The sequence below is a fragment of the Thalassotalea euphylliae genome (genome assembly GCF_042682785.1).
GTDB classification, from domain to species: Bacteria; Pseudomonadota; Gammaproteobacteria; order Enterobacterales; family Alteromonadaceae; genus Thalassotalea_F; species Thalassotalea_F euphylliae.
Genome location: NZ_JBHUIB010000012.1, coordinates 113,835 through 575,207, shown reverse-complemented (window position 1 = coordinate 575,207; position 461,373 = coordinate 113,835). Strand labels below are relative to the sequence as shown.

Sequence of the window (461,373 nt, the reverse complement as noted above, 5' to 3'; positions counted from 1 at the left end):
TAAATTAGGTAACGTCGGGGTTTGTATTGTACTAGCGATTGCTTGTTGCAAAGAGCGTAAGCCTTGTTCCAATCCAATAAGCATGGCTTTTTCAACAGATAATGATGCACTCAGTGATACCTGTTCAATGTCTCGGTTGTCTAGAGAATCAGAAAAAGTTTGGCTTTCTTGGGTACTTTCATCCTCTTCGACTAATCCTTGCTGCCAAAGTTTGTAGCCTCTTGCCGCTTTACTCTCTGTACCCGCAGTCACATTAAAGCGATCAATTAACAATTCTGCCAAGGTAAAAATAGCGTCACGCTCACCTTTTACCAGTTCAAGCTCTATTTCATTGATATCAAGAGTCTGACCTTGCGATTCAATTTTACCGTGGTCATATGCTACCTCTATTTCAGAGTCACCAATAATCACTTGCCAGCATTCGCGAGTGAAGTTGGTACTAAACACAGATACTAACTCTTTTTGTAAGTCCTCGACACTGGCATTTTCCGGCCAGATTTCACTGGGAAATAAAGACAATGTAGGAAATGTATCATCGATTTCTACATTGTACTCTGGACGTTGATGCAATCCACCAATCGTGGTGCCGGCTGTTTTTATGGTTTGTTCTGTGTAATCACCAACACGACGGACTCTAAGACCCATATCAAATGATCTCAACGAGCGTGCTTGCGTGTCGAAATAGGTATTAGATAAATGGCGAGTGGTATGGGTATGCAGTAACTGTTTGTCAGTTAATAACGCGGTAAATCTATCAGCGACGTCCAAGTCGGCAACTAGATATTTAAGCTCTATTTCAGTAGACATTTGATGTCGCAGGTTAACGATTACCCGGACCTAATTAGAAACCAGAAAAACAGATTACAAAAGCCAATTTTAACAAGCAAGTTATTTTACAATTTAAATAGTCATCAACCAGTTAATTTTCCTGATGTGCTATTGCACCTAACGCCACAAAGCCCTAATATCGGAAACATAAATTCTAATTATGTTTTCAATTGGTTATCTCATGAGGAAATTAGCGCACTTATTGGCGTTAGCGTTAGCAAGCATTTCTATTCAAGCTGGCGCGCAGGAAGCTGAAGCTAACTTCGACGACGGTTTTATCTCAGATGAATTATTCATATACATGCATGCGGGTGCTGGTACCAATTACCGAATTGTTGGCAGTATTACGGCAGGTACACAGGTAAAACTCACTGGCGAAGCACGCAACGAATACACACAAATAATTGACGACAAAGACCGCACAGCTTGGGTTGAAAGCAAATTTGTATCAACAAAGCCAGGTTTACGTCATGTCGTCGCTGAATTGAATGGTCAATTAGCGACAACGAATGAACGTGAATCTTCACTGCAAAGCCAAATCAGTACATCTAACAATGAGTTAGCAAATGCTAATGCAAACGTTGAGCGGTTAAGTAATGAACTTGCAACGCTGAAAAAAGATCTCGCTTCTGCAGAAGCTAAAGTGGCAAGTCATGACATGGATATCAAAAAAGAATGGTTCTTTAATGGTGCCATTGTAATGTGTATAGGTATTTTGTTAGGCATTTTATTACCTAAATTAGGTGGTCGTAAAAAGTCGTCAATGGACAGTTGGACCTAAACGTTATTACCCCAGAAAGCCCTGCTATTGCAGGGCTTTTTTATATCTATAGCGCATTAAAGCTGTGCTATCATTCAATTTTTCGAATTACCTGTTAATCACACTATGCATATTATTTTTGACGTTTTACACCTTTACTACTTGCCTCAATACTTGCCTGTTTATAAAGAATTAAAGCGCCAAAACGGTTCAGCGAGTTTCGTGTTTTATCATGACATTCATGATCAGGTCATTAAGGGAATTATTGAAGCAGAGAACTTGGATGCTATATGGGTAGACAATCAGCAGCAAGCAACTGAATATTATTTAGAGCAAAAAGCAGATTGGGTTTTCTTTGCCAATTCCTATCCACACCTAGACCAAGTGCATACTGTGAGCAAATCCGTACAGCTTGGTCATGGTATAGGCCCAAAGGCAAGTTACTACACTAAGTCTGATACACCAACCACTGTGCGGTTTGTTGAGGGCGCATATCGCACCGCAAGGTTCAATGACATGTATCCGAATGACACTTTTGTTGATGTGGGTTTTTGTAAGCTTGACCCGATTATCAACCAAGAAGGAGCAGGCTTCGACCTAAGTTCACTTGGTCTAGATCCCAGCAAGCCAACCATCGTATATGCGCCAACGTTTTATCCTAGTAGTATCGAGCGCTTTCCAAAACACTGGCCAACAGAGTTTGCTGAGTACAATATACTAATAAAACCTCATTACTTTTCTGTAGCTAAAGAAAAGTATCGCAAACAGCAGCAATTATTAACGCATTGGGCGAACTACGAAAACGTCTACCTAGCTAAAGTAGAAGACTATTCACTTGTTCCTTTTTTAGCATCAGCCGACTTGCTAATCAGTGATGCATCATCAGCGCTATTCGAATTTGCTGCACTGAATAAACCGGTTATATGGTGTGACTTTTTAAAGCTTAGATGGAGTTACCGAGGTCCTCTTAGCTATCGCTTTAAAAAGCGCATGGATCAAGATTATGGTGAATATGCCGATATTGCTGCCCACGCAAAATCATACAAACATTTAAAGCAGCTCGTTGATAGTCATTATCAAAATCCGGCACAGCTAGAGTCCGTTCGTTTAGCGTTTACTGAGAAATTGGCTGGCAAACTTGATGGCAAAGCAAGTAAGCGCATTGTTGAGTATCTACTCAGCCATTGATCGCTATGTTACACTTGCCGAAAAAGCGGTGCCTACCGTCAATCACGTCATTTTCAAAAGGTAAATCATGAAAAAAATTGGTTACACAACTGGTGTGTTCGATATGTTTCACATTGGTCATTTAAACGTTTTAAAACGCGCGAAACTTGAATGTGATTACTTAATCGTAGGCGTAACCAGCGACGAATTGTCGATGAAGGCAAAAAACAAGCAACCTATTATTCCATTTGCAGAACGTATGGAAATAGTCGAAGCAATCAAGTTTGTCGACGAAGTCGTTCCTCAAACAAGTTACGATAAAATGGAAGCTTGGAACAATCTCAAGTTTGACCGAATGTTTGTCGGTGACGATTGGAAAGGCACAGAAAAGTGGAACAAGATAGAAGAAGAGTTTGGTAAAGTTGGTGTCGAGATCCTCTACTTCCCATATACCACACATACTTCAAGCACAATATTACGTAAAGCCCTTGGCGATTTAGTGAAATAAACAAGGACAGTTATGACACGCGTATTGCATAGACTGAAGCCTGCAGTTTTTGCTACTTCTTTACTGGCTAGCACCTCTGCTTTAGGCGAACCTTGGGTAGATACCAGTGATATTTTCTTACGAGAGAGCATTCAGCATTTGGCTGATTTACATGTTATCACGACGCCCACCACAACATTTCCCTTAATGTGGAATGATATTGCTAGAGATCTTCGTAAGGCAAAAACGCATTTACTTGATGACGAGGCGCTAAGTGCATTTGCTTATGTAAATCAGCAATTGCGTATGGCTAAAAAAGGCTATAAACGTATAGAGTTAAACGTCGCTAACGAAGATGCGCGATTTACCAGTTTTGGCGATCCGTATCGTGACGCAAGCAATATACAAATGCACACGAGTTTTATGACCGAGCATTTTGCTGCTAAGTTTTCGCCTCGTTTTAACGCCTCACCTAGTGACGGCGACAAAGTCACTTATGATGGCAGTTATATTGCAGCTTACTTGGGTAATTGGGTTGCGTCATTTGGGATGCAAGATCGCTGGTGGGGGCCAGGTTGGGACACAAGTTTAAGCTTAACCAATAACGCCCGCCCTATGCCAGCACTCGCATTGTCGCGTAAATCAGCGGAACCTATGACTATTCCGTTTACCTCGCATGACATTCCATGGACAGTTACCACCTTTATGGGGGTAATGGATGATGACCGTGTTGTCGAAGATACACTGCTGTGGGGCTTTAGACTTAACTTTAAACCCGCACCAAACTGGGAAATAGGTCTCACACGTTTAGCACAGTGGGCAGGTGATGGCCGTCCAAAGGGGCTTGATACATTTTGGGATGTGCTAGCTGGTTTAGATAACTGTGGTGGTGTTGGCCCTTCAGAAGAAGAGTGTGCTGACGGTGAAGAACCCGGTAACCAAATGGCTGGCTATGATATTCGTTATTCGACGTCCCTTTTCAATCATCCTTTATCGCTATATTTTACGTCGTTTGCGGAAGATGGCGATAGCAAAGGTGGCTTAAGTATTCTCGGTGAGGAGCGCTACCAAGGTGGAATTGATACAAGGGCTAACTTCCTCGACCGCCATTGGCGCTTATTTGTTGAATGGACAGATACGTATGCAACCTGCAGAGATGGTGGCAATGGTGATGGTACCTCCTCAATCGGGGACTGCTATTACGAGCATCATATCTATAAAACGGGTATGCGATATAACGGCAGAACAATTGGCAGTTTGTATGAGAATGATGCGACTAGTGTAGTATTCGGCGCTATTTCGCAAGTGCAAAATAACCTAGCTTTCGAAACCAAGTTCCGCTGGTTACAACTTAATAAAGACAACAGTGACAAAGCACCAGAAGATCCACTGATTGGTAACACGTTGACGCCAATCGCGGAAAACATGCTAATGTTGTCAGGCAAAATACAATATAGTTATCAGCGTTGGCGCTATACGTTTGGCGGTAGTATTAGCGAATCAACTTTTGACAATGATATAGACGATGACACCGATATGACATTGTTTGTGAATATTGAGTACAACCTGTGATAACCGCGAGGTATCAAGCAGATTAAAAAACGAGGTTATAGCCTCGTTTTTTATGACCAGAATTTCCAATATCCTAAACTTTTCCTCATTTTCATTTCTCTAATGAAATTAAGCGGTTTAGATTTTACGGGGTTGTTCACCCCTGATAGCCTCTCATCAACCGCAGCAAGAACGCGATGCGCGGACTTTCCGTCTGTGTAAGGATGCGTTTGCTCACGGAAATATTCGATATTTTGCATCAATTCGTCTGGCTTAGATAATGCCGTTTCGATGTGTGCTTCAAGCTCACTAGGCACATCAAAATCAATCAAATAATTTTTGGAATTCGAGTTCTTAAAGGTAACAACCGGTTTAGATAGCAATAAGAACATCAACAGCACAGAAGAAGTGTCACATACCATCACGTCGGCTTTCTGAAGCAATGGCAATACATTATCTGTCTCGACAAACGTTAAGTGTTCGCTTTGAATACTTTTATATTGTTCAACAATAGCTTTTTCCATTTTGGGGTGAAACTGAACTAACCAATTCCATCTACCACTAGCGCTTAACTGCTTAACTTGCTCAAATAAGTGTGGAGCACAGGTCAATTGTTTCGAAAAAGTCGAACACAACAAAATAGTCGGTTTAGCCTGTTCCGTAGGGACGAAGTCATAGAGCGGATCAATGGCTGGCCAGCCAGTTTCTGCCACACTAAAAAATTTGTGTTCATCGGCAAGCGATTGAAAAGGCCCGGTCGTATTGGGTCCTTGAGTACAATACATATCAAAGCAGCCGCGAATATTAAAATGTCCTCGGCTATCTGAACGTTTTTCAACGTTAAATCCATGAAATACAGCGACTTTTAGGCCAGGGAGAAAACTGGGCACTAAGTTTCCTGGTACAAAAATGGCATCCGGCTGATAATTAAAAATGTCATCCACGGTTGCCAATCGCAGCTCATTCTCGTCAAAATAAGACATATTGACATCGTTGCCTTTGACGAACCATTTCACTTCATCACCGCGCGCTAATATAGCGGCCTGCAAAGGCCTCAGAATAGCGAAAGAATAGTTTTGGGATATGTATAAAAGAAACTTTTTAGCTGGCATATCAATATTTTGTCAGGATGAAGGTGTATTTACAAAGTGGTGATTGTAATCCATTTGACATATTTTCGTCACATAGCAAGAATGGGTATTACGTTTTATTGATTAACTTTTCGACAAATCAATGAAAAATATTGTGTTTATCTGTCTTCGCTGTTGTTAAGGATAATTATGCGATTACTCAATACATCATTCTCACGTTATTATGCGCCATTCGTATTCCTAAACTTTTTGTTTGCGTTACTCATTGCTAACCGTTATTACCAAGCTCACGATGGCAGCGATACTATTTTAGGGAAATCTTTTGCCTTTATCTATTCTCTAGGCCATTTAGGATTACTGGTCGCCGTTGTAGCCACAGTAGTATGGTGGCTAGCTAAAACAACCCATGATACGTCTAAAAAGTGGTGGATAAGTTTTACCCTATTTGGCCTAAGCAGCGCCCTTCTGCTAACAGATACCTTTGTCTATCAGCAATATAGATTTCATTTGAATGGCATGGTCGTCGAATTCTTTTTCGCTGGCGGAGATGAGGTTATCTCATTTCCGCTGATGATGTGGTTGAAAATAATAACTGTTATTGCAGCCCTCATCGCCATACAAGCGATATTCCTAAAATTAGCATCATTAAATCCCTTCAATGGGTTACGAAAAGCCAATCTCGCCAAAGCTATGATTGTTTCGTTGTTATCTGGGCATGCGTTATTTGCTTATGCTGACGCCACATTTGAAAGCGATGTAACACTGCAACGCAGCTATTTACCTTTGTCTTTCCCTACCACGGCAAAATCATTTTTCGCCAAAATTGGGGTGTTAGATATTGAAGCGGCAAAAATGCAACAAAAATTGGCGGGTAAGAAGCGCAGTAAGGGGGTGAATTACCCGTTATCTCCTCTTAATTTCCAAGAGGTTGCAGAAAGACCGGACATCATCATGATAGTGGTCGATTCCTGGCGTGCAGATATGATGACTCCTGAAGTAACACCAAACGTTTCACATTTTGCTGAGCACAGCAGTAACTTCACAAATCACTTTAGCGGCAGTAATAACACACGTCATGGGATGTTCTCTTTACTTTATGGCATACCGGGTAATTACTGGGATGTGATGCTTGAAAATCAAAAAGGCCCGGCATTAATTCAAGCGCTCAACCATAGAGGCTATCAATCGCAAATATTCTCCAGCGCAAAGCTGACAATGCCGGAGTTTGATCTGACCTTGTATCGGGATATCAAAAACCTGCGGTTAACATCAGACGGTGATACCCCCTGGCAACGCGATAAAGATGCTATCAATGACTTCAAAATCTGGTATCAAAGTACCAACAATAGACAGCCTAAATTTAGCCTTATCATGCTTGATGCTGCGCATGGATTCTCACTGCCAGATGATTATGAAAAGCCCTTTTCGCCGACTCTAGAAGAGCCAGACTTTATGGCTCTGGATGATGATTATGACGCGACTCCGTTCCTAAACTTGTATAAAAACGCCCTTCATTTCAATGACATGCTAATTGGTGAAGCATTAGCAGAAATTGAACCTTATTTGGACAACACTATCGTTATTATTACAGGTGATCATGGCAAAGAATTTAATGAAAATGGTCTGGGCTTTTGGGGGCATAATAGCAATTACTCTTGGCATCAAACCGCTGTTCCAATGGTTGTGTATTGGCCCGATAAAGCTCCCCAAAAAGCTCAGTATGTCACCTCGCATTTCGACGTTGTACCGACACTAATGACAAAGGTATTGGGCTGTGACAGCTCAATGCAAGAATACAGCATTGGCCATTCTATGTTTTCAAATGGTGTCGAAGATCGCCCTATTCTGCTTGGTCGCAACCATTACTATGCGATAAAAACCGGCGATACCCTGTATGAAATTGATCGTTGGGGGAACTTCCAAGTACGTGATGGTAACTACAAAGCCATCAGCGATGCAGAGTTAAATAAAAAACTACTCAATGGTGTGTTGTCTGATATGGTGAAATTTTCTAAGTAAGGTCAGTTAGTTATTAATTAACCAAAATTAACCGTTGACTTTGTTCCTAGCAATACGCTACTAATAGTGGCAGACAAATTAATCGGACTTTTTTCTGTGTTGAACGCAACAGTAACAATTATTATTAACCTCCTCCTCGCCTTAACTGCGCGCGGACGGTTTGTTGTTGCTTCTTGAATTAGTTAATAACAGAGAATAACCGAAGAACCCGCGCTAATTACGCGGGTTTTTTTATGCCTGCATTTTTAGCTTAGTGGATAACCATAGGACAAGAATGATGGACAACAAGGTAATCATTTTCGACACGACATTACGAGATGGCGAGCAAGCATTAACAGCAAGCTTATCGGTTCATGAGAAGCTACAAATTGCTTTAGCGATTGAACGTCTTGGTGTTGATATTATTGAAGCAGGCTTTCCTGTATCGTCGCCAGGCGATTTCAATTCAGTGCAAACGATAGCGCAACATGTCAAAAATTCAGTTGTTTGTGGTTTGTCTCGTGCCGTTGAAGCAGATATTAAAGCATGTGCTGATGCTCTTTCAGTTGCTAATCAATTTCGCATACACACGTTTATTTCTACCTCTGATGTCCACGTACAACAAAAACTTCGTAAAGACTTTAATGATGTAGAGGCAATGGCAATACATGCCGTTAAATACGCTCGACAATTTACGGATGATGTTGAGTTTTCTTGTGAAGATGCTGGCCGCACACCCATCGATAATTTATGTCGAATGGTAGAACAAGCCATCAAAGCGGGCGCTACCACCGTCAATATCCCAGATACCGTTGGATATACCTTGCCACATGAATTCGGCGGTATCATTGATACACTTTTTAATCGTGTACCGAATATAGACCAAGCTCGAATTTCAGTGCATTGTCACAACGACTTAGGGCTAGCCGTGGCAAATTCTATTGCAGCAGTGCAAGCTGGTGCTCGCCAAATAGAATGCACCGTCAATGGTATTGGTGAACGCGCTGGAAATGCGTCATTGGAAGAAGTGGCAATGATCATGAAAACGCGTGCTGATATTTTAGGTGTGCAAACAGGTATTCAACATCAAGAAATTGCCAAAACCTCTAAATTGGTTAGTCACTTATGCAACATGCCTGTACAACCCAATAAGGCAATCGTTGGTAGCAACGCGTTCAGCCATTCTTCAGGCATCCACCAAGATGGTATGTTGAAGGCCTCAAACACATACGAAATCATGACCCCCGAAAGCGTCGGCATCAGTAAAACCAAATTAAACCTTACCTCACGCAGTGGCAGGCACGTGATTAAACACCGTATGGAAAGCCTAGGTTATCAAGAAAGTGATTACGACTTAGACACCTTATACCAAGACTTCTTAAAGCTTGCCGATAAAAAAGGGCAAGTATTTGATGATGATTTAGAAGCCTTGTTATTCAACATTCAACAACAAGACACAAAAGACTATTACCGCATCGAAGAGTTGCACGTCCAATCTGGTAGCAGCGACTTTGCGACGGCGGGTGTAAAACTAGCCATCGGCGAGGAAGTTCAGGTGCAATCAGCAACAGGCAACGGCCCTGTCGACGCTTTGTATAGAGCGATTAAGGAATGTGTTGCTGTTGATATTGAAGTCGCTGACTATAAAATTTCAAATAAAGGTGAAGGTGAAGACGGTTTAGGCGTGGCTAACTTAGTGGTGAACTGGAAAGACCGAAAATTTCACGGTTACGGTATTGCCACCGACGTTATTGAAGCATCAGGCCAAGCATTGGTTTCAGCATTAAATGCCATCGAACGTGCGCAAAAAATTCAATCTATCCGCGAGCAGCGCTCAGCAAAACAAATTATAAATTCATAAGGAAAAACATGTCATCTATAGCAATATTGGCCGGCGACGGCATTGGCCCAGAAGTGATGCAGGAAGCAAAAAAAGTGCTTGCTGCCGTGGCCGATAAATTTAGCTTTACCATTGATATGCAAGATTACGACGTTGGTGGCTGTGCCATCGACAACCATGGTCATGCGCTGCCTAAATCAACTCTGGAAGGCTGTGAACAGAGTGACGCCATTCTATTTGGCTCTGTCGGTGGCCCTAAATGGGAGAATTTGCCACCAACAGAGCAACCAGAGCGATGCGCATTATTGGGTTTACGCGGGCATTTTGATTTGTTTTGTAATATGCGTCCGGCGACCCTACAACCTGCACTAGCCGAGTTGTCGACGCTTCGCAGCGATATCGCAGCACCAGGATTTGATGTCTTAGTCATTCGAGAATTAACCGGTGATATTTACTTTGGACAACCCAAAGGGCGAAAAGGCGACGGTGAGGAAGAAACAGGCTTTGACACCATGTTGTATTCTCGCCGGGAGATCCGCCGCATCTCACATTTAGCGTTTCAAGCGGCACGTAAAAGAAACAACAAAGTGACATCAGTGGACAAAGCAAATGTATTGGCGACGAGTATTTTGTGGCGAGAAGTCGTGAATGAAGTCGCTAAAGAGTACGCTGATGTAGAGCTAGAACATCTTTATGTCGACAATGCAGCGATGCAATTAGTGCGTGACCCAAATCAATTCGACGTTATGTTATGCCCAAACCTTTTTGGTGACATTTTGTCAGACATTTGCGCAATGATCACCGGCTCTATGGGTATGTTGCCGTCTGCGAGCCTAAATGAATCTGGCTTCGGTATGTATGAACCTGCTGGCGGTAGCGCCCCAGATATCGCAGGTAAAGGCATTGCTAACCCCATTGCACAAATCTTGTCAGCAGCCTTAATGCTTCGCTACAGCTTGAATCAAGACGGCGCTGCAAACGCTATTGAAAAAGCTGTGGCGCGGGCACTCGATGATAACATGCTAACTGCCGATTTAATGCCCGCAGATAAAAAAGCAGAAGCCAAAACCACTAGTGAAGTCGGCGATTATATCTGCCAGCAAATAAAGGAAGCATAACCCATGGCAACTACCTTATATGAGAAGTTATGGCAAAGCCATTTAGTTGAAAATACCCCAGGTGAAACGCCTTTGTTGTACGTCGATCGACACTTAATTCACGAAGTGACATCTCCGCAGGCATTCGCCAATTTAAAATTTCATAATCGCCCGGTACGCCGTCCAGACAAAACGATTGCCACCATGGATCATAATATTTCAACACGCTCGGTGGCTATTGATGCAGCAGGTGATGCGGCAGCGAATCAGTTGCGTACGCTTGAGAAAAACTGTGAAGAATTTGGTATCAAATTATTTGGTATGGGACATAAAAACCAAGGTATTGTCCATGTCATGGGGCCAGAGCTTGGCATCACACAACCGGGTCAGGTGATTGTGTGTGGTGATTCACATACTGCTACGCATGGTGCGTTTGGCGCACTAGCTTTCGGTATTGGTACTTCTGAAGTAGAGCACGTACTTGCTTCACAGACCTTACGCCAAACAAAAGCGAAAACGATGCGTATCGAAGTAAAAGGCAACGTTGGCGTGGGTATCAGCGCCAAAGATATTATCTTGGCTATTATTGGCAAAACCGGGAGCGCAGGTGCAACAGGTTATGTAGTCGAATATTGCGGTGATGCAATACAGGCACTGTCAATGGAAGAACGCATGACCATCTGTAATATGAGCATTGAATTTGGCGCTAAAGCGGGTTTAATCGCCCCCGATGAAACCACATTTGAGTATATTCAGCATAAAGAATACGCACCCAAATTGGATGAATGGGAAGCAGCTGTTGCTTACTGGAAAACATTAAAAACTGACGAAGGCGCTACGTTTGATACTGAACTTGTCCTTGAAGGAAAAGATATCAAAGCGCAAGTGACGTGGGGCACTACACCAGGACAAGTCACTTCAATTGACGCCACTGTACCCGCGCCAGAGGATTTTACAGATCCGGTAGAAAAAGACTCTTGTGTGAAAGCGTTAAATTATATGGGTCTAACTGCAGGGACGAAAATCACTGATATACCAGTAAACAAAGTGTTTATCGGCTCCTGCACCAACTCTCGCATAGAAGATTTGCGTGCCGCGGCTAAAGTCGTTAGTCAATTTGCAGAACAAGGTCAAAAAGTGTCTGCAAATGTTGACGCGATTGTGGTGCCGGGCTCTTACCGTGTGCGTGAGCAAGCTGAGCAAGAAGGCTTAGCCAAAGTATTCACTGAAGCAGGATTTGAGTGGCGCCTGCCAGGTTGTTCAATGTGTTTAGGTATGAATGACGATAGGTTGGAAGAAGGTGATCGCTGTGCCTCAACCTCGAATCGAAACTTTGAGGGTAGACAGGGCCGAGGTAGCCGAACCCACTTAGTCAGCCCTGAAATGGCAGCTGCGGCAGCAATTGCTGGTCACTTTGTAGATTTAAATGCGAATAACTAGGAGCAACGCATGGATAAATTCACCACACATACAGGTTTAGTTGCCCCATTAGACATCGCTAATGTAGACACCGACCAAATTATTCCTAAGCAATTTTTGCAAAAAACAGAACGTGTAGGTTTTGGGCAGCATGCCTTTCATGACTGGCGATATATAGATGCGGAAGGTAAGAATCCAAATCCAGACTTCATTTTAAATGCTCCCCAATATCAAGGTGCGAGTATACTATTAACGCGGGAGAACTTTGGCTGTGGTTCTAGTCGCGAACATGCACCGTGGGCATTACAAGAATATGGTTTTAAAGCGATTATAGCACCAAGCTTTGCTGACATATTTTACGCAAACTGCATCAACATTGGCATTGTACCGGTAAAACTCACCCACGACGAAATAAATGAACTGTTCGACCAATGCGGACAGACGACAAAGTCGTTGACGGTTGATTTACTTAATAATAAAGTCAGCGACGGCGACAGATGCTACACTTTTTCATTAGATGAATTTCATCAATATTGTTTAGAAAACGGTGTAGACAGCGTCGGCTGGACACTTAAAAAAATAGATGTCATCGAGGCATATGAGGCAAAACTAGCTAATTGGCAGTAAAGCCCTACTCGCTTGGCATCGGCTATGACAGGGCTAATGATGCCAAGCGAATTACAAGATAACGGTTACCAAGAAATTACCATCGATCTGTTACGTCCAGGCATGTACGTAAAATCGATTTCCTATCAAGACAAAGGATTTATCCTCAAATCCGAAGGTTACGTACTGAGCTTAGCTAAAGTAATGCAGCTAAAAGAGGCTGGTATAAAAAAAGTAATTGTCGATCCCTCTCGTCAAAAGGCCGTAGATAATATCGACAAAGTGATGCCAAATATTAGCTCTAGCCCGTTGTCTAAATTAAATCGTGTTGGCCGCCAAAAAGTTGTATCGCTAGATGACGAGCTAAACAAAGCAAAGTCACTGTACGGCAACGCTAAAGAATTACAAAGTAAGATTTTAACCAATATAAATGCTGATAGAAGCTTACACGCTGAAGAAGTGCGCGAGACTACAGACGCTATGGTGGATTCTATATTCAGAAACCAAGATGCGTTGACGTGTTTATCTCGGCTTCGCTCTAAAAGTAACTATTTAATGGAGCACTCGCTAAATTGCTCTATTTTGATGGCCGTTTTCGCTAAACACCTAAAGTTTGATCGCGATGTTATCGAACAACTGACACTAGGTGCATTTATGCACGACATTGGCAAAGTGTTTATTCCTGATGATATTCTAAATAAACCAGGTCCGCTCACCGACAAACAGCAAAGTATTGTCCGAACCCATGTGGCACTTGGCGCTAAAATTTTAGAAGACACGCCACATATCTCGCACATTACAATGAAAGTGATTTTAGAGCACCACGAACGTATCGACGGCAGTGGCTACCCAAGAGGTTTAAAGGGTAATGACATCAGTAAATACGGACGCATGATGGCAATTATCGATAGTTATGATGCGATGACATCTGATCGCTGTTATCAAGATGCTATCGACCCTGTTGCAGCCTTTAAAACCTTGGTTCAAGAATCTGCTACCGCTTACGACGAAGAATTAGTCGAAAAGTTTATCCAATGTTTAGGTGCATATCCGGTAGGTACTTTAGTCCAGCTTAACAGCGGCAAAATTGGCTTAGTAAGTGAACGCAACAAAACAAAACCAACCCACCCTATCGTTAAAGTTTTCTACAATGCCCGTCTCAATCAAGCTATACCGATTGAGGATATTGATTTGAGTAAGTCGAAATACCGTGACCAAGTAGACAAATGTATTCGCCCAGAAGAATTTAACATTAGTTTACTTAACTTTTTCAAAACGGCATTTGTCAGCTAATTTGCTTGCTGGCAAATAGTAGCTGGTATCACTTACCAGCTACTCAATGCGGGCAAAGAAAACTGCGCGCCATCCATTTCCAGGATCACAAGATCCGGCAATATTTGCGCAAGTGTAATACCGTTTGCAACGATATCTCCTTCGTAGCGCTCACGACCATTTACTCTCACCCACCCATTTCCATCGGTCGCATAAATGTGCACTTCAAACTGCATCGCTGGTACACGATTTTGAATATGCGAAGGCATATCAAGTAAAGAGGGCACTGGCTGCTCTGGCTCAGGCTCCACGTAATCACTATCGGCAATTTGATCGGTTTCTTCTATCGCATCCTGTAACCTATTCAATAAGTCATTCGAGTTACTTTCCAATTGTGACGCATCAAACGTCACCGAGTTTTGAGGTTGCGCCGTTGCTGCCTGTCGCTCGGTTGGCTGTTGAGCGGCTTCGTGACTTAAGATTTGTCTAGGTTTTTCTGCGTCATTTTTTCGCGCACCAGCAGACTGTTGGGGCCGCAATGAATGGGTTGTTGATTGCGGTAAATGACCAACCACCAGCTGTTCAGGCTGGCTATTATCTGCCGGAGAAGCGCTATCAATTTGTTGTTTAGGTTCTGCTGTAGGCTCAGCCTGCACACTAGCCTTTGTCAATTCACTATTGCTTGGAGGCAGCGCAGAGCCAACATATTGAGTTTCCTCATTTGCTTTGCCTTCTGCGCTTTGAGAGACGGAAACCACTGGCGATTGAACCTCTTCAGTAGCGTTGACCTTCGCAGTATTGACTAACACTTCTTGAGTATTCTGTTGGCTGCCGAACCAAAATGCTACCCCTGCGATGACCACTAGATTAGCTGCGACACTGGCGCCTATAAGTGCTCTGCTGCGCCACCAAGGTTGAAGGTGATATTCACTACCTAACGCTTGCTCTGAGGCTTCTATCACTGTTTTTCTTGTCACCAGTGCGTCATTCTTGCCGTAAGCATTGGCAAGTGCGCGATCACACAGCAAATTAATCAAACGTGGGATGCCTTTCGATATTTTATGAATCGTAGAAATAGCGTTAGGCTTGAATAGCGGACGATGACAATCCACAACAGCCAATCGGTGTTTTATGTACTCAGCTACCTCATTGCGGGTTAATGGCAACAAGTGGTAACGCGCAGTGATACGTTGCGCCAATTGACGCAAGTCACGTCGCTGCAGCAATTGCTGCAACTCAGGCTGCCCAATTAACACGACTTGCAATAACTTACGCGTATTCGTTTCAAGGTTTGTAAGTAACCGAAGTTGCTCCAACACTTCTGGCTGCAAGTGCTGAGCTTCATCAATAATCAACAGGGTATTGCGATCTTGCTCCTGGTTAGTTAACAGCTTTTGCTGAATTTTGTCGGTCAAATACTTTAACGTGACGCCCGCTTTTTTATAGCGAACGCCTAACTCATCGCAGATAGTCGCCAGCAGCTCTAAGCACGACAGCGTGGGGTTTAGAATGAATGCAACGTCGGTATTCTCTGGCAGTTGTTCAAGCAACCTGCGACTTAGCGTCGTTTTCCCGGTTCCTACTTCCCCTGTCAACAGAACAAATCCGCCTGTATCACCAAGTCCGTAGGTTAAGTGCGCGAGCGCCTCCTTATGACGATCACCTAAAAATAAAAAATCAGGGTTAGGCGCAATTGAAAAAGGTATATCCCCTAAACCAAAAAATCCTGTGTACATTATGTAAAATAGCTGCGCTGAATTATAAGTATCGACGCTCAAACTACTAGCTCTCAATTCATATGTCAAAGCACAAACTAAAAGAGTCCCACGCTCAGAGCACTGCAGTTTTGAACTGTGTTACACTGCCTCCATTAAGTTGAACAAACATCTTCATATAAAGCAGTAACCGCCACGCTATGAAAAACGACACCATGCCTATTGACCTAAGTTCGCTCTCTGTATTCCTTGTTGGCGGTGCAGTGCGCGACACCCTGCTCAATCACCCTGTTGTGGAAAGAGATTACTTAGTGGTTGGCTCAACACCCGAGCAAATGAAGCGCTTAGGTTTCACTCAAGTCGGTAAAGATTTCCCTGTATTTCTGCACCCACAAACGAAGGAAGAATATGCTCTGGCAAGAACAGAGCGAAAGAAAGGTAAAGGTTATACGGGTTTCGAATGTTACGCAGAACCTGACGTGACCATTGAACAAGACTTAATGCGTAGAGACTTAACCGTGAATGCGATGGCACAATCGCACCACGGCGATATTATTGATCCTTATGGTGGTAAAGAAGACCTAAAGGCCAAAGTATTACGCCACGTTTCTCCTGCGTTTGAAGAAGATCCTCTTCGCGTTTTACGCGTTGCGCGCTTTGCCGCTCGTTATACGCAATACGGGTTTACCGTAGCGAATGAAACTAAAGCATTGATGGAGAAAATTGCGCTAAGCGGTGAGCTCAGTGCTTTGTCAGCAGAAAGAATTTGGAAGGAATTTGAAAGAGCGATTAGCGAACCTAATCCAGAAGTGTTTATTACTTTACTACATGAAACCAAAGCACTCACCGCTATTATTTCGGCAATATCTACTTCCGTCATTAACATTCAAGAGGTAACCAGTGCATTGGTTCGTGTCGCTCAATTAACGAAAGATGCAGATATCCGATTTGCTGTATTTGTAAATCAGCTGATTGATAGTACTGCCCCAAATGATCAAGAGTCCGCACTGAATGCTATATTGTCGCAGCTAAAAGTGCCTAATGCGCCTAAATTGCTGACACAAAAAACGTGGCAACTCCACGAGCAAATAGTTAATTTACCATCACAATCGCCCCGAGAATCGCTGACTTTCTTTGAGCAAGCAGATATCTATCGAAAACCAGAGCTACTAGACAACATTATACTCGCAACCCGTGGCCTTAATGGTGACTGTCTACCATCCGAGTTAGTGAATTCCCTAAAAAATACGGCGCATTTATTAAGAGACGTCGTAGCGACTGAATATGTAAAACAAGGGGTAAAGGGTAAGGCAATTAAAGAAGCTATGGATCGTGAGCGCGTAAAGATTATCGCGTCTCAAATAAACGCTATGTAAGCGCTATAATTACTCTGACAAGGAGATAAAGATGGTAGCACATGGGGATTTCTCAGTGATAGTAGAGGGCAATATTGTCCACACCTACCCTGTTGGAGGCTTCAATAAAGAAGGCATTGAGTCAATTCGCGCAGCTATCGTTGATGCTATACCAAATACAAACAATTGGATTTTATTTGAACATCCCAAAGACCAAGCGGGTCTGACTCCTGATGCAGCTCAGGCGATTGGAGAATCCTATTTAGAATTTGAAAAGCAAGGTTGCCAAGAAATAAGGTTGGAAGTGTGCAGTACTTGGCGCGCTATTATTACCCGCCAACTTTCGTCAAAACTCGATATTCCTCTTACATTCATCTAATAGGAATTTATCTTCATAAAAAAGCCCAGCAATTGCTGGGCTTTTTCGGGAGTAATGACAGATTAGAAGTTGTACGTTAACTTCGCGTAGTAGAATCCGCCGTTATAGTCGAAAGGACCACTTTCGTAGTACTTAGCACCTAATACGCCGTAAGATTCTGATGGAAGTTTCTGAGCTTCTTCATCGAAGATGTTGTTAGCACCCACAGATAGCGTGAACATGTCGTTGATGAAGTAACTAACTTCAGCATCGATAGTTACCGCAGCATCCGCTGTTTCATTCCAACAACCGTCTAAACAATCATCATCAGCATGTACCGCAAAGTACTCACCGAAGTAGTTCATGCGAACAAAGCCACTAAACTCTTCCCAGCTTTGGTTAACAGTGAATGTTGCACGGTGGTCTGGCATACCATCTTCTAAGCGTTTAACTTTACCTTCTGATGTTGTTTCAGGATTGAACTTGTCTACTTCAGTGTCGTTAAAGTTATACGCTAGTGCGAACTGCGTATCACCGCCCATCAACTGCATCGAGTAGTTTGCAACAATATCAACACCAGTTGTCGTCGTGTCAAAGTCATTTGCGAAGTACGTCACTGCTGAGATTAACTCTGGGTTTTGTACACCTAAATCACGCAGCTCGTCATAGTCTTCTGGGTTAACAGAAATTTGGCTAGATTGTGCGATACGGTCTGTCACTTCAATGCTATATGCATCGATAGTTAAGAAGAAATCACCGCTGCTGTATACGATACCCGCTGCATATGATTCTGACTCTTCAGGCTCTAGCTCTTGACCGCCGTAGAACGCTGATAATGGATCAGTTGGTGGCGCAAGGAAACTTTGAATTAGCTCACCATTTACAAGCGATGTCGCTGTATTTACTACGTTTGCCTGACCAACAGTTGGCGCACGGAAACCTGTCGATGTTGAACCACGAACTGACCACTCATCATTAATTGAGTATTGCGCTGTTAGTTTGTAGTTAGTTGTATCACCGAATGTATTAAAGTCTTCCCAACGAAGCGCTGCACCTAACATGAAGTCTTCTGTTAGGTAAGCTTCAACGTCAACATAGGCAGCCCAGTTACGGCGGTCATTACGACCTTGTGTTTCAGGACCAAAGCCTTTGAAACCATGAGAACCAATGTTGAAACCTTGGTCAGCGTAATCGCCCGCTTTCCATGACGCTTCTTCACCTGCAATAATCTCGAAGCTCTCTTCACGGAATTCAACACCTGTTGCTACGTTAAGAGGTTCATCTAGACCATCTACTTCAACCGCTTTCACTAAATCAAAGTTGAAGGTTTTCTCTAACTGGATGTATTTACCCGTTTCGAAATCTGTCGGTGTATCTAAACCTAAAGACGGGTTAAGCGTGTTCTTTAAGAAGAATTCTGATTCGTTACGACCAACAGAGCCACTTAAATCAAAATACCAATCCGCTAAGATGCCCGACTTGATATCACCTTTAACACCCATTGTTAATGACGTATCAGTGATGTTACCACCAAATTGAGGTGTGTAACCGCCAGGGAAGATTTGGTTCATTGAGAAACAGTTTGGATCAGCTACCATATCTTGGTAAGCCTGAGTATCCAAAACGTTTGGTACGTTTGCCGGTACAACGGCACATGTGCGCTCCGCGCCTTCCGTTGCTTGTGCAACATCACCTACTAATAGTGTTTCACCACCATCAATTGAGTATACGTTACCGCGGTTATGAGGGTTACGATAGTAGAAACCACCCGTAACATCACGCTCTGAGTAGTTACCAAACGTATAGAATTCTTTATCATCGCCCAGATCTAACTTGATATTACCAAATAAAGTAATGTCATCATCAATTTCAGGGTTACCCCAAATTTGGGCAGGATCTTGGATAGAGGTATTGCCAGCTTCAAATAAAGCTTGCGCATCTGGACGCTGAACAGAGCGGCTAGTAGCGTCAGCTTGTTTGTATTGGAAGCTTAAGTTTAATGAACCGTCATCTGTAAACGGCATACCGATGTTGCCATCAACAGTGGTTGTTGTGCCGTCACCTTCATAGAACTCGCCATGCTTCACTGAAAGTGAGCCGCCGTCCGCTTCATCTTTCAATACAAAGTTCATTACACCAGCGATAGCATCTGAACCGTATTGTGCAGCAGCACCGTCACGTAACACTTCAACTTGTTTAAGTGCAACGCTTGGAATAACGGAGATATCTGGGCCTTGCGCACCATCATTCACACCACCACCTTGGAAGGCGATTACTGAAGCACGATGACGACGCTTGCCATTTAATAGAATCAACGTAGAGTCAGATGACAAACCACGTAAGTTTACTGGACGAATTAACGTTGCAGCATCAGAAATAGGCTGTGCACGCACATTAAATGATGGAACAGTGCTTACCAACTGATCAAGCATATCACTTGAACCAGACTTACCTAGTTCATCACCACCAACGATATCAACAGGAACCGCAGAGTCTGCGATTGAACGAGGTGCAGCACGCGAACCTACTACAACAATCTTTTCAACTTCTTCAAGTGAAGCATCTTCGAATGCAAAGGCAGGAGCTGTACCAAGTGCAGAACCCACAGCAAGGGCGAGTGCACCAGCACGGAATTTAGTAGACATGTTATTTCCTTCCCAATGTTTATAATTATATTTTTTTAATAATATTTATTGTTTTGCTTAGTTTACGTAGATGTCTGAGCGACAGCACAAAACGACTAAGGTCAATTATTTATAAAACAGCTACTGGGTGTTTACAAGACTGTGACAAGTGAATTTTTTCTATTTATCCACCAAAGTTCGTACTAAACACAACGAAATAGTGACAACCCATTTAGACAATTCAAACCCTGTCAATTGATGAAAAGCTAATCAATACGTGCATTTCAGCCGTATAGTCAAACTCAAATAATGCGAAAAACTTCGTATTAAATATGTTGTAAAAAAAAATGAATTTGACTGTAAAAAAATCGGTCATTTTGTAAACAATTTTGAACTTTCGTCGAGTCTGTATGTCTTGTTTGGCGCAGTTAACACAACGTTAACAATGTGAATAAACACTTACAATTCAATAGGTGTGACGTATTCCTCGTGTTAGCTTTGCGTTATTTCTCCATACCAATTTCTTGATTTTTTCTTATACTTATTAAAGATACATTGTGTCTATTTCAATCAATGTGCATTTTGTGCAGGGTAGCTAAGAATAAAAAATAGGACTCACATTACATTCGAAGTGTAAATGGGAGTTAATATGTGGAAAATATACATTTTATTGGCTATCGCAATGGCTGTGGTAAGCCTGCCTGCTCATTCAGATAAGCTAGCGCTGAGCACGTGCGAATACATTGCAGCTGACGATAAAAAACGACTGAGAAGCCTCTTAAAGCAGAATAGAATGAAGATAAAAACACTACATAAAATGGTGTTTTGCAACAATCAAACAATTCTATTATTTGCAGATACCCGCCAAGCAAAAGATGTTGGGGAGCTTATTATCAAAAAGCTCCCCAAGAAAGTTGTTGCTGAAGCGCTACCGTCACTTACCTCTGAGCAGTTAATTGCAGCAGCGAACAACAGAATAAACTGAACTTTAGTCGATTAAAGACGAACGAAAGTAAGCAGCTTGGAATGGTGCAAGCATAAGCTCACTGCCTGTTAGCTTCGCAACGTCGAAGCCAGGTACGTTAAGTGCCTCAAGTTTGAGGTTGTGCGCAATATGGTATTGCTGCGTCTCTGTTGAGAAGTTAAATGCAGCTAACGTCGCTTGACCTTCGTACGTTCGCACAAATACTAGCAGTTCATCACTCGCTTCTAAGAACTCAATATCACCGTAACGTAATGTAGGTTGCTCTTTTCGCCACGCTAAAAATGCACGATAGTGATTCAACATCGAGTCGCTATCATTTTCTTGCGTTGAAACTGCCTGGTTAATGTGTGGCTCTACGACAGGCAACCAAGTGCTATCTGCGGCAGAAAATCCGCCTTTCGCAGCTTCGTTTGTCCAAGGCATTGGTGTACGACAGCCATCACGGCCTTTAAAGTTTGGCCAGAACGTAATGCCATACGGATCTTGCAATAACTCAAATGGAATATCAGCTTCAACAAGGCCTAGCTCTTCACCTTGGTAACTGCAAACACTACCTCGCAGTGATGACAACATCGCATTGAACATCTTCACTTGCGCTGGATTAGCTTTAGTTTTGTCAACTTTGTTCCAACGCGTTGCAACACGCTGTACGTCATGGTTACCAATTGCCCAACATGGCCAGCCATCAGATAAGTTTGCTTCAAGCTCTTCTATGGTTTGGCGAATGTACTTAGGTGAACTGTCTTCTGTTAACAATTCGAAGCTGTATGCCATGTGTAAACGCTTATTGCCTTTCGTGTACTGCGCCATCGTCAGTAGTGAGTCTTCTGAAGAAATTTCACCAAGGGTAACAACACCCGGGTACTTGTCCATCAACGCGCGAATATCTTCCATAAAGCTAACGTTTTCTGGCTGGGTGTTGTTGAAGTAATGGTACTGGTAAGCGTAGGGGTTATCTTCGCTAAAGCCACGGCCTTTACGCTCATTCTCAGGTTTCGCCGGGTTGTCGCGTAACTGAGCATCATGGAAACAGAAGTTAATGGCATCTAAGCGGAACCCATCAACTCCCTTTTTCAGCCAGTACTCAACATTGTCTAACACATGTTGACGCACTTCTGGATTGTGGAAGTTAAGATCAGGTTGTTCTGTTAAAAAGTTGTGCAAATAGTACTGCTGACGACGTGGCTCCCACTGCCATGCAACACCACCAAAAATTGATAACCAATTATTCGGTGGCGAACCATCTGGCTTCGCATCGGCCCATACATACCAGTCAGCTTTTGGATTCGTTCTACTAGACTTGCTTTCAATAAACCACTCATGTTGGTCTGAGGTATGACTCAATACTTGGTCGATGACTACCTTGATATCTTTTTGCTTGGCTTCTGCCATTAGATCATCAAAATCATCCATGGTACCGAACATAGGATCAACATCACGATAGTCACTGATGTCGTACCCAAAATCTTTCATCGGTGACTTGAAGAATGGAGAAATCCAAATAGCGTCAACACCTAAGCTTTTTATGTAAGGTAATTTCTGGATGATACCGCGTAAATCACCAATGCCATCATTATTGGCATCCATAAAACTACGTGGATAAATTTGGTAAATGACGGCACCGCGCCACCAAGGTTGTTCTAGCATGTAAAATCCGAGTGCGCTTTACTCATTTTTCGAACTGCATTCCCCCCGAAAAATAGGCCGCGCTTTAGTTTAGTTATAGTTAGCGTCAGGATAAGTAGAGCGCCTATTTTCTGCAACCAACCTGCATACGTATGCATGCCTATCCTATTGATTTATCTGTCATGCATACGTATGTAGTTTATTGCTCTGCAATCAAGTTCAGCATAATTTTGTATAAATCCGACACTATACGTTTTAAAAAGATGTCAAATTTCTCTGTCATACTCAGGCTGAGAGATCATTAACAAGGCACCTACATTCAAAAAGAATCGACTATGGCTACATCAACAATTACTGCAAATGCATTGCGCGAACGCATTGAGCACCATCTACAATTCACGTTAGATGGCGCATCGCCAAAAGAAAACAAACAAGCCTATTGGCGAGCAACATGTTCAGCCATTAATGACTTGGTTGTTGCTAAGCTCAGTAGTACACAGCAGCGCCAACAAAAGGCGGCAAGTAGACAAGTAAACTACCTTTCTTTGGAATACTTGATGGGTCGCATGTTGTCGAACAATATGCATAACCTTGGCTTATACGACGTTACTGAAGAAGCCTTAAAAAGTTTTGATATTGAACTGAGTGATTTGTTTGAACAAGGTGCTGATTTGGCATTGGGTAATGGTGGTTTAGGTCGTCTCGCTGCATGTTTTCTCGATTCGCTTGCCACGCTCGACTACCCTGCAACGGGCTACGGTATTCATTATCAGCACGGTTTATTCAAACAAAGTTTTAAGCAAGGGCGCCAGGTTGAAGAGCCAGATTTGTGGCGTGAATTCGGCAGCCCTTGGGAGATCTGCCGTCCAGAGTCTAGCCAAATTATTCCGCTCTATGGTCATGTCGACCACCAAACGCAAGCAGACGGTACGGTTAAATCTGTTTGGCAGCCAGGTCTAGAGTTCAAAGGCGTGCCGTGGGATATTCCAATTGTTGGTTACAACTCTGATACCGTCAACGTATTGCGTTTGTGGGAAAGCCGCTCAGTGGGTGCATTTAATTGGGAGCTTTTCAATCGTGGTGATTACTTGTCATCTCATCAAGACAAAGTGTACGCTGAAACGGTGTCGAAAGTGCTTTACCCTAATGACGAACATGATGCTGGTAAAGAGTTGCGTTTCATCCAACAATACTTTTTCTGCGCATGTTCTATTAAAGATATTATCGCCCGCCATCAAGCAAGTAATGGCGTTGATTGGCAAGCCTTTGCAAAAGACACTGCCATCCAACTTAACGACACTCACCCAACAATTGCTATTTTGGAATTACAGCGCACGTTAATCGACGAATATCAAATGTCTTGGAGTGATGCGTGGACATTGTGCCGTCAAGTATTTTCTTACACTAATCACACGCTTCTTCCTGAAGCATTGGAGAAGTGGTCAGTCAAAATGTTTGAGCGTGTGCTGCCTCGCCACCTAGAGATTCTTTATCGTATCAATGAAGAATTCCTCAACAAAGAAGTGAATGCCAAATGGCCTCATGACTTCCAAATGCGTGCAAAACTATCTCTGATCGAAGAAGGTTCAGAGCGCATGGTACGCATGGCTCATCTTTGTGTCGTTGCGGCCCATAAAGTGAATGGTGTAGCGGAAATACATTCAAAACTAGTAAAACAAGATTTGTTCCCTGAATTTCACGCGCTTTGGCCTGAAAAGCTCACCAACGTTACAAACGGTATTACACCGCGCCGTTGGCTAAAAGCGTGTAACCCAGAACTGTCCTCGCTTATTTCTCAGCATGTAAAAGAAGACTGGGCTAAAGATTTAGACAGTTTAAGCCAACTTGCTAATTTAGCCGAAGATGCGGACTTCCAGAAAGCATTCATGGCAATTAAGCGCAACAACAAAGTCAAACTTGCTGACGAAATATTAAAACTAACAGGTGTCACCGTAAGCCCTGACGCTATCTTTGATATTCAAATAAAGCGACTTCACGAATACAAGCGCCAGCATTTAAATTTTTTACACATACTTGCCTTGTATAGCCGCCTGCTTGAAAACCCTGACTTAGAGATGCATCCACGTGTTTTCATTTTTGGCGCTAAGGCTGCACCGGGTTACCACTTAGCAAAAGAGATCATCTATGCAACGAATAAAGTGGCAGAGAAAATCAATAATGACCCGCGCATCAAAGACAAGCTTAAAGTAGTATTTTTACCAAACTATCGTGTCAGCCTTGCAGAGAAAATCATCCCCGCTGCTGATGTGTCAGAGCAAATTTCGACCGCTGGTAAAGAAGCATCAGGAACAGGCAACATGAAACTTGCCTTAAACGGCGCGGTAACTATTGGTACGTTAGACGGTGCCAATATTGAAATTGCCGAAGAAGTCGGTGACGACAACATCTTTATTTTTGGCAATACTGTTGAACAGGTTAAAGCGATAAAATCAAAAGGCTATAACCCATACGATTTTTATGAAACGAACAAGGAATTAACCAAAATTATTGATTGGTTAGATAGTGACTTCTTTACCCCGGGTCAACCATACGAGTTGTCAGCTATCAAACATAGCTTGCTTGATGGCGGTGACCCTTACCTCGTGCTGGCTGACTTCCAGTCATATTCGGATGCACATCAAGCATTAGATGTTGCCTATCGCCACCCTGAACGTTGGGCAAAAATGGCGATACTCAATACGGCACTCATGGGTAAGTTTAACTCTGACCGCTCAATAGAAGACTACGTCAACAACATTTGGCAATTAACGCCTTGTAAAGCGTAATCTCCCGACCCTCTAGCTACCGTGTACTAGAGGGTTTGCTGTTTTAATGAGGACAATAAATGACTGCACAGACATTAAGTAAAGGACATACAGAAGATATTCTTTCCGCTCAATTGAGTCAGCCTTATCACGTGTTGGGTCAACACCAATGCAACGAAACAGGGTTTATCACTTTTACCACCTTTGCACCTGATGCCGACAGTGTAGAAGTTATTGAAACAGCCTCAGGGAAGTCAATTGCTAGCCTCACGCGAAAAAATAAAGCTGGCATCTTTCATAAGAAATTGCGCCGTAAAAATGCTTTCGATTATCAATATAGAATAACACGTGGCAATGCGTCACAGGTGGTTGAAGATCCATACCGTTTCGCTCCTACGCTTAGCGATTTAGACATTCATCTGCTTGCAGAAGGAAACCACTTGCACCCTTATAACGTGATGGGTGCGCAGTTAACAGAGCAAAATGGTGTCAAAGGGGTATCATTTTCAGTGTGGGCGCCAAATGCCCGTTCAGTTTCTGTTATTGGTGACTTCAATCAATGGGATGGCCGCTGCCACCCCTTACAAAACATCAATTTCAGTGGGTACTGGAATGTGTTTTTACCGGGTATAAAAGCAGGCACTCTGTATAAATTTGAATTAAAAGATGCTCATGGGCATGTCTTACCGCACAAAGCAGATCCTTATGGTGCACAAGCGCAATTTCGTCCTGAAACAGCGTCCATCGTTACCGCTAGCAAAAGCTTTAAATGGCAAGATAAAGAATGGTTAGCAAAGCGTGAAGCAAGAAATGCGAGAAATGCTGCGATATCAATATATGAAGTGCATTTGGGATCATGGAGGCGCGATGAAAGTGGAGATTATCTCAATTACCGAGTAATTGCCGACCAACTTGTCCCATATGTTCTTGAAATGGGCTTCAGCCATGTGCAATTGATGCCTGTTAGCGAATTCCCATTTGACGGCTCTTGGGGCTATCAACCGGTTGGTTTGTTTGCACCGACATCACGTTTTGGCAATGCTGATGACTTTAAATACTTTGTTGACTTGTGTCATCAGCATGACATTGGTGTGCTAATCGACTGGGTACCTGGTCATTTTCCCGTTGACGGCCATGGTTTAAGTCAATTTGATGGCACTCATCTGTTTGAGCACGCAGATCCGCGTCAAGGTTATCACCCTGACTGGAATACCCTCATTTATAACTACGGCCGTACTGAAGTCGCTAACTTTCTGAGAGCCAGTGCATTGCATTGGCTAGACCGTTTCCATGTTGATGGCATTCGCGTTGACGCTGTTGCTTCGATGTTATATCTCGATTACAGCCGCAACGAAGGTGAATGGATCCCAAACAAACATGGCGGGCGAGAGAATTTAGAAGCGGTTGAGTTCTTACAACGGTTCAACCAAGAACTTTACCGTGAATATCCTGGCACCTTCTCAGTAGCCGAAGAGTCAACTTCATGGCCAGGCGTTTCAAAACCAACCGACATGGGTGGTTTAGGCTTTGGCTACAAATGGAATATGGGCTGGATGAATGACTCGCTCGAGTATATGAAGCGCGAACCTATCCATCGTAAATATCATCACAATGAATTGAGTTTTGGACTTGTCTACGCATTTGATGAGAACTTTATTCTTCCACTCAGCCATGACGAAGTTGTGCACGGGAAAGGCTCTATACTCGCACGCATGCCTGGTGACGCGTGGCAACAGTTCGCTAATTTACGCGCATACTATGGCTTTATGTGGACGCATCCGGGTAAAAAATTGTTGTTCATGGGCAGTGAATTTGCCCAAGGAAGAGAGTGGAATCATGACGCTGAGCTCGATTGGCATCAACTCGATATCAACTGGCATGCAGGCGTGCACCAGCTCGTCAAAGATTTGAATAAACTGTACAGCAACACACCATCGCTATATCAGAAAGATTGCGAACACGATGGTTTTACCTGGCTAGACCATGAGAATGCAGACCAATCTGTTTACTCCTATGTGCGTTCTGGCGACAACAGTGAACCGCCCGCGATCGTGATATGTAACTTCACGCCAGATACTCATACTAACTTTGTTATTGGCGCACCAGTGCCCGGAAAATACAACGAAGTATTAAATACCGACGCTGAAGTCTATGGAGGCTCTAATATCGGTAATCCTGACGGTGTTTATACATCAGATATGCCGTGGCAAGGGCAGCAACACAGTTTGTCAATTACCGTACCACCACTTAGTACGACCGTATTTATTTTGGAGCAATAACTCATGAACGCTCCCATGCAAACACATTATACAATACAGACAGGGCGCTCTTTTCCACTGGGCGCCACACCGCGCGACGACGGTGTAAATTTCGCGTTGTTTTCTGCGAATGCTGAAAAAGTTGAGCTGTGTATTTTTGACGCGAGTGGAGAACATGAAATACAGCGAATAGAGCTGCCAGAATTTTCCGATGAGGTATGGCATGGCTTTATTCCTGAGTTACCGGTAGGTACATTATACGGATATCGTGTTCATGGTCCGTTTGAACCACATAATGGCCACCGATTTAATCCTCATAAACTGCTTATTGACCCTTACGCTAAAAAGTTAGCCGGTAGCTTTAAGCACCATAAAAGCCATTACAGCTACGACAAGAAATCTCTTCAACAAGATTTAACGTTTGATATTCAAGATAATGCCAAACGCTTACCCAAAGGCGTTGTCGTCAAGCCACTAGCAAAGTGCGAGACACATCCCAGAGTCAAGCGTCGTAACACCCTTGTTTACGAAATGCATGTCAAAGGCTTTACCAAACTGAACAAAGCCATTGATAAAAAAATTCGAGGCACCTTCAGAGCACTGTCAGATAAAAACGTTATCAATTACCTCACCGAGCTTGGTATCACTTCTATAGAGCTTTTACCCGTGCATAGCTTCATCGACGAACCTTTTGTAGATGAAAAAGGATTAAGCAATTACTGGGGATACAACAGCTATAACTTTTTCGTCCCTCAACAGCGTTATCTAGCGTCAGGGGATGATGTTGAATTTAGAGATATGGTGGAAACGTTTCACCAAGCTGGTATCGAGGTTATTCTTGATGTGGTATACAACCATACGGCCGAAGGTAACGAACTTGGCCCAACAATTTGTTACCGCGGTATAGACAATGCCAGCTACTATCGCCTTAGAGAAGACGACAAACGTTTTTATGAAAACTATTCAGGTTGTGGCAATACTCTTAACATCGACCATCCGCGCGTTTTACAGCTAGTCACTGACAGCTTACGTTACTGGGTTGAACATATGGGTGTCGACGGTTTTAGATTCGATTTAGCCCCTATTCTAGGTCGTAACAAAAGCCACTTTTGTAAAGACAACCACTTTTTCTCAGCACTTCGCCAAGATCCAGTTTTATCAGGCGTAAAACTAATAGCAGAACCTTGGGATATTGGCCCTAACGGCTACCAATTGGGACGTTTCCCAAATCAATGGCTAGAATGGAATGATCGATTTCGTGACACCGTGCGTCGCTTCTGGCGAGGAGACAAAGGCATGTCTCCAGAATTTGCGAGACGCCTTCATGGCTCAGCTGACTTATTCGAGCAACGCAGCCGCCGCCCAAGTTCTAGTGTTAATTTGATTACCGCACATGACGGGTTCAACTTGCATGATCTAGTCACCTACGAAGAACGCCACAACGAGGCCAATGGTGAAGATAATCGTGACGGCCATGGCACTAACTTTAGCTGTAACTTTGGTGTCGAAGGTGAAACCGATAACTTGGCGGTCAACCAAAAACGTACTCAGCAAAAACGTAATTTATTAGCCACCTTGTTCATCTCTCAAGGCACTCCGATGTTGCTTGCTGGAGATGAGATTGGCCACAGCCAATCAGGTAACAACAACGCATACTGCCAAGACAATAAAATTACGTGGCTCGATTGGCAAAATCAAGACAGCGAATTGCTTGAATTCGTTCAGCAGTTATCGGCACTTCGTAAAGAACACCCATTGCTCAACCGAACCAATTATCAACACGGTAACGAGTTTTGCTCGACAACAGGACTGCCTGATATTAGTTGGCTAAATTGTCATGGCCAAGTCATGCAGGAGCACGATTGGCACAACCGAGATATCAAATGTTTTGCTATGCTGCTTGCTGATACGCAGCCTGACACGCCCAGTGAATGGATTCATGAACACGTTGATGATGCCTTGCTCGTTGTATTTAACGCGCATAGCCGCATTATCAATTACCACTTGCCTGAGCTTGATGGCTGTTGGCAAGTCCTCATCAATACTGCCGAACACAGGCAGGACAATACACCTATAAGAATAAATCAGCCCTCTGTTGAACTATCTGCTCACAGTTTATTGCTGCTGAGCTACACACATTCAACAACTGCGACAAATAAAGAGACTATCTAATGACCAATCTTATTGAACAACTTGCCGACTTGGTTGGTTTTCACCAAAGCTACACTGATGCGTTTGGTAACCAAGTATTCGCCAAGGACGAGGCGCGCAAATCGCTACTCCAAGCGATGGGATATGACACGGAAGATCAGCAAGCACTTACCAGCAGTATTACTGATTTACGTGAGCAGTCTTGGCGTAACATTCTTCCACATTCACATATCGTGAAATCAGAAGAAGCAACGCACTCACTGATCATTAGTATCAAGTCAGATATCGCCGACACGTTTAATTGGGTTATAACGACAGAAACTGGTACAACGTTAAATGGTAGCCAACACATCAATGAATTGGCGCATGTTGAGTACGCTAAATTTGAGACCAATGGCCACGTAGAACAATACAATAAATTTACGTTTGTACTGCCCACTATTGAAGAAGGCTATCATCAATTAAGCATTACACATGGCGATATTATCGACCAATGCCATTTAATTGTTGCACCAAAAACTTGCTACAGCCCACAAGAAGCGGCAAGTTTTAAAATGTGGGGTTATGCAGCACAACTTTATTCGCTAAAAAGTGAAAACAATTGGGGACTGGGCGACTTTGGCGATCTAACGTCATTGGTTAAATCTACAGCAGCTCAGGGAGCATCAGCCATAGGCCTGAATCCATTGCACCCTCTTTATCAAAACAACCCTGCACACTGCAGCCCATATTCTCCAACCAGCCGTTGTTATCTTAATACGCTATATATTGACGTTACCAAGGTTGAGAACTTTTCACGCTGTGAAGCTGCGCAGAAAATTGTTAACAGTAAAGCATTTCAAACGAAATTGGCTGCGGCAAAAGTGAGTGAAAAAATTGATTATGTTGCCGCTGCTGAACTCAAATTTGAAGTGTTAGACACCTTATTCAATGACTTCCAAGCGAATGGTCACCACAAAGCCTTTTCTGCATACAAAAAAGCACAAGGCGACGCATTGTTGCGTCATGCAACATTTGAAGCATTATATGAACATTTCCGTAAACAAGACTTTCACGCGTTTGGGTGGAGTAAATGGCCAATCGCATATCAACAACCAAACAGTGACGAAGTAAAACAGTTCCAGCAAGAGAATGCGGGTCGTATTGACTATTTTGCTTACCTTCAATGGATAGCACACGAACAGTTAATGCAAGCAAAGCAAACAGCTAAAGATAACGACATGCCTGTAGGGCTTTATCTAGATTTAGCGGTCGGCTGCGACGGCTCAGGCGTTGACGTCTGGTCAGATAAAGACGTTTATGTGGCTGGCGCTTCCGTGGGCGCACCACCTGATTTACTCAATACCTTGGGACAAGATTGGGGTCTTACGCCAATCAACCCTGTCGCCTTGCAAGCAAAAGGTTATCAACCATTAGTGCGTGCGCTACGCAGCAATATGCAATATGCAGGAGCCCTTCGAATTGATCATATTCTCGGGTTAATGCGCCAATATTGGGTAGCGCCTGGCATGAAAGCCAATGAAGGTATATTTATTACCTACCCACTTGAAGATATTTTGCGCATCATTGCACTTGAATCGCGACGTGCTCAATGTGTCGTTATCGGAGAAGACTTAGGCACGGTCCCTGAAGGCTTCGGCGATATTATGCAAGCTGCAGGTTTACTCAGCTATAAAGTACTTTACTTTGAAACATGGGAATCAGGGCTTTTCATGCGCCCCGAAATGTATCCCGAACTTTCAATGGTGACAGTATCCACTCATGACCTTCCAACCCTCACCGGTTGGTGGACAGGAAGAGATCTAGAGTGGCGCCAAAACTTAAACCTATACCCGAATGAAGAGATGGGCGTCAGCGATCGCGAGGGGAGAATACAAGATCGTACAAATTTAATTGCTGCGCTTGAGGACATGCAAGTCATGGATATGAGCAAGGCCCCAAGCCAATCGCCTGCAGAAATGAACCGTGAGCTCACACTGGCAGTACAAAAATACCTTGCTGCAGCGCCAAGCCGTATTCAACTGATCCCTATGGAAGATGCGCTAGAGATCCAAGAGCAAGTCAATATTCCCGGCACAGTTGATGAGCATCCAAACTGGCGCCAAAAACTGCCAGTTTCAATTGAAGCTTTTACAAAGCAAGCCTCTGTAGTTGAACTAGCAGAAGCGATGAAAATATTCCGTCCAAAAGGTTAATGAATAACGGTTAACGCCGTAATAGAGAAAAATAATGACAACAATTTCGAAAACACTTTTAGCAACCGCCGTAGCACTTGCCTTATCAGCTTGCGGCAATGATAAAGCGCCGATAGATACATCAAATGACACACAAGCTTCAACAGTCGCTGAAAAAGCAAAGCAAACAAGTGTCCAGTTAGCGCCTTATAACCAACGCCATATTCAAGACGAAGTGTTGTACTTTGTGCTACCAGATCGTTTCCACAATGGAGATGCTGACAATGACAATGGCTCTAAAGCTATCGCTATTTCACAAGGCGGCTTTGATCCAACGAAAGAAGGCCATTATCACGGTGGCGACGTTAAAGGTTTAACCGAAAAAATTCCTTACCTAAAAGAAATGGGAATAACCTCTATTTGGTTAACCCCTATTCTGCGTAACCAGGCTGTTCAAGGCGATATCACTGGCTATCATGGCTATTGGGTATTAGACTTCACGGAAATTGACCCACACTTGGGTACTAATGCTGACTTAAAAACCTTTATTGACACCGCCCACGCGCAAAACATGAAGGTGTTTTTCGACATTATCACCAATCATACGGCTGACGTTATTCGTTATAAGGAATGTCATGGCGAAGGCGAACTTACCTTCTCCGACGGTGAGCAAATGTGTGCATACAAATCACTCGCTCAAGTGGCTGCTGGTGACAAATATACTCCGTTTGTTCCGAAAGGCATGGAAAACGTAAAAGTGCCGGCATGGTTAAATGACCCGAAGTATTACCATAACCAAGGTGATTCAACCTTTGAGGGAGAAAACTCGGTATATGGTGACTTTTTTGGTTTAGACGATGTCAACACGGATGATCCAGAAGTTGTCGCAGGCATGACAGAAATCTTTAAAGACATCATTACGCAATTCAAACCAGACGGCTTTAGAATTGACACAGTGAAACACGTCAATATTGAGTTCTGGCAAGAATTCTCTCCTGCGTTAATAGAGCATGCTAAACAAGAAGGTATCGAGAATTTCTTTATGTTTGGTGAAGTTTACGACGGTAATCCTGACGTATTAAGCAAGTACACTACCGAGGGGAAGGTACCTTCAGTACTTGATTTCGGCTTTGCTTTTGCTGTGAAAAACGTCATTGCAGACCAAAAAGGTACACAAGAGCTTGCTAATTTATTTGCACAAGATGGCAAATATAAAGATGAAGACAGCGACGTAAATCAGCTACTCAACTTTGTCGGTAACCACGATGTTGGACGTTTAGCTTGGGCATTGCGTGAAAGCGAGCATAACTACAGCCAGGAAGAAATGCTAAGCCGCGTAACACTAGCTCATAGCATGATGTACTTCTTGCGAGGTGTGCCTGTCGTTTATTATGGTAGCGAACAAGGTTTCGTGGGTGATGGCGGTAACCATAACTCTCGTCAAGATATGATGCCGTCTAAAGTGGCAAGCTACAACGACGACGTTCTGCTTGGTACCGATAAAACCACAGCAGATGACAACTTCGATACGAGTCACCCAATTTACCAGTCACTTAAGCTTTTTGCTGAAATTTACCAATCAAATGAAGTGCTTCGCTACGGTCAGCAAGCAGTCGTTTTTGCAGAAGACAAGCCGGGCTTGTTAGTTGCTACACGCACACTCGAGTCAGGTGAACAATATCTTATTGCCTACAACACAAGTAGTGATATGGCACATGGCGAATTTGCACTACAAGGTAATGTTAACGAGGTGGTTTATGATTCAGGTCAGTCACTCATTGATAGTACTGATGGACAAGCGACATTGGCAATGTCACCACTAAGTGTTGCTATCTACAAAATCACAAACTAAGTAACACTGTTGACACTAAACAGCTGGATCAAAAAAGGGAGCAACTGCTCCCTTTTTTAATTTTATCCAATACTGTCAATGACTAGAAAGCGAAGTGGATGCTCGCTGTTAACACATCAGCATCGTCATACTGTTCAAATGAGAATTCCATTGTAGATGTGTCTGACACGTTGAAACCCGCACCTACACCGTAACCAAATTCCCAATCATCATCTGACTCTGAAAAACCACCATAAGATGCTTTAAGTTTTGCATTCGCGTAGCTAGGCATAGCGAACACAAAAAATTGTTCGTTTACGTCATACTGACCTTTAACCGAAAGAGAGATAAAGCGTTCAAGTTCTACATCCACGCCATAGACTTCATCATCGCTGATACCAGTACCTAAACGAAACTCAGGTACTACAGAGAATTTTGTGCCGTCAACGTTATGATGGTATGCCGCTGAACCATAAATTGCGCCAAGAGAAATATCTGCATCACCGTCATCAGAGAAGTTAGCGTATCCACCGCCAAGTGACCAATTTGCAGATGCCGTAAATGGGAGAGAAAGTGCTAAAAGAGCTGCTGCACTTTTTTTGAACATAGTAAATTTCCTTATAGTAAATAACCACCTATGTGATGGCGGCGCGCATTCTCACAGATTACATTGTCACTTACAAGGTTTGCTTTTGTTACAAATTCTTAACGCTTACCCTTTTAGCGTTATTTGCCATTTAATTGTTTGTTGAAATTCGCTAGGCTTTTAACACCCTATTTTCAAAGGCCACCTTATGAACCTTCCCCAACTATCAGACGCTACGCTTTCTTTTGAAAACCAAATCGCATGCCTGACATTCAATAGACATGACGTGCGTAACGCATTAACTGGCACAGCTTTGATCGACGATATTGTCGACACTGTTTCATGGGTAAATCGTACCAGTAATGTTGCAGTGTTAATTGTTACCGGTGCAGGCAGTGCTTTTTCTGCTGGCGGGAATATAAAAGATATGGCCGAGCAACGTAATGATTTTGCAGGAACCCCACAAGAACTGACTGAACGTTATAAACAAGGTATTCAACGTATCCCACTTGCTATGGAATCGCTTGAAGTTCCCGCGATTGCAGCCATCAATGGACCAGCTATTGGCGCGGGGTTTGATTTGGCCAATATGTGTGACTTTCGCATCGCTTCGACTGCCGCTACCTTTGGTGAAACCTTTATCAACTTAGGTTTAATACCTGGTGACGGTGGTGCTTGGTTTATGCAGAGACTTATCGGCTATCAAAAGGCTGCTGAGCTCACTTTTACCGGCAAAATAATTACCGCTCAGCAAGCACAAGAATATGGGCTTTTACATTCCTTGGCCGCCCCAGAAGAGCTCATGGATAATGCAGTGTCGTTGGCAAGTGAGATAGCAAGTAAACCAACGCAGACAATTCGCATGACAAAGCGCTTGATGAAGCTTGCTCAACGGACAGAACTCAAAGACTTTTTAGAGACATGTGCGACATATCAGGGGCTTTGCCACCATGATCCTGAGCACATCAATGCCGTGGAGGCAATGCTCTCTAAAATGCAGCGTTAAGATGCGTTGATTGAGAATAAACGCGCCTTTACGGGCGTTTATTCTCTTTGACTTGAGTCCATACCAGCGCGGAAATCGCTAAAGATATAGCGCTAATATGGAAAACCAATCCTTTGTCTTCCACTTTGCTAATGAATAAACCAACGCCTAGGCTAACCAACAATTGAGGCAATACCACAGAGAGATTAAACAACCCCATGTATAACCCCATGTGAGACTGGTCAACTTTTTCAGACATAATAGCAAACGGTAAGCTGATAATGGCTGACCAGCCAATGCCCAGCATAGCCATTAGTAAATATAGCGACATTTTGCTTTCGCCCCAAAACACCACAGCAAAATAACCTATCGCCATAGATGCCATGCAATAGGTATGTACTTTAACTCGCCCCACACGTTTAGCCATAGGTTCAAGAACAATGGCAGGTAACCCAGCAGCAACAGCACTCAGTATTAAGAAGCTCATTGCTATTATTTTACCTAGCTCGTCATCACTAATGTTTGGCATTTTGTCTTGCAAGAAGGCAAAGATAAAAACAAACATCGTCTGCACACCTATCCAACTAAAGGAATGAGCAGCTAGTACCTTAGAAAATCCGGTTTGATTGGTTGGCTCGCCCTCTTGTTCTTTTGCAAGCACTGTTTGTACGACTAATATCAATGTGATAATCGCAGCGAGTAATTCGGCCCAATAGTGATCGGTTTTAATACCCGACAACTGCAAACCTAACGCATAAACATCGTAAATCAAAAAGCCCCACAGTGGCTTTATATTGTTTAAGATATCAACTAAGCCGAACACAGAAGATTGTGATGTTTGCTCACTTAATTGACGCGGCTCAGTAACAAAAAATGGCGGGATAAGTGACAAGAGTAGCACTAAGCCTGCACCAAAATAAATCAGCACATAATTACCCCAAACGGCGCCTATTGCATAAGCCAGCACGCCAAAAGAACCAGATACCGTTTGCATCCAGGTGTAACCCTTTGTGCGTTCGTCGCCTTCCGGTGTAACGTCTGCAATAATCGCGCGGGTTGGGTTAAAGCTCACATTGATTGATAGATCGAGTGTTAATGCTACTGCAATAGCAACCCCCAACAGTCCAGTAATGCCTAAACTCGACGACACGATATCAATATTCGGCAGAGCCAATAACATCAAGCCAGCCAAAATGCCGCCAATGAGTATGAAAGGCCTACGCCTTCCTTGCCAAAACCAAACCTTATCACTTATCAAACCGACGATGACTTGACCTAAAATACCGGCTATTGGCCCTGCTGCCCAAACAAGTCCCACTTCATGAATATCAAGCCCGTACTGGGTGGTTAAAATCCAACTTAATGCAGATATTTGAACAGAGAGCGCAAACCCCATTGCCGTTGCAGGCAAGCTCAATAGAATGTAAAAACGCTTTGCCAAGCGCTCTTGCATAGCAAACATAGACACTCACTTAATTATTATTTTTTGTTGTAATGATGTGCTGCTGAGCAGCTATGTTTGACGTTACGTTGTTCAATGAATAGCCACAACGAAGTGCATACGTATTCAACAACTAGGTGCGCTAAAACGCAGTGACAGACGTATTTGCTTACAAAGTAAACACACTGAAACTGGAAAATTCAAGGTGTTTGCTCGAAAAAAAACACTTTTACACTATGCTTAGCGTGTGAGGGGGGAGCATGAGTTCATGAGCAGCGTAGGTAGCTCCTATGCATCCTATGAAAAACAGTTCAAACGAGAGCTGTACAAACTGGCATTTATTGTCAGCGCGCTGCTGTGCGCGATATATTTTTTTCGTAATATCGAACGTGGTGACACGTTAGATGCTGTCTCCAATGCAACTGTTGTTATCCTCTCAATTCTTGGCTTGGTATACATGCGCCATTCGGACAACATCGGTCGCATTCATTATGTCCCTGCGTTTAATTATATGGTGCTGTTTATTGGCTCGTTTGCGGGTTCGCCTTCCTCTCCCGACGCTGCCAGCCTGTTCTGGTGTCTATTATTTCTACCATGCTTGGTGCTTACGTTAGGACACATAAAGTCGCTACCCTATATTCTATTGATTCAAGCGTTTACCTATTTTAGCTTTTTTATGAGTGAGCCGACTTGGATGTATGTTGAGTACAGTAGCGACGAGAAACAAACCTATATGGTCACGTCGACCATTTTGCTCATACTGGTTTGGTTTTCAGAATACGTGAGGTTCAAACTATCTCGAGGTTTGTATTTTGAGAACATAGAAAAGAAAAGAATGAAATACCTATCAAGCCATGACGAATTAACAGGTCTGTTTAACCGTCGCGGCTTTAAAGAGCAAATTGAGAGCAAACGCTTTTTCAATAAACGCAATGTCGACCAAACCGCGATCATCTTGATAGATATCGATGATTTCAAGCATATTAATGACACACATGGGCATAGCTTTGGTGATATCGTGCTCAAGAATATAGCTCGCCTACAACTAGCCACTGTGCGCAGCACCGATACAGTTGTACGTTGGGGCGGAGAAGAATTTCTTATATTATTGTCAAATGTCGAAGCAGCTCAGGTAAAGCGTATCGCTGAAAATATCAGAAAGAATATCGAGAAAACCCCTGTCGCGAATGAAGAAATCGCGATAAACATTACAGTTAGTATCGGTATTGCATTTTCTCGCGAGGTTTCGAGTATTGAGGAGCTGGTAGAGCTAGCCGATAACAGACTATATGCCGCTAAGGGGCATGGAAAAAATTGTATTTTTGCTGAATGTTCCCCAGGTTAATAACCTCAAACATCTAAACAGCCGAGCGGCATAAATAGTAAACGTTCACTAACGTCTTATCATCGATAAGTTGTCTTCATGGCTACTAAAGTTCAAGCTACAGCCGTGTACAAACTGTTCAACGTTTTGTTCAAGATACAAATCTCCTTTTCCCGGCTGATTAGGATGTAACGGGGGAAATGCACCATATCCCGCTAATAAGCAATGCCAAGAAACCGCGTCGAAATGACTAGCAATATTTTGCCGGTTTATCTCTGCCTCTACATCTTCGCGGCTATACCAGGCATGTAAAATTTGCTTTAGCGAATCCGATAGCTGCACGTTATCTCGGTTAGCGCGCCAATACTCGCTGTCATTGCGTGTATTTAACTTATAATGCGCCACAATATAGTCGCGAACACGTTCAAAGCGCTCTACCATTTCTTGGTTGTAGCTGTCCCTTTGCTTTGCAGTGAAATTACCCTGTTCAAATTTGTGCATAAAGAGTTCGATACTTACCTGCACTAGATGAAGCGCCGTAGCTTCGAGTGGCTCAATAAACCCTTGTGAAAGACCGAGTGCCAGACAGTTATGAGCCCAGTGCTGCTCTAACGATCCTACCTTCATTTTCAGATGGCGTGCAAGCTCGTCACTATCCAGTGCGCCTAGATGTTTCCTAAACTCATGTTCGGCTTCATCCGGTGATATGAAATCACTGCTATACACATAGCCATTGCCAAAACGCTCCGTCAAGGGAATTTTCCAACACCAGCCAGCATTCATCGCTGTAGATGTAGTCTCTACGGGTAAGCGTCCATTTACGGGGGTTGGCATCACCACTGCCGAGTCATTAAATAAATTCTCTTTATAAGGTTTAAAACCTACACCCAAGGTTTTTTGGATGAGTAATGCAGCAAAACCTGTGCAATCGACAAAGATATCACCAGCAATGTGTTCCCCATCATCAGTCACTAACGATGCAATATCACCGTTGTCAGATTTTTTCACATCAGCAATGTGGGCTAGTCGATAGTTTACTCCTCGTTGTTGGGCGAGCTCCCCGAGAAACTCCCCCAACAAACCAGAGTTAAAATGATAGCCGTACTCGATTTTAAAGGGAAAGTTAGCAGGCGTCTTCGGCCCCATATTCTGATTGGCTAGTAGGCCATTTAAAAGAAAACGCTCAGGTGATACTTCGGTATCTAAGCCCATTCGTCTAGTGCGCGCATTAACCATAAACGCACGCTTGGTAAACGAATCAACTTGTGTAGGAAAAGGATGACTGTAGCTATCAATACCAGACGATGGTGACCAACCTTTAAAGCGTATATTAAGCTTATAAGTTGCGTGACAACGCGGCATCCATTCATGCTCTTCTACATCAATGATTTCGAAGAAGCGTTTGAGGCTAGGTGTAGAGCCTTCGCCTACCCCAATAATGCCAACATCAGGAGATTCAACCAGCGTAATTTCAACACCTTTATCTGCCCAACGTTTAACAAATAAATTGGCCGCCATCCAGCCAGCAGTGCCGCCACCTAAGATTACAATACGTAAGGGTTGCCTTGCCATCATCACTACATTTTACACATATTGGCTATAAACTCGTCGTGCGTAGGCAATTTAGCAACGGGCTCATCTTTGATTTGTTTAATTCTATTTAACGTATCTCTAATGTGTTGCTCTGTCATACTGTTTGCCAGCGGGTGGTAATCTTGAGGCACAATTCCCTGCCCAAGCATCACTTGCAACCATGAGCTTTCCAAGAATAGGTCATTTTGATCTCTAAACAAACGTCCATTACGTTTAAAAATATCTATTTTATGGCGCAAAGTTTCAGGAATATCCATATTACGCATATCACGCCAAAAACGGCTATCATCGCGCTCAGTGACATGATAATGCAGAATCAAAAAGTCACGTATTTGTTCAAATTCAACTTTTGATTGTTTGTTGTATTCGTTGACAATATCCTCAGTAATCCCCTGATGTGGGAACAGATGTGCCAAACGTACAACCGCTGATTGAATCAAATGAATACTGGTTGACTCTAGCGGCTCTAAAAAGCCACTTGAAAGTCCAACAGCAATAACATTTTTATTCCACTGTTTGTAGCGACGGCCTGTTTGGAATCGAATCAATTTAGGATCAGCCAAAGGTTTAGTATCAAGGTTCGACAGCAAAATGTTTGTTGCTTCATCTTCCGAATAGTGAGCGCTTGAATAAACTAATCCATTACCATTGCGATGTTGCAAAGGAATACGCCACTGCCACCCCGCAGAGTGCGCTATTGAGCGCGTGTAGGGAGCGGTATGCTCGTGTCGCTCTGAAGGTACTGCAATCGCACGATCGCATTGAAGCCATTGACTCCAATCCTCATACCCCGTGCGCAGTTTTTCCTGAATAAGCAGCCCTCTGAAGCCCGAACAATCCAGGAACAAGTCTCCCTGTACTGATTGGCCATCCTTGAGCTTTAAGCTAACAATATTCCCTGTGTCTGGACATTGTTCGACATGTTCAACCATACCTTCAGTTCGCACAACACCCATTTTCTCGCTGTATTTACGTAAAAACTTGGCGTATAAACCAGCATCAAAATGATACGCGTAAGGCATATCAATAATGGGGTCTTTGGCATTAATTTTGGCGAACTTTCCAGCTTCAGCACACAGGTAGTTTAAGTCGTACTCCCAAAGGCGACTATCATCTTCCAACTCACCAACGCGTTTAAGCAAATGGTGAAAATGGCAAAACGCCATACTTTTTCCGGCGGCACCAAAGGTATGGTAGTAATGATGGCCTTGTTGTTTCCAATTTTCGAACTTTATCGCTAACTTGATTGTAGCTTTGGTTTCTCTGAGGAACTCAGCTTCATTTAACCCTAAGACATTATTCAGCAATTGAATAGGCGGGATAGTGGCTTCGCCCACACCTACCGTGCCAATAGCTTCAGACTCAACAAGCTCTATGTCGATAGCTTCGCCTAATAACTTCTTTGTCAATGCGGCCGAAATCCAACCGGCAGTACCACCGCCCAGAATAACTACTTTTTTAATAGGGTTTTGCATGATAGATACATCTACTACTTATTTTACGGGAAGACTGACAACTTAATGAAAAGTCGCACAATGTATTCATTTTAAAATAGCCTAACTAAGGTTAGCACGCTAAGCCACTTTAAAATAAAAAGCCTGCTAAACATCACATTTAGCAGGCTTTGTAAGGACTAGACTAAACCATTAGAAACGGTAGTTTAAACCTAAAATGAAGTTACGACCGAATGACTGGTAACGGTTAACCAAACGAGGGTCCGTTAAATCAATTTCAATATCGTCTTCATCAGTTAAGTTTTGGCCTTGAAGCGTGATACGTAAGCCTTTTAATGACTCAATACCTGACTCATCAAAGTCATAACCAATCTGAGCATCCCAAAGCTCTAGGCCTTCACGACCAATTTCTTGAAGCGCTAAGCTTGTACCGCGAGTTTCTGTGACATATTCATCACGCTTAGTACCTGAAACACGGATTTCCCAACCGTTGTTTTCGTAGTATGCCGTAAGAGAGTATGATTCATCAGAAAGACCCGGAATTTCACCTTCAGCTACACCAGCCTCAACGTTTTCTTCAAGTTCACCGTCTAAGAACGTAGCACTTGCAACTAGACCGAAGCCATCTAACGCATCCGCAACGAAACGAAGAGGTAAGCTAGCTTGGAACTCATAACCACGAACAAACCCTTCGAAGCCATCTAAGTTAGAGTCAACGAAACCTTGCAGTGTTGCAGGTGCGTTACCTTCAGAGTCTTGGTGTAAGCTTGGAATGTACACTGGTGAGAAGTCAGTTAATACAGACGTGCTACGGTGCCAGTTTTTGATGTCTTTGTAGAAGAATGTAGCAGCGAAGTAACCGTCATCTGCGTAGTAATTCTCATAAGATAAGTCAAACTGGTTTGCTTCATATGGCTCTAGTTCAGGGTTACCTGCTGAACCACTCCAAGGACCGTTTTGCGGGTCAGGGTTTTGAATTTGGTTATCGTTGTATGCAAACGTAGCACGCGCATTTGGACGTAGGTCATCCATGCGAGGACGGCTAATTACTTTTGATAAACCAGTACGTACGAATTGATTCTCTGCCACTTCGAAGTTCAAGTTCAATGTTGGTAGAATATCGTCGTAGTCTGCGCCACCGCTTACAGGTGTAGCTTCAACAAAGCCGTCTGCGTTTTCAACAGTTGAGAAGCCTGAAGACTTTTGCTCAACGTCAACATATTGAAGGCCAATGTTACCTGTCATCATGATGTCGCCAAATTCAGCATCAAGATCAACTTTAACGAATAACGTTGTTTGCTCTTCTTCAACTTTGTATGTGTCACCTAAGCGGTCAGTTTGTACTAATGAAGCAGGCGTTGCCGTGTAGTAACCGTCACGGTACAAACCAATACTGTCGTACGCTAGAACGCCATCAATACCGATGAAGCCTAAATCAGCTACACCAAGAACGCCAGGGATAGGTCCATCACCAGGGTACGTAGGTGCAGTTAGGTAGTCACCTTCGTTAATTTTTTCTTTTTCACGGTCAGAGTAAGCAACACCAACAGTTAGACCGCTAACCATGCCGTACTCTAGTACACCGTTTACTTCGAAACGGAATGCATCTAATGTTTCTTCAAATTCTGGGCGGTTAATGAAACCATCTTGTGCGTCACCACCAATTACTGGAGCACCCCAAGCCTGTGGGCCAGCTAAGCGGATAAGGCTTTCGTCAGTGTAATCAACACCTGGCAGTGTCGGATGATCTGAGTAGAAAACGCCTGAAGACGTCGATTCCCATGAACGTGCCGCTGTAGGACGACCGTCAATACCTGCGCGGCCAACACCTGAGTAGCTCTCTACGTCAATGATGTCTTTTTCAACTTCACCTGTTGAAAGGTCTGCAACTAGCGTCCAATCATCATTTAATGCGTATTCAATGTTTAAACCAAACGTCGTTAATTCTGCTTCTTGGCTTAAGCCGTCGTTACGCACTACTGAATGGAAACCATCCCAGTAACCAGAAGTCACAAAACCATTGTCTACGTTTGTTTCTGTGTAGTTTACGCCACCCCAAACTGGGCCACCTTCTTCAAGACCACGTTTTACGTCATTCTCTTCGAAGTCGATGTATAAAGCGTCTAGCTGAATTTTTAAGTCATCCGTTGGAGCCCACTCTACAACAGCAGCAATTGAATCACGCTCTAACATTGCAGAACGAACAAATGAATCGTGACCACCTAGGATTTTGTTACCTTCTGGTGTATCAGCGTAACCCCAAGCACGGAACTGCTCTTCCTGGCGAGGTGTCTCTTGAGATGCCAACACGAGTGCAAAACCTAGCGTGTCGTCTAGGAATTTGTCTACATAGTTAAACGATAAACGGTGACCATCGTTATCGAAGTCAGGGTTAGCTGCTTCTTTGTCGTTTTCTTCGTAACTTGCATTGAACGTTAGCACGCGCTCGTTGGTATTAAGCGGGCTAATGGTTTGCATATCGATTGTACCACCAATACCTTGGTTCAAAAGACCTGCTTCAGGTGTTTTGTAAACAACGATATTTGAAACGATTTCTGTTGGGTATAAGTCAAACTCTACACCACGGTTGTCACCCATACCGAGAAGTTCACGACCGTTTAATGAAGTCGCTACGAAGTTTTCGTTAAAACCACGAACTGAAAGGCCACTGGTACGGCCGTTACGACGCTCACCTGTAACACCTGGTAAACGTGCTAAAGATTCAGCTACTGAAGTATCAGGTAATTTACCAATATCTTCTGCAGAGATAACTTCAACGATTGAGTTTTCACTCATTTTGATTGCTTGAGCACGTTGTAATGAACCACGAATACCACGTACTTCAATCACTTCAACTTCTTGCTCTGCTGCTTGTTCTTCAGCCGCCTGCGCGAGCATTGGCGCCCCAACCGTCATAAGACCGGTAGAAAGCATAGCAAGAGTCATTTTGCTTGGCTTAAAATTTAACATGTAGGTTTCTCCCCCGTTTCATCCCTGTTGTTTTAATTGTATTCAGCATCCTAGCTGATTCGATGACTTTGTTATCGATATTTATAGGTCCACCAAATTTGGCGGATAACCTAATATAAGTTGGTCAATTTTCTAAAAACATATATTGCATACGTATTCATGCATTGCTGAAAATCACACAGAAATTATGGCCTTAGTGTTTGTTGCTATTTTCAACAGCAAGAATTTTGGGAATAACTGACAGTAAAATTTGCCGTACTCAATCCCCCCCGTTTTTAACGTATAGTCCAAAAACCTTTAATTACATAAGGATAACGATTGATTACAAATCAATTTTAAAAGAAAGAAGTTTGTTTAACTGTCACTACTTTGTTACGCCACAAACTGATGAATGCTCAAGATTGAATCAGATTTTGAATACGTATGCATAATCACACCGTCGTCACATTCACTGCAGAGTCTACGATTGTTGGTGTAAATTACCGACAATAAAAAAGGCGCAATATTTGCGCCCTTCCTGGTCGTTTTCAACTCTATTCCAGCTCAACCATCAATCAAAAATAGTTTATTTAGAAACCAGCAGTTACTTGATTAACAAGCGCTTGCTACCAGCGGCATAGTCAAATTTAACATGCAACTGTTGATTTTCAGTGTCCCAAAATGCAGCTTGCGTTGCTAGGTCAAGTGCTTGTTCACTAGCAACAACCGGAATATCGCGAGCATCAAAAGAAACTAACGTCGGCATTAAAGGCCAATTGTGAATACTGAGCGTTATTTCTCGGGTTTTAGGCATACCTGCATAACCCTTACCTTGACTATTGAATGCTATTCCTAGCCCGTTATCACTATTTTCTGCGGTAAAGGTAACCTTTTGATAATGCTGTGAGGATAGAGATTGTGCGCTGATGCCGTCGTCATCATAGAACATACCCTGTGAGCCTTTTACGGTGGCATCGAAGTAATAATGAAGCGCCAGTTTCTCTGTGTTGTAGTGCTTCTCGTTAGTAGGCGTATTTACCATAGGTATAAAGCTGCCAGCTCTCACCAAAACAGGAATTGTTTCGAGCGAAACAGGGATATCTAACTGCTGACCCCCTTGAATTTTTTCGCCTGTCCAATAATCAAACCATACGCCATTTGGTACATTGACGTTGACCGCTCGCACGCCCGGTTCAATAACAGGAGTTACCAAAAACGCATCACCCCATAAGTAACTATTTTTTTCATCGATATACGAAATGTTGCTTTCATCTTCAAACATCAAGGGGCGCATCAACGGCATACCAGAAACCGCATTTTGATATGCCAAACTGTAGGTATATGGCATCAAACGATATCTTAGCTTGATAAACTCTCGAACAATATCTTTAGTTTTGCTGTCATGAAATACAGGCTCTGGTGCAATTTGTTCTTGTGCATGCGGGCGATAGACTGGTTGGAACACGCCATACTGCAACCAGCGGGTATACATTTCGGCATCGAATTGTTCACCACCGGCAAAACCACCTAAGTCAGAATGAGTATAAGCTAAACCAAATAAACTCATCTGAAGGCTAAGTTCTACTTGTGGCTCAAGCCCCCCCCAAGAGCGACTGACGTCACCGGTCCAAGGAATTAAGCCATAGCGCTGGCTACCCAAGAAGCCAGAACGCATCATGATCATTGGGCGCTTAGTTGGTTGAAGTGAAACACTCTCCTGGTAAACCATTTCTGCCCATTTGTGGCCGTAGACATTATGAATAGCATCACCACGAACCATAGTGCCATCATCCAAACGATGGAGAATGTCGTCAGGTTGTACTTCTGGTTCACCTAAATCACCCCACCAACCTGTTACACCTTGCTCATCCAATCGCTGGTATGCCTCAGCAAACCAAGAGCGACCATCTTCATTAAAGACATCGACCAAGCCAGTATTGCCAAAGTAGAAATCAAAACGATACGGCTCACCTGACTCATTTAAGGCAATTGCCTTGCTATCAACCGCTTCTTGCCAGCGTTTTGACGTAGACAGGATAAACGGCTCAGTGATCACCACGGTATTCACACCTTTACCCTGCAAATCAGCAATCATCTTCTCTGGCTCAGGGAATGCCTCTCTGTCCCAAGCAAGGTTACCCATATGTCCTTGGATGTCTTTACCAAACCAATACAGATCAAGGACAAGTGCATCAAGCGGCATGTCCTCTTGTTCGAAGCGTTCAACAACATCATACACTTCTTGTTGATTGCGATAACCGAAACGTGAAGCAAAGTTGCCTAATGCCCAACGCGGTGGCATAGATTGCTTCCCCGTCAAACCAACATAGTTTTCAATCAAATCTGGGTAACTATTGCCAGCTACAACAATATAGCTTGCTCGACCACTTACCGCGGAAAACGACAGCGTATTATTATTTTGGCTATCTAAGTCCATTTCACCCGTAGCAGAGTTGTCGAAAAGTAACATGTACTTTTTCGACGACATTATCGCCGGTAAGCCGTAATACATTTGTGTTGAGTCAGTGGTGTAGCCGTAATGCGCTTTGTTATATAACGGAAATTTATGCCCTCGGCGATCCATACCTTTAATACGCTGGCCACCACCGAGTAACTTCTCTTGTGGATCAATAGCAAAAGTAAAGCCGAGACCTGTTTCCGTGTCGTTAAAGCCACTTTGCAGAATAAGCAGCTCATTTGCTTTTTCAAAACGAACACTCAGACTTTGCTTGTCGACAACAGCTGTCAACTCACCCGAGCTGAAGCGAAGAGTTTTTTCAGAATCAGACACTGTTGCAACCGAGGAAGCAGCATCAGGGGCAATAGCATAGGAAGGTAATTGTTTGTGATACCGGCTGTCATAGACAACTTCGATTGCATCTCCTTTGTATGCTGACAACGTAAAGGTTTCTTCATCGCCAACAATGGTAAGAGTATTTGAGGTAGCACTATGGCTCACATAGCCAGCTACAGCATAAAAACAAAAACACCAAAGTAGTATGATGCCGACAACTTGATTACGCATGACGTTTCCTGCCTGTTTGATCGTTATTATTTGGGCGCCATTGTAGGAATATCACCTGCGGTTTGCGACAGCTTTAACCATTCTGTTACGCCTTGATGACCTGAATACGTATGCAGGCGCTGTCTTTGGATCGAAGAACTTTTACCATTATAAGCAACTACAATAACAACGGCTTTGCCAGTGCTTTCTTTCAAAAGTATGGCACAGACGACTGGGGAATTTTCGGAAAACATCATGCGACACAGAAAAAAAACCATAGCAAAAACGACGCTACTTTCTTTACCCTTAGTGCTTTTAGCTGCAGCCTGCCAACCTGTTACTGACAACCACGCTAGCAACAAAATTATTGCTGGCGCACCTATTGAAATCGCTGAACAACATTCCGATTTTAGTGCGCACTGGCTAACACAACAGACACTATTATTAGCTAACGCTGACAGTGACAAATCCTATCGGCTAGCGGTTAATGCTGGCGATGAACAGCAAAGTATTGCTCTTAACCCACAAGAGATGCCTAGCTGGATACTAAAAAAACATCCTCATTTAAAAGATTTTTCAGCATTTAGTGTAGATATAGGAAAAGACACCGCTAAAGCATGGCTAAAGCATGCACTATACGTATACGATTCGAGCAACCAGCAGCCAAAACCAGTGGCCTATGTGCAAACAGGTGAAGTGCTAGACGACCTATATACAAAAGGGGAAAACGACGCCGATGAAATCACTGAATTTGGCGCGGTAGTTAAGGCTAATCAAGTATCTATTAAGCTTTGGGCGCCAACTGCCCAATCAGTCTCTGTAAAGCTTTTTAATCAAGACAAAACACCTTATAAAATACCTGCCGTTGAAATGATATTTGACGAAAGTTCAGGTACTTGGGCGGCCGAACTTGAGAAAGATACGGAAGGGTTGTTTTATCAATACGATATAACCGTTTACCATCCAGCAACAGGCAAAGTGGAAAACATCGTTACTACCGATCCATATTCTTTGAGCCTGTCTACAAACAGCGTTCATACACAAATTATTGACCTTAATAGTGACTATGCAACGCCAGCTGGCTGGGCCGCGCAACAAGAACCAACATTGAACGCACCAGAAGATGCCATTCTATACGAAGTTCATGTTCGCGACTTCAGCGCTACAGATAAACAACTTTCTGATGAAGCTCATCGAGGCAAATACAAAGCGTTTACAGAAAAAAGCTCTGACGCCATGAATCACGTTGCCGATTTAAAAGCAGCTGGCTTGAACCACATTCATTTGTTGCCTGTATTTGATATCGGTACAGTTAACGAAGCGCCAGGCCAAGCATTCGATTTACAATCGACTGTCGGCGACATTTGCGCAAAAGTGCCTACCGTTAGCGTATGCACTCAAGAATTAGATAATAACCTAAAGTTATTGCAAGTATTAGAAAGCTTCGAACCGATGAGCGGTGATGCACAAGCATTGGTTACTGAATTAAAAACCTTCGATAAATATAATTGGGGTTACGATCCATTCCACTACACAGTGCCAGAAGGCAGCTACGCGATAAACCCTGACGGTACAGCACGCATTATTGAATTTAAAGAAATGGTGCAACACCTTCACAATTTAGGCTTTCGCGTCATCATGGACGTGGTGTACAACCACACTCACAAAGCACGATTGGAAGAAACAGCAGTACTCGATAAAATCGTACCCAATTACTACCAGCGCCTTCACCCACTTACTGGTGATATTGAGCAGTCTACATGTTGCGACAACACAGCAACGGAACGCGTAATGATGGAAAAACTGATGATAGATTCATTGGTGGTATGGGCGCGTGACTACAAAATTGATGGCTTCCGCTTTGACTTGATGGGCCACCAACCAAAAGCTGCCATGCTAAAAGCAAGAGAAGCAGTTCGTGCCGTTGATCCTGATACCTACTTTTATGGTGAGGGTTGGAACTTTGGTGAAGTTGCGAACAATCAACAATTTGTGCAAGCAACACAGCTAGAGCTTGGTGGTACTGAAATAGGTACATTTACTGACCGCTTGCGTGACGCTGTACGTGGTCCAGGCATCAGCGTTCAAGGTGATGATATTCGTCGTAATCAAGGTATTGGTAATGGCTTAAAAGTGCACCCGAATGAATTAAATGACGGCAATGAAGCAAATGCCCCCGACTATCGCCTATTAATGGATCAGCTTCGTGTAGGCTTGGCTGCAAACTTAGCGGATTTTCCATTACAAGATCGCAATGATAAACAAGTAACAGGTAAAGACGTGCCATACGGTGATCAACCTGCAGGCTACGCACAAGATCCAGCAGACACCGTTAATTATGTTTCTAAGCACGACAACCAAACGCTGTGGGATAACAATCAATACCGCAATGCGATAGATTTAACTAAAGCAGAGCGTATTCGTTTACACAACCAGAGTTTGTCTTACGCAATACTTGCGCAAGGTATTCCGTTCTTACATATGGGTTCTGAGTTGCTGCGCTCGAAATCATACCTGCGCGACAGCTATGACTACAGCGACTGGTTCAACCGTGTTGACTTTGCCAAGCAACAAAACTACTACCACGTGGGACTACCGCCAGCCGAAAAAGACAAAGCGAATTGGCCACTTGTTTCTTACTTAATTGATAAGAATGAAGGCAGAGACATGCCAAATAGTGCGGATATCAAGCAAGCGGCTAAAGTATTTGCTGATTTCTTAGCAGTGCGTACTAGCACCAAACTGCTACGCATGACTGAAGAGACACAAATAATTGATAAATTGCGTTTCTTGAACACCGGTTCATCGCAACAAGATGGCTTAATTGTGATGCACATTGATGACAGCAAAGGAAAAACTATTTCTGACGATTACCAGCAAGTCATTGTATTCTTTAACAGTGCACCTAACGAAAAATCATTCACGGTCAACGGCGCTAGTGGTTTTATATTGCACCCTAAACAGCGCGAGGGTGCTGATGATGTAGTCAAGCAAAGCCAGTTCCAAAGTGGTCGCTTTACTATTCCAGCGTTTACCACAGCGGTATTCGTAAAGTAGTCATATTTGAAAGGGCTAACTATGTTAAGCAATATTTTTAGAAAAACGGCTGTTATCTCGATTGGCGCACTCGCTATTCTGTGTGTAAGTACCAGTGCGAAAGCAGCCTCTACAAACTACAAAATTGAACATTTAGAGCCTACCTCATGGTGGGTTGACATGAATAATAAGTCGCTTCAATTGCTGGTTCACGGTAACAAGATAAGTGATTTAACCCCACGTATTCAATCGGACAAGGTGATTTTGAAAAAGTCGAACAAGGTCGACAATCCCAATTACCTTTTCCTCGATATTGTGATTCGAGACAACGTCCAGCCTCATCGACTCAATATTGAATTTTTACAGGGTGATGAGGTTGTCCTCACACACCCCTACCAACTCAAGGCAAGAAATAAAAACCCAGCGGCTGAAATCAGTTACAGCGCCAAAGACGTTATTTATCTGATTACTCCTGATCGTTTTGCCAATGGCAACCCAAAAAACGATCAGGTGCCGCAATTGCTTGAAGGTAAAAGCCGCCAAAAGCCTGGTGGACGTCATGGCGGTGACATACAAGGTATTATTGATCGCCTCAACTACATCGAAGATATGGGATACACCCAAATTTGGTTAAACCCTGTAGTGGAAAATAACCAGGAGACCTATTCATATCACGGCTATTCTGCGACAGATTTCTACAACATCGACGCACGTTTTGGTGACAACGCCCTGTATAAAAAGCTATCTGACGAGGCGCAAAAGCGTGGAATTGGGCTTATTATTGACGTGGTGTTAAACCACAGTGGCTCTGGGCATTGGTGGCACAACGATTTACCGACGAACGATTGGTACAACAATCAAGGCAACGACTATATTGGCACAAACCATAAGCGTGAAGCGCTTCATGATCCATATGCGGTCGATAGTGATAAGCAACAATTCAGCGATGGTTGGTTCGTACCAACAATGCCTGACTTGAATCAACGTAACCCCTACATGGCTAATTACCTGATTCAAAATACTCTTTGGTGGATAGAATACGCGAATTTATCAGGTATCCGTGTTGATACCTACTCTTACCCAGATAAAGCGTTTTTGACAAAGTGGACTCAGCGCGTAACCGATGAATACCCTAACATTAACATCGTGGGCGAAGAATGGTCGACCAACCCAGCCATTGTCGCTTATTGGCAAAAAGGTGCTAAAACCCATGATAATTATGTGTCTTACTTGCCTAGTGTCATGGATTTCCCTTTGCAAGACTTACTTGTGCAAAGCCTCAATAATGATGAGTCTTGGAATACGGGTCTTAACCAGCTATACCAAGTATTAGCTAACGACTTCTTGTACGCAGCGCCTGAAAACCTTGTCATTTTCCCAGATAATCATGACATGAGCCGTATCTTCACCCAGTTAAACGAAGACTATGATTTATTCAAAATGGCCATGACTTATCTCATGACAACTCGCGGTATTCCTCAGATTTTTTATGGCACGGAAATATTGATGAGTAATCCTAGCACAACAGACCATGGTGTTATTCGCACAGACTTTCCCGGTGGTTGGCCTGGTGATAAAGTCAGCGCATTTACAGGTAAAGGGTTGACGAATCAACAAAAAGCCGCTCAGCAGTTTATGCAGAAATTGCTTAATTGGCGGAAAAATGCGCCAACCATTCATACCGGAGAATTACGACATTATGCACCCGAAAACGGCGTTTACGTCTATTTCCGTTTTGACAAGTTCACTAAGTATATGGTGGTAATTAACAAAAATACCGAAGATACGGAGTTAGATATGTCTAAATATAATGCGATGCTGGGCAAAGCTAAGTCTCTTATTCCAGTACTAAATAAAAAACCTGTGAAACTTGAATCAACGATGGTAATGCCAGCTAAAACAGCAACCATTTTTCAGGTGCTTTAATGTATTAAGCTATAGGGCGTTAACATTATTGGCACTATCTGAGTCAATCTAAATAGAAACAAAAAAGGCCAGCTATGCTGGCCTTTTTCTTGAGAATTATTTGCTTATTTTTTTAAGAGGAAATAAATCAACTCTTTGTACTGCCCCATACTTGTTATACGGCTAGTCAACGGTTTATAACGGCCATTGACGACAAGTAAAGGCATTCCCTTTTCACCGGCGTTTCTGACTTGCTCCGTCAACTTTTGCATTTCTTCAAGTTGCATATCCATCGTAAAACTATTGAATGTGCTATCAAACATAAACTCACTGCCGCCCAATGAAATAAACAAGTTGCGAATATCATCAACGGACGTGAAATCTTGTTTTTTCTGCTGAATACGTTCAAAGATAGCTTTAATCACCTTATCTTTCATACGCATCTTTTCTGCGGTTAACACGGCCTTCGTTAGCAGGTTTTCAATTTCTGGGTTTGCTCCTGTCACGCCACTTACATGGTTCTTGATGAACTTGGCGCGTCGAGGCATGCCTTTTTCCAAATCTTGCATAAAGCTTTCTTGGCTGAGGCACTGCGCGCAATAAAACGAGAAGTACTCTCGAATTTCCTTTTGCTTTGCTTTTGGTGTATCGAGCACACGATAATGTTTACCCTCGATAAACTCCTGGGCATGGGTTGGGAAATGAAGAAAAGTTACTACAAGTGCAAGTAAAAACAGCTTTAACGGCATGTTTAAATCCTTTTATCCTAAAACTACAGGAACATCAGCATTTTTCGTGCCTACCTTTTTATATTTTATGTCAAAAAACTGATAGATCAAACGAAAAACGTGTATTTTTTACACACTTATGTGAAAAACAGGTTAACCAGTGACCGCTAAAAAGCCAAAATACTAGGCTTGAATAACACGATTTCTGCCTGCTGACTTTGCTTGATAAAGCGCGCTATCAGCCCTTGCTATTGCCTGATCTAAGTTTTCATCTAGCGCACATTCAACAACACCAGCACTCATCGACAAAGGCATTGAAATATTGCCCTGATTTAGCGTTAAGGTTGCGACATTTTTATTAATTCTATCGGCAATTTCCATCGCTTGTTGCTTGCTGGTATTCGGTAAAAGGACAAGAAACTCTTCCCCACCTATTCGGCCAAAAACATCAAATTTTCTTAGTGTTTGCTTCGTTTTTTCAACCACCATTTTAAGGGCGTTATCGCCAGCGTCATGCCCAAGAGTGTCATTTACTTTCTTAAAATGATCGATATCGAACAAAATCGCAGAAATTGGACTGTCTTGATTCCCCTGCTCAGCCATAAGCTGTTCACCAATCTCAAAGCAATAGCGGCGATTAGCAATACCAGTCAAATAATCCGTTTGAGCGCGATGTCGAAACGCTCGCCTTGTTTTTACAAGATAACTAATAAACAACAGTGCGCCGGCAAGCACAGCGATAACCAACGACAGCGTCAGATAAATGACTTGGTTTTGGCTTTTTTGCTCTGAGAGCATTAATCGATTAATTTCTAGAGCTTGTTGAAGGACTTGATTATCAAGCGCCAGTAAGTTCTGAGAATTTACTAGCATTGCCGCTTCGTTCGAGGTTCTAATAAAATAACGATAACGATTCTTTTGACTATCAAGCGTCGTCAGTAGTGTCACAAAGCTAGCATCAACACTGCCTGCATAAAACTGTTTTATCGCCAATGCTGATTTGTGAATAAAATCACTCTCAGGAAACGCCTCTTGATAGATTTCAAACCAAGATTTAGCTTGCTCATGCTGCCCTAAAATAAAAAATGCATGTACTAATCGCTCATAGGAATATCGCACAAAATACGTTTCACTCGTTGAGCCTTTTCTAGCGAGGGTCTCCAAATAGGCGGCCTGTGCTTCTTTATATTTACCTTGGTCAAAAGCCACTTTGGCACGATTAAAATAGGCAAAAAAAGCAAAATCTTTAAACTCAACATGCGCTTCTGCCATGTTGAACAAATTATCGACATGTTGCTGAGCACGCTCTACATCCATAAGCTGTAACGATATAGTGACCATGGTATGTTGCATGTTGAACATATCTGCATAGTCATCTATCGTGGCCCAATTATTGTAAGCTTTTTCAGCAAATTCATAAGCTTTATCAAACAACTGATTATTCAAATACAAGTCAGTTGAAGCATTATAAATCATCGAATAGAGGTTTTTATCGACATTGTCTCGTGTTGCTATATCGACCGCTTCATCAAGTAGCGCTAAACCACGTCTGAGCTGTTCCGGCTCACTTCTGAAACAAAAGGCATTTTGTACCAATATTTTTATTAACAGCTCGCTTTCGTGCGGTAACTGTCGAATCAGACGAAGCGCCTCCGTTCTGTCACCACAATAATCAACAGGATCAAAAGTTTTCAGGTACTGCATATATGATCGTTCAATGTATGCCAGAGGAAGCTCAACACTCAGTGGTAGCTTGTACTGATTGAAAAGCGCTATCGCGCGAGTGAATGAATCATATGCTGCATCAACTTTACTGGCTTGATCTTGCGTCATACCCAATAAATGCCAAAACTTAACTTGTTCAAGTGGCGAGAATTGTTGAATCTGGCTTTGTTGACTAAGTAAAAAACTGAGCTTTTCCGGCGCTTTTTCAATACCATTTGCTTGTCGCTCGAGCTCAACAAAGCCCGTTGCCTTGGCCGTTATCGACAACATTAACACACACACTAAGGCGACAACTCTGAACATCTTTCACCAACATAAACACAACAATACACAACAAGTATAACGCGTTGCTTATCACAATTCCTAAACGCATTGTCTGCTAATGCCCTTTTCCATCATCAACATCAATATATCAGTTGAATACGTATGCAGATTTAATGCTTTATTGCTGAGGCATTTGTAAGCTTGGTGTCAATAAAAAGAAAAAGGGATACATCATGCACAGGCAATTCACCTATCTCCTAACCGGGCTGGCGTTAACGTCGATTTCTTTTAGTCATCATGTCATCGCCAAATCTATTGAATTGAAATCTCCAGACGGCCACTTGGTACTTACGGTAAGCGATAACCAACACCCTAGTTACCAGCTATCTTTTATGGGAAACCCCGTAATTGCCACGTCATCGTTAGGGATGGCATTTAAGCAATCTGCGCCGTTTGATAGCAGTTTCACTATCTCCAAAGTGGAAAAAAATGCACACCAATCGACATGGCAACTACCTTGGGGTGAGCGACTCAATGTTGAAGATCATCACAATGAAGTTGCTATTGAGTTTTCCTCTGAGCGTGACCTAGCCAATACGTATACGGTACGATTTCGCCTGTTTGACGATGGCTTAGGATTCCGTTACGAAGTCCCTAAACAGCCAGGACTAACAAATGATATAGAGATCACTAGCGAAAATACTCAGTTCAATATTGCCCATGCTGAGCAGGCAACAGCTTGGTGGATTCCATCTCGCGGTTGGAATCGCTATGAATATGTATACAACACCACGACATTCAACGGCATTGACCGAGTGCATACACCTTTTACGTTTAAAAATAATAACGGTGTACATGTCAGTATTCATGAGGCCGCACTAGTCGACTATGCATCAATGACACTAAACCAAGGGCGCTTTGGTCAATTCGAAGCCGATCTGACGCCTTGGTCTGATGGCAGTAAAGTCAAAACCACCGGCGGTTTTAAAACACCATGGCGAACCATACAAGTCGCCGCTAACGCCGTTGGCTTACTTAATTCAGATTTGATTCTAAACTTAAATGAACCCAACAAACTTGGCGATGTATCCTGGGTAGAGCCAGGAAAGTACGTCGGCATTTGGTGGGGTATGCACATCAATGAAAACACTTGGGGAAGCGGCGAAAAGCATGGCGCAACAACAAGTGAAACAATGCGATATATGGATTTCGCAGCAAAATACGGCTTTTCAGGTGTGTTAGTCGAAGGCTGGAACACGGGTTGGGATGGCAGCTGGTTCCACAATGGTGATGTATTCAGTTTTACCAAAGCTTATGATGATTTTGATTTACCCAAAGTTGCAGCTTATGGTTTAGAAAAAGGTGTTCGCTTGGTAGGTCATCATGAAACTTCAGGCAGCGTTACTAATTATCGTAATCAAATGACGGACGCTTATGATTTGTATGAACAGCATGGTGTCCGGCAAATTAAAACCGGTTACGTTGCAGATGGTGGCGATATCAAGCGTATTGATGACCAAGGCATCGTACGCTTTGAGTGGCATGACGGACAGTTCATGGTAAATGAGTACTTACATTCAATTACTGAAGCAGCAAAACGTAAAATCAGCATCAATACGCATGAACCTATAAAGGCTACGGGGTTGCGTCGCACCTATCCTAACTGGATTTCTCGTGAAGGTGCTCGCGGCCAAGAGTTCAATGCTTGGGGCAACCCACCTAACCCGCCAGAGCATACTGCCATATTGCCGTATACACGCATGCTGGGCGGCCCAATGGACTTCACCCCTGGCATATTTGATATGAGCTTTAATGGTCTTGGCGATACAACAAACCGTCCACAAACCACCCTTGCAAAGCAACTCGCACTTTATGTTGTACTCTACAGCCCTATTCAAATGGCAGCAGATCTACCGCGTAACTATGAAGCAAACTTACCTGCTTTCCAGTTTATTCGTGATGTACCAACTGATTGGCAAGAGAGTATCGCTTTAGCGGGCGAAGTCGGAGACTTTGTCGTTTTCGCACGCAAGGAGCGTAACGGAGAAGATTGGTACTTAGGCGCGTTAACTGATGAGCAAGCGCGTAACATCGATATTGCACTGGATTTCTTATCGCCAGAAAAACGATATGAGGCACAAATTTATCGCGATGGCGAAAAAGCGGAATGGAAAAATAATCCCTATGACATTGCAATTGAGCAGAAAAATGTAACAGCTAAAGATACACTTACGCTCAGCTTAGCAACAAGCGGTGGCACCGCTATTCGCTTCAAAGCACTAGACTAGTATACCCTCACGCCAATAAGCTGCGTCACACCTTGTGACGCAGCACTGCGCTGACCAGTCATTACTTTGTAACACCTCCAAATTATTTGTAGTTATACTGGTCTCGAGCCGATAGACTCTCACCCATAAATGTAATTAAAGGTTAACGATATACAAAGGATTGTTACGCAGTAGAGGTAACAATATGCAAGTTCGCACCTATTCCAGTGGTAATCAGCAGGTCACGCTAGGCCTTTCAGGGTCACTTCTTTTTTCTGACTACGAAGCTTTCACCGACTGTTATAAATATATTGATAATGCTAAATCAGCACACGTAGATTTGAGTCAAATTGACGATATTGATGTGTCTGGCATTGCCATGTTATTGCTGTTAAAAGAGTTCGCTACAGAGCACAGATGCCAGATAACGTTTAACAATGCGCATTCGGAAGAAGTCAGGCGGCTTTTTGATATTGCGGGCCTTGGTAAGCAGCTTAATTTAAGCTACGGTTTGAAACACTAATCAAATTGCCAATCAAGCTTCAGTCCAATGGTGCGCCCCATGATAGGTGGCGCATCTTCATCAGCTGTACTGAACTCATCTGCATCAGCGAGGTTTTCGCCGTAAAGGCTTAAACGAATGCTGTCAGTTATCAGCTTGGAAATACTTGCCTGCCATAATAAGTAACCCTCGCGTTTTATCTCGCTTGCTCCAATGTCTGTTTGTTCGAAGCGATAATCAAGACGATTATTGACCGTAAAGTCTTGCCAATCATAATGTGTCGACCACCCTAATGTTGGTGGCATAAGGTCATCAAGCGTATCACCATTTTCGTTTTCACCTTGCTGATACTGGCCTGTAAATGTCATCGACAGGTTATTGTGAAGGTGCCAAAGTGCGCTAATTTCCACACCATAAATATCAGCCTTATCGAGGTTTCGATAACTTCGAGTATCTTCGTCAATACTATAACGCTCGATATAATCATCGACCCGATAACCGTATAAAGATGCATTTAGCGTGGCGACGGGCGATAGTGGCAGCTGCCAATTCACTTGCAAACCAATACTTCTTTCAGGTGTTAACTCTGGATTGCCAAGGGTTGTACCACGTGGTGTTTCACCATCGAAAAATAACTCTGACAACGTTGGAAACCTAAATCCAGACGCTAATTCTAGCTGCAAGGTTTGTTGATTTGAAAAACTGCCCAACGCACTGATACTGCCATTGATTTGGTTTTCACTTTGCGTTTGGTTATTGGTTAACTGCTTTTGTTTAATATAGTCATACCTGATACCTGCATTAAACTGCCAATTGTTTACATACCAGTATTTTTCAGAAAACAATGCAATATTATCTTGTTGACCATCAACCAGCGTTTTAGCAAAGTTTAACTCGCCAGCCAACGATAACTCTCGCTCCTTGATATCAACGCCGCGGCGTGAAAGGACATCGACGCCTATTCTCAAATCCTCTGTATAAGGTGAAACGTTGATGATAGCGTTGCCACCAATAGTGTGGCTTTGGTATTGAGTAATGTTTTGACGATTGTCGACGCGAATTGTGTCGGTATCCCAATTTTGATAGTGATGATAAAACTGTACTTGCCATGCATTAGGGTCAAGTAATGTCACCTGCATGACACTATGATTGTCTTCGGGATAGGTCACAATGCGGTCGTCAGGATATTGGCTAGAACTCTTGCCAACATTGTTGCCTAAGCTTGGTAACCAACTGAAATCGACGACAACATCAGGCGTTCTTTGTTGATATTTGACAAGCCCTGACAATTGCTCAAAAGCAGTATTTAATGGGGCATCATTTCCAGACTTTGCCTTGTCAGCATGTTGATACGCTAAACCTAGCTGAAAACCTCGTAACTCATCTTCTCCTCCATAAAAACCCGCTATTTGCGTGCGATTATCGTTATCCTGAGTCGAAACACCAATGGCTTTAGCGCCAATATCTTTTGATACAAGGTTGATAACACCGCCCATTGCCTCGGAACCATACAAGGTCGCGCTTGGGCCTGTTTGCACATCAATACGTTCGATAAAAAATGCATTAATAAATGACGCTGAATTTCCCGCTCGCCTATCGGTAATAATGGGGACACCATCAACCTCAGTTCGAATACGTGCGCGACTAAATCCGCGAATGGAGTAGCTTTGAAACAAGCCACCTTGACCATTTAAGCTGATACTTGGACTTTGGGATAACCAATCGGCTACAGTAGGTTTCACCGTAGAAGGCAGTGAAAGTTCAAGCGCACTGATATTACGATCAATAACTTGATTACTTAGTAGGGTACTGTGCTTTGCACGCACTTCGACGACTTCAATGTCCGCTTCGCCATAAACGATAGGAGTGAAAAAAAGACTAAAAACAAAGGCGAAAGACGTGCGAGAAATCATACCCTAGTGTGGCCAATTCTCATTTGAAATTGAATGTGGCGGCATTTTAGCGAAAAGACGATAAAGCCACCAGCAAGGTTGGCGCTTTTTAACGCAGTTACTATGCATTTAGTCGTGTTCTGTACGAACCATTGTAAGCTTATGCAGATAATTCCGAATGACTAAAGTTCAACAATGCATCTAACCCTTCGGCGAAACTTTGCTGTCCTAGACCTAATCGAAAGAAGTTTCCCTTTACTCCAAATAAAGATAGCGGCAATAACATCACGCCTGTTTGTCCGGTAAACCTTGGAGCCCATGTATCGATAGACTCTCGTGCCAGACATTCAACAACCGATAAAAAGCCAGCCGCCGGTTGCCACCACTGAAACAGGTCGTTGTTTTCTATAAATTCAGCAAACACCTGTTGATTCCGGTGACATATCCGGAGATTTTCAGCAACAATGGATTCACCGTTATCGAATGCAATAAGCGCTAGCGTTTCGTCAACTGCTGAAGTACAAATACTGCTTTGACACTTAAACGCGACTAAGCGTTCAATGAGCTGTAAATAGCGAGTTACAGCCCACCCAATTCTCACGCCCCCCAACCCGAATGCTTTAGACATCACTGATATTACGATAGACTTTTCATAGTCGAGATAGGCATGACTGGTTATCCGTTTATTATCTGTCACAGTTTGGGTCACATCATCACTCAATAAAAAGCAGTCAAACTGTTTTGCAATATCAACCAATTGCCGTTGTTGTTCGGGTGACAGGAGATGACCTGTCGGGTTATGTGGCGCGTTTACGACGATCAATTTGGTGTTGCAATTCACCAACGCACACAACTCTTTGATATTTACTTGCCAATCAGTTTCTGGCGTCAGTGTATATGGTTTTAACGTAGCACCACATTCTGAAACCATTGCGGTCAATGAAGGGTAATTAGGCGTACAAACCACCACTTCATCACCTGGTTGAAGTATTGAAGAATAAACGCCTTTTAATGCCTCTTGTGCACCAGAAAACGTCACCACATGCTCAGCACTCAACTGACTTTGGTGATGATTTGCTTGCTGATGAAAGTGAGATATATGCTCTCGTAATTTGGAATCCCCTTGCACAGACGCATAGTCAAGCGGTTGCTCTGAAAGTGCTTTGTAGTGATTATTATGGTCCATAGCTATCAAGTTGGACAGGCTAATTGCCTGTCCACATGAATGGCTGAGATTACACCAAATTTTAGTGTTGAATTGGCGAGTATATCGAATATGTGGTGGTATGTTATCAGCCACGATGGCGCCAAATACTGATGTGCTTGTTACTCACTTTGAAATTGCGCTTAGTGGTTGCAACGACTTGAGGCAATTCTGTTTCTTCGAGTAATTCAAAAGTATTGGCTAACAATAAGTTTACTCCATCAAAACCAAATACGTTTTCACCATTAACTTTAATCCCCCCCAGCCACTTTTCTTTCATTGCCACTTCATTGTTAAACTGATAATCCGAAGCAAGCACAAGTAGCCCTGATTTGTTGATGCGAGAGGTGGCCTCTTTCATAAATTCTTTGGGGTCGTAACATTTCTCCAGTACCTGCTGAGCGATAACCACATCATAACCGTTGAAAACCGCTTTTAGATTACTCGCATCGCCCTGACTAAAGGCAATGTTGTCAGCAGACGTTATGCCTAAATCTGACAACGAGACTTCATGGTAGTCAACAATATCGCCCTCATTGATGGTTTCAAAGCGCACTTTCTCACCCGTTTGCAATTGAACGCCGTGTTGAATATATCGTGCTGAAAAATCAACACCATCGACGTGCAAAAATAAAGGAGATAACTCAAAGCTGGTTCGGCCTACACAACAGCCTAAATCAAGCAACTTCGTCTTTTTCGCATCGTATTTTGACAACCAGTGTTTTACTTTTTCTGCTAACGCCACTTGATAGTTTTTAAAACCTAACGCCCCTTTCCCGTAATGAGAGGATAACTGCTGACAGACATCAGTGTTGTTCTCAAATTTGTTCACAGGAATGATCGGTAAGTCTTCGTTTTGCGCTTCAACATAACGAAAGCCAGCGTGCTGGAAAAAATGGCGTCGAAACGCATATCTTGAACTTTTGATCGCTTCATTACCCGTTGAAATCCAAGAACCACCTTTAATCAGGTTATGCTTGCCATCAAACGTAGGGGTAGAGAAATCATCGTACAGAGGATGTACTTCAAATCCTTCAAATGCATCGATAGGTGACTCAGTCCATTGCCAAACGTTACCCACAATGTCGAAAAAGCCATTGGTTTCAAAACGATCAACAGGACAACTCGACGCATAGTACTCAAGGTTCGTGTTGCCTGGTGCCTCACTCCAATTGACAAGATCAACGTCAATGAAGTCTCGCATCGCATACCATTCCGGTTCAGTTGGTAGTCGAACAACATTGCCCGTTTGCGCAGCTTTCCAATTGCAAAAAGCTTTAGCCTCTAAATAATTGACTTCAACCGGCCAGTTTAACGGCAATGGCATTTGGTCAAGCAAATTGCGTTGATAATATTGGCCGCCATCTTCAACCCAAAAGCGCGGCATTTTCGCCTGCTTATAACCGAGCCACTTTTGCCCTTCTTCTGTCCAATAACTCGGCGTTTGATAACCTCCAGCTTCAACAAAACTGAGGAATTCTTGGTTAGAGACTAAATATTGGCTTGCTTTAAATGCGGGTAACGAAATAGTCGCCTGGCCATATTCATTATCCCAGCCATAAGTGCGGTCAGTCGCTTGCTTACCAAGTGACATATCTCTCCCTTCAACAGCCAACACCTGGTTAATAGGTGCGGTGCCACTGTCACTACAACTTTTCCAATGCTCGTTTGGCGTTAAGTCGGATAAAGGCAACATGCGCATGATAACAGAGGATGTTTCTAGGTGAATGCGCTCATGCTCACTGCCCATTAATATGATCCAGGCCAGCGAATCTTGTTCTATCGGCAACGGCAAATACATGTCGTCGATAAGTTTGCAAATCAACGCTGACACTTGTTGACGATACTCTCGTACTTCATCAACACTCGGCCAATCATAATGCTCGCTATTGAGATCATCCCAGCTCATTTCATCCACGCCAACGGCACAAATCGCTTCCAGTTTTTCGTTGATACGGTGATTGATGAACTTTCCTAACATCAGTTTGTTGATGTAAAACGTTGCCGTGTGGCCATAATAAAAAATAAGCGGATGACGAAGCGGCTCTGGCCGTTTGTAAAACGCGTCATCGTTGTTAATCAGTGAAAATAAAGATTCGTAAGTGTTCCAGCTATTGAGGAAATACGCTTTTAACTCTGCGCGTTTTGCTGTGGCATCCTCGCCCGTCAGCAACGGCGTTTTTAGTTGGGGTTGGGTCATGTTCATCATTATGCTATCCCGCAGTTACCAGAGCAGCAGCGCTACTCGGTTGATAAGTCGTTAATATACTACGCTTTAGTTGGGTGCCTAGGTCACTCGGCGCCGATGTCGACGAGTATTGATTTAGCCAGGTGATTGTTTTCTCTATGCGTGCGCTAAACCATGTTTCACGTGCAAACAAGGAGTAGGCGCTTTCACCCATACTGTCGTGGTACATGTTTGTTGGAAGCGTTTCTACGCGCTCCGCTACAGATAAGATCTCTTCGCTTTTATCAGCACAAAATATTTCCAATGCATCAATAACATTCGCTAGAGTGAAAGCCACATTGATGAAAGGATCATACGCTAAACTTGCTGCGCCGAGCCGGTGCTCTACACGCGCAGTCTCCTGCCAATTTTGCTCACTCAATAATGCTTGTTGATTGATATCCTCAAGCAGCACTTTCACGCCCATAGGCTGATTATGTTTGCCCTGTTCCTTGTACAGCGCAATGCTTCCTTGATGTCCGCCTGATATATCAATAGGGGAACACAACTCCTGTGCTAAGCCATACTTGGTTTTAAGCGCCAGTCGCTCATACGCTTCTTCTTCAGGCAGATAAAGTAGGCAACACGATAAGCTAGTATTCATTAAGCAACGTTGAAGTAACTCACCAAACGCCTGCTGTGGTATTAGGTTTTTACCGTTTCTGAATACACTGACATTTACTTGAATAGCATTGGGGATATGCACAGCGCGTGAATGGTGAGTAAAGATACTTCGGCTGCCCATTGCCATTTGACCATCATCGCCAGACCAAACTACCGGTTTAATCAGGGTTTTACTCACCCCTTGTCGGGCGAATAAATTAGGCAAAAGTTTTAAGGCGAGTGATAAAAATTCTGCTTCTTGAAGAGGCGTTTGACCAGCAAATTCTGAGACATATTCCCACTGGTTATGCCAATATTCATCGACTAACTTGGCAGCAATTTTTCGTTGCTTGAATTGTCGGTTGATAAAATCGAAGTGTTTTGCTGATAAACGTTGGCCGTTCTCTAGCTGACAACAGCCTTCTAACTCAAAATGCACAGCAGGACAAAAACCAAGCGCGGCAATATGCTGTTGAAAGGCGACAATGGCTTGTCTAGCGAGTTCTGACGTCCGGTTCATGATGTAATTGTTGCATTCTCAAGATGGCATGTTTACGAGCAAACGGTGTATCTAGATTGCAAAGACCTTAAAAAAGGTAAACTAGTTTCAGGTTAACAACAACCTGTCACAAATAAAATAATCAAATCAATCCGTATTATGGATTATCATCAAACACTACAACTTTATTTTTGCCTTGTTGTTTAGCTAGGTAAAGCGCTTGATCAGATTGCAAATACATTGCCGACCTATCTACTGCGGCTTCACCATATGTGCTCACACCAACACTGATAGTAATCGTAACCTGCTCACCAAGCTCTGTAGTAAACAAACTGCTACTGACAGCCTCTTTTAGGCGCTCTGCGATCACTAACGCTTGTTCGACATCGGCTCTTGGCAAAATACACAAAAATTCCTCACCGCCAATACGACCAACCACATCACCGCCACGTAACGTTTGCTGCGCAACTTGCGACACTCGGCAAATAACCTCATCACCAAACGGGTGGCCGTATAAGTCATTAACACGTTTAAAGTCATCAATATCAAACAGAAGTATCGATAAATCACCCTGTTTTGACTCATTATTCGAGGTGATTCGATCTAAATAGTCAAAAATATAACGACGGTTGTATATGCCTGATAATGGGTCGGTAATTGATAGCGCCAATATTTTCTGTTTACTACGATATTGCATGAACGCGAATACCGTAATGATTGCTGATAGCAGCACAGCACCAACGGCAAAGTAAACTTGCAAGCGATTTGACGAGGCTTGCTCAGAAAGTTGAAGCTGCTGCACTTTGTTTCGCTGCTGCAGTAATGACATCTCTATATTTTGTCGCTCAATCTCCATTGCAGCACGAACGCGGATTAACTGTTGCGTAGAATTGTCTATTAAATGCTCCATATGAGCGGTGTAATATTGATTAATGGTATGAAACGCCACTTCATATTCGCCTCTTCCAGCATGAAGCAAACCGCGCAGCTTTAAGTTTTCTAATGTCCACTTTGTACCTGTGAGTTCAGGCATTGTCGCAAATATGCCTTCCGCCGCTTCAATATTCGCTTCAGCCTCTGCAAACTTACCTTCCTTGATTAAACAGTTTGCCTTTCTTTTATACAACTCCGCGTCATAATCTACCTGACCATTCAACGTCAGCGCTTTGTCTATCACCGGAATGGCCTTTTCGCAGTCTCCTTTTTCCGCATAAGTCATGCCTAAACCATAAGCACCAAAATAGCTAATTTCTTTGTTCGGCGTGTAGCTAATGCGGTTCAGGTATAAATTAAATTTTTCAGCGGCTAAGTCGTACTTTTTCCAATAGCGAAATGTCGAGGCTAGGCCATATATCGCTTCAGCAACATAAGGTTTGTAACCTAGTCGCTCATACGTGTCGAGAGCCTTAGTGTAATACTCTATCGACTTCTCATACTCCATCATATAGCCATAAACCGCGCCATAGGTTTCGTTAATCACCGCAATAAGAAAATTATCATTAAGCGCATAGGCTTCAACATAAGCTTCTTGAAGGTCTGCTAAAGACGTTTCATAAAGTTGCGTCAGCGAACGGGTGTAACCCAGTTCATGCTTGGCCTGCGTATACACAATATTAAGATTTGCTTCTTTAGCCTGCACCATCGCAAGTTCAGTCAGACTGACAGACTTGGAAAACTCACCTCTTCGCTGCGCGGCTATGCCCGCATACATGTTAAATGACGCTTGAATTTCAATATCGGTATCTGGCGTTATGAGCTTTTGGGCAAAGTCTACCGTTTGATCAAATTTTTTGTGAAAGTACAGAAGATTCTCAGCATGTGCTTTGCGGTATAAAAGCCAAAGATAGGCATCTTCAGACAGTTGTTCTTTATTTTTTTCAATTTGAAGAAGTTGCAGATAAACAGGGTGAGGGTTGCGGTTCACGTCATTGGCGATCGATTTAAAATGTTCAACCGTGTATGAATTGGACAACACTGCATGGCTGCAGATCAGCAAAACAAAACTAACAAAAATCCTCAACAACACAGAAGGTAACATCCTTGAACGCAATATACGCTGCTACTGTATCATAATTAAGCATGGATATTCAGCAGTCTAGTCGATTTAAATTCCTATATTATTTAATGTTATTGCGTCAAAACATAAAGCTTGCAAAGGTTTCTTAAATCGTAGTGTTTGAAAATACTGTCACACTTTATTGCCGTCGTTGATGGCACTTTTTTCTATAGTAAAAGTCACCATATCACCTACCAAAAACAAAAAAACGATGCCCAATCGCAAGAGGTGTTATTTCTGACTACACTTCAACTAGGCGCAAATTATGCAACGCATTAATTTGCTCGTATTTGTTGCTGTAACTTCTTCGTCATAATGGCGGTATTACGTTAATTCGACCAAATCTGGTGCACCAGCCAAACGCACAATGCACTTTTTTTGCGCAATTCATCGTTTTGTCATGTCTATCGCTTTGAATGACTTAGCTTTTACTTCTCTGTGTCGATAGGCAATTTGCCTCGTTGTTTCGAACACTGTGTTCATATACCCCATGGAGGACCTATGCCGACCTACGCCAATCGTTATATCAGTAATTTAACTCGTGATACTTATGCCTTAATTCTTGCTGGCGGAAGAGGCTCACGCTTGCACGAACTCACGGATTGGCGCGCAAAGCCCGCCACATTTTTTGGCGGAAAATTCCGAATTATCGACTTTCCTCTTTCAAACTGTATTAACTCTGGTATCCGACGTGTTGGTATCGCCACCCAGTACAAGTCACATTCACTCATTCGACACGTCAACCGTGCTTGGGGACATTTCAAAAAAGAGCTTGGTGAGTCTGTTGAAATTTTACCAGCATCACAGCGAAATGGTGATGGTTGGTATGCAGGTACAGCCGATGCGGTATACCAGAATATGGATATTATCCGCCATGAATTGCCCAAATACGTCATGATCTTATCGGGTGATCATGTATATCGTATGGATTATGGCGCATTGCTCGCTCAGCACGTTGAAAGTAATGCAGATATGACCGTTTGTTGTATTGAAGTGCCTTCCGAAGAAGCTGCGGGTCAGTTTGGTGTCATGACCGTCAATGATGAAAACAAAGTCGTCAGATTTGACGAAAAGCCTAAAAATCCGTCTTCGGTTCCTGGTAAGCCGGGGATGACGCTAGCGTCTATGGGTAACTATGTGTTTAATACCGAGTTCTTGTTTGAACAGCTCGAAATTGAAAACAAAGTTGAAGGCTCAAGCCAAGACTTCGGACACGATATCATTCCACGTATTATCGAAAAGCATAACGTGTATGCTTATCCGTTTGCCGATCCAGCAGAAAATCATCACCCCTACTGGCGCGATGTTGGTACGTTGGACTCTTTCTGGCAAGCAAACATCGAATTGATAGAGCCTGAGCCGAAACTGGATGTTTACGATGAAAACTGGCCAATTTGGACCTACCAAGAACAGACTGCACCTGCAAAATTTGTTTTTGACCAAGATATCCGACGGGGCATTGCCATTGACTCTTGTGTTGCTGGAGGTTGTATTGTGTCGGGTTCAACCGTCAAACGCTCTATGTTATTTTCTAAAGTACGCATTCACTCTTTTTGTCTTATAGACGAAGCCGTTATTTTACCTGGTGCTGTCATCAATCGCGGTGCTGTGATTAAAAAGGCAATTATTGACCGAAGCGTAGAAATTCCAGAAGGCCTCGAAGTCGGTGTAAATCACGAGCACGACAAACAAAATGGTTTTAGGGTAACGAAAAAAGGCGTGGTCCTAGTCACCCGCGAGATGATCGCGAACTATCTTGCTAAAACCATGGCTAAAAATGCAATTAAGGAAGTCAGCCTTGGCTAATATTTTATTTGTTGCCGCCGAAAACGATGCATTACCCAATGGCAAAGTTGGCGGCATCGCCGATGTCGTTCGCGATGTTCCCCAATTTTTAGCAACACAACAACAAGGCGTAGACGTTATTACGCCAAGTTATGGTTTCCACTCCACACAGCCTTATGCTGAACATGTAGGTAGTGTTTCAGTTTCATTTAGAGGAAAACCCGAACAATTAGACCTTTACCGATTGGCTATTAGCACGAGTAATGAACATGTCCAACAATGGGTATTGGAGCACCCTTACTTCGCAGCAAATGGCGCAGGAACTATCTATTATGATGACGGCCCTAATCGGCCATTCGCTTCAGACGCCAATAAATTCGCTTTGTTCTGTATTGGTGTGGCAGAGCTAGTAACTCACCACTGGTTTGAGCGCATCGATATTTTACATTTACACGATTGGCACGCTGCACTCGTGCCGGTGCTTGCTCACTTTGCTCCACAATACCATCCGCTTATACAGAAGCAGATTGTCTACACAATTCATAACCTAGCGCTTCAGGGGATCCGGCCACTACATGGCGACGAGTCCTCTTTAGGCGCATGGTTTCCCGAACTTCCGCTGGAGCAAGACACTGTTATAGATCCTCGATACCGGAACTGTATTAACCCAACACGCGCAGCCATCAACTTAGCAAATAAAGTGCATGCAGTATCGCCAACCTATGCAACAGAAATTGTTAAACCTTCTGACGCGGCCGCAGGCTTTATTGGCGGTGAAGGTTTAGAGCTTGACCTGCAGAAAGCTGAAGCCGAAGGACGACTCGTGGGTATTTTGAACGGCACTCAATATCAAGAGACCGTAAAATGGGGAGATTATGTGACTGCAGCACTTTCAGCGTTAAAGAAATGGCATAAAAGCGCCACGGCGTCCTCAGCTGAAGAGGTAGCACATCAACTTGCTACCGACAGACTATTGCAATGGAAGCAACAGTCAACCTCAATGGAGTCTAATAAACCGCCAAATGAAACACTCGTCACCAGTATCGGCCGTTTAACGTCTCAAAAAGTCGCTCTATTAGTGACAGAGGTCGATGGTGAAATAGCCATTAATAAACTTTTGGATGTGCTCGCTAACTACAATAGTAAGTTAGTCATTCTGGGCTCAGGCGATAAAACGCTGGCGCAAACAATGTCAGCAACTATGGCTGAAAAAGAGAATTTTCTTTTTTTGAATGGTTACGATACAGCACTTTCAGACGCCATTTACAGTGCCGGCGATTTGTTTTTAATGCCGAGCTCTTTTGAGCCCTGTGGCATTAGTCAGTTATTGGCATTGCAGGCAGGTCAGCCATGTTTTGTGCACGGAGTGGGCGGATTAAATGACACTATCGTCGACAATAAAACCGGTTTTATTTTTTACGGTAATTCGCCACAAGAGCAAGTCAGGAATATGCTCACACGATTTGAGGAGGCGCTTGCTTTCAAACGTCATTCACCCGAGCAATGGCTTAACATGGTTGAGAGCGCCAAATCAGCTCGATTTGAATGGCCAGAGGTTATAAAAGAGTACAGAGAAAAGCTCTACGGCTAGCCAAACGCAACGGCCAGTTCAAACATTGGGACTTGCAATTAAGACAACAAGCCAATAGCGTTTATTTGAATGAAAAATTTGCGGGGTAGCTATGGTATCCATCGAAGTCACCTTTTGATAACGGTACACTTTGAACTTTTCCTATCGCGTATACCATGGACAAATGAAAGTAAAAGTTTGGTAAGGCAAAACTCATCACATACTCACTTTGCGGTAGCGCTATATCTTCAAATCCTGCCCTATCTGAAATCGACAAAGAATCGTCGAATTGGTGCACGTTAGGTAGGGCCAAAAGTGCGTTGATTGTTACCTCTAATATCGCCTGAGTTTCAGCAATGGTATTTTGTTGCTCGACGAGTACTACAGGCCTATTCACCAATGGGTAATACATTCTTTTGGCAAAGTTGTTCACCACCGCCGCATGGGCGCCAAAAGGCAGCATATCATCCGCAAGTTTTGCAGCTAAAATGCTGTCATCACAAAGTCCCAGCATATGATTCAACTGCTTTAAATAGCGAATAAGCATAGGTTTTAGGTGACGGGCTAACATATCATTCATGCATGGCTCCTTGTTCAACATTTTCCATTAGTCATTACCCTATGTTTACGCAAAAAAGCAGGCAAACGCCTGCTTTACAATCAACAAGGGTATTGACGCGACATAGGGTTATTCTTCTGGCTCGCCTATCTTATCCTGTGTGCGCAATTCAAAGTCACTTGCATCATGACGTTCGTGCAATTGCTCATGCGGCTCACCCCAACCACGGTTAACCATTTTTCCGCGTTTTACTGCAGGCCTTGCTGCGATTTGATCAGCCCAACGAATAACATTTTTATACGACGCGACGTCTAAGAACTCTGCGGCTTCATATAAACCACCCTGCACCAAAACACCGTACCAGGGCCAGATAGCCATGTCTGCAATGGTGTAGTCGTCACCACACATAAACTCATTTTCAGCTAAATGTTTATCTAACAAGTCGAGTTGACGCTTAACTTCCATCGCAAAACGATTTATTGGGTACTCAAATTTTTCTGGTGCATAAGCATAAAAATGACCAAATCCACCGCCTAGGAAAGGGCCACTGCCCATTTGCCAAAACAACCAAGACATACATTGCGCTCGCGCACTTGGTTCTGTTGGTAAAAATTTGCCAAACTTTTCAGCCAGATAAACCAAGATAGCGCCAGATTCAAAAATCGGTGTGCCATTGTTAACGCTAGTGTCTAGCAACGCAGGAATTTTAGAGTTTGGGTTAACACCAACGAAACCAGAACTGAACTGCTCTCCTTCCATGATATTGACCATGTAAGCATCATATTCAGCGTCTGTAACACCCGTTTCGAGCAGTTCTTCTAGCATCACGGTAACCTTGACGCCATTGGGCGTTGCTAGCGAATACAGCTGCAGTGGATGCTTGCCTCGGGGTAGCTCTTTTTCATGTGTTGCACCTGAAATAGGACGATTGATGTTCGCGAATTTTCCTCCGCTTTCACTATCCCAAGTCCAAACTTTGGGTGGCTGATAACCTGAATCCGACATGTAATCACTCCTGCAAATAGCTCAATTAACGTGACAAATATGGAACTAGATTACGAACTTGGCAAAAAAATTTCATCTCCAGTTAATAAATTCGTTCAAAATTCACTGTTAAGCTGATTCCTGAGGTTCAGCGATAACAAGGTAACGTTGGTCGGCATCTTGACTGATAGCATCGAAAGGGTAGCAAGTAATCAACACTAGCAACTGCTGATGACCAATAAAACCAAGCGCATCATCGGCAGAAACGATTTTCGTATCAACAATCGTAAAATCTCGTTGATAGTTGTGATTACTCTCAACACCTATCGCTTGGCCAACCTCTAGACGCGAAATAAAGTTGAAGTGACTATCTCGGTGGCCAGACACAACAAACGGCTGCTCTTTCATTACTTGATTGAATGGCGCAATTGCACCTACCGAAAACGCAAGTGTTGTCGGATCGCCTCCATTGAGCACAATGATTTCTTTATCAATGTCGGCGAATGTTAACTTTGCAATGGCTTCAGTATCGGCCCAAGGCCATGGTTTAATGGATTCACCTGTTTCTCGAAGGTGGTGCCAGCTGGATAAAATGAGCTGTGCCGAAAGCCACGCTTTACTGGGCAGATACAGTGCCTGTAAGCAAATAACAGCAGCTACGATTATCCCACTCACCATGGCCAAGTTAGTGATACGGTTCATGACGGACTTATCCAACATTCTCATGTCGACTATCACCTTTTTTCGCTGCCCACTGGTAACAAGCCAACATCAAACAGAACAGCACTATTCCAATCAAAAACTGTTGCTGCCACCCCAATGCCGTTTTAGGCATTGCCGCTAACATCATCTCATTCACTTCTGACGCTTTACTGGCTTGCTGTTGCTGCAGCGTAGTTGGCGTTTGCTCGATAGCTAAAAAACGGGTGTAAGGCGATAAGATTTGATGGGCAATGGATGTGCGGATAACCGATTGTTTTACTTGCTCGCGCGGTGCTCCGACAATAAGGCTGTCCAGTAAACTGGCTATTTTACGTCGCGCCCAAATAGTTGAAACACCGTTTGCTTGCTGTGTGTTATCAACAGTCATTTGCTGATACCACGGCTCATTTTTTGTATCTCCCATCAACTGAATACTTGTAATAGGCAGATTTGATTTGATAGCTACATCCACCGCCTGTCCTTGATACAAATCAGGTAATATTGCCGGAAAAACCTCCGCTTGCTGATGGATTTTCTGATCCAGAACAATACGTAAATTCTTGACCGCTGGAGAAGCCATTTTTCGCATCAATGATGAGACTTGTTTGCTTATGTCTTGTTGCTGACGAATAAACACATACTGACCTCGCCCAAACTGCGCCGCCTTTTTCATAAAGTAGCCATTGGGCGCTGCACCAATGCCGACAGTGAAAATGCACTGCCCCGTATCACTTTGTTCAATAAGTTGCATCAGCTGGGTTTCATTGCCGACGGCACCATCCGTGATAAATACAATCTGTCGCAATAGTTCGCTGGTTTGCTCTGCAGCTACAGGCATAGCAAGAGCCTGGCTAAGTGGTTTTATCATTTCAGTACCACCATCCGCTCGCAGTTGCCGAATAAAAGCCCTAGCTTCTGTTAGGCTTGAAGCACTCACCACTTGCGACGCTTGAAACAGAACCTGCGTATCGCTTGCAAATGCAATAATGTTAAAGCTGTCTTGTTCAGTAAGCTCGGCAAGCGCATTTAACAAACTAGATTTTGCTTGTTTGATAGATGCGCCTTGCATGGAGCCGGACGTATCAATAATGAAGTTGATATCTCGTGCAAAAACAGTATTTTCATCTCTTCTCGGCGGCACAATAGTTAACGTTGTGAAATAACCATTGTCTAGATGCTCGCTCGCAGCACTTACTTGCGGCATATGGGAGTCAAACGGCTGCCAACTAATATGCACATCTCTTTTTTCTCTATTCTTTTTTTGCTTAACAGCAATAAGGTATTTGCTATCACCACCATTGTTGGCTACATCGATATGATGAGAGCGGCTACCTACCCGCTGAATTGGAATACCTGCATGCAAATGAACATTCACTTGTGGCGCAATACCAGCGTTATCGTCAGGAATGAATTCTGGTAAGTCGTTAATGGCCGAGCGTTCGCCTTGTGGTTGCTTAGGCTGGTAGCGTTTGGTGATGGCTTGCGGTAACACCAACTGAAACTCATTATCACGATAGGACACATCGAGTAAAAATCGAATAGTGACATTGACCTTTGCTTGCCCAGGGATGTTCGCAATGCGATTCGAAAATAGATTTGGCCGATGTTGCGTCACCATGCTGGCTTTCTTCCCCTGCTTTTTCGCTCGAACGTATGCACGTTCAGCTGCTTTAGCTTCCATAATTTGCCCTTTAATGACTCTGTCACCTATGGTGACTTCCATAAAATTTACAGCGGCATTTTCGGGTAAAGGAAATTGATATGTTCCTTCAAGCGCGGTTAAGTGTGGATTAGTAAATGCTTGCTTCACTTCAACATGCGCCAGTAAACCATGAATGCTCACACGAGTTTCTGTACTCAGTGGTAACACTGATTGAAGCGCCTTATTTGGATGGTTGAAACGCAGCATGGGTAATGCAATAAGTGGGTTGTCTGTAATTGCCAGTGAACCGGGCAAGCGCTGATTATTTCTTTCATTCACACCAACACTCGTCGATGCCTGCGCGACAATCGGAATGACTGCCGCAGCAATACCTACAAGTATGACAATAAATGCAATCGTGGCTCTTTTGCGCCAGCGCCGTTTTTTATCTCGGCGGTAGTAATATGACGATTGTGGGACAAATAAATCAGGTTTGGTTTTAAATAGGCTCACGCTGTGCTCCAGTTTCCTTGCGATGAGACTATTTCAGCAAAGGAAAAAGGAGTGTGACGGGCAAGATTAAGGCAATGTAGCGATCAAATGTGGCAATAAAATGGCACGCAGACAAAGTCCCCAGTTTATGCGCTGTAGCCTGCCTCTTTGACCCTATCCGCATATGTGCGAGAGACCGGCACAACCAGTGCATTTGATAAGACTAATTGCAATTTACGGCCATCTTTTTCGACCTTTACGATAGCGTCTTTTGCAACCCACCACGAACGATGTGTTTGTAATCCTGGAAAATTTGATAATGCAGACAATGCGTCTTTAAAGCGCATCAAAATCATATGATGCCCTTGGTCGGTATAAACCTTCAGGTAATGATCTGACATCTCTAAACACAGTAATTGACCACGTTTATCCAACGGGAGCTGGTGCATAAAATCTTGGAAGGCTTGGTCAACAAGTTGTTGCGTTGATTGCTGTGTCGTTTCTAACGCCTGCTTTGACTCTTCCAATGCTAAGGACTGCTGGTCGATATGATCACGCACCATAGTAATAATAGTGATCACGCCGCCAATCAAAAGTGTTTTGGGAAACACCTCACCAAATGATGCCATCAAATGGATATCAACCCGAAAAAACAACCAGGTAATTAGAGGAACTGCGAAACTCATAAGAGCGCTCGCGACAAAAGCACCAATAGCTACTCGGTGCCACTGCCGCTTAACATAAGGTGAAAGTGTTGATTCAATAATAGCGATTGTTGGCGCATAAATTCCATAGCCAACAAGGCAAGTCAGCACCCAATAACTCACCGACAGTAATGATGATATTTGGTCCATCCCAAATGGCGCTAGAAAACCTAAAACAACACCAACAATCGTCACTAAAACGACATTCTTAATCCGTTCTTTGACTTTCAGAATTTCGCTAATTGTTTGTTTTTTATTGTCAATTTCACGATTCGCCAATGGGCACGCATCCTTTTTTGTTTCATTTACGAAGTTTTGTGACAACTTCACGAAGTCTTAGTTGTCTGTCGTCAGATGCACATTCTATCTTGAGTTCAACACAAGGCAAACATGCCAATTAACAAATTAAACGAACATTGAGGAGAGACACTATGTCTATTACAAAACCTTCACTTATCACACTATTAACAGCTATCACTTTTGCAGGTCACGCTAATGCCAAGCAGATAGATTTTCATATTCAAGGCATACAAGTTTCGCAAGACAACAGTGTTAACGGAAAAATTTATATCCAACTATTCAAAGGTGAAGACGGTTATAAAAACAATAAGCCAGAAGCAGCAACAATTGTGGCGCCAAAAGAAAGTGAGGCAATAGTCAGTTTCAATAATTTGGAAGCTGGTGAATACGCTATTCGCTTCTTTCATGATCAAAACGACAACGGCGAACTGGAGACCAACCTGTTCGGTTTGCCGACCGAAGGATACGGTTTTTCCAATAATGCCCGTCCAAATTTTGGTCCAGTAATCTATGAGCAAATAAAGTTTACGTTAGATGAAAGCCAAACGTCAGTCACCAATCAAACAAACGTTATTTACTAAGCGGAGTTATTGTTATGCAACGTCGTGATTTTGTAAAAAGCCTAGCTGCTATGGGAATAACAAGTGCCTTACCTATGTCTGCGCTCGCACAATTAGGTAATTCCACTGCCGTTAATGTCAAAACGCTATTCAACCAAGCGCTCGCAAAGGACCCAGCATATATTGGTTTTGCTAATGTCGAGGGTGATTTTGCTCCTAAGAAACTCGCCATAGAAGGCAAGATACCGACCGACTTAAAAGGTATGTTCGTCAGAAATGGCCCTGCAAAACATGAGCGAGGCGATCAGCGTTATCGTCATCTGTTTGAAGGTGACGGCATGGTGCAGCAATTTCAGATTGCGGACGGCAACATTGTGCATCAAGGGAAGTTCTTACAAACCCCCAAATTTGTGCAAGAAGAAAAAGCAGGTCGTTTTTTATTTTCAGGACCCGATACAAGAATTAAGGGTAGCTTAGGGGTTTCTAATGCCGACCAAGTCAATGTAGCGAATACTAATATTATTCCTGTTAATGGTGATTTATGGGCGTTATGGGAAGGTGGTTCAGCGACAGAAATAGATGCTGAATCATTAGCGTATAAACGCCAAGTCAATTTAGGTGAAGGCACATCCTTTGGCAATCAGTTAAAAAATCTTCCTTTTTCAGCACACCCCAAAATTGATCCTAATGGCGATATTTGGAACTTCGGTGCAAATTCGAGCGGTCATATTATTGTTTACCACCTTTCTCCAAAAGGTCGATTGAAAAACATGCGACTCGTGCCAAGTAACTACAAAGGTGGGATGTTACATGACTTTTTAATCACAAAAGATTACGTGCTTATTGTGCTCCCTTCTCTCATTCGTCACCGTCACAAACAAGGACTGTTCAATAGCATAGGTATGGATAACAAACTGCCTATGCAAGTGCTTGTATTGGATAAAAATACGTTAGAAGTTGCGAAGCAATATGAGTTACCACCTGGCTTTGTTTTTCACTTCGGCAATGCGTGGCAGGATAAGCAAAAAAACATTCACTTTGATGCGAGCCTTTACAGCGATGTTGGTGTTTTGCACGAACTGTCTGATGTGATGTTAGGCAAGAAAGTCAAACACCGAACGAACGCTTATACAACGTGGTTTACCTTACATAATAACGGTCAAGTCTCACAACACACTTTCCCGGAAATTAGTGAGTTTCCGCGTGTGTGCAATCACTTGACGGGTATACAGAATCGTTTCTTGTTTCATTTGTCATGCAAAGAACATAGCCTTTGGAGCGATAGCGTCGTGGCAAGAGATTTACAGCGTGATACCACCAGCCAATTTGAATATGGGTCGGATTATCTCGTTGAAGAACATATTCCCATTTGTCCAACGGGAAAAGAAGGCAAAGGCTATTTGATTGGCACTGCACTGCATGTACCTACAAAACGTACGTGCTTGAATATTTTCAACATGACGAATGTTGCTGATGGCCCGATTGCCAGAGCTTGGTTGCCTTATCATTTGCCACTAGGTTTTCATGGCAATTTTATATCTGCCTGATACATCAGGTGCTGCTCACATCTGGATAAAATAATGTTCGGCCTGATGTGGCAGCGGCATAGAGCACACGAGAACCAGCGCTCAAAACAGGGCTTTGACCTGCTCCATTTGCTGTTGAAAGTTCAAACTTTGTTGGTGTGAGACAATTGGAGATTCCAGTTTGCCTGCAAGTATGTCCTCACCTGCTGCTTGTGCTTCAAAGTTAAGACCTATTGATTGCCGGTTATCTTCAAAGCGTTCAATCTCTTGCTCACCTTCGAACAGCGAGCAGCTATTGGCGCGCCAAAAGTCATGGATGGCGATATAACCCTTATCGCCAATAACATAGCCATAATTATTGAGCTTGCATTGAAATGAGGTCGCTAACGTTGCTTTGACATCATCACTCTTGCCTAGCATTAACACATCATTATCAACGCCATTAGGCGCAAGTTCTGCATTCACGTACTCAAATTGAATAGGCGCCTTGAGAAACAAGTTAGCAAAGGCGATGGGGTATATCCCCATATCGAGTAAACAACCACCCGCTAAACTTTTATTATAAACACGTGTATTGGGGTCATAGGCCATGGGGTAGCCAAAGTCCGCTTTGATATGCTTAATCTCTCCTATTCGCCCCTCATCAATCCATTGCTTTGCTTTTTGAATAGCGGGAAGAAAATACGTCCACATCGCTTCAAGTAAATAAACACCCTGCTCTTTCGCAAGTAAAGACAAAGCTTTCATCTCTGACGAGCCAACGGTAATAGGCTTCTCGCAGACCACATGCTTACCAGCTAACATTGCCGCTTTTGCTTGCTCGAAATGGAACGTATGAGGCGTGCCGATATAGACAATGTCGATACCTGAATCGTTAAAAAGCTGCTGATAACTGCCATATGCACGCTCAATGGAATATTTATCTGCAAATGCCTTAGCATCATCAAGGTTTCTCGCAGCCACCGCTTTTACTGTGCCATTGCTTACATATTCCATATCTGCAGCAAATTGCTGACAAATACGGCCAGCACTAATTATTCCCCAATTCAACATAATTTATTTCATGCCGCCAGTTGATAACTCATCGTTTGTCATACATATAAGATATTGATAATTAATGAAACCGACAAGGCAAATAATCTGCTATTGGCGGTTACTATTGATATCAGAGAAGGGAAACTTTCTACCACTTATTACATGGAGATAATATGGACATCGAATTACTAGAAAATCCTGATCAGTCATTAATCGACTTTTTGGATAAGAAAATTGCAGAATACAATTGGCAACACTGGGAAGTGAGCGAGCGCTTGCCTCTTGCTGTGCAAATAAAAAATGACCAAGGTGATGTTATCGCTGGCGCCGCCGCGCGCAGTTTCGGCGACTGGTTACTGCTCGATACCCTGTGGGTGTCTGATGAACTTAGAGGCCAAAACATTGGTTCTCAAATTCTAGAGAAAGTTGAGCAAGCAGGAAGAGAGCGAGGCTGTAAACGCTGCCTGCTAGATACACTTAATTTTCAAGCGATGCCTTTCTATCAAAAATATGGCTATGTGACTCAATGGGTGCAAGAAGGTTACCCAAAAAAAGGCTGCAAATATTTTATGGTCAAAGAGCTGTAACTGGCGCTGATATATACATCGTCATTCTCAATATAGTGCGGTATTAACAAACTTTGTATATCTGACTAATGTAAGTGAATATTTTTTGTTTGTGTACATTAATAAAAGCTGTCATTTAACTGATATACATTGACCACACCAGCAATTCACATGATTGGATGCATAGAATGAACATAGCTGAGCTGTTCACCTCATTAACACCAGTATTAGCCATTATGCTTTTCTTGGTGATTATGCGTCTGCCAGCAACTAAAGCCATGCCTTTATCACTGCTGTTAACAGTGATATCGAGCGCTTTTATCTGGAAAATATCATTCAGCCATATCGCTGCATCGGTATTGCAGGGACTAGTGATAGCTACAGGCATACTGATCATTGTCTTTGGCGCTATCACATTGCTCAATACTTTGAAGGCATCAGGTGCCATTAGCGTTATTCGCGCTGGTTTCACCAATATTAATGACGACCGACGCATTCAAGCCATTATTGTTGCGTGGTTGTTTGGCTCTTTTCTGGAGGGGGCGTCTGGGTTCGGTACGCCTGCTGCCATATGTGCCCCCTTGCTTGTCGCGCTAGGTTTTCCGCCACTCGCCGCGGTAGTTGTGGCACTCATTGCAGATAGTGCCGCCGTTTCATTTGGCGCTGTAGGTACGCCTGTTGTCGTGGGTTTAGGCCAAGGGCTCAACTCGATAACAGAGTCAGGTATTCAAGCAATCGCTGTAAAAGCTGTAACTATTGACCTCATCGCTGCTAGCTTTTTGCCCTTGGTTATTGTTTGTATCATGACTTCACAATTTGGTATTGGAGCTCAACGGTCGATAAAAGCAGGGCTTGCTATTTGGCCCTTTGCGCTGCTTGCTGGCTTTTCTTTTACCTTACCAGCGTACGCCGTAGCTGTACTACTTGGGCCTGAGTTTCCGTCTATTTTTGGCGGCCTCATTGGATTGGCTATTTGCATTGTTGCCGCGCAGAAAAAGTGGTTAACCCCAAAACAACGGTGGGATTTTCAGGAGGCAGATACCCCAGCTTTTCACCAACCGGCGGATGCTAGCACTCGCTTGCTGAATCTTTATTCTGCTTGGCTCCCGTATGTTTTGGTTGCCTTACTATTAGTGCTAACACGACTCGACTATTTACCGCTGAAAAACGCTTTGCTCTCTGTCAATTTTATTTGGCAAGATATTCTAGCTTCAGATCTATCTGCCAACCTACAGCCCTTGTATATTCCTGGTACTCTGTTTTTGCTCGTTGCCCTCATCACTGTATTTCTTCACCGTATCCCTAAAAATAAAGCCATCACCGTTTGGAAGAGCTCAGCCGCCTCATTGTTGCCAACGGTTATTGCTTTGGCAGCATCGGTACCCATGGTGCGAATTTTTCTCAACTCTGATGTTAATACAAGTGGCTTGCCAGCAATGCCTGTCGCACTGGCTGAACTTGCCGCCACCCATTTAGCCAACGCTTGGATATTTGTAGCCCCTTTTGTTGGCGCGCTAGGCTCTTTCATTGCAGGGTCAGCAACGTTTTCTAATATGATGTTCGCGCAGTTTCAGTGGAATACAGCAACACAAGCAGGACTTGATGCACAATCTATTCTTGCATTACAAATGATTGGCGCGAATGCTGGTAACATGATTTGTGTCGTTAACGTCGTAGCTGCCGCATCGGTTGTCGGTTTAGTGGGTAAAGAAGGGCAAATCATTCGCCTAACGCTACCAGCTATGCTCTACTACTGCATAAGTGCCGCGTTAGTTAGTTTACTGCTGTTAAGTTGAGTTACATGAAACCATCTTTTGTCGCATTACTCATCATTTCACTTACCGCCCTTATTTTTGGTTTCTATCGCACCACCGAGTGGTTATCACCCAAAGTCACCTTAAAAAACCAAGGGACAAGTGTCATAGAGAGCGCTAAAGTCTATTTGCCCAGTAATACTTTATCTTTTGATCGTATCGGTGCCGGTGAATCTATAACGATTTTACGCTCAAGCAATCAGGCTGACGGAAGTTACCGGTATATCATATCGTTGAGCAATGGCGAAACCTTGATAGGCAACTGCGGCTATGTGACAAACAGTGAATTTGCTATTACTCAACAAATAGTCGTGTTACCCGATAATAAAGTAGCGTGTTTTTATATTCCGTAATATTCGGACACTAAAATAAAGTTCAACGTTTACAATTCAGCCTTTTTATAGATATATTGATGGTTTACAGATTTAATCGTAAGTTATTAAAAAGTCGTCAATTCGCAGATAATGTGAGTTGTTAGGAAGACCATGTACATTGAAGTTTTTCGCCCTAAACAGTCTTATGACGTTGCCAAAGAGTACACGCTCTTTGCTGACGGTCAAAAAGTGGCTGTTATTAAAAGTGGGGAAAAACAGCTAATCCACATTCCAGAGAAAACGCAAACCCTACAAGCTCGATTAAATTGGCGAACCAGCGCAAAGCTTAACCCCGACGACTTATTGTTTAATCAGATCACCATTCGAAATTCATTCGCTGACCACTTCTTTAAATCTCTTTTTTTACCACTCTACTATGTCACGATTGGTCGAAGTCGTTATTTGAAAATAGAACAAGGTATTTAATCACGCTCGATTGTGGCAAGGATAATGATACATAGTTCAAGGATGAAAGATGATAGAAACAAGATATGTTGAATTAGACTGGCTAAGAGTTGTTTTAATTTTCGCTGTTTTTCTTCATCATTGTTTTATGCCCTTTAATGGAGATGGCTGGCATATCATGAATGCAGAGTCGAGTAAGTTGCTCGATGACATCATGGTTTACTTCGAGCAGGTTCGCTTACAAACTTTGTTTTTCATTGCTGGTGTCGGCAGTGCTTTGTTACTTCGAAAGCAATCATGGAAAGGTTTTTTATCCGCGAAATTAAAACGGCTTTTCATTCCTTTTGTTGTCGCAATGATGATCATCGTGCCACCGCAACATTATTTTGAGCACATTGCGCAATATACATCGCTTATTGATGCCTACTCTCAGCGACTATTGGCCTTTAGTCCTAACCATCTTTGGTTTATCGAGTTTTTACTGGTATTCATGCTACTAGCACCAGTGATAAACACATTGTTCAGTAGTAAATTGTGTAGTCAGTTACAATCATCACTGACTCGGCTGAGCAGCTATAAACACGGTTTGTTTTTATTGGTGGTTCTACTGGTTATTGTTCGATGCGTGACCAAGTGGATTAACGCCTCTTACGACAATAGTCTCGGTAACATTTCACAAGTCAGTTACTTTCTTTTTTTCTTTCTTGCAGGTATGTGGCTTATCCGAAACAAAGCTGCTTGGCTTGCTTTAGCAATGCATCGAAGAACAAATTTATATTGGTTATTGGTCGCAACCGTTATTTTTTATGGATTTTATATTCCTGATTACAGTCCTTACCTATCACTACCGATTAGACGACAAATATGGGTTGCTGTCGGCTGTTTAGTTTCATGGAGCGCGCTGCTCGTGATGTTGGGCTACGGACAAGCGTATTTATCGCATTCCCCCAAATGGTTAAGGAAAACTAACGAGCTAATTTACCCTTTCTACATTGTCCATCAAACCGTTATTGTTGCCTTTGCCTTTTACATCGTAAAGTGGCAAAGCTCTATTTTCCTCAAAGCGATGTGTTTAACGATAGCTTCAATGTTCGTATGTATGGCGCTTTGTCTTGCGATTGGCAAGGGTAATTGGGTGATACGAGTCATGTTTGGGTTAAAAACACAAAAAACAGTGGACGCTAAACCTAGTTTCACATAACCATTTTGTGATATTGTTACACTCCAATTTCGAAGTAAGAATTATTTGTAATTATGGAAAGAATTCAGGGGCTGATGGATAAATCGGCTATTTGTCTGTCTTTTGCTTGTGTTATTCATTGTTTGTTAGTGCCGTTTGCACTTGTTGTTCCTGCGCTAGCGTCTTTGCCAATCATGGGTGAAGAATTTCATTTAATGCTTCTGGCAGCAGTATTACCTGTTAGCATTATAGCGTTGAGTTTAGGCTTCAAAAAGCACAAGCAATGGCGAGTTATCACGCATAGCATCATCGGTTTTGTTATTTTGTTACTTGCAGCAACAATAGGCCACGATATTTTGGGTGAAACTGGTGAAAAGATTGCAACTATTATCGGTGCATTGTTTGTCTCATACAGCCACGTAAATAACTACAAGCTATGCTGTGTAAAAAAGACCTGTCAAACATCTACTAGCTAAACAACAATAAAGCTAAAGCTTGAACACATTGATTTAAAATAGCAAAACTAGTCAATGTGTTCACTCCCTCCATAAGTAGTCCTAGAATACTTTTCTGTTCCTTAAAGTTTGTTCATTACTCTAGCGTGCAAACTTGTCTTTATTATTATTTCCTTCAATACTTTATAAAATCTGATACTTGTCCATCAGCAAATGATTTAACACCTTGTTTCAAGAGTGTTTTTTAAACAATTCTAGTTGCATCAATAGTTCAGTTAGGTCATAGTGGAATTGTATAGTCATTCTCAATACACATTGAAAAATGAACACCAGAGGGATTTCCCCATGAACTTTAACGCGAGTTTATACGGCCCAACGTTGTTGTTATTTATGTTGTTTATGGGCGCCTTTAGCTATTATCTTGGACGTAAAAAGTCTGAAAACCCATTATTGACAATGGTGGTTGGTACCGCTCTCTCGATGATACCGCCTGTTGGGTTAATTTTTATCGCTATTTTAGCGAATCGTGACGACATCGATGTCGAAGAAAGTATACGTGAGTAAACAGTCTTAACGGAATAATAAGAATAAGGAAATCAATTGACTGCTCTGACACTGCTCATCATCATAAAAATCGTGGTCACCATCATTGCTGTGTCCATCCCCTTCTTGTTTGTTCCACACCATAAACTTGAGAAACTTAGCGGTTTTGAAACCAATAACCCTCTCATATTCAGGCTTTATGGCATTGCTATAACATCGTTATTACTTGGTTATGGTTCTGGGATCATATCAGCCGAACAAGGTATATTCCCGACGGGTATTGTCGTGATGGGGATATTGTCTAACTGTGGCGCAGCGTTTGTTATTTTTTTGTATGAAACGACTTTTCTTAATCGTGTGCTAGGTGGGATATTTCTGAGCATAGGTCTGGTGCTATCCGCGGCATTTGTAAAGCAAGTTTGGTGGATAACAACCGTCATCTAACTCATACAGTAAATATCCCATTAAAAAATACATCCATTGTTTACCGTTCACAGTAATGCATATTACTGCCTAGTCAAACGTCTCTATAGTGAAGACTCTAAAACGCGTATATCACAAGTACTGGTAAGTTAGGCTAATTTAGCTACAATAAGCCTGAGTTAATCTTGTTGTCACTCATTCTTTTCTTGAAACGTAAAGGATTGAAAGATGAATAAGGCAAAATTAGAGCGCGCTAAGTACAAAGTAGAAAACCCTGAGAATTTTATTACTCATAGCATGTTCATTGCGGGCGGTATCGCTATAGGTGTTACCTTTGGCTCAAGTATCAATAACCTCTCCATGGGCATTGCCCTCGGCTTGGCTGTCGGCGCAATCGCAGGTGGAATAGTCACTGCAATTCGACGGCTCTACGGTAAACGACTCTACAGTAAATAGTATCGATATTTCCCAATAAGTAAGTTAGTGTGTGGGCTTCCGTAGCCTATACATATAGCTTATGAATTTAAATCAAGTCACCTTGCCCGTTAATGATATGAGTGCCGCTTGCACCTTTTATTTAACGCTGGGCTTTACGCAAATTGTAGATACTTCCCATTACGCACGGTTTCACTGCCCAGAAGGTGATAGCACCTTTTCTTTGTCGTTAACAGATGATGCCAACGAACATGGTGTAGTTGTGTATTTTGAAACAGAGCATCTCGATGATTGGGTGAATACTTTAATAGCGAGAGGAATTGAAATCACACAAATGCCAAAGGACGAGAGCTACCTTTGGCGAGAGGCCATTGTTCATGACCCAAGCGGCAATAAGCTAAAGCTGTATTATGCAGGTGACAATAGAGTAAACCCACCATGGCGAGTAACCATTAACCATGATGACAGCTGATGACGTTATTTCAAGCTTAGAGGCGCTGGGCGATTCTGATATCGCCAAGCATTCAATGCGTTTCTTTAAAACAGGTAAGGGAGAATATGGCGAAGGAGATCGCTTTATCGGTATTCGTGTTCCGGTTATTAGAAAACAGATAAAGCTATACAAAACCCTGCCGCTTGACCAAGTCTCACAGCTTTTAAAACATGATATTCATGAAATTCGGTTGTTCGCCTTGTTACTACTTGTTGCTCGATTCAAACCCAAAAGAAGTCTGGAGCGAGAGCAGATCTATGAAATTTACTTAACGCATTTAGGTTACATTAATAACTGGGACTTGGTTGACAGTTCTTGTCACGTTATCGTTGGCGAATACCTAGCAGATAAAGACAGAACACTACTTTATCAATGGGCAAAGCACGACAACCTTTGGTACCGGCGAATAGCAATCATCTCAACGTTGCACTTTATCAAATTAAATGACTTTAGTGATACCTTGGCAATATCGACTGAACTTCTGAAGGATAAGGAAGATTTAATACACAAAGCCACTGGCTGGATGTTAAGAGAGGTCGGTAATAGAAACCAAGAAACATTACTCGACTATTTGGATAAGCACTATACGATAATGCCCAGAACAATGTTGCGCTATGCCATCGAGAAGTTGACAGCACAGCAACGGCAACACTTCCTTCGAAGATAATCGTTAACCTCGAAGGCAGCGATCCTTAACACTAGTTTTCTAATTGTAATTTTTTCAACAGCTTATAGCTTATTCGCATACTAAAAGGCTCTTCAGGAGTGGTTAAGTAGAAGGGAAAGCTATCAACATTTGGACTATTTGGATAAAACTGTGGCTCCATACAAATACCACTTGAGCTTTCAAACTTACCCGACAAAAATTTACCTGTATAAATTTGGAGCCCTGGGTAACCGCTGGATACATGGAGTTGCAGCTTTTTATCAGGACTTATTAATATCGCCTGCGCATCACCATTTTTCTGACGCACAACAAAGTTATGATCTAAGTCTGTACTGCCGACCTCTCCTGATAATGTCATTGGCTGGCGAAAGTCCATTTTTGAACCCTCAACCGGTATGACTTCACCGGTAGGAATATTTGCTGTATCAACTTCGGTATAGTTATCGGCGAATACTTGCAACATATGACCTACAGCTGAATTATCTATACCAGCGAGATTAAAATACGGGTGGGTTGTTGGGCCAATTACCGTTGGTTTGTCTGTTGTCACTTTAATGTCGATATCAAGTGAGCTGTCGTTGTTCAAATGATATGTCACCCAAAAATGCATATTACCTGGATAGCCATTAAAGCCGTCTGGCAATTCACACTTTAACGTAAGTACTTGCTCTTCTTGAGCAACGATTTCCCAATACATATCACTGACACTGTCCGCACCGCCATGTAAGTGATGCTTTCCCTCATTGGCTTGCAACGAAAACTTTTGATCATCGATAGTAAAAGCAGCATCACCAATACGATTAGCATAAGGTCCAACAATAGCGCCATGATAGAATGGGTCATTCTGATAATCGCTTAGATTGGAATAACCTAAAATGATATTGCGTGTTTCGTTATCCAGTTCAGTATGCCACTGGAGTAACCTAGCACCATAATTAGAGATACAAACTTCGTCACCAGAGGCGTTACAAAGTACAAAGGATCGTAAATCCATACTAAATTCCAACAAATTCCTGTGGTTTATAAACCACTTATCGCAGAAGTAAATATACAATACTTCATCACTTTTGCATTAGACTCTCGCTCAATGCTATCAAAGTCAAGCTTATTTAATGGCTAGCTACGTCCGCATATACTGCTTTATTTCGTCATTGACACTTTCCTTCCTTTACGCTTTGCACTAAGTTCAAAAGAAGGTCTGGTTGAAACGTAAGTGAAAGAATATACATACGTATTCAATTTGGCAGTGCACCTAATATTAGCGGTAAGGTAAAGAAATATAGCGGTTTTTTGCGAACGCTACGTCTATATATTAATAAGCAATAATAATAACTATTTTCGGGGGAAGGTTTGACTCATCCAGATTCAAATTCAGCAGTGCAGGAAAACATGTTGTTTATCGTGCTCATCAGTTGTGTTGCCACCATTGGCGGCTTTTTGTTTGGCTTTGACAGCGGAGTTATTAATGGCACAGTAGATGGCCTGGTTACAGCATTTAATTCTGATGATATTGGTACAGGTTTCAATGTTGCCAGTATGTTATTGGGTTGCGCCGTCGGAGCTTTTTTTGCTGGACGTTTAGCTGATAAGTATGGACGAAAATCACTGCTGATCGTTACCGCAGTATTTTTCATTATCAGTGCATGGGGATCTGGCATTGCAAGTACGTCGACTAGCTTCGTCATGTTTCGCATCATTGGCGGTATCGCAGTGGGTGCAGCATCAGTTTTAGCCCCTGCCTACATCAGTGAAATAGCGCCTGCTCGACTGCGCGGCACACTGACCACCATTCAGCAAATAGCGATCATATCTGGGCTCTTCATCGCATTTGTCAGCAATTATTGGATAGCTAGTGTCGCAGGAGCGTCTACCGCAGAATTTTGGTTAGGATTCGAAGCATGGCGATGGATGTTCTGGATGGAACTCATTCCGGCGACCTTATTCTTTATTTTATTATTTTTTATTCCTGAAAGTCCTCGTTATCTGGTGATATCACAACAACAAGAAAAGGCAACGAATGTGTTGGCTAGATTGTACGGCAAAGAAGATGCTTCAAGACGATTTCAGGCAATAGATTCGTCACTTGCTAAAGATCATCACCAACCTAAATTAAGCGATCTGCTAGAGAGTGAATCAGGTAAAGTTAGACCTATTGTCTGGGTTGGTATAGGCCTCGCAACCTTTCAACAACTCGTAGGTATCAATGTCGTTTTCTATTACGGTGCAGTACTCTGGCAAGCGGTTGGCTTCTCAGAAGCAGATGCGCTGTTGATTAATATTATAAGTGGCGCAGTAAGTATAGCTGCTTGCGCTATTACTATGTATTTCATAGATAAAATAGGTCGAAAACCATTTTTAATGATTGGTTCGATTGGCATGGCGCTATCGCTATTAGGGTTAGTAAGCGCTTTTGCAAATGCTGGCACAGATACTGACGGCACCCTTACACTCGGAAGCATGGGAACATTTGCATTGATTGCAGCAAACGTTTATGTGTTCTTCTTTAACATGTCATGGGGCCCTGTGATGTGGGTCATGCTAGGAGAGATGTTCCCTAATCAGCTTAGAGGGTCTGGGTTAGCCATTGCAGGGCTCGCACAATGGCTATCTAACTTTGCCATTACCATGACCTTCCCAATGATGTTGGCTAGCGCAGGCTTGGCTGCAGCCTACGGCTTCTATACCTTATGCGCTTTTATATCTGTAGCGTTTGTCGCCAAAGCGGTATACGAAACCAAAGGCAAAGAATTAGAACAAATGGAAGGGTAAATAACAGTAAAATAATAAAAAGGCACCCTAGAGGTGCCTTTTTCTCAACATGATGTTAGGAACGTTTTCTTGTGAAGAACAACAAACTTGTTAACAGTAAAACAACCGTTGGGGGAGAAGGTATTTCGACGCCTCCAATGATACGCCCGTCTGGTAACCTAACCACAAAACCAATATCTGCAAAAGACGCTAGTGTCGTGTTAGTGATGTAATTTGGAATATCCAAAAAGCCAGTCATTAAGTCTCCTGCACCGCCTAGCCAATCTTCATCCCAGTGGCCATTAGCAGTACCTGGCCCTCCATCTAGCTCAACGGGAACAAAATTCGCAAAAGGGTCAAATTCTTCACGATACATTTCCAGACCGTATTGGCCGGTATACTGGCCAGAACCATTGTTATACACATCTTGATATCCTGGGAAAAATTCACCGATGGTCCAAAGCGTACCAAAGCCTATAACATGGGCCATTTCATGAAGAATAACATCATCAAATGCGCCAATATTTTCTAACGCCTGTGCATCGGCAGAATCAAATTCCATAATACCATCAGTGGCATAAAGATAATTAGTGCCAAGTACACCATTCGTTGGACCTGCTTGACCTAAAATACCGCCAGGGCCATCAATATTGGGTGCTGACGCATCAATAACCAAGTTAACGTCGATATCGTCTTGCGTGCCGATAAGAAAACTTTCCCAAGTAGCAATAGCTGAATCGAAAATGGCGACTTGACTAGCCGTTAAGCCAGCCCCATTAACGATTGATATGTTAAACATACCAGCAAACGCTGTAGAAGAGGTTGCAAGCGAAATAGCCGCTACTGCTGCAATTTTCCGTATTAATTTCATACTTACTCCGTCAATGTACTACTGTTAAATTTATGTAAAAATTAAAGCAAGTTTAGTACCGAGAAGTTTAAACAAACATTTACAACAAGTTAGATAAATTGAAATGACTCAACTAATGATCATTGTAAATACAATCGACACTAAAACGCTTTGATTTGACAATAACATTTGTCATATTCTGCTGCTATTTAACAGGCTGTAACCCTTTTTCCCTATTATCAAGAGCGTCTTCCAATTCAAAGCCACCATCGCGCCACGCCTTAGCGTCGGCTGGTGTGAACTTCTCAGCCGCCCAAGCCATTGCATCTTCCAAGTTGAAGTTAACATCACGCCAACTTGCGGCTTGCTCTGGCTTAAAATTAGCACCCGACCATGCCAAAATAGATTTTTGCTCAGTAAAGCCATTGGTAAGCCATTCCTGAACCTGTGGGTGCGATAAGCCAGCTTTAACATATGCCCCCACTTGTTCGACCGTCACGCCCATATCCTTCCAGGCGGCAATTTCTGACTCAGACATGCCTTTCCAGCTCGGTGCACTGGCACATGCTGCCAACATTACACTAAACGCAATAATTCCTAGTTTTTTCATACCCTTTCCTTATTTTTCTTACCTAAAAATAAGTGTAGTAAGCTTATGAAATATTGCGTAAATAATTAGCAAACTTATTACGTTTGAAAACTAAATTACATTACTCCCAAAACACGCTAACACTGAAAAAAGAAAGGCGCTTGAGCGCTTTCGAAAGAAAGTGAACTCAAGCGCCATAAAGCCATGTATATGGCTTACGTCACAACGTTTACGCAGCCTTTTTTATAGGCTCCTGTGCAGCTATCACAGGCGCTAGTCCTTTTGGCTTGCGCTCTGCCCACTGATGAATACCACCGGCTAAGAAAATAGCCAACAACCACCAGAATGCCGTGTAATCAGTTTCTACTGGATCGGTTTGCGCTTGCTCTTCCAACTTTTGGCCACTGACCTGTTGAGTTGCTTGTGCCGTCTGCGGGTTGGTCGGTTGTGCAAGTGCTTCAGCTAATGCTCGGGAAAGAGGTGCTAAACCAAAGCCTGCTGCCGTTGCATCCATGTACTCATTGAATTTTTCATTGTCTGTGGCAACGTCAAATTCAGCAGCAATTTCTGTGTAGGTTTCGACCATTTTTTTCAAGGTTTCTTGGTCAGCTTGCCAATACCCTTTGCGTACGGCTTCAATCATACGTTCTAGAATTTGCGCTAAGCTTTCCGGATTGGCCTGTTCGAAGAATTCACGCATGTCCATTTGGTACTTGTCTTCTACGTATACTTCAAAAAATTCTTGCCACTGGTCATCACGTATTGCTTCAGGCGTCATCACTTCCCAGCCCCACATGTTGTTCATGCGGTCTAAGATAGCAGTTGCACCTGCATAGCCAGAATCTTGCATCGCTTTTATCCATCGAGGATGGAAGTAACGGCTGCGCATTTCTTGGTTAACAAACTCATCTAATGTCTGTGTTTTCAGCTGATCTTTCTTACGTAAATTCGATACGTACATTTCAGGCGTTTCGCCATCCAAATGACGCACCGCTAAACCAATACCACCAAAATACTGAAACGGGTCATCATTGGTCATTAATGCGTAAAGATTGGTTGAACGAGAGAAAATAACGCCATCTGTGCCAGACAATACTTTGTTGTATAGCCCTTCTCCTTCACCAAAAACATCACCCACGTTTTCAGACCAACGTTTTTCGTCATGACCAAACGCATAACCCATACGATCTAGATAAAGATTTGCCAATTTATCATCGGTTTCCCATGTGTCAGACGCTAACGAACTAGCTGCTAAACCGGTACCGTAGTTCCCCGTTTCGTTAGAGAAAATACGAATAGAGGATAAGTAATCAGCGTCTTCTTCTGTTTTACCTTGCTCAAGTAATTCAGTACGAAGTGCATTAGCATGGCGATAAACAAAGTTATTTTCTTCCTTCATCTTCGCTACTTTATCAATCGCCTTCGCCATCCATAACATGACATTTGGGAAAGCATCACGATATAAACCCGTCGCTGAAATTACCACATCAATGCGTGGACGCTTCAATTCACTCATCGGAATGACTTCTGTATCCACCACATTTCCTTGACGATTCCACTTTGGCTTTAAGCCAAGCGCGTGAAGAATTTGTGCTTCAAGTGCCCCTTGATGACGCATCGTCTCAAGCGACCACAACGAGAACGCCAGTTTTTCAGGGTACTTGCCGTGCTTTTGAACGTACGCATCAATGGTTTGGTTCATCAAAGTAACACCCGCTTCATAGGCTTCCTTTGACGGTACTTTCGCTGGGTTAAAGCCAATTAAATTGCGACCTGTAGGCGCAGCTTGTGGATTACGGATAGGGTCACCACCATAACTCACAGGAATATAGTTACCTTCCAACGCAGACAATAAATTTGTGATCTCTGCAATGCCTTGGAAGTTATCCCAATACTCTTGTGCCAATGCTAAATCAGCCGTTAATTGTTCGTCTAACTCGCTCACTATTTCAGGTGTTTGTATAAATGCATCTAATAATTGGTAGCCTTCAAGCGCTTCCAAATTACGGACGTTACGCTCATCAAACTGCTCTGCTTCGTTAAGTGACATGCCATTTTCTTGCTCAAAAATAGCAGCTCGTTTAGTGAAATCATCACCCAGCATTTGCAACATCGTTGTATATAGGTGTGCATCTTTCGGCAACTGACCAAAAGTATGGATACCTAATGGCTGACTCATTTGTGCCAGCGCATTTAAGTGATCTTGTACTTTGGCAATTTGATTATCAAAATCTTGCTCAAATGTCGCTTTCTCCACTTTATTAGGACCAGAAGACAAGTCATTTAACATGTTTAATCTTTCTGACATGTTAATAATTTCAGCCTTGGTATTGGCTTTTGTTTGCCCTTCTTCAAGCATCATGTAGTTAGCTATTTTTTCATTGAGTTCAGCGACTTCGGTATAAAGACCTGCTTTCGCGAAACCTGGTGTTAAATGGCTAATCATCGTAGCGCGGCCGCGACGTTTTGCCTGCATTGCCTCGCCGACGTTATCGATAATGTAAGGATAGAAAACAGGTTTATTGCCAATCGCCAAGCTTGGCGCATCATAGACTGACAGCCCGCGTTCTTTACCCGTTAACCACTCTTGAGAACCATGCGTACCCAAATGAATGTAAGCGTCGGTGCCAAAGGTTTCACGGGCAAACAAGTATATTGCTAAGTAGCTGTGATTAATCACTGTTTTTGTTGAGTGATAAAGCGAAGAGTGCTCTTTAGCAGTTTCACCACGCACACCTTGCGGTAGAACAATCATATTGCCCAAATTCATGCGTGGAATAACAAATGCCTTAATCTGTTCACCGTTTACAGTCGTATCTCGTAACATCCCACTCTGTTCAGGTGTCCCCCAACGCTCAACAATAGGAGTTTTCACGCTATCAGGTAACGCGTTGAACCACGTAGTGTAAGTTTCAAGCGGCATGTATTCAGCCAAATCCTGCTCAATAAGCGCTTCCGCATCTTCGCCGCGATAGTATGGGCGCAATAGCTTACCCGCTGATTCAATTAAATACGCAGCGTCTTTAACATCGATGCTGTATCCCTGCGCTTTCATCGCTTGTGCGATTTGTTCGATGGATCTAGGTACATCTAAAAATGCCGCGCCAATATTCTTTTCACCTGGAGGATAATTCCAAATAAATGTCGCTATTTTTTTATCGCTATTTGCAATGTGTGCTAGATTCGCATGGTTATACGCACGTTCCACTAAAGCATTTAATTGATAGTCGATAACGACTTTAGCACCTTTGTCATTGGCAGCGATTATTGTTGGATCGGCGCTCCCCGTATCTTCAGGCATAACCAAGAAGAACGGTGTTAATGAAGGTGATATACCCGCGTTATCTGCTTCAAATTCCGCTTGAGTCCCTTCGGTGTAGTTCAGTGCATGAAGCACTGGTACACCTAGCTTCTCAAATTCTCCACGACGTTTTTCAACGTAGTGAAGTGAGCGGTAGTTGATCAGTAAGTCAACGCGGACGCGCTCTTGACCTGAAGCTCCATTTGGAGTTAAGTCGCTAGTCATCAACAGGTCAGTATAGTTGAGCGCTTCATCATTCCCTTCGAAAAAGAAACCAAACGCCTTAGCACCTTTTTGCTCTAGGCCTTTGATCATGGCATCTACTATTTGCTGTTGTTCGTAGTCAACAACACTTCGGTGAATACCAATGGCAATAACGGGTTGGTTAGCTTGTGGTGACAAGAAGGCGAAAAACGCTTCTTCATCACTGGTCACTTGTGTTTCAAACGCGTCACTCGACGCTAAGTCATAGTGATATAGGCCGACATTCGGTACTTCAACAGGGCTTTTAGCGATGTCATTGGTCAAGCCAAATACATCATTTGATAAATACACCATCAAATTTCGATAGTTAATACGACCCGCATTTTTGTAGTAGCTACCGACTGCTTGACGCTGCTTATCAGATAGTCCCTGATTCATTTTGTCATTCGACAAATCACCAAGAGACACAACCGGCACATTAGGAAATTCTGATAAATGACCTTGGTATTTAGCAAACATAAACTTAGATAACGCAGGGTTTATACCATCTAGCAGAATTAAATCAGCATTAGCCCAGTCGGCTTTTATGTCCTCTTCTGACTTTCCTTTTGTCGAATAGCTGACTAGATCAAATGGCTGATCTTTTGCCATTTCTAGTAATAAATCACCCTTAGGTTTTGATGCGTGCGACGACATCATCAATAACACTTGAGGCTTATCAGCTGCACTAGCAATGTTTGCAATGGTTAACATCATTAATAAGGCAACTACCATAAAGGCCAGCAAGATATATTTTGTAAATGACGCACTCAATACGAATTTATATTTGTAATCGCCGTACATTACTGTTGTTCCTTTCCGCTTTGAGAGGCATTAGCTTTCGCTTCATCACCTTCTGGCACATAGACAAAACTGCCATCTGCCATTTTATAAGCCACACCAGCGCGCATGCCTTCTCCGGAACCAATATCGCCGGTCGACTTATACTGTTTAATTTCTTTACCTTTCTTAACGATCATTTCCATATTCGGCTTGCCCGCATTTTTAATCACGGTTACATCATCGCTAGAGAATACGTTGAGTGGGTTTTGCGCCAGCGCGATAAGCAATGCCGCAATAATCACAAGAAATACATCAACTAAATTTACCGCACTAACAATTGGGTTTAGTTCTTCATCTTCATCAAGAAATCGCATTAGCCTTCGCCCTTGATTTTACGAATATTGATGAGTTCGTTAGCGCACCAACGCTTTTTCACAGATGCAGGCCAGAAAGTCAGTGAGGCTATAACAAGGCCCCAGATTACCGCGGCAAATGCGATGATTAAGTTTTCACTTATCCCTTGAATGTTACCGTCTGCTAACGCTTGCAGTGCAGGTCCCATAGGGATCATAGTGGCAATAAGACCCAACATCGGCGAAATACGCGTTACAATTCGCAGGTTTTCTAGTTGTTTGAGTGCAACCACTTCAAGTTCATCTTCACTTGCTGTTGGGTTTCTCACGAAATAGTTATGTATAGGGTATCCAGCTACCCAATCGCCTCGTTGTTCCTTAACTTGTTTTACGTAACTAACAGCGTTTTTCTTGCGCACAATCCACTGCGAAGCAAAGCGCCCTAATGCATAAACGGCATAGATAAGTAATGCCACGATAGTAAGAATGACAGGCGCCATAAGCAGTTCTGAGACTTGCGCCATTAACGATTCGATTGATTGAATATTCATTGTTATTAGATACCTCATAATTCCAAGCGAGCAGAATGTTATCTTACCGACCAAATTAATTCAAATAATAATTATTCTCATTTGTGTTTACTTTTAGTTTTTTACGTGTATTCTAAAAAGCGATTAGAAAATGCCAAGAGCAATCTTGGCGATTGAAGCCCGAGTGATACCGAAAAGGCAGTTGTATGTTTTAGGCGAACTATCCCCCTAGCTAGCCCAAAACATTTGCCTTGAGGTATCTTTTTTTAAGATGTAGGAAAAAGAATAATATGTTTAAGCCAACACCCAAGGTGCTAGCTTGTGCGGTAGCAACCGCGTTAACCTCACCACTTTCATTTGCAGACGACATAGCACCTGAAGCCACAGCGCAAGACATGGAGACAATTGTCGTGAGTGGTTCACGTAGTGAGAAAGCCCTTAAAGATGTTGCAGGAAGCATTTCAGTCATAGGTCAAGAAGAGATTGAAAAACAAGTGGTTACAGACATGAGCCAGTTGTTTAAATACGACCCTAGCGTACAAGTCACAGGTAAAGTTGGCCAAGCGCAAAACTTTAATGTACGTGGCATGGGTGGCGACCGAGTGCTTATCATTAAAGATGGTATGCGCATGAATGAAGGTTACGGTGCTGATGGTTTAAACGATATTGTAGGCCGTGGATTTATCGACACGGATACATTAAAACAAGTTGAAGTCGCCAAAGGAGCAGCTTCTTCTTTATACGGTTCAGACGCGTTAGGCGGCATTATTGTTTTCACAACTAAAGATGCGTCTGACTACTTAGCTGATGGTGATACCGTAGGTGGCCGTTTAAAAGCTGGCTATAGCGACATTGACAGCCAATACAACATTGGTGGCACATTAGCTGTCCAGCAAGGTGATTTTGAACATTTACTCAACGCAACGTTGCGTGATGGTGAAGAAGAACAAAACTACCAAGAGAGTGAAGAACCATTCACGATTGAGTCTTACTCAATCTTATACAAAGGTAAATACAACCTTTCTGATACCGATTACGTGAGCTTAACCGTTGACCTTTGGGAACAAGAAAACAAAGGTGACACCGCAAACGGCCTATTGGCTTACTTCCGTGGCTTAGAACCATTTGGCTATGTTGTTGATACGGAAAATTCAAAAACGGAAAAAACAACAGAGTCGTTTAAGTTGAGCTATCACGGCGAGAGTAACAATGGTTTTTATGACCGAATTAACTTGAACTTATACTCAAACACCAATGAGCAAATTGACAAAGAGTATGCGCTTTTAGATATCAATGCGCCGATGTTTGGTGTTATTGAAATGCGCGATATGTTCAAAAACTCAAGCTATGAACAAGAGACGATTGGTTTCTTGTCTAACGCGACACTTAAACTGAATAACATGCACACGCTTGGTTATGGTTTAGATATCGAAGAGTCAGAATCGAAGCGTCATGAATTTAAATTATATGAAGTAGAAGGCACACCTAAGCCTGGCTACCCTGAAGAAACGGACAAGTTCCCTAAAACTGAAACCTTTAGAGCAGGCTTGTTCATCAATGACGAAATTAGCATGATGGACGGTCAGTTACTAGTGACACCTGGTGTTCGCTTTGACATGTACGAAATGGATCCAAACGGCGCATTAAAGACGGATGGTACGGCGTTTAAAAAGTTTGATGAAAATCATACGTCTTTCAATCTTGGTGCACTTTATAAAGTGAATGATATGTTCAATGTATTTGCGCAATACGGTCAAGGCTTTAAAGTGCCTGCGTATGATTTAGCGTATATCGAACATTACAACCAAGCGACTTCTGAGTACATCTATGAAATCGTACCAAGTGACGACTTAGACCCAGAAGAAAGCGACACGTTTGAAATTGGTTTACGTGGTCATGTAGGCGATTTTGCTTTAAGTGCAGCTATTTACTACAGCGAGTACGAAAACTTCTTAACGACTGAGCTAATCAGCAGCGAAAGAGTGACCGATGAGAATGGTAACTTCTTATACCAGCACGATACATTCCAATACCAAAACTTGGAATCTGTGACGATTAAAGGTGCTGAGTTTGGCGCTACCTACTACCTCAATAATGAAATTTCATTATTTGCAAATGCATCATACCAAGACGGTGAAAACGATGAGACAGGTGACTACATCACCACAATTTCACCTTTATCAGGTATCGCGGGGATGAGTTACTCAGGCGAAATGTTTACGACTGAGCTTATTGTTAACTGGGCTGACAGAATGGATAAGGTCAACGAAGGCAACAAAGAAGTGGCAGGCTACGGTTCAGTTGACTGGTTATTGAACTATGACGTTACTAACGATATTACCGTGAACCTGTCTGTGACTAACTTGTTTGACAAAGAGTACGTAAGGTACTCAAGTGCTGCTGGTCATGCTGAAGATGATTCGTTTGAACATCTTGCAGAGTCTGGCCGCTCGTTTGCAGCGGGTGTGCAGGTAGCTTTCTAAAGGAATTTATACAGTTCCAAGCAGCTCACCATAGGGTGGCGACACGTGTGCCCTCATCGTCGTCGCCCTTTGGCTGAGCACCTTGCTTACTGTAAGTAATACCAATTGATATAAATATTTAACCAGCTCAGAGCTACTTCAGGAAAGTTAGAACAAAGCAAATTGATGCCGTTGTAGTTATTCTCCAACCAAGAAATTTGTGAAGTTATCACTTTCCTGACGAGCTCCCGAGGACGATTTTAAAAGACTCATATACAGCGTTATTGATTTTGACAAGGGAGTAACCCTTATCTGCAATTAATGCCTTGCCTATGAGTCTTTTAAATATCGCTGAGTGATAAAATATATAATTCAATTGGTATAAGAGTTTGTTTTCACAAATGCTCTCTGTGGAAACATACGGATACCCCAAGCTTGACCCAGTAAGGGGTATCACACTTTGACGGCGTGTAAATGGACTGGTGTTAGTTAAAATTTGCTCTCTTTTTTAAATGACATTGCTGTAGTCCCAGAACCTCGCAAAACCCTTTTGCCCACTCTTTTAGAGTGGGCTTTTTTATGCCTACTGGAAATTTCACCTCAGTGGTTTGAATGCAATCAAGCCTCTCTGACTTAATGTGTTTTTACGTATACCTGAATATCATCAATGCGCTGTGACTGCTCTGAAAACGCGACCAGATAAGAAAAACCATTACTTTCCACAGTTATTTGATTTTGCATGCGCGCTTTTACGTACTGATTAGGTATTTCTCTTTTAGGTTGACCCAAATATAGGCATTGGGTGCATTTAGGTTTACTGTGACGAGATTTACTCGACTCAAGCGTATATCGCAACATTCCATCCCGTAAGAAATCGACAATTAAATTGTCGCCATACACCCAGGTATCTTTGGTATCAGACTTTTGAATAGATAGCGTAGGCAATCCCAAAGCCGCAATCACATCAGCTTTGTGTAAGCCTGGCTTGCTTTCCAGTATACCTTGCTTCAGATCGAGGAAAGTTGCCTTATTTTTGGCTTTCGCAATCGTTGTCCAATCAAAATTCTTTTCACCTTTGATAAATACTGAAACACCGTCAAGCGTATAACTATTTACATTGTCGTGAAGGCCACTTTTGCGGATAAAGCTGAGCTGAGTGGTTTTCGTCTGGCTTTGCAGCGTCAGTTTATCGTTACGCAATTTCGGCGCCTTTAAGTTAAGTGATTCAGCGACTCGGGGTAGCGATTGCTCTAGCCGAATATCACCATTGATGGTTAATGACATTTCATCATATTCATCATGGTAAGGAATGCGGTTACTCAAATGAGGAGAAAGTAAGAATGTCGCTCGTTGAAAACCAACGACTTTATTGTTGTTGATAACAAACAACTGTTTACGACCATAAAAAAAGGCTTGTTTGGTTTTATCGATACTGACGATCGCAGATGGGTCACCTAACTGCTTCAATAGCTGCGCTTTAGAAATCCCTAATGGCATGCCCAAAACGTTGCCATTTACCTGGATATTTTCACTCAACAAACCTTCAGCTTTTGTTGTTTGCTGCGCCTGATCGACTTTTAGCATGTCGAACGCTATCTGGGTGCTAAATTTTTTGCCATGGTTTCTTGCACCATGCTGATTGTATTTAACGATACGATCATTAGGTTCGTTAATTTTTATGCCGTCGTCATCACACAATTTTATGGCTTCAGCACGCATGATATGCTTTTCTGCATCAACAGCGCGCCCTTTACCAAGTTTAAGTCGTTGCTTACTGCCTTTATATTCGACGATAGCAATGGCATCAGCACCTAACTTTTCCGCCCTTTGTTTTGCTTGTTCAGCCGCTTGTTCTGGCGTTCCTTTCGCTCCTTTAAAGCTGACATGACGCTTATATAGCATGGTTTCGTTATAGTTTTTGTCACCCTCGACAATACCGCTTCGGCCACTGACCATACCTAAGACTTTATATTCACAGTCGGGGTAGTATTTAAGAACAATTAAATCACTTTGTGGCGTAGCATCTTCTGTTGTAGAAGCGCAGCCAACAACAAGCAGTATGGATAATGTGGTAGCGAGTACTTTTAACGTCACAATAGTCCCTTATTATTATTTTGTTACATATTAAGCTACCCAAGAATCGGCGAGTATTCAACCACCACTAATCCTTCAATACCCGCCATTCATCATTCTTATAAAGTAATTCGCTGCATTTTATCGACAAATGCTTTAGCAAATCGTGCTGCCGACTTTTCATCCATATTGAAGTATAGAGAGGGCTCAATAAGCTCAGCTTCCATCAAAGCAAAGGAGTCTTGATACCTTACCAAGTCAACACGAGCGTAGAGTGGCATCGAGTCAATCGCTTCTAGCGACGCTTTAGCACAGCGCAATAATTCTGACTCAGGCTCGACGGATAGCAACTGACCACCATGCTCTTCTTGAACGCGAAAATCGTCTTTTTTAGGTGTTTTCAAAATAGCGTGGCTATAGTGTCCATCGAAATAGAACATAGAGAATTCCCCCTCCTCTATCACACTGTGCACAAACGGTTGCACCATGAAGTTACGTGTAGCGAACGCTTTCTCCATATCGGCTAATTTTGACTTATAGTTCGTTTTAGTGACCCAGAAGGTATTATCTGCATTCGCACTAATTCTCGGCTTGAATACAATTTGGTCAACACCTAAATCACTGAAGAACGTAGATATTTCATTCGCATCAAAAGACTCTCTCCAAATGGTGGGAACAATAGCGACTCCACTGTCTTCTAACTCTTTTAAATAAAGTTTATCGATATTCCAACGAACAATATCTATCGAATTTTCTAAATGGGCACTCGAGTTATCAATGTCTTCAAGCACCGTCATGAATGCGTCAGCATCATCTTGATAATCCCAAGGGGAGCGAATAACAACTGCATCATATTGATCCCAATTAACGTTAGGCTCCCGCCAAGACACCATTTCCATTTGCCAGCCCAGTTCTGCTAGCGGCTTTTCTAATAAGTCATCATATGCCTCAAAGTCGTCAAGGCTATCCATGGTTAATATTGCACAACGCTTCATGATTATTCCCAGATTATATTTTTTCTGAGTTTACGAGAATTTACGTAGCAACGGTAGCCACAAAATATATTTTATACACAGATTTATTCGTTTTTTGACAATACAGCGGATTTGTTATTTAGTAAGATAATTTCATTACTATGCTGTAGTTAATACGCTCTATTTATGCTCAAAGTAGACGAGTCTGTTCTTAAAGATATAGGCAGAGGATTTACTGTTCCTGCCCAACCCACCTTATTGCTAGCGTTGCAAGAAAAGGTTAGTGAGCCTGATCCTGATTTAGATGAGATTGCCGCTTTAATAGCGCAAGATGTTTCGGTCAGTGCGAAAATATTAAAGACGATTAATAGCCCAATGTACGGCTTAGCGCGCAGTATCGCTGATATTCCTAAGTCAGTGAAATACATTGGTATGAATGGCATTGTGACACTAGTAACAAGCAGTTTAATTCGCAGTAGCATCAGCCAAAAAGACTGCAGTATTGCACTAGAAGGTTTTTGGGATAATGCGACCAATATAGCGAATGCAGCCGTCTACATCGGCCAAAAGTTGAGACGTCGCGTCGCAAAAGAAAAGCTATTTACGTTAGGTTTATTTCATGACTGCGGCATACCTGTCATGGCAATGAAATACAAAGATTATCAAGAGACTCTTGACCATGCAGATAAAACGCCCAGTGAGCCATTACCTGATATTGAAGAAAGCGTTTATCAGGTTAATCACGCAACGATTGGGTATTATGTCGCAACCTCTTGGCGATTGCCGGTAGATATCTGCCAACTAATATTGCGTCACCACGATCGTGACTTTCTCGAGAAACTCGATGGTTCGGAAGAACAAACCTTATTTGCTATTTTGAAAATGGCCGAAAACATTGTACATGAGCACAAGTACTTTCGACCTTCATCGGACTGGGCATATGTCCAAGACAGCGTATTTACTGCACTAGACTGCGATGAGTATGACTTTCAAGATATTATGGAAGACCTTAACGAGAATATTGCATAAACCGCGCTAACGGCTTTTGCGATACACGCGCGGTTGCTGCTTGGCTTTTACCCGCAGATAAGCGATAGCAAACACAATAGATATACCAGCAAGTACCAAAATACCAATCAAATAAAGACGGTTTATTTCATGTTGATAGGTAAGTTGCTTTCTCGCTTTTTCAGCATTTAACCTAATCACTTCATTGTTTAACTTTGCTACACCAAGTACTTTAGCGGCTTGTTGCTGTTTTTGATATCGCTCATTAACAACGGCGATGTATCTATTCTGCACTTCGCTCGCTTTCTCCCAAGCTTTTTCGTTAACCAACCACATCGCAATAAATTCAAGCGTTACAGGGCGTGACATAGACGGTATATCAATATTCGCCAATGTCTCTTCATAGTGTCGCTTTGCACATTCAATTTTATTTAAGCGCAAACAAGCGATGCCTTGTAAAGAGGCTAACTTTTGCTGGAAAGAAGAAGAGTCTTGAGGAAACAAAGTGTTCGTCCGTTCACTCAACGCCATAACCTGCTCATAGTCACCTGCCTGAAAGGCATGGTGCATTTTTGCGTACGATAGTAAAAACGTTTCCCACACGCTGTTTTTGTCAGTCAACCGTTGTTCAAACTTTGCGATATGTTGATTCGCTATATTTAATTCGCCACTTTCTAGGTAGGCATCAATCATGTTGTAGAGGGTGACAAAGTAATCGTCAGCCTTCATTGCCTCACTAATTAATAGTGCCTGTTCCAATGCCTCTGCCGATAACTGATTTTGGTCTAACATGTAGTACACGTATGAAAGTTGGTTGTAGATGGTTAAGGCAATATAGTCATTTTCAAGTGCGGAAGCCTCTGCGCTTAACTCATACAAGCGCTCTAACGCATACGGCGTGTTGTCTGCATAGACATCACAAAACGAAAAATAGTTCAGCTCTGAGCGTATACGAAGTAAATCACTCGCGCTTTCATTTGCATGCACCATGGAGAGTTTAGCGATAGAACACGCATCAGGATGATCGGTGTTGTTCAGATTAATACTTTGCAAGATATAGGCATAAGACACGGTTTTCACTTCGAGACCTACCGGGTTTTGTAATAACGGTGCCATGATGCCGGCTGATTCTTGGTACTTGTCAGAACAGTGCAACTTAATGGCATTGACTAGCGCTTCATTGCTAGATTTGGGTGAAGAGAAAAGCGCTGGAAAATTCTTATCAGTCGTACTGCAAATGTGCGGATCTTCAACATCAACCTGTGCTGCGAATGCACGGATACTGAACAAAGATATCAACAGCATTAGGCATAGCGAATAAGTCGTTAAGGGCATATCAATTATTGTTTTATTTATTATGAAAAAAGCGGACTATTGTCCGCTTCAGGTTTACGCTTTCGGCTCTATGCGCTTTATGCCGCCGCCGTCTACGCCAACATAAAGGTAGCCATCTAGACCTTGCATAATACTGCGTACTCGACCAATGCCTTCAAACATTTTTGATTGACCCGTTACTTTGTCACCGTCAACATCCATTAAAACCAAGTAATGAAATTTAAGTGAACCTATCAGGAGTTTACCTTTCCATTCTGGGTACTTATCACTAGTCACAAACACCATACCAGATGGTGCAATAGACGGGTCCCAATACCAATCAGGCTGTTCCATCCCCGGCTTTTCGGTTAAATCAGTAATTGATGTGCCGCTGTAATTAACACCGTACGTGATAACAGGCCAACCATAGTTCACACCTTTCTTGATGATATTAATCTCATCACCACCACGAGGGCCATGTTCATGCGACCAAATTTTGCCTGTTTCAGGGTGCTTTGCCATTCCTTGCGGATTACGATGACCGTATGAATAAGTCGCAGGTCTCGTATTTTCTTGGCCCACAAACGGGTTATCTTTTGGCACACGACCATCATCGTGCAGACGATATACTTTACCACCATCAATAGATAAATCCTGCGGCTTCACATCACGTTCGCCACGATCGCCTATTGAAAAGAAGACATAGCCATTGTTATCAAAGGCGATACGGCTGCCGTAGTGGTGACGTTTTGTGGTGTTGTCGCTGCCTTTATAAAGCATCTCTGCATCTTTTAACGACACCTTTTCACCATCAAATTTGGCGCGATACAAAGCCGTGTTATTGCCTTCTCCTTCGCCTTCTGGGCTGCTCATTGTCATGTATAGCCAGCCATTTTTTCCGTAATCAGGGTGCAATACTATATCGAGCAAGCCACCCTGACCTCCCGCTACAACTGGTGGTAAACCTTGTACTGGTTGCTCAACCAACTTACCTTCGCGAATCAGACGTAATTCACCTTTTCTATCTGTCACCAAAATATCGCTATTAGGCAACTGAGTCATTCCCCATGGAACCTCAACACCTTTGACAATAGTACTGGCTGTGTATCGGTTACCACTCTCTGCCAAATCAATTTCTGGACCTTGAAAAGCAACACATGCTGATGAAAGCATCATAATGCTGGATGCTAAAGTGATGTGTTTTAGTTTACTTAACATACAAATATACCATTATTGTGTTTGTTCAACGTTGCTCTGCTTGAGCACGTCAAGTTGTTCGGATTCACGACGCTTAAACAAACTATGAATATCTTCCTTAATCATATAAAGCGCAGGAATTAAAAATAGTGTGATAACAGTCGCAAAGACAATACCAAAGCCCAAAGAAATGGCCATTGGAATGATAAATTGCGCTTGCAAACTGGTTTCGAAATACAACGGGAATATACCAAAAAATGTAGTCAGTGACGTCAGCAATATCGCCCTAAACCGTAATGTGCCCGCTTCAACAACGACATCTATCATTCGCTTACCACTGTCTTTTGCTTTGTTGATAAAGTCGACCAAAATCAAACTATCATTAACAACCACACCCGTCAGTGCAATAAAGCCGTAAATAGACATCATGTTGATGGTTTTACCCATGATGAAATGGCCAATAATGGCGCCGATAATACCGAATGGAATAACCGACATAATGACCAAAGGCTGTACATATGACTTAGTAGGTATCGCTATTAGCCCATAAATCAAAAATAAGGCGCCTAGTGCAGCGAAACCAAGTTGACGCATAAAGTCCGCTTGCTCTTTACTCGCTCCTTCAATACCGTATTCAACAGATGAAAAATCGGCCAAGATTTCTGGGATTGCTTTCTCATTCATTTCAGAAATAACCTTACGCGACTCTACTTTCTCACTATCGATGTCCGCCGAAATAGTGATGGACCGCTTTTGGTTAATGCGAGTGATGGTAGAGAAACCTTGTCCAATAGAAACATCAGCTACTTGATAGAATGGTACTTGCTCACCAGTGCGAGTGCGTATCCACATATCTTCTAGATCAGTTACAGATAATCTATCTTCCTTCGGGTAACGCACCATGACTTTTAGCTCATCACGCCCGCGTTGAATACGCTGCGCTTCTTCACCATAAAATGCTTGGCGTACTTGGCGCGCTAGGTCGCGTAGGGTCAAACCTAATACTTCAGCCTCAGGCTTAATGCTCAACTTAATTTCTTGCGAACCGCGGCTAAAGGAATTGCGGATGTCGTAAACGCCATCATACGCCTCTAGTTTCTCCATGATCTGCTCAGCGGCTGCTTCTAACTCAACATCATTTTTGCCTGTTAGCTGGAACTCCAATGCTGCACCGCCGCCAGCATTCGTACCAGCAAAGAATCGAAGCTCTTTAGTTCCTGGAATTTCGCCTATCTCATCACGCCACTGCTTTTCAATATCGTACGCATTGAGTTCTCGATGTTCAGGCTTAACAAGCTCCAATAAGAAACTCGCCTGAGTATTACCATTGGTGAATACCATCGAATGTTTGATGAATGATTTTCCGTCAATCTTATTCCGCTCAGCGACATCAAATGCGGCCTTTTGTATACGCTCAATCGCCTTGTTACGTTCGCTTACCGCACTGCCATCAACCAATTGCAAGTTACCTTGGATAAAATCACTCGGGACATTAGGGAAAACCTCAAGCTTTACAAAGGCACCGACGATCAGTCCAATTGATAGTAGGAAAATAGCAATAAAGGTGGCGATAGTGTTGTACCTTGCCACCAACGCTTTTTGAAGAAAGGGGCGATATACGTTTTGGATAACGTGCTCTAACCCATCTTTAAATCGCATTTGGAAGCGTTCAAAGGCATTAGCATTTTCTGCTGTTAGCGGCACGTATTTCATATGTGCTAAATGCGCAGGGAGGATCCATTTCGACTCGATTAGTGAAAAGATAAGACAGAAGATAACCACCAGCCCTATGGCTCTGAAAAATGCGGCAAAACTGACATCAATAAAAAGCAATGGAGCGAAGGCCGCCATCGTGGTCAACACCCCAAATGTTGCAGGCATCGCCACACGCATGGTGCCCTTAATGACATTATCAGTGGAATGCCCTGACTGTTGAATTTGTGTGTAGGCGCTCTCCCCTATCACTATGGCATCATCAACGACAATCCCAAGTACCATAATAAAGGCAAATAAACTCAATAGGTTAATAGATACTGACCATTCGCCCATTAGAGGCATGAGTAAGAAAGCCCCAAAGAAGCTAATAGGGATGCCCACCATCACCCAAAACGCGACTCGCAATCGCAAGAATAAAGTAAGCACTAAAAATACCAATGTCGCGCCCACAAGCATGTTGGAAATCATCATATCCAAACGTTCTTTTAGGTAATATGACGAGTCCCCCCAAGCAGTTAGTTTGGCTCCTTGCGGCAAGGTTTTATTTTTCTTTTCGACGTAGCTTTTTACCGCATCAGCAATCTCAATGTCATTTTGATCGCCTGTAGACTGCACCATGATGCTCGATGTATTCTCGCCATTAAATTTGGCAAAATCTTCTCGCTCTACAAAACCATCAACAATATTAGCCACATCAGACAGCACAAGACGTGTGCCATCTGGCGCTGTTCTCAGCACCAAATCACTATATTCTTTCCCCGTGTAGGCTTGACCCTCAACACGTAAAGCGATGTCACCACCAATGGTCTTAATGGTACCACCAGGCAAATCAATCGATGAATTACGTACAGCGGTCGTCACTTCATCAAAAGTAAGGCCATATTGCTGAAGCTTTTCTTCTGATATTTCGATACTAATTTCATAGTCTCGACTGCCCACCACCTCAGCACTATTGATACTAGGTAGCTGCATTAACTCATCGCGAATATCTTGCGCCATCACCTGTCTAGCGCGTCTATCCATATCACCACTGACAGACAACCAAATGACCTGACCTTTAAATTCTTGTTTGGTAACAATAGGCTTTTCAGCTTGCTCAGGAAATGTAGTAATGGCATCAACTTGTTGCTGCACTTCATCTAGCTTTTCAGGTAAAGAGTATCCCGATTGCAGTTCAACCGTGACTGTGCCCACACCCTCGCTTGCGCGTGAGACCATGCGCTTGATCCCTTCAATATTTTCCAGCGACTCTTCCACTTTCAGAATAACCGACTGTTCAACCTCTTCAGGAGCCGCCCCAAGGTGTGGCACCACTATTTGGATGCTGTTTGGGTTGAACTCAGGGAACATCTTTTTGTTCAATCCCTGGAAAGAGAAGAAACCTGCGATAAGTATGAACATCATCAACAGGTTGGCGGCGACACTATTGCGAGTAAACCACGCAATAATGCCGGTTAGCTCTTCTTTTGCCTGGTTCATTCGCCAGACTCCTCATTTTCTCCTGACGATTGGGTGTCAGCGGTTTGCTCATCTGAGACCTGTTCATCAACGTTTTGCTGTTCACCATTCACCCTAAGGCGCATACCAGCAACTGGCGTCGCTAAATTCGTCAAAACTAAACGTTTATCGTTATCCATATTTGACTGGGTGTAGACATACCCAACATCAGAGCGCAATACATCGATTTCTTCTATATGTAGTTTGTTGTCTGTATCTATTAAATACACTGTGTTAGCACCATGCACGGCACCTCTTGGAATGGCATATACGTCTGCTACTTTCTTGCCTGAAATCTTTGCATTAACGAAAGTTCCAATACGTATTTCGTCATGTTCATGCTCGGTAAGCACATTGTATGGGTCCACAACTTGTGCAACGACATAATGTACACGACTCGATGTATCAACCACGCCCTCATATCGAATAAGAGACGATGACCACTTTTTCAAACGTGAGTCTAATTGATAGTACAGCTCAACATTTGAGCCATTGTGGAGCTGATTAATACGCGGTAAATTTAGAAACGGCACATCACGTTGCTTGACCGGTAAACGCACTTCAGCATAATCAATGGCGAATGTTTGCGCCAATGAACTTCCAACAGTTACGTATTGGCCAATATCAACCATTTTTGCTTTCAACATTGCATCGTAAGGCGCAACAATACTGGTACGCGCTAACTTTCTCTGAGCTTCTGTCAAGTCCGCTTGCGCTGCGATTAAGTCAGCTTCCGCCTCACGTAGCTGTGGAATACGCAATGCTAATGTGGGGGCCTCTTCGATAGGCTGTCCCGTTAATAACCATTCTTCTTTGGCTTGATCAGATCGCGCTTTTTCTGAGATAAGCGCTGATTCAGCCGAGCCAAGTCTTGATTGGGCTTGTAACACCGCCACCTTGTACGTGTCATCGTCTATTTTGAGAAGCTCTTCGCCCTTCTTGAAAAAGCCACCCACGACAAACTTTTCAGATACGCTAGCCACCGACCCAGACACTTCGGTAATCAGTGTAGTTTCCGTCCGCGGCATCACCGAACCTTGGCTTGAAATCGAAAATTCGACATCTGTTGGCGTTAGATTTTGCACATCCACAAGTGGCGCGCGCGATGTTATTGGTTTCTTAGCAGGCTTTGGTGCCATCGCACCTAAGGCGCCCAAGACAACAATCGCTAAAAAGATAATAACTATCGGCGTAAGGACGTAACGCAAAGGTACCATGCGTCTGGCTTTTTTAGGAGTTGTTATTGCATCTGACATGTATCAATACCGAAGGAATAAAATAAAAGTTTTTCAAAATGTTATCTGTACGCGCCGCGCATTACAACGGTTCAATTGTTTGTAAATTTTGCCCAAGACAACAGTATCTGGCGAAAATCATCTAATCCACATGCACTAATGCAATTTTCATCTATGTGGAGCTCTTGTATAGCAAGCGCTTCAGGCAAATCGTCGGAACCGTTCAAGTGTGTATTCGGCTGAATATACGCATCGTTTTTGGTTAGCGTTACCGAGTATTCTTTGCCAGTGACCATGATTTCATGTTGATGCTCTGACTCTACTTTATCAATGGCCAATAACATCGCTGACAACATTTCAGAGTTGTGTCCCACTTCAACTTCTAGCCAAGGGCCAATCATTTGCTGTTCGAACGAAAATACAGCTTTTGCCTGTCCGGATGCGGGGTCGTGTCTAAATTCGTATTCCATATAAAACCTAAATACTTTTAAAAACAGTTGGCAGGTTCATTTACCTTCTTATTTCTCGATACAATAATGAGTAAGTATTTACTGCCATTACAGTTGATTAAGCACCTGCGATTGATAAGACTCAGTTTAGCAAAAAGTGACTATTTAACGAGTCAATCAGCCTATTTTGTTTCGCTTAATTGCTCGTTAATCCACGCTATTGCGCTCGCTGAGTCTAAGAAAAACTCATACTTAAGTCCTGCACCTCGATACACTTTCGCGAAGAGTGTTTCAGATATACTGGCGGACGTACATTCGCTCATATTAACAGCGACCGCTTTGGCTCTGCCTTGTTCAACAAACTTAGCATGCGCCTCGATGCTCGCTGGTGAAGCTATCGCGCTGCCGGACACATTAAGTACCACACCGTAGTTGTTAACGTCTACATGCTGCACAGCGAGTGCTAACTGCTGGTGTAACTCTGGGAAAAACTCATCGTTCCACGGACCGGCAGCATCAATCATAATCACATTGTCATCAACAATAATGTCAACGTTTCCATGTGCTTCATACGTGATGGTCAATCGAAAACTCCGTCTTTGTTTATGGCTGCAAGTCAGACTTGTGGTCCATAAAAGCCAGTACAAACTGCCTAAAAGCAATAACACGCTTTGGCGGTCGAATTAATTGAGGTTGTAGCAGGTATATGTCGAGTCCCTGCTGCCTATATTGAGTAAGGACTTCAACAAGCTTACCACGTTTAATATCTTCGCCAATAAAATAATCCGGTAGCTGTACCAGACCAAAGCCATCAATCGCATGCTGCTTCAGCGCATGGTTATCGTTCCCCTTTAGCCAACCGGTAATCTCAACCTGCTGCCCCGCCAATTGCCATGTGTGCTGCCCAAGCGTAGATAAACATTGATGCTCAGACAATTCACTTACGTTGGTTGGTATACCGTATTTAGATAAATACTGAGGAGCTGCGCAACACAAATACTCATAGCTGGTGATTTTTGTCGCTATCATATTTTCTGGTGGTTGCTTGGTTGCCCTAAACGCGAGGTCAAAATTATCTGCTGTAAGGTCATATCGGGTATAACTGCTATCGATATCAAAATGCACTTCGGGATATTCCTTCACAAAGGCTTGGCAAATAGCGGCAAGTATCGAAGAGGCAAACTGTTTAGGTGCGGTAATCCGCACTTTGCCAGAGACGTCTTCTTGCTCTGCTTGCGCATGTCGTTCAATAGCAAGCATTGCAGAATGAATATCTACCAGTTTGGTTGCGATATCTTCTCCGCTAGGGGTGAGCCTGACATGTCGAGTTGTACGAATCAGTAGTGGCGTACCCAAGTCTTGCTCAAGCTGTTTAATTTGTGCCGATAAGTAGCCTTTAGATATTCCCAGTTGGGTTGCAGCAACGCTGAAGTTTAAATGCTTAGCCACTTCACCAAACAACACTAACCGTTCTAATTTTTTATGTGCGCGTTCCACCCTAACAATCCCTAACAATTGTTTTTTATATAATACAATGTGTTTCGACTTTGTGGCTATGGAAAAGGTACGCTAACTTTTACAATGCTCTGTACATTGCCCCTTTAACACAATTGAGTTGACACTATGATTAACCAAACAATAACGAAGCACTTCCCACATGCAAGCAAGTTAGCATATGGCTGCATGGGACTTGGTGGTGGCTGGAACGACAACCCAGTATCTAAAGAAGATATCGTTCAAACACAATCCATTGTCGACACTTTGTTGGAAAATGGTGTTAACTACATTGATCACGCTGACATTTACACGTTTTCTAAAGCGGAACAGGTGTTTGGTCACGTCCTTGCTGCCAATCCGTCTTTGCGAGAGCAACTCATTATCCAGTCAAAGTGTGGTATTCGCTTTAAAGACGAACACGGACCTAAACGTTACGACTTTTCTGCGAACTGGATTACCTCATCTGTTGAAGGCATATTGTCTCGCCTGCAAATAGAACAACTTGATGTGTTGCAACTGCATCGCCCAGATCCCTTGATGAATATCCATGAAGTCGCAGAAGCTCTGGGTACATTACAACAACAGGGCAAAATAAAGCATGTTGGCGTGTCAAACATGAACCACTTTCAAATAGCACTACTTCAATCGGCGTTAGACACACCTATCGTTGCCAACCAAGTTGAAGTGAGTTTGAAACAGTTAGGCTGGATAGAGCACGGAATTTTAGCTGGAAACCCAAATGGCGACCATGGTAATTTCTGTGCTGGAACGCTTGAATATTGCCAACTTAACAATATTCAAATTCAAGCGTGGGGCGCACTGGCCCAAGGGTTGTTCTCTGGCCGCGACATTACCAATGAGTCAGCGTCAACGAAAGCAACAGCTCTGCTCGTTAAGCAGTTAGCTGAGCAGTACGACACAAATGAAGACGCTATTGTTCTGGCTTGGCTGATGCGCCACCCGGCTAATATCCAACCTGTTTTAGGCTCTACAAATCTTGAGCGCATCAAACGTGCTATAGCAGCAACTACTGTGCAAATGAGTCGTGAGCATTGGTATCAATTGTTCGAAACCTCCCGTGGCAGCGAATTACCTTAATAAGGATTATGTAAATGGAAAAAATAAGTCGAGAGGGCCAAATAGCCCTAATCACGGGTGGAGGTACAGGTATTGGTTTAGCCATCGCTGAACGCTTACACCAACTAGGTATGACGGTAGTACTCGCATCACGCAGAAAAACACTGCTTGATTCAGTGGTCGCTACTTTTAATAAGCAACGTGAAAACAGTGCATTCGCTATCGAGATGGATGTTCGACATAAATCCTCCATTGAAAGTGCGCTTGATGGCTTACCAGATAACTTCAACGCTATTGATGTCGTTATTAACAATGCTGGGCTAGGAGTTACAGACTTGCTCGTTGATTGTTCAGAGGATGACTGGGATTTGGTCATAGACACCACGCTTAAAGGCCCATTCTTAGTATCACAAGCGGTATTACCGCAGATGATAGCGCGCAAACAAGGCTTTATACTCAATATTTCATCACAAGCAGCTAAGCACGGATACCCTAACGCTGGGCCTTATTGCGCTGCAAAGTTTGGCTTAATGGGGTTTGCTAAAGCGCTCCAAGAAGAAGTAAGAGAGCACAATATTCAAGTACACAATCTCATGCCTGCGTTAACTCAGGTGCCTGCACCGCAAAGTGCTGATGAGATGACTCCAGGTTGGCTTCAGACGTCTGATCTGGCCGACGCAGCTGAATATGTGCTGACTCGACCTAGTCGCGTATTTTTAGACGATATAGGATTGATGGGGAGGTAAGTGTCATCACTTTATCGGAATACGCGCCTTTACATAGGCGCATATTATTCAAATAACACTTCTAACTTTAATCCCACCGGATCGTTGAAAAACAACTGTATCTTTCGCGTACCCGGCACGTGTTTCTCTACATATTCAATACTGAGCAAATTCAGTTTGGTTTTAAAATCATCAACATTGTTCATGTTAAACGCTATATGATCGAAATAACTCGACTGATTGATGGCCCCACGATTATCGTCTGTGGTTAAATGCAGTACTGCTTGATTGTCGTGATACAACCAATACCCCGCTCGTTGAAAAGTTGGTCGCTTGCCCACTTTCAAAGAAAACAGCTGACAATAGAATTCCTTTACTTGCTCAAGCTTAGCCATCGGGGCGCTGATATTAACATGATTGAACCGCATGACTGCTCCTTTGCAGAAAAGTTAGGTAGGATATAAACATAACCGGCGAACTATTAATAACTTATGCCAACGCTACTCTCAAGGCTAACAACGCTCGCACAGAAACTAGAGCCATTACGAATACCAACGCGCTGGTTAGGACTGGGGGCTTTGTTGTGTTTTGTCGGGGTAATGATGACAGCTCCCGATAAGCAAGTATTATTGTTCGTCTGTGCCGGTATCATGATATGGAGTTTACTGATCAGCTTTTTGATTGCAGGCTTTCAAACGATTCTGTCACCACCGGATTCCACCGCCAGTTTTTGGGTGCGTTTTACCTATAAATTGCGGTATGGGGTTCAAATCGTATTGAGCGGTCTGTTTATCATAGCTGTCATTGCCACAGTGATAATGACCGTCAGGCTGTTTAATTTTAGCAGTGTGGCCTAAAGCGACTGCCAACGTTATAAAACATTAAGATTCACGATAACCTTGGTTTTTTTTAAGTGAGTCGTTTACTTCTAGCCATGGCACTTTGCTGTCTAGGTAAATATGCGCATCAGGCTCAACTGGCTCAAGTTCATCGAAAGCAGCTAAGGCAATTTCAATTGTTTTGTTGTCACGATTAAAGGTCGATTCAAACAATATGCTTGAACCGCAATGCTTGCAGAACGATCGTATCGACCCGTTATCCGCTTTGTAATGCTTCAGTTCAGACTTACCGCTGTCCCAAGCTAAGTTTTCTAATCTCACTTCACCAAATGTAGAAAAAGCCGCACCATGAAATTTCCTGCACATTTTGCAGTGACAATGTCCAAGTAGAGGCTCAAATTTAGCCACCGAAAATCTGACTTTCCCACACAAACAGCTGCCTTTGTTCATTGCGCTCTCCTACCGTCCATAATGTCCATAATCGTTACTTTACGCTATCTGCTTGGGTGCATCAGCATTTTTTGTGTTGAGTTTTCCTTACTTGGATAGCAAAAAGGCGAGCACAATGCTCGCCTTTTTAGCATGAAGAAATGAACGACTTTTAAATACTGGTTACATCACCCGTTAAGCTATCATACTCGAAACCAAACGTTGGCTCTGCAACTAATACAAAGCGACAATTTTCACTGCCCAAATAGCTCGCTTGAAAATCAGCTGACGTATCTGATGCAATCGTTTGTGAGTTAACTTCCATCAAGGCATTCCACGTCGATAAACAGTCATTCACATTATTTAGCGTCAATGCGTCTGGTCCGCCGGTCACATAGCTTTGTGCCGGCCAACCTGCACTATTAAAGTCAATAACAATACTACCGCTGATCTCAATATCATCGCGCTGCGCTGCCGCTGTGGGTGACCCAATGGCTAGCCATTTCGCATGTGATAAATCAACGCCAGCTTTAAATGCCGCTTTCGTCGCTAATGTCGTTTTCTCATACGCGTCATCTTGCAAGTCTATAAACTTAGGTAAGGCGACTGCTGCCAAAATCCCCAAAATGACAATCACGACGACAAGTTCTATAAGGGTAAAACCTTTATTTTTCATCATACAACACCCTAAAACCGCTTCATCTCTCTATTATATACAAATTACACTCAAGACTAACCAGAACTTTTTGACAGACTTTGCCTACCCGCCCAAGCAATCCCTAATGCGATAAAAAACGGTGCAACGCGCTCTAACACGTCCCCAGGTGTATTTTCCATCCAATTGAAAGCCACCGTTAGGAAAAACCCCATTAAAATTGCCGCCAGTCGAAAACTCCCTTTTATCTGATAACCTGACAGTAATACAATCAGCACAGGTCCAAACGCAGACCCCAAGGCAGCCCATGCGAAGAGTACGCGTGAGAAAATTGCTTCTGGTGCAAATAGCGCGATGACCAGCGAGATAACACACATTCCCGCGACCGTAAGCCGAGACACCAACAATTGACGTGTTTGAGATGAGTTGGTGCTTAAATCATGAGACAGAGAAGATGCTGAAACAAGTAATTGACTATCTGCTGTAGACATTATTGCGGATAATACGGCCGCAATGAAAATACCGGCAATAACAGGGGGAAACAGCATTGATGTTACCCCGAATAACACTTGTTCGTTGTCTGATACTTCTGACAACAATACACGACCACAAAGTCCTAGAATAAGCATGCCGCCAATAACAATAATTGGCCAAGCAATTCCTATATATTTGCCGACACGCACTGCGTTGTCATCTTTGAGTGCCATAAAACGATTCACCACGTGCGGCTGACCACAATTGCCCAGTCCCACACCCAATAAGCCGATAACAAACCCTATCGCCGCAATGCCAGTATGTTCACCCGCTACCGTCAATTGATTACTTGCCAGTGTCTCAGGCAGCTGTTCAATCAAACTGCTGACCCCGCCAACAGCAATTAACGCAGCTATGGGTAAAATCAGTGACGTTGCGGCCATCAGTAGCCCCTGCAACGTGTCTGTTAAGCTTACTGCCCAGAAACCACCAAGTAAGGTATAAATCAGAATAATCACAGTGCCGAGAATTATTGCTTGGCTAGCATCAATAGCAAATGTCGTTGCGAACGTTCCACCAGCAGCCTGAAACTGTGCAGCAATATAAAAGGCGAAAGAGAACACAACAATAAACGTACAGGCGTAAATGATCGGTTTACGATACTGTCCGTGCCCTGCAATTAACGACGGTAGTGTTATCGCACCAGTTTCATTGCCTAACTTTCTGATACGCGGCGCTATCCACAACCAATTAAAAGTGTAGCCCAGTACGACTGCCGGAAATAGCCAAAGTGCCGGTAGTCCCATCGTAAATGCTGCACCACTTACTCCCAACAAACTCCAAGCAGACGAAGCACTGGCAGATGAACTTGTGGCAGCTACCCATGGACCTAGGGTTTTACCGCCAATAAAAAAATCTTCGCTGGTATTGGTGCGTTTACTGGCCCAAAAGCCAATAGCAATCAACACAATTTTGTAGACAACTAATGTTGCCAAAACAACTGATTCTCTTTCCATCGTTACACTACTACGTAAAAACTTTTCACAGCCTATCTAAATTGCTAACTAATTGAAACTCATATTAAAGCCAATGTGCTTGTGCATTTGGTGCCAACGTGCATTACAAATCGCAACAATTACTCTCCCGCGTTGCTGCTAAACTGATAGGTAGCGCAAACTTATATGCTGTTATGACGCAACTGGGATTATCGCCATGCAAATCACCAATACATCAGTAAACCAACTATCGAACACGCAGCAAGTTAAACAAAGCACCTTTGATACAGTGAAACAATCGCGTGATTTAAATATTTTGCAAGCACAAGCAAATCAAGGCAGTAGTGTGAAAGACAATCCGCAGCAGCTATTATTTAAAACCGCAATCAATGAAATTAACAAATTACTAGAACCTGAGTTAGGCGCTAATGCCGTGCAGTCAGCGTATGACCAAGGTATTGATTTTTCGCCAGAAGCGACAGCAGACAGAATAGTCGGTGGCACCACGGCCTTCTTCGATGCTTTTAGAGAACAAAACCCTGACCTAGATGACCAACAAGCCATTGACGAGTTTAATCGCGTTATTGGTGGAGGAATAGACCAAGGGTTTACGGAAGCAAGAGATATTCTTGATAGCCTCAATGTACTTGAAGGCAAAATTGCAGAGGACATTGATGCAACCTATAGCCTTGTTCAAGATGGGTTAAACGCTTTTAAAGAGAACTTTTTAGCAAATTTACCCATTCAAGATGACCAAGCGAGCGAAGTAACGAACCAAGTCGCAGAATAACGGCCGCGTGCGAGCAACAACAGGCGAACTAGTGCTTCGCCAGCGCAAGAATTCGCTCTGACGCTACGATAATAGGCTTATCGACCATTTTACCTTTGACGACGACAACGCCTGCATCATGTCCGTCGACAGCAGCCATAACACACTCTGCATAAGCGACTTGTTCAGCACTGGGCGTAAACCCTAAATGAATGGTTGCTACTTGATTGGGGTGAATAGCTGCCTTACCGGTGAATCCTAACGACTTAACCGCTTTGGTTTCTTCAAATAGACCATCCAAGTCTTTGAAATCAACATATGGCACATCAATCACATCGACCCCAGCTTTGGCTGCGGCGAGCACCAATTGACTGCGAGCGAACAGTAGTGGCTGAAAGCTAAAATCACATCTCAATTCCGCCGCCATATCAGCACCGCCAAACATTAGCGCGACAACTTTGTCTGCGCAGCTAGCAATATTATATGCCTGGTCCAGTCCCTCAATGGTTTCAATCAAACCAATCAATTTAGTTTGTGGAGAACACGCATGACATGCTGTTGTCATCTGCTCCATTGATTCACACTTTGCCAGCATGATATAGGCAGGACTGGCTTTTACCAATGCAGAGAGATCTTGCTGTCCCAGCCATGAATCTATTGTGTTAATTCGTACACAGACATTACGATTCACTTGAGTGATGTACTCAACAGTGGCTTGTCTTGCCATATCTTTATCTTCTGGCAAAACCGCATCTTCAAGATCAATACAGACTAAGTCTGCCCCAGCACCCACGGCTTTTTCAAAACGATCTGGCGCAGAGCCTGGAACAAACAATACTGACCTGAATAATTGACTCATAAATCTACTCAAACGGCTAAAAATCGAATACTCTAAACTCTAGTAAGTTCGCAAAAAGATGCAACAAAAAACCAATAAGTTTTTGATCATAGGATACTTATTTCGCATCTTTCGTTAGGGAAACATCATGCTTCAAGGTATTCACCACGCAGCTATTATTTGTAGCAACTATCAACGCGCCAAACATTTTTATAGCGAAATCCTGGGGTTGACGATTATTGATGAAAATTATCGTGCTGAGCGTAAGTCATATAAACTTGACCTAGCCTTACCTGATGGCAGCCAAATTGAATTGTTTTCTTTTCCAAATCGCCCCAAAAGACCAAGTTACCCAGAGGCGCAAGGTTTAAGACATTTAGCGTTTCGCGTAAAGAATTTGGACGAAGCCGTCAGTCGGTTAACAAGCCATAACATTGACGTTGAAGATATTCGCGTAGATGAGTACACCGGTAAGCGATTTACCTTTTTCGCAGATCCTGACGACTTGCCACTAGAGCTTTATGAAATAAAGGAATAACCACAATGACCGATGCAAAAATTAACTATTTAGAATTTCCTGCCAAAGATCTTGCCGCGATAAAAATGTTCTACCAAAAGGTCTTTAATTGGCAATTTACGGATTACGGTCCAGAGTACACAGCATTTTCAGGTGACACATTAGAGGGGGGTTTTTATCTTGCTGACGCGAAATCAAAAACCAGCAATGGTAGTGTGTTAGTCGTATTTTATAGTGCTGATTTGGAAGACACCCAACAAGCGATCGCCAATGCTGGAGGCAGTATCAGCAAAGAAACGTTTGAATTTCCGGGTGGAAGGCGCTTTCACTTTAACGACCCCTGCGGCAACGAACTCGCCGTATGGTCAGACAAATAAGAGATATAGCGATGACCGCCGTTACTATCAAAAAAATTGAGGCTTTATCGCCTTATCGAGCAGATCTTGAAACACTGCTAACCGACAGCATCGACAGTGGCGCATCAATTGGCTTTGTTGCACCACTTCAAGAACATGAAGTCCCCGAATACTGGAATGAAGTAGAACGAAAATTATCAGAACACTTCGTGTGCTTCGTTGCCTTAAAAGATAATAAAGCTGTAGGGTGCGTCAAACTGGAAACACCGACTAAAACCAACGGCAACCATCGTGCAGAAATTCAAAAGCTGATGGTGCACCGCAACCATCAAGGGCAAGGCATCGCCAAAGCTTTAATGATGAATGCAGAGAAGTTTGCCAAAGACAATGGCCTCAAGTTATTGGTGTTAGATACGCGATTAGGCGACGTCGCTTCAACACTCTATAGGCGACTAGACTATATAGAAGCCGGACAAATACCTATGTTCGCACGCAGCAGCAATGGCGATCTCGAGGCAACGGTATATTTTTACAAAGCGTTATAAATCGCCAAATGATCAATCAGAAAGGAGCTGTTACCGCAGCTCCTTTTTATCAAAGAATTCCTAAGCAATGATACTAGAAAAAGGCCTGTAACCCCGTTTGTGCGCGGCCAAGTATCAAGCCATGAATATCGAATGTGCCTTCATACGTATTCACTGTTTCAAGGTTAATCATGTGCCTGATAACATGGAACTCGTCTGCAATGCCGTTGCCACCGTGCATGTCTCGAGCCATACGGGCTATATCTAGTGCCTTTCCACAGTTATTACGTTTAACTAATGAAATCATAGTTGGCTCCCAAGCACCTGAATCAATGATTTGCCCAACCCTCAAAGAGCCCTGAAGGCCAAGCGTGATATCAGTTTGCATGTTGGCAAGCTTGGTCTGAAATAACTGTGTTTGCGCGAGTGGTTTACCGAACTGCTTTCTATCTAAGCCGTATTGTCTTGCTGCATGCCAGCAGTACTCCGCCGCACCTAGTGCCCCCCAAGAAATGCCATAACGTGCCATATTCAAGCAACTGAATGGCCCTTTTAAACCTCGAACCTCGGGAAACATGTTCTCTTGTGGTACGAACACATTGTCCATAACAATCTCACCCGTAATCGATGCTCTAAGTGACAGCTTTCCTTCAATTTTAGGTGCACTGAGGCCTTGCATGCCTTTTTCCAATACAAAGCCACATATAGCGTCATCTTCTGCTTCGTTTTTTGCCCAAACAACAAAGACATCAGCGATAGGTGAATTAGTAATCCACATTTTGCTACCCGTTAAACGGTAACCACCGTCTACTTTTTTTGCCCGAGTGATCATACTTGCTGGATCAGAGCCTGAACCAGGTTCAGTCAACCCAAAGCAGCCGATGTATTCGCCTGTGGCCAGTTTAGGTAAATACTTCTCTTTCTGTGCCTGTGTACCAAAAGCATTGATTGGATGCATAACCAGTGACGACTGAACACTCATCGCGCTGCGATAACCAGAATCTACACGCTCAACTTCGCGTGCTACTAAGCCATAGCTCACGTAGTTCACGCCAGAACAGCCAAAGCCTTTGATAGTCGCGCCAAGCAGGCCGACTTCACCAAATTTGCGCATGATGTTGGCGTCGAAACGCTCTTCCCGATTAGCCAGCAAAATGCCAGGCATTAATTCTTCCTGACAGAAGCTCTCAGCCATATCGCGAATCATTCGCTCATCTTCGGTCAACTGATTATTGAGCAATAAAATATCGTCCCAATTACTTAACACTGCATTTGCCATGGCGTTGTCCTCACCTAAAACTTGTCATATACCCATTATATTCTGCTACAAAGTACCTCAATTACCTAAATTGAATGATACTGTTGACGTTAAGCTCGATAACAAACAGTACGGAAAAGTGTCCAATAACAATAATAAGGTGGAATAAAGAAAATGGATTGGTTTGCACCACACGATGAATATTGTGAAAGGCTTTCTGCTGCATTTTGGGCAGAACCGCTCAACGCTGTGTCAAACTTCAGCTTTATTATTGCTGCCTATTTTGCCTATCGACTGATTAAGCAACATAAACAAGGCGGTTGGGATACCTATTGGTTAGCTACTTTATTATTTAGCATTGGTATTGGTAGCTTTTTGTATCACACCTTTGCCAACCTATGGAGCATGCTTGCTGATGTTATTCCTATTCTCATTTTTCAAATCAGCATTATTGGGCTCTATGGCGCAGCAATTGCGAGGCAAAAAAGTATAAATCCTTGGTTTGGGAGTGTTAGCTTTATTAGCGCATTCATAGTGCTCACTTGGGTATTCGCACAACTTCCTCCTGACACATTAAACGGCTCGATAGGCTACATGTCATCAATTATTAGCCTATTGGTACTGGGTATTTATCAATACAAAAATGTAAACCGAGAACAAAAGTCGCTGCTATACGCTGCTGGATTGTTCGCAGTGTCGCTTGTGTTCAGAACGTTTGATCATGCCATTTGCCAGAGTTTACCTATTGGAACTCATTATTTGTGGCATATCACTAATGGCTGTGTGCTATTTTTAGCCGTGAAGGGATATTTAGAACTTATCCGTGAGAAAAAACAACGTAGTTTGCACAGACACTAAAAAAAGGCTAACTTACTGACTTTAATAATAAATACAAGGAAGTTTAATGCTACAAATAGCTTTAGCATCTTTTTTAGTTTGGTGCTTTTTTAGAGTTAAAGAAAAAGACAGCGATTTCGATGGATTTAGTTCACTAACACTAGTTCTTGCGCCAGCAATATTGGTATTCATATCAGGTATTGCAATAGAAATGTTCGAACTGAGTGACACAATAAAAGGACTAACTTCAGTCTTTTACATTGTAATTCCTTTCATTGTATTGAAATTAATGGATGTATTTTCCACCAAGAAAAGTCTTATCTACTCATTTGTAGTGTTTGGCTTAGTCATGCTGAGCACACTCCCCTTCGCGGTTTTAGGGCAAATTGAAGCGTAAAAAAGGGGCATAAAGCCCCTTTCATTTATTGTCTCTTTGGATTATTTGGCCGCCATCAAAATATCTTTGACGATATCGAGTGTTAAATCACCCGTTTCAGATAAATGCGTAAGCCCCATTTTCTCCATGTTAGTCACAACATTCTCAATGCCAGTCTCATCAATACCGTAGTGAGATAGCTTGGTGACGATATCAAGCGAGTTAAAGAAGCTTTCCGTTTTATCAATGGCAGCGTCAATTTTTTCATCGTCAGTGCCATCAGTTAAATCCCAAACGCGTTCAGCAAATTGAACGAGCTTTGCGTGTTTATGCGACTTACGTGCTCGCAATAGGCTCGGCAAAATAATAGCTAATGTGCGACCGTGAGCGATATCAAACATGGCCGTAAGTTCATGGCCTATCATATGAGTTGCCCAGTCTTGCGGTACACCAACACCAATAATACCGTTTAATGCAGAGGTTGCAGACCACATAAAGTTTTTGCGAGCTTCTACATTGTCATTGTCTTGATACGTGACAGGTCCTTCCTCAATTAACGTTTTTAACAGTCCCTCTGAGAAGCGGTCTTGTACTTTAGCGTTAACTGGCTGCGTTAAGTATTGCTCAATAACATGAACAAAGGCGTCAGCAACACCATTAGCAATTTGCTCCTTTGGCAAGGTGAACGTGAAGTTTGGATCAAGCACCGAGAATTTCGGATACACCAGTGGTGAAGTAAACGGGTACTTTTGTTCGTTAAACGTAACGACACCGAAAGCATTCATTTCTGACCCTGTTGCAGGTAGAGTCGCAATACAACCCAGCGGAACAGCAGTTGTTGCAGGCACCGGTTCAAAGCCATGGAATAAAATGCTGCTATGGTCACTTTCAACGTTTGCAGCTAACGCAACAAACTTTGTTCCGTCCATGACAGAACCACCACCAACAGCTAACAAGAAATCGACGTTCTCAGCTTTCACTACGTCAACAGCTTTCATCAAGGTTTCAAATTTAGGGTTTGCTTCGATGCCACCAAACTCGAGTACGGTGCGTGCGCCCAGATTTGCTTTCACTTTATCTAGTGTTCCGTAGCGCTTAACGCTGCCACCGCCATATAACACCAGCACCTTCGCGTCTGAAGGTATTAAATTATCAAGTTCAGCTAGTCGGTCTTGCCCAAAAACAATATGAGTTGGATTGTAGTAATCAAAATTTTGCATAATGCGCCCTCTCAGTTAAGTGAGCACAGAATATCAACCCAACATTATTTTAGAATGGGCTTTTTCGTCAATTTCATGCCTAAAACTCTCACTAGAGAAAATATTGATCACACAAACATCAAGAATAAGTATAATCGACGGCATCAGCGAATGTGGTACTTAGAAATGATGAATACTCTTGTAGAAAATCTAACAGCACTTGCCTCTAATGAAGGTGTAAACAGCACACCTATCGAAGGTGTGCATATCTATAAAGCATCAACTTCTACAGGGCGTGTCCCTCTTTGTTACAGCCAAGGCATTATCATTGTTGCCCAAGGACAAAAACAAATTTTCTTCGATCAACAAACCTATCGTTATAACCCTGATAACTACCTTGTGTTAACCGTACCTTTGCCAGCAGAGTGTGAAACAACAGTAGAAGATGGCAAACCTTTGCTATCATTGATGATTGATCTCAACATGTCGATATTGAATGAGCTGGTTCGTGTGTTCGACGAACATGGCCTGACGTCAAATACCACTAGCGTACAAACGAAAGGTCTGTTCGTAAGTGAATGCAATGCATCGCTGTCATGCACAGTAGAGCGCCTATCCGCCAGCTTACGATCACCACTAGAATGCGACATTATTGGCAAAGGGCTGATACGAGAAATTTTTTATCATGTGCTAAGTGGTCCGCAAGCAAAACCGCTTTATGAACTTGTGTCACACAACACACACCTGTCGAAAATGGAACGCGTATTAAAGCATCTTCACAATAACTTTGAAGGCCAGTTAGATATTGAGCACTTAGCCAACATGGCCAACATGAGTAGTTCAACCTTTCATCGCAACTTTAAACAGGTGACAGCAACCTCTCCTATTCAATACGTCAAAAAAATACGCCTAACCCGAGCAAAAGAGCTATTGCAAGACCACGGCCTAAAAGTGAAACAAGCAGCTGCACGTGTTGGTTACGAAAGCCCGACGCAATTTAGTCGTGAGTTCACGCGCTATTTTGGACAAAGCCCAAGTGAGTGTGGTCGCCTCAGCCTGAGTTAATTAGCGGCGCACATTTGAAAATAGTAAACCTTTCAACCATAACTTAAGAGAAACTTAAGTTTGGAGTGGTTTTCATGATTCGTTTTCCTTTGCATTTTTCATATGTGTCTTTAGCAGCAATCGTCAGCGTTATGGCAGTTATTCTAATGTCTTCTTCAAGCATCGCTGCCGACAAACAAGTCGCACAATCCTTTGATGGCCTAGAACTGCGTATTGATGAGAAAAATAAAAAGGCGTATATCGATCCCGATGCTGACTTTGGCAACTATTCAAAATACATGCTGATGGACGTGGAGGTGCGATTTAGAAAAAACTGGCAGCGTGATAAAAATCGCAACGCGTCAACCTTGTCTTCGCGCGTAAGCGATGAAGATGTCATGAATATTAAAGCTGAAATGGCCGAACTGTTTAATCAAATATTCCAAGAAGAATTTACCAAAAGTAACTATGAATTAGTCGATAAAGTCAGTTCTGGCGTGCTATTGATTCGGCCTGCTATTGTCGACTTAGATGTTTACAATCCGGATCTAGATACGCCGGGTCGCAATAAAGCCTATTCAAAATCGACAGGCAGCGCCACGATATATATAGAGCTTTACGACGGTGTTAGTGGCGATATCCTAGCAAGAGTTGCCGAAAGCAAGAAGTTAGGTGATCGCCATTATTACAGGTGGGCAAATCGGGTGACCAACAGAGCAGATGCTAGCCGAGTGATGCGGAATTGGGCATCAAGATTAATCGAAGCGTTTGATCGGGCAAGAGAGAAATAGAATCAATGTCACCGAGTCGACTAAATCAGTCGGCTCACAATACTTGGTGATTTATCATCGCCGCATTGTTAATTTTATGTTTCGTCAATGTTAACATGCATAAGAATTAAGCATAAATATAATAATTACTCTCTTAGATGCTGCAGTTTTCCTATAAATCATTAATGATAGTGTTCGTAACACTACTCGCCTTTTTTCCTTACACGTCCACCATTGAGACAACGGGCGAACATAGCGTGTATGCGCACAGTGCTCTGCTTATTGTGCAGTTAATAGCTGCCGCTTTTGCATTTATTTCTGGCTTTAGCGTCGGTGCTCGGTCACTTCGCGTATTTTGGCAGTTTATCGGCTTTGCCATACTTGCAAGCACACTAAATAACATTGTCGGTTTGGCTACAGACTTTAACCATAGCCTTATTCTCAACGACTTTTTCTCGTTACTCAGTTACTTTTTTCTCATCCTTGCTATTGAAACAAACCCGCATTTAAGTGAAGTACCACTCGATCGCTATATTAATGGCCGTATTCCAGCCATATTCTTTGTTGTCACTTGTTTTTGCTATTTTATTCTTATCCCATTTGAGTATTCGAATGACTACTATGAGAGCCGCCTACCCTCTTCAATATTCCACGCAATAACCGCAAGCTTAATTTGCATTAGGCTGTTGGCGCAGTCGGTGTATTGCAAAAGCCGCAGCTGGTTAAAAGTTTATTTATCGCTAACAGTAGGAGCAGGCTGTTTACTTGTCGACAATGTGAATGAAGTCATGGCGCTTACGGGCAATTCTGTGGTCACCACGTATGTGCGATCGTTAGTGCATTTCCTTCCATTCATCGCCGTAGTGTTCGCCGCAACATTTTCCTTGAATCACACCATGCATGCCAGTCGCCGACAATACGTGCCCGCTGTTGAAGCATACGTATTTGTGCTTGTACTGGTGTCATTTGTTATTCACCTCGGTGGCATAGAACTAGATGCTAACTATATAGCACCAACAATGGCGCAGTCATTCACTATTATATTGTGGAGTATCGCCGCACTCTCTTTTGCCGTTGTTATTGCCTATAAAAAACACCAGTTGCAAAGCCATTTGAAAAGCCAAGCTAAAGCACTAAACAATGACATTGATGCACTCAATAAACGTAATGAAACGCTTAACTCAGCGTTAATTAACAGTGAAGAAAAAGCGATAGTTACCGCATCAAACAACGCGATATTAACCACGACAATAGAGGGTAAAATCCTTTCAGCAAACCCTGCTGCTGTACAAATATTTCAGTGTTTAGAGCAAGATTTAATTGATAAAAATGTTAACGAACTCTTTGCAGAAGACGACAAAATGCACCATTTTTTCGACTTCAAAAGTAATGTCTACAGTTTGCAGCGCAAAGACAGCGGCTTGTCTGTTGAGGGAACGGCAAAACGCAATAATGGCGAACGCTTTCCAGTGCAAGCAGAATTGCAATGGGCCGACAGAAATGAGCACCCTCTAGTGGTGATAACACTTATCAACCTGACCGCTCGTAAACTTGCCGAAAAACAAGCGCTCGACCTAAAAGACAAATTCATTGCCAATATTTCACATGAGTTTAGAACACCACTCACTATTATTAACGGCATTCTCGAGCGCTACTTAACAACTACCAGCGACGCTAAGCAACTTGACGAGTTGTCCACCGCAAAACGCAATGGCTTGCGCTTAGTTCGCATGGTTGAACAACTCTTAGAATTATCACGACTTGCAGATAACCCCAAGCTGTCGGTAGCTAGCTATCGCCTAAGTTCACTCATGGCAATGCCAGCTGACTCTTTTAGCAAATTAGCGCAACAGCACAAGCTTAAATTTGAATGCAAAATAGATGATGACCTCTGGTTAGAGTGCGACGCACAAGCGTTCGAAAAAATTCTGTTTAACCTACTCGCAAACGCGGTTAAGTATACGCCAGCAGGCGGCACAATTAAGGTGAATGCGACGCTAGATGGCGACTCTATTATTTTAGATATCATCGACAATGGCATTGGCATAGCATCGGAGGCGCAAAGTAAGATATTTGATCGCTTCCAGCGCGCGGATGACGAAAAAAATAAATCCGTATTTGGTGTCGGCATTGGCTTATCGCTGGTAAATGAACTTGTGAAGGCGCATCATTGGCGTATTAATTTAGTCAGTGAATACAACCATGGCAGTAAGTTCACACTGATCATCCCGCAAGCCCAGCCAAGCAAAGACACGTTAGAGCTACCTTCAGGCGTTTCAGAACAAGAAGTTTCCAGCTTGCTGGTTGACCAACATAAACAAAAACAAATTCAGCAGCAGCACTCTCAAAAGGTTGTCCTTGTTATTGAAGACAACGTCGATATGCAAAGCCATATCAAGCAAGTAATAGAACAACGACACCATTGCTTACTTGCGCTAAGCGGCGAACTTGGCTTGCAGCTTGCGCAAGAGTACCTGCCCGACCTTATTGTATGTGACATTATGCTGACCGGCATTGATGGCTTTGAGGTGTTAAAGCAACTAAAAGATAACGACTTAACGGCACATATTCCCGTCATTTTACTGACAGCGCGCTCTGATCTAGACAGCCGTTTAAAAGGCCTGAACTTGCACGCCGATGAATACCTCAGCAAACCATTTAATCAACAAGAGTTGCTTGTTCGCATTGATAACCTCATCGATTCAAGAAGCCAATTACAAGCTGCTTATTACCAATCATTTGTACAACAGCAACAAAGTGAAGCCACTGAACAACAAGTTGAAAACACATTAGAGAAGGCCACAAAAGAAGAAGCTACCCCGACGCTAAATGATAAGTTCTTGGAAAAGCTGACCACTATAGTTGCTAAGTACTACACCGACCCAGAACTGGATATCAATGTGATCGCAAAAGAGTTAGCGGTAAGTGAGCGCCAACTTCAGCGAAAGATAAAAGTATTATTGGGCACGACGCCAAACAACTTTATCCGCGAATTCCGTTTAACGAAAGCGGCAGAGTTGCTTAAAAGTGGTAGTCAAATTGGCCGTGTGGCTCTTGATGCAGGTTTCTCTTCACAAACTTATTTTGGCCGATGCTTTAAAGAAAAATATCACTGCACACCAAAACAGTATCAACAGGCTATTGTAAATGAGACAAATAGTTAATGCCTGAATCGTAAAAAGGTCAACTAGTCTATATAAAACTATCCTTAAACTAGGGGGCAGCTCAGTAAACTTTGTTAACGTTCTTATCGATAAAGTTTCATGGTTTTGTTTATAAAAAAATGATGGCAACACCCAAAGAACTCGATTATTTATTGCCAAGGTCGGCTGACTACTCATATATCCCGAGCGTCAGAAATGCTCCTCTCTGTAACTTTGATTTATTACGAAACATACAACAACCTATGTTTACAAAATCTATTAATTATTATGAAGTTTCAAATCGAGTTTGCGTGACGTAACTATCCCGGCCCATCCAAATAGTGGAATCATATTTATCAAAAAACTCTAAAAATCGCTTTTCTATGTTGCCTATTACGCGCTTGGGAGTTAGTGGAATTGTAAAAAGTTTTACACCTTCCAATGAATAGAACTCAAGTACATACGGTTTTGAGTACGTTCTGATGAGCAAGTGCTGCTCATCGCTCGTAAATCGCCCAATTCCCTTAGATACTGAGGCAATGACATCTTCTCTTCCGTTTAATATCTCACAGAACTCAGAAATATGACTATCCAATCCAAATAATTCACACCTATGGAACAGTAGCCTGCCATTGGCATAGGTAGCATGACAATCAACTGCACTAATATGTGTTGTTCTTTTCATTGTATAAACAAAGGGCTCATAACACGCCCCCCACATGTTTTTTTTCAACGTACAAAAATATTTTGTTTTAAAATAATGCGAGTTATCTTGAAGTGTAACTAGATATTCCTTTTTACTAACCTGAACCGCAGCACGATATGGCCCAGTCTTGCGATCGGCTTCATCACGAGGAAGTGAATCTTTCACTCTGGTAGTTTTGAAAGTTCTTTTACGAAGGTCAAATTCAACAAGCTCATAGTCGAACACACAACCAAACCCAACATCCGTTTTAAATAATGCCCCGCGGTAGTTGAAGCCACATTTATCCATTGGAGGTACTTCATAATCAAGTACTTCCACAGAACCTGAATTTAACAGTATGAACTTACCCAATTCACCTGATTTTACACCAAGAATTACACACATATCATTCGATAATGCTAGGCAACCATGTACTCCAAAAGGCAAGGTATATTGATGAATTATTTTTGATTTTATCTTTAACTCTTTCTTTTCCATTTTTACTAACTGTGCTTTACCACAATATGTTCTTTCAGTTCGCTTAATGTCTTGGCTTTCATCACCTCAATGTAATCAAAACGTTCTGGTTTTGGTGCCATTAAGCCGATCCAATCAATGCCTTGCTCAGTGCGAATAACGCTTAAGCCAAGCTCGATAAGCACACTTATTTGATCCCAGCCTAGAGATAGCGGCTGCTCAATATCAAAAGGATAATTTGAAAAGGCAATTTTGACATCGACCCCTTCAGAGAATATGCCTTCAACACGTTGTGACAATCGTGCCGCTAGTTCCGCTGCATTATTATCTTTTTCATAGCCAATAATGGCAAAAGCATCATCCGACCAACGCACCACTAAATCATCAATATTTCGACTGTATAACATGAGATCTGTTAAATTCACCAATTGGCCATCATTTACTGTTTCCATGTTGTCAATTTGTACCATTAGCACGTAAAGCCTCGGCAGCAAGCTTCGCTGAACGGGCAATAGATTATGGTGAATCTGGTTCATCAACTGGCTGGTTTGCTCAATATAAATATCAAGATAACGGCGACTTTTGACCCCCGTCACTTTGTCTATTATCGCGGATTTCTCCAGTTCTTGGTTTGCTTGCTCTAGCTCTAAATTTTTCTGCACATATTTTTGTGTTTTCTCTACCACTTGCTCTTTAAGCAATAGACGTTGTTGTTGCTCAACAACCAGCTTTCTATTTAAGAAGCGAGAGTAACTTAGCAGCATTAAGGCGAGTGCAAACACGTACAGTAAATATGCCCACCAGGTTTGCCATGGTGCAGGGTTTACAACCACCGATAGCGAATAACCAGGTTCGCTCCACACGTTATCACTATTCGCCGCAATGATTTGCAGCGTATATTTGCCAGCAGGTAAATTGGTATAAGTAGCCCTACGCAACTTGCCAGCATCAATCCATTCATCGTCAAAACCGAGTAGTCGATACTTATATTTAGTGGCGTCAGGATCGCTGTAGTTTAGTCCTACATATTCAAATGAGATCAATGGATCTTGATGGCCAAATTCGACTTGCCTAACCTTTGATATGTCACTTTCAAACTGCAATGCTTCATTCTGTTTATAGATGGCATTCAATCGGACTATTGGCGCAGGCTGGTCTGATAAGGTTTGTTCAGGGTTAATACTCGTGAACCCCTTCGCACTACCAAAATACAAGGTATTGTCAGAGCCTTTAAACACAGCGCCATGATTGAACTCCAAATCAGTTAAACCATGGCGGTTATCAAAGTGTTTAAACGAGCGCTGTTCAGGTAAATAGCGTGAAATACCGTTGTTAGCACTAAACCAAATGTTACCTTCATCATCTTGCGTGATACCGTAGACTGTCTGGTCTTTCAAGCCGTCTGAGATGGTAAGATGTTCGAAAACGAAATTGTTTTTCAAACGCTCGGCAGTTGTTAGAATATTTAAACCCGCTGCTTGGGTACCTACCCATAAATTCCCTGCTTTATCAAAGTGCATTATCCAAGCTATATCACTACTTAGTCCGCTGGTATTGCTGGGATCATGCCTAATATGCGTGAACTGTCCTGTAGCTGGGTTAAATTTATTAATACCGCCGCCATAGGTGGCTAACCACAAGTTACCTGATTCATCCTCAGTAATTTGTAATAAATGCTTTGTACTTGGTCCTTTTTCAGGTGTGTTCTCGTCAGGTAAGTAACGCGTAAACGTGCCATCTTCGTTTAGTTTATTAAGGCCATTATGGTAGGTACTCACCCAGATATTGCCCCAACTATCCCTATAGGTATCAGTGATGCTGTTTGCTGATATACTCAATGGGTTATTAGGATCGTGAAGGTGGTGCTTCAACGTTTTAGTTTGAATATCGTATTGATATAACCCTGAGGATCTAGTGCCAATCCACAGGATATTGTCATTGGCATATAGGCTACTAAACCTAACATTCGCTAATTTATCGTCCACTTTCAACGTTGTAACTTGTTGATTTAGCTTGTTAACAATGTAAATTTCACCGTCGTATGCGCTTACCAGTACATTGCCGTTTTCAAGTTCAGTAAATGACGTAATGAGACTGCTTGTAATTTGGGCATGGCGTTGGTTGTCATACTTTTTGAAAGTAGCAATGTGAGGATCCCAACGACTTACCCCTGAAAATGTGCCGACCCACACCATTTTGTTCGCGTCTTCAAATACGGTAAGTACAAAGTCATTAGTTAAACTATAGGGGTTTGTAACCGTATGATTAATTCGCATAAAAGGCTTTGCTGGTAGTTTAACAACAAGTCCCTTATCTGTAGCAATCCACAGGCGCTTTGAGCTGTCTTGATGAATCCACTCGATGGTGTTGCTTGGCAATGACGTGGAATCACCTTCTTCATACTGAAAATGGGTAAATTTAGTTGTTTGTGTGTCATATTTGATCAGCCCATTTTCGATGGTGCCTATCCAAATATTACCACTGCCGTCTTCAAACAAATTATTGATTAAAAGTGCCAGCTCATTGTCACTGGATAAAGCATTGAAATTTATTGTACGTAGAAAATTACCATCGGCATTAAATACTGAAATACCGCCGCCGTTGGTACCCACCCAAATTTCTCCTGTCTGCGTTTGCATCAGAGAATGAACAGTATCGTGGCTAAGTCCGTTTTCTTCAGATGCCTTAATATGTAAAACTTGCCATTTATCATTAACTTGAGACAGTAAATTAAGGCCTTGCTCGGTACCTATCCAAATATTACCTTTATCGTCCTCTAAAAGCGCATTTACATTATCGTCAGTTAACGCATAAGGTTCTGTAGATGTTGTGAAGTGATGAAAACCGTTTCGAGCGGTATTCATTAAATTTAAGCCACCTCCCCAAGTCGCTATCCATAAGCGCTGCCTACTGTCTATCATTATCCGACTGATAACATCAGATGACAGCGAATCGGGCTGCTCAATATTGTGCAAGTATGATTTTATTTCGTAGCCGTCATAGCGATGCAGCCCTTCCTGTGAGCCAAACCACATATAACCGCTTTCATCCTGTGCAATTGTTCGCACAGACTTATAAGACAGAGGGTTTTCTATTGGGAAATGTTTAAACGTATCGAAGGTGTCTGCGAGAAGCTGCGCAGCAAAAAACATCGAAAACAAGCAAGAAATTATTATTTTTTTTATCACTATTTACTCTCTTCAACCTCCTTTTACACGTTCTACCTAGCTTCCGTGAATATAACCTCTAAAGCAAGTAAAGGCGCCAAATTGGCGCCTTTAGCTAAACATGACAGGTTGGATTTATTGTTGTTCTACCCAGTTGTTCACTCGGATAGTTTCTGACGTCGACACTGCCACACTGTTTTTCCAGATGAAGCGATTTACGTCCACGTTGTTTTTCCAGATAAACCGGTCTACTTCAACGTTATTTTTCCAAATAAAGCGGTCTATTTCTAAGTTGTTTTTCCAAATAAAACGATCAACCGCTACATCTGAGTACCATTGATATCCCGTTTCTGGATCAACCACATTAGCCACATTCCAAATATAAGCGTCGCTTAGACCTTCAACATAGAAGTTACCGTCTTCATTGATATTCGCTGAACCAGAGTAATGCTCTTCGCCCGCTAAATCTTTTGCGATGTTCAAGCCTTGATTAGCACAGCCTGTAACCTTATTCGCCAACGTGCTGAATGCGTTTACCATACCTGCACCTTGTTGGAATACGCTGTATGCTAATGCGCCTTGTGCAGTAAGCGCTGGTTCAGCACCGGCAATTAAACGACATTTTACTTCGTCTGGTGTCAGGTTCGGTTCCTTTGTCAATAGCAGTGCCGCAACACCTGAAACCACTGCAGCTGCTTGAGAGGTACCTGACATTTCAAAGTATCGACCTCCGTCATGATATTCAGGGTGCTCTTGCACTATCTGTGTATCGAATGACATTAAACCTGAAAGGTGCCCCCCTGGTGCTACAATTTCAGGCTTTACAAACCCTTCATAGGTTGGGCCAGCAGCACTGAACGTGGCTAAGCGGTCGTCATCACCTTTCGTTATGGTGTAGTTATCAGACATTGCACCGACTGTAATAATGTACGGCACATTGCCAGGTACACCAATAGTCATAGGATCTGGGCCAGTGTTACCCGCAGACGCAACAATAACGAGACCTTCTTGCCACGCTTTCATTACAGCTTGGTTTAGGGGGTCATCCCAGTAATGAGAGCGAATAGTCGCACTAAACGACATGTTTAAAACACGAAGATTTATTTGGTCTTTTACTTGAACTGCCCAATCGATACCACGAATAACGTCAGCATATGTAGCCTTGCCTTCCGCATCAAACGCTTTGATACCAACAAGCGCGGCATTTGGTGCAACGCCATAAACATTACCGTACATATCTGTGTCACTATTACCCGCCACACTTGCGACATGAGTACCGTGGCCGCTCGCTTCGTCGTCGTAATTGCTGACCGTATTAGCAACTGCGTCGTAGGTACCCCATGCTTTATCTCGGCCAGCCATATCACGGTCTAAACCGGGTAATTGATCTAATCCAGTGTCTAGGAAGCCGATGGTCACGCCATCACCTAAGTTATAAATAAAGTGCACCAAGTCGGCATCTATTACATAAGGTACTGATGCAATTGGTTGGAAGCGTTTTTTACCAGCGCCCCATGTAGATGCCTTAACTTGGTAATTCTCACTCACTTTTACAGTGACATGTTTTTTCAACTGCTCTAGTTGAGCATCGGTCAGTTCTACAGCAATGGCGTTGATGATAGGTAACTGATGTGTTGGCTTTAAACCCATGGTGTCCAGCTGTTTCATCACAGCAGGTAGGTTTTTACTTGATAAAATATAGGATGTAATTTGTTCAGGCACTTTATGCGCCGCTTGAACAACACTTGCGAAGCTCAACGTACCGATAACAGAGACGGTAGCGAGCGCCTTACAGATGCTTTTAACGATGTTTTTCATTGTTCTTCCCTACTGTTTACCGCGTCAAACTCAAACAATGGGACGTAAAATTTGAATGGTAACTAAATTGAGCGATTTGCCACCTTATTAGTTAACATTTTTGTTACATATAAGCAACAATGAATCGTTTCCCAGTGCTCAGTGTGTATTGTCGCTGTTGGAATTTGAACGGGATGTCGACATAAAGCGTCATGCTCCTGCCCAATCATTACCTCTATGTTTTTTATTGTTTTCATTGTAGAGGTTGCCCTAACTATTCTTCTTCCTTAACTAAGCACCACCTCGTTTTATTTTACCGTAAAACGAGGTGCCACTGTGACGTCCATGTCAGGGCATGAGCGGATAATACCAAGCCACTTAAAACCCCCTAGCATTAACCCGACATTTTTTATCAAAAAAACGACACCTTAATATTTTTAACAATAATTACAGCAAGTTATACATTTACACTTGATTAACAATTAGTCGCGTTTTGTCGATAGGACGTCTGAAATGTACTAGAGAAAAGAGCGCTCAAAACTCATGCTGAAGGAGTTGTTATTCAACACATAAAAATAAAAAACAGGGTGCCAACGAGTACCCCAATATAACCTTCAGAGAGAAACATGTTATGAACAAAAAACAGTTTATGCTTAGCGGATTAGCAATGTCGATCATTGCAGCTTCTGGCTACGCAAACGCGACGGAAATTAAGGAAGTACCTGCTGCACTTAAATCAGCACAGCAACAACTAAGCAATGGTCAAGAAGACTTTGCTAAGTGGATGAATGAACAAAAGCAAAAGCGATTAGACAAGACAGATCGTCTAATTATCAAATATGCAAACAGCAAAGTTGATTTCCAAACAATGAACCAAGAGATGTCAAAGTCTATTGGTATCGAATTAAAGCACGTTAAGTCATTGATCAGCGGTGAACAAATCGTATCAATGGGTAAGGAGCGTGATATTAAAGAGATTGAATCAATTATCGGCCTTTTAAAAGGCAACAAGTCTATTGCTTCAGTAGAGCCAGATTACAAACGTTTTTTTATGGCTCAGAACTCTCCGTGGGGGATTGCGAACACTCAGTCAAACCTAGTGGACGACAATGATGCAGCAAACATGACTGTATGTATCATCGATTCTGGTTACCAACGTAACAACCCAGATTTGAACGCAAACAACGCTACTGGTACAAACAACTCTGGTACAGGGAACTGGTATCAAGCAGGCGGCTCACACGGTACACACGTTGCGGGTACAATTGCTGCAGTAAACAACAGTGAAGGTGTTGTTGGTGTTATGCCAAACACTAACGTTAACCTACACATTGTTAAAGTATTCAACGCTGAAGGCTGGGGTTACTCAGGTGACCTAGTAGACGCTGTTAACGTATGTGTTAACAACGGTGCGAATGTTGTGAACATGAGCTTAGGTGGTTCTGGTTCTACAAACAGCGAGCGAAACGCACTACAATCAGCTGCTGATGGTGGCGTACTTCTTATCGCTGCATCAGGTAACGATGGTGATAGCTCACTTTCTTACCCTGCTTCTTATGACTCAGTAATGGCGGTTGGTGCTGTTGACCAAAATGGCCAACACGCAGAATTTTCTCAGTTTACTTCACAAGTTGAAATCGCAGCGCCAGGTGAAGCTGTATTATCAACGGTAGCGGGTGACGGCCGTTTAGGCTACATCGGTATTGGTGGTACAACTTACGGCAATGACGAAGTTGTTCCACAAAGCCGTTACGTGCAAAGTGGCTCTAGCTTCTCAATCAGTAACATCAACGGTGCAGCCAGCGGCACATTAGCAGCTTGTGATATTTCTGGTAACTCATACAGCTGTTCTGGTGTTTCAGGCAACATCTGTTTAGCTGAGCGTAACGACAACCAAAAAGGTAGTAACTACCCTGAAATCAACCCAGCTAAAGCGTGTGCTGACGCAGGTGCGGCAGGTATCATTGTATACAGTAACTCAGATCGTCCTGGCCTTCAGAACCCGTTCTTAGTAGACGCTAACAGCGATATTACTGTACCTACAGTGTCTGTTAACCGCAGCTTAGGTCAAACACTTCGTTCACAGCTAGGTAGCAACGTTAGCCTGACAATCAATGCTAACCAAGACTACGCATACTACAACGGTACATCTATGGCAACGCCACACGTTGCTGGTGTAGCAGCATTAGCTTGGAGCAAAAACCCGAACTGTAGCGCAACTGAAGTTCGTAATGCTCTTAAAGCAACAGCTGTTGATTTAGAAACGGCGGGGCGTGACGACAAAACAGGTTACGGTTTAGTACAAGCGAAAGCTGCTTCTGACGCGCTAGCTAGCAGCTGTTCAGGTACGACAAATCCGCCTACAGGTAACACAGTACTAGAAAACGGCGTTGCTAAAACAAGCCTTTCAGCAAGCCAATCACAAGTATTGTCATTCACTATGGATGTTCCAGCGGGTGCAACTGACCTTAAGTTTGAAATGTCAGGTGGCTCAGGTGATGGTGACCTTTACGTAAGATTTGGCGCTGAACCTACTACGTCAACTTACGATTGTCGTCCTTACCTTAACGGCAACAATGAAACGTGTAACATTGCGACAGCGCAAGCAGGTACATACTATGTAGAAATCTCTGCATACGCAGCGTTCTCTGGTGTTAGCCTGACAGGTAGCTACACTGAAGGTTCTACAGGTGGTGGTGCAACAGGTGGTTCTGCTTCAGTAACAGACATCTCAGTATCTCGTCGTGAGTGGAAATACTACACAATTGATGTGCCAGCAGGTATGTCAACGCTAGACTTCCAGTTAAGCGGTGGTACAGGTGATGCTGATATGTATATCAAGCGTGGCTCACAACCTTCTAGCAACAGCTACGATTGTCGTCCTTACGAAACAGGTAACAACGAAACTTGTACTTTCAACAACCCTGCGGCTGACACGTGGCACATTGGTATCTACGGCTACCGCGCAGCAAGCGGCATGGCATTGAACGTAACGTACAACCCATAATCTGCTTTGTTAATTAAATAAGATACATTGATGCAAAAGGAGGCCAAATGGCCTCCTTTTTTATGCTTCATAACGCATCAAAATAGTGCAAAACATATTAAAATATTCGTTATATGCAAAAAATATCGTATACCATATATTTGTTTGCCTTTGACGGTGCTAAAAATGCCGTCGACTTCCTTTACACCCACAATGAAAGCGCTCACACAGAAAACACTTAACCATTGAATTATATGACAATTATTATTTAGGCCTACTATTTGCAAATATTTCAGTGTAAAATTTACTCAACACTGCGTTTTTTAATGATTAATAAATCAAATTCAATGATGAAAAAGTTGTCCATCATACTTATCACTGCACTTATTGCAGTTACACATTCCGTTAATGCAACGTCATTCGCCCTTAATGACTACAACCTAGTCACAATCGGTGATGTAAACTCATCGTCTCTTCATGTGCATGGGAACGCCTTTGTGGGGGGGAATTTAAACGCAGGTAATGCTGAGTTTGGCAACGATATCAATAATACAACAGCATTAGAGCTGGCCGGCGAGCTTCAACAAAACGTACGTATTCATGGCGGTAACAGCGCAGAAGTTAATGGTTCAGCGGTACAAGAAATCGACATGAATGGCGTAGCAACCGGTCGATACCTTGTAAATGGCAATGCAATTAGCAACGCAAGTAGCGTTACTCAAAACGCCCAGCTTTCAGCACAACAAGCCGCTATAAAAGCGTCTCTAGAATCAGCGTCTGCTCAGTTTGCTGCGATGGCAGATGTTAACACGCAAGATATTTCAGGAAACAAGTTACACGTAAACTCACTAGATTCAAACGGCTATGCGGTATTCCAACTGGGCGAAAAGGTTAACTCTGGTGACGCTGCTGATATTGGCAAAAACTCTTTCTTATTATCAAATAGCAATCAAGACTTGGAAATTGTGTATAACCTAAGCGCCAGTACACTCAATGAGCTAGGTGGCATTATTATCAATGTTCCAGGTACCGAAATCGACTTTTCTGAAAACAATAACAAAGTATCAGGCAACGGTTTCTTGAGCTCTCTTCAAGGTCGCGCGAACGTGCTATGGAATTTCTTTGAAGCGACCAGCATTACATTAAACGCAAACTTTTACGGCAACATTTTAGCGCCATTAGCTCAACTAACATCAAGTAGTGATATTGATGGCTCAGTTGCCGTATATGGGTTGAGCGCTCAACACAGCGGTCAAATCCATTTACCTACCTCTACTATACCTACACCGCCATCAACGGTGAGCATTCCAGAGCCATCTGTAGTCGCATTAATGCTATTGAGCCTACTGTTGCTCGTTAGACGACACAACGCTCATTAAATAAAACAAATTGTTAATAAAAAACGGGGTTCTAATGAACTCCGTTTTTTGTTGCCCTTCCGCAGAAACGTTATAGTTAAATAATTATCGCCACTTGCTTATGTCTATGTTTTCGATACCTCACGTTCTCATTGCTGTTTTGCTCCTTAGCTCTGTCACTTTTAGCCATACAGCTTTTAGTGACGACAGCACAAGTAATTACGAAAAAGCGCTGCAAAGCTTCCATGAAAAAGACTACGAAACATCGATTATTTATGTTCGAAATGCGTTGCAGCAAGACAATGAGAATTTACCTGCAAGAATTCTTTACGCCGAAATATTGTTAGTTCAAGGTAACAATAAACTTGCGGAAAAAGCACTTATCGAAGCGCAGACTGCAAATGCTGATCTAAGACTAATACAACCGCTATTCGCACAACTGTATTTAAACGAAAAAGAGTTCGATAAAGTACTGGTAATAACGCCTCCTAGCAATTCAGGAAAGGCCTATTTAAGCGATATATATACGTTTAAAGGCCACGCAAACTTAGGCAAAAAAGATTTTCAAGCAGCGAAAAAGGCCTACCAGCTCGCAATAGCACAAGCACCGAAAAACCTAAATGCGTATGTTGGCTTAGCAAAAGTCGCTGTAGAGCGAAAAGACTTTGAGGCAGCAGAACAATGGATAAGTAAGGCTTCGAGTATCAATCCAAATGATATGGACGTGCTTTTCAGTGCAGCTTTGGTATACAAGCTACAAAAGAAGAACGAACAAGCGATTACGTATACTGATAAGATTTTAGAAAGGCACCCTGAGCACTTAAACGCATTGCTTGTCAGAGCGGTTGTATATTCGGAGATGGGAGAACATGAAAAAGCCATTGATGACGTAGATACCATTATTGAAATAGTGCCTTTTGAGCCAGTCACCAATTACGTTAAAAGTATGTCGGCGCTTGCCATGAATGATATGGCGATGTACAACGAGAGTAACGAACAATTGGGCAACATAATTAGTGGCATATCGACTGAAATTATTGAAAAGCAACCGATATATCTATTCTTGGCGGGCCTTTCTACTTTTCAACAGGGCGCATACGAGCAAGCGAAAAAGCACTTAACCCGCTATCACAAGTATGTTCCAAAAGATGTTAACGGTCTCAAATTATTAGCGAAAACGCATATAGCTCTTGGTTCTTACGGCGAAGCCAAAGGCATATTGATCCAAGAGCACTTATACGGTGAACCAGACCTCGACATCATTTCCCTACTCGGCCGTATAGAGCTACTTAGTAATAACTTTGAACGTGCTGAGTACTACTTCAATCAAGCATTAACACTAGCTCCTAACTCTCTCCATCATGTTATTTCATTAGCCAAAGTTTATATGCTTCGAGGTAATCATTTTGACGCTGCAAAATTAGCCATTAAATACCAAGATAGCATTCAAAATAATGAACAAGGTGTCGAATTACTCTTTATCTTGGCGAAGTCTTTTCAAGAAATCAGGGAATACCCACAAGGGTTGCTTGCAGCGCAACGACTCGTGGCTTACGCGCCCAAAAACAGTTCCGCTCAACAGCAATATGCTACATTACTCGCTTTAAACGGGAAACTTGCTGAGGCTAAACACACATTCTTATTGGCTCACTCTTTAGATCAAAGCAACTTCTTGCCTGTCATTTCATTAGCCAGAATCGACATTGAAGAAAATAAGCCAGGGGATGCTGTTAGGAGGCTCAAGTCTCAACTCAGCCTTGGTGACAATAGTGCCCTATTTATCGAACTCGCCAATATATATCAACGCTATGGCGATTCGAAAAATGCCATTCTATATTTCGAAAAAGCACTAGAACACAACGCAAACAGCGTATTAGCAATTAAAGGGTTAAGCTATTTGTACGCCCGCCAAAAAGAGCTTAAAAAAGCGCTTGCTCTAGCTACTGACTTTCTCGACAGAAATAAAAATAATGAAGAAATACATAGGCTTGCAGCAGAGCTTTACGCGATGCAAAATCAGCGCACGCATGCAGTAAAGCATATGGAAACTGTCGTTAAACTCAGTGCAAATAAAGCGCCTCAGTTGTTCGAACTCGCAAAATTGCACTTGTCTTATGGTGGCACGGATATGGCGACAATGGCGCTTCAACGTGCAATATCTTGGCAAGATAATTATGTGCCTGCATACGAATTACTTATTTCCCTTTATAACGAGAGCAAAGCAGAAAAAGATTCTCTTAAGTATATTGAAAAACTTGCAAAGTTTGATGAGCAAAAACACTTGGTATTGCGCTTAAAAGGTGATTTATTTTGGATGCAAGACAAGCAAACCGAAGCACGTCAATCATTTGAACAGTCTTACCGCAGTAAACCAACAAAAGAGGCGGTTATTGGCCTCTACCGATTGAATAGAAAACAGGGCAAGCATCAAGAAAACATTGCGCTGCTCAATACTTGGCTTGCCGATCAACCCAATGATGTAACTATGTCAGCTATGATCGCTGAATCATACTATTTATTAGGCGAGCCAGATAACGCAATAGCGCACTATCAGTTACTCTTAAACAAGCAGCCTAACAATATTGTATTGCTCAATAATATTGCGCAAATCTTGCTGTCGACACAAAAGGTTGACCAAGCTTTCACATACGCAGATAAAGCATATTCCATAGCGAAAGAAAGCGTACCTGTTATCGATACTCGTGCTTGGGTAGCTTATCATCAAGAAGACTATGATCTCGCTTTACAATTACTGCGAAAGGCAAACTCCTTAGACTTTGAAAATGCAGAAATCAATTATCACCTTGCCGCAACGCTTGATAAACAAGGCAAACGAGAAGAAGCGCAAAGCTATCTTGAAAGCGCAGTAAGCAGTGACATGGAGTTTACGGACAAAGACAAAGCGCGAGCGCTATTGACGTCTTGGCAAGAATAACCGTTAAGATTAAAGCGACATACATCTTTAATTTTTTAAAATTTTGGTAGTTTTGACACACCTATGAATAGACGCACATTTATCACATCGCTATCCGTATTGGGTATCTCAGGTATAACAGGATACGGGGTTTGGCAATCTATCGACACCTATCAAAAGCCGCTTTCTTTCGCAGAGCTTAGAAAGACCCTGATGGTACTTGCACAACATCAGATTAACACTACAGGTGCATGGAACTTGGCACAGATCCTTACGCATTGCGCACAAAGTATAGAGATGTCGATTACTGGCTTTCCTGAACATAAATCTGCCGTATTCAAAAATACGCTAGGTGTATTAGCGTTTTCGGCGTTCGACGCAAAAGGCAGAATGCACCATGGTCTATCGGAACCTATTCCTGGGGCAGCCCCACTAGAGGCTAACGCCCCGCTAGGTACTGCATATAAGCGTTTAGATAATGCTATAAAAGCATTTGATACTTACCAAGGAAAACTTGCACCACACTTCGCCTATGGAGAGTTAAGTAAACAACAATATGAGCGTGCTCACGTCATGCACTTCAATAATCACCTAAGCGAAATCGTCACTACCGCTGTTTAGCGGCTCAAGCTTGGTGAACAAAGCTTAGTTATTCGAAAACTCAAACGCTATTTTGTTGCCTTGGCTAGCTTGCCCCTCGGCATACCGCCATTGCCTTAACGCTTTTCTCGACGCAATGTTAAAGCGGTTGTGGACGTCGGATTCGACGACTTTTACGTTGAGCACATTGCCTTTTTCATCGATATCAAACTCTAACATGACTGTCCCATTCACTCGTTCATATTTGTCACGCTTGGCAATATTAGGCATCACTTTATAAGTGGGTTGGTAAGATACTCTCGGGGAAGCTAACGTATCAAATATTAACTGTTCTCCCGATGTAACATCCATCACTATGTCCACACTAGCTTTAGGCGCTTGACCATTTTCTGGTCTTTCTAAGTTTATCTCGGGCAAGGTTTCGCTGTTTGGAATAGGTGGCAAAGATGCACTTTTCAAAGCCACTTTTGTTTCTTGTGTATCAATTTGATTATCAATTACGACGACAGGCGTATGAGCCGTCTGGCTCACTTGTGGTGCAGGTTTTTGGGACGCAAAATGTGTAATTATGGCAAAGACGCCGAAGGAACTGGCTCCACCGATAATTGGAATTAACAGGTACCGCGCGGCTTTGCTCAAGGCTAACTTTCTTGTGTCACTCTCACTGAGCTCAACCTCTGGCGCAATAACCGAAGATTTTCTTTCTTGGTAGAGCTTTGTTAATTCTTGATCGAATTTATCTTCTTTCATAGTTAGCTCATTAACTGTTTAAGTGCAGATTTAGCATAACGTAATCGACTTTTAATGGTTTCAAAGCTTTCGCCTGTTATCGTAGAGATTTCAACAACTGAAAAACCTTCTTGTTGAAAAATAAAAGCTTCCCGCTGTACAAAGCTCAATTGCTGGAGAGCCCAGTCAAACTTCGCCAATCGAGAGTCGGGGTCAAATGTCTTTTGGCTCATCTGTGGTGCTAAATCTTCATTGAACTCCTCAGTCCGTTGACGAGCTTGTCTCCTCAGTTCATCAATCAACGCATTCCTTGCCACCGAAAACAACCAAGATTTGACGATGATATTGTCAGGGAGAACCTGCAATTTCATAACTTTAAGCCAAACAGTCTGCACGATGTCTTCTGCAGTTTCCCTAGCTGACTGAGATAATAAGTAGTGAAACAAGTCTCTATGGTGACGGTTAACAAGTGCTTCAATATGTTTTTTATCACGCGTTTCAATATATAAACAAAGCAGCTGCTCACAGCTACTTTGCATTGATAACCACCCTTTAATCCTTGACGGTAACTTCAATAGATAATCCTAACCATTTTGATTCAAATTAAAGTCAAGCAACACAGTTAACCCTTGCTGCAAAATAGCCTTTCCATCAACGTACTTTGCTTTGTACTTCCAGCGCCTAAGTGCTTGCCTAGCCGCTTTATTAAATATGCGTTTAGGCTCTGCATCCAGAATTTCAATGTTCACCACTTCGCCTATCTCATTGATATCAAATTGTAATTGTACCCAGCCTTCAATACCATCCCTTGCGGCAGTAACTGGATACTTCGGATTTACCCGCACTATTGGCCGGGCGTCACCATCAGAGACGAATGTTGCAGGTGCACTAGCCATGCTGTCGTTTTTAATCTCTATCTTTCCAAGATTGATACCTGGCGTTGTTAGTGCCGCGGCCTCATCTATCACCTCATTTTGTATTCGTTCGGGCATTTTAGGTGGTGGCGGTGTTAACTTGGGCCTTACCATTTGATTAGGCTTAAGTTCATCCGGTGTTTGCGTGATAAACACTTGTGGCGTTTCTTCAGGCGGCACCCATTTCAATTCATCATTTGAAACCAATGCAGCCATAAAAAGAAATAAACAAAATGTCGCTAATGCGCCCAGTCCCATGGAACCTAATATTTTACTCATAGATAACCTCTTTATTGATATGTTGAGGTGTGATCACACGACTATTCGAATGTGTTTAACGCGCAATACCTAGGATTTTCATCGCGCTTATCTATAAGACGATTTACAAACTTAAAAAGGGTTAATAAATTTCAAATTATTTTAGGCATAAAAAAACCGAGCCTTTGCTCGGTTTTTTATGAAAGAATAAATGCGTGTGTTTACGGCATCATTTCTTCGTGGTCTGCACCTTCTTTTTCAACAACTTCAGGAATCAAGTCTTCTTTCGAAATACCTAATGCCAGCGCGATAGAAGAAGCAACATAAACCGACGAATACGTACCAACGAATACACCTAATAACAACGCAGTTGCGAAACCATGAATAAGTGCACCACCTTTAAAGAATAAGGCAGCAAGTACAAGTAACGTTGTAATTGACGTAATGAATGTACGGCTTAATGTTTGAGTCAAAGAAATGTTGATAATTTCCTCTGGACCACCTTCACGAATCTTACGGAAGTTCTCACGGATACGGTCAGATACAACAATGGTATCGTTGAGTGAATAACCAATAACCGCAAGTATCGCCGCTAGAACCGTTAGATCAAACTCTAATTGAAGTACAGAGAATAAACCTAAGGTTAACAACACGTCATGAAACAAAGCGAATACAGAGCCTAACGCGAAGCGCCATTCAAAACGAAATGCGACATAAACGAGGATACAGATAAGTGCCGTTAACATCGCTAAACCGCCTTGCTCTGTTAGCTCGTCACCGACACTTGCACCTACGAACTCAATTCGACGCATTTCAACGTGAACACCCATACCCTCTTTTAAAATATCGAGAATCTGGTTACCTAGCATTTCGGCTTTCACGCCAGGGCGTTCACCCATACGAATAACAACATCGCGACTGGTGCCAAATAGCTGAACAACAGCGTCATCAAAACCATTGGCATCAAGCACTTGACGCATTTTGGTTAGATCTGCTGGTTGGTCAAAGCCTACTTCAACTTTTACACCGCCAGTGAAATCTAAACCGAAGTTTAGTTTGTTTGTTGCTAGCGACGCGATAGCCGCAATCATCATAATAATACTGAACACCATGGCTATCTTGCGATAGCGCATGAAAGGGACAGTTTCATTTAACTTTAAAATTTGCATGTCTCTTTCACCTATATGCTCAATTTATCAAGGCGCTTACCGCCCCAAACTGCATTTACAACGGTACGCGTACCAACAATTGCTGTGAACATCGAAGTGATAATACCAATCGATAACGTAACAGCGAAACCTTTGATAGGGCCAGTACCTACAGCAAACAGTATAAACGCTGCGATTAACGTGGTGATGTTCGCATCAAGAATAGTCGAGAATGCAGCGTCGTAGCCTTGATGAATCGATTGTTGAACTGACTTACCACTACGTAACTCTTCACGAATACGTTCGAAAATCAGTACGTTAGCATCAACCGCCATACCAACTGTCAATACAATACCCGCCATGCCCGGTAGGGTAAGTGTTGCGCCAGGAATCATCGACATGACACCAACAATCAAGATTAAGTTGGCGCCTAATGCTAGGTTAGCTACAACACCAAAGGCGCGGTAGTAAATCATCATGAAAACAAACACTAAGGCGAAGCCACCCATAATTGCTTGGAAACCAAGCTTAATGTTTTCAGCACCTAGCGATGGGCCAACCGTACGCTCTTCAACAATTTGAATTGGCGCAATCAACGCACCAGCGCGAAGTAAAAGCGAAAGGTTATGCGCTTCAGCTTGGCTATCAATACCGGTAATACGGAAAGATTTACCTAGACGCGCTTGAATAGTCGCAACAGAGATAACTTCTTCCACTTTCTCGAAAATCATGTTGCCTTCAGCGTCTTTTCTATCCGTACCTTTGTACTCAATAAAAACAGTCGCCATTGGTTTACCAATGTTTGCTTTAGTGGCACTTGAAATTTTAGTACCGCCCGGCGAATCAAGCGAAATATTCACTTGTGGACGACTGTATTCATCAAAACCAGAACTTGAGTCAACGATATGATCACCAGTTAGCATGACACGCTTTTTCAGCAATGTTGGCGTACCGTTACGATCGTAAAGTAACTCAGAGCTAGCTGGCACACGTCCATCTAATGCCGCAGAGATATCACCTTCAGTATCCACTAAGCGGAATTCAATAGTTGCCGTCGCATTCAGGATTTCTTTCGCTTTAGCCGTATCTTGAACACCTGGTAATTCAATAACAATGTGTTTCTGACCTTGGCGTTGAACTAATGGCTCAGCAACACCTAATTCATTAACACGGTTACGAATAATAGTGATGTTTTGCTGAAGCGCATATTCACGAATTTCTTTTAGCTTCTCTTCAGTCATTGTTGCCGTTAACGTCAATTTGCTCTCATCTTCAGCAAATAGCAAATCACGATTTTGACGGCTTAAATAGTCTTCAGCAGCGCTTAAGTCTTCTGCGTTGCGGAAAATCACTTTGATCGCATCACCGTCTGCTTTTACGCTACGGTAACGAATTTTCTCACCACGAAGTTCGCTTCGGAAATCACCAACAAGTCCAGTTTGCGCTTTGTTAATAGCTTCCTTCATGTTCACTTCCATTAAGAAGCTCACACCACCACTTAAGTCCAAGCCAAGCTTCATTGGTGAACCACCAATGCCCGCTAACCAATCTGGCGTGGCAGGTGTTAAGTTCAGAGCAACAGAGTAATCACGACCATAGGTATCGTCTAGAATATCTTTGGCTTGCAGCTGGTTTTCAGTGTCGCGAAAACGAACAAGCACCTGACCTTCTTCAAGGGCTATGCTCATCACATCAATTTGGTTTTCTTCTAACTGAGATTTTATTTGATCGAGTGTTGAAGCATCTACTTCAACACCTCTGAGTCCAGATACCTGAACTGCTGGGTCTTCACCATAGAGGTTAGGTGAAGCATAAAGAGCACCAATGGCAACGACGAACATTACCAGCAGTGTTTTCCATAGAGGCGTTTTATTTAACACAACGGTTCCTTAACGAAAAAAGCCTCGATTAGAGGCTTTTCATTGTTCCTTTTGGCAATACAGCGCTGATTGCTGCTTTTTGCACAGTCACTTCAGTGCTCTCAGCAATACTGATCACAACGAAGTCTTTTTCATCTGATACTTTTGTGATTTTGCCAACTAGGCCACCTTGCGTAAGCACTTCATCACCTTTTGACAATGCTGACATCAGGTTTTTGTGCTCTTTTACGCGCTTAGCTTGTGGGCGGTAAATCATAAAATAAAATACCAAACCAAACACCGCCAGCATGATCAACATTTCCATGCCACCACCTTGTTGTGGTGCAGCTTGCGCAAATACAGTCGCTAAAGATAGACTCATAATTTCCTCTACTTCTATTCGTTATTTTTAAATTCTTATACCTGTTCACTGCCTTCAGCCAATGGCGGTACAGGCAAGCCTCGACGAGCGTAAAAATCTTCTACAAAGTCGTCCAATGTACCTGCCTCAATGGCGTCACGCAAACCTTTCATCAAACGTTGGTAATAACGTAAGTTATGAATGGTATTTAATTGCGAGCCCAAAATCTCGTTGCACTTATCTAAGTGATGTAAATATGCACGAGAATAGTTCTTACACGTGTAGCAATCACATTCAGCATCTAATGGGCTTGTATCCGTTTTGTTCTTCGCGTTTCGAATTTTTACCACGCCGTTTGTCACAAACAGGTGTCCGTTACGCGCGTTTCGTGTCGGCATCACGCAGTCAAACATGTCAATGCCGCGACGAACCCCTTCAACCAAATCTTCAGGTTTCCCTACTCCCATCAGATATCGGGGTTTATTTTCAGGGATCAAGGGGGTGGTATGATCTAATATGCGTACCATGTCTTCTTTCGGTTCGCCAACAGATAAGCCACCGATAGCATAACCATCAAATTCAATCGCTTTTAAGCCCGCAACAGACACTTCGCGTAAGTCTTCATACATACCACCTTGAACGATACCAAATAGTGCATTTGGGTTGTCGCCATGAGCATCTTTACTGCGCTGCGCCCAACGAAGCGACAGCTCCATCGACTCTTTTGCTTCAGTGTGGGTGGCTGGGTAAGGCGTACATTCATCAAAAATCATGACCACGTCAGAGCCCAATTTGCGTTGCACTTCCATTGAGCGCTCTGGTGTTAACATGATTTTTTCACCGTTTACTGGCGAGCTGAACTTTACGCCTTCTTCAGTGATTTTGCGCATTTTGCCTAGGCTAAACACTTGGAAGCCACCTGAGTCAGTTAAGATAGGCTTATCCCAGTTGATAAAGTCGTGCAGGTCGCCATGCTGTTCGATAATGTCGGTCCCTGGACGCAACATTAAGTGGAAAGTATTGCCTAAGATGATTTCCGCACCAATCTCTTCGATTTCGTTGGTTTTCATACCCTTCACCGTGCCGTAAGTGCCGACAGGCATAAAGGCTGGCGTTTCAACCGTACCACGGTCAAAGGTTAAACGGCCACGACGAGCTTTGCCGTCTTTACCTAATAATTCATATTTCATTTAATTTCTCCGCCCACTAGCTAAACAGGCTAGCGGCTAATTAGACCTAAGAAAATGTCTTAAGCTTACTGCAAATTGGGTTAACTTTTAGCGCTTCGCGTTAAAAACATGGCATCACCGTACGAGAAAAAGCGATACTTTTCTTCGACAGCGACTTTATAAGCATTCATCATATGGTCGTAGCCAGTAAAAGCACTAACCAACATAAGTAGTGTGGATTCTGACAGGTGAAAATTTGTAACCAAACAGTCAACTACCTTGAACTCGAAACCTGGCGTAATAAAAATATCGGTATCTTGATAAAACGGCGCAATAAGTTCGCCTTTGTCATTGGCTGCCTTTGCTGCGCTTTCTAAAGAACGCATCGACGTTGTGCCAACCGCAACAACTCGGCCACCTGCCGCTTTCGTTTGCTTTATTTGTTCAGCAACCTCTTCAGGCACCTCAACATACTCTGCATGCATGACATGATCTTTAATGTCATCTACTTTAACGGGCTGAAAAGTTCCTGCGCCGACATGCAAGGTAACAAAAGCAAGTTCAACACCTTTTGCTTTAATTTTTTCTAGTAACGCTTCGTCAAAATGAAGACCCGCCGTAGGTGCTGCCACCGCACCAGGCTTTTCATTGTAAACAGTTTGGTAGCGCTCTTTGTCAGAGTCTTCATCAGGGCGATCAATATACGGTGGCAATGGCATATGCCCTACACGTTCTAAAACGGTAAGTACGTTTTCATCACCGTGAACTTCAATTTCAAACAAGGCATCATGACGCCCTACCATGGTCGCTTTTACTTCGTTCTCGAGAAGTAACTCATTACCAGGCTTAGGCGCCTTACTTGCTCTTACGTGTGCCAGGAATCGTTTGTCGTCCAGTAAACGTTCGACCAACACTTCAATTTTTCCGCCCGTCGCTTTTTGACCAAACATACGAGCAGGAATAACACGCGTGTTATTAAAAACGAGCAAGTCGCCTGCATTTAATTTGTCTAGCACATCGATAAAGGTGCCATGTTCAATATTACCAGTATCACCGTCTACCGCCATTAAGCGACTCGCGGTGCGATCACTTTTTGGGTAACGAGCAATTAATTCTTCAGGTAATTCAAAAGCAAAATCAGAAACGCGCATTTTTACCAAGTTCAGCCTACAAAAAAACCGCGTAATTCTAGTGCCGAGACGGCGGAAATTCAAGCAACATCGCTATTTGTGATAGCAGTTATTCATCAAAAAACTAAAGACGTATCTCGATTATTGAATTATGCTCAAGAGATAGACTTAAAAGGTCATACCAGTTCAATGCAAAATTGGGTAGCAATATGAGTAATTTAGCCATCGCGATCGCCAAAACTATCATCAACGGTTTTGAACGCCACATCTTCTTATTCAAAGAAACCACACGTGCTGCAAAAACGCGCTTCGAACAAGCAGACTGGCACGCGGTGCAGGAAGCCTCAAAACAGCGAACCGACTTCTATGATTTACGAATCAAAGAGACACTAGCGACGCTTCGCCAAGATTTTGCTATTGAGAAACTCGACAAAACATTATGGCTTGCCGTTAAGCAGGAATATGTGGAACAGCTGCTTTACCACGATAAATCTGACTTGGCGGAGAGTTTTTACAACTCAATCTTCTGCAACCTGTTTGAACGCAAGTATTATCACAACGGTTTTATTTTCGTTGAGTCTTCGGAAGAGTGTTTAGAAAACTTGCGAATTAAGCAAATATACACCCGCTATGAGCCTGACGAAAAAGGCTTGTATGACACGATTTCAACAATACTGCAAAAGCCAGGGTTCGCTATTCCTTTTCAAGATTTAAAACGTGATATCAACACATTGATAGATCGATTTCTAAGGCAAGCCGATAAAACCCGTTACCCAGTAGCTACCTTAAAATTCGATATTCTTGATCATGTGTTTTATCGCAATAAGGGCGCATACATTATAGGGCGTGTTGTATCACCAGGTGGAGAGACGCCCTTTATCGTTGCATTGCTTAACGATGAGCAAGGACATTTGTATATCGACACCTTGCTTACCGATAAAGAGCACATGGCGGTAGTTTTTGGTTTTGCACGTGCATACTTCTTTGTTGACTGTCCCTACCTGCTGCCATTAATCAACTTCTTACAAGAATTAATGCCAAGTAAAACCAAAGCTGAGCTGTATTCTGCTGTTGGCTATCACAAACAAGGTAAAACACAGTTCTATCGCGACTTTTTGCACCATTTGGATGGGTCAGATGACAAGCTAATTTTAGCGCCCGGTATTAAAGGGATGGTGATGTCCGTGTTTACACTACCGTCTTACCCTTATGTATTCAAAATCATTAAGGACAAATTTGCACCTAGTAAGAAAATGACAAAGAAGGATGTTAAATCCAAGTATCGATTAGTTAAGTTACATGACCGAGTCGGTCGAATGGCAGATACAATGGAATATCGTGAAGTTGCCTTTCCTAAAGATAGATTTTCTGACGAACTACTCGCAGAGCTAGAGCAGGTTGCCCCTTCAATCATGCGCTACGAAAACGACCTTGTCGTTATCGAGCATATGTACATCGAACGCCGCATGACACCACTCAATTTATACCTTGCAGATGCCAATGAACAAGAGATTGACGCAGCTATGATGGGCTATGGCGCCGCTATTAAACAGCTTATTGCAGCGGATATTTTCCCTGGCGACATGCTACTCAAGAATTTTGGTGTAACGCGTCACGGTAGAGTTATTTTTTATGATTATGATGAAATTACTTACATGGACGAAGTGAACTTCCGCGTAAAGCCCCAGCCAAAAACTGAAGAGCAAATCTATGCTTCTGAACCCTGGTATACGGTAGAGCCAGGCGATATGTTCCCAGAAGAACTCGCCACATTTGCGTTAGCAAACCACAAATATCGCGCTGCTTTTATGAAGCACCATGCGGAATTATTAGAAGCCTCATATTGGCAACAGGCACAGAAAAACGTCGCCAATGGCATTATTGAAGATGTATTTCCATACCCATCGGACGTTCGTTTTTCATCACACAAATCCAACCGTTAATCACAGTTACCTTTTCCCTTACGGCATATACTTCTACCTTTAATAATAGCGTTTGAAACAAGGTAGAAGTATGCATCCATTATTGAAAACCCTGCTTGTGGTATCGCTGGTGTTTTCTTTTCAAACTGTGGCACAAACACAACTTCGTGTTGAAGCTTGTGAGAGTCAACGTTGCAAAGACTATTTCACTCACTTTAAAAAGAATGCAAAGCGCGGCAATGCTGATTCCATCGCAACGCTGGCAGAGTTTTACTATCACGGCTTTGGTACGCCCAAAAATTTAAAACAGGCACATTTGCACTATCGTAAGGCTGCAAGACTTGGTGTGGTTAGAGCACAGTACAAGTTGGGCTTGATGTATCTCAATGTAGAGCAATATAAAGACCTAGAGCAAGGTATCAAATACCTCAAGCGGGCTGCGTATAATGACCACATCAATGCGCCCTACATACTAGGTGCCATTTATTACAGCGAGCGATTTGGCGATCATGACAAACTTGAGGCCGACAAATGGCTAGCCAAGGCTTATGAGCGTGGCCATAAAGATATGCCAGATTTTATTGCGCATATACTGAGTTTTGAAGAGATTACCAAAAACCAGTTTCCCTATTTATATTCTGCAATAAGCAAGTACCCACTTACTACCACTAGTGACAATCGCCTCGTATGGCCAGAAGATGATGGCACTGAAGTCATTACTGTTAGTCCACCCAATATTGATGACTTACTGAAAGAACAAATGATCGCTTCACGAAAGCAAACCAAACATTTAGGAAGCCGCTTAGGTGGTAAAGATTGTCAAAGCGCAGTGGCTTGCAAAGCGTTAACTCAGGACCAGATGAAAGACCATATGGATATAACATCTGGCCCGATTACGACGAATGAAGGTGGTCGATGATTTTCCCTTAGTGTGTTGTGAGGTTTGCTCTGCCTTGTGTGGCAACTTGGCAGAGCACTTTTTTACGCTAGACACGCTGAAATAGGAAGAAAGAAAAGGAGCCGATGAGACAGTTATATAGAATTAAGTGTCTAATGCTGCAGTATTATGTGCGTTTTCCGTACATCTTTGTTGAAAAAATACGCGCTTGGCGTAAAATTTTAAATTAAGGGGTTTACCTGAGCTTTTGCTTGGGTATAATGCACCACCTCTGCAGGGGTATAGTTCCAATTGGTAGAACAGCGGTCTCCAAAACCGACGGTTGGGAGTTCGAATCTCTCTACCCCTGCCACTTTCTTCTTCTTTTGCTATTCAATGCTTTTCAAATTTGTCATCATAACCAAGGTTATTTCTAGTAATTAGTCATTTTATGATCAGCAAACCGGCTTTTGACCGACTTGATGCGATGGGCATTGACTTATACAGCCTGCGCAACGACTCGATGGAAAATCAGTCTCCACAAAGCTTTTTACCTATTGATAAAACGTCGGTTACAAACGCCGCTTTTTATCGAGATGTGTTACATGCACTGAATTTGACGAGTGCAGACTTATCTTTCAAAGAGCACGCTATCGAGCTTCCAACAGTCACTTGGCACTTTCACGCTGAGGAAACAATTATTCTCGATAAAGGCTTACTTGTTACCCCTGAAATTTCATCAATTATTGATAACACAGTGTTAAAAAGCCAACTTTGGCAATCGCTTCAAAAGATTTAGTCATGTCTATTAACTTTCACCCTATAGACGACAGTGTTGTCAGCGCATTAATGCCAATAGAAAATGCTTGCCACAGCCATCCTTGGAGTGAGAAAACCTTTCGTTCATGCATTGGTAAACGCTACTTTGGTGAGTTCGCCAAAACATCATTAGATATCGTTGGTTTTTATGTTGGGGAGTACCTGCTTGGCGAGGCTACATTGATGGATATTTGTGTGTCGCCAGAGCATCAAGGCAAGGGCTTGGGGAATGCCATCCTCGAGCAATTTCATCAGCAAGCAAAGCGGTTAGGGGCGAGCAAACTATGGCTAGAAGTGCGAGCCAGTAATACGCCGGCATTGATGCTCTATATCAATCACGGTTACCAAGAGATCAGCCGCAGAGCTGGCTATTACCCGAAAGAAACAGGCTACGAAGACGCTATTGTTATGTGTAAACAGTGCTAAAAATTTGTTAATCAAACGTTGTTTACAATTTACAACACAAGTTTACCTCACTTCTCTACTTTTAAACCTTTACTCCCGTCATAATTGCCTTACTTTGAAAAAGGCAGCGCATATTATGTTTAACCGACGCGATATACCCTTAGACACACAGCTAAACAATGAACAGTTAGCCAATATGCTGGTCGCGGAAGCTATCGAGCAATTACAACAGTTGACGCAACTATCGCAGGCAGACTGTGAAACGCTTGTAGAAAAACAATTTGCAAACAACAAAACGCATGGTGCTATTAAGCAACCTATTATTGAGCAGCGTGAAACAGACTTTATTTGCGGTCTTTTTAATTAACCCTTCCCAACCACTGTAGGCATGAGAGCAAATGCTCTCTCGCCTATATGTGAATTAAAATGTTATCAATTGTAATCCCTAATAGGGCTTGTCAAAACAAGCTGATAATATAATGACCAGCTGTAGTGAACACTGGTCTTTTTTGTGTTGCCCTTTTTTTCAAACCTCTCTCGTATTGTTGTTTTCGCGATTCTTGTGGCGCTGCCATTTCAGGCAGTTATTGCCGAAGATGCGGCACTTATCGAAACTGAGTCTTGGCACTTTTCTGTCGCCATAGGTGGCGGTTTAGTCTCGAATCCGGTTGTTGACGGTGACAATTTGCCGCTTATCGTTATTCCTAACCTTAGTTATTACGGCGACCAGTTTTTCTTCGACAATGGGCTTGTGGGTTACTCATTCATTCAAGCGCCAACAATTGAGGTAAGCATTGCCAGCAAAATCAATTCAACAGCTGCGTATTTCAAAGATTGGAATACCGAAAGCTGGCTTATCACCTCACTTATTCCCGTATCAGACGGCAGCAGTGGCAGTAACGTTAAGACATTGGCAGGAGCCATTGAAGATACAGGTGTTGATAAAATTTCATCTGAAGATATCCGAGATAGACGCTGGTCGCTTGATACAGGCATTCAAGTCAATTGGTTTGCCAGCGACAGTATTGACGTAATAGCTAATTACTATCTCGATACAACAGGCGTCCATCACGGCGAAAACGCACTCGTGGAGGTGACCAAACGTTTTGTGCTATCGAAAGAGGCGAGGCTTCAACTTGGTTTAGGGCTACATTGGCAAAGCGCACAACTAAGCAACTACTACTTTGGTATTCACCCTGAAGATGGCCACCCCCCTTCTGCACTTTACTTGCCTGGTGATACGCTAAATCAATTTATACAAGTCCAGCTAGCTCGTAAAATTAACGAAAACTGGCGGTTTATATTCACCAGCAAACTGCAGCGGTTAGACGAAAAATTAAAACGCAGTCCAATCGTCGAAGAATCCAAGCAATACTCCGTGTTTATGGGCGCCGTGTATGATTTTTGATTCAGTGTGGTTTTCCCTAAAAACCATTCTGAACCCTCGCCAAATGTGGCGAGGTTTTTCTGTATTTATATGCTGGCAAATCAGCATGACGGTACATGCACAGCAACCCAGTATTAACGCAAAACACTTTGCGTTAGAGCCAAACACTTGCATGAGCCAAGAACAAGACGCACCATGCCCTTTCACACTATCAGCACGTTGGGAACTAAACCAAAAAGCGGATGTTTGTTTGGTGCTTGGCGATGAGCAGTTATCATGCTGGTCACAACAAAAATCAAACTATTTTCAACGTCAAACGTTACTCACTAAAACCAGTGAATTACGTTTAGTTAACCAAGCAACAGGGGAAGTGATACACCGAGAATTGGTGACTATATTGTATAGCAACCCCAAGCGATTTCGCCGCCGGCTACGATCTCAGTGGAGTCTATTTTAATGACTAAAGTATTGCTTGTTGAAGACGATGAGCGTCTTGCCAACTTAGTACATAACTTTCTTGAACAACAAGGGTATGACATGACAACGGTACACCGAGGCGATGATGCTCTGGTGTATTTAAACGTTCATCAGCCTGAGTTGATTATCCTTGATATCAACCTGCCAGATACCGACGGCTTTACATTATGTGAACGCATTCGAGCAGATTATCAATGCCCAATACTATTTCTCACCGCTAAAGATGGTGATGAAGACCATTTGCGAGGTTTAGAGCTTGGCGCTGACGACTACTTAATTAAGCCGGTAGAGCCGAAAATATTGGCGGCACGGATAAAGTTGGTTCTTAAGCGACACGCTAAATTAGAAGCAGTCATGGACAATCTTGTGTTTGGTCAACTCACCATTAAAAAGTCATTGCGCAAAGTTACTTGGCTAGATAAGCCCATAGACATGACCAACCATGAATACGAGCTACTATTACTGCTTGCTGAACATGCTGGAAAGCCTGTCACTCGAGAGTACATTCACCAACAAATGATTGCCCGCGAATATGATGGTCTAGACAGAACAGTAGATGTTCGTGTATCAAGATTAAGACGAAAGTTTGGTGATGACTCATCAACACCTGAAAAAATAACAACCGTATGGGGTAAGGGCTATATGCTGATTCCTCATGCATGGGATCATTGATGAGCCGACTGTTTCTTACCTTATATTTCGTTGTTGCTATAGCCATACTACTCATTGGTTATAGTACGGAATGGCTATGGCGGTCGACACAAGAAACAAACGATAACGACATTCAAGAGTTAGCACAGCTCGCAATGGTTGTAGCTATGCATGCAAATTCGCCAAAAGATATTGAACAGTCGAAACTCGCTACTGGCCTGCCAATAAATATCATGTCGATAAACGCAATAGCGTTTTTACCAGAGCAACAGCGGCAACTCAGAAATCAAAAAGCGGTCATCACTTACGATCAACAAGACAACTTGTTTATCTATGCAATCAATGCGGAATCAAATCAATTAGTGCAAATAGGCCCTGTTTCAACGCAAATAGAACAACAAGTAAAAAATGTGTACTTGATAGCCTCTTACCTGTTTCTTGGTGGCGTTATTTTACTTTGGAGCTGGCCATTGTGGCGAGATTTGCTCAAACTAAGCGCACAAGCGAAACGCTTAGGTGAAGGTAAGTTTGATCGTCAGCCTGATGTGTCTCCGCATTCTGTTGTCTACCCTGTCAGTCAAGCATTCAGTCAAATGTCTACACGCATTGCACGCATGATTGAAGAACAAAAGCTAATGTTCAATGCTGTCAGTCACGATATTCGCACACCGCTCAGCCGCCTGAAATTTACCGCAGAAATGCTTGATGAGTCGCAACAACACATTAAAAAAGGTATGAATCAGGATATTAGTGAAATTGAAAGCTTGCTTGAAGACATATTAGGTTACGGCCGACTTGAAGCGAATCAGCAAACACTCGACTTAGTAGAAGTCGATTTTCATCAACTTTTAACGAACCTAGTCGCTCGAACAAACTTCAACAATACACTCAACATTACACTGTCTGTAGACGCTAATACGGTTGCTTTTTGTGATGGCCACCTCATTGAGAGAGCGCTGCAAAATATTGTTGTAAATGCCGTACGCTATCACCAACAGCACATTGATATCTCCTGTTCGTTAAATAAAGGCAAGATAATGATTCACGTTGACGATGATGGCGAAGGAATAGCCCCCAAAAACTGGGAAAAAGTGTTTCAACCCTTTCAGCGTTTAGACACGTCTAGGAATAAGGAAAAAGGTGGTTTTGGCTTGGGCTTAGCGATTGTAAAACGAATTATTGAACTACACCAAGGCAGCATAGACGTTAGCCAAGCGCCGATCGGAGGTGCGAGATTTACCATTACGTTGCCAATGCGCATAAAATCTTCTTGAGCAATAATATGTTACTTAATAAAAAACGCCGCATTAAGCGGCGTTGATTCTACATCATCTTTAATTAATGATTCACAACAGCTATCTGTTCAACTTGCTTAAACTTGCCTTTCGAGGCTTTGCCCAACAAGAAGTCCAGTTGTACTAAATTATTGGTGCTACCAGCAGTTGAGGTTTCATATTTCCATTGACGAAGGGCAATTTTCGCGCTCTTATCAAACACTTTCTTAGGGGTCGCTTTAATGACAGACACATTGGTCACATCACCGCTAGCCGTCACATCAAATTTTAATACTACGCTTCCCTCTACACCATCATCAGCAGCTTGCTTAGGGTAAAGTGGCTCGATACGTTTAACAGGCACAACGGTATCCGCTTTTACTAATTTTTCAGCGCTCCCTGCATAGCTCATTGCCGATAGCAACGACACTGCGCCAGCGAACAGCACGGTAGAAATTACTTTAGAACCCGCAGGTTTATTCTTGATCAGGTTGATTCTTTCAAACATCACGTGTTTATCTCCATATTCTTTAAAGGACAATTGGGCAAACCCTAATGGTGGAGCAGTCTCTGCAGCCACCACTAAGGCTTTGCCGTAGTTGATCCTGCTAGTGGTGTGTTTGCGCGCCAACACAACTTGATCACAGGAAAGTTCTTGGTCACGGCGAAAACGCGAGAACGCTAACCATGCCAAAGGGTGGAACCACATTACCGCCAGTAACACTAGCGCTATTGCATTCCATACCAAGTCACCACGACGGTAGTGACAAAGTTCATGTTCAAGGATCAACACTTGCTGCTCCTCGGAAAACAACTCATCAAAGTCAGTTGGGATTATGAGCTTAGGCTTCACAATGCCCACCAGCATAGGGCTGAAAAGCTCATCACTTTGATAAACCTTTAAACCTTTATCTCCAAGCACACTGTTCAGCGCTTTTGAATACTGGTTAACAGACTGCCAAGTAGATTGCGCCCGAATAAGCGCAATGTGCCGAATACTCCAGTAACCAAGCAGCGTTATTGCACCAACAGCCCAAGCATATTGAAGAATAGGAAGTACCCAACTCTGACTTTGCGGCGTATCAGCAAATGCTAAATATCGCTGAAAAGACTGTCCTTCATTCATTGCCGCAAACCAGTTAGGCAGCTCAATGGCGGGAACAATTAAGCTAGCAGGAACTATCAACCAACTTAAATAGAGCACTTGAGGACCCAAAGAACTCAGCCCATACTTGCGAATAACGAGCATAAGCATCACGCAAACAGTAAATGGTCCTATGACCAACTGTAGCCAATCAATCATGATCTTTTTCCCAGTCTTGTATAAGTTGTTTAAGAGAGTCGATGTCTTCTTTTTGCAACTGATTATGCTTCGCAAAACCTGCCACTAGTGGCGATACACGACCGCTGAATAGACGTTGAATAAGTGACTCACTCGCTTGCTCTTGGTACTTAGCTTGTTCAATAAGCGGAAAATACAAGTAGCGTCGTTGTTCTTTTTCAAACCCTATCGCCCCCTTTTTCACGAGACGATTGAGCAGAGTTTTAACCGTTTTTTCGTGCCATTCTCGCTCTTGATTTAACTGTTCAATAATGTCGTTCGCAGAAATTGGGTTCTTCTGCCAAAGCACACCAAGCACCTCTAGTTCCGCATTACTTATATCTGCCATCTTCCTGCCTTTACCGTCTGTTTTTGCTACTCACTTTATGTCTATTCTATACTTAGGTGCGCTCGCCATACTCAAATGTACACCCTTCTATGCCAGCATAACCCTCTAGTGGCTTTAGCGTATAAAGTTTAGCTTCGCCAAGTTGGTCTTGGGATACAGACTGGGCTACTTCAAAATACAGCCATCGACCTTTGTTTAAGGGTTTTAACTCAACATATGGATATGAACGCATTCGCCAGTGTCCCTGAGTGCCATAACTATACTTGTCATTCTTCACCGCTTTGCTGAAACGATAACGACCATCACGTGCTAAAGATAAGTTTATGTCACTGGCACAATGCTGACTTTTATAGGTCAACGCCAGGTCTTCCATATTCTTACCTGAATGTGGTTGAACATTTTCAGGCACTAAAAATAACCCTATCGTATCTTTCTGAAACCAATGGTTGCCCTCCTTTAGCGCTGATACATAGCCGATAGTCCAGTGTTGACTATTCATAAACGCTTCAAGGGCATGCACAGTGTCTTTTTGCGACACGAATGGCGAATAAATAATTGACGATTGGTTTACCATTTCAGGATAATTCAAACGATTCACTTCAACATGAAATTCTTGCTCTTCTAATTGCTGAACAACCTGCTTCTCAGTTTCATCATCTAAGTACTTTGCGTAAAGGTGAACAGTAGGTGAGCTGCATGCCGAAACGCACAACAGCATCAGCATTCCTATTGATTTTTTTCCAGCTTGCTTAAGCATTTCCTCAATCATAAACCGTTACCTAAACGCAGTGATTACACTTGTAATTTAAAACAAAGATTACACATGTAATCATAATTCACAAGTGTTTATTTTCTCTTCCGTAAAAATAATTTCTTATTTAGGTCAAATTTACGATGAAATTGCACAATTTATACTGTTTAGCTACTGCCCATGGAGACGTTTTTCGCTATAATATTGCGCTTTAATTTTTCCACTCTATCAATCACAGGGTCTTTTATGTCTGTACAACAGCAGGAAGTCGCAAAACGCCGTACCTTTGCGATTATTTCCCACCCGGATGCTGGTAAAACAACCATCACCGAAAAGGTACTTTTATTCGGACAAGCGTTACAAACTGCTGGTACCGTAAAAGGTAAAAAGTCAGGACAGCATGCTAAGTCTGACTGGATGGAGATGGAAAAAGACCGTGGTATCTCAATTACTACCTCTGTAATGCAATTCCCTTACGCGGATTGCCTGGTAAACCTACTTGATACTCCTGGTCACGAAGACTTCTCGGAAGATACTTACCGCACATTAACAGCGGTAGATTCATGTTTGATGGTTATCGACACCGCCAAAGGTGTAGAGGACCGCACCATCAAACTGATGGAAGTAACGCGTTTACGTGATACACCCATTATCACATTTATGAACAAGATGGACCGTGATACCCGTGACCCAATGGAAGTGATGGATGAGGTAGAAGACGTACTGAAAATAAAATGTGCGCCTATCACTTGGCCAATTGGCATGGGTAAAGAATTCAAAGGTGTTTACAACATCTTAAAAGACGAGACGATTCTTTACTCGACAGGTCAAGGCCATACCATTCAAGAAAAGCGTATTATCAAAGGATTAGACAATCCAGAGCTTGATGCTGAGATTGGTCCATTTGCAGAAGACTTACGTGAAGAGTTGGAACTTGTTGTTGGCGCTTCACATGAGTTTAACCTAGAAGAGTTTTTACGTGGTGAGTTAACACCGGTTTACTTCGGTACAGCATTAGGTAACTTCGGTGTAGATCATATGTTAGACGGCCTAACAGAATGGGCACCAACACCACAGCCTCGTGCAACCGATACACGTGATGTTGAAGCAACGGAAGAAAAATTCTCGGGTTTCGTATTTAAAATTCAAGCAAATATGGACCCTAAACACCGTGACCGTATCGCCTTTATGCGTATTGTGTCGGGTAAATACAGCAAGGGCATGAAGATGCGCCAAGTACGTATCGGTAAAGACGTAAAAATTGCCGATGCAGTAACCTTTATGGCGGGCGACCGAGCCAACGTGGAGGAAGCTTTTGCTGGTGACATTATTGGCTTGCATAACCACGGTAGTATTCAAATTGGTGATACCTTCACACAAAACGAAGAAATGAAGTTCAGCGGTATTCCTAACTTCGCGCCGGAAATGTTCCGTCGTATTCGCCTGCGTGATCCACTAAAAGCCAAGCAATTACAAAAGGGCCTTATTCAGCTGTCTGAAGAAGGTGCGGTACAAGTATTCCGTCCGCTAAACAACAATGACATGATTGTAGGTGCGGTAGGTGTTCTTCAGTTTGAAGTGGTAGTACAGCGCTTGAAAACTGAATACAACGTTGATGCGATTTATGAGCCGATTAGTGTAGCGACAGCTCGCTGGTGTACAGCAGAAGATGAACGTACGTTAGATCAGTTCCGCAAGAAAGCGGCAGATAACTTAGCGTTAGATGGCGGTGATAACCTCACTTACATTGCACCGACTATGGTGAATTTAAGTTTAGCGGAAGAGCGTCATCCGGATATTGTGTTCCACAAAACACGTGAACACTAAAATTTCTTCATAGGGAACGTTTTATCAGCATTGTCTGCAATTTTTATTTGTCACTTAGGTTACTAAGCTCCTACATAAAAAATTTTGACCGCTTTGCTAAAACGTCCCCTATTATGAAATTAGAAAACAACGTTTATTTTACAAGTTGATACGAAATAGCAAGTTAATAACTTAACATTTGAAATAATTCCTAGCTGTGGGATTCTCATTTCTCGCAGTTAGTTCAAACAAGAACAATGAAAACGCGCTCAGCATATAGGTATATGTGAGCACGATTGAAGCCGTAATTGTTTGAAATAACAATGAGAAAGAGACTCCCTTAGATGAATATTAAACAACTACTTTCGGAAAAAGTACTCGCTGCAATGGTCGCAGCAGGATTACCAGAAGACACTAACCCAGCGGTTAGCCAATCTACCAAGCCGCAGTTTGGCGATTATCAAGCGAACGGCGTCATGGGCGCTGCAAAAAAGCTAAAAACAAATCCTCGAGAGCTAGCAACGAAAGTAGTTGAGCACTTAGACCTAGATGGCATCGCTTCAAACATAGAATTAGCTGGTCCTGGCTTTATTAATATTCATTTAGATAATGCTTGGTTAGCGTCTCAACTCTCAGACGCGTCTGCAGATACGCATTTAGGTGTTACACAACGTGCTGAGCCACAAACCGTTGTTGTAGATTACTCTGCACCGAATCTTGCCAAAGAAATGCACGTTGGTCACTTACGCTCTACCATCATCGGTGACGCCGTTGTACGCGCATTAGAGTTTCGCGGCGACACAGTTATTCGCCAAAACCACATGGGTGACTGGGGTACACAATTCGGTATGTTGCTCGCGCATTTGAGTGACAAATTAGCTTCAGATGAGGTAGCTGAAACCGCATTAGCAGATTTAGAAGCATTTTACCGTGAAGCGAAAGTGCGTTTTGATGATGAAGACGGTTTCGCCGACCGTGCACGTGATTACGTGGTCAAGCTGCAAAGCGGTGATGCTGATTGCGGCAAACTTTGGCAACAATTTATCGACATCTCTATCGCTCACAGTGAAGAAATTTACGAAAAATTAAACGTGACGTTATCGCGTGATGACATTATGGGCGAGAGCGCGTACAACCCAGATCTACCGAAAGTGATCGATGAGTTGATAGCGAAAGAGATCGCCGTTGAAGATCAAGGCGCTAAAGTCGTTTTCATTCAAGAAATGGCAAATAAAGACGGCGAACCATCTGTTTTCATCGTACAAAAATCTGGTGGTGGTTACTTGTATGCGACAACTGATTTATCTGCTTGTCGCTACCGTAGTGGTGAACTCAATGCTGATCGCATTGTTATTTTTACCGATGCTCGTCAATCACTTCACTTTAAGCAAGTTGAAATTGTAGCCCGAAAAGCAGGTTTCTTACCTGAGAACGTAGCCTACGATCATTGCCCATTTGGCATGATGATGGGTGATGATGGCAAGCCATTCAAGACACGTACAGGCGGTACCATTAAACTTGCTGAATTGCTTGATGAGGCGGTTAGCCGTGCAACTGATGTCATTAAGGAAAAGAATCCAGATATTTCTGCTGACCAGTTAGCAGAAGTTGCTCGCAAGGTTGGTATTGGCGCAGTTAAATTTGCTGATTTATCAAAAAATCGCACTAGCGACTATATTTTTAATTGGAAAACCATGTTGAGCTTTGAGGGTGCTACTGCCCCTTACTTACAGTATGCATATTCACGCATTCAAAGTATCTTCCGCAAAGCTGGTGTTGATGCAGCTGCAACAGGTGCTCAAGCAGTTATAGAAGCACCACAAGAGAAAGCATTAGCATTAAAACTGCTTCAATTAGAAGAAGTGTTGGACGCGGTCATCGGCGAATGTACACCGAATTTACTTTGTAACTATCTATATGAACTTGCTAGCTTATATATGAGTTTTTACGAAGCTTGCCCTATTCTTAAAGAGGGTATTGAAGATAACGTTAAACAATCACGCTTAGCACTTTGTGCTGTTGTCGCGAAGTCCCTTAAACAAGGCTTAGACATCTTAGGCATCGAAGTGATGGAGCGTATGTAGTTTTTATTTGGATTTATGAAGCTATTTTACGTTGGTGAAAACACCAAAGAACAACAAACACTCACTAAAATGTTCGGCAATGGCAAGCATGAGCTTGCCTTTGCTAGCGACCATGATTCAGCTCTAGAGCAAATCAAGTCGTCAAAATGGAGTATTATCTTCATTAGCACGTCAGCTACAGGTATTGAACCTGAAGCGTTTGCAGAAGAAGTATCGACCTATTCTCCTACGTCCTTGAAAATACTATCAGTAGATGAGGATGATAAAGAGGAATACGGTAATGTTCATCACCAGCTCAAGCGCCCTATTCGCTCGCAAGAACTGGTTAACATTTTGGAAATGTATATCCCACAGCAACGTGCAATAACCAAAAAGCACATTGTTGATGCAGTACAAAATGTGAAAACGCTGCCTAGCCCACCTAAAGTTTACATGCAGTTAAATGCATTGCTGAAGCACGATACAACAGACTCAGACAAAATTGCAGAAATCGTAGGAAGAGATCCTGCACTTGTTGCCAAGGTAATGCAGTTTGTAAATAGCTCTGCCATGTCGAAAGGCCGTGAAGTAGAAACAATTTCTGATGCAATCACTAAGATGGGTGTAGATACTCTTTGTTGTATCGTCATGACGGCAGAAATGTTTTCTTATCAGCCTAGCATCGATGATTTTAATATCGAAAAAGAGCAACTTCACAGTTTATCAACGGCAAAGTTAGCCGCTTCTATGGTGAAACCAGAAATGAAGCAAAATGCGCTGCTTGCAGGCTTGCTTCACGATTTGGGTAAACTGGTACTTTATGAAATCAACCCAACTCAAACCAAGAAATTCTTCCAGAACCGTCTGGGGTCTGCAGACAATTCGAAACTAGAGCAGAAAATTTTTGCTACCGATCATTGCCACATTGGCGGCTATTTGCTTCACATGTGGGGCTTTCCTTATCCTGTTATTGAAGCGATTGTTTTACACCACAGTCCTGAAAAGTTGGTGAAAAAACCTTTCGATGTCGCGCATGCCGTGCATGTGGCAGATACGTTGATTCGAGAAAGAGAGTTAACACCAGCGTTTATTGAAGCGTTTAAATTAGAAGGTGTGCTCGATAAATTAGTGGCAAGAGCCGACAAGCTTAGACTCTAGTGATAGATGCGCTTCTTCACCGATACTCATTGCCATTTAGATTTTGAAGCGCTTTCACAAGACTTAAACGCTACGCTGAATCGAGCCGCAAAAAGCAATGTCACTACAATTGTAGTGCCTAGTATTGGCCCAACGAATTGGCAAGACGTATTAAATCTGCCTAGTAAGTATCAGGGTATTCAAATAATGCCTTGCTTGGGTTTACACCCTTGGTTTTTAGCAAATACATCACTGCAAACGTTAGAGCGTCTGCGAGCACTAATCATTGAAAATCTCAACAGACTGCCTGCGATAGGAGAAGCAGGAATAGACGGCAAAATTGCGGAAGAACAAGGTAACCTATCATGGCAAATAGAGGTATTTGAGTACCAACTCGCGCTTGCGAATGAGGTCAAAAAGCCCATTATTGTGCATCACCGAAAATCCCATCCGAAAATTGCCGAATCGTTTAAGCGTGTAAAGCCAGAATATGGAGGCGTCATTCACGCTTTCTCTGGTAGTTTTCAACAAGCAAAAACCTACTTGGACTTAGGCTTTAAAATCGGTATTGGTGGGACTATCACCTATGAACGAGCAGCGAAAACGATAAATACGGTAAAAAAATTGCCTCTAGAGTCGTTGGTGTTAGAAACCGATGCGCCAGCAATGCCTCTAAATGGCATGCAAGGCGCCCCAAATGAGCCACAATATATTAGCAAGGTGTTTGATGCCTTAGCTAATATAAGAGAAGAATCTAGGGCTGCGTTAGCTAACCAAATAGACGTAAATGCTAGGCAGCTTTTTTCGTCGCTACACGATAACCTTGACGGCTAAAACGACTTAACCCGCGCGTCAAAAAGAAGCCTGCACACCCCGCCATAATCAGCATGATACGCATTAATTCTTGCGTATTTGTATTCGCCGTTTGCAAGTCATTTTGCCAATACCCTTTATCAAGCGTCATGCGCAAATACCCGTAAAGTTTGTCGCCACGTAATTCTAAAACAAAGCTTTGCAATTCTTGACTTCGATCATCGGTATGTTCGTTAATGCCATACAAAGTATTCATTGAAAGACGCTCACCTGATTGATGAATAGTTTGTCCGGTTTCGTCATACAGAGTCACAGTATTGACAAACGCTGGCACTGATAGCTGAGCAACATGTTCACTGATCTGTGCTTTTTTACCATTTTCTAGCAACGCGAGTGTCGTAAGCGCAGCTTGCTCGATGTAGTTGTCACCTACTCGAGTTTGATGTTCTTCAATGAGCGAACTCTGTCTACCATGACTTTCAAGAATCAAATTCATGAGCACGACAATCAACACAATTGCGATAGCTAATTGCAGAATTTTATTATATATCGACGAAATTTTAGGGTATAACTGCACATCTGATTGTGTCATGACCAACCAAGCTTTTTAGATAACGACCTATTTCAATACAATATCGTAATTTCTATTCAGTTTGAATAATCAAAATATAGGAAATTCCGTGACTGCTAGTGCTTTACCTTTGACGTTCGACGTATCACTACAACAACCGCTTTCACAAGCGATTGAGGCTATTCAAGGCTCTCTGCCCGTTTCACTCTCTCTTGCCGATAATGTGTTTTCATTAGATGCAACATCTGCCAATAGTGCGAGTACGATTGAGCTCATCGTATTTTCAGATATCGAATTTCCTGTCCTAGCGAAAATTTTGAATCAATGTTTACTCACAGATGCGACAATCACAGCGGTTAACCATCGCAATGCGTTAACTAGCCTGCGTATGCTAGTGAATACGCCTGACTTAACACGTGCGCGCGAAAAGCTAGTTGAGATCACCCTCACCGAAGGCATCGAGGCCGCCCTAGTCCAGAATGCGCCTACACTCTCTACACCTGGCTTGCTCGTTATGGATATGGACTCAACCACAATTCAAATAGAATGTATTGATGAAATCGCCGCGCTAGCAGGCGTTGGTGAAAAAGTTGCCGAAGTTACTGAACTTGCCATGCAAGGAAAGCTAGATTTTTCTGAGAGCCTATATCAACGTGTGGGCACACTAGAAAATGCGCCAGAATCTATTCTGGCTGAAGTTGCTAAAGACATTCCTTTGATGCCGGGCCTGCAAGTGTTGATTGAAGAGCTGAAACAACATAACTGGAAAGTGGCTATCGCTTCTGGCGGCTTTACCTATTTTGCCGATCATCTGAAAGCACTGCTTGGTTTAGACGCAGCCGAAGCTAATGTGCTAGAGATTGTAGACGCAAAGCTAACAGGCAAGGTATTAGGTCGCGTTGTCGATGCGAATGTAAAAGCCGAGGTACTTCAGTCATTAGCCGAACAATACGCTATAGATAGCACTCAAACTGTTGCGATGGGAGATGGTGCGAATGACTTGGTTATGATGGCCGCTGCTCACATGGGCGTTGCTTACAAAGCCAAACCTTTAGTACTGGCAAAAGCTGACACCAGTATCAGTCACTCTGGCTTAGACCTTATGCTGCATTATTTGAAGTAAGAGACCGGTATTAAACCGACAATAATTGATGACGTAAGACCGTTTCTTGCGTCACATCAAAACACTGGATAACACCAGCTACACTCCATATATCTTGTTCGATTTGCTTACCCCGGTGAATCGCATAAGAACCTATGTAACTCAGTTCAGGGTTCAAATGGTCCATATCAGGCTCATCAGCACGGGACAGCTTCACTAATACACAATAAAAGCTTCCGCTTTTCAGTGCGTTAGATATAAACATCTTCTTTAGCTTGCTTGTTTGTAGCTCACTAGCAAGCTTGGTGGTCACCGCTTTATCGATAAGCTCAGAGTCATGCTTAATTGAGATATATAACGTATCGGTTATCGGTGCATCTGACGCCTGCAGTTTCTTCAGCGTAGAGCTCATTAAACTTGTTGCTTGCTGGTTATTCAGCAAAGGATACAAATTAAAATGATTGGGTCTATCACTTAGCGACCGCATTTGTGTCAACAACGGTAAATCAGGTGTGCTTCCACCTACCGACTCTATCTTGTAACGACTTCCGCTGGTTTGAACGAAAAGTGTTGGCACTTTCAGAACATGTGAATAAATCGAGCGCAATGCTTTCGCCAACCCTGGTGTCATATCTGCATATTCATCAGGCGTTAGCTTTTCTTTGTTTTTCTCTATCAACACTTTAAAGAATGCACGACCAATGTGTTGATGTTTTTCAACAAATACACGCAAATTTAGTACATTCTTTTTCTTGTTGATTCGCATCACTTCATACGGCAATGATTTTAAATCAAACGAAGACGTGATTTTTTGTAAATTAGGGAAGCTAATATTGACGATTTCCCCTTTACTTAACACAGCCGACTTATCCAGGTTTACTTTCAAACCAGACACAGAAAAATCTTGCGATACGCCTGTCCATTTCACACCTTCAGCTTCTACAACAACAGGCGTTTTATAAACAAAACGTGCTTCTTGACGGTGGTTGCGATAATTAATGCCTAAACTATCGACCACTATAGGTGTAGCTGAACGCTTGTGCCCTAGCGATTTCAGCTTTGCTTTATCAATATCTTTAAAGCTAAGTTGTGCATAGTCTGCATGCACTTTGTCATCGGTAATATCCAGTGCCGTGACGATATAAGGTAAGCGCGCAACGATAGCGTCGACTTCTTCGGAAGGTGGAAGATTCAAGTATTCATCTTTCTTCGGCAGTGTATTGGCCACCGTAAATGGGCTCAACGCATGTGCGCTATTGACTTCAAGAATTGATAACTCGGTCACGGCAAATGTATTCTTAGATGCAGCAAAACCAATGAACTGGCTCATAAATTCACGGTCTTGCGCTAGCTGTTTTTCATCCGCCGTGTAGAAAAAACTCTTCCCTTGGCTTTGATGGACAAAACTATAGACAGTTAATGGCTTGCCTAATTTCGCCGCTCTTATCAGGCGTTCGATTCGATCGGCATTGATCAAAAAGTGTAATGCTGAACGCTTTGTCTCATCCTGCCAATATTCGTATGTAGCTTGGTTGTTGTTCGACGTCAGCGCATATCGTGGTAACAATTCAGTACCTTGACGCTGGATAAAAACAGGCAACTCATTCGATTTAGGTAAAGTGAATTGTTCTAAACTGCGCGATTGAATCGCTTGAATGGTGTTATCCAAATTGATTTTATAGCGACGTTTATTGCCTTGGATATACCCTTGTAAAAAGGTTTTAAAGCCATCTTTTTCGACGGACATTAAGCGCTTAGCACCGATAAATTGACTATTTTCTTCAATGCTAATGTTGCATACTTCGTATTCAAAGCTGTTGTCTTTACCAAACTGAAACTCTTCGGTTAAACCTTTGAAAACAATTTTTAAAACATCGCCAACGGCTACTTTCTGTGTTTGATGGAAGCGAAACTTACAGCCACTAACACTGATATCTGAACTTGTCGCTTCTAGCGCTTCACCATTTGGCAACTCTACCTCGATAGCAATTGCGAAATTCATCCGCTCTTCACTACGGTTGTGGTAATGACCAAATGGGTAAAACTTTGCGGGATACTGCAATTTTTCTAGTATTTTAGGGCTATCAGAGGCACTTGGATTTGCCGCAGCTATCGTCGAAGACTTCTCTTTCTGGTAAATGACACGGAAATTATTTTCAGTATTATTAACGGCTTCATATACGCCAAAGGTATATCCACCGTATGCCGCCATATTTTCTTTAAATACTTTTTCTGCAATATCATCAATAAAGTGTACGCGATTATCATCTTCAAATGCCTTGCATTCGCCGTCAACATGACCACGTAAATCAATTAAACGCGTGCACGGTTGCGCCAACCGCTTCAATTCCATTTTGAGTAAGAAGCGATCAGTTTTAGCAATATTCTGCGTCGCGCTTTGAAAATTAGCTTCAAAGTCGCTTTGATTTACTTTCCCTCGGAAGCGTTCAATTATTTTTATATATTGAGAAAAATCTTTAGTCATTTACGCTCGGTTATCTATACAATGACGATATATTTAGGCCAAGTCAGCACAATACGCCGCGTCTAAACCACGTCGCCATTTCATCAAAAAGCGACCAGTTACGTGAATAAAAAGTTGATAACGCCAATTTTTAAACACTATCCACGTAAAAGCAATATCTATGCCCTTAAAGGACATTCATGGCTAAAAATAAAACCTCTTATGTATGCACTGAATGTGGTGCCGACTTTACCCGATGGCACGGACAATGCAGCGAATGTAAATCTTGGAACACGATTTCCGAATTCCGCCAAGCCAAACCATCTGCGGGCAGAGGCGGAGGGTTTTCTGGCTACGCTGGCGCTGTTAACGCCGAAGTGCAAACCTTAGACACCATTGATTTAACCGACCTCCCCCGTTTTTCATCGGGTTTTGCCGAGTTTGACCGCGTTCTTGGCGGCGGTATTGTTCCAGGAAGCGCAATATTAATTGGTGGTGAACCTGGTGCGGGTAAAAGTACATTGCTATTGCAAACCATGTGTCACCTCGCCAGCCAAATGCAAACCTTGTACATCACTGGTGAGGAATCTTTGCAGCAGGTTGCGATGAGAGCTAAACGACTTGGTCTGCAAACAGATCAGTTGAAGCTTTTATCAGAGACGAGTGTTGAAACTATCTGTCATATTGCCGAACGCGAAAAACCTAAAATCATGGTCATCGACTCTATCCAAGTCATGCACATGAGTGACGTGCAGTCTGCTCCGGGTAGTGTTTCTCAAGTGAGAGAAAGTGCAGCGTATTTAACGCGATTTGCCAAACAGCATCATGTCGCCATGATTTTGGTTGGTCATGTCACAAAAGACGGTAACTTAGCAGGGCCTAAAGTTTTAGAGCACTGTATCGACTGCTCTATCATGCTAGAAGGTTCTACTGATTCACGCTATCGCACATTGCGTGGCCATAAAAACCGATTTGGCGCCGTCAACGAGTTAGGCGTCTTCGGTATGACGGGAACTGGTTTGAAAGAAGTTAAAAACCCCTCTGCTATCTTTCTAAATCGTGGCGAAGAGCAAACGCCAGGCAGTGTCGTCATGGTGCTTTGGGAAGGCACTCGCCCACTTCTTGTTGAAATTCAAGCCCTAGTCGACCATTCAGCCCTTGGTAATCCTCGACGTGTAGCGGTGGGCGCAGAACAAAATAGATTAGCGATGTTGCTCGCGGTATTGCACCGTCACGGCGGTTTACAAATGAACGATCAAGACGTTTTCGTTAATGTCGTCGGTGGCGTTAAAGTTGCAGAAACCAGTATTGATTTGGCTTTGCTACTGGCGCTTGTATCTAGCTTTCGCGATAGAGCTTTACCGCAAGACCTTGTGGTATTTGGCGAAGTTGGTTTATCTGGAGAAATTCGTCCTGTACCAAGCGGCCAGGAACGTATTAATGAAGCAGCTAAACACGGTTTCAAACGTGCAATTGTGCCATACAACAATATGCCTAAGACGCCTATAGAGGGTATGGAAGTGATTGGTGTGAAAAAATTAAGCCAAGCACTAGATGCTATTTAGTAACAAATTTAGCGCTCTACCTGTATAAAAAATTTTGTTAGACTGCTGCGAGCTTTTACGCCACATAAAGGCGCAATATTCCCGCAGTTTAAGGGTTTTTAATGAACGTATTACTCAAGAAGTCAGCAACTTTGCTGGCTGTTGCATTAGCCACACTAAGTGTTAATGCCGAAAAACTTACCTTAGAGCGCATCAACAGCGCACCATCACTAACAGGTCAAGCGCCTAAGTCATTGTCTTTTTCTCCTGACGGTTCTCGTGTTACCTATTTGCAAGGTAAAACTGACGACATCTACCGTTACGATTTATGGGAATACAACATAGAGGCAGACGAGAATAGACTGCTAGTTGATTCAAACGATATTTTCGCAGGGCCAGAAACCTTATCGGATGAAGAAAAAGCACGCCGTGAACGCCAACGTGTCTATGGCACAGGTATTATGGAATATACCTTTTCAAATGATGGTACAGCACTACTCTTTCCCGTAAACGGTGATATCTACTATTACAACTTAGAAGATAAAACATCGAAACGCCTGACCGAAACGGAAGCCTTTGAAACTGATGTAAAGTTTTCTCCAAAAGGTAATTTCATTTCTTTTATCCGTAACCAGAATATTTACGTCATCGATATTAAGTCTGGTAAAGAACGCAGGCTGACTAAAGACGGAAAAGGCCCTATCAAAAACGGTATGTCTGAGTTTGTTGCTCAAGAAGAAATGGACCGAATGACGGGATATTGGTGGGCTCCGGACGAGAAAAACATCGCGTTTTTGCGTGTTGATGAATCGCCTGTGCAAATCGAAATTCGCAACGAAATCTATGCAGAAGATATTAAGCTAATTGAACAGCGTTATCCCGCCACAGGTACCAACAACGTAAACATTCAACTTGCCACGGTAGATGTTAAAGGAAAAAAGATACGCTTCATTGACACAGGTAAAGATACCGATATTTATATCCCACGAGTCAATTGGACCAATAATAGCCAAGTACTAACCTACCAATGGCAAAGTCGTGACCAGAAAAAACTAGAATTACGCAGTTATAACCTGCGTAACCGCCGTCAAAATGTACTGCTTACCGAAACATCTGATCACTGGATAAATTTGCATCACGATTTGTACTTCCTGAAAGACAATAGCTTTATCTGGGCATCAGAGCGTGATGGTTACAAACACCTGTATCATTTTAGCAGCAAAGGTAAATTAGAAGCTCAATTGACCAAAGGTCAATGGGTTGTTGACCAATTAGAAAGCGTTGATGAAGAAAATGGCTGGCTTTATTTTACGGGCCGTGCAGACACAGCGCTTGAACGTCATTTATATAAAGTGCCTCTAAAAGCGAAGTCACCGGAAAATGTAGCACGTGTGACTAAACGTAACGGTTTCCATAAAATAGTGTTTGCGGGTGACAACCAGTCCTATATTGATAACTACTCAAACATTTCGCAACCAAATCAAGTAAGCCTTCATAAAACTGACGGTGCTCGTATTACTTGGTTGTCAGAAAACGTGGTTAATGAAACACATCCACTAACGCCTTACATGGAAAATTGGTCGTTACCTCAATACGGCTCAATCCGTTCGGATGACGACACGACTAACCTGTACTATAAACTCTACAAACCGAAAGGAATGGAGCCAGGTAAACAGTACCCAGTTATTGTTAGCGTCTATGGTGGACCACACGCACAACGTGTGACTAACGCATGGAGCAAGAAAGAATACTTCACTCAGTATCTCGTGCAGCAAGGTTACATTGTTTTTCAATTGGATAATCGAGGCTCAAACTATCGAGGTACAGGCTTTGAATTTCCAATTTATGAAAAATTAGGTGATGTTGAAGTTACAGACCAAATCACAGGCGTGAAATACCTACACACGTTGCCATATGTGGACAAAGAACGTATTGGTGTATATGGGCACTCTTACGGTGGCTATATGGCGTTAATGTCTATGTTCAAAGCAGGTGATTACTTTAAAGCAGGTGTCTCTGGTGCGCCAGTAACCGATTGGATGCTATATGATACGCACTACACAGAGCGTTATTTAAATCACCCTAAAGCAAACGCGGAAGGCTATGAACAAAGCAGTGTATTCCCTTACATCGATGGTTTAAATGGTGCACTATTGGTATATCATGGAATGGCTGACGACAACGTATTGTTCACCAACACAACGAAGTTAATCAAAGCGATGCAAGATCAAAATAAAACGTTTGAATTGATGACTTACCCGGGCAGTAAGCACAGTATGCGCGGGAAGAAAGTTCAAGTTCACTTAGGTAATACTATCGTCAATTTCTTTGATCGCCACTTTAAATAAGGCGTTCATCACCTTCATCAAGAGCAAGCAATCGCTTGCTCTTTTTTTATCCCAAATAAAAATTGTATATTTTTTTGATTAGCGCATGACAAATGTAAAATTTTTCGTCAATATGAGTCGAAATCGGGGCGGTAATTAGAACCACAACAATAATAGTTGTATACCATCTCGTGTCTTCAATTGCAGTTAACCAGAGCAGGGAAAGCTTAGTTAATACAAATAGATACGGACACACCTCATGCAGTTGCAGACCGAAACTAAATTATAAATTCAGGGTGAAACATGAAAAATAGACCTTCCGTAGTGCGTAAGGTATTGCTCTATGTGTCCAGCATTATCTCTGCAATATCGATCATTGTTGCAGTCTCAGTAACCAGCGAACGTGCTGAAACCGTTGAAAGCTCAGTACTTCAAAATATCCGAATTTCTACGCAGCAAGCGTCAGACGGCATCCATGAGTTTTTCCGAGAACGCTCTCGTGTAGTAACGTCTTTGAAAGGCAATACATTTGTGAACGAGTGGTTCGAAGGATACACAGAACGTGGCTCCGATATTGATAGTGATCCCACGTATCAGCAACTTGTCCAATTCTTTAAAAATGAATCAGCGCATGATCCTTTGATCAAATCAGTTTTCTACGCGCCTAAAGCAACGCATGAATATTTCGATATCAATGGTCGCTACAACGATCCAAACTATTTCACAAGTAAACGTCCATGGTGGTATGAAGCTTTAGAGCGCGACCGCTTATTTATTACCAAGCCTGAAATCGACGCCAATGATGGTTCAATAGTGACGTCTATAAAAACCACTGTTTATGGTAAATCACAGCAGCTGCTTGGCGTCATGGGTATTGATATTTTGGCATCTGAAGTACGCAGTAAACTGATTGATACCATGAAGTTTCAGGGCTTAGGTTACGGTTTTTTGTATACCTCAGACGGTCAAATCATCTCATTTCCAGATAATCAAAACCGCATCGACATGAGCACGCTACCAAAGCTTACAGAAGTCGATAAGCAATTTTCTGATGCTGACGGTTTCACAGAGCTAATGGCTGCCACAGAAAAACAGAAAGAGACACTGACCCATGTTACATGGCAAGGTGAAGACTACCTTGTTTTTGTCACAAATATTGATGATGAGACGATGGAGTTGGATTGGCGTGTTGGCTTTATGGTGCCTCAACATGTTATTGATGATCCGGTGAACAGTGCTATCTGGGGCTCAACTATCATCGTCATATTAGTGATTCTGATCACAGCTGGCGTGACTGTTTATACTATCCAGAAGCTACTTACTAACCCTCTTAACCAAATCGTTGAAGCGATGAATGACATTGCGACAGGCGATGGTGATCTGACACAGCGTATTGACCTCGATCGAAATGATGAATTAGGCCAGCTAAGTGATGCCTTTAATCAATTCGTCTCGAACATTCAAGGTATCATCAAGCAAGCCAACCAAACTACAGAGAAAGTGCTAGGTGAATCAAACGATGTCAGTAAATTAGTGGGCGACTTTACCAACAATGTTTCAGAACAGAAAGGCTACATCGAGCAAATAGCAACGGCTGCAACAGAAATGACCCAAACCATTCACGGTATTTCTGACAACGCACAAACTGCCCTTGAATATGCCACGAAAGCGAACAATGAATCAGGAGAAGGCCAAGTACTTGCGCAAGAAGCAACAAGTTTGATGAACGAGTTAACGACTGATGTGTCAACGGCAGCCGACGTTGTTGAAGAGCTGCATCGGAACTCTCAATCAATTACCGCCATGTTGGAGGTCATCAAAGGTATTGCTGAGCAAACCAACTTGCTCGCACTTAATGCTGCGATTGAAGCGGCACGTGCCGGTGAACAGGGTCGCGGTTTCGCTGTTGTTGCTGACGAAGTAAGAACGTTAGCTAGTCGTACTCAAGACTCAACCGAAGAAATTGAAGAGATTATTGCTAAATTGCATACCTCTGCTTCACAAGCGGTAGAAGCAATGAATGTTGGCCGAGCTAAAACTGAGCAAGGGGTTGGCACTATTAACAAGGTGAGCGACAAATTAAACGAAATCACACAAGCTATTGCTTTAATTGAAGAGCAGTCCAATGAAACGGCATCGATGACACGCGAGCAGGCTTCTGCATCTGACGAGATTACCCGCCAAACCATTGCAGTCAATGAGTTGGCCGATATCACCGTAAACCAAACCGGTGAGATGGCAGCTAAGAGCAGTGAACAGCGTGAAATCACACAAGAGCTGAACGAGACGATCCGACAGTTTACTGTGTAATATTTAACGACTCTCAACATTACCTGGGGAGCAATAGCTCCCCCTGAAAGTAACAAAAAAACATGACAACATTGGAAAGTATCGCCGCTCTTTCAGGGATAATTGCTACAGTTTGGATTTCACTTGGGGTTTATGTTGCTGCAAAGTTCTATCCAAACTACAGCCATAGCCAGCAATTTTGTAGTGAGCTGGGGGCAACCGGTAGTCCCACTCAAAAACTGTCGCCGATGATCAATAACTATCCACTTGGGCTTATCTTCTGTCTATTTGGTTGGTTTTTAATGACATTGCAAGTGGCGGATGCGTGGATAGTACTATCGGGCATATTGATAATTATCCATGGTATTGGCACCTGGGTAGCTGGTTACTTTCCAATGGACCAAGATCCTTATACAAAGGTACCTAGCTTCAGTTGCAAGGTGCACTCTTGGGCAGGGTTTATCATGCTGCTCTCATTATTGACAGCACCACTATTGGTTGCCATGGGCAGCGATTCTATCGGCTTGCCCAGCTGGTTTGATTTAGTGTCAATATTTACGGTAGTCATAGCCGTGTATTATTTGTACAAAATGGCGAAATCTGTAAAACAAAAACGCCATGTTGGCACCTATCAGCGCATGTCATACTGGATAAAGCTGTTATGGTTAAGCACTCTATCTTTCTTGCTCTCCACACAGTATTTCAACGCCTAATACCCAGTCTGGTTGACCAGAAAACAACCACTTATATCCATTAGTCATACAATTTCATTATTTCTTTATATAACAATAGATTGAATCTTGTTATGCTGGTTCTGTTAACCATTAACGGAATAGTGAAGTGACGAGCGAACAACAAAAACAACAATTGCTCGAACAGGAACAAGCTTGGATCGCTAAGCGCCGTCCTGATCAATCTACAGAACAAGGCTTAACGGGTGTCGCGCTCTCCGGCGGTGGCATACGTTCGGCAACCTTCAATTTAGGTGTACTGCAGGCACTGGAAAAACATGATGTGCTTGAACACGTTGATATTACGTCATCTGTATCTGGTGGTGGTTATATGGCGTCTTGCCTCAGCTGGTTTAATCAAAAGCTAGACGGTCGATTCCCCTTTGGTACAGACCGCAAAGATCACGATAAGCTAGGTGGCGCAGTTTTAGCATGGCTGCGCTCGCATGCAAGTTTTCTGACGCCAGGCAACGGGATCACTAAACTATCATTAATGACCGCCATTCTGACCGGCACCTTCATAAATTTGGTTATCCTTATCCCAGCATTCGTGTGGTTATTTTTCCTTTCATCTATCCAGCTCGGTGAATGGTTATTGCCACTTCGCGAACAACCGATTTCAAACATTTTTGGTTTCGCCACCTTGTTTGGTTTTATCGGTTTCGGCCTTTGTATTCTCTTGATGTTTGCCACCGCCATATCTACTGGCGCTTGTGGTTTGAAAAAACGTACTACAGAATACCTCCGAAGTGCTGTAACGAAGACCGCAGGTATAACGTTAGGTTTCCTTATCGTTGGCCACTTGCCATGGCTACACGACGCCATCTACCAATTCACAGAAAAAGTGGTCCATAGCAGTATATCAGTCGCTATTGTTAGCGCCGTGCTTGCCTCAATGCTTATAAAACGAAGCAATCAGCAAGGAGAAGACGGCCCTTCACTGATCACAGGGCTTCTTGTTCGCGGGTTAATTTATGTCTTCTGCCTAAGCACCTTCACCATGACGTACCACCTTGCCACGCTTTGGCTAGAGCCTATGGTGTTATATGTGCCGGTTAGCTTTTACATTTGGACAGCACTGTCTGTCACGCTCGCTATTTGCTGCGATATCAACCTCATTTCCATGCATGGTTATTACCGCAACAGATTGCGCGATACCTTTATGCCAACCAGCATCCCAGATACTGAAAGTGATGACGAAATAATTATTGCGAAAGAGGGTTGGAAAGCATCTCAGCTGTGCTATTTGGCGGAATTTACTGCAGACAAAGGTCCCTATCACATTATCAACTGTAATTTGGAATTGATTGACTCGAAGCACCCTAGGTATAAAAGTCGATGTGGCGATAATTTCACATTTACACCAGTGATGGCGGGCTCATCAGCGACAGGTTATATTTCAACCGGTAACTACATGACCGGTAACACAGATCTTGCCAGCGTTACTGCAATCTCTGGCGCTGCGGTAGCAACAAATACCGCGTTGACACGAGGCCGTGGTTTAAACTTTGTCATGGCACTATTTAATTTGCGTCTAGGCTGTTGGTTGCCTAATCCTAAGACCGCACTTGCCCACACGGTAAAAAGGCCACTTTGGTACAACTGCATATTCAGAGATATGCTAGGTAAAGGCTTGGATGAAAACCAACCCTATATCCATTTGTCAGACGGCGGCCATTTCGAAAATTTAGGCGTATACGAACTGGTAAAACGCAAAGCAAAAGTGATCATTTCTATTGATGCCGGTGCTGATCCACTGTTTAAGTTTCATGACTTGGCGAAAATGACCGAGCTGATACGCGTCGACTTTGGTGCTAAATTAAAGCTCGATACATCGCCACTACTGCCTGGTAAAAATGGCATTAGTGCACAAGCTTATGTGGTCGGCGAACTTAGCTATGAAGACGGCACAACAGCTGAATTTCTCTATATTAAATCAGCCATGATTGCCGGTTTAAGCCCTGATGTGGTGGGCTATAAACATGAGAATCCAACATTCCCAGACCAAACGACGGCCGATCAATTTTTTGACGAATATCAGTTTGAAGCGTATCGCGAATTAGGTTTCCAAATTACGCACCAAATGCTGAAAGAACACCGAACAATAATAAAAAAACACTAGCAAAGGACTATTCATGCCATTAACTAAACAAGTTACCATTGCCGATTCACAGTTTTATCAAGGCGAATTCGAACTTATCACTGCCTCGCTCGAGTACCCTGAAGGTCCGGTATATCTGAAAGATGGCAGCATTTTACTTGTTGATATTAAAGCGCAAACATTGGTAAAAGTATCAGCCAGTGGCGAGTCAACCATTGTCGCGCATACTGGCGGTGGACCAAACGGTTTAGCCATTGGCCCAGACGGTCATGCCTATATCTGTAACTGCGGTGGCTTTACATGGATGCCAGTACCCATTCCCCCCAAAGAACAGGTCCTCAACATTGGCACAACCCAACCAGCGGATTACAAAGGCGGTTTAATTCAGAAAGTCGACTTAGCAACTGGCGACGTGACAACACTGTACACCGAAACCAGCAAAATTCGCCGTCTGGACATGGCGACAATGCAATGGACCGTTGAAGAGTCACCTACCCCGTTTGAACTCAAAGGCCCGGATGACATTGTATTTGATGAGCTAGGTAACTTCTGGTTTACCGATTGGGGCAAAAGCCGAGAGCTAGATAGAGATATTACCGGCATCTATTATGCCAAAGCAGATGGCAGCGAAATTACGCAAATGGTATTCCCATTGAATGCGCCAAACGGTATTGGCTTGTCGCCAGATGGCAAGCGATTGTACACGGTTGAAACCTACACGGGCCAAGTGCTTTACTGGGAGCTTTCTGCACCAGGAAAAATCAAGCCGAACCCTGCGTCAATTGACGGCACCTACCAACTTTACAAATTTGGCGGCCAAGCCATTTTTGATTCTATGGCCATCGATAGCGAAGGTAATTTACACATCGCAACTATGCTGCCATATGGCAATATGCCGATGTCAAATGGCGGTATCAGTGTCGTGTCGCCAGCAGGTGAATTACTCGAATATATTGAAGTACAGCGCCCAGATGGAAAATTTGCACCATTGCCTTCAAATATTTGCTTTGGTGGCGATGATTTAAAAACTGCATTTATCACACTGGGAGCTAGCGGAGCACTTGTGAAACTGCAAACCAAAGTCGCGGGCTTAAAGCTTGATTTCAACGCCTAATACAATTGGATAAGACTATGATTAGTTGGATTTTTACGAAAATAAAAGACGCCCTCTACTTCGTCTTTAGCGGCGAAATTATTCGTTGGTTCATCGACTTTCTGAAGAGCCTAACCGTTTTTAAAGTGCTCAAAGGATTGCTTATTGGTTTTATTGGCGTAGTGGTTATTGCCACTATTGGCTTATTTGCGCTCATCCATTACCCAGCGAGTCAAATTCCTCTTTATGAACCAACAGATAAAACGGTTTACCTAGACCAAGGTTGGGGACTCACTGAACAATCACCTGAACGCCAACTCTACTACTACACTGCGCAAGGGACCAGTTTAAAAGGTTTCGAATACGATTGGTTTAATCACTTAGAAATGCCTTGGGGTCGAGATCGTTTCGCAGATCCCAACCATATGAAAGCCTACGGTTTCATTGTTGATGATCAACCAACGAAAGCTAATCCACATCTATACCCGTTAGGCTTTACTAAGCATTACAGCACGATTAATGACGCACAATTACTCGACATTACTTGCTCAGCATGTCATAACGGCCAACTTAATTACAGCAAAGACGGTACACGATACGCTATTCGTATCGATGGCGGACAGGCAATGCATGCTTTCACCACCATGAAAGTTGGTCACTTTGTCCCCACACTCGTGGCGTCAATGGCAAGCACATATCTTAATCCGTTTAAATTCAACCGTTTTGCACGCAAGGTATTAGGCGACGAAGCGACCTCAGAAGCGAAAAGCGCCCTAAAAGAAAGCTTTGGCAACGTACTTTGGGCATTTGTAAAACAAGGGTACAACGACTCAAGTAAGCACCTTTATCCTGTAGAAGAAGGCTTTGGTCGCACAGATGCTCTCGCCCGTATCGGCAATACCGTATTCGGCGATAATTTAGCTGACGAAAACTACCACTTGGCGACAGGCCCTGTGAGTTATCCACCTGTGTGGAATATCTGGAAATTCGATTGGGTGCAGTACGGCGCCTCTGTTAAACAACCGATGGCACGCAACATGGGCGAAGCTTTAGGTGTCGGCGCGCACATTGCATTTGTTGATAACTACGGCCGTCCGCTTCCTATCGACCAGCGCTTTAATAGCTCTGTCCTTGCAGAGAATATTCACGATATTGAAACAACACTACAAGACCTAACGCCACCGCAATGGCCAGAAGAGTTGTTCGGCAAGGTTGATCAAGAAAAAGCCGCAAAAGGCAAAGTGTTGTTCCAGAAACACTGCCAGGGCTGTCATGGCCCACATCCCGCCAATGAGATGTTAAAAGCGATTGATATGCCGCTTAAAACCGCAGATGAACCAGTTTGGATAATGAAAACCCTTGGCATAGAAGAAATTGGTACTGACCCCAACACGGCATTTAACTTCGTCAACAATCGATTCAACCTGTCAAAAACAGGAATCACTAGTGATGAAATCATTGCTACGGTGCGTCCAATTCATGTACGCAACCTAAAACGCGTGACAGAACAAGCATTGAAAGATCCTGCTTTAGTTGCATTTTTGTCTCAGCCCAACCCACAAACCAGTCAATTGCACTATCAAACCGATTGGCTAGCGCAGAACCAAGACACATACAAAACACTGTCTAAAGTCTTCGGTAGCTGGGAAAGTCAGTACAGCGATATTACGAGCTTAGATGAAAAAATCGCTGAATATGGTGATGCTACAGTGCAGTCTGATATCAAAACAGCACTGGTCAGTGAGCAACTTAACAAGCTTGATAGTGTCATCAGCAGTTTAAACATTGAATCACTCACCGTTGGTGAAGCTCTTAACCTCGTCGGTATTATGATTCGTGAAAAACACTACAAAGACAAAAACTATACAGAAGCTCAACAAGCTTGTTTTGACGGTTTCGGTGCGCTTGATATGCCTCAACAGCCACTTGCTTATAAGGCTCGTCCTCTAGAAGGTATTTGGGCAACACCACCGTTTCTTCACAATGGGTCGGTGCCTAACATTTATCAATTGTTGTCACCTGTCAGTGAACGTGATGAAAAATTCTTTGTTGGTCGCCGTGAATACGACCCAGTAAGCTTAGGTTACGACACCACACCACTGTCAAAAAGTGGGTTCTGGTTCGACACCACTATAGACGGAAATTTAAATACAGGTCATGAATTCAGAGCAGGTTATGTTCCTTACAAGCCAGGTAACCCACCACAATATGGCGTTATTGGCCCTGAGCTTACCCCTGATGAACGTTGGCAATTAATTGAATATTTAAAGATTCACAAAGACAACGAAAAGCCATTGAAAAAACGCGATCCAGTTAATTGTTTAGCGCTAGCTAACACAGACTCATAAGGTAAGAAGTATATGAACACAACAGGAAAAGTCTTATTAGCTGGGGGCGCAGTCGTAGCGGTTGCCGTTTGTGCGAACTTTGTATCTGAGCAAGACGCCAGTAAATTCCATAATGGCATTTATGAGCCACCAGAAGAAAAAACCTACATAGCCGATATCATCTCTTCAGCGGTGACTATGGCTACCCGTAGCCATCAAAAAACTGCACCATCACCATATCGTCGCGATGTACACGCTAAGGCACATGGTTGCTTGAAAGCGACATTTACCGTGCCGGAGTTGGCAGACCCTAAGCTACGTTATGGCGTATTTAAGGAACCTCGTGAATATCAAGCATGGATTCGCTATTCAAGCGGAGACACTATGCCTCAGCCGGATTCAGTGCGCGATGCGCGAGGTATGGCAATAAAGTTAATGAACATTGACCAGCCAACATTGCTAACCGACCCGCAAGATGCTGGCAGCCAAGACTTCGTGATGATCAATAACGACGTATTCTTTATTCCTACGGTGAAAGAGTACAAAACCTTTATGCAAACACAGGCACAAGGCGACAAATTCGGTTATTTCTTCGATAACTTCAATTGGAACATCTTTAAGTGGCACTTCCGCCAGCTATATCTAGGCGCAGGTACATTAAAAGCAGCACCGGATAGTTTGTTAACCGAGCAGTATTTTAGTTTATCTGCTTATCGCCTAGGTCCTGAGCAGTTTATGAAATACTCGGCTAAGGCCTGTGATACAAACACCGCCGTTGAGGTCGATGACGATAACCCGAATTTCTTGCGCCAAGAGTTGGTCAAAAATGTGGGCAATAATGAAGCATGTTTTGATTTTATGGTGCAACTGCAAGACCCAACGAAGAACATGCCTGTGGAAGATACCACTGTGCGATGGAGCGAGTCTGACTCCCCCTTCATCAACGTTGCGCGAATCACTATTCCACAGCAAGAGTTCAGCACAGAAGTACAAAATAGCTTCTGTGAGAACTTGTCATTTACACCGTGGCACGGCACTCAAGACATTGAGCCTGTCGGTGGTATAAACCGTTTAAGAAAAGCGGTTTATGATGGTGTTTCTCGCTTCAGACACGGTAAGAACAAGGTCGAAAAACAAGAGCCTAAAGGTTGGTGTTTATCACTAAATGGTGAAGCTTGTCCTGCCGAGAGTAACGAAACAGTAACAACTTCCGCACTTTCAGAAGCAGCCGACTAGGCTGCTTTTCTGTAGAATATTGCGTATTCCTTTGATTAAGCAGTAAGGAACCCATTAGTGATTGAACACGGCAACTACACCGTAGAAATTGTTGACGACACCATGTTTGTCAATTTCGATGGTATGTTTAATTATCTAGCTTCTAAAAACTTGTGTGAACTCGCAGAAAAGAAAATCACAGATTTAAATGGCAACGGGTTTTATCTGCTAATAAACCTGACCAATTATGAGGGCAGTACGCCTGACGCCCACGAAGAGGGGAATAGACACGCCATATGGTTGGAAAAGCAAAACTGCCTAGGCAAAGCGATCGTCATTCAAGGAGAAGGCATGTTAGATATCATCAGGAGTCAGCAGGAATTTCTTAGCCAATCTAAAATACTCACCCAGGTATTTAAGTCGGAAGACGAAGCAAAATCTTGGTTATGTTCATTAAAACAATATGCGTAGTTCGAGAGAAACACCTGTGTTCACGGTTAATGCATTCACTGACCCATTCTGCTGATGTATTATCAAAGAAGATAAAAAATAGGCTTAGGTGGTCAATGTGACTTGTGAATATGACTCGAACAAGATAGTCAGGACGCCCATATTGATTGAGACTTGGGCAAGAAAAAATCACTTCAATTTCTATAAAAACTTTACCGATCCCAGCTTTAATATCTGTTTTTCAATGGAGATCACAAAAGCATACGAATATGCCAAAGACAACGAGATGTCGTTGTTTCTTGTATTAATGTTTCTCTCTAGCCAAGCTTGCAATAGTGTCGAAGCCTTTAAGACGCGCCTTGACACCGATAACCGACCTTACATTGTCAATCGCGTTGAACCCTCAGCTACTGTCGCGCAAGAAAATGGGCTTTTCAACTTCTGTAACATGGTGCACCATTGCCGCTTAAGCGATTTTATTGCAGCTAATAGTCAACTTGTAGATGCCGCAAAAGCAGAAGAGCCTTTAGCCAATGTTGACAATCGTGACTATCAAATTTTCTATTCCATAACCCCATGGTTAAGCTTTACGGGCTACAAACATGCCCATAGTGGATCAGGCTCAGATATTCCCAAAATCGTGTTTGGTAAAGTAGAAGAAGTAGATGGTAAAGTGACGATGCCAGTGTCAGTCGAATTGCATCATGCTATTGCTGATGCGATTGATATTGCGAAATACCAAGAAAGCTTTACAGAATACATGCAGTCATTAGCCTAGCCGCGGGCGTGAAATCAAAGCGCGCTAATTACCCTGCAATTTGCATGTTAACTGCATTGTAAAAGCTGCCATCGGCTTAACGTTTAGGCCGCTTTGACCTTGTTTCTACCGGCTTCTTTAGCCTCATAGAGCGCACCGTCTGCTCGTTTGATTAGCTCTGTCACTTCAATATCGTCAATGTGCTTCTCAGTGACGCCAAAACTCATGGTCACAGGTACCGTTGTACCTTGATATAGAAAGATATGTTTTTCGATGATTTTACGCAGGTTTTCGGCGGTTTCATTGGCCTGTGATGCGTTGCTCTCTGGTAATAACAACACAAATTCTTCACCGCCATAGCGCGCTAATTTATCACTTGCTCGACTATTCATATCAAGCAAGTTAGCTACTTGCTTGAGCACATAGTCACCACCTAGGTGCCCAACGTTATCATTAATTTTCTTAAAGTGATCGACGTCCATCAGCACCAAAGAAAGCTTGGTATTGTATCGATGGCTGTGGGTCATCATATCTTCCGCGACACTCATAAATGTGCGACGGTTGTCGATACCCGTCAAACCGTCCTTTGTTGCCATGGTGACTAATCGCGTTTGGTAACGGTGCATCAAACGGCTAAACCAAGACATCACGATAAAAATTTCAATCATGATGACAGTTACAGCGGAAATAAAGATTAGCTCTTCGGCTTTAGGTGAAATCTCAATGAGTGGCTCTACTTGATAATTCACGGTCGCAAAAAACAAACTGATAGCGACAAACATGATGGAATATTTTTCTCTCACATCTTCTTCGTCAAACAACACAAAAATGCCAGTAGGGATGATCAAATAGTAAAGGTGAAAATTAGAAGAAGGTGAGAATATTTGGGTGCTAAGTAGAAACACGTGCACCATTAAAGTCATAAAAAACCATAACTTCCCCAGCTTGAACAGCTGGAAATGAGACATTGCAAGCGTTGCCATGTACGCGCCAACAAACACAAAGTTCATTAGCATTAAGCCTGGCTGGTCTAATTCAAAATGGAAAAACAGCGCATAGCAGCATGCGATAATCGCAGTAAAGAAGCTAACCAGATTAGTAATTTTAATTTTTGAAACTTGGGTAGAGCTTTGGTTTTCTATCCCTAGATTGATGATAGCGCTGAACATGAATCGGTATTTGCTATTTTTTTAAGCTGATCATATAGCTACCGACGCCGAACAACAAGTAATCATTAGTTGTTGCCTTCTAAAACCTGTTAGCGAGTGTGTCGATGCTTGCTCTTTTAAGATCATTTTACCCTTCCCTGCGGATTCGTCTATAACGCTTTAATTCACTATAAACCATAAATGTGCAAAGAATATGCAATTAAGAAAATTGGGGAAAAGCCAATAAAAAGGAGGGAGCTTAATAGGTAAAACGTATTGTTTAACTGACAACCTCTTTAATAACTTTAGCAGGAACGCCACCGACAACGGTATTGGGCATCACGTCTTTGTTGACAACCGCGCCAGCAGCAACAACAGCGCCTTCACCAATAGTAACACCCTGAAGAACAATAACCCCTGCACCAATCCACGCGTTGTCTTGAATAATAATTTCTTTAGTAAATAGCCCTCGTCCCTTTCCTTTTTCAAAGGATAGATGGTGACTTGCCGATTCAAAGCACACCCTAGGCCCCACAAGCACATTGCTACCGATTCTGATCTCGCTGTCTTCACAGCCAAATCGAGTCTCACTATTAAAATAGGTATTGCTGCCAATGAATATTTTTTGTGTCGTATCAGCCCGAAGAGAAAGCGGCCCAGTGATGGTTGTCCCTTGCTCTATATTCAAACCCGCCGCTCTGTATAGTTTGGGCCTGATATGATTGAAATAGCCATAGCGAGGTAGAGCGTTCCCAATCATGATAAACAGGTGGTTATACAACACTTTAAATATCATTTGTGTTTTCCCCATCAACATTTATACAACAAGAGTAAAGCAACTTGATGAAGAGCTTTATCTCTAGATAAAGCTCTAACAATAGCGCTAAACTTTTCGGCTAATACGACGCTGAACAACTAGCGAAAATAAGCCCAGTAACATCAGTAAAAATACTGATGGGTTAGGCACCTCAACAGCATCAAACAACACGTTCCAAGTAAAAGAGTGTGACAAAGCTGTCGCCGGAGAATTTGCACTCGCGAAAAAAGGCGTAGAAATAAAGATAGAGCCTGATTCAGAGAACTCGATCGTCGGTGCATTGCTGCTAAAACGGCTGCTATTTAGTGAATCAAAGGTGACATCTAAAATAGACGTGTCAATGCCTGTGATTTCTAGTGCACTAAAAATGCCCGTAAAATTTCCCGCAGTAAAAGGTTTTGAGACAGTTAATGTAAACGCTGACTCGGTAAAATCTAAGCTGTATGTCATCCGTAAACTGTCAGTCCTAACAAACTCAACACCCTCGCCTACGACAGTTGTGCCACTGAGTAAATCAGACTGAAAAATGTTGTCGTAATGAACACTTATCTCGTCGTGAATAAATGTCGCCTTGGCTGTGCCTGTGCATGCAATCAGCAGCGCAATACCAAATAACTTCAGGGCTTTTAAGGTCATGCTTATCTTCCTTTTTCATGAAATATCAGGGATATCGTTCTATGATAAAAAAAGAATGTGCAAGAATTATGGAGTCTCTGACTGAAGATGACACCAGGCAGGCATTAGTGTCCCAAACGGAATAGCGAGGCGACAAGCGCTATTTAAACCACACCTTACCGCCAATAACTTTATAAGCCGGAGTGCCACGCACCAACGTATCTCGGGCAAAGACTTGCTCACACTTGGGGCACTGACATGGCACCGAGGTAAAGTCCTTAACAATACGTTCCTTAAAGCACTTTACTAGCGCGCCTTTACCGCCTTTTTTATATTGAAATAGCTGAGCATTGCATTTGCTGCAATAGATATCGACTGACTTTTCCGGAAGCTTTTTACGAGGTTTTGCCATGAGTTAGCTAGGTTTTAGTTTTTACCATTAATAACGGCAAGAATAATCAGCTCACCACTAATTAAGTAATTTGAGCCCGCCAAATCGGTGACTTTGATTAGCGCCCCGTCCTCAATGCTCTGTTCACCTTGTTCATCTTGAAGTATTAGCCCACTAGACAGGCTATAGACAAAGACAATATCTGCTTTTGGTAGAGCGAGTTTATTGCAGGATTTGGCAGTTATCACTTGCGTGTCGAACTTGTCAGCTCGCGTCATAATATTAAGGTCAATAATTTCACGCGTAGCGGGTTCATTGCCGTGCAGTTTGCCAAAGGTTTTATATCCACCGTCAAAGTTGGCGTAATCAAGTAATTGGGTAAGGTGGTCTTCTTGGCAATAGCCTTGGTTTAGTGCTGCATCTGCCATTTTATGAAGCAATGATATACCTTCACCTTTTATTAATACCAAATTGCGTTCAAGACCTGAGAAATCAGAGAATTCGCCGTCGTTGGCAACCGTTGCTTGGCTAATTCGCCAGTCAAAATTGTCAACCGTCCCCCCATCGCTAATTGCCATCTCGACCGTTTTTCCTAACCCATTTTTCCATGGAATGGTTTTAAATGAAGACGAAGAAATGATTTCTAACATAACAATAACGGCTCAGACAATATGGAAAACGGCGCCATTATAACCCAACGAACAGCTGAGGTTGCAGGTTATTCAAAAGAGGGGTTGTGTGATTGTTAATAGCGTTTTAGGCTCGGCAAAAGAATTCAGGAACCAACAAAACAGATAGCGACATTTAATCGGATTTTGCTAAGTATTTACCAATAAATTCAAGGAAAAGGTGCTCACATATACAGATATGTGAGCACCTTTGACAAAGAAGTTATCGAGTAAATAAGACGCAAAAAAAGTGATTAAAGGGTTAGTCTTCTAAATTTGGGGCCAACCATTTTTCTGCCGTATCTAAATCCCAACCTTTTCTATCTGCATAGTTCTGTACTTGGTCATGGTCAATTTTCGCCACGGCAAAATACTTAGAATCAGGATGGGCAAAATACCAACCACTTACCGCGGCACCTGGCCACATGGCATAACTTGAGGTTAGCTGCATACCTATATTTTCTTCAACATTGAGCAGCTTCCATAAGCTCCCTTTTTCGGTATGTTCAGGGCAAGCAGGGTAACCGGGTGCCGGTCGAATACCTTGGTATGACTCGCGTATTAGCGCTTCGTTATCAAAGTTCTCCTCTGGTGCATAACCCCAGTAATCTTTACGAATAAGCTCATGAAGATATTCCGCGCTCGCCTCTGCCAGCCTGTCGGCAACCGCCTTCATAAGAATACTGTTATACGTATCATTTTGTGCATCAAGCTCTGCGACTAATTCATCGCAACCAAACCCTGCAGATACCGCAAACGCGCCCATGTAATCATCGACACCACTATCAGCTGTTGCAATATAATCAGCTAGACATCTATTGAACTGCCCTTCCGGCTTCTTACCTTGCTGGCGCAGATGATGTGTCGTCATCAACAACTCTGATTTTGCTTCATCAGCGTATAAATGCACGTCATCCCCTTCACGCACAGCGGGGAATAAGCCGACAACGGCACTGGCCTTGAGCTTGCCGTTATTAATGACATCATCAAGCATAGCGTTGGCGTCATTAAACAATTTTGTCGCCTCTTCACCGATTAGCTCATGCTCAAGAATTTTCGGATACTTACCTGACAGCTGCCACGTCATGAAGAACGGTGTCCAGTCGATGTAGTTGCGCACCACATTCAAATCAATGTTTTCTAATACGGTTACGCCCAGTTTGTTTGGCTTGCTCGGCGTGTAGTTATCAAACGTTATCGGGCTTGGGTTAGCCTGCGCATCAGATAAGGATACTAAGGTCGAACGTGGGCCTTTTTTATTGTGGCGATCACGCACTTTCACGTATTCCGCTTTTTGTTTTGCGACAAAGTCATCTCGTAGCTCGTCCGATAACAGCGAACTCACAACAGATACACTGCGTGATGCATTCGGCACATACACTACGGGGTGCTCATACTGTGGCTCAATTTTCACTGCAGTGTGCGCTTTTGATGTTGTCGCACCACCTATAAGCAACGGTAAATCAAAACCTTGGCGTTGCATTTCTTTTGCCACGTGCACCATTTCATCAAGCGATGGTGTAATTAGCCCCGAAAGTCCAATCACATCAACATTTTCTGCTTTAGCGACACGCAAAATTTCTTCACACGACACCATAACCCCAAGGTCGATGATTTCATAGTTATTACACTGCAGCACAACACCAACAATATTCTTACCGATATCGTGGACGTCCCCTTTTACGGTAGCCAATAGCACCTTACCGTTTGAGGTCGCTTCTGTTTTTTCTTCTTCAATAAATGGCTGTAAATGGGCAACCGCTTGCTTCATTACACGTGCCGATTTCACCACTTGTGGCAAGAACATTTCGCCAGCACCAAACAGGTCTCCAACCACATTCATGCCGTCCATCAACGGCCCTTCAATAACATCGAGCGGTCTACTGGCTTCTAATCTCGCTTCTTCGGTGTCTTCAACAATAAATTCGTTAATACCTTTTACTAGCGCATGTTCTAATCGTTTTGTTACGGGTAACTCACGCCACGCTAAATCAGCTTTGTTTATGCCGCCACTGGCTTGTCCACGATATTCTTCGGCGATTTCTAGTAAACGCTCTGTCGCCCCGTCATCACTGTTCATGACCACGTCTTCAACGGCCACTTTTAGCTTTTCTGGTAAGTCAGAATAAATGGCTAATTGCCCTGCGTTAACAATACCCATGTCCATGCCATTTTTAATTGCATGGTAGAGAAATACTGCGTGGATGGCTTCGCGAACAGGATTATTGCCACGGAATGAGAATGACACGTTAGATACGCCACCAGACACCATTGCATAAGGTAGGTTGTCTTTGATGTCTTTTACCGCTTCAATAAAATCAACGCCGTAATTGTTGTGCTCATCAATACCAGTAGCAACAGCAAAAATGTTCGGGTCAAAAATAATGTCTTCAGCAGGGAAACCAATCTCATCAACAAGGATATGATAGGCGCGCTTACATATTTCGAACTTGCGCTCACGCGTATCCGCTTGGCCCACCTCGTCAAACGCCATCACGATAACAGCCGCACCGTAACGTCTCAGCAATTCAGCCTGCTCGCGGAAAATCGCTTCACCTTCTTTTAAGCTGATCGAGTTAACAATACCCTTACCTTGAATACACTGTAGGCCCGCTTCGAGAATGTCCCACTTACTTGAATCGAGCATAATCGGTACTTTGGCAATATCAGGTTCGCCAGCAATCAAATTCAAAAAGCGCACCATGGCTGCTTTTGATTCCAACATGCCTTCGTCCATGTTGATATCAATAATCTGTGCGCCATTTTCAACTTGCTGTAAGGCAACAGAAATCGCTTGGTCGTAGTTTTCTTCAGTAATGAGGCGGCGGAAAATAGCAGAGCCTGTGACATTAGTGCGCTCACCGACATTTACAAACAACGACTCTTTCTCGATAGTCAGCGGCTCTAAACCCGATAGACGACATGCAATTGGGCGCGCTTCTACTTTGCGTGGCGAAACATCTGCCACTGCCTCAGCCATAGCTTTGATATGCTCAGGCGTGGTACCACAACAGCCACCAATAATGTTTAAGAAGCCTGATGTTGCCCACTCACGCATATGAACCACCATATCGTCAGCGTTCAAGTCGTATTCACCAAATGCGTTTGGCAGACCGGCATTAGGGTGAGCAGATACAGCAAAGTCTGAAATGCGGCTTAGCTCTTCAACGTATTGACGTAATTCGTCTGGACCTAACGCACAGTTAAGACCCATAGAAATAGGCTTTGCATGACGAAGTGAGTTGTAGAAAGCTTCCGTTGTTTGACCTGACAGTGTGCGGCCTGACGCATCGGTAATGGTGCCAGAAATCATTATTGGCAGCTTTAATCCACGATCGGCAAATACGGTTTCTACTGCAAAAATCGCGGCTTTGGCATTTAACGTGTCGAAAATGGTTTCTATCAAAATGATGTCAGAGCCGCCATCAATCAACGCATTAGTTGATTCTTTATAGGCATCGACAAGTTCATTAAACGTAATGTTTCGAAACGCCGGATCATTCACATCAGGTGAAATAGAACATGTACGGTTAGTTGGCCCTAACACACCTGCAACAAAACGCCATTTGTCAGGTGTTTTCTGGTTGTACTCATCCGCCGCTTGACGCGCTAGCTTTGCCGCTTCTAAATTAATTTCCGCGCTTAACGCCTGCATGTCGTAATCAGCCATGGCAATCGTGGTGGCGTTAAATGTGTTGGTTTCCAGAATATCCGCGCCCGCTTCTAAATACTGGCGGTGTATATCTAAAATGGCGTCCGGCTGGGTCAATACCAATAAATCGTTATTTCCCTGAATATCACAGTGCCAATCTTTGAAGCGCTCACCACGGAAATCAGCTTCGCCAAATTTACGATCCTGAATCATGGTTCCCATCGCACCATCTAATACGAGAATGCGGTCATCAAGGGCTTGTTGAAGTTGTTGGAACGATGCTAACTGCTGCACGTTACTCTCCTGTGATTGATGTCTGAATGTGTTCAGCATCTAATTGATACGGGGTGATCTGGTACACATAATAGTTGATCCAATTATTGAACAACAAACTACCATGGCTGCGCCATTTACTGCTTGGCGCGTTATCGGGATTATTATCTCGGTAATAATTTACAGGGATGTCGGGCGCTAAATCAGCCGCCAAATCTCGCCGATACTCTTCATCGAGTGTACTTGGGTCGTATTCTGGATGACCAGTCACATAGACCTGACGCTTATCTTCACTGGCAACCAGATAAACACCCGCTTCCGCTGACTGACCTAAAATCTGCAAGTGCGGAATTGACTGATAGTCTTCTGGCGTGACTTCACCATATCTAGAGTGTGGTACCCAAAATTCGTCATCAAAGCCGCGCGTCAGCTTTTCATGGGCTTTAGTAACATCATGACGATACACACCAGAAAGCTTTTGGTCGCGCACCTGACGATTCAATCCGTAATGATGATACAGCGCAGCATGCGCCGCCCAGCAAAGAAACATCGTAGAAACTACGTTATTTTGCGCCCAGTCGAACACGTCTTGAATTTTGTCCCAGTAGCTGACGTCCTCATAGTCCATCAAGCCAAGCGGCGCACCAGTGATAATCAAGCCGTCATATTGTTTACCTTTCACATCGTCGAAAAGGCGATAGAAAGACTCCAAGTGTGAAGTCGGGGTATTCTTTGATGGGTTCGCGTGAATTCGCACCAAGTCGACATTAATTTGCAATGGTGTGTTCGACAGCATGCGCAAGATCTGCACTTCCGTTTCAATCTTGTTAGGCATCAGATTGAGAATTGCCATTTCCATTGGACGAATATCTTGATTTGCAGCGCGATGTTCAGACATCACGAAGATATTCTCATTGCCAAGAATAGATAAAGCAGGCAATTGATCAGGAATTTTAATTGGCATGATAAACCCAAGATACACTAGCGAACATTTTGTACGCTAAATGTGCCTTGGATTTCTAGATATGTCAACATCTAAACGTTTAGACGTCTAAATGTTTTGAAATAGTAAATGACTTAATTACGAATATTATTATGCTCAGCAATCTCCACAGGCACTATCATCGCTTGCTGGTTACGGTACAAGCTAAGCTGAATAGTGGTGCCTGGAAGCGTTTCAGCGACTATATCTAACGCTTGCTCTACACTGGTGATGGTGACGTCATTGATTTGATACACCAAATCACCAGGTCTTAATCCAGCTTTAAATGCAGGGCTGTTCGGCATAACAGTATCAATGATAAAGCCCTTATTATTGGATGGTAGCTGTGTGGTATTGACGCCAAGCCAGCCACGAATTACGCGACCATGTTCAATAATTTTGCGCATGACTTTGTGGGCCAGCTCGTAAGGAATGGCAAAGAAAATGCCTTGTACGTTGATTTGTGGCGAACGCTGAGTAAATTTACGAGAGTTTATGCCTACCAGTTCGCCGTTCGTATTTACCAGAGCACCGCCTGAATTACCTTCATTAATCGCCGCATCCATTTGTAAAAATTGTGAGTAGTTAGTACTACTTAACCCATTGCGGCCAACCGCAGAGATAATACCTTGAGTGACCGTTTGTCCTAAATTGAGTGGGTTACCGATAGCGAGTACCACATCACCTGAGAGCGATGCTAAATCATCCCGTTGCGGGATAACTGGCAAATTTGCCGCTTCCACTTTTAATACCGCCAAATCAGTATAGATATCGTAACCAATTAAAACAGCATCATATTGCTGTCCATTTTGCAGCCATACTGCGACGAAATCGGCGTTTTGTACCACGTGGTAGTTCGTCAGAATATAACCATTGGGGTCCATAATGACACCCGAGCCTAGGCGAGTTGTTTCCGCCCCATTTCTGCCGAATCGACGTGATTGTGTGATATCGGTCGAGTAAATATTAACAACCGCCGGTCCCGCTCTGCTCACCGCTTTCGCATATGAAAGTGGCGCAGTTTCTTCCTCTTCCCCTTGAATAAAGGTTGAGTTAGCTAACTGCGTGCGAAGTTCAGGCACAAGAAGTATTAAAATGACGGCCGCCAGCACCCCATAGCTCGCTGACTGAATGATGTATCTGATAAACGAAAAGACTTTCAAAGGTGGTACATGTAATTATTATTCCTTAATTAAATGTACCACACTTTAAAGATTGAGGTTAATTTAAGGTGTTGAATTAAATTAAGTAACCTCGAACGAACAAGGTATTGTTCGCCCTAATTGATGACTACTGATTGGCCTTCTTGCAAACGCTCTGCGCCCCGAATCGCGACAAGGTCGCCCGTATTTAGCTCACCAATAACGGAAACACGATCGGATGTGCCTTGACCTACTTGAACTTTTAAACGGGTTACTTTGCTTTCTTCATCAACACGCACCACATACGTACCGTCTTTACGCAGTATCAGTGCATCACGGTGAACCGTAAGCGTAGGCACCGCTTGCTGAATTGGCACTGTCACTTTGACTAACTGCCCTGCCGCCCATTGCTCATTTAAATGAGCCGGAATTTCGACACGTACTTCAAAGGTTTGTGAGCGTGGATCAGCACTTGGGATCACCGCAGTGATATTCGCTTTTAACTGTTGCTGCTCATTACTTAGCGACAGTTCGCGCCCTAAGCGCATAAATGCTAAATATTTAATAGGAATATAGACACGCGCTTCAAGATGTTCCGTATCTAAGAATTTACTTAATGTGTCGCTACGATTAACGTCTGTACCTGCTAATACTAACCGTTCAGTGACCACGCCATCATAAGGCGCTTTAACCGTCGCTCGATTAATTTCATCTTCGAGTTGCTCTAGCTTCAACTTAGCAATTTCCATATCCGCTTCTGCTAGCTCATATTCAGATTTGGTTTGATCCAATTGAAATTGTGATGTCGCGTTTGTTTTACGTAGCCTTTCTAAACGGTCAACCTCATTAGCAAGATAGTTCTTGTTGATGGTAGCACGCTTAATTTGTGCGATTTGTTCTGCTCGGCGCAGCGAGAGCGGCAACATATCCATTTTTACCAGCGGTTCGCCTTCTAGAACAAAACTCCCAGGTTCAGCTACCCACTCTACTCTGCCACTAATACCTGCCGTAATCGGCACGTGCATTTTACTGTGAACAGTTCCCATTAAGTCAGCTGTAGCGCCAAGAGGAACAGTTGTTACAGCATCGACTTTTACTGGGCTTGGTGGTGGCGTGTTCGCATGTACACTTACGCTAGCTACTAATGAAGCCGCAAAAAGAAGTGTCTTGCTTGAGAACGTATGTCGTGTCAGTGAAAAAATACTCATAGCAAGCTCCTAGCTATTGCTTATTTTTAATTGAGGCTCTGGGTGCAGCGGCTCAATATTGTCTGATTGGTGCGGTGTGTCTTTTTCGTTAAAGCGCAGTAATGCGGGGAACAAAATCAACGTGAACAATGCACTTACCATCATTCCCCCTACAATTACCGTGGCTAGACCGCGATATATTTCGCTGCCAACACCAGGCATTAACATTAACGGCAACATACCGAATAAACTGGTTAGGGTACTCATATATACTGGGCGAGCGCGCACGCGCACTGCCTGTGCAACTGCACGGCGCGTCGTCATACCTTCACGTTGAGCGCGACGAGTTTGGTCAACCAATAAAATGGCGTTATTCACAACTAGCCCTAATAAAATGATAAAGCCAATCATGGTCAGCAAATCGAGTGACTGGAAGGTAAACATATTCAATACGTTTAGCGCCAATACACCACCACCAACAGCTAATGGCATAACTAACAGCACTAACAAGCTATCTTTAGCTGACTTAAACAGTGCCGTCATCAGCAAGAATAAAATAATCAACGCCAGTACAAAGTTCTGAATCATGTCACTGATTGCTGCAGCCATTTTATTCACGTTTCCGCTCAGCAGAATAGAAGAATCGGCTGGCAACTGTTCTTGCATTTTCGGTACGACTTTTTCATTTAGAATCGTAAGCGCTTCTTCTAACGACATGTCTGCTGGCGGTGTCACTTGGATACTGATGGTTCGTTTGCCATCAACACGGCGAAGCTGTGTTGGACCCGCTGTGCGCACAATATCAGTCAGCTCACCAATGGTTTGAATACCTGCAAATGGCGAATATATTGGTAAAGAAGCCAACTCATCTGGTGTTTGCCAGCGATCACCACGTAGAATGACATTCACGCGGTCATTACCGTCAAAGTATTCGTTAATGAATAAGCCACTCGTGAATGCTCTCACCGCATTGGCGACATCTCGTCTGGTTAACCCAGCTTGAGTAATGCGTTGGTCATTCGGCACTAATTGTAATTCCGGCTCTGATAAGCTCAAACTCGGCATAGGGAACGCTGTGGTATTTTCCATTTCCTGACTAATAGTTGCCATACCCGTTTGTGCCACTTTGATTAACGCTTCAATGTCTGAACCATTAATATCAATATCTACGGTTCTACCGTTACCACTACCAGAGACATTAATCATCGACCCTCGAAACAAGAATGCTTGCGTATCCGGTAAGCCTTTGAAAATTTCATTACGGGTAATATCCATTAACTCTTCAACGCGCGTTGGGTCGTCAGAGTATATGAAGCCCCCTGTATTTGCCGTTCCATTAGTGTAAAAGTTATAGCTTTTAATCTTTGGCTGCTTTTCACCTGACAAGTATGGCGCTAATCGTTCTTTGATAAGGTTTGCCATTTCGTTTTCAACAAAATCGACATTGCCACCTGGAGGCATATTCAAGCTGTAGAAGAAGCCATCAGTTGGCGCTCGCGGCATGAAGTCCGTTTTGGGTAGCAATAAAAAGGTGACACACAGTGATCCACCAATTAACACACCAATCCAAGTAAAACGCTTAACACGCGTATTTGTGAGCCGCATGATAAGGTTGGTCAACTTTTGCCAATAGTGCGCCATCGGGTCGGTTTCTTTATCATTTTTCAACCAGTACTTACTGGCAATAGGCAGCACTGTAATGGCGGATATTAACGACGCAATAACCGCAATAGACAATGTCAACGCAAGGTCTGAAAACAGTTGCCCCTCCACGCCTTTCATAAACAATATTGGTAGGAAAATCGCGACACTGGTTGCCGTTGAAGCGAACAATGCACCTGTTACTTGCATTGCCCCTTTCATAACCGCCTTGTGATTGTCTAACCCTTGCGTGCGCATTCGGACAATGTTCTCTTGCACAATAATCGCAGCATCTAACACTAATCCAACGGAGAAGGCTAAACCCGCAAGTGAAATAACGTTTAAACTGCGATCAAAAATGCTGAGCGCGACAAACGAAACCATCAATGAGATTGGAATAGTGGTTGCGATGATCAACGTATTCTTCCAACCGCGCAGAAATAGCCACAAGATAATCAACGCGAGCAATACACCTAACCCTAAGTTTCCTTTCACTAGTTTCAATGCATTGCGGATATGAACTGAAGCGTCAAAGCTCAAATCTATGGTTAGACCGGCAGCCTTCATTGGACCTTCGTTGAGCTCTTTAATAGCAATATTGATTTCATCAAGAAGAGCAACCGTATTGGCGTCGTTTTGGCGCATCAATGTAAAATAGTACGCTGGCTGACCGCTACGTAAACTAAAACCAAAGCGGTCAACTAAGGTTTTCTCTACCGTGGCAATATCTTTCAAGTAAATTGGGCGTGTTCCACTATAGCCAACAATCATTTCCGTTAAGTTTTCAACACTGTATTTGCCCGCAAAACGGACTGTGTATTGACGTCGACCAACATCGGCTACACCAGCTGAGACATCATTCGCACGTGCAACAGTAGACGTAATATCGCCAATACTTAAGCCCAGCGAAGCTGCTCTGAGTGGGTCGAAAGTGATACGTAGTTCCTGGTCACGGTGACTATTTAAGTTGACTTGCGCAAGACCTGGAATTCTAGCAAAGCGAGGCCTAACAACGTCCTCTATCAGTTTTTGATACGTACCTAAGTCTTTCACAGGGTTGTCAGGTAGTGTTTTGATAAGTAGAGAAGCGGTCTGTGGGCCACCACGACCACCACCAGCAGAAACCACGGGTTCCATAGCATCTAACGGCAGCGGTGGTGCTTGGTTAAGGTTGTTTATGACATCAAGCATGGCTTGCTGCATGTCAGTGCCAACATCGAATGTCAGGCTAATAAATCCAAAGCCACGTTGAATATTCGTGGTAACTTTCGTGACGCCTTGGGTATTTTTCACCGCATTTTCGAGCGGCTCGATAATCACAGACTCCATTTCTTCAGGTGCTGCACTGCGCCAACCGGTCGAAATACTTATTTGTGGTTGTTCAATATCAGGCGTCAGTTGAATAGGAAGCTTAAACACACTCAGCAGGCCAAAGACCATCACCAAGGCGACAACAACGATAATAGCGGCGGGATTTTTGAGGGCGTTGCGGGTCAAATTCATGTTGTAGCTCGTCTATTCCATGCGATTGGTGGGGATAATAGCTAAGGAGCTTTAAGTAATGGTGAAAAATCCGTTTAACGCACGATAATTTGCGACAAATCTACGCTTTTTAACAGTTAGTTACATTCGTTAACAAAGCGACACTGTGAGACAAACAAATATAAAAAAAGCCAACGTATTACGTCGGCTTTCCGTTAAGTACATAAACTAAGGTTAGTTAGTACCACCTATCGTCATCTCATCGACTTTTAGTGTGGGCTGACCAACACCAACAGGCACGCTTTGACCGTCTTTACCACATACCCCTACGCCAGCATCCAGTTTGAGGTCGTTACCAACCATGCTCACTTTTTGCATAGATTCTGGCCCGCTGCCAATTAAGGTGGCGCCTTTTACTGGAGTTGTAATTTTTCCATCCTCAATCATGTAAGCTTCGGCACTGGTAAACACGAATTTTCCAGACGTGATATCAACTTGGCCACCCGCAAAGTTTGGCGCATAGATGCCTTTCTTGACCGATTTAATAATATCGTCTGGTGACGACTCACCAGCAAGCATATATGTATTGGTCATACGTGGCATAGGTAAGTGCGCGTATGACTCTCGACGACCATTACCTGTTGGTGCTACACCCATTAAGCTCGCGTTGTGCTTGTCTTGCATATAGCCTTTCAAAATACCGTCTTCAATCAAGACATTGTACGCCCCCGGCGTACCTTCATCATCGATATTGACTGAACCACGACGACCAACAATGGTGCCGTCATCAACAATAGTACACAGCTCTGAAGCGACACGTTGTCCAACTTTTCCTGAAAAAGCCGATGAGCCTTTGCGGTTAAAGTCACCCTCTAAGCCGTGACCTACCGCTTCATGCAACAACACTCCTGGCCAACCTGCGCCTAATACCACAGGTAGTGTACCAGCAGGTGCTTCAATAGCATCTAAATTAACGACAGCTTGGCGTACAGCTTCTTCGGCGTAATGTTTGTAGCGAGGTTTATCTCCTTCAGCTTCAAAGAAGAAGCTATAATCAGTTCGCGCACCGCCACCTGAGCTGCCACGTTCACGTTTACCGTTTGATTCAACCAACACCGAACAATTAAGGCGCACTAACGGACGAATATCTGTCGCAAATGTGCCGTCTGTAGCGGCAACCAGCACGTGCTCGTAAATACCAGATAAACTAACAATAACTTGGCTTACGCGCTTATCAGCTGCACGTGCATGCGCTTCAACTTCATGAAGTAACGCGATTTTCTTTTCCTGTGACAAGCTCGAAAGCGGGTCTACCGTGTGATAAATCTCATCCGCTGATACATCAGTAAAAACCTGTACTTTGCCTTGCTGGCCTTTCGTCGCAATACCACGAGCTGCACTAGCGGCTTTTTCCAACGCTTGCGCTGAGATATCGTCAGAATAAGCAAAACCTGTTTTCTCACCTGAAATAGCTCGAATGCCAACACCACGTTCTATGTTGTAAGAGCCTTCTTTGACGATACCGTCTTCTAACATCCATGATTCATGGCGAGACGACTGAAAATACAAGTCAGCGAAATCAACACTGTGCTGATGGATATGGGCTAATGTGTCTGACAATGCACTTCGGTCTAGTTGACTGTCGGTTAGCAAAGACTGCTCGACCTTATTCATAATTAAATTAACTCTGTCGTAAATCGGTTGTGTTGAGCAACAGGAATGTTGCGCCTTACTTCTTGCAAAAATTCAGGTTCAAAAGTCGCGGTTACCGCGCCTACCCCTTGGTCTATAGTTGTTAATACTTCGCCCCAAGGGTTTATGATCATACTATGACCCCAAGTTTCTCTGCCGTTGGCATGGATACCTTCTTGGCCAGCAGCCATTATGTATACTTGGTTCTCTATGGCTCTCGCCTGCAGTAAACTTTGCCAGTGGGCTTTACCTGTGACTCGCGTAAAAGCAGCAGGCACAGTAATGATGTCAGCCCCGTTTTCGGTTAACTGACGAAACAGTTCAGGAAAGCGTAAGTCGTAGCATATTGTCAGCCCTAGGTTGGCAAAAGGCAATGCACAATTCACCACTTTTCTGCCTGCTTGGGTATAACGAGATTCTCGGTAATTTTTCTCGCTATCCGCCACCTCGACATCAAAGAGATGAAGCTTTTGATAATCAGCAATAACCTGCCCTTGTGGATCAATAACCAGCGACGCATTGGTAAATTTATCTGCGACAGGGGATGCCATTGGTACACTACCAGCTGTTAAATAAACGCCAAAAGTCTGAGCTAGGTGTGCTAAACCTTCAATCATAGCTTCAAACATATGCGCATCGTGAGCTAGCGATAACTGATCTTTATCTTTTCCGCCAAAATAAAGACAACACTCTGGCAATAACACCAGATGTTGTTCAGTAATGTCGAGTTCAGATAATTGCTGCTCTATGTCCACTAGGTTTGCCATGACATCCGGCTTAGAGCGCATTTGAATCGCCGTTAAACTAACCGTCACTTTTACCACCTTCTGGTTTGGTATCAGGTAACGGCTGCTCTATCGTGCCTTCAGAGGGTTCTTTGTGTTCGACAAATTGTGGCGGGGTAGAGCGACCAACAGTGACATCTCGGGTCTTACGATCTACTTCTCTAAAGTTTGGCTCACTCATGGTTCCTGTCAGTTCAAAATTAAACTCAGAAACTACCCTTGAAGTAATCACCTCATCAATCGCAACACCTGCCAAAAAAGTCACCGGATTTAACGTTGCTATCCACGCGAGTACTGGCAAGTTTGACGTCAAATTAGGTTTTAATGACATCGAATAATCAAGTGCTTCGGTCGTTAGGTCAGTATTACCTTTTACGGTAACCGTTCCAGCAGGGCCTTTTAAGCTAACATTATCGGTATAGAGCACGCCGTTTTGCAGGGTTGCATCACCAGTAATGGAAGAATAGAACAGTCCATCTGAGAAGATGTCACGAAAGTCCAATGTTAACTTGCGAACTAAGGATTGCAGACTAAGCACAGAAAGTATTCGCGCTCCCTTGTCATTAACATCTGCTAAGTAGCCATCATCCAACGCCACTTTGATATCACCATTGAGTTTGGCAATTTCGAAATCTCTAGGAGAGCCACGCCAGTTAATGGAGAAATCGCTCTTCATTCCACTGTCTTTAACGGTTGATTGGTAATCAAACGCTTCCATTTCACGCTCAACACGACGAACATTTAGTTTGCCGCTAACCGTGGTTGTTGAATCTTGCTCTGTCAGTAACCAACCCGCTTCCAAATGCGCAAAGGTTTTACCGCGCTCCGCTTTAAAATTGTTTAATAAGATCATGTCGTCCGCGCGCTCTAAATCAAAGCTGACGTGCCCCATGTCTAATCTACCAAGCTTGCAACTATCGCAATCAAATTTAATGCGCGGAATACTGTCGAATAGCGCTTTGTTTTGCTCAAAGGTGTATACGGCTGTCTCTGCTTGCTGCGAATTCTCTAGGTTTGCAGTATCTGCATCATTGGCTTGTACCACAGGTGTAAAATGAATAAAGTCAGCATCAACGTCGACACCTTGTTCCAACCAATCCGGGTAAAACTTAATATCTGTGCGCGCTTCTTTTGCGTTTAACCTCAATAACCACCAATTTTCTTTGTCTAAGAGGTTGAACGATATGTTTGTCAGCTTCTGACCAAAAATACCCAATTCATCTACGTTGCCTCGAATACGTTCAGGGGCTGAAATAAGCGGCACATCACCTTCGCTCCCTTCAGGTAAACTATCCAATATGTCAAAAATAAAAGGGTTCCACTGAGAAAATTCGGCGTGGTGCAAAGCTGTTGTTATATGGAAGCCATCCATCGGCAACAACATACTTTCTTTACCTAAGACCAAATGGGCAATCTTAAACTGTGTATCTTCGTGACTCAGCACACCATAAAAGCTTAAATGGTCATCCAGCGCGACTTCAAGATTAGATTTATTACGTGTGCCCGTGACAGTAGCGTTTAACGCCACTTTATCCGTAGCTGCTTTACGATACGGCTCAGGAATAAGAAACTCAGCACCTTCCAGGCTGCTGTTCAGTGAAGCGTTATATGAAAAGCCACCATCATCATGAATGAATAAGGCCAACTCACCTTGCCATGAAGCAACACCATTAAGGTATTTTTGTAAGGTTGCAGGTACTTGTTGCTGCCAATCAGTTTGCTGCCAATCAGCATCTAAACCGATATCTACTTGGTAATAATCACTTTGGTAGGCGCCTGTAACGTCTATACCGAGCGGCATTCCCCGCCACATAACGGTTAGGTCTCTAGTGTTAATGTCTTCGTTACTATATGACAATCTACCATTAACATTGGCGAACACCATTTCGGGCGTTTCTAAATTGAGTTCGTTGTCATTAAAGTCGACATAACCGGAAGCTATTGTGTTGTTGCTATCGTTGAGTGGCAAATCTAACTGGAAGTAACCAGAAATAGGTTTGTTGATGACTAGCTGGGTCAAGGTTTCGCCGACACTGTCTTTCAACGGACTAGTGTTCATTAGTGCCGTGACATGCTTTGGCAATTGATTGTCTATGTCAGCCTTAACTAAAAGCAACTGCTCGTCTGATAAATCGGCAATCTCAGCAGTCACGCCCCGTACATTTAGGCCTTGTAGTTCGCCAGAACGAGCCGTAATTAGCATACCGTTGTTAGTAAAGTTTAGGTTCGCCGCCATGTTGTTAATAGCTGGCCAACTACTATCAAACTGAAACTCTGCGTCTTTCAGTTCGGCATCTACGACGAAGATGCCTTCATGTTGATTGAAAGGAAAATCGGTAAACTTACCGTTAAATAGCACTTTACCACTACTTACCTTACCCGACTTCAGACTCGCATTTAGATAATCGACTAAGTCGTCCCCCATGAGTAAATGTGGGTAATAAAGGTGTGCAAAATCTGCATTAGCGCGCTCAATATCAGCAAACAGTGCCATGCCAGCCTCACCTTCGGTGGGGATCGATACGTTTACTTGAGCTGTTAACGCGACATTATCTGCTTCTACCTGTGCATTGAGCACATCAATGTCAACACCTTCCTCACCTATAGTCACCAGCACTTCGGTGTTTAATTTATTATAGGCTATGGGTTGTTTAAAGTCTTTATCAAAGTTAAGTGCGCTGCGCTGTGACTCTATTTCTGCGTGTAGTTTGTTCTCGTTAAAGGCAATACTTCCGAAAACATTATCAATGCCTGGTGCGCCTTGAAAATATTGATTTTGATAGTTGTTCAGTTCAGCTGTCGCCGACCAAATCCCTGCTACCTGTCTAAAATGAATATCTTGAATTGCCCCTTTTGGCGCTAACGCTGTTAAGGTGTCATTAAGAGCTGGATCGTCAACAAATAATGGAATGACTTCGCTAACGCCAGCAATATCTATTTCGGAAACGACGCCATCAATATCGCCATTGTCAATCATGGTGTTAATGAAAAATGGTTGCCAACTCTGCTCATTAACTGACATTTTAATAGGAGAAGTTTTGATGTTTATCGCGTCATCTGCCATGGCAATATTGATATTTGCATCAGCGATGAAAAGCTCGTGGTCAATGCTGTCCACATTCCACTGAATTAAGCTGTCCTTAGACACCAATTGTAAATTCAACGGTTTGCCTTCACTGATGTTTAACCAAGCATCAAAATTAATTACGGAGAACGTTTGTTCGTTTTCTGGTGCTAAAAATCGATCAAGCCAAGACGTTACATTGAGCGCTTTTGCGCTGACATAAGCTTGCCCAGAAATATTACTAAACGAGGTACCATGCAAATCTAGTAACAGCTTTAAGGAATTGTTACTGATACCGGAAGCCACGACCTCACCACTGGCTTTATGGCGCTGACCACTGTTAACCCAATTTAACTCAGGGATGTCTAATTGCTTATCGCCTTTTATCGTTCCCACGATTAGCTGACTATCAGACAGCGAGAAGCGTTTTATTTGAACAAGAAACAGATCAGAGACTTGCTCGATAAGGCTCGTTTCTTGGGCAGTCGCGTCCCCCTGCTCGATTTCTTCAACGTCGATATACACTTTAGCGCCGCCAAGCGTCACATCTCGCGTAATAAGTGCTTGGTTTCGCAACGACTCCCAAAAATTGACTTCTATACCAAAGTCGCGAATGAATACGGCAACTTCATCGGTATCAACAAGGCTTACGTTCTTTGCAATTAAAATAGGCCCTGCGCGATGCCATTGCATCGACAGCGCACCTATTTGAACATTGGTTTGATAGGTCGTGTTTATGTAGTCTTGGAAGTCATCTTTGTAGTGAGTTGCATAAGGCAAGAACAAGCGAAATGCACTGATCAACACAGCAAAAAGTACCAAAAGTATTGCAATACTTTTGTACAGTCTGTTTAACCAGCGATTTGACACTGCCGCTATATTCAAAAAACACTACCTTCAATTCAGTTGGTGAACTACATCATCACCACGTCAAACTGCTCCTGGTTATACATAGGTTCAGTTTGCACTTTAATTAACTTACCAATAAACACTTCAAGTTCAGCAAGGTTATGATACTCGTCATTGAGTAAAGACTCACTAACTTGTGTTGATGCATAGACAATAAATTGGTCTGCATCATATGCTCGATTCACGCGAACAATTTCACGCAGTATCTCAAAACATACGGTTTCAACCGTCTTCATCTTCCCTTTGCCTGAACACGCAGGGCATTCCCCACATAAAATATGTTCTAGACTTTCTCGGGTGCGCTTGCGCGTCATTTCGACTAACCCAAGTGCAGAAAAGCCATGGATGTTGAACTTAACTTTATCTTTAGCCATCGCCATTTCTAAGCTATGGAGTACACGTCTGCGATGGTCTTCGCTTTCCATGTCGATAAAGTCAATAATGATTATACCACCTAGGTTCCTTAACCTAAGCTGACGGGCAATTGCTTGTGTTGCTTCAACATTGGTACTGAATATCGTTTCTTCTAAATTACGATGACCAACATACGCTCCCGTATTGATGTCAATTGTGGTCATCGCTTCTGTTTGATCGATAATCAGATAGCCACCAGACTTGAGGGTAATCTTGCGCTCGAGCGCACGTTGTATTTCTGTTTCTACGTCAAACAAATCAAAAATAGGTCGTTCACCTGGATAGTACTCAATCACAGGCGCTACATTGGGAACAAATTCTTGCGTGAATTCAACCAGCTGATCAAATGTGAGTTTTGAATCAATACGAATTCGTTCTAATTCTGTACCGAAGAAATCACGAATAACACGAAAGGCCAATGACAAATCTTGATAAATAGGTGCATTAGTTTGCTTGCGTTGCTTACGCTCTACCACTTTATTCCAAACACGGCGTAAAAACTCTGCATCATGCTTTAGTTCTTCATCGCCTGCGCCCTCAGCAGCAGTGCGCACAATAAAACCATGATTGTCATCACAGTAAGGCACAACAATATCTTTTAAGCGATTACGCTCTTTTATATCTTCAATTCGTTGCGAAATGCCTGCATGGCTTGCATTGGGCATCAACACCAAATAGCGCGAAGCAATGGTAATATCTGTGGTTAAACGGGCTCCTTTAGTACCAAGCGGATCTTTAACCACTTGCACCATAATATGCTGCCCTTCATGAACAAGAGTACGGATATCTGGGACTTGCTCTGCCTCGCGTTCATCTTCATTAATAATCAATTGGGAACGAATATCTGAAGCGTGTAAAAACGCCGCTTTTTCTAAATTAATGTCAACAAATGCCGCCTGCATGCCCGGCAACACACGGATGATTTTACCGAGATAAATATTACCCACCAGGCCACGCTTTGCTTCCCTTTCCACGTGTAACTCTTGTAAAACGCCGTTTTCTATCAACGCGACACGGGTTTCACTCGGGGTAACATTTACTAATAACTCACCACTCATTCCAACTCCCGCTTAACCGTTAATACTATTAGAAATGCCAAATTCACTGAGCAATTGTACCGTTTCATATACCGGTAACCCGACAACGCCGGAATAGCTTCCTTGAATATCCGCAACAAACTGGGCGGCAAGGCCCTGTATACCGTAACCACCCGCTTTATCTTGTGGCTCACCACTAAGCCAATAATTCTTGATCTCTTTTGATGATAGTTGCTTAAAAGTTACTTGGGTAGCAATAACTTGCGTATTGTGTAACGGACCTTGTACTACCGATATTGAAGTCAACACTTGATGTGTTCGCCCCGATAGCATGTTCATCATTCGTTCGAAATCGTCAAAATCTTCCGGCTTGCCTAAAATGCTCTCTTCATAAACCACGGTGGTATCGCTGCCAAGCACAGCCAAGTTGTCAGCTCTTACTTCTGAGACCGCGCTAGCTTTAGCTAAAGCTAGCCGAGCAACATAGTCTGCCGGACTCTCACCTACTAACACGGATTCATCGATATCAGCAGGTTGGCTTTCAAAAACATAGCCAAGCTCTTCAAGTAATGACTGTCGGCGAGGCGATTGAGAAGCGAGAATAAACATAAACGGCTTAACCCTGCGCTAAATTACGATATTTTGAAGTGACGACGCACTTTGCGGAGCAACAAAAACACCCAAGGCCAGAGCACAATAGTCGTGAGTACTGGGTATAAATAACTGGGTAAAAAGACAACATCTGATAAAAAGCGTTGTAACCAAAATACCAGCAAATGATAAAGTGCAGCCAAAACCCCCACTATTATCGCTTGTTGCCACAGCGAGAAATTACGTATTTTTTGAAAGTTCACTGTCGCAATATAAACAGATAGTGCCATCGCTGCCGCATGAACACCCAGTGTGGAGCCTAAAAGTACATCAAGCATAAAGCCCATCACCCATGCTGTAACCACGTTAACGCGGTTTGGCAAGGCAATACTCCAATAGATAACAACTACTAACACCCAATCTGGGCGAAAAGCATCTACCCCTAGCGGCATCGGCATAATGCTAGCAATGAGCGCGAGTAATAAACTGAAAACAATGATGATGCCGTTATTGGCTAACATGCTTCACCTCGTTTGGCGCTGTTTGGCCGTTATTGTCGTTCGTCACACTGCTTGTTTGTTTTGGCGCAAATATGCTGGCCGGCTTTTCAGGCCACAGCAACAGTAAATAACGCAGTTTATCTATTTCGGCGACAGGCTGGCTCAGTACTTGAGCAAACGGACGCGACTCATCTTTGCGCACCACCACCACTTTTGACACTGGGTACCCTTCAGGATATTTCCCACCTAAGCCAGAAGTCACCAATAAATCGCCAGTTCGAATATCAGCGCTATGCGGTACATGCGCATGAGACAAACGATCTATTCGGCCCGCACCAGTCGCCACTAGTCTAGTGCCATTGCGGCTCACTCGCACAGGCAGTGCGTGGGTAACGTCGGTAATCAGGATGACACGACTCGTCGTTGTACCGACCGTAAGAATCTGACCAACAATGCCCTGCTCGTCGATGACTGGTTGCCCCTCATAAACGCCGTCATTGGCACCGCGATTAATCACGATCTGATGCGTGTATGGGTCACTATCAACAGAAAGAATCTCGGCCACCATTTTCTTCGTTTCCGAACGAAGCGGAGACGCCAACAACATGCGCAAACGTTCATTTTCTTTTTTAACAATTTCTAACTCCATCAATTTTTCTTGATAAGTTAGTTCGTTAATCTTTAACGTTTGGTTCTCTTCTATCAGTTGTTTTCTGGTAACGAGGTTCTCCGCTGCCCACAACATCATTTGTTTAGGCGTATTTGCGAGATACTGAAGCGGGCTAACCACAGATTGCAGGTACCCTCGCGCCGTCTCAAAACTACCTAACTTATGATCAAAGAACACGAGCGCGGCCGACAATAGTAATACTATTGCCAATCGATGTTGAGGTGATGGGCCGTGTTTAAAAATCGGGTTCATAGAAATGAAAAAGCGCTAGCTTTGCTAGCGCCTTTTTTGTTACTCGTAAGAGAATAAATCGCCGCCGTGCATGTCAATCATCTCGATGGCTTTACCGCCACCTCTTGCCACACACGTTAATGGATCTTCCGCTACTACTACTGGAATTCCCGTTTCTTCCATCAGTAAACGGTCTAAGTCTTTAAGTAGTGCACCACCGCCGGTCAACACCATACCTCGTTCAGAAATGTCTGAAGCTAATTCAGGTGGTGATTGTTCAAGTGCAACCATGATGGCACTAACAATACCGGTTAACGGCTCTTGAAGTGCTTCTAAAATCTCATTGCTGTTAAGCGTAAAGCTGCGCGGTACACCTTCAGCAAGGTTACGGCCACGTACTTCAATTTCGACTAACTCTTCACCTGGATAAGCTGAGCCAATCTCATGCTTAATGCGTTCAGCTGTTGCTTCACCAATTAAGCTACCGAAGTTACGACGAACGTAGTTGATAATCGCTTCATCGAATTTGTCACCACCGATACGTACTGATGATGAATAAACCACACCGTTAAGCGAGATAATACCAACTTCCGTTGTACCACCACCAATATCAACAACCATTGAACCTGTCGCTTCTGATACTGGTAAGCCTGCACCAATCGCAGCAGCCATCGGTTCATCAATCAAATATACCTCACGAGCACCAGCACCTAGCGCTGATTCGCGAATGGCTCGACGTTCAACTTGTGTTGAACCACATGGTACACAGATAAGTACACGAGGACTTGGACGTAAAAAGTTATTGCTGTGCACTTGTTTAATAAAGTGCTGAAGCATTTTCTCTGTCACAAAGAAGTTAGCAATTACGCCATCTTTCATTGGGCGAATTGCTTCAATGTTGCCAGGCGTACGGCCTAGCATTTGTTTTGCTGCCAAACCTACCGCGGCAACACTTTTATTACCACCAGCTTTATCTTGACGAATAGCAACTACCGAGGGTTCGTTAAGTACAATCCCTTGTTCTTTTACATAAATAAGTGTGTTCGCGGTTCCTAAATCGATTGATAAATCGTTAGAGAACATCCCACGTAGTTTTTTAAACATATTAACGAATTACCCTATAACTGTTGCAGGTTCGCTTGAGGAACGTAATTATTCTTGTCTTTTTTCGACATTGATCTTTGTATCATACCCGAGTAAATCAAGGATGTGAGTAGTAAATCACAAAAAAATCGCGGATTTAGGTAGTTTTTTTTGTATCTAACTGCAATCGTTTAAATAACCACCATTTTGCAACTAATTATTAACTTCTCGCCAGTAGATAATGCGATCATTACCACGGAACCGACCAAAGGTTGCAATAGCATTAGCATTATCGTCGTGGACACCGTCGTTATCACCATTCCAGTCAAACTGTAACCAAGGCACTGTGTTAAAAGTAACACCAATACTGCCCGGTGCGTTACTTTGAATGAGCACTTCATTATAGGTACCACCATCCATAAACTCTGTTGCGCCAACATATGTCGTCGGAGGGCTAATATTGGTTTCAGTTAAGCCTCCACTAATGTCATTAAATTCCCATGGCGGTTCAGTCGACAATATCTCGGTACAAACATCGTCTTCATTAATGAGCCAGTTGTCATTATCAAAGTATTCAACACGCATAGGTTGCTCTAACTGCGCAGTTTCTGAACCATAGCTATTTTCTATCACAAGTCGCCCAAACCGAACTTCTAGTGTAGAACCATCAATTTCAGTGGTTGCAGGGTCATCCTCAAAAATGGTCAGGTCCTCATAGCGTGAAATGTTTGTGGTATCGACAAAAATACCATCTTGATCTTCAATACGGTCAATAGCCATTACGAACTGCGCAGTAAACGGTGACACTTTTGTCGCTTCGATGTGTTGGTATGTAAAATGATCATCGGGGCTCAATACGTAGTGCAATTCTCTAATGGTATTTTCATCATCATCTTCAAATCGAGCATTAGCGGTATCAAGCAGGCTGATCGCATCAATTAAATAGGTTGCATTAGTTAAGTCAGCGCTCGGCGGTGTTAACACAACATCACCCAACGCTAGGCGATTAAAGCTTGTACCTGCCGAATCTACCGCATCGGCCAGGTAGTTTAATAATTGATTACCATCAGCATCATGCGCGGAAATTTTCAATCGTGGGGCATTATTTTCTTCGTATCTTATCGCGCCGATATGCGGAATATCATCTGGATCATCATCATAATCTTCTTTGTTGAGCTGTCCAGAGTATACCCAGTCTCTGGGCCCACAAGTTGCCGCAGGATTCGTTTCATTATCACGGGCAACAAGGTTGCCAATACTGGCGACAGATTGCTCTAAGTAACTTGGAATAAACCGACCGACTGAGGCGCTCGAACCGTCAACAATAAAGTTAGGCTGATTACCGTAATCAAAATCCCTTATCTCAAGCGCTAACAAAGCGATTTCTGAGTAACTGACATTATTTGAAATAGATTGACCGGGCAAAGAACCACGCGGATCAAAATCGGCCAGCGTAACATCTTCAAAGGTACCTGGACTTGCGCCATTTACACTCGAAATTGTTGCGCCTGCATTATCGGTAAAAACGCCATCATAAAAAGTGGTAGGCGTTGCGCCAGAGATATCGAGTGGCGCTGCCCTGAGCACTTTCAGCTGCAAGTTCGTCTGCTCATAATTAGTTGTCAAATCGCCGTCTTTATTGAGGGCGCTTACGTGGAGCGTAAAATCATCTCCTGCAGGGTGAAAAGCCGTACTCGAGGTGACATCTTCAATTGTAGAAGCATTCAGCAACACACTAAGGTTGGATGACTTATAAGCGGTCATGACAAGCTCATAAGGCTTAACCCAGAAATTATTAGAATTACCGTCAATATTCACCGAAGGTAAGTTAGGTTGAGCTGGTGTGGTATACCTTGCGTGTAACGTAATTTCGCCTGCATCGTTGTATATATTGTCATCAAGGGTAGCAACCCCGTTGGCATCAAACGATAAATTCACCACTTCGTAACTCACCGGTGAACCGATGTTTTTTGGAATATTTTTAACAGCACCGTTAGTGTCTTTAATCGTGTATGTGTTAGCGGTAGCAACATCACTTGGCGTTTGATATTGAACGGCAAACTCTATATCAGCATTACCATTAATTAATGCTGTACATACGCCGTCTACATCTGCGACAGCCTCAAGAGTATGCCCTGAGAACGCCTCTCCCGCCGTTTGGTTACCAATTGTGCTGAAAACAAATGCTGTGCGGTCGAAGTCAACTTCACACGCTGTCCCAGACGTACCAAATTCGCCCGTTCCAGTGTTGCGACATGTGTAATCACTGCTCGATGACAAAACCGCATTATTGACCGTGTCGGTATAGTTAAATGTAGGCTGCGGTGTGCCGACACCATTGACAATAGACACCTGTTGACTAACGCCGTTAACAAGCAAGTCCATTGTGGTAGTGATCGACGTATCTGGCGTTGTGCAATTAGCATCACTGCACGCGAAAACAGTTACTGGCTCAGGCAAACACGTCAATCCGCTGCCGTCATGTTCAAGCACAAACAAAGGCGACGTCGAACAATCAAAACTCTCATCTCTGTCGGCAATAATTTGTGCTTCACTTCTCACCTCATCGTAAATACGCACTTCGTCAAAGTCACCGCGTGCCGAGTTAGGTGAAGGATAGCTTCCTGAGCCCGCCGCTAAACTGGCATTATCGCCAAAATGCAGAGGTGCAGAATTCGGGAAGAAGTCGACACTTTGTGTGTTGCTGACAACTTCGCTTCCGTCTACATAGATTTTATAGATATCAGCGTCATGCTCCCAAACCAACGAAATAAAATACCAAACACCTGCCTGTCTGCTTTGAAAAGGCTCTGTCAGAGTGTATTCATCAACAAAAATAGTGAAGAAGGTTGAGTTCATTTCAAATTGGAGGCGGCCGTCAGCAAGTAACTCTAGTGTGAAGTTATCGCTAAAGCGCGACCCAAAAAAGGACGTATACGTGGACGCATCAAATAGCACCCTGTCAGTACCATTTGCCCAATTTACTTCACTGCGAAACCAAAAATTAATGGTACCCGCTTGTGAGTTGGGTGATCCCTGTGAATTAAATGCATTGCCCGTTGTCGAGCTCAGATTAAATCCATTGGGAGAAAAGCCCTGACAGTATTTACCATCAGGAATGGGCACACCACCGATATTGATAGCATCAAAGCCACTGTATATATTTTCTATGCCGCCAGAAAAGTCGGCATCTTCAAAGCGATAAAAAGAACCCGCTGTCGCTTCACAATCTAAGCAGCGGACAAGGAAGTCATCAAACTCAATGCCGATATCATTATCGTAGGAATACAGACCCACGTTATTCAATACGGGTGTTTCAGCAGAATACAACTCTAGGACCATATTATTGCCCGCGGAATTACCGACACACACACCGGTGCCATCTTCGGTGACCACCACTTGCATTGAAAAGTTGTTACTGGCTGTTGTTTCACTCTCATCAATACTGTCTAGCGTAGTAGCAACCCCACCAAATACTTTTATCAACTCAAGTGCACGATGGGTGCCAGGGAACGAGCTACTGCCGCTATATGCAGTACCAATTGCAGTCCAACGCGCTAAGTAATAATTGCGGTCGTCAACAAAGCCAAACACAATACCTAAATCATTATTAGTGCTTTGGTTTACATTGGATTTAATCGACGAAAATACGGAGTAATTGGTGGAACTGGACGTGTCATAAATAGCCCCAAAGGGGAATTGCACCATGCCATATTCGTTATCGCCACCAGCAGACACACTACCAGCTACATTTAATCTATTGCTCGAAAAGTCAAAAACCACATTTTGCTCTTCACCGTTAGACTGAAAAATGCTTTCTCCAGGCCAGTTACTCACAGAGCGGTCAAAATTATTCGCTGACCAGCTATTCGGGTTACTAAAATCATCACGGCCAATAACGGTATAAGTGTCGGCTGCATCACAAGTTAACGGCGGCGGTGGCTCTGAGGTGTCGCAAAACCCATGCGGCTCTATTCCGTCAACATCATCAGAATCGAACGTAAAGTCAACGTTTTCAGCAACACTCACGCCGCCAACACTCGACAAGGAGCCATTAAATTCGACGTTTTTTTCAATAGACGTAGAACCCGCTACATAGACATGGGCATTAATATCAACGCCTTGACGTATGATCAAAGACCCATACACCACGATAAGAATATTCGATGGCGAGCCGTTATCATTTATTTTGGTATTTTTTGATATATCAACAGAGCCATTAAAATAAATAACAGCAGTGCCTGTTCCACCAAAATTGACGTTTTGACCATTACCCATTCCCCACGCAGTATGCTCATAAACGCCATCCACTAGGTTGTTGTTGTTAAAGACAGTCGTTGGGCTAATCGTAGGAAGCGGCGTTACTGCCTCAAAATTAGGTACAGGTAGGCAGCTACCGCCATCACAGGTTACCGAAGGATCTATAGTTGCGCCTGCATTGGATGCAAGGGATGTATCACCCGGAAATACAGCATCACATTGTGCAGCGTGCACACCTTGTTGAATAGCCACAAATAAAACAAGAACAACAACTAATATTCTTATCATAAACTTCTCGCCTCAAGCTCGATCGTTCGAGAGGTTGTCACGCCCTCTGCAGAGTCAATGACACATTGCCCAGTACTGGTCAGTTGGTAGTAGTAAACACCGTCAACTTCCTGCATATTGCAGGACACAGTTGCACTGCAATTATTGAGTCCATCAACATTGACGAAGCTATAGTTGTTAGTCGCACTGTCTGTTGGTGTTGTTGCATCACCGGCTGAACAGTTTTGCGGTGTCGCCGTATCCAAAGGAAAAACATCCAGTAATTTGAGCTGCGCACCAGAATTGGCCGCTTGAAATGCACGAGTCCCCAATACTTCGTATGCTGTGGCCTCAGCGCCGGAGGAAAGTAAGCGTGCCAGTGCCGCACCCAACAGAAACATCACCACAAGAATAAACAGGGCCAGTACTAAAATACTGCCACCTTGTCTTTGCAAACTATTGGCATTACGGCACATTTATCACCTGTACTTCATTACTAAAGCGCACTTCTTCAAAATTTTGTTTAAAGGCCAATTTCACCAATACTGCCCCATTTCGTTGTAAAGTGGGCTTGATGACTTCAAACGATGAATTGTTACTATCGATGTACTCTGCCATCAGTACAGCACTGCCACCACCAACAGACCGCGTTAACTGCTCTCCTACAATGCAATACGATATATCATTTGGCTCAACAATAAATACGCGATCAGTGGGAGAACCCTCTGCAAACTGTGAACCTGTTGGCAAGTCAAGCACGTATTCAAAACCAGCGACTCTTGAAAAGCCTTCAATGTTAGCTTGACGATCAGCCAATTGTTCCCAGTCTAATGGGTAAATCACCGCCACTAAACTAGCAGCATTCGCAATGGTACGCTCATCAAAGTTCACTACCGTAATGCTATCACCAACTTCTGGATCTATAGGGGCATCGGTATATACAAAACTGGTCACTATTGGGCGAAACTCAATACATTTGCTATTACCAATGCTCGTGTCTTTCAAACTATTGGGTAAGGCACTCCTGATTTCACGGTTCATTCGCTCAACCGCAAACCTTGCCCCACCAATCAGCTCATCTCGTGTTGTCACGTCAACATAAGTGCGAGATCCTAAATTTATGATGGCGCCAATGCCTACTGATACGACTCCCAGTAAAACAATAACTGTTACCATCTCAAGTAACGTAAACCCTTTGTTTAGCCTAGTCATCAGAAGTTTGTCCTGTAGGCTGCAAAGGTTATTGTCTCGCTTGCTGGCGTGACGACATCTATCTGCACGTACTTAATATTGCCAATGGGCAAGCTCTCATCGACGTCATTTACATCATTTAGATTGCTGTCGTAAAACACATTAATAGTGATATTAAAGCCCTGATATTCATTGGCGTACGAATTATCTAATGAGTCTGCAAAGGTAAAATCAATGTAATCATCGACGTCATCAAATGTGGTCCTATCTTCACCGGTATCACTGCCAAGGTTGTTATGGTCCGTGCACCCTACTAAGACACCACTGTTATTTTCTTCACCACAACGAATAACACCACCTGCGCGGTCAGAATTTTCATCAAACGATTTACCCAGAATTTCATTTAACAGGGATTGGCCAAGCTCTGCCGCTTTAATTTGCTGAAGCTGGGAAGCACTTTGTGTTGAAGCGGGTACGACAAACCTTACGACCATAGTCAATGAGATAGCAAACACCACAATACCAATAATCAATTCGATTAAGGTGAACCCTCGGTGTTTTGGTTTTTTTAAGGGATATAACAGGTTAGTTGCCCGCATGGATATACCCCTCAGCCTCAATAACGATGGTAAGCGAGTCAAGTCCAGAAAACGTAATTACACAGCCACCTACGCAGAAGGAGCCAGTAGCGCTCGGTCGACCTAACTTATCGAACGAAAAGCGAAACGCACCGCTGCCTTGATTATGTGAGATAGCCACGTCATGACCATCGTCAATCGCTAGTTCAAACGTTGCGTTTTGACCCGCGTCGCCATAATTGGCACTAAAGCTTGGTGCACTGGCACTGCAGGCATTTCCGTCTGGAATGCCGATATGTTTGCTATCAAGCGCTACTTCATTGCACACGGTGCTATCTTGCTGCATGGCTCTGAGTTGTATGTTTCGCAGCACACCAATGGCTCTGTCACGATAGGTGTATTCTTCATAGCCGTCTGAGCCCAAAAAACGCGGTAAAACATTCACCGACAGGATGCCGATGATAATAATTGTGACGATAAGCTCAAGCAGCGTAAAACCTGCTTGCTGTCGGAAGAAAAACAAAGGTTTGGATGATAACAACCGCGTTACCTAAACATCATGGCCCAGTAAACTTCAGTATACGTGATTTATAACAATATCCAAAATAATGAGCTTGGAGAGTGGGTTAGCAAATATTGTTTGCATTTTTAATGCAAAAAAAGAGGGCCTAAGCCCTCTTTCTTAATCCAACATGACGCTTAGCAATCTACGACTTCAATATCTGGCGTATCGCCTGCACTTCCACCATCGATATCGCTATAGGTTACAGAACAAGCATCTGTAATAGCTTGTCCTGACGATGGCTCTTTACCCTGAGGATAAACCGTAAAAGTACCTGTACCAACGTGATAAGTAAACTCTGTATCAGTGTCAGAATTAGACATATCCAAGTCTAAAAGTGCAACCCAGTTCGCTTCTGTTGCATCAGGGTAACCAAGTGAAATGTCAATATCACCTACATTCGTTGTTACATCTTCGCCTGCAGTGTCTGATTCATTGTTACCAGCTATTAGCGACTTACTATATACAAGAGTTGAAGAGCTTTGCATTGCGGCTTTAACCCCTTCAAGAACAGCTGTATTGGCGTCATCTTGTAGATCGATAAATTTAGGTGCTGCGGTTGCTGCTAAGATACCTAGAATAACTATAACAACCACAAGCTCGATAAGGGTAAAACCTTTCTGACTGTTTAATTTTTTCATAATACGACTCTCTTTACTTATTAATCATTGATTATTAGTTATTAACGTACACAACCACTGAACTATTTTTCGGGTCGTATGTGAATAAGTTACCTACCGTTGTTAAACCGCCCGGATCTTGAAAATCGCCATTAGCGTCTCTGGTTAGCGTTTCTTTCAAGTAGTATGCGCAAATCGTGTCACCGTTAACAATATCCACTAGGTATTGTGTAGAGGTGTCTGCGTTTAGTGCCCCCACAGTGATTGCTGTTTGAGGCGGTTGACTGAAAATGTTTTGCCACACTTCTTCACAACGTGTCGTATTCATCACTCCACCTACAGGATTACCAGTACCACCAACACTATAAGGATAGCCTGGGCGTACAGTAGCAGCTTCTTCTGTCAGGATAATTTCTTGTCCATCATAGATAACTGCGTTGTCACCGCCAGCGTTTTGAGGTCTGCCTTCCGCTTCCCATTGGGCGCGCACTAGAGATACCGCAGTGGCAAAACCACCTGCCATACCTTCAATATTTGCTTCTTGTGCTTGGTCAGTTAAATCTAAAAATTTTGGGATTGCGGTCACGGCAAGGAAACCTAAAATCACCACAACGATGACCAGTTCAATTAACGTAAAGCCTGTTTGCTTTTTCATGTGCACACCTTTTACTTAACTTGATAGCTCATTCTATCAGCGCCTGATGAGACAAGTCACTGATTTTAAGCCTAAGATTACAACGTTTTATATATAAATAACAAAGCAGTTACAAAGATATTTTTCCAGTTTTTGGTGAATATTCGAAAAATTGTGTTTTACTAATCGCATAGCGACACAAAAATTCTTGTTCACTGCCCTGCCTTAAAATTTCGATAACACTGACCGGTTTCTTCAGCAGTTCAGGCTGAGAACCAATCACCTGTATCCAAATATCATGACATCGCTGGTTATCTGAGGTGGAGTCCACCCAACCTTGTTTGTTTACCCTAATCTGAGTGAGCTGGCCTGCAGCATTCTTCTGCTTCACTAACGCAGGTTCTCCATCCATCAGCCATTGACCATGGATGACTTGCACCTCACTAACGAAACGCCCTTTCAGCGCTGAAAAGCCAGTGCCCGTTAGCGTTTCTTCTTGTCTGAAAAAGTACTCTAAAAACACTGCCATCATGATAGCAATTAGCGCAACAATCATCATGAGCTCTGCTTTTGACTTTTCTTTACTTGCAATGATTTCTTGTCGAGACATTAGCCACCTTGGAAAGCAGACGCCATATCCCACATTGGCGTAAATATGCCTAGTGCCAAAACAAGCACCATTGCCGCAACAATCACCAATAATATAGGTTCAATACGTGCGGTTAATGTACTTAAATCATAGTCAACTTCACGTTCATAGTAGTCACCTACTTCTTCAAGCAGTTCGTCCACACGTCCGGTTTCTTCACCAACCGCCACCATTTGGAGGACGAGCGGGGTAAAAAGTTGGCTAGAAATAGCGGTACGCAATAAGCTCTCACCACTTTCGATACCTTGACGCATTTTCAAAATTTTATCTTTCATAAAGTCGTTATCAACCGCATCAGACACTAGCGTCAATCCCGATGTCATCGGGACGCCTGCTTTTAGCACAATAGCAAAGCTATGCGTGAAACGAGATAAGATAGAGCGCTCTATAATACTGCCCACAATGGGGAGTTTGAGCTTTCGTTTATCCCATCGAAATTTACCAGTCTCAGTGCGTAAATACTGTCGTAAACCGAAAAACACGCCAATTGTGGCGACCAACATGTGTGGCCAATAGGTCAAGAAAAACTCTGAACTGTTGATCAATATTCGCGTTGCTAATGGTAAATCAGCCCCCAGTCGTGAAAACATGTCAGCAAAGGTCGGAATAACAAAAATATTAAGAATAACAATAGCGACAACGATTGCTGTGATAACAAAGCTTGGGTAACGCATAGCCGATTTGATGCGCTTACGCGTTTCTTGTTCACGCTCAAAGTAACTAGCAAGTTTTAAAAACGCACCATCTAGCTGGCCGGTGTTTTCTCCGACATGAACAATCGAGATAAACAACGAGGAAAATACATCTGGGTGTTGGTTCAGTGCCGATGACAACGCGTAACCACCTTCGAGTTGGCTAGCGACTTCTGTCAGCACTTTCTTAAGCTTTTTCGACGTTGTTGATTCTGCTAGACCATTGATAGAACGCAGAATAGGAACACCCGAGCGCATTAATGCATGCATTTGGCGACACAATACAATAATGTCATCAAGCGAGACTTTTTCTAGTCCTAGCAACTCGGCTATATCTACATCACCGCCGCTTTCTATCGCTTCCTTGCCTTGCTCAATGGTAATGGGAATGATGCTTTGTCGAGAAAGCTGTTCAGCTACAGCGCTGGTGCTGGTTGCTTCTATGCTTCCCTTGACTTGCTCGCCGCTTGCTTTTCGGCCTATGTAGGTAAAAACTGCCATGCTGCTTTAATTAACCCGCCACATCAACTGTCTCTACCAACCTTAGCACTTCTTCTACAGTGGTAACACCGGTTTTCGCATAGTCATACGCCGCGTGTGCCAACGGTTTAAAGGTTGGGTGCCTCTTGGCCTGTTCTGTAAACGCTTCAGTATCTTCTCGTTTCAATGCCGCCATCATAGGCTCGTTCATTTCAAGTAACTCAAATACACCAATACGGCCCTTGTAGCCGGTATATGAGCACGATTGGCAACCTTTGCCCTGCTTAAATGAAAGTTGAGATGCGTCCTCACCAGTAAGGTTATTCAGCCACATGGTTTCTTGGGCGTCAGGTGTGTAATCGACAGTACAGTTCTCGCACACTCGTCGCACAAGACGCTGCGCGATTACTGCTCGCAATGAGCTTCCGACCAAGAACCCAGCAGCGCCCATGTCGATAAGACGAAGCGCACTAGTAATCGCGTCATTTGTATGGAGTGTAGACAATACCAAGTGACCGGTTAATGCACCTCGCAAACCAATTTCAACGGTTTCGTGATCACGCATCTCACCTACCATGATGATATCAGGATCTTGACGAAGTGCTGTTCTTAATACGCTAGAAAAGGTTAGTTCTATTTTACTGTTTACCTGCACCTGATTGATACGAGGGAGGCGATATTCCACCGGGTCTTCCGCGGTAATGATTTTTTTAGAAGACTGATTGAGCTCACTGAGAGCAGCGTAAAGTGTTGTTGTTTTACCGCTACCTGTTGGCCCAGTAACCAATACCATGCCGTGAGGACGTGTTATTTGATGACGCAACCGCGAAACCAAATTTGGCGGCATACCGGTTTCGTCCAACGATAATAGGCCTGCAGACTGATCTAGCAAACGCATTACGACCGACTCACCGTATTGCACAGGCATCGTCGACATACGAACATCAACACTGTGCCCTTTAATTTGAAGATTAAAGCGGCCATCTTGCGGTAGACGTTTTTCCGAAATATCTAAGCCAGCCATGAGCTTTAAACGAAGCACTAATGCGGCGGCTATCTTATTTTCATTTAAAATGTTTTCTTGAAGAACACCGTCAATACGCTGACGAATGCGAAGTTGTTTTTCGTCGGGTTCAATATGTATATCTGAGGCGCGCATTTGTACCGCATCTTCAAAGACCGATTGCAATAATTTGCCAACGGTAGCATCACCGCCATCATCAAAGTTCGACGAAATATCAAAATCAGACGTTTCTTCGTATTCTTGCTCTAGCTGACTCGCGAATGATTCTATTTCAGCAGTACGACGATATAAACTATCGAAAGCTTCAAACAGCTGTGACTCCATCACAACGGCTATCTCGATACGTTTGGGGCTGAGCATCTGTTCAAGTTGATCAAGGCCGCTCAAATCAGCGGGATCACTCATGCCGATAAGCACACTATCGCCTCTGTCTTCCATAACTAAAGCGCGAAGTCGCCTTGCATGAACTTCAGGTAACAAGCTAGCAACTTCGCCTGGGACACGCAGCTGGCTGATATCCATGAACGGCACATCAAGTTGTTGCGCGAGAAACTCTAGAAGCTGTCGCTCACTGATATAACCTAACTCAATCAGCACGTCGCCTAGTTTTCGACCAGAGTTTTTCTGACTGCCAAGCGCCTGCATAAGCTGTTCTTCTGAGATGATGTGCTCATGAACGAGCAAATCACCTAGGCGCATTTTTAATTTAGGGGCTGGCATGACTAGTCTCCTAATTCGATCATTCGTTGCTCAGCAAACTTTCGACTCTCTGGTGAAAGTGTGCCGAGGTTAATAGCATTTTGATATGCATCAGCAGCCAGTTCGAATTGACTGCTGCTATCAAGTGCAATCGCTAGTCCTAAATACCAGCGCGCTTGTGTGGGCTGAAGTACCAGTAACTGTTCGTATGCTTTTGCTGCAACACTATGTTCTTTAATTTGTTGAGCGGCCGTTGCAAGTAATGTTTGGTAATCGATGCGCAACGTGTCCTTTAACGGAAGCAGCGTTTGATATGCCTGTGCAAATTGTCCTTGCTGTATCAATACATTGCCTTTAAACAATCTGAAATCTGGCTCTGCAGGAGATATCGCAATCCCTTGATTAATCAAGTTGATTGCAGGGCCTATTGCATCTTTTGCGAGCCAAATCGCTGCTAGCTGCTTACGCGCACTCTTATTGTCAGGCGTCAGAATGAGCACATCTTGAAGTAGTTCTTCCGCCTTTGTGCCTTTTTCATCTAACAATGCTTTTTCGGCTTCTCGCATTTTCTTTTCTGCAAGTTCGCTTGAGGTGAGTTGCTTTCTTGCAATGGCTAGCGATGAATTCTGCTTAGGAGTATCGAGAGCTGTCTGTGCCTGCTCAACAGATATACTCGCTTGCTTTGTTTCGACCGATATTTCCGGTTCAGCTTGCGCTTTTGGTTCCTGTAGCTCAATGCTAGAAGACATTAACTTTTTCGTCTCGTTTTCAATATTTCGCTTGGCCGGCGCTGCTAAGGTATTTTCCTCTACGTTTTGTTCGGCTTCTTTTGTTGGTTCTTCAGCTTGTGCTGCAGTCGCATCACCGTCTGACATGCTTACCTTGTTGGACTCTTCAACAGCAGGCGTTGACTTAGGAGCTTGAAGTTGCACTGCCTGTCGTTCTTCAACGGGCATTTTCTTAACCGATATTGTCGGCTCAACTTGTGTTGAAGCGACTTGATTCGTTAGTTCGGCAACCGGACGCTTTTGCTGCTTCAGTGATTGGTTTTCAGTATATAACCAAATCACAGCGACTATCGCTAACGTAATAGCAATAGACACTAGCGCGATAACCAACGGCGACTTTGCACTACTGTCGGTTGTTATCACAACATTGGGCATATGTCCGGAATCATTTGGATCCTGATTACGCTTATCTAAGTCTTTGAGCATTTGATTGATAACACTCACCATATACCTCCTAATATCGCGCCCGTGCCCAAACCTAAAAGCACGGTGCCGAGTGCTACAAATGCCCACTTAACGTTAAAACGAGAAAACTTCACGGTATCTTCAGTATCATTAACCGCCATTTTTAAGTGTTTTTCGGTCAACTGATATTGCCCTTCACCGTAACCTAGCATCAACATTTTGTGGCAAATCACGTTAACTAAACGAGGAATGCCTTTGCTCGCTTTCGTTAATTGTTTGCAAATCTGAGTAGGGAATAATGCTGCGCCCTTATAGCCCGCCACTGACAAACGATGGTTTATATAACTTTCCACCTCGCTGCTTGTCATGGGCCTCAATTGATAGGAAAACGTGATGCGTTGCCTCAGCTGCCTGAAGTTATCCTCTGCGAGTCGGTCATTGAGTTCAGGCTGAGCAAACATCACGACTTGCAACAGTTTACGACTCTCTGTTTCTAAGTTGGTAAATAATCGCAACGCCTCTAGGCTTTCTGCGGGTAATGCTTGCGCTTCGTCGACAATAAGCACCACTGAATGCCCTTGACTATGTAATTCCAACAGTCGCGTTTGAATTCGTTGTGTCAGTAATTGCGCCGACATTCGCTGTGCTTGTTTGACACCCAGCTCAACAGCAACCGACCTTCTGAGCTCATCAGGGTTCAGGTAAGGATTGGGAATATATGCCGTGACAAAGTGCTCGGGGATTTCATTCAATACCTTGCGACACAACAGGGTTTTACCGGTACCAACTTCACCAATAACTTTAAGAAATCCTTCTCCGGTTTTTAGCGCCGTTAATAAGACTGCTAAAGCCTCGTCATGAGGCTTTAGTCCCAGATAGAAGCTGGTGTTTGGCGTCAGAGTAAAAGGTAACTCTCTTAAACCAAAGTGGTATAAGTACATAACTTACTGATTTTCAGGAAACCACTTTTTCAATAACGCACGGGCTTCTTGAAGTTGGTCGTTCCAAGTATCTTGCCCGATAACGATTGGTTTCAATAATATCACCAACTCTTTCTTCTGCGTTGTCTGTGACTTGCTCTTAAACAATTCACCTACGATTGGGATATCACCTAAGAGTGGCGTTTTCGATTCTAGATCAACTTTTGTTGTCTCAATCAAGCCACCAATCACCACAATTTCGCCAGATTGGGCGCGAATAATGGTGTCAGACTCCCTAACACTGCTTTGCGCTAATGGCAGGATGATATCGTCCTGAGCAAGCGTCACTGTTTTCAACTGTTCATCGGTAGTCGTAACAGATGGATGGACGTGAAGTATCACTTCACCGCTTTCATCAATTTGCGGCGTCACGTCTAGCGCTATACCAGAAAAGAATGGTGTTAAATCTATTTCCGGAGTCACAGTAGTCGATGTACCTGTAGTCGTGGTACTCGAGACGTCGGTAACAAAGTATTCATCTTCACCAACTTTAATAACCGCTTTTTGGTTATTGGTAGCAGTGATACGCGGGCTAGACAAAGTTTGCACGTTACCCTGAGTTTGAAGTAACTCTATAACGCCAGCAAAGTCGTCATTTTTAAAGCCAATGGATGTAGTACCACCAAGCGCTGACGAAATCGTGTTACCAATGATGTTGCCTGTTGTAGAGAACGAAATATCAGTACTCTCAATATGGCCAAGTACATTATCCCAACGAATACCTTGCTGGTAATCATCATTCAATGTGACTTCTAAGATTTTTGCTTCAATAATTACCTGTCTGCGCAAATGGGCTTGGGTGTCATTGATAAATTTCTTGACCGACTTAATTTCATTCGGATACGCACGCAGGGTAACAAGACCTGCCTGTGGAGAGACAATTACAGAACGACCATCATCAGTGCCAACTAGTGATTCAAGCGTTTCTTTGAGCTCCTTCCAAAAATCTGATTCATTTTCGGTATACAAGTTAATGCCACTTGTCGAGTCGCTATTATTGTTATTATTGTTATTGCTATTGTTGTTACTGTTGTTATTGCTGAAATTATTGTTGTTATTATTGTTGTTATTGCTGCTATTCGGGTCGTTTTCAGATACGCCACCAGAATTTATACTGGTGCTTGACGTACCGTAGCGCTTAACAAACAGATAGTTAAGAGGAATTGTTTCAGTGCGCATTCCTGACGGGTATACCTGAAATACCTTGCCATGACGTTTAATATCAAAACCGTATAGATCCTCTAGCACACTCAGTGCTTCATCAACGGTAACATCTTTCAAATTAAGCGTGATACTGCCAGCAACATCTGGGTGCACGGCTGCACTGTACTCTGAGTCTTCAACAAGTGCAGAGAAAAATGCTTTTGCATCAACGTCGACTGCTGCAATATCTAGGCGCTTTTCTGATAGCATTGCTTCTTGAGCACCCACCATTGTTTGAGACATCAACTCTTGTTGAACGGAAGATGGCAGCTCTGTTAGCGGCTTCTTCGCCTTTTTAGGTTGTGAGGCATCGATAGCACTATCTAATTCTTCTGCAACAAACGTTGGCTGAGGAGGCTGACTTGCACAACCGGCTAAGACAACCATAACACTGGCAACAAAGAGACTTAACTGAGTTTTTTTCATATCGATTTCTTTTATTTGTATTTCACAACCGAATCAGCAAACAAGCTTAATTCTCTTGTATTTTCTGCTGATTGTAACGTCACCCGTTTCCCTTCAATATCAACGACGCGATAACCAAGAACAGTCATTCCCTTTTCAACAAGCTGCCCGCTGATAATTGCTTTAAGCGAACCCTCTCTGCTTGTTTTTAAAATAGACTGTAACACCAATTCATCTTGTGGCTGAACACTGCCTGCACTTTCCACCAACTGCCCACCTGTTAGCGGGCGCGTTGGATCAACAAACGCCAACGCATTTGTTGTCAAAACAAGGGCGAACAAACCAATTATCTGTTTGCTAAACACCAATAAACTCCCGTTTTGTACTTAAGCTATAAAGCGTAACTGTGACTTCGTTGTTTGGATATTCAACCACTTTTAATTCAAAGTTCTGCCAAAAGAATTTCCACTCTAGCGACTCTAAATTTTTTAAATAACGCTGGAGCGCGTCATAACGCCCTTTCAATGTGATGGTAATTCTGTGCTGATATAAGCCAATTTCAGGTGAACTTGCCGGCGTTACCGCAGCCATCTGCTCTTCGTTCACTTCTTCATCAGCTTCAGTATTTTTCGACGCTTGTCCTTGGAACAATGGCTTCGGCGGAAGCACTTCAAATGCCGTTAATGACACACCGCGGTCCAACGCCAACAACTCAACTAAGGCGTTACGCATTTGAATAGGCGTCATTAAGTCCGAGGTGAGTGTCAAAAGCTCTTGGTCTACCTTCTCTAGCTGCGACTTAACGCGACTGATATCACGTTCCACCTTCTGATTAGGATCTTCCTTTAACGTCTCTTTGAACAATGCTATCGAAGTTGTCGCGGTTTGATTAGATTGCTCTAGCGACACAACACGCCGCTTTTGCTCGCTAATTGTCGCCATATCAGGCTCAACAAACAGCGTGAATAGGAGGTATAAAATGACAAACAACCCAGCACCAAAAACAATGTACTGCTCTCTCGGTGTTAAGGCGTCAAACTTGGATGAATAAGTTTCAAACGTACTCATTCACTCGCCTCCTTTTCATTATTGTCGCCCAATGAGCTAACCGTAAATGAAATTAAGTTGTTATCACTTTCAGCTAACTTGAACTGCTCAAATAATCTGCCAGATAGGACGGTAGAACGTTCAAAGTTTGCTAGCCAGTTAGGCACAGCTTCAGGGTTACGCGCCATCCCAGAAAAGGTGTACTGGTCTTGATTTAACACAATGTGTTCAAGGCTAATGTCATTGCTATGTAAAGACGACAGCTCCCCCATTGCATCACCAAATCCAGCGATATAGGTATGGTCAGTATTGGTAAGGTGTTTATACAAGCCACGTTTGTTTTGAATGATAGACTTCAACGTGTCGAGTTCTAATAGTAAACCCGCATCAGGCTTATGGTTCTCTAATTTTTCTTTTAGCAGTGACAATTCATTTTCAAGCTCTTCGTTTTTGTCACTAAGCGCATCTACTTGCGCAACAACTGTGTCTTTGCGCATAGCTGTCACACCAGCAAGCACGCTCATCATCACCAGCGCAACAACCCAAACAGTCACAACATTTTTAAGTGTGACTATTTTTTTCTCGGGTAACAGCTCTGGCTGCAATAAATTGATAGAAGGTTTAATCATGAGTGGCAACCTCCAATTTATCGACTTGTGTTGCACCTATCGCCGCACCAAACATTGCTTTGTCCTGGTGTAAAACATCAAACGGATACACACCGACAGGTGTATTGGTATTTTCTGCTAACTTAGTCGCGATAAATTGCTCATTCTTTATTGGCAATATAAGTTGAATCTCTTTAATAGGCGCTTGTTTTAATTGACGTTCGAAATAGTCAGACGAGCGCTGAATTTCCAAGCTCAATGAATCGATTGCACCAAACGATAGTTCCTCAATGGTTTTAGTGGCAATTTGTGCATAGCCACGTAGGCGACGATGAAAGTAAATACGCCCCATTTTGACGATGAGAATAATGATTTCTTCGTTCGGTTGTTGGCACAGCAACAATACTGCATGCTCTTGGAAAGGCACTAAACTCGCAAAAGCAAATTCTTCTGTTGTGATTGTTTTTAGCGTGATGTCACTGTCTTCAAACAGCTGTACCATCGATTTCAGGTTATCCTTAGAGGCGCATACTACGTTAACTTTTTCCGCACCACCCGCTAATGTTGGGCCTGTAAAGTAGTCAAGCACCATATCTTCTGGCGGATAGGTCACTAATTCTTTAATTTGCCACTTCAACGCACCAAGTACTTCTTCCTCGGGTACGTTTGGTTTATCCACTTGCACGATTTGATATTGCGTGGGCGCCAATACAACATGGCCTTGAGATGACAGGTTATCTTGTGAAACTAACTGCTTAATTGCAGGTTCTTGTTCGTTGTCTGTGATAGGTATTTGCTGATGCTCAACCGAACCATCCGTTGATAACAGACAATAGGCTAGCGCATCTTGTCGAAAAGCAAGTCCAATATGGTGGCCTGATTCAGCTTTAGCAAATAATTGAGTTATTTTAGTTTTTATCGACATTCAATTTTTCTTTCAGTCTAACGAACTTACAACTGTATGCATTGTTCATTATCCCCTAATCACAAGCATAGGCAAGTTTTTCAGTAATAAAAACAAGCTTTAGCAACTATTTTGACGTTTCTGCGTGCATTGGATTATTTATTACAATGCACGGAAATTGTTATAGTAAAGACCAAAACACAAGCAACACTCCCTCATGCCTACCATTCCATCTCCTCTACAAGAAATAGAACATCCGCTATTTAGAAAGCACAACATTAATGTCTTAGTAAAACGAGATGATCTGATTCATCCCATTATTTCAGGCAATAAATGGCGAAAACTCAAAGCAAACATAATCGAGGCTAAAAAGGTTGGAAATAAAGGCGTCATGAGTTTTGGTGGCGCGTACTCAAATCATATTCATGCACTTGCCTACGCTTGTAAACAAGAAGGTTTGTCATCAAAAGCGATTATCAGAGGTGAACCTCACTATCAAAACAACTATACCTTGCGATGGGCTGCTCATTGGGGGATGGAATTGATTTTCGTCGACAGAAATACCTACAGAAGGCGGCAAGACAGCGACTACATCGATGAATTGCTAAAGCAACACCCTGGTTATCATATTGTACCTGAGGGAGGAAGTAACACGCTTGCATTAGTAGGTGTTGGCGATGTGATGACAGAACTTAACGCACAAGCCGACTTTGATGCCATGTATCTGCCTGTAGGGAGTGGCGGCACATTGGCAGGTATCATTAAAGCTGACAACGAACATCATCACATTCACGGCATAGCCGTGCTCAAACAGGCAGAATACTTAACCACAGAAATAATGAACTTGCTGGACAACAAGCTCTTCAACAATTGGCAATTGCACACACAGTATCATGGTGGAGGGTATGCAAAGTTCGACCAACTTTCTTTGCAAACGCTTACCGAATTTGTAAGAGATACCCGCATCCCTTTTGAACCGGTTTATTCTGGAAAAATGCTACTCGCGTTTTTAGACAGAGTGAAGCAAGGCTTTATAGAGGCTGGCAGTACCACTGTTTTGTTGCATACTGGTGGGCTTCAAGGTGTTGGAGGCTTACTGGAACGAAATCGGCTAAGTGACGCTTACATCACGGCGATACAATCGCATTTGCCATCTGCGCCACAGGTTCCGTAAAGAAGTGGCCTTGCCCCCCTGTCACTCCCAAATGTACCAGTGTTTTCCATTCCTCTTTACTTTCAACACCCAGCGCATAAATCTTGACATTGTGTTGGGCACATCGCGCTTTTAGGCTTTGAATAAACACTTGGTTTTCAATTTTGTCATGAACTTGATAAACAATACTGCGATGCAATTTTATATAACTCACGGGACACTCAGTAATGTAGTCGGTACTCACGATATACTGGCCAACCTTGTCGGCTAATACCTTAACGCCAAGTTCATCAAATAACTGCAAAACCGGTTTCAAGTGAGTTAACTGGGTTGCCAAATGGTATTCACTGATTTCTACAATCAATCGTTTTGCAATATCAGGCACTAATGCAAGGCGCGCAAACATGGCTTCAATAAAGCTTTCATCCAGTAAGGAGTCTATAGATAAATTAAGGCTGCATGCATCACTGGTTTTGTGTTCATATTTTAGCAACCGACATACTTGCTCAAGTACGAGCAAATCAATTTTGGCACTTAAGCCACACTTTTGCGCCATTGGCAAAAAGACACGGGCACTGATTAGTTTACCTTGGCCATCGCGCACTTTGGAAAGTACTTCATGATGCAGAATATAGTCACTTTGACTGGCGATAACTGGTTGAAAGAATATAACAAAGCTATTTTTCTGAATGGCATTTTCAAGGAAGGTGCGCCACTTAAGCGATCCCTTGGCAGTCTCTTGTGCCACCTCACCACTATCGTACATAAACCAACCACTTGGCCCCTGTAGCTGTGCATTACGAAGTGCCATATCAGCTTCCGCTAAAATTTTGTATGCTTGGCTTTCTCCCGCAAAGCACACTACCCCTGCATGTAAACATTCTTCTTGATTAAGCCCTACCGGCACTTGAACGGAGACCAAACTACTGAGTAGTTTGCGCGCTAGCTTTTCTGTCTCATCGACGTAGAGACCAGGCAAAAGAAGTGCTATTTCAGCCTCATTAGGGCGCGCAATGAAAAAATTACTATACCCTTGTAATCGTTTGTTGATGAGCTTAATTGCCGTATCAATCAACTCTACCGCAAACTGACCACCGTGAATGTGCTGTACTACATCGTAGTCTTTAAAACAGATAAGAAAAACAGCACCGCGAGCATCCTCTTCTTTTAGCAGTGCATCAAGGCGATTAGTGAAGAACTCTCGATTGCCCACCCCTGTTTCAGGGTCAAGTAATACGCGTTCGCGGATTTTTAACTCCTCTTCACCCTGATTAAGCTTTGTCTCTTGCAGCGACTGCATGAGTGAAGCGATGGATTCACTGATCGGCTCTTTAGCACTAATAGGCTGGTATTTTCCGTGAATTTTCGACAGCGACGCCCAGTTTTCAAGTACACGAATTGGCTGAAATGAGCTGTCTAGCGCCCTCATCAAACTAAAGCGAATAAACAAAATACACAACGCATAAATAAAGTTAAAGGCGATAAACACCCAAGAGGTCAGAAGCTGAGAGACGGGGTGTACAAAAATAAGGGAATACGTTTCGCCGGATACTTCTCTTAATATAACAAAACGGCTACTTTTTTCTTGGTAAAGTATGGCACCAGTGTGGCGATCACTGACACTGACGATATTAGGTGGATACCATTGAGAGTGTTGCTGATTGATTTGCGTTGCCGCATGATTTTGATTCAACCAAAAATTTCCAACCATTAAACACACACACGCGAGATACAGCGACAATGCGCCTATATCGAATCGCTTTATAACTGCTTTGAGCGTTTTCTTGAAAATTTGTGGCACATCACTTACCTGTGTCCGCCTTAGTTAATTATCTATTTATAGCTAGGAAATCAGTATTATTGCAATCACCAAAACACTTTTTCCATACATAAAAAAACACCATGAACCAAAGGCCCATGGTGTTTTTCACGCAGAAGTTATTAATTACGCTTCAGCGATAACAACAACTTTGATGTTTACATCAACATCAGTGTGTAAGTGTAAAGCGATGTCGAATTCGCCAGTTTCACGGATTGAACCGTGAGGCAAACGAACTTCAGCTTTAACTACTTCAACACCTGCTTCAGTGATTGCATCAGCAATGTCTTTAGTGCCGATTGAACCGAAAAGCTTACCTTCGTCACCAGCTTTTGAAGCGATAGTCACTTCAGCAAGCTCAGTTACTTTAGCAGCGCGAGCTTCAGCAGCAGCTAATGCTTCTGCTAATTGCTTTTCTAAGTCAGCACGACGAGCTTCAAAGTGCTCAACGTTAGCTTTTGATGCGAATACAGCTTTACCTTGTGGTAATAAGTAGTTACGTGCGTAACCAGACTTAACCGTTACCTTGTCACCAAGGCCGCCTAACTTGGCGATTTTATCTAGAAGGATAACTTCCATCTTAATGCCCCTTTAGGTTACTTGTGTAAATCTGTGTATGGTAATAATGCTAAGTAACGAGCACGCTTGATAGCTGTAGCTAATTGGCGTTGGTATTTAGCGCTTGTACCAGTGATACGGCTAGGTACGATTTTACCACTTTCAGTGATGTAGTTTTTAAGTGTTGCGATATCTTTGTAATCGATTTGCGCAGCACCTTCCGCTGAGAAGCGGCAGAACTTACGACGTCTAAAAAAACGTGACATTGGATTTCTCCTAATTAATCATTTCAATCTGTTGAGCATGCAAGACAAGTATCGGATTACCGTTTCTTGATTCGTGTCGGTTAATAAAACCGCTCACGCTTATTTGCACACCCTCAGTTAATTCACTTGCTAAGTTTCGTGACCAATCACCCGTTGCCACCACTTGCATTCTTACGAATGCTTGCCGATTTAATCCATCTTCAGTCTGTATCGAGCGATGCTCAATGGAAAACTGACAATGATGTAAACCCGCAGGTGTTGTTGATAGTTTGGGTGTTTTCACCACATGCCCTATCAACGTTAGGCAATTTTCTATCACAGATTACTTATTATTCAGCAGCAGCTTCTTCAGTTTTAGGAGCTGGAGCTTCAGTAACCTCTTTCTTAGCTTCGCGACGGTCATCTTTAGCAGCAGCCATAGGTGATGCTTCAGTTACCGCAGCTTTTGTGCGCATGATCATGTTACGTAGAACAACATCGTTGTAACGGAAAGAAGTTTCTAGTTCATCAATAACTGACTGAGGCGCTTCAACGTTCATAAGAACGTAGTGTGCTTTGTGCAGTTTGTTGATTGGGTAAGCTAGTTGACGACGACCCCAGTCTTCAAGACGGTGGATCTGACCGCTAGCTGCAGTGATCAAGTCAGTGTAACGCTGGATCATACCAGGTACTTGTTCACTCTGATCAGGGTGAACCATGAAAACGATTTCGTAATGACGCATTACGAGCTCCTTACGGTTGTAGCCTCGTATCTGGCTCAGCCAACACCAGTATTGAGGCAAGGAACAAAAACTTGCGGCTGATTTAAGGTCGCGTATTGTAGGGAAATTAACCGATAAAGGCAAGACAATTAACGAGGGCTTCGTAAAATCAAAAAATGTTCATTCAATTCAAACTTTTTCCATCGTGAGTTCTACCTAATGATTAGACAACGATGAAAAAGAAAGGAAGAGAATATGGCTTTAACGACAACCAAAAAATTCGTATTTAGCATTATTGCAACCGGCTTATTTGCTGGCGCTGTTTCAGCCCACAACACCGCTTTAACAACAATTGATACAAGCTCCGGCATCACCATCGAAAACACAAAAGATGCTGCTAAAACTCGCTACCATGTCAATGGTAAAACGTTTACAAAAGCAGATTTAACGCCAGCACAACAAAAAAAGCTGAGTGCTTTAGAAAAAAGCTTGAATGATATTGAACAATCTATGCACTACAACCAGCCGGCTTTTACTGACACGCTAGCCAAAATAGAAGTGCTATCAGATGAAATCGAAAGCCATGCTGAAGCTTTTTCCGCACATACTATCCCGATTGATAAAAAAAGTGTCAGTTTCGATGACATTGCCAAATGGAGCAGACAGTTGAAAGTTGCGGTTGCACAGGAGGAGGCTCAGCTAAAAGCAAAATCTGCACAGATTAAAGCGCTTCACGCTACATTACCCGTGATAGACGAAGAGAAAATGAAAGCCTTAAACCAGCAAGCCAAATTACTAGAGAAAACGGTGATTGAGTTTGCTAATACGCTATAAAGTGAAGAAAGCGCGAAGAAAAAAGGAGGCTACTATGCCTCCTTTTTATGCAGCTCAACATAAATATTAACAGCTAGCGCTGCGTTGAGGCTTTTACAACGGTAAAGGTTTACCGTTAACATTTAGCTGACCGTTGGTCATTTCCAAGTTAAAACTTAATTCGCCGTCGTTTCTTTGTATAAAACCTTGATTGACGTAACCATCAATCATTGGCGCTAACCCAAATTGTGCGAAGAAGCTCTCAGGAGCGCTGCCTTTAGCGTTGACTTTTGCAGCCGCTGCGATAGACATCGGGTTTCTTGGATCGAAAAGTTGCTTGTCGATACTAAATTTTGCATCGGTTGCCACCAAACCCGCATCGGTCATCACACTGATGTTCTCGAGTATAATTTCTGGGTTGTAATCTAATAACTTCATAGCTGTTGGCAAGGCTTGCATCATTGCTTGCCCAAAAGCAGGGTCATTCGGGTCGCTAGGTAATGTTCTATTTAGCTCATTAAGCGCCATCACCGTGTCGATATCTAAATTCCGAATAGCAATATCAAAGTTTGCGTCTGTTACTTGTTGTCCCATCGAGCCAATGCTATCGGCATGGTATTTCAGCGTAACACCCAACAAGTTATCATCTTCTGAAGTATGTCCTGATATTTGAACACCGGCGACATCCACTTGTGCACCACTTTCATTATCTAACAACGAAAACTCGTCAAAACGCATCATGAAATCCCCTGTCGCTAGCGCCGTACCTGAATACAAATCACCAGCTATCAAGGTTTGATCAAAAGTCATGTTAACGGGGGCCATTTTAACGTGGCCAGAATCACCCATTAACGACATACCTTGCCACGTAAAGTCACCTTCTAACTCATCGCCATTTAAAACAAAATGTCCGTGTGAAGGTTGAATGTCCAATTGCTTGCCAGCAATTTCAGTCTGGTAGGCTTGTGTTGCGATATTTGAACTGTGATTCCCCAACCAGGATAACGACGAAGACAGCGAGATATGTTCATTTAACACGTTGACCGTCTCTTCATCGGCAATAACTGGAATATCAAACGACGCTATCGATTTGGCTAGCGAAAAATGCGTACCTTCCGAAGAGATGTGGATAGGGCCAAAGGTTATATCTTCGTTGACGATAAACTGAAAAGGTTCTTGTTCAGGGATTTGAGTGTCAATTTCAAACGTTATCTTTGTTGTGGCGCTAAACCACTCACGTTTAAATTCATAGTCTTTGACAGAAATAGCTGGGTTTTGTCCCAATAATGCTATCGTTTCTTGGTGCTGGCTTTGATAAGCCGAACCTACAAAATTAGGTAGGATAAATGCTGATGCTACTGCAATAGCACTCGCAGACAACGCGATTACTTTTTTCATCTTGCTTTCCTTAGTTAACTTCCATCGTATAAAAGACACATACTTTGTCTTCGTTTAGCGACAGTTAACCATACTCGATAAAAATTTAAGCCGCAATTGAAAAGAGCGCTTACCACTTGCGTAAAATACCAACACCTTGCTTATATTTTGTGAAGCAAATAACCATTATGTCTAATTGATAAGAAATAAATGTCTTGGTCATCACATATTGCTAACTCGCTAATTTTTCTGAGTTATAAAGGAGAAACTGTACATCTTGAAACAAAACGAACAATGAAAACCAAGTAAGTTTTATTGCATTTTTGTTACAGTCGCTCTAGCTTTATCTGCGGATTAACAACAAAGCTAAGGACAGTTCCTTTATGCCCTCTCGCTCGCTTTCTTTACGCAAGAAACTTCTCATTTTACTTATGGCAGTTATTGCTGGCCTCTTGTTCTTATTAGTTTCGACTAACTACTTCAACCATAAAACCAAGCAATTAAAGCTTGCCAAAATTAACCTTCAGCAAGTAGGTATCACTGCACTGCAGCTTCGTCGGAATGAAAAAGATTTTATCCTCCGCAAAGACCCTAAATACATAGAGCGTCATCAAGCTAATTACGCATCGCTTGCATCTCAATTGACGCAACTAAAAGAGTTAAACACGAGAATTGGCGGCAAAATGCCGGTCAGCTCACTGATGGCTGATTTTGAAGAATATCAGTCCCAATTTAATGCACTTGCAAATGCAATGACTATACGTGGGCTAGATAAGAACTCTGGTAAATATGGGGCGCTAAGAGCGGCAACTCACCAATTGGAAGCTATTTTTGAAGCCAATAAAGACTTAACGAACCAAGTTAACCTCCTCACCCTAAGACGCCATGAAAAAGACTATATGCTGAGAGGCGAAGAAAAATACCTTTCTTTAGTCGACCAGGCCATAGAGACATTACGTCAAAGTAGCGCCCATATCATAGAAGCAGATAACCTGATTAACAATTACCAACAGGCCATGTCAGCCTATCAAGACATAGATATTCAAATAGGGTTAACGCCAAATACGGGTATTCAAGCCCAAATGCGCAATGCCATTCATAATGCAGAACAAAGCCTTGCAACTACATCGAATGAAGCAGTCGCGTTTATTGAACGTCAAGAATCCATTGCCTTCTGGGCCTCAAGTGCAATATTTCTCTTAATTTCAGGTGCTTTAGCAACTTTCATTTTCAAACTTATTGACATCATTATCAGCCCAATTCGAAGTGCGGTAGAAAACATAGATGCTATTGTTAAACAGCGCGACTTCTCAAAACAAGTACTCAAAGAAACTGATGATGAATTTGGTCAAGTCATTGACTCAATTAATAACTTCATTGAGTTCACACACAAAATAAACATTGCGGTTGAAGATTTAAGGGGAGTTAGCGCAGCGGTTGAAAGCAGTGCCCAGCAAACCCGAGCAAGTATTGAAAAACAATCATTAAAGTGTGAGCAAGTATCTGCTGCTACTATACAACTCGAAAGCTCGGCCGTTGAAATAGTACAGCACTCAAATAGTACTGAGGAAACAGCCAGAAATATTACAGAGCAAGCTACACAAAGCCAAAAACAGGTCACAGACCTTAATGAGTTCTTACATACCAATGCGCAAGACCTCGCCGTTTCATCAGAAAATATGGAATTACTCGCGACTAAATGTCAGGCAATAAATGGTTTTATTGACGAAATAAGCAGTATCGCTGAACAAACCAACTTGCTGGCTTTAAATGCAGCTATAGAAGCAGCTCGCGCGGGAGAGCAAGGTAGAGGATTCTCCGTTGTTGCAGACGAAGTCAGGAATTTAGCAAGTCGCACACAAACGTCTACTGAACATATCACGGACATTATTGCGGAACTTCAAACCTATTCATCGCTAGCCGTTGAAAAAGTGAATATTTGTAAAGCTGGTAGCAATGAAAATCTCGTACAAATTGGTGCTGCAACACAAGCCCTAGATGGCATTATTTCTGAAGCACAACTCATCCATAATATGACAGCCCAAATCTCTCAGTCAGTCAAAGAACAAGGCGCAGCAATTAAAGAAATTGCACAAAGTGTTGTCACCATCAAAGATGGTAATGACGTTCTTCTTGCGGAGTCAGAGAAGAGTTTAGAAAGTAGTGCGCTAGCAAACCAAAAAACGGTAGGTCTCCTGTCATATAAGATGACTGGAGCATAAAAACTTACACGCAATAAAAATGAGGTGTTAAACACCTCTTTTTATTTTTGCTAAGCGTCTAAAGAACGGATTATCGCAGCACTTACTTCGCTAGACGTTGCCTTACAATTTCAAATAAGCAGATCCCTGTTGCTACCGACACATTTAAACTGGAAACACTGCCCGCCATCGGCAATTTCACTAACTGATCACAATGTTCACGGGTAAGTCGGCGCATACCTTTACCTTCTGCCCCCATAACCAGTGCCATTGGCCCATCTAACTTCACATCATAAAGGGACGTATCAGTTTCGCCTGCCGTACCAATGATCCAAACTCCCATCTGTTGGAGTTGTTTCATGGTTCGTGCAAGGTTAGTTACCTGCACAAGTGGTACCGTTTCGGCAGCGCCTACAGCAACCTTTCGCACTGTTGCAGTAATACGCGCAGCTTTGTCTTTAGGTACGATAATTGCCTGAACTCCTGCGGCATCAGCATTACGTAAACATGCCCCCAAATTGTGTGGGTCAGTGACACCATCTAAAATAAGTAAAAACGGGTCTTGTCCTTTAGCTTCGGCTTGCGACAGAATATCTTCGATATCATTTTCGGTGTAAGTTTTGCCTGGTTTGACACGTGCCACGATACCTTGGTGTTGCTCACCATCACTTTTGTCGTCCAGCACTTTACGATTCACAAACTGTGTTGGAATTTTATATTTTCTAGCTAAATTAATAATTGGCATCAGTCGCTCGTCATCTCGACCTTTCAGTAGCCACATGTCAACGAAACGCTCTGGTGAACGTTTTATAAGTTCATTAACAGCGTGAATACCAATTACAATTTCTTCTTTCGCCATAGCTTTGTGTTTAACCTTTACCTATTAACTTTTAGTGCGTTTGCGCGCATTCTTTCCTGGTCTAGACTTTCTTGCTTTGCGCTTTTTAACTTTCGACTTTTCGTTTTTAGACGCCTTCTGTGAGCCTTTTTTGTTTGCCGACTTGCCTGGCGAGTAACTTACACCGCCGCGCCCTTTTCCCTTACCTTTTGCTTTTGATTTGCCTTTATCTACGCGCTCTTTACCACGTAATGGCTTAGCACGCTCAATAACAGCATCGTCGCCAGCAAGAACAAGATCGATTTTCTTCTCATCTAAATTTACGGAGGCGACTTGTACTTTTAACACGTCACCTATGTGATAACTGGCACCTGTTTTCTCTCCTTTAAGACACATGCGTACATCATCAAAATGATAGAAGTCTCGCCCTAATGAGGTGATGTGCACTAGCCCTTCAATATATAAGTCAGACAAACGCACAAACAGACCGAAATTAGTTACTGTCGAAATAACACCGGTAAATTCGTCACCCACATGGTCTTGCATGTACTCACATTTGAGCCAGTCGGCAACATCCCTCGTTGCGTCATCTGCGCGGCGCTCAGTCATTGAGCAGTGTTCGCCCAGCGCAACAACTTGCTCTTCACTGTAACTAAAGCAACCATCATTGACGGGGTTATTCTCTTGCCCTTCCAATACCGCTTTAATCACCCGATGGATAACCAAATCAGGATACCTTCTTATTGGCGAGGTAAAGTGAGAATATTGCTGCAATGCCAAACCAAAGTGGCCGATGTTATCGCTTTGATATACCGCTTGCCTCATAGAGCGCAGCAACATAGTTTGAATTAATTCTTGATCAGGCCTTTCAGCGACTTTACCCAGTACATCACTGTAGTCTCTTGGTTCAACATCCTCAGAAATGGGCATTGATATACCCAATTCAGCTAAATAGCTGACAAAGTTTTTGTATTTCTCTTCGCTCGGTTTGTCATGAACACGGAAAAGCCCTGGCATAGTATGCTTTTCAACGAACTTTGCTGTCGCTACGTTAGCCAAAATCATACATTCTTCAATCATTTTGTGAGCATCATTGCGCACTAATGGAAGAATACTTTCTATTTTTTTGTCTTCGTTGAAGATGAAGCGAGACTCTTCAGTCTCGAAGGCGATAGCGCCACGTTGCAAGCGCGCATCGTTAAGCGCGGTATACAGTTTATGTAATTCTTCAAGTTCAGAAACACGTGCAGCGTATTGCTCGCGTAATGTCTCATCTCCATCCAAAATCGCGGCGACTTTTGTGTATGTGAAGCGCGCATGTGAACGCATTACTGCTGGGTAAAACTTGCTTCCCGATAGCTTCCCGTTTTCACTGATGGTCATTTCACAGACCATACACAAACGATCAACGTCGGGGTTTAATGAGCATAAGCCGTTTGACAGTTTTTCTGGCAGCATGGGAATGACTTGGCTCGGAAAGTATACAGAGTTACCGCGAGCAAACGCTTCATCATCGAGCGCACTACCTGGCCTAACGTAATAACTTACGTCAGCTATAGCGACCCATAGTCGCCAGCCACCCGACTTTTTGCGCTCACAATACACCGCATCATCAAAGTCTCGAGCGTCTTCACCATCAATGGTAACAAGCGGCAATTCTCTTAAATCTACACGCCCTTGTTTGGCACTTTCCTCTACTTCTTCCTCGAGCTTTGCCGTTTCCTCATCGACCGCTTCTGGCCATTGATGTGGAAGATCATGCTCACGAAGTGCGATTTGAATTTCCATGCCAGGCGCCATATGGTCACCTAATACTTCAATAACCTTGCCGACTGCATTCGAACGTTTCGACGGTCGCTGAACAATATCAACAACCACCATTTGGCCATGACGAGCACCCAACTTACCGTCAGGCACTATCATAATGTCTTGGTTAATACGGGCATCATCAGGCACAACAAAAGCAATGTGATTTTCAACGAAGAATCGACCAACGATCCCTGCTTTACGTGCTTCAATAACATCCAGTATTTTGATTTCTTTACGCCCCTGACGATCGGTTCTATCAAGTAAAATGGCCTCAACCACGTCACCATGAAAAACACGTTGCATTTCATGCGAAGAAATAAAGAAATCTTTACCACCAGCATCCGGTGCAAAAAAGCCGTATCCGTCACGATGGCCGATTACTTTACCCGTTAACTTAGTATTCGGGTCTGCTATGACGTATTGCTTGAATTTATTGAAAGAGATCTGCCCATCATTCTCCATTGCACGCAAACGTCTTTTGACACCAATTTTGCGATCTTCATCTTTGCCGTATTGAAGCTTTTTAATAATTGCACTGAAGGTCAGTGGAACATGCGATTGTTGGATTAAAGAAAGAAGGTGCTCGCGACTGGCAACAGGTTTTTCGTATTTGTCTGCTTCGCGTTGCTGATGGGGATCGTTTTGGCTCACACAAAATGCTCTGGATTTTTTTTGTATTATAAACCCAAATTTTCTTTTCTGGTGAGCCTTTTATCTAATATTTGAGCTGTTTTGCTTTTGCCACAATATGCTCAGGCATTTTATCTGCAAGGTCAGTGAGCGAATCACTAATACGTTTGTGGACTTTCTTGTCATCTGTGACTGCATGATGCAATTGAGAATAAAGCGCAGGAAAATCGAGCGGACTGCCATAACCTTCATTGTAAAGATCTGCCAAACGTAGTTGCGCCTTTAAGTTATTTGAAGATGCTGCCGCCTTTAAATAATAAATTGCCTTATCGATATCAATTTGCATGAACTTACCCACATGATAATAGCGGCCTACTTGCTCAAGTGCTTCTGGCAGTCCTTGATCTGCCGCTAAATGCATATAATGCAATCCAAGTTCGACGTCTTTTTTGATACAGACGCCATAAGCCAACATGTCTCCCCACAAAAACTGATAGGATGGAAGTGATGCTTTAATGGCTCTTGCTTCAATATCCTGCACTAGCTGACATTCATCAATGACTACTTGGCTCAAATGCTTATTTTCTCGGATAAGATCCAGAAGCTCATCGTCATCATAAATTTGAACGGCACGCAGGTTTTGCGCCTGTGCCGACGCACTCAATAAACAAACGAGCAAAGAAAGAAAAAGTAAACGCATATCACCAGACCATCACACAAGGTTAACTACTATTATATCGGCGAATCTGCACAAATGTTTAAAAAGCAAATGTAGCATTCACAGACAGTCGTATAAAAACAGCAAATTCAATACCAAGTTTTCGACAAAAAATAGACAAAATTGTCTTGCTTCACCGATCAATTTTCTGAACAATGAAACGTGCAGTGAATAGTTTGGAACGTTCAAGATGTCGCAATCACAGCTCGAACAATTAATCGAGAATTCGCGTGTTAATGAAGCCATTAGCCGTAAGCTTTTTGCTATTGAAACCAAAATTTTAAGTTGTACATCAAGCAAAGAATTGCTTCAAACCCTGCTAACACTGATTAAAGATCAATTTTCTTTGAACAGTATTCACTTACTACTTGCCCACCCTACGCCGCTAAATTACCTATTGAGTAATGCTTCACAATCGCAGTGGCACCAAGCCAATACGCGTCAAGTTGATGCAACTTTGTTGGCGCAAATACATCCAAACAGTAAGCCCTTGTTAACTGATGATCTGTGCTTTTTTGACGGCATATTGCCGCAACAGCTTTTCAATGGGGCAAGTTCTGCCGCGTTTATCCCGCTTCAGCTAGAAGGCAAGTTGCTGGGAAGCTTGCTGCTGACTGATGGCAATGTAGAAAGATTTTCTCCGCAACTTGGCACCTTCCATTTGGAGCAGTTAGCGGTAAAAGTAAGTTTATGTTTGTCTAATGTCCTGATACGTGAGCAACTCGAGTACATGGCCAATTACGACCGTTTAACTGGCGTTGCGAATCGTCGTTTAATGGAACTCACCATTGCTGAAGAGCTAAGTCGCCAAAAGCGCTATGGTGTGCCTTTCTCTCTCCTGTTTATCGATTGTAATAAGTTCAAGCAAGTTAACGACACCTACGGACATGATTGTGGTGATCAGGTGCTTGCCTACGTAGCTTCACAGCTACAAGAACTGATACGCGAAACCGATCGCTGTTTCCGTTATGCAGGGGATGAATTTGTTGTTACCTTGGCGAGTCAAACCCATGAGGACGCTTTAAAAGCGGCAAAACGTCTGACCAACTTTTTCATTGAAAACCCAATGCCATTTAATGGGCGTACGCTACCGATCACCATAAGCTGCGGTGTTGCAGAAAGCGATGGCAAGCAAACCATGGAAAGTTTGTTAAAAAAGGCAGACGAGCAACTTTACCGACACAAAAATCTTCAACTTAGCTACTAAGTTTTTCATCTGAACATGGGTTTAAAACAAATCATGTTACATCTCTAGTGATCTATTGATTGCAATCAAGCGTCTTACGACTATTCTTTAATACAAGCATTGTTAGTTTTCTTGCTACGTATGCAATCAAGGATGGTCTTTGCAGTTATGATTGTAGAAAAACCAATAAAAGAATTAGCCCCTGGCCACTACGTCGTAGATATTGTTGAACAAGATGGCACATACCAATTAAAAAAGCCTGGCCATATAAAAAACCAAGCCGTTATATCGCACCTTGCTAAGCGAGGCGTGCGCTCGATATTAATTGATACCAGTAAAACCTTAATCAGTATCCACAAAGGCGAAGACGGTAATCATATTTTCAGAAAAGATGATCAAGATGCCGCTTTTCCAGAGCCGCTAACGCTCGATTTCGCGAAAGCTAAAAGCTTATTTTCGCAGTCGAAGAAAATACAACGTCAATATCTGTATGACATCATTAATGGTAAAGACTTAGATATTGAGCCTGTTCAAGAGATTACTGACCAAACTGTTGACGCTATTTTCAAAAATCCTGATGCAATGGCTTGTGTGCTCAATATACGCAACAAAGATGAGTATTTATTAGAGCATTCGGTCTCTGTATCTATTTTAATGGCGATATTTGCACGACACTTAAATTTTGATCGGCAAATTGCCAGAGAATTAAGTATTGGCGCGTTTCTTCATGACGTTGGAAAAATCAGGATACCGGATGAAATACTCAATAAACCGACAAAGCTGACGCCTGAAGAGTTCAAAATCATGCAAACTCATGTCAATCACTCGATAGACATTATTCAGAACACGCCTGGTATATCTGAACTCAGCCAAGAAGTTGCGGCGCTTCATCATGAGAAATTAAACGGCAAAGGCTATCCATACCAATTAGCTAATGACGATATATCGCAGTACGGCCGTATGATCACTATTTGCGATATTTTTGATGCACTCACTGCTGATAGAGTATACAAAAGCGGTTATTGCCATGTTAAGGCATTTAATATTCTCAGAAAGCTTGGGGAAGCAGGCGAGCTAGACACAAGTTTAGTCAATCGCTTCATCAAGTGCATGGGGGTTTACCCCGTAGGCTCACTGGTAGAGCTTAATTCTCATAAGCTTGCTATTGTGGAAGCGCGAAATCCACGAGATCCCATCAACCCCAAAGTTCGATCGTTTTACAATATTGATTACCGACACTACACCATGGCCGAAGATATTGATTTATCAGAAGACGAAGATTTTATTGTCAAGAGTGTGCGCGCCAATGAATTCAATTTAGAGATGAATAAAATCGTCGAATTTCTCATGCTGCAGGGGTAAGCTGATTCTAGCTCCGGACATAAAAAAAGCGCCGAAAAGGCGCTTTTTTTTATGTCCGGTGTTCAACCTTGCTATGCTGCATCGCTGATGGTGTTTACCGGTGTTTCAGTCACACGTCTCATTTTCCCTTGCTTCTTCTCTTTTCGGCGATCTCTTAGCGCCAGAAGTGTCGGTGTCAACACAAGCGTCAGCACTGTCGCAAATGCCAAACCACCAGCGACCGCTGTTGCTAACTGTGCCCACCATTGTGTTGACGGTGCACCAAACACCGCTGTGCGATTAAAGAAGTCTAAGTTGACCTGCAATACCATCGGCATTAAGCCTAAAATAGTGGTAATCGTTGTTAGCATTACCGGGCGTAGGCGCTGTGCACCCGTTCTCAAAATAGCGTCAGTAATAGGGAAACCTTCTCGACGCAGCACGTTGTAGGTATCAATCAACACAATGTTGTTGTTCACAACGATACCAGCAAGTGAAATTACACCAATACCGCCCATAACAATACCGAATGGCTTCTGCACTATCATTAAAGCAAGGAAAACACCGACAGTTGAAAACACGACTGCGCTCAAAATCAGAAATGCTTGGTAAAAGCTATTGAACTGTGTCACCAAGATAATAGCCATCACAAATAGCGCCACACCAAAGGCATTGACTAAGAAGGTTTGCGATTCTTGCTGGTCTTCATTTTGGCCCTTGATAGCTAAATCAACCAAAGGATCTATACCTAATGAAGGAAGCTGTTCTTGTAACTTAGGTAATTCTTGCACTAGCTGAGCACCAGGCACTAAGTTGGCCTGAATAGTGACCACTCGCTTACCATCAACACGTCTAATCGTATCAACCTTCGGTGATGCTGTACGCTCGACAAAACTGCCAACAGGGACTAAGCCTGCTTGTGTTTTCACACGAATTTCATCTAAGCGGCCAATGCTACGTTTCTCTTCAGGAAAGCGCACTCGGATATCCAGTTCATCATCAACATCATCAGGACGATATTCCCCTAGCTTTAAGCCATTCGTGACCATTTGCACTGTCGAGCCAACCAGTGCCGCATCTGCTCCATAAGTTGCCGCCAGCGAGCGGTCGATTTTAAGTTGCCACTCAATACCCGGCTTAGAACCCGAGTCTTCGATATTTGTGAAATTGCCGTTGGCAACAAGCGCATCACGGATAATTTTCACGTTTTCATCCAACTTGTCCGGGAAACGAGAGCTCATTTCAATAATAAGGTCTTTACCACTTTGTGGACCCGGGCTGTTTTTACGCGCTTCAATCTCAACACCAGCAAGTGACGCGGTGCGTGATTCAATATCTTTGATCACTTGATCTGCTGGCCGTCTTTCCTGCCAATCTTCAAAGTTTACTTGGAACTGGCCAACAATGTCATTGCCACCCGTGCGGGTATAAAGTGTTTTAATGTCTGAGATTGGCAGCACACGTCGCTCAATTTCGCGCATAATTGCGTCTTTCTCATGAATAGACAAATCACCATGCGATCGCACAACAATAGTTGAGCTCGTCGGCTCCACATCAGGGAAGAAAATAGAGCCTAAACCAGATTGGCCGTAGCCCCACATTACAAGAAAGGCTATACCTATCGTACTGATAAGCACTTTTACTGGATTTCTGATGGCTGATGAAAGCGCACGTACATAAGTACCAGTAAAACCTTTTAGTTTCGTTAAGTCACCTTCTTCGGCTTCTAACATTTGCGCTTTTTCTTCTGCGCTAACAACACGAGATTTTCCGAATACAGCACCGATTGTGGGCACAAAAATAAGCGCCATGGCTAATGATGCCGTTAATACTGCAATCAGGGTGAATGGCAAATATTTCATGAACTCACCCATCATCCCAGGCCAGAACATAAGAGGAGCGAATGCAGCTAAAGTGGTTGCTGTAGAAGCAATGATTGGCCAAGCCATTCGACGCGCAGCTAAACCATACGCTTTTTTGCGCTCGACACCTTCACTCATCTGGCGATCAGCAAACTCAGTGACAACGATTGCGCCATCAACCAACATGCCTACAGCCATAATTAAGCCAAACAACACAACAATGTTTACGGTTAGGCCAGCCATCGCGATGACCAATATACCGGTTAAAAAGGCGCCTGGAATTGCAATGCCGACCAGCATTGCACTGCGTGTTCCTAACGCTGCAATTACAACAATGACCACCAACAACACTGCAGAAAAAACGTTATTTTGTAGGTCGTTTAACGTATCTTTTACTTCGATAGACTGGTCGCCAACATAATCCACTGAAACTTGATTCGGCCACTTTTCTTGGCTTTTACTGACTAAAGCTTTTACTTTTTCAATCGTTTCTATAATGTTTTCGCCTGCGCGCTTTTTCACTTCAAGCGAAACTGAGCGATTTCCATTTAGACGTGCAAATGATGTTGGATCTTTGTACGAGCGCCTGACGGTAGAGACATCTTGGAAGGTAATCACCTTATCGCCATCGACTTTTATCGGCAGCTCCAGTAAGTCTTGAATCGTTTCAAATACCGACGGCACTTTAACGGCAAAACGACCTTTACCTGTATCCATTGTACCTGCAGGTACTAGACGGTTATTCCGCTCAACAAGATTAAATATATCGTTTTGATCAAGTCCGTAGCTTTCCATCAGCAGGGGATCTACGATGATTTCCACCATGTCTTCACGGTCACCACCTATTTCTACTTCCAGAACTTCTTGAAGACCTTCTAGGCGGTCGCGTAAATCACGCGCTAATGTGACAAGGCCACGCTCAGTGACTGGACCGGAAATTATTACGGTTACAGCCGGTTGCTCATCAGACATTGTCACTTCATGTACTTCAGGCTCTTCAGTTTCTGATGGTAGTTTCGCTTTCGCTAAGGTGACTTTATCGCGCACATCAGCTAACGCTTCTTTGGGATCAAAACCTGCAACAAACTCAAGTGTGACCGAAGCATGCCCTTCGCCAGCATTCGACTTCATTTCCTTCACGCCTGCAATGGATTTAAGCTCATTCTCCATTGGGCGGACAAGCATCCGTTCTGCATCTTCAGGTGAAATACCGTCATGAACCATAGAGACGTAGATGACTGGAATAGTTACGTCAGGATTAGACTCTTTGGCAATATTGGCATACGTAATGGCGCCTGAAATCAATAACAGGAGGAAAACCATTAGCACCGAACGGGTGCGTGTTAATGCGGCATCTATCATTGATAACATGAATTAGCCCTTGTTTCCTTGGTTGGTGTCGAATACCGCTTCCACTTGATCACCCGCGCGAACGAAGCCCTGTCCAAGTGTAATTAAGTCAACTTTGTCACCCAAGCCCGACAGCCACACACCATCGCTTTCACTTTTGACGATGTTAATACCGGTAAATTTCACATGATTATCAACAACCGTTTTAACGCCAACATTTCCGTCTTCATCAAGCGCTAATAACGCAGGCGATACTTTAATGGCTGCAACCTCTTCCATCGCAATTTCAACTTCACCGCTCAACCCCGCAAGCATGCCATAGGCAGCGTTTTCAATAGCGACCTCTATTTTAAAAGTATTGGTCGCATCGTCAGCAACGCTTGCAATGTAACGGATAGTACCTTCGGCACGTTGGTCATTTAGCAGCTTAATTTTCGCATTTTGCCCAACGTTCAGATTAGATATTTGGTTTTCTGTGACATGCGCACGAACAACAAGCGGGTCTAAATCAGCAATCATCGCTATTTGATCGCCATCTTTCACATAGTCGCCTTGCTCGACATAACGAGTGTTCATCACGCCATCGAATGGCGCCTTGATAATGGTATTGGCAATATCAATTTCTAAGCGTTTAATTTCCGCTTTAACTGCCACTAAATCAGCTTCTGCTCGTGACAATTGAACAGCCCCCTGATAACCATCCTTATTCAAACGCAATGCGCCTTCGTATTCGAGCTCCCGTTGAGCGAGCAATGCTTTGCTGCGTAATAACCTAGACTCTAAATCTTTAATGTCGATACGAGCGATAATATCGCCTTTACTTACACGCGCTCCACGTTTTGCCAGCACCTCAACAATTTTACCCGGGACCTCAGCTTTGAGCGTGGTCACACGATCAGGTTCCGTACGGCCATATAACTCAACGGTGTTATGAACAGGCTGAGCAAGCATAGACTCTACGCGCACCTTAGGCACAGGAATTTCATAATTAACGTCTTCCGCCGATTTCGTTTGTTGCGGCGCTTTTTCACCACCTGATAGCATCCACGCAACTAATACAATCGCTATTGTTACAGCAATGATGTAAGGACGCTGTGCCAACCAGTTCTTATTGAACATTAATGTACTCATTATATTAATTTTTAAAAGTATACTACCTAGTTTACATGAACGACTGTTGTGGTTCAAAAAACAGGATGCTACAAAATGTTAACGTAAGGCCAAGAAATAACGTTTATTTAGTGCAAATATCTCATGAATACACGCATTTCATACAAACAAAGACCACGGTGCTAGAACGCTCCCGCAAGATTGCCACAAAAAAGCCCGCTAATTAGCGGGCTTTAAAAAATTCGTTATGATGATATGTCAGTTAAATAGAAAATGACGATCCACAACCACATGTTGTTGTTGCGTTCGGGTTGGTCACAATAAAGCGACTGCCTTCTAAACCTTCAAGATAGTCAACTTCACCACCAACGAGATACTGCAAACTCATCGGGTCGATAACCATCGACACCCCTTGCTTTTCAATCGTCATATCACCTTCATTCACTTTTTCGTCAAAGGTAAAACCGTATTGAAAACCAGAGCAGCCGCCACCTGTTACGTAAACGCGAAGCATAAGGCTTGGGTTTTCTTCCTCAGTCACTAAAGCAAGCACTTTAGATGCTGCGGCGTCTGTAAATTGAATCGGTAATTCAGGATTTGACATGATGCTCAACTACTCCAGAAAAAATTAGGTGCGAATTATCGTAAACCTGAGTGATTTGATCAAGTATTTGTCTAGCGCTTAGCGCGATTAATCATTACAAATTAGGCTAAGAAGAGGCTGACGGCAAAATATCACGCCACGCATACTCTTGATTAATCTCGTTAAACTTCTGCTTGCGATTTTTAACTTGGACAGCTTCCAACACTAAACGTTCAGGAACAAAATCTTCCGGTAACGTAAATTCGCCCTCTAAACGTTGAAAGTATTTTAGTTTGAACGCCAATTCTTTTTTAGTCAGTTCGCTGATGTCTGACAACTTTACGGTCATCGGTTTATTGTTTTTACTGCCAATAATAGAAAACGAAATATGTCCTTGAGTAAAACGACGCTTAGTCTCTTGCTGTATTAAGGTGACAAAAAAGCGATAATGGTTGGCACTCTCTGTCGCTTGTATAGCGACTTCCTCAACCACTAGACCATTGGCTTGTTTCTCTGGCGCCATTACTTTTTCGTAGAAGGCGAGTGCTTTTTCTACTTCATAGTGCTCAACTTCCATCTCTTTGATGGTCTTTTGTGCTTTCTGGTTGGCGAGCCGCTCAACCTCAATTTCAACCTCTAAAGTATGAATACGCTTAAGCTGTTCATTTTGCATCGCATAAAGGTTATCTAAACGAACTTTTTGCTGTTCAATCGTTTGCCTTTGCATCACCTCAAAATAGTTACCTAAACGGTAACCAACAAATAGACAAAGGCCTATGGTTGAAAACAACAGTAGTGCAGACTTAAAAGCACCTAGTCGTTTTACTACTACAACCAGATTTATTTTTGCTAACCAATTCATTTATAAAGTATTATTAAAAAATAACGACAACTAAAAAATATTTACCACGTTGATAAATAAAACGTTTTTCTCAGACATGGTCGCTAACTTTGATTTAGCTACCCGCATTAAACTCGCCATGCCTCGCACATCTTGGCAGCTTTGTTTACTTGCCATCATTGGCGGCGGCATCTCGTCTGTGCTTATTGTTTTATTTCTTTCTGCCATCAGCGCATTACAAACGCTCATATTGGGCAATGAGCAGCACTATACCAGTTTAAACGAGTTAAGTCGTTTTCTATTACCCATTTTAGGTGCATTGTGTATCCTCTCTATCGCCTGGATTACCGGGTATCAGTACACGCGCACTGGCATCCCTTTTGTATTGCACCGGCTTAAAGTCGCTTATGGCGTCATCCCATTTAGAAATACTATAAATCAATTTTTCGGTGGCGTAGTCGCCCTAGCAAGTGGCTTTTCAGTCGGGAAAGAGGGTCCTGCCGTGCACTTAGGTGCGGCATGTAGCGGACTTATTGCAAGCAAACTACAACTCCCATACAACGCTATCCGTACGCTATCTGCTTGCGGCGTAGCGGCGGGCATTGCTGCTTGTTTTAACACACCTATTGCAGCAGTTATCTTCGTCATGGAAGTTATTTTGCGGGAATACAAAGTCCATATGTTTATTCCGATAATGCTTGCCGCTATTGTTGGTTCCATGGTCACTAGTGCAGTGTTTGGTCCGGCTCATGATTTTGAGTTTACTACTGCTATTGCATTAGATTACACACAGTACGCTTGGGTGGTAGCACTTGGTGTAGCTCTTGGTGCTATCGCATCGTTATTTAACCGCTACTTAGTTGAAATCATTAAATACTTTCAGCATTTACATATCATCAAGCGTTTTGTCATCGCTGGTACTATTACAGGCGTTATCGGCACGTTGATTCCACATGCGATGGGCACTGATTTGGCTGCTATCAACTTCATTATGGGAAATAACTCTCATACAACGCTGCTGCTAGGGCTGTTGATAGCGAAATGTCTACTGACGATTACTGCAATTGGCCTGGGTGTTCCTGGCGGAATCATTGGGCCAATTTTAGGTATTGGTGCCGTCGCAGGTGCTGCCATGGCAGGTATGATTGGTGTGGAAGGTTTCAATATTCAAATGACCAGCGATTTTGCACTTATGGGGATGGCGGGCTTTATGGCAGCGACACTTAATGCACCGTTAGCTGCACTGCTAGCCGTGGTCGAGTTATCCGGGCAGCTAAATATCATTGTGCCAGCAATGCTCGTGATTTCTGCATCATGTTTAAGTTCAGGGCAGTTTTTCAAAAATCGTTCAGTGTTTATCATGCAGCTTAATATGCAAAAGCTGGCTTATCGCAAACCCCCTTTAGAAGATTCATTGCATCGAATTGGCGTTTTAGGCGCAATGCGCACCAATATCGCAGTATTTACTGCGGATAAATCAGAAGAATTTTTTGAAAATTTCGCCGGTAGTGATGATTTTCTCGTGATGGAGAAGGATGGTGATTATTACTGGAATGAAGCAATAGAAAGAGAAAGTGGCCCGAAAAAATACCGCCAACATAAGCTCATCGCGATTTCTAGTCGTGATACCCTAGCAGAGGCCTATTGGTCATTAAAAGAACAACGTTGCGGCGCCGTGTACGTTTTTGATAAATCACCTGATCAAATTCTAGGTATCATTTCGTTTGAACAGATTAGACATTACCTTTTAGAAGGAAAAATTCACTAATGGCTACAATTCTTTGGTTAAAAGCCTTTCATGTTATTTTTATGGTGGCTTGGTTTGCTGGCATTTTTTATCTCCCTCGCCTTTTCGTTAATCATGCTGAAACCGATGAGCCAGCGGTTATAGAACGTTTAAAAGGCATGGAACGACGCCTCCTTTATTTCGTTACGCCATTTGCTTTGTTGACGATTGCGTTTGGATTAGCGCTGATAATGGCATACGGCAAAGAATGGTTTGCAGCCGCTAAATGGCTGCATTACAAGCTAACCTTAGTGATTATTTTGGTTGGCTATCATATCTATTGTTTTAAGTTGTTGCGCGTGTTTCAACAGGATAAAAATACGAGAAGCCCGAAATTTTATCGCATATTTAATGAGGTTCCAGTGCTTATTTTATTTGCGGTGGTTATTTTAGCCTATGTAAAACCAATGTAAGTATTTTTGATTTGCGGTGCTAGCTACTGGTTGGCACCGTAGTACCCAATACGTGCCATTGCAGCATTTGCATTCTCGCTCAGTAACGGGTTTTCCAATTCAAACACTTGCCGTTTCTCGAGCTGGGCGCGCTCCATTATTTCACTGGTAATCGGGTGTGTTGCAAATAAGCGATCTATGTCGCCATTTTGATATGCACGCTCTAAACCGAGCGATAATCGTTGTTGGAGTTCAGTATTTTCTTTTTTCACAAAAAAGAACATTGGCGCTGGGTACTTCAACAATATGTGCTGCTCGACCCGAAATGCGTTACGTTGCGCTATTTCAGTCCACGGTTCATGAATTGCCCTCGGAAAATAATCCAGTCTTCGCTTTTCTAGCATATTGAGAATGGCCATGGCTGGGCTGGTAGTCACCCGATATCCATTATGCTCCATTATTTTCGCATCCGGCCAATCATTACCTTGTCCAGCAACGAGTTCTTTTAACTGCTCTTCACTCATGTCGGCAGGAAACTTGGGTTGATCACCTTTGTTAATGATAAAAATGCGATGGCCCATCATTCCTTTTAACAGCGGCCAATACACAGTGCCAAGCTTCTGCTCTAGTTGCCGAGACGTCATCTGCCAAGTGATATCAATCACATCTTGTTTTTCAACCATAATAGCCGTTCGTCCCAACGGCATTTCGACCACCACAGCTTCTAACCGATAGGGACCATATTCATCTACCGTATTTTTCATCGCAAGATCAAGCAAATCGATGTAGTACGACTGCTTATTGTCAGTAAAATTTAACGATATGTTGTATCGAACAACCTGTGTTGCTTTGATCTCGGCGGCAGAAAGGAAGAAGCCGAAGAAACTGATAAACAATAAGAATACGCGCATCATACTCTAACCATAGATGACGATGTATTTGATGTACAGCGCACTCGTCAAACACATTCATTTCACATCTTAATTATGCTATATTCGCGCGGATATTTTTGAACCGAACACCCTACAAATTCTGGTCGTCAATATGATTAAATTTCAAGGTAACCACATTCTTTCTGTGTCGCAATTTGACCGAGAATCAATTGCTAAAATATTGGATGTGGCTGCGCAAATGATGCCTTACGCATCACGCCAAAAGCGATGTCATGTGCTCGATGGCGCCATTCTAAACAATCTATTTTTTGAACCAAGCACGCGTACCCGCGTCAGTTTTGGTTGTGCCTTCAATTTATTAGGGGGCTTTGTACGCGAAACTGTTGGTGAAGAGAACTCTTCGTTAAGTAAAGGCGAATCACTGTACGATACGGCACAGGTAATAAGTGGCTACTCTGACATTATTGCTATGCGTCATCCACAAATGCATTCGGTCGCAAAGTTTGCAGAAGGTTCTACAGTACCTGTGATTAATGGTGGTGATGGTGCTAACGAACACCCTACCCAAGCATTATTAGATTTATTTACGATTCGTTCAGAGATGTCTCGCTTTGAAAAAGGCATCGACAACCTTGACGTTGTTCTAATGGGTGATCTTAAACATGGACGCACCGTACATTCCTTGTCTAAGCTACTTAGCCTCTATAACAACGTTAAGGTGACTATGGTGGCGCCGGATGCGCTTCAGATGCCTGACAATGTCATTAGTACGCTTGAAAACGCTGGTCACAAAGTCGTACTCACCGACAAAATCGCCGGTAACTTGGCATGCGATGTTATTTACCAAACACGCATTCAGCAAGAACGTTTTGCAAGCAAAGAAGAAGCTAATTTATACCGTGGGCACTTCAGCTTAAACAAGCAAGTGTATGAACAATACTGTAAAGATCACACGGTTATCATGCACCCACTACCACGCGACTCACGCCCAGAAGCCAATGAGCTAGATGTTGATTTAAATGACTTGGACAACCTAGCTATTTTCCGCCAAGCACAAAATGGCGTGCTAGTGCGTATGGCATTATTTGCTCTTGCACTAGGCGTAGAAGACAAATTAACCGATTACGAGAAGCCTATCACTTGGGCTACAAACAAATAATTAGAGAGCAATATGCACAATTCTGAACAGTTATTTGAACAGGCAAAATCAATTATTCCTGGTGGTGTTAACTCACCTGTTCGCGCATTTAATGGCGTTGGTGGCACACCATGTTTTATCGAACGTGCCGAAGGCGCATACATTTTCGATGCTGATGATAAGCAATACATTGACTACGTAGGCTCTTGGGGACCCATGATATTGGGTCACAACAACCCTGCGATAAAAAACGCTGTACTACAAGCGGTTGAAAATGGGTTAAGTTTTGGTGCTCCAACGGCACTAGAAATCACTATGGCAGAAAAAGTGCGTGAGCTTGTACCTTCAATGGAGTCACTGCGTATGGTGAGCTCTGGTACAGAAGCAACCATGAGCGCAATTCGCCTAGCGCGCGGTTACACTGGCCGAGATAAAATTCTTAAATTTGAAGGCTGTTATCACGGCCACGCAGACAGTTTACTGGTGAAAGCAGGTTCTGGTGCGCTGACTATGGGCGTTCCGAATTCTCCAGGTATTCCTGAGGATTTTGCACAACACACGTTAACCGTTAGCTTCAATAATATTGATGAAGTGAAGCAAGTATTCGCAGAAGTAGGCGACCAAATTGCCTGTATTATTGTTGAGCCTGTTGCCGGTAATATGAATTGCATTCCACCCGTTGAGGGATTCCTTGAAGGTTTGCGCGCGGTTTGTGACGAGTTTGGCAGCGTTTTAATTTTTGACGAAGTCATGACAGGCTTCCGCGTATCACTTGGTGGCGCACAAGCGCATTACAACATCACCCCAGACCTAACCACACTTGGTAAAGTGATTGGTGGCGGTATGCCAGTAGGCGCGTTTGGCGGTAAGAAAGCCATTATGGATTATATTGCGCCTGTTGGCCCTGTTTATCAGGCAGGCACACTGTCAGGCAATCCAATAGCAATGGCTGCTGGCTTAGCCGCGTTGAATGAACTGTCCAGCGAAGACAAACACACTGCCCTAGCAGCGAATACTGAAAAACTCGCAAAAGGGTTCAAAGCAGCGGCAGACAAATGTGGCGTTCCGCTCTCTATTAACTATGTTGGCGCTATGTTTGGCTTCTTCTTTACAGAAGAAGAACACATTACAAGTTATGCACAAGCAACAGCTTGTGATGGCGAGCGCTTCAAAAAGTTCTTCCACTTGATGTTGGATGAAGGTGTATATCTAGCACCATCAGCGTTTGAAGCGAGTTTCTTGTCTACAGCTCACTCTGACAAAGAAATTGAAGCAACTATTGCAGCGGCAGAGCGCTGCTTCGCAAAGTTATAGTGACCTTTACTAGCTCAAACTAGTCACCAAACAAGCGCTCAAGCCATGAGCGCTTGTCTTCTATTTTTTCCATACAATCTGATAATGTAAGATCTATAGTGACGGCTGGGTATTTAGCCATACTTTGACATGTCTGCCGAACTGCATTTCCTGTTTGGGTCTCAAACGATGTAATTGCTATTGCATCTGGTTGAGACCAGTCTAAGTTTTTAACCCCTAATGACTTCATTAAATTGGCGTAAAGCACTAATGCACCGCTGCTTCCCGTTAAGTTGGTCGGTTTATTGTCATCATTGCCAATCCAAGTGGTGACAAGCGTCTGTTGATCGTAACCGACAAACCAACTATCTCGTTCATCATTGGTGGTACCTGTTTTGCCAGCGACATTAGCACCTTTAAGTCGCCAACTGAGAGACTTAGCCGTGCCTCGCTGAGCGGCTTCGGTCAATGCATAATTCAGCAAAAATGCAGTTTGCTGCGATATACGAGGCTCAGGGTTACTGTCGAACTGCCATAATGTTTCGCCAGTATGAGAAGTAATTCGAGTAATCGCGTGTGTCGGCATGTAATAGCCATAGTTCGCAATAGGCACATAAAGCTGATTGATATCATATGGTGACATCGTTACCGCTCCCAACAACATCGAGGGGCGCAAGGTCACGTTCTCTTGATAACCAAGCATTTGCAATGCTTGGTTCACGTTGTCCAAACCAACAGTCATCCCCAGATTTACCGTAGGAATATTTAGCGACTCTACCAACCCGTCAATCAGAGGTACCTGTCCTTTAAATTTACCGCTGTAGTTTTTCGGTTGCCAGGTACTGCCATTGTCTGCCTGCATATTAATTGGCTTGTCTTCAATAACTGTTGCTAATGTGAATTGTTGATAGCGCTCTAAGGCTGGCAAATAGACTGCAGGTTTGATCAGAGACCCTATTTGACGCTTCGCATTTAATGCGCGGTTAAAACCATTGTTGCTATGGTTTCTATCACCAAGGAGGGCACTAACTTCACCGGTGTTCAAGTCAGTAACAATCACAGCGGCTTGTAACGCTGATTGCTTATACGTGACTTCAAGTTCCTTTAATGTCTTTTCAGCCGTTATTTGCAATTGCTGTTGGGTGAGTAATGAAAACCCGGTGTAAACTTTGAGCCCTTCACTTTGCGGCAACGTTTCAAGTAACGGCGAAAGCTCCTGTTTCACTAATTGCACGTAACTGTAAAACTGATGTTTAGCCAGCCGTCGCTTAGTTCTGACGCCCAAGGTGCTGTTGACAGCCAACTCATATTGATGACGACCGAGCAGTTGATGCTCGAACATCAATCGAAGCACTAGGTCTCTGCGCTTTTTGGCGTTTTCTGGTTTACGCCATGGGTCATAAAGACTGGGGCCTTTGATTACCCCAACAAGCAACGCCATTTGCGCAGGTGTTAGCTGATTAATATTTTGGCCAAAATAAAACTCAGCGGCCAAACCAAAGCCATAAACCCCATTGGCGTAGTGTTGGCCTAGATAAACTTCATTTATGTACGCTTCAAGCAGCTGATCTTTGCTGTACCTAAACTCTAGTAACAACGCCATAATCGCTTCGTTTAGTTTGCGCACGAGAGTTTTCTCGCGAGTTAGGTACATATTTTTGACTAACTGTTGAGTGAGCGTGCTTCCTCCTTGAACCGTTCTTCCCGCCGAGAGATTAGTATATAAAGCGCGCAAAATACCGTGTGGGGAAACACCTTTGTGAAAATAAAAGTCACGATCCTCAACCAGAAGCAAGGTGTCTAAAAGCGACTCAGGCACTGCTTCAAGGCCCACCAACAAGCGGTCTTCTTTATTTTCAGGGAGAATTCTGGCAATAGATTGTGGCTCTATCGTTACCTGTTGGACAGCAATATCATCTTGGTAAAGGCGAGTAACTTTTCCGTTTTGGACATCAATGGTGAGCGAGGCCGCGGGCATATTTTCTGTCGACGTATCAAATGCTCTTCTGAATAAAATGATGCGAGTAGCAGACAACGCAAATTGTTTCGGTCGCCATACTTTTTGTACTTTTTGATAACCAACACTTTTAAGTACATCAGCCAGTAAATTTAAGTTCAGCGAATCACCAACGCTGATATCGTGCTGCTTGCTGAAGACCTGCAACGGAATTTGCCAACGTTCACCTTCGAATTTATCTCGCACCTTGGCATCGAGATAAATGACATAAACAGTCAGAAAGGCTATGGCTGCTAACGACAGTTTTAAGAAGGTGATAGATAGCCAACGCCCCCATGACTTTTTCATCACAGGAGCTGATTCAGACTGTTTTTTTGTATTTTTTTTAGGTGTGCGCGACGCCATTTACTGCGACTTAGTCTGATTACGACCAAGCTTTGCTTTCAGACGGTGACGGTAATTCTCTTTCGCCAGCAATTGCATATCTTCTACTTGGTCACTCTCGTCGACAATCTCACGGCCAAGGAATGTTTCAATACAGTCTTCTAACGTCACGATACCTTCGGTTTGACCAAATTGATCTTCCACTAGAAAGATATGCTCATGGCGTTTGATAAATACATCCAATAGGTTGAGGACCGGTAAATTTTCCGATATCCGATAAATAGGACTTGCCACCTCTTTGACAGGTCTGTCGCCTAGTCCTTGTCGCTCATGCTCGTATAAGTGAGCCTTCAAAATAAAACCCGAAATGTGGTCAATGGAGTCTTTATATACCGGAATACGCGTGAAATTTGCAGTTTTTTCTTCACTTAACGCTTCTGTGACCGTCATGTCTTCTGGTAATGCGTGCACAACGCTGCGTGGTGTTAAAATGTCTTCAGCTCTTGCTTCTCGTAATTGCAAAATATTTTCAACAAGCTGGTTTTCTTGCCCAACAATGGCGCCGTCTTTGTGACTCATTGCAGCCATAGCCAATACTTCTTCACGGCTAATGACATCGTTTTTACCTTTGCTGAACAACTGAGTTAGCTGTGACGATAACCACACTAGCGGGTAAACCAGCTTCACTAAAAAGCTGATCATATAAGCCGATGGAATGGCTAATTGTCGCCAAAAGGTTGCACCTAATGTTTTTGGAATAATTTCTGAAAAATATAAAATTGCTAAGGTCAATAAAAACGCGATTAACGTTTCTTTTTGCTCGCCAAATACTCGAATAGCTTGTGCACCTACACCTGCCGCTCCCATGGTATGGGCAAAAGTATTCAGAATAAGGATGCTGGAAATTGATTGGTCCAGGTTGTCTTTGACTTTCGCAAGCACTTTGCCGCCACGAGGTTTTTCTTTATTTATGTTAGCCACATAGCTTGGTGTGACTGACAATAATACGGCTTCCAAAATTGAACACAGAAAAGATACGCCAATGGCAATTGCAAGGTAGACAAATAATAGAGTCATTTAGTGGTTTATAGTGTCTTGATTAAGTTAAACAATATAACGAATCAAACTGTTGATTAATAGCGTCAAAGTGTACGAATTATATCTTAAGTTTAATCCAGTAATTGTGTCATTTCCGCTGCAGGCAATGGTTTGGCGAAATAATAGCCTTGACCATACACACAGCCCATGTTTGCTAACAAGTTAGCTTCTTCTTTCGATTCAATACCTTCGCTGACCGTCGCCATCTGCAAATTAGTCGCGAGATCTACTACTGTTTTAATAATGGCGCGGTTGCTTGCTTTCAAGTGTGCGTCACTCACAAATGAACGATCTATTTTTAAAACATCAAGCGGTAGTCGGTGCAAGTAACTCAAGCTTGAATAACCCGTACCGAAATCATCGAGCAGGATTTTTATACCAAGCTGTCTCAACGCTTGCATATTTGCCAACACTAATGGGTTCTCTTCAAGCAGTACACGCTCGGTCAATTCTACCCGTAAGCATTTAGCATCAATACCTTCTTCATCTAAGATACGGGAAATTTCGTCTGGCAGCGTTGGGTTATAAAAATGATTTCCGAATAAATTACAGCTGACATAGTGATGCTGAGATTTGCCCATCTCTTGCCAACGTTTCAGTTGCCTGCAAGCACGTCTTAGTATTTGCATATCAATGTCTGTGACAAGACCAGTCTCTTCCGCTAGTGAGATGAACTCTCCTGGCATAACAAAACCGCGCATACTACTCTGCCACCTTGCTAACGCCTCAAAACCAACAATAGCTTGGTCATGAAGACGAATTATTGGCTGGAAAAATGGCACAAACTCTTGATTATTAATACCAATTCGTAAGTCTGCTTCCATAGAAAGCTCATCTTGAATCTTTTGATGCATACTGGCATCAAATACTTCATAGCGACCTTTACCGCTGTCTTTCGCATGATACATCGCCGTATCTGCGTCTCGAAGCATAGTTTCAGCGTTATCATATCTGACATCACTAAATAGCAATCCGATACTCGTACCGATAAAAACGGGCTGATTCTCTATTGTAAACGGTTGCGCGAGCGATTCAGTAATGCGACTCGCAATGTCGTAAACTTCACTTCTTCCATCTAAATCTTCAATCAGAACAACAAACTCGTCCCCGCCCAAGCGCGCGACAGTGTCTTTCTCTCGAACAATCGCTTTAAGTTCCTTAGCAACTATTTTGAGGAGTACATCACCCGCATGGTGACCTAAACTATCGTTGACCACTTTAAATCGGTCTAGATCCAAGAACAGCACAGCGAATTCGCAACTTGGTTTACGTTTGACACAAGCGATAGCATGATCTAACAACTCCAAAAAGACACGTCTATTAGGTAGACCTGTCAATGAATCATGTGATGCACTGTGTTTTAGCATCTCTTCGACTTGTCGACGCTGACGAATCTCTTCTTCTAGCGCAATGGTTCGCTGCTTAACCTGTTGTTCAAGGAGTTCATGTGAGTGACGCTCATGATCAGCAAGTTCTCGACGTTTTATTGCCGTCGTTACATGATGAGAAACAAAATTTAGCAGCTCAGCATCTTGCTCGTTGAATTTAACGGACGAGGAATAACTCTGAACGACTAATACACCAATGACGTCTTGTTCATGAATAAGGGGCACACCAAGCCAGTAATTAGTTTTTTTCTGTGGCTTCTTGGTTTCACCTTGCCGATATAACTCATACATATCTTCATAACTGAGTAGGCAAGTTTCGGCTCTTCGAATCACTAAGGCGGTATATAAATCCGCTGATTTTTGCGGTACAAAATCTTTTGCCGAGTTATCTGAATTTTGGTCAACGTAGTAAACAAAATTTACCGTATCACTGTCTTTATCATATTTAGCAATAAAGAAGTTTTCGGCATTAATCAATTGCCCGATTATATTGTGAACTTGGCCGTAGAAGCGCTCAATATCAATATTGGTTTTGTTTGTTAACTCAGAAATACGAAACAATGATTCTTGCAACAACTCCGCTTTTTCACGCTCTCTAATTTGTTGCATTAGTTCAGACGTTCTAGAGGCCACTGCATTTTGCAGTCGTTCATGATCTTGTAAACGCAACAATGCAGACACGATATGTTGTGCAGCAAACTGCAATAATTCTTTATCTTGTTCTAAATAGCGAGTGTTTTCCGAGTAGCTCTGTACTGCCATGACGCCAATGACAAAACCTTCATGCATCAAAGGTACACCCAACCAATCCATGCCAGCCGCACCTACATAATCCAATATCCCCTCTTTAACTAAGGATTCTATTAGGGTAGGCGTTGCTAGTAATGCTTCTTTTGTCTTGATGACGTGGTGAGTTAAAGAACCTCGAAACTCTTGGTAGTCGATAGCCCCTTGCGGTGTTTCATCTTGCTCATCGACATGATAAACAAATTCCAGTGTAGACAACGTACGATCGTACATCACGATATAGAAGTTTTCAGCCACCATTAAGGACTTAATGATGTGATGGACTTGATAGAAAAAGACGTCTAATTCGGTACAGTCTTGAGACAGCTGATTAAGCTTAAAAAGAGCAGTGTATCTATCTTGTAATTTGTAATATGAATCGAGTAACGAGGCAAAGTCTTCTGCGGCAGACAGATCTAACGTCTTGTTATTGTCGTGCTTTGAAGCGTCATTCATTACTCGATCATCCCGTACTACCTGATATATCAGTAGGATTTAGGCTTATTACTTTTTCTTAGTTTCTTTTTCTAACGCTTCCTCAATCTGGTCAATCTTTTCTTTATTGCCACAAATCGCTGAGGTTTTGTCATCGCGATAGAAACGCACATTGATACAATCTTCTTCGTATCGACGCTCTAATTCTGTCCGTAAAATAGGATTATCCTTTTTCTGTGCAATTTGTTTTTGTAAGAGCTGACATTGCTGAACCTGTTCCGCCGCAAGCGTCACGTCTTCACATGCATTTTCATTAGATGCACACCCTACAAGCAGCGAAACCGCTGCAATTACACTCAATACTTCTGTCTTCATGCTAAGTAAAACTTTCGGAATATCTTCGGTCATTATAGCGAGAGAAATCATTAGGTGTTAGCATTATAAATAGCTGACCAATTGGTTAGGTTTATGCTAATATACTTTCTGTATTATTATTTGTATTTACTGCTACAGGGCTCGGGGGAGCAATATGAAAGTTCAGGTAGTTGATTATCGTGCGGACGACGCGCCAGAAAAATTCGTAAAGAGTTTACGTGAAACGGGCTTCGGTGTTTTGATTAACCACCCTATCAAGCAAGACATTGTCGAGTCAATTTACCAAAACTGGCAAGCTTTCTTTAATGGCGAAGAAAAGCATGAACTCGCTTATGACCCAAGTACGCAAGATGGTTATTTTGCGCCAGAGATATCTGAGACAGCAAAAGGTCACACGAAAAAAGACATTAAAGAGTACTACCATATTTATCCGTGGGGACGTATTCCAGCGTCACTCAAAGATGAAATTATGGCGTATTACAAGTTAGCGTCCGATTTGGCTGCAGAATTACTGGACTGGGTAGAGCAGCACAGCCCTGCAGATGTCGCTGCTAAGTACTATGAGCCCCTTTCAAATATGATAAAAGATACGCCAAATACGCTGCTACGTGTACTGCATTATCCGCCGCTGACTGGTGATGAAGAGCCAGGAGCAATCCGCGCTGCAGCGCATGAAGACATAAACTTGCTGACTATTTTACCCGCAGCGAATGAGCCGGGCCTTCAAGTTAAATTGAAAGATGGCACTTGGTCCGACGTACCATGTGACTTCGGTAGTTTAATCATTAATATTGGTGATATGCTGCAAGAAGCGAGTGGTGGTTACTTTCCGTCAACCAGCCACCGTGTCATCAACCCAACAGGTAAAGGCTCGACCAAGTCTCGTATTTCACTACCGCTTTTCTTACATCCTAGAGATGAAGTTCGCTTGTCTGAACGACACACTCAACGCACATACTTAGACGAGCGTTTGAAAGAATTGGGTGTAAAATAGTTCATCGCTAAAGCACTAAAATCAAAAAGCCAACTTTATGTTGGCTTTTTCTTTATCATTTTTCACATGACTGCTGAGTCGTCTTCCAAATAACGGGGCCGGTATATTTACCTAACTCAAGTGCTTTGCCACTGTCATCAACCCAGCTCTGATTTCGTGTATAAGCGATGTAGTAGTTGGTATTTGCTCTCACGTTAACCGTGTAATCCTTAAACTCTTTAGGTAAGTCATATTTATTACCAATTCTTAACTGGTGCTTACCAACACTTACACGTGTCCGGCTGCCGTCTTTTATCCAAGGTTGATCATTCAATGACTTAATAACCGTCGTCGTTTTTAAACCGCTGTATCTTGGTGGGGCTATTGAAACACTATTTACAACGATAATTTGTCCACAATCGTTATCGAAATTACTGCTTGATGCTAACCGCTCTTGAGCACTCGAAAATATCGGAGAGTTCAAGTCCTGATCCCAGTATGGTATGTGGGCAAATTGGATATTATCAGTGACATCATCAATCCACTCTGTGCTATTGAGTTGCCATTGTGGAATATAGCGCGCTTTAAGGGTAGCTGATAACGTGATGACATCTCCTAGTCTGTCGACTTTCATGACAACCGATGTATCCCGTTTAAGATACTGTAGTTCTTTAAAACCTGTTTTTGCCGCTTCAGAGAATGCTTTATCATTAATTTTTTTGATGATATCGCCACTTTGCAAACCCAATTCATAAGCCTGACTGCGCGGCGTGACACTCACCACTCGCCCTGTAACGTTTGCATCCAAAATGGCACCAAAACGCCCTGTATCAAACCTTTTTGCTTGTGAGAGGTTTATCTCGATATCTTTAATCGGCACCCCTTCCGCCAGCTCTAGAGCCGTAATTTCAGCAATTTTTTCATTAATGGTGCGTACTAATTGTTCCGCAATTTCTTTCGATTGTGATGACTTAAGCTCACCAGCGTACGCAGGCAAGCAACTCAGACACAATACATAAAGCCAATACTTCATTAACGGTCCTTAAATCTCGTAAAGATCTAGTGGCTGAGTATAAAACTCGACCATAATTTTTAATATGTTAGTTCTGCGTTGCCACAACTTCTCGTTATATAAGTTGCCTTTACCACGCTCTATCGTTTGATCGATAACTGACAATTCATGATACCAGTTCGCGACAATAGCTTGCTGTGCATCAGTCAGTTCAGTGCTTTTAAACTTCGCTAGCTCTCGCTCATATTCATGGCTGTTAGCAATGTAATCGGGCATAGCGAGTTCTGCATTGGGCGCAGTCCTCAACCAAAAGCTCATCCCTACTACAACTAATACGCACAACATCAACATTAATTTTGACACTTGTTTAAGTTGATACTTGTGCCAAATATCCTCGGCTAGATCTGGCGCGTCAAGTAGCCTCAGAGACTCCTCATTGGATAAGCGCCACGCTAATTGTTCGTTCAAATCAACGGCCATACCACCGCCTTAGCCAATCAAAGAAACCCTTGTTAGGCTTTCCTATTGGCGGGCTAATGGAAATTATATCGTCCAATGATTTGGTTTGCGCCTGTTGCTTTAAATTTTGCAGTGCATGACTGTAAACCATGGCACGTTGTCCTGAGGGTAAATCATTCAGAGGCGTCGCATTCTTATCGCCAGATGTTTGCAGTTCCGAACCAAGCGCTGTTACATAAGATTGACACGCTATTTTCGCCGCTTCTTCTAGCCAAGCGCCTAGGTGCTTTGGCGTTGAAAACTTATGACGAGAAAAAAGCATTTCCTCAAACAAACGCCGGACAATAAATTTGCCGGTTGATTCATCACAAATCAAATGGACACACAGTGAATAGACATGGCTGGCATATGCTCGATAAGCGGCATCAAAACCACTTTGCTTCCCCCTTTTAAAGGCATCAAAGTCGTCTGCACTTATGCGCTGTTGTGTAAAACTTGAAACTACCATGTACTACCTGAATTTGAGCGAGGTAAATCACCCTGCAATACCACTGTTTTACCACCAAAAGTTATCTCCACGCAAACAAAAAGGGGAATCATCGATTCCCCTTTTTTTTCAACTGCTTGTTTTCATATTTAGGTATTAGCTGGTGTTGCCTCAACACCTTTTGATACATCTTCACTTTTCTTACGCTTAAATAAGCCACGAATGTCTTCGATAACAAGGTAAAGAGAAGGGATCATTACAAGCGTTACCACTGTCGCAAACAACACACCAAACGCCAATGATACCGCCATAGGGATAACCATTTTCGCCTGCATACTGGTTTCTAACAAAATCGGTACTAAACCGATAAACGTGGTGATTGACGTTAGCATGATTGCACGGAAACGGCGACACCCTGAGTAAATTACGGCGTCTTTCAGTGCCATGCCTTCTTTACGCGAGTTATTTACATAATCCACCATGACGAGCGAGTCATTAATAACTACACCTGCCGCCGCGATAATACCAAACATGGATAAAGCGTTAAGGTCCATACCTAGCAACATATGCCCTACTGTCGCACCAACAATACCGAACGGGATAACGGTCATAATCATCAATGGTTGTGAATATGACTTCAACGGCACAGCTAACAGGGTGTATATCACCATCAGTGACAAAATAAAGTCTCTCATCTGTTTGCTCGCGCTTTCCATTTCTTCTTGGATACGTCCTGACACTTCACTTCGTACTTGTGGATACTTGCGCAGCAAGTCAGGGATATAGTTGTCTCGGATTTCCTTTGTTACCTCAAACGGCTCTACTTGCGCTGCATCAACACTCGCCCACACATTAATGGTACGGTTACCATTTTCTCGACGAATACTAGTAACACCGTCAACTAGGCTAATGTCTGCAAGTTCAGACAGTGGCAACTCAGCCCCATTTGGTGCCTGAATCATTACGTCTTCTACATGACCTACAGCACTGCGTTGTTCAAGTGGGTAACGAACCATGACTTTCACTTCTTCAGCATCGCGCAAAATACGCTGCGCTTCTAAGCCGTAGAAACTAAAACCAACTTGAGACGCTACATCAGATAGCGTTAATCCCATGCTATATGCCAAAGGTTTTAACGTGAACTGTACTTCCTTAGCACTGGTTTGACGGCTATCATTGACATCTCCTACACCTTTTAAGCTGTTAAGTTTTGCTTTCAGTTCTCGAGCCGCGGCAAGTAATTGTTCATCACTTTGGCTTTCCAATCTAAAGCTAATATCACCATCTTCACGGCCACCACCAAATAAGTTGTCGTCAATAGTGAATTGCTTAACCCCTGGTAATTGTGGAATAGCATTACGCCATCTATCCGCAAGTTCAAACGTATTCATTGCACGATTTTCTGGTTCAACAAGTTTAACCATAATACGGGCACTCGTGCGGCCACGAAGATCAACCTGCATATCAGCAATCATCGGCTGACCAAATTCATTTTCGATATCTTTATCGACTTGCTTCAGGATTCTCTCTACCGTTAACACTGTCGAAAGAGTCGCTTTCTCAGCTGCATCGGTATTCATATCAATAGTAATGCGTGGGAAATCATGCGGTACTTTCGGTTGGCCAATAAAACGGACTACGCCACCCGCATATAAACCTGCGCTTACCAATAAAATACTGATGAAGAACATCATTACGCCGTAACGATATTTCAATAGTTTAGTTAACGCTGGACGGTACACGTTATCAATGGTGCGCTTCATGCCGCGGTCAATTGCACCACGTATGCGATATAACGGATTTTTGGGGTTATCCGGCTTGACCTTCATGCTGATTAAATGCGCAGGTAGAATCAGCTTTGACTCGACGAGTGAGAACAGTAAACAGAAAATAACCACAAAACCGATAGATTTACCAAAAGCAGATTCTGGACCGTCGCCCAAGACTAAAGGCACAAAGGCTGCAATTGTCGTCAATACACCGAAAGTTGCAGGCATGGCGACACGCTTCACACCACGAATAACACTTTCTGCTGAATGTCCTTTGTCTTCAATTTCCGCGTGAGCACTTTCCCCCATCACGATGGCATCGTCCACCACAATACCAAGCACAAGAATAAAGGCGAATAAGCTCATGATGTTAATAGTGACATCCACAAACTCTATTGGCATGACAAGTAAAGTACCTAAGAAACATACCGGTAACCCCATCATTACCCAGAACGCTAGGCGTATACGCAAGAACATTGCTAGCATTAAGAACACCAAGATAGCGCCGCTTTTCATGTTGTCTAACATCATGTCCAAGCGACCTTCTAGGTAGTACGTTAAGTCTACCCATGTCTCTAATTGCACCCCCTGCGGTAATTCCTTTTGCTTTTTCTCAACAAAGTCATTCATTACTTTGGCAACACTAGTAATACTTTGATCACCAGCAGCACCCACGAAGAAAGTCACTGAGTTTTTGCCATTGAATTTTGAGTATTGAAGGCCTTCTTGAAAACCATCATCAATTGTCGCGATATCACCCAACAAAATTTTGGTGCCATCTTCTAACGTAATGACTGGAATTTGTTCAAATTCATGACCACGATACGCCTGATTTTCCACTCGTAGGTTGATATAGCCATTCTCTGCACGAATTTGTCCTGCTGACATATTGCGCGAGTAGTTACGCACGGCGTTAGCCACATCACGGAAGCTCAAGCCGTATTCACGTAAGCGATCTTTAGACACTTCAATTGAAATCTCGTAACCTAGCCCACCGTAGAATTCTGAGATATTGATCAGTGGTTGTTGCTGAATCTCATCGTGAATTTTCTTACCCAATGCTTTGAGCTCTTTGAACGATAGATCACCATATAGGCTGATATACATCACCTCTTGGCGATATTTGATACGTTCTACAACAGGTCGTTCCATACCTTCAGGAAAAGAAGAAATAGAATCTATTTGCGATTTAACTTCTTCAAGAACCACTTGTGGGTCATACCCCTCATTGACTCTAAACCAACCGCGAGAATTGTTTCTGTTCGAATAGGTGATAACACGATCTAATCCTTGAACGGTTTCTAGCGCTTCTTCAATTTTGATCGTAATGCCTTCCTCAACCTCCTGTGGAGCGGCACCAGGATAAGACGCATTGAATTCTAACCAGTTAATCTGAATTTGCGGGAACATCTGCTTACTGATGGTACTTGCAGTCAATAAACCACCAATTAAGATGAATGCCATTAGTAAGTTTGCAGCAACCGGATTGCGTGCAAACCATGCAATTAAGCCTTTATGGGTATCGTCTATTTGAGCTTGCGTATAGTTACTCATGAGCCGCTCCTTACTCGCTTACACTGGCGACTTGTGTATTAGTAACATCTTCATTTTCTTGCTGCTCAAGATTTGTGTCACTTTCAAGTGCTAACGCCATTCCGTCAATTGGGTAATCTAATGCAGACACAATAATGCGATCGCCCTGATGTAAACCACCAGAGATAATCACATTGGCACCATCCTGGCGGACAATATCAACGTCTACGTAACGCAACTTAGACTCTTCATCTAAAATAGCAACGCGTGAATTTTCAACTAAGTAACGCGGAACAGTTGTCGCTTGCGCTAACGTAACACCAAAAATTTCAGCATTTACATAAGAGCCAAAACGCAACGGTTCTTTATTTTTATCTGACAATGCATACGGATCTTCAATTTGAGCGACTAAATAACTCATGCGACTCTTGTTATCTACAACACCTTCGCTACGCACAATTTTTGCGTTCCAACGCATTTCCTTGCCAGCAAACACGCCGTTTAGTACAACATTTGATTGCTCACCGTGGTTTTCTAAAAATTCTAGTTGATTGTCAGCAACTGGCAGGCGAACTTCTGCAATGTCAGTTGCAAGTAACTTACCGACATTTCGACCGACGCCAACATATGAGCCCAAACCAATTTCACGAGACTCAATCATGGCATCATAAGGTGCGCGAATTTCGGTGCGTTCTAGGTTTCGCTTAGCACGCAATACCGAAGCTTCCGCCGCTTTCACTCTCGCTAGCTCTTGTGCAAGCTGAGGCTTACGTAGCGAAAGCTCAGTAGGTGAAGCATCATGAATGCGTTTCCACTCTCGTTCAGCCACTTTACCTTGTGCACGTTCAGTTTCTAATGACGCCAATGCAGACGCTAAATTAGCTTCCGCATCAATCAAGGCTGCTTCGTAATCATTAGGGTCGATACGCGCTAACAGTTGGCCCTGAGAAACAAAACCACCACGAACAAATGCGTCATTTAACTCAACAATTTGACCATTTACTTGTGCGATAAGCTCAGTTTCATATTTAGGTTTAACAATGCCGTATGAACCCACGGTTAGATGCATTGCATCAACGTTGACTGGTTCAACTGCTACGATGGGAGTGTTATCTACTGCAGGTTTTTCTTCTGGTGGTTTCTTCATGCTTGCCAGACCAACGAAGGTAAGAATGCCTAGTAGTAAAACTACAATGGGTACTATGATTTGCTTTTTCCGTGTCACCGCTCTGCCCTCACTTGCGATACTTGCAACAAAATACTTACATATGTAAATGTTAACGAAATATCTGTTATTAGCTTTGTATAAGTTGTAAACGTCTATTACAAATTGCGCGCCGATTCTGTGCAGATCATTGAAATAATAAGTAATAAAAAATTTTTTCTTACTTTACATAAACTTAAGAAAATAAAACGCTACCCTTAGGTAGCGTTTTATTGGTGAAAATGTGAACGTTCAAAGAATACGTTAGTTAAATAAACCAACATTTAAACTTTTATAAAAATATTTCGTTTATATAACCAATATAAAAATAGCCACTGTAAAAGTAGAGTCCCAGACACAATTAGTAACATTGCGCCACCTTCACCGAACAAAGTGGCGATGCCACCAAACAAACTTTTTGACAAAAACTGCCAATCAAAAATGCTGGTACTGATGTAAATAACAATTGAGTTCATGCCGATAACGGCAAACCAAGTTGCTAAACGTTTCCACTCAAGTACATCGATAAGCCAATAAAAAAGAGCAAGTATCAAGACACTTAGGCCAATGGTGACTAATGCAAAACTGGACGTCCACAAACTTTTGTTAATGGGAAATATCTGTCCCCACGCTACCCCTACAGCGAGACATAATGATCCTGCCACAACTAGCAGACCAATCAATTTGGTAGGAAACAGTTGAAGCTGTTTTATTAGTCGCCCAATAAATACGCCCGCCATCGCATTTACAATCGAAGGTATGTTAGACAAAATCCCCTCGGGATCCATCGGGGCATCGCGGTAGGTAATGCCAGGTAAAAGTGTTTGATCAAACCACACGTTTAATGCAAATTCTGCGCTATAGTCGCCGCCACCATATTGGCCTATTGTAATAAATCGAAGTACCAACCAATAACCCACAAGCAATGAGATAGACGTTAGCCACTGTGTTCGAACACTGCAGTGCCAAACCAACATAATGGCCACAAACCACGCTATACCAATTCTCCCTAAAACGCTCGCATAACGTATCTGTTCAGGGGCTGCTGGTATACCTGTTCCCCAACCATGGTTATAAACAATGCCTAGCAGTAAAAGCAGGCCAAGTCTTGTATACGCATGCTTATAAAGTGCTTTTCGTTTTGGAGGGTCATAAGTGTTTATTGATTTTGCTGCTAATCCAATACTGACACCAGATAGAAAGATAAATAGAGGAAAAATAAGGTCGTATGCAGTAAAGCCATGCCAAGAGGCGTGCTTCATCTGCCCATCAAGCGTGCTAAACATCGACCAACCGGTGATGAAAAACAATGCGATAAACAGCTTTTCAGCCCCCATAATCCAAAACATATCAAAGCCACGTAGAGCATCCACAGATAACAGGCGTTTCTTGGGCGTGGCGGGTTTTATTTCTTTATTGGTCATCAGATTTTACAAGCACCTGTTGTCGTAGCTTTCACACAGCATCGTATTTTTACGAAAAGTTGTTAGACACATGACAACGCTGTCATTTATTTATCCATAGTATATTACTTACAAAACAATTAACAACCATTGAGTGATAACATGCTGAAACAATGTTTCACTGAGTGACTATTGATCCTATTCGCCTCTCGGTTACTATTTTAATGTAATGTCATTAGTTCAATCTTTTATCTGCCAATAAGAAGTCGCATCATGATCAGTAAAATAAAAGCTTTTTTTCAACAATTTGAGCAAGCCGACCAAGTTCCAGAAGCTGAACTTACAATAGACATGGCTGTATCTGTATTGTTGGTCGAAGTGATGAAAGCGGATGGAATGATTACGGACGATGAACAACAAACCATGGCGACGTTATTAATGTCTGCGTTTTCTCTAACGCCATTAGAAGTCGACGACATTATGGAACATGCCATAGCATTGAGTGAAAACGCGACTGACTTTTATCGGTTCACGTCTATCTTAAATCAGCAATATTCACCCGAGCAAAAAATTGAAATGGTCAGTTTGCTATGGCAATTAGCGAAAGCAGATGGTGAAGTTGCCGCTATTGAACAACATGTGATCCGCAAAATTGGCGATCTACTACATTTGCGTCAGGCCGAATACATCAAAGCAAAAGACCTTGCCTTACAATAGCAGGTGTAATGACACGCTAGCTTAGGTAAAATAGCGGCACTTTACCTTTCAAAAGACCCGCTATGGCTGATATTGGCAAATTTAATACCCTTCCTGTAATTGCGTTAAGTGCAAATGGTGCATATTTGGACGGCGATGAATTAGGCGAAATTCTTTTGCCAAACCGCTACACATCTCCAGACCTTCAACCAGAAACGTTAGTCGATGTGTTTCTCTATGTAGATTCACTTGACCGCCTTGTTGCTACTACTGAAAAGCCCTATGGGCAAGCAGGCGAGTTTGTGTCATTAGAATGTGTGGCTACCAATAAACTCGGTGCTTTCCTTAATTGGGGACTTCCAAAAGACTTGTTGGTTCCACACAACAATCAGCATAAAGCCATGGAAGTGGGTAAGCGCTACCTTGTCTATATTTATGTTGATCAGCGGACAGAACGATTAGTCGCCTCGAGCAAGTTAGACAAGTATCTGGATGTCTGGCCAGCAGACTACAAAAATGGCGAAGAAGTTTCGCTCACCATAGGTAGCCGAACTGACTTAGGCTTTAAAGCCATAGTTAACAATAAGCATTGGGGATTAATATATAAAACTGAAGTCCACCAACAGTTGCGCACTGGCCAGAAAATGAAGGGCTACATCAAAAAGATGCGTGAAGATGGTCGTATTGATTTACAGTTGGCGCGCAGCGGTAAAGGTAAAGTTAACGACTTCAGCCAAATACTTTTGGACTATTTGGCAAACAATAAGGGCTATTGCCCGCTACACGATAAATCGTCACCAGACGAGATAAGCGAAGTCTTCGGTGTCAGTAAGAAAGCATTCAAGCAAACGATTGGACACCTAATGAAGCAAGGTAAAGTTGTGATTGAGCCAAACGGTGTTCGGCTCAAGTAAGCTTCGTTAGTTATCCGCTAAAGATTTCAAAAAGTTCAAACTCGGCGCGAAAAACGCAACGCCAGTTTGAGCTTCGGTATATTTCAACATGTGGTCAAAATGTCCTTCTCCGTCGCCTTGAATCATACTTTTCAGCATTAAGGTGAAAGGCTCTGGTGAATGGCAGTAAGACACAAAGAATAGCCCCTGCACCTTCATATCTCCATATGGCATACTTTGGCGAAGGATCTCGATACTTTTGCCATCATCGTCTTTTAAACTAGTGCGCTTGGTATGAGCGGTTAGCGGCTTGTCTTCACTGGCATACTCAACGTTATCAACCTTAGTACGACCGAAAATATCTTCTTGTGCCTTTTCTTTGAGCATGTTCCACAACTTCATGTTGTGACGATAACGCTGTATATGCAAGTAACTACCTGCAGCAAATTCAGGGTCATCTTCTTCATTAACCAAAGCTACCGTGCGGCGATTTTTACCTTGAGGATTTTCCGTACCGTCAACAAACCCCGTTAAATCACGGCCATCTAAATAGCGAAAGGCACGTGTTTGCTCAATAAGCTCCACGCTATCAGCCAAAAACTCCATGATTTTAGTACTAACAATGTGATTCACATCAGAACGGTCGCTACGTACTTCTACATAGATATCGCCGCTTGTTGCGGGTGCGATTCTGTCATCACTTTGCATCGTAGGAAAAGAAGTCAGGTGCTTGGGTCGACCTTCAGGGCAGAGTTCATCCCAGTAATTAGCACCAATTGCGATAACACCCGATAAATTCGCTTCTGAAAACTGGTCGGCGTAATGATCAAGCATAGCGGGTATTCGCGACAGTGCCTGTCGGATAAATGCATTTTTATCATCTAACGCATTAAACAGTAAGTAAGTACCATGTAAGTTCGGCTCGGCACATATGCCAAATTGCTCTCTCGCCATATTGTTCACATCACTTTGCTTAATAACTAACGGTTAATTCTACACAAATTTGAATTGCTTGAACTATATTCCAACAATTTTTATTTGTTTTAATACGAAAAAAAGCAGCCCTTAGGCTGCTTAAATATAAAGTTTTTTTATTTTTCTTATGGTTTGTTGCGATTAGCTATTAACCGAAACGAACTCTGGGTAAGCTTCAATACCACAGTCTGACTTATCAACACCGTTGTATTCGTCTTCATCGCTAACACGGATACCCATAGTTTTCTTCAAGATTGTCCAAACCACTAAGCTTGCTACAAATACGAAACCGAAGATAACTAATGCACCGTATAGCTGTGAACCAAAGCTTGCGTCTGCGTTGCTGAAAGGTACAACCATAACACCGAAGAAACCAACTACACCGTGAACAGAGATAGCACCTACCGGGTCATCAATTTTCACTTTGTCGAAGCCAACGATTGAGAATACAACTAACACACCTGCTAATGCACCGATTAGAGAAGCAAATAGTGGTGATGGCGAAAGTGGGTCAGCAGTGATAGCAACAAGGCCTGCTAATGCGCCGTTTAGAATCATCGTAAGGTCTGCTTTACCCCATACCGCTTTGTTAAGCAATAATGCCGCTACTGCACCTGCCGCTGCTGCTGCATTGGTATTAAGGAAGATTTGACCAACAGCCGTTGAGTTTTCAACGTCAGATACCATTAGCTGAGAGCCGCCATTGAAGCCAAACCAACCCATCCAAAGAATGAATGTACCTAAGGTTGCAAGTGGCATGTTTGAGCCTGGAATTGGGTAGATTTCTCCGTTTGCGCCGTATTTACCTTTACGTGCACCAAGAAGTAAAACACCTGCTAATGCTGCTGCAGCACCTGCCATGTGAACAATACCTGAGCCTGCGAAATCACTAAAGCCAGCTTCAGAAAGGAAACCACCGCCCCATGTCCAGTAACCTTCGATTGGGTAGATAATACCAGTCAGTACGACTGCAAACAGTAAGAAAGACCAAAGCTTCATGCGCTCAGCCACTGCACCAGATACGATAGACATAGCAGTTGCTACGAATACTACCTGGAAGAAGAAATCTGATTCTAAAGAGTGATCAGCGTCTGCTGCTTGAGTACCAATTAATGCGCCAAGGCTAGGAATAATACCACCTTCTGCGTTATCTACGTACATGATGTTGTAACCGATAAGTAGGTACATCACACAAGCAATCGCATACAAACAAACGTTTTTAGTAAGAATCTCTGTCGTGTTTTTAGAGCGTACAAGACCAGCTTCTAACATAGCGAAACCAGCCGCCATCCACATTACTAGTACACCCGAAATTAAGAAATAAAACGTATCCAACGCAAAACGTAACTCAGTTACGCTGGTAGATACTTTTGCTAACTCTTCCATTTCTATCCCCTTATAATTATTTTAGATGGCTTGAGTATCTAATTCGCCTGTGCGAATTCGTACTGCTTGCTGAAGGTCGTAAACGAAAATTTTACCGTCGCCGATTTTGCCGGTATAAGCCGCTTTGCTGATCGCCTCTACTAAACGCTCAACAACATCTGAATTCACAGCAATTTCTAATTTTACTTTTGGTAAAAAGTCGACTTGATATTCTGCGCCACGGTAAAGCTCAGTGTGGCCTTTTTGACGGCCAAAACCTTTCACTTCGCTGACTGTTAAACCTTCAACCCCGATCTCTGAGATAGCTTCTCGGACATCATCGAGCTTGAATGGCTTAATGATTGCGTTAACTAACTTCATAATGATTCCCCTATGTTATTTGTAACAAGGTAAAACAATCACTATGCCAATCATTTTTCATCTTTATAAAACAACAACTTAGCAAAATAGAGTGAGTACACTAAAATTCGTAGGCACCATTTTGGTGCGCACAATTTTTGATCACGCACCTATTTGATGCACCAATACTCCCGTCCAATCCGAGCTCATAGATTTAACTTTTGTTTTTTCAGGAATTTAGGTAGATTAGAAATTGAACGACCTCGAGCAATAATACGAACAACAAGGGTTTCAGGCGTTATGAAAAGCTACTTTAGACTTTTGACTAAACTCCATGCCATCTGCTTATTGTGCAAATCAACTCGACTGCATGTTCTTATGCACTTACCAAATATAACGGTATCGCTTGAGTATCAGATATTCACTTGTCGAAACCATACAGCTTTTTCAAATAAAAAGGGGCTACTATGACGGATAAAACGCTTACTTCAGAAGACAAAATTATCGTACGCCGTTATATCGACGCGGCCATTAAAGTGGGGGCAATAGCAATACTCGCCACTTGGTGTTACGACATATTAAAACCGTTTGTCACGCCCATCATTTGGGCCGCGATATTAGCTGTAGCACTGCACCCTTTATGTTTGAAACTGTCTAAATCTTTGGGCGGTAAAAAAAGCCTAGCTTCTGGCCTGATCGCCGTTATTGCAATTGCCATCATGGTAATACCTACATGGCAGTTCTCTTCCTCAGCAATAGAGCGAGGTACAAACCTAAGCCAGCAAATCAAAGAGGGAACTCTGGTCGTTCCCCCCCCCACAGAACAAGTAAAAGAGTGGCCACTTATAGGCGAAAAAACACATGTCTTATGGTCTGAAGCGTCGAATAACTTAACTGAGTTTCTCACCAAGCACTCTGAACAGATAAAAGAATACAGCGGCAAGGTGCTATCTGGGATTGCAGGCTTTGGCGCAACGATTGGTCAATTTATTATATCGTTTATTATTGCTGCAGTGTTTATGACCAAAAGCGAAAGTTGTCATCAGGGAGTGAAAGCGTTTTTCAGACGTTTGATGAATGAAAAAGGTGAAGAGGCCGTAACCAACTCTATTGCTACAATTCGCAGTGTGGCACAGGGGGTTTTAGGTATAGCGGCCATCCAGGCATTTTTAGCGGCAATTGGTTTAATTGTTGCGGATATTCCATTAACCGGTCTGTGGACGTTACTCGTTTTAATTGTTGCCATCATGCAACTACCACCTATCCTGATCTTAGGCCCAGTGTCGGCTTACTATTTCTCTGTCGCAGATCCAACTCCTGCGGTCATCTTTCTCGTGTATAGCTTGATTGTAAGCAGTGCAGATGCATTTCTGAAACCCTTGTTGCTTGGCAGAGGAACAGATGTTCCTATGCTCGTTATCCTACTAGGCGCAATTGGCGGGATGGTATCAGCAGGTATCATTGGTCTATTTATCGGTGCGGTTATTCTCGCATTGGCGTACCAATTAATGATGGATTGGTTAGCACAAACTCCAAATATAGCAGCGGAAAAGAGCACAGATGTCTGAAGAAAACACAACGACGATAGAAGACAGCAATAAGCTAGAAAAAACCCGTAAAATTACTATTCGTCTGCTTATTGCAGCCTTGCTCTATTTTGTCTGGTACGTAGTGGCTGACAGAGTCACACCAATGACAGAACAGGCGCGTGTTAGAGCGTTTACGATTCCTATTGCGCCAGAAGTCTCTGGTGTAGTGAAAAAGTTTCATGTTGCGGGTGATAGACCGGTCAAGCAAGGGGATATTCTGTTTGAAATTGATGACCAAGACTATCTACTTGCCGTTGAGCAAGCTCGTGCAGCACTTGAACTAGCCGGGCAAGAAGTTGGTGCTAATACCGCTGCAGTTGCTTCGGCTAAAGCACGCTTAGAAAAAGCAAAATCTGACTTAAACACCAAACAGATTGAAGCGGAGCGTATTTTTGCCATTGAAGATGAAGGCGTCGTTTCAAAATCTCAAGCCGATAGAACACGCGGCGCTGTTGAACAAGCCAAGCTCGAAGTAGTCAATGCCCAAGCAGCTTATGTACAAGCACAACAAACACTAGGACAAGTAGGCCAAGACAATGCAAAAGTGCAATCAGCGCTTGCTGATTTAGGCAAAGCCGAACTTGATTTAGCAAGAACTAAAGTGCGAGCACCGAGCGACGGTGTTGTATCTTACGCAAAAATAAATATTGGCCACTATGCTTCCAAAGGCCAGAAAATAATGACTTTTATTGCGACAGAGCATGTTTGGATTGAAGCCTCTTACAAAGAGAATAACCTCGGTAATATGCAAGTTGGTAATCCGGTTGATATTGCCTTAGATTCAGCACCTGGCACAGTATTCAAAGGCGAAGTACATAGTATTGGATACGGCGTTAGCTTTGATAACAGTAAACCAGGAGAACTATCCAAACCAGAAGAACCAGAAGGCTGGATGCGCGATCCACAACGGTTTACCGTGTTCATCAAATTTATTGACGATAACTCTCGTGGGTTTAGACGCGAAGGCGGTCAAGCTGACATTATTACCTATACAGGCGGAAATTTCGTGATGAACGCATTGGGGAAAGTGTGGATATGGCTGGTAACTCTTGTGTCTTATGTTCACTAATAAAGTAAGCTAGAGGCAACTTTGATAGCCGAGCGTAAGCCATTGAGCATATACGACGCCTGTGCAATTCGTTTTACTATCGGTACAGTGATAGCTGTTGCATTGGCGTTTACCGTTGCTTGGGATTTCTCATTTCTGCTTCCTATTTTAGTCACTAAATTCTTAGGCAATACCAAACCGTCGCTACCATTGAAGTTGGCTTTAGCTATTGTTGTGATAATTGTCATGGCATTTTTTACCGGTATTGTCGTCACCAAGCTTTTCTTGCCTTATCCGGTAGTGTTTATTTTGGTGATGACAGTCTTGATTTTCTGGTTATGTTACTGGAACCAATCAGGTGGCAATGAGTTAGCGGTGTTGATGACATTGATCGCGCTTATCGTTATACCAATGCTAACTATTGTTCATGACGAACTTGCAAAGTCTTTTATCAACGGCTTTTTGTTTTCGTGTGTAGGCAGTGTTTTTATTGCCTTTGTCATGTATCAGTTAATTCCGGATCCACAAAATCGAGAGCTTCCATTGAAAGCCAAAATTGCGCTTGCACCTAAGGTTGTACGCGCGCGAATGGCTGCTTTGAGCACCTTGATAGTGTTGCCTGCATTATGCTTTTTCTTCTTCTTCGACCTAAACAGTTCAATGATTATCTTGATGTTCATTGCCATTTTAGCACTGAGTCCAGATGTCACATCGGGCATTAAAGGCAGCGCAGGCATACTGCTGGGAAATACTTTAGGTGGTGTTATTGCGATATGCTTATACTTGCTGCTTATCGCTGTACCAAAAGTGGAGTTCTTAGTGTTAATGAGCGCACTTTTAACCATGTCTCTAGCACACTATATTTGCACCGAACATAAACTTGCTCCGCTAGCAGGAATGGCGCTGACCACGGTATTTATCTTAATCGCTACCGCAAGTTTGAGTGAAAGTGATGTAGATACAAAGTTCTACACTAGGATTATTCAATTAGCGATTGCCTGTGGATACATCGTCATCGCCACCATTATTTATCATCCGTTGCTGCAGAAAATTAAGTTTTCATAGCAAGGGATACATTGGCAACAGTAAAAAGCGACATTTACGTTACAACAGCCACAAAAAAGCCGACATCAATGTCGGCTTTCTACTCAATGCATCATCTGCTCTTAATAAATCATCAATGAGCTTGGTTTCAATACAGATAAAACGCCTAAGCGCTCCATGTCGGTGTAGTTAATTGCGCTTCGAATCACATCTTTATCTAAACCAATCGTCTCTATATCTTCTGCTGATAATATTTTGTCTAGTGCTTCACGGTCATAGCGGCTTGTATGCAGCATTATGCGTTTAGCAGCGTACAACAATTGCGTCTCAACCGACAGCTCACCTATATTTTGTTCGTCTTGATAACGGATAGGTTCGATTAACGAATACGGTAATTGCCAAAGTTTTAACAACTCAGCTGTACATTCACCAAATGTAAAATCTAGCGTTTCTCGTTGTAACTCCCACGGCGGCACATCGAGAGTTTTTCCATAACAGCCGTCGATAGAATCTGGCATAAACTGCTTAACGACTAGTTCACCCAAGTTATGTAACAAACCGAGAATAAATAAGCGTTCAGCATGTGGAACTTTTAACGCCTCACCGAGGTATTTAATCAGCAAAGCACAGTCAACACTGCACTCCCAATACTCTTCTAAAAATTTAGCGTCGGCATCTAACGACTTAAACGCATCTGTTGTGAAGTAAGCAATCACCAGGTTATAGACTTCAGTGATCCCTAGCACTAAAACAGCTTTTGAAATCGTGTCAATTTTGCCCGGATAATTAAAAAATGAACTGTTGGCTAATTTAAGGATGGTTGCCGATAGCGCAGGATCAATCAGGATAACTTCTGCAATGTCATCAATTGTTGATGTTTCATCATCAATTAATTCTTTAATGCGAATAAATGAATCTGACAAGACAAAAATTTCATTCGCTTTCTCTGCGTATTCCACCGCTTTCATACGAGTTTCCTAATAATAGTATTGACGTTAGCTGGTGCTGGCAGTGAAGATTCAAGCGTCCCGTTTGCCTCTCCACTCCTGCATTTGCTAATCACAACAGTCGTGTCTAGATGATGCTAACTAGTATAGTAGCAATCATTTTAAAACAGGAATTTTTTAATTAAATTCTGCACTTATATGGTACGAGGTAAACTTCCTCATATTAATAACACCTGTACTGAAAATTAAATACTGCCCTTTAATGCCAAGTAAGGTGTCCGTAATAATCGGTTGCTTGTCAAAATTAAAGGAGCTGATTTTATTCAAATACTGCTCAACAGGGTAACGCAAATCTACCACAGGCTCATCGAGTTGCTCAACCGCATCTTCACCGAACCTCAAGCGAATATCTTGTAACCGCGCACTAATCTGTGGGATCAGTTCTTGAGCCTTCTGTTTTAAATCAATAGGTTCGGCATCACCTTTAAGCATGGCGCGCCAGTTCGTTTTATCTGCAATAAAGTCAGCCAAAGCCGTTTCAACTAAGCCCGATTGCAAACGAGTGCTGACTTTAAAAATTGGCAATGCTTGTGTGGCTCCCTGATCAATCCAACGTGTTGGGATTTGTGTGTGACGTGTAATACCCACCTTCAAGCCAGAGGTATTAGCCAAATAAACGTAGTGAGGTATCATGCAGTTTGTCTCACCCCACTCAGGTTCGCGACAAGTGCCTTTGTCAAAATGACACGTCTCAGGCTTCATAATACACATGTCACATTGCGCTAACTTTTGCATACACGGAAAGCAGTAGCCTTGTGAATAGCTTTTTTTAGTTTTTCTATCACAATGCTTGCAGCGAATCTCTTGGTGATAAATTAACGTAAGCTCTTTACCCAAAAGTGGTGCCAGTGGAATACGTTGTTCGCCAATGGGCAGAATGTACTCTATGTCTCCAGTTTCCTTTCGCTCACCGATAAGTTTTTGTAGAGGGCCTATTTCAGTTATTGTCATACCTATTACCTAAAACTGTACTTTTTTTCGTGTTTCTTTCACTTGGCTGCGCGTTTTTTTACTCGTTAATCTGCGTTTTACTGAGGCTTTAGTCGGCCTAGTGGCAATGCGCCGTTTTTGTTTTTTAGTCGCTAACTTTATCAACTCAACAAGCTTATCAATTGCTTCTTGTTTATTTCTGTCTTGGCTGCGACTGCTCTGAGCCTTAATGACAATGATTCCGTCATCTGTTATTCGATGGTCAGCAAATTTAGCCAATTGCACTTTGTAGGCACCAGGCAAGGAGGACGCCCAAATGTTGAATCGCAAATGTATCGCTGTTGATACCTTATTAACATGTTGTCCGCCAGCGCCTTGGGCCCGAATTGCCGAGAACTCAATATCACGATAGTAAAGGTGACAATTGGCATTGATTACAATACTATTCTCTGCCATCACTTATCACCTTTATTGTTAAATATTGACTAGCCAAGATTGGTTTGTGTACCTACTGCGGTGTGCCGATAATAGCTTGTATTGCGGCGTGACAACAGAATTATCACGAAGAATTCACGAACATAACCAATGTAATAAACGTGGTGCTAAGTACACACGTGTAAGGCGACCTGTATCACTAGCATACGCGGAAAAGCACCCAGACCGATCTTCCGCTTGCCAACGAGAATACACACTCAAGCAATTACCGAAATACAAAAAAGAAAAACTTGTTGATAATTTCAACAGCAACATTCTCAAGTAAATTGCACAACTGTTCGCTAGAACCCTTGTTTTTACTGGTCTGCCCAGTTAATTGCTCTTAGCTTTAACGAGTAACACCTGATAGAATGCGCCGGTTTTTTAGTAGTAAATGTGACCAACCCATGTTTGTAGAAAAGTTCTTTAACCTTGCTGACGGCAAAATTTCATACACCCGCAAACAAGCGAGTGAATTTGCTAAGCAAGTCGCTGACGACTTCAACCCATTACATGACGAAGACGCTAAACGTTTTTGCGTACCGGGCGACCTCTTATTCGCTACCACACTAGCTACTGCAGGTATTAGCCAAAACATGCGTTTCACCTTCTCTGGCATGGTCACTGATGGTATTGCATTGCACTTTCCAGGCAATCTAGACGCTGATGCAGACATTTGCGACGACAAAGAAAAAACATACATGTCCGTTTCAGCATCAGGTGAACAAAGCACATCATCGACACTTATCGAATCATTAATTCGCGCTTACGTTGGCTTTTCTGGCCACACATTCCCGCACATTCTATGTGATTTAATGGCGAAGAATGACGTGATGATCAACCCTGCACGACCAATGATCATGTACGAAAGCATGGCACTGACGTTAGACGATTTATCGGTAACTGATGTGTCACTAGAACTTGCAGAAACAACACTCAGCATTGACGGAAAACGAGGCAACGCCTGCCTTCGATTCAACCTATTCAGTAACGGCAAACAGATTGGTCAAGGTGAAAAACACATGGTATTGAGTGGCTTACGTCCATACTGTGGTGAAACCATAAGCAAGATATCAGAAGACTATATTGCGATGAAAGCTAGCTACCACAAAGCAGCATAATCTTTCCAAGTTTCCTTTCATGAAACTATAAAAAATGCCGCTTAATTGCGGCTTTTTTATGTTCAGGGTGAACGGTATGCTGCGGATGCATGGACGCATAAAAGCATTGATGTTCAAGGAAAACATCATACAGCCAGCACACGGATGCTCAAACTTGCTTTACTTTCGACACTTTGCCACAAATCTATCCATCTGCTCTGCACCTTGTCGCATCCATCGTTGGCACTTTTTCAACCACTGTTTCGCTAGCGGGTATTCTAGACTCAAAATAGCGAGCCCTACAGGCAAAAACAAAAACGCAGGTCCAGGTATAATGACGAATATTAGGCCAATAAACGCGAGACATCCCCCAACTACTGTAATCGCTACCTTCTTTGCTGATTCAGTCATCACACTATCCTTTTTTACTCAAATTTATCGTTAATTAGCTTTAACTAAGCAAAATAAAGACCAGTGATTTTTTCATTATTTTTCAATAAGATGAAATATAGCTCGTTCGTAGATTAGCCAGAAACACCAAGTATTCGTATTATTTTAATTTACCTTGTTGGCATTTTCGCCACTTTTTAAAGGCTTTTTGTTCTTGTTCTTTTAGCTTATTGCTGCGTTTAACAGAGTTACCTTGTCGCTGCTTGCTCTGAATTGTTTCTAGCTTTGTTTTGTAGCTCTTACATTTTGCAGAGTATGCTGTAGAGGGCAGTGAAAATGTTGACAGTACCAAGAGTATTGTGATCATCCTAATCATCGTTCTTCCTTATTTTTCAATGAACTATAACGAGTATAGACCAAGCTTGATAAAATGCATTTTTGTTCTAGGCTTCAAGAAAGGAACGGAATCCTATGAAGAGAGATGATCATGGAAGTATCAAAACACCTTTCGCGAATTGCTGCACTTTTTCTGCTCTTATACCTGCCAACTGCTTTTGCCCTCAATAGCAACCCACTATTTTTGCAACTCGCAAAGAAATATCAACCAGGAGTCGACGTAAGAGACTACTGGGTCAGCGAAAAACTAGACGGCGTACGCGGTTATTGGGATGGCACAACCATGTATACCAAACGAGGCAGGACGATCACTTTGCCAGCATTTTTTACTAAAGATTGGCCGAAATCCCCCTTGGAGGGTGAGTTATGGATCGACCGAGGAAAATTTGAGCAAGTGTCTGCCGTGGTTCGAAAAAAGTATGCGAAAGACTTTGAATGGCAGTCGATCAAGTTCATGTTATTCGACGTGCCTAGACACCCTGGAAACTTCACTGAACGCATTAACGTCATGAAAGCAACGGTACTTCAAGCGAATAATCGACACCTACAGATGATTGAGCAATACCGTGTCAAAGACAACGCACTCCTTGATTCTTGGTTATTAGCCACTGTAGAGGCAGGCGGTGAAGGTCTTATGCTTCACAAAGCAAATGCGCTTTACGAGGTCGGCCGCACAAACAATATTGTGAAGCTAAAGCCATTTTTTGATGCTGAAGCACAGGTCATTGCGCATCTACCAGGAAAGGGGAAATATACCGATAAGATGGGGGCTCTTGTGGTACAGAACAGTGATGGCTATACCTTTAAAATTGGCAGTGGTTTTAACGACAACGAACGCATAAATCCGCCTCCAATAGGTAGTATCATCACCTATAAATACAGTGGTAAAACATCCAAAGGTGTGCCAAGATTTGCCAGTTTTCTTCGTATCAGGCATTTAGCAAAGGTAGATTAATGGAACTGCATTTATGGCTCTCGCTTGTCGCCATTTGTATTATGGGCGCACTTTCTCCAGGCCCTAGTTTAGCACTCGTGGTAAAAAACACGTTAGCAGGTGGTGCGCCTGCTGGTTATGCCAGCGCAATAAGTCATGGTATTGGTGTTGCGCTATATGCGGCAATAACAACAACAGGTATAGGCATTATCCTCGTTCAGTCACCTACCCTATTTTCAGTGATTCAATATGCTGGTGCAGCCTTCTTGCTTTACTTAGGTATCAATGCCTTGATGAGCAAAAAACAACAGCTTAATTTGAGTGATGAGGAAGATAAGTCAGTTGAAGTAAAAAAGGTTAATGGCTGGCGAGATGGTTTTTTAATCGCGTTTTTAAACCCTAAGTTAGCTATATTCTTTTTAGCTTTATTCAGTCAGTTTGTTGATGCAAATGCAACCATGACGCAAAAAATGATTATGACCGCAACCGTTGGTGGGATAGATGCACTATGGTATTGCATGGTCACTTTTCTGCTCTCCCGAGGTCCTATCCTCAAAAAGCTAAAATCCAACAGTCATATTATTGATAAAGTGACGGGCGCCTTTTTAGTGGCGCTTGCTGCACGTGTCGTTTGGGTTTAAATGTCTTTAGGTAGAGGAATTTAGCGTAAGTAACTATTTACTTACGCTAACCTTAAAACCAATCAATCTGGCAGATAATCAAAAATCATTACTTTTAATCCCCGACCCTTTTGCGCTTCTTTGAACACTTCCGGTGGATAAATATGTTCACGGTAGGTCAGTGCAGGGCAATACTCTGTCACCATATCGGTAAGAAATTCATCCGTTAAATCAGGGTTATTCAGACACAGCATCACATGCCCACCTGGGCTTACAAATTCTGGGATACGACGAACAATTTTATGGTAGTCTTTTTCGATATTCACACTACCTTTTTGGAAAGAAGGTGGATCAATAATCACCAGTTGATATGGTCCATACTTTTTAATGCGACCGAATGATTTGAAGATGTCTAGCCCTTGAAATACAACCTTGTCTGTCGATTGTTTGTTTAAATGGTGATTATCACGTCCTCGCGATAACGAAGCCTTACTCAAATCTATATTCACAATTTGATTTGCACCGCCCGCATGAGCAGCAATGGAAAAGGCACATGTGTAGGAAAACAAATTTAGGACGTTCTTACCGCTACTGTTTGCCTGAACCCAATCACGCCCCTTTTTCATATCTAAAAACAGACCAGTGTTTTGTGCGTTGCCTAGCGAAATATTGTATTTCAACCCTGACTCCAACGCTTCCACCGACGTCACTTCGTCACCTAGCACAAGGGTAAATGGTGCTCTTGCTTGCCACCTGTGTTGAACCTGAACGCTTTTACATGCAGGGACTTTTTCCATTAACTGGTTTGCAAGGGTATTCACGACATCTACAGATTCTTCTTTGTACAGCGTTATCAGTATCAGTGGCTCATACCAATCAATGCAAATATGCTCAAAGCCAGGGTAAGCATGGCCACGCCCATGGAAAAGTCGCTGACTTTCAGACAATTTAGAAAAGTCGATATGCTCAATAAGCGAAGACATAGAGCTCCAATAGAAGTGCTTAGACAATCACAACTCTTGGCTCAGAAAAGCGAAGAGTTAGCGTAGACATCAGATATAAAAAAGCCGCATCATACACAGAATGCGGCTTTATCTCTAGTCAGCTTTAACGTTTGCTAAAGCGCTATCTAACCAAAAATATTATAACCAAAGAACTTCACAGCAACGGTATTTAGGAAAATACCTAATAAGATAACTGGGATAAAGGTGCTCAAAGAGAAGTTAATATACTTCTCAGACAATGACCCCTTATATCCTTCATTACCTGTCGCTAGTTCTTCCGATAAGTTGTGTTTCTTCCAACGGTAACTCACAAATAGACAAAGAAGTAATCCGTTCAGCGGCAGAATAGTGTCGTAGAACACATCGTAAACCACATCAAAGAATGAACGCGTACCGCCTGCATAGCTGGTAAATTCAGTGAAGAAATTCACCATGCCGAAAGATACCGTTGCAAACAACGTTAATAAGCCTGCGGTTAACATAAGCGAGAACAACGCCTTTTTACGCGTGTAGCATTTTTCAGTGACTAAGTAAGAAACAGGTACTTCAATGATTGATACCAGCGATGTAATCGCAGCAAAGAACACTAAAATGAAGAAGAACGCTGCAACACCGCTTGCTGCTACATACCCAATCGATGTTTGTAGCGCTAAGAAAATTTTAGGTAAGAAAGTAAATATTAGACTTACCGAGCTATCGCTAAGCTCTTGAGGGTTAACCTCAGGGTTAAACGAAAATACAGCCGGTAGGATCATCAAACCCGCGGTAAACGCTACAGCAGTATCAGTGATTGCAACTAGCTTAGCTGAACCAACGATGTCCGTTTTGTTGCTGATATACGAGCCATAGGTGATTAAGATACCCATACCCAGCGACAGAGAGAAGAACGCTTGTGACAACGCACCGTTGACAACCGATGGTGTGATTTTGTCAAAGTCAGGGATAATAAAGAAAGCAACACCAGCAAGTGCGTTATCACGTGTTAAAACGAAAATAACCATTAATACCAGCATTACAAACAAAGCAGGCATTAACGTTTTAGCCGCTTTCTCAATCCCCTCTTTTACACCTGCAACGAGAATAAAATTGACAATTGCAGCCACAATAATCATCGCACCAAATACCCATGGGGTATTGATAAATTCTCCAAACGCTTGTGGGGTTGCCAAGTAATCGAGGTTGCCAGATAAGGTCATCACGATATAACCAAAGATCCAAACGGTAAGCACCATGTAGAAAACGGCAATCATAAATGGTGTCAGCACACCCAACAAGCCAGCAATATTCCAACCATTGCCACCATTATTTAACGTTTTATAGGCGCCTACAGGTTCTTTCTGTGTTTTACGGCCGATAGCCATTTCCGCCATCATCACAGGTAAACAAATTAAGAAGACAAAAATGGCATAGACGAGTAAGAATGCACCACCACCATTTTTGGCAGCGTTAACTGGAAAACCAACAAGGTTACCAATACCTACGGCTGACCCTGCCGCAGCTAAAATAAATCCCAGGCGGGAGCTAAAATGTTCTCTTGGAGCGGTCATAAGTTTCCTTGAATTATAGTTATAGTCATCTAAGCTATTGTCTTGATTTTATTTATGCGGCTTAGATACTGCTTTTGTTGTAATTTTTAACCCGCCCGATGCTAGCAAGGATTTTTCCTCTTGTCTTCTCCTACCTCGTCCACTTTTTAAGCAAACTGTATAGTTATCTGAGCAGTTGTTTAGAAAAGCATTAAAAAAGTCAGTTGAAACAATCAACTAACTCTTTCGTAGTTTTTCATTAAATTGTAAAAATTAGCGTTTATTGCGGTTTTTCGAAGAATTTAGCGCCCATAATCTTCAAAATATTATCAACTTCATCGTAAGCAAACTCAGCGGCGGACGCGAGCTCGTCGATACTGATTTTGAGCATTGAACACATAGACTCGTCGACAATATCACCATAGCTAAACAATTCTGGGTGGTAATCAACAAGCGCTAGGCGAGAGGCCAAATACATCACTTTAACGTCTTTGTTGATTTGAATATCACGTGCTTCGTTAAAGTGCTTTACTGGCAAGATGATTTTTTCAGGGATTTGCCATAATTTTAGCAACTCAGCCGTTACATCGGTGTAGGTAAAACCCAGTATCTCTTGCTGTATTTCCCATGGTAACTGACCCGCACCGTATTGTTCACATTTTGCAGCAAGCTCTGGGCTCGCTTTGGCTACAATGAGCTCACCAAAGTTTTGTAACAAACCAGCGACAAATATTCGTTCAATGTCCCGAATACCAGCAGTGATGGCGAGATTTTTTGACGCTAGGCCACAATACACGCTCATCCGCCAAAAACGTTTTAAGTCAATAGCTTGGTTGCCAAACTCTTTAAATGCCGAGGCTGCAACATCAACCAGCATCATGTTGTAAATTGACTGTGTACCAATAATAGTAATTGCACGAGAAATCGTGCTGATTTGCCCTTCAAAACTATAAATAGCGCTATTGGCAATTTGTAACAAGCGAGAAGTCATTGACGGGTCAACGCTAATGACATTAGCAAAATCTTCCGCTGTAGAACTCTCATCTTCCATTAATTTTTGCACCTTAAACACTGCATCCGGCAGTGCAAAAGAACCTACGGCTTCTTTGGCATAGTCATATGCTTGCATAAATTAGCGTCCTGTTTAGCATTTCTTTTACTTTATACTAACTGAAATAAAAAAGCGCACGGAATCAATCGCATGCGCTTTTATCAGGATTTGGCGTGGTTAACTACTGGGCAAATGTCTTGCCAAAGAAGTCACCGTCATTCCATTTTGGACGCTCTGCTTGGTTCGCAATTTCTAAACCGATCATCATGTTAACCTCAGCAAAAGACGCCGCTGCGTCATAACGAATTGGCAAATCAATTTCATCACTATGATTGTGATAATGCGTCGTCAAAAATTCTCGGAACATTTTGCCACCGTCGATATTAGGATCTTTTGACTTAAAGCCAGTCATCAAAAATACTGATGGTACACCCGCTTTTACGAAACTGTAATGATCAGAGCGGGTAAATAATGCTTGCTCAGGCATCGGATCTTCACTCAACGAAATATCAATTTTTTGCGCTGCCGTTTCAACAATTGGACCCAGTGTTGAGTGCGTTGACCCAAAGGCAATAACATCTGCAAATGGGTATAAAATAAGCGGCATATCAAGATTTACATTAGCCACCATTTTGCTTGCCGGTACCGTTGGGTTTTGTGCGTAATAGCTAGACCCCAAAAGGCCTTTTTCTTCACCGGTCACTACAACGAATAGCACAGAACGCTTAGGCTTGTTTTCCATCCCAGATAGCATGCGGGCAGTTTCCAATAAAATAGACACACCTGATGCGTTATCTAATGCACCATTGTTAATTTTATCGTCATGTTCGCTATGCTCATGCACACCAATATGATCAAGATGGGCACTATAGACCACGTACTCGTCTTTTAAGGTAGGGTCGCTGCCTTCAATCGCGGCAACAATATTTGGGCTAGTTATTTCTTCGTGACGACTTTCATTAGTTAACGCTACCGTTGCTTTAAGTGGAAATCCCTTAATTGCTTTGTTGTCGGTATCTAGTGCGAAGATATCTTCAAGTGACATCTGTGCACCTTCAAACAATGGCGCTGCAACTTCATGGCTTACATACGCACCACCTTTAAGCTCTGGATATGAGCCGTACGGGTTACCGTCTTTATCTAACCAGCTGTAACGCGGACCTTCAGCATACTTGGCCGATACTTCAAACTTACGGACATTCTCGCGTTTTGGCGTATGCAATGTGATAACACCTGCCGCACCTTGCTCAGCAGCTATACGTGCTTTTTCACGTGAAGAGCCAATATGAGCACCTTCTTCAGATGGCAACGAGTCTGGGCGACCGGTAAGCATGACAACAACCTTGCCCTTTACATCTAGGCCGGCATAATCATCTAAACCAAATTCTTTATTTACCACACCATATCCGACAAACACTGCTTCAGACTCAATAGCAGACGACGTATTTAATGCTGAGCCACTGGCGATAAACTCACTCGGATAAGTAAGCTGGTGTTCGCCGCTATCAGATTTAATAGTCAGCCCCGCACCATTTTCTTGTAAAAACGCTTTGCGGAAAGTCACTACTTGTTCGAAGCTTCCATGCTCCCCCATAGGGGTCAACCCGTACTGTTTGAAATAAGACGTGACATAGTTTGCGGCAATTTGGTAACCGTCACTGCCTGTGTCGCGGCCTTCTAGCGTGTCGTCAGCTAAAAAAGCAATGTGCGCTTTGATATTTTCTTCTTTTACTTGCGGATAAGTGGGTGTTGCTGCCGTCTCAGTTGCTTGATTACAACCAAACAGACCTGCAGCCATCAACAATGCTGCTGATGCTTTGACAGGGAAATTCTTCATAGTAATTTTTCTCGTTGAATGACCATGGCACTATAAAGTGACTATTTTGAAATTACCAGAGCGAATGGGACGTAAGGCTTATACATAAAACTCAGTTGGCTATTTGATAGATATCGAACGCTTGTGATTAGCATTACTCTATTACTGGCACACCAGAATCTTTTTTCACGTGTTCCATCACCACGTAAGTATGCGTTTGCGACACCGCAGGAAGTTCAACAATAACACCCAGCACTTCCCGATAGGCATCCATGTTTTCGAAACGTAATTTCAGCAGATAGTCAAAACCACCAGCCACCATATGACATTCAGCAACTTCTTTGATTTTAACCACTTCGTCTCGAAAACGATTAAACACGTCCCCTGTAGTTCTATCAAGAGTTACCTGAATGAACGCTGACATACCGTATTTTAGTTTTGCTGCATTTAACGTCGCGCCATATTTTTCAATGTAACCTTCGGTTTCTAGGCGCTTTACGCGATCAAGACAGGGGCTTGCACTTAAGTTGACACGTTTGGCCAATTCAACGTTCGAAATACGTCCTTCTTTCTGCAAAGTGTCTAAAATAGTTAAATCAATACGATCTAATGTGCGGGTTTTGTTCGTCACCATCTAGCAGTACCTTTTAAGGTTATTTGGACTTTTTTCAGTAGATAATACGGTATTTTAGCAAAATACACCCCGTAATACTGAAAAGTTTTCAGTAAAATACCGCAGCAATTAACTTTATAATTACATCATTATTACAGGTGACAACATGCTATTTACTGGCTCACTTAAAGCTGAAAGTACCATTCGTCAAACCATTCGCGATCACTACCGCGCAGATGAAAACAAAGTATTAGAAAATTTATTACCTATTGCTGAGATTAGCGTTGATGCCAAATCTCGTGCTTGGGATTACGCTCGCCAATTAGTGGTCAATATCCGTAAAGACCAAGTAGGTAAAGGCGGTGTCGACGCACTACTTAACGAATTCTCGCTTTCTACTGAAGAAGGCGTGGTGTTGATGTGTTTAGCAGAAGCCTTATTACGTGTTCCAGATAAAGCAACGGCAGACAGCTTAATTCGTGACAAATTAGCAGAAGGTGATTGGTCTTCTCACATTGGTAACAGTGATTCAATGTTTGTTAACGCCTCATCTTGGGGTCTGTTATTAACGGGTAAGCTTGTTAACTATTCTGACCAAAAGAAAAAAGAACAGTTTGGTTTATTAAAGAAAACGGTTGGTCGATTAGGTGAACCTGTTATTCGTAAAGCTGTGCGTTATGCCATGAAAATCATGGGCACCCAGTTTGTCATGGGCCATACCATCACAGGCGCTATTGAGCGTGCTCGTGAAACAGAAGCAAAAGGCTACACTTACTCTTACGATATGCTCGGTGAAGGTGCGCGCACAATGGCTGATGCAGATCGTTACTTCGATGCCTACATGACAGCGATTGACGCGATTGGTTATGCGGCTAAAAACAAAGGGCCTCAACGTAGTCCTGGTATTTCTATTAAGCTTTCTGCAATTCACCCACGCTATGAATTTTCACATCGCGAGCGTGTAATTGAAGAGCTAATTCCACGTTTGAAAAAGCTAGCACTAGCTGCCAAAGCTTATGACATTGGCTTTACTGTCGATGCAGAAGAAGCTGACCGTTTAGATATTTCACTAGACATCATTGAAGCGGTCTTTGCCGATAAAGATTTAGACGGTTGGAACGGTTTTGGTATTGCCGTACAAGCTTATCAAAAGCGTGGTTTGTTCGTGATTGAATGGGTACGTGAGCTTACCCAGAAAGTTGGTCGTCAAATGATGGTGCGCCTAGTAAAAGGTGCATACTGGGATAGCGAAATTAAAATCTCACAAGCTGAAGGTTTTGAAGACTTCCCAGTATTCTCACGTAAACCATCTACAGATGTCTCTTACCAAGCATGTGCTAAAAAATTGCTAGAGTACCGCGATACCATTTACCCGCAGTTCGCGACACACAACGCCTACACAGTAGCGACCATTTTAGAAATGGCTGACAACCTTCAAGGTTTTGAATTCCAGCGACTGCACGGTATGGGTGAATCACTATACGACCAAGTGGTTACAGGCAAAAACGTACCATGTCGCGTTTACGCACCTGTCGGTGAACATTCAGACTTGTTGGCTTATTTAGTTCGCCGTTTATTAGAAAATGGCGCGAACAGTTCATTTGTAAACAACATCGTTGATGACAACATTCCGGTGGAGAGCTTATTAGCCGATCCAGTGGAAACGGTACAAAGCTGGGTAAACAAATATAACCCACAAATTCCTCAATCTATCGAGCTTTACGGCGCAGAACGTAATAACTCAAAAGGTATCGACTTAACCGATATCGACCAAGTCACTGACATGCGCACCAACATGGAAGCGTGGTTTGAAGGCACTAAAGCCATTGCGCCAGTAGAAGGTGCAGAGCCTGTCACCAACCCTGCCAATAATGCAGAAGTACTGGGTTACATCAAGCACGCTGATGAAGCAGAGATGTCAGCAATCGTTGAACGTGCGCACAAAGCATACGCGAGCTGGTCTTCTACATCGGTAGATGTACGTGCGGACGTTCTGTTGAAAACTGCTGATTTGCTAGAAGCACATCGTGATGAGCTGATGGCGTTATGTACCAAAGAAGCCGGTAAAACTATTCCTGACGGCGTTGCTGAAGTGCGCGAAGCCGTTGATTTTTGCCGTTACTACGCTGCACGTGCCAAAGACTTGTTAGCCGACGGAACGTTAGAGTCTCGCGGTGTTGTATTGTGTATTAGCCCGTGGAACTTCCCATTAGCAATTTTCTTAGGTCAAGTGTCAGCAGCCATTGTTGCAGGTAATACTGTAGTGGCAAAACCGGCCGAGCAAACGAGCTTAGTGGCATTGCGTACTATTGAATTAATGCGCGAAGCGGGTTTACCAGAATCGGTTGTAGAACCGGTTATCGCGCGCGGTAGCAAAGTCGGCCAAACAATAGTGCCAGACGAGCGTGTACAAGCCATCATGTTCACCGGCTCAACAGAAACAGGCACATGGATTTCACAAAAGCTCGCTGAACGATCAGGCGACCCAGTACCACTTATTGCTGAAACAGGTGGTCAAAACTGTATGGTTGTTGACTCTACCGCACTTCCAGAACAGGTAGTTGATGACGTTGTAGCGTCTGGCTTCCAAAGTGCTGGTCAACGTTGTTCAGCACTGCGTGTTTTATTCTTGCAAGAAGATGTAGCAGACAAAATCATCACTATGATCAAAGGCGCCATGCAGGAATTACACGTTGGTGATCCTTCATTGCTCACTACTGATGTGGGTCCTGTTATTGATAAGCGTGCACTAAATGCATTAAACGAGCATGTAGATTATTTGAAATCTCGTGGCACCCTTCACTTTGCATGTAAAGCGCCAGAGATGGCAGACATAGACCACAACTTCTTCGTGCCGCGTTTATACGAAATCAGTGATTTGTCTGTATTGAAGAAAGAAGTATTTGGTCCAGTTGTTCATGTCATCCGTTACAAAGCGTCTGAACTTGAAAACGTGATCGACCAAATTAATGGTACGGGCTTTGGCTTAACCATGGGCGTTCACACACGTATCGAAGAAAAAGCGAAATACCTAGCTGCACGTTCTCGTGCGGGTAACGTTTATGTCAATCGCAACATGATAGGTGCAGTTGTAGGCGTACAGCCATTTGGTGGCCGAGGCCTTTCAGGTACGGGTCCAAAAGCAGGTGGGCCAATGTACCTTACTCGTTTAGTCAAAGATAAAGCAGCAACTGTTGATGTTGCCATGTCTGCTGACCAGCAAGCTGAACTAGATACGCTGTTTGAAAAGCACAAAACATCGGTATCTGATGTCGCCAGTGCACTATCAAACATTAAACAAATCGAGTTACAGTGGAGCTTTACGTCACTTAACGATCGTTTGTCATACTTGCGTCAGTTGCTCGCTCAACTTGCCTCAAATCGCGTTGTGTTAAACCAAGAAGCCGACTTGGCTCAGTGTCTAACGGATGCTCGTGCACAACTTTTATTTGCAGAGAAAACACTTGCGAAGCCAACTGAGTTGCCTGGGCCAACGGGTGAGTCAAATATTCTTTACTTAGAATCGCGTGGAACTGTTGCTGCTCTTCGTTGCAACAACACCAGTTTCAACTTCTGGTTGGTGTCAGTCATTTCAGCAATGGCTGCCGGTAACTGTGTCGTAGCCGTTGTTGATGAACAATTCTTAGCAGAAGCACAAAGCATTGCAGGTCAATTAGAGTCGGTGGGTGTACCGAAAGGTGTATTCACGGTGGCTAAACTCGGTCATTTGCCAGCAGTACTTAACCACACTTACCTTGCTGGTGCCGTGGTAGACAACCAAAGTCCACTGAAGAAGTACGTTGGTGAAACCATTGCTGCTCGCTCTGGTGCAATTCTGCCATTAATAACCGCGTACACCAACCAAAGCTTGTTCCATCGTATGGTGACTGAAAAAACGATCACTATTGATACGACGGCCGCGGGTGGTAACGCGTCATTAATGACTATGGATTCGAACGTTGGTTAAATCGTTATCGACATGATTTTCCAATAAAAGCCAGCTTAACGCTGGCTTTTTTATTGTTTCATTGTGATTATTAGCGCCTAAAAACGCGACTCTAAGATATCAGGACGTAGACATGTACCAAGGAAAATGCCTGTGTGGTGAAGTGCACATCACCATTAAAGGGAATATTAGCGACATCATTCACTGTCATTGCTCGCTTTGCCGAAAAAACAGTGGCACTGCGTATGCCACTAATGGTTTTATCAACGCTGATGAGTTTGAAGTGACAAAAGGGAAAGACAGCTTGAGTACTTTTTCTTTTAAGCCGCGTCGTTACCGTCACTTTTGCAGTAAATGTGGCTCACCGGTTTATAGCGCTAGCGACGATGACCCCAAGCGCTTGCGGATACGCTTGGGTATCTTAGATTCCGATATCAAAGAGCGCCCAATGTCACACAATTTTGTGAGTTCTAAAGCGAACTGGGAAGACTTAGATGCAGAGCTTCCGCGTTATGACGCTTTTGAGCCTAGTCGCAGCTAACAACGCAAGCATTCTACCCCCCTTTAAGCACCAACGATTTTTCTCGCGTGCTTGCCTAAAAGGCGCTTGGCAACATAAGCAAGCGCCATACTACCTATAATACCTACGATAAAATTCACGCTACCGAAAAGTGCAACAAGCTCAACAGAACGAGACGCGTTCAGCACTTCACGGACATTTTGAATAACCAACCCAATAAATACGACATGCAAAAAGAAAATGGCAAATGCATAAGTGCCCAACGACATTAGCCATTGCGGTAAACGCATTTCACGCTCAAATAACCAATACAATACAAGCAAGCAAATCGCTACTTTTTGTATATAAACCAATGTTTGCCGAACAGAGTAAACACTGCCTGGTTGATAGTCGTTCACATAAAGGAGAAACAGTAAAATTGAGCTAACCAAGGCAACCACCGCGAGTGCTAATTTACGCGCTGCAATGAAAGCTTTGACGTTATCATAATGCGCCCCCATCGCCATACCTAACGCATATGCTCCGGTAAAATAGGCAAATGACTGAGGCTTTATAAAATCTGGAAACGGGCTACGAGATACAACAAGCGGCAGTAAAATCAAGGCGATGAACACAACATTTGATTTGTCTTGCAGCCATGCAAGCAAAGGAGTGATTAAAAACAGAAACGCCAAAACGGGGATATACCAAAAATGAATATCTACCTTCCCGAGTGGCAGGTTTTTGAGCACCACATTTACGTAGTCCTGGAAGGTATTGCTGATATCAGGCGATTGTATAATGTACTGCCAATAAAGCCCTGTAATGACAAACGAAAGTACTATGTAAGGCAGAATGACATTGCCAAGCTTACTTTGATAAAAAGAGGACCAAGCGCGGCTGTTTAACACAAGACGAAACAACAAACCTGAAATGATGGCGAAGTAAATCGTAGAGCCATGAAATAAGGTTTCTGTAAACCAAAATAGCCACTTTAAGCCGTCTACATTTAGACCTCCCGTCCAAAATATCATAAATGACCAGGCATGAGCCCCTACTACACTCAAAATGGCAAAACCTCTAAAAGCATGTAAATGGTCTATATATTGGGCAGAGGGCATTGTTAAAATTCCTTTTTCTTTCAATCCACTGTAACGAGAACTACTCGTTTAATGAAAGACCATGCATACGAATTCATGACTACTTTTTAACCACAGCTTATATCGGTGCTTTGGTTTACTTCACACGCCAATTCCTTTACAACTTAACAGGCGGTTAACAAACGGAATTTGAATTTACCGCGTAAAACGAAAAACAATTATTACCCAGTCATAGCACGATAAGAATAAAAGGGATCACTATGCAAAATTCCGCGGGCTTCCAACGAGTCCTTAACAAAATAGAAGTGTGGGGCAACAAGTTACCCGACCCTGCCGCACTGTTCATCATGCTCCTTGCTTTTGTCATGGTGCTTTCTTGGGCGCTTTCAGGCGTCGACTTCAATGTTATCGACCCAAGAAATGGTCAAGCACTCGAAATCAATAATCAGTTATCTGGTGCAGCTATTACGCAACTGTTTTCCAGCATGGTCACCAACTTTGCTCACTTCCACCCTGTTGGTGTTGTTCTTGTTGCAATGCTAGGTATTGGTATTGCTGAGTATTCCGGCTTTATTAACACCGGCTTGCGCGCATTGTTGTCAGTAACAGCTAAGTGGCTTTTAACACCGATGATTGTCATGGTGGGTATTGTCAGTCACACCGCAGTAGATGCAGGTTATGTATTGGTTATTCCACTAGGCGGCGTTATTTTCTATGCTGCTGGTAGACACCCACTCGCCGGTATTGCCGCTGCGTTTGCGGGTGTTTCAGGCGGCTTTTCTGCCAACTTTGTCCCATCTGCACTAGACCCAATGCTCCAAGGTATTTCACAAGCGGGCGCTCAACTGCTTGATAAATCAGTTGTATTGAACCCATTAAACAACTACTACTTCACCGCAATTTCATCGTTATTGATCATTGGTTTAGCATGGTTTATCACAGATAAAATTGTCGAGCCCAAGTTAAAAGGCAATGAGTTGGACGGCGATTTATCTGAATTGCCTACCATGGAGCCGTTAAAGCCTGAAGAAAAGTCAGCGCTGCGTTGGTCTTTATTATCAATCGTCGTCAGTATTGGCCTGTTGTTTGTTAGCACAATGAGCCCTGAATCGCCTTGGCGAGCAGAAGACGGCAGTTTAACGGCTTTTACCGCCCCGTTAATGCAATCGATCGTCTCGCTAATTTTCCTGTTTTTCCTGATACCTGGCCTTGTTTATGGTTTGCTGTCCGGAACAATTAGGTCATCTAAACAATTTGTTGAAGGCATGAGTAAAGCAATGTCTGGCATGGGCTATTACTTAGTTATCATGTTCTTTATCGCACAGTTCATTTATGCCTTTGGCCAATCAAACTTGGGTGTATTACTTGCGCTGAAAGGCGCAGAAGTACTAAAAGCACTGGCACTTCCTGGCGGGGTGACCATAGCAGGCATTATCGTACTAACAGGACTGATTAACCTATTTGTTGGCTCGGCTTCAGCCAAATGGGCACTACTAGCTCCTATATTTATTCCAATGTTGATGCAGTTGGGTTACTCACCTGACTTGGCACAAGCGGCTTATCGCATTGGTGATTCTAGTACCAACATCATTACGCCATTGATGCCTTACTTCCCGCTGGTTGTCGTCTTTTGTCAGCGTTATGTGACCTCTGCTGGCATTGGTACACTGACCGCGATGATGGTGCCGTATTCAGTTATCTTTATGATAGCGTGGACAATATTCTTAGTCGTGTACTGGTGGATAGGTATTCCACTTGGCCTGCAAGCGACGTATCAATATATTCCAGGCTAGCAAGCTTCAATATTCTGCGTATTAAAGCGCCTTCGGGCGCTTTTTTTTCTCTGTGCGATCGGCTCTACGTAAATGCCTTAAAACCACGAAAGAGCTACTAAAAAATTTTCCTAGCGCTTTGTAATAAATACTAGAACTTGAAGACTACTTTTATGTGCTTAACCTAAAAAGGCGCAATTACAAGGAGAGCAAAATGGAAGTAATTACATCGATTTGGCATAAACGCCTGCAGCCCAGGTTCAATGTATGGTGGGAGAGTAAAACGATAGACGAGCAAACAGATTGGAAATGTACGCTCGTGATTGCGGGTGATGCATTATTAGGTACTGCAATGACGCTGCTGCTGATATTTACGTTTATATAAAACCTAGATTGCTTATAGGTTTGGCCCTAACAATTATTAAAAATCCACATACAGAATATAAATAAAAAAGGCTGAAACAGTGTTTCAGCCTTTTACCTTACAACGCTATATATTATAAGCGCGCTGCTAGTTCTGCACCTTGGCGAATAGCACGTTTTGCATCTAGCTCAGCAGCAACATCTGCACCACCAATAAGATGACAGCTTTGGCCTAAATCAATCAAGCCTTGCTGCAAATCGCGATTTGGCTCCTGACCAGCACACACAATAACGTTGTCTACTTCTATTAGCTGCTCTTTGCCATTCAGTTCTACAACAATACCTTTGTCGTTGATTTCTTTGTAACTACAACCTGGCATCATGTTCACGCCTTTCTTTTGTAGTGACGCACGATGAATCCAGCCGGTTGTTTTACCTAAACCACCACCAACTTTTGTCGTTTTACGCTGCATCAAATACACTTCGCGCTCAGGTTTATGAGATTCCACTGGCGTTAATGCGCCGCCCTCTTTGTAATCGCGATCTACGCCCCACTCTTTAAGCCACTCGTCGATATTATCTACCAGGCCCGCTTTTTCCGTTAAGAACATGGAAACATCGAAGCCAATACCACCGGCACCAATCACCGCAACACGCTGGCCCACAGGCTTTTTATCACGCAGTACATCTAAGTACGTCATCACTTTGTCACTATCAATGCCCGGAATGTTCAACTCTCGAGGTTTGATGCCTGTAGCTAGAACGACTTCGTCAAAACCAGCTTCTGATAAAGACTGAGCCGATTGCCAGCTGTTTAGGTGCACTGGAATATTGTATTTTTCCAATTGCACGCGGAAGTATCGCAACGTTTCATAGAATTCTTCTTTACCAGGCACTTGTTTGGCAAAGTTAAATTGACCACCTATCTCTGACGAGGCGTCAAAAATTTCGACTAAATGTCCACGCTGTGACGCATATACACTAAACGCGAGACCAGCAGGTCCCGCACCAACCACAGCTATGCGTTTCTGATGTTTTGTTTGAGCAAATGTCAGCTCTGTTTCGTAACACGCCTCTGGGTTAACTAAACACGAAGCGCGCTGCCCCTTAAACACATGATCTAAACACGCTTGGTTACAGCCAATACAAGTATTTATTTCATCCGCTTTATTTTCTGCCGCTTTGTTAACAAAGTGGGCATCGGCCAAGAATGGGCGTGCCATAGACACCATATCTGCATGGCCATTTGCCAGTACTTCTTCAGCAATTTCAGGTGTATTGATACGGTTGGTAGTCACTAAAGGAATATTAACTTCCTTTTTCATACGCTCGGTAATCCACGTGAATGCAGCTCGTGGTACAGACGTAGCAATCGTCGGTACACGCGCTTCATGCCAACCGATACCAGTATTGATAATAGTCGCGCCAGCCTCTTCAATGGCTTTTGCCATAGTGACAACTTCATGCCACTCATTTCCACCCTCGACTAAATCAAGCATCGATAAACGGAAAATAATGATGAAGTTAGGCCCAACCTTTTCACGCGTAGCACGCACAGTCTCTACACCTAAACGCATGCGATTCTCTAACGAACCACCCCACTCATCGGTACGGTGGTTCGTGCGTTTACAGCTAAATTGGTTAATTAAGTAACCTTCTGAGCCCATGATCTCTACACCGTCGTACCCTGCCTTTTGCGCAAGATGTGACGCTTTCGCATAATCTTTAATCGTCGCTCGAATATGTCGCACTGACATTTCTTTTGGCTTAAATGGGTTAATTGGCGCTTTTATCGCGCTTGGAGCAACACTAAATGGATGGTATGCATATCGCCCTGTGTGAAGCAATTGAAGACAAATTTTACCGTCGTGTTTGTGCACCGCATCTGTCACTTCGCGATGTTTTTTGACATGCCAAAAGCGGCTCATTTCACTTCCGAACGGCGCAACTCGACCACGCGTATTCGGGCTTACGCCACCTGTCACGATAAGACCGCAGCCACCTTTTGCACGTTCTTCATAGAACGCCGCCAATTTGCTGAAGCCGCCTTTTTCTTCTTCAAGACCAGTATGCATAGAGCCCATTAACACGCGATTTTTAAGCGTGGTAAAGCCTAAATCTAAAGGCGCTAGCATATGCGGATAAGGGGTTTCTTTTGCCTGTGCTGTTGTCATAATTGCTTCACTTCAATTGATATGGTCGAACCAGTTTCTATATAAAATACGTGGCGATTTCACAAAACTCAAGTTAATTTTGACACCTGTCAGATCAAAAATAATAATCGAGACGGATGTCTACCATTTACGTTAGACTAAGCCTATGAATAAGCAAGAAATCCTCGAACAGATCATCAATGTGCAAAAGTCATTACTAGCGCAAGCCCAAGAGGCAGCAGAAAATGCACACAAGGCAGCCATTGATGAGCAATCAAAAGCAGAAACACAGTACGATACCCTTGCAATTGAAGCAGCCTATTTAGCAGAAGGTCAAAGCAACCGAATCAGTGAACTAAACGCTGCTATTGCAGACTTATCAACGTGCACGATACTTCCGTGTGAGAAAGTCATAGTTGGGGCGATTGTTGAAGTCGAATATGAAGATGGACAAACCTCTTTGTTTTTTATTTTGCCTGCAGGTGCGGGAACGAAAATAGAGATTGAAGATAAACAATTGATTGTCATTTCACCTTCAGCCCCCGTCAGCAAAGCCCTTTTAGGGAGTGGGCTTGACGATGATTTTAGCTATAAAGTTGGTAATGAAACTAAAACAGGTTGGATTACCCATATAGAGTGAGAAGTTGTGCCTTAGCGAATAGAGACATAGGAGAACACGTTATATACGAATAAGCTCAGCAAAACACCGAGCTCTTTGTACAAAGAACAAGTAAATCTATGGGTTCAGCAAGGCTTTAATTTGTGGAATGTCTGCTTGTTTGTCATCCAGTTTGAGATAAGCGACCGCTTCTGAATAGACAAGTGTAGCTTCGATAACACCAGGCATATTCACTAACTTATCCGCTACTTCACTGGCATGCTCCTCCGAAGCAAAAGAGGCATTGAAGCTAAAGCTTTTCGATTTAGCATGTCGTTTCATACCTAAAGCTACCACAAACCATAAGCCGACTAAGGCTGACATCGCAAAAAACACAGTTTCTTGATTGAATACTTCAGCTAGCCAACCGCCTACAGCACCTCCAGCGAAAGCACCTAAAAACTGACTGCTTGAGAAGATTCCCATTGCACTACCCTTGACGCCAGCTGGCGCTATGCGAGACAGCATTGATGGCATAGTGGCTTCTAGATAATTAAAGGCAACGAAAAATGCCAAAATAAGGAGCACCAGTAGCATAGTCTCGCTTGGAAGAATGGCCATTAAAACAAGCGTGACCGCAAGCAATACAATGGAGGCTAAGAACATTTCTTTTTCTTTCTGTTTTTTAAGCCCGTAAATCATAAAGGGCACCATCAGAAAGAAAGAGCCTAGTAGCGTTGGCAAATACAGCTGCCAATGTTGGCTTAATGCTAGGCCGCTGTCGACTAAACGTAGCGGTAAAAAAATAAAACAAGCAGTTAATGCCATATGTAACACAAAAACGCCGACATTTAGTGGTAATAAATGCTTGTTGCGCGCAAGCTCACTTAACTGACTAATCATCGCTACATTGTCGCCTTTTGGCGCTTTATGCACTGAATTTGGCACCATGAATTGGATCATCAGCATAGCGAATAAGGTTAGTATGCCAGTAAACCAGAACAAACCGCTTAGCCCATAGGCTTGTGTAACCACGGGTCCCAGTACTAATGCCAGCGTGAATGACAAACCAATAAACATACCAATGGTTGCCATAACCTTAGGTCGCTGTTCTTCACGCGTTAAATCTGCTGCCAGCGCAAGGACAGCACTGGCAATAGCGCCCATTCCTTGCAAGGCACGTCCAATGACAACGCCTTGAATAGAGTCAGACATTGCCGCCACGACACTACCCGCAGCAAACACTACCAAACCTCCCAAAATAACAGGCTTTCGACCAATTTTGTCGGACAAAATGCCCATCGGAATTTGTAGGAGCGCTTGTGTTAAACCATACGCACCTATTGCTAAGCCCAACCAGATAGGAGAATACCCCGATAATTCAGGGCCGTAGATAGCAAAAACGGGCAAGATCATGAACAAGCCAAGCATGCGCAAACCAAAAACAGTGGCAAGCGAAAACGCGGCTTTTTTTTCTACGGTATTTAGTCCAGAAGCACTCATAAAATTTTAAAACGAAAACGGGCTAGGTTTGGATTGTCTGAAAAACAAAGTCTTTAAGAGCGAGATTCTATCACGCTCTTAGTAACAACAGAAATAGGTGATACTGATCTTTATTCGATTCAGACCAGTAAAGCTTTGCATCTTTGGAAAAGTATCTCGCGCGGTGAATTTCAGGTGAAAATTCGCTCGCTTATATGCAATAATGGTGGATTACTTTGGTTGCTCGGAACGGTTATGCAAAACATTGAGGTCAGAGGCGCTCGAACTCATAATCTTAAGAATATTAATCTCGAAATTCCCCGCGATAAGCTCATCGTTATCACTGGCTTATCTGGCTCTGGTAAATCTTCTCTCGCTTTCGATACATTGTACGCTGAGGGTCAGCGTCGTTATGTTGAATCGTTATCTGCGTATGCTCGTCAATTTTTGTCGTTAATGGAAAAACCTGACGTTGATCATATCGAAGGATTGTCTCCAGCCATTTCAATCGAACAAAAATCGACATCGCATAACCCGCGTTCAACAGTTGGTACCATCACTGAAATATACGATTACTTGCGTTTGCTGTATGCACGCGTTGGTGAGCCACGCTGTCCGACACACAAAGAGCCTCTAGCAGCGCAAACCGTGTCACAAATGGTCGACAAAGTGCTTTCGCTTGAAGAAGGTACCAAGGTTATGATTTTGGCCCCTGTGCTTCAAAACCGTAAAGGTGAGCATGTTAAGTTACTAGATAATTTAGCGGCCCAAGGCTACATTCGAGCACGCATTGATGGCGAAGTCTGCGACCTATCCGATCCACCGACACTAGAGTTACACAAAAAACACACCATTGAGGTTGTTGTTGACCGATTAAAAGTGCGCGATGACATTCAACTGCGTCTTTCGGAATCGTTTGAAACTGCGCTAGCGTTGACATCAGGCACCGCAAAAGTCGCCTTTATGGACGAACCAGACAAAGAAGAGCTGCTCTTTTCTGCAAACTTTGCCTGTCCAGTGTGTGGCTACAGCATGCAAGAACTTGAGCCTCGTTTGTTCTCGTTCAACAACCCAGCTGGTGCTTGTCAAACTTGTGATGGATTGGGCATTCAACAGTTCTTTGACCCTAACCGTGTTATCACCAATCCTGAACTGAGCCTTTCTGGTGGTGCTATTCGTGGTTGGGATAAGCGAAACTTCTATTATTTCCAAATGCTGCAAGCATTATCGGACCACTACAGCTTTACCGTTGAAACGCCGTTCAATGAGCTACCTGAAAATATTCAGAAAGTGGTACTTTATGGTAGTGGTAAAGAGGCTATTGAATTTAAGTATATGAACGACCGCGGTGATATTGTTGTTCGAAACCACCCATTCGAAGGTATTTTGAACAATATGCAGCGCCGTTATAAAGAGACGGAGTCTAACGCTGTCCGCGAAGAGCTGTCGAAATACTTAAACAATCAACCATGTCCTGATTGCGGTGGTTCCCGCTTGCGCTTGGAAGCGCGTAATGTATTTGTGAATGAAAAGCCACTGCATCAAATTGCAGAGCTATCTATTGCAGAAGCACTAGAGTTCTTTTCTTCTCTTGAGCTCACAGGACAAAAAGGCAAGATCGCTGAAAAGATTTTAAAGGAAATTAACGACCGCCTAGGCTTCTTGGTCAATGTTGGCTTGAATTACCTTAATTTGTCACGAAGCGCCGACACCTTGTCTGGTGGTGAAGCGCAACGTATTCGACTAGCCAGCCAAATTGGTGCAGGTCTAGTGGGCGTTATGTATGTACTTGATGAACCGTCTATCGGTCTGCATCAACGCGATAACGAACGCTTACTTAGCACCCTCACCCATTTGCGTGACTTAGGTAATACCGTTATCGTTGTAGAACATGATGAAGATGCGATTCGTGAAGCCGATCACATTATTGATATCGGCCCAGGTGCTGGTGTTCATGGCGGTGACATCATTGCGTCAGGTACAATGGACGACATCTTAAAAAGTGAAGACTCACTTACCGGAAAATACCTTTCTGGAAGAGAGGCCATTGAAGTACCCGCTAAGCGCACCAAGTTTGACAAGAAGCAATTGGTCGAGCTAAAAGGCGCAAGTGGCAACAACCTTAAAGATGTTGACTTGACTATTCCTGTCGGACTGATGACCTGTATTACGGGTGTATCAGGCTCGGGCAAATCGACGCTGATTAACGATACCTTATTTAAGATTTCACACATCGAACTCAATGGCGCAACGACACAAGAGCCTGCACCATACAAATCAATTACGGGATTAGACCAACTCGATAAAGTGATTGATATTGATCAAAGCCCAATTGGCAGGACCCCTCGTTCTAACCCTGCGACTTATACCGGGATTTTTACTGCTGTTCGCGATATTTTCGCAGGCACACAAGAAGCACGTTCTCGAGGTTACAAGCCAGGTCGTTTTAGCTTTAACGTCAAAGGCGGTCGCTGTGAAGCTTGTCAGGGTGACGGTGTTATTAAAGTAGAAATGCATTTCTTGCCTGATGTTTATGTACCGTGTGACGAATGTAAAGGTAAGCGCTATAACCGCGAAACACTGGAAGTAAAATACAAAGGCAAAAACATCCATGAAGTGCTTGATATGACCATTGAAGATGCGCTCGAGTTCTTCCACGCCATTCCTGCCGTTAAACGTAAGCTGCAAACGCTGATGGATGTAGGCTTGAGTTACATCACGCTAGGTCAGTCAGCAACTACGCTTTCTGGTGGTGAAGCACAACGTGTTAAATTAGCGAAAGAGCTTTCTAAACGTGATACAGGCAAAACACTGTATATCCTAGATGAGCCAACGACAGGCTTACACTTCCATGACATTAAGCAACTACTGCAAGTGATTCATCGTCTGCGTGATCATGGCAACACCATTGTTGTCATTGAGCATAATTTAGATGTGATCAAGACCGCGGACTGGATTGTTGATTTAGGCCCAGAAGGTGGCTCTGGTGGTGGCGAAATATTAGTGACAGGTACACCTGAAAGTGTCGCTGAACACAAGCAATCGCACACTGCACGCTTCTTGAAGCCATTACTGGGAAAATAAGATAAATTTCTAGTAGTAAAACGCACTTACAAATTATTATTAAGAGGCTAGCGCTAACGCGCTAGCCTCTTTGTTTTATATCCAGTAGGATGGATTCCATAACGATAACAAAGAGATATCAACATGGCATCGCGCTGGCAAAACTACTTAATTTACCTACTTGCTTTTAGCAGTGGCTTTTCAATTATGGGCGTCGAATTACTCGGTGGCCGCATCTTAGCACCGTTTTTTGGCAGTAGCGTTCATATTTGGGGCAGTATCATCACTGTCTTTATGTTGAGCCTATCTATTGGGTATTTGTACGGTGGCAAGCTATCGACAAAAAACGCCAGCCTAAAACGATACGGCTCACTGTTTATCATTGCAGGTGTTCTAGTGATGCCTATTGCCTTTTTCGCTAACCCTATAATGGAAGCGATTTTTCTAGCGATTGAAGATACACGTTATGGCTCTCTGGTGGCAGCCAGTGCATTGTTTTTAATCCCTACCATTTTCCTTGGCATGATTTCGCCCTATTCGGTTCGACTACTTGTCACCACCAAAGAGGAAAGCGGCCAAGTCGCTGGCGTACTCTATTTCGTTAGTACGCTGGGATCAGCACTAGGTACCATCATCACCTCTTTCTATTTGGTACTTTACTTTGAAGTGAACAACATTATTACTACGTTCAGCCTATTGCTGGTTTGCCTCGGTATCGTCGCTATTGTTTGTGGACGAGAGCAAACCAGCGAAGAAACTAAAGCCATGAATACTTCAAATGCAAAGGAATGCACGAATGAGTAAACAAACTTCAGCCACTATTTTTTTGATTCTCATAACACTTCTAGTTAGCACTGCTAGCCAAGCTAAAGTTATCCATCAAGAACGTTCTTTATATCGCAATATTTTGGTCGAAGATTCAGGCAATTTACGCTGCTTAAAATTTAATGTTCGTAGCAAGAAGTCTAACCAAAGCTGCTTTTTAAAGTCGGAGCCAGAAAGGCTTGTATTCAACTACACCAAGTTGATGTTCTCAGGCATGATAGTCAACCCTAATCCTGAAAGAATACTCATCATTGGTTTGGGTGGTGGCACGATGTCTAACACCTTGCATCAGCTGCTACCCAATGCAACCATTGAAAATGTTGAAATTGACCCTGCGGTTATAGATGTTGCAAGAAAGTATTTTAGCTTTTTTGAAAATGATCATGTCACCAGTGTAGTGAAAGATGGCCGAATCTATATCAAGCGTGCGCTCTTGAAAAAGCAAACCTATGACTGGATTATTTTAGATGCATTCAACGGCGACTATATTCCCGAACATCTTCTTACTAAAGAATTTTTAACAGAAGCGAAAGGCTTATTATCAGACAATGGCGTACTAACAGCGAACACCTTTTCGATTAGTGATTTGTATAACTATGAGTCTGCCACTTATCACGATGTGTTTGGTGACTTTTATAGTGTTCATAATCGAAAAAACGAAAACCGCATCATATTAGTCACGCCAAATGGACTGCCTTCGTTAGACAGCTTAAAGCCTAATTTGGGGCCGCTTCATGACAGATTGAGGCAGTACGGGGTAAATATTTTGGACGTGTATGAGAGTTTTTCGTCAGAGCAAGACTGGCCAGCAGATACCAAGGTGCTAACCGATCAGTTTTCACCTGCGAATTTGCTTAACTTGTAAATACTGCGCCAACTAACCACGTAAATAGGTCATCATGAAAAACTACTTAAGATTAATGAACGTGCTCTGGTTAGCCATATTTTGCTTTTGGCCATACGCGTGGATTTCCAAACTTTTTACCGATGATATGGCTGCCACTAGCCAAGGTATAGAGTGGTTATTTTTTCAATACTTTGGCTGGTCAGGTGCGGCCTATCCCCTCTTTTTTGCCGCTACTATTTACCTGCAATATCGGTATAAAAAAAGCGAGGTAAGCAATGCTCGCCTCGCTTTGGTTAGTTTAATACCAATGTTAAGCTCAATGCCTTATTTAATTATTGGCGGCCTAATTGGCTATATCATCGCAATGACTTAAAAAGCCTTCGTAGATATTGCACCGGCTCAACCTTTAAATACCGGCGTTTTGTTTAACTTGGTTGAAGTGCTCAAGCACCTCTTCTAACTCGTGCGCTATCATTTCACGCGCTTTTTCATTACCCGCTTCCGTTTTCGCAATCACAGCCATAGTGGCCGGATGCACAAGCATGTCCTTTGCGTGGTAACAGACAGCCGCTTTAATTTTCGGTAATTTACCATCTGCATGATAGTCTTTCTCTATCACGTCAAGCGAACTGTTTAGCATGGTGTCTGTCGCTGCGATAGCCGCATTAATATATTCTGTGCAAACGGGTTGCTTAGCAACGAATGCTGGCAATAGCTTAGTTGACAGTTTAGTGAGCATAGCACTGTCCTTAGCTAATTCTGACATCGACGCTGACTGCACCGAAGCATTGATTTTTTGAGCTAAGTTCTGATATTTATCCCACATTGCAGACTCATTGTGGTCTTTGTGTGCATGCGCTGCAACTTGGCCTGATAATGCAATAAGCAAAGATGCCATCGTTAACTTAAATTTCATAAATTTTTCCTGCAAATGTAAAAATAGCGTCGTGACTAACGCAACACAATGAATGAATGTTAATGATAATTAATTGCATTTGCAAGTTAAGAATATAGCAATGACTTATTAGCTCACGCACTACTAATTTTTGAACGAAGTTATAACGCTATTTTTTAAGGCTTAACTTGTTTCCATCAGGTTTCGGTTTTTTTAACACTTTATTGTCAATGCGGTACGTATTTGAAGACGGCTGAGGCTTGCGGTTTTTACCGTCAACCTGCTCACTACGGCCGGTTGATTTGCGCGAACTAGAACCTTTAGATCGTGGCTCGCTCTCATTGTCCTTGCGAAAGCGAGAATCGCTTTTATCTATGTCACGTTTTTTATGCGTTTCGTTGGTTTGCTTATCTGACAGCTTGTTACCGCCTTTATTCGCGCTTGACGCTTTATTATTAACTGCACCGACTTTAGGCGAATTGGGTTTAATGTGACGTTGCTCGACTTCAGCTTTCGCTGATGTTTTGCGAGATCCTTTAACAGCAGTGTTGATTTCCGCAAGCTCTTGCTCCGTTAAATTACGCCACTGGCCAACTTTTAAGCCCGTAAGGTCGATATTCATAATACGAACACGTTTAAGCTTCTTCACCTCATAACCCAAGTATTCACACATTCGACGAATTTGGCGATTAAGCCCTTGAGTAAGAATAATTTTGAAAACAAATTTACTGATAATTTCAACGCGACAAGGTTCAGTAATAGTGCCTAATATAGGAACGCCACGCGTCATTCGTTGAACAAAGCGCTCGCTTAATGGCTTATCCACAGTAACGATATATTCTTTATCGTGTGCGTTTTCAGCACGAAGGATTTTGTTAACGATGTCGCCATCACTGGTAAGAAAAATCAAACCTTCAGAGGGTTTATCGAGGCGACCAATAGGGAAAATACGCTCTTTGTGGCCAATAGCGTCAATGATGTTACCTTTAACATGACGCTCTGTTGTACATGTGATACCAATAGGTTTGTGGTAAGCGATGTAGATACGATCAGATTTATTATCGGGACTAGCCGCTACAAATTTACCATCAACAGCCACTTTGTCACCTGGCATCACTTTAGTGCCCAGTTCTGGTACGTTGCCATTAATCGTGACGCGTTGTTGTTCTATAAGTTTGTCAGCCTCGCGGCGAGAACAAAAACCTGACTCACTAATAAATTTATTAAGGCGCTTGCCAGCCGACTCTGTCAAAGGAACACTCCGATAATTGCTACCTGCATATAATACCTTATTTCGATTTGTTTCTCGGCTTTTCACGAAAATTTAGACATTTAGCCAAAATGTCGGTATTTTTTGTAACCCAATGTGTAAAACGGAATTGCTATTGAATGATGTTGTTAGAGTCAGGTGTTCGCCGTACTGCTCTTTTTGTTGCGGCTATGAGTACGGTTGTAGCACCACAATTATCTGCTGAAGAGCGTGTTTATCGCTATCACTCAAAACAAGGTACATTGTCTTTTTCAGACATAGAGCCAATCGACACCTATTACGAAGAAGTAAAGTTCGGTTGCTATGCTTGTGGCGTTTATTCAGAAATTGATTGGCTGGAAACTAAGCTATATCCGGATACGTTTGCCGATGAAATAGAATTTGCCGCTGATTTATATGAGGTCGACTCAAGTCTTGTACGCGCCATTATTCATGCAGAAAGTCATTTCCGCGTTAAAGCCATTTCGAAACAAGGTGCCCAAGGCCTGATGCAATTAATGCCCGCTACAGCAAGAGAGTTGGGCGTTCACGACCCCTTTACCCCTCAGCAAAATATCCAAGGTGGTGTGAAGCATTTAGCCAAGCTCATGAAAAAATATAACGGCAATGTACGTATGGCATCGGCGGCTTATAATGCAGGCGAAGGTTCTGTCAGAAAGTACGGCGGTATCCCACCGTTCCCTGAAACCAAGGTCTATATAGAGCGCGTTGAAATTTTACATAAACGTTATAAAAAGCTGCTAAAGACTTAGCAGCTTTTTGCATTATCAGTGACACTCTAAAAATAGCCTAGATACTACCTTGCTTTATTGAACGCGTTAACCGCGGGCGGAATAGCCGCGATAAATGTAAACAAATACACCACACCCAAAATGGGCAGCATATCGGCTGATACAATAGTTGTATCTAGTGATACCCCATAGTGCGTCAAAATATAATCCTGTGCTAGCACCAAAGTTCCATACAAAGCAGACGCCCCCAATGCGGTGCTCACGATAGTTATCAGCATCGCTTCTAATTCAATAAACCAAAACAGAAATAAAGGTGATGCGCCAATAGCACGTAACAGATGAATTTCTTGATAACGCTCTCTTATTGAGGTGAGCAACATAGCACTTAGCCCTAGCAATGCGGAAATAAAGACAAGCACAGATATCAGACGCAACGCGTTTTCCATAACTGCCATAGACTGCCAAAGCTCTGATAGCGCAACCCCGGGTAAAATAGCCATCAACGGTTCAGATTTAGCGTTGTTGATACGGCGCTGAATTTGAAAAACCGCCATTTTAGACTTTAGCCCAACCATAAAAGCAGTAATGGACTTAGGCTGAATATTTGCCAGCTGTTCAAGTTGGATATGACGTTTCTTATCACCTTCAGGCGCAAGCTTTAAATTTGCATAATGAAGTGCTTCTAGCCCTTGTAAGCTGACATGTAGGCTTTGGTCAACCGGCGTACCTGTTGGCTTTAGAATACCGACCACGGTAAACGGGTTTTCATCATGATGAGTAAAGCTTGTTGCACCAACCCCATGTGATAAAACCAATTTGTCGCCAAGTTGGTAATTCAGCGCTTTGGCTACTTCATAACCTAATACTACGTCGAAAACTTGCTTGAATGCTTGTCCGTGTTCGAAGCCTAATGGCTGCTTTTGGCCATAGTGATAATGGGTAAAGTAGTCACTATTAGTGCCAATAACGCGATAGCCTTTATGAGAATCTCCTAGAGAAATAGGTATCGTCCAAGCCACTTTTCTGTCGTTTTGAATATCTTGATATGACTGCCAACTGATGTTGTTAGTAGGAGCCCCCATACGAAAAATACTGTAAAGCAGTAGGTTAATGTTTCCCGTTCTAGCCCCTACAACTAAGTCAACGCCAGATACGGTATTGCTGAAGCTGTTCTTTGCTTGTTCTCGGACATGTTCAACGCCAAGCATCACAAAAATACTGACCGCCATCGCCAGCATAGTCAGTAGCACAGACCCCTTACGATTCATTAAACTTTTTCTAGCTACTCGAACAAACATTAGGCACGTTCTCCCACTAGATTAATGGCAGACAACTCAACCGTGCGATCAAAATATTGGCTCAACGACATATCGTGACTAACAAAAATAACGGTTGTTTTACTGTCTTCACACAGGGACAGCAATATGCTGATAAATCGTTCTCGATTGTTTGCATCAAGCGATGAAGTTGGCTCATCAGCTATTAACAACTTTGGACGATTGATAAGCGCGCGTGCAATGGCTATACGTTGTTGTTGTCCAATACTTAACGAAGAAACTGGCTTTACACGGTCGGCATCGGAAATATTTAACTTATCAAGCAATTCATGACTGCGTTTAATTACGTTCGAATCCGATGATTTTTTTGAAAAGTGGCTCGCTAATCGAATATTGTCTATTGCATCAAGATAGGCGATTAAGTTGAATTGTTGGAACACATAACCAATGTTTTCAGCGCGAAATTTATCTCGTTTTCGACCACTGAGCTTTTCTAAATGCTCGCCATCAATAATCACCTCACCGCTTGTTGGCACCCTCATCCCACTAAGTATGTTCAATAGCGTCGATTTCCCCGTCCCAGACGGTCCATGCAGAAACACGCGTTCGTTCGGCTCGACCTGCCACTCATCAATGGCTAACACGGGTGAATCATCACCCTTCGAATAAGAAAACTGTAAATGCTTTAACTGTACAAACATGTATAACCAAACCAAGAGCTGATATCAGATACTAGCGATATACGACTAGTAACATGATAAAAATCATAAATATCATGCACAAACTGCTCTCCCCACCTGAAATAAAATGGCGATGAGAAATAATTATTTGAGCTGACTATCAAAGTGATACAATATAACACAGCGTATTTGACAAAGAAGTAGGAAAAGCCGTGTTCACTAAATGGTGCAGTATTTTTCTCATTTCGTTCTTAGTGATCGGCTGTGAACAAGCCAAGCAAGTAAACGAAGACACAACACCAACACAGACTATTGAATCTGATAAGACTCAACTAGTAGAAAAGACTGAGGGTGATGTTCACACTCAGGTATTTACGATTCCTGAAGGTGTTACTTTCAAAACTGTCGATTGGCCAGAATTGATGCCAGAGAAAGACTTGGAAGCGCTGATGAATCCACCCGATTACCTTGGTGGCATTGAAGACGGCTCCTTTGAAGATCAAATCGCCAGCCAAATTCAAAATGCCATTAATCCTGAACCTCAAGAAATGGATGATTACCAAAGAGCGTTGATATCAACCGATATCATTGAGGCAATGGACGGCGAACATATTCGCATTCCAGGCTTTGTCGTACCGCTTGAATTTAATGACAAACAAGTCGCTACCAGCTTCTTTTTAGTGCCATTTTTTGGAGCGTGCATTCACGCGCCACCACCACCACCAAACCAGATTATCTACGTAGAATATGAACCAGGGGTGGCAATAGCGTCAATTTACGATCCAGTTTGGGTGTCTGGTAAGCTCTCAACCCTGATGATGGAAAATGAGCTGGCTACAGCCGCATACTCAATGGAGTTGATTAAACTAGAGCTATTTGAAGACTTCTAAGCCAACTAGTTTACCTGCAGTGCCGATAGCAATTGGCTCTCCCAATTGCTATCAACCTCATCACAAATAATCTCAACACGGCTTTCAGCACACTCGTCCAGTTCAATCTCCGTTAAGCCATCTGCTGTAGCATTGTATCCAAAGATGCCTTGTTCTGTGATGAATACCCCTTTAACTCGCTCAACAGCTAGATTTGCCAGCAAGTACACTAGCTTCTCTCTGTTGAAAATGCGATCTGGGGAAAAACGCCAACCGACACTTTTAAACCCTTCACCACTGTTTACTGCAGATAAAAATCCAGTTTCAGGGATGTTCATTTGGTTGATATCAGGTTTATCTTCGCCATGATGATGGTGGTGATGGTGATGCGCAGAACTTACCTTGCGACTGTTACCTAACAACCATTCAATAGACAGCGTCCCAAACTGCGCATAATGAAGCTGCTCAGGCGTAAAGCCTTTAGTTTCTATAAACGCAGACAGTGATTGTTTATCCTGCTCGGTGTACAAATCGACTTTATTCGCGACAATAATATCTGCTATCGCTAGCTGCTGATTAAAGGTTGCGTGCTCGGTGTAGCGACTGTCATTTAAGTTTCTGGCATCAACCAAAGTCACTGTTTTCTGAATATTGAGAACGTCTTTGTAGTAATCATTTGACAATAACTGCAACACTTCTATTGGATGCCCCAATCCAGTCGGTTCGATGAATAAACGATCGGGCCGAGCTTGTGTCAACAATTGGTTAAGCGCAATTTGCATGGGTAAGCCAGAGGCACAACACATGCAACCACCGGGCACTTCCTCGACAAATATTCCAGTACCTTGCTTGTGCTTACCTTCGACTAAGTTACCGTCAACACCAATTTCACCAAACTCATTAACCAATACAGCCCAACGCTCATTATCAGGTTTGCTCTTTAGTAAGTGTAAAATCGCTGACGTTTTGCCCGCACCTAAAAATCCGGTAATAATATTGGTGGGAACAGCCAATATTTTTTCTTTTTTATTCATCAAGTTGCCTTTTGGGTAGCTGATTTTTTTGGCAGGTTTATATGCACTTTACTCAAGTGACCAACTACCCTATTAATTAGAACGCCCCCTTTGCCACATCAATCCGTTTTTGTTTCAAGCAAAAAGGTATGTCGCTAGAGGTTTAGTGGTTAAAAAGCAATGGCTTGGCGACACCTGCCACTTCAATAATATTACTGCCGTCAAAGACTTGCTGACCGTTCACCCATGTACCAAGTACTTTCGATGAGAAACTGTGCCCATCAAATGGAGTCCAGCCGCAATGATAGCGGGTATTACTATGCGATGACGGTGTTTGCTGATTGGTGTCAACAAGCACTAGATCTGCGTAGTAACCTTCACGAATATAGCCACGCTCTTTGATCTTATAACGAATAGCAGGGTTATGAGAGACTTTCTCTACCACCTGTGGGAAGGTCATGCGTCCAAAAGACACATGGTCAAGTAGTGTCAATAGCGCACTCTCTACCAATGGAAGGCCCGCTGGTGCCTGCATGAAATCAACCTGTTTTTCTTCCCACGTGTGTGGCGCATGATCAGTCGCAATAATATCAATAACGTTGTTATGTAGTGCACGAATCAATGCATCTCTATCACTGCTCTTTTTGATAGCTGGATTACATTTGATCAAATTACCTTTCTGAGCATAATCTTGATCACTAAACCATAAATGATGAACACATGCTTCAGCAGTAATATGCTTATTTTCGATGGGTCCAGCAGTGAACAAGCTTAATTCTTTTTCGGTGGTAATGTGCAGTACATGCAATTGGCTGCCGTATTTCTTCGCTAGATTTACGGCGTACGATGAAGAGGCATAACAAGCATTATCATCACGCAATATAGGATGGTCATGAATCGTTGGTACCTGCCCTCGCTCAGTGTATTTAGCCAAGTTTTCAGCAATAACAGGGCTACTTTCACAATGCGTCACAATTAGCGTCGGCGACTCCTGGAAAATAGCGTCCAATGCTTGAGGATGTTCAACGAGCAGATCACCTGTTGAAGCACCCATAAATACTTTAACGCCGCAATGCTTGTTTGGGTCTAATTGCTTTATCTGGTCTAAGTTATCTTCGGTTGCACCGAGGTAAAACGCAAAGTTACCGATGGAGGACTGCTCGGCAATATCATATTTGCTTTGCAATGCTTCAATCGTTGTTGTCGAAGGGTTCACATTAGGCATTTCCATGAAGCTGGTAATTCCACCCGCTGCGGCTGCTCGTGATTCAGTGCGAATAGAGCCTTTGTGGGTTAAGCCAGGCTCGCGAAAGTGAACTTGGTCATCAATCATGCCCGGTAATAAATATTTACCACTGGCATCTATCACTTCATCACTGTCTGTTGCGGTAATCGCAGAAGCAATTTTTTCAATGCGCTCGCCAACAATGCGAACATCTACTTCAGAGACTTTACCCTCGTTGACAACTAAGGCGTTTTTAAATAGCACGTGTTTCATCTAATTTCCTGCTAAACCGTTAGGCGCTTGCTCAAGCGCAAAGTGGACAAATACAATTAAATTCGATTTGAGGGGACACAAGCCGAAAACCCGCTTGTGTGATATTTTTATTGAGTTCAACAAACTTTGCTTTTTTTAACGCGACTTCCTCAACGCGCTGACATTTCTGACAAACGAGAAATTGCGACAACTCATGCTCACTATCACAAGTAATGTGCGAACATGCGACAAATTTGTTGGCAATATTTAGACGATGTATTAAGTCCATACTCTCCAAAAAATCGAGAATACGGTATGCCGACATAGGACGTAATTGCTCATCAAAGCGCTTTTCGAAACGCTCTATCATTTCATATGCAGAAAGCGCTTTGTTACTCTCCAACATCACAGATAGAACAGCCTTACGTTTATTGGTCAAACGCGCATTTCGCTTTTCACATTTTTCAGCGGCCAACGCTAAGCGCCCTGATACATCATCCATGTTGTTACCTTAGGTTTAGCATTGAATTCGTAGGTGTCAGTGTGGCAGCACCTTGTTTTTGCTCCGTGACCCACATCGCTGATATTTTTTCTAGGCCTTTAAAGGTCTCAAAAAGTGTTAATGAAGCACCACTAACCTTTTCTATGGCATGACAATGAAAGTCATAGCTCACATTAATCTCTGCATGAGCACCATGATGCTCGTCATGCTCATGATGAACATGTTCTTGATGATGCTTTTCTTTTTCACCATGAGCATGGTGGTGATGTTCATGCGCATGGGCGTTACCATGGTCGTGCTTATGGGTCTGCTTCTCAGGTTTGGGAGCCAAGCCTTGTGCGTTAACAGTCACACTCTCCAGTTGGCAGTCTCCATCACTGAATTGAACCACATTTTCAGCAAAGCTTAGCTGCTCTTTAGCATGCATGTAAGCTGCAATTTCTTCGGGTGTTGATGCTTGATGTTCAAACCCAACGATACTTTCTGCCGGTGAAAGAATCTCTATTTGGATATGTTCACCTTCGATGGCGAGCATAAGCTCAGCTAAACCATGCACATGTGCGCTTTGTTCTTGCGCGGCAACGTCAGCAGAAACAGGTGTCGTTAACGTCAAGAGCAACAAGCTTCGCGTAAAAAAAGTATTCGATATCATTTAATTGATAAAATCCAAAGTAATCAATAATCGTTGTTCACCAGCTAATAACGTCGGCGAACGATGAACAAGGCCGGCACGTTCATTTTTATACCAACCTTCGCCTTTCAATAATGCCACATCCCCAGTATTAAGTTGTTGAACGATGGAGCCTGGCAACATAATGCCCGAATGGTCATCCGACAACCCTTTACTGCCTGCACCAAGCTTAGTCCGAACAACACTGTTATGTTGTAACCATTCTGTGGATGGTCCGTGCAATGTACTAACTAGCCGACAGGGTACATTATCAACATGGAATTTGGGGCACATGGGTTTATCCAGTGCAATAAATCGCAAACCTGCTCTTTTCAGGTCAAACAACGTACAAAACATATCAACTAAGGTCGTGACATGTTGTCCTAATGCATGAGATGAATCAGCTGCCTCGGTTGACTCAAGAACCTGCTCATAGACGTCGTCAGGCGTTACAGAAAGCACAGATTTGAATGCTGGCTTTTGACTCAGTAATTCAACAGCTGATCGCTTTACATCTTCAGCTAGATTCATTTCCCATATGGCAAGATTAATGTCTTCTTTGTATATATCGGTTAAGACGGTGGGTTGCTCTGAACTGCTGCTAGTACGATGTAGCATGGCGTCGACATCATGCTTATCAGCTAAAATATCAATACTCATTGGCATACTCTCTGGCATTCAACACATAACAAGTGTTATTTTATAGTGATGCCAATATGTTACATTATAACAATTTAATTTTAAATAGAGCGGCATCGTTCAACACTTTCTAATAATCGTCATATTGGTCGGATAATCTATCCATGCGCAGGCTAAACTTAATCAATTCATGATAAGTACTAAGCTATATAGTGACTTTCTGACAAAACCTTCAGGAATTAAAAGACAAATAACCTATCAAACCGTTAAACAGTAAATAATTTGCGGTTTTGGTAGGTAACGGAAATTAGTAGAGAGCAATTTACATGTTAACAAGAAGACAGTTTGTTATCGGTGCAGGCACATTAGCTTTTGCCGGCCTTTCAAACAGTGTACTCGGTAAAGTAGGCGGTAAACTCATAGCGAAAACAGCGCCGGGTTATGGGCCACTCATACCTGATGCCGATAAAATACTAGACTTACCCAAAGGTTTCTCTTATCGCATCATTTCACAGTTAGGTGACAAAATGTCAGATGGCATGCATGTGCCAGATAGGGCTGACGGAATGGGATGCCTTCCCTTACCAAACAATAAAGTCGCGTTAATTAGAAACCACGAACTTCATCCAAAGCACTTGGATAAACAACCAGATACGATTCAAGCACACAAAACACTAAAGACTTACGACACATACAAAAGCGGCGTTGCTCTGCCAGGTGGCACATCAACAATTGTTTATGACATGACAACACATACAGTTGATAAAGAGTTTTTAAGTTTAGTTGGCACGATAAGAAACTGTGCAGGCGGTGTCACGCCTTGGGGCAGTTGGTTAACTTGTGAAGAGTCCGTTGACAAACCTGATGGTGATATCAGTAAAGAGCATGGCTATATCTTCGAGATACCAGCAACAGCAACGACGTTAGTTGACCCCAAACCATTAAAAGCGATGGGCCGATTTAATCATGAAGCGGCAGCTGTAGACCCCAAAACAGGTATTGTTTATCTCACCGAAGATCGCGGTGATAGCTTATTCTATCGTTTCGTGCCCAAAGTTTATGGTGAGTTAGACAAAGGCGGCCAACTACAAGCGTTGGTGATAAAGGCGAAACAAGGCTTCGATTCAAGAAACTGGAACAACCAAGAAATGCCATTAAATGCATGGTTTGATGCTGTGTGGATTGATTTAGATAACCCGGAAAGCCCTGAAGACGATCTGCGCCTTCGTGGTTTTGAAAAAGGTGCCGCACTTTTTGCGCGTGGAGAGGGTATACATTGGGGTGACAACGAGCTCTACTTCTGTTGTACAAATGGTGGGAGAAAGCAATTGGGCCAAATCATGCGTTATCAGCCACAAGGTGATGGCGTCGAAGCAGGCCGAATTCAATTGTTCTTAGAGAGTGTTGACGAGAGCCTTTACAACTTTGGCGATAACTTGACCGTGACCCCTCAAAACCACTTATTGGTTTGTGAAGATCAATACACTGATGTCGTTAGCAATCATTTGCGTGGTGTAACACCTGATGGAAAGCTCTACGACTTTGCCAAATTGCATGTTCAGACAGAGCCGGCTGGCGCTTGCTTCTCACCAGATGGCAGTACACTGTTCGTCAACCTCTATTCGCCTACTAAAACGCTAGCAATTACAGGCCCTTGGGAAAAGATAAATGCTTAAAAGCGGTTTCTTATTGCAGCGAATAAATCGCTAATCAAGTGTAGCAGTTAATGAAAGGTTATCTGCTACATGTATTTTTTCGTTTTGTTCGTCGCTTTCGCATTCGCGGGATCATCAGGCCAATAATGCTTGGGATAACGGCCTTTCATATCTTTTTGCACGTCTTTGTAGCTACCTTGCCAAAAGCCCGCCAGATCTGCAGTCATTTGAATAGGGCGTCCGGCTGGCGATAACATTTCTACGGTTAAACGTATGCCATTCCCCGTGTCACAGTCTCCCACTTGTGGTGATTGTGCAAGACCATAGAATTCTTGCATAGGTGCCGATACCACAGGCGACACCCGATCATCATATCGAATTGGACATTTACGTCCCGTTGGCCCAACAAAGCTTGTTGGTGCAAAGCGCTTGATGTCCTGCTGGACATCATAACTAAATATCGACAACAACATGGTTTGATAATCCAAGTTAAGTAACTGTTTCTTAGACGTCACGTCGCCAATAAAGGGTGTAAACCACTTATCGAGATGAGCCAACAACCAAGCCTCGTCGATAATAGGCAGTGCCATTTGAGGTTGAAAGTGGGCCAGCCAAATCAATCGTCGCTGTAATGCCTCTATATTTCCAGGCCACTGCAGCCAGTTAAGTCCCTTTTTCTGCAATTGTCGCCGCCACATATCAACAACTAAATCAGGCGCTATAACCGCCCAGGAAGGCGCTGATTTAATAACAATTTCCCCAAGTAACAGCTGTTTTTCAGAGATAATTTTATCTTTGCTCTCGTCGTAAAAGAGTCTATCTTGCTCGTTAGTATGCACAATATCGAGTGCTTCAAGCTGCGCTAAGTCAACAGGTGCTGCTAGCGATATCAATTGTTTCCCTGCCAATTGAATAGTTTGCGCGGCGACAAGGAATTCAGTTTCATTTAACCGATCTTGTTCATCAAGCACTAACCCTTTACCGTTAAATGCAATAAAACTACTGTTAGCACCACGCGTTTTTGCAATGCGTTCCGGGTAAGCAAGTGCCAAAAGCACGCCTGCATCATCACGACTAAATTCAGGACGCCAGTGATGTTTTAGTTGCTTCGCCAGTTGCCCGGCCTGCTGAACAATGCGCTTCGCTTTATTTTGGTGACTGGCTTTAGGCGAAATAAGCCAATCTAGCCTAGCACCAATGTCCGCATTTCCTCTCGCTGCATGTCCAGCAAATACATCCCGCTCTTCCAACATAGCTGCAAGTAAACAGGCGAGATTTAAGCCACCTGCAAGACCTTTGCTTTGCTCAAACCATTGCGCTTGCACAATCATATGGCCATAGCGCGGATGACAACTCAATAGGGAAACCTGCTCGCCATGCGACGTTAAGCGACGATGCGAATTTACCAAGTTAAGCTCAATGAGCTCCTGCCACGCTTGCTTTTCCTTTGCTGAATCAGGTAGTTCTATCATTGGCAACTGAGCAAGATCACTAACACCCCAGCGCGCAGCTTCAATAAGCACAGGTATTAGATCCGTTTGTTGGATATCACTTACCGCTTGTTCAGGGCGGCGGTCAAAATCTTCTTGGCTATACAAACGCACGCAGGTGCCTGGTGCCACACGCCCCGCTCGGCCTGCACGTTGAATGGCTGAGGCTTTCGAAATAGGCTTTTCTACCAACTGATTGGTCAGTTTATGGGCATCAAAGATCGCGACCTTCTCAACTCCACTATCAATCACTTGCGTAATACCTTCTATTGTCAAACTGGTTTCTGCGACATTTGTCGCCAGCACAAGCTTTCTTCCGTTATCACTTGGCTGAATCGCCTTTTGCTGCTCGTTTAGAGACAGTTCACCGTATAACGGGGCAAGCACCATATCATCTGGCAATTGTTGTTCTAGGTGTTCTGCTAAATATTTAATGTCTGCTACACCCGACAAAAAAACTAAGGTTGAACCAGCGTGGTTAATCGCAATGCTCTTCACTGCTTTAAGAAGCTGTTCACGCCAGAGACCACGCTTATCAATCGCTTGATAAGTAATAGAGACGTCAAAGCTACGCCCCTCGCTACTTAATTGATAAGCATCAGGCAAAAGCGCATCCAACTGAGCACCTGCCAAGGTCGCAGACATAAGCACCAAGCGTAAATCATCTCGCAACCCCTGCTGACAATCTCGCGCCAATGCAAACGCAATATCCGCTTGTATTGAGCGCTCATGAAACTCATCAAACAAAATCAAAGCACTTTGCGCTAGCTCTGGGTCGTTTTGCAGAATTTGAATCAGAATACCTTCGGTAATGACTTCGAGGCGTGTGTGCTTAGAGACTTTGGTTTCATTGCGTAATCGATAACCGATAGTCTCGCCGACAGACTCGCCAAGTTGACGTGCGAGGTAACATGCAATGTTTTTAGCGGCAACACGACGAGGCTGAAGCAAGTATATTGTTTGCTCAGCAAACTCGGTATCCAATAGCCAAAGCGGTAATATGGTTGATTTTCCTGCACCAGGCGGAGCCGTTAATACTATTGTGGAATGACTGCCCAACGCGGATAGAAAAGAGGACTTTAGTTGTTCAATAGGAAACGCGCTCAATACCTTCACTCTCAGTTGATTTATTCTGCGATTAAAGCCGAATATGACATCTCGTTTTTTGGATAAAAAGTGAAAATTTTCAAAAACTTTACCCAATCAAAAGCACTGTTATACTGAACTAGTGCGCCGAGGTTTACGTTATTGTAACGAGTCCTATTTTGTTAAGGAAGAATATGAGCATACAGGCATCTGCAACGATTAAAAAAGTTCCAGCTTGGTTGAGCTTTTTTGCGATGTTCTGGCTATTTATTTTAGCCCTTACACCTATGTTCACCGCTCTTGCTGCTGACTCTTCATTTCCTGAGTTCTCAAGCCAAACTAAGGCGGCTTCTCCATTAAAAGCCGACGACCTTCAACAAATGGCAACCGAACTAAAGTACCTTGATGAGGTACTCACGTCATCAGTGCTCAGTTTTGCGTTTTCTGGCGATGAAAAATGGCTTGTCCGTTACAACGAGCATGAGCCATTGTTAAGTCAGTTGCTCGCGACACTCATGAAACAAGCTTCCCCGCAAGACAAAGAACGTATTTCTCTGATTAACACAGCCAATAACCAGCTGGTGACTATTGAATCGGACGCTATTGCCAAAGTTAAATCAGGCCAAAAACAAGCAGCTCTTGCGCTGATAAATGATGAACAATATAGACAGTTCAAACAAGCCTATATGGATGCCTGCCTTGCTTATATCGACGTTATTCAACAAAGAGAGGCAAAAGCGTCACTTGACCGAAAACTCGACTACAATGGCGATGCACTAGTGTTGACCGATGAAGAACAACAGTGGGTCAAAAATAATATTGTCAACGTTGGCGTAGAGCATTTTCCTCCGTTCCTTTTTCTTAAGCCTGATGGCGGCATTGGTGGTTTATCCGGCGCAATTTTAGCCGAAATTTCTACATTAACCGGCCTGCAATACGAGGTTACTTTTGGCCCTTGGAGCCAACTATTAGCACAATTTGAAGAGGGCAGTGTTGATCTGTTGCCGGATGTTTATTACCAAGAGGATAGACTTCAATATGGTAGTTTTTCTGTGCCCTACTATGTCATCCAAGAAATGATTTTCGTGCTTGGTGAAAACGTGCACCTTAACGAGCCCGACGATTTAGCAACAGGCACGATTGCCGTTCCTAAGGCATACAGCAGTATTGATTTGTTGAAAGGCATGTACCCTGACATTTCTATCATAGAAACGGAAAATACAGATGAATCAATTAATGCTGTACTGGAAGGTCGAGCAGACGCTTTAGTTGATGCACAACTTGTCGTTGAAGACAGATTAAGGTCATCGAATATCAACACACTTCGCGTCATTGAAAACAAGATCCTCCCCTCGTCTTCGATACACATCTTCACGACTAACAGGGAACCGATACTTCAATCCATTATCCAAAAAGCCTTGGAAAAAATTGAAATAAAAAAAGTTATCGATAGGGATAGAGAGCTCCTGGATGCAAGCGGTGTGTCTGATATCAATATCACACCCATTGCAACGGACACGCAAACCTATTACTGGGCTGCTGGTGCAGTCATTATTTTACTGATTGTTAGCGCTTCAATCAGTGCGTTAGTATTACGAAACGATGAGCAGGCACTTGTTGCTAAATTCTCCTCACCGCGATTCAAGCGAAGCGTTATTGGCTCGCTATTACTTATCGCCCTCATTATGTTTGTCATCGCAGCGTTAGTGCTGAAGAAAGCAGAGCAAACCATTAATGACAACCTGTCATACAACTTAAATACCTTGCTCAATTCGACACACAATCGGTTAAACAGCTGGATTCAGAATGAGTTTGTTGACCTGAATGTACTGAGTCAAAATACCGAACTAGTTAACTTGGTTGAGCAGCTGTTGGTCATTCCTCCTTCTAAAGAAGCATTATTAACGACCCCTGCTCAAGCACAAATCAGACAGTTTTTTGCCGCACGAGCCAATGAATTTGGCAGTGAGGGCTTTTTTATCATCAGCCCAGAGATGATAAGTCTGGCATCAAAACGTGATGAAAATGTCGGCACCATAAATTTTATCCATCAAGAGAAGCCTGAACTACTTGCTTCCGTGTTATCAGGAAAAAGCGCTTTTATTCCACCCATTCGTTCAGATGTCCAACTGACAGACCAAAGCAACAACAGCAAAAAGCTGCCACCAACCATGTTTATTGCTGCGCCCATTTTTAATGCTGGTGGCAAAGTCATCGCGGTTATAACACGAAGAATTGACCCAAGCGATGAGTTCTCCGCCATATTTTCCGCCGGCTTTATCGGTAAGAGTGGCGAAACTTATGCCTTCAGTAATGAAGGTCTATTACTCTCGAAAGTGAGGTTTGAAAATCAACTAAAGAGTGTCGGGCTTGTAGCAGAAGATGAGACTGCCCTACTGAATATTCGAATCGCAAATCCCGGAAAAAATATTCTTTCAGAGTCATTTACACCTGAGGAAGTGGCTTCTTGGCCATTGACAGAGATGGCGCAAAGCGCAACTGGTGGTTTTTCAAACGCTAACTTTGAAGGCTACAACGATTATCGTGGCCTTTCGGTCGTAGGTACTTGGCTATGGGACGATGCACTGCAGCTTGGTATTGCCGCAGAAATGGACCACAAAGAGTCATTTGAGTTATTGCAAATATTCAAATACACAATAATTGGCATGCTAGCTTTTTCACTTGTGGTCATTTTCGGTGGTACGTTATTTACGCTTTCAATGGGTACCAAAGCGACACGCTCACTAAGCCGATCACACAACGAATTAGAAAGTATTGTGGCTAGCCGCACAGCCGAACTTCAACATACCATGAAACGCATTAGTACAATTATTGACAATGCTTCTGACGGCATTGTTGTGATAAACGCCAGCGGCACTGTAGAAGAGTTCAGCCCATCGGCAGAAAATATGTTTGGTTATCAGCGCGATGAGATCTTAGGTAAAGACATCACGCTTATCATGGAAAAGCCATTCCATCATGCGGCTTCGCAAGAACTCAGTACTGGCACTCAGTTTGTTATCGAGCAAAAAGGCAAGCGTAAAGATGGCTCAGAATTTGATATTGGTATCGCTGTCGGTGACGCACGCTTAGACAATCTGCACATTTTTACAGGGATGGTAAGAGATATTACGCTCAAAAAAGAGCAAGAGTTAGCGTTGGAAAAAGCAAAAACATCCGCAGAGGAAGCAACGCAGGCTAAAAGTGATTTCTTAGCCAATATGAGCCATGAAATCAGAACACCGATGAACGCTATTATCGGTATGAGTTATTTGGCACTTCAAACGCGCTTGGACGAGAAGCAAATTGACTACGTTAATAAAATTCACAGCTCTGCCAACTCACTGCTCGGTATCATTAACGATATCCTCGATTTTTCAAAAATTGAAGCAGGTAAACTTACGCTTGAGCAAGCCCCCTTTAATCTGCAAGAAACGCTTGAACATCTTGTTCAAATTATCTCTTTCAAAAGCCAGCAAAAAGGCTTAGAGCTGCTGATTGACTTGGCCAATGACGTGCCGCTAGGACTTAAAGGCGACTCATTACGTCTGGCTCAGATCCTGATAAACCTCGCTAACAACGCAATAAAATTTACTGATGAAGGTTCAATCATCATAAAAATACGCGCAAACACGCAAAGCGACACTCATGCTCAACTCCAATTTTCTGTAACCGATACAGGTATTGGTATGAACGAAGAGCAACTTGGCCGACTCTTTCAATCTTTCAGTCAGGCTGATGCTTCCACCACACGAAAATATGGAGGCACAGGGCTTGGTTTAACAATCAGTAAATCGCTTGCAGAAATGATGGGCGGAGAAATTTGGGTTGAAAGTGAACCAAACAAAGGCAGCACCTTTAGTTTTACCGCTAACTTTACGATAGCGAAAGACGCTGTCATTACAGAGTCTTCCGCTCCTGATCTTAAGCACCTACGTATACTGATTGTCGATGACAGCGAAGCGGCTCGTGAGATTTTAGTCAATATAGCCAACAGTTTGGAGATCAGCACAACCTGCGTGAGCAATGCGAAAGCGGCAATTACAGAGCTCGAAGAGAGCAGTGCGCGCAATAAAACCATTGATGTGATGCTGTGTGATTGGCAAATGCCTGGCATTGATGGGCTGGATTTAGCAGGCATGATTCGCACTAGCAATAACCTAAGCATTCAACCCAAAATTATCATGATAACCGCCTACGACAAAGATGAAATGGTAGATGCTGCACAGGGTATCGATATTAACGGCTTCCTCACCAAACCATTGAACGCCTCTAGTCTCGTTGATGCCTTGATGAATGCACTTGGCACTGCACGAAAAAGTAAAAGCCTAAAAACTCTAGGAAAAATTAACGTTAGCCCCACAGAGAAAATTCAGGGCGCTCACGTATTACTGGTTGAAGACAATGAAATCAACCAGCAAATTGCGGTTGAACTGCTGCAGATGGCGAAACTTCACGTTGACGTTGCAGATAATGGCCAAATAGCCGTCGATAAGTTGAAAACCAAGAGTTACGATGCCGTGTTGATGGATATTCAGATGCCCGTCATGGACGGCTACCAAGCAACTCAAGCGATCAGAAATGAACTTGATATGCAGGACTTACCTATTCTTGCTATGACCGCCAATGCAATGGCAGGCGATAGAGAGAAGTGTTTAGCCGCTGGTATGAATGACCATTTGACGAAGCCTATTGACCCTAATGAAGTCTACGAACGACTTGCGCATTGGATAAAGCCCGACGTAAACAGAGTGGTGTTTAACGCCCAAAGTCAACCTTCTCAAGAAGTGAAACAGCCAATACCTGACATTGAAGGCTTAGATACAAAAAATGCACTGCTTAGGATGGGCGGCAATACTGAACTCTTTATCAAATTGCTTGATAAATTCACGAAAACACAGGCCAACGCTGTCGATGAAATCAAGCACGCTATTGACAAAAATCAATGTAAAGATGCAGAACGCATAGCGCATACTCTCAAAGGTGTTGCCGCTAATATTGGCGCCACCAAACTCGCCGCTGCGGCCAAAGAGGTAGAGCATGCATTAAGCTTGGAAAATACCGATATTGCCGCGTTGTTAAAGCAAACGTCGACAGAACTGGCGCAAACGATTACCAATATCAATGCGGCAAGTGTTGAGAACACAGCAGCAGAGACTTCCTGTCATCAGGCTTCTGCAGAAGAAATAGCGACCCAATTACAGCAATTATTCGAAGAAATAGAAGACTTTGATGCCAATGCTCAAGAAACATGGCGAACACTGTCTTCGGGCTTAGGCAGCTCAGTTGACGATAGTTTGAAAGCAAAGATTAAAGACGCTTTAGATAACTACGACTTCGACCAAGCAGAACAGCTACTACAAAACATTAGCGCGAACATTAGCTGACAGCTCTGATAAGTGAGACAAAAATCTGTCATATCAATGTAAAAAAATTGTCACCACAACGTCAGAATCCCCCCCTAGCGTATAGCCATTTTTCTAATAAGAACAAAGGCAAAAACGCATATGAAATCGTTAACATTAAGAGCATCATTACTTTCAACGGCAATCTTGTTGGGTTTAACCGCATGTGACGATGGTGATGACGGCGCTACAGGCGCACAAGGCGTCCAAGGAGCAGCAGGTCAAAATGGCCAGGACGGTAAAGACGCCACAACATCAATTACTGCTAAGCTGATTGCTCGCAGTGTATTAAATGCTGAATCGCCGGAAGGTGCTGCAGAAATCGTTCAATACCACAACGCCAGCGGCATGATTTACGCAATCAATAGCTCGGGCGATGAAGCGACCGTTGAGCTGCTACAACTAAGCGAAGCAAGTGCAAGCGCATTAACAGCTGACGGCGAAGGCGTTGTTACAAACACCAATATGCCTATCGCAATGACCTTATCACTCTCTGACAATACGCCAGGTGACGCGAATAGCATCAGTATTTCAGATGACTTAAACATGCTCGCTGTTGCTATGGCTTCAGATGATGTGGATGGCAATGGTTATATTGCTTTTTACGATATCAGCGGCGCTGCACCAGCCTTCATAAAAAATGTTGAAGTTGGTGTACTACCCGACATGGTAACTTTCACACCAGATAGCACGAAAGTAATTGTTGCCAATGAAGGCGAGCCTAGTGATGATTACGTTACAGATCCTGAAGGGTCTATCTCAATCATTAGTGTTACCGATGGTGTCGTTGCAGACACTGCCACCACGCTTAGCTTCACCGCGTTTAACGACCAAAAAGACGCATTGTCAGCACAAGGCGTGATGTTTCCTAACCCCTCTGGTCGCACAATTAGAGGTCAATTGATAAACACTACGGTTGCAATGGACTTAGAGCCTGAATATGTCACTGTAAACCATGACTCAACTGTGGCTTACGTAAGCTTACAAGAAAACAATGCGCTAGCTATCGTCGATCTTAACGCGATGGAAATTGTTGATGTTAAGGGCCTAGGCTTTAAAGATTGGGGCATGTACACACTTGATGCTTCAGATAAAGATTCAGGCTTAAATTTGCGTTCATACGACAATCTTTACGGTATGTACCAGCCAGACACGATTGCTTCTTTTACATGGAAAGACGCTACTTTCATCGTGACTGCAAACGAAGGTGATGGCCGTGAATACTTCTTTGATGTTGCTGACGAAGCTGAATGTACAGCCGCTGGCGGTATGGATTATGACGAAGATGATGGCTGTTTGTCCTACACGGATGAATCTCGTGCTGAAGACCTATCTCTAGATCCAACAGCCTTTGCAGGCGTTAACAATGACGATGATGATCTTGGCCGCTTAAAGGTCTCTGTTGAGCGCGGTGATACCGACAACGATGGCGATTACGATAAGCTATTTACATATGGCGCACGTTCTTTCTCTATCTGGGACGCAAATGGCAACTTAGTGTTTGATTCAGGCGACGAAATAGAGCGAATTACTGCTGCTATTTACGGTGAAGCTTTCAACAATGATGAAGACGTTAACGAAGGAGATACACGTTCTGACGCAAAAGGCCCGGAGCCAGAAGCACTGGCATTGGGCCAAGTTGGTGACAAGATGCTTGCTTTCGTCGGTTTAGAACGTATGGGCGGTATCATGGTATATGACATTACGAACCCATTTAACGTGAGCTTTGTTGATTACTTCAATAACCGCGGTGTTGTTGAAGATGCTGAGATAACGGGTGACCTTGCACCAGAGGGTATGAAGTTTATTCCAGCGACTGATACCGCTAATGCCATGTTAGTGGTTGGCAACGAAATTTCAGGTTCAGTTAGCGTTTGGGAAATTAGCGAAAACTAATCAAACCGAACCACCCTGTACTCGTAAAATCTGAGCGAGTACTTATAATCGAGTCATGTAGATATTTAGCATCACACCATGGCTCGATTTTTTTTCGCCTTAGATTTACCCAAAGAAACCAAGCAAGCACTTCAAACCGTGCAACTCGCTTGCGAACCTGCACTACCGAAGCCTACAAAGCTTACTAACCTTCACCTTACCCTTATTTTTTTAGGTAATGTAGAACCGAAGAAACTTTACAATCTCAGCGCTTACGCCAATCAATTACGCCAAGAAATCACGAGCACGGTACCGATTATCATTAATCATGCAGATGTGTTCAAGAAGCCTAAAGTCGTCTTTGCGGGTTTACATCAAGTGCCTCAGTGGTTGAATACTTGTCACCAACGATTGCTGAGGAAAGCTACAGGACTCGGTATAAACGTCGAAAATCAGCACTTTTATCCGCACATCACGCTCAGTAGAAAAGTAATAGAGCTTCCCGAATATCAGCGTTTCGATATCAAAAGTGCAATTGAATCATTCAGTTTGTACCGTTCTGACTCTACCCCTAATGGGGTCCATTATACGAGAGTTCAATTATTTAAATTCAACAACACCAACCAGATGTAATTAGTTGATTTTAAATATTTAATTAAACTTGCATGTTCTTGAAAATCTGCTTACTTGTTAATCAATGCGATGCTTGGTATCACTATACGCCCTGCAGCAACATGGACAAATATGTATGACGTCACGCCATCAACCGTATTATGACATTGTAAAAAAAGGCAATATTCTTTTTGTGGAGGTTAAGAGCCTATACGAGGGTGATATTGCAAAACAGTATCAGCAAGACATGGTTGATTTGACACATACAATGAACAAAGCGCCATGGGCATCACTTGTCACCTACCATGGAAGTGGAGTCTTTACGCCAGAAGCTGAAAAACATATTGTTGATATCACCAAGTTTCGCGTAAAGCATAACATGGTAGCAAACGCGACAGTATTCCTTGACAGTAAACAAGCAGATTTACAGCAGATGCAATTGAGGCGTATCTATGCAAGTTGCCGGTTGCCTTTCTATGTCTTTAGCGACACGCAAAGTGCCGAAAATTGGCTTAAGGACTTTTTAGAAAAACAACCGCAAGTGGTGTAGCTACATCAGACTTTCATTACTTCAAAATCATTTGGGCAATTGTATCAATCGATAAACCAGTTGCACCTGCTGCCCACATATCATTCGCTTTGCCGTGATAAGCCACTGGTGCTATATCAAAGTGCAACCAACCTTTGCCTTCATTCGGAACAAAACGGCTCAGGAAACCCGCTGCATTACTCGCGCCGCCAGGGCCACCGCCAGGAATAGGACGGCTATTCGCTGTGGTTGCGAATGCTGATGGGCACTTGTCTTGGTGCCATGTTTCAAGTGGCAACTGCCAAATCGGCTCATTGACACTTTTCGCTGTAGCGATGGCATTGTCTGCTGCCTCTTGATCAAGCGCGAATAAGGCAGTGTAGTCACCACCAGTTGCCCCAACAGCTGCGCCCGTCAATGTAGCTGCATCAATGATGAGTGGCGCTCCCGTTTCGCCAGCAGCCATTAAACCATCTGCTAGCACGATACGCCCCTCTGCATCGGTATTTGCCACTTCCATAGTCACACCATTTTTATAGGTAATGACATCGCCAAGCTTATAGGCAAAACTGCTCACCATATTTTCGGCGCAGCACAAGAACAATTTAACGCGTGTATTTAATCCTTGCTCTATAGCCAATGCCAGCGCGCCAGCAGCCACAGATGCACCGCCCATGTCACATTTCATATCGAACATACCTACGCTCGACTTCATAGAATACCCGCCGCTATCAAAGGTAATTCCTTTACCAACCAAGCAAGCCGTTACAGGTGCATTTTTATCACCAGTAGGGTTGTAATCGACTTCTAGTAAACAGGGGGGGTTTACACTGCCTTTGCCCACTTCATAGATACCCATCCAGCCTTGCTTAACCAACTCTTCCCCTAAAGTTACCGTTGTAGTGATTTTATCTTCAGCCAGTGAGCTCAAATAGTTAATCGTGTGTTCAGCAAGTTTACTCGGGTATAGCTCTGCCGGTGTCTGGTTAGTTAAATCACGGCTCCATGCAAATACAGCCAACTTTTTCGTTAACTGTTCATGATTGTCACCGGTAAACTCTACCCCTGTGAGGTTTCCCACTTTGGTAAACCCCAAAGCAAACGCCCATTGATTTTCGTCAGTCCAATTATCACCAGCCAACTTAACAGTTTTTACGCCCATACCATCAAGTTTACGACCAGCTTTTTGAATATCTCTCAGCGGAAATCGACTTTCAGGTTTGATAACGACATAAATATCGTCACCGGTAATCTGCACTAAGTTTTCTGATTGCCAATTTGACGTTGGCGCTTCAAACGTTAACTGAACTGTTGTTGCCATGTTTTGTACCTTTGATTGGAGCTATTATGTTGACCTTAGTATATCAGCGAAATATCACAATCTAAGTCCCGCCTTATAATTGGACCATTAACTATTGGCAACTCTGCCAAACACTTATCTCGATAATTTCCACACATTTTCTGCACATGATGGCCTGATTTACCAACGCAATTACTGTTATCATTGACCTTACACACTGTGATTAAGAAACCTGTTATGCCCATATTTGTTGATGCCGATGCCTGTCCTAATGTTATTAAAGACATACTCTGTAAAGCAGCGCACCAAAGAAAAGTAATGACGACTTTTGTCGCTAATCGCTATGTCAAAGTGGCCCCCTCACCTTTCATAAAATCAATTGTTGTAGAGGCAGGTTTTGATGTGGCCGACAACGAGATTGTCAGGCTTTCACAGGCAGGTGATTTAATTATCACCGCAGACATTCCACTAGCGTCTGAAGTGATTGATAAAGGCGCATTAGCGTTGAGTCCGCGCGGCGAATTATTTACCGCCAGCAATATAAAAGCGCGTTTAAACGTGCGCGACTTTATGGACACCATGCGCAGCAGTGGTATTCAAAGTGGCGGGCCTCCGCCACTGAATAACCAAGATAAACAACAGTTTGGCAATGAATTAGACAAGTGGATTACTAAGGCGCTAAGGACTTAACATTCAATTCCTGTTTGTCTAGTAAGTGCCTCATACCTGTACTATTGTCGATCATCCAAACTATGACTTAGCATCCACTCAAAGACACTTTGGTCATAAGGGTCATAGCGGGGGTCGTACTCGGCTTCCAAGCTACCGCCCGACATCAACGTTAAGTCGTAGACCGCATGGTGAATATGGTGTCTAGCTTTAGTCACAAGCGATAATTTAGGGATCACGCGCGGTTGACATGTATCAACAATCGCGTTGTAAGCTCTGATTGAATTAACAAATGGCGTAATTTCATCAGCGGTGCCGTGGAACAACCAAAATGGGACTTGTTCTACGTCACAAAAATCATCGGGTAGATTCTCGATTGGAGTCCCAAGTCCTGATGCGATCGGTACGACTGCAGCAATCTTCTCGGGGTAGTCGACCGCATAGGCCGAGCTAATAAAACCACCGCTGCTCCAGCCCGTCATGTACACACGTGAAGCGTCAATATCATACGAGTGAATAGCGTAGTCAACAAACGCATTTAAACGCTCGCGTAAAGTAACCCCTTCTACTTGCCCAACATGCGGAGCAATTACCACAAATGGTAATGAATTGTCCCACTGTCCGTCTTGAATCAGCTTGGGTATTCCATAGTTTTCTATAATGGCATCAAGGGATGTTATTGGATCCGTATCTTCGGTAAACTCCAAGTTTGCACCCGAACCATGAAAGTAGAATAGCAAAGGAGGTTTACTATCACCCGTCTCTCCGTAATTAGTTGGCAGATGTTCAAAGTAACCAAAATTTCCGTAGGTTGTGCCCAACGCACGCTTAGTTAAGCTGGTTGGCGAGCTACCAACTACTCTCACAATTCTTAATTGTTCAATAGCTGTATTACCATCGCTATCAGTTACACTATACCGAACGAGATAATCGCCAGTCATATCAGTGTCGACATTACCTGTGATAGTCACTTCACCAGAAATGTTGCCATCTTTATCATCAGAGGCAATTGCTCCTTCTTCTAAATAAAAATCACCAACAGGCAATACTATTGTGCGCTCACCTATTAACGAGATAGTCGGTCGTTCTGCATTTTCTGATAAGTCTGGAATTGGAGCGTCCCACCATACTGCAACAGGCTCAGGGCCTGTTACTAAACATGCATCTTCTGTTTTAAAACAAGGTGATGTATTGTCATCGTCACCACATCCCGACAAAACAATAGACACCAACCCTAACAATGAAAATTTGGCTGTTCGGGCCATACTCTGTTTTACATTTTTATAGGCCGTCTCAATATTGACCAATTTTAAATTAGTGCACTCAGTAAACATCTATACTCTCTTCTTACTTAATTGCTGCCAGCATTAACGTAGCAGGATCGCTATACCGACAGACAGCTAGCTGTGTTTAACGGAAGGTTATGTGTGACAAGCGGCAAACAAATCGTATTACCTTTAAACGCACAGGGTTCTAATTTATAGGTGAGTTCGTATAAAATCGCCTCAATTTATAGCAACTACTTCACTCAATGAAAACAACACTAAAAAAAGCGACATTGATTAAACGCTACAAGCGTTTTTTGGCAGATATCATTCTGGAAGACGGAAGTGAAACCACGTTGCATGTTGCTAATACGGGCGCTATGACAGGATGTGCTGAGCCAGGTGATTATGTGTGGTATAGCACCTCAAATAATCCAAAGCGTAAATATAAGTTCAGCTGGGAGCTGACCGAAACAAAAGAGAACGAACACTTTATTTGCGTCAACACAGCGCGAGCTAACCAGCTTGCAGAAGAAGCGATTCTCGCCGGAACTATAGCTGAGCTAACGGGTTATAAACATATTCAGCGAGAAGTAAAATACGGTGACGAAAACAGTAAGATTGACGTGTTCTTATCAGATGGTAAGCAGCCAAATGCTTTCGTCGAAGTGAAAAGTGTAACGCTGTTACAAGGCGGCCATGGCTATTTTCCTGATGCTGTCACGACTAGAGGACAAAAACACTTACGTGAGTTAACGACAATGGCTGAATCTGGCAATAGAGCTATTTTGCTCTTTGCAGTGCTGCACAGCGGTATCAACGAAGTCTCAGCTGCTGCGCATATAGATCCCAAATATGCTGATTTGCTCGACCAAGCGATTACATCGGGTGTTGAAGTACTCGCCTACAAAGCGGATATTTCGCCCGAAGGTATGCACTTGCGCCACCCTATTCCTTTTCTAGCTCCTTAGCTTACCGCCGGCCTTAAAAGCTCAGCCTACTTAAGCAAGTTGGCGGTATTCATCAGCAAAGACTTGCTCATACCAGGCAATAGCTTCAGTAATTTCGGATCTATATGTATGGTAAAGCCTGTTGTTCAGGGCATCTTGCGTCGACGTATCAAAGGAGATCCCTTTAGCTTTAGCATGTCTATTGTGAACACTATTGATTGCATTGCTGAGCGCAGGTTCGTCAAAAGCCAAATCAAAATGCCGTGTAACTTCACTCAGTGTGTCAAAGGTGTTATCAACTATTCCCTTATACGAAATGGTTAACACGTTGCTAACGCCAAGCATTGACTTAGCGCTGTCAAATAGCATTTTCTGCATGTGCAAAGTAAGCGCAATGGTTTTAGTGACTTGCAACATAATGCTTTGATGACTCTCATTGATGAGCATCGAAACCTCTTTAAAGTGCGGTAAGCAGCTAAGCAAATGTTCATTCAACCGATAAACAAATGCGATGCGCTCCCTACCACCTCTCAGTATTGCAATAAGAAAATCCTCCAGCGACATATCGATAAACACAGCGCTAAGTGAACCAGCCTGTGAGGCTAACTCAGGTAAAATGGTGTTTACCCAATTGCTGGGCTTGACGATTGCTTGTTGCTGCACTCTGAAAGATTTATTGGCTTGTCCCAATACCGTTTTAAAGACCCTTTCTTGTTTATACACATCTTTGAACACCAAACTTTGGTGCGCCTTTAGGTTTGCCAGTTCAGCCAGTATATGAGGCTCTTTATAGCAAATAATCTGTTGTTGATTGGACTCAAGTAACCGTGCAAGCAATGTTGAACCGCAAAATCCAACGTGAAAAATAAAGCGAGACCGAGCAGCCCATAAGTGATCGGTTACTTGCTGGTTGTGGAGGTACTGACCTGAGATTTGGAGTGACGATTTATGCTGATAAAAAGGCTCTCTGCCATCGAGAAATGCAGCTTCTCTGATTTTTCGTTCTGACGTTTCAATGAAATAATAACTATCAGTGCTTTCATCGAATTGATGTAAAAAAAGCGTTGGATTGGTAAAATCTACATGATCAATATTGTTGTTTTTATGTGGCGTTTCCATGCTCGTAATAATGTATTAGGAATATTCGATTCACATTAAACGAGATAAAAATGAGATTTTTCATGTGCATATGTAATCAGCTATGTCTAAATCACTAATTACTCATGAACGTTTACACTTAGCAGTGCTGTGACACAAAATGAAATGTTTTAATCTGATTGACATATTTTGCCGTTAAAAATCACTTTAAATAAATCAATAATCATTGACTAACCGTATTAAATCTTGCTAAAAGTGCTTGCTTGCAGACAAATGGTACAGGCTCAAGGTAAGTATCTAAATTGCTAACTTACTGATATTGTTACGTTACCCTTTTTTTTCTACGCTTTTCCTTGAAATTCATTTCCTGCATCACAATATAGCCCTTTTAAATATGGTTATGTATACGGTCTAAAGACCTCAAAAATTGGCAAAGAACTTAAATGGATATCCAAGTGAGTATATTGAGCTCCCCATTTAGGCAAGTAGCATTAGGAGATTCGCATGCCAGATAAACAAAAAGCATTGGGCATTCTAGCATTAGCTGGCGTAGAGCCTTATAAAGAAAAGCCTGGTGAAGAATACATGAACGCTGAGCAGCTTGATCATTTTAAAAAGATCTTGGAAGCTTGGCGCACACAACTTCGTGAAGAAGTTGATCGTACCGTAACACATATGCAAGACGAAGCAGCTAACTTCCCAGACCCGGTTGACCGTGCAGCGCAAGAAGAAGAATTCAGCTTAGAGCTTCGTACTCGCGACCGTGAGCGCAAACTAATCAAGAAAATCGAAAAAACACTTCAACTTATCGAAGAAGATGATTTCGGTTTCTGTAATTCTTGTGGGATCGAAATTGGCATTCGCCGTTTAGAGGCACGTCCAACAGCTGATCTTTGTATTGAATGTAAAACGTTGGCGGAAATCAAAGAACGTCAAATGGCTGGATAAGCACTCGCTTTCAGCAAAAATCAATGCAATTACCCTTTTCAGAGCGACCACATACTCAGTATCGTGGTCGCTTTGCTCCCTCCCCCTCTGGTTTACTTCATTTCGGTTCTTTAGTTACGGCGCTAGCCAGTTATCTCGATGCACGCGCGAATGATGGTGTGTGGTTAGTTCGGATAGAAGATATTGACCCTCCTCGCGAGCAAGCAGGCGCAGCGGATGAAATTCTGAGAACACTCGAAGACTATGGGATGTTCTGGGACGAAAAGGTCTTGTATCAAAGCGATCAGTCAGCACTTTACGAAGATGTTTTACAATACTTTGAACAACATCAGCTGAGCTATCGCTGCGAATGCACGCGAGCAATGATAAAAGCGAGTGGTGGCGTTTACGCAGGTACTTGTAAGCACAAACAATTAAAGAATACAGATACCAGCATTCGTCTTATTAATCAGTTTGGTTGTGCCCACTACAGCGACCTCATTCAAGGGGAAGTTACTTGTGACGTTAAACTTGCACAAGAAGACTTCATCATCAAGCGTAAAGATGGTCTGTATGCCTATCAACTCGCTGTTGTGATTGATGATATTTACCAAGGCATTACCCACATAGTCAGAGGCTGCGACTTGCTAGAACCTACAGCAAGACAGTTAACGCTATATAAAACTTATAATTGCCAGCCCCCGGTTTATGCGCACGTTCCGCTTGTAATAACACATGACGGTTTCAAGCTCAGTAAACAAAATAAGGCACCTGCAATTGACCGTTCTGCCCCTCAACAGAGTTTGTATGCAGCGCTTAGTTTTCTCGGACAGCAACCTCCTAAAATATTAGTAAAGCAAACGGTTGCAGAAATACTGTCATGGGCAATTAACCATTGGTCACTGGAAAAAATCCCTCAAACGGCTGAAATTGCATTGGATTTGAGTGGCAACCTGGACTAGAACTTTTATTCTAAAACCGCGGACTTTTCATTCTCTTTTCATGCCATCTAAGGTAAAATTGCCGCGATTTACTTAGCTCATTTAACGAACAGGGGTTGCCATTATCAAACGCGTTATCAAGCTGTGTAAGCAGCTATTGAAAAAAGACGCTGCTGAGCGCTCAAACACTTCAACAGATTTCCCAATTGTGATCCCTCGTGACCAACACTCGGTGTCACGCAAATACATCAGCGAAAATGCGCTTAAAGTGCTGTATAGATTACAGAAATCGGGATTTGATGCCTACCTTGTTGGTGGTGGTGTTCGCGATATGCTTTTAGGTATCAAGCCGAAAGATTTCGATATCGCAACCAATGCTACCCCTGAGCAAATTAAAAGCCTATTCCGCAATTGTCGTCTTATAGGTCGTCGCTTTAGACTGGCGCATATTGTTTTTGGTCGTGACATTATTGAAGTAGCGACGTTCCGAGGTCACCATGATAGTGCTTCTGACAAAGATAAATCATGCAAGAAAACCTCAAAGCAAAGCGAACACGGCATGCTTTTGCGTGACAATATTTACGGCTCAATTGATGAAGATGCTGAACGTCGAGACTTCACTATCAACGCGTTGTATTACAGTATTGCAGACTTCAATATTTATGATTTTGCCGATGGTGTGGAAGACATTAAACAACGCACAATTCGATTAATTGGCGACCCAGAAACACGTTACCGAGAAGACCCTGTGCGCATGCTTCGTGCTGTTAGGTTTGCCACAAAACTTGATATGACGATCAGTGAAGAAACAGCTTCACCGATATACGCGCTTTCTGACTTACTCGCAAACATTCCCCCTGCTCGTATGTTTGAAGAGTTCCTAAAATTGTTTATTTCGGGCAAAGCAGTTGCCAACTTCAATATGCTGCGCGAATTCAACTTATTTGAACATTTGTTCCCTATTGTTGAACAAGCATTGCAAGGTGAGCAGGCAGCCCAGCTTGAGCAATTTGTGGTACTTGCAATGAGTAACACAGACGAGCGTATTAACAATGACTTAAGGGTAACACCTGCATTTTTACTGGCGGCGTTTCTGTGGTATCCATTAAGCCAACGTATTGCTGCACTGCGCGATAGCACTCAACTGACACCGCAAGACGCATTCTTCGCCGCGCTAAACGAAGTGATGTCTGAGCAACAACGTAGTATTGCCGTGCCTAAACGTTTCCAAGCGCCAATGAAAGACATTTGGGTATTACAGGACAAACTTAATCGTCGCGAAGGTAAAAAAGCCTACAAAACACTTGAGCACCCTAAATTCCGTGCTGGATACGACTTCTTATTACTTCGTGGCGAGATTGAAGGTGGCGACACAGCACAATTAGCCAAGTGGTGGACAGAATTCCAAGAAGCATCACCTGAACTTCAACAAATGATGATAAAGGCGGTGCCTAATAGCAGAGGCAGTCGCCGTACCGTACGCAAGCGCCGTAAACCTAGAAAACCAAAAGCACCAGCGCAGTAATCATGACCATCGCATATATTGGCTTGGGCAGTAATCTTGAAGACCCTGCCCATCAAATTCAGCTAGCTGTTGATGCCATCGCTACAATCCCAGAGAGCAAAATAAACACAGTCTCATCGTTATTCTTCAGTCGCCCTATGGGACCGCAAGATCAACCTGATTATATGAATGCGGTAGTGGCATTGGAAACATCATTAGCACCACTTGCACTTTTAGACGCACTGCAAACTATCGAGAAAGACGCTGGCCGCGTGCGAAAAGGCGAGCGTTGGGGCCCAAGAATACTCGATCTCGATATCCTATTGTTCGGCGATGACATCATTAACAATGAACGCCTAATCGTGCCTCACTACGGCATGAAAGAACGTGAATTTGTATTGATCCCCCTGTTTGAAATAGCGCCCGATTTAACATTGCCAGACGACAGCAAGTTGTCGACACTTCGCAACAATATCAACGACAATGGCTTAAAAATTCATAGTAAGTTGCGCTACGCTTAGCATTATGACAAGCTAGCCCAGCAAAAATTATTGGACAATATCATGGCTAAAATCACCACAGCTAAACTACGAAAAATGAAAGAAAATGGCGAAAAAATCGCAACGATTACGGCCTATGACGCCAGTTTCGCCAAGTTATTCGATCAGGCCGGCATTCACGCTATTTTAATCGGTGATTCACTGGGAATGGTGTTACAAGGACAAGACGATACGCTACCTGTTTCGATCGATGATATGGCTTATCATACACGTTGTGTTAAGGCAGGCGTTGAAAACACGCTCATTATAAGTGATATGCCTTTCATGACCTATGCTACTACAGAGCAAACCTACGAAAACGCCACTAAGCTAATGCAAGCTGGTGCCAGTATGGTGAAAATGGAAGGCGGTCGCTGGTTAGCTGACACCATTAAAGGCCTTGTTGAACGTGGTATTCCTGTATGTGGGCACTTAGGCCTAACGCCACAATCAGTCAATGTTTTTGGTGGCTTTAAAGTCCAAGGCCGCGAAGCGGACCAAGCCAATGACATGATTGCGCAAGCAAAAGAATTAGAAGCAGCTGGTATCCAACTGCTGGTATTAGAGTGTGTGCCAGAATCACTAGGTAAAGCCATTACAGAAGCCGTCAATGTGCCAACGATTGGTATTGGCGCTGGTCGTGAAACTGACGGTCAAATCCTTGTTATGCATGACGCTTTAGGGATTTCTTGTAGCTACATGCCGAAGTTTTCACGTAACTTTCTAAAAGATACTGGTGATATCAAAAAGGCGGTAGAACTATACATTGATGAAGTTGCCAACGGGAATTTCCCCGGTGAAGACCATATTTTCCAGTAAGCGCGAGAGCAATAGGTAACGTTAAACATGCAAATTGTTAGTGATATTCACACGCTCAGAACACAAATTAAGGTATGGCAACAACAAGGGCTAACCATTGGCTTTGTACCTACGATGGGAAACCTGCACGACGGCCACCTTTCACTGGTTAAAGAAGCGAAACAGCGCGCAGATAAAGTTGTTGCCAGTATCTTTGTCAATCCAATGCAGTTTGGTGCAGGTGAAGACTTGGATGCTTATCCACGCACTATGGAAGCTGACCAACACAAGCTATCAACTGAAGGGACTGATCTGCTGTTTACACCAACACCGGATATTGTCTATCCGAAAGGTTTAGACAAACAAAGCTTCGTAGAAGTGCCGCAAGTTTCAGAAGGGTACTGTGGCGAGAGTCGCCCTGGGCATTTTCGTGGCGTCGCTACCGTCGTATGCAAGCTATTCAATATTGTTCAGCCAGATATCGCTTGTTTTGGATTAAAAGACTACCAACAAGTGCAGGTCATTCAAACCATGGTTGAAGACCTCAATATGCCAATCGAGATTGTCCCTGTTCCGACGATTCGTGAAGAAAGTGGTTTAGCCATGAGCTCGCGAAATGGCTATCTAACTAATGAAGAAAAGGCTATTGCGCCTGCTTTGTATCAAAATATGCAATGGTTAGCTGCACAAATACAGCACGATGATGACTTCATCGGCTTAACCAAACAGGCTGCAAATAAAATTAATGAAACAGGGATGACGGTTGACTATCTTCATGTCGTTCACGCACGGACACTGCAACCAGCCAGTGAAGACGATAAGAACCTGGTTATTCTCGCTGCTGCGCAGTGCGGAAAAGCAAGGTTAATAGATAATTTACAGGTCAGCATTAATCGCTAAATCACTGGATTCTTAATACTAAAAAGCCGCTAAATAAGCGGCTTTTTTATTGTCATTTGAACGAAGCGTTACGCCGAATTCAGCAAGACTTGCCCCATTAAGTCAGGTAAATATTGAATGCTCGTTTGTGCCAACTCTACTTGCTCTTCTAGAATATCAGCAAGAATCTCATGAGTTGTTAATGGGTTGGCAAGTACAACTCTAAATACCAACACCTTTTCACCGCCATATTTTTGCACTTCAATACGTGTACGCGAGACAAACGATTTACCTGATTCACGCTGTTTCTTCTGAATAAACTTGGTGAGTTTATCAATCAACTTATTAATTTTTTGATTGGTCGTGACATCAGCGCCTGCCATAAATTGCTGTACTTGCTTTGGCACGTATCGATAAGTTAACAGGCAAAGCTCAGGTTCTGTGACTAGTTCGAACTCTTCATGCGCACGAATTAAGTCAGCAAAATGCTTTGCTTTATCAATACCCTGATTGATGAGTAACTCATAACCGGGACGACTAATAATATGCAAGCTAGCGTAAACTAACATCGCCATACCTGGGCGCGAACCTTCTAGGGTATGACTACCTAAATCTTTTGACCCTTTACGCAGAATATATTCAGCGTGATGCTCAATAGCCGCAACAGAAGAAGGGTTCTTAAAAACAACTAAGCCAGCGCCCATAGGCACGTACATTTGCTTGTGTGCATCAATAGTCACTGAGTCAGCGCGCTCAATGCCTTTAAGTAAATCACGATATTTATTTGAAAGCAGTGTTGCGCCCCCCCATGCTGCATCTACATGGAAATGAGCATTATATTGCTGTGCAATATCCGCCATTTTATCAAGTGGGTCGACGTTACCTGTTTCTGTTGTACCAGCTACGCCAACAATACTGAGGATGCCTACGCCTTGCTGTTTTAACTCTTCGCATTTAGCAGCTAATGCATCGCAGTCAATGCGATTTTTATGATCTGTCGGGATAGCAATAACGCTTTCCTGTCCCAATCCAAGAACATCAGCGGACTTCTTCAGTGAGTAATGACCACGAGCCGACACCAAAATAGCCATACCTTTATAGCCATAATGGGTTAATGCGTTAAATAAACCTTCACGTGCTACGCCTTTGAAGTCACCATCTGCCTTAAGCATATTATTACGTGCAACCCAAAGTGCAGTAAGGTTCGCAATCGTGCCACCCGAGCAGAACGCACCAAGTGAGTGATTGGCGCTGTGCATCCATGACTGATAAAAGGAATCATCATCACCGTAGACAAGACGGTGCATCATACCGAGGACTTGACGCTCAAGCGGCGTAAAAGCTTTAGAAGTTTCGATTTTTACCAAGTTTTGGTTTAGGCCGACCATTAGCTTAGACAGCGGCAAAATAAAATAGGGAAGTGCCGATGTCATATGGCCAATGAAACTTGGGCTAGACGTATGTACTGAACGCGACACCAGCTTATCTAATAGGTGGTGCATATGGTCAGACACAAACGCAGGCTGCTCTGGAATAACAGCGCCAGCAAAATCCTTTTCTATGTCTGTAAGTGCTTGTTCCGTTGCAACGATATGGTTTCCTAAGAAGCCCGCTAAGTTTTCAGAGATCTCTTTCTCTATTAGACCTAGTGTAGAGTCTGGCGCTTCAGGAATGGTAAAAATACGGTGTAGAGTTTCTAAAGATGCCTCTGCCGCGCGTTTACTTGCCGTCATACGTTACCGTTATTTAAAGCTTTCAATGGTTAAAACGAATGCGGCAGTTTAATAAAATTCACAACAAATGTCTTGCTTCTTTATCGTTTTGTCATCTTTTACTGATACGAGCTTCTAAGTCATTAAAATAATGCTGGTTTGGCAAAGTGCAATCACAACAAATGCTTTCGTTAATACATTCTTTTTAATCGTCGTTGTCATAATGTTCTCCTTTTCAATGAACAACATTACAAGTATCAAACCAACTCTTTAACTCATTGTTTTTAAACAACTTAGAGGTATCGCCTCGTATGAACACATGGCACGATATAGCCAAAAAACACATATATTGGTGAAATTGGCTAGGTTATTCCTCTTCCCAGCCAAATACATCTTTAACTACCGACCATCGACGTGTTTTGGGTACTGCATTCTTACCCAGTATCCAATAATCGTATAACTGATCTACATATCCCGACGATAATTGTATCTCTAACCAGTTATTTAAAAACGTTAATAACGACAAATTACCTTGCGCAACGGCATACGCTGCAGGGAAAGACCTTATCTCATCGCGATTAAAAATCGCCGTGTAATCGGGATATAAAATAGTCCACGCTTTACCCGCTTCCAATGAAATAATTAAGCCATCCCATCGGTTGGTTCTATCTTCAAAAAACTCTTTATCAGACTTAATCACTTCCACTTCAATGTTGGGATACTTTTTCTTGATTTGCGGCACTATCGCATAAGTACCTACAGCAGCAAGTTTGATTGGCCCTGCCGCACGAATGTTTTCTTCTGACGAAAATTGCTCTGTACGGTGGTCTCTTACCACCAAGGAGTAATGCAGCTTTAAGACAGTTCGACTAAAACGGACTTGCTGGATCATATCCGTTGTCATCTGCAAGCCCGATATTGTGATGTCGAATTGACCATTATCGAGTGCAGCAACTGCGTTATCATCGGTATAAGGGACAAAGACTACATCCAAGCCCAGCTCACCGCCGAGCTTTTTCATCATATCAACATCAAAACCGACAAGTTTGTTATCAGCGTTAAAATAAGAAAACGGAACTTGTGTGGGTTTATAGCCAACTTTAATAACGCCGCTATGCTTGATTGTGGTGAATGAGCGAGGGGCAACTTTAGTGCCTAAATAAGCCTGATAGGTCACTTCAGCTTCTTCTGGTAACTCTACCGCTGTGCTCATCTCCTTGACCACTTCATCCATATGATATTCAGTGTTCACTATCGAATTTAAGAACCACGCTGAGAGCAGTAATACAACACCAAAAACGACCGGCGTAAACGCACTAAAGAGTACTAACTTACGCATATTTATTTTTGCGACACCGGCAAGCATTGCAGTGCCACCTACAGCAAGAATAAAGATATTCATTGCAGCAAGTAGTGAGGTGAAACGGCTGGTAAACAGGCTTGATACCATATACAGCTGGAATAAATCTGTCGGTAACTCCAACGAGTCAAGTAGCATAGGCACAGTGAGATAGACACTACCAAACAAACTGATTAAGCCATTTATCGCCATCGGAATGTAGGTTAAAAAGCTAGTCTCCGTACCTGCAAACCAGGCAGCAAAAAGTACAAAAACTATCGTCAATAACTTACCTAAATTGGGGAAGCTGAACACCACAGGAATAATAATATTAGGGTATTCTTTCGTTTTATCTTCACCAATATCGTATTTTTCAAATAGCTCTTTGGTGCGCTCAATCAATATCGGCAATACGATAAAAATATTACCGGCAGCAAACGCCGTTATCATCGCATCCTTCGCAATACCGGCGATATCTTTGTGCGAGAAAGGCGTCATCAACGCCAACATCCCCGGCAAAATCCAATACGTTAGCAATAACGTCATAATAATATGTGCAACAAAGTAAACTTGCAGCTTTTGGAACTCTTGTAAGTCCATCGTGCCAGCTGTTGCTGCTGTCATACAGAAAATACCAAGTGGCATCAGTTTCACAATGTATTGTGTCACTTTGTTAAACGCATCGCCGAGTAGTCGCATCGGCTGAAGTAAAACATCCTTATCCTTGATGGAAATTAACGATAAGCCCGTTGCAACACAAAACAGTACTATGGCTGGAATATAGCTGTTAGACATCGAGAAAAATGGATTGCTGGGAATATATAGGTCTAGCAGATTTACCGATTCAGGCGGTGTTAGTTCCGATAAGCTAAAGAACGCGCCGGCTTGCCAAGTAGGAAAGGTAAACTTGATAAAAAACATCGATAAAATACCAAGTACCCAGATAGCAAGCATTAACTTACCCACTTGAATACCGATAGATTTTGCTTGCTGTATAGTCAGGCCACCAAGGCTAGAGATCAGCGATACCATGATATAGGGAATAATGGTCATTTGCAGAAGCTTGATGAAGGCATCACCGATAAAGGACATCCATGCAAGCTTTTCACCGAAAAATAGCCCCGCCACTATACCGAAAGCAAACGACAGTAAAACCACCGTCGACATGCTTAGCTTTTTCTTCTCAGCCATAGAAAGCCTTTTATTTGTTGTTTTTATGAAGTTCGTAAGCGCGAATATAACACTCTTCGTATTCAGTCACTTGTCCGTATGTTGCAAAGTTATCAAGCGCACGTTCGCGTCCAGCGTTACCTAGTTTGGTTTGTAGCGCACTATCAGAAAAGATCTCATCAACACTGTCTGCCATGCCTTCAAGATCATCAAGCGGCCATAGGTAACCCGTTTCACCATGAGCGACTACCTCAGGAATGCCGTCAACATCACTGGCGACTACTGGCACCCCACAGCACATTGCTTCAAGTGACACCATACTAAACGACTCATTTGTGCTGGGTTGAATTACGCAGTCAGCAACACAAACATGACCCGCTACACTAACTATAGCACCAACAAAAATCACTTTATCGGCAATGCCTAGGTTAGCGGCTTGTTGCTGACGAGCTTCGCGTTCTGGGCCATCCCCAATCAACACCAACTTAGCTTTGTGTTTTTGACAGACCTTGGCAAACACTTCAAGTACCTTATCGGTATTCTTTAGCGGCCTGAAATTAGAGATGTGCATCAAAATCTTCTCATCAGGCTCGGCAAAAGATTTTCTTAACTCCGCGCATTTGTTGTCTGGCGTATAAACGTCTGAATCAATGAAGTTATAGAGCACTTGAATATCATGGCTCGTTGAGAAGTACTGTTCAACGTAGTGCTTTTGAAAGTTACTAACAGTCGTCACCAAGGTACTCTTTTCAATACTGAATTGATTGAGTGGGTAAAGCGGCTTATCTCGGCCCACAATGGTCACGTCAGTACCATGTATGGTGGTCACTATTGGAAAGTCGTGTTTTGCTATTTCTTGCGCTAAATAAGCGCTGAGCGAATGAGGAATTGAATAATGAGCATGAACCACATCCAGTTCATGTTTATCAGCCACTTCTACTATTTTTGCCGTGAGTGCAAACGTATAAAGCGTATCATCAAAAAGCGGGTACTCAATACCTTCCACCAAATGCATGGTGATATTGCCGAGCTCTTCCACCAATTTAAATGGCCTAGCTCGAGAGATAAAATGAACCTCATGCCCTTTCTTTGCTAGCCCTATGCCAAGTTCAGTTGCTACTAAACCTGAGCCCCCAACCGATGGATGACAAACAATTCCTATACGCATACTCTACTTCACAATAATCGAACAAAAATAATACGTTACGTTCGATTATTATACAGAGCTCATAAATATGCTAATGAATTTTTAACAGCCAGCACTTTTGACCGCTAGCGAAAAATTTTGCTTCAAATGGTGTTATAGGGGTTTGATCTTCAGTTAGCGAAATTTCAGTAATTTCACCATCTCGACCAGTCAGCTTTGCAGCAATGAGAAACTCTTCTAAATAAACTCGCCAATTACTGCGCAGCTCAATTTCATCACCAATACGAATGATCGAGGGGAACACTGCAGCGCCATGCCATCGCCGCTGTATGTGCTTGGCTTTAGGCCAAGGGTTTGGGTAAAGAATATTGTGCTTTGCAATTGGCCAATTCGCCTCGGCCACTAAGCGATAGAAATCGTTAAGATCAGCCCGCGCTAGAATAAAGTTGTCCACGCCTTGGATATCTTCAGGGAAGTGCTCTTCAACGTTTCGTTCAAGTCTATTGGCTGATTTATCAATACCAATAACCAAGGCCTCAGGGTTTTGCTTAGCGATAAGGCGAGTACTTTGCCCTACACCACAGCAGGCATCTAGAATAACTGGGCCTTGCCACGCGTTAACGCGCTCATTGATCGCGTCAAATACTGACTTTGTATGCGCTTGAATGGGCTTTTCAAAGGCGTGTGTTAAATGCTTTTGAACAATTTGTTCCAGCTTCTCATGCACACCATCTTGATTTGTGACAATAGCTTTCGAATCGCCCGTAATGTTTTGTTTCGTCATTAACTGCGTAGCCCAATACCTTTAGCGATGAGATACATTGCTGTTGCCCATAAGCCGACAATAAATACACCTAACACAGAGAACGCAACGGTTAAGCTCACGTCACTGACACCTAAAAAGCCATAACGGAAAGCATTAACCATGTAGACGATAGGGTTCAACTGCGACACCCCTTGCCAAAATCCAGGTAACAAGCTAATTGAATAGAACACACCGCCTAGGTAAGTCAGCGGTGTTAACACAAAAGTTGGAATAATCGAGATATCGTCAAAACTACCGGCAAACACTGCATTAATTAAGCCGCCCAGTGCAAAAACGGCCGAGGTCAGGATGACGGTGATAAGAATGATCGCTAAGTTATGAATCTGAATATCAGTAAAAAATAGCGCGATAATAGTAACAATGGCGCCAACCAATATACCGCGAGCCATTCCGCCACCGACATAGCCAGCGACGATCACCCAATTGGGCACGGGTGCGACTAGCATCTCTTCAACATTTCGTTGCCATTTTGCGCTAAAAAACGATGACGCGACGTTTGAATATGAGTTAGTAATGACACTCATCATGATCAAGCCAGGCACGATAAACGACATGTAATCAAAGCCGCCCATGTCACCAATTCGCGAGCCGATTAACGAGCCAAAAATCACAAAGTAAAGACTAATGGTGATTGCTGGTGGTACAAGCGTTTGTACCCAAATACGCATAAAGCGATGCACTTCTTTGTGCATAATACTTTTTAGGGCAATGAAATTAACTGAATTCGACATTAGTGCGTGCCCCCTGCTTTTTGTTCTTGCTCTGCTTCATCTTTCTTAGCAACGAGACGGACAAATAACTCTTCTAGACGATTACTTTTATTTCGCATACTCAACACCTGTACGCCTTGCTCTGATAGTTGCGCAAACACACCGTTTAAACATTGTGTTTTTTGTACATCAACTTCTAAAGTATGATCATCAAGTAGTCGATACTCAAACCCTTCCAAGCTAGGTTTTACGCTATTTGTAGGCAAGTCTAAGATAAAGGTTTCAATATCTAGTTGGCTGAGCAACTGTTTCATGCTGGTGTTTTCGACAATTTCACCAGCATCAATGATGGCAATATTGCGACACAACATTTCAGCTTCTTCGAGGTAATGCGTCGTCAAGATGATGGTAATACCTTGTTCTTGATTTAACTTGCGCAAAAAGTCCCACATAGAACGCCTAAGCTCAATATCAACACCGGCTGTGGGCTCATCAAGAATTAACACCTTCGGTTCATGCATTAACGCACGAGCAATCATCAAACGGCGCTTCATACCGCCAGACAACATACGCGCTGCATTGTCGCGTTTTTCCCATAAATCTAGCTGCTTTAAGTATTTTTCAGCACGTTGATGCGCTAGGTTACGATCAACACCGTAATAGCCCGCTTGATTCACCAATATACGAATCAGAGACTCAAACTGGTTGAAGTTGAATTCTTGTGGCACTAAGCCAATGTGGCTTTTTGCGGCTTCTAATTCTTTATCAATATCATGACCAAAGACGCTTACCTGCCCTGCCGTTTTGTTGACTAATGAGGTAATGACACCAATGGTGGTCGATTTACCCGCGCCATTAGGGCCAAGTAGAGCAAAAAAATCGCCTTGTTGAACGGAAAGATCAATACCTTTTAATGCTTGAAAGCCGCCTTTGTAGACTTTCTCTAAACCTTTGATTTCTAGCGCTACGGTCATGCAGAGAACCTTGTATGAAGTTGAAGTTTAAATATGGTGCCAAACTGTCACTTTTCAAGTGAAGAAATCGATGACTTTACATTGATTAGCAAGAAAAATTTACACTTGAGTCAAAAGGGAATAAAACATGAAAACTTGAGCCCTTTACGTATTTCCATTCACTACCTAGTATAAATTTCAAACAACAACAAGGAATACATATGGCTCATTTATCTCCATTACCAACAGATACCACACCAGAACTCGCGGAAGACTTTGCAATTTTCGAACAAATACTTGGTTTTGTGCCCAATAGTTTATTAACCATGCAGCGCAAACCTGAGTTTGTTAAAGGTTTTGGTGTATTAACCAAAGCCGTAATGAGCAGCGACAGTGAAGTCGATTTAGGCTTTAAACGATTAATCGCACACTTTTGCAGCCGAGCTGCGGGTTGTCAGTACTGTGAAGCGCATTCACTTATTGCCGCAGAGATTCACGGTGTTAGCCATGAGAAAGTGCAAGCAATATGGGAATATAAAACAAGCGACCTATATACTGATGCTGAACGCGTTGCCCTTGACTACGCATTGGCCGCAGGCTCTGTACCTAATGGGGTGACAGCCGAAATTATGGAAGAGATGAAGAAGTATTGGAGCGAAAACCAAATCGTTGAAATTCTTGGCGCTGTTTGTCTGTATGGATTTCTGAACCGTTGGAATGACTCAATGGCAACCGATTTAGAGGACAGCCCTAAAGCGATGGGAGAAGAAGTACTCTCTTCAGGAGGCTGGACAGGCGGTAAACACGTGTAGCTTTTCCTATTTATTTCGCGAAAGGGGTGGCACCTCCCAACCGTCATCCTTTTTGCACCCTCACTTCGCCAATAGACCGTATATCCAATAAAAAAGCCCGCTAACGCGAGCTTTTAATCCATGAGTACTTCGAGTAATTAAAATAAATTTTGCTGCAGAACACCTAGTCGACTTTGATCGACTAATCGCATTTTATTCACTTTGTATGGCGGTAAAACACCTGCTTTCGCCAATAAGTTGCGATCAAATTTAAGCTCGACAGTTTGCTCACCCGGTTGCAGATAATAAGCCGAACGACTCAACATCACATGTTTATACTGCCCTTGGCTATCTTGACCTGATACAACACCGCTAACTTCATATCTTCCTTCGCTTGCAATGTCGACACTAACCATTGCAGACAGACCACTAATATTGACGTCGCCAGTCATTCTCGCGGTTGGTTGTGTCACTGCAAACGCTAGTTTCGCATTTCGTTTCACCACTAACCCGTTGTCATTGGCCTGAGATGCTAAATGCAGCTCAAATAACGCGCCTGCCGTTTGGTTTGCTTCTAGCGTAGGTAGCGTAAGTTTGTATCGTCCATCAACTTTGGCAACATCAGCAGGAAGCATATTGCCTTGTGGTGTTTTCAGCATGACTTGTTGGCGATGAGACGCTAAAGCTTCGCCAGCACTATCCATCGACATGTCAAAATAAACACTCTCATTGGCTAAATACCCTTGTTTTGGGATTGATGCTTTCAATAAGTGTGAGGATGCTTTTTCTTTAATATTGATGATGTATTTATCACTAGCGTTAAGCGGCTGCGCCACTTTCAGCTGAAAAGTACCATTACCAATGTCTTTATTTAGCTGGACTGCGCTGCTGTTAGGAAAGATATTCGCCGTCGCAAACTGCTCTTGAGTGACCAATTGGGTAAACGGCGACGCGAGCTTCTCTTTACCTTTACTTAACTCAATCGCCTCTGGCGCTATCGCGATACTCGCGGGAGCAAGTCCACCTTTAACATGTTTACCACTAATGCGAATAAGTGAGCCTGCTGATGTTGTGTGCACAGGAATACCAATTTGCAATTGCTTACCAGACACTTCCATCCAATATTCATTACTCTCTGCTTTGTATGGTTTGCTGATAAAATCTATTGCCGATTGTGATGTTAATAACTGACTAAAATGCACCGGCGCTTGCTCTATCTGTCTTGCAGGCGCATCAATGGATACCAAGTCATAACCCGCTAGTTTCGATGTGTCAGCGGATACCTGGCTAGCAACTAGGCTGGCTATCGCAGTTAAGGTGTAGCTCGTTTTTTTAATAATATTCATAGCGCACTCCTTAAATGTCGTTTCTTAAAATAGTGTCGAGATTAAAACACTTACGACGAGATTGTTGATGACTTAATGGTTCCTTGCCTTTTGTTCTTTGCTTGTCAGTAAACCACACCGTGCCAGCCGCACTTTGAGAACTGCATTCCAAAAAGCCATCTGAGCAAGAGTTTAACCAATTTTGTGTTGTCTCTAATGCCACTTGGTTGAAGTAACCGCCACAGTAGCTATCACCGTCCCAAATTGCAGAGTCGACATCAGAGCCAATCACTGATTTAAACGTAGATGGAAGACTTGGTCGTCCACTTGTACCGTACAACCACGTATCGTTGTAGTAAGCCATCCAAGCCACTTGCTGCTGTTTTACTGCGTCAGAATCAAAACCTAGAATCCAACCGAGTGATGTCTCAAATACATTGCCTTGTGTCACAGCATCGGCCAAAGGCGTGCCACCACTTGAAGGCGCAAGCGCTATCACTTTATTAGTTGTTGAGACGATTTGTGGGTAACGGCTGTCATATGTTGGATTAGACAAAATCCATCTCACCACATTGCCGCCATTAGAATGTGTAATTAACGTTAACTCGCTAATATTCTTGCTGCTAATAAAACTATTTAGTTGACTAGCCAAACAGCCTGCTGCGGCTTCAACCCACATAAACTGGTCAAAGTCACAGTTGATGACTGTGTAGTTATTACTGTTTGGAAGACCTTGTCTTACAGAGTTAACAAATTCTCCCGTCCAATAGTCATTGAAAGCATCAGTTTGACTGCCTGTACCGTGTACGAAAGCTACCCCCTGGTTTGCGGATGCGACACTGCACAAGGTCAAAAAGCTGAATACTATGCTTGCTATTTTTTTATTCATAGTAGTTCCTGTTGTAGTTATATTTGACTTGTTGCAACACGTGAAAGAGGTCTAACCTCCAACCTGTGTCATGAGCATATATAGATGCAATAGTGGTCTATCGAACAGTACAAAAACGACGAGAATTCACAATTTTCAGACACGAAAATTGCACTGTATTAAGTAGTTACTCTAACTATGTGGAGAGCCAATAATATCAGCTACTGCTTGTTGAAAACTTATGGATAATCGTGTTTTAAACGTAACAGATGTAAGCTGAAAAATTCTTGCAACTGTCGTTTATTTTGTGGATTTTGAGATAACAAAAAACAAAAAAGCCCGCCGAAGCGAGCTTTTCATTGATAATTCAATATGAATTATTTACCTGCGCGAGATACATATTCTCCGCTACGCGTATCACATTTAACAACTTCGCCAATTTGAACGAAAAGAGGAACGCGAACTACCGCGCCTGTGCTAAGCGTAGCTGGCTTACCACCTGTGCCCGCTGTATCACCTTTAAGACCAGGGTCAGTCTCAGTAACTTCAAGTTCAACAAAGTTAGGCGGCGCTACTGAAATAGGGTTACCATTCCAGAATGTGATTGTACAAACATCACCTTCTACTAACCATTTTGCATTGTCGCCAATCGCCTTTTCGTCGGCAGCAACTTGCTCAAAAGTTTCATTATTCATAAAATGCCAGAATTCACCGTCGGCATATAAGTAGCCTAGTTCAGAATCCATAACATCAGCGCCTTCTACAGACTCACCTGATTTGAAGGTTTTCTCTAAAACTTTACCAGAGATAAGTTTACGGATTTTAACGCGGTTAAACGCTTGGCCCTTACCTGGCTTAACGATTTCGTTTTCTAGGATGTTACAAGGTTCGCCGTCGATCATTAATTTCAAACCGGCTTTGAATTGGTTAGTGCTAAAAGAAGCCATACATACTCGCTTAACTTTCGAGAGAGTGATTTAACAAATGCCGCAGATAATAACTCAAATTGAACCTAATTTGCACACCTCTTGGCAAAAAGAGTTGTCGAATGTGGTTACCGATCCTGCAGTGCTGCTGTCTCGCATTGGTATTGAGCCAAATGACTACCAACAGCATTTTGCTGCACGTAAGCTGTTTCCTGTCCGAGTGCCCGTTCCCTACATAAATAGAATCAAGTTTGGCGATATTAATGATCCTTTGTTAAGACAAGTTATGCCACTAGATAGCGAATACAACTTGCTTGAAGGTTATAGCGACGACCCGCTTGAAGAACATGACACGGTCGCAGAAGGATTGTTACACAAATACAAACACCGCGTTTTGATGATTGTGAAAGCAGGATGCGCCGTAAACTGTCGTTACTGTTTTCGTCGCCACTTTCCATACCAAGATAACAGCCCTAATAAGTTTCGCTGGCAAGCGGCGTTAGACTACATAGCAACGCACAAAGAGATTCATGAAGTTATTTTTAGCGGTGGCGATCCTTTAATGGCCAATGATAACCATCTACAGTGGCTAATTGAAAAAGTAGAAGCAATAGCTCATGTAAGTCGCTTGCGAATTCATACGCGACTTCCAGTTGTAATTCCCAGCAGAGTAACTAACTCTCTCGTGGATATGTTAGCCACTAGCAGACTGAAAGCTACCATGGTCCTACATATTAATCATGCCAACGAGATTGACGATGCTGTTGAGTCAGCTGCCAAGCGTTTGAAACAAGCGGGTATTCCCCTGTTCAACCAAAGCGTTTTGCTAAAAGGCGTCAATGACAATGCCAATACCTTAGCAACACTTTGCGAAAAAGCATTTGATAGCGGCATCCAGCCATATTACTTGCATTTGCTAGACAAAGTGCAAGGAGCTTCTCATTTTGATATTTCAGAGCAAGAGGCGGTCAGCATCGTTAACGAGCTGATGGCAATACTTCCGGGCTTTTTAATGCCAAAGTTAGTCAGAGAGATTGCTGGAGAACCTAACAAAACCCCTATTAATTTGCGATAATGTCGCCATTGAAAATGATTTGTAGATTCTTATGTCTGAAGCAGTAAACCAAGAACTGATTAACAATATTTCTATCATCCTAAAAAAGTCGCTAAGTGCAGATGCCACATTAGCCGACTTACGAGAAAATAAGAAAGCGGGCTTTGCCGCTATTTTTAAAGAGGATGCTGGTTTTAAAAGTACGGCGAACACGTTTCAGCCGTATGTAGAAGAAGTCGCAGACGATTTATTACAGTGGCAGAAAAGCCAAGATAAAGAGCAACTACTGGCTTTGGTTAAAAAAATTGAGCAACTGTTACTCGTACTCAACAATTTTGAAAACGCTTATACCGAATAAAAAAAGCAGCACCTGAGTGCTGCTTTTTTTATTTAGCGAATTCAGCCTAGAATTTATTAAGATTTAGCAATAAGCGTTTCAAAGGTTTGGTTGAACCACTTTTCAATCATGTACTTCTCATACTTAAGTGATTCAGAATTCACCTTAGTATTGACGTGATGTAAAAAATTCATATCTTTCAAGTCCTCTTGACCTGCGGTAACCACCTCTTTATCAGCGTCGAGCAGTGAATACTCGAACTCGAAGCGTGGAAAATGAATTTGTCGTACGATGCGGATTTGCTGCGTTCGGCCAAACTCTACGTTACCAGCCAAATCAACATTGGTCACTTTTACATGTAATTTTTGGCCTTCTGGTAACTTAGCTGCAAGCTCAACAAAGAATTCTTCAAATTCCTTAAATGTACGCTCTTGGAAGCGCTTACGTGATTCATTAGCCGGGCGAACGTCACGATACTCATCAGGATTAATCCATTCTACTGACGCTTCTGCGGCTTGCGCTGAAGCCACGGTAAATAATGGTGATAGTGCTAATACTATTGCGGCTAATTTCAATTTCATTTCACTGCTCCTTAACCATTTATTTGTTGATGACGGTTGCGAATTCTTTCTCAAACCAGTCAGTTATCATATACTTTTCATGCTTAAAGGCATCATCATCAAGACGATTTGCTTGTCGCAAAAAGTTACGACCCTTCAGCTTACTTTCCTGTGACTGAATTACTTTACCTTCTGCATCTTTTAACCGATAGGTCAAAATCATGTTCGGGTAGTACATATCACGAACAATCCGAATTTGCTGACCATTAACCATATCAATGCGACCTGCTAAATCGACTTGTGTCACATCTATCGATAACGTGAACTTGTGTGGCAACGAGGTGCCAAGCTCGTTCAAATGGGCGTGTATTTCTTTGAAAAAACGTTTTTGAATTTTAGCTTTGGTTTCAGTTACTGACTTCAGATCTCGGTATTTATCGGCATTAGACCAACTGATATCAACAATACTGGCATAACTAATCGGTGATAAAAAAGCAGCAACCACAAAAGCGATAGTTAGTTGTTTACGCATTTTTACTCCTATTGCCTAAATGATATTACTATAGACCCACAAAAAAGCCGCTGGTTCAGCGGCTTTTTATTAACTTTCGTCTTCCTCTCGGGGACCAAAGGTGTATTTAAACCACTCATCAATCATCTGCTTTTCATAGCCTAGCGTTAACGCTTTATTTTCGTCAGATGTTGTTTCCATAAAATCAGGCTTTTTCAAGATAACGCCACCCGCTTTTATTACAGCACCATTCTCTGCTAACAACTTGTAATTAAACTTAATACGCGGGAAGTACTTTGAAGACACAAAACGCTTCCGGCGCGTTTTACTATCTACGTTAACATAGCCTGCTAAATCCAAATCACGTACAGTAATTTGCAGTATTTGGGCAGTTGGTAGCCTCTCAGTCGCCAATTTAGCAAAGTTTGCCTCTAACTCTGCGAACGTATCTTCTCTAAACTTTTCACGACTATTGCCACCTGGGTGAATATCACGAAAGCTATCTGGCTCCACCCATTCTAGCTCTACCGTTGCGGCAGAAGCAGATACGCTAGCCATTAATACAACTGCTACTGAAAAGCTTAACAATAAGCGCTTGCCTAACATTGCATTCATTTGTTGAATAAATTGAAACATAGAACTATCTAAAAAACTGATCAAAAATGTTAATTGGCGTTAAAGAATGAAGACATTACCGTTCTTACGACGTGCTCTGTTCTTTTTACCCGCTCACTCGCAGAAAAGTCTTCTTGAACAAAGCCTTGTACTGCACCGCGCCAAACTCTTTGCTTACTTTCACTATCTTCAATATAGATAAGAAAGCTGCCCTTTTCCAAGTCGTCGCTTACTTGAAGACCAGGCGATACGCCAAATCTTTCGTTGATTGTCTGGTCACTTAAGTCTTTTTCAAGGGCAACAGCGTAGACCACTTCAAAATCTGCGCTGTCATTTAAAGACATCTGGTAACCGGCTGATTGCAATAGCTGCGAGATGTTTTTTTCGTAAAGCTTGTACACTGACGCCAACTGTTCTCGAGAAACAGAAGCGCTTTCTAGGTAACGCGAGGAAATACGAAAAGTACTGCCCTTGGCGTATTCTATTGGAAGGTCTTTAACGCTAGAAATAGCAAGTTGAGTTTCTTTTCCAGGCTCCTCAATAGGCACTTGAACACACCCAACTAATACAGCAGCCGCCAACAAGGCCGCGCTTAGGTTAACTTTTATCATATGACCTTCCTGAATTAGATAACAATTACACCTTCGTTTGCGCGCTAATTGTACTCTCAACTACCGGATAATACACATAAAATTTGCAACATTATGTACAATATTTCGTGAAATAGGGTTACCACTAAATTAAATTATTTTTACGAGTGTACAGAATACAAGCGTTCACGCATTATTTGCCTATAAATCAAGCCATCTGATATGTATGACAAAAAGGCTGCACTCTATAAGTAGGTAGGTCTTAGGTTGGTATAGGTACCCTCTGGTTTCGCATAAGGCGCTAAAAATAGTGACAATTTTTCAAAGCGCATACATTCATGACTTTTCGTTTACTTGGCTTGGGTTGCTCCTAAGCCTAAAAACGCCACTGTACAAATGCACCGATATAGTCGCCATCGAACTTGTTTTTGGTATCTTTGGCTTCGAACTCTGTGTAGGCGTAGCGAACTGATAGCATATTATCTTCACTAAAGTGGTAGCCCCATTCGGCTAGAAAGCCGGTGTCGCTATCGAATTCGATGCTGGTATCTGGTGCATTTTCGATTTCAAGTAAAAACTCGGTATCAAACGCTTTGAATATACCAACACCCACGCTTTGTTTTTCATCTATTTGGTAGTAAGGGATTAGTTCGACCACTATGCGGTCAAAGGTAACTTCAATATCTTGAATTGAATCTTCTAAATCACCTTCGGTGTAATCAAAGTGATAAGCTAAATTAGCCTGAATACTCCAAGGTGATTCAGGTTGTTTAAAATTAACACCACCGCCAATGTAGAATAAATTGCCGGCCTTGATTTTCTCATCAGGGAAATCATCTAACTCAACGTCAGCTAATGTATCGCCACCATACGTTACCCCCAACACCACCACTGGCGAGATCTCAATTTCGTCAGCGTGAATGTTGGTAGCCAAAAGGGTTAGGCTAAATACTGTTGAGGTTAATAGCTTTTTCATCATTTCCTTATGTGAAAAGAAAACCAGCTCCCGCTGGCTTTCGTTTGCTTGGCTTAGGTTGCTCACAAAGAGGCTAAAGCTTCATTTAATTGGACTCTGCTCTTATTTACATACTTCGCATTTTTAGCCATTGCATAACTAACTGCTCAGTATCTTCCATCATTTTTGCTATTTCCAACGTAGGAGTAGAGCAAAACTTGCAATCTGTCGGCTGACAAAAGCTTTCTGTTTTTGCACCGCTTTCTATAAGGTATTTTGCCATATCTAAGTAATTTGAAATTAACGCTGTATTTAATGGCGTAGATTTGTTTCTAAACACAATGTTAATTTCTGCTCCATAGTTTATGGCCTTTTTGAGTAATTCCTTATCTCCATATGTTGTAGCAGCAACTAAAACAGCCAAATTCACTTCGGAGTTTTTTATGATTGACGGATTCTGATCTAAAATTTCTCCAACTAACTCAAACTTTTTCCAGCTAAGTGCATCTACAATTTGCTTTTCTGGCTGATCTTTAGAGTTTATTTTTCCCTCACTAAAGTCGATATCGTCAGGTAACGATTTTGTAAAAATAATGAGAGACTGGTCAGAAATAGTATAACTAGGTATCGACAAGTCTTTTTTGTTTAATGAATTGCCAATAACTCTCCCTGTTAAATCGTATAAAGATCCATCCATTGGGTTCATTATCGCATTTTTATCACTTTTGATTCTTAATTTGACTCCGATTTCTGGAGAAGCACCAATAGCTACAAACCACTTATCATAAGAAGAACGCAGTCTATATTGATTAAACTGTTCGCCTCGCAATAGTCCGTTTGCAACAGTATTACCATAGCGTCTAGCATAAAAATCGTTTGAGGCTAAATTAACTGCTTTGTCTGTAGAAGTATTAAGCAACTCGATTTGCTCTCGAGTCCTATGATATACAAGTACAGGCAAGTTCTGCCAATTTACAAATTGATACTCACCTTCCTTTATTCTCGACAAGTCAACAACAACATCCGCAAAACAGTCAAATGAGGTAGCTAGAAATATGACTAAATAAATTATTTTCATATGATTAACCCCCACCTCCACACTGAATAACTACATCAACATTATTTCCACAACTAACGGTAGTATAATATCTACCGCCAGCATTAATTGCTATCGACGGTACTGATTTTGAAAAATACCAGCCATTACCAACTAAATTTACTTTTAATTGGGAACTATTTGCATTGATATGCGGCTTGTTGTAATTCGACGGTGTAGGATTATTGTTTTTCAAATAATCTTCCGGTGGATTAGTACAGTCATTCATCGCTTGGCATTGCAATGTCACAGCAGAGTTATAGCCATACATCCCCATATCCACATGCGCTCCTTGAGGGAAAAACATTATTTTACCGTCAACTCCTAGTGCCCATTGACCATCTACCCACCTAGGTGTGTAGCCCTCCATATCGGCATATTCTAGTTCTTTGGTAATTGGGTTTGTATATCCTTTTCCTGTTCTTTTTTCTCTATTCACATGAGCATTCATAGCGAATTGAAATGCAGCAGTAATAGCACCATTAGCAAATTTACCTCCTGTTAGGTTTGATACAGTACCACCGACTACAGCAGATGAAATTACTCCTCCGATTAAGTCATTTGGCATGTTACCAGAAGATTGTATTCCTTTGGTCAACCCTGCACTCCAGAAGCCGTGCCCAAAATTACCGCCCCGCAAATCAGAAATGATACCACCAGTTAAAGCATGTGCACCTATGTGAGCCGCTCCACCATTCTGGAAAAAACCAGTTCCAGCCCCAAAACCTTGACCAACACCGAAGAAAGCTAAGCTAGAAAATGCACCAACAGTAGCGCCTTTAAGTGAACCAGTCGCAACATAACCAGCTAAAGCTCCTCCTGAAGCTGCAATTATTGCTGCACCTGAATAGGCCTCTAATCCTACGAACAAATTAACACCAACCCCTGTTACTGCTGCAATTCCTATGGCGAGTGCGGACCTCCAATGCTTTTTGACAAATTTCTTCAAAGATTTAAAGAAATACCCACTCGGATCGGTATAGCTAAGAGGGTTATTCAGCACGTAACTGTAACGGTTATAATTCTGGCTGTTCGTTGGAGCCTGAATATGGGGGTCAGCTTGAAGGAAACGACCTAAAGTTGGATCGTAGATTCGACCGTTCATATGGATAATGTCGGCATGGCTGACATGCTCATGTCCGGTAAAGCCTCTTCTTGTCACCAGTTCAAGTGACTCCAAACTCATGGTTGCAAATATGTTAATGTGGTCTTTTAAAACGTTCGCAGATAATATTTCTTGCTTACCCCATGGGTCATATTCAAGAACCTGTTTTACCTGCCAATTTTCGTCGACTAGAACATCTATATTACCGAGGTGATCTTTGAGTAAATAACTCGATTCCTGCGTGCCATTACTGCGGCGCAAAACAATAGTATTGGGTAGTTGTCGACGAATAGTGGTGACATTGCTGTCAGATTTGGTTTCTACTTCTACATTACCAATAAAGTAGGTTTTTGTCGTTACACCATCCTTTTCAGTCAGACGCTTGTATCTTTGCTGGTTTGCAGCATAGCTAAATTGAGTACGTCCACCCGCATTCGAAACAAGAGTTAGCTTGTTTTTTGCGCTGTAGACAAAGGTTCTTTCACCATCACTGAGTAAATTCCCATTGTCATCGTACTCAAAATCTTTATCGGTACAGCCGGCGCTACCAAACCCGCTAACCGCATGTGGGTTGTCAGAATGATAACAATAGCCCTTCCCCTGTTTAGACTTAATATTCCCGTTATCATAATAGGAGACAATTTCACTGCCATTTAAGTGCGTTAATCTGTTGCTTGTGTCATAGTCAAACGATTTTAGGCCACCAGTTTTAAAGGTTCTACGTTCTTTACTTCGCAGGTTATTCAAGTTATCAAACGTAAACTCAACACTTTGAATCTGTATACCATTTGATACCGTAGAAATTGTGTCTAAGCTGCCACGCTCTTGGTCATAAGCTTTTAATGTCCTAATTTTGTTTGTTGCACTTTCCGAGCCACCAAATTCTTGCTCGACCACATTACCGAATGCATCAATAGCAGTTACTTTTGCATAAATTTTTGCATCGGCAGATCCCCCATTTCTCGCTTCTTTCTGAACTGCTAAATAGCCATTTGGGTTGTAATTACGCTCAACCCCCCAACAGCTGCCAACTGCGATTCCATTATCTAAACAGCCATATATATTTGAATTGTCAGCCTCAAAAGTTTGGAAAAGTCGACCATATTTGTCATAGGTTGTCTGCTCAACGTAAATTTCACCATTATCAAGAATGGTTGAAACCGTATCCATTCGTCCATATTCATCGTAACTGAATTGTTTAGAGTGTTCGGTCCCCTTAGTTTCCGTTTGTAGTAAGTGAGATATAACGTGTTGGCCACCTTGTCCAATATAGGTAAAATCAAACACGTCAGACTCTACAACGGCGTTATTCTTATCTCGTGTTACCTTACTGCGAGTACGGCCGAAGTTATCAATATCTATGTGTGTGACGTTACCTGCATTATCTATTTGCTCATATAGGTTACCTAACCCGTCATATTTGTATTGATAAAACCCTGTGCTTGGATCGTCAGTATTTTTCTTACGGCCATAGTCATCGAACTCAATTGATGTCACAACATTATCAACATTCGTTACTTCGACTAAGTTCCCAACAGCATTGTATGCATACTGTATAGTGCCTATGTTATCGGTTACCGAAACTAGCTCCCCAATATAATTCTTGGCTTGCAGCTTTATTTGATCTGCTGCCTTGCCATCATTGGGGAGTAAGGTATCTGAATAAGTTACCTCATATTTGGTCTCGTCAAACGAGGTCGCCAAATGGCGTTCAGATCCATCAGGGTAGGTTGTTTTATATAACCTGTGGTAGGAGTCATAGTAATTGTATGTCCAGTGAGTTGGCGTAGCACTTTTCGAAGGGTTAGATACTTGCGTTAAGTTTCCGTCTTCATCATATCTGTTTACTTGGAAAATCCACTCTGATGCCTCAAATCCCTGTTTCGCTGTCCCTACCGAGTGACCATATTGGTCAAAATACTCGTATTGTATAGGTTGCCCTAATGTTTCGATTTTTTTCGCGAAGATAAATGGTTCGGAAATCGAGACTTCAGGAGATTTTGTGTATGAGATGTATTGATTGACCCCTGTACTCGTTTGCACAAAAAATTCACGACCGAATGCATCATACAATTTTACTGTTTGGACACCATTAATATCGGTGCTCAAACCTGGCTGGCCATAAATATTTAACTCACTGGTTGTATGTTCATACAATTTAAAAGACGCTTCAGCGGTGCGTTGGATTTCACTTATAAGGTATTTACCATCAGCATAGACATAACTCGTTTTCCGATACGAATTGTTATCAGCCGGATAATCTAGACACGTTCCATCGAAATCAATATCATCTGTTACCAGCTTCTCGGTTATATTACCAAAGCTATCTCGACAATATATTGTTTGGTTTAAATCACTTGCTTCCTTACTCAAAAGGCCACTAGTCGGAGAGTACTCAAATGACGCATGTCTAGTAACAATTTTTTGGTCTTTCGCATTACCGTTTGAGGTAGTAACAGTCGCCGTTTTTAGCCTATTTGGCCGCCATTGATTTGATGAATGGATAGTTGCGTCGCTGTATGTATTAACTGTCTCTACAGTTCGATATTCGGTACCAATAGAAATTCCATGATCGTAATCATAGACAGGTGTTCCATCTGTAACGGTAATTTTACTTGGCAGTAAATAGTCATTGTTTTTGATAACATATTCATAAGAAGTAACCGTTGCCCCAGTGCGATGTTCACGTCCCCCGCCAGAACCCAGCGTGGTAATTACGTTAAGTACCGCATTTTCTTTTAAATAAGGGGCAAAAGTTTTAAGACCATTCAGTTGATACAAGTCATATTTGTTTCTCGACTCACTCAGTTCTGTCTCAAAGCTCTCAGTATTTGCTGTACTACTCACTAGGCCTGTAAAAGGAAACTCTTGAAGAAAATTCGTATTAAGGTTTTTGTCAGTTCTACGGTCCGATACCGTCATAGATTGGAAGCCAAGTGAACCACGTCCACCGGACTGAATTCTCATCCCGAAGTAATCATAATACTTACCTGTGGTTGTATCGGTTTTATAAACACCAGATTCACCATCATAGCCCGAAGCTTTGTGATATATGCCATAAACTAAAAATGTTGGCGCAACTACATCAAAAACAGGTGAACACTTATCGGATAACGAGGGGTAAAGTGGATTATTACAAATTCCCCAGTTTAGCTCTTCAGTTCCGAATCCTTTGCGATATAAAGATGTATTGGTCATCAAATCATATTCAATGGTCGTCGTAACATCAAAACCATTGGTTACCGCTTTTATTTTATTACCTGCAACTCTCGAAGGAGAATTATCAACATTATATATAAACTTGCCTTGAGAGTTGTCTATATAACCTAAATCTAAAACTCCATTACCTGTCCAGTCGCCTGCAATAACAAAGTCGTTGTTTTTACTGAAGTTACTATTTTCACTATGCATTAAGACACTTTGTTCAAAACCTCCTCGAGACTTATCAAACATGATGTTGCGCCACTGTTTGTCGGTGGCGCTAAAATACACAACATCTAAAAAACCATCGCGGTTGAGATCGATAAACTGCATCCCTTGCATATCATCAATTTCTAATGGATTTCCACTTCTATCGGTCAATGTGATTGCGTTTACATCTAACCTGTCACCATAATCAACCGTAAATGTTGTTTCGTTGCTGTGCTGCATTACATAGACAACGTCACCTAGGCCATCACTATTAATGTCAGCAACTTGAATTTTTTCTTCATACAACTCATGCGAATTTTGATAGCTTGACGGGAGGGAGCGATATGCTTCGTAAGTATATGAGTCATCAGTGGCATCGTATACAAGTTTAAATTTGACCCAATAATAAATAGTTTCTAACGGGCTGCCCTCTCCACAGCTTCCGCCATCTTCAAAATATACATCAGCGACACGCATAAGGATGTCTGCTGCTCCGTCGCCATTGAAATCCGCGGCAGGAATAAAAGAAGGGAACGTATCGATATTTCTAGATGAAAGAAATGTACTGTTGCTTTGAGTTGAACCGCTGCTTCCCTCAATGGGGTCAGGGACACTGCAAGCTTCTATGACTTCATTAGCTAAAAACGTTTGCTTGTGGCTAGCTGATTCAATGCTGTTTATGACTGAATTGCTCAATACGCCCCTAATCATCTCTTTTTGGCCAAAATTGAGAGGCCCTAAAATAGGTTCAACGTCACCAAATTCTACACTTACGGGCTTAGGTGTATCGTACGATTTAGTCGCTCGCTTATATAACGCAATATAATTCTGCCCCTGTTCGTTCCTGTAGACTATATCAGGCAGAGCATCTCCATTAGCGTCATGAAGTAACATGTTATCAGTAGTGTCTTCAAAAAAGAGGCCGGTATTATTTCGATGATAAATTATGTCAGCTGTTACATCTCCGCTGAAACTACCATGAGAAAAGTCGAAATCATAAATACTCCACTCATTTTTACTAAGATAAGCTTTATAGTATACCAGTTCACCTTTGCTATCCCCGTCATAGTCAACAGCCTTTAAAATTGGAGGTTCATCATTGTTAATTTCAAACGTATCTAATTTAATTTGCCTATATGTACTGAACCCGCTATAGCTAGAATTTCTCGCCACATAAAGGGAATACTGACTGCCGTCTTTAGTGATGTATGCAATGTCATTGAAGCCATCACCATCGATATCCACTGACGTAACTGCTTTTACATTATCGTCTTCAAGACTGATCGAACCTTCATAGCTTTTAAATGCAGTGTATGGTTGATTGTGCCATTCAAACACCGTTGGATTTAAACAAATGTCAGCGTTTTCTCCAGCACACTCCTCTATACTCTTCACCCTTTCAATTTGAGTATAAGGGTCTTGCTCGTAACTGATGTTATAAGTACGAAAGTGAGCATTTGAATTTTGCGTGGTTAATGCGCTTATGGAAACAGAATCCAGTTGAGCCCTATTAGATACTTCGAATAAGGCATCTGGCTCGACAAGGGTATTTATTCTTCCAATACTCTTTCTATATCCCGTACTGCCATCAATTCGGGTTGGCTCTTGGCGATAGTTGAAAGTCACTTCGTTACCGGAATACTCAACCCTTGCTAACACGACTTCATAAAAGCCCAAATGACCAAGCCCATCTTCGGCTGGTGTTCGCCACTCAGTATGGTGACCGTCATAAAAGTAAAAAATAGAGTTACCTGAACTATCGGTTGAGCTTGTAATTAAATAACTCCAAACATCTCTTACCTCATAGTCAGGGCCAACCCACCCATCACTTCTTTCTCCATTGATGTCATGAAGACCATAATAGTTGATAGAGCCATCAGGTAATTCAACAACGAAATGTTCACCACTGGCGGAATTAGCTTCCTTGTGCGTAATCCGAGTTTGACTATTTATTTCAGTTCTATACTCGGTATTACTTGCTCCATACTCTCCTTCTACAGCGATTAACGGTTGACCATTGTAACAAAACCCATATTCGGCATCTGATGCTGGGTGAATACCGAATGACTCATAAGTTTTTCTACAGCGAGAGATAGCTGATACACCTGTAATACTCCAGCCTATACCTAAAGGACCATTTGGTGATGATGAGTTATATTGAAAACCTAATTCTGGGCTGATCCCCCCCCTACCTACGGGTAGTGAAAAAGGAATGCTATAGGTAGCTGAGCCTGAGTTGTCTACACTTAGTTCGCCAGGTGTCAGACCAATCACGGTTGAAGACGTATCTTCAATTGGTGCAGACGCCGCAAATGGCGTCTGCTGAGCGCTTAACTCTATATCAACAAAGTTATCACTTGGTAAGCCTGTTAATACGGTGACGTCAACGCTAGCGCGCTCCCCACAACTACCGTCTTTACAGGCCTCAATATAAAAAACATATTCTCCAGCAGACAATGGTTGATAATTGAATGAAAAACTTTCAAAGGTAAGGTCTCTAGCCAAGCTGTGCAAGGTCCCACCATTCACAGTAAAATAGAGATTAAATACAGCGTCAACCGTATCTAAAGGTTCGTCCCAAGAGAGTGTTAATGACTCCCCAAGGCTTATTTCAGATTTATCGGTTCGTAATTCATCGAACCAACCAACCCATTCTGAGTTATCCTCAATAAAAAATGCAACCTCTTCAATATCTGATTCTTTGCCTTCATTGTCATACGCTTTTACGTAGATAATATGGTCACCTGACTGAAGTGAATCAAATACGTGAATAAAAGGAGCAAAAGAATCTGTGATCCATTCTCCATTATTTGCCCTGAACTCTACTCGATCTATACTTCCGTCAACATCTTCTGCGCTTGCCTCAGCAATTACGGTACCTGTACTGCCAAAAATTTCATTTTGAGCAGGCGATATGATTGATAACGTAGGCTTAGAAACATTTGTATCTGCTACCACGTTAATACTGATAGACTTAGTTTCAGAATATTCACCAACATTATCCAATGCCCTTACGTAGATAACGTGGCTTCCAACGGGTAAAGCACCAAAAGAGTGATTATAGGGCCCCTCGCTATCAATGACCCAAGCATCGGTATTAACTCTAAATTCAACCTGTGAAACAGTGCCTTGAGCATCCGGATCTGATGCTATTGCATCAACAATGATTTCATCACCTTCAGTAAATTGCTGATTATCTGCTGGGGAGCTGATTGAAACAGTCGGAATTGAATTCGCCTCGCTAACATCTAAGTTAATATCTGCAGATGAACTACAAGAGCTTAGCGTCGAATCAGCGCACGCTATTACCCTGTATGTATAGGTACCTGTAAACTTCTCGTTTGGATTTACCGTAATTGACTGCTTAACGCTATTCGCGTCATGCGCTAATGACTCCCATATTACTCTAGATATAGGAAAAATGTCCGGTTGTACTTCAATAACCTGGTAGACACCTTTAGATATGTCGAAATTGTCTGGTGCTAGCCACTCTATTGTCGCAGACTCACGCACTGTGATCTGATGTGGCATTATCTGAATAGACTTAGGTACACCTGGTGGTAGTACACCAGGATCAGCAATAACTTCGACAAAGGACTCTGGGCTATAGCCCGAACATGCAGAAAAGTTGCATGCGGAAACCTTATAAAGATATGTCCCCAACTTTGTTTTACTTAAGGTTACTGGATTGTTTGGGGTACCTGTATACTCTTTATATCCATCAGGACCAACTTCGACTAAAGAAAAGTACATAGCACCTATACTTTTAGGAAAAGTTATTTGAAATTCTTTTCCAATAGTTACCGTGTTTGGCGATATCTCGGGGCTATCATCAGGTGTTGGTGGCGGTGTTGGTTTGGGGCCACAAGGATTGCCACCAAATTTGGGAGTATGGAAACCTTTACTAAACGGACTAGGGGGTGGTTCACAATCATTAACGTCAGTAGCTATCTTATTTCGCTTGTACGCTGTGGAAAAACTTGTTTTCAAAGAACCAACAATCGACGCCTCTGTATAAGGCATTGGTGCGCAAGTGCGACCGAATAAACCTAGGTATGGACTAAAAAACAAGTTATTACACTGTCCAACTTCGTTAGCAGTACTTTGATTACGCAAACGAACTAACTCGTAACCTGAGCGAGTTTCGTTATAGTTAGCAATAACATTGTAATCATTTGAATTCCATCGCTCACCATTAATTAAAGGTGATATTTGCTCTAAGAGCTTTGATTTAAATTTGCCGTGTTTATTTGAATAGGCAATAAAATGAGGGGTGTTCGAATTTTTAGCTTGTGCAAAGATGTCATCTAAGCCATCACCGTTAAAGTCTTCAATAATTAATTTTCGCCTGTTACTAAAAACTTTTTTTACGTCACCTTTTATTTTTTGTGCGATTTTGAAAGTGTTATTGGATGATGCGTGATAAACAGCTATATTTTTCGTATCACTAACTACCACGTCCGACAAACTGTCTCCATTAAAGTCACCAATAAAAAACTTCAATTTTTTGTTAGACGTAAGCCATGGAAAGTCATTTTCATTAAAAATCTTTGAAGGGGTAAAAGACGATTTAGCAATCTCTCCCACTGACTCGTAAAAGTATACTTTTTGCTTTGCATGAAATATTAGTAGCAGATCTGTATCTTGATCACCGTTAAAATCGGCAAATAACGGAGTGGCGTTTTTTTTGTGCCAGCTTGTACCATCGATTACTTCAGGTAACTTAATAAGTTGTTGCTTTGACCAAACAAAGTTGCCGTCATGATAGCGCGTGTAAACTAATTTAGACTTTTTATTAGGTTTTTTGGAGTGCAAGAATAGATCTTGGAGGCCGTCGCCATCGAAGTCAGCAAGATGTTTTTTATATTTTTCATCTTTCCAAGCTACACTCTCTATTTCGGAGTATGCATGTGAGTATCCAACAAAAAATAGGCATAGAGACGCTATCACGCCCACAAATTTTGACATGTGAATTCCCTTTCTTTTTATTTTTAGGCGACTCTATTTTTATCCATACACTGCAGAGTCTTTGTTCATATTAATAACAAGTGTTTAAAAATGTGTCAATATTTGTATATTTATCGAATTACTACATTCAAAACTAACCTGTATACTCAAAATATCTAGTTTAAACACGAAATAATTAACAAAGAAAGCCAGTGATCGGTCACCGGCTTTGAGACTTGAAATTTATTTTAGAGTAGTACGTTAAGTTGCAATTACATATCTTCTCAGACAACCTTACAATTCATAAAATCGGCTAGATAGCTTAAAAGTGCTGATAATTTAACGTTAGATCAAACTTAGCGCATTCTCTAAATCGGCGATCAAATCCTCTGCATCTTCAATACCTACAGATAAGCGAATTAAACCATCAGTAATACCAATTTCTTCTCTGCGAGCTTTTGGCACGCCAGAATGTGTCATCGCTGCTGGATGTTGAGCTAAGCTTTCTGTTCCACCTAAACTGACTGCAAGTTTTACTAGCTGTAAATTGTCTAACACTTTAAATGCAGCCTCTTCACCGCCTGCTACTTCAAACGAAAATGTTGAGCCAGCGCCAGCGCATTGTTTTTGGTAAACATCAAATTGCGGATCACCCGCTTGTAAAAGGCCAGGGTAATCTATACGCAAGACTTTGTCGTGGTTATTTAAGAACTCAACCACCTTTGCCGCACCGTCATTAGAGGCTTGCATACGAATTTTTAATGTTTCTAGAGAGCGTAAAATAAGCCACGCAGTGTTAGAGTCCATCGTCGTTCCAACACCATTTCTTACTTTTCTAATTTTGCTGATCAGTGCCTTGCTGCCGGAACAGCTGCCACCGATTAAATCAGAATGTCCGCCAACGTACTTGGTTAACGAGTAAAGACATAAATCAGCACCATGAGCGAGTGGCTTCTGCCACAGTGGACCTAACATCGTATTATCAACCGCCAAAACAGGCGCATTGTCTTGCTTTGGCAATGCATCGATAAGCGCTCGACATTTAGCGAGATCAACCAAGTTGTTAGTTGGGTTATCCGGTGTTTCAACAAGTACAACGGAAATATCCCCCAGTGCTTTGGCTTTGTTTAGTGCGTCTTCAATACCAGCAGTACCGTCACTCGACATAAAGCCAACTGCTTTAATACCGTACTGTTTCAAAATGCCATTAATGAGGGTGTCTGTACCGCCATAGATAGGCTCAGAATAGACAATCACATCACCCGGTTTTGATAGTGCCAGTAACACTGTAGAAATGGCTGACATGCCACTGCCTGTAATTAAGCAGTCTTCAGCGCCATCCCATACGGCAATTCTATTTTCAGCAATTTCAATCGTCGGGTTATTGAAACGCGAGTATACTAGACCAGCTTCTTCACCTTCCTTTAGTTGGCGGCGACCTGACACAACATTGAAAAAGTCTTTCCCTTCTTCACTAGAATTAAATACAAAGGTCGATGTTTGGAAATTTGGGCACTTAATTGAGCCCTCTGAAAGCTTGGGATCATAGCCATAACCCATCATGAGAGATTCGGGTTTGAGATCGTGAGCGCCTATGGCTTTTTTCTTATAGTTTGACGGCATAACGCCTCCAATAAATTTGTCCGGTTACACGTGAACGAGCGACTATTTGGCTACTTGAATGACATTGCCGCTTCTTATAACCGCTAATTTTACATGCTTTTCAATTTTTAAGGTGAGTTATTTCAAAAAGCTACACACAAAAAAACCTGCCGAAGCAGGTTTTTAAAACAAATAAGCGATTAGGCTTTTTGCTCAGATAAAGCGGTTTAGTTCAAGGCGCTTTAGTACGAAGTTTATCCGCAATAAACGAGTACCAAAGCAACGTAGAAATTAGCCGCTTAATCAAGCAAAAATTACATCATGCCTGGCATACCGCCCATACCACCCATGCCGCCCATATCAGGCATTGCAGGTGCGCCACCAGCATCTTTAACTGGTGCGTCAGTTACCATTGCTTCAGTCGTTAGCATTAAGCCAGCTACTGATGCTGCGAATTGTAATGCAGAGCGTGTAACTTTCGCAGGGTCTAAGATACCCATTTCTAGCATGTCGCCGTATGAACCGTTACCCGCGTTGTAACCGAAGTTACCTTCGCCGTTGCGTACTTCGTTAAGCACTACTGAAGCTTCGTCACCACAGTTAGCAACGATTTGACGAAGTGGAGCTTCCATCGCGCGGATAGCAACGTTGATACCGTGGTTTTGATCTTCGTTGTCGCCTTTAAGGTCTTTGATCTTGTCAGCTACGCGAACTAGAGCAACACCACCACCAGCTACAACACCTTCTTCAACCGCTGCGCGCGTTGCGTGAAGTGCATCGTCTACACGGTCTTTCTTCTCTTTCATTTCAACTTCAGTTGCAGCACCTACTTTAATTACCGCTACACCGCCAGCCAACTTAGCTAAACGCTCTTGAAGTTTTTCTTTGTCATAATCAGAAGAAGTTTCTTCGATTTGACCACGGATTTGCGCAACACGTGCTTGGATATCAGCTTCTTCACCGATACCGTCGATGATTGTTGTGTTGTCTTTAGAGATAACAACTTTCTTCGCTTGGCCTAAATCTTCTAATGTTGCTTTCTCAAGCTCCATGCCGATTTCTTCAGAAATCACAGTACCTGCCGTTAGGATAGCGATGTCTTGAAGCATTGCTTTACGACGGTCACCAAAACCTGGTGCTTTAACAGCAGCAACTTTTACGATGCCACGCATGTTGTTAACAACTAATGTTGCTAATGCTTCACCTTCAACATCTTCAGCGATGATAAGAAGTGGCTTGCCTGCTTTAGCAACGCCTTCTAACGTTGTAAGAAGTTCACGGATGTTTGATACTTTCTTGTCAACTAAAAGGATGAAAGGGTTTTCTAACTCAACTGCACCGCTTTCTTGGTTGTTGATGAAGTATGGAGAAAGGTAACCGCGGTCGAACTGCATACCTTCAACAACGTCTAATTCGTTTTCTAACGATTGACCTTCTTCTACAGTGATAACACCTTCAGTGCCTACTTTGTCCATTGCCGTCGCAATGATTTCACCAACAGTTTTGTCAGCGTTAGCAGAGATAGTACCTACTTGCTCAATTGCTTTGTTGTCCGCACATGGAGTAGAAATTGCTTTTAACTCTTCAACTGCAGCAACAACTGCTTTGTCGATACCGCGCTTAAGATCCATTGGGTTCATGCCCGCAGCGATTGATTTTAAGCCTTCGTTAACGATTGATTGTGCAAGTACAGTTGCCGTTGTTGTACCGTCACCTGCTTCGTCGTTTGCTTTAGACGCTACTTCTTTAACCATTTGCGCGCCCATGTTTTCGAACTTGTCTTCTAGTTCGATTTCTTTCGCAACTGATACACCGTCTTTAGTGATAGTTGGACCGCCAAATGACTTGTCTAAAACTACGTTACGACCTTTAGGGCCTAAAGTTACTTTTACTGCGTCTGCTAAAACGTTTACACCGTTAAGCATTTTAGCGCGAGCGTCATTACCGAATAATACGTCTTTTGCCATTGTTTTGAATTCCTATATATTTGCGCCGCAATTGTTTGCCACGCATTTAAATGTTGTCTAATGAATAATCGCTATTATTCTACGATTGCTAAGATGTCTGATTCAGAAAGAATCAATACTTCTTCGCCGTCAATTTTTTCAGTTTTAACGCCGTAACCTTCGTTAAAGATAACTTGGTCACCCACTTTTACGTCTAACGCGCGTACTTCACCGTTTTCTAAAATACGGCCGTTGCCAACAGCAACTACTTCACCACGTGTTGATTTCTCAGCAGCGCTACCCGTTAATACGATACCGCCAGCAGACTTTGATTCTACCTCTTTACGCTTGATGATTACGCGATCGTGTAATGGACGAATGCTCATTGATTTTCTCTCCTGAGAATAATGTTTAACAAAATGTTTGATGAAATAAATAGGGCCGTATTTTGGCAATACAACCCTATTAATAAATTTTTTTATTCTGTACGTTCGAACTCACCTTCAATGGTGTTTCCATCATGTTTGCGATCTTGCTGGAACTGACGCTGTGACTCAAATTGTTGTTGAAACGGAGAGTTGCCAAAATCCTGGCTACCACGCTGATGCATTGTGCTCTGGTGCATGGTTGTCACACTTAAATGCTGCTGGACACTTGCTACCAAGCCACGTCGTACAGACGGCACTAACAATGACAATCCAAACGCATCAGTCACGAAGCCAGGCGTTACCAACAAAACACCCGCAACCAATAACAACAAACCAGCCACAATTTCTTCCGATGGCATTTCACCTACAGCCATTTTGTTCTGTAAGTTCTGGATAGTCGCCAAGCCTTGCTGACGCACATTTTTAGCGCCTAACCAGGCAGTGATAATGACGATAGCCACTGTAGGCCAAGCACCAATCACCGCGCCTACTTGCATGAGCACAGCAATTTCAATAATGGGAACAATTACAAATAAGATAAAAAGGACTTTAAACATAGTAAGACTCTACATGGGCGTAACTTTCATATGGTGGCTATTCAAACGATTTCAACCACTGAGTAGCGCTCAAATCGTGCAAAAGTGTAATCAACATGGTAAAAAGTAGCCCAAATATGATCTGTTTACCTGTGCTTGCATGTATCAAATTGTTCTTTGCACGTGCCCTACAATTGATGTTGCTGAATCGCTCGCTGGTTCACTAGTGACCGCGAAGTTGGCAGCTTGCGTGAATATTCAACCTGGAGTGACATCCATCTATCAATGGCAAGGGAAAATAGAGAAAGCGCAAGAATATTTATTAATGATTAAAACAAAGGCTGAATACTTTGAGCAAGTTAGTCGGTCTATAAGCGAACAACATCCTTACGATGTCCCTGAGATTGTTGCTTTAGATATTTCCCAAGGTAACAGTGACTATTTAAATTGGATTTCAGATTCTTTGAAGTAAACACATGAAACAACTTTTAACTCTGCTATTTACGCTGTTAGCACTTTCTACCATTAACCTTGGTTATGCGCAGCAACAAAAATCAATTTTCGACACATCGGCGTCTAGCTTATTTAGCAATGACAACGAGTTTTTGAAAGTAGACGAAGCCTTTATATTTGACTTTCACCAAAACAAAGACAAATTGCTGATTAGCTTTAACGTCAAAGATGGCTACTACCTATATCGCCATCAATTTAAAGTCACACCAGAAAACACTACTATCGGCGATGTTGTTATTCCACAGGGTAAAGAGCACGAAGATGAATTTTTTGGTGTTCAACAGATATTCGAGGAAGATGTAGAGTTCACTGTTCCTATTTTGGAGGCAGGCGAAAATGCTAGTGTGACTATTCGCTTCCAAGGATGCGCCAAGAAAGGACTGTGTTACCCACCAACGACCAAGACAGTAGATTTGTCGAAAGTAGAAGCATCAGCGCCAGCAGACGTGCTGTCTGCACTAAGCGACAACAGCGCGTCTGACACACAAGATAATACAAGCGAGGTGAATACTAGTAGTAGTGAACAGTTTGAATTATTAGACCTGCTTCAAAATGAAAGTTTAGTAGTTACCTTGCTAGCCTTTTTTACAGGTGGATTGCTACTGTCATTCACACCATGTGTATTCCCTATGTATCCGATTTTAACAGGGATTATCGTTGGCCAAGGGGACAATCTTTCGACCAAACGAGCGTTTAGCTTATCGTTTTTTTATGTGCAAGGTATGGCAATTACGTACACGATTTTGGGTATTGTTGTAGCACTAGCTGGCGCGCAATTCCAAGCGATGTTCCAGCACCCAGTCGTATTAATTTTCTTAAGTGTGTTATTCATATTCTTAGCACTTTCTATGTTCGGTATGTTCAACCTAGCCTTGCCATCAAGCTGGCAGAATAAGCTCAATGAAATGAGTAATAAACAGGAAGGCGGCTCCTATACGGGTGTACTGTCGATGGGGGCAATTTCGGGCCTAGTTGCATCTCCATGCACTACAGCACCATTAACAGGTGCACTGATTTACATCTCACAAACAGGTGATATTGCACTTGGCGCTGCAGCATTATATGCATTAAGCATGGGTATGGGCTTACCATTACTATTGTTAGGTAGCTCAGGTGGTAAAATCCTTCCTAAAGCTGGTAACTGGATGACCATTATTAAGAATATCTTCGGTATTTTGCTGCTAGCTGTACCTATATTCTTACTTGAACGTTTTATCCCTGCTGAAGCCTCACAAGTACTTTGGGCATTATTAGTATTGGGTGCAGCGACATACTTTTATGTTGCTAACCAAGATACGAGTAAAAACTTCTGGTTTGGTGTTCGTAGCTTAGTCATATTTATCGCCCTATTCTTTGGTGCCAATAAGCTTTACGAAACAGTTTTCCCAGCTCCGCAAGTCGCAGTGCACTCGGAAAACAATGCAGAGCAGAAGCATTTTGTATTCGTTAAAAACCTCAGTGAGTTAGAGCAAACCATTGCTGACGCTAATGCGAAAGGTGAAACAGTGATGCTTGATTTGTATGCTGATTGGTGTATCGCATGTAAAGAATTTGAAGAGTACACCTTCCCAGCGAGTAACGTGCAAGCTGCGCTAGCGAACACATTATTGGTTCAAATTGATTTAACAGATACAGGATCACCAGAGAGCGTTGAGTTAATGGAACATTTCGACGTGTTTGGCCTACCTTCGATTTTGTTTTTCGATAAGTCAGGTGAAGAAGTCAGTAACAAGCGAGTGACTGGCTTTATGGGCGCGGATGAGTTTGCTGCACACGTTAATACCACCTTTAATTAAACAAAATACCGCTTAAACAACGCCGCTACACAGCGGCGTTTTTGTTGCTATATCACTTCATATTTAGTGAAATAAAATGTGGGCACTTTAGCCCTATGATAGTCATGATAAATACTATATATTGACAGTAATGAAAACGTTGAAACAACTGTTGCTATCGTATTTTCGCGCTGGATTAGGTGAAAACAAACACGACGAACGCTATCGTCGTATGTATGTGGTCAACCTTTTTTCTTTCGTAGGTATGTCGATTACCGGCATGATGGCCATTAATGGGTTGTTTTCACAAGATTGGTTACTTGCAGCTATCCTGTTTATCGCAAGTGGCACCTACCTTTTGGGTTTTTACCTTCAAAAGCGCACAGGCAATATTGACCTTGCCTCGAATATCGTCCTGTATTCTTTAATGATATTAATGATTTACCTAGTCTATTCTGGAGGGGTAAACAATACAGGCCCTTTATGGATATTTATGGTAGCGCCTGTTGCATTGTTCTTACACGGCTTTAAAAAAGGGCTGTTCGATTTAGGCGTATTTCTGATCATTATCTCAATTATTATGTTCTATCCAGACGAGAGATTACTGGCGACAACGTATGATATTGACCATAAAACAAGACTCATCTTATCGTTCCTAACCGTCACTTTTTTATCGGCATTTTATGAACACTCGCGCGAAGAGTCGTACCGGATCACTCTCGAGATCAGCCAAGAATTTGAACGGTTAGCTAAGTTTGATCCCTTGACAAAACTGTCAAATAGACGGGATGCGCTTGAGAAACTAGAGTACGAATTCCACCGCATGAAGCGCACGCAACAGCCCTTTTCCGTGCTACTTTGCGATGTAGACCACTTCAAGTCCATTAATGATCAGTTTGGTCATGAAGGTGGCGATGTCATGCTGAAAGCATTGGCAGACTTGTTTAAACATGAAATTCGAGCGCAAGATACTGTTGCTCGTTGGGGTGGAGAAGAATTTCTATTTATTTTACCTCAAACAGATATAAACCATGCTGCTGCGCTTTGCGAAAAACTACACCAAGCAGTAAGAGACTTTTCCTTAGCCCACAAGAGTGACGTTATTCGCTGTACCGTCAGCTTTGGCATGCAGGAAATCTCGGAGTCTCAATCGATTGTTGAGGCACTACATCACGCTGACCTTGCCCTTTATCAAGCAAAAGAGGCTGGACGCGACCGAACTATGCCTTTAGTCAAAAAGCCACATATTGGAGATTCTGTCTCTACACCTGCCAATTAATCGGTGATTTACCTTGTTGAACAAGTATGTCGTTAGTTTGTGAAAAATGACGACAACCAAAGAAGCCTCTGTGTGCTGATAAAGGAGAAGGATGAGGTGCCGTTAACACAGCATGTTTTTGCGTATCTATCGACTTACCTTTTTTCTGTGCGTGTGAACCCCATAATAAGAAAACCACGCCTGAACTATGTTCACTGATTTTCTCAATAACGCGATCAGTAAATTGTTCCCACCCTAGGTGTTTATGCGAATGCGCTTGTCCAGCCTCAACCGTTAATACGGTATTAAGCAGCAACACACCTTGCTCTGCCCACCCTTGCAAATAACCGTGCTCTGGAATGTGAAACCCGTCAATATCCTTCGCAAGCTCTTTGTACATATTGGCAAGCGATGGAGGAGGCTTAATACCGGGTTTGACAGAAAAGCACAGCCCGTGAGCTTGGTCAGGGCCGTGATAGGGATCTTGGCCAATAATCACGACTTTTATCTGATCAAAAGCTGGTACACGAAAAGCGTTAAAGACCTCTTCTTTCGGCGGGTAGACAGTAATACCCTCGCTCCGGCGTTGCTCTACGTATTCGAGTGTATCAATGAAGTAAGGCTGCTGTTTTTCAACAGCGAGTAAATCAGTCCACGAGGTCATAATCAGCTTAATTATCGGCAGGTTTTTTTACTTGTGTTTTCCAGTAACCGTCATCAATTTTCTCATCAACAAAATCAATAACATCTTTTTCTGGGATCGGTTTAGAGAAATAGTAACCTTGAACGATATCACAGTCGTTGATGGTTAAACTGCGCAGTTGTGCACTACTCTCGACGCCTTCGGCCACCACTTTCAAGCGCAGGTTTTTCACCATGGCGATGGTCGACATGATAATTTGGTAATCAGAGTCATTCTCCAACATACCAAACACAAAACTCTTGTCGATCTTAATGACGTCTACTGGCATTTTTTTCAAATAGGCGAGCGATGAGTAACCTGTGCCAAAGTCATCGATGGCAAAGGTAAAGCCAATATCTTTCAAGCGTTTCATGACATCAATTGCGCGATCAATATCTGAAACGAGTGTTTGCTCTGTTAACTCTAATTCAAAGTATTTCGCTGGCATGTTGAAGCGACGCATCAATTGACGTAAATAATCATTCAAATTGGGGTCAAGAAACTGCATTGCTGATAAATTGATAGCAATAGTAAAGTCTTTTAATCCATGCTCTTTGTACTCAACCGCAAGTTCAAAACAACGACGCATCACCCAGTAGCCCAGCTCTATCATATACTCTGAATTTTCTAAAATCGGAATAAATTCATCTGGCGGGATCATTCCCCGCTCTGGGTGATACCAGCGTAAAAGGGCTTCAAAACCAACTAGCCGTTTGGTTTTTGCCTCTAACTGTGGCTGCATGGCTAAGCTGAACTGTTTCTTCAGTAGTGCCTGTCTTACTTCCCCTTCAATCGCCACACGCTGTGCAACACGAGTGAATAATTCTGGGCGGTAAATGTGGTATTGCGCGCCACCGCTTTTCTTAGCCTCATACATAGCAATGTCTGCAAAACTAACAAGATCATCTGCGCGAATACTCTCATTATCACTGTAAACAATACCAATACTGGTGGAAACGTAGAAAATACTTGAATCTATTTTTATTGGTGCTTTGAAGCGATTAAGGATATCTTCCGCCACGATAATCGCGTCTTCAACCGACTTTATTTGGTTTAGAATGACGACGAACTCGTCACCACCAAAACGACACGCCATATCCACTTTGCGAATACTGGTTCTTACACGATTTGCAGCTTCTTCGAGTAAGCGATCACCTTCGCCATGTCCATGACTATCATTTACCTTTTTAAAGTCATCTAAATCGAGAAAGAGAATACCCAATCCACCTGGGGAGCGATGTAAATTAGCAACTAATTTTTTTAGCTGTAAATTGAGCATATTGCGATTTGGCAGACCTGTTAATAAATCGTACATCGCAATATTTTCGAGCTCTTTCGTTTTCTGCTCTACTTCAATATTCAATTGCTCTAGTTCAAAGCTAAGCTCTTGTGCTGAATTCGCCAAAATATCGAGCTCGTCTACAAACAAACTACGTCTCGTCAATGGCACCTTACGGAATTCGATAAATTCTTTCTGCGCGAGCATCGGTAATGCGTTTGACAAGTTAATGAGACGGCGTGTAAATGGATTAGTGATAAAGAATACGAGGATAGCAAACGCTAAAAATATTAATAACTCTGTGATTAAAAAGTACTTTCTATAGTCTTCGTTACTCTTTTTTACATCACTTAAATCGTCAAATATCACTAAGAAGTAACTCAGCTTTTCGTAGCGAGCCAAACGCATGATATTCATCAGGTAATGCTTATCGTCAATAGAAAATTCTAAACCGTTGTTGAGTATGTTCAGCGTATCCGATGGTGGATAACCTTGATTAAATAGCGATTCAGCAAGCGATTTATCTGATGCCGAAATAATATTAGCTGCGCCTAATTGCAACTCACGCGTACTGGGCATACTGATCACAGCGACATCACTGCTCAAACTTTTGTTTAACGAAAAAATGACGTCTATGAGCGAGGCTGACATAGTAATAACCGCTATCTGCCCATTCGCATTTATAACAGGTACGCTGGTGTATAACTGACAATCATTTTCACAATGGATAGAACTGAAAGGCTCTTGAAGTTTTAACACTTCCCCTACATGCTCCCTCACCAGGCGAGGCGTAAAATCAGGCGATAACCATAGTGTTTGAAAGTTCTCATCGACAAGCCAAAGCTTTTCTACATTCAAATGCAACTGCAAGGCGTAAAATTGTTCCGCAACCGCTCCCATTAATGTATCGAAACTTTCTTGTTCAGCAACGCCAACAATGTCTGAGAAAGACTCCACCCAAATGCGAAGTTGGTTGTCCAGCCCTTCCTTTTCCAAATTGAACTGGCTAACACTTAGTGCGTGTTTATCATCTTGAAACTGGTCAAATTCGTCTTGTAAGCGCCAAAGAGATAACGTCGAAAAGCCTGCACTCATCAACAGCAATGTGCCTACGATAAGGCTCAGTAGTTTGACGGGTACACTTACAAACGTTTTTGCCATGTGATTAGAACCAATAAATCAGCTGAGCTGCCCATAACTGCCAATGTGCTTCATCATTAAGTTGCACGTTAGGCACCACTACAGGTGTTAAACGCGCCGTACCTTCATACCAATGATGTTCAATCTGCAAACGTAAATTTGATGCTAAATCTATTTCCGCGCCTAACACGAAGTCATGTTGATAGCCGAAATAATGAGGCAATAAACCGCCAGATATTTCTTCTAGCTCACTGCCGTTTCTATCATCTTTGTTAGACCAAAATTTCTCAAACCGTGCCAGTAGACGCGTATTATCTTGCCACTTATACCGAGATTGAAGAAAAAATCCTTGCCCAATATTGTCTTGTTTAAAGTCAGGAAAATAAAAACCTTTGAGCAAAAAACGCTCTTGAAGTAATTCAGTTGAGAACTCCCAACGCTCGCCCTCATAAATAGCGTTAAACGTGTAACGCTGGAGCACGATATCATTATCAAAAAAGGTGTCATTTTCGCCTTGGTCGTAACTAAAGTCGCTATCTAGTAACGATGCGCCAAATCGCCATTGCGTATCATTAGGACGCCAGAATAAGCTTGTTTGAATGTCACGATCATGGCTCATATCGCCTGTGGCAAACTCACCCAATATAATTTTTGTTTGTTTATCCGAAATATCAGATGTGCCGTAGCTTAAATTAAAGTCAAACTCGCCAAACTGTTCCGTAGCAAAAGAGTACGTTAATGCGACACCGTCACCGCCGACAGCAATATCTCTAAACCCATCAAAATAAATTGATTGCGGCAATACAATAGACGGACGCGTCATTGGCACATCACGGGTACTTGAATAAAGCCAGTTGTAGTTTTTGTACCGGCCTAAATAAATATGAAGTTCTTCATCAAGATTTTGAAACACAGCCCAATCGATAAGAGCATAATCAATGCGCGCGCCTTCAGCGTATCGGTTACCACCGTTCAGGTATACCGCTTGTCCTGCAAAACGAAGGTTTTCACTGAATTGATAAGAAGTATTAATACCGATTTCCGTCAGTTCACCTGAAATATCGCCATCGTCATTAACAAAGTCGCTGCCACTAGACTGAGCAACACCTTGCGCGACAAATCCATGGACTTGAAGATTTCGGCTTTCTTCAGCTGCCCAGGTTGCTCCAGCAAAAGTGGTCACTGTAATCGCTGCGATCATTCGCACAACAAGAAAGAAGTTATTCTTTAATTTCAACAACATGCAGGCCTCCTTCTTGCGTGATGTTTTCTCCATACCCAATCGCACCAGGGGTTTCTCTAACTTCCTTGAGCAAGGTTTCATAGTCTTTGACAACGATAGGAGCAGTGCCGACGCCCGAAAACGTCATTTTGTTCCAGATACGGTCCAACTGATAAGGGAAAATTTTTAACACTTCTTTTGAAAAGCGTTTATGGAGAGGATGAGAGCTTTCTAAAACGAAAACGACGATGGGTTGACCATTTGGCCACTTGGTCACTCGTTTCGAGAAAATACGTCTTAGCTCTAATTTGGTATAGGCAGATTTTTCAACAGAGGGATGAGTGATGGCACTAACTTCGCTGCCAAGCGCTTTGAGCGACAGCAAAAGACATACTGTAAAAATGGCTAACTTGTTAATAACAACGTCCTTGTATACTTCGTCATTGATATAATGCTTACTGCAATCAACACTACAAAAAACTGAATTTAGTAACCGGTCCCCAACCACAATCTTATGTATTTCATACATATAACGTGATCCGTTCCCGTTAATTGTAGACAAATACCCGCCCACATCAAAGAAATTTTCATGAACAAATTGCACCAATAAGTGATTAGACCAGTATTTTGCTGCGAATTTCGTCGATATAGCTATAATATTCTTCAATTTGATATTAAATGTAGTTTTTTGTTAATTGCTGTTTGTTTTTTAACTAGTGTATGCCACTATCAATGAACAACTACAAAATTAACAACACGATTAAAGAATATGTCTGCAAAGTTTAACGTTTTAGTACTTAATGGCCCAAACTTAAATATGTTAGGGAAGCGTGAGCCTGAGATTTATGGCGCTAAGACGCTGGACGCCATTCACACAGAACTCGTAGAACATGCAGCAAAGCGTGGTATTGCACTTGAATGTTACCAGTCAAACGCTGAAGCTGATTTGATAAATAAAATTCACCAATCTTTTGAACAAGTTGACTACATCATTATCAACCCTGCTGCTTTCACCCACACCAGCATCGCACTCAGAGACGCATTACTTTCAGTGAATATTCCATTTATTGAAGTACATCTATCAAACGTACATGCGAGGGAGCCTTTTAGGCATCACTCATACCTGTCTGATATAGCCAAGGGCGTGATTTGTGGTTTAGGGACTCAGGGATACTTTTTCGCGCTTGATGCTGCTATTTCAGCATTAAGTTCTCACAACGAATAATTAAACGACACAAAGGTGTTCACATGGATATTAGAAAAATTAAAAAACTGATCGAGTTAGTAGAAGAATCAGGTATCAACGAAATTGAAATTTCTGAAGGCGAAGAGTCAATCCGCATCAACAAAGGCGGTACTATGGTACAAGCGCCTATGATGCAAGCAGCACCGATGGCAGCAGCGCCTGCAGTAGCACCTGCAGCGCCAGTGGCTGCGGCACCAGCAGAAGCGTCAGCAGCACCTGCACTTTCTGGCCACGTTGTACGTTCACCAATGGTAGGTACATTCTACGCATCGCCATCGCCAGAAGCACCAGCGTTTGTTGAAGTGGGTCAACATGTGAATGCTGGTGATACACTGTGTATCGTTGAAGCTATGAAAATGATGAACCAAATTGAAGCTGACAAGTCAGGTGTTATCAAAGAAATCTTAGCGCAAAACGAAGACGCTATTGAATTTGACCAACCGCTATTCATCATTGAATAAGCCCAACCAATAAGGCTAGTTTCATGTTAGATAAAGTTGTTATCGCAAACCGAGGAGAAATTGCATTACGTATTTTACGTGCATGTAAAGAACTCGGTATTAAAACGGTAGCGGTGCATTCAACAGCAGACAAAAACTTAAAACACGTTTTGCTTGCTGACGAAACCATTTGTATCGGTAAGCCACCAGCTACAGAAAGTTACTTGGACATTCCAAGTATAATTACAGCGGCAGAAGTGACTAATGCTGTTGCTATTCACCCGGGTTACGGTTTCCTTGCTGAAAATGCTGACTTTGCTGAGCAAGTGGAACAATCAGGTTTCACATTTATCGGCCCTAAAGCAGAAAGTATCCGCATCATGGGTGACAAGGTAGCTGCTATCAAAGCAATGAAGGCTGCTGGTGTTCCGTGTGTACCTGGTTCTGATGGTCCACTTACAGACGACGCAGATGCTAACCTTGCACATGGTAAACGTATCGGCTATCCAGTAATCATCAAAGCATCTGGTGGTGGTGGTGGCCGTGGTATGCGTGTCGTTCGCGAAGAATCAGAGCTACTTGAAGCCATTCAGTTAACTAAAACTGAGGCACGTCAAGCGTTCAATAACGACATGGTTTACATGGAGAAATTCCTAGAAAACCCTCGTCACGTTGAAATACAAGTCATTGCAGACGGCCAAGGCAATGCTATCCACCTAGGTGAGCGTGACTGTTCAATGCAGCGTCGCCACCAAAAAGTAGTGGAAGAGGCGCCTGCACCGGGTATAACACCAGAAATGCGTAAGCAAATTGGAGAGCGTTGTTGCCGTGCATGTATCGAAATAGACTACCGTGGTGCTGGCACGTTTGAGTTCTTATACGAGAACGGTGAATTCTATTTCATTGAAATGAACACGCGTATTCAGGTAGAGCACCCTGTAACTGAAATGATCACAGGTGTTGATTTGATCAAGGAGCAACTGCGCGTTGCTGCTGGACAACCTTTGTCTTACACACAAGACGATATCAAGATTGCTGGTCACGCTATTGAGTGTCGTATCAATGCTGAAGACCCTCGTACGTTTATCCCTTCACCAGGTAAAATTACCCGCTTCCATCCTCCAGGTGGTATGGGCGTACGCTGGGATTCTCATATTTATGCAGACTACTCTGTGCCGCCACACTATGACTCGATGGTAGGTAAATTGGTCACTTATGGTGACAACCGTGCTGTCGCAATCGCTCGTATGCGTAATGCACTAAATGAATTAGTTGTAGATGGCATCAAAACAAACATCGCACTTCACCAAGATATTTTGAATGATGAAGGCTTTGTTAATGGCGGTGCGAACATCCATTACTTAGAAAAGAAATTAGCGGAACAAGAATAAACTGTTTCATCGCTATCAAAAACGCTAGCTTTATGCTGGCGTTTTTTATGCCTAATGAAAAATCAATCCAGCCTCATGTATAATTCGTACGTAGTGAAAAAACAGGTAATACAAATGAGTGAAGAAATTATAGAAAAACCCACCCCACCAGGCGAAAACGAGTGTTGTGATAGCGCCTGCACGCCGTGTGTTTGGGATATTTTCTATGAAAAGCGACGCAAGTGGCGCATTCAAGAAGCAGAACGTCGAGAAAAAGAAAAGCAAAGTTCAGACTAAAAGGCCGTTTATTCCAATAAGCTCTCCCAATAAGCTTTTGTTGCCACAAGAAATATGGCATAACAAAGTGTCAATAGTTTACGAGAGATTGGTATGGCATTAAGGGAATACATATACGAAGCTTGGCACATCAACGGTAAGCAATCTAAAGCGATATCTGACCTCGACGAACTAAACCTGCCAAATACCTGGTTACACTGCAATCGCACCGATGACAACTTCCACCAATGGCTAGTACAAGAAAACATTGATGAAAGTATTATTGAGTCACTACTTGCCTCCGACACCAGACCTCGATTTCAACGTTTAGAAGGCGATGCGTTTTTACTAATTGTGCGTGGCGTAAACCTGAACAAAGGTAAGCAACCAGACGATATGCTTACCGTGAGAATGCTGTATACGGGCGACCGCTTGATCACTTGCAACAGCCAAACGTCACGCGCTATTGAAGCAACCAGTGCTAGCCTGGCGAGAGGCAAAGGGCCTTGTGATCTTCCGCAACTGGTGATCGAGCTGCTTACTCAATTGCATTTGCGCATCGACTCATTTTTGGATCCGATAGAAGAATTTATTGATGCTCAAGACAAAGATAAATTCGATCCGGCTGACGCACTAGAGCTCAACGATATGCTGAGAAAACTGTTGAAGCTTAATCGATTTTTGAAGCCGCAAGCACATGCGCTAAATGCTGTAGTGCGCGCGAACATGCCGATATTTGAATCGCTCTCATTGGCCTTAGCAAATCAGCAAGATGTACTCAGCCGAATAGTTGAGTCCATCGATTTTTACATCGCCCAAGTAGATGTCATTAATGCTAAAATTGCACAACAAAATGCCGAACTTATGAATCGGAACACCTATATATTGTCGATAATTGCAGGCATTTTCTTACCACTGGGTTTTCTCACTGGATTGTTCGGCATCAATATCGGCGGGATGCCGGGCGTAGAGAACGAACAGTCGTTCTATCTTTTCTGCGGCATTTTATTGGTGATTGGCGTTTTAGAATACTTGGTATTTAGACGGCTGAAATTTTTATAATCTCAGCCTTTAGGTTGGTTTTCATGTTTCAATGCCAATGTTCCGTCGATATGAATATCCCGTTGAGGGAACGCCACAACAATTCCTTGCTCCTCAAAGGCCTTATTTAAAGCAAAGCGAATGTTACTAGAAACGAGGCGAAGACCCCCTTCTACTTGCGAATTAATCCAAAAGTACACTTCAAAAATCAATGCGTTATCGCCAAAATCTTGAAAAAATACGGCGGCTTTGGGTGTATCCAACACTTCAGGCTGCTGGGAAGTTGTTGCTAACATAATAGAGGCAACTTTTTCACTGTCGCTGCCATAGGCAACACCTACTCGCACAGTGCCTCGGACCAACTTGTCACGTAATGTCCAATTGATCACTGTATTTTCCAACAGTTTACTGTTTGGAATTAACATATGGACACCATCAACACGGCGTATACGGGTCGAACGCGTATTTATTTCTTCTACTGTGCCTTTAACGCCTTCTACTTCTAAAAAGTCACCGATACGAATAGGCTTTTCGCCCATCAATATCCAGCCACTGATAAAGTTATTAATGATGTTTTGCGCGCCAAAACCAAAGCCAATCGCAATAGCACCTGATAAAAAGGCAAAGGCAGTAATCGGTACATTCAGCATCGACAGCGTCGTGATAAAAATAATGGCTAAAGCGATGACATAAAGTACCCGCTCAATCAGGTGTACGATATTGGGGTCTTTATTTTTGTTTTTTAATCGGGTTGCTAATTTGCCAATAAAAACACGCGACAACCAAATACTGATAATGAGCCAAAGAGGTACCATTAGTACCTCCAACAAAGTAATCACACGTTCGTTAAACGTAAATAATGGATAACTTAAATAATGCTTTATTTCCGCCAGCATAAAAGTGCCTTAATTTTGCTCAGATGCAACAAACGCATTCGCCGCGTCAACGTAGAATCGCTCGCCCAAAGCCTGACGACCAATTAACATTAAATAAGTCATGTCAGAACGGTCACTTAGCGTAATCTCAATATCCCATTCACTAGCTCCCATGACGGCAGGAGTTTTGATCACATAACGCTGTTCACTCATACCATTAGACGATTTTACCTTGCGTACATCATGCAGCAGAGCTTTGCATCGAACAGCTTTATCAACATTGTGAATCTCTGGATGAATATCAAATGCTACGCCGGGTTTACCACCGATAGAGATGCGCTCAATATTGTCCACGTGCAAAGAAGAGGTTTGTGCTCCCGTATCTACGCGCGCCGTGAGCTGGCTAATCGCCAGCTCAGGTAAGTCTACATTTTCTAGCCGCCCAATAATTATTCTGTCGTTCATAATAATGCTTCACTATTTTTGGTAATTGCCACTAACTCTTCTTCAACGTTTTCAATCTGCTCGGCAACCTCTTCATCATCTTCTTTGAAGTAGGCAATGTGATACATGGCTTCACCTTCTTGGACAAGAGGAATATTCTGTTTACCGATAATAACGCCACTTTTTGTCGCAACAACCTCACCTAACGCTTCACCATAAGGGCCACCAATATCGGCAAGCACTTCGCCTTTTTTCACCTGGTCCCCTAGCTGAAAATGATGGCTTACAATACCACTAGCGTTTGCCCTCACCCAACTACTGTTGTTGGCGACAAAGTAATTGATTTGTTTCTTACTTGAGCGCCCTTTTCGCATCATTTTAAGATGGCGTAAGACATTAACAATGCCTTTAATTCCCGCTCTGATTGAAAACTCATCAAACCTCAGCGCTTCACCGGCTTCATAGAGCAACACTTTAGTTTTGCTATCAACGGCAGCGTCACGCAAAGAGCCATCTATAATCTCAGAGTTTAGTATCACTGGAACGCCAAAGGCTTTTGCCAGCTCAAGTGTTTCCTCATCTTGCAACTGCGCACGAATTTGCGGCAGGTTAGAGCGGTGGATAGCGCCTGTATGCAAATCAATGCCGTAGTCACAATGACTAACAATCTCTTTTAAGAATATGTTTGCCACGCGCGCTGCTAATGAACCTTTAGCTGAGCCAGGAAAACTGCGATTTAAATCGCGCCTGTCAGGCATATAGCGACTTTGGTTCACAACGCCATATACATTAACCATGGGAACAGCAATCAATGTCCCTGCCGTAATCTTAAATCCCTTTAAATTGATCAGCCGTCTAATGATTTCAATGCCATTAAGTTCGTCACCATGCACGGCGGCACTAATAAACATTGTTGGTCCTGGTCTCTTCCCGCGAATAATATAAACCGGTAAATGCACATCGGCATCTGTGTATAGCTTAGCCACGGGCAAATCTATTTTCTTAGTTTCACCCGGCAATATAACGTGTTCACCAATTTTTAATTCTTGCATATCTGTTTCCTTGCTCAGCACGTAGCATGCAGCAATTATCCTTTCCCTTTCGTACGCGTAGCGCCAAACTTGGCATTTTTCTCAATAAATTGAATTAAACTACCCGCAACATCTAACCCTGTTGCCTTTTCAATCCCCTCTAGCCCAGGTGAAGAATTCACTTCCATCACCATTGGCCCATTGTGCGAGCGCAACAGGTCAACACCACAACAATTAAGCCCCATCGCTTTCGCTGCGGCTACGGCTGTAGCACGCTCTTCTTTCGATAACTTCACCACTTCCGCGGAGCCACCACGGTGGAGGTTAGAACGAAACTCTCCCTCTGCCCCTTGACGTTTCATGGCTGCAACAACTTTATCACCAATGACGAAGCAGCGAATATCTGCGCCACCTGCTTCTTTGATAAACTCTTGCACCAAGATGTTCGCTTTAAGGCCCATAAATGCTTCGATAATACTCTCTGCAGCTTTTGCCGTCTCAGCAAGTACAACACCAATCCCCTGTGTTCCTTCAAGCAACTTAATCACTAACGGTGCACCACCCACATTTTTAATTAGATCTTTAATATTATCAGGCTTACAAGCAAAGCCGGTGCGCGGCAAACCTATGCCCTTGCGCGATAACAATTGTAAAGAGCGCAATTTGTCTCGAGATCGACTGATCGCTACTGACTCATTGACATTAAAGGTACCCATCATTTCAAATTGCCGGGCCACCGCAGTACCGTAAAATGTGATAGAGGCACCAATGCGCGGAATAATCGCATCGTATGTTGGTAACTCTTCACCGTGATACCGGACAGCAGGCCGACTGCGTGTGATATCCATATAACAATGGAGCGTATCAATCACATCTATCTCATGACCTCTCTCGCGAGCCGCTTCTACAATACGACGAGTCGAGTACAAATTCTCATTACGCGATAAAATAGCAATTTTCATTTTTAATTCCTTAAGTTTGATGGCGGCAAGATAGTCGAAAAAAAGTGAAAACAAAATCAAAATAAACTAGGCTATTTAATAAATATTTTTTATCAAAAATAACGAATGAAGCTCGAATTACTCACCACATTCTTAGAAGTTAGCCACACGTTGCACCTAAGGATAGCCGCAGAAAACCTTTTTATCACACAGGCCGCTGTCAGCAGTCGAATCAAGCAGCTTGAAGAAGAGCTAGGCATCCAGCTGTTTGACCGCTCACAAAAGCGTGTCAAGTTGACCGCAGAAGGCCATCGTCTAATACGTCATGCCAATGAAATGTTGGTCATGTGGCAAAAGCTTAAGCAGGATGTTGGTATAGCACCCGGTAGCTCATCGCAACTATTCGTTGGTTCAATGATGTCTATTTGGGATATTGTTCTGCAAGATTGGTTGCAGAAAATTCACCGTAATCTCGACGACGTACATTTACATACACAAACATACTCTCCTATTGAGTTACGTAAGCAAATCCTTAGTCGTTTGCTCGATATCGCCTTTATTTTTGAGCCTCCTTTTGTTGAAAACATTGTTACAGAGAAAGTTAGCTCGGTGCCATTGCAGCTTGTCAGCACCAGCAGTTCGGCAACGATAAACCAATTAGAGAATATGGTAATGGTGGATTATGGTGAATCGGTAAACTCACAATATTTGAGAGATTTTGTAGAATGTACTGAGGTACGCCATAACATGAGCCAACCTCGTATAGCCCTTAATTTTATTTTAGAAGCAGGTGGGTCTGCCTATTTGCCAAAACAGATGTGTTTTGAGGCTATTCGTAAAGGCAAACTGCATTTGGTCGAAGGTGCCCCGCAATATAGCCGAGACATTTACGCCATGTACCTTGCCAAAAGCTATAAAACGGCACTTATCAAAGATGCTCTGCAGCTGTTTCCTTACCTAAGAAACTAACAGATACCACTATTTCTTAGATAAATTTTTATTTACAGTCTGATAGAAAAAAGTTATCAAACAAGACTTTTATTTCAAACTTGTTAAATATTTTTTCACAAGAAATTAAAAAGCCACGGTCGTATGCGTAGCTTTGTTCATAAACGCAAGTATTAAGCTAGGCTAGCGCTAACACTTTGGTGACTAACTTGCCGATGCCAGCATCTGCTTCAACAAGACTCTGCGCTAACATATAAGCAGGCGTACTGACGACTTTATTAGTTTCATCGACCACAATGTCATCCACAGCACAATCAATATGCACGCCGCCCAATGCTGTGATACCGGCAGCGGTATCAGCATCATTACCAATCGTCGCTTTCGCACCTTGTCCGTATACCATTGGGATCATCGCTGGTGCTATGCACATAAAACCGGCTGCTTTGCCAGCGTCAGCAAAATGTTTGCACGCTGCAAGCACATCAGACTGCATGACTGCTTCAGGACCTTTTACCGCAAAATCACAAAGGTTTTTTGCTGCACCAAAACCACCAGGTAAAATCAACGCATCAAAGTCTTCAGCGTTAAGCTCAGTCACAGGTTTTATATCGCCTCGTGCAATTCGAGCAGCTTCCTCTAACACATTGCGATTCGCAGCCATTTCGTCTCCAGTGATATGGTTAACGGTATGCATTTGCATCATATCTGGTGCGAAGCATTGGTAACTGGCACCTGCTTTAGCAATATGTAAAAGGGTAAGCACGGCTTCATTAATTTCCGCACCATCAAAAACACCACAGCCTGCTAATATAACGGCTACTTTCTTCATGAAACATCTCCATGTGTATCTGTTAGTTGTTTATTATTATGTTTATGTTTCGCGCCAATAAAATGGGGTAGCTGACAAATCACCACCACTATCACTGAACACCACATTAGCGCACTAAACGGCAGTGCCGTGCCATCGTATGCCAGCGCTAAAATAGGGCCAGCCAAACCACCGACACCAAATCGTAAAACACCTATAACAGCGGTTGCTGTACCGGACTGCTTGGCAAATTCCTGCAAAATCAACGCATCTGCATTGACCGCCACCATAGAAATGCTGCCCATTAACGGCAAAACGGCTGCTACTGTATAAGCCAGAGGCAACGCTAGCATATTAACCAATAATAGTGCGCTTGAGCTAACAATCGACACCATCAAACCAAACTGCAACATACGTCTAGAGCCTTTGCGTACCACGAGTCTAGAATTAATAAAATGGGCGGTCATTAGTGCCAATACGTTGATGGCAAACAATACAGAGAACCAAAATTCATTGACCTTAAACACCGTTAAGTAGACAAATGGAATAGCGGTAATATAGGCAAAGAACGCCAATGAAATCATCATTGAGGAAATCAGATCCAATCTTGCCCCTTTGTGCCCAAGGACGATTTTATAACGCCCTAAAAAGCTGACTTGCTGACGCGAGAGTTGTGTTGAGTTGGGCAAAACCTTCGCTACCATCGCCACTACGATGCAGGTGTAGGCTGCCAATCCGATAAAAATAGCCTGCCAGCTATGTATGGTTAAAAATACACTGCCAATTGCCGGAGCAATCATAGGTGCCACCATCATGATCATACTGACATAAGACAGCCCTTTGGCTGTGTCTTTGCCGTAATATTCTCGAATAGTACCAGGCACCACGACTGTTGCTGCACTGCTGACAAATGCTTGTGCCATACGAACCGCTAAAAACGATTCGATACTCTTACAAAGCAAGAGTAAAAAGGTAAAGCCGATAAAACCTATCAGCCCAGTAAGCACTAGGTAACGTCTAGGGTACTTGTCAGCAAGAGGCCCGAAAAACAAAAGACCTAAGGCATATCCCACCAAGTAGATACTTAGTGAATTTTGCACCATCGACATATCGGTCGAGAGTTCAGCAGCAATGACAGGCATCGCTGGCAAATATAAATCAATCGCGAGCGGAGACACCGCCATAATAGAAGCTAAAACGGGTAATAAAATAGCTAACGAAACTGGGGCCGCTGTTTTTGTCACTAAAGTTCCTGTATTGCCGTGTGGCGTTTATACACTAAATTTATGCACTAAGTGCTTGTTCTTGATATTTGAAGGCGAGCTGCCCTAACGTTTTAATGGCTTCTTCCACTCTTTCACACCACTGCACGCCAAAGCTGATACGCATATAATTTTTGTACTTACCTGATGGCGAGAACGTTCGGCCCGGTGCAAAACTAACACCTTGCGCAATCGCTTCTTGAAAAAAGTCGCCCGTATCTACATGCGAACGGCACCTTACCCAAAGCACGCTGCCACCTTTCGGTTTTGAAATACACACTTCACTGGGGAAATGCTCCGCTATCAGCGCGCGCATACGTTCACTGTTGTATATCAGCTTTTTGCGCAGCACCGTAAGGTGACGGTCATATTCACCTGTCAGCAAATATTCAGTGAGTGTCCATTGCTGCAACATAGGTGTAGAGCATGATTGCGCACGTTTAATTCGTTTCGCTTGCTCTTCATATTTTCCAGGGATTAACCAGCCAATACGATAGCCAGGCGCTGCGGTTTTAGAAAACGAAGAACACGTTAATACTAAACCTTTTTCAGAATAAAGTTGCGCTGGCTTCGGTCTTACCCCTTCAAAATACAAATCACCGTATGCATCATCTTCAATCAAGGGAATATTATGTTTCTCAAGCATAGCAACTAAGCTCTGACGCTTTTCTTCCGTCATCAATGAGCCTAACGGGTTATTGATAGCCGTAGAAAACATACACGCTTTTACATTGTATTGTTGCAGCGTTTTTTCGAGCTCCGACAGACTGACACCGTCTTCTGTGCAGGTATACACCTCTAACGCTTTCATACCCAAACTTTCTATCAGTTCTATTAAACCAAAGAAACATGGCGATTCTATGGCAATAACATCACCTTTTTCCGCTACACATTGCAGCGCTATCGACAATGCTTCTTGAGCGCCGTTAGTTATCACCATGTCTTGATAATTTACCGCAACACCTTGTTCTTGATAACGAAACGCTAATTGCATCCGTAACTTAGGACAGCCATTGGACGGTCCATAACTTACCGCTTTCTCGGCAACTCGACTGATTACCGAACGCATCAAACGCGCTAATGCTTTATCTGGTGGATGCGTGTGTACAGGGTTTGAAATACCCAAAGCGACTGTGTCTGGTAAATGGACTGCATCATAGACTTGTTCGATCAAACTGCGGCATTTTACTTCCACAGGTTTTGCACCTGCCCACTTGTTGGGTCTTGGTTGCAACGTTCGTGCTTGCTGCGCTTTCAAATAGTAGCCTGATTGTGGCCGAGCACAGACACGACCTTGTCGCTCTAGCTCAACATAAGCTTGCTTAACAGTTGGTACACTGATCTCTAATTGTTTGCTTAATTTCCGCAAACTTGGGAGTTTATCTCCTGGTTTCAACAAGCCATCTCTTTGCTGTTTTTCAATGAAATCAACAATTTGTTGATACAAAAAATCAGGTGCTTTGCGATCAAGTACTTTCATAAAACTGTATAGGTTTCATTTTCGTTTTTCTGTATATGTTATTAAAACAAATAGTCGATAGACTGTCCATTATCAACGAATACCGAGGTAACTAACGCAGTATTACTACTGGAATTTTTTATTTGGAATAGAAAAGAAGGAGCACGTCATGTTATTTATGCCACTAATTAACCGTTTTCTTATCGCGTGGATTAACGCCGTTACTAAGCGCGAGCTTGGTAAACGACTTGTTCAGCAAGAAACACAAAACGTGCGAATGTCCAAATCAGTGAAATGCTGCGCTAACGCGTCGGGAGAACATCATGAATAATGCCGTTTTATATTTACTAACGGTACTCATATGGGGAAGCACTTGGATTGCGATAAATTACCAGTTAGGTGATGTCGCACCAGAAGCTTCTGTCACCTACCGATTCTTATTAGCGTCAGGCGTTTTGTTTGTTTACTGCCTGATTCGCAAGCTACCGATGAAAATGACGGGTATTCAACATATCCGTCTTGCACTCTTTGGCATGACGCTGTTTGGTTTAAATTACTTCTTGTTATATCAAGCACAGCAACATATAAATTCGGCGCTCGCATGCATTGGCTTTTCAACCTTGTTGTTGTTCAACATTATCAATGCCCGTATTTGGTATAAAACGCCAATAACAGGCCAAGTAGTCTTGGGCGGCGGCATAGGACTAATCGGTATTATTGTGCTGTTCTGGCCACAAATTGATTCATTAAGCATGAGTGATATGACGCTGTATGGCTTAGTGCTTTGTCTAATTGGCACTGCGTCAGCCAGTACCGGAAATATGCTGTCAATCCGCAATCAAAATGACAATATGCCCGTTGTTCAATCAAACGCCTGGGGCATGCTGTATGGCACCATCTTCATGGCGTTTATGACTATCGTTCAGGGCAAAACGTTCACCTTTGACTGGTCTGTGCCATATGTCAGCTCGCTGGTATTCTTGTCAATCTTTGGTTCTGTGATCGCCTTTGGTTGTTACTTGTCACTGATGACAAAAATTGGCCCACACAAAACGTCTTACGCGAATATTTTATTTCCTGCAGTAGCTGTTGCCATCTCAACAGTTGTTGAAGGATTTGAATGGAACGCATATACCGTTGCAGGCTTCGTCGCCATTATGGCAGGAAACTTCGTTGTCTTAGCTAAGCCTAAAAAGAAAAAATCCGAAGAAGACGAAAAACTTGTGACAAATCAACTCGCTACTGATTAGTATTTGATACCTTTTAACCTCAACTGGTTTTGTTTTCGCTTGACTATTGATGACGACTATCCATCGGCTTAACAATCAGTTGAGTATTATTGGCAGCGCACAACGACTAAGCGCGTTATGCCGTGGGCATGGCACTTCCTTCCCGCCATGCCCCTTTTCTTTTTTATTGCTCCAAGCAAAAAAACTGGGTCGACATAACATATCGACACTCTCAGCCTATCGAAATTCTGTGACTGAGATTACTTTTTAAACATTCATTTGCAATAAAAGAAACAACAATGCTATAAAATACGAAAGGAATCGTAAAAACAAAAACAATTAAAAAAAGAGGGATAAACCTATGCGCTTCATCACGTTAGCAATACTGAGTGTCGCACTGTTGCTCAATCCCGTAAAAGCGGTGGAAGTAACAGAGCTTAACCCTATTGAGGTGCTAAAAGTTTCGTCAACATTGACCAAGGACCCTGTCGCCTACAACGTTACCTTGCCTGTTAACTATCACGACAAAAAAGATAAGCAATACGTACTATTAGTCGACTTCCACAAGCGCAGCCAACCTCTACATGCAGGCATGCATGACTGGATGAGTCATAACGGTGCATGGCCATGGATAGAAACCATTATTGTGACGCCGACCGACTATAACCCTCAATTTCGTGAGATATATAGCGATTACTGGGAGGGTAAAAATCAACACCTTATTGACTACATTGAAAAGGATTTACTCGCAGCAATAACGAACAAATATCGAACCAACGGCTTTAAAATCTATAGCGGCTTTACAGGAAATGCAGCGGTGGGCCTTGGGTTAATGCTTGATAAGCCTGACTTATTTAACGCGTATATTTTAGCAAGCCCTGTATTGAAAGAGCACCCACTCAACTTCCCTGAAAAGATTGAAAAGCAAATGACCGCTTTTGGAGAAAAGCCTCGCTACGTTATGTTATCGACCAGTGATAGTGGTTATGAACAAGCGCAACTAGAAGCATTTTCAGCTATTACAGATAAACTTGTTAACGCTGCTCCTAAAAGCCTTACTGTGAGTATTAAGCGCTTTGATGGTACGTATTACATGACACAACCGGTACTCGCCACAAGTCATGCCATTGAAGAAATTTTTGATGATGCACATAAACGTTTAGCGCCAGACTCTGACATTGCAAAACAAGGCGCTGATGCGATTATCAAGCACTATAAATATCTTTCTGACGAGAAATATGGATTTGAGGTTTCTGCACAACCTTCTCTAAAAGCACTAGGCAATGCTTTACTCGAAGCAGAACCCAAGGCGGCAATCGCCATCTTGCAAAAAGCCATTGAACAATACCCGGATTCAGCTTTTGCTTACGACGCTTTAGCAGCGGCTTACTTTACTTTAGAGCAAACAGACAAAGCGATATCGACACAGAAACTGGCGGTTAAGCATTCCGACAAGCTTGTTGAATTTTGGCAAAGAAAGCATCAAGAAACCTTAACCAAATATCAAGTATCTTCAACTGCTGAAGCAAACGCGCCTGAATAACTTTTCTTGCATTGTTTTCATCGAAAGTAGCTATTTAAGACAGGCTACTTTCGATGATTTTCCCTGCTAACTCTTTGGTTAGCTTTGCGGCAACTTGCGCTGTTACACCGTCGATATCACGATTGGGGTTAAACTCCACGACATCAGCTCCCACTAGCGGCGCATCGATTTGGTGAATCAAATTGATCACTTCTCGCGTCGTTAACCCGCCGGGTTCTCTATGAGATACCCCCGGAGCAAAAGCCGGATCAATGCCATCAATATCCAGCGACAGATAAACCGGACCGTCAAACGTAAGTGGTTGTTCAAGCGGCCAATGGCGCATTTCTACCATTTCCACCTCAAATTTTTGTGCTTGCTCGACTTGATGTTGATTCAAAGTACGAATACCGATTTGCACCAATCGCTGACAAAGATTGTCTTCCATCACACGAGCGAAGGGACAGGCGTTAGCAAAGCGATTGCCTTTAAAGCTGTCATATAAATCCGAATGCGCATCAATATGAAGAATGTTCAATGTTGGAAAATGCTTCGCATAAGCCTTCAAGATAGGGTAAGAAACACTGTGATCTCCACCCAGTGACAACACCAGTTGCCCACTATCAAGCTGTGCAGCTACCGCTTGCTCAATCGCATCATTGAAATGCATGTCTTGAGCAAATTGCACATTGTCAGCAAAAAACCATTTAGGATTATCTGCTAAGTTCACACCAAGTTCAGTGCCTTTATTTAATGAACCTGAAGTAAGTACTTGCTTAACAGCATCAGGCGCTAGAGCTGGCCCCCGTTCAAACGATGAATTATCGTCGAACGGAATCCCCAGCAATGAAACGGCACGATAAGTTCTCACCATTAAAAGTGTCCATCGTCTTGGCCAATAGGTGAACCTGGTGGCAAGGTGATAGTTGATGCCGGCGTGACAAGTTTTCCATTTTCTAAACTGAATTCGATTTGCTCGGCCAGTAAAGCGAATTGTGCGCCCATGCCTTGGTATTTACGTGATTTGCGATTGTCATCTAACCAGTCAGCTAGGTCTTTTAGCGTCACATAAAGTTGCGCCCGTACCTCAGTCACTAGACTTTTGTTGTGCCACAGCGCAAGCATATGCTCGACGACTTGTTGGTTAACACGCTGTTGCACCAACATTGCCAGACCCTTTTGATTCGTAGTACGTACCGTTGCGTCTAGCATCATGTCAAAAAGCTTTTCAACTGACGGTATATCTTTGCCCATTACCGACTGCTGCTCTAAACGTGCTAAACGCTGGGCGTTTAACATCAAGCTAACCGTATGCTTGGCGGAGGCTTCAGCAGCACTAACCGGATCAAACGTAATTCCGGTATTTGCCTTAAAGCTCTCACGATCACGACGATATCCGTAAGCCTTAGGTGGAATTAGCGAAATAAGCTCATCATTAAGCGTAAGCGTTTGCGCAGATAGCGTGCTCAGTAGTGCTTCGATAGCTTGATACTGCATCTCTCCTTCAACAGGTGAAACACCATCAGCACTATCGCTTTTTTTCACCTCATAAGAATAATTAACGCCAGCGACCAATTTAGCTGCCGCTTCAACTTGGTAACGGTGAAAGTTATAAATAGGCACAAGTACCTGCTCAATCTCAGAAAGTGGCGTGCCAACAGCAATTGAATTCAAACCAAAATCGCTAAGCGCTTTTTCACGAACTTGCAGTACTCGTGACAATTCTGTGGCTGCATTCTCGCCGTTATCCCACAAGTGTCCAGTTGCATGACCGCCTGATTTAGGTCGCGCATCAGGGTCAGACATATACTGCAAACCGTCATTCTGTGCTTTTGCGATTAAACCTGCCAAGGCTTCACTTTCTATCTCAGGTGCTAAGTCGCTGTAGCCGTAAGCAACAACATACTTATCCCACACGCCAATGCCTGTATCATAAGCCTCTGATAAATCGATATTGCCACCTTTTAGCTGAACATAAGGGTGTGGGTAATCCATTACCGATGCACGACTGTTTACACTTGCGGCAAAGTTATGGGCAATGCCCAATGTGTGCCCTACTTCATGGGCCGAAAGCTGTCGAATACGCGCTAGTGCCATTTCTTTTTGCTTGCTGGTGTCGACATTCTCAGCGCTGAATGGGGAAGTTAAGCCAAGCGCAATTAAATAATCTTGGCGCACACGCAGCGAACCTAAGGTCACATGACCTTTAATGATTTCACCCGTACGAGGATCGATAATCGACGAACCGTAAGACCATCCGCGCGTAGCTCTATGCACCCATTGAATCACGTTATAACGGGCGTCCATAGGATCTGCGTCTGCGGGAAGAATTTTAACTTGAAAGGCGTTTTCATAACCAATGGCTTCAAACGCCTGGTTCCACCACATAGCGCCATCGATAAGCGCAGATTTAACCGGTTCAGGGACTCCGGCATCAAGGTAGTAAACAATAGGCTCAACCGCTTCTGAACTTGCCGCATCTCTGTCTTTCTTTGCTAAACGGTGACGAGGAATAACGCGTTGCACTAGCGACTCATCAATCGCTGTCGCATAATCTGCATGGCTAATTGACCAGTAACCACTGTATGGGTGAAATTGGCGTGGTTGATAGTTATCGTCAGGTAACTCAATCAATGAGTGATGAAAATTAACGGTAACAGCCGAGTTGTCTGGCGTAACTGATTTTAAGTAGTCGCCAGCACCACTGCCTTTAAACGTAATAGTTGCTTCAAATTCGGTATTTTTAGGAAAGGTTTTCGTGCGTTTCTTGTATAAGCCACTGCGCGTCGCATCTACTTTGAAGTTACCTTGTTTGGTGTTTTTTAAACGCTCGCCAACACCATGAATGTCAGACAATAAAAAAGGCGTATAATCGACAACGACTTTATCTTTATCACTTTCAGCAACCTTGAAGCCCCAAATTATCGAACTTGCGAAGGCCTCGTCGATGGCCTGGCGTTCTAACGTGTTGTCACTGTTCGCACGATAGTACGTATTTAATTGGCGTAAAAAGACCTTGTCACCCACGCGCTCAAACTGGACGATTCGCGTATCGCCAAGCTGACCACGATCTAAACCAATATCATTCGAGCCTATACCGTGCGGCATACTACTCTGGAATAAGAATGGTTGATCAAACGCATCAATTTCTAGGTAAACTTTACCTGTTTGATCATCTATGTAATACGAGAAAAAACCCTGATGAAGGTCTTTCCCCTTAGCGAAGCTTGCAATATCTGCCCAAGAAATTGGACTGACAATGATGACCAAGAGCAAGGCTGACAACAGACGAAAATTTTTCATCCTAATTCCTTATTATTTTTACTAAAAACGGTCACAAATTTGGGATATAATCCCCAGAAAGTTTTTTTGAAAACTTTCAGTGAATTTGATCAAAATGCTGGCGAATAAAAAATCAAACGCAAGTAATTTTGTATAAGTTATACAATCATCTGTTCAGATTCAATGTGTATTCTAGCCACCCATTAACCATAGCCATTTTTGGCGTTTGAGCAATTAGGTAAAAAAATGCAACGACTAGCTCCAGCGTTACGTGACGACCATGTTCCTTTAGATTTAATCTCTCTTATCAAAACCATTTTAGCTGCAACAAAAGAAATTTCTTTCCGTGTTAGCCAAGCGCAACTGGGTGGTTTGATGGGTTCAACGCTTGATGAAAACATTCAAGGTGAAATTCAGAAAAAACTCGACGTTGTTGCCAACGAATTGTTCAAGGATATCGTATTAGAATCAGGCTTTGTTAAAGCGATTTCATCAGAAGAAGAAGATACATCCGTTCCTGGTGATCCAACTGGTAAATACATTGTCTCGTTTGACCCGCTTGATGGTAGTTCAAACATCGATATCAACTCGCTGATTGGTACAATCTTCTCTATTCACCTAGCGAATCCAGATTTAGCAGCTGACGATCCTGCGCAATTCAAACAAGCAGGTAACAAACAAGTATGTGCTGGCTATGTGCTTTATGGCCCATCAACCATGCTAGTGATGACTACGGGTAAAGGTACTCATTTCTACGTGCTTGACCGCACGCACGGTGGTTACTTATTGGTTGAGCGCAATGTAAAAGTGCCTGTCGATACCAGAGAATTTGCGATTAACATGTCGAACCAACGTTTCTGGGAAGAGCCAATGCAAAACTACATCAGCGACTTAGTTGCTGGTGAGTCAGGTCCTCGTGGCGAGTACTTCAATATGCGTTGGATTGCTGCCATGGTGGGTGACATTCACCGTGTGTTATGTCGTGGTGGTATTTTTACCTACCCTGCTGACAACAAAAATCCTGAAAAACCATACAAACTACGTTTGATGTATGAAGCAAACCCGATGAGCTACTTAATTGAACAAGCTGGCGGCTTAGCAATGACAAGCCAAGGTCGCATTATGGATATTGAGCCTACCGATATTCACCAACGCGTTGAAGTCATCATGGGTTCGAAAAACGAAGTAGAGAAATGTTTGAGCTACTATAAATAAGCTTCCTACAACGCATTCCTACCTAAAATCGCACCTCTAGAGGTGCGGTTTTTTTATGTCTTCAAACAAATAAAATTTCGCATAAAAATTAAATATATAGCGATCCACAGACTACACTTATCAGTACATTAATTGATAACTCAAGGCAAAATACCTTGAGCGAAGATTTATAGGAGATTTATGCAATCAACGTTCAATAAGTTACTGACTGTCATTCATTTTATCGCTGCTTTTGTTTTAATTTTAATCGCCCTAATTACGATGGGGTGGTCAGTCTATGAAATATTCGCCAGTCTGTTCACAGACGATAAGGACGGCTTCATTCCGCTTATCCTCCAGTCTGTAGGCGCCATCATCATAGCCGCAGCACTCGTTGATGTTGCGCAATACATGATAGAAGAAGAAGTCTTTAGTGAAAAAGAACTGCGCAACCCAGAGGAAGCCAGAAAAACAATCACCAAAATAATGGCGATTATTTCTATTGCGGTAAGCATTGAAGGACTCGTTTATATTTTCAAAGCAGGCACAGAAAATTTAAGTTTGTTAATCTACCCAGCATCGCTAATATTCGTTTCTTCATTGTCTATAGTTGCCCTTGGTATTTACCAAAAGTTGAGTATAAGTGTTGAAACAAAAACACGTGAAGTCATCGACTCCGATAACCATAACTAGTGCGCAACAAGATATAATCAAACAGTCTACTGAAATGTCGCATTGCTGCTAACAATGCGGCTTTTTTTTATGCAATAAAAACTGCTAGAATACGCGCCCATTAACGAATACAAATTTTTTGCTTGGAGAAATCTCAATGCCAGCTTACGCGGTAGGACATAAGGTTCCAGATTCAGACTCTATTTGTTCAGCAATTGCGCTGTCATACCTTAAGAACCAAATCGGTGAAGACGTAAAACCTGCACGTTTAGGTGAATTATCGCCTGAAACGTTATTCATCTTAGATAAGTTTGGTTTCGAACAACCTGAATTGAAAATGACCTTTGCTGACACCGACGGCATTTACGTTGTTGACCATTCTGATCGCATTCAAGGTCCAGATGATATCGACGATACAACAGTTTTGGGCATTATCGACCACCACAAACTAGGTGATATCACGACATCTACGCCGCTAGAATGTTGGATTCGTCCTGTCGGCTGTACTAACACTATCATCAAGATGATGTACGACTTCCACAGTGTTGAGATTCCAAAAGATATCGCAGGTGCGATGATGTGTGCGATTTTATCTGACACCGTTATCTTCAAATCACCGACGTGTACAACCGCTGATATCAAGTGTGTTGAAGCGCTTGCTGAAATTGCTGGTATCGAAGATTACAAAGCACTTGGCATGGAAATGTTTGAAGTAAAATCTGCTGTTGCAGGCACGCCTATTCGCGACTTAGTAAAACGCGACTACAAAGACTTCGACATGCACGGTAACAAAGTTGGTATTGGCCAGTTAGAACTTATCAACTTAAACCTTGTTGATGACATGAAAGCTGACCTTCAAGCAGATATCGCTACGATTAAAGCAGAAGGCGACTACCACAGTGTATTGTTAGTGTTAACTGATATCATGAAAGAAGGCTCTGAAATTCTCGTTGTCAGTAACAACGACGATTTAACAGAGAAAGCCTACGGTAAGGCGTCTGTAGACGGTAAAGTGTGGATTGATGGCATTATGAGCCGCAAGAAACAAGTTGTTCCGCCACTGCAAGATTCATTAGCATAATCGCTAAATACGTATTACTGAAAAAGCCCGTCAATTGACGGGCTTTTTTGATTCCCAAACGAGCTCAAAAGGCTCTTCTTCCCGTTCTATTTTTTCTGTATTTATACTCCAGAATTGCCGCTCGAAAACTTCATAGCCCAATTTATTAAACAATGTTTCCGCACTGTCACTAGTGTACAAATATTCGAGTAAAGCTGCTGAATCATTCGGGTAATACTCAGCATTAACACCGTAATTCAGGCCCATATGGATAGACCAAGCAGTTTCCTCGACAACAAACTGCCTAATGATTGAAGCTTCGGTATCTTTGGGGGCATCAAATTCTTTAACACGGCTGGACTGAAACCAAGCGACTTTTTCGTTAACGAGATCAGAAATACCAGCATCCAGCAATGAAAGCTGCCAAAAGCGTCGAAAAATAGAGGAAAAAGCGGGGTCACAAAACTCGTTATATGGCTTAACTTGCACATTGGCTAAAGAAAAATGATTCACGACTTTTGCAATACTGTTGTATCTTTCCTGCCAATACCCTGCCATCAGAGACTGCCATTTTTCCACAGTCAATTCTGGTGTAAGGCGGTTATAGACCATCAATTCGTCTGCCACAACAATGAAGACATTGTCGTGTCGCTCTGACAGTTGAGGTAGAACGGAGCGCAAAAACGCACTTTTAAAGTTTTTACTATCAACACTTACAACCAACATACCGGTGTTGTTTTTATTGTTACTCAAGTTAAGTGCCACCCTGTGAATTGATATTTATAATGTAGGTCAAAAATTCTTCGTCGTATCCCGCCAAATATTCTTCATAATCTTCAGAAATCGCTCGGTGATAAGCACCTGCTACGGCAGAAAAAAATGCAACTTCACCGTTGTATCCATTATCTAGCCGACTAACCAAAGAAGACTTTTCGGCTAAGAGAGTCTGCGCATATCGGCTAAATGCCCGATTCTTTTCAACGGCAGACGTCACCGTTTGTTTAAAGTCAACCTCCTCTTTATTGCCCCCATTGAACGCTTTGTACTTATTTTGCCAGTACCGAATAATTAAGCCATGCATGTAGGTGCTGAATTTTTGGCTGAAGCCGGTATAGGTTAACGGGTTGTATAAGCTTGTACGTAAAAATTCACTGCCGTTAATAGTGGCTTTAATAATATTTTCTATTTCACGCCAATGGACTTTATCTATCCCCCCCAGATGCTTAATTTTGTGCATTTTTTGCCATTCTTGGAGGAAAATAAACATAGCCGCTCTAGCCATTTGAGCTTCTTCACTCGTCTCATCCTTGATTGGAACAAATAGGGCATTCCGAAACCCAGCATTGTCGACCATCAATTTATTGATAAAGCGCTCACTGTCTTCAATACTGATAGTAGTTTGCAGCTTGGTTTGCCACTTCAAATCTATAGTTTGATAGATGATGACTGCGATGCCTAGAAATGCGATTAACACCTCAAACATTTTGACGATGTCATTTTTAAAGAAACTGATTAGGTTTTCTTTGAATTTTATAAGCCTTGTTTTGACGACTGGCTGAACGGTTAAAAGGTTACCTGCTTGCTCATTTCGCGTGAATGATAACCCTGCAAATGGACCGTCACTCCACATCACTTCTACTTCCATGGGAGCAGAATCTTCATCTAGCTTTAATTTTAACTTTTGTCCAACCTCGCTATTGTTGGTCTTAACCATCGCTTTGCAGCCGCTTTGACTAAGGTCCATTATTCGACAGCGTTGCTTTTTTTTCCCTTGAAACATACCATCGAAATTAACCAAATACCGTCTATGATTTCGCGGATCAGGATTAGGAATATCCATATTACCCTCCAAAGAATATCTTCATAGAAAATTGTAGTTTAAAAAACGAAACCCAACATTATTTTGACAAACCCTATTGCAGATTCATGTCATTGTATAAACAAAGTTTTGTTGCCATTATTTGCCGACACTGACAAGTCGAATTAGCATATTTCCTATACACAAAGCAGATAACCAAAGGTTCAACATGCAAATTAGAGAAGCTACGTCATCCGACTGGGACGCCATCTGGCCCATTTTCAAGGAAGTTGTTGTTGCAGGTGAAACATACGCCTTTGATACCGACTTAACTAAAGCACAAGGGGAAACAATATGGCTAGATACACCAAGAAAAACCTTTGTCTTTGAAGAAAACGGTCAAATACTGGGTACTTATTACATCAAAACCAATCAAGCCGGTAACGGTAACCATGTCTGCAACTGTGGCTATATGGTATCGTCGATTGCGCGCGGCAGAGGGTTAGCAACTCAACTATGCGAGCACTCGCAACATGTTGCCGTTTCACTTGGCTACAAGGCCATGCAATTTAACTTTGTTGCATCAACCAATAAAGGCGCGGTAAAACTTTGGACCAAACTTGGCTTTAACACAGTAGGGACATTGCCTAATGCCTTTAACCATCCTGAGCATGGCTATGTTGATGCCTTTGTTATGTATAAATGGCTAGCGGACTAACGTAGGCAAAGATAAAATACAGCGGATTTAGAAAACAGAGTAGTCATTATGGAAAAAAGCAGCGAGAAAAGAGCATTCAGTCAGTGGTTTTTTGGTGAGTATTCATGGGGTTTAAAAGTCAGTTGGATATTGGCAACAATCGTTGCGTTTTATATCACTGTTATCAACGATGTGAATCCATTTGCATTGCTCGTCAACGGCGACTATAACTCAGCACTCTTGCTTCTTATTCTTGGCTACTTATCAGACTTCCGCTACCGCTTTGTGAGAGAAGTTCGAAACGATTAAACCATGCAAAAAGGGCTCATCGTTAATTGAGCCCTTACTATAGTGATATTTAGTTACGCCCTGCCATCACACCGCCATCGACATCCCACACAGCACCTGTTACCCAGCTTGATTTGTTGGTCAGTAAGAAATGAATAGTGTTGGCAACATCGTCAGCACTACCAATTCGACCTATTGGATGGAAACCATCAAATCCGGCTAAAGCGTCATCTACTTCTTTAGGGTCAATAAAGGTTTCATAAATTGGCGTTTTAACTACTGCTGGTGATACCGCATTAACCCGAATATTGCTGTCTGCTAGTTCCATTGCCATATGCTGTGTCAATGCATGTAAGCCTGCTTTTGCCATCGAATAAGCTGATGATGGTGTCGCCTTAACCGCTTGTTTCGCCCACATTGAACCAATATTCACGATCGAACCCTCGCCATTATCTGCCATATTCTGAGCCACGGCTTGAGTGATAAAGAAGGTCGCTTTATTTAAATCATGGTAAACATCATAATCATGTTCGGTATGGTTCAAAAACGGTGTTGGATTAAAGTACCCTGCTGCGTTAACAAGATACTTAATATGCTGCTCAGATTCATTGATATAATTAACAAGGCGCTTAACGTCGTCACTGTTGTACAAATCGACCTGAAGCACATCAGCACTGCCCAATGTGGATAGCATTGATTTTGCGCGTTCAAGTTTATCTTGGTTTCGTCCAACAATAATGGTGTGTATGCCTTGTTCAACCAGTTGTTTTGCCGTTGCCAGTCCCATACCACTTGAACCACCTATAACTAAAGCGAAAGGTTTTGATACGTTATTCATTAGATTATCTCTCCAAATATGATTTACACTACGAGATAAAGCTTAAGCACCAGCTACCCCATTGAAAAGTAAGTACAAAATGGTGAGGTAGGTACTTTTTGGTACATCTTGATGAAAAATGAAGAAAAATTAATTTCTAGAAAATCGCCGCCCGCGAAAAGTGCGCGTATGGTAGAGACCATTTATGGGTGTAAATGGTCATTAACCGTCTATCAATTATTGGCTGACGGCATCAATCGGCCCGGTGAAATGGTCAGAACTGTAGATGGCCTTACCACAAAAGTGCTCAACGAGTGTCTACGTAAAAACACGCAGTTTGGTATTCTTGAACGTATCGCCTACAACGAAGTCCCGCCCAAAGTGGAGTACGAAGTGACGGATTTTGGTCAGAAATTTATTCGCATTTTGGATGAATTAGAAAAGCTACAGCAAGAAATCAGCGAAGATTTCTAGTCAATGAACAAGGAACGTAATATGCGACATATAGTCTCTTTCTTCACTTTTTTAACGATAGCCTTTATCTCTTTTCATTCTACTGCTGACATACAGGTAAGCGATTGTGAGCTATCAGGGCTATGGAAACATTTAGATAAAGAAGCCGTGCTAAATATCGACACCACATCAGGTGAAGTAACGGTCCACTCTCACAAAACCAATCCTAGTGCGGAGGGTCTGGTCATTATTAAAGGGTTGCAGGCACGCAATAACGAGCCTGAACATTGGCTTGGAAATATATATGACGCTGCCTCAAATAGTTTCGTACCAGTCACGTTAAACGTTTCGTCTTGTCAGCATATTGAGGTGTTTAAAAAAGGCAAACGTATCCTAACGCTCAACAAAAAAAGCAGCTGATGATATCTGGCGTTAATCACATCACCATTGCGGTGAATGACTTAGCAGAGTCATTTCACTTTTATACACATTACTTATCAATGAAACCGCAGGCAAAATGGCGTACCGGCGCTTACCTGACGCTGGGCGATTTGTGGTTTTGCCTTTCGGTAGACAACGCCAAGCCAAGTGAAGACTATAGCCATATTGCCCTAACCGTTGCCAGCGAGCATTTTCCTCTGGTGAAAAAGAGGCTTGAGAGCGTAAATGTCGTTCAGTGGAAACAAAATACCAGTGAAGGACATTCCTTTTATTTCCTTGATCCAAAGGGTCACAAGCTAGAACTTCATGTTGGTTCGCTTGCTAGCCGCTTAGCATCACTCAAACAAGCCCCTTATGAGGGTCTAGAGCTATTTGAATAGTCATCTTCTTGTTTCGAATACCCGATTGCCGTGAAAATTGTTATATGCGAACAGGGAAAATAGCTGACTCATCCATAATTTTCGGTGTGGTGAAATCGGAAAAGTATGGAAACGATAGCACCAATCAGTAACTAGCGACAAAGTTAAGAAGCAAAATAGCTAAACAACACAATCGACACATTTATCGACATTTTTACGCTTTTTCTTGTTTAAAAGATGCGCAAAAAGGTTTATAACTAAATAGCGCTACTACTAAAAATATTGTATTGAAATAACGTCACAAAGGATGTGAATATGAAAATTTCAGACAGACAATTACAACAAGTCTGTAAAGCACTGTTTGTTGTGTTTATCAGTTATTTTATATTTTTGATCATGACAGACAACTCTGTCAGTAAAATTACCCTTGTCTCTGGCCTGGCCCTGGCACTGCTTTTACTCGCTCAGGTGTATCACCTATCACCCAAGTTCAAATCATTAAGTGAAATTGGCCAACTGATTAATCGCAGCGATCACCATTTGCTTATCAAGTCACATCTTCTCAGTAATGAGAGTGAGATAGACATTATTCGTATTTCTCAAATTAGCATCCAAGACAACTACTTGGGTATCATTCTCGACGGTAACGGGCAAGGCTTTGATTTTCATCCTGAAGGAACTAAAGAAGACATTAAAAAGCATCTGTATGAATTATTAACCGAGCATGAAGCCAAGCACATCAAACTCAACGCGGTGTAGTACCAACATTGGCTAGTATAAGAGCGCCTCTGCGTTTTAAGCGCACTATTTTGTTTGGCGATTGTGATCCAGCAGGGATTGTTTACACGCCGAGATTTACCGACTATGCGTTAGAGGCTACTCACCAAGCACTAAACAATGTGTTTGGTGAACCTGCCATACGCGCCATGCATGCATTGAACATTCTTACACCTGTGCGCGCTACCAACATAGAGTATCTTTCGCCTATAACCTGGGATGATGAAATAGAACTATTAGTTTGCGTTAACCATGTAGGTTCGCGCTCTTATACGTTTTCAGTCGCAGCCACAAAATCAGACAAGACAGTTTTTGACGCAACAATTACCTTTGTTTGCGTCTGTGCCAAACAAAAACAAACCATACCCATTCCTCAACAGGTACGTGATAAGTTAAATTTGCTTACGATTAAGGGCAGTTAGCTTTGATTAAAACCAGCTATAGTGAGGCTACTTTTTAAGCATTTTCCATAATATTTGATAGGACATCATATGCGCTCACTGCCTCTAATCATCGGCTTACTTGTTTTGACTCACTTTACAGTACTTGCCAACGACTCGAGCAACAGCCAGCAAGCAATAGAACGCGCTGTACTCGACTACATAGAATCTCAACAACATGTTAAACCCCAGCTTATGGCAAGGGGTCTAGATGACAAGTTAGCCAAGCGCACCTACTGGCTAGATAAAGAAGGCAATGAGTTCATTATGGAAACGAGCCGCGACTTCATGGTGGAACTTGCCGGCAACTACAACGTTAAAGGTGACAAGTTTCCAAAAGAGCCTCGTATTGAAATACAAATATTAGATATTGATCAACGAGTTGCGTCTGTGAAGTTAACAGTGGATGATTGGATAGATTACATGCATTTGTATCAGAATCAGTCAGGGCAATGGAAAATCATCAATGTCTTATGGCAGTATCACGACACCAAATTACAACAAAGTAAATAGCGCAGCCGTCTAGCCCTTTAAACACAGGCCTTATAACTTTTCTCCCTGTAAAACGTTAAAAATATGTAAACGTTTGTTACATAAACCCTTGATCATTGTAACAATTCATGTAGTCTGACCAGTAAATACCAATGATTTGCTACGGATAGCCTCGCTTAGGATGGTTTCTAAGTTTGTATAAGCAGGTTAATAAATGAATCGTTTTTTGGTTTCGCTGGCAGCAATACTGTTTTCGAGTTCTTCTGCCGCCAAGCTCATTGAAATAGACTACGCAGTAGATTTAGAACAAGGGGTTGTGTACGACTGTATCGACGCCTCTCGCTCGTCAACCGGCCAGTCACAAAAGTGCTGGACCAACTTATGGGAAAATGCAACTTTCCCTGGTGTTACTATCTCTGGTGGTAGCACATTGAGACTCGACATATCCTTCCTTCCTGGGCAGAAATTTCGCTGGTGGGATGATGGTGCGACGTTTAACTCTGGTACAGACGAAGCATTTCAAATTGGCTTAACCTCGTCTGTTGAAGACTTTACAGTAAAAGCACTTGATTACCGTTTCTCATTTAATGGCGTTACCGGCAATGATTTGTCTCCAGGTTCGTGGGCTGTGAGCCCATACTTTAACCGTAGCTCTGGCGCTATCGTTCGCAGTGAAATGTCAGGTGCCATGAACCTAACAGATAGTTACTTTGACTTTACTGGCCTTACCGTGGAAATTGATTTGGTTGATGTTGCAACAAAGATCACCCAGCAAGATACTGCGTTCATCGACGGAATCTATATGTTCTTCTTTTCAGGTGAGTTTGAGTCATTTATACCGCCGCCAATGCCGCCAATAGCGCGCAATCTAATGCTTCCAGCACCAGCTATCAGCGTTTCAGAAGCGCCGGCTTATTTGCTAACGCCATTGGCATTACTAGTGCTCGCAGGTCGACGACGACATCAGAAATAATCCAACATATAAAAAAAGCCCAGTATCTGCTGGGCTTTTTTATGTCCGTCAAAGCAGGTGCGTTCAAAAAACAATACACCCAGTTTTAGAGCATAAAACAATTTTGAAAACACTTTATTGACACAAATCAACAAACCGTTCACAATTTTCAGTAATTTCTGAAAATTCAAAAACAGGTGAACTATGAAAGTCTCTCCGATGACACAATCACTGATCCTTCACTTCGGCGAAATGGGTTCAAAATGGGGGCTAAACAGAACGCTCGGTCAAATGTATGCGTTAATTGTATTAACTGAAGCGCCTCTTAATGCCGACCAAATTATTGAAGCACTACAGATTTCCCGTTCTAATGTGTCGATGGGCTTAAAAGAGCTTAAGTCGTGGAACCTGATCAAACTGCAGCATATCCCTGGCGATCGCAAAGAGTACTTCACCGCACCAAGTGATGTATGGGAAATTGCACGCACCTTAGTAGTGGAGCGCCGAAAACGAGAGCTCGACCCTACCCTTTCAATGATGCGAGACGTGCTTTTACAAGAGCCAAGTAGCGACAACGAACGCTATGTTCAGCAGCGCGTGCAAGAAATGCATGATTTGATGGAGATGGTGACCTTGTGGTCAAACGAACTGCAAAACATGTCATCAGAAAAACTTTCCGCCTTGCTCAAACTTGGCGAAGGGATCAGCAAAATTTTAGATGTTAAAGACAAATTGCTGACCAGCAAATAACACGAGGAACTTATTCTTTTTACCACCGCACCTAAGGAGGTGCCTTATGCTCGCTTTTGCGGAATTAGCTAGCGAAACCAGCTTTATGCTGTCACGCATTCAATTCGCGACTAATATCAGTTTTCACATACTGTTCCCAACAATAAACATTGCGCTTTGTTGGTTCTTGGTATTTTTTAAGTTTAAGTACAATCGCACCGGCGATGAGAGCTGGTTGCGCGTTTACCGCTTCTGGACACGTATTTTTGCGCTTACTTTTGCCCTTGGCGTAGTCAGCGGTATCACCATGTCGTTCCAGTTTGGCACTAACTGGCCTGGCTACATGGAAACCGTTGGTAATATCGCTGGGCCTCTTCTTGGCTATGAAGTCATGACCGCGTTCTTTTTAGAAGCATCTTTCTTATCCATCATGCTATTTGGTATGAACAAAGTATCAAATCGCGTGCATACCATTGCTACGTTACTCGTGGCGTTTGGCACAACCTTATCAGCGTTTTGGATTCTCGCTTTAGACTCTTGGATGCAAACCCCGGCAGGTTTTGAAATGCGTGACGGCGTTGCTTATGTCACTAGCTGGTATGAGGTTATTTTCAACCCATCAATGCCTTATCGTTTAGGCCATAAACTGCTTGCCTCAGGCTTAACGGCCGCTTTCTTGATTGCTGGTATTTCTGCATATCGTTTGCTTAAAGGGGATGAAAAGCGCTCCGTTAAACAAGCACTTAAGGTGTCGACATTAGTGGCTGCAGTATTAATTCCAGTACAAATTTTTGTTGGCGACTTGCACGGTTTAAATACCTTTAAACATCAGCCAGCAAAAGTTGCTGCAATGGAGGGTGTGTGGGATACATCGACGAACGTGCCACTGCTGCTCTTTGCCTTACCCGATGAAGAAAACCGAACTAATCACTTTGAAATTAAAGTGCCGAATTTGGCGAGTCTCATTTTGACACATGACACCGACGGTGAAATTCGTGGCCTAAATGAATTTAAAAACGAGCACCCGCCCGTCGCTCCAGTGTTTTTCAGCTTCCGCATTATGATCGGCGTTGGCTTGATGATGTTATTTATTGCCTTTGTAGGGTGTTTCTATTTCATGCGAAAACAACAATACCCAAGCTGGCTGCTTAAGGGCTTTGTTGGTATGACATTTTCCGGTTGGGTAGCCACGCTTGCGGGGTGGTACGTCACAGAGATTGGCCGTCAGCCTTACCTTGTAACCGGGGTACTTCGCACTCACGATGCAGCAACGACATTGCCCGCTGACAACATTGCAATGTCGCTCACCATGTATGTTGTGCTTTATTTATTCTTGCTTGCGGCGTACATCCGAACTTTATTTGTCATGGCAAATCGTGCCGTGAAACTTGAAGCGCAAGACCTATCAATCACTGACATGCAGAACGATTCATTTGATGCTGAGCCTATCAAAGGAGGTGCATAATGACGGATATTCAATGGCTACCTATTATCTTCATTGGCTTAATGGGGCTCTCATTTTTGGTCTATGCCATTCTCGATGGCTACGACTTGGGCGTTGGTGTTTTATTGCCGCAGGACAATCAAGCGCAGCGAGACAAGATGATTTACTCCATTGGCCCTTTTTGGGACGCCAATGAAACCTGGCTAGTGCTCGCTGTGGGTATTTTGCTGATTGCATTTCCGGTTGCCCACAGCATTATTCTGCAGGCTCTGTATATGCCAACGGCTATTATGCTAGCAGGCTTAATTCTCCGCGGGGTATCTTTCGATTTTCGCACTAAAGCACCCAGTAAAGATAAAGCGCGATGGGACTTAGCATTTAAAATAGGGTCACTCATTGCGACGTTAAGCCAAGGCTATATGCTTGGCCGCTATGTAACAGGATTTGAAGATTCACTGTTAGCGACCGGATTTTCAATATTATCCGCCGTATGCGTAACCGCTGGGTATTGTTTTATTGGTGCTTGTTGGTTGGTCATGAAAACGGAAGGTGAACTACAAAAACGAGCTGCTAGATGGGCAATGGTAACCAATGTACTGATGGCAATAGGCATTCTAGCAGTAAGTATTGCTAACCTTACCATAGATCAAAACATTGCTGATAAATGGTTAAGTTTCCCACAAGTGATTATGTTAATTCCACTTTCTGTATTACTGACTTTTGTATTCGCTACGGTACATATCTATTTAAAAAAGGTGCCAATGGAAGACGATGCTGGTTGTTGGTATCCCTTTATGGCGGCCATCATTGTATTCATTATCTGCTTTGCAGGTCTCGCGTATAGCTTCTTCCCATACGTTGTACCCGAGCAACTCACCATATTTGAAGCTGCCAGTGCTCCAGAAACATTGCAAATCATTCTATGGGGAGCGGCGATAGTCTTGCCAATGATAGTGGGTTATACCATTTTTGCGTATCGCGTATTCTGGGGTAAAACGTCTCAGCTGACGTATTAACCATTAGACCCTTAGAGCACAGTAAATCGCAGCACTTTAATGTGCTGCGATTTCTTTATTAGATTAGGGCTTCATTTTTCCACTAATACACTAATTTTTATTGTATTTTAGTCTTATTTACCGATACTCTTTGGTCTTTCAAAATGTACAGGGACGAGACATTGGACTCTAAAATCACCCGAATAGGCAGTGAAAAGCCTATCCCTTCCCATTCAAACGGCACTACTGAAGCCACTGATAATAACGACTTAACCTTAACAACCGAACTAACATTTGACTTGCTTAAGCAATTTTCTTGGTTCGGTTCAGCTTGTATAGGCGCTGTCGCTTTGTTAGTGCAGTTAAATGCAATTGCGTTAAACGGTTTTATTTTTGCCGCCCTGGGTTGTTTTGGCTTAGCAGTACTTATCGCCTTTATGGGAAAAAACACAATAATAGAGGCCCTGTTACAAGGCAAAACGATAAAAGACATTAAGCTTACTGTCACACTTCACCGAGTGCTTTCTATGTTTCTGATAGGTCTTGGCGCCGGCATGTTAGGTGGCGAAATATATTTTAGTCTGTAAAGGATTTAAAAAAATGAAAAGAACTATCGCTTTATTTCCCATATTAATGGCACTTTCTAGTTTAGCTTTCAGTGCGAACAGCAAAGCCGGTGTGTACACAGATCAGCTTTCAATGTGTTTAGTCAATTCAACATCAGTGGAAGACAGAAACCAACTGGTTCGCTGGATGTTTGCAGCCGCGTCTAACCACCCTGCTGTGTCCAGTATTGCTAACGTAACACCAGAAGCACTTGACCAAGCCAATCAAAAAATGGGCGAACTCATGATGCGCTTACTTACGGTGTCCTGTAAAAAAGAAGCCAGTGAAGCACTAAAATACGAAGGCGCTCAAACCATGGAAGCGAGTTTTGAAGTACTCGGTAATGTTGCTGGTAGAGAGATGTTCTCGAGCCCTCTCGTTGCAGAAAGCTTAGCAGGTCTTGATAAGTACATTGACAGTGAAGCCATTCAGGCACTTGTCGAATAGCCAACGCTATAACGCTAATTAGCCAGTCGTTAATTTCAGGAAATCTAAATTGGACGTTAATTTACAAGACATCACGAAAGATAACTGGCTCGACATGATCGACTTGGACATTACCAAGGAGCAGGAGGCGTTTGTTGCGCTTCCTGCTGAAGCCATAGCCGCGTCAAAATTTTACGACTATTACGTTAATCGTGGTATCTATCTGGGTAATAATCCCATCGGCTTTATTCAATATTACCCCAATTTTGATGATGGCAAACCAAACGAAATATTTATCGACCAATTAATTATAGATAAAAGTATCCAAGGTCAGGGCTATGGCACCAAGGCTGTCGCGCTTGTCATCGATGAGATAAAGCAATTAAAGGGCTTTAATGCAATTTCAATTTGTTATGTTGAAGGCCATGACGTGATGAAGGCCTTCTTTGAACGCTTTAACTTTAAAGTGGTGGAGCAAGATGAGTTTGATGAAACCATTATGGAATTGCATTACAACTAAGCGCGTAATAGCACTCAATATAAAAACGCCTAATGTAAATAACGTTAGGCGTTTTTGTTTTCAAGAACAGGTAATATCTGCCGGAAATTAGAGAAGATGAGGTTGCCGATTAAGAATCGACATCAACGTCGCCTTTAATGTCTGAAAATGACAAGCCACCAGAGCCCGATTCAATAATTTTTAACGCGCCAGCTCGGTTAACATCAATACTTCCAGAACCATCATCAATCGTCACCTGACCAGTAACGTCCATAACGGTTAAGCTGCCAGAACCGTCATCAATGTCTAAATCACCAGAAATGTTTGATACGCGTAAGCCGCCTGAGCCATCTTTTAAGTCAACATCGCCTTGAACACTCTTGACCACAAGCTCCCCTGAACCGTCATCAATTCTGACGTTCCCCTTCACGTTTTCGATTTTTGCAGAGCCTGAGCCATCTTCCAAACGCAGACCATTATTGATGTTGGATATTTTGATTTCGCCTGAGCCATCATCAATATCCAACTTAAGATTTGCTGGCATGGTAATGGTCAAATCAATTTTTGGCGACGAGCCATTCCAATAGCCCATATGAGAATGGTGCTTCGCTACTAAAGTTGCCGTGCTACCTGAGCGAGTCAGCACCAGCGTGTAATCCTTAGCATCCGTAGTACGAATATCGGCTTTCACTTGAATTCCTGATGCTGTTTCATCGCCCTTAATGATGAGTGAACCAGCGCCTGCTTCAATATCAAAGCGTTCAAGAGCATTCGCTTCAAGCGATAATTCTTCTTCCAAGCTGACATCTGCACTTTGTGCATTCACATGAATTACACAACCATTTAGAGCCAAAGTAAGCGCCGATAACGAGAGTAGTTTTGCCATTTTCATTGTCATTATTCCGTGTTTTTCTTGTCGAGTTATTCAGTAATAAACAAATATAAGGCCAACCTTTAAATAATTGATTAGCATAATATTTATTTGCAACTCATTTTTCCTAGTAGTGAACTTTACCAATATTTAGTCGCAGACTTAATTGAAATGGTTTAAATGCAAAACCATTTTTTTCAAAAATCTTATCCAAAAAACGAATATGCGCGCTGTGCATATCTTAAATGACATTATTTCATTAACACTTTCGTATGCTTCCCGATATAGTAATAACTGTTGAATTAATAAACAGCTGAAATACGAGGTAATATCATGGAATTGAAAAAATCGTTCATCGCTATCGCATTAATGAGCGCGTTTGTTTCTGGTGTGCATGCTGGTCAGCCAGGTTCAAACAAGGAAACTATTACGGTAACGGAAGAAAACTTCACGCACGCAGAAACAGCACGTAACTTCCGCAATTGGTCAAAGCTCGGCGCCAACAAGCAATTTGCAAAAATGAAAGGTTTGCCACCGCGAGGTAAAAAGGCACCTACTGTGCAAATGAACGATGATACCTTGTATGGTATTGCCATTGTCAAAGCAGTTGATGGCAAAGTTACCTTTAATATCCCTAAAACAAACAATTACATGGCAGTTCAGGTGGTTACTGAGCGCGGTCATGGTCAACACTATGTTGTAGAAGACGGCAACTATAACTTACCGATAGAGTCTGACTATGCCATGTTTATTTACCGTTCTGGTACAGAAAAAGGTATTGAAAACGCTAAAGCGGAATTGGACAAAGTCGATGTTACCCAACTTAATTTTGCTGTTGACTATGAAGTTCAACCTTACAACTACGATGAAGTAGAAAAGTGGGTGAAAAAGTATACCCAAGAAGTAAACAGCATGACCAAGTTCACGTATACCTTCCCTCGCACATCTGACAAAGTCACTGACTTACACCAGTGGAATTTAGAAAACGCAGCGGGCTGGGGTGGCGCAAGCCCTGAAGCCATGGTAGGTAACAAGTACTCAAACAGTCCTAAAATGAAAGCGAGTGTTTGTTACACCACCACATTTGAAGATCCAGAAAATGCGTTCTTCACATCCATTACCGCTTATGACAAAGATAAGTACTTGATGGAAGGTGTTAATAACATTAATTCGCATCGATGGGACAAGAATAGTGATGGCACTATCACGGTTTCTTTTAACTGTGGCGCTGACGCGAAAAACAATATCGATACCAAAGGAGCTGATTTTACATTCACCACTCGTCATTACGGCGTAAATCAAAAGATTATTGATGCGGTTGAAGATCCTATCATTGCGAACGTGAAAGCAAGTTCTTAGTCACTTCCTTTTATTCTAATAGATAGCTGACACAAAAAAGCCGCGATTGTTCGCGGCTTTTTCATTAAATAAACGGTATCAATTACATACTGTAATTAATGCCTATGTACCCAGCGCGTTCTTGCGTGTTGTAGCCAATTGACGTGTTGTAATCTTCGTCAAAGGCATTAGTAATGCGCGTTTCTAGCTTTAACTGCGGCGTTAATGGGTAACTAGCTGCCAAATTCACTAAGTGATAACTGTCGAGTTCAAGATCACCGGTCGCGAAGCTGGTATCGTCACGTTCACCGTTAAATTGGTACTCAATATATAAACCTAGGTCACCAATTTTAGTGTCAAACTGATAAACAAACTTTTCTTTCGCGCGGCGAATAAGTTGTTCACCTGTTGCCTTGTCTTCCGTGTCAGTGTAACTCGCATTGATTTGGTGTGTGCCGCCAAGCCCAATGTAATAAGCGGTCAGTTCAGCACCTTTAATTTCCACTTCATTAACGTTCTCTGGTTTGTAGAAGAAGTTTTCGTCTGGCATCCAAGCAATTAAGTCTTCAACATCAGTTTGGAAAACGCTAAAACCAAAGTCAACACCTGCCGCTGAGGTTTCAAGCACTAACTCAACCGTTTCTGACGTTTCAGACGTCAAGTCTGGATTACCTGATGAATAAGGACTTGCAGGGTAATATAAGTCGTTGAAGGTTGGCGCTTTAAAGCCAGTACCGACGTTTAACGCAATACGCGTATCTTCAGACAGCTGATAGCCAGCACCAGCGTTGTAGCTAGTTTCAGAATCGATAGACTCAACATCATCATAACGAATAGCTGCTTCAAATGTGACAGCGTTTAAGTTGTAAAGTGTGTGTGCAAAAATCGCTTTTACATCGCGCTCATCATTTGCATAAACCGTTGTCGATGACAGCTCTTCTTTATACAAATCAGCACCTAAACTCACTTGAAAATGTGGGAATACTTGGCTGTGATTTAGCAATGAGAACTGATCACGGCGCGTTTCAAAACGCGTTGGGAAATCTGTTCCACCGTCTTTGCTAAAGTCGCGGTTTTGACCCATAGAAACACTGGTAGTATTAGCAACATGACCAATTTGCGCTTTGTATTGACCTCGCACTAACCATGCATGATGGGTAACGTCACGTTCATCATTACCGCCGAAGGCGTTGTCATATTCAGTGTCACCATCGTCAGCGTTCAGCATCCAGTCTAGGTTAAACTGTCCTGTGACCTTTTGCTGACCACGAATAGCGATTGAGGTGTAGTCATAGCCATCGTCGTCATTATCAGCACCTTCGAGTACGTCAAAGCCATCACTCTTTTCTTTATTGATAACAACACTTGTTGCGCCGTCACCGTGACTAAAACCCAAGCCCGCTTTTAGCTGTTGGTAATTGTCAGTGCCATAGGTTGCGCCAGCAACAAACTCACCACCTTCTAACTTGCGCGTCAGAATATTAATCACACCACCAATGGCGTCTGAGCCCCAAATAGCAGCGCGAGGGCCTTTAACAATTTCAATACGCTCAATCATTTCAGGCGCAATGGTTTGCAAACTTGTCGCACCTAAACTTGCCGAACTGACACGAATGCCATCAACCAATACCAAGGTTTGATTAGAGTTAGCGCCTCGAATAAAGATAGATGCATTTTGACCACGACCACCTTGTACTGTGACGTCAAAACCAGCGACAGTGCCTAATACGTCAAGTACGCTTTTAGGTTGAATAAGCTCAATATCAGCACGGGTAATGACCACTTGCTGCGCCAATGCCGTTTCAATACTTAACGGTGAGCGAGTAGCCGTTACGGTTATAATTTCCTCTTCTGCAGCATGAGCAACGGGGCCAGTTGCGAGCGAAGCGCCGACAGCCAATGCGAGAAGTGAAAGTTGAGATGACTTTTTGTTTAATAGACTTTGTTTCATAGTTCCTTAGCGTGATGCCCACCGCATCTGCTCTCTTATTAGGTGTTATTTATAAGCACGCTAGGTAATCGGACTGTTGCAGTATCAATTGCAATTCACCGTTGCGGGGGCAGTGCTGAACTTTCATCAGCTTCCCCTAACCTGCTCTGTTAATCCCTGCCTTATGATGCAGGTGTACTACAGTCAATTACGCTGACAAGGCGTGTGTCAGAAACTATCTAAATTGATCGATTTGCTGACACATATCAGCTAAGCCCACTAACATGTTGGGGCTGAACCTATGCATTACATCGCCATTGACGTGAATAATGCGTTTTTCTTTTACCGCAGGAATATCCTGCCACTTTTGCCAACCAGGATCTGGCTGAGGGTGGGCAGATGCTGCGTCTGGAATAATAATAATGTCGGGTTTTGCGACCATGACATTTTCAATACTGACTTGCGGTGTTTTAGTTGGGCTAGTAGCAAATGCATTGGTAGCATTGCAGCTTGTCACTAACTGGTTTATCCAACTTTCACCACTGACTGTCATTAGCGGCTCCGACCAAAGCTGATAAAAGACATTAAATGATTGTTTCTGTTGGTATTGTGACGTTATACCGCCCAAGGTTTCTAAAAACGAATCTGCCAGCGCATGACCTTGTTTTGTATTGCCCGTGAGCTCGCCTAACATCCGCAACTCTTTGGCAACATCTTCTAGCGTTTGGGGTTCACTAAGTACAACCTTAAGCCCCAAACTGCGCATATGCGCTAAATCTTGCGCTTGATTGCCGCCTTGCCAAAACAACACCACGTCCGGCTTTAGCGCCAACAACTTTTCGATTTGAATACCTTGATGATTACCGATACGCGGGAGCTGCTTAGCCGCTTCAGGGTGATTTGCATACTCTACGGTCGCGACAATATTATCTCCTGCCCCCACCGCATAAAGCATTTCTACAATATGTGGCGCTAATGCAACAATGCGCTCGGCAGGCTTTTCAGCCGCCTGTATTGACAGCGACAATAAACCGCCAAAAACCGCGACAAAAACAAAGCCCAAACCAATAATCATGCTACGCATTAGTAATCAAACCCAACTTGCGCTTTCACACCGGCATCAAAAGCGTGTTTGATGTTTTTAACTTCACTAACGGTATCAGCAAGGTCGGTGAGTTTGCGATGTGCAGCGCGACCTGTAGCAATAACAAATTGATGTGCAGGGCGATTGGCCAAACACTCTATCACCTCATCAACGTTTAAATAGTCATAGCTCAGCATATAGGTAATTTCGTCTAGCAGAACAATGTCGATGCTTTCGTCGGCCAGAAACTTTTTAGCTTGTTGCCATGTTTCCTCTGCCGCTTTGATATCTGCCTCTCGGTTTTGTGTTTCCCAGGTAAAACCTGTCGCCATTACCGCAAAAGGGACATCAAACTTCTCAAGCAAATTGCGCTCACCACAATCCCAACTGCCTTTAATAAATTGCACTACTGCGGCTTTTTTACCGTGACCAACAGCTCTTGCTACCGTACCAAAGCCCGCGGTGGTTTTGCCTTTGCCGTTACCCGTTATCACTTGTAGAACGCCTCTTTCATCCTGCGCGGCTTCTACACGCGCATCAACGGTTTCTTTCAAGCGTTGTTGGCGTTTTTTGTGGTTGTTCTCTTTATCCACTGACACGTTTGGACTCCCGTAAAATCGAATAAATTTGGTTCATATCAAGGTGCTTTTCACAGATCTTTGCCAGTCGTGAAAGCTGCACTTCTCGGTGCTCATCAACGTCAATGGCTTCGACGGCCAGTGACGGGTTAACCCAGTGTAAAATGGTGTTGGCTGCTTCTGGTGTATCAAACAAACCATGTAAATAGGTACCGATGATTTGGCCGTCTTCAGAAACGAAACCATCATGCCGCTGAACACCTAATTCAGTTTCCACTGTGGCAAAAGGCGTGCTGAGCGCAGGCCCATTACTTTCACCGCAATGTATTTCATAACCCTGAATTTCAACATCAAGCACGGAATGAAGCAGTCTTTCATCAACCACTTTTGCGCTCACTTGTGCCAAGACTTTTTCAAGCTGCAATTCTGTATCAAAGTCAGCCAGACCAAGACCTTTCGCTAGCTGACTTGACGATTCAACACCATGCATATCGTAAATATGATTGCCCAACATTTGAAAGCCGCCGCAAATCCCTAACAACTTGCCACCGTAGCGCAAGTGCTGGTTGACTTGCCCAGCCCAGCCCTGTTCCTTTAGAAAGGCTAAATCACCGAGTACATTTTTAGAGCCTGGAATGATGATCAAATCTGACGGTGGGATATCTTGCTCTACTCTGACATAACGCAAGTTGACGTGTGGATTCAGCCGCAAGCTATCAAAATCAGTATGATTGGAGATATGAGGAAGTAACAATACACTGATATTGATCTCTGCCTGCTCAACTACATTTGCTGTAGCGAGCGCATCTTCGGCATCTAAAGCAAGGTCATGTAAGTAAGGCAATACGCCTAGCACAGGTTTTCCCGTTCGGTCTTCTAACCAATCTAAACCGGATTGAAGCAAGCTGATATCACCACGAAAGCGGTTAATGACAAACCCTTTCACTCTTGCTTGTTCAGATTCTGATAACAATGCCAACGTACCCACCAAATGGGCAAAAACGCCGCCTTTATCAATATCGGCAATGATGATCACTGGGCAGTCAACTGCCTCAGCAAACCCCATGTTGGCGATATCATTGTCACGCAAATTAATTTCTGCTGGGCTTCCTGCCCCCTCTACCAACAAGTAGTCAAAGCGTTCACTTAACCGTGAGTAGGAAGTAAGCACAGCATCTAAAGCAACTTTCTTGTAATCATGATAACTGGCCGCTTCCATATTACTGACCGCCTTACCATGAACAATAACTTGTGCGCCCGTATCTGTATTAGGTTTTAGCAGAATAGGGTTAAAGTCAGTATGAGATGGCACTCTGGCAGCGACAGCTTGTAGCGCCTGCGCCCTACCTATCTCTCCACCATCTTCAGTGACGGCACTATTGAGCGCCATATTTTGCGGTTTAAAAGGAGCAACTTTGTGTTTTGCATTAGCGAGTACGCGGCACAAACCTGCGACAAGTGTGCTTTTACCCGCATCCGATGTGGTGCCCTGAACCATCAACGCTTTCATGGTTATACCCTTACTTGGCGCCTGCGCCAATACATCAAAGATAAGAAAAATAAGCTCCCCAGTAGGCCAGTAATGACACCAATGGGAAGTTCTTGATTTGTCAGTAAACTGCGCGCAAGTACATCTACCCACAACATGAATATACCGCCAAGCAAGGCAACTAAAATGGGGTTAACTGCACTCGCCTGTGATACAAGAAAACGGACGATATGGGGGATCATCAAGCCAACAAAACCAATACCGCCACAAACGGATACTAGGCTAGCAGTCAGCAAAGAGCTCAATGCTAACATCATAAAACGGAACTTACGTACATTGACGCCCAGCGTTATCGCACTCTCGTCACCCAACAGCAGTGCCGTTAGTTGACGGCGCCAAATAACCACAACTGACAACACAATCACTAAAAAGAATGCTGGCATAAGTAGGCTATGCCACTGCGCTCGTGCAAAGCTGCCCATGGTCCAAAAAATTACCGCGCTGATGGCTTGTGGATCGCTATAGTAAAGGCTGACACTGGTCATTGCGCTAAACAAGAACGAAAGCGCTACGCCCGCAAGTAACATCGACTCAACCTGCCGAGCTAACGCAGAGCCCGACACAATCAACAGTAGTGACATGGCCACCAAACTGCCGACAAAAGCTGCAATGGATAGGGAAATATTTGCACCATAGAAATAGCTGGTGCCAGACAAACTGACGGTAAGTACCACACCAAGTGCGGCGCCAGAGGAAATGCCAAACAGATACGGGTCAGCTAACGGGTTGCGTGTCACTGTCTGCAACATGAGTCCAGCTAGCGATAAACCAGCTCCTGCAAACAAGGCTAGCAACATGCGAGGCATTCGCAGATCCCAAATAATTTGCTGATCAAAACTATCGGTATTGCTTCCTATTAAGGCACCCAACACCTGGTTAAACGACAATTCAACCGCACCGATAGATAGCGAGCTAATTGCTGACAGAGGCAATGCAAGCAGCAAAACAGCTAAGACAACAGCAGGTTGCCTAAACATCACCATCTCCTTTTTCCAGGTCATTTAGGTTATCAGCATCAAAGTTGTAGCCATAAAAATACGTGATATGGGGAGCACCGTGCTGAGGATGACGATTCACCTGAGTGCAAACACCAAATACTTCTGCGAGCTGCTCTGAAGTAATGACATTTTGTGGTGTACCATCGGCAACTAAAAACCCATTGTTAAGTAATAACAAGCGATCACACATCGCACTGGCAAGATTAAGGTCGTGAAACGAAGCTAACACCGTGATGCCGAGCGACTTCGCCAATTCAATAATCTGGATTTGATACTTGGCATCTAAATGACTTGTTGGCTCATCCATAATGAGTAGTTTGGGCTGTTGCACAATTGCCCTCGCGATAAGCGTGCGCTGTTTTTCTCCCCCTGATAGGTGCTCGAAACATTCCGTCGCTTTGTCAGTCAGGCCAACTTGCGCTAGTGCATCGCTAATCAGTTGCTTGTCACTGTCATTCGTACGATGCCAAACCGATGTTTGCGTTAGTAACCCCAGAGAAACAACATCAGTCACCGTTAAATTGAAATCACTTGGCGACTCTTGCAGCACCACAGCAACTTGCTTTGCGTAAGCCTGCTGTGAATATTGCCAAATATCTTTGCCAGCAAACAAAACATGTCCACGAGATGGCTTGATGTAGCGATACAAGCAGCGCAATAAACTCGACTTGCCAGCGCCATTAGGCCCTATCAAGCCAATAAATTCACCCTCATGAATATCAAGCGAAATAGAATCCAGAATCGTTTTTTGGTCAATCAGCCACCACAAGTTACTTACTGAAAGTAAGGGGCTTAGTTGTTGATGCTGACCTACTGCTTGTTCCAATTTTATTACCGCCCTACCTACAGCGAGACAGTCAGCAGTTACACATAGCAGAGCCAATTAGCTGCAATCAAATTTGCACTAATGTGGGGACAATGCTCGAGTAACCCGCTCGACTTGTTAAATTCGTGTGATAATGACCGGTATCCTGACTTACAGCATCTCGGCGTGCGCCTTCCCAGATATTACTATCCAGTGGCTAAGCATAGTTGCTTGAACACGTTGCTCTGTTAACAGTTGCGGGTACAGTTGAGGTATTTCACCCCATTCCCAAGCCATCACCTTGTGACGGCAAATTATCGGGAATGGTGAGAAAAAAGCAAGTGAAACTGGCTATAAGTTATGCGAGCTAGGTTTACGATTACCGCATAGTCGACGAGTAAGTACACCGATAAGGGTAACTGATAACCAGGCGAAGCTACCACCACCTGAGCCACTGCTTGAAGGTTCTACCGGCGCAGGATCAGGTGTTGTTGGCGTACCTCCGCCATCGGTTGTTTGATACAAATCACTGCCATCATCAATAATGCGCATCGATTTATCGATACCACCAAAGTCAGTGCTGTCATCGCCGGTTGTATTCTCATACCGTTGCCAATGCCCTCCCTGCCAATCGACTACCGTTGCAGGATTGGTATCGAGCGCTTGACCAACCATATCAACCGTATTAACAACCAAACTAAGTAACGTTGTATTAGCGGCATCATAGTCATCAGGTAAGGTGAATGTCACTTGGTAGGTATCTGTTTTATAACGACTAAAACCATCAAGCAGCCATTGCCCTTCACTCGTGTCTAGTGGCGTTTCCGACAGCTCGCCACTAACACTTCGCTGCCATGCTAGTGAAATATTTTGCGCATCAGATAACACATTAAAGTCTGCAACAACGCCGTCTTCTATATGGCGCATAGGCTTGTTGAACACTAATTTTAATTGATATTCAGTGCCTGCTTCGATGCCGTTGTTGACCGAGGTTTGAAGAGTTCGCTGTTCATTCGAATCCATTTCCCATTGCTGAGATATCGCAAGACCATCTCCGTTGCTGATTTCTATGCGTTTCAGAAAGGGAATTTCGGTAATCATGTACAACCCTGATAACGCAGCATTTTTGGTTTCTTCACGCATACGTGACACTTCAGAGTTAGGCAAGATAAAACCGTCATGTGACACGCCATTACCGCCATAATCAGCAGCAGAGTTTGCCGGTTCGATTTCTAACGTATATGAGGGGATTTGGTAAGTGTTCGCAAAATATTCATCTGTCGCGCCAATCCCCCCACCAGCGGCTGATGGTCCATAGCGATAAGTAAAGTTATTCACGGCACGCATTGCAGTTGCAACCCGCTGAGTCAACGCGTTTCGACGACCATTGTTTGTACCTGGCGCAAAGTACACTTGCGTGAAGGAGTGGGTATCAATATAAAAACGCAGCCTATCCTCACCCGCTACCACTGCGCCTTGCTGCAACGCTTGGGTTTCAGGTTCAGATGCTGCTGAACTTCCATGATGGACAATAGAGCGAACATCATCCGAGCTCCGGTCTGGCGCGCTTGTTGACCAATATGGATTGTTATTGCGATTAAGGTCGATACCTTGCAAATTGTCACCCGTAGTCGCAAGCGTCTCATCAACATCACGCATATTTTTGCGGCGCATTCGGCCATCTCGTGGTTGTGCCTCTGAATTCACGACTGTCGTTGGGAAGCGCTGTGTTTGCAGGAAACCATCAACATTCAGTACAGGAATAAGTACCAAATTAAGGTTTTCTAACAAGTATTGGCCAACATGGAGATCATCTTTGATTTCAAACATCGACTCCATAATGCCAGTGAGTGACTCAGGTGACTGCCATTCCCGTGCGTGAATCCCGCCGTTAATCAGCGCACTTGCTTCAACTTGACCGGATGTCGTGAGGTTATCACCATCTGAAAGTTGATATGCCCAAATGGGTCGCCCATTAAAGGTCGTGCCTACTTGCACAGGGGTAAATAGTTCCGATTGTGCAGCCAATTGCTGGTGTTGCATGTGTAAGCCATTATAGGTACGAAAGCCATCGACTGGTGTCATCGACTCAACGGGCAGTGGCACAGGATAACCAAGCGCGATATTGTCGCCCGTATTATCAGATTCGGTATAGGTAAACTCCTGGCTTATGGCTACCGACGTCACGCAGAGAGAGAACCCAGCTGCACTAATAAACTGTAGAACTTGTTTCATTGTTCAGCCTCCTGCCAACCCGATACGGCAAATTTAGCTGCTGCATTGTTCTTACTCGCCAAGGCATGTATTTTTGATTTGAGCGTATCATTGTTAATAGTGCGCATTGCAGACGCTGCCATAAACGCAGATTTTGGATTTTGTAGTGCCAACAATAGTGTTTTCTGCGCTATGTCGTTGTTCGCGTAACGTTTAGTGAGCGACAACAAAGACATCGACGCCAATTCAGCGACATTCGAGGATTTTGCGAGTAATGTCACGGCATCATCTTCATTGAACAAAGCTGGAATAGATTGCACAAATTGGTAGGAAAACTCATCTTTAGGGTTTACCAATAATTGATTCGCTAGCACGAGATTCTCTTGTTTAGATAGTAATAGCAAGAGTGTTCGGTTAGTCACTTTGCCCACGTAATCTTGCGCTACGAGACTGGATTGAAGCGACGATAAGGACGATGCATTAAGGGAAGAAAGTAGCTGTGATAGAGCCTGTTGACCATACTTATCGTCTTTGTATTCATGCCATTGCCATTGGTTACTCAACAGCTTGTCTTTATAAACATCAGCCAGTTGATTAATCTGCCATTGCTGTTCAACTGCGCTGGCCAACCCGCCAATGTTCACGGTTACCATTACTTGTTCAGGATGATCAGGATTACCGGCGAATAGCTTTAAATCTGATTGTTGTTGTAACTCCACCCACTGTCTTTGCTGGTCACTGGGGGTTAGCCCTGCTAATAACTTTAATACTGCTGCACGTTGGTTGACTTGATCGTCAAATTCAAGCGCTTTTAGCTTCGCCTCTAGTTGCACTGGTGTCTTCGATAGCGCAATCCAATCAATATTGTTTTGCGCTGCAGTGGCTATGGGCGTCAGTGCTAGCGAAGCCAGCACAGAGAAAATATGTCGGTTTTTCATAATGCACCAAATACTCAATGGCCATGTTTAACTCAATCAAAGTTAAACGATATATACGTTTAACTGTACATTATTTTGCCAAACGTTCGATATACCGACATTATTTGTTACATTCTAGCTCGCCTCAGCAAGCTCAGTTCGAGCAATATCACTGTTTTCTCTTAGCGAGGATAGTGCGACAGGATTGTCTAGACATAACCAAACTTTATCGACACTTTCATTAAACTGACCAAGCATCCCGAGGTATTGTTGAGTCGCTGAGAAGCTGATCTCAACATTCGCTACCTCTCCTCTGCCCAAGCAAATCTGTTCTTTATTGTCAGCGCGGACAAATTCCCCCACTTGAATGCTGTCAATTGCATCTAGATCAATCACCATCAGATTCAGAAAACTGTTGTTGATTACCAGTTTATTGTCGATGACATAACATGAAAAATGGCGTGCTATTCGATAGTTAGCCGTGACAAAAAATACCGTATAAAAGCACATACTCGCGACAAAAAGTGCCGCCAATTCACTCCAATCGACAAGTAACCAATAAAACCCGCTACCACTGGCTAAACAAGCAAGTAGCATAAAAGCAAAATGCATTGGTTTGGCAGACCTAAGTACAAGGTTCGCCATGGCTTTAGGGTGGTCTCGGGTAAATTTTGGAATGACATAAAACCATGTTGCAGGCTCGCTTGCGACAGGCATACTCGCCGTTAGCTTTTTGTCATCATTTTTGTATTTTTCATAGGTATGAATTCTAGGGTCACCCTTTAAACGCCTTGCTTGCCATAGCCCTTTGACAATGGTGAATATTAAGTAGCACTCAATAATCAATACAATGGCGATGATCGGGTAGCGCAAATAAGTAATGAACTCAAAATAAGCCGCTACATCCTCAGGAAAAGTATAGCGAGCAACAAGAAAACTAAGGCTTAGCCCTATAAGCATTTTCCATGGTTTTTGCTCCCCCGCTTTGATCACCCATAACCAGTAGAGCACTGGTAGCAAGAAGAAAAAGCTGAACGACGCTGTGATGACAGGCAGCAATTCAAGCCAATCGCCCGCTAAATCAACCTGTTCAGGTAACAAATAATGAGCAAGTAAGTAGCAACTAATTGCTGTTAAGAAATAATGGAGGCGTTTTTTGACTGGTGTACGCATTGTCATCCCTAACTGAATGGTAAGTGACTACACTAGTCCGTGATGAACTGAATTTATTACAGTTTTTATAAAATTTATTGTTTAAATAGTTTGGTGTGACATTTTTTATGGTAGAAAACCCCCACATCAAATGTTTGAAGCGCCGGAATGGAAGACTGAATACTGGCTCGGTTGTTATCCTCTGCCGTTAAACTGTCGACTGCAATGTCAGCAGCGGCCCAATAATCTACCCGCCCTTTTACCATCATCTCCAAGCCTTGTTTAATACTCTCAACGGGCACAACGTCCAAATTCGCTTGGTGATATTTCATAGCTAACGGCCCTTCTTTTTGGGCTCGTAATACCGCAACACTTTTACCACTCAACTCTGACAGCGTTTGCCAAGTAAACGGCGTATCTTGTTTGAGTCGATGAAGCTTAATAGCAACCTTTTTCTCTAACAGAGGAATGAATTCGGCGTCTTGTTCTCTGCCTATTGGCGGGTAAAAAGACAGGCACCAATCGCCGGCATTAATCATTGCTTGTGCCCTGCCAGGCGGGACAAACAAGGGTTTTATGGACACTTGAAAGTGTTGTTTGGCATGTTCTTCAAGCAAAGCATAGGTAAAACCATAATTGGGCGAACTCTCACTCACGAAAGGTGGGTAGTCAATTGCCATGACATATATAGTGTCAGCGCTCGCTGCTGACTCACGCAATAAGCTGGCGGAGACAATAAATATCACCATAGCCTTTTTTATCAAATTAAGCGCGAATTCCAAATTAAAACGCCACCATAATCCTTGAGGAATTGATGTCAGTTTATACACAAGACGATGAAAAATGAATCAACACAGGAAATCTGATGGGCTGAACACATCAAATACTGGATATTTAAACAGTTAATAGCTAGACTGCTGAACAGTAATAAGAAACGTGTTCCCTATGAAGCTCTATATTGCCGAAAAGCCCAGCCTTGCGCGTGCTATTGTTGATGTTCTACCTAAGCCACACAAGAAACTGCAGGGATATTTTCAATGTGGCGACGGTAGCATGGTTACATGGTGTGTCGGGCATATCCTAGAGCAGGTAGATCCCGAAGCCTATGACGAGCGCTTCAAGAAGTGGCAGCTAGAACACCTACCGATTATCCCAGAACAATGGCAACTTAAGCCTAAATTTAAGACAAAAGGCCAACTTGCCGCTATCCGAAAACTCGTCAAGCAAGCCGATACCATCATTCACGCAGGCGACCCCGACAGAGAGGGGCAACTGCTAGTTGATGAAGTACTCGACTACCTAAAGCTTTCAAAAACCAAAAGAGAATGTGTTCAACGGCTACTAATTGGCGATCTCAATGCCAATGCAGTTAAACAAGCACTTAAATCGCTCAAACCCAATAAAGATTTTATGCCGTTGTCAGTGTCTGCTTTGGCACGCAGTCGAGCAGATTGGCTTTATGGCATTAACTTAACACGCGCCTATACCATTCAAGGTGGCAAGGTCGGTTATCAAGGCGTATTGTCAGTCGGTCGTGTGCAAACTCCCGTACTAGGGCTAGTCGTTAATCGTGATAAAGAAATCGCTGAGTTTCAACCAAAGCCGTTTTATCAAGTCGACGCGGAATTAAGCACACAAAACAGCCAACGCTTTACTGCACGTTGGCAGCCCAGCGACGCCTGTCAACCTTACATGGACCAAGACGGACGCGTTGTTGTTAAAAAGCTTGCTGAAAATGTAGTTAGTCGGATTTCAAACCAACCTGCGTTGGTAACTGATGTAAAGCAAACACCAAAGAAAGAGGCACCACCTCTGCCATATAACCTTTCAAGTTTACAAATTGACGCTGCCAAGCAATTTTCAATGAACGCAAAATTAGTGCTGGATGTCTGTCAAAGCTTGTACGAGAAGCATAAGTTAATTACCTACCCTCGTTCCGATTGTCGCTATTTACCCAAGGAACATTGGCAACAAAGTAAAGCGATTTTAAACCATCTAGCAAGGAGTAATTTGCACGTCGCAAACGGTGCTAAAAACGCAGATAGCCAGATAAAAAGCGCTGCATGGAACGATAAAAAAGTCGGTGCGCATCATGCGATTATTCCAACGGAAAAGCCTTGCCAGAACATTGCACTCAATAACTTTGAGAAAAATGTGTATCAATTGATCGCACGTCAATATGTTGCCCAGTTTTATCCCCACCACCAATATAAGGCTGGTAAAGTCACTGTTGAGATTGCCGGTGGAACCTTCGCATCGACAGACAAACAGGTAGACGTTGTTGGCTGGAAAGCACTGTTTAAACGCAATGATAATGACGACAAGCCGACATTACCAATGCTCAAAAAAGGTGACGCATTACATTGTATTGCTGGTCATTTGCTTGAAAAAATGACAGAGCCTCCCAAAGTATTTACTGATGCAACCTTACTGGCGGCGATGACGGGTATTGCACGCTTTGTTCAAGACAAGTCACTCAAATCTATTCTCAAAGAAACAGATGGCTTAGGCACAGAAGCAACACGCGCAAGTATTATCGAGCTGCTGTTTAAACGTGGTTTCTTACAACGAAATGGCAAGGCAATTAATGCAACTGACGCTGGCAAAGGCTTAATTAATGCCTTGCCCCTTGAGTGTTCTTTACCGGATATGACCGCACACTGGGAAGCAGAGCTCAATAACATTGCCGATAAGCAAAGTAGCTACAATCACTTTATGCATCCGCTTGAGCAAACCTTACATCACCTTATTGGGCAAGCATCTCAACAATTACCCGAGTCACTACGTGGCGTAAAGTCTTCGGTAAAGCCAGCATTTAAAAAGCGAAGGCGAAAGAAGAAAGCTGCCTGATATGGTGTTCAAATAAAAAACACCGCCGGAGCGGTGTTTTTAGTTAGGACAGATCAAGTCCCGTTATCTTTGTTTAGACATTCATTCTAAACTGAGCGCCTAAAACACATGAAATGTCTTTAGCACCCGATAACGGAAGTTATCACCTCTATATTTAGTGAAGATATTGTATACAGTCAAGTGCTATTACATGATTTTACATTGAAAAAAATTCATGTACTGAAAAACAAGCAAGTCCGCGTAATCTTCAACTAATCGAGATATTGCCAAATAAAGCACGAGCATACGGGCGTTAAAGCGAACTTTCTCCCGATAAAAGGCAGGCCCAAGCAGACTATCATTTAATTAACAGCGAACGCTTTACAGAGTTTCGTTTTATATATTTATTTCTAATTTCTTTCATTCTAGTGCGTTGGCACTTTACTGGTCATACCAGAATGTTTTATAACTATCTAAAATAGTTTACTTAGGCTTTCACCGTGAATGCTTTAAATTTATCTGCCGAGTTAGCAGCGCATATCGACACTGAAATAACAGACAGTGTGCTTATCATCAAAATGACTCAACCTAATCGATTAAATGGCTGGACAATGCCAATGATGGAAGCATTCAAAAAAGCCCTTTCATTAGCCAATAGCCTAGATGATATCAAGGCGATAGTATTTACCGGTGAAGGTCGTTATTACTCGGCCGGTGTGAACTTAAGCTCTGCTATTCAATTGATGCACCCTAAAAAGCTACATGGATTGATTGTTGAGCATAACCAGAGCTTGTTTGAAGCGTTTCTCAACGTCCGCAAACCTATTCTTGCTGCTATCAACGGTCCAGCCATTGGTGCCAGTGTGACCTCTGCAACATTATGTAATGGTGTTATTGCTGCGAAAGAAGCGACTTTCTCAACCCCATTTGCCGCACTTGGTGTGACACCAGAAGGCTGTTCTAGTATTCATTTTCCTCGTTTAATGGGTGAAGAAAATGCACAGCGAATGCTCGGCAGCGAAGGTTGGAAACCAACTGCTGAAGAAGCATTAGCCATCGGCATAGTTCAGCATGTAGTACCGCAAGAAGAACTTCTCCCCAAAGCGATAGAGATAGCGAAAGGATGGATAAACAGCAACCAAGAAAGGGCGTTTTTGGCGGGTTCCACACTGCCAGAGTTGATCAAAGCTAATATAGAAGAGTCTGAAGCACTCGCTACGGCTTTCTTATCACGTAAATTTTTGATGAACCAAGCCAAGTTCCTTTGGAGTAAAAAGAAGCGTGGTATCGCTGTCATGTTTTTTGTATTAGCAACAACACAGCCAATTTGGGCGCGTATGAAATAGTTTAAATAACGGAAAACAAGCAGCAAGTATTCATTATTTGATAAAGAAAAACACCGCCGAGGCGGTGTTTTTTTATCTGACAGTTCAGGTGGTTTCAGTCTTTTTAGAAGTTAGCTCTAAATTGAACACCGAACACACGATCAGCATCTCTTGGCACTTGGTAACGGAAGTTATCACCACTGTAAGTTGTGAAGAAGCTTTCGTCTGTTAAGTTTTTACCGATTAATGTCACGCGATATGCATCGTCATCGAATGAGAACGCGACACTGGCATTAAGCAGCTCATAATCGGGCAACAAGTGCGCAGGATTGAACTCACCATTGTTATTCGGCAATGTACCGTATTGCTCGTCAGTATAGACATATGAGGCATTGAACAAGATATCCATATTGTCCATTTCCATCACATAATCGGCAGTCAAGTTGTACTTAAGATCAGGTGAGAAAGGTACATCTAAACCTGAACGGTCCGTACAGGCTGCACCATCTGGACAAAAGAACTCATCAATTTCAGCTTCAACGCTTGCCACACCACCAGAAAGGGTTAAGTTCTCTGTTGCTTGCCACAAGAAATCTAACTCAATACCTTGAGTACTTACGTCACCAGCATTAGTCAAACGCGTAATCGTGACACCCGACGAGTTATCAAAGTTATTCGCTTGGAACCCTTCAATTTCTGTTTTAAAGATAGCCGCATTAATCATTAAGTTACCGACTGCGTATTTGTAGCCAAGCTCGTATGCGTCAGAGGTTTCCTCACCAATTGGCAATGTGTCTTTCTCTGCCATGTTGTAGAAGACGTTAAAACCAGGTCCTTTATAACCTTGAGCATAAGTGGCGTAAACCATACCCATGTCGTCTAAGTCATATTGTGCGCCTAGCTTTATTGAGGTATTGGTTTCAGACGTTTTGCCATCAAAGTTAGTGTTTTCGCTTGCAGGACGAACACCAACACCACGGCGACCATACTGGTCGTTACTGTAACGATTGTGGTCAAACTCTACTTCATCATCGGTATAACGAACGCCGAACAACAAGCGGAAGTCTTCGGTTAAGTGGTAACGGCCGTCGCCAAATACCGCCCAGTTATGAAATTCAGTACGCATGTAGGCAGTTGCGCTAACAATGTCATTGGCTCCACAGGTTATGCCTTCTTGGCTAATGAAGTTTTCAACATCAGATTCACTTGGGTCAACAACACCTAGTTCATTTTCCATGTAGTAGGCAATTTCACTGTTTAGCTGGCCATTGTTATTTTGACAGCTCGCATCACGGGTAAAGTTACGCTCTGAATCTTGTGACCAGAAGAATGCGCCAACTTGCCATTCTAGCGCTTGGCCTACAGGTGATGTCAGTCGCACTTCTTGTGAGAATTGATCCCAGCTTTGTGGGCCTACATCATGTAATTGGAACGGCACACCAAACACAGGCTCAGTCGAATCGCCCGCAATTGACGTAAAGTCACCCTCACGGTATTCGGTATTGTCCCATTCGCGGTAAGCGGTAATTGAGGTAAAGGTATAGTCACCAAAGTCGTGATCAATTTGAAGCGACAACGCTGTTTGCTCATCAATTGTGCGCGATTCAAAGTCGTGATCAACCTTGCGTTGGTCTAAATCCAAATCAGCTTTACCGTTGACGATACCATTACTGTCTGGCGCCGCCTCAGAATCCGGGTTGCGACCGCTAGGTAAACCCTCGATATCTGCACAACAATCGTCATCAGATTTCATACTTTCGAAGATAAACAACATGTTGGTGTTAGGGCTTAATTCAGCGTCCACCATGGCGCGGAAACCTTCTTTGTCGTAGCCATTTACCCATTCATTGTTGTACACGTTATAGATGTTGCCATCGAAGCCTGACTTTGTCGCAACTAAGCTCGCGTTGACGTTGTCAGTAATTGCACCTTGAACTTTTGCTTTTACGCGATATTCATTGTCTTGCAATAGCGTCGCTTCAACCATACCTTCGGTTTCACCAGTTGGACGCTTGGTTGTAATATTCACTACACCAGCAGAGGCATTTTTACCGAATAATGTACCTTGCGGACCACGCAGCACTTCGACACGTTCTAAATCATATAAGTCGGTAAACGCCTGACCTGAACGGCCTAGTACAACACCATCGACCACAGTAGAAACACTTGGCTCGGCAGCTACACTGAATGAAATAGTACCAATACCACGTACGGTAATCGCTGAATTACGTGTAGTTGTACCTTTTCTGAAGCTTACCGATGGCACCATGGTTTGCAGACCTTCAAAGCCTCCTGCAAAGGTGTTATCAATTTGGTCACTGCGCAATACAGATACGGCTACCGGAATTTCCGACAATCGTTCTTGACGCTTTTGTGAAGTCACCGTGATTTTTTCGATGTCGCTTTCATCTGCACCGGTGTCAGCGGCAAGCGCTGGAATGGATGTGCCTGCAAATGACAACGCGGCAGTGACCGCGAGCCATAGCTTGCTCTTTGATGCGTTCATTTCCTTCTCCCTCAATACACTTTTTATTTTTTTAAGTTCGCTCTTTGGCGATTTGTTGCGTGTGAATTACGGCGAAGTTTGCCGCGTACTGCATCCATGACGCTTGTTGTTTGCTCTTATTTGGTGAGCATTATTTATACAACACTGTACTAAGTATATATTTATATTACAACATATATCTTATATAAGACCTAAATCAGTGTTGTGCAAATTTGTATCAAATTATTCTGGTAACACTCTGCTAATACGTCTGTACAAATAAGTTAAAAGCCACTACTCAAAGCTATTGTTATTCATACCATTAAGACCAGATTCATTCATAAACTGGCACATCAAATTGCCCCACTAAAGACGCTATCCAGCATTAACCACCTGCACTTTTACTGGGTTTTGATAACGTGCTTGCCAGCGTTTAATCGTTAGCTTGCATAAAATGACATTGACAATCATGACCACAGTCGCGCTAACACCAAATATTTGCCAGCTTGCCGAAACCACACCTAGTGGCGAGAAGAATAAATAACTAATGATGATGAAAGACACTAACGTTAACGCCACCGGATGCGCGTAGCGCCAAGGCACTAAATCGACTTTTTTCTGATGATGGTAGAGTTGTAATTCTTCAGTCGGCCACCAATGTCCTACGGCAAGCATAATACCCACCTCTACAACGAATAGAATGGCGTAGATGTGGATAAAGTTAATATCAACATCAAGAATGAATTTAAGCAGTGCATAGGCAAGTACGTGGAAAACAATCACGATTTTTGCCGCTATTGCTGGGACACGTTTAGTGAACAAGCCAATAACCACAATGGCAATAACAGGAATGTTATAGAAACCTGTGAATACACGAATAATTTGCCACAACCCTTCTGGTGCAAACATCAATAACGGTGCAACAATGAAAGAGAACAAAGCAATAATCACACTGGCTATTTTCGCCACTTTAATCAGCTGAGCGTCACTCACCTTTTCTTTTTTTAGCGGCGCATAAACGTCTAGACAAAACAGCGTGGCGGCACTGTTCAAAAGCGAATTAAAAGAACTAAACACAGTGCCCAGTAATACCGCTAAAAAGAAACCCGCCAATGAAATAGGTAACACGTCTTTCACTAGTCGAGGATATGCCATATCAATCGTTTCTAGCTCAGCGGTTTGATACAAATGGAAGGCAATAACACCAGGAATCATCATTAAGAATGGAACAAGAAGCTTGAAGTAACCTGACAGCAACACACCTTTTTGCCCTTCAGCTAAATTTTTAGCACCCAGTGTGCGCTGAATCACGTACTGGTTAGTACACCAATAAAATAGATTGGCGAAAATCATACCGGTGAATATGGTACCAAACGGCACAGGATCTGATGGTTTACCAATGGCATTTAGCTTGTCAGTATGCGTTGTTAATACTTGCTCGACACCGGTCAAAAAGCTGCCATTACCTAGCATGATAAAACCCAGTACCGGTACTAGAATACCTATAATCAACAAACCTACACCATTGATGGTGTCCGACACAGCTACCGCCTTAAGGCCGCCAAAAATAGCATATACCGCACCAATACTGCCAACCATAACAATGGTGATAATGAGCGACATTTCATAACTGAGGTTAAGTAGTGTCGGGATATCGAATAGCTTTAATACCGCGACAGAACCGGAGTAGAGCACCGACGGAATGGTGATTAAGCCATAACCCACCATAAAAAGAACAACGGTCATCCGACGAACGTCATCATCAAACCGTTGCTTTAAAAACTCAGGCAATGTGGTAAATGCACCCGATAAATAGCGAGGTAAAAAAACCAAAGCCATCAAAATGGTTGCAATGCCAGCGGTAACTTCCCACGCCATAGCGCTTAAGTTATAGCCAAATGCAGAGCCGTTTAAACCAATAAGCTGCTCCGCAGACAAGTTAGTCAACAGCATAGAGCCCGCGATAAATGTACCTGTTAGGCCTCGGCCTGCTAGAAAATAGCCGTCTTTTGATTCAACAACGCCCTTGGTTTTCTGGTAAGAAATCCAAGCCACCACGCCCATAAAGAATATACAGGTAAGTAAGGTGATAAAGATATCGCCGCCAGCCATCTGAATTAATCCTGCGGCCAGAAATGGTCAATGGATTGTACGGTTTTTCCTTGCTCGGCGAGTGCTTCTGTATGCTCTACCGGAGCCGCCATTGGGATCTTTACACCAGCACGAATAAACACTGCAAACTCATCAAGTGCCAGTGACAAGGTCAAATACTGATTACCGTGATAAATTTGTCCACTTGCTTTTTCAGGTTCAAACCGTTGCCACTCACCTTCTGGTAAATAAACAGAAACATGACCACCAGGCTCAATACAAGGTGCTACTAACATGTCTTCGCCAAACATAAATTGCATTTCAAACGCCCATAATTGAGGCTGGTCTGGAAACGCTAGCACCATGGCGCGCTGCATTGGCAAGCCCGTTAGAGTAGCTTGTTCCATGGTTTGATGAATATATGGCATCAGCTGGTAACGTAGCTTAAGCGCCTTGTTGGCAGCGGCTTCAGCCTCCTCTCCATAGCTCCACGGTTCACGCGGGCCGATACCATGTAAGCGCATATGCGCACTAAACACCGCCACTTGGTTCCAGCGAGCAAACAACTCAGCGTCACGCGTATCTTTGTAGAAGCCGCCAACATCAGTGGCATAGAAAGGAGCGCCAGACAGCCCCCAACTCACGCCACCACGAATACTACCAGCTAAGCCTCCCCAATCGGCTTGAGGGTCGCCGCCCCACTGCGATGGATAGCATTGGGAACCTATCCATGCGGAGCGGCTAAATAGAAATGGGCCTGTCTTGCAGTAACGTTTCGCTGCTTCATAGACACAGCGGTTGTATAGCAAGGTGTAAACATTATGCAGCGCACTGCCCTTCTCACCGTTGCTTGCCTGCATGTTTTCGTCTTCGATTTGCTCGCCAAAATCAGCCTTGATCATGTCAACGCCCATCTCGAACAAGGGTTTGTGGCTGTCGCGCCAAAACGCATACGCTTCTGGGTGAGTAAAGTCGAGAATGCCCGATTTGGGCAGGGGCGTTAACACTTCACCAAAAGCGCTCATATCCCATTCATATTCAAACGCTTGTCCGGTTCGCTTGTCTTTAATCAGCCAGCCTTTTTCAGCCAACTCATGAAACAAAGGGTTCTTCACTGAGATAAGTGGATATTCCCAAACACAGACTTTAAATTGCATCGCTTTTAGCTCAGCAATCACAGCAGCAGGGTCATGATAACGTTTACTGTCCCACTCAAATGCAAACCGTGTTTCTGTGTCCTGCCATGCCCTGCCATCTAAGGTGATGACATCACAAGGCATATTGTTTTCGCGCACTGCTTTAGCCGTAGACAGTAGTTCTTCAACATCTTTGTAGTAAGCTTTCGACAAGATTACGCCCAAGCTCCACTCAGGTGGCATAGGTGCTTTGCCTGTCAACTTGGTATAGCTATTAATAATATCAGCACCGCTTTCTTGAGTAAGAATGAACACATCAAGCGCTGAATCTTCAATAAGAACACCGTAGCCCCGCTGCGACCAAGGCGCATAACCAACGCCATGAGTTACAGGTGCAGGTGTGTGAATAAAAAGACCCCAGCCATTGGGGCTCCAACAAAACGGGGTGTTCTTGTAGGAAATCTCTGCGTTTACACCCAGTGCGTCATGATTAAATGATCGCACTAGCTGACCGCGTTTATCTAATTTGCTCCACTTTTCGCCCAGACCATAAACAGGCTCATCAGCACCTAATTCAAAACTCATAAACCAGCCATCGTCGACTTTAGCTAAAGGAGGCATGCGATAACGTCGAACAAAATGTCCATCCGTTGCACTTTGCTGTACGACGCGCTGCTCGCTTTCACGTTGCTGAACAACTTCAAAACTAAACGGGCTATGGTGGACAACGACCGAGAGATTATTTGCTGATGCAATGGTAACGTTGGCTTTTTGTGAGACTGACAAGGGGTAGTTTTCGGGCATACATTTGAGCATGCCGTAATCAAATTCTATACGCTTGCCCGCTCTCAAACGCACGCCATGATCACTTATCGTCACGGATAGTTCACCGCAAGACGTAGGCACGACAAGGCAGTTGTCTGCAACCACCTTAGGTGCAGCGACAACTTCCGCTGCGGAAATATCATTCCACGCAGGTGCCTGTACAGAAAAATTCGACATAGCTTCCCCAACCCTCTTGTTGTATTCACATTCATGTGATGGCTTGTTTTATCTTGCGTGAGTTATGCCCTGTACGTTGCTTATTAAAAGCGGCTATTGGGCCAATTATTATTTTTTACGCAATACAAGTCTTAGGTCTTATATAAGAATATAAACTACCTAACTATCAACGATTGTCAAATCTAATTTGGTAAATATGTATGATTAATACTACCTATAATGGCTGAAGCCCTCAGATTATCTGGGCTTAGTTTATTCAATAAGAGTGCGAATTATCGAAAAAGCTGCTTCCGTTTTAGCATTTGTATGGTAGGATTTGTCTTATATAAGACTAACAACAACTACAGGCTCGCGGTATCGTTATGGCTGGTACAGATTTCGGCAACAAATTAGGCACTTCTGGTTTAGCATTTCTCCCGCTATACAAACAAGTTGAAAAGCACGTAACCCAGTTGATTGTTGAACAACGCTGGAAACCTGGCGAAATGCTGCCAAGTGAGTTTCAACTCGCCAGCGAGTTTGGTGTTAGCCAAGGTACGGTGAGAAAAGCGCTGAATACACTGACCGATGCCAAAGTACTTAATCGCAAACAAGGGCTTGGTACTTTCGTAGCAGAACATACCGGTACCCCTGCTTTGTACCGTTTCTTTCCTCTTGTTGCGGATGATCACAACCCAGAATTACCTGTCTCAGAAGTTCTGTCGCTGACGATAGAGCAAGCCAGCAAAGACGTCGCGCAGCAACTAGGCATTAAAACGCGCACTAAAGTGGTTTTATTAAAGCGCCGCCGAACATTAAATGGCGAGCACTGCCTACTAGAGGATATTTACCTGCCTTACAAAGAGTTTGCGGGTATCGAGAAAGAGCCCGAAATTCCACATACTTTGTACCACTTCTATCAAACGAACTTTAATCAAACCGTTCACAAAACGGAAGATAAAATAAAAGCGGTGATCGCCAGCAAAGAAGATGCGAAGTTGCTAAGCATCAAGGCAGGTGAACCTTTAATTTGGTTTAGCAGACTCACCAAATCACTTAATGATCAAAACATTGAATACCGCGTAACACGCTGTCGCAGCGATAACTATCACTATCTCGTCAACTTTGATTAAACTAACAATACGCCAGCGCTTGATACATGTGCTGGTGTATATCGTCGCTATCGTCATATGCTCATTATTGTCGATAGAAGTAGGCAGCGAGCTTGTCACTCAATACACCCTTCATGTTCATTATGATGGTACTAGCCATGCTGAACTTGGCGAGGATTTAGGTTTCGGACTGTTACTCGTAATGTGGCTTATTCCTGAACTTATCATAGGCGTAGCTGCGGGAGTCTTTGTCGCAAAACGTCTACTTAACACCTACTACAGTCGCGCAACATAACGTTTCAAAAGCCAAATATAATCAGCCCTCTACTGTCAATACAGGCACAAAAAGCTGCTCCGCAAATCAACTTAACTAAACTTTATAACAACACCAATTGACAAATTTTAACCACAGCTATAACTTATAGTCTTATATAAGATATAAAATGCAAATTTAATAGAGGACGCTATGGCTTTGCAAGAAATGCCTAAAGTAGGCCTTGGCCTATGGAAAATTGCCAAAGAAGATTGTGCACAAACGGTTTATGACGCTATTGTTGCTGGCTACCGCCACTTAGATGGCGCCTGCGACTATGGCAACGAAAAAGAAGTCGGAGAAGGCATTGCCAAAGCCATCAATGACGGTGTTGTTAGTCGTGAAGAGTTATGGGTAACCTCAAAATTGTGGAATACCTTTCATGCGCCTGAGCATGTGCAGCTTGCTGTTGAGAAGTCACTAGAAGATCTTGGGTTGGATTACCTTGATCTCTATCTTATTCACTTCCCAATCGCACAAAAGTTTGTACCGATTGAAACGCGTTATCCACCAGAGTGGTTTTTCGATCCTACTGCTGACGAGCCAAAAATGGAACTTGCCAAAGTGCCGCTTTACCAGACATGGCATGCAATGGAAGCACTAGTTGAAAAGGGCTTGGTTAAGCACATTGGCGTATGTAATTACAACTCTGCCTTGCTTCATGACCTAATGACATACGCCAATGTAAAACCATTTGCATTACAGATTGAATCTCACCCTTACAATACACAAGAAAAGCTGATCGCCACGGCTAAAAATTATGGGCTGAGCGTTACCGCTTTCTCGCCGCTTGGCGCCCTTTCATATTTAGAGCTCGATATGGCCAGTGCAAATGAGTCAGTGCTTGAACAAGCAGTTGTGAAAGCGGCAGCAGAACGCGTAAACAAAACACCTGCACAAGTGGTTTTACGCTGGAACATTCAGCGCGGTTGCTCAATTATTCCAAAGAGTACCAAGCTATCTCGATTAAAAGAAAATCTTGCATTGTTTGACTTCGCGTTGAATGACAGCGAGATGGACGCCATTGCAGCATTAAATGCAGACAAGCGCTTCAACGACCCTGGTGATTTTTGTCAGGCCGCATTTAATACGCTTCACCCCATTTACGACTAGGAGTCACTATGTTGTCACTTACGGACGTTCCACAGCAGTTTAACGCTGGACAATCTGACGTTTTTCCTGCCGTTGTTTTAAATGAGCAAGGGCTCACTGACGTTGAACAATGCCAGCAATGGATTAAAGAAAACCAAACAGCATTAGAAGCTCAACTGAAGGCCTCTGGTGCCATATTGTTCCGCGGTTTTCCTGTTGACTCAGCACAAGCTTTTGATGAGTTTACGGCAAGCTTTGGCTACCCGAACTTTTTGTACAAAGACTCATTGTCGAACGCCGTACGTATCAACTTTACAGAGCGCGTATTCACGGCGAACGAAGCACCAAAAGAAGTTGAAATAAATCTGCACAATGAAATGGCGCAAACGCCTATCTACCCCGATCAGATTTTTTTCTTCTGTTTACACCCTGCTGATGAAGGCGGTGCTAGCCCAATTTTGCGTTGCGACATGTTGTTCGAGGCATTAAGCAAAGCCAATAGTGACGCTGCAAATGCCTTTGCTGATAAAGGCGTAAAGTACACTACGTTGATGCCAGGTGAAGACGATCCTGAATCAGGTCAAGGAAGAAGCTGGAAAAGCACATTGAGCGTAGAAAATGTTGCGCAAGCAGAAGAAAAGTTGCAGCGTTTGGGCTACAGCTGGGTATGGCAAGATGATGGTAGCTTAAAAGCAACCACGGGTGCTTTGCCTGCTGTGCGGACCTTGAGTGATGGTAGAAAAGTGTTTTTTAATCAACTTATTGCAGCGTATTTAGGTTGGAAAGGCGTTAGAGAAAATCACCATAATACATTATGCTTTGGCGATGATACTCAAATTCCCAAAGCGTGGCTTGAGCAGGTCGTTGATCTATCAAACGAGCTAATCTTTGATGTACCTTGGCAAGCGGGCGATGTCGCCATGGTGGATAACAACTTGGCGATGCATGGACGACGTCCCTATGGCGGTACCAGCAAAAGACAAGTGTTAGTCGCGTTGGGAGCAGCAAAAGCAAATAGGACATAGTCGCTATGGCGCAGCTAATTACAACAATAAAAACACTCTTTCCAGGCGCCGTAATCGCTGTCATCACAGGCATGGCAGCTTTGTTTCTGTCCGAACATTATGGCGCACCAGCCATGCTTTTCGCGTTATTGCTCGGTATTGCTATGTCTTTCTTGCATCAAGAAACCACATGTAAGGCCGGCATAGAATTTACCGCGAGTCACATTCTTCGTATTGGCGTTGCGCTACTAGGTTTTCGCATTGCTTTCGACGATTTGTTATCACTTGGCTGGCAGACAGCGCTTCTCCTTATTGTTGCTATTTTTTCCACAATTCTTGTAGGCATCGGGTTAAGCAAAGCCATGGGGTTAACGAAGCGTTTCGGCGCATTAACCGGTGGCTCAGTCGCTATTTGTGGGGCATCCGCTGCAATGGCAATCTCTGCCGTTATGCCAAATTCAGAACACAAAGAACGCGATACCTTACTCACCATTATTGGTGTCACGTCATTGTCGACGATTGCTATGGTGGCATACCCAATTATTGCCAACCTATTTGGCCTCAGTGAATACGATACGAGTATTTTCCTCGGCGGTACAATTCACGATGTCGCACAAGTGGTAGGTGCTGGTTACTCGGTATCAGAACAAACGGGTGATCTGTCCACTTTAGTGAAGTTGGTTCGCGTGAGCTTCTTAATGCCGGTGGTAATGATTATGCTCTTGGTGATCAACGCCAAGTGTAAAACAGACAAAAGCGTGTCAGAGTCACCTGGCTTCCCGCCATTTTTACTGGCATTTATCGCTTTTATGGTGCTCAACTCCGTCATTGACCTGCCCACAATCGTCACAGAAGGTGCTGCGACGTTTAGCCGCTTTGCTTTGATCATCTCTATTGCGGCAATCGGCATGAAATCCAATTTGAGCCAATTAGTGGGTGTCGGCGTAAAACCTATCATCTTAATGGTATTGCAAACGGTATGGATAGCAGGGCTTATCCTCATAGCATTGCTGTGTATGTAACTGCCCTCAATTTGATATGACAACGGAAAATGTAGAACAGTACGACGTAATAATTATTGGCGGTGGCGTCAACGGTACAGGCATAGCTGCCGATGCCGCAAGCCGTGGGTTAAGCGTTTATCTTTGTGAACAAAACGACTTAGCGTCTGCAACAAGTTCAAACAGCAGCAAGCTTATACATGGCGGCCTGCGCTATCTAGAGCATTACGAATTTAAGCTAGTGCAACAAGCGTTAAAAGAGCGCGAAGTGCTGCTTAAAAATGCGCCCCACATTATGCACCCGTTGCGCTTTATATTACCGCATCAAAAACACTTACGGCCCGCATGGATGATACGTTCGGGTCTTTTTCTATACGACAATTTGAGTAAGCGAAAAACCTTATCTCGCTCGCAAGCCGTGCGTTTTACTGAGTATTCACCACTGGTCAGTTCTATTAAAAAAGGGTTTGAATATTCTGATGGTTGGGTCGATGACGCTAGGCTGGTTGTGCTTAATGCCATGTTAGCCAAAGAGCATAATGCAGTTATTGAGAACTATACAAAATGCACTCATGCACAGCGTGAAGATGAAGGCTGGCGTGTTGAAGTCACGAATACTAGAGACATTGACACTAGCGGAACTAGAACTATTCAAGGCAAAGCCTTAATCAATGCAGCTGGTCCCTGGGTATCATCTTTGTTTGACAACATTGATAACTTAAAAGCGCCACAGCAAATTAGGCTAGTAAAAGGCAGCCACATTGTTGTACCACGTATTCATGACCAATCTGACGCCTATATACTTCAAAATGCCGATGGTCGTATTGTATTTGTTTTACCCTATGAAACGGATTTTTCTCTTGTCGGTACAACCGATGTAGAGCATACGGGTAAACCTGAAACAGTCGCCATTGATGACCAAGAAATAGAATACCTACTACAAACCAGCAACGACTACTTTAAACACAAAATCCGTCGAGAAGATATTGTACATAGTTATTCAGGCGTTCGTCCGTTATTGGACGATGAGTCAGTTGATGCGCAGAAAGTCACGCGTGACTACACTATTGAGATAAATTGGGATAACGATAAAGCACCATTACTCTCAGTCTTCGGAGGGAAAATTACCACCTATCGCAAACTTAGCGAAAAACTGGTGGACGAACTCGCGCCACGCTTCCCAACCATGAACCCTTGTCAAACCAGCACTTTGCCACTGCCAGGTGGCGATTTTGGCGAGCGAGAAACATTGTCAAAAAGCATAGCTACGCTTTACCCTTATCTACCGCATAGTTTGATAGCGCGTTACGTTCGCAGCTATGGTACAAAAACACTGGCGTTGTTGGGTGATGTTTGCAGCCTTGAAGGTATGGGGACAACATTTGGTGCAGACCTTTACCAGCGTGAAGTTGACTACCTAATCGATAATGAATGGGCTAAAACTGATAGTGATATATTGTGGCGTCGCAGTAAGTTAGGGCTTCGGTTATCTGGGTCGCAACAAGACACATTAAAAGCCTATTTAGCGACTAAGGTTCACTCGGAATAACCTTTGGATAAAAAGCTTACTAGGCAAAATCCGACTTAATAAGTCCGAAGCATTTCAAATCATGAAATGCGTCTTTCCAATAACCCGCTTGTCGACGAAGCCCCTCTTCTTTAAAACCAAGCTTTAACAACACCTTCTCAGAGCCTACATTGCCGGGAATAGTATCTGCTTGAATTCGGTTAAGCTCCCCACAAGGAAGCGCCCCTTCAAATGCTAGCGCTAAAATCGGATGAAGTACTTCAGTCACCAATCCTTTGCCCCAGTATTGCGACATTAAGTCATAGCCAATTGGGCTACTTTTCATTGCAGTATTCCAGCCATTAAAACCACAGGTACCAATAAGCTCACCAGTGTCTTTGAATCGTATCGCCCAACGAATACCGATATTGTCTTCATAACGCTTTACAAAGAAGTTAATCAATTTTTCTGCTTGCGCTAACTCAGTAAAGGCAGCTAAGTCATAATACTCAACTACTTTAGGGTCAGAGAATAAAGTGAAAATAGCGGGTGCATCCTCCTTTGTTAATGCATTTAACATTAATCGAGGCGTATCTATTTCAGGAAATTCCATTTCAATTCCGATCGAAGTATAACCTCGCTAATGTCGCATAAAATCCATAAATTTCAAACACAAAAAAAGGACTACAAATGTAGTCCTTTCAAATACCTTAACGCGACTTAATTGCGCAGGGTAATCATGCTAATTCTAGGCGGAAGCGCTGAGCATACAAGTGTATGTGAGCACTTCCAACAACGAAATAGCACGATTAAACAAGCAATTAACAGCGTTCGAATACTGTTGCGATACCTTGTCCTAACCCAATACACATGGTTGCTAGACCTAGGTTCACATCTTGACCTTCCATCAAGTTGATTAGCGTTGTCGAGATACGTGAACCTGAACAACCTAATGGGTGACCTAATGCAATGGCACCACCGTTAAGGTTGATCATGTCATCCATCTTGTCTTCTAAGCCAAGTGCACGCACACATGAAAGTGCTTGTGCTGCGAACGCTTCGTTAAACTCAGCTAGTTCGATATCTTCTAGTGACAAGCCTGCACGCTTTAATGCTTTCTTGGTCGCTGGTACTGGACCGTAGCCCATTGTTGATGGATCGCAACCAGCGACACCAATACCACGGATTTTAGCGCGTGGCGTTAAGCCAAGCTCTTTCGCTTTGTCCGCTGACATAACAAGCATTGCTGATGCACCATCTGATAATGCAGATGATGTACCCGCTGTTACAGTACCGTTTACAGGGTCAAACACAGGGCGAAGACCAGCTAATGATTCTGCTGTTGTTTCTGGACGAATTACTTCATCATGCTCAATCATGGTCAATGCGCCAGTTGCATCGTGACCTGCTGTTGCAACGATTTCATTTGCCCAGCGGCCTTCAAGCGTTGCTGCATGTGCGCGTTGATGCGAGCGTGCACCGAATGCATCTTGTTGCTCACGAGTAACACCGTGTTGCATACCAAGTAACTCAGCAGTTAAGCCCATGTTACCTGCTGCACGAGAAATGTATTTGCTAAGTGCAGGGTCAAAATCTACATCGTACATCATAGGTACATGACCCATGTGCTCAACACCACCAATCATAAACACGTCACCTTGACCTGCCATGATGTTAGTTGTTGCGTCATGCAATGCTTGCATTGATGAACCACATAGACGGTTTACCGTCACAGCACCTGTAGACTTTGGAATGTCCGTTAACAATTGCGCGTTGCGAGCAATGTTAAAGCCTTGTTCTTTAGTTTGCTTAACGTTACCCCAGATAATGTCTTCAATGAGCGCAGGATCTAAGTTTGGGTTACGTACAAGTAGTTGTTGCATCAAATGTGCAGATAAGGCTTCGGCACGTACATTACGGAAAACACCAGCCTTAGAGCGACCCATTGGGGTACGAATACAATCGACAATTACGACTTCTTTCATTTTTCTTTCCTCGGCTTAAGCAGTTTTCACGTCGGTAGTGTAGTAAGACTTGCCTGAAGCAGCCATCTCACGCATACCGTCTGTTACTTGGTAAATTTCACCTAAATGCGCAAATTTGTCTGCCATTTCGATGAAGTTAGCGATACCCACAGTTTCTAGGTAGCGAATTGGACCACCACGGAACGGAGGGAAACCTAAGCCATAAATTAAGCCCATATCTGCTTCAGCAGCCGTATCAACAATGCCTTCTTCTAAACAGCGAACCACTTCGTTCACCATTGGAATCATCAGACGAGCGATAATTTCATCTTTATCGAAATCTTTGTGCTCAGCATTACCGATTAGCTCGTAAGCAGTCTCGCTTGGCGCTTTCGTTGGACGACCACGCTTGTCTTTGCCGTAGTCATAGAAGCCTTTGCCATTCTTCTGACCAAAACGTTCATTGCCGTATAAAGCACTTACCGGATCGTTTTCAATCTTCTGCATGCGCGTTGGGAAGCCAGCAGACATAACACCTGTACAGTGATCGGCAGTGTCGATACCAACAACGTCAAGTAAGTAGGCAGGACCCATAGGCCAGCCAAATACTTTTTCCATCACTTTATCAACAGCGGTGAAGTCAGCACCTTCTTTAACTAAGTGACTGAAGCCTGCAAAGTAAGGAAACAATACGCGGTTAACGTAGAAACCTGGGCAATCGTTAACAACGATAGGTGATTTACCCATTTTCGCTGCGTATGCAACAACCGCTGCGACCGTTTCGTCAGACGTTTCTTTACCACGAATTACTTCCACTAATGGCATTTTGTGCACAGGGTTAAAGAAGTGCATGCCACAGAACTTGTCTTTGCGCTTAACGCTTTCAGCAAGTAGGTCGATTGAAATCGTTGACGTGTTAGAGGTGATAATTGCATTTTCGCCTGCAATTTCTTCTACTTCCGCTAGCACCATGCCTTTCACTTTAGGGTTCTCAACAACCGCTTCAACCACTACATCAACGCCTTTAACGTTGTCGTAGCTTAATGTTGGTGTGATGTTGTTTAACACGCCCGCCATTTTCTTCGCGTTCATGCGACCGCGTTCAACTTGCTTAGTCAACAAACCAGCTGCCGTCGTTAAACCTAAGTCTAACGCTGCATCAGCAATGTCTTTCATGACAATTGGTGTGCCTTTGTATGCTGATTGGTAAGCGATACCGCCACCCATGATACCAGCACCCAAAACTGCTGCTTTGTTCACTGGGCTTGCAAGTTTACCGGCTTTCTTCGCTTTGCCTTTGATCACTTGATCAGACATGAAGATACCGATTTGTGCAATCGCTGCATCAGTTTTTGCTAGCTTAGCAAAACCTTGGTTTTCTAATGCCATCGCACCAGCACGATCTAAACCTGCTGCCGCTTCAATGGTATTCACTGTCACCATTGGTGCTGGGTAATGTTTACCCGCTTTAGCAGCAATCATGCCCTTACATGTGTTGAAGGTCATAATGGTTTCAGTTGGCGAAAGTTTTAATGCTTCTAGTTTAGGCTGACGTTTTGCTTTCCAATCTAACTTGCCTTCAATCGCTTGTTTAAGCATTGAAAGTGCTGCGTCGCGTAAGTTTTCTGGTGCAACCACGGCATCAACAACACCAACCGCCATCGCCGCTTCTGCTTTGTGAGGCTTGCCCGTAGACATCCACTCAATAGCGTTGTCAGCACCAATAATACGTGGCAAACGCACTGTGCCACCAAAACCTGGCATTAAACCAAGCTTCACTTCAGGTAGACCAATCGATGCTGTAGTGTCAGCAACACGGTAGTCACATGCTAGTGTCATTTCACAACCGCCACCTAATGCAAAACCATTAATAGCTGCGATAGTTGGTAGTTCTAAATCTTCAAATGAGTCAAACACATCAGACGCAGATTTCACCCAAGGGACTAAGGCTTCTTCTGGTTGCTTGAATGTTTCTAGGAATTCTGTGATGTCGGCACCAACGATGAATGCTGGTTTGCCAGAAGTAACGATAACGCCTTTTGCGTCGCTACAATTTTTAATCGCGTCTACGACTGCGCGATATTCTTCAAACGTTGCCTGATCGAACTTGTTTACTGAACCTTCGGCATCGAATTTAAACTCGACAATACCGTCAGCAAGTAACTCGGCAGAAAGGCTTTTGCCTTGAAATAACATGCCTGATCTCCTTCACCTCAACGGGGTGCTTGTTGAACTAATTTTTATAACGAAGTTGTTATGTATAGTAATAGTAGTCGACTGAGTTTGCCTTGAAAGAATTGTAAAATCAAATTTTTTAAACAGGCGTTTAAATTGAGCGTTTACCTGTACGCTGAAATCGTAAAGCTTGGCTTTAAAGGTTTTGAAAAGAAGGGAAAGACCACCCAAAAACAGATGTGAATGGCCTGTTGTGTTAGCGGTATTAGTTGTTAGCAATAAATTTTGCTATTTCCACGTAGACTTGGTCGCATTCATCTTTAACCAAGTCATGCAACAACATAAAGGCATGAATCATATCATCCAGCTGGTGATGACAGACAGAGACCTGATTATCTCTCAGCTGTTGAACGTATAACCTGCCTTCGTCTCTTAACGGGTCGCAGCCCGCCGTAAATACCAAAGATTGTGGCAATTGTTGGCTAAATCGCCCAAACATTGGAGAAGCTAATCTTCGGATACTATCGTCAGGTTGGTTTTGGAAGTATTGGTCAAAGTACCAATCAACTTTTTCTTTTTCTAATAAAAAGCCGTTGCCATTTTCCAGCACTGACGGACAGCTCATCGTGTAATCGACACTCGGGTAAATCAGCACTTGCTTGTCTATCTTCACCCCATCTGACGCTTGGTTGTTCATCGCAAGCGTTGTACAAATTGCGCCGCCAGCACTATCGCCAACAATGATTAATTCGCCATTGCTTTTCATATCTTCAATAACGGATTGATAATGCTCGAGCGCATACTGACAATCATCAATACCTGCCGGGTACGGGTGCTCAGGCGCTAGTCGATAATCTACCGCAATGACAATCGCACCACTTTGCATAGCTAGCCGACGACAGATAGGGTCATATAAATCTATACTGCCGCACATATGGCCGCCACCGTGGTAATGGAGGATAACCGGTAAGGAATTTTCTGGTGTAGGATTATAAACTCGAACAGAAATAGGATTTTCCGCGCGGTGTAATACCCTATCTTCAACCAACGCAACAGCAACGCTCTCTGACATAAACTGCGACAGCTTTTCTAGATTTTCACGCGTAGTGTCTACTTCGTAAGGCAAATTAAGCCGCTTCATTTCGGCAATTGCATTGTTTACCGGTTCTAAAAAAGGAACTAGTTTTTCCGATACCGTACCACGCATAATTAGCCCTCCTTGGCAGGTTGCGTTTCAGGCAACAAAAAGCTGCCAATGAAAAACGTTAAACTCAAAATGCTGATCATCAGCAATGACGTAGTGTAATCACCTTGATTGTTATCAACTAGCCAGCCAAATACCCACAAGATAATGGTCGACGCTAAGTAACTTATTGACCAGAAAAGACTAAAAACAACAGTAACTCGCTCGCCTGTCATATTGGGTAATTCGTGCGGAATGGAAACCAGCGCCGTAATGGGAAAAAAGATAAAAAAACCGAGTACGATTGCGGATAGTGTCTGCAACCAAACAGACGATGCGAAAGAGAGCCCCAACAAGCTAATTGTCATCGTCAAGCCTGACCAACGAATGACCGGAATGCGTTGCAGTATTTTTTTGCTATACACAATGCCAGCCAAGGTGCCGACGATACCAAAACCTATCACCCACTTACTTTGGCTGATCCCGGCTTTCGGGTAAAAGGTAAATAAGCAAATATAAAAAGCGAGTAAGCCAGAATACGTAAAGGCATAAACCCAATTGAATTTGTCTTTAAGCCCCTCGGCGTAGCTATAACTGGTTTGAGATGAGTCAGCGACAGTCTTTTGTTCAAATCCGTCAAATTTAACCAGCAACCATGCTAAAGCCAGTAAAATGCTAGACAAAGAAAATACTGTCAAACTCATTTGCCAACCGCCGGTGAGCGCGTTGATATCAGCCATTAACCACAAGACAATGGCGGTACCCACATTAAATGCGACTGCATTTAAGCCATTAATGACAGGTCGTTCATGTGGTTCGAACCAGTGCATAACAATAGGGTTGAAGTAGACAATCATAAACGCCCCCCCTAACCCCATTAAAAATCGGGTTAGTAGCAACACTTCATAATTTGGTGAATAAGGTGTAAATAGCCCTAAAGCAATAAGCAAACTGGCAATAAAAAACGCCATTTTCACGCCAAATTTAACCGCTAACCAAGCGGCGCTGAATGTGCCTACAATTTTAGCGAATGTCACCGCGCCACTAATAAAGCTTGCCGATGCTAAGCTGTCTATGTTCATCGACTCCATGATTTGGGTCATGCTAGCCGTACCGCCCACCCATGCCATGGCGAAAAGTACATAACTAAGAAAAACAAGAACTTCCACTAAGTATTTGTTAGTTATTTTCATAGATGGTAGTTTAAAACTCATGCAAATTTAACGATAAGGTTATCGCAAGGTAATCGAAAAATAAGTACTACCTTAGTGCACTACCACAACCGCATTGACGTGGTAAGCTCAGGAAGAAAATGCGACATCATCAAATAAATAAGGAAGCGAGTTGTTACTCTGGCAGTCATTAGATACATGGCTAATCACCTTTATTTCCATCGCCTATCTATCATTACTTTTCGTCATTGCCTATTGGGGACAAAAGCATAGTCACTGGGCACAAAAACCTTGGGTATTCAGTTTAGCGTTAGGTGTTAGCTGCACGTCTTGGGCATTCTACGGCACGGTAGGTCAAGCAGCTCATACAGGCGAATGGCTCGCCCCTATCTACATTGGTTCTATTCTCTGCCTTGTCGTTGCATGGCCAATGCTGATGCGCATCTTGTCCATCATCAAACAGCAAAACTTAACCTCTATTGCCGACTTTATTGCCTGTCGCTATGACAGATCGCCGCAGATCGCTGCCATGGTGACCTTAGTGGCGCTAATCGGCACTATTCCTTATATCGCGCTACAATTAAGGGCGATTAGTACCAGCTTCGACTTACTCACGGGTACCTTTGAAATTGGCATCAGTACAGCTTTTATTGTCACCCTCGTCCTTATTGCATTTAGTATCCTGTTTGGAACGCGCCATATCTCGGTCAGTAAGCAAAACCCTGGGCTAGTGTTAGCCATAGCCTTTAGTTCAGTGATTAAAATTGTCGCGTTAAGTGCGGTGGGTATTTTCGCGACTTTCTTTATCTTTGATGGCTTTGGCGACCTGGCAGAGCAACAAGCAAATTTACCTGAACTGCCTGTTGGCAATACGATTTATCTGTCGGTGGCACAAGCGGTACTTGGGGCAATTACCATTTTCATTCTGCCGCAACAGTTCCATATGATGATGATTGAGAATCATCAAACCAAAGGGCCAAGTGCCGTAAGGTGGCAATTCCCTCTGTATTTAATTGCCATCAATATCTTTGTGTTACCTATCGCTATCGCTGGGCAAGTAACGTTTCCTGGTGGCAGTATAAACCCAGACACATTCGTGCTGAGCCTGCCTTTGTTTCATCAACAAGCATGGTTAGGTGTTTTCGCTTACGTCGGCGGATTAGCGGCAGCAACAAGCATGGTGGTGGTGGCTGCCATCGTGCTCAGCACTATGATTTCAACCGAAATATTAACGCCCACCATCCTCAAGTTCCGGCTATTTAAAACAAAAGAAGCACCGCAATTATCAGGCTTTTTCATTTTACTCAGACGTATCGCAATCGCCGTTATTCTCTTTCTTGCTTTCGCGTTTGAACGCTTGATTGATCAGCAAAATCACCTTGCCAGTATCGGCTTAATGTCGTTTGTACTTCTCTCTCAATTTGCACCTGCCATTATCGGCGCGCTTTATTGGCGAAGAGCAACAACAAAAGCTGCGGTTATTGGTTTAACGGTTGGCGGTCTTGTGTGGCTATACACCTTGATGTTGCCATTACTATTCTCAACCGCAGACTGGGTGAATCATGGCCCTTGGCACATTAGCTGGCTAACACCAACGGCGCTATTCGGTATCACTGAACTGGATAAAATTAGTCATGGAGTGTTTTTCAGCTTAACGGCTAACCTACTGTGTTATATCGCTTTCACCCTACTTTCCAATCAAACTATTGGCGAGAAGCTGCAAGCAGAGCTTTTCGTGGGGAAAAAACAAAGCCAGCTAGAACGTCACCTTTCTACAAAAGATTTATACAACCTGCTGCAGCGTTTCATTAACACCCAAGCTGCAGACGAACTGCTTGATTACGCGCAAAAACACAATATTAACCGTCAACAAAATAGTGAAGCACTGGTTGAATACACACGCCTGCAACTTTCTGGTGTCCTTGGCTCTGCATCGACACGCATGGTGATGCGCGCAGCCACCACACCGCAAGATGTCAAACTAGAAGACGTTGCCAGCATTGTCGATGAAGCCAGCCAAATGTTTGAGTTCAACCGTGAACTGCTGCAATCCGGTGTAGAGAATATTGAACAAGGCATCAGCGTTGTCGATGCTGATATGCGACTTGTCGCTTGGAACCAGCGCTATATAGAGCTTTTGGGTTATCCCGAAGACATGGTTATCGCAGGCATCCCCATTAAGGCGCTGATAAGTTACAACATCGAACGCGGTATCATTACTGGTGAGGATAAAGAAAAGCTTCTATCTAAACGCATAGCACACATGCGCGCAGGGCGAAGCCACTATGCTAAACGAACAATGCCAAATGGCGTGGTGTTAGAAATTAGAGGACAAGCCATGCCAGGCGGCGGCTTTGTTAGTACCTATTCAGACATTACTGATCACATCAAAGCAGAACAAGCGCTGCAACTTGCCAACGAAACATTAGAAAAGCGCGTCCAACAACGCACACAAGAACTGCAAACTGCAACCGCAGCAGCAGAATCGGCAAACTCCAGTAAGACACGCTTTCTCGCAGCGGCAAGTCACGATTTAATGCAGCCATTTAATGCCTTGTCTTTATTTACCGACATGCTGAAAAAGAAGGTACAAGATGATGAGCTTCAAACTATCGCTAATCATATCGACGACTCGCTTAACGTGGTTGAGGCCTTACTGTCAGATTTAGTAGAAATATCCCGCTTAGATGGGTGTTCAGAGCAGCCAGAAGTCACAGTATTTCCTATCGCTGAGCTACTATCGCCGCTGAGTAACGAATTCATTGCGTTGGCTGAACAAGAAGACATTAAGTTGTCTATGGTACCTAGCCAGTGCTATGTAAACACCAGCAAAAGACACTTACGACGAATCCTGCAAAACTTCTTATCCAATGCCGTGCATTATTGCAACGACAGTAAAAATAGAGCCAGCCATTCTGCTAAAATTGTCTGTGGCGTTAGACGACTAAAGCATACTATCCGTCTTGAGGTCTGGGACAACGGTCCCGGCATTCCAGAAAATAAACAGCAGCAAATATTTCATGAATTCGAGCGTTTAGAACAAACACGCGAAGTACCTGGGTTAGGCTTAGGGCTTGCCATTTCCGACCGCATTGCAAAACTCCTTGGACTGACCATTTCAGTGCGCTCAACAGTGGGTAAAGGCACGTGTTTTAGTGTGGAAGTGCCAATAGCGGCTAAACCGGCTCAACCATCAAAAGAATTGCCAACGCCAGAATCAAAAGGTCAGGAAGGCTTTAATATCAACGTACTTGTTATTGATAACGAGCCGCTGATGCTAACAGCGATCAAAACTCAGTTGGAAGAATGGGGTTGTCACGTTATTGCGGCGACAGACGCGAGTGAAGTCAATAATGAATTGGCAAATACACCTGTTCAACCTGACCTCATTATTGCCGACTACCATTTAGATGAAGGGCAAAACGGTGTCGATTTAGTACAAGCGTTATTGCACGAAAAGCAGTGGCATATTCCCTGTGTTATTTGCTCCGCGGATCCATCAGAACAAGTTAGGCAACACACCAGCAACGCAAACTTTCAGTTCCTTAGAAAGCCAGTAAAATCCTTGGCATTGCGCCGATTGATTAAGCAAATGATTGATTAAACACATGACCGGCCGTTAAGAGGCTAAGTCTTGACTGGCAGGGGTCAGCATCAATTGCTGATATTTCAGTCCTGCAAGCGTACGGTTATTCACTTGAAGCTTCTGCAAAATAGCAGAGACATGCTTTTTCACGGTTGTTTCTTTAATGTCCAAATCATAGGCGATTTGCTTATTAAGCTGGCCGTCTGCAATAAGTTGCAGCACCACATATTGCTGCGGCGTCAGCTGCGATAATTGCTCAGACAGCTGCATATGCTCAGACATAACCTCTTGGCTTTGTGCCATTCCATCATGCTCAGGCAACCACACTTCCCCTTGCAAAACGGTATTGATAGCTTCAGCAATCACGGATAAATCAGCTGATTTGGGGATAAACGCGGCTGCGCCAAAGCTAATCGCTTTTTGCATGGTCATCGCGTGATCATCAGATGACACCATAATCACCACAATATCTGGGTAATGGTTTCGTAGCTGGGCAAGCCCTGAAAAACCATCGTTGCCGGGCATATGCAAATCTAAAAAGACCACTTCAATACTGGGTGTTTGCTCAACAATCGTTAACAGCTCACCGAAGCTCTCCGCCTCTACAGTAGTCTCGCCTGCCAAACACTCGGCAATCGCATGTTTAAGGGCTGTGCGAAATAAAGGATGGTCATCCGCAATAGCGACTTTAGCTGCTGTCATACGTACTCCGTTTTATTTTCATTATGAAAAAAAGAGCCAGCGAAAGCCAGCTCAAACGTCATGCCTACAGAAAGGAACCGACATTAAAATTGGTAAGTCACCGTAAAACTAATGGTTCTCGGGTCACCAAAATAACCAATAAGCGTGTTATCACCACCCAGCCCCGGTAGGTAGCTACCATCATCTTGAGGTGCGACAAACTGGTAACCACCAATCATGTACTCTTCATCAGTAACATTCTTAGCGTGTAAGCCTGCGCTCCAGTTACCGTCGACGCCATACCAATTGATACCAAGGTTAAGCAAGCCGTAACCATCTTGTGTTAACAAACTATCTTCTTCGAACAGTACATAGTCATCACGGTAGTAGTAGCTAGCATTAAAGACAAAGTCACCATAACTGGATTCAACGGTGTAATCCGCACCTAGGTTAAAGGTGTAGTCTGGCGTGTTCGAGATAGTAAAGCTGTCTGACTTATCAAATGGCTCGCCATTTTCATCGTAATCAATCACCTCTTTAAACTCTGAGTCAATCGTGCCTATTGCCGCTGAAAGCAATAAGTTGTCTGTGGCTAAATAGGTCATTTCTATTTCGACACCAGTCGCGTCTGACTCACCAATATTGCCCAAACGTTGATTTAAGTCTGCTGCCGTTTCACCAGGTAGTACAGAGATGTATTGACGATCTTTGTGGTCTAAGGCAAATAACGTGACATTCGCACGCAATCGATTGTCTAACCATTCGCTTTTCATACCAATTTCAAACGAATCAACTTCTTCCGGATCTGCTGCTGGCTCTGCGGTAGTTGCACGCGGGTTAAAGGTACCTGACTTAAAGCCTTGAGCGAAACTTGCAAAGAACATCAAATCATCGTTAGCTTGGTATTCAACACCAAGACGCGGCGTGAATTTCGACCATTCTTCATCGTCATTAAGCACTTCAGGCACTAAGTCGCCTTCAGGCCTTACATAACCCGGTATCCAACCAGATTCTGGGTATACAGTATCGAAAATTAAGCCGTTATTTACGTAGGCATCTTTTTCATCTTTGGTGTATCGCGCACCAGCAGTGACTGACCACTTGTCGGTAAAGTCATAACTTAACTGTGCATAAACCGCCGTACTTTTTGAGTTGTTACAACCGCTGACTTCTCGGGTAAGGCCAGGTGCTCCCAGTGCATTGCCCAGTACTTCTAATATTGCTTCAAACTGACCACATGACTCACCGTCGTAGTAGTACAAACCAGACACGAACTTGTAGTTGTCACCGTAATTATTCAGCTGTAATTCGTGCGAGGTTTGCTCATCATCATAAATGGCTGGTACATCGAAAATACGTAGCGGCGTATTGTCAAAGTCGATATTGGTTGGCGAGTAGCTCTCTCTTGATGACGCCACATATTTCAAGCTGGTGTAATCTGAAATATCCCAACGCGCGGTGAAGCTTATACCTTCAAGCTCAACTTCGTTCCATGTTGGCAAACTGGTGTACGAGTCATAAACACTGTCAGGTACTGGCGCATCAGTAAGAATACTCGGCAATAAGCGATAGCCGCCTTTCGCATTCGAGTCATCTTCCGTTTTGTCATAATTTAAACGGAAAAATAGTTCGTCGGTCGGACGATATTCCAGTGTTGCACGATAGGCCATGACATCCTTGTTGTAGTTTTCCTTGTCTTGGCCAGGGAGGTCTGATTCAAGAAATTCACCAAAGCCATCGCGTTCAAGGCTAGCCACACCAAAGCCAAAGTAAAGTTGGTCTTCAATAATTGGCAGCTGTCCTGTCACTTTTAGGTCGGTTTGGCTGTAGTCACCCACGGTGCCTTGAATCTTAAATTCGGTGTCACCTGACATTTCTTTGGTGACGTATTTGATGGCACCACCTATGGTATTTTTACCGTATAAGGTACCTTGTGGACCGCGCAGTACTTCAACACGCTCAACATCAAGCAAGTCAAGCACAGCACCTTGTGGACGCGCCATGTAAACATCATCAATGTAGATACCCACACCCGCTTCATAGCCCCAAAGTGGATCTTGCTGACCAACACCACGGATAAACGCAGTAATTGTTGAGTTGGTGCCACGACTGCGCTGTAGTGTTGTGTTCGGAGAGAATTGCTGCACTTCAGTAATCACTTCAATACCGCGTTCAGAAAGTTCATCAGCACTAATGGAGGTTACCGCCACTGGCACTTCTTGAAGACTTTCGACTGACTTACGCGCCGTGACTTCAATTCTTTCTAGACCGGCATCAGCCTCTTGTTCAGCGTTAGCGTCTTGTGCGTTTACAGACTGGCTTGCAATAGCCGCTGTAATAGCAAAAGCAAGATAACTTTTTTTACTTATGCCTTGTTTCATACTCTTCCCCGATACTCTACTTTTATTTATTTAATTTTGTTTTTTGAGTGCAAGCTTGTTCACTGTTTTAAACTCTATATGATGAGTTCGAAAAAAGAATTTGTACTATAGTAGTATGCCACTCAAAAAACTTATAAATCATTGTTTACTAATATTTATTTTTATTATTTTCGATGTAAGACTGGCTATTTAGCTGTTGAAATTTGCCAAAAATCGATAATTTCTTTTGCGCTTGGCAACGGTGAATTCAGTAAAAATGGCGCTGCTTTGCCACCGTCTTCAACACCTTCCTTTACTGGCATGCCGTGACCCATGTTTTCAATCTCGACAAGCTCCACTTGTATACCGTTTTCATCTCCCCACACGGTCTTCGTCACACCGTCAGTTTTCACTTGCTTTGATGTTGATGACAGCTTGGCGAGGCGTCGCCATTGTTTTGCTAAATAGGTGGCGTTAGTAGGATTAACAACCTTGTCTTGATCGCCAGTCCACACCGATAAAGACGGCCAAGTGATGTTTTCATTGGGATGAAGCGCCGACACGGCCGATACCAGCTCTTCCACGGAATCAGATGGACCATTTCGCATACACGAAATCGCCTTGGTGAGATTATCTGCACAAGGGTACGGCAACCCAGCAACAACCGCGCCTGCCGCAAATTTTTCAGGATATTGTGACAACAAAGTGGCAGCCATTGCGCCGCCTGCAGACAAGCCAACCACGTATACGTTTGGCGTTTCAATGTTTTGTACCGCATGCTCAATCATATTGACCAAAGATTGCAGTTCACCGCTGCCTCGCGAAGTGTCTTTTGGAGAGAACCAGTTGAAGCAGTTTTTGATATTGTTTTGCTGGTGTTGCTGCGGTACCAACAAATTAAATGAGTGCTTGGCCGCCAGCCCTAAAAGGCCACTTTGTGTTGCTAGTTGTTCGCCATTTTGCACACAGCCATGCAGCAACACCACTAACGTGTTTGTCTTCAAAGGTGCTTGAAAGTAACTTGCCGTTAAATCGCCTGGGTTATCGCCAAAGTCGCTCATGGGTGAAAAGCCCGCCATGCTTTTTCCTGCCATGCAAAGCAAGCACAACGCGCCTAATATCTTTATGCTTTTGCGATATGTTTTACCTAATGTCATCTATCAGGGTGCTCCCTTTGTTGTACTACGAACTAAATGCTAAGAATTAAATGCTAAGAGTTTGCTTGTCTGTGTTTAAACGGGTGGTGAACGGTTTAAACGCCTACACGTTTATAATGGAAGGATTTCGACCGTTTAGACATGGCACTTTAGTGCTATACCCAAGCCTATTTCTAGCTAGATTTAGTCACGGCTAGTCTTGCTGGAACTGCGCACGCATCAGCGTCATAAAACGCTGCGCGGCCTGTGATAGCCCTTTGCGGTTTTTGGTAACAATACCGATATTGCGGCTAATTGCCGGTTCAACCACTTCGCAAAGCACCACGTTTTCTTGTTGAAGTTCATGAGCGAATAGCTTGGGTAAAACACTCACCCCCAAACCACTTGCCACTAATTTAGCGATGGTTAACAGCTGATTTGCTTCAATTTCTACGTTCAATGCTACGTCATGTACTTTAAGTGATTGCTCCACGACGTGGCGAATACTCGACGGCTTTTGCAAGGCGATAAATGGCTGCTGCGCAAGCGCCTGCCAAGACACCTCAGCTTGATTGGTTAATACATGGTCATGTGGAACAGCGGCAATAAAGTGGTCGGTAAACAAGGGCGTGAATACTAAATCGTCATGTTCTCCGGGATCGAACGTAATGGCCAGTTCCGCCCGTTCGGCTCTCACCATCTCTATCGCTTCCTCAGCGACAACATCGGATATTTTGATATTAAGCGTGGGATACTGATGTTTGAATTCAGTGAGATAAGACGACAAGTTCGCACTCGCAAAAGACGGCATTACGGCAACGTGCAGCACCCCTTTGTTGAGAAGAAATCGATTTCTCACTTCATCAAACGCATTTTCACTGTCCAGAAGAATACGCTCTGCGTCCGCTAAAAACTGTCGTCCTTCTGGGCTAAGCTCAATGGCTCGCGTTGTGCGGTGGAACAATTTCCCACCTATTTGCTCTTCCAAGTTCTTAATACTGATGCTGAGTGCAGGCTGTGAAATATGAAGTTGCTCGCAGGCTTTAGCAAAGCTACCTGCTTTTGCGACCACGACAAATGCCTCTAATTGTTTGTAGGTGATGTGATACTTCATGTGATTCTCTCGCTGTCAGCCCTATCACTTTTTATATTTAAAATATTTATCAATAACAATATTTTTTATATTTGATAAAAGAATCATCCTCCAACATCCTAAAAAATATCAAGACAACCAATAGGGTGTGACATGTCCGGAATTAAAGCAGAAACGAGTAAAGGGCTTAGCCAAGGATTTAATAAAGTCGTTAACAGCTACGAAGAGGCCATGGCTGGCCTTACAGATAATATGACCGTAATTGCTGGCGGCTTTGGTCTATGTGGCATTCCCGAAGGGCTGATAAAAGAAATTCAGCGTAAGAAAACCACTGGGCTCACTGTCGTTTCAAACAACTGTGGTGTTGATGATTTTGGCTTGGGTTTACTGCTTATCGACAAGCAAATCAAAAAAATGGTGTCGTCTTATGTTGGTGAAAATGCCTTATTCGAGCAGCAGTTACTTTCCGGAGAGCTTGAAGTAGAGCTGACACCGCAAGGTACACTCGCGGAAAAAATGCGAGCAGGCGGCGCTGGCATTCCGGCGTTTTATACCGCGACAGGCTACGGCACCTTGGTGGGTGAAGGTAAAGACACGAAAGCATTCGACGGTCGAATGTACATTTTAGAAGAAAGCATCACTGGTGATTTTGCCATCGTCAAAGCATGGAAAGCCGACAAATACGGCAACTTAGTATTTAGAAAAACCGCCAGAAACTTTAACCCGATGGCAGCAACTGCGGGCAAAATTACCGTAGTGGAAGTGGAAGAACTCGTTGAACCTGGCGAGCTAGACCCAGACGAAATTCACACACCGGGCATATATGTTAACCGTGTCATTAAAGGCACATTCGAAAAAAGAATTGAACAGCGTACCGTGCGCGCCGCATCGTAGAAGGAACACAAACATGGCTTTATCAAGAGAACAACTGGCAGTGCGTGTTGCGCAAGAACTTCAAGACGGTTACTACGTGAATTTAGGCATAGGTATTCCCACCTTAGTTGCCAACTACATTCCAGATGGCATGTCTGTCATGTTGCAGTCTGAAAACGGTTTATTAGGCATGGACGCCTTCCCTACTGAAGAGGAAGTTGATGCCGACCTCATTAATGCGGGAAAACAAACCGTAACCATGGCAACAGGTGCTTCACTATTCGACAGTGCTGAGTCTTTTGCGATGATTCGCGGTGGCCATGTCGACTTAACCGTACTAGGCGCCTTTGAAGTAGACGTTCAAGGTAATATCGCGTCATACATGATTCCCGGCAAACTGATTAAAGGTATGGGCGGCGCAATGGACTTAGTCGCAGGCGCTGAAAACATTATTGTCACCATGACCCACGCATCAAAACACGGGGAGTCTAAATTGCTCAATCAATGCAGCCTGCCATTAACGGGCAAAGGGTGTATTAAACGCGTACTCACCGACTTAGCACTTATCGATATCAAAGACGGCAAGTTTCATCTGGTAGAGCGCGCTCCCGGTGTATCGGTAGAAGAGATTATAAAACTTACTGCTGGTGAGCTAGTTGTGCCTGAGCACGTGCCTGAAATGCAGTTTTGATAAATGGTGTAGAGCTAATAGCTGCTCAAAGCATCAGCTATGAGCGAAAATCCGACATTGACCCGACATTACTGAGAATTATCAGTAAATCCCCAAGCTACACAAAATATTCCCTTAACATCATGAAATACTTAAATAAAAGCTGATTGATACAACGGGATATTACTATGAGGTCTCAGTAATATCTCCAAAAACGTAAATAATTGATTGTGTTTTGTTGTTAACGGATTGAATTACATTAGATTTCTGGTAGTTTAACTGGCTAATCGTGGACGGATATTACTGAGACGTCTACATAATATACTGTTATATTTATTCATAATACGGAGTTAAGATGATAAAAATACTTTCAATTGCAGTTATTGCATTTACTACTTTCAGCGCACCTGCAAATGCTGCAAAAAACCAACAGCCTGCAGGTGTTATAACTGAAAATATCGAGTGCGCCACAGCTAAGTCTTGCATGTTGCAATGTCGAGAAAGTTCTGCCAGAAATTGGGATAATATTAGCTCTGCCAACGACGGTATGAGTGTTAAACACTTTCCAAATGGCACAACAAAATATTACTTCAATAATCACGCTAAATCTAACTCAAGTGTATACGTAAATAAAAACACACTTATTTGTCGAATTATAAATCAAAAATAAATATAACAAGTTGCTCAAGCGGACAATCAACAGCTGGCTTTTGCTCGTCCCTCGCTAATCTTAGCCAGCTATTTTATTGCCGCTTAGCAAAGCGTTAGCAGTACTTTAAATTAGGTGTAAATTTCGACATGGAAGTTAAAAATATAATAGCAGAAGCCTTCTTCACTTTTAACAAGGATAAGATCTTGTTTATTAGGAATTTTTTACCCGCTTTGGTTACATTAATTGTTATAGGAATTGGGCTGTATTCAATCGATATTGAAAGCAAATTTTCTCCTGAATCGCAAGAGTTCGGCTATATACCTTTGTTATTTTTATGTATATTCGCCTTTTTAATAATATTAGCTAAATCTATCGTTCATACTCACAGATCATTCATTTTAAATGAACATGCCTCGATAAAAGAACTATTCAAATTAACAAGAAGAGATTTTCGTTTCATCAAAAAATTCATCGCACTGAATATAGTTATGATGTTGGTTGGTATTGTCATTATGGCTATGTTTGGTAAGTACTTAATTGAGTTGGCTCAGAGTACAGAAAATCAAGCAATTCTCTTTATTATTGGTTTAATTACAACCTTAATGACAGCGTATATTTGGTCGAGACTTGCGATTGTCTTGCCATCAGCAGCTCTAGATCATAGTTTATCTATTCAATCCGCTTGGAATATCTCTGACGACTACTCTGCAAAGCTATTTATAGGTGTGGGTTTATTACCAGTTATTACGGATTTAATTATTTCTTACTTGCCAAGCTTTGACTCTCACATTTACACGGCATCAATAGCTTTTGTCTGGGGTATTGTGGCAATTATTGAAATCGGCATATTGTCATTAATATACAAAGATATAACTGAAGACCAAGAAAGTACGGTGTAGGTACTGCTAACAAGTTACTCAAAAGGACGAAAAACGCTTGGCTTGCGCTCCTTCGTTGCTTATTTTAGCCAAACTATTTTTTACCGCTCAGCAAAGCGTTAAACTCAAAGGAATTCAATAAATGGATAATGAAATTAAGCCCTCTTTCAAAATTGCTTAGCGTATTTGGTGGAACATAACATGGAAAACCATAGTATTTGCAATCCCATTCTCTTTAGTAGGTGGTATGGTGGGAGCTATGGTTGGATTAGTTGTTACAGGAGGCAATGACCCTTTAGCAAACCAAATCGGTTCCATTACGTCTTATTTAGCAGCCATACCTGTCGCGATCTTAGTTATTAGCTCAAGTCTGAACGAGTCTTACGGAAAGTATCGAGTTTCTCTTTCGGAAGTTGAGGAACAAACAGAAGACATTACAAATAAAGAAACAACTGTTTCATAACAAGCCAACTAAGTGCGGGACTGCTACGGCTTGGTCCATTTTCTTCCACGTTTGGCACCAAGCAGATAGTTACTATTCTGCAATATCACCAAGCACTTCAGCCGCTGCTCTAAACGCTTCTTGTGCTGCGGGTGCACCTGCATAAACAGCGGAATGTAGCAGTACTTCTTGGATTTCTTCTTTGCTCGCACCAAGGTTTAGCGCGCCACGAACATGGCCTTTTAGCTCATTGGGCGCGCGCAATGCCGCAAGCATAGCAACAGTAACTAAGCTGCGCGTTTTTAGGTCAAGCCCATCCCTTTGCCACGTAGAGCCCCAACCATGCGCATTGATATAGTCTTGAAGCGGCTGTGTCAGTTCCGTGGCATTGGCTAACGCAGTATCGACAAACATATCGCCCATGACCTTACGGCGGGTTTTCTCACCATCACATATATCTGCAATATCGTTTGTATTGGTGATGTCAGTCATATTGGCTCCTCGAAACTATCAGCTATTTACGTATGGCACTACTGGGCCGTCCAAGCGCCATCCATAGGTAATGAAGCGCCGGTCATTGAGCGGGCGGCATCAGAGCAAAGAAACAAGATAAATTCGCCAATTTGTCTGGGGTCCATCATCTCAGGAAGTGGCTGCTTGGCCGTGACTAAATCATAACTGGCTTGCTCAAAGCTCACCCCATTTTTATCGGAAATATCTTGTATTTGCTGGTTGATTAATGGGGTGTCGACCCAGCCTGGGCAAATTGAATTGGCGGTAATGCCTTGTTCTGCACATTCCAGCGCGACCACTTTAGTTAACCCCACAATGCCATGCTTTGCCGCGCAGTATGCTGCCTTGTTGACTGATGCAACTAAGCCATGAACCGAGGCAATATTAATGATTCTGCCCCAACCGCTTGCTTTCATACTGGGTAAGCTTTGTTGAATAAGATAGAATGCCGCCGATAGGTTTACGGCGATAATGTCATTCCATTTTGACTC

The 461,373-nt window shown here is 42.9% G+C and carries 385 protein-coding genes, 1 tRNA gene and 1 riboswitch (2 of these 387 running past the window's edge); of the genes, 174 read left to right on the top strand and 212 right to left on the bottom strand.

Annotated features, from left to right (window positions below):
• A protein-coding gene (locus ACFSJY_RS16955) for a CYTH domain-containing protein (RefSeq protein ID WP_386037028.1) crosses the window boundary here: on the bottom strand, positions 1 to 807 show its 5' portion. The gene continues 732 nt to the left of window position 1, outside the view; the window shows 807 of its 1,539 coding nt (coding positions 1-807); its start codon is at positions 805 to 807; its stop codon lies off the left edge, out of view.
• A gap of 202 nt (positions 808 to 1,009) precedes the next feature.
• On the opposite strand from ACFSJY_RS16955, the gene ACFSJY_RS16950 reads away from it, so the two are divergent.
• The 4 genes from ACFSJY_RS16950 (at position 1,010) to ACFSJY_RS16935 (ending at position 4,814) form a co-directional block, all read left to right on the top strand.
• Positions 1,010 to 1,609, top strand: coding sequence for a TIGR04211 family SH3 domain-containing protein (locus tag ACFSJY_RS16950; RefSeq protein ID WP_386037025.1), 600 nt, complete (start codon positions 1,010 to 1,012; stop codon positions 1,607 to 1,609).
• A 105-nt stretch (positions 1,610 to 1,714) separates the two neighbouring features.
• Positions 1,715 to 2,776 (top strand): CDP-glycerol glycerophosphotransferase family protein, encoded by a 1,062-nt coding sequence (locus tag ACFSJY_RS16945; RefSeq protein ID WP_386037022.1) that lies wholly within the window; start codon positions 1,715 to 1,717, stop codon positions 2,774 to 2,776.
• A gap of 67 nt (positions 2,777 to 2,843) precedes the next feature.
• Positions 2,844 to 3,263 (top strand): FAD synthase family protein, encoded by a 420-nt coding sequence (locus ACFSJY_RS16940; protein WP_386037019.1) that lies wholly within the window; start codon positions 2,844 to 2,846, stop codon positions 3,261 to 3,263.
• Between the two features lie 12 nt (positions 3,264 to 3,275).
• A complete protein-coding gene (locus ACFSJY_RS16935) occupies positions 3,276 to 4,814 on the top strand; it encodes a capsule assembly Wzi family protein (protein WP_386037016.1) in 1,539 nt (512 codons plus the stop codon).
• 50 nt (positions 4,815 to 4,864) lie between these two features.
• On the opposite strand, the gene ACFSJY_RS16930 is transcribed toward ACFSJY_RS16935, so the two are convergent.
• Positions 4,865 to 5,905 carry a CDP-glycerol glycerophosphotransferase family protein gene (locus ACFSJY_RS16930; protein ID WP_386037013.1) on the bottom strand — a complete coding sequence of 347 codons (1,041 nt, stop codon included), beginning with the start codon at positions 5,903 to 5,905 and terminating at the stop codon, positions 4,865 to 4,867.
• A gap of 168 nt (positions 5,906 to 6,073) precedes the next feature.
• Between ACFSJY_RS16930 and ACFSJY_RS16925 the strand changes: the two genes are divergently transcribed.
• The 6 genes from ACFSJY_RS16925 (at position 6,074) to ACFSJY_RS16900 (ending at position 14,137) form a co-directional block, all read left to right on the top strand.
• Positions 6,074 to 7,903, top strand: coding sequence for a DUF3413 domain-containing protein (locus tag ACFSJY_RS16925; RefSeq protein WP_386037010.1), 1,830 nt, complete (start codon positions 6,074 to 6,076; stop codon positions 7,901 to 7,903).
• A gap of 277 nt (positions 7,904 to 8,180) precedes the next feature.
• A complete protein-coding gene (leuA, locus tag ACFSJY_RS16920; RefSeq protein WP_386038433.1) occupies positions 8,181 to 9,743 on the top strand; it encodes a 2-isopropylmalate synthase in 1,563 nt (520 codons plus the stop codon).
• Between the two features lie 8 nt (positions 9,744 to 9,751).
• Positions 9,752 to 10,840, top strand: coding sequence for a 3-isopropylmalate dehydrogenase (gene leuB, locus ACFSJY_RS16915; protein ID WP_386037007.1), 1,089 nt, complete (start codon positions 9,752 to 9,754; stop codon positions 10,838 to 10,840).
• 3 nt (positions 10,841 to 10,843) lie between these two features.
• Positions 10,844 to 12,259: a 3-isopropylmalate dehydratase large subunit gene (leuC, locus tag ACFSJY_RS16910; protein ID WP_386037004.1), complete on the top strand. Its 1,416-nt coding sequence runs from the start codon at positions 10,844 to 10,846 to the stop codon at positions 12,257 to 12,259.
• A 9-nt stretch (positions 12,260 to 12,268) separates the two neighbouring features.
• On the top strand, positions 12,269 to 12,865 hold the full coding sequence (gene leuD, locus ACFSJY_RS16905; RefSeq protein ID WP_386037001.1) for a 3-isopropylmalate dehydratase small subunit: 597 nt from the start codon (positions 12,269 to 12,271) through the stop codon (positions 12,863 to 12,865).
• A 24-nt stretch (positions 12,866 to 12,889) separates the two neighbouring features.
• Entirely contained in the window at positions 12,890 to 14,137 is a 1,248-nt protein-coding gene (locus tag ACFSJY_RS16900; RefSeq protein ID WP_386036998.1) for an HD-GYP domain-containing protein, read from the top strand.
• A 32-nt stretch (positions 14,138 to 14,169) separates the two neighbouring features.
• On the opposite strand, the gene ACFSJY_RS16895 is transcribed toward ACFSJY_RS16900, so the two are convergent.
• Positions 14,170 to 15,852, bottom strand: coding sequence for an AAA family ATPase (locus tag ACFSJY_RS16895; protein ID WP_386036995.1), 1,683 nt, complete (start codon positions 15,850 to 15,852; stop codon positions 14,170 to 14,172).
• 179 nt (positions 15,853 to 16,031) lie between these two features.
• Between ACFSJY_RS16895 and ACFSJY_RS16890 the strand changes: the two genes are divergently transcribed.
• Positions 16,032 to 17,207 (top strand): tRNA nucleotidyltransferase/poly(A) polymerase-related protein, encoded by a 1,176-nt coding sequence (locus ACFSJY_RS16890; protein WP_386036992.1) that lies wholly within the window; start codon positions 16,032 to 16,034, stop codon positions 17,205 to 17,207.
• A 31-nt stretch (positions 17,208 to 17,238) separates the two neighbouring features.
• Positions 17,239 to 17,565 carry a hypothetical protein gene (locus ACFSJY_RS16885; RefSeq protein WP_386036989.1) on the top strand — a complete coding sequence of 109 codons (327 nt, stop codon included), beginning with the start codon at positions 17,239 to 17,241 and terminating at the stop codon, positions 17,563 to 17,565.
• Between the two features lie 62 nt (positions 17,566 to 17,627).
• Here the strand turns inward: ACFSJY_RS16885 and ACFSJY_RS16880 are convergent, their stop codons facing one another.
• Positions 17,628 to 20,189, bottom strand: coding sequence for a TonB-dependent receptor plug domain-containing protein (locus ACFSJY_RS16880; RefSeq protein WP_386036986.1), 2,562 nt, complete (start codon positions 20,187 to 20,189; stop codon positions 17,628 to 17,630).
• A 628-nt stretch (positions 20,190 to 20,817) separates the two neighbouring features.
• On the opposite strand from ACFSJY_RS16880, the gene ACFSJY_RS16875 reads away from it, so the two are divergent.
• On the top strand, positions 20,818 to 21,153 hold the full coding sequence (locus ACFSJY_RS16875) for a DUF3718 domain-containing protein (protein WP_386036983.1): 336 nt from the start codon (positions 20,818 to 20,820) through the stop codon (positions 21,151 to 21,153).
• Positions 21,154 to 21,156: 3 nt separating this feature from the next.
• On the opposite strand, the gene ACFSJY_RS16870 is transcribed toward ACFSJY_RS16875, so the two are convergent.
• Entirely contained in the window at positions 21,157 to 22,800 is a 1,644-nt protein-coding gene (locus ACFSJY_RS16870; RefSeq protein ID WP_386036980.1) for an alpha-glucosidase, read from the bottom strand.
• A gap of 314 nt (positions 22,801 to 23,114) precedes the next feature.
• Here ACFSJY_RS16870 and ACFSJY_RS16865 point away from each other — a divergent pair, with 314 nt between their 5' ends.
• From ACFSJY_RS16865 to ACFSJY_RS16845, 5 genes are read left to right on the top strand one after another with little or no spacing between them, the layout of a single operon-like run.
• Positions 23,115 to 25,565 (top strand): glycogen/starch/alpha-glucan phosphorylase, encoded by a 2,451-nt coding sequence (locus ACFSJY_RS16865; protein ID WP_386036977.1) that lies wholly within the window; start codon positions 23,115 to 23,117, stop codon positions 25,563 to 25,565.
• A 59-nt stretch (positions 25,566 to 25,624) separates the two neighbouring features.
• Positions 25,625 to 27,823, top strand: a complete 2,199-nt coding sequence (glgB, locus tag ACFSJY_RS16860) for a 1,4-alpha-glucan branching protein GlgB (RefSeq protein WP_386036974.1) — start codon at positions 25,625 to 25,627, stop codon at positions 27,821 to 27,823.
• Positions 27,824 to 27,826: 3 nt separating this feature from the next.
• Positions 27,827 to 29,974: a glycogen debranching protein GlgX gene (gene glgX / locus ACFSJY_RS16855; protein WP_386036971.1), complete on the top strand. Its 2,148-nt coding sequence runs from the start codon at positions 27,827 to 27,829 to the stop codon at positions 29,972 to 29,974.
• A complete protein-coding gene (malQ, locus tag ACFSJY_RS16850) occupies positions 29,974 to 32,148 on the top strand; it encodes a 4-alpha-glucanotransferase (RefSeq protein WP_386036968.1) in 2,175 nt (724 codons plus the stop codon). Before glgX ends, malQ begins: the two co-directional genes overlap by 1 nt.
• A gap of 34 nt (positions 32,149 to 32,182) precedes the next feature.
• Positions 32,183 to 33,979 carry an alpha-amylase family glycosyl hydrolase gene (locus ACFSJY_RS16845; RefSeq protein ID WP_386036965.1) on the top strand — a complete coding sequence of 599 codons (1,797 nt, stop codon included), beginning with the start codon at positions 32,183 to 32,185 and terminating at the stop codon, positions 33,977 to 33,979.
• Positions 33,980 to 34,061: 82 nt separating this feature from the next.
• On the opposite strand, the gene ACFSJY_RS16840 is transcribed toward ACFSJY_RS16845, so the two are convergent.
• Positions 34,062 to 34,565 carry an outer membrane protein gene (locus tag ACFSJY_RS16840; RefSeq protein ID WP_386036962.1) on the bottom strand — a complete coding sequence of 168 codons (504 nt, stop codon included), beginning with the start codon at positions 34,563 to 34,565 and terminating at the stop codon, positions 34,062 to 34,064.
• A gap of 187 nt (positions 34,566 to 34,752) precedes the next feature.
• Between ACFSJY_RS16840 and ACFSJY_RS16835 the strand changes: the two genes are divergently transcribed.
• Complete coding sequence (locus tag ACFSJY_RS16835; RefSeq protein ID WP_386036959.1) at positions 34,753 to 35,550, top strand: enoyl-CoA hydratase-related protein; 798 nt, start codon at positions 34,753 to 34,755, stop codon at positions 35,548 to 35,550.
• 28 nt (positions 35,551 to 35,578) lie between these two features.
• Here ACFSJY_RS16835 and ACFSJY_RS16830 read toward each other — a convergent pair whose 3' ends face one another.
• Positions 35,579 to 36,991: an MFS transporter gene (locus ACFSJY_RS16830; RefSeq protein WP_386036956.1), complete on the bottom strand. Its 1,413-nt coding sequence runs from the start codon at positions 36,989 to 36,991 to the stop codon at positions 35,579 to 35,581.
• Between the two features lie 247 nt (positions 36,992 to 37,238).
• Here ACFSJY_RS16830 and ACFSJY_RS16825 point away from each other — a divergent pair, with 247 nt between their 5' ends.
• Positions 37,239 to 38,315 carry a GGDEF domain-containing protein gene (locus ACFSJY_RS16825; protein ID WP_386036953.1) on the top strand — a complete coding sequence of 359 codons (1,077 nt, stop codon included), beginning with the start codon at positions 37,239 to 37,241 and terminating at the stop codon, positions 38,313 to 38,315.
• 48 nt (positions 38,316 to 38,363) lie between these two features.
• Here ACFSJY_RS16825 and ACFSJY_RS16820 read toward each other — a convergent pair whose 3' ends face one another.
• The 5 genes from ACFSJY_RS16820 to ACFSJY_RS16800 form a co-directional block, all read right to left on the bottom strand.
• Positions 38,364 to 39,866, bottom strand: coding sequence for a tryptophan halogenase family protein (locus ACFSJY_RS16820; RefSeq protein WP_386036950.1), 1,503 nt, complete (start codon positions 39,864 to 39,866; stop codon positions 38,364 to 38,366).
• Positions 39,867 to 39,871: 5 nt separating this feature from the next.
• Entirely contained in the window at positions 39,872 to 41,362 is a 1,491-nt protein-coding gene (locus ACFSJY_RS16815; RefSeq protein WP_386036946.1) for a tryptophan halogenase family protein, read from the bottom strand.
• 171 nt (positions 41,363 to 41,533) lie between these two features.
• The gene (locus tag ACFSJY_RS16810) at positions 41,534 to 44,311 is read right to left on the bottom strand and encodes a TonB-dependent receptor (protein WP_386036944.1); all 2,778 of its coding nucleotides are present in this window, start codon (positions 44,309 to 44,311) and stop codon (positions 41,534 to 41,536) included.
• Positions 44,312 to 44,894: 583 nt separating this feature from the next.
• Positions 44,895 to 47,315: a TIM-barrel domain-containing protein gene (locus ACFSJY_RS16805; protein WP_386036941.1), complete on the bottom strand. Its 2,421-nt coding sequence runs from the start codon at positions 47,313 to 47,315 to the stop codon at positions 44,895 to 44,897.
• A 26-nt stretch (positions 47,316 to 47,341) separates the two neighbouring features.
• On the bottom strand, positions 47,342 to 47,509 hold the full coding sequence (locus tag ACFSJY_RS16800; protein WP_386036938.1) for a hypothetical protein: 168 nt from the start codon (positions 47,507 to 47,509) through the stop codon (positions 47,342 to 47,344).
• A 40-nt stretch (positions 47,510 to 47,549) separates the two neighbouring features.
• On the opposite strand from ACFSJY_RS16800, the gene pulA reads away from it, so the two are divergent.
• Positions 47,550 to 50,351, top strand: coding sequence for a pullulanase-type alpha-1,6-glucosidase (gene pulA / locus ACFSJY_RS16795; RefSeq protein ID WP_386036935.1), 2,802 nt, complete (start codon positions 47,550 to 47,552; stop codon positions 50,349 to 50,351).
• Between the two features lie 21 nt (positions 50,352 to 50,372).
• Positions 50,373 to 52,256, top strand: a complete 1,884-nt coding sequence (locus ACFSJY_RS16790; protein ID WP_386036932.1) for a glycoside hydrolase family 13 protein — start codon at positions 50,373 to 50,375, stop codon at positions 52,254 to 52,256.
• 104 nt (positions 52,257 to 52,360) lie between these two features.
• Here ACFSJY_RS16790 and ACFSJY_RS16785 read toward each other — a convergent pair whose 3' ends face one another.
• Together ACFSJY_RS16785 and ACFSJY_RS16780 are read right to left on the bottom strand one after the other, a co-directional pair.
• Positions 52,361 to 52,984, bottom strand: a complete 624-nt coding sequence (locus ACFSJY_RS16785) for a thiol:disulfide interchange protein DsbA/DsbL (protein ID WP_386036929.1) — start codon at positions 52,982 to 52,984, stop codon at positions 52,361 to 52,363.
• A 162-nt stretch (positions 52,985 to 53,146) separates the two neighbouring features.
• On the bottom strand, positions 53,147 to 54,991 hold the full coding sequence (locus tag ACFSJY_RS16780) for a tetratricopeptide repeat-containing diguanylate cyclase (RefSeq protein WP_386036927.1): 1,845 nt from the start codon (positions 54,989 to 54,991) through the stop codon (positions 53,147 to 53,149).
• Positions 54,992 to 55,185: 194 nt separating this feature from the next.
• On the opposite strand from ACFSJY_RS16780, the gene ACFSJY_RS16775 reads away from it, so the two are divergent.
• A complete protein-coding gene (locus ACFSJY_RS16775; RefSeq protein ID WP_386036925.1) occupies positions 55,186 to 57,240 on the top strand; it encodes a glycoside hydrolase family 97 protein in 2,055 nt (684 codons plus the stop codon).
• A gap of 184 nt (positions 57,241 to 57,424) precedes the next feature.
• Positions 57,425 to 57,742, top strand: coding sequence for an STAS domain-containing protein (locus ACFSJY_RS16770; RefSeq protein WP_386036923.1), 318 nt, complete (start codon positions 57,425 to 57,427; stop codon positions 57,740 to 57,742).
• On the opposite strand, the gene ACFSJY_RS16765 is transcribed toward ACFSJY_RS16770, so the two are convergent.
• From ACFSJY_RS16765 to ACFSJY_RS16745, 5 genes are all read right to left on the bottom strand, one after another.
• The gene (locus ACFSJY_RS16765; protein WP_386036921.1) at positions 57,739 to 59,634 is read right to left on the bottom strand and encodes a TonB-dependent receptor plug domain-containing protein; all 1,896 of its coding nucleotides are present in this window, start codon (positions 59,632 to 59,634) and stop codon (positions 57,739 to 57,741) included. The genes ACFSJY_RS16770 and ACFSJY_RS16765 overlap by 4 nt on opposite strands.
• Positions 59,635 to 59,773: 139 nt before the next feature.
• Positions 59,774 to 60,913, bottom strand: coding sequence for a pyridoxal phosphate-dependent aminotransferase (locus ACFSJY_RS16760; RefSeq protein ID WP_386036919.1), 1,140 nt, complete (start codon positions 60,911 to 60,913; stop codon positions 59,774 to 59,776).
• Positions 60,906 to 63,017 carry a 5-histidylcysteine sulfoxide synthase gene (gene ovoA / locus ACFSJY_RS16755; protein ID WP_386038430.1) on the bottom strand — a complete coding sequence of 704 codons (2,112 nt, stop codon included), beginning with the start codon at positions 63,015 to 63,017 and terminating at the stop codon, positions 60,906 to 60,908. Before ovoA ends, ACFSJY_RS16760 begins: the two co-directional genes overlap by 8 nt.
• Positions 63,018 to 63,030: 13 nt before the next feature.
• Positions 63,031 to 64,167, bottom strand: a complete 1,137-nt coding sequence (locus ACFSJY_RS16750) for a hypothetical protein (RefSeq protein ID WP_386036917.1) — start codon at positions 64,165 to 64,167, stop codon at positions 63,031 to 63,033.
• Positions 64,168 to 64,303: 136 nt separating this feature from the next.
• Positions 64,304 to 66,121, bottom strand: a complete 1,818-nt coding sequence (locus tag ACFSJY_RS16745) for a tetratricopeptide repeat-containing diguanylate cyclase (protein ID WP_386036914.1) — start codon at positions 66,119 to 66,121, stop codon at positions 64,304 to 64,306.
• A gap of 582 nt (positions 66,122 to 66,703) precedes the next feature.
• On the opposite strand from ACFSJY_RS16745, the gene glgC reads away from it, so the two are divergent.
• Both glgC and ACFSJY_RS16735 read left to right on the top strand, forming a co-directional pair.
• Positions 66,704 to 68,008, top strand: a complete 1,305-nt coding sequence (glgC, locus tag ACFSJY_RS16740; protein ID WP_386036911.1) for a glucose-1-phosphate adenylyltransferase — start codon at positions 66,704 to 66,706, stop codon at positions 68,006 to 68,008.
• Positions 68,001 to 69,578 (top strand): glycogen synthase, encoded by a 1,578-nt coding sequence (locus ACFSJY_RS16735; protein ID WP_386036908.1) that lies wholly within the window; start codon positions 68,001 to 68,003, stop codon positions 69,576 to 69,578. The genes glgC and ACFSJY_RS16735 overlap by 8 nt, the downstream gene beginning before the upstream one ends.
• 61 nt (positions 69,579 to 69,639) lie before the next feature.
• Here ACFSJY_RS16735 and ACFSJY_RS16730 read toward each other — a convergent pair whose 3' ends face one another.
• The 5 genes from ACFSJY_RS16730 to ACFSJY_RS16710 all read right to left on the bottom strand — a co-directional run bounded on the left by ACFSJY_RS16730 (position 69,640) and on the right by ACFSJY_RS16710 (position 74,970).
• Positions 69,640 to 70,137: a DUF1993 family protein gene (locus ACFSJY_RS16730; RefSeq protein WP_386036906.1), complete on the bottom strand. Its 498-nt coding sequence runs from the start codon at positions 70,135 to 70,137 to the stop codon at positions 69,640 to 69,642.
• A gap of 108 nt (positions 70,138 to 70,245) precedes the next feature.
• Positions 70,246 to 71,121 (bottom strand): glutathione-dependent disulfide-bond oxidoreductase, encoded by an 876-nt coding sequence (gene yghU, locus ACFSJY_RS16725; RefSeq protein WP_386036904.1) that lies wholly within the window; start codon positions 71,119 to 71,121, stop codon positions 70,246 to 70,248.
• Between the two features lie 108 nt (positions 71,122 to 71,229).
• A complete protein-coding gene (locus ACFSJY_RS16720) occupies positions 71,230 to 71,826 on the bottom strand; it encodes a class GN sortase (protein ID WP_386036901.1) in 597 nt (198 codons plus the stop codon).
• Positions 71,810 to 73,957, bottom strand: a complete 2,148-nt coding sequence (locus tag ACFSJY_RS16715; RefSeq protein ID WP_386036898.1) for a marine proteobacterial sortase target protein — start codon at positions 73,955 to 73,957, stop codon at positions 71,810 to 71,812. The genes ACFSJY_RS16720 and ACFSJY_RS16715 overlap by 17 nt, the downstream gene beginning before the upstream one ends.
• Positions 73,958 to 74,082: 125 nt before the next feature.
• Positions 74,083 to 74,970 carry a LytTR family DNA-binding domain-containing protein gene (locus tag ACFSJY_RS16710; RefSeq protein WP_386036896.1) on the bottom strand — a complete coding sequence of 296 codons (888 nt, stop codon included), beginning with the start codon at positions 74,968 to 74,970 and terminating at the stop codon, positions 74,083 to 74,085.
• 101 nt (positions 74,971 to 75,071) lie between these two features.
• On the opposite strand from ACFSJY_RS16710, the gene ACFSJY_RS16705 reads away from it, so the two are divergent.
• A complete protein-coding gene (locus tag ACFSJY_RS16705; RefSeq protein ID WP_386036893.1) occupies positions 75,072 to 75,521 on the top strand; it encodes a DUF2141 domain-containing protein in 450 nt (149 codons plus the stop codon).
• Positions 75,522 to 75,535: 14 nt separating this feature from the next.
• The gene (locus ACFSJY_RS16700; RefSeq protein WP_386036891.1) at positions 75,536 to 77,047 is read left to right on the top strand and encodes a carotenoid oxygenase family protein; all 1,512 of its coding nucleotides are present in this window, start codon (positions 75,536 to 75,538) and stop codon (positions 77,045 to 77,047) included.
• Positions 77,048 to 77,128: 81 nt separating this feature from the next.
• On the opposite strand, the gene ACFSJY_RS16695 is transcribed toward ACFSJY_RS16700, so the two are convergent.
• Entirely contained in the window at positions 77,129 to 78,079 is a 951-nt protein-coding gene (locus ACFSJY_RS16695) for a Gfo/Idh/MocA family protein (RefSeq protein ID WP_386036889.1), read from the bottom strand.
• A 155-nt stretch (positions 78,080 to 78,234) separates the two neighbouring features.
• On the opposite strand from ACFSJY_RS16695, the gene ACFSJY_RS16690 reads away from it, so the two are divergent.
• From ACFSJY_RS16690 to ACFSJY_RS16640, 11 genes are all read left to right on the top strand, one after another.
• Positions 78,235 to 78,648, top strand: a complete 414-nt coding sequence (locus ACFSJY_RS16690; RefSeq protein WP_386036886.1) for a GNAT family N-acetyltransferase — start codon at positions 78,235 to 78,237, stop codon at positions 78,646 to 78,648.
• A gap of 167 nt (positions 78,649 to 78,815) precedes the next feature.
• Positions 78,816 to 80,423: an L-lactate permease gene (locus ACFSJY_RS16685; RefSeq protein WP_386036883.1), complete on the top strand. Its 1,608-nt coding sequence runs from the start codon at positions 78,816 to 78,818 to the stop codon at positions 80,421 to 80,423.
• 5 nt (positions 80,424 to 80,428) lie between these two features.
• Entirely contained in the window at positions 80,429 to 80,794 is a 366-nt protein-coding gene (locus ACFSJY_RS16680) for a hypothetical protein (protein WP_386036880.1), read from the top strand.
• Between the two features lie 132 nt (positions 80,795 to 80,926).
• Positions 80,927 to 81,241 carry a hypothetical protein gene (locus ACFSJY_RS16675; protein ID WP_386036878.1) on the top strand — a complete coding sequence of 105 codons (315 nt, stop codon included), beginning with the start codon at positions 80,927 to 80,929 and terminating at the stop codon, positions 81,239 to 81,241.
• A 49-nt stretch (positions 81,242 to 81,290) separates the two neighbouring features.
• Positions 81,291 to 82,421, top strand: a complete 1,131-nt coding sequence (locus ACFSJY_RS16670; RefSeq protein ID WP_386036876.1) for an acyltransferase family protein — start codon at positions 81,291 to 81,293, stop codon at positions 82,419 to 82,421.
• Positions 82,422 to 82,474: 53 nt separating this feature from the next.
• Positions 82,475 to 82,876 (top strand): MerC domain-containing protein, encoded by a 402-nt coding sequence (locus ACFSJY_RS16665; RefSeq protein WP_386036873.1) that lies wholly within the window; start codon positions 82,475 to 82,477, stop codon positions 82,874 to 82,876.
• 324 nt (positions 82,877 to 83,200) lie between these two features.
• Positions 83,201 to 83,419, top strand: a complete 219-nt coding sequence (locus tag ACFSJY_RS16660) for a hypothetical protein (protein WP_386036870.1) — start codon at positions 83,201 to 83,203, stop codon at positions 83,417 to 83,419.
• A gap of 36 nt (positions 83,420 to 83,455) precedes the next feature.
• Positions 83,456 to 83,842: a hypothetical protein gene (locus ACFSJY_RS16655; protein WP_386036868.1), complete on the top strand. Its 387-nt coding sequence runs from the start codon at positions 83,456 to 83,458 to the stop codon at positions 83,840 to 83,842.
• Between the two features lie 207 nt (positions 83,843 to 84,049).
• A complete protein-coding gene (locus ACFSJY_RS16650) occupies positions 84,050 to 84,277 on the top strand; it encodes a hypothetical protein (protein WP_386036865.1) in 228 nt (75 codons plus the stop codon).
• Positions 84,278 to 84,338: 61 nt separating this feature from the next.
• Positions 84,339 to 84,728: a VOC family protein gene (locus ACFSJY_RS16645; RefSeq protein ID WP_386036863.1), complete on the top strand. Its 390-nt coding sequence runs from the start codon at positions 84,339 to 84,341 to the stop codon at positions 84,726 to 84,728.
• Positions 84,715 to 85,416: a DNA alkylation repair protein gene (locus ACFSJY_RS16640; RefSeq protein ID WP_386036860.1), complete on the top strand. Its 702-nt coding sequence runs from the start codon at positions 84,715 to 84,717 to the stop codon at positions 85,414 to 85,416. The genes ACFSJY_RS16645 and ACFSJY_RS16640 overlap by 14 nt, the downstream gene beginning before the upstream one ends.
• 31 nt (positions 85,417 to 85,447) lie before the next feature.
• On the opposite strand, the gene ACFSJY_RS16635 is transcribed toward ACFSJY_RS16640, so the two are convergent.
• The gene (locus ACFSJY_RS16635) at positions 85,448 to 86,410 is read right to left on the bottom strand and encodes an aldose epimerase family protein (RefSeq protein ID WP_386036857.1); all 963 of its coding nucleotides are present in this window, start codon (positions 86,408 to 86,410) and stop codon (positions 85,448 to 85,450) included.
• A 395-nt stretch (positions 86,411 to 86,805) separates the two neighbouring features.
• On the opposite strand from ACFSJY_RS16635, the gene ACFSJY_RS16630 reads away from it, so the two are divergent.
• A complete protein-coding gene (locus ACFSJY_RS16630; protein WP_386038427.1) occupies positions 86,806 to 88,185 on the top strand; it encodes a sugar porter family MFS transporter in 1,380 nt (459 codons plus the stop codon).
• A gap of 55 nt (positions 88,186 to 88,240) precedes the next feature.
• On the opposite strand, the gene ACFSJY_RS16625 is transcribed toward ACFSJY_RS16630, so the two are convergent.
• The 5 genes from ACFSJY_RS16625 to ACFSJY_RS16605 form a co-directional block, all read right to left on the bottom strand.
• Positions 88,241 to 89,035, bottom strand: coding sequence for a leishmanolysin-related zinc metalloendopeptidase (locus ACFSJY_RS16625; RefSeq protein WP_386036854.1), 795 nt, complete (start codon positions 89,033 to 89,035; stop codon positions 88,241 to 88,243).
• A gap of 184 nt (positions 89,036 to 89,219) precedes the next feature.
• Positions 89,220 to 89,624 (bottom strand): hypothetical protein, encoded by a 405-nt coding sequence (locus tag ACFSJY_RS16620; RefSeq protein ID WP_386036851.1) that lies wholly within the window; start codon positions 89,622 to 89,624, stop codon positions 89,220 to 89,222.
• A 208-nt stretch (positions 89,625 to 89,832) separates the two neighbouring features.
• Positions 89,833 to 93,951 (bottom strand): cobaltochelatase subunit CobN, encoded by a 4,119-nt coding sequence (cobN, locus tag ACFSJY_RS16615; RefSeq protein WP_386036848.1) that lies wholly within the window; start codon positions 93,949 to 93,951, stop codon positions 89,833 to 89,835.
• Positions 93,951 to 94,304: a DUF2149 domain-containing protein gene (locus tag ACFSJY_RS16610; RefSeq protein ID WP_386036845.1), complete on the bottom strand. Its 354-nt coding sequence runs from the start codon at positions 94,302 to 94,304 to the stop codon at positions 93,951 to 93,953. The genes cobN and ACFSJY_RS16610 overlap by 1 nt, the downstream gene beginning before the upstream one ends.
• Complete coding sequence (locus ACFSJY_RS16605; RefSeq protein ID WP_386036842.1) at positions 94,304 to 94,834, bottom strand: MotA/TolQ/ExbB proton channel family protein; 531 nt, start codon at positions 94,832 to 94,834, stop codon at positions 94,304 to 94,306. The genes ACFSJY_RS16610 and ACFSJY_RS16605 overlap by 1 nt, the downstream gene beginning before the upstream one ends.
• A 269-nt stretch (positions 94,835 to 95,103) precedes the next feature.
• Here ACFSJY_RS16605 and ACFSJY_RS16600 point away from each other — a divergent pair, with 269 nt between their 5' ends.
• A complete protein-coding gene (locus ACFSJY_RS16600; protein WP_386036839.1) occupies positions 95,104 to 97,296 on the top strand; it encodes a TonB-dependent hemoglobin/transferrin/lactoferrin family receptor in 2,193 nt (730 codons plus the stop codon).
• Between the two features lie 612 nt (positions 97,297 to 97,908).
• Here the strand turns inward: ACFSJY_RS16600 and ACFSJY_RS16595 are convergent.
• Together ACFSJY_RS16595 and ACFSJY_RS16590 are read right to left on the bottom strand one after the other, a co-directional pair.
• Positions 97,909 to 99,369: a hypothetical protein gene (locus ACFSJY_RS16595; protein WP_386036836.1), complete on the bottom strand. Its 1,461-nt coding sequence runs from the start codon at positions 99,367 to 99,369 to the stop codon at positions 97,909 to 97,911.
• A 98-nt stretch (positions 99,370 to 99,467) separates the two neighbouring features.
• Positions 99,468 to 100,343, bottom strand: coding sequence for an ATP-grasp domain-containing protein (locus tag ACFSJY_RS16590; RefSeq protein WP_386036833.1), 876 nt, complete (start codon positions 100,341 to 100,343; stop codon positions 99,468 to 99,470).
• A 165-nt stretch (positions 100,344 to 100,508) separates the two neighbouring features.
• On the opposite strand from ACFSJY_RS16590, the gene ACFSJY_RS16585 reads away from it, so the two are divergent.
• Entirely contained in the window at positions 100,509 to 101,351 is an 843-nt protein-coding gene (locus tag ACFSJY_RS16585) for an HDOD domain-containing protein (RefSeq protein WP_386036830.1), read from the top strand.
• 6 nt (positions 101,352 to 101,357) lie between these two features.
• Here ACFSJY_RS16585 and ACFSJY_RS16580 read toward each other — a convergent pair whose 3' ends face one another.
• The 7 genes from ACFSJY_RS16580 to ACFSJY_RS16550 all read right to left on the bottom strand — a co-directional run bounded on the left by ACFSJY_RS16580 (position 101,358) and on the right by ACFSJY_RS16550 (position 110,235).
• Positions 101,358 to 102,635: a hypothetical protein gene (locus ACFSJY_RS16580; RefSeq protein ID WP_386036827.1), complete on the bottom strand. Its 1,278-nt coding sequence runs from the start codon at positions 102,633 to 102,635 to the stop codon at positions 101,358 to 101,360.
• Between the two features lie 84 nt (positions 102,636 to 102,719).
• Entirely contained in the window at positions 102,720 to 103,862 is a 1,143-nt protein-coding gene (locus ACFSJY_RS16575; RefSeq protein ID WP_386036824.1) for a PQQ-dependent sugar dehydrogenase, read from the bottom strand.
• A gap of 12 nt (positions 103,863 to 103,874) precedes the next feature.
• Positions 103,875 to 107,036, bottom strand: a complete 3,162-nt coding sequence (locus ACFSJY_RS16570; RefSeq protein WP_386036821.1) for an efflux RND transporter permease subunit — start codon at positions 107,034 to 107,036, stop codon at positions 103,875 to 103,877.
• On the bottom strand, positions 107,033 to 108,310 hold the full coding sequence (locus ACFSJY_RS16565) for an efflux RND transporter periplasmic adaptor subunit (RefSeq protein ID WP_386036818.1): 1,278 nt from the start codon (positions 108,308 to 108,310) through the stop codon (positions 107,033 to 107,035). Before ACFSJY_RS16565 ends, ACFSJY_RS16570 begins: the two co-directional genes overlap by 4 nt.
• Before the next feature lie 71 nt (positions 108,311 to 108,381).
• Positions 108,382 to 108,759: a YacL family protein gene (locus tag ACFSJY_RS16560; RefSeq protein WP_386036815.1), complete on the bottom strand. Its 378-nt coding sequence runs from the start codon at positions 108,757 to 108,759 to the stop codon at positions 108,382 to 108,384.
• A 161-nt stretch (positions 108,760 to 108,920) separates the two neighbouring features.
• Entirely contained in the window at positions 108,921 to 109,322 is a 402-nt protein-coding gene (locus tag ACFSJY_RS16555; protein WP_386036812.1) for a hypothetical protein, read from the bottom strand.
• 19 nt (positions 109,323 to 109,341) lie between these two features.
• Positions 109,342 to 110,235, bottom strand: a complete 894-nt coding sequence (locus ACFSJY_RS16550) for a LysR family transcriptional regulator (protein WP_386036810.1) — start codon at positions 110,233 to 110,235, stop codon at positions 109,342 to 109,344.
• Positions 110,236 to 110,361: 126 nt separating this feature from the next.
• On the opposite strand from ACFSJY_RS16550, the gene ACFSJY_RS16545 reads away from it, so the two are divergent.
• Both ACFSJY_RS16545 and ACFSJY_RS16540 read left to right on the top strand, forming a co-directional pair.
• Positions 110,362 to 111,333, top strand: a complete 972-nt coding sequence (locus ACFSJY_RS16545; RefSeq protein ID WP_386036807.1) for an aldo/keto reductase — start codon at positions 110,362 to 110,364, stop codon at positions 111,331 to 111,333.
• 14 nt (positions 111,334 to 111,347) lie between these two features.
• Complete coding sequence (locus ACFSJY_RS16540; protein WP_386036805.1) at positions 111,348 to 112,058, top strand: SDR family oxidoreductase; 711 nt, start codon at positions 111,348 to 111,350, stop codon at positions 112,056 to 112,058.
• Positions 112,059 to 112,102: 44 nt separating this feature from the next.
• Here the strand turns inward: ACFSJY_RS16540 and ACFSJY_RS16535 are convergent, their stop codons facing one another.
• A complete protein-coding gene (locus ACFSJY_RS16535) occupies positions 112,103 to 112,465 on the bottom strand; it encodes a VOC family protein (protein ID WP_386036802.1) in 363 nt (120 codons plus the stop codon).
• Positions 112,466 to 112,639: 174 nt separating this feature from the next.
• On the opposite strand from ACFSJY_RS16535, the gene ACFSJY_RS16530 reads away from it, so the two are divergent.
• Positions 112,640 to 112,894 (top strand): hypothetical protein, encoded by a 255-nt coding sequence (locus tag ACFSJY_RS16530; protein WP_386036800.1) that lies wholly within the window; start codon positions 112,640 to 112,642, stop codon positions 112,892 to 112,894.
• Positions 112,895 to 112,918: 24 nt separating this feature from the next.
• Here the strand turns inward: ACFSJY_RS16530 and ACFSJY_RS16525 are convergent, their stop codons facing one another.
• From ACFSJY_RS16525 to ACFSJY_RS16515, 3 genes are all read right to left on the bottom strand, one after another.
• Positions 112,919 to 113,326, bottom strand: a complete 408-nt coding sequence (locus tag ACFSJY_RS16525) for a GFA family protein (protein WP_386036797.1) — start codon at positions 113,324 to 113,326, stop codon at positions 112,919 to 112,921.
• Between the two features lie 151 nt (positions 113,327 to 113,477).
• A complete protein-coding gene (locus ACFSJY_RS16520; protein WP_386036794.1) occupies positions 113,478 to 113,984 on the bottom strand; it encodes a type II secretion system protein in 507 nt (168 codons plus the stop codon).
• Between the two features lie 53 nt (positions 113,985 to 114,037).
• Positions 114,038 to 115,450: a sodium/proline symporter gene (locus ACFSJY_RS16515; RefSeq protein ID WP_386036792.1), complete on the bottom strand. Its 1,413-nt coding sequence runs from the start codon at positions 115,448 to 115,450 to the stop codon at positions 114,038 to 114,040.
• Positions 115,451 to 115,646: 196 nt separating this feature from the next.
• Between ACFSJY_RS16515 and ACFSJY_RS16510 the strand changes: the two genes are divergently transcribed.
• A complete protein-coding gene (locus ACFSJY_RS16510) occupies positions 115,647 to 116,219 on the top strand; it encodes a DUF5610 domain-containing protein (RefSeq protein ID WP_386036789.1) in 573 nt (190 codons plus the stop codon).
• A 28-nt stretch (positions 116,220 to 116,247) separates the two neighbouring features.
• Here the strand turns inward: ACFSJY_RS16510 and ACFSJY_RS16505 are convergent, their stop codons facing one another.
• Positions 116,248 to 117,057 carry an HpcH/HpaI aldolase/citrate lyase family protein gene (locus ACFSJY_RS16505; protein ID WP_386036787.1) on the bottom strand — a complete coding sequence of 270 codons (810 nt, stop codon included), beginning with the start codon at positions 117,055 to 117,057 and terminating at the stop codon, positions 116,248 to 116,250.
• Between the two features lie 127 nt (positions 117,058 to 117,184).
• On the opposite strand from ACFSJY_RS16505, the gene gloA2 reads away from it, so the two are divergent.
• The 3 genes from gloA2 to ACFSJY_RS16490 are packed head-to-tail and all read left to right on the top strand — an operon-like array spanning position 117,185 to position 118,454.
• The gene (gene gloA2, locus ACFSJY_RS16500; RefSeq protein ID WP_386036785.1) at positions 117,185 to 117,574 is read left to right on the top strand and encodes an SMU1112c/YaeR family gloxylase I-like metalloprotein; all 390 of its coding nucleotides are present in this window, start codon (positions 117,185 to 117,187) and stop codon (positions 117,572 to 117,574) included.
• Positions 117,575 to 117,579: 5 nt separating this feature from the next.
• A complete protein-coding gene (locus ACFSJY_RS16495; RefSeq protein ID WP_386036783.1) occupies positions 117,580 to 117,930 on the top strand; it encodes a VOC family protein in 351 nt (116 codons plus the stop codon).
• Positions 117,931 to 117,941: 11 nt separating this feature from the next.
• Positions 117,942 to 118,454 (top strand): GNAT family N-acetyltransferase, encoded by a 513-nt coding sequence (locus tag ACFSJY_RS16490; protein ID WP_386036781.1) that lies wholly within the window; start codon positions 117,942 to 117,944, stop codon positions 118,452 to 118,454.
• A 73-nt stretch (positions 118,455 to 118,527) separates the two neighbouring features.
• Here the strand turns inward: ACFSJY_RS16490 and ACFSJY_RS16485 are convergent, their stop codons facing one another.
• On the bottom strand, positions 118,528 to 119,712 hold the full coding sequence (locus ACFSJY_RS16485; RefSeq protein ID WP_386036778.1) for an acyl-CoA dehydrogenase: 1,185 nt from the start codon (positions 119,710 to 119,712) through the stop codon (positions 118,528 to 118,530).
• Between the two features lie 153 nt (positions 119,713 to 119,865).
• Here ACFSJY_RS16485 and ACFSJY_RS16480 point away from each other — a divergent pair, with 153 nt between their 5' ends.
• The gene (locus tag ACFSJY_RS16480; RefSeq protein ID WP_386036775.1) at positions 119,866 to 120,549 is read left to right on the top strand and encodes a ceramidase domain-containing protein; all 684 of its coding nucleotides are present in this window, start codon (positions 119,866 to 119,868) and stop codon (positions 120,547 to 120,549) included.
• 46 nt (positions 120,550 to 120,595) lie between these two features.
• A complete protein-coding gene (locus tag ACFSJY_RS16475; RefSeq protein WP_386036773.1) occupies positions 120,596 to 120,925 on the top strand; it encodes a hypothetical protein in 330 nt (109 codons plus the stop codon).
• A gap of 41 nt (positions 120,926 to 120,966) precedes the next feature.
• Here the strand turns inward: ACFSJY_RS16475 and ACFSJY_RS16470 are convergent, their stop codons facing one another.
• Positions 120,967 to 122,124 carry an iron-containing alcohol dehydrogenase gene (locus ACFSJY_RS16470; RefSeq protein WP_386036771.1) on the bottom strand — a complete coding sequence of 386 codons (1,158 nt, stop codon included), beginning with the start codon at positions 122,122 to 122,124 and terminating at the stop codon, positions 120,967 to 120,969.
• Between the two features lie 165 nt (positions 122,125 to 122,289).
• Here ACFSJY_RS16470 and ACFSJY_RS16465 point away from each other — a divergent pair, with 165 nt between their 5' ends.
• The 3 genes from ACFSJY_RS16465 to ACFSJY_RS16455 all read left to right on the top strand — a co-directional run bounded on the left by ACFSJY_RS16465 (position 122,290) and on the right by ACFSJY_RS16455 (position 127,081).
• On the top strand, positions 122,290 to 123,168 hold the full coding sequence (locus ACFSJY_RS16465) for an AraC family transcriptional regulator (protein WP_386036769.1): 879 nt from the start codon (positions 122,290 to 122,292) through the stop codon (positions 123,166 to 123,168).
• Between the two features lie 74 nt (positions 123,169 to 123,242).
• Positions 123,243 to 123,938, top strand: a complete 696-nt coding sequence (locus tag ACFSJY_RS16460) for a DUF3313 family protein (protein ID WP_386036766.1) — start codon at positions 123,243 to 123,245, stop codon at positions 123,936 to 123,938.
• A 164-nt stretch (positions 123,939 to 124,102) separates the two neighbouring features.
• Positions 124,103 to 127,081, top strand: a complete 2,979-nt coding sequence (locus ACFSJY_RS16455) for an ATP-binding protein (protein WP_386036763.1) — start codon at positions 124,103 to 124,105, stop codon at positions 127,079 to 127,081.
• Positions 127,082 to 127,346: 265 nt separating this feature from the next.
• Here ACFSJY_RS16455 and ACFSJY_RS16450 read toward each other — a convergent pair whose 3' ends face one another.
• The 3 genes from ACFSJY_RS16450 to ACFSJY_RS16440 form a co-directional block, all read right to left on the bottom strand.
• A complete protein-coding gene (locus ACFSJY_RS16450; RefSeq protein WP_386036760.1) occupies positions 127,347 to 128,243 on the bottom strand; it encodes a hypothetical protein in 897 nt (298 codons plus the stop codon).
• A 5-nt stretch (positions 128,244 to 128,248) separates the two neighbouring features.
• On the bottom strand, positions 128,249 to 131,374 hold the full coding sequence (locus ACFSJY_RS16445; protein ID WP_386036758.1) for a ligand-binding sensor domain-containing protein: 3,126 nt from the start codon (positions 131,372 to 131,374) through the stop codon (positions 128,249 to 128,251).
• 150 nt (positions 131,375 to 131,524) lie between these two features.
• The gene (locus ACFSJY_RS16440) at positions 131,525 to 133,207 is read right to left on the bottom strand and encodes a S8 family peptidase (RefSeq protein WP_386036756.1); all 1,683 of its coding nucleotides are present in this window, start codon (positions 133,205 to 133,207) and stop codon (positions 131,525 to 131,527) included.
• A gap of 610 nt (positions 133,208 to 133,817) precedes the next feature.
• On the opposite strand from ACFSJY_RS16440, the gene ACFSJY_RS16435 reads away from it, so the two are divergent.
• From ACFSJY_RS16435 to ACFSJY_RS16420, 4 genes are all read left to right on the top strand, one after another.
• Positions 133,818 to 136,193 carry a S8 family serine peptidase gene (locus ACFSJY_RS16435; RefSeq protein WP_386036754.1) on the top strand — a complete coding sequence of 792 codons (2,376 nt, stop codon included), beginning with the start codon at positions 133,818 to 133,820 and terminating at the stop codon, positions 136,191 to 136,193.
• Positions 136,194 to 136,498: 305 nt separating this feature from the next.
• Complete coding sequence (locus ACFSJY_RS16430; protein ID WP_386036751.1) at positions 136,499 to 137,551, top strand: collagen-binding domain-containing protein; 1,053 nt, start codon at positions 136,499 to 136,501, stop codon at positions 137,549 to 137,551.
• Positions 137,552 to 137,657: 106 nt separating this feature from the next.
• On the top strand, positions 137,658 to 140,465 hold the full coding sequence (gene prsT / locus ACFSJY_RS16425; RefSeq protein WP_386036749.1) for an XrtA/PEP-CTERM system TPR-repeat protein PrsT: 2,808 nt from the start codon (positions 137,658 to 137,660) through the stop codon (positions 140,463 to 140,465).
• 63 nt (positions 140,466 to 140,528) lie between these two features.
• Entirely contained in the window at positions 140,529 to 141,065 is a 537-nt protein-coding gene (locus ACFSJY_RS16420) for a DUF1569 domain-containing protein (RefSeq protein WP_386036747.1), read from the top strand.
• Between the two features lie 24 nt (positions 141,066 to 141,089).
• Here ACFSJY_RS16420 and ACFSJY_RS16415 read toward each other — a convergent pair whose 3' ends face one another.
• From ACFSJY_RS16415 to queA, 8 genes are all read right to left on the bottom strand, one after another.
• Positions 141,090 to 141,794, bottom strand: a complete 705-nt coding sequence (locus ACFSJY_RS16415) for an energy transducer TonB (protein ID WP_386036745.1) — start codon at positions 141,792 to 141,794, stop codon at positions 141,090 to 141,092.
• 2 nt (positions 141,795 to 141,796) lie between these two features.
• Entirely contained in the window at positions 141,797 to 142,348 is a 552-nt protein-coding gene (locus tag ACFSJY_RS16410; RefSeq protein ID WP_386036742.1) for an RNA polymerase sigma factor, read from the bottom strand.
• A gap of 9 nt (positions 142,349 to 142,357) precedes the next feature.
• On the bottom strand, positions 142,358 to 142,966 hold the full coding sequence (locus ACFSJY_RS16405; protein ID WP_386036740.1) for a TonB family protein: 609 nt from the start codon (positions 142,964 to 142,966) through the stop codon (positions 142,358 to 142,360).
• Between the two features lie 200 nt (positions 142,967 to 143,166).
• The gene (gene secF, locus ACFSJY_RS16400; protein WP_386036737.1) at positions 143,167 to 144,114 is read right to left on the bottom strand and encodes a protein translocase subunit SecF; all 948 of its coding nucleotides are present in this window, start codon (positions 144,112 to 144,114) and stop codon (positions 143,167 to 143,169) included.
• 11 nt (positions 144,115 to 144,125) lie between these two features.
• Positions 144,126 to 145,973 carry a protein translocase subunit SecD gene (gene secD, locus ACFSJY_RS16395; RefSeq protein WP_386036735.1) on the bottom strand — a complete coding sequence of 616 codons (1,848 nt, stop codon included), beginning with the start codon at positions 145,971 to 145,973 and terminating at the stop codon, positions 144,126 to 144,128.
• 28 nt (positions 145,974 to 146,001) lie between these two features.
• Positions 146,002 to 146,334 (bottom strand): preprotein translocase subunit YajC, encoded by a 333-nt coding sequence (yajC, locus tag ACFSJY_RS16390; RefSeq protein ID WP_386036733.1) that lies wholly within the window; start codon positions 146,332 to 146,334, stop codon positions 146,002 to 146,004.
• 35 nt (positions 146,335 to 146,369) lie between these two features.
• On the bottom strand, positions 146,370 to 147,503 hold the full coding sequence (gene tgt, locus ACFSJY_RS16385; protein ID WP_386036731.1) for a tRNA guanosine(34) transglycosylase Tgt: 1,134 nt from the start codon (positions 147,501 to 147,503) through the stop codon (positions 146,370 to 146,372).
• A gap of 80 nt (positions 147,504 to 147,583) precedes the next feature.
• Entirely contained in the window at positions 147,584 to 148,633 is a 1,050-nt protein-coding gene (queA, locus tag ACFSJY_RS16380; protein WP_386036729.1) for a tRNA preQ1(34) S-adenosylmethionine ribosyltransferase-isomerase QueA, read from the bottom strand.
• Between the two features lie 188 nt (positions 148,634 to 148,821).
• Between queA and aceK the strand changes: the two genes are divergently transcribed.
• The 10 genes from aceK to ACFSJY_RS16330 all read left to right on the top strand — a co-directional run bounded on the left by aceK (position 148,822) and on the right by ACFSJY_RS16330 (position 156,424).
• Positions 148,822 to 150,555, top strand: coding sequence for a bifunctional isocitrate dehydrogenase kinase/phosphatase (gene aceK, locus ACFSJY_RS16375; RefSeq protein WP_386036727.1), 1,734 nt, complete (start codon positions 148,822 to 148,824; stop codon positions 150,553 to 150,555).
• A 70-nt stretch (positions 150,556 to 150,625) separates the two neighbouring features.
• Positions 150,626 to 151,453: a tetratricopeptide repeat protein gene (locus ACFSJY_RS16370; RefSeq protein WP_386036725.1), complete on the top strand. Its 828-nt coding sequence runs from the start codon at positions 150,626 to 150,628 to the stop codon at positions 151,451 to 151,453.
• A gap of 254 nt (positions 151,454 to 151,707) precedes the next feature.
• A tRNA-Trp gene (locus tag ACFSJY_RS16365) sits at positions 151,708 to 151,784 on the top strand.
• Positions 151,785 to 151,862: 78 nt separating this feature from the next.
• Complete coding sequence (locus ACFSJY_RS16360) at positions 151,863 to 152,210, top strand: hypothetical protein (protein WP_386036722.1); 348 nt, start codon at positions 151,863 to 151,865, stop codon at positions 152,208 to 152,210.
• Positions 152,211 to 152,212: 2 nt separating this feature from the next.
• On the top strand, positions 152,213 to 152,656 hold the full coding sequence (gene rimI / locus ACFSJY_RS16355; RefSeq protein ID WP_386036720.1) for a ribosomal protein S18-alanine N-acetyltransferase: 444 nt from the start codon (positions 152,213 to 152,215) through the stop codon (positions 152,654 to 152,656).
• A gap of 115 nt (positions 152,657 to 152,771) precedes the next feature.
• Positions 152,772 to 153,002, top strand: a complete 231-nt coding sequence (locus tag ACFSJY_RS16350; protein WP_386036717.1) for a hypothetical protein — start codon at positions 152,772 to 152,774, stop codon at positions 153,000 to 153,002.
• A gap of 195 nt (positions 153,003 to 153,197) precedes the next feature.
• A complete protein-coding gene (locus tag ACFSJY_RS16345) occupies positions 153,198 to 154,043 on the top strand; it encodes a MipA/OmpV family protein (RefSeq protein WP_386036714.1) in 846 nt (281 codons plus the stop codon).
• Positions 154,033 to 154,479, top strand: coding sequence for a DUF3019 domain-containing protein (locus ACFSJY_RS16340; RefSeq protein WP_386036712.1), 447 nt, complete (start codon positions 154,033 to 154,035; stop codon positions 154,477 to 154,479). The genes ACFSJY_RS16345 and ACFSJY_RS16340 overlap by 11 nt, the downstream gene beginning before the upstream one ends.
• Positions 154,479 to 155,171 carry a response regulator transcription factor gene (locus tag ACFSJY_RS16335; RefSeq protein WP_386036710.1) on the top strand — a complete coding sequence of 231 codons (693 nt, stop codon included), beginning with the start codon at positions 154,479 to 154,481 and terminating at the stop codon, positions 155,169 to 155,171. The genes ACFSJY_RS16340 and ACFSJY_RS16335 overlap by 1 nt, the downstream gene beginning before the upstream one ends.
• Positions 155,171 to 156,424 (top strand): ATP-binding protein, encoded by a 1,254-nt coding sequence (locus tag ACFSJY_RS16330; protein ID WP_386036708.1) that lies wholly within the window; start codon positions 155,171 to 155,173, stop codon positions 156,422 to 156,424. Before ACFSJY_RS16335 ends, ACFSJY_RS16330 begins: the two co-directional genes overlap by 1 nt.
• Before the next feature lie 64 nt (positions 156,425 to 156,488).
• On the opposite strand, the gene ACFSJY_RS16325 is transcribed toward ACFSJY_RS16330, so the two are convergent.
• Genes ACFSJY_RS16325 through ACFSJY_RS16315 form a run of 3 tightly spaced genes read right to left on the bottom strand, consistent with a single transcriptional unit; the run spans position 156,489 to position 158,863 of the window.
• Complete coding sequence (locus ACFSJY_RS16325; protein ID WP_386036706.1) at positions 156,489 to 157,727, bottom strand: M56 family metallopeptidase; 1,239 nt, start codon at positions 157,725 to 157,727, stop codon at positions 156,489 to 156,491.
• A complete protein-coding gene (locus ACFSJY_RS16320; RefSeq protein ID WP_386036703.1) occupies positions 157,720 to 158,094 on the bottom strand; it encodes a BlaI/MecI/CopY family transcriptional regulator in 375 nt (124 codons plus the stop codon). The genes ACFSJY_RS16325 and ACFSJY_RS16320 overlap by 8 nt, the downstream gene beginning before the upstream one ends.
• Before the next feature lie 52 nt (positions 158,095 to 158,146).
• Complete coding sequence (locus tag ACFSJY_RS16315) at positions 158,147 to 158,863, bottom strand: hypothetical protein (RefSeq protein WP_386036700.1); 717 nt, start codon at positions 158,861 to 158,863, stop codon at positions 158,147 to 158,149.
• Positions 158,864 to 159,091: 228 nt separating this feature from the next.
• Between ACFSJY_RS16315 and prfC the strand changes: the two genes are divergently transcribed.
• The 4 genes from prfC (at position 159,092) to ACFSJY_RS16295 (ending at position 164,685) form a co-directional block, all read left to right on the top strand.
• Positions 159,092 to 160,672, top strand: coding sequence for a peptide chain release factor 3 (gene prfC, locus ACFSJY_RS16310; protein WP_386036697.1), 1,581 nt, complete (start codon positions 159,092 to 159,094; stop codon positions 160,670 to 160,672).
• Between the two features lie 323 nt (positions 160,673 to 160,995).
• Entirely contained in the window at positions 160,996 to 162,735 is a 1,740-nt protein-coding gene (gene argS / locus ACFSJY_RS16305) for an arginine--tRNA ligase (RefSeq protein ID WP_386036694.1), read from the top strand.
• 15 nt (positions 162,736 to 162,750) lie between these two features.
• Positions 162,751 to 163,872: an HDOD domain-containing protein gene (locus tag ACFSJY_RS16300; RefSeq protein WP_386036691.1), complete on the top strand. Its 1,122-nt coding sequence runs from the start codon at positions 162,751 to 162,753 to the stop codon at positions 163,870 to 163,872.
• A 6-nt stretch (positions 163,873 to 163,878) separates the two neighbouring features.
• Entirely contained in the window at positions 163,879 to 164,685 is an 807-nt protein-coding gene (locus ACFSJY_RS16295) for a TatD family hydrolase (RefSeq protein ID WP_386036688.1), read from the top strand.
• On the opposite strand, the gene ACFSJY_RS16290 is transcribed toward ACFSJY_RS16295, so the two are convergent.
• Entirely contained in the window at positions 164,642 to 165,256 is a 615-nt protein-coding gene (locus tag ACFSJY_RS16290; protein WP_386036685.1) for an AhpA/YtjB family protein, read from the bottom strand. The two genes, ACFSJY_RS16295 and ACFSJY_RS16290, sit on opposite strands and share 44 nt — an antisense overlap.
• Before the next feature lie 88 nt (positions 165,257 to 165,344).
• On the opposite strand from ACFSJY_RS16290, the gene serB reads away from it, so the two are divergent.
• A complete protein-coding gene (gene serB, locus ACFSJY_RS16285; protein WP_386036682.1) occupies positions 165,345 to 166,358 on the top strand; it encodes a phosphoserine phosphatase SerB in 1,014 nt (337 codons plus the stop codon).
• Positions 166,359 to 166,368: 10 nt separating this feature from the next.
• On the opposite strand, the gene ACFSJY_RS16280 is transcribed toward serB, so the two are convergent.
• Positions 166,369 to 168,822: a PilZ domain-containing protein gene (locus ACFSJY_RS16280; protein WP_386036678.1), complete on the bottom strand. Its 2,454-nt coding sequence runs from the start codon at positions 168,820 to 168,822 to the stop codon at positions 166,369 to 166,371.
• A 179-nt stretch (positions 168,823 to 169,001) separates the two neighbouring features.
• Here ACFSJY_RS16280 and radA point away from each other — a divergent pair, with 179 nt between their 5' ends.
• The 10 genes from radA (at position 169,002) to ACFSJY_RS16230 (ending at position 183,656) form a co-directional block, all read left to right on the top strand.
• Positions 169,002 to 170,366 carry a DNA repair protein RadA gene (gene radA, locus ACFSJY_RS16275; RefSeq protein ID WP_386036675.1) on the top strand — a complete coding sequence of 455 codons (1,365 nt, stop codon included), beginning with the start codon at positions 169,002 to 169,004 and terminating at the stop codon, positions 170,364 to 170,366.
• Positions 170,367 to 170,467: 101 nt separating this feature from the next.
• Complete coding sequence (locus tag ACFSJY_RS16270) at positions 170,468 to 172,693, top strand: S9 family peptidase (protein WP_386036673.1); 2,226 nt, start codon at positions 170,468 to 170,470, stop codon at positions 172,691 to 172,693.
• A gap of 282 nt (positions 172,694 to 172,975) precedes the next feature.
• On the top strand, positions 172,976 to 174,982 hold the full coding sequence (locus ACFSJY_RS16265) for a methyl-accepting chemotaxis protein (protein WP_386036670.1): 2,007 nt from the start codon (positions 172,976 to 172,978) through the stop codon (positions 174,980 to 174,982).
• A 62-nt stretch (positions 174,983 to 175,044) separates the two neighbouring features.
• A complete protein-coding gene (locus tag ACFSJY_RS16260) occupies positions 175,045 to 175,674 on the top strand; it encodes a DUF998 domain-containing protein (protein ID WP_386036667.1) in 630 nt (209 codons plus the stop codon).
• A 127-nt stretch (positions 175,675 to 175,801) separates the two neighbouring features.
• On the top strand, positions 175,802 to 177,814 hold the full coding sequence (locus ACFSJY_RS16255) for a patatin-like phospholipase family protein (RefSeq protein ID WP_386036664.1): 2,013 nt from the start codon (positions 175,802 to 175,804) through the stop codon (positions 177,812 to 177,814).
• A gap of 13 nt (positions 177,815 to 177,827) precedes the next feature.
• Positions 177,828 to 178,907: an SMP-30/gluconolactonase/LRE family protein gene (locus ACFSJY_RS16250; RefSeq protein WP_386036662.1), complete on the top strand. Its 1,080-nt coding sequence runs from the start codon at positions 177,828 to 177,830 to the stop codon at positions 178,905 to 178,907.
• A 17-nt stretch (positions 178,908 to 178,924) separates the two neighbouring features.
• Positions 178,925 to 181,234: a di-heme-cytochrome C peroxidase gene (locus tag ACFSJY_RS16245; protein ID WP_386036659.1), complete on the top strand. Its 2,310-nt coding sequence runs from the start codon at positions 178,925 to 178,927 to the stop codon at positions 181,232 to 181,234.
• Positions 181,235 to 181,246: 12 nt separating this feature from the next.
• Positions 181,247 to 182,449 carry a catalase family protein gene (locus tag ACFSJY_RS16240; RefSeq protein WP_386036656.1) on the top strand — a complete coding sequence of 401 codons (1,203 nt, stop codon included), beginning with the start codon at positions 181,247 to 181,249 and terminating at the stop codon, positions 182,447 to 182,449.
• Positions 182,450 to 182,506: 57 nt separating this feature from the next.
• Positions 182,507 to 182,899, top strand: coding sequence for a hypothetical protein (locus ACFSJY_RS16235; protein ID WP_386036653.1), 393 nt, complete (start codon positions 182,507 to 182,509; stop codon positions 182,897 to 182,899).
• A gap of 142 nt (positions 182,900 to 183,041) precedes the next feature.
• On the top strand, positions 183,042 to 183,656 hold the full coding sequence (locus ACFSJY_RS16230; RefSeq protein WP_386036650.1) for a CatA-like O-acetyltransferase: 615 nt from the start codon (positions 183,042 to 183,044) through the stop codon (positions 183,654 to 183,656).
• An 83-nt stretch (positions 183,657 to 183,739) separates the two neighbouring features.
• Here ACFSJY_RS16230 and ACFSJY_RS16225 read toward each other — a convergent pair whose 3' ends face one another.
• The 35 genes from ACFSJY_RS16225 to pilM all read right to left on the bottom strand — a co-directional run bounded on the left by ACFSJY_RS16225 (position 183,740) and on the right by pilM (position 226,626).
• Complete coding sequence (locus ACFSJY_RS16225) at positions 183,740 to 184,804, bottom strand: GGDEF domain-containing protein (protein WP_386036647.1); 1,065 nt, start codon at positions 184,802 to 184,804, stop codon at positions 183,740 to 183,742.
• 259 nt (positions 184,805 to 185,063) lie between these two features.
• The gene (locus ACFSJY_RS16220) at positions 185,064 to 185,579 is read right to left on the bottom strand and encodes a DapH/DapD/GlmU-related protein (protein ID WP_386036644.1); all 516 of its coding nucleotides are present in this window, start codon (positions 185,577 to 185,579) and stop codon (positions 185,064 to 185,066) included.
• Between the two features lie 87 nt (positions 185,580 to 185,666).
• Positions 185,667 to 186,236, bottom strand: coding sequence for a hypothetical protein (locus tag ACFSJY_RS16215; protein WP_386036642.1), 570 nt, complete (start codon positions 186,234 to 186,236; stop codon positions 185,667 to 185,669).
• Between the two features lie 139 nt (positions 186,237 to 186,375).
• Positions 186,376 to 186,627 (bottom strand): hypothetical protein, encoded by a 252-nt coding sequence (locus ACFSJY_RS16210; protein ID WP_386036640.1) that lies wholly within the window; start codon positions 186,625 to 186,627, stop codon positions 186,376 to 186,378.
• A gap of 14 nt (positions 186,628 to 186,641) precedes the next feature.
• Positions 186,642 to 187,256, bottom strand: a complete 615-nt coding sequence (locus ACFSJY_RS16205) for a HutD/Ves family protein (protein WP_386036637.1) — start codon at positions 187,254 to 187,256, stop codon at positions 186,642 to 186,644.
• A 280-nt stretch (positions 187,257 to 187,536) separates the two neighbouring features.
• Positions 187,537 to 191,220 (bottom strand): methionine synthase, encoded by a 3,684-nt coding sequence (metH, locus tag ACFSJY_RS16200; RefSeq protein ID WP_386036634.1) that lies wholly within the window; start codon positions 191,218 to 191,220, stop codon positions 187,537 to 187,539.
• Between the two features lies 1 nt (position 191,221).
• A complete protein-coding gene (gene metA / locus ACFSJY_RS16195) occupies positions 191,222 to 192,163 on the bottom strand; it encodes a homoserine O-acetyltransferase MetA (RefSeq protein WP_386036631.1) in 942 nt (313 codons plus the stop codon).
• A 113-nt stretch (positions 192,164 to 192,276) separates the two neighbouring features.
• On the bottom strand, positions 192,277 to 193,344 hold the full coding sequence (locus ACFSJY_RS16190; protein ID WP_386036628.1) for a trypsin-like peptidase domain-containing protein: 1,068 nt from the start codon (positions 193,342 to 193,344) through the stop codon (positions 192,277 to 192,279).
• A gap of 116 nt (positions 193,345 to 193,460) precedes the next feature.
• Positions 193,461 to 194,531 carry an efflux RND transporter periplasmic adaptor subunit gene (locus ACFSJY_RS16185; RefSeq protein ID WP_386036625.1) on the bottom strand — a complete coding sequence of 357 codons (1,071 nt, stop codon included), beginning with the start codon at positions 194,529 to 194,531 and terminating at the stop codon, positions 193,461 to 193,463.
• Positions 194,532 to 194,540: 9 nt separating this feature from the next.
• Positions 194,541 to 197,654: an efflux RND transporter permease subunit gene (locus tag ACFSJY_RS16180; protein ID WP_386036622.1), complete on the bottom strand. Its 3,114-nt coding sequence runs from the start codon at positions 197,652 to 197,654 to the stop codon at positions 194,541 to 194,543.
• A gap of 213 nt (positions 197,655 to 197,867) precedes the next feature.
• A complete protein-coding gene (gene tldD, locus ACFSJY_RS16175; protein ID WP_386036619.1) occupies positions 197,868 to 199,307 on the bottom strand; it encodes a metalloprotease TldD in 1,440 nt (479 codons plus the stop codon).
• Positions 199,308 to 199,309: 2 nt separating this feature from the next.
• Positions 199,310 to 200,140, bottom strand: a complete 831-nt coding sequence (locus ACFSJY_RS16170) for a carbon-nitrogen hydrolase family protein (protein ID WP_386036616.1) — start codon at positions 200,138 to 200,140, stop codon at positions 199,310 to 199,312.
• A complete protein-coding gene (locus tag ACFSJY_RS16165; RefSeq protein ID WP_386036613.1) occupies positions 200,130 to 204,059 on the bottom strand; it encodes a YhdP family protein in 3,930 nt (1,309 codons plus the stop codon). Before ACFSJY_RS16165 ends, ACFSJY_RS16170 begins: the two co-directional genes overlap by 11 nt.
• Before the next feature lie 29 nt (positions 204,060 to 204,088).
• The gene (gene rng, locus ACFSJY_RS16160; protein ID WP_386036610.1) at positions 204,089 to 205,555 is read right to left on the bottom strand and encodes a ribonuclease G; all 1,467 of its coding nucleotides are present in this window, start codon (positions 205,553 to 205,555) and stop codon (positions 204,089 to 204,091) included.
• A gap of 12 nt (positions 205,556 to 205,567) precedes the next feature.
• Positions 205,568 to 206,143, bottom strand: a complete 576-nt coding sequence (locus tag ACFSJY_RS16155; protein WP_386036607.1) for a Maf family protein — start codon at positions 206,141 to 206,143, stop codon at positions 205,568 to 205,570.
• A gap of 23 nt (positions 206,144 to 206,166) precedes the next feature.
• Positions 206,167 to 206,646, bottom strand: a complete 480-nt coding sequence (mreD, locus tag ACFSJY_RS16150) for a rod shape-determining protein MreD (protein ID WP_386036604.1) — start codon at positions 206,644 to 206,646, stop codon at positions 206,167 to 206,169.
• On the bottom strand, positions 206,633 to 207,547 hold the full coding sequence (mreC, locus tag ACFSJY_RS16145; RefSeq protein ID WP_386036601.1) for a rod shape-determining protein MreC: 915 nt from the start codon (positions 207,545 to 207,547) through the stop codon (positions 206,633 to 206,635). The genes mreD and mreC overlap by 14 nt, the downstream gene beginning before the upstream one ends.
• A 39-nt stretch (positions 207,548 to 207,586) precedes the next feature.
• Positions 207,587 to 208,630, bottom strand: a complete 1,044-nt coding sequence (locus tag ACFSJY_RS16140) for a rod shape-determining protein (RefSeq protein WP_386036598.1) — start codon at positions 208,628 to 208,630, stop codon at positions 207,587 to 207,589.
• A 192-nt stretch (positions 208,631 to 208,822) separates the two neighbouring features.
• Positions 208,823 to 213,157, bottom strand: a complete 4,335-nt coding sequence (locus ACFSJY_RS16135; RefSeq protein ID WP_386036595.1) for a DUF6701 domain-containing protein — start codon at positions 213,155 to 213,157, stop codon at positions 208,823 to 208,825.
• Positions 213,154 to 213,612: a hypothetical protein gene (locus ACFSJY_RS16130; RefSeq protein ID WP_386036592.1), complete on the bottom strand. Its 459-nt coding sequence runs from the start codon at positions 213,610 to 213,612 to the stop codon at positions 213,154 to 213,156. Before ACFSJY_RS16130 ends, ACFSJY_RS16135 begins: the two co-directional genes overlap by 4 nt.
• Positions 213,602 to 214,348: a PilW family protein gene (locus ACFSJY_RS16125; protein ID WP_386036589.1), complete on the bottom strand. Its 747-nt coding sequence runs from the start codon at positions 214,346 to 214,348 to the stop codon at positions 213,602 to 213,604. Before ACFSJY_RS16125 ends, ACFSJY_RS16130 begins: the two co-directional genes overlap by 11 nt.
• Entirely contained in the window at positions 214,348 to 214,926 is a 579-nt protein-coding gene (locus ACFSJY_RS16120; protein WP_386036586.1) for a prepilin-type N-terminal cleavage/methylation domain-containing protein, read from the bottom strand. Before ACFSJY_RS16120 ends, ACFSJY_RS16125 begins: the two co-directional genes overlap by 1 nt.
• On the bottom strand, positions 214,913 to 215,446 hold the full coding sequence (locus ACFSJY_RS16115; RefSeq protein WP_386036583.1) for a prepilin-type N-terminal cleavage/methylation domain-containing protein: 534 nt from the start codon (positions 215,444 to 215,446) through the stop codon (positions 214,913 to 214,915). Before ACFSJY_RS16115 ends, ACFSJY_RS16120 begins: the two co-directional genes overlap by 14 nt.
• A gap of 158 nt (positions 215,447 to 215,604) precedes the next feature.
• A complete protein-coding gene (locus ACFSJY_RS16110; RefSeq protein WP_386036580.1) occupies positions 215,605 to 216,108 on the bottom strand; it encodes a type II secretion system protein in 504 nt (167 codons plus the stop codon).
• A 34-nt stretch (positions 216,109 to 216,142) separates the two neighbouring features.
• Entirely contained in the window at positions 216,143 to 216,742 is a 600-nt protein-coding gene (locus ACFSJY_RS16105; protein ID WP_386036578.1) for a type II secretion system protein, read from the bottom strand.
• 109 nt (positions 216,743 to 216,851) lie between these two features.
• Complete coding sequence (locus ACFSJY_RS16100; RefSeq protein ID WP_386036575.1) at positions 216,852 to 217,331, bottom strand: hypothetical protein; 480 nt, start codon at positions 217,329 to 217,331, stop codon at positions 216,852 to 216,854.
• Positions 217,331 to 218,563 carry a type II secretion system F family protein gene (locus ACFSJY_RS16095; RefSeq protein WP_386036572.1) on the bottom strand — a complete coding sequence of 411 codons (1,233 nt, stop codon included), beginning with the start codon at positions 218,561 to 218,563 and terminating at the stop codon, positions 217,331 to 217,333. The genes ACFSJY_RS16100 and ACFSJY_RS16095 overlap by 1 nt, the downstream gene beginning before the upstream one ends.
• Before the next feature lie 10 nt (positions 218,564 to 218,573).
• Positions 218,574 to 220,286, bottom strand: coding sequence for a GspE/PulE family protein (locus tag ACFSJY_RS16090; protein WP_386036569.1), 1,713 nt, complete (start codon positions 220,284 to 220,286; stop codon positions 218,574 to 218,576).
• A gap of 2 nt (positions 220,287 to 220,288) precedes the next feature.
• Positions 220,289 to 221,500 carry a tetratricopeptide repeat protein gene (locus ACFSJY_RS16085; protein ID WP_386036566.1) on the bottom strand — a complete coding sequence of 404 codons (1,212 nt, stop codon included), beginning with the start codon at positions 221,498 to 221,500 and terminating at the stop codon, positions 220,289 to 220,291.
• Positions 221,494 to 222,399 carry an ExeA family protein gene (locus ACFSJY_RS16080; protein ID WP_386036563.1) on the bottom strand — a complete coding sequence of 302 codons (906 nt, stop codon included), beginning with the start codon at positions 222,397 to 222,399 and terminating at the stop codon, positions 221,494 to 221,496. Before ACFSJY_RS16080 ends, ACFSJY_RS16085 begins: the two co-directional genes overlap by 7 nt.
• Before the next feature lie 3 nt (positions 222,400 to 222,402).
• Positions 222,403 to 224,067 carry a pilus (MSHA type) biogenesis protein MshL gene (gene mshL / locus ACFSJY_RS16075; protein ID WP_386036560.1) on the bottom strand — a complete coding sequence of 555 codons (1,665 nt, stop codon included), beginning with the start codon at positions 224,065 to 224,067 and terminating at the stop codon, positions 222,403 to 222,405.
• 11 nt (positions 224,068 to 224,078) lie between these two features.
• Positions 224,079 to 224,411, bottom strand: a complete 333-nt coding sequence (locus ACFSJY_RS16070; protein WP_386036557.1) for a hypothetical protein — start codon at positions 224,409 to 224,411, stop codon at positions 224,079 to 224,081.
• A complete protein-coding gene (locus ACFSJY_RS16065; RefSeq protein ID WP_386036554.1) occupies positions 224,404 to 225,114 on the bottom strand; it encodes a hypothetical protein in 711 nt (236 codons plus the stop codon). Before ACFSJY_RS16065 ends, ACFSJY_RS16070 begins: the two co-directional genes overlap by 8 nt.
• A complete protein-coding gene (locus tag ACFSJY_RS16060; RefSeq protein ID WP_386036551.1) occupies positions 225,111 to 225,722 on the bottom strand; it encodes a PilN domain-containing protein in 612 nt (203 codons plus the stop codon). The genes ACFSJY_RS16065 and ACFSJY_RS16060 overlap by 4 nt, the downstream gene beginning before the upstream one ends.
• On the bottom strand, positions 225,715 to 226,626 hold the full coding sequence (gene pilM, locus ACFSJY_RS16055; RefSeq protein WP_386036548.1) for a type IV pilus biogenesis protein PilM: 912 nt from the start codon (positions 226,624 to 226,626) through the stop codon (positions 225,715 to 225,717). Before pilM ends, ACFSJY_RS16060 begins: the two co-directional genes overlap by 8 nt.
• Before the next feature lie 196 nt (positions 226,627 to 226,822).
• On the opposite strand from pilM, the gene ACFSJY_RS16050 reads away from it, so the two are divergent.
• The gene (locus ACFSJY_RS16050; protein WP_386036545.1) at positions 226,823 to 227,779 is read left to right on the top strand and encodes a 1-aminocyclopropane-1-carboxylate deaminase/D-cysteine desulfhydrase; all 957 of its coding nucleotides are present in this window, start codon (positions 226,823 to 226,825) and stop codon (positions 227,777 to 227,779) included.
• Here the strand turns inward: ACFSJY_RS16050 and ACFSJY_RS16045 are convergent.
• From ACFSJY_RS16045 to rpsF, 5 genes are all read right to left on the bottom strand, one after another.
• Positions 227,733 to 229,559 carry an EAL domain-containing protein gene (locus tag ACFSJY_RS16045; RefSeq protein ID WP_386036542.1) on the bottom strand — a complete coding sequence of 609 codons (1,827 nt, stop codon included), beginning with the start codon at positions 229,557 to 229,559 and terminating at the stop codon, positions 227,733 to 227,735. The genes ACFSJY_RS16050 and ACFSJY_RS16045 overlap by 47 nt on opposite strands.
• 144 nt (positions 229,560 to 229,703) lie before the next feature.
• The gene (gene rplI / locus ACFSJY_RS16040) at positions 229,704 to 230,156 is read right to left on the bottom strand and encodes a 50S ribosomal protein L9 (protein ID WP_386036539.1); all 453 of its coding nucleotides are present in this window, start codon (positions 230,154 to 230,156) and stop codon (positions 229,704 to 229,706) included.
• A gap of 17 nt (positions 230,157 to 230,173) precedes the next feature.
• Complete coding sequence (rpsR, locus tag ACFSJY_RS16035) at positions 230,174 to 230,401, bottom strand: 30S ribosomal protein S18 (protein WP_116001469.1); 228 nt, start codon at positions 230,399 to 230,401, stop codon at positions 230,174 to 230,176.
• Between the two features lie 10 nt (positions 230,402 to 230,411).
• Positions 230,412 to 230,720 (bottom strand): primosomal replication protein N, encoded by a 309-nt coding sequence (gene priB / locus ACFSJY_RS16030; protein WP_386036535.1) that lies wholly within the window; start codon positions 230,718 to 230,720, stop codon positions 230,412 to 230,414.
• A gap of 10 nt (positions 230,721 to 230,730) precedes the next feature.
• On the bottom strand, positions 230,731 to 231,123 hold the full coding sequence (gene rpsF, locus ACFSJY_RS16025) for a 30S ribosomal protein S6 (protein ID WP_386036532.1): 393 nt from the start codon (positions 231,121 to 231,123) through the stop codon (positions 230,731 to 230,733).
• Positions 231,124 to 231,357: 234 nt separating this feature from the next.
• Here rpsF and ACFSJY_RS16020 point away from each other — a divergent pair, with 234 nt between their 5' ends.
• Complete coding sequence (locus ACFSJY_RS16020) at positions 231,358 to 231,936, top strand: hypothetical protein (RefSeq protein WP_386036529.1); 579 nt, start codon at positions 231,358 to 231,360, stop codon at positions 231,934 to 231,936.
• 93 nt (positions 231,937 to 232,029) lie between these two features.
• Here ACFSJY_RS16020 and ACFSJY_RS16015 read toward each other — a convergent pair whose 3' ends face one another.
• Complete coding sequence (locus ACFSJY_RS16015) at positions 232,030 to 233,313, bottom strand: DUF945 family protein (RefSeq protein ID WP_386036526.1); 1,284 nt, start codon at positions 233,311 to 233,313, stop codon at positions 232,030 to 232,032.
• A 362-nt stretch (positions 233,314 to 233,675) separates the two neighbouring features.
• Here ACFSJY_RS16015 and ACFSJY_RS16010 point away from each other — a divergent pair, with 362 nt between their 5' ends.
• Positions 233,676 to 235,514, top strand: coding sequence for a methyl-accepting chemotaxis protein (locus tag ACFSJY_RS16010; protein ID WP_386036523.1), 1,839 nt, complete (start codon positions 233,676 to 233,678; stop codon positions 235,512 to 235,514).
• 82 nt (positions 235,515 to 235,596) lie between these two features.
• On the opposite strand, the gene rlmB is transcribed toward ACFSJY_RS16010, so the two are convergent.
• The 3 genes from rlmB to ACFSJY_RS15995 form a co-directional block, all read right to left on the bottom strand.
• Positions 235,597 to 236,352: a 23S rRNA (guanosine(2251)-2'-O)-methyltransferase RlmB gene (gene rlmB, locus ACFSJY_RS16005; RefSeq protein WP_386036520.1), complete on the bottom strand. Its 756-nt coding sequence runs from the start codon at positions 236,350 to 236,352 to the stop codon at positions 235,597 to 235,599.
• 24 nt (positions 236,353 to 236,376) lie between these two features.
• Positions 236,377 to 238,791, bottom strand: coding sequence for a ribonuclease R (gene rnr, locus ACFSJY_RS16000; RefSeq protein ID WP_386036517.1), 2,415 nt, complete (start codon positions 238,789 to 238,791; stop codon positions 236,377 to 236,379).
• Positions 238,792 to 238,855: 64 nt separating this feature from the next.
• Complete coding sequence (locus ACFSJY_RS15995; protein ID WP_386036514.1) at positions 238,856 to 239,470, bottom strand: tetratricopeptide repeat protein; 615 nt, start codon at positions 239,468 to 239,470, stop codon at positions 238,856 to 238,858.
• A gap of 208 nt (positions 239,471 to 239,678) precedes the next feature.
• Here ACFSJY_RS15995 and ACFSJY_RS15990 point away from each other — a divergent pair, with 208 nt between their 5' ends.
• On the top strand, positions 239,679 to 240,695 hold the full coding sequence (locus tag ACFSJY_RS15990; RefSeq protein ID WP_386036511.1) for a DUF484 family protein: 1,017 nt from the start codon (positions 239,679 to 239,681) through the stop codon (positions 240,693 to 240,695).
• A gap of 147 nt (positions 240,696 to 240,842) precedes the next feature.
• Positions 240,843 to 242,036: an HD-GYP domain-containing protein gene (locus ACFSJY_RS15985; RefSeq protein WP_386036508.1), complete on the top strand. Its 1,194-nt coding sequence runs from the start codon at positions 240,843 to 240,845 to the stop codon at positions 242,034 to 242,036.
• A 71-nt stretch (positions 242,037 to 242,107) separates the two neighbouring features.
• Here ACFSJY_RS15985 and ACFSJY_RS15980 read toward each other — a convergent pair whose 3' ends face one another.
• From ACFSJY_RS15980 to ACFSJY_RS15965, 4 genes are all read right to left on the bottom strand, one after another.
• Positions 242,108 to 245,248: an efflux RND transporter permease subunit gene (locus tag ACFSJY_RS15980; protein ID WP_386036505.1), complete on the bottom strand. Its 3,141-nt coding sequence runs from the start codon at positions 245,246 to 245,248 to the stop codon at positions 242,108 to 242,110.
• A 3-nt stretch (positions 245,249 to 245,251) separates the two neighbouring features.
• Positions 245,252 to 246,346: an efflux RND transporter periplasmic adaptor subunit gene (locus ACFSJY_RS15975; RefSeq protein ID WP_386036502.1), complete on the bottom strand. Its 1,095-nt coding sequence runs from the start codon at positions 246,344 to 246,346 to the stop codon at positions 245,252 to 245,254.
• Between the two features lie 253 nt (positions 246,347 to 246,599).
• Positions 246,600 to 246,941 (bottom strand): iron-sulfur cluster insertion protein ErpA, encoded by a 342-nt coding sequence (gene erpA / locus ACFSJY_RS15970; RefSeq protein WP_386036499.1) that lies wholly within the window; start codon positions 246,939 to 246,941, stop codon positions 246,600 to 246,602.
• A gap of 106 nt (positions 246,942 to 247,047) precedes the next feature.
• A complete protein-coding gene (locus ACFSJY_RS15965) occupies positions 247,048 to 247,782 on the bottom strand; it encodes a DUF6776 family protein (RefSeq protein WP_386036496.1) in 735 nt (244 codons plus the stop codon).
• A 49-nt stretch (positions 247,783 to 247,831) separates the two neighbouring features.
• Here ACFSJY_RS15965 and ACFSJY_RS15960 point away from each other — a divergent pair, with 49 nt between their 5' ends.
• Positions 247,832 to 249,529: a chloride channel protein gene (locus tag ACFSJY_RS15960; protein WP_386036493.1), complete on the top strand. Its 1,698-nt coding sequence runs from the start codon at positions 247,832 to 247,834 to the stop codon at positions 249,527 to 249,529.
• On the top strand, positions 249,529 to 249,960 hold the full coding sequence (locus ACFSJY_RS15955; RefSeq protein ID WP_386036490.1) for a CopD family protein: 432 nt from the start codon (positions 249,529 to 249,531) through the stop codon (positions 249,958 to 249,960). Before ACFSJY_RS15960 ends, ACFSJY_RS15955 begins: the two co-directional genes overlap by 1 nt.
• Positions 249,961 to 249,983: 23 nt before the next feature.
• Here the strand turns inward: ACFSJY_RS15955 and ACFSJY_RS15950 are convergent, their stop codons facing one another.
• A complete protein-coding gene (locus ACFSJY_RS15950) occupies positions 249,984 to 250,853 on the bottom strand; it encodes a hypothetical protein (RefSeq protein WP_386036487.1) in 870 nt (289 codons plus the stop codon).
• 130 nt (positions 250,854 to 250,983) lie between these two features.
• Between ACFSJY_RS15950 and ACFSJY_RS15945 the strand changes: the two genes are divergently transcribed.
• Together ACFSJY_RS15945 and hemL are read left to right on the top strand one after the other, a co-directional pair.
• Positions 250,984 to 251,991: an aspartate carbamoyltransferase gene (locus ACFSJY_RS15945; RefSeq protein WP_386036484.1), complete on the top strand. Its 1,008-nt coding sequence runs from the start codon at positions 250,984 to 250,986 to the stop codon at positions 251,989 to 251,991.
• Between the two features lie 12 nt (positions 251,992 to 252,003).
• On the top strand, positions 252,004 to 253,284 hold the full coding sequence (gene hemL / locus ACFSJY_RS15940) for a glutamate-1-semialdehyde 2,1-aminomutase (RefSeq protein WP_386036481.1): 1,281 nt from the start codon (positions 252,004 to 252,006) through the stop codon (positions 253,282 to 253,284).
• A gap of 19 nt (positions 253,285 to 253,303) precedes the next feature.
• Here the strand turns inward: hemL and mrcB are convergent, their stop codons facing one another.
• The 4 genes from mrcB to ACFSJY_RS15920 all read right to left on the bottom strand — a co-directional run bounded on the left by mrcB (position 253,304) and on the right by ACFSJY_RS15920 (position 259,719).
• Positions 253,304 to 255,568 (bottom strand): penicillin-binding protein 1B, encoded by a 2,265-nt coding sequence (gene mrcB, locus ACFSJY_RS15935; protein WP_386036478.1) that lies wholly within the window; start codon positions 255,566 to 255,568, stop codon positions 253,304 to 253,306.
• A 57-nt stretch (positions 255,569 to 255,625) separates the two neighbouring features.
• Positions 255,626 to 256,681 (bottom strand): CNNM domain-containing protein, encoded by a 1,056-nt coding sequence (locus tag ACFSJY_RS15930; RefSeq protein WP_386036475.1) that lies wholly within the window; start codon positions 256,679 to 256,681, stop codon positions 255,626 to 255,628.
• A 92-nt stretch (positions 256,682 to 256,773) separates the two neighbouring features.
• Entirely contained in the window at positions 256,774 to 259,332 is a 2,559-nt protein-coding gene (locus tag ACFSJY_RS15925) for a sensor domain-containing phosphodiesterase (protein WP_386036472.1), read from the bottom strand.
• A 48-nt stretch (positions 259,333 to 259,380) separates the two neighbouring features.
• Positions 259,381 to 259,719 (bottom strand): hypothetical protein, encoded by a 339-nt coding sequence (locus ACFSJY_RS15920; RefSeq protein ID WP_386036469.1) that lies wholly within the window; start codon positions 259,717 to 259,719, stop codon positions 259,381 to 259,383.
• Between the two features lie 121 nt (positions 259,720 to 259,840).
• On the opposite strand from ACFSJY_RS15920, the gene ACFSJY_RS15915 reads away from it, so the two are divergent.
• Positions 259,841 to 260,680 carry an isopenicillin N synthase family dioxygenase gene (locus tag ACFSJY_RS15915; protein ID WP_386036466.1) on the top strand — a complete coding sequence of 280 codons (840 nt, stop codon included), beginning with the start codon at positions 259,841 to 259,843 and terminating at the stop codon, positions 260,678 to 260,680.
• A gap of 55 nt (positions 260,681 to 260,735) precedes the next feature.
• On the opposite strand, the gene ACFSJY_RS15910 is transcribed toward ACFSJY_RS15915, so the two are convergent.
• The 6 genes from ACFSJY_RS15910 to nagX all read right to left on the bottom strand — a co-directional run bounded on the left by ACFSJY_RS15910 (position 260,736) and on the right by nagX (position 268,547).
• On the bottom strand, positions 260,736 to 261,692 hold the full coding sequence (locus tag ACFSJY_RS15910) for a hypothetical protein (protein ID WP_386036463.1): 957 nt from the start codon (positions 261,690 to 261,692) through the stop codon (positions 260,736 to 260,738).
• 9 nt (positions 261,693 to 261,701) lie between these two features.
• A complete protein-coding gene (locus tag ACFSJY_RS15905) occupies positions 261,702 to 262,151 on the bottom strand; it encodes a hypothetical protein (protein ID WP_386036460.1) in 450 nt (149 codons plus the stop codon).
• The gene (locus ACFSJY_RS15900; RefSeq protein ID WP_386036457.1) at positions 262,141 to 262,638 is read right to left on the bottom strand and encodes a hypothetical protein; all 498 of its coding nucleotides are present in this window, start codon (positions 262,636 to 262,638) and stop codon (positions 262,141 to 262,143) included. The genes ACFSJY_RS15905 and ACFSJY_RS15900 overlap by 11 nt, the downstream gene beginning before the upstream one ends.
• A gap of 128 nt (positions 262,639 to 262,766) precedes the next feature.
• Positions 262,767 to 265,940 carry an efflux RND transporter permease subunit gene (locus tag ACFSJY_RS15895; RefSeq protein WP_386036454.1) on the bottom strand — a complete coding sequence of 1,058 codons (3,174 nt, stop codon included), beginning with the start codon at positions 265,938 to 265,940 and terminating at the stop codon, positions 262,767 to 262,769.
• A gap of 10 nt (positions 265,941 to 265,950) precedes the next feature.
• A complete protein-coding gene (locus ACFSJY_RS15890) occupies positions 265,951 to 267,144 on the bottom strand; it encodes an efflux RND transporter periplasmic adaptor subunit (RefSeq protein WP_386036451.1) in 1,194 nt (397 codons plus the stop codon).
• A 263-nt stretch (positions 267,145 to 267,407) separates the two neighbouring features.
• A complete protein-coding gene (nagX, locus tag ACFSJY_RS15885) occupies positions 267,408 to 268,547 on the bottom strand; it encodes a transmembrane glucosamine N-acetyltransferase NagX (RefSeq protein ID WP_386036448.1) in 1,140 nt (379 codons plus the stop codon).
• 252 nt (positions 268,548 to 268,799) lie between these two features.
• Here nagX and ACFSJY_RS15880 point away from each other — a divergent pair, with 252 nt between their 5' ends.
• Together ACFSJY_RS15880 and ACFSJY_RS15875 are read left to right on the top strand one after the other, a co-directional pair.
• Positions 268,800 to 269,243, top strand: coding sequence for a tellurite resistance TerB family protein (locus ACFSJY_RS15880; RefSeq protein ID WP_386036445.1), 444 nt, complete (start codon positions 268,800 to 268,802; stop codon positions 269,241 to 269,243).
• 62 nt (positions 269,244 to 269,305) lie between these two features.
• Positions 269,306 to 270,136: a CvfB family protein gene (locus tag ACFSJY_RS15875; protein WP_386036442.1), complete on the top strand. Its 831-nt coding sequence runs from the start codon at positions 269,306 to 269,308 to the stop codon at positions 270,134 to 270,136.
• A 6-nt stretch (positions 270,137 to 270,142) separates the two neighbouring features.
• Here ACFSJY_RS15875 and ACFSJY_RS15870 read toward each other — a convergent pair whose 3' ends face one another.
• The 3 genes from ACFSJY_RS15870 to glnK all read right to left on the bottom strand — a co-directional run bounded on the left by ACFSJY_RS15870 (position 270,143) and on the right by glnK (position 272,836).
• The gene (locus ACFSJY_RS15870; RefSeq protein ID WP_386038424.1) at positions 270,143 to 271,069 is read right to left on the bottom strand and encodes a Dyp-type peroxidase; all 927 of its coding nucleotides are present in this window, start codon (positions 271,067 to 271,069) and stop codon (positions 270,143 to 270,145) included.
• A gap of 162 nt (positions 271,070 to 271,231) precedes the next feature.
• On the bottom strand, positions 271,232 to 272,476 hold the full coding sequence (locus ACFSJY_RS15865; RefSeq protein ID WP_386036439.1) for an ammonium transporter: 1,245 nt from the start codon (positions 272,474 to 272,476) through the stop codon (positions 271,232 to 271,234).
• Between the two features lie 21 nt (positions 272,477 to 272,497).
• Positions 272,498 to 272,836 carry a P-II family nitrogen regulator gene (gene glnK, locus ACFSJY_RS15860; RefSeq protein WP_386036436.1) on the bottom strand — a complete coding sequence of 113 codons (339 nt, stop codon included), beginning with the start codon at positions 272,834 to 272,836 and terminating at the stop codon, positions 272,498 to 272,500.
• 446 nt (positions 272,837 to 273,282) lie between these two features.
• Between glnK and ACFSJY_RS15855 the strand changes: the two genes are divergently transcribed.
• From ACFSJY_RS15855 to ACFSJY_RS15845, 3 genes are read left to right on the top strand one after another with little or no spacing between them, the layout of a single operon-like run.
• Positions 273,283 to 274,383 carry an AI-2E family transporter gene (locus tag ACFSJY_RS15855; RefSeq protein WP_386036433.1) on the top strand — a complete coding sequence of 367 codons (1,101 nt, stop codon included), beginning with the start codon at positions 273,283 to 273,285 and terminating at the stop codon, positions 274,381 to 274,383.
• Positions 274,376 to 275,473 (top strand): HlyD family secretion protein, encoded by a 1,098-nt coding sequence (locus ACFSJY_RS15850; RefSeq protein ID WP_386036430.1) that lies wholly within the window; start codon positions 274,376 to 274,378, stop codon positions 275,471 to 275,473. The genes ACFSJY_RS15855 and ACFSJY_RS15850 overlap by 8 nt, the downstream gene beginning before the upstream one ends.
• A 42-nt stretch (positions 275,474 to 275,515) precedes the next feature.
• Positions 275,516 to 276,517, top strand: a complete 1,002-nt coding sequence (locus tag ACFSJY_RS15845) for a DUF2955 domain-containing protein (RefSeq protein ID WP_386036427.1) — start codon at positions 275,516 to 275,518, stop codon at positions 276,515 to 276,517.
• Between the two features lie 101 nt (positions 276,518 to 276,618).
• Here the strand turns inward: ACFSJY_RS15845 and ACFSJY_RS15840 are convergent, their stop codons facing one another.
• The 3 genes from ACFSJY_RS15840 to arfB form a co-directional block, all read right to left on the bottom strand.
• On the bottom strand, positions 276,619 to 277,464 hold the full coding sequence (locus ACFSJY_RS15840; RefSeq protein WP_386036424.1) for an HDOD domain-containing protein: 846 nt from the start codon (positions 277,462 to 277,464) through the stop codon (positions 276,619 to 276,621).
• Between the two features lie 156 nt (positions 277,465 to 277,620).
• Complete coding sequence (locus ACFSJY_RS15835) at positions 277,621 to 278,454, bottom strand: DUF2797 domain-containing protein (protein WP_386036421.1); 834 nt, start codon at positions 278,452 to 278,454, stop codon at positions 277,621 to 277,623.
• Between the two features lie 9 nt (positions 278,455 to 278,463).
• Positions 278,464 to 278,889, bottom strand: coding sequence for an alternative ribosome rescue aminoacyl-tRNA hydrolase ArfB (arfB, locus tag ACFSJY_RS15830; RefSeq protein WP_386036418.1), 426 nt, complete (start codon positions 278,887 to 278,889; stop codon positions 278,464 to 278,466).
• Between the two features lie 46 nt (positions 278,890 to 278,935).
• Here arfB and ACFSJY_RS15825 point away from each other — a divergent pair, with 46 nt between their 5' ends.
• Both ACFSJY_RS15825 and ACFSJY_RS15820 read left to right on the top strand, forming a co-directional pair.
• Positions 278,936 to 279,193, top strand: coding sequence for a GIY-YIG nuclease family protein (locus ACFSJY_RS15825; RefSeq protein ID WP_386036415.1), 258 nt, complete (start codon positions 278,936 to 278,938; stop codon positions 279,191 to 279,193).
• 121 nt (positions 279,194 to 279,314) lie between these two features.
• Complete coding sequence (locus ACFSJY_RS15820; RefSeq protein ID WP_386036412.1) at positions 279,315 to 280,028, top strand: DUF3581 family protein; 714 nt, start codon at positions 279,315 to 279,317, stop codon at positions 280,026 to 280,028.
• 159 nt (positions 280,029 to 280,187) lie between these two features.
• Here ACFSJY_RS15820 and ACFSJY_RS15815 read toward each other — a convergent pair whose 3' ends face one another.
• Positions 280,188 to 280,418 (bottom strand): PGPGW domain-containing protein, encoded by a 231-nt coding sequence (locus tag ACFSJY_RS15815; protein ID WP_386036409.1) that lies wholly within the window; start codon positions 280,416 to 280,418, stop codon positions 280,188 to 280,190.
• A gap of 139 nt (positions 280,419 to 280,557) precedes the next feature.
• Positions 280,558 to 280,773, bottom strand: coding sequence for a hypothetical protein (locus ACFSJY_RS15810; RefSeq protein ID WP_386036406.1), 216 nt, complete (start codon positions 280,771 to 280,773; stop codon positions 280,558 to 280,560).
• 111 nt (positions 280,774 to 280,884) lie between these two features.
• Between ACFSJY_RS15810 and ACFSJY_RS15805 the strand changes: the two genes are divergently transcribed.
• Positions 280,885 to 281,748: a DNA ligase gene (locus ACFSJY_RS15805; protein WP_386036403.1), complete on the top strand. Its 864-nt coding sequence runs from the start codon at positions 280,885 to 280,887 to the stop codon at positions 281,746 to 281,748.
• Positions 281,748 to 282,368: a LysE family translocator gene (locus ACFSJY_RS15800; RefSeq protein ID WP_386036400.1), complete on the top strand. Its 621-nt coding sequence runs from the start codon at positions 281,748 to 281,750 to the stop codon at positions 282,366 to 282,368. The genes ACFSJY_RS15805 and ACFSJY_RS15800 overlap by 1 nt, the downstream gene beginning before the upstream one ends.
• A 62-nt stretch (positions 282,369 to 282,430) precedes the next feature.
• On the opposite strand, the gene ACFSJY_RS15795 is transcribed toward ACFSJY_RS15800, so the two are convergent.
• The 5 genes from ACFSJY_RS15795 to ACFSJY_RS15775 form a co-directional block, all read right to left on the bottom strand.
• Positions 282,431 to 283,330, bottom strand: a complete 900-nt coding sequence (locus tag ACFSJY_RS15795; protein WP_386036397.1) for a class I SAM-dependent methyltransferase — start codon at positions 283,328 to 283,330, stop codon at positions 282,431 to 282,433.
• Positions 283,331 to 283,476: 146 nt separating this feature from the next.
• Positions 283,477 to 284,898 (bottom strand): sodium-dependent transporter, encoded by a 1,422-nt coding sequence (locus tag ACFSJY_RS15790; RefSeq protein WP_386036394.1) that lies wholly within the window; start codon positions 284,896 to 284,898, stop codon positions 283,477 to 283,479.
• Positions 284,899 to 285,157: 259 nt separating this feature from the next.
• Entirely contained in the window at positions 285,158 to 286,006 is an 849-nt protein-coding gene (locus ACFSJY_RS15785) for an HDOD domain-containing protein (RefSeq protein ID WP_386036392.1), read from the bottom strand.
• A 103-nt stretch (positions 286,007 to 286,109) separates the two neighbouring features.
• On the bottom strand, positions 286,110 to 287,765 hold the full coding sequence (locus ACFSJY_RS15780; RefSeq protein ID WP_386036389.1) for a M28 family metallopeptidase: 1,656 nt from the start codon (positions 287,763 to 287,765) through the stop codon (positions 286,110 to 286,112).
• Positions 287,766 to 287,898: 133 nt separating this feature from the next.
• Entirely contained in the window at positions 287,899 to 288,378 is a 480-nt protein-coding gene (locus tag ACFSJY_RS15775) for a winged helix-turn-helix transcriptional regulator (protein WP_386036386.1), read from the bottom strand.
• A gap of 145 nt (positions 288,379 to 288,523) precedes the next feature.
• Here ACFSJY_RS15775 and putA point away from each other — a divergent pair, with 145 nt between their 5' ends.
• Complete coding sequence (gene putA / locus ACFSJY_RS15770) at positions 288,524 to 292,324, top strand: bifunctional proline dehydrogenase/L-glutamate gamma-semialdehyde dehydrogenase PutA (RefSeq protein ID WP_386036383.1); 3,801 nt, start codon at positions 288,524 to 288,526, stop codon at positions 292,322 to 292,324.
• Positions 292,325 to 292,436: 112 nt separating this feature from the next.
• Positions 292,437 to 292,844 (top strand): GFA family protein, encoded by a 408-nt coding sequence (locus ACFSJY_RS15765; RefSeq protein ID WP_386036380.1) that lies wholly within the window; start codon positions 292,437 to 292,439, stop codon positions 292,842 to 292,844.
• Between the two features lie 23 nt (positions 292,845 to 292,867).
• Here the strand turns inward: ACFSJY_RS15765 and ACFSJY_RS15760 are convergent, their stop codons facing one another.
• Positions 292,868 to 293,923: an acyltransferase family protein gene (locus ACFSJY_RS15760; RefSeq protein ID WP_386036377.1), complete on the bottom strand. Its 1,056-nt coding sequence runs from the start codon at positions 293,921 to 293,923 to the stop codon at positions 292,868 to 292,870.
• Between the two features lie 239 nt (positions 293,924 to 294,162).
• Between ACFSJY_RS15760 and ACFSJY_RS15755 the strand changes: the two genes are divergently transcribed.
• Both ACFSJY_RS15755 and ACFSJY_RS15750 read left to right on the top strand, forming a co-directional pair.
• Positions 294,163 to 295,695, top strand: a complete 1,533-nt coding sequence (locus ACFSJY_RS15755; RefSeq protein ID WP_386036374.1) for an AbgT family transporter — start codon at positions 294,163 to 294,165, stop codon at positions 295,693 to 295,695.
• 193 nt (positions 295,696 to 295,888) lie between these two features.
• Positions 295,889 to 296,059, top strand: coding sequence for a hypothetical protein (locus ACFSJY_RS15750; RefSeq protein WP_386036371.1), 171 nt, complete (start codon positions 295,889 to 295,891; stop codon positions 296,057 to 296,059).
• 112 nt (positions 296,060 to 296,171) lie between these two features.
• On the opposite strand, the gene ACFSJY_RS15745 is transcribed toward ACFSJY_RS15750, so the two are convergent.
• Positions 296,172 to 298,211, bottom strand: a complete 2,040-nt coding sequence (locus ACFSJY_RS15745) for an oxidoreductase (protein WP_386036369.1) — start codon at positions 298,209 to 298,211, stop codon at positions 296,172 to 296,174.
• A 145-nt stretch (positions 298,212 to 298,356) separates the two neighbouring features.
• Between ACFSJY_RS15745 and ACFSJY_RS15740 the strand changes: the two genes are divergently transcribed.
• Positions 298,357 to 298,830: a GreA/GreB family elongation factor gene (locus ACFSJY_RS15740; RefSeq protein ID WP_386036366.1), complete on the top strand. Its 474-nt coding sequence runs from the start codon at positions 298,357 to 298,359 to the stop codon at positions 298,828 to 298,830.
• Positions 298,831 to 298,926: 96 nt separating this feature from the next.
• On the opposite strand, the gene ACFSJY_RS15735 is transcribed toward ACFSJY_RS15740, so the two are convergent.
• Positions 298,927 to 300,291, bottom strand: a complete 1,365-nt coding sequence (locus ACFSJY_RS15735) for an MFS transporter (RefSeq protein ID WP_386036363.1) — start codon at positions 300,289 to 300,291, stop codon at positions 298,927 to 298,929.
• 234 nt (positions 300,292 to 300,525) lie between these two features.
• Between ACFSJY_RS15735 and uvrA the strand changes: the two genes are divergently transcribed.
• From uvrA to ACFSJY_RS15715, 4 genes are all read left to right on the top strand, one after another.
• Positions 300,526 to 303,354: an excinuclease ABC subunit UvrA gene (uvrA, locus tag ACFSJY_RS15730; RefSeq protein WP_386036360.1), complete on the top strand. Its 2,829-nt coding sequence runs from the start codon at positions 300,526 to 300,528 to the stop codon at positions 303,352 to 303,354.
• Between the two features lie 123 nt (positions 303,355 to 303,477).
• Entirely contained in the window at positions 303,478 to 304,137 is a 660-nt protein-coding gene (locus ACFSJY_RS15725) for a fused MFS/spermidine synthase (RefSeq protein ID WP_386036356.1), read from the top strand.
• On the top strand, positions 304,130 to 305,023 hold the full coding sequence (locus ACFSJY_RS15720) for a spermidine synthase (protein ID WP_386036353.1): 894 nt from the start codon (positions 304,130 to 304,132) through the stop codon (positions 305,021 to 305,023). Before ACFSJY_RS15725 ends, ACFSJY_RS15720 begins: the two co-directional genes overlap by 8 nt.
• A gap of 34 nt (positions 305,024 to 305,057) precedes the next feature.
• Positions 305,058 to 305,378: a hypothetical protein gene (locus ACFSJY_RS15715; protein ID WP_386036350.1), complete on the top strand. Its 321-nt coding sequence runs from the start codon at positions 305,058 to 305,060 to the stop codon at positions 305,376 to 305,378.
• A gap of 33 nt (positions 305,379 to 305,411) precedes the next feature.
• On the opposite strand, the gene ACFSJY_RS15710 is transcribed toward ACFSJY_RS15715, so the two are convergent.
• Together ACFSJY_RS15710 and rluF are read right to left on the bottom strand one after the other, a co-directional pair.
• On the bottom strand, positions 305,412 to 305,921 hold the full coding sequence (locus tag ACFSJY_RS15710) for a hypothetical protein (protein ID WP_386036347.1): 510 nt from the start codon (positions 305,919 to 305,921) through the stop codon (positions 305,412 to 305,414).
• Positions 305,922 to 306,069: 148 nt separating this feature from the next.
• On the bottom strand, positions 306,070 to 307,116 hold the full coding sequence (gene rluF / locus ACFSJY_RS15705; RefSeq protein ID WP_386038421.1) for a 23S rRNA pseudouridine(2604) synthase RluF: 1,047 nt from the start codon (positions 307,114 to 307,116) through the stop codon (positions 306,070 to 306,072).
• Positions 307,117 to 307,289: 173 nt separating this feature from the next.
• Between rluF and ACFSJY_RS15700 the strand changes: the two genes are divergently transcribed.
• On the top strand, positions 307,290 to 307,922 hold the full coding sequence (locus ACFSJY_RS15700; RefSeq protein WP_386036344.1) for a lytic transglycosylase domain-containing protein: 633 nt from the start codon (positions 307,290 to 307,292) through the stop codon (positions 307,920 to 307,922).
• Between the two features lie 44 nt (positions 307,923 to 307,966).
• Here ACFSJY_RS15700 and ACFSJY_RS15695 read toward each other — a convergent pair whose 3' ends face one another.
• Both ACFSJY_RS15695 and ACFSJY_RS15690 read right to left on the bottom strand, forming a co-directional pair.
• Positions 307,967 to 309,169 (bottom strand): ABC transporter permease, encoded by a 1,203-nt coding sequence (locus ACFSJY_RS15695; protein WP_386036341.1) that lies wholly within the window; start codon positions 309,167 to 309,169, stop codon positions 307,967 to 307,969.
• Positions 309,170 to 309,198: 29 nt separating this feature from the next.
• Positions 309,199 to 309,879 (bottom strand): ABC transporter ATP-binding protein, encoded by a 681-nt coding sequence (locus tag ACFSJY_RS15690; protein WP_386036338.1) that lies wholly within the window; start codon positions 309,877 to 309,879, stop codon positions 309,199 to 309,201.
• A 191-nt stretch (positions 309,880 to 310,070) separates the two neighbouring features.
• On the opposite strand from ACFSJY_RS15690, the gene ACFSJY_RS15685 reads away from it, so the two are divergent.
• A complete protein-coding gene (locus ACFSJY_RS15685) occupies positions 310,071 to 310,748 on the top strand; it encodes a DUF3299 domain-containing protein (protein ID WP_386036335.1) in 678 nt (225 codons plus the stop codon).
• A gap of 5 nt (positions 310,749 to 310,753) precedes the next feature.
• On the opposite strand, the gene ACFSJY_RS15680 is transcribed toward ACFSJY_RS15685, so the two are convergent.
• The 5 genes from ACFSJY_RS15680 to ACFSJY_RS15660 all read right to left on the bottom strand — a co-directional run bounded on the left by ACFSJY_RS15680 (position 310,754) and on the right by ACFSJY_RS15660 (position 315,049).
• Positions 310,754 to 311,761, bottom strand: coding sequence for a CobW family GTP-binding protein (locus ACFSJY_RS15680; protein WP_386036332.1), 1,008 nt, complete (start codon positions 311,759 to 311,761; stop codon positions 310,754 to 310,756).
• Between the two features lie 142 nt (positions 311,762 to 311,903).
• Positions 311,904 to 313,238: a dihydroorotase gene (locus ACFSJY_RS15675; protein WP_386036329.1), complete on the bottom strand. Its 1,335-nt coding sequence runs from the start codon at positions 313,236 to 313,238 to the stop codon at positions 311,904 to 311,906.
• A 31-nt stretch (positions 313,239 to 313,269) separates the two neighbouring features.
• Complete coding sequence (locus tag ACFSJY_RS15670) at positions 313,270 to 313,719, bottom strand: Fur family transcriptional regulator (protein ID WP_386036326.1); 450 nt, start codon at positions 313,717 to 313,719, stop codon at positions 313,270 to 313,272.
• Positions 313,720 to 313,723: 4 nt separating this feature from the next.
• Complete coding sequence (locus tag ACFSJY_RS15665) at positions 313,724 to 314,371, bottom strand: ZrgA family zinc uptake protein (protein ID WP_386036323.1); 648 nt, start codon at positions 314,369 to 314,371, stop codon at positions 313,724 to 313,726.
• The gene (locus ACFSJY_RS15660; protein ID WP_386036320.1) at positions 314,372 to 315,049 is read right to left on the bottom strand and encodes a DUF1826 domain-containing protein; all 678 of its coding nucleotides are present in this window, start codon (positions 315,047 to 315,049) and stop codon (positions 314,372 to 314,374) included.
• A gap of 305 nt (positions 315,050 to 315,354) precedes the next feature.
• On the opposite strand from ACFSJY_RS15660, the gene ACFSJY_RS15655 reads away from it, so the two are divergent.
• A complete protein-coding gene (locus ACFSJY_RS15655; protein WP_386036317.1) occupies positions 315,355 to 316,704 on the top strand; it encodes an alkaline phosphatase PhoX in 1,350 nt (449 codons plus the stop codon).
• A 65-nt stretch (positions 316,705 to 316,769) separates the two neighbouring features.
• Here the strand turns inward: ACFSJY_RS15655 and hrpB are convergent, their stop codons facing one another.
• Complete coding sequence (gene hrpB / locus ACFSJY_RS15650) at positions 316,770 to 319,289, bottom strand: ATP-dependent helicase HrpB (RefSeq protein ID WP_386038418.1); 2,520 nt, start codon at positions 319,287 to 319,289, stop codon at positions 316,770 to 316,772.
• Positions 319,290 to 319,453: 164 nt separating this feature from the next.
• Between hrpB and ACFSJY_RS15645 the strand changes: the two genes are divergently transcribed.
• The 4 genes from ACFSJY_RS15645 (at position 319,454) to ACFSJY_RS15630 (ending at position 327,701) form a co-directional block, all read left to right on the top strand.
• Positions 319,454 to 324,646: a response regulator gene (locus tag ACFSJY_RS15645; RefSeq protein WP_386036314.1), complete on the top strand. Its 5,193-nt coding sequence runs from the start codon at positions 319,454 to 319,456 to the stop codon at positions 324,644 to 324,646.
• 120 nt (positions 324,647 to 324,766) lie between these two features.
• Positions 324,767 to 326,560, top strand: coding sequence for a choice-of-anchor I family protein (locus tag ACFSJY_RS15640; protein WP_386036311.1), 1,794 nt, complete (start codon positions 324,767 to 324,769; stop codon positions 326,558 to 326,560).
• 78 nt (positions 326,561 to 326,638) lie between these two features.
• Positions 326,639 to 327,172, top strand: coding sequence for an RNA 2',3'-cyclic phosphodiesterase (gene thpR / locus ACFSJY_RS15635; RefSeq protein WP_386036308.1), 534 nt, complete (start codon positions 326,639 to 326,641; stop codon positions 327,170 to 327,172).
• Positions 327,173 to 327,287: 115 nt separating this feature from the next.
• Positions 327,288 to 327,701 (top strand): hypothetical protein, encoded by a 414-nt coding sequence (locus ACFSJY_RS15630; protein WP_386036305.1) that lies wholly within the window; start codon positions 327,288 to 327,290, stop codon positions 327,699 to 327,701.
• A gap of 16 nt (positions 327,702 to 327,717) precedes the next feature.
• Here the strand turns inward: ACFSJY_RS15630 and pepB are convergent, their stop codons facing one another.
• Positions 327,718 to 329,001, bottom strand: a complete 1,284-nt coding sequence (gene pepB, locus ACFSJY_RS15625) for an aminopeptidase PepB (RefSeq protein WP_386036302.1) — start codon at positions 328,999 to 329,001, stop codon at positions 327,718 to 327,720.
• A gap of 216 nt (positions 329,002 to 329,217) precedes the next feature.
• Between pepB and ACFSJY_RS15620 the strand changes: the two genes are divergently transcribed.
• Positions 329,218 to 329,670, top strand: a complete 453-nt coding sequence (locus ACFSJY_RS15620; protein WP_386036299.1) for a YaiI/YqxD family protein — start codon at positions 329,218 to 329,220, stop codon at positions 329,668 to 329,670.
• 41 nt (positions 329,671 to 329,711) lie between these two features.
• On the opposite strand, the gene ACFSJY_RS15615 is transcribed toward ACFSJY_RS15620, so the two are convergent.
• The gene (locus ACFSJY_RS15615; RefSeq protein ID WP_386036296.1) at positions 329,712 to 330,983 is read right to left on the bottom strand and encodes an immunoglobulin-like domain-containing protein; all 1,272 of its coding nucleotides are present in this window, start codon (positions 330,981 to 330,983) and stop codon (positions 329,712 to 329,714) included.
• 197 nt (positions 330,984 to 331,180) lie between these two features.
• On the opposite strand from ACFSJY_RS15615, the gene sfsA reads away from it, so the two are divergent.
• On the top strand, positions 331,181 to 331,885 hold the full coding sequence (gene sfsA / locus ACFSJY_RS15610) for a DNA/RNA nuclease SfsA (protein ID WP_386036293.1): 705 nt from the start codon (positions 331,181 to 331,183) through the stop codon (positions 331,883 to 331,885).
• A 30-nt stretch (positions 331,886 to 331,915) separates the two neighbouring features.
• On the opposite strand, the gene ACFSJY_RS15605 is transcribed toward sfsA, so the two are convergent.
• The gene (locus tag ACFSJY_RS15605) at positions 331,916 to 332,983 is read right to left on the bottom strand and encodes a hypothetical protein (RefSeq protein WP_386036290.1); all 1,068 of its coding nucleotides are present in this window, start codon (positions 332,981 to 332,983) and stop codon (positions 331,916 to 331,918) included.
• 483 nt (positions 332,984 to 333,466) lie between these two features.
• On the opposite strand from ACFSJY_RS15605, the gene dksA reads away from it, so the two are divergent.
• From dksA to panC, 6 genes are all read left to right on the top strand, one after another.
• Positions 333,467 to 333,910 (top strand): RNA polymerase-binding protein DksA, encoded by a 444-nt coding sequence (gene dksA, locus ACFSJY_RS15600; protein ID WP_386036287.1) that lies wholly within the window; start codon positions 333,467 to 333,469, stop codon positions 333,908 to 333,910.
• Positions 333,911 to 333,933: 23 nt separating this feature from the next.
• The gene (gluQRS, locus tag ACFSJY_RS15595; protein WP_386036284.1) at positions 333,934 to 334,851 is read left to right on the top strand and encodes a tRNA glutamyl-Q(34) synthetase GluQRS; all 918 of its coding nucleotides are present in this window, start codon (positions 333,934 to 333,936) and stop codon (positions 334,849 to 334,851) included.
• A 136-nt stretch (positions 334,852 to 334,987) separates the two neighbouring features.
• Positions 334,988 to 336,355 (top strand): polynucleotide adenylyltransferase PcnB, encoded by a 1,368-nt coding sequence (gene pcnB, locus ACFSJY_RS15590; protein WP_386036281.1) that lies wholly within the window; start codon positions 334,988 to 334,990, stop codon positions 336,353 to 336,355.
• Between the two features lie 2 nt (positions 336,356 to 336,357).
• Complete coding sequence (gene folK, locus ACFSJY_RS15585; RefSeq protein ID WP_386036278.1) at positions 336,358 to 336,855, top strand: 2-amino-4-hydroxy-6-hydroxymethyldihydropteridine diphosphokinase; 498 nt, start codon at positions 336,358 to 336,360, stop codon at positions 336,853 to 336,855.
• Positions 336,856 to 336,897: 42 nt separating this feature from the next.
• Positions 336,898 to 337,692 (top strand): 3-methyl-2-oxobutanoate hydroxymethyltransferase, encoded by a 795-nt coding sequence (panB, locus tag ACFSJY_RS15580; protein ID WP_386036275.1) that lies wholly within the window; start codon positions 336,898 to 336,900, stop codon positions 337,690 to 337,692.
• Between the two features lie 27 nt (positions 337,693 to 337,719).
• Positions 337,720 to 338,571, top strand: coding sequence for a pantoate--beta-alanine ligase (gene panC / locus ACFSJY_RS15575; protein ID WP_386036272.1), 852 nt, complete (start codon positions 337,720 to 337,722; stop codon positions 338,569 to 338,571).
• A gap of 68 nt (positions 338,572 to 338,639) precedes the next feature.
• Here the strand turns inward: panC and panP are convergent, their stop codons facing one another.
• From panP to ACFSJY_RS15545, 6 genes are all read right to left on the bottom strand, one after another.
• Complete coding sequence (panP, locus tag ACFSJY_RS15570) at positions 338,640 to 340,283, bottom strand: pyridoxal-dependent aspartate 1-decarboxylase PanP (RefSeq protein ID WP_386036269.1); 1,644 nt, start codon at positions 340,281 to 340,283, stop codon at positions 338,640 to 338,642.
• A 346-nt stretch (positions 340,284 to 340,629) separates the two neighbouring features.
• A complete protein-coding gene (locus ACFSJY_RS15565; RefSeq protein ID WP_386036266.1) occupies positions 340,630 to 342,792 on the bottom strand; it encodes a cation:dicarboxylate symporter family transporter in 2,163 nt (720 codons plus the stop codon).
• 10 nt (positions 342,793 to 342,802) lie between these two features.
• Entirely contained in the window at positions 342,803 to 343,939 is a 1,137-nt protein-coding gene (gene bshA / locus ACFSJY_RS15560) for an N-acetyl-alpha-D-glucosaminyl L-malate synthase BshA (protein ID WP_386036263.1), read from the bottom strand.
• Positions 343,940 to 344,009: 70 nt separating this feature from the next.
• On the bottom strand, positions 344,010 to 344,702 hold the full coding sequence (trmB, locus tag ACFSJY_RS15555) for a tRNA (guanine(46)-N(7))-methyltransferase TrmB (RefSeq protein WP_386036260.1): 693 nt from the start codon (positions 344,700 to 344,702) through the stop codon (positions 344,010 to 344,012).
• Positions 344,702 to 345,475, bottom strand: coding sequence for an ABC transporter permease (locus ACFSJY_RS15550; RefSeq protein WP_386036257.1), 774 nt, complete (start codon positions 345,473 to 345,475; stop codon positions 344,702 to 344,704). Before ACFSJY_RS15550 ends, trmB begins: the two co-directional genes overlap by 1 nt.
• Positions 345,475 to 346,428: an ABC transporter ATP-binding protein gene (locus tag ACFSJY_RS15545; RefSeq protein ID WP_386036254.1), complete on the bottom strand. Its 954-nt coding sequence runs from the start codon at positions 346,426 to 346,428 to the stop codon at positions 345,475 to 345,477. The genes ACFSJY_RS15550 and ACFSJY_RS15545 overlap by 1 nt, the downstream gene beginning before the upstream one ends.
• A 200-nt stretch (positions 346,429 to 346,628) precedes the next feature.
• Here ACFSJY_RS15545 and ACFSJY_RS15540 point away from each other — a divergent pair, with 200 nt between their 5' ends.
• Complete coding sequence (locus tag ACFSJY_RS15540; RefSeq protein ID WP_386036251.1) at positions 346,629 to 347,219, top strand: carboxymuconolactone decarboxylase family protein; 591 nt, start codon at positions 346,629 to 346,631, stop codon at positions 347,217 to 347,219.
• Between the two features lie 137 nt (positions 347,220 to 347,356).
• Here ACFSJY_RS15540 and ACFSJY_RS15535 read toward each other — a convergent pair whose 3' ends face one another.
• From ACFSJY_RS15535 to efp, 3 genes are all read right to left on the bottom strand, one after another.
• A complete protein-coding gene (locus tag ACFSJY_RS15535; RefSeq protein ID WP_386036248.1) occupies positions 347,357 to 348,544 on the bottom strand; it encodes a DUF4785 domain-containing protein in 1,188 nt (395 codons plus the stop codon).
• Between the two features lie 10 nt (positions 348,545 to 348,554).
• Positions 348,555 to 349,412 carry an esterase/lipase family protein gene (locus ACFSJY_RS15530; protein ID WP_386036245.1) on the bottom strand — a complete coding sequence of 286 codons (858 nt, stop codon included), beginning with the start codon at positions 349,410 to 349,412 and terminating at the stop codon, positions 348,555 to 348,557.
• 356 nt (positions 349,413 to 349,768) lie between these two features.
• Positions 349,769 to 350,338: an elongation factor P gene (efp, locus tag ACFSJY_RS15525; protein ID WP_386036242.1), complete on the bottom strand. Its 570-nt coding sequence runs from the start codon at positions 350,336 to 350,338 to the stop codon at positions 349,769 to 349,771.
• Positions 350,339 to 350,375: 37 nt separating this feature from the next.
• Between efp and epmB the strand changes: the two genes are divergently transcribed.
• Positions 350,376 to 351,392: an EF-P beta-lysylation protein EpmB gene (gene epmB / locus ACFSJY_RS15520; RefSeq protein WP_386036239.1), complete on the top strand. Its 1,017-nt coding sequence runs from the start codon at positions 350,376 to 350,378 to the stop codon at positions 351,390 to 351,392.
• Positions 351,393 to 351,423: 31 nt separating this feature from the next.
• The gene (locus ACFSJY_RS15515) at positions 351,424 to 351,729 is read left to right on the top strand and encodes a hypothetical protein (RefSeq protein ID WP_386036236.1); all 306 of its coding nucleotides are present in this window, start codon (positions 351,424 to 351,426) and stop codon (positions 351,727 to 351,729) included.
• A 56-nt stretch (positions 351,730 to 351,785) separates the two neighbouring features.
• Here ACFSJY_RS15515 and ACFSJY_RS15510 read toward each other — a convergent pair whose 3' ends face one another.
• From ACFSJY_RS15510 to ACFSJY_RS15460, 11 genes are all read right to left on the bottom strand, one after another.
• Complete coding sequence (locus ACFSJY_RS15510) at positions 351,786 to 352,289, bottom strand: DUF3016 domain-containing protein (protein ID WP_386036233.1); 504 nt, start codon at positions 352,287 to 352,289, stop codon at positions 351,786 to 351,788.
• 19 nt (positions 352,290 to 352,308) lie between these two features.
• Positions 352,309 to 352,800: a DUF3016 domain-containing protein gene (locus tag ACFSJY_RS15505; protein ID WP_386036230.1), complete on the bottom strand. Its 492-nt coding sequence runs from the start codon at positions 352,798 to 352,800 to the stop codon at positions 352,309 to 352,311.
• Positions 352,801 to 352,869: 69 nt separating this feature from the next.
• On the bottom strand, positions 352,870 to 353,415 hold the full coding sequence (locus ACFSJY_RS15500; RefSeq protein WP_386036227.1) for a DUF3016 domain-containing protein: 546 nt from the start codon (positions 353,413 to 353,415) through the stop codon (positions 352,870 to 352,872).
• Between the two features lie 29 nt (positions 353,416 to 353,444).
• Entirely contained in the window at positions 353,445 to 354,005 is a 561-nt protein-coding gene (locus ACFSJY_RS15495; protein WP_386036224.1) for a DUF4136 domain-containing protein, read from the bottom strand.
• A gap of 355 nt (positions 354,006 to 354,360) precedes the next feature.
• Positions 354,361 to 354,960 (bottom strand): outer membrane beta-barrel protein, encoded by a 600-nt coding sequence (locus tag ACFSJY_RS15490; RefSeq protein ID WP_386036221.1) that lies wholly within the window; start codon positions 354,958 to 354,960, stop codon positions 354,361 to 354,363.
• 106 nt (positions 354,961 to 355,066) lie between these two features.
• Positions 355,067 to 356,017 (bottom strand): ankyrin repeat domain-containing protein, encoded by a 951-nt coding sequence (locus ACFSJY_RS15485; protein ID WP_386036218.1) that lies wholly within the window; start codon positions 356,015 to 356,017, stop codon positions 355,067 to 355,069.
• 4 nt (positions 356,018 to 356,021) lie between these two features.
• Positions 356,022 to 365,519: an FG-GAP-like repeat-containing protein gene (locus ACFSJY_RS15480; protein WP_386036215.1), complete on the bottom strand. Its 9,498-nt coding sequence runs from the start codon at positions 365,517 to 365,519 to the stop codon at positions 356,022 to 356,024.
• A gap of 324 nt (positions 365,520 to 365,843) precedes the next feature.
• On the bottom strand, positions 365,844 to 367,121 hold the full coding sequence (locus tag ACFSJY_RS15475; RefSeq protein ID WP_386036212.1) for a cystathionine gamma-synthase family protein: 1,278 nt from the start codon (positions 367,119 to 367,121) through the stop codon (positions 365,844 to 365,846).
• A 293-nt stretch (positions 367,122 to 367,414) separates the two neighbouring features.
• Positions 367,415 to 369,067, bottom strand: a complete 1,653-nt coding sequence (gene groL, locus ACFSJY_RS15470) for a chaperonin GroEL (RefSeq protein ID WP_386036209.1) — start codon at positions 369,065 to 369,067, stop codon at positions 367,415 to 367,417.
• A gap of 74 nt (positions 369,068 to 369,141) precedes the next feature.
• Positions 369,142 to 369,432: a co-chaperone GroES gene (locus ACFSJY_RS15465; protein ID WP_206483261.1), complete on the bottom strand. Its 291-nt coding sequence runs from the start codon at positions 369,430 to 369,432 to the stop codon at positions 369,142 to 369,144.
• 92 nt (positions 369,433 to 369,524) lie between these two features.
• Positions 369,525 to 370,031, bottom strand: coding sequence for an FxsA family protein (locus tag ACFSJY_RS15460; protein ID WP_386036204.1), 507 nt, complete (start codon positions 370,029 to 370,031; stop codon positions 369,525 to 369,527).
• A 139-nt stretch (positions 370,032 to 370,170) separates the two neighbouring features.
• Here ACFSJY_RS15460 and cutA point away from each other — a divergent pair, with 139 nt between their 5' ends.
• The 3 genes from cutA to ACFSJY_RS15445 all read left to right on the top strand — a co-directional run bounded on the left by cutA (position 370,171) and on the right by ACFSJY_RS15445 (position 373,577).
• A complete protein-coding gene (gene cutA / locus ACFSJY_RS15455) occupies positions 370,171 to 370,482 on the top strand; it encodes a divalent-cation tolerance protein CutA (protein WP_386036201.1) in 312 nt (103 codons plus the stop codon).
• Positions 370,483 to 370,486: 4 nt separating this feature from the next.
• Positions 370,487 to 372,319 (top strand): protein-disulfide reductase DsbD, encoded by a 1,833-nt coding sequence (locus ACFSJY_RS15450; protein WP_386036198.1) that lies wholly within the window; start codon positions 370,487 to 370,489, stop codon positions 372,317 to 372,319.
• Between the two features lie 130 nt (positions 372,320 to 372,449).
• Entirely contained in the window at positions 372,450 to 373,577 is a 1,128-nt protein-coding gene (locus ACFSJY_RS15445; protein ID WP_386036195.1) for a GGDEF domain-containing protein, read from the top strand.
• On the opposite strand, the gene ung is transcribed toward ACFSJY_RS15445, so the two are convergent.
• Genes ung through ACFSJY_RS15425 form a run of 4 tightly spaced genes read right to left on the bottom strand, consistent with a single transcriptional unit; the run spans position 373,561 to position 378,441 of the window.
• Positions 373,561 to 374,220 (bottom strand): uracil-DNA glycosylase, encoded by a 660-nt coding sequence (gene ung, locus ACFSJY_RS15440; protein WP_386036192.1) that lies wholly within the window; start codon positions 374,218 to 374,220, stop codon positions 373,561 to 373,563. The two genes, ACFSJY_RS15445 and ung, sit on opposite strands and share 17 nt — an antisense overlap.
• Before the next feature lie 7 nt (positions 374,221 to 374,227).
• Positions 374,228 to 376,678, bottom strand: coding sequence for a bifunctional diguanylate cyclase/phosphodiesterase (locus tag ACFSJY_RS15435; protein ID WP_386036189.1), 2,451 nt, complete (start codon positions 376,676 to 376,678; stop codon positions 374,228 to 374,230).
• Between the two features lie 4 nt (positions 376,679 to 376,682).
• Positions 376,683 to 377,900 carry a hypothetical protein gene (locus ACFSJY_RS15430; RefSeq protein WP_386036186.1) on the bottom strand — a complete coding sequence of 406 codons (1,218 nt, stop codon included), beginning with the start codon at positions 377,898 to 377,900 and terminating at the stop codon, positions 376,683 to 376,685.
• Positions 377,878 to 378,441, bottom strand: coding sequence for a hypothetical protein (locus ACFSJY_RS15425; protein WP_386036183.1), 564 nt, complete (start codon positions 378,439 to 378,441; stop codon positions 377,878 to 377,880). Before ACFSJY_RS15425 ends, ACFSJY_RS15430 begins: the two co-directional genes overlap by 23 nt.
• Positions 378,442 to 378,648: 207 nt before the next feature.
• Here ACFSJY_RS15425 and aroQ point away from each other — a divergent pair, with 207 nt between their 5' ends.
• From aroQ to ACFSJY_RS15400, 5 genes are all read left to right on the top strand, one after another.
• Positions 378,649 to 379,104, top strand: coding sequence for a type II 3-dehydroquinate dehydratase (gene aroQ, locus ACFSJY_RS15420; RefSeq protein WP_386036180.1), 456 nt, complete (start codon positions 378,649 to 378,651; stop codon positions 379,102 to 379,104).
• A gap of 23 nt (positions 379,105 to 379,127) precedes the next feature.
• Positions 379,128 to 379,586, top strand: coding sequence for an acetyl-CoA carboxylase biotin carboxyl carrier protein (accB, locus tag ACFSJY_RS15415; protein ID WP_386036177.1), 459 nt, complete (start codon positions 379,128 to 379,130; stop codon positions 379,584 to 379,586).
• Positions 379,587 to 379,609: 23 nt separating this feature from the next.
• A complete protein-coding gene (gene accC, locus ACFSJY_RS15410; RefSeq protein WP_386036174.1) occupies positions 379,610 to 380,956 on the top strand; it encodes an acetyl-CoA carboxylase biotin carboxylase subunit in 1,347 nt (448 codons plus the stop codon).
• A gap of 114 nt (positions 380,957 to 381,070) precedes the next feature.
• Positions 381,071 to 381,232: an oxidoreductase-like domain-containing protein gene (locus ACFSJY_RS15405; RefSeq protein ID WP_386036171.1), complete on the top strand. Its 162-nt coding sequence runs from the start codon at positions 381,071 to 381,073 to the stop codon at positions 381,230 to 381,232.
• A gap of 93 nt (positions 381,233 to 381,325) precedes the next feature.
• Positions 381,326 to 382,273: a CorA family divalent cation transporter gene (locus tag ACFSJY_RS15400; protein WP_386036168.1), complete on the top strand. Its 948-nt coding sequence runs from the start codon at positions 381,326 to 381,328 to the stop codon at positions 382,271 to 382,273.
• A 2-nt stretch (positions 382,274 to 382,275) separates the two neighbouring features.
• Here the strand turns inward: ACFSJY_RS15400 and ACFSJY_RS15395 are convergent, their stop codons facing one another.
• Genes ACFSJY_RS15395 through rimK form a run of 4 tightly spaced genes read right to left on the bottom strand, consistent with a single transcriptional unit; the run spans position 382,276 to position 385,564 of the window.
• Positions 382,276 to 383,148, bottom strand: coding sequence for a mechanosensitive ion channel family protein (locus ACFSJY_RS15395; protein WP_386036165.1), 873 nt, complete (start codon positions 383,146 to 383,148; stop codon positions 382,276 to 382,278).
• A gap of 9 nt (positions 383,149 to 383,157) precedes the next feature.
• Positions 383,158 to 383,592 (bottom strand): ATP-dependent zinc protease family protein, encoded by a 435-nt coding sequence (locus ACFSJY_RS15390; RefSeq protein ID WP_386036162.1) that lies wholly within the window; start codon positions 383,590 to 383,592, stop codon positions 383,158 to 383,160.
• Entirely contained in the window at positions 383,589 to 384,623 is a 1,035-nt protein-coding gene (locus tag ACFSJY_RS15385) for a succinylglutamate desuccinylase/aspartoacylase family protein (protein WP_386036159.1), read from the bottom strand. Before ACFSJY_RS15385 ends, ACFSJY_RS15390 begins: the two co-directional genes overlap by 4 nt.
• A 35-nt stretch (positions 384,624 to 384,658) precedes the next feature.
• Complete coding sequence (gene rimK, locus ACFSJY_RS15380) at positions 384,659 to 385,564, bottom strand: 30S ribosomal protein S6--L-glutamate ligase (RefSeq protein WP_386036156.1); 906 nt, start codon at positions 385,562 to 385,564, stop codon at positions 384,659 to 384,661.
• 105 nt (positions 385,565 to 385,669) lie between these two features.
• On the opposite strand from rimK, the gene ACFSJY_RS15375 reads away from it, so the two are divergent.
• On the top strand, positions 385,670 to 386,512 hold the full coding sequence (locus tag ACFSJY_RS15375; protein WP_386036153.1) for a LysR family transcriptional regulator: 843 nt from the start codon (positions 385,670 to 385,672) through the stop codon (positions 386,510 to 386,512).
• A 157-nt stretch (positions 386,513 to 386,669) separates the two neighbouring features.
• On the opposite strand, the gene elbB is transcribed toward ACFSJY_RS15375, so the two are convergent.
• Genes elbB through ACFSJY_RS15360 form a run of 3 tightly spaced genes read right to left on the bottom strand, consistent with a single transcriptional unit; the run spans position 386,670 to position 390,041 of the window.
• Positions 386,670 to 387,320, bottom strand: a complete 651-nt coding sequence (elbB, locus tag ACFSJY_RS15370; protein ID WP_386036150.1) for an isoprenoid biosynthesis glyoxalase ElbB — start codon at positions 387,318 to 387,320, stop codon at positions 386,670 to 386,672.
• Complete coding sequence (locus tag ACFSJY_RS15365) at positions 387,317 to 388,543, bottom strand: multidrug effflux MFS transporter (RefSeq protein ID WP_386036147.1); 1,227 nt, start codon at positions 388,541 to 388,543, stop codon at positions 387,317 to 387,319. The genes elbB and ACFSJY_RS15365 overlap by 4 nt, the downstream gene beginning before the upstream one ends.
• Before the next feature lie 40 nt (positions 388,544 to 388,583).
• Positions 388,584 to 390,041, bottom strand: a complete 1,458-nt coding sequence (locus ACFSJY_RS15360; protein WP_386036144.1) for an aminotransferase-like domain-containing protein — start codon at positions 390,039 to 390,041, stop codon at positions 388,584 to 388,586.
• A 148-nt stretch (positions 390,042 to 390,189) separates the two neighbouring features.
• Here ACFSJY_RS15360 and ACFSJY_RS15355 point away from each other — a divergent pair, with 148 nt between their 5' ends.
• From ACFSJY_RS15355 to ACFSJY_RS15345, 3 genes are all read left to right on the top strand, one after another.
• The gene (locus tag ACFSJY_RS15355) at positions 390,190 to 390,351 is read left to right on the top strand and encodes a hypothetical protein (RefSeq protein ID WP_386036141.1); all 162 of its coding nucleotides are present in this window, start codon (positions 390,190 to 390,192) and stop codon (positions 390,349 to 390,351) included.
• Complete coding sequence (locus tag ACFSJY_RS15350; RefSeq protein ID WP_386036138.1) at positions 390,344 to 391,270, top strand: DMT family transporter; 927 nt, start codon at positions 390,344 to 390,346, stop codon at positions 391,268 to 391,270. The genes ACFSJY_RS15355 and ACFSJY_RS15350 overlap by 8 nt, the downstream gene beginning before the upstream one ends.
• A gap of 340 nt (positions 391,271 to 391,610) precedes the next feature.
• Positions 391,611 to 392,792, top strand: a complete 1,182-nt coding sequence (locus ACFSJY_RS15345) for an alpha/beta hydrolase (protein ID WP_386036135.1) — start codon at positions 391,611 to 391,613, stop codon at positions 392,790 to 392,792.
• 34 nt (positions 392,793 to 392,826) lie between these two features.
• On the opposite strand, the gene speB is transcribed toward ACFSJY_RS15345, so the two are convergent.
• The gene (gene speB, locus ACFSJY_RS15340) at positions 392,827 to 393,645 is read right to left on the bottom strand and encodes an agmatinase (RefSeq protein ID WP_386036132.1); all 819 of its coding nucleotides are present in this window, start codon (positions 393,643 to 393,645) and stop codon (positions 392,827 to 392,829) included.
• Positions 393,645 to 396,074 (bottom strand): zinc-dependent metalloprotease, encoded by a 2,430-nt coding sequence (locus tag ACFSJY_RS15335; RefSeq protein WP_386036129.1) that lies wholly within the window; start codon positions 396,072 to 396,074, stop codon positions 393,645 to 393,647. The genes speB and ACFSJY_RS15335 overlap by 1 nt, the downstream gene beginning before the upstream one ends.
• Positions 396,075 to 396,299: 225 nt before the next feature.
• Between ACFSJY_RS15335 and ACFSJY_RS15330 the strand changes: the two genes are divergently transcribed.
• From ACFSJY_RS15330 to ACFSJY_RS15320, 3 genes are all read left to right on the top strand, one after another.
• The gene (locus tag ACFSJY_RS15330) at positions 396,300 to 397,268 is read left to right on the top strand and encodes a class 1 fructose-bisphosphatase (RefSeq protein ID WP_386036126.1); all 969 of its coding nucleotides are present in this window, start codon (positions 396,300 to 396,302) and stop codon (positions 397,266 to 397,268) included.
• 180 nt (positions 397,269 to 397,448) lie between these two features.
• Positions 397,449 to 397,940, top strand: a complete 492-nt coding sequence (locus ACFSJY_RS15325) for a hypothetical protein (RefSeq protein ID WP_386036124.1) — start codon at positions 397,449 to 397,451, stop codon at positions 397,938 to 397,940.
• Positions 397,941 to 398,076: 136 nt separating this feature from the next.
• Positions 398,077 to 399,000 (top strand): manganese-dependent inorganic pyrophosphatase, encoded by a 924-nt coding sequence (locus ACFSJY_RS15320; protein WP_386036121.1) that lies wholly within the window; start codon positions 398,077 to 398,079, stop codon positions 398,998 to 399,000.
• A gap of 30 nt (positions 399,001 to 399,030) precedes the next feature.
• On the opposite strand, the gene ACFSJY_RS15315 is transcribed toward ACFSJY_RS15320, so the two are convergent.
• A complete protein-coding gene (locus tag ACFSJY_RS15315) occupies positions 399,031 to 399,732 on the bottom strand; it encodes a hypothetical protein (RefSeq protein ID WP_386036118.1) in 702 nt (233 codons plus the stop codon).
• Between the two features lies 1 nt (position 399,733).
• Positions 399,734 to 400,819 carry a PilZ domain-containing protein gene (locus ACFSJY_RS15310; protein ID WP_386036115.1) on the bottom strand — a complete coding sequence of 362 codons (1,086 nt, stop codon included), beginning with the start codon at positions 400,817 to 400,819 and terminating at the stop codon, positions 399,734 to 399,736.
• Between the two features lie 187 nt (positions 400,820 to 401,006).
• On the opposite strand from ACFSJY_RS15310, the gene ACFSJY_RS15305 reads away from it, so the two are divergent.
• Positions 401,007 to 401,495 (top strand): GNAT family N-acetyltransferase, encoded by a 489-nt coding sequence (locus ACFSJY_RS15305; RefSeq protein WP_386036112.1) that lies wholly within the window; start codon positions 401,007 to 401,009, stop codon positions 401,493 to 401,495.
• A gap of 48 nt (positions 401,496 to 401,543) precedes the next feature.
• Positions 401,544 to 401,783 carry a hypothetical protein gene (locus tag ACFSJY_RS15300; RefSeq protein ID WP_386036108.1) on the top strand — a complete coding sequence of 80 codons (240 nt, stop codon included), beginning with the start codon at positions 401,544 to 401,546 and terminating at the stop codon, positions 401,781 to 401,783.
• Between the two features lie 49 nt (positions 401,784 to 401,832).
• Here ACFSJY_RS15300 and ACFSJY_RS15295 read toward each other — a convergent pair whose 3' ends face one another.
• Positions 401,833 to 402,600 (bottom strand): SDR family NAD(P)-dependent oxidoreductase, encoded by a 768-nt coding sequence (locus ACFSJY_RS15295; protein ID WP_386036105.1) that lies wholly within the window; start codon positions 402,598 to 402,600, stop codon positions 401,833 to 401,835.
• Between the two features lie 111 nt (positions 402,601 to 402,711).
• On the opposite strand from ACFSJY_RS15295, the gene ACFSJY_RS15290 reads away from it, so the two are divergent.
• The 13 genes from ACFSJY_RS15290 to ACFSJY_RS15230 all read left to right on the top strand — a co-directional run bounded on the left by ACFSJY_RS15290 (position 402,712) and on the right by ACFSJY_RS15230 (position 411,213).
• Positions 402,712 to 403,053, top strand: coding sequence for a winged helix-turn-helix transcriptional regulator (locus tag ACFSJY_RS15290; protein ID WP_386036102.1), 342 nt, complete (start codon positions 402,712 to 402,714; stop codon positions 403,051 to 403,053).
• Between the two features lie 21 nt (positions 403,054 to 403,074).
• Positions 403,075 to 403,452, top strand: a complete 378-nt coding sequence (locus tag ACFSJY_RS15285; protein WP_386036099.1) for a hypothetical protein — start codon at positions 403,075 to 403,077, stop codon at positions 403,450 to 403,452.
• Positions 403,452 to 403,853, top strand: coding sequence for a fosfomycin resistance glutathione transferase (gene fos, locus ACFSJY_RS15280; protein WP_386036096.1), 402 nt, complete (start codon positions 403,452 to 403,454; stop codon positions 403,851 to 403,853). Before ACFSJY_RS15285 ends, fos begins: the two co-directional genes overlap by 1 nt.
• 294 nt (positions 403,854 to 404,147) lie before the next feature.
• Positions 404,148 to 404,591, top strand: coding sequence for a hypothetical protein (locus ACFSJY_RS15275; protein ID WP_386036093.1), 444 nt, complete (start codon positions 404,148 to 404,150; stop codon positions 404,589 to 404,591).
• 8 nt (positions 404,592 to 404,599) lie between these two features.
• Positions 404,600 to 405,031 carry an acyl-CoA thioesterase gene (locus ACFSJY_RS15270; RefSeq protein WP_386036090.1) on the top strand — a complete coding sequence of 144 codons (432 nt, stop codon included), beginning with the start codon at positions 404,600 to 404,602 and terminating at the stop codon, positions 405,029 to 405,031.
• Positions 405,032 to 405,100: 69 nt separating this feature from the next.
• Positions 405,101 to 405,562 carry a nuclear transport factor 2 family protein gene (locus tag ACFSJY_RS15265; protein WP_386036087.1) on the top strand — a complete coding sequence of 154 codons (462 nt, stop codon included), beginning with the start codon at positions 405,101 to 405,103 and terminating at the stop codon, positions 405,560 to 405,562.
• Positions 405,563 to 405,755: 193 nt separating this feature from the next.
• Complete coding sequence (locus tag ACFSJY_RS15260) at positions 405,756 to 406,514, top strand: hypothetical protein (RefSeq protein WP_386036084.1); 759 nt, start codon at positions 405,756 to 405,758, stop codon at positions 406,512 to 406,514.
• 183 nt (positions 406,515 to 406,697) lie between these two features.
• Complete coding sequence (locus tag ACFSJY_RS15255) at positions 406,698 to 407,243, top strand: GbsR/MarR family transcriptional regulator (protein WP_386036081.1); 546 nt, start codon at positions 406,698 to 406,700, stop codon at positions 407,241 to 407,243.
• A 46-nt stretch (positions 407,244 to 407,289) separates the two neighbouring features.
• Positions 407,290 to 408,687 (top strand): cytochrome ubiquinol oxidase subunit I, encoded by a 1,398-nt coding sequence (locus ACFSJY_RS15250; RefSeq protein WP_386036078.1) that lies wholly within the window; start codon positions 407,290 to 407,292, stop codon positions 408,685 to 408,687.
• Complete coding sequence (gene cydB, locus ACFSJY_RS15245) at positions 408,687 to 409,682, top strand: cytochrome d ubiquinol oxidase subunit II (RefSeq protein ID WP_386036075.1); 996 nt, start codon at positions 408,687 to 408,689, stop codon at positions 409,680 to 409,682. The genes ACFSJY_RS15250 and cydB overlap by 1 nt, the downstream gene beginning before the upstream one ends.
• 161 nt (positions 409,683 to 409,843) lie before the next feature.
• Positions 409,844 to 410,248: a hypothetical protein gene (locus ACFSJY_RS15240; protein WP_386036072.1), complete on the top strand. Its 405-nt coding sequence runs from the start codon at positions 409,844 to 409,846 to the stop codon at positions 410,246 to 410,248.
• 13 nt (positions 410,249 to 410,261) lie between these two features.
• Entirely contained in the window at positions 410,262 to 410,714 is a 453-nt protein-coding gene (locus tag ACFSJY_RS15235; protein WP_386036069.1) for a hypothetical protein, read from the top strand.
• Positions 410,715 to 410,763: 49 nt separating this feature from the next.
• Positions 410,764 to 411,213 (top strand): GNAT family N-acetyltransferase, encoded by a 450-nt coding sequence (locus ACFSJY_RS15230; protein WP_386036066.1) that lies wholly within the window; start codon positions 410,764 to 410,766, stop codon positions 411,211 to 411,213.
• Between the two features lie 109 nt (positions 411,214 to 411,322).
• Here the strand turns inward: ACFSJY_RS15230 and ACFSJY_RS15225 are convergent, their stop codons facing one another.
• The gene (locus tag ACFSJY_RS15225; RefSeq protein ID WP_386036063.1) at positions 411,323 to 412,078 is read right to left on the bottom strand and encodes a DUF4097 family beta strand repeat-containing protein; all 756 of its coding nucleotides are present in this window, start codon (positions 412,076 to 412,078) and stop codon (positions 411,323 to 411,325) included.
• Positions 412,079 to 412,396: 318 nt separating this feature from the next.
• On the opposite strand from ACFSJY_RS15225, the gene ACFSJY_RS15220 reads away from it, so the two are divergent.
• Positions 412,397 to 413,422 carry a hypothetical protein gene (locus ACFSJY_RS15220; protein ID WP_386036060.1) on the top strand — a complete coding sequence of 342 codons (1,026 nt, stop codon included), beginning with the start codon at positions 412,397 to 412,399 and terminating at the stop codon, positions 413,420 to 413,422.
• A gap of 82 nt (positions 413,423 to 413,504) precedes the next feature.
• Here the strand turns inward: ACFSJY_RS15220 and ACFSJY_RS15215 are convergent, their stop codons facing one another.
• From ACFSJY_RS15215 to ACFSJY_RS15170, 10 genes are all read right to left on the bottom strand, one after another.
• Positions 413,505 to 415,352, bottom strand: coding sequence for a TonB-dependent receptor domain-containing protein (locus ACFSJY_RS15215; protein ID WP_386036057.1), 1,848 nt, complete (start codon positions 415,350 to 415,352; stop codon positions 413,505 to 413,507).
• A gap of 214 nt (positions 415,353 to 415,566) precedes the next feature.
• A complete protein-coding gene (locus tag ACFSJY_RS15210) occupies positions 415,567 to 416,415 on the bottom strand; it encodes a cobalamin-binding protein (RefSeq protein ID WP_386036054.1) in 849 nt (282 codons plus the stop codon).
• Positions 416,415 to 417,014: a cob(I)yrinic acid a,c-diamide adenosyltransferase gene (gene cobO / locus ACFSJY_RS15205; protein ID WP_386036051.1), complete on the bottom strand. Its 600-nt coding sequence runs from the start codon at positions 417,012 to 417,014 to the stop codon at positions 416,415 to 416,417. The genes ACFSJY_RS15210 and cobO overlap by 1 nt, the downstream gene beginning before the upstream one ends.
• Positions 417,001 to 418,503, bottom strand: a complete 1,503-nt coding sequence (locus tag ACFSJY_RS15200) for a cobyric acid synthase (RefSeq protein WP_386036048.1) — start codon at positions 418,501 to 418,503, stop codon at positions 417,001 to 417,003. Before ACFSJY_RS15200 ends, cobO begins: the two co-directional genes overlap by 14 nt.
• A gap of 2 nt (positions 418,504 to 418,505) precedes the next feature.
• Positions 418,506 to 419,525: a FecCD family ABC transporter permease gene (locus ACFSJY_RS15195; RefSeq protein ID WP_386038415.1), complete on the bottom strand. Its 1,020-nt coding sequence runs from the start codon at positions 419,523 to 419,525 to the stop codon at positions 418,506 to 418,508.
• Positions 419,512 to 420,366, bottom strand: coding sequence for an ABC transporter ATP-binding protein (locus ACFSJY_RS15190; protein WP_386036045.1), 855 nt, complete (start codon positions 420,364 to 420,366; stop codon positions 419,512 to 419,514). Before ACFSJY_RS15190 ends, ACFSJY_RS15195 begins: the two co-directional genes overlap by 14 nt.
• A 118-nt stretch (positions 420,367 to 420,484) precedes the next feature.
• Positions 420,485 to 420,661: riboswitch (cobalamin riboswitch) on the bottom strand.
• Positions 420,662 to 420,696: 35 nt separating this feature from the next.
• Complete coding sequence (locus ACFSJY_RS15185) at positions 420,697 to 422,580, bottom strand: M14 family metallopeptidase (protein WP_386036042.1); 1,884 nt, start codon at positions 422,578 to 422,580, stop codon at positions 420,697 to 420,699.
• Positions 422,577 to 423,497: a hypothetical protein gene (locus ACFSJY_RS15180; RefSeq protein ID WP_386036039.1), complete on the bottom strand. Its 921-nt coding sequence runs from the start codon at positions 423,495 to 423,497 to the stop codon at positions 422,577 to 422,579. The genes ACFSJY_RS15185 and ACFSJY_RS15180 overlap by 4 nt, the downstream gene beginning before the upstream one ends.
• Before the next feature lie 114 nt (positions 423,498 to 423,611).
• The gene (locus ACFSJY_RS15175) at positions 423,612 to 424,649 is read right to left on the bottom strand and encodes a hypothetical protein (RefSeq protein WP_386036036.1); all 1,038 of its coding nucleotides are present in this window, start codon (positions 424,647 to 424,649) and stop codon (positions 423,612 to 423,614) included.
• Positions 424,650 to 424,723: 74 nt separating this feature from the next.
• Positions 424,724 to 425,377, bottom strand: a complete 654-nt coding sequence (locus ACFSJY_RS15170) for a hypothetical protein (RefSeq protein WP_386036033.1) — start codon at positions 425,375 to 425,377, stop codon at positions 424,724 to 424,726.
• Positions 425,378 to 425,573: 196 nt separating this feature from the next.
• Between ACFSJY_RS15170 and ACFSJY_RS15165 the strand changes: the two genes are divergently transcribed.
• Positions 425,574 to 427,478: a DNA topoisomerase III gene (locus ACFSJY_RS15165; protein ID WP_386036030.1), complete on the top strand. Its 1,905-nt coding sequence runs from the start codon at positions 425,574 to 425,576 to the stop codon at positions 427,476 to 427,478.
• Positions 427,479 to 427,957: 479 nt separating this feature from the next.
• Positions 427,958 to 428,803, top strand: a complete 846-nt coding sequence (locus ACFSJY_RS15160) for an enoyl-CoA hydratase/isomerase family protein (RefSeq protein WP_386036027.1) — start codon at positions 427,958 to 427,960, stop codon at positions 428,801 to 428,803.
• A 103-nt stretch (positions 428,804 to 428,906) separates the two neighbouring features.
• Here the strand turns inward: ACFSJY_RS15160 and ACFSJY_RS15155 are convergent, their stop codons facing one another.
• From ACFSJY_RS15155 to ACFSJY_RS15145, 3 genes are all read right to left on the bottom strand, one after another.
• On the bottom strand, positions 428,907 to 431,288 hold the full coding sequence (locus tag ACFSJY_RS15155; RefSeq protein ID WP_386036024.1) for a TonB-dependent receptor: 2,382 nt from the start codon (positions 431,286 to 431,288) through the stop codon (positions 428,907 to 428,909).
• 354 nt (positions 431,289 to 431,642) lie between these two features.
• Positions 431,643 to 433,379 (bottom strand): solute:sodium symporter family transporter, encoded by a 1,737-nt coding sequence (locus ACFSJY_RS15150; RefSeq protein WP_386036021.1) that lies wholly within the window; start codon positions 433,377 to 433,379, stop codon positions 431,643 to 431,645.
• A gap of 5 nt (positions 433,380 to 433,384) precedes the next feature.
• On the bottom strand, positions 433,385 to 435,496 hold the full coding sequence (locus ACFSJY_RS15145) for a glycoside hydrolase family 31 protein (RefSeq protein WP_386036018.1): 2,112 nt from the start codon (positions 435,494 to 435,496) through the stop codon (positions 433,385 to 433,387).
• A 362-nt stretch (positions 435,497 to 435,858) separates the two neighbouring features.
• Here ACFSJY_RS15145 and ACFSJY_RS15140 point away from each other — a divergent pair, with 362 nt between their 5' ends.
• The 6 genes from ACFSJY_RS15140 to glpD all read left to right on the top strand — a co-directional run bounded on the left by ACFSJY_RS15140 (position 435,859) and on the right by glpD (position 441,546).
• Positions 435,859 to 436,608, top strand: a complete 750-nt coding sequence (locus ACFSJY_RS15140; protein ID WP_386036015.1) for a GntR family transcriptional regulator — start codon at positions 435,859 to 435,861, stop codon at positions 436,606 to 436,608.
• The gene (locus ACFSJY_RS15135; protein ID WP_386036012.1) at positions 436,601 to 436,882 is read left to right on the top strand and encodes a hypothetical protein; all 282 of its coding nucleotides are present in this window, start codon (positions 436,601 to 436,603) and stop codon (positions 436,880 to 436,882) included. Before ACFSJY_RS15140 ends, ACFSJY_RS15135 begins: the two co-directional genes overlap by 8 nt.
• Positions 436,883 to 437,053: 171 nt before the next feature.
• Positions 437,054 to 438,013: an aldo/keto reductase gene (locus tag ACFSJY_RS15130; protein WP_386036009.1), complete on the top strand. Its 960-nt coding sequence runs from the start codon at positions 437,054 to 437,056 to the stop codon at positions 438,011 to 438,013.
• 8 nt (positions 438,014 to 438,021) lie between these two features.
• Positions 438,022 to 439,017, top strand: a complete 996-nt coding sequence (locus tag ACFSJY_RS15125) for a TauD/TfdA family dioxygenase (protein WP_386036006.1) — start codon at positions 438,022 to 438,024, stop codon at positions 439,015 to 439,017.
• 5 nt (positions 439,018 to 439,022) lie between these two features.
• Positions 439,023 to 440,018, top strand: coding sequence for a YeiH family protein (locus ACFSJY_RS15120; RefSeq protein ID WP_386036003.1), 996 nt, complete (start codon positions 439,023 to 439,025; stop codon positions 440,016 to 440,018).
• A 16-nt stretch (positions 440,019 to 440,034) separates the two neighbouring features.
• A complete protein-coding gene (gene glpD / locus ACFSJY_RS15115) occupies positions 440,035 to 441,546 on the top strand; it encodes a glycerol-3-phosphate dehydrogenase (protein WP_386036000.1) in 1,512 nt (503 codons plus the stop codon).
• Positions 441,547 to 441,565: 19 nt separating this feature from the next.
• Here glpD and ACFSJY_RS15110 read toward each other — a convergent pair whose 3' ends face one another.
• The 5 genes from ACFSJY_RS15110 to ACFSJY_RS15090 form a co-directional block, all read right to left on the bottom strand.
• Positions 441,566 to 442,117, bottom strand: coding sequence for a GNAT family N-acetyltransferase (locus ACFSJY_RS15110; RefSeq protein WP_386035997.1), 552 nt, complete (start codon positions 442,115 to 442,117; stop codon positions 441,566 to 441,568).
• A gap of 208 nt (positions 442,118 to 442,325) precedes the next feature.
• A complete protein-coding gene (gene fadA / locus ACFSJY_RS15105) occupies positions 442,326 to 443,489 on the bottom strand; it encodes an acetyl-CoA C-acyltransferase FadA (protein ID WP_386035995.1) in 1,164 nt (387 codons plus the stop codon).
• 15 nt (positions 443,490 to 443,504) lie between these two features.
• Positions 443,505 to 445,664, bottom strand: a complete 2,160-nt coding sequence (gene fadB, locus ACFSJY_RS15100) for a fatty acid oxidation complex subunit alpha FadB (protein WP_386035992.1) — start codon at positions 445,662 to 445,664, stop codon at positions 443,505 to 443,507.
• 244 nt (positions 445,665 to 445,908) lie between these two features.
• Positions 445,909 to 446,850: an alpha/beta hydrolase gene (locus tag ACFSJY_RS15095; RefSeq protein ID WP_386035989.1), complete on the bottom strand. Its 942-nt coding sequence runs from the start codon at positions 446,848 to 446,850 to the stop codon at positions 445,909 to 445,911.
• A 2-nt stretch (positions 446,851 to 446,852) separates the two neighbouring features.
• On the bottom strand, positions 446,853 to 448,019 hold the full coding sequence (locus ACFSJY_RS15090; RefSeq protein ID WP_386035986.1) for an MFS transporter: 1,167 nt from the start codon (positions 448,017 to 448,019) through the stop codon (positions 446,853 to 446,855).
• Positions 448,020 to 448,170: 151 nt separating this feature from the next.
• On the opposite strand from ACFSJY_RS15090, the gene ACFSJY_RS15085 reads away from it, so the two are divergent.
• Positions 448,171 to 451,602 (top strand): hybrid sensor histidine kinase/response regulator, encoded by a 3,432-nt coding sequence (locus tag ACFSJY_RS15085; RefSeq protein ID WP_386035982.1) that lies wholly within the window; start codon positions 448,171 to 448,173, stop codon positions 451,600 to 451,602.
• A gap of 15 nt (positions 451,603 to 451,617) precedes the next feature.
• On the opposite strand, the gene ACFSJY_RS15080 is transcribed toward ACFSJY_RS15085, so the two are convergent.
• The 4 genes from ACFSJY_RS15080 to ACFSJY_RS15065 all read right to left on the bottom strand — a co-directional run bounded on the left by ACFSJY_RS15080 (position 451,618) and on the right by ACFSJY_RS15065 (position 456,875).
• Complete coding sequence (locus ACFSJY_RS15080) at positions 451,618 to 452,286, bottom strand: response regulator (protein WP_386035979.1); 669 nt, start codon at positions 452,284 to 452,286, stop codon at positions 451,618 to 451,620.
• Positions 452,287 to 452,369: 83 nt separating this feature from the next.
• Entirely contained in the window at positions 452,370 to 454,646 is a 2,277-nt protein-coding gene (locus tag ACFSJY_RS15075; protein ID WP_386035976.1) for a TonB-dependent receptor, read from the bottom strand.
• Between the two features lie 185 nt (positions 454,647 to 454,831).
• On the bottom strand, positions 454,832 to 455,704 hold the full coding sequence (locus tag ACFSJY_RS15070) for an extracellular catalytic domain type 1 short-chain-length polyhydroxyalkanoate depolymerase (protein ID WP_386035973.1): 873 nt from the start codon (positions 455,702 to 455,704) through the stop codon (positions 454,832 to 454,834).
• A 271-nt stretch (positions 455,705 to 455,975) separates the two neighbouring features.
• Complete coding sequence (locus ACFSJY_RS15065; RefSeq protein ID WP_386035970.1) at positions 455,976 to 456,875, bottom strand: LysR family transcriptional regulator; 900 nt, start codon at positions 456,873 to 456,875, stop codon at positions 455,976 to 455,978.
• A gap of 132 nt (positions 456,876 to 457,007) precedes the next feature.
• On the opposite strand from ACFSJY_RS15065, the gene ACFSJY_RS15060 reads away from it, so the two are divergent.
• From ACFSJY_RS15060 to ACFSJY_RS15040, 5 genes are all read left to right on the top strand, one after another.
• Complete coding sequence (locus tag ACFSJY_RS15060) at positions 457,008 to 457,748, top strand: CoA transferase subunit A (RefSeq protein ID WP_386035967.1); 741 nt, start codon at positions 457,008 to 457,010, stop codon at positions 457,746 to 457,748.
• A 13-nt stretch (positions 457,749 to 457,761) separates the two neighbouring features.
• On the top strand, positions 457,762 to 458,418 hold the full coding sequence (locus ACFSJY_RS15055; RefSeq protein WP_386035964.1) for a 3-oxoacid CoA-transferase subunit B: 657 nt from the start codon (positions 457,762 to 457,764) through the stop codon (positions 458,416 to 458,418).
• Positions 458,419 to 458,752: 334 nt separating this feature from the next.
• Positions 458,753 to 459,067 carry a hypothetical protein gene (locus ACFSJY_RS15050; RefSeq protein WP_386035960.1) on the top strand — a complete coding sequence of 105 codons (315 nt, stop codon included), beginning with the start codon at positions 458,753 to 458,755 and terminating at the stop codon, positions 459,065 to 459,067.
• 128 nt (positions 459,068 to 459,195) lie between these two features.
• Positions 459,196 to 459,948: a hypothetical protein gene (locus ACFSJY_RS15045; protein ID WP_386035958.1), complete on the top strand. Its 753-nt coding sequence runs from the start codon at positions 459,196 to 459,198 to the stop codon at positions 459,946 to 459,948.
• 226 nt (positions 459,949 to 460,174) lie between these two features.
• On the top strand, positions 460,175 to 460,390 hold the full coding sequence (locus ACFSJY_RS15040; RefSeq protein WP_386035955.1) for a hypothetical protein: 216 nt from the start codon (positions 460,175 to 460,177) through the stop codon (positions 460,388 to 460,390).
• Between the two features lie 72 nt (positions 460,391 to 460,462).
• Here ACFSJY_RS15040 and ACFSJY_RS15035 read toward each other — a convergent pair whose 3' ends face one another.
• Complete coding sequence (locus ACFSJY_RS15035; RefSeq protein WP_386035952.1) at positions 460,463 to 460,861, bottom strand: carboxymuconolactone decarboxylase family protein; 399 nt, start codon at positions 460,859 to 460,861, stop codon at positions 460,463 to 460,465.
• Between the two features lie 38 nt (positions 460,862 to 460,899).
• Positions 460,900 to 461,373: the 3' portion of a 3-hydroxybutyrate dehydrogenase gene (locus tag ACFSJY_RS15030; RefSeq protein ID WP_386035949.1), read on the bottom strand. The gene runs 309 nt beyond the window's last position; 474 of the gene's 783 nt are visible here — the last part of the coding sequence; its start codon lies off the right edge, out of view; the stop codon is at positions 460,900 to 460,902.

Bases quoted from the DNA above. Each gene is read 5' to 3' on its own strand.
- ACFSJY_RS16950 (WP_386037025.1), top strand. From the start codon at position 1,010: ATGAGGAAATTAGCGCACTTATTGGCGTTAGCGTTAGCAAGCATTTCT.
- ACFSJY_RS16945 (WP_386037022.1), top strand. From the start codon at position 1,715: ATGCATATTATTTTTGACGTTTTACACCTTTACTACTTGCCTCAATAC.
- ACFSJY_RS16940 (WP_386037019.1), top strand. From the start codon at position 2,844: ATGAAAAAAATTGGTTACACAACTGGTGTGTTCGATATGTTTCACATT.
- ACFSJY_RS16935 (WP_386037016.1), top strand. From the start codon at position 3,276: ATGACACGCGTATTGCATAGACTGAAGCCTGCAGTTTTTGCTACTTCT.
- ACFSJY_RS16930 (WP_386037013.1), bottom strand. From the start codon at position 5,905: ATGCCAGCTAAAAAGTTTCTTTTATACATATCCCAAAACTATTCTTTC.
- ACFSJY_RS16925 (WP_386037010.1), top strand. From the start codon at position 6,074: ATGCGATTACTCAATACATCATTCTCACGTTATTATGCGCCATTCGTA.
- leuA (WP_386038433.1), top strand. From the start codon at position 8,181: ATGGACAACAAGGTAATCATTTTCGACACGACATTACGAGATGGCGAG.
- leuB (WP_386037007.1), top strand. From the start codon at position 9,752: ATGTCATCTATAGCAATATTGGCCGGCGACGGCATTGGCCCAGAAGTG.
- leuC (WP_386037004.1), top strand. From the start codon at position 10,844: ATGGCAACTACCTTATATGAGAAGTTATGGCAAAGCCATTTAGTTGAA.
- leuD (WP_386037001.1), top strand. From the start codon at position 12,269: ATGGATAAATTCACCACACATACAGGTTTAGTTGCCCCATTAGACATC.
- ACFSJY_RS16900 (WP_386036998.1), top strand. From the start codon at position 12,890: ATGACAGGGCTAATGATGCCAAGCGAATTACAAGATAACGGTTACCAA.
- ACFSJY_RS16895 (WP_386036995.1), bottom strand. From the start codon at position 15,852: ATGTACACAGGATTTTTTGGTTTAGGGGATATACCTTTTTCAATTGCG.
- ACFSJY_RS16890 (WP_386036992.1), top strand. From the start codon at position 16,032: ATGAAAAACGACACCATGCCTATTGACCTAAGTTCGCTCTCTGTATTC.
- ACFSJY_RS16885 (WP_386036989.1), top strand. From the start codon at position 17,239: ATGGTAGCACATGGGGATTTCTCAGTGATAGTAGAGGGCAATATTGTC.
- ACFSJY_RS16880 (WP_386036986.1), bottom strand. From the start codon at position 20,189: ATGTCTACTAAATTCCGTGCTGGTGCACTCGCCCTTGCTGTGGGTTCT.
- ACFSJY_RS16875 (WP_386036983.1), top strand. From the start codon at position 20,818: ATGTGGAAAATATACATTTTATTGGCTATCGCAATGGCTGTGGTAAGC.
- ACFSJY_RS16870 (WP_386036980.1), bottom strand. From the start codon at position 22,800: ATGCTAGAACAACCTTGGTGGCGCGGTGCCGTCATTTACCAAATTTAT.
- ACFSJY_RS16865 (WP_386036977.1), top strand. From the start codon at position 23,115: ATGGCTACATCAACAATTACTGCAAATGCATTGCGCGAACGCATTGAG.
- glgB (WP_386036974.1), top strand. From the start codon at position 25,625: ATGACTGCACAGACATTAAGTAAAGGACATACAGAAGATATTCTTTCC.
- glgX (WP_386036971.1), top strand. From the start codon at position 27,827: ATGAACGCTCCCATGCAAACACATTATACAATACAGACAGGGCGCTCT.
- malQ (WP_386036968.1), top strand. From the start codon at position 29,974: ATGACCAATCTTATTGAACAACTTGCCGACTTGGTTGGTTTTCACCAA.
- ACFSJY_RS16845 (WP_386036965.1), top strand. From the start codon at position 32,183: ATGACAACAATTTCGAAAACACTTTTAGCAACCGCCGTAGCACTTGCC.
- ACFSJY_RS16840 (WP_386036962.1), bottom strand. From the start codon at position 34,565: ATGTTCAAAAAAAGTGCAGCAGCTCTTTTAGCACTTTCTCTCCCATTT.
- ACFSJY_RS16835 (WP_386036959.1), top strand. From the start codon at position 34,753: ATGAACCTTCCCCAACTATCAGACGCTACGCTTTCTTTTGAAAACCAA.
- ACFSJY_RS16830 (WP_386036956.1), bottom strand. From the start codon at position 36,991: ATGTTTGCTATGCAAGAGCGCTTGGCAAAGCGTTTTTACATTCTATTG.
- ACFSJY_RS16825 (WP_386036953.1), top strand. From the start codon at position 37,239: ATGAGCAGCGTAGGTAGCTCCTATGCATCCTATGAAAAACAGTTCAAA.
- ACFSJY_RS16820 (WP_386036950.1), bottom strand. From the start codon at position 39,866: ATGGCAAGGCAACCCTTACGTATTGTAATCTTAGGTGGCGGCACTGCT.
- ACFSJY_RS16815 (WP_386036946.1), bottom strand. From the start codon at position 41,362: ATGCAAAACCCTATTAAAAAAGTAGTTATTCTGGGCGGTGGTACTGCC.
- ACFSJY_RS16810 (WP_386036944.1), bottom strand. From the start codon at position 44,311: ATGTTAAATTTTAAGCCAAGCAAAATGACTCTTGCTATGCTTTCTACC.
- ACFSJY_RS16805 (WP_386036941.1), bottom strand. From the start codon at position 47,315: ATGCGTAATCAAGTTGTCGGCATCATACTACTTTGGTGTTTTTGTTTT.
- pulA (WP_386036935.1), top strand. From the start codon at position 47,550: ATGCGACACAGAAAAAAAACCATAGCAAAAACGACGCTACTTTCTTTA.
- ACFSJY_RS16790 (WP_386036932.1), top strand. From the start codon at position 50,373: ATGTTAAGCAATATTTTTAGAAAAACGGCTGTTATCTCGATTGGCGCA.
- ACFSJY_RS16785 (WP_386036929.1), bottom strand. From the start codon at position 52,984: ATGCCGTTAAAGCTGTTTTTACTTGCACTTGTAGTAACTTTTCTTCAT.
- ACFSJY_RS16780 (WP_386036927.1), bottom strand. From the start codon at position 54,991: ATGTTCAGAGTTGTCGCCTTAGTGTGTGTGTTAATGTTGTCGATAACG.
- ACFSJY_RS16775 (WP_386036925.1), top strand. From the start codon at position 55,186: ATGCACAGGCAATTCACCTATCTCCTAACCGGGCTGGCGTTAACGTCG.
- ACFSJY_RS16770 (WP_386036923.1), top strand. From the start codon at position 57,425: ATGCAAGTTCGCACCTATTCCAGTGGTAATCAGCAGGTCACGCTAGGC.
- ACFSJY_RS16765 (WP_386036921.1), bottom strand. From the start codon at position 59,634: ATGATTTCTCGCACGTCTTTCGCCTTTGTTTTTAGTCTTTTTTTCACT.
- ovoA (WP_386038430.1), bottom strand. From the start codon at position 63,017: ATGACCCAACCCCAACTAAAAACGCCGTTGCTGACGGGCGAGGATGCC.
- ACFSJY_RS16750 (WP_386036917.1), bottom strand. From the start codon at position 64,167: ATGAACCGGACGTCAGAACTCGCTAGACAAGCCATTGTCGCCTTTCAA.
- glgC (WP_386036911.1), top strand. From the start codon at position 66,704: ATGCCGACCTACGCCAATCGTTATATCAGTAATTTAACTCGTGATACT.
- ACFSJY_RS16730 (WP_386036906.1), bottom strand. From the start codon at position 70,137: ATGAATGATATGTTAGCCCGTCACCTAAAACCTATGCTTATTCGCTAT.
- yghU (WP_386036904.1), bottom strand. From the start codon at position 71,121: ATGTCGGATTCAGGTTATCAGCCACCCAAAGTTTGGACTTGGGATAGT.
- ACFSJY_RS16720 (WP_386036901.1), bottom strand. From the start codon at position 71,826: ATGAGAATGTTGGATAAGTCCGTCATGAACCGTATCACTAACTTGGCC.
- ACFSJY_RS16705 (WP_386036893.1), top strand. From the start codon at position 75,072: ATGTCTATTACAAAACCTTCACTTATCACACTATTAACAGCTATCACT.
- ACFSJY_RS16700 (WP_386036891.1), top strand. From the start codon at position 75,536: ATGCAACGTCGTGATTTTGTAAAAAGCCTAGCTGCTATGGGAATAACA.
- ACFSJY_RS16695 (WP_386036889.1), bottom strand. From the start codon at position 78,079: ATGTTGAATTGGGGAATAATTAGTGCTGGCCGTATTTGTCAGCAATTT.
- ACFSJY_RS16690 (WP_386036886.1), top strand. From the start codon at position 78,235: ATGGACATCGAATTACTAGAAAATCCTGATCAGTCATTAATCGACTTT.
- ACFSJY_RS16685 (WP_386036883.1), top strand. From the start codon at position 78,816: ATGAACATAGCTGAGCTGTTCACCTCATTAACACCAGTATTAGCCATT.
- ACFSJY_RS16680 (WP_386036880.1), top strand. From the start codon at position 80,429: ATGAAACCATCTTTTGTCGCATTACTCATCATTTCACTTACCGCCCTT.
- ACFSJY_RS16675 (WP_386036878.1), top strand. From the start codon at position 80,927: ATGTACATTGAAGTTTTTCGCCCTAAACAGTCTTATGACGTTGCCAAA.
- ACFSJY_RS16670 (WP_386036876.1), top strand. From the start codon at position 81,291: ATGATAGAAACAAGATATGTTGAATTAGACTGGCTAAGAGTTGTTTTA.
- ACFSJY_RS16665 (WP_386036873.1), top strand. From the start codon at position 82,475: ATGGAAAGAATTCAGGGGCTGATGGATAAATCGGCTATTTGTCTGTCT.
- ACFSJY_RS16660 (WP_386036870.1), top strand. From the start codon at position 83,201: ATGAACTTTAACGCGAGTTTATACGGCCCAACGTTGTTGTTATTTATG.
- ACFSJY_RS16650 (WP_386036865.1), top strand. From the start codon at position 84,050: ATGAATAAGGCAAAATTAGAGCGCGCTAAGTACAAAGTAGAAAACCCT.
- ACFSJY_RS16645 (WP_386036863.1), top strand. From the start codon at position 84,339: ATGAATTTAAATCAAGTCACCTTGCCCGTTAATGATATGAGTGCCGCT.
- ACFSJY_RS16640 (WP_386036860.1), top strand. From the start codon at position 84,715: ATGATGACAGCTGATGACGTTATTTCAAGCTTAGAGGCGCTGGGCGAT.
- ACFSJY_RS16635 (WP_386036857.1), bottom strand. From the start codon at position 86,410: ATGGATTTACGATCCTTTGTACTTTGTAACGCCTCTGGTGACGAAGTT.
- ACFSJY_RS16630 (WP_386038427.1), top strand. From the start codon at position 86,806: ATGTTGTTTATCGTGCTCATCAGTTGTGTTGCCACCATTGGCGGCTTT.
- ACFSJY_RS16625 (WP_386036854.1), bottom strand. From the start codon at position 89,035: ATGAAATTAATACGGAAAATTGCAGCAGTAGCGGCTATTTCGCTTGCA.
- ACFSJY_RS16620 (WP_386036851.1), bottom strand. From the start codon at position 89,624: ATGAAAAAACTAGGAATTATTGCGTTTAGTGTAATGTTGGCAGCATGT.
- cobN (WP_386036848.1), bottom strand. From the start codon at position 93,951: ATGTACGGCGATTACAAATATAAATTCGTATTGAGTGCGTCATTTACA.
- ACFSJY_RS16610 (WP_386036845.1), bottom strand. From the start codon at position 94,304: ATGCGATTTCTTGATGAAGATGAAGAACTAAACCCAATTGTTAGTGCG.
- ACFSJY_RS16605 (WP_386036842.1), bottom strand. From the start codon at position 94,834: ATGAATATTCAATCAATCGAATCGTTAATGGCGCAAGTCTCAGAACTG.
- ACFSJY_RS16600 (WP_386036839.1), top strand. From the start codon at position 95,104: ATGTTTAAGCCAACACCCAAGGTGCTAGCTTGTGCGGTAGCAACCGCG.
- ACFSJY_RS16590 (WP_386036833.1), bottom strand. From the start codon at position 100,343: ATGAAGCGTTGTGCAATATTAACCATGGATAGCCTTGACGACTTTGAG.
- ACFSJY_RS16585 (WP_386036830.1), top strand. From the start codon at position 100,509: ATGCTCAAAGTAGACGAGTCTGTTCTTAAAGATATAGGCAGAGGATTT.
- ACFSJY_RS16580 (WP_386036827.1), bottom strand. From the start codon at position 102,635: ATGCTGTTGATATCTTTGTTCAGTATCCGTGCATTCGCAGCACAGGTT.
- ACFSJY_RS16575 (WP_386036824.1), bottom strand. From the start codon at position 103,862: ATGTTAAGTAAACTAAAACACATCACTTTAGCATCCAGCATTATGATG.
- ACFSJY_RS16570 (WP_386036821.1), bottom strand. From the start codon at position 107,036: ATGAACCAGGCAAAAGAAGAGCTAACCGGCATTATTGCGTGGTTTACT.
- ACFSJY_RS16565 (WP_386036818.1), bottom strand. From the start codon at position 108,310: ATGTCAGATGCAATAACAACTCCTAAAAAAGCCAGACGCATGGTACCT.
- ACFSJY_RS16560 (WP_386036815.1), bottom strand. From the start codon at position 108,759: ATGGAATACGAATTTAGACACGACCCCGCATCCGGACAGGCAAAAGCT.
- ACFSJY_RS16545 (WP_386036807.1), top strand. From the start codon at position 110,362: ATGATTAACCAAACAATAACGAAGCACTTCCCACATGCAAGCAAGTTA.
- ACFSJY_RS16540 (WP_386036805.1), top strand. From the start codon at position 111,348: ATGGAAAAAATAAGTCGAGAGGGCCAAATAGCCCTAATCACGGGTGGA.
- ACFSJY_RS16535 (WP_386036802.1), bottom strand. From the start codon at position 112,465: ATGCGGTTCAATCATGTTAATATCAGCGCCCCGATGGCTAAGCTTGAG.
- ACFSJY_RS16530 (WP_386036800.1), top strand. From the start codon at position 112,640: ATGACAGCTCCCGATAAGCAAGTATTATTGTTCGTCTGTGCCGGTATC.
- ACFSJY_RS16525 (WP_386036797.1), bottom strand. From the start codon at position 113,326: ATGAACAAAGGCAGCTGTTTGTGTGGGAAAGTCAGATTTTCGGTGGCT.
- ACFSJY_RS16520 (WP_386036794.1), bottom strand. From the start codon at position 113,984: ATGATGAAAAATAAAGGTTTTACCCTTATAGAACTTGTCGTCGTGATT.
- ACFSJY_RS16515 (WP_386036792.1), bottom strand. From the start codon at position 115,450: ATGGAAAGAGAATCAGTTGTTTTGGCAACATTAGTTGTCTACAAAATT.
- ACFSJY_RS16510 (WP_386036789.1), top strand. From the start codon at position 115,647: ATGCAAATCACCAATACATCAGTAAACCAACTATCGAACACGCAGCAA.
- ACFSJY_RS16505 (WP_386036787.1), bottom strand. From the start codon at position 117,057: ATGAGTCAATTATTCAGGTCAGTATTGTTTGTTCCAGGCTCTGCGCCA.
- gloA2 (WP_386036785.1), top strand. From the start codon at position 117,185: ATGCTTCAAGGTATTCACCACGCAGCTATTATTTGTAGCAACTATCAA.
- ACFSJY_RS16495 (WP_386036783.1), top strand. From the start codon at position 117,580: ATGACCGATGCAAAAATTAACTATTTAGAATTTCCTGCCAAAGATCTT.
- ACFSJY_RS16490 (WP_386036781.1), top strand. From the start codon at position 117,942: ATGACCGCCGTTACTATCAAAAAAATTGAGGCTTTATCGCCTTATCGA.
- ACFSJY_RS16485 (WP_386036778.1), bottom strand. From the start codon at position 119,712: ATGGCAAATGCAGTGTTAAGTAATTGGGACGATATTTTATTGCTCAAT.
- ACFSJY_RS16480 (WP_386036775.1), top strand. From the start codon at position 119,866: ATGGATTGGTTTGCACCACACGATGAATATTGTGAAAGGCTTTCTGCT.
- ACFSJY_RS16475 (WP_386036773.1), top strand. From the start codon at position 120,596: ATGCTACAAATAGCTTTAGCATCTTTTTTAGTTTGGTGCTTTTTTAGA.
- ACFSJY_RS16470 (WP_386036771.1), bottom strand. From the start codon at position 122,124: ATGCAAAATTTTGATTACTACAATCCAACTCATATTGTTTTTGGGCAA.
- ACFSJY_RS16465 (WP_386036769.1), top strand. From the start codon at position 122,290: ATGATGAATACTCTTGTAGAAAATCTAACAGCACTTGCCTCTAATGAA.
- ACFSJY_RS16460 (WP_386036766.1), top strand. From the start codon at position 123,243: ATGATTCGTTTTCCTTTGCATTTTTCATATGTGTCTTTAGCAGCAATC.
- ACFSJY_RS16455 (WP_386036763.1), top strand. From the start codon at position 124,103: ATGATAGTGTTCGTAACACTACTCGCCTTTTTTCCTTACACGTCCACC.
- ACFSJY_RS16450 (WP_386036760.1), bottom strand. From the start codon at position 128,243: ATGGAAAAGAAAGAGTTAAAGATAAAATCAAAAATAATTCATCAATAT.
- ACFSJY_RS16445 (WP_386036758.1), bottom strand. From the start codon at position 131,374: ATGTTTTTTGCTGCGCAGCTTCTCGCAGACACCTTCGATACGTTTAAA.
- ACFSJY_RS16440 (WP_386036756.1), bottom strand. From the start codon at position 133,207: ATGAAAAACATCGTTAAAAGCATCTGTAAGGCGCTCGCTACCGTCTCT.
- ACFSJY_RS16435 (WP_386036754.1), top strand. From the start codon at position 133,818: ATGAACAAAAAACAGTTTATGCTTAGCGGATTAGCAATGTCGATCATT.
- ACFSJY_RS16430 (WP_386036751.1), top strand. From the start codon at position 136,499: ATGATTAATAAATCAAATTCAATGATGAAAAAGTTGTCCATCATACTT.
- prsT (WP_386036749.1), top strand. From the start codon at position 137,658: ATGTTTTCGATACCTCACGTTCTCATTGCTGTTTTGCTCCTTAGCTCT.
- ACFSJY_RS16420 (WP_386036747.1), top strand. From the start codon at position 140,529: ATGAATAGACGCACATTTATCACATCGCTATCCGTATTGGGTATCTCA.
- ACFSJY_RS16415 (WP_386036745.1), bottom strand. From the start codon at position 141,794: ATGAAAGAAGATAAATTCGATCAAGAATTAACAAAGCTCTACCAAGAA.
- ACFSJY_RS16405 (WP_386036740.1), bottom strand. From the start codon at position 142,966: ATGAGTAAAATATTAGGTTCCATGGGACTGGGCGCATTAGCGACATTT.
- secF (WP_386036737.1), bottom strand. From the start codon at position 144,114: ATGCAAATTTTAAAGTTAAATGAAACTGTCCCTTTCATGCGCTATCGC.
- yajC (WP_386036733.1), bottom strand. From the start codon at position 146,334: ATGAGTCTATCTTTAGCGACTGTATTTGCGCAAGCTGCACCACAACAA.
- tgt (WP_386036731.1), bottom strand. From the start codon at position 147,503: ATGAAATATGAATTATTAGGTAAAGACGGCAAAGCTCGTCGTGGCCGT.
- queA (WP_386036729.1), bottom strand. From the start codon at position 148,633: ATGCGCGTTTCTGATTTTGCTTTTGAATTACCTGAAGAATTAATTGCT.
- aceK (WP_386036727.1), top strand. From the start codon at position 148,822: ATGAGTAATTTAGCCATCGCGATCGCCAAAACTATCATCAACGGTTTT.
- ACFSJY_RS16370 (WP_386036725.1), top strand. From the start codon at position 150,626: ATGCATCCATTATTGAAAACCCTGCTTGTGGTATCGCTGGTGTTTTCT.
- ACFSJY_RS16360 (WP_386036722.1), top strand. From the start codon at position 151,863: ATGATCAGCAAACCGGCTTTTGACCGACTTGATGCGATGGGCATTGAC.
- rimI (WP_386036720.1), top strand. From the start codon at position 152,213: ATGTCTATTAACTTTCACCCTATAGACGACAGTGTTGTCAGCGCATTA.
- ACFSJY_RS16350 (WP_386036717.1), top strand. From the start codon at position 152,772: ATGTTTAACCGACGCGATATACCCTTAGACACACAGCTAAACAATGAA.
- ACFSJY_RS16340 (WP_386036712.1), top strand. From the start codon at position 154,033: ATGATTTTTGATTCAGTGTGGTTTTCCCTAAAAACCATTCTGAACCCT.
- ACFSJY_RS16335 (WP_386036710.1), top strand. From the start codon at position 154,479: ATGACTAAAGTATTGCTTGTTGAAGACGATGAGCGTCTTGCCAACTTA.
- ACFSJY_RS16330 (WP_386036708.1), top strand. From the start codon at position 155,171: ATGAGCCGACTGTTTCTTACCTTATATTTCGTTGTTGCTATAGCCATA.
- ACFSJY_RS16325 (WP_386036706.1), bottom strand. From the start codon at position 157,727: ATGATTGATTGGCTACAGTTGGTCATAGGACCATTTACTGTTTGCGTG.
- ACFSJY_RS16320 (WP_386036703.1), bottom strand. From the start codon at position 158,094: ATGGCAGATATAAGTAATGCGGAACTAGAGGTGCTTGGTGTGCTTTGG.
- ACFSJY_RS16315 (WP_386036700.1), bottom strand. From the start codon at position 158,863: ATGATTGAGGAAATGCTTAAGCAAGCTGGAAAAAAATCAATAGGAATG.
- prfC (WP_386036697.1), top strand. From the start codon at position 159,092: ATGTCTGTACAACAGCAGGAAGTCGCAAAACGCCGTACCTTTGCGATT.
- argS (WP_386036694.1), top strand. From the start codon at position 160,996: ATGAATATTAAACAACTACTTTCGGAAAAAGTACTCGCTGCAATGGTC.
- ACFSJY_RS16300 (WP_386036691.1), top strand. From the start codon at position 162,751: ATGAAGCTATTTTACGTTGGTGAAAACACCAAAGAACAACAAACACTC.
- ACFSJY_RS16295 (WP_386036688.1), top strand. From the start codon at position 163,879: ATGCGCTTCTTCACCGATACTCATTGCCATTTAGATTTTGAAGCGCTT.
- ACFSJY_RS16290 (WP_386036685.1), bottom strand. From the start codon at position 165,256: ATGACACAATCAGATGTGCAGTTATACCCTAAAATTTCGTCGATATAT.
- ACFSJY_RS16280 (WP_386036678.1), bottom strand. From the start codon at position 168,822: ATGACTAAAGATTTTTCTCAATATATAAAAATAATTGAACGCTTCCGA.
- radA (WP_386036675.1), top strand. From the start codon at position 169,002: ATGGCTAAAAATAAAACCTCTTATGTATGCACTGAATGTGGTGCCGAC.
- ACFSJY_RS16270 (WP_386036673.1), top strand. From the start codon at position 170,468: ATGAACGTATTACTCAAGAAGTCAGCAACTTTGCTGGCTGTTGCATTA.
- ACFSJY_RS16265 (WP_386036670.1), top strand. From the start codon at position 172,976: ATGAAAAATAGACCTTCCGTAGTGCGTAAGGTATTGCTCTATGTGTCC.
- ACFSJY_RS16260 (WP_386036667.1), top strand. From the start codon at position 175,045: ATGACAACATTGGAAAGTATCGCCGCTCTTTCAGGGATAATTGCTACA.
- ACFSJY_RS16250 (WP_386036662.1), top strand. From the start codon at position 177,828: ATGCCATTAACTAAACAAGTTACCATTGCCGATTCACAGTTTTATCAA.
- ACFSJY_RS16245 (WP_386036659.1), top strand. From the start codon at position 178,925: ATGATTAGTTGGATTTTTACGAAAATAAAAGACGCCCTCTACTTCGTC.
- ACFSJY_RS16240 (WP_386036656.1), top strand. From the start codon at position 181,247: ATGAACACAACAGGAAAAGTCTTATTAGCTGGGGGCGCAGTCGTAGCG.
- ACFSJY_RS16225 (WP_386036647.1), bottom strand. From the start codon at position 184,804: ATGTTCAGCGCTATCATCAATCTAGGGATAGAAAACCAAAGCTCTACC.
- ACFSJY_RS16220 (WP_386036644.1), bottom strand. From the start codon at position 185,579: ATGATATTTAAAGTGTTGTATAACCACCTGTTTATCATGATTGGGAAC.
- ACFSJY_RS16215 (WP_386036642.1), bottom strand. From the start codon at position 186,236: ATGACCTTAAAAGCCCTGAAGTTATTTGGTATTGCGCTGCTGATTGCA.
- ACFSJY_RS16210 (WP_386036640.1), bottom strand. From the start codon at position 186,627: ATGGCAAAACCTCGTAAAAAGCTTCCGGAAAAGTCAGTCGATATCTAT.
- ACFSJY_RS16205 (WP_386036637.1), bottom strand. From the start codon at position 187,256: ATGTTAGAAATCATTTCTTCGTCTTCATTTAAAACCATTCCATGGAAA.
- metA (WP_386036631.1), bottom strand. From the start codon at position 192,163: ATGCCAATTAAAATTCCTGATCAATTGCCTGCTTTATCTATTCTTGGC.
- ACFSJY_RS16185 (WP_386036625.1), bottom strand. From the start codon at position 194,531: ATGAGTATTTTTTCACTGACACGACATACGTTCTCAAGCAAGACACTT.
- ACFSJY_RS16180 (WP_386036622.1), bottom strand. From the start codon at position 197,654: ATGAATTTGACCCGCAACGCCCTCAAAAATCCCGCCGCTATTATCGTT.
- tldD (WP_386036619.1), bottom strand. From the start codon at position 199,307: ATGAATAAGGTCGAGCAGTCTTTGCTAACCGACAGTCAACTAGACCGA.
- rng (WP_386036610.1), bottom strand. From the start codon at position 205,555: ATGAGTGGTGAGTTATTAGTAAATGTTACCCCGAGTGAAACCCGTGTC.
- ACFSJY_RS16155 (WP_386036607.1), bottom strand. From the start codon at position 206,143: ATGTTTATTCTCGCTTCTCAATCGCCTCGCCGACAGTCATTACTTGAA.
- mreD (WP_386036604.1), bottom strand. From the start codon at position 206,646: ATGTTAGCCAATAACGGCATCATCATTGTTTTCAGTTTATTACTCGCG.
- mreC (WP_386036601.1), bottom strand. From the start codon at position 207,547: ATGAACCCGATTTTTAAACACGGCCCATCACCTCAACATCGATTGGCA.
- ACFSJY_RS16140 (WP_386036598.1), bottom strand. From the start codon at position 208,630: ATGTTTAAAAAACTACGTGGGATGTTCTCTAACGATTTATCAATCGAT.
- ACFSJY_RS16135 (WP_386036595.1), bottom strand. From the start codon at position 213,157: ATGATAAGAATATTAGTTGTTGTTCTTGTTTTATTTGTGGCTATTCAA.
- ACFSJY_RS16130 (WP_386036592.1), bottom strand. From the start codon at position 213,612: ATGTGCCGTAATGCCAATAGTTTGCAAAGACAAGGTGGCAGTATTTTA.
- ACFSJY_RS16125 (WP_386036589.1), bottom strand. From the start codon at position 214,348: ATGACTAGGCTAAACAAAGGGTTTACGTTACTTGAGATGGTAACAGTT.
- ACFSJY_RS16120 (WP_386036586.1), bottom strand. From the start codon at position 214,926: ATGCGGGCAACTAACCTGTTATATCCCTTAAAAAAACCAAAACACCGA.
- ACFSJY_RS16110 (WP_386036580.1), bottom strand. From the start codon at position 216,108: ATGAAAAAATTAAACAGTCAGAAAGGTTTTACCCTTATCGAGCTTGTG.
- ACFSJY_RS16105 (WP_386036578.1), bottom strand. From the start codon at position 216,742: ATGAAAAAGCAAACAGGCTTTACGTTAATTGAACTGGTCATCGTTGTG.
- ACFSJY_RS16100 (WP_386036575.1), bottom strand. From the start codon at position 217,331: ATGTCTCGACAAGAAATCATTGCAAGTAAAGAAAAGTCAAAAGCAGAG.
- ACFSJY_RS16095 (WP_386036572.1), bottom strand. From the start codon at position 218,563: ATGGCAGTTTTTACCTACATAGGCCGAAAAGCAAGCGGCGAGCAAGTC.
- ACFSJY_RS16090 (WP_386036569.1), bottom strand. From the start codon at position 220,286: ATGCCAGCCCCTAAATTAAAAATGCGCCTAGGTGATTTGCTCGTTCAT.
- ACFSJY_RS16085 (WP_386036566.1), bottom strand. From the start codon at position 221,500: ATGGTGAGTGTTATCAATCAAATGCTCAAAGACTTAGATAAGCGTAAT.
- ACFSJY_RS16080 (WP_386036563.1), bottom strand. From the start codon at position 222,399: ATGTACTTATACCACTTTGGTTTAAGAGAGTTACCTTTTACTCTGACG.
- mshL (WP_386036560.1), bottom strand. From the start codon at position 224,067: ATGAAAAAAACTCAGTTAAGTCTCTTTGTTGCCAGTGTTATGGTTGTC.
- ACFSJY_RS16065 (WP_386036554.1), bottom strand. From the start codon at position 225,114: ATGAGTACGTTTGAAACTTATTCATCCAAGTTTGACGCCTTAACACCG.
- ACFSJY_RS16060 (WP_386036551.1), bottom strand. From the start codon at position 225,722: ATGATTAAACCTTCTATCAATTTATTGCAGCCAGAGCTGTTACCCGAG.
- pilM (WP_386036548.1), bottom strand. From the start codon at position 226,626: ATGTCGATAAAAACTAAAATAACTCAATTATTTGCTAAAGCTGAATCA.
- ACFSJY_RS16050 (WP_386036545.1), top strand. From the start codon at position 226,823: ATGCCTACCATTCCATCTCCTCTACAAGAAATAGAACATCCGCTATTT.
- rplI (WP_386036539.1), bottom strand. From the start codon at position 230,156: ATGGAAGTTATCCTTCTAGATAAAATCGCCAAGTTAGGCGGCCTTGGT.
- rpsR (WP_116001469.1), bottom strand. From the start codon at position 230,401: ATGTCACGTTTTTTTAGACGTCGTAAGTTCTGCCGCTTCTCAGCGGAA.
- rpsF (WP_386036532.1), bottom strand. From the start codon at position 231,123: ATGCGTCATTACGAAATCGTTTTCATGGTTCACCCTGATCAGAGTGAA.
- ACFSJY_RS16020 (WP_386036529.1), top strand. From the start codon at position 231,358: ATGGCTTTAACGACAACCAAAAAATTCGTATTTAGCATTATTGCAACC.
- ACFSJY_RS16015 (WP_386036526.1), bottom strand. From the start codon at position 233,313: ATGAAAAAAGTAATCGCGTTGTCTGCGAGTGCTATTGCAGTAGCATCA.
- ACFSJY_RS16010 (WP_386036523.1), top strand. From the start codon at position 233,676: ATGCCCTCTCGCTCGCTTTCTTTACGCAAGAAACTTCTCATTTTACTT.
- rlmB (WP_386036520.1), bottom strand. From the start codon at position 236,352: ATGGCGAAAGAAGAAATTGTAATTGGTATTCACGCTGTTAATGAACTT.
- ACFSJY_RS15995 (WP_386036514.1), bottom strand. From the start codon at position 239,470: ATGCGTTTACTTTTTCTTTCTTTGCTCGTTTGTTTATTGAGTGCGTCG.
- ACFSJY_RS15990 (WP_386036511.1), top strand. From the start codon at position 239,679: ATGTCGCAATCACAGCTCGAACAATTAATCGAGAATTCGCGTGTTAAT.
- ACFSJY_RS15985 (WP_386036508.1), top strand. From the start codon at position 240,843: ATGATTGTAGAAAAACCAATAAAAGAATTAGCCCCTGGCCACTACGTC.
- ACFSJY_RS15980 (WP_386036505.1), bottom strand. From the start codon at position 245,248: ATGTTATCAATGATAGATGCCGCATTAACACGCACCCGTTCGGTGCTA.
- ACFSJY_RS15975 (WP_386036502.1), bottom strand. From the start codon at position 246,346: ATGTTCAATAAGAACTGGTTGGCACAGCGTCCTTACATCATTGCTGTA.
- erpA (WP_386036499.1), bottom strand. From the start codon at position 246,941: ATGTCAAATCCTGAATTACCGATTCAATTTACAGACGCCGCAGCATCT.
- ACFSJY_RS15965 (WP_386036496.1), bottom strand. From the start codon at position 247,782: ATGAATTGGTTAGCAAAAATAAATCTGGTTGTAGTAGTAAAACGACTA.
- ACFSJY_RS15955 (WP_386036490.1), top strand. From the start codon at position 249,529: ATGGCTACAATTCTTTGGTTAAAAGCCTTTCATGTTATTTTTATGGTG.
- ACFSJY_RS15950 (WP_386036487.1), bottom strand. From the start codon at position 250,853: ATGATGCGCGTATTCTTATTGTTTATCAGTTTCTTCGGCTTCTTCCTT.
- ACFSJY_RS15945 (WP_386036484.1), top strand. From the start codon at position 250,984: ATGATTAAATTTCAAGGTAACCACATTCTTTCTGTGTCGCAATTTGAC.
- hemL (WP_386036481.1), top strand. From the start codon at position 252,004: ATGCACAATTCTGAACAGTTATTTGAACAGGCAAAATCAATTATTCCT.
- mrcB (WP_386036478.1), bottom strand. From the start codon at position 255,568: ATGAAAAAGTCATGGGGGCGTTGGCTATCTATCACCTTCTTAAAACTG.
- ACFSJY_RS15930 (WP_386036475.1), bottom strand. From the start codon at position 256,681: ATGACTCTATTATTTGTCTACCTTGCAATTGCCATTGGCGTATCTTTT.
- ACFSJY_RS15925 (WP_386036472.1), bottom strand. From the start codon at position 259,332: ATGAATGACGCTTCAAAGCACGACAATAACAAGACGTTAGATCTGTCT.
- ACFSJY_RS15920 (WP_386036469.1), bottom strand. From the start codon at position 259,719: ATGACCGAAGATATTCCGAAAGTTTTACTTAGCATGAAGACAGAAGTA.
- ACFSJY_RS15915 (WP_386036466.1), top strand. From the start codon at position 259,841: ATGAAAGTTCAGGTAGTTGATTATCGTGCGGACGACGCGCCAGAAAAA.
- ACFSJY_RS15910 (WP_386036463.1), bottom strand. From the start codon at position 261,692: ATGAAGTATTGGCTTTATGTATTGTGTCTGAGTTGCTTGCCTGCGTAC.
- ACFSJY_RS15905 (WP_386036460.1), bottom strand. From the start codon at position 262,151: ATGGCCGTTGATTTGAACGAACAATTAGCGTGGCGCTTATCCAATGAG.
- ACFSJY_RS15900 (WP_386036457.1), bottom strand. From the start codon at position 262,638: ATGGTAGTTTCAAGTTTTACACAACAGCGCATAAGTGCAGACGACTTT.
- ACFSJY_RS15895 (WP_386036454.1), bottom strand. From the start codon at position 265,940: ATGAGTAACTATACGCAAGCTCAAATAGACGATACCCATAAAGGCTTA.
- nagX (WP_386036448.1), bottom strand. From the start codon at position 268,547: ATGACCAATAAAGAAATAAAACCCGCCACGCCCAAGAAACGCCTGTTA.
- ACFSJY_RS15880 (WP_386036445.1), top strand. From the start codon at position 268,800: ATGATCAGTAAAATAAAAGCTTTTTTTCAACAATTTGAGCAAGCCGAC.
- ACFSJY_RS15875 (WP_386036442.1), top strand. From the start codon at position 269,306: ATGGCTGATATTGGCAAATTTAATACCCTTCCTGTAATTGCGTTAAGT.
- ACFSJY_RS15870 (WP_386038424.1), bottom strand. From the start codon at position 271,069: ATGGCGAGAGAGCAATTTGGCATATGTGCCGAGCCGAACTTACATGGT.
- ACFSJY_RS15865 (WP_386036439.1), bottom strand. From the start codon at position 272,476: ATGGAAGAGTTAGCAAAAGTATCTACCAGCGTAACTGAGTTACGTTTT.
- glnK (WP_386036436.1), bottom strand. From the start codon at position 272,836: ATGAAGTTAGTTAACGCAATCATTAAGCCATTCAAGCTCGATGATGTC.
- ACFSJY_RS15855 (WP_386036433.1), top strand. From the start codon at position 273,283: ATGACGGATAAAACGCTTACTTCAGAAGACAAAATTATCGTACGCCGT.
- ACFSJY_RS15850 (WP_386036430.1), top strand. From the start codon at position 274,376: ATGTCTGAAGAAAACACAACGACGATAGAAGACAGCAATAAGCTAGAA.
- ACFSJY_RS15840 (WP_386036424.1), bottom strand. From the start codon at position 277,464: ATGAAAGCGGTGGAATACGCAGAGAAAGCGAATGAAATTTTTGTCTTG.
- ACFSJY_RS15835 (WP_386036421.1), bottom strand. From the start codon at position 278,454: ATGACAATAACTGAAATAGGCCCTCTACAAAAACTTATCGGTGAGCGA.
- arfB (WP_386036418.1), bottom strand. From the start codon at position 278,889: ATGGCAGAGAATAGTATTGTAATCAATGCCAATTGTCACCTTTACTAT.
- ACFSJY_RS15820 (WP_386036412.1), top strand. From the start codon at position 279,315: ATGTTTGTAGAAAAGTTCTTTAACCTTGCTGACGGCAAAATTTCATAC.
- ACFSJY_RS15815 (WP_386036409.1), bottom strand. From the start codon at position 280,418: ATGACTGAATCAGCAAAGAAGGTAGCGATTACAGTAGTTGGGGGATGT.
- ACFSJY_RS15810 (WP_386036406.1), bottom strand. From the start codon at position 280,773: ATGATTAGGATGATCACAATACTCTTGGTACTGTCAACATTTTCACTG.
- ACFSJY_RS15805 (WP_386036403.1), top strand. From the start codon at position 280,885: ATGGAAGTATCAAAACACCTTTCGCGAATTGCTGCACTTTTTCTGCTC.
- ACFSJY_RS15800 (WP_386036400.1), top strand. From the start codon at position 281,748: ATGGAACTGCATTTATGGCTCTCGCTTGTCGCCATTTGTATTATGGGC.
- ACFSJY_RS15795 (WP_386036397.1), bottom strand. From the start codon at position 283,330: ATGTCTTCGCTTATTGAGCATATCGACTTTTCTAAATTGTCTGAAAGT.
- ACFSJY_RS15790 (WP_386036394.1), bottom strand. From the start codon at position 284,898: ATGACCGCTCCAAGAGAACATTTTAGCTCCCGCCTGGGATTTATTTTA.
- ACFSJY_RS15785 (WP_386036392.1), bottom strand. From the start codon at position 286,006: ATGCAAGCATATGACTATGCCAAAGAAGCCGTAGGTTCTTTTGCACTG.
- ACFSJY_RS15780 (WP_386036389.1), bottom strand. From the start codon at position 287,765: ATGAAGAATTTCCCTGTCAAAGCATCAGCAGCATTGTTGATGGCTGCA.
- ACFSJY_RS15775 (WP_386036386.1), bottom strand. From the start codon at position 288,378: ATGGTGACGAACAAAACCCGCACATTAGATCGTATTGATTTAACTATT.
- putA (WP_386036383.1), top strand. From the start codon at position 288,524: ATGCTATTTACTGGCTCACTTAAAGCTGAAAGTACCATTCGTCAAACC.
- ACFSJY_RS15765 (WP_386036380.1), top strand. From the start codon at position 292,437: ATGTACCAAGGAAAATGCCTGTGTGGTGAAGTGCACATCACCATTAAA.
- ACFSJY_RS15760 (WP_386036377.1), bottom strand. From the start codon at position 293,923: ATGCCCTCTGCCCAATATATAGACCATTTACATGCTTTTAGAGGTTTT.
- ACFSJY_RS15755 (WP_386036374.1), top strand. From the start codon at position 294,163: ATGCAAAATTCCGCGGGCTTCCAACGAGTCCTTAACAAAATAGAAGTG.
- ACFSJY_RS15750 (WP_386036371.1), top strand. From the start codon at position 295,889: ATGGAAGTAATTACATCGATTTGGCATAAACGCCTGCAGCCCAGGTTC.
- ACFSJY_RS15745 (WP_386036369.1), bottom strand. From the start codon at position 298,211: ATGACAACAGCACAGGCAAAAGAAACCCCTTATCCGCATATGCTAGCG.
- ACFSJY_RS15740 (WP_386036366.1), top strand. From the start codon at position 298,357: ATGAATAAGCAAGAAATCCTCGAACAGATCATCAATGTGCAAAAGTCA.
- ACFSJY_RS15735 (WP_386036363.1), bottom strand. From the start codon at position 300,291: ATGAGTGCTTCTGGACTAAATACCGTAGAAAAAAAAGCCGCGTTTTCG.
- uvrA (WP_386036360.1), top strand. From the start codon at position 300,526: ATGCAAAACATTGAGGTCAGAGGCGCTCGAACTCATAATCTTAAGAAT.
- ACFSJY_RS15725 (WP_386036356.1), top strand. From the start codon at position 303,478: ATGGCATCGCGCTGGCAAAACTACTTAATTTACCTACTTGCTTTTAGC.
- ACFSJY_RS15720 (WP_386036353.1), top strand. From the start codon at position 304,130: ATGAGTAAACAAACTTCAGCCACTATTTTTTTGATTCTCATAACACTT.
- ACFSJY_RS15715 (WP_386036350.1), top strand. From the start codon at position 305,058: ATGAAAAACTACTTAAGATTAATGAACGTGCTCTGGTTAGCCATATTT.
- ACFSJY_RS15710 (WP_386036347.1), bottom strand. From the start codon at position 305,921: ATGAAATTTAAGTTAACGATGGCATCTTTGCTTATTGCATTATCAGGC.
- ACFSJY_RS15700 (WP_386036344.1), top strand. From the start codon at position 307,290: ATGATGTTGTTAGAGTCAGGTGTTCGCCGTACTGCTCTTTTTGTTGCG.
- ACFSJY_RS15695 (WP_386036341.1), bottom strand. From the start codon at position 309,169: ATGAATCGTAAGGGGTCTGTGCTACTGACTATGCTGGCGATGGCGGTC.
- ACFSJY_RS15690 (WP_386036338.1), bottom strand. From the start codon at position 309,879: ATGTTTGTACAGTTAAAGCATTTACAGTTTTCTTATTCGAAGGGTGAT.
- ACFSJY_RS15680 (WP_386036332.1), bottom strand. From the start codon at position 311,761: ATGAATAAAAAAGAAAAAATATTGGCTGTTCCCACCAATATTATTACC.
- ACFSJY_RS15675 (WP_386036329.1), bottom strand. From the start codon at position 313,238: ATGAAACACGTGCTATTTAAAAACGCCTTAGTTGTCAACGAGGGTAAA.
- ACFSJY_RS15670 (WP_386036326.1), bottom strand. From the start codon at position 313,719: ATGGATGATGTATCAGGGCGCTTAGCGTTGGCCGCTGAAAAATGTGAA.
- ACFSJY_RS15665 (WP_386036323.1), bottom strand. From the start codon at position 314,371: ATGATATCGAATACTTTTTTTACGCGAAGCTTGTTGCTCTTGACGTTA.
- ACFSJY_RS15660 (WP_386036320.1), bottom strand. From the start codon at position 315,049: ATGAGTATTGATATTTTAGCTGATAAGCATGATGTCGACGCCATGCTA.
- ACFSJY_RS15655 (WP_386036317.1), top strand. From the start codon at position 315,355: ATGTTAACAAGAAGACAGTTTGTTATCGGTGCAGGCACATTAGCTTTT.
- ACFSJY_RS15645 (WP_386036314.1), top strand. From the start codon at position 319,454: ATGAGCATACAGGCATCTGCAACGATTAAAAAAGTTCCAGCTTGGTTG.
- ACFSJY_RS15640 (WP_386036311.1), top strand. From the start codon at position 324,767: ATGAAATCGTTAACATTAAGAGCATCATTACTTTCAACGGCAATCTTG.
- thpR (WP_386036308.1), top strand. From the start codon at position 326,639: ATGGCTCGATTTTTTTTCGCCTTAGATTTACCCAAAGAAACCAAGCAA.
- ACFSJY_RS15630 (WP_386036305.1), top strand. From the start codon at position 327,288: ATGACGTCACGCCATCAACCGTATTATGACATTGTAAAAAAAGGCAAT.
- pepB (WP_386036302.1), bottom strand. From the start codon at position 329,001: ATGGCAACAACAGTTCAGTTAACGTTTGAAGCGCCAACGTCAAATTGG.
- ACFSJY_RS15620 (WP_386036299.1), top strand. From the start codon at position 329,218: ATGCCCATATTTGTTGATGCCGATGCCTGTCCTAATGTTATTAAAGAC.
- ACFSJY_RS15615 (WP_386036296.1), bottom strand. From the start codon at position 330,983: ATGTTTACTGAGTGCACTAATTTAAAATTGGTCAATATTGAGACGGCC.
- sfsA (WP_386036293.1), top strand. From the start codon at position 331,181: ATGAAAACAACACTAAAAAAAGCGACATTGATTAAACGCTACAAGCGT.
- ACFSJY_RS15605 (WP_386036290.1), bottom strand. From the start codon at position 332,983: ATGGAAACGCCACATAAAAACAACAATATTGATCATGTAGATTTTACC.
- dksA (WP_386036287.1), top strand. From the start codon at position 333,467: ATGCCAGATAAACAAAAAGCATTGGGCATTCTAGCATTAGCTGGCGTA.
- gluQRS (WP_386036284.1), top strand. From the start codon at position 333,934: ATGCAATTACCCTTTTCAGAGCGACCACATACTCAGTATCGTGGTCGC.
- folK (WP_386036278.1), top strand. From the start codon at position 336,358: ATGACCATCGCATATATTGGCTTGGGCAGTAATCTTGAAGACCCTGCC.
- panB (WP_386036275.1), top strand. From the start codon at position 336,898: ATGGCTAAAATCACCACAGCTAAACTACGAAAAATGAAAGAAAATGGC.
- panC (WP_386036272.1), top strand. From the start codon at position 337,720: ATGCAAATTGTTAGTGATATTCACACGCTCAGAACACAAATTAAGGTA.
- panP (WP_386036269.1), bottom strand. From the start codon at position 340,283: ATGACGGCAAGTAAACGCGCGGCAGAGGCATCTTTAGAAACTCTACAC.
- ACFSJY_RS15565 (WP_386036266.1), bottom strand. From the start codon at position 342,792: ATGGCTGAGAAGAAAAAGCTAAGCATGTCGACGGTGGTTTTACTGTCG.
- bshA (WP_386036263.1), bottom strand. From the start codon at position 343,939: ATGCGTATAGGAATTGTTTGTCATCCATCGGTTGGGGGCTCAGGTTTA.
- trmB (WP_386036260.1), bottom strand. From the start codon at position 344,702: ATGACGAAACAAAACATTACGGGCGATTCGAAAGCTATTGTCACAAAT.
- ACFSJY_RS15550 (WP_386036257.1), bottom strand. From the start codon at position 345,475: ATGTCGAATTCAGTTAATTTCATTGCCCTAAAAAGTATTATGCACAAA.
- ACFSJY_RS15545 (WP_386036254.1), bottom strand. From the start codon at position 346,428: ATGACCGTAGCGCTAGAAATCAAAGGTTTAGAGAAAGTCTACAAAGGC.
- ACFSJY_RS15540 (WP_386036251.1), top strand. From the start codon at position 346,629: ATGGCTCATTTATCTCCATTACCAACAGATACCACACCAGAACTCGCG.
- ACFSJY_RS15535 (WP_386036248.1), bottom strand. From the start codon at position 348,544: ATGAATATTATTAAAAAAACGAGCTACACCTTAACTGCGATAGCCAGC.
- ACFSJY_RS15530 (WP_386036245.1), bottom strand. From the start codon at position 349,412: ATGAATAAAAAAATAGCAAGCATAGTATTCAGCTTTTTGACCTTGTGC.
- efp (WP_386036242.1), bottom strand. From the start codon at position 350,338: ATGGCTTCTTTTAGCACTAACCAATTCAAAGCCGGTTTGAAATTAATG.
- epmB (WP_386036239.1), top strand. From the start codon at position 350,376: ATGCCGCAGATAATAACTCAAATTGAACCTAATTTGCACACCTCTTGG.
- ACFSJY_RS15515 (WP_386036236.1), top strand. From the start codon at position 351,424: ATGTCTGAAGCAGTAAACCAAGAACTGATTAACAATATTTCTATCATC.
- ACFSJY_RS15510 (WP_386036233.1), bottom strand. From the start codon at position 352,289: ATGAAATTGAAATTAGCCGCAATAGTATTAGCACTATCACCATTATTT.
- ACFSJY_RS15505 (WP_386036230.1), bottom strand. From the start codon at position 352,800: ATGCGTAAACAACTAACTATCGCTTTTGTGGTTGCTGCTTTTTTATCA.
- ACFSJY_RS15500 (WP_386036227.1), bottom strand. From the start codon at position 353,415: ATGTTTCAATTTATTCAACAAATGAATGCAATGTTAGGCAAGCGCTTA.
- ACFSJY_RS15495 (WP_386036224.1), bottom strand. From the start codon at position 354,005: ATGATAAAAGTTAACCTAAGCGCGGCCTTGTTGGCGGCTGCTGTATTA.
- ACFSJY_RS15490 (WP_386036221.1), bottom strand. From the start codon at position 354,960: ATGAAAAAGCTATTAACCTCAACAGTATTTAGCCTAACCCTTTTGGCT.
- ACFSJY_RS15485 (WP_386036218.1), bottom strand. From the start codon at position 356,017: ATGAAAATAATTTATTTAGTCATATTTCTAGCTACCTCATTTGACTGT.
- ACFSJY_RS15480 (WP_386036215.1), bottom strand. From the start codon at position 365,519: ATGTCAAAATTTGTGGGCGTGATAGCGTCTCTATGCCTATTTTTTGTT.
- ACFSJY_RS15475 (WP_386036212.1), bottom strand. From the start codon at position 367,121: ATGCCGTCAAACTATAAGAAAAAAGCCATAGGCGCTCACGATCTCAAA.
- groL (WP_386036209.1), bottom strand. From the start codon at position 369,067: ATGGCAAAAGACGTATTATTCGGTAATGACGCTCGCGCTAAAATGCTT.
- ACFSJY_RS15465 (WP_206483261.1), bottom strand. From the start codon at position 369,432: ATGAGCATTCGTCCATTACACGATCGCGTAATCATCAAGCGTAAAGAG.
- ACFSJY_RS15460 (WP_386036204.1), bottom strand. From the start codon at position 370,031: ATGTTTAAAGTCCTTTTTATCTTATTTGTAATTGTTCCCATTATTGAA.
- cutA (WP_386036201.1), top strand. From the start codon at position 370,171: ATGTATCAAATTGTTCTTTGCACGTGCCCTACAATTGATGTTGCTGAA.
- ACFSJY_RS15450 (WP_386036198.1), top strand. From the start codon at position 370,487: ATGAAACAACTTTTAACTCTGCTATTTACGCTGTTAGCACTTTCTACC.
- ACFSJY_RS15445 (WP_386036195.1), top strand. From the start codon at position 372,450: ATGAAAACGTTGAAACAACTGTTGCTATCGTATTTTCGCGCTGGATTA.
- ung (WP_386036192.1), bottom strand. From the start codon at position 374,220: ATGACCTCGTGGACTGATTTACTCGCTGTTGAAAAACAGCAGCCTTAC.
- ACFSJY_RS15435 (WP_386036189.1), bottom strand. From the start codon at position 376,678: ATGGCAAAAACGTTTGTAAGTGTACCCGTCAAACTACTGAGCCTTATC.
- ACFSJY_RS15430 (WP_386036186.1), bottom strand. From the start codon at position 377,900: ATGTTGTTGAAATTAAAGAATAACTTCTTTCTTGTTGTGCGAATGATC.
- aroQ (WP_386036180.1), top strand. From the start codon at position 378,649: ATGTCTGCAAAGTTTAACGTTTTAGTACTTAATGGCCCAAACTTAAAT.
- accB (WP_386036177.1), top strand. From the start codon at position 379,128: ATGGATATTAGAAAAATTAAAAAACTGATCGAGTTAGTAGAAGAATCA.
- accC (WP_386036174.1), top strand. From the start codon at position 379,610: ATGTTAGATAAAGTTGTTATCGCAAACCGAGGAGAAATTGCATTACGT.
- ACFSJY_RS15405 (WP_386036171.1), top strand. From the start codon at position 381,071: ATGAGTGAAGAAATTATAGAAAAACCCACCCCACCAGGCGAAAACGAG.
- ACFSJY_RS15400 (WP_386036168.1), top strand. From the start codon at position 381,326: ATGGCATTAAGGGAATACATATACGAAGCTTGGCACATCAACGGTAAG.
- ACFSJY_RS15395 (WP_386036165.1), bottom strand. From the start codon at position 383,148: ATGCTGGCGGAAATAAAGCATTATTTAAGTTATCCATTATTTACGTTT.
- ACFSJY_RS15390 (WP_386036162.1), bottom strand. From the start codon at position 383,592: ATGAACGACAGAATAATTATTGGGCGGCTAGAAAATGTAGACTTACCT.
- ACFSJY_RS15385 (WP_386036159.1), bottom strand. From the start codon at position 384,623: ATGCAAGAATTAAAAATTGGTGAACACGTTATATTGCCGGGTGAAACT.
- rimK (WP_386036156.1), bottom strand. From the start codon at position 385,564: ATGAAAATTGCTATTTTATCGCGTAATGAGAATTTGTACTCGACTCGT.
- ACFSJY_RS15375 (WP_386036153.1), top strand. From the start codon at position 385,670: ATGAAGCTCGAATTACTCACCACATTCTTAGAAGTTAGCCACACGTTG.
- elbB (WP_386036150.1), bottom strand. From the start codon at position 387,320: ATGAAGAAAGTAGCCGTTATATTAGCAGGCTGTGGTGTTTTTGATGGT.
- ACFSJY_RS15360 (WP_386036144.1), bottom strand. From the start codon at position 390,041: ATGAAAGTACTTGATCGCAAAGCACCTGATTTTTTGTATCAACAAATT.
- ACFSJY_RS15355 (WP_386036141.1), top strand. From the start codon at position 390,190: ATGTTATTTATGCCACTAATTAACCGTTTTCTTATCGCGTGGATTAAC.
- ACFSJY_RS15350 (WP_386036138.1), top strand. From the start codon at position 390,344: ATGAATAATGCCGTTTTATATTTACTAACGGTACTCATATGGGGAAGC.
- ACFSJY_RS15345 (WP_386036135.1), top strand. From the start codon at position 391,611: ATGCGCTTCATCACGTTAGCAATACTGAGTGTCGCACTGTTGCTCAAT.
- speB (WP_386036132.1), bottom strand. From the start codon at position 393,645: ATGGTGAGAACTTATCGTGCCGTTTCATTGCTGGGGATTCCGTTCGAC.
- ACFSJY_RS15335 (WP_386036129.1), bottom strand. From the start codon at position 396,074: ATGAAAAATTTTCGTCTGTTGTCAGCCTTGCTCTTGGTCATCATTGTC.
- ACFSJY_RS15330 (WP_386036126.1), top strand. From the start codon at position 396,300: ATGCAACGACTAGCTCCAGCGTTACGTGACGACCATGTTCCTTTAGAT.
- ACFSJY_RS15325 (WP_386036124.1), top strand. From the start codon at position 397,449: ATGCAATCAACGTTCAATAAGTTACTGACTGTCATTCATTTTATCGCT.
- ACFSJY_RS15320 (WP_386036121.1), top strand. From the start codon at position 398,077: ATGCCAGCTTACGCGGTAGGACATAAGGTTCCAGATTCAGACTCTATT.
- ACFSJY_RS15310 (WP_386036115.1), bottom strand. From the start codon at position 400,819: ATGGATATTCCTAATCCTGATCCGCGAAATCATAGACGGTATTTGGTT.
- ACFSJY_RS15305 (WP_386036112.1), top strand. From the start codon at position 401,007: ATGCAAATTAGAGAAGCTACGTCATCCGACTGGGACGCCATCTGGCCC.
- ACFSJY_RS15300 (WP_386036108.1), top strand. From the start codon at position 401,544: ATGGAAAAAAGCAGCGAGAAAAGAGCATTCAGTCAGTGGTTTTTTGGT.
- ACFSJY_RS15295 (WP_386036105.1), bottom strand. From the start codon at position 402,600: ATGAATAACGTATCAAAACCTTTCGCTTTAGTTATAGGTGGTTCAAGT.
- ACFSJY_RS15290 (WP_386036102.1), top strand. From the start codon at position 402,712: ATGAAAAATGAAGAAAAATTAATTTCTAGAAAATCGCCGCCCGCGAAA.
- ACFSJY_RS15285 (WP_386036099.1), top strand. From the start codon at position 403,075: ATGCGACATATAGTCTCTTTCTTCACTTTTTTAACGATAGCCTTTATC.
- fos (WP_386036096.1), top strand. From the start codon at position 403,452: ATGATATCTGGCGTTAATCACATCACCATTGCGGTGAATGACTTAGCA.
- ACFSJY_RS15275 (WP_386036093.1), top strand. From the start codon at position 404,148: ATGAAAATTTCAGACAGACAATTACAACAAGTCTGTAAAGCACTGTTT.
- ACFSJY_RS15265 (WP_386036087.1), top strand. From the start codon at position 405,101: ATGCGCTCACTGCCTCTAATCATCGGCTTACTTGTTTTGACTCACTTT.
- ACFSJY_RS15260 (WP_386036084.1), top strand. From the start codon at position 405,756: ATGAATCGTTTTTTGGTTTCGCTGGCAGCAATACTGTTTTCGAGTTCT.
- ACFSJY_RS15255 (WP_386036081.1), top strand. From the start codon at position 406,698: ATGAAAGTCTCTCCGATGACACAATCACTGATCCTTCACTTCGGCGAA.
- ACFSJY_RS15250 (WP_386036078.1), top strand. From the start codon at position 407,290: ATGCTCGCTTTTGCGGAATTAGCTAGCGAAACCAGCTTTATGCTGTCA.
- cydB (WP_386036075.1), top strand. From the start codon at position 408,687: ATGACGGATATTCAATGGCTACCTATTATCTTCATTGGCTTAATGGGG.
- ACFSJY_RS15235 (WP_386036069.1), top strand. From the start codon at position 410,262: ATGAAAAGAACTATCGCTTTATTTCCCATATTAATGGCACTTTCTAGT.
- ACFSJY_RS15225 (WP_386036063.1), bottom strand. From the start codon at position 412,078: ATGGCAAAACTACTCTCGTTATCGGCGCTTACTTTGGCTCTAAATGGT.
- ACFSJY_RS15220 (WP_386036060.1), top strand. From the start codon at position 412,397: ATGGAATTGAAAAAATCGTTCATCGCTATCGCATTAATGAGCGCGTTT.
- ACFSJY_RS15215 (WP_386036057.1), bottom strand. From the start codon at position 415,352: ATGAAACAAAGTCTATTAAACAAAAAGTCATCTCAACTTTCACTTCTC.
- ACFSJY_RS15210 (WP_386036054.1), bottom strand. From the start codon at position 416,415: ATGCGTAGCATGATTATTGGTTTGGGCTTTGTTTTTGTCGCGGTTTTT.
- ACFSJY_RS15200 (WP_386036048.1), bottom strand. From the start codon at position 418,503: ATGAAAGCGTTGATGGTTCAGGGCACCACATCGGATGCGGGTAAAAGC.
- ACFSJY_RS15195 (WP_386038415.1), bottom strand. From the start codon at position 419,525: ATGGTGATGTTTAGGCAACCTGCTGTTGTCTTAGCTGTTTTGCTGCTT.
- ACFSJY_RS15185 (WP_386036042.1), bottom strand. From the start codon at position 422,580: ATGAAACAAGTTCTACAGTTTATTAGTGCAGCTGGGTTCTCTCTCTGC.
- ACFSJY_RS15180 (WP_386036039.1), bottom strand. From the start codon at position 423,497: ATGAAAAACCGACATATTTTCTCTGTGCTGGCTTCGCTAGCACTGACG.
- ACFSJY_RS15175 (WP_386036036.1), bottom strand. From the start codon at position 424,649: ATGCGTACACCAGTCAAAAAACGCCTCCATTATTTCTTAACAGCAATT.
- ACFSJY_RS15170 (WP_386036033.1), bottom strand. From the start codon at position 425,377: ATGGTGATATTTATTGTCTCCGCCAGCTTATTGCGTGAGTCAGCAGCG.
- ACFSJY_RS15165 (WP_386036030.1), top strand. From the start codon at position 425,574: ATGAAGCTCTATATTGCCGAAAAGCCCAGCCTTGCGCGTGCTATTGTT.
- ACFSJY_RS15155 (WP_386036024.1), bottom strand. From the start codon at position 431,288: ATGAACGCATCAAAGAGCAAGCTATGGCTCGCGGTCACTGCCGCGTTG.
- ACFSJY_RS15150 (WP_386036021.1), bottom strand. From the start codon at position 433,379: ATGGCTGGCGGCGATATCTTTATCACCTTACTTACCTGTATATTCTTT.
- ACFSJY_RS15145 (WP_386036018.1), bottom strand. From the start codon at position 435,496: ATGTCGAATTTTTCTGTACAGGCACCTGCGTGGAATGATATTTCCGCA.
- ACFSJY_RS15140 (WP_386036015.1), top strand. From the start codon at position 435,859: ATGGCTGGTACAGATTTCGGCAACAAATTAGGCACTTCTGGTTTAGCA.
- ACFSJY_RS15130 (WP_386036009.1), top strand. From the start codon at position 437,054: ATGGCTTTGCAAGAAATGCCTAAAGTAGGCCTTGGCCTATGGAAAATT.
- ACFSJY_RS15125 (WP_386036006.1), top strand. From the start codon at position 438,022: ATGTTGTCACTTACGGACGTTCCACAGCAGTTTAACGCTGGACAATCT.
- ACFSJY_RS15120 (WP_386036003.1), top strand. From the start codon at position 439,023: ATGGCGCAGCTAATTACAACAATAAAAACACTCTTTCCAGGCGCCGTA.
- glpD (WP_386036000.1), top strand. From the start codon at position 440,035: ATGACAACGGAAAATGTAGAACAGTACGACGTAATAATTATTGGCGGT.
- ACFSJY_RS15110 (WP_386035997.1), bottom strand. From the start codon at position 442,117: ATGGAATTTCCTGAAATAGATACGCCTCGATTAATGTTAAATGCATTA.
- fadA (WP_386035995.1), bottom strand. From the start codon at position 443,489: ATGAAAGAAGTCGTAATTGTCGATTGTATTCGTACCCCAATGGGTCGC.
- fadB (WP_386035992.1), bottom strand. From the start codon at position 445,664: ATGTTATTTCAAGGCAAAAGCCTTTCTGCCGAGTTACTTGCTGACGGT.
- ACFSJY_RS15095 (WP_386035989.1), bottom strand. From the start codon at position 446,850: ATGCGTGGTACGGTATCGGAAAAACTAGTTCCTTTTTTAGAACCGGTA.
- ACFSJY_RS15090 (WP_386035986.1), bottom strand. From the start codon at position 448,019: ATGAAAATAACTAACAAATACTTAGTGGAAGTTCTTGTTTTTCTTAGT.
- ACFSJY_RS15080 (WP_386035979.1), bottom strand. From the start codon at position 452,286: ATGACAGCAGCTAAAGTCGCTATTGCGGATGACCATCCTTTATTTCGC.
- ACFSJY_RS15075 (WP_386035976.1), bottom strand. From the start codon at position 454,646: ATGAAACAAGGCATAAGTAAAAAAAGTTATCTTGCTTTTGCTATTACA.
- ACFSJY_RS15070 (WP_386035973.1), bottom strand. From the start codon at position 455,704: ATGGCGGGCTTTTCACCCATGAGCGACTTTGGCGATAACCCAGGCGAT.
- ACFSJY_RS15065 (WP_386035970.1), bottom strand. From the start codon at position 456,875: ATGAAGTATCACATCACCTACAAACAATTAGAGGCATTTGTCGTGGTC.
- ACFSJY_RS15060 (WP_386035967.1), top strand. From the start codon at position 457,008: ATGTCCGGAATTAAAGCAGAAACGAGTAAAGGGCTTAGCCAAGGATTT.
- ACFSJY_RS15055 (WP_386035964.1), top strand. From the start codon at position 457,762: ATGGCTTTATCAAGAGAACAACTGGCAGTGCGTGTTGCGCAAGAACTT.
- ACFSJY_RS15050 (WP_386035960.1), top strand. From the start codon at position 458,753: ATGATAAAAATACTTTCAATTGCAGTTATTGCATTTACTACTTTCAGC.
- ACFSJY_RS15045 (WP_386035958.1), top strand. From the start codon at position 459,196: ATGGAAGTTAAAAATATAATAGCAGAAGCCTTCTTCACTTTTAACAAG.
- ACFSJY_RS15040 (WP_386035955.1), top strand. From the start codon at position 460,175: ATGGTGGGAGCTATGGTTGGATTAGTTGTTACAGGAGGCAATGACCCT.
- ACFSJY_RS15035 (WP_386035952.1), bottom strand. From the start codon at position 460,861: ATGACTGACATCACCAATACAAACGATATTGCAGATATATGTGATGGT.